407 protein-coding genes, 18 tRNA genes, 4 pseudogenes and 1 riboswitch (1 of these 430 cut by a window edge) are annotated in these 461,373 nt (G+C 48.1%); of the genes and pseudogenes, 256 read left to right on the forward strand and 173 right to left on the reverse strand.

What is annotated here, in order from left to right; translation table 11 throughout:
* Both rplS and ACJJI5_RS08050 read left to right on the forward strand, forming a co-directional pair.
* A protein-coding gene (gene rplS / locus ACJJI5_RS08045; RefSeq protein ID WP_282934563.1) for a 50S ribosomal protein L19 crosses the window boundary here: on the forward strand, positions 1-330 show its 3' portion. 27 nt of this gene lie to the left of the window's left edge; 330 of the gene's 357 nt are visible here — the last part of the coding sequence; its start codon lies off the left edge, out of view; the stop codon is at positions 328-330.
* A gap of 319 nt (positions 331-649) precedes the next feature.
* On the forward strand, positions 650-1,399 hold the full coding sequence (locus tag ACJJI5_RS08050) for a DsbC family protein (RefSeq protein ID WP_282933659.1): 750 nt from the start codon (positions 650-652) through the stop codon (positions 1,397-1,399).
* Positions 1,400-1,451: 52 nt separating this feature from the next.
* On the opposite strand, the gene aspA is transcribed toward ACJJI5_RS08050, so the two are convergent.
* From aspA to ACJJI5_RS08065, 3 genes are all read right to left on the reverse strand, one after another.
* Entirely contained in the window at positions 1,452-2,918 is a 1,467-nt protein-coding gene (aspA, locus tag ACJJI5_RS08055) for an aspartate ammonia-lyase (RefSeq protein ID WP_444933821.1), read from the reverse strand.
* Positions 2,919-3,024: 106 nt separating this feature from the next.
* A complete protein-coding gene (locus ACJJI5_RS08060; protein WP_413662803.1) occupies positions 3,025-3,840 on the reverse strand; it encodes a helix-turn-helix domain-containing protein in 816 nt (271 codons plus the stop codon).
* Between the two features lie 105 nt (positions 3,841-3,945).
* Positions 3,946-4,959 (reverse strand): asparaginase, encoded by a 1,014-nt coding sequence (locus tag ACJJI5_RS08065; protein ID WP_444914359.1) that lies wholly within the window; start codon positions 4,957-4,959, stop codon positions 3,946-3,948.
* A 404-nt stretch (positions 4,960-5,363) separates the two neighbouring features.
* Between ACJJI5_RS08065 and ACJJI5_RS08070 the strand changes: the two genes are divergently transcribed.
* The 18 genes and pseudogenes from ACJJI5_RS08070 (at position 5,364) to ACJJI5_RS08155 (ending at position 23,031) form a co-directional block, all read left to right on the forward strand.
* Positions 5,364-6,686: a homoserine dehydrogenase gene (locus ACJJI5_RS08070; RefSeq protein ID WP_444928233.1), complete on the forward strand. Its 1,323-nt coding sequence runs from the start codon at positions 5,364-5,366 to the stop codon at positions 6,684-6,686.
* A gap of 86 nt (positions 6,687-6,772) precedes the next feature.
* Positions 6,773-8,173 carry a threonine synthase gene (gene thrC, locus ACJJI5_RS08075; RefSeq protein WP_445355968.1) on the forward strand — a complete coding sequence of 467 codons (1,401 nt, stop codon included), beginning with the start codon at positions 6,773-6,775 and terminating at the stop codon, positions 8,171-8,173.
* Positions 8,174-8,233: 60 nt separating this feature from the next.
* Positions 8,234-9,961: a single-stranded-DNA-specific exonuclease RecJ gene (gene recJ / locus ACJJI5_RS08080; RefSeq protein ID WP_445355969.1), complete on the forward strand. Its 1,728-nt coding sequence runs from the start codon at positions 8,234-8,236 to the stop codon at positions 9,959-9,961.
* 78 nt (positions 9,962-10,039) lie between these two features.
* Entirely contained in the window at positions 10,040-10,951 is a 912-nt protein-coding gene (locus ACJJI5_RS08085; RefSeq protein WP_282933653.1) for a DMT family transporter, read from the forward strand.
* An 8-nt stretch (positions 10,952-10,959) separates the two neighbouring features.
* Positions 10,960-11,586 (forward strand): LysE family translocator, encoded by a 627-nt coding sequence (locus tag ACJJI5_RS08090; protein WP_445355970.1) that lies wholly within the window; start codon positions 10,960-10,962, stop codon positions 11,584-11,586.
* 33 nt (positions 11,587-11,619) lie between these two features.
* Positions 11,620-12,078 (forward strand): hypothetical protein, encoded by a 459-nt coding sequence (locus ACJJI5_RS08095; protein ID WP_444917805.1) that lies wholly within the window; start codon positions 11,620-11,622, stop codon positions 12,076-12,078.
* A 24-nt stretch (positions 12,079-12,102) separates the two neighbouring features.
* Positions 12,103-12,495 (forward strand): MerR family transcriptional regulator, encoded by a 393-nt coding sequence (locus tag ACJJI5_RS08100; RefSeq protein ID WP_444917804.1) that lies wholly within the window; start codon positions 12,103-12,105, stop codon positions 12,493-12,495.
* Between the two features lie 103 nt (positions 12,496-12,598).
* A protein-coding gene (gene prfB, locus ACJJI5_RS08105; protein WP_444893198.1) for a peptide chain release factor 2 occupies positions 12,599-13,694 on the forward strand; the annotation gives its coding sequence in 2 pieces (ribosomal slippage) (positions 12,599-12,670 and positions 12,672-13,694; 1,095 coding nt in all).
* Positions 13,695-13,766: 72 nt separating this feature from the next.
* Positions 13,767-15,251, forward strand: coding sequence for a lysine--tRNA ligase (gene lysS, locus ACJJI5_RS08110; protein WP_444886817.1), 1,485 nt, complete (start codon positions 13,767-13,769; stop codon positions 15,249-15,251).
* 151 nt (positions 15,252-15,402) lie between these two features.
* The gene (locus tag ACJJI5_RS08115) at positions 15,403-16,293 is read left to right on the forward strand and encodes a hypothetical protein (protein WP_445355971.1); all 891 of its coding nucleotides are present in this window, start codon (positions 15,403-15,405) and stop codon (positions 16,291-16,293) included.
* A 501-nt stretch (positions 16,294-16,794) separates the two neighbouring features.
* Positions 16,795-17,112 (forward strand): hypothetical protein, encoded by a 318-nt coding sequence (locus ACJJI5_RS08120; protein WP_444896555.1) that lies wholly within the window; start codon positions 16,795-16,797, stop codon positions 17,110-17,112.
* A gap of 84 nt (positions 17,113-17,196) precedes the next feature.
* Complete coding sequence (locus ACJJI5_RS08125; protein WP_444896556.1) at positions 17,197-17,700, forward strand: T6SS immunity protein Tdi1 domain-containing protein; 504 nt, start codon at positions 17,197-17,199, stop codon at positions 17,698-17,700.
* 68 nt (positions 17,701-17,768) lie between these two features.
* On the forward strand, positions 17,769-18,080 hold the full coding sequence (locus tag ACJJI5_RS08130) for a hypothetical protein (RefSeq protein WP_444896557.1): 312 nt from the start codon (positions 17,769-17,771) through the stop codon (positions 18,078-18,080).
* Positions 18,081-18,604: 524 nt separating this feature from the next.
* Positions 18,605-19,195, forward strand: a complete 591-nt coding sequence (locus ACJJI5_RS08135) for a TrmH family RNA methyltransferase (protein WP_444896558.1) — start codon at positions 18,605-18,607, stop codon at positions 19,193-19,195.
* 201 nt (positions 19,196-19,396) lie between these two features.
* Positions 19,397-19,867, forward strand: a complete 471-nt coding sequence (locus ACJJI5_RS08140) for an N-acetyltransferase (protein WP_444896559.1) — start codon at positions 19,397-19,399, stop codon at positions 19,865-19,867.
* A 58-nt stretch (positions 19,868-19,925) separates the two neighbouring features.
* The gene (locus ACJJI5_RS08145; protein WP_444896560.1) at positions 19,926-20,513 is read left to right on the forward strand and encodes a dienelactone hydrolase family protein; all 588 of its coding nucleotides are present in this window, start codon (positions 19,926-19,928) and stop codon (positions 20,511-20,513) included.
* A gap of 483 nt (positions 20,514-20,996) precedes the next feature.
* Positions 20,997-21,827, forward strand: a complete 831-nt coding sequence (locus ACJJI5_RS08150; RefSeq protein WP_444896561.1) for an alpha/beta fold hydrolase — start codon at positions 20,997-20,999, stop codon at positions 21,825-21,827.
* A 169-nt stretch (positions 21,828-21,996) separates the two neighbouring features.
* A pseudogene (locus tag ACJJI5_RS08155) lies at positions 21,997-23,031 on the forward strand (IS481 family transposase).
* Positions 23,032-23,204: 173 nt separating this feature from the next.
* Here the strand turns inward: ACJJI5_RS08155 and ACJJI5_RS08160 are convergent.
* The 9 genes from ACJJI5_RS08160 to ACJJI5_RS08200 all read right to left on the reverse strand — a co-directional run bounded on the left by ACJJI5_RS08160 (position 23,205) and on the right by ACJJI5_RS08200 (position 34,106).
* Positions 23,205-24,635: an amidohydrolase family protein gene (locus ACJJI5_RS08160; RefSeq protein WP_445355972.1), complete on the reverse strand. Its 1,431-nt coding sequence runs from the start codon at positions 24,633-24,635 to the stop codon at positions 23,205-23,207.
* 90 nt (positions 24,636-24,725) lie between these two features.
* A complete protein-coding gene (locus tag ACJJI5_RS08165; protein WP_445355973.1) occupies positions 24,726-25,802 on the reverse strand; it encodes a helix-turn-helix domain-containing protein in 1,077 nt (358 codons plus the stop codon).
* 334 nt (positions 25,803-26,136) lie between these two features.
* Positions 26,137-26,553, reverse strand: coding sequence for a hypothetical protein (locus ACJJI5_RS08170; RefSeq protein WP_445355974.1), 417 nt, complete (start codon positions 26,551-26,553; stop codon positions 26,137-26,139).
* A 259-nt stretch (positions 26,554-26,812) separates the two neighbouring features.
* Positions 26,813-27,975 (reverse strand): IS3 family transposase gene (locus ACJJI5_RS08175; RefSeq protein ID WP_444897071.1). Its coding sequence is split into 2 segments (ribosomal slippage): positions 26,813-27,717 and positions 27,717-27,975, totalling 1,164 coding nucleotides; the frame shifts between segments, so codons are not numbered across the junction.
* A gap of 209 nt (positions 27,976-28,184) precedes the next feature.
* On the reverse strand, positions 28,185-29,210 hold the full coding sequence (tdh, locus tag ACJJI5_RS08180) for an L-threonine 3-dehydrogenase, zinc-binding type (protein ID WP_445355975.1): 1,026 nt from the start codon (positions 29,208-29,210) through the stop codon (positions 28,185-28,187).
* Positions 29,211-29,295: 85 nt separating this feature from the next.
* Complete coding sequence (locus ACJJI5_RS08185; protein ID WP_445355976.1) at positions 29,296-30,495, reverse strand: glycine C-acetyltransferase; 1,200 nt, start codon at positions 30,493-30,495, stop codon at positions 29,296-29,298.
* Between the two features lie 78 nt (positions 30,496-30,573).
* The gene (locus ACJJI5_RS08190; RefSeq protein ID WP_108732493.1) at positions 30,574-30,789 is read right to left on the reverse strand and encodes a hypothetical protein; all 216 of its coding nucleotides are present in this window, start codon (positions 30,787-30,789) and stop codon (positions 30,574-30,576) included.
* A 58-nt stretch (positions 30,790-30,847) separates the two neighbouring features.
* Positions 30,848-30,974, reverse strand: a riboswitch (SAM-I-IV-variant riboswitch).
* 65 nt (positions 30,975-31,039) lie between these two features.
* Complete coding sequence (locus tag ACJJI5_RS08195; protein ID WP_444915999.1) at positions 31,040-32,473, reverse strand: aldehyde dehydrogenase family protein; 1,434 nt, start codon at positions 32,471-32,473, stop codon at positions 31,040-31,042.
* A gap of 28 nt (positions 32,474-32,501) precedes the next feature.
* Positions 32,502-34,106: a 5-guanidino-2-oxopentanoate decarboxylase gene (locus tag ACJJI5_RS08200; RefSeq protein WP_445355977.1), complete on the reverse strand. Its 1,605-nt coding sequence runs from the start codon at positions 34,104-34,106 to the stop codon at positions 32,502-32,504.
* A gap of 267 nt (positions 34,107-34,373) precedes the next feature.
* Between ACJJI5_RS08200 and pdxH the strand changes: the two genes are divergently transcribed.
* The 3 genes from pdxH (at position 34,374) to ACJJI5_RS08215 (ending at position 38,271) form a co-directional block, all read left to right on the forward strand.
* Positions 34,374-35,012 carry a pyridoxamine 5'-phosphate oxidase gene (pdxH, locus tag ACJJI5_RS08205; RefSeq protein WP_445355978.1) on the forward strand — a complete coding sequence of 213 codons (639 nt, stop codon included), beginning with the start codon at positions 34,374-34,376 and terminating at the stop codon, positions 35,010-35,012.
* Between the two features lie 236 nt (positions 35,013-35,248).
* Positions 35,249-36,940 (forward strand): Hsp70 family protein, encoded by a 1,692-nt coding sequence (locus ACJJI5_RS08210; RefSeq protein ID WP_445355979.1) that lies wholly within the window; start codon positions 35,249-35,251, stop codon positions 36,938-36,940.
* Positions 36,940-38,271, forward strand: coding sequence for an RDD family protein (locus ACJJI5_RS08215; protein ID WP_445356307.1), 1,332 nt, complete (start codon positions 36,940-36,942; stop codon positions 38,269-38,271). The genes ACJJI5_RS08210 and ACJJI5_RS08215 overlap by 1 nt, the downstream gene beginning before the upstream one ends.
* 144 nt (positions 38,272-38,415) lie before the next feature.
* Here the strand turns inward: ACJJI5_RS08215 and ACJJI5_RS08220 are convergent, their stop codons facing one another.
* From ACJJI5_RS08220 to ACJJI5_RS08240, 5 genes are all read right to left on the reverse strand, one after another.
* Positions 38,416-39,315 carry an alpha/beta hydrolase gene (locus ACJJI5_RS08220; RefSeq protein ID WP_445355980.1) on the reverse strand — a complete coding sequence of 300 codons (900 nt, stop codon included), beginning with the start codon at positions 39,313-39,315 and terminating at the stop codon, positions 38,416-38,418.
* A gap of 245 nt (positions 39,316-39,560) precedes the next feature.
* Positions 39,561-40,493, reverse strand: a complete 933-nt coding sequence (locus ACJJI5_RS08225; protein ID WP_445355981.1) for an ROK family protein — start codon at positions 40,491-40,493, stop codon at positions 39,561-39,563.
* A 198-nt stretch (positions 40,494-40,691) separates the two neighbouring features.
* Positions 40,692-43,196 (reverse strand): TonB-dependent receptor, encoded by a 2,505-nt coding sequence (locus ACJJI5_RS08230; protein WP_445355982.1) that lies wholly within the window; start codon positions 43,194-43,196, stop codon positions 40,692-40,694.
* 353 nt (positions 43,197-43,549) lie between these two features.
* Positions 43,550-44,536 (reverse strand): glycoside hydrolase family protein, encoded by a 987-nt coding sequence (locus tag ACJJI5_RS08235; protein ID WP_445355983.1) that lies wholly within the window; start codon positions 44,534-44,536, stop codon positions 43,550-43,552.
* A gap of 114 nt (positions 44,537-44,650) precedes the next feature.
* Positions 44,651-45,871: an ROK family transcriptional regulator gene (locus ACJJI5_RS08240; RefSeq protein WP_282933612.1), complete on the reverse strand. Its 1,221-nt coding sequence runs from the start codon at positions 45,869-45,871 to the stop codon at positions 44,651-44,653.
* A gap of 246 nt (positions 45,872-46,117) precedes the next feature.
* Between ACJJI5_RS08240 and ACJJI5_RS08245 the strand changes: the two genes are divergently transcribed.
* Both ACJJI5_RS08245 and ACJJI5_RS08250 read left to right on the forward strand, forming a co-directional pair.
* Positions 46,118-47,719 (forward strand): sodium:solute symporter, encoded by a 1,602-nt coding sequence (locus ACJJI5_RS08245; protein ID WP_445355984.1) that lies wholly within the window; start codon positions 46,118-46,120, stop codon positions 47,717-47,719.
* Between the two features lie 158 nt (positions 47,720-47,877).
* Positions 47,878-49,092, forward strand: coding sequence for a hypothetical protein (locus tag ACJJI5_RS08250; RefSeq protein ID WP_445355985.1), 1,215 nt, complete (start codon positions 47,878-47,880; stop codon positions 49,090-49,092).
* Between the two features lie 64 nt (positions 49,093-49,156).
* Here the strand turns inward: ACJJI5_RS08250 and ACJJI5_RS08255 are convergent, their stop codons facing one another.
* The 5 genes from ACJJI5_RS08255 to ACJJI5_RS08275 all read right to left on the reverse strand — a co-directional run bounded on the left by ACJJI5_RS08255 (position 49,157) and on the right by ACJJI5_RS08275 (position 56,364).
* Complete coding sequence (locus tag ACJJI5_RS08255; RefSeq protein WP_445355986.1) at positions 49,157-49,489, reverse strand: hypothetical protein; 333 nt, start codon at positions 49,487-49,489, stop codon at positions 49,157-49,159.
* Between the two features lie 209 nt (positions 49,490-49,698).
* The gene (locus tag ACJJI5_RS08260; protein ID WP_445355987.1) at positions 49,699-52,800 is read right to left on the reverse strand and encodes an efflux RND transporter permease subunit; all 3,102 of its coding nucleotides are present in this window, start codon (positions 52,798-52,800) and stop codon (positions 49,699-49,701) included.
* Entirely contained in the window at positions 52,797-53,879 is a 1,083-nt protein-coding gene (locus tag ACJJI5_RS08265; RefSeq protein ID WP_445355988.1) for an efflux RND transporter periplasmic adaptor subunit, read from the reverse strand. The genes ACJJI5_RS08260 and ACJJI5_RS08265 overlap by 4 nt, the downstream gene beginning before the upstream one ends.
* 576 nt (positions 53,880-54,455) lie before the next feature.
* Positions 54,456-54,752, reverse strand: coding sequence for a hypothetical protein (locus ACJJI5_RS08270; RefSeq protein WP_444896582.1), 297 nt, complete (start codon positions 54,750-54,752; stop codon positions 54,456-54,458).
* Positions 54,753-54,774: 22 nt separating this feature from the next.
* On the reverse strand, positions 54,775-56,364 hold the full coding sequence (locus ACJJI5_RS08275; RefSeq protein ID WP_445355989.1) for a VCBS domain-containing protein: 1,590 nt from the start codon (positions 56,362-56,364) through the stop codon (positions 54,775-54,777).
* A gap of 380 nt (positions 56,365-56,744) precedes the next feature.
* Here ACJJI5_RS08275 and ACJJI5_RS08280 point away from each other — a divergent pair, with 380 nt between their 5' ends.
* The 10 genes from ACJJI5_RS08280 to ACJJI5_RS08325 all read left to right on the forward strand — a co-directional run bounded on the left by ACJJI5_RS08280 (position 56,745) and on the right by ACJJI5_RS08325 (position 66,038).
* On the forward strand, positions 56,745-57,338 hold the full coding sequence (locus ACJJI5_RS08280; RefSeq protein WP_445355990.1) for a CHAP domain-containing protein: 594 nt from the start codon (positions 56,745-56,747) through the stop codon (positions 57,336-57,338).
* A 183-nt stretch (positions 57,339-57,521) separates the two neighbouring features.
* A complete protein-coding gene (locus tag ACJJI5_RS08285; RefSeq protein ID WP_445355991.1) occupies positions 57,522-58,691 on the forward strand; it encodes a hypothetical protein in 1,170 nt (389 codons plus the stop codon).
* Between the two features lie 207 nt (positions 58,692-58,898).
* A complete protein-coding gene (locus ACJJI5_RS08290; RefSeq protein WP_445355992.1) occupies positions 58,899-59,711 on the forward strand; it encodes a sensor histidine kinase in 813 nt (270 codons plus the stop codon).
* Positions 59,699-60,460, forward strand: a complete 762-nt coding sequence (locus ACJJI5_RS08295) for a LytR/AlgR family response regulator transcription factor (RefSeq protein ID WP_445355993.1) — start codon at positions 59,699-59,701, stop codon at positions 60,458-60,460. Before ACJJI5_RS08290 ends, ACJJI5_RS08295 begins: the two co-directional genes overlap by 13 nt.
* 774 nt (positions 60,461-61,234) lie before the next feature.
* Positions 61,235-61,360 carry a hypothetical protein gene (locus ACJJI5_RS08300; protein WP_445355994.1) on the forward strand — a complete coding sequence of 42 codons (126 nt, stop codon included), beginning with the start codon at positions 61,235-61,237 and terminating at the stop codon, positions 61,358-61,360.
* A 39-nt stretch (positions 61,361-61,399) separates the two neighbouring features.
* A complete protein-coding gene (locus tag ACJJI5_RS08305; protein ID WP_445355995.1) occupies positions 61,400-62,122 on the forward strand; it encodes a hypothetical protein in 723 nt (240 codons plus the stop codon).
* A gap of 614 nt (positions 62,123-62,736) precedes the next feature.
* Positions 62,737-63,351, forward strand: coding sequence for a hypothetical protein (locus ACJJI5_RS08310; protein WP_445355996.1), 615 nt, complete (start codon positions 62,737-62,739; stop codon positions 63,349-63,351).
* 23 nt (positions 63,352-63,374) lie between these two features.
* Positions 63,375-64,058 carry an ABC transporter ATP-binding protein gene (locus ACJJI5_RS08315; RefSeq protein WP_445355997.1) on the forward strand — a complete coding sequence of 228 codons (684 nt, stop codon included), beginning with the start codon at positions 63,375-63,377 and terminating at the stop codon, positions 64,056-64,058.
* Positions 64,046-65,260, forward strand: coding sequence for an ABC transporter permease (locus ACJJI5_RS08320; RefSeq protein ID WP_445355998.1), 1,215 nt, complete (start codon positions 64,046-64,048; stop codon positions 65,258-65,260). Before ACJJI5_RS08315 ends, ACJJI5_RS08320 begins: the two co-directional genes overlap by 13 nt.
* Positions 65,253-66,038, forward strand: coding sequence for an outer membrane lipoprotein-sorting protein (locus tag ACJJI5_RS08325; RefSeq protein WP_445355999.1), 786 nt, complete (start codon positions 65,253-65,255; stop codon positions 66,036-66,038). The genes ACJJI5_RS08320 and ACJJI5_RS08325 overlap by 8 nt, the downstream gene beginning before the upstream one ends.
* A 66-nt stretch (positions 66,039-66,104) precedes the next feature.
* Here ACJJI5_RS08325 and ACJJI5_RS08330 read toward each other — a convergent pair whose 3' ends face one another.
* A complete protein-coding gene (locus tag ACJJI5_RS08330; protein ID WP_445356000.1) occupies positions 66,105-67,109 on the reverse strand; it encodes a tRNA dihydrouridine synthase in 1,005 nt (334 codons plus the stop codon).
* A gap of 565 nt (positions 67,110-67,674) precedes the next feature.
* Between ACJJI5_RS08330 and ACJJI5_RS08335 the strand changes: the two genes are divergently transcribed.
* The 4 genes from ACJJI5_RS08335 to ACJJI5_RS08350 all read left to right on the forward strand — a co-directional run bounded on the left by ACJJI5_RS08335 (position 67,675) and on the right by ACJJI5_RS08350 (position 71,807).
* Positions 67,675-67,911 carry an OadG family protein gene (locus ACJJI5_RS08335; RefSeq protein ID WP_445356001.1) on the forward strand — a complete coding sequence of 79 codons (237 nt, stop codon included), beginning with the start codon at positions 67,675-67,677 and terminating at the stop codon, positions 67,909-67,911.
* 53 nt (positions 67,912-67,964) lie between these two features.
* Positions 67,965-69,755 (forward strand): sodium-extruding oxaloacetate decarboxylase subunit alpha, encoded by a 1,791-nt coding sequence (oadA, locus tag ACJJI5_RS08340; protein ID WP_445356002.1) that lies wholly within the window; start codon positions 67,965-67,967, stop codon positions 69,753-69,755.
* A gap of 19 nt (positions 69,756-69,774) precedes the next feature.
* The gene (locus ACJJI5_RS08345) at positions 69,775-71,091 is read left to right on the forward strand and encodes a sodium ion-translocating decarboxylase subunit beta (RefSeq protein WP_282933579.1); all 1,317 of its coding nucleotides are present in this window, start codon (positions 69,775-69,777) and stop codon (positions 71,089-71,091) included.
* Positions 71,092-71,357: 266 nt separating this feature from the next.
* Positions 71,358-71,807, forward strand: coding sequence for a hypothetical protein (locus ACJJI5_RS08350; RefSeq protein ID WP_444912572.1), 450 nt, complete (start codon positions 71,358-71,360; stop codon positions 71,805-71,807).
* Between the two features lie 133 nt (positions 71,808-71,940).
* On the opposite strand, the gene ACJJI5_RS08355 is transcribed toward ACJJI5_RS08350, so the two are convergent.
* Both ACJJI5_RS08355 and ACJJI5_RS08360 read right to left on the reverse strand, forming a co-directional pair.
* Complete coding sequence (locus tag ACJJI5_RS08355; RefSeq protein ID WP_445356003.1) at positions 71,941-72,588, reverse strand: type 1 glutamine amidotransferase; 648 nt, start codon at positions 72,586-72,588, stop codon at positions 71,941-71,943.
* The gene (locus ACJJI5_RS08360) at positions 72,589-73,137 is read right to left on the reverse strand and encodes a hypothetical protein (RefSeq protein ID WP_445356004.1); all 549 of its coding nucleotides are present in this window, start codon (positions 73,135-73,137) and stop codon (positions 72,589-72,591) included.
* A 193-nt stretch (positions 73,138-73,330) separates the two neighbouring features.
* On the opposite strand from ACJJI5_RS08360, the gene ACJJI5_RS08365 reads away from it, so the two are divergent.
* Positions 73,331-74,212 carry a LysR family transcriptional regulator gene (locus tag ACJJI5_RS08365; protein WP_445356005.1) on the forward strand — a complete coding sequence of 294 codons (882 nt, stop codon included), beginning with the start codon at positions 73,331-73,333 and terminating at the stop codon, positions 74,210-74,212.
* On the opposite strand, the pseudogene ACJJI5_RS08370 reads toward ACJJI5_RS08365, so the two are convergent.
* The 3 genes and pseudogenes from ACJJI5_RS08370 to ACJJI5_RS08380 all read right to left on the reverse strand — a co-directional run.
* A pseudogene (locus ACJJI5_RS08370) lies at positions 74,139-74,390 on the reverse strand (allophanate hydrolase-related protein); the annotation flags it as partial. The gene ACJJI5_RS08365 and the pseudogene ACJJI5_RS08370 sit on opposite strands and share 74 nt — an antisense overlap.
* Before the next feature lie 116 nt (positions 74,391-74,506).
* Positions 74,507-75,925, reverse strand: a complete 1,419-nt coding sequence (gene atzF, locus ACJJI5_RS08375; RefSeq protein ID WP_444942231.1) for an allophanate hydrolase — start codon at positions 75,923-75,925, stop codon at positions 74,507-74,509.
* 402 nt (positions 75,926-76,327) lie between these two features.
* Positions 76,328-76,933, reverse strand: coding sequence for a hypothetical protein (locus ACJJI5_RS08380; protein WP_445356006.1), 606 nt, complete (start codon positions 76,931-76,933; stop codon positions 76,328-76,330).
* 236 nt (positions 76,934-77,169) lie between these two features.
* On the opposite strand from ACJJI5_RS08380, the gene djlA reads away from it, so the two are divergent.
* From djlA to ACJJI5_RS08395, 3 genes are all read left to right on the forward strand, one after another.
* Complete coding sequence (djlA, locus tag ACJJI5_RS08385) at positions 77,170-77,955, forward strand: co-chaperone DjlA (protein ID WP_444916609.1); 786 nt, start codon at positions 77,170-77,172, stop codon at positions 77,953-77,955.
* Positions 77,956-78,001: 46 nt separating this feature from the next.
* Complete coding sequence (locus tag ACJJI5_RS08390) at positions 78,002-78,310, forward strand: BolA family protein (RefSeq protein WP_444905860.1); 309 nt, start codon at positions 78,002-78,004, stop codon at positions 78,308-78,310.
* 428 nt (positions 78,311-78,738) lie between these two features.
* Positions 78,739-79,584: an OmpW/AlkL family protein gene (locus ACJJI5_RS08395; protein ID WP_413665047.1), complete on the forward strand. Its 846-nt coding sequence runs from the start codon at positions 78,739-78,741 to the stop codon at positions 79,582-79,584.
* 113 nt (positions 79,585-79,697) lie between these two features.
* Here ACJJI5_RS08395 and ACJJI5_RS08400 read toward each other — a convergent pair whose 3' ends face one another.
* From ACJJI5_RS08400 to recQ, 3 genes are all read right to left on the reverse strand, one after another.
* Entirely contained in the window at positions 79,698-79,940 is a 243-nt protein-coding gene (locus ACJJI5_RS08400) for a hypothetical protein (RefSeq protein WP_444905858.1), read from the reverse strand.
* 277 nt (positions 79,941-80,217) lie between these two features.
* Positions 80,218-81,729: a CoA-acylating methylmalonate-semialdehyde dehydrogenase gene (locus ACJJI5_RS08405; protein ID WP_445356007.1), complete on the reverse strand. Its 1,512-nt coding sequence runs from the start codon at positions 81,727-81,729 to the stop codon at positions 80,218-80,220.
* 98 nt (positions 81,730-81,827) lie between these two features.
* On the reverse strand, positions 81,828-83,633 hold the full coding sequence (gene recQ / locus ACJJI5_RS08410) for a DNA helicase RecQ (RefSeq protein ID WP_445356008.1): 1,806 nt from the start codon (positions 83,631-83,633) through the stop codon (positions 81,828-81,830).
* 153 nt (positions 83,634-83,786) lie between these two features.
* Here recQ and ACJJI5_RS08415 point away from each other — a divergent pair, with 153 nt between their 5' ends.
* A complete protein-coding gene (locus ACJJI5_RS08415; RefSeq protein ID WP_157953964.1) occupies positions 83,787-84,215 on the forward strand; it encodes a hypothetical protein in 429 nt (142 codons plus the stop codon).
* Here the strand turns inward: ACJJI5_RS08415 and ACJJI5_RS08420 are convergent.
* Positions 84,199-85,011: a glutaminyl-peptide cyclotransferase gene (locus tag ACJJI5_RS08420; RefSeq protein ID WP_445356009.1), complete on the reverse strand. Its 813-nt coding sequence runs from the start codon at positions 85,009-85,011 to the stop codon at positions 84,199-84,201. The two genes, ACJJI5_RS08415 and ACJJI5_RS08420, sit on opposite strands and share 17 nt — an antisense overlap.
* A gap of 9 nt (positions 85,012-85,020) precedes the next feature.
* Here ACJJI5_RS08420 and ACJJI5_RS08425 point away from each other — a divergent pair, with 9 nt between their 5' ends.
* Positions 85,021-85,656: a DUF502 domain-containing protein gene (locus ACJJI5_RS08425; protein ID WP_445356010.1), complete on the forward strand. Its 636-nt coding sequence runs from the start codon at positions 85,021-85,023 to the stop codon at positions 85,654-85,656.
* On the opposite strand, the gene mnmC is transcribed toward ACJJI5_RS08425, so the two are convergent.
* From mnmC to ACJJI5_RS08445, 4 genes are all read right to left on the reverse strand, one after another.
* Positions 85,649-87,637, reverse strand: a complete 1,989-nt coding sequence (mnmC, locus tag ACJJI5_RS08430; protein ID WP_445356011.1) for a bifunctional tRNA (5-methylaminomethyl-2-thiouridine)(34)-methyltransferase MnmC2/FAD-dependent 5-carboxymethylaminomethyl-2-thiouridine(34) oxidoreductase MnmC1 — start codon at positions 87,635-87,637, stop codon at positions 85,649-85,651. The two genes, ACJJI5_RS08425 and mnmC, sit on opposite strands and share 8 nt — an antisense overlap.
* A gap of 13 nt (positions 87,638-87,650) precedes the next feature.
* Complete coding sequence (gene fldB, locus ACJJI5_RS08435; RefSeq protein ID WP_108732552.1) at positions 87,651-88,190, reverse strand: flavodoxin FldB; 540 nt, start codon at positions 88,188-88,190, stop codon at positions 87,651-87,653.
* Between the two features lie 14 nt (positions 88,191-88,204).
* Positions 88,205-88,678 (reverse strand): tRNA (uridine(34)/cytosine(34)/5-carboxymethylaminomethyluridine(34)-2'-O)-methyltransferase TrmL, encoded by a 474-nt coding sequence (gene trmL, locus ACJJI5_RS08440; protein WP_108732553.1) that lies wholly within the window; start codon positions 88,676-88,678, stop codon positions 88,205-88,207.
* 82 nt (positions 88,679-88,760) lie between these two features.
* Entirely contained in the window at positions 88,761-89,291 is a 531-nt protein-coding gene (locus ACJJI5_RS08445) for a glycine cleavage system transcriptional repressor (protein WP_282933559.1), read from the reverse strand.
* A 92-nt stretch (positions 89,292-89,383) separates the two neighbouring features.
* Here ACJJI5_RS08445 and ACJJI5_RS08450 point away from each other — a divergent pair, with 92 nt between their 5' ends.
* The 4 genes from ACJJI5_RS08450 to ACJJI5_RS08465 all read left to right on the forward strand — a co-directional run bounded on the left by ACJJI5_RS08450 (position 89,384) and on the right by ACJJI5_RS08465 (position 91,475).
* Complete coding sequence (locus ACJJI5_RS08450; protein ID WP_444916616.1) at positions 89,384-89,728, forward strand: MTH1187 family thiamine-binding protein; 345 nt, start codon at positions 89,384-89,386, stop codon at positions 89,726-89,728.
* A gap of 16 nt (positions 89,729-89,744) precedes the next feature.
* The gene (locus ACJJI5_RS08455) at positions 89,745-90,557 is read left to right on the forward strand and encodes a class I SAM-dependent methyltransferase (RefSeq protein ID WP_445356012.1); all 813 of its coding nucleotides are present in this window, start codon (positions 89,745-89,747) and stop codon (positions 90,555-90,557) included.
* A gap of 62 nt (positions 90,558-90,619) precedes the next feature.
* Positions 90,620-90,844: a YheU family protein gene (locus tag ACJJI5_RS08460; RefSeq protein ID WP_445356013.1), complete on the forward strand. Its 225-nt coding sequence runs from the start codon at positions 90,620-90,622 to the stop codon at positions 90,842-90,844.
* Positions 90,837-91,475, forward strand: a complete 639-nt coding sequence (locus ACJJI5_RS08465) for an alpha/beta family hydrolase (RefSeq protein ID WP_445356014.1) — start codon at positions 90,837-90,839, stop codon at positions 91,473-91,475. The genes ACJJI5_RS08460 and ACJJI5_RS08465 overlap by 8 nt, the downstream gene beginning before the upstream one ends.
* Here the strand turns inward: ACJJI5_RS08465 and ACJJI5_RS08470 are convergent.
* Positions 91,450-91,737, reverse strand: coding sequence for an antibiotic biosynthesis monooxygenase family protein (locus ACJJI5_RS08470; RefSeq protein ID WP_413665059.1), 288 nt, complete (start codon positions 91,735-91,737; stop codon positions 91,450-91,452). The two genes, ACJJI5_RS08465 and ACJJI5_RS08470, sit on opposite strands and share 26 nt — an antisense overlap.
* Positions 91,738-91,855: 118 nt before the next feature.
* Between ACJJI5_RS08470 and tusA the strand changes: the two genes are divergently transcribed.
* Positions 91,856-92,086: a sulfurtransferase TusA gene (tusA, locus tag ACJJI5_RS08475; RefSeq protein WP_282933554.1), complete on the forward strand. Its 231-nt coding sequence runs from the start codon at positions 91,856-91,858 to the stop codon at positions 92,084-92,086.
* Positions 92,087-92,160: 74 nt separating this feature from the next.
* Here the strand turns inward: tusA and ACJJI5_RS08480 are convergent, their stop codons facing one another.
* The gene (locus ACJJI5_RS08480) at positions 92,161-92,847 is read right to left on the reverse strand and encodes a hypothetical protein (protein ID WP_444905848.1); all 687 of its coding nucleotides are present in this window, start codon (positions 92,845-92,847) and stop codon (positions 92,161-92,163) included.
* A 293-nt stretch (positions 92,848-93,140) separates the two neighbouring features.
* Between ACJJI5_RS08480 and ACJJI5_RS08485 the strand changes: the two genes are divergently transcribed.
* Genes ACJJI5_RS08485 through ACJJI5_RS08505 form a run of 5 tightly spaced genes read left to right on the forward strand, consistent with a single transcriptional unit; the run spans position 93,141 to position 97,820 of the window.
* Positions 93,141-93,725 carry an elongation factor P hydroxylase gene (locus tag ACJJI5_RS08485; protein ID WP_445356015.1) on the forward strand — a complete coding sequence of 195 codons (585 nt, stop codon included), beginning with the start codon at positions 93,141-93,143 and terminating at the stop codon, positions 93,723-93,725.
* Complete coding sequence (locus tag ACJJI5_RS08490; protein WP_444894417.1) at positions 93,722-94,615, forward strand: 5'-3' exonuclease; 894 nt, start codon at positions 93,722-93,724, stop codon at positions 94,613-94,615. Before ACJJI5_RS08485 ends, ACJJI5_RS08490 begins: the two co-directional genes overlap by 4 nt.
* Positions 94,612-95,733 carry a 4-phosphoerythronate dehydrogenase gene (locus ACJJI5_RS08495; RefSeq protein ID WP_444896618.1) on the forward strand — a complete coding sequence of 374 codons (1,122 nt, stop codon included), beginning with the start codon at positions 94,612-94,614 and terminating at the stop codon, positions 95,731-95,733. The genes ACJJI5_RS08490 and ACJJI5_RS08495 overlap by 4 nt, the downstream gene beginning before the upstream one ends.
* On the forward strand, positions 95,724-96,875 hold the full coding sequence (locus ACJJI5_RS08500) for an ATP-NAD kinase family protein (protein WP_444894415.1): 1,152 nt from the start codon (positions 95,724-95,726) through the stop codon (positions 96,873-96,875). Before ACJJI5_RS08495 ends, ACJJI5_RS08500 begins: the two co-directional genes overlap by 10 nt.
* A gap of 3 nt (positions 96,876-96,878) precedes the next feature.
* A complete protein-coding gene (locus ACJJI5_RS08505) occupies positions 96,879-97,820 on the forward strand; it encodes a class I SAM-dependent methyltransferase (RefSeq protein ID WP_445356016.1) in 942 nt (313 codons plus the stop codon).
* Positions 97,821-97,854: 34 nt separating this feature from the next.
* Here the strand turns inward: ACJJI5_RS08505 and ACJJI5_RS08510 are convergent, their stop codons facing one another.
* Together ACJJI5_RS08510 and ACJJI5_RS08515 are read right to left on the reverse strand one after the other, a co-directional pair.
* Entirely contained in the window at positions 97,855-98,256 is a 402-nt protein-coding gene (locus tag ACJJI5_RS08510) for a hypothetical protein (protein ID WP_444896621.1), read from the reverse strand.
* Positions 98,256-99,470: a pyridoxal phosphate-dependent aminotransferase gene (locus tag ACJJI5_RS08515; RefSeq protein ID WP_108732567.1), complete on the reverse strand. Its 1,215-nt coding sequence runs from the start codon at positions 99,468-99,470 to the stop codon at positions 98,256-98,258. The genes ACJJI5_RS08510 and ACJJI5_RS08515 overlap by 1 nt, the downstream gene beginning before the upstream one ends.
* Positions 99,471-99,655: 185 nt before the next feature.
* Here ACJJI5_RS08515 and msrB point away from each other — a divergent pair, with 185 nt between their 5' ends.
* From msrB to cyoD, 19 genes are all read left to right on the forward strand, one after another.
* Positions 99,656-100,072, forward strand: a complete 417-nt coding sequence (msrB, locus tag ACJJI5_RS08520; protein ID WP_413665066.1) for a peptide-methionine (R)-S-oxide reductase MsrB — start codon at positions 99,656-99,658, stop codon at positions 100,070-100,072.
* A complete protein-coding gene (locus tag ACJJI5_RS08525) occupies positions 100,069-100,845 on the forward strand; it encodes a DUF1499 domain-containing protein (RefSeq protein WP_444927315.1) in 777 nt (258 codons plus the stop codon). The genes msrB and ACJJI5_RS08525 overlap by 4 nt, the downstream gene beginning before the upstream one ends.
* 159 nt (positions 100,846-101,004) lie before the next feature.
* Positions 101,005-101,080 (forward strand) — tRNA-Glu (locus tag ACJJI5_RS08530).
* A 1-nt stretch (position 101,081) separates the two neighbouring features.
* Positions 101,082-101,157 (forward strand) — tRNA-Gly (locus ACJJI5_RS08535).
* A 119-nt stretch (positions 101,158-101,276) separates the two neighbouring features.
* Positions 101,277-101,352, forward strand: a tRNA-Glu gene (locus ACJJI5_RS08540).
* Positions 101,353-101,385: 33 nt separating this feature from the next.
* A tRNA-Gly gene (locus tag ACJJI5_RS08545) sits at positions 101,386-101,461 on the forward strand.
* Positions 101,462-101,579: 118 nt separating this feature from the next.
* Positions 101,580-101,655, forward strand: a tRNA-Glu gene (locus ACJJI5_RS08550).
* Between the two features lie 33 nt (positions 101,656-101,688).
* Positions 101,689-101,764 (forward strand) — tRNA-Gly (locus tag ACJJI5_RS08555).
* A gap of 118 nt (positions 101,765-101,882) precedes the next feature.
* Positions 101,883-101,958, forward strand: a tRNA-Glu gene (locus ACJJI5_RS08560).
* A 33-nt stretch (positions 101,959-101,991) separates the two neighbouring features.
* Positions 101,992-102,067 (forward strand) — tRNA-Gly (locus ACJJI5_RS08565).
* 203 nt (positions 102,068-102,270) lie between these two features.
* Positions 102,271-103,206 (forward strand): ABC transporter ATP-binding protein, encoded by a 936-nt coding sequence (locus ACJJI5_RS08570; protein ID WP_413665083.1) that lies wholly within the window; start codon positions 102,271-102,273, stop codon positions 103,204-103,206.
* The gene (locus tag ACJJI5_RS08575) at positions 103,203-103,976 is read left to right on the forward strand and encodes an ABC transporter permease (RefSeq protein WP_444916040.1); all 774 of its coding nucleotides are present in this window, start codon (positions 103,203-103,205) and stop codon (positions 103,974-103,976) included. The genes ACJJI5_RS08570 and ACJJI5_RS08575 overlap by 4 nt, the downstream gene beginning before the upstream one ends.
* Before the next feature lie 7 nt (positions 103,977-103,983).
* Positions 103,984-104,814, forward strand: coding sequence for an NADPH-dependent 7-cyano-7-deazaguanine reductase QueF (queF, locus tag ACJJI5_RS08580; protein ID WP_445356017.1), 831 nt, complete (start codon positions 103,984-103,986; stop codon positions 104,812-104,814).
* A gap of 179 nt (positions 104,815-104,993) precedes the next feature.
* A complete protein-coding gene (locus ACJJI5_RS08585; RefSeq protein WP_445356018.1) occupies positions 104,994-106,526 on the forward strand; it encodes a DcaP family trimeric outer membrane transporter in 1,533 nt (510 codons plus the stop codon).
* Positions 106,527-106,560: 34 nt separating this feature from the next.
* Entirely contained in the window at positions 106,561-107,142 is a 582-nt protein-coding gene (locus tag ACJJI5_RS08590) for a hypothetical protein (RefSeq protein ID WP_445356019.1), read from the forward strand.
* Between the two features lie 255 nt (positions 107,143-107,397).
* Positions 107,398-108,363, forward strand: a complete 966-nt coding sequence (locus ACJJI5_RS08595; RefSeq protein ID WP_445356020.1) for a cytochrome c oxidase subunit II — start codon at positions 107,398-107,400, stop codon at positions 108,361-108,363.
* Complete coding sequence (locus tag ACJJI5_RS08600) at positions 108,360-110,435, forward strand: cbb3-type cytochrome c oxidase subunit I (RefSeq protein ID WP_413665088.1); 2,076 nt, start codon at positions 108,360-108,362, stop codon at positions 110,433-110,435. The genes ACJJI5_RS08595 and ACJJI5_RS08600 overlap by 4 nt, the downstream gene beginning before the upstream one ends.
* Positions 110,436-111,062: a cytochrome c oxidase subunit 3 gene (locus tag ACJJI5_RS08605; RefSeq protein ID WP_444894403.1), complete on the forward strand. Its 627-nt coding sequence runs from the start codon at positions 110,436-110,438 to the stop codon at positions 111,060-111,062.
* Positions 111,055-111,375: a cytochrome o ubiquinol oxidase subunit IV gene (cyoD, locus tag ACJJI5_RS08610; protein ID WP_444912603.1), complete on the forward strand. Its 321-nt coding sequence runs from the start codon at positions 111,055-111,057 to the stop codon at positions 111,373-111,375. Before ACJJI5_RS08605 ends, cyoD begins: the two co-directional genes overlap by 8 nt.
* A gap of 29 nt (positions 111,376-111,404) precedes the next feature.
* Here the strand turns inward: cyoD and ACJJI5_RS08615 are convergent, their stop codons facing one another.
* A complete protein-coding gene (locus ACJJI5_RS08615) occupies positions 111,405-112,802 on the reverse strand; it encodes an adenylate/guanylate cyclase domain-containing protein (protein WP_444957222.1) in 1,398 nt (465 codons plus the stop codon).
* Positions 112,803-113,691: 889 nt separating this feature from the next.
* On the opposite strand from ACJJI5_RS08615, the gene ACJJI5_RS08620 reads away from it, so the two are divergent.
* Both ACJJI5_RS08620 and ACJJI5_RS08625 read left to right on the forward strand, forming a co-directional pair.
* Positions 113,692-113,779: transfer RNA gene (locus tag ACJJI5_RS08620), tRNA-Ser, on the forward strand.
* An 881-nt stretch (positions 113,780-114,660) separates the two neighbouring features.
* Positions 114,661-114,748, forward strand: a tRNA-Ser gene (locus ACJJI5_RS08625).
* 128 nt (positions 114,749-114,876) lie between these two features.
* Here ACJJI5_RS08625 and ACJJI5_RS08630 read toward each other — a convergent pair.
* The 9 genes from ACJJI5_RS08630 to ACJJI5_RS08670 all read right to left on the reverse strand — a co-directional run bounded on the left by ACJJI5_RS08630 (position 114,877) and on the right by ACJJI5_RS08670 (position 122,694).
* Complete coding sequence (locus tag ACJJI5_RS08630) at positions 114,877-115,128, reverse strand: hypothetical protein (protein ID WP_444896630.1); 252 nt, start codon at positions 115,126-115,128, stop codon at positions 114,877-114,879.
* 317 nt (positions 115,129-115,445) lie between these two features.
* Positions 115,446-115,961: a hypothetical protein gene (locus ACJJI5_RS08635; RefSeq protein WP_445356021.1), complete on the reverse strand. Its 516-nt coding sequence runs from the start codon at positions 115,959-115,961 to the stop codon at positions 115,446-115,448.
* 277 nt (positions 115,962-116,238) lie between these two features.
* Positions 116,239-116,868: an HAD-IA family hydrolase gene (locus ACJJI5_RS08640; RefSeq protein ID WP_445356022.1), complete on the reverse strand. Its 630-nt coding sequence runs from the start codon at positions 116,866-116,868 to the stop codon at positions 116,239-116,241.
* A gap of 34 nt (positions 116,869-116,902) precedes the next feature.
* Positions 116,903-117,202 carry a hypothetical protein gene (locus tag ACJJI5_RS08645; protein WP_445356023.1) on the reverse strand — a complete coding sequence of 100 codons (300 nt, stop codon included), beginning with the start codon at positions 117,200-117,202 and terminating at the stop codon, positions 116,903-116,905.
* Between the two features lie 29 nt (positions 117,203-117,231).
* Positions 117,232-119,040, reverse strand: coding sequence for a hypothetical protein (locus tag ACJJI5_RS08650; protein WP_445356024.1), 1,809 nt, complete (start codon positions 119,038-119,040; stop codon positions 117,232-117,234).
* A 121-nt stretch (positions 119,041-119,161) separates the two neighbouring features.
* On the reverse strand, positions 119,162-119,779 hold the full coding sequence (locus tag ACJJI5_RS08655; protein ID WP_445356025.1) for a LysE family translocator: 618 nt from the start codon (positions 119,777-119,779) through the stop codon (positions 119,162-119,164).
* A 73-nt stretch (positions 119,780-119,852) separates the two neighbouring features.
* On the reverse strand, positions 119,853-120,350 hold the full coding sequence (locus tag ACJJI5_RS08660) for a T6SS immunity protein Tdi1 domain-containing protein (RefSeq protein WP_444905829.1): 498 nt from the start codon (positions 120,348-120,350) through the stop codon (positions 119,853-119,855).
* 88 nt (positions 120,351-120,438) lie between these two features.
* Positions 120,439-121,317 carry a CPBP family intramembrane glutamic endopeptidase gene (locus tag ACJJI5_RS08665; protein ID WP_444912607.1) on the reverse strand — a complete coding sequence of 293 codons (879 nt, stop codon included), beginning with the start codon at positions 121,315-121,317 and terminating at the stop codon, positions 120,439-120,441.
* Between the two features lie 678 nt (positions 121,318-121,995).
* Positions 121,996-122,694, reverse strand: a complete 699-nt coding sequence (locus ACJJI5_RS08670) for a hypothetical protein (RefSeq protein WP_445356026.1) — start codon at positions 122,692-122,694, stop codon at positions 121,996-121,998.
* 263 nt (positions 122,695-122,957) lie between these two features.
* Here ACJJI5_RS08670 and ACJJI5_RS08675 point away from each other — a divergent pair, with 263 nt between their 5' ends.
* The 4 genes from ACJJI5_RS08675 (at position 122,958) to hdeA (ending at position 125,285) form a co-directional block, all read left to right on the forward strand.
* Entirely contained in the window at positions 122,958-123,458 is a 501-nt protein-coding gene (locus ACJJI5_RS08675) for a GmrSD restriction endonuclease domain-containing protein (protein ID WP_445356027.1), read from the forward strand.
* A gap of 379 nt (positions 123,459-123,837) precedes the next feature.
* Complete coding sequence (locus tag ACJJI5_RS08680) at positions 123,838-124,518, forward strand: hypothetical protein (protein WP_445356028.1); 681 nt, start codon at positions 123,838-123,840, stop codon at positions 124,516-124,518.
* A gap of 108 nt (positions 124,519-124,626) precedes the next feature.
* Complete coding sequence (locus ACJJI5_RS08685; protein ID WP_445356029.1) at positions 124,627-124,854, forward strand: hypothetical protein; 228 nt, start codon at positions 124,627-124,629, stop codon at positions 124,852-124,854.
* Positions 124,855-124,856: 2 nt separating this feature from the next.
* Positions 124,857-125,285 carry an acid-activated periplasmic chaperone HdeA gene (hdeA, locus tag ACJJI5_RS08690; protein ID WP_282933522.1) on the forward strand — a complete coding sequence of 143 codons (429 nt, stop codon included), beginning with the start codon at positions 124,857-124,859 and terminating at the stop codon, positions 125,283-125,285.
* Between the two features lie 301 nt (positions 125,286-125,586).
* Here hdeA and ACJJI5_RS08695 read toward each other — a convergent pair.
* A tRNA-Arg gene (locus tag ACJJI5_RS08695) sits at positions 125,587-125,662 on the reverse strand.
* Between the two features lie 410 nt (positions 125,663-126,072).
* Here ACJJI5_RS08695 and ACJJI5_RS08700 point away from each other — a divergent pair.
* Positions 126,073-126,252 (forward strand): PA3496 family putative envelope integrity protein, encoded by a 180-nt coding sequence (locus ACJJI5_RS08700; protein ID WP_108735213.1) that lies wholly within the window; start codon positions 126,073-126,075, stop codon positions 126,250-126,252.
* A 338-nt stretch (positions 126,253-126,590) separates the two neighbouring features.
* Here the strand turns inward: ACJJI5_RS08700 and ACJJI5_RS08705 are convergent, their stop codons facing one another.
* Positions 126,591-127,283, reverse strand: a complete 693-nt coding sequence (locus ACJJI5_RS08705; protein ID WP_413665103.1) for a 2OG-Fe(II) oxygenase — start codon at positions 127,281-127,283, stop codon at positions 126,591-126,593.
* Positions 127,284-127,581: 298 nt separating this feature from the next.
* Between ACJJI5_RS08705 and ccmA the strand changes: the two genes are divergently transcribed.
* The 8 genes from ccmA (at position 127,582) to ACJJI5_RS08745 (ending at position 133,645) form a co-directional block, all read left to right on the forward strand.
* Positions 127,582-128,256, forward strand: coding sequence for a cytochrome c biogenesis heme-transporting ATPase CcmA (gene ccmA, locus ACJJI5_RS08710; protein WP_413665104.1), 675 nt, complete (start codon positions 127,582-127,584; stop codon positions 128,254-128,256).
* Complete coding sequence (ccmB, locus tag ACJJI5_RS08715; protein ID WP_282933519.1) at positions 128,243-128,956, forward strand: heme exporter protein CcmB; 714 nt, start codon at positions 128,243-128,245, stop codon at positions 128,954-128,956. The genes ccmA and ccmB overlap by 14 nt, the downstream gene beginning before the upstream one ends.
* A 14-nt stretch (positions 128,957-128,970) precedes the next feature.
* On the forward strand, positions 128,971-129,714 hold the full coding sequence (locus ACJJI5_RS08720; RefSeq protein ID WP_282933518.1) for a heme ABC transporter permease: 744 nt from the start codon (positions 128,971-128,973) through the stop codon (positions 129,712-129,714).
* Between the two features lies 1 nt (position 129,715).
* Positions 129,716-129,958: a heme exporter protein CcmD gene (gene ccmD / locus ACJJI5_RS08725; protein WP_444912610.1), complete on the forward strand. Its 243-nt coding sequence runs from the start codon at positions 129,716-129,718 to the stop codon at positions 129,956-129,958.
* A gap of 87 nt (positions 129,959-130,045) precedes the next feature.
* Positions 130,046-130,495 carry a cytochrome c maturation protein CcmE gene (locus tag ACJJI5_RS08730; RefSeq protein ID WP_413665106.1) on the forward strand — a complete coding sequence of 150 codons (450 nt, stop codon included), beginning with the start codon at positions 130,046-130,048 and terminating at the stop codon, positions 130,493-130,495.
* On the forward strand, positions 130,492-132,483 hold the full coding sequence (locus ACJJI5_RS08735) for a heme lyase CcmF/NrfE family subunit (RefSeq protein WP_445356030.1): 1,992 nt from the start codon (positions 130,492-130,494) through the stop codon (positions 132,481-132,483). Before ACJJI5_RS08730 ends, ACJJI5_RS08735 begins: the two co-directional genes overlap by 4 nt.
* A 15-nt stretch (positions 132,484-132,498) precedes the next feature.
* Positions 132,499-133,083, forward strand: coding sequence for a DsbE family thiol:disulfide interchange protein (locus ACJJI5_RS08740; protein ID WP_444896644.1), 585 nt, complete (start codon positions 132,499-132,501; stop codon positions 133,081-133,083).
* Positions 133,046-133,645: an IMPACT family protein gene (locus tag ACJJI5_RS08745; RefSeq protein ID WP_445356031.1), complete on the forward strand. Its 600-nt coding sequence runs from the start codon at positions 133,046-133,048 to the stop codon at positions 133,643-133,645. The genes ACJJI5_RS08740 and ACJJI5_RS08745 overlap by 38 nt, the downstream gene beginning before the upstream one ends.
* A gap of 5 nt (positions 133,646-133,650) precedes the next feature.
* On the opposite strand, the gene ACJJI5_RS08750 is transcribed toward ACJJI5_RS08745, so the two are convergent.
* Positions 133,651-134,850 carry a CaiB/BaiF CoA transferase family protein gene (locus ACJJI5_RS08750; RefSeq protein WP_445356032.1) on the reverse strand — a complete coding sequence of 400 codons (1,200 nt, stop codon included), beginning with the start codon at positions 134,848-134,850 and terminating at the stop codon, positions 133,651-133,653.
* Between the two features lie 280 nt (positions 134,851-135,130).
* Here ACJJI5_RS08750 and ACJJI5_RS08755 point away from each other — a divergent pair, with 280 nt between their 5' ends.
* From ACJJI5_RS08755 to ACJJI5_RS08780, 6 genes are all read left to right on the forward strand, one after another.
* The gene (locus tag ACJJI5_RS08755) at positions 135,131-135,982 is read left to right on the forward strand and encodes an HpcH/HpaI aldolase/citrate lyase family protein (protein WP_445356033.1); all 852 of its coding nucleotides are present in this window, start codon (positions 135,131-135,133) and stop codon (positions 135,980-135,982) included.
* 56 nt (positions 135,983-136,038) lie between these two features.
* Complete coding sequence (locus ACJJI5_RS08760) at positions 136,039-136,566, forward strand: MaoC family dehydratase (protein ID WP_444942190.1); 528 nt, start codon at positions 136,039-136,041, stop codon at positions 136,564-136,566.
* Positions 136,567-136,596: 30 nt separating this feature from the next.
* Positions 136,597-137,115 (forward strand): MaoC family dehydratase, encoded by a 519-nt coding sequence (locus ACJJI5_RS08765; RefSeq protein WP_445356034.1) that lies wholly within the window; start codon positions 136,597-136,599, stop codon positions 137,113-137,115.
* A gap of 1,114 nt (positions 137,116-138,229) precedes the next feature.
* Entirely contained in the window at positions 138,230-138,841 is a 612-nt protein-coding gene (locus ACJJI5_RS08770; RefSeq protein ID WP_445356035.1) for a DUF998 domain-containing protein, read from the forward strand.
* A gap of 155 nt (positions 138,842-138,996) precedes the next feature.
* Positions 138,997-139,503, forward strand: coding sequence for a GNAT family N-acetyltransferase (locus ACJJI5_RS08775; RefSeq protein WP_445356036.1), 507 nt, complete (start codon positions 138,997-138,999; stop codon positions 139,501-139,503).
* A 242-nt stretch (positions 139,504-139,745) separates the two neighbouring features.
* Positions 139,746-140,234, forward strand: a complete 489-nt coding sequence (locus ACJJI5_RS08780) for a GNAT family N-acetyltransferase (protein WP_445356037.1) — start codon at positions 139,746-139,748, stop codon at positions 140,232-140,234.
* Positions 140,235-140,391: 157 nt separating this feature from the next.
* On the opposite strand, the gene ACJJI5_RS08785 is transcribed toward ACJJI5_RS08780, so the two are convergent.
* The 6 genes from ACJJI5_RS08785 to fes all read right to left on the reverse strand — a co-directional run bounded on the left by ACJJI5_RS08785 (position 140,392) and on the right by fes (position 152,654).
* Positions 140,392-141,495 carry a 3-deoxy-7-phosphoheptulonate synthase gene (locus ACJJI5_RS08785; protein WP_445356038.1) on the reverse strand — a complete coding sequence of 368 codons (1,104 nt, stop codon included), beginning with the start codon at positions 141,493-141,495 and terminating at the stop codon, positions 140,392-140,394.
* A 51-nt stretch (positions 141,496-141,546) separates the two neighbouring features.
* Positions 141,547-142,269, reverse strand: a complete 723-nt coding sequence (locus tag ACJJI5_RS08790) for a 4'-phosphopantetheinyl transferase family protein (protein WP_445356039.1) — start codon at positions 142,267-142,269, stop codon at positions 141,547-141,549.
* Positions 142,266-143,564 (reverse strand): enterobactin transporter EntS, encoded by a 1,299-nt coding sequence (entS, locus tag ACJJI5_RS08795; RefSeq protein ID WP_445356040.1) that lies wholly within the window; start codon positions 143,562-143,564, stop codon positions 142,266-142,268. The genes ACJJI5_RS08790 and entS overlap by 4 nt, the downstream gene beginning before the upstream one ends.
* Positions 143,561-150,811 (reverse strand): non-ribosomal peptide synthetase, encoded by a 7,251-nt coding sequence (locus ACJJI5_RS08800; protein WP_445356041.1) that lies wholly within the window; start codon positions 150,809-150,811, stop codon positions 143,561-143,563. The genes entS and ACJJI5_RS08800 overlap by 4 nt, the downstream gene beginning before the upstream one ends.
* Positions 150,812-151,087: 276 nt before the next feature.
* Positions 151,088-151,282 carry an MbtH family protein gene (locus ACJJI5_RS08805; protein WP_445356042.1) on the reverse strand — a complete coding sequence of 65 codons (195 nt, stop codon included), beginning with the start codon at positions 151,280-151,282 and terminating at the stop codon, positions 151,088-151,090.
* Positions 151,283-151,289: 7 nt separating this feature from the next.
* On the reverse strand, positions 151,290-152,654 hold the full coding sequence (gene fes / locus ACJJI5_RS08810; protein ID WP_445356043.1) for an enterochelin esterase: 1,365 nt from the start codon (positions 152,652-152,654) through the stop codon (positions 151,290-151,292).
* A 457-nt stretch (positions 152,655-153,111) separates the two neighbouring features.
* Here fes and ACJJI5_RS08815 point away from each other — a divergent pair, with 457 nt between their 5' ends.
* The 6 genes from ACJJI5_RS08815 to csrA (ACJJI5_RS08840) all read left to right on the forward strand — a co-directional run bounded on the left by ACJJI5_RS08815 (position 153,112) and on the right by csrA (ACJJI5_RS08840) (position 161,083).
* A complete protein-coding gene (locus ACJJI5_RS08815) occupies positions 153,112-154,305 on the forward strand; it encodes an isochorismate synthase (protein ID WP_445356044.1) in 1,194 nt (397 codons plus the stop codon).
* Positions 154,305-155,927, forward strand: coding sequence for a (2,3-dihydroxybenzoyl)adenylate synthase (locus ACJJI5_RS08820; protein ID WP_445356045.1), 1,623 nt, complete (start codon positions 154,305-154,307; stop codon positions 155,925-155,927). The genes ACJJI5_RS08815 and ACJJI5_RS08820 overlap by 1 nt, the downstream gene beginning before the upstream one ends.
* 13 nt (positions 155,928-155,940) lie before the next feature.
* Positions 155,941-156,828, forward strand: coding sequence for an isochorismatase family protein (locus tag ACJJI5_RS08825; protein WP_445356046.1), 888 nt, complete (start codon positions 155,941-155,943; stop codon positions 156,826-156,828).
* Positions 156,829-156,835: 7 nt separating this feature from the next.
* Positions 156,836-157,582, forward strand: a complete 747-nt coding sequence (gene dhbA, locus ACJJI5_RS08830) for a 2,3-dihydro-2,3-dihydroxybenzoate dehydrogenase (RefSeq protein ID WP_445356047.1) — start codon at positions 156,836-156,838, stop codon at positions 157,580-157,582.
* A 410-nt stretch (positions 157,583-157,992) separates the two neighbouring features.
* A complete protein-coding gene (locus ACJJI5_RS08835; RefSeq protein ID WP_445356048.1) occupies positions 157,993-159,702 on the forward strand; it encodes an FG-GAP repeat protein in 1,710 nt (569 codons plus the stop codon).
* Between the two features lie 1,201 nt (positions 159,703-160,903).
* Positions 160,904-161,083, forward strand: a complete 180-nt coding sequence (gene csrA, locus ACJJI5_RS08840) for a carbon storage regulator CsrA (RefSeq protein ID WP_445356049.1) — start codon at positions 160,904-160,906, stop codon at positions 161,081-161,083.
* Positions 161,084-161,339: 256 nt separating this feature from the next.
* Here the strand turns inward: csrA (ACJJI5_RS08840) and ACJJI5_RS08845 are convergent, their stop codons facing one another.
* Both ACJJI5_RS08845 and ACJJI5_RS08850 read right to left on the reverse strand, forming a co-directional pair.
* Positions 161,340-161,720 (reverse strand): hypothetical protein, encoded by a 381-nt coding sequence (locus tag ACJJI5_RS08845; RefSeq protein ID WP_445356050.1) that lies wholly within the window; start codon positions 161,718-161,720, stop codon positions 161,340-161,342.
* Positions 161,721-161,820: 100 nt separating this feature from the next.
* On the reverse strand, positions 161,821-162,231 hold the full coding sequence (locus ACJJI5_RS08850) for a rhodanese-like domain-containing protein (protein WP_445356051.1): 411 nt from the start codon (positions 162,229-162,231) through the stop codon (positions 161,821-161,823).
* Positions 162,232-162,555: 324 nt separating this feature from the next.
* Here ACJJI5_RS08850 and ACJJI5_RS08855 point away from each other — a divergent pair, with 324 nt between their 5' ends.
* The 6 genes from ACJJI5_RS08855 (at position 162,556) to ACJJI5_RS08880 (ending at position 171,105) form a co-directional block, all read left to right on the forward strand.
* Positions 162,556-163,554: a helix-turn-helix domain-containing protein gene (locus ACJJI5_RS08855; RefSeq protein ID WP_445356052.1), complete on the forward strand. Its 999-nt coding sequence runs from the start codon at positions 162,556-162,558 to the stop codon at positions 163,552-163,554.
* 121 nt (positions 163,555-163,675) lie between these two features.
* Entirely contained in the window at positions 163,676-164,683 is a 1,008-nt protein-coding gene (locus ACJJI5_RS08860) for a tryptophan--tRNA ligase (protein ID WP_444905801.1), read from the forward strand.
* An 80-nt stretch (positions 164,684-164,763) separates the two neighbouring features.
* Positions 164,764-166,332 carry an AbgT family transporter gene (locus tag ACJJI5_RS08865; RefSeq protein ID WP_444935505.1) on the forward strand — a complete coding sequence of 523 codons (1,569 nt, stop codon included), beginning with the start codon at positions 164,764-164,766 and terminating at the stop codon, positions 166,330-166,332.
* A gap of 331 nt (positions 166,333-166,663) precedes the next feature.
* Positions 166,664-168,880, forward strand: coding sequence for a TonB-dependent siderophore receptor (locus ACJJI5_RS08870; RefSeq protein ID WP_444896667.1), 2,217 nt, complete (start codon positions 166,664-166,666; stop codon positions 168,878-168,880).
* A gap of 110 nt (positions 168,881-168,990) precedes the next feature.
* Positions 168,991-169,569, forward strand: coding sequence for a hypothetical protein (locus tag ACJJI5_RS08875; RefSeq protein ID WP_444896668.1), 579 nt, complete (start codon positions 168,991-168,993; stop codon positions 169,567-169,569).
* Between the two features lie 27 nt (positions 169,570-169,596).
* Positions 169,597-171,105: a PepSY-associated TM helix domain-containing protein gene (locus ACJJI5_RS08880; protein WP_445356053.1), complete on the forward strand. Its 1,509-nt coding sequence runs from the start codon at positions 169,597-169,599 to the stop codon at positions 171,103-171,105.
* 71 nt (positions 171,106-171,176) lie between these two features.
* Here the strand turns inward: ACJJI5_RS08880 and ACJJI5_RS08885 are convergent, their stop codons facing one another.
* From ACJJI5_RS08885 to ACJJI5_RS08895, 3 genes are all read right to left on the reverse strand, one after another.
* Positions 171,177-171,635 carry a GNAT family N-acetyltransferase gene (locus ACJJI5_RS08885; RefSeq protein WP_445356054.1) on the reverse strand — a complete coding sequence of 153 codons (459 nt, stop codon included), beginning with the start codon at positions 171,633-171,635 and terminating at the stop codon, positions 171,177-171,179.
* Positions 171,636-171,719: 84 nt separating this feature from the next.
* The gene (locus ACJJI5_RS08890; RefSeq protein ID WP_445356055.1) at positions 171,720-172,436 is read right to left on the reverse strand and encodes an esterase/lipase family protein; all 717 of its coding nucleotides are present in this window, start codon (positions 172,434-172,436) and stop codon (positions 171,720-171,722) included.
* 47 nt (positions 172,437-172,483) lie between these two features.
* Positions 172,484-172,999 (reverse strand): PH domain-containing protein, encoded by a 516-nt coding sequence (locus tag ACJJI5_RS08895; RefSeq protein ID WP_282933480.1) that lies wholly within the window; start codon positions 172,997-172,999, stop codon positions 172,484-172,486.
* Between the two features lie 101 nt (positions 173,000-173,100).
* Here ACJJI5_RS08895 and ACJJI5_RS08900 point away from each other — a divergent pair, with 101 nt between their 5' ends.
* From ACJJI5_RS08900 to ACJJI5_RS08910, 3 genes are all read left to right on the forward strand, one after another.
* Positions 173,101-173,991, forward strand: coding sequence for a patatin-like phospholipase family protein (locus tag ACJJI5_RS08900; RefSeq protein WP_413665134.1), 891 nt, complete (start codon positions 173,101-173,103; stop codon positions 173,989-173,991).
* 63 nt (positions 173,992-174,054) lie between these two features.
* Positions 174,055-174,564, forward strand: coding sequence for a GNAT family N-acetyltransferase (locus ACJJI5_RS08905; RefSeq protein WP_444894356.1), 510 nt, complete (start codon positions 174,055-174,057; stop codon positions 174,562-174,564).
* Between the two features lie 142 nt (positions 174,565-174,706).
* Positions 174,707-175,186 carry a GFA family protein gene (locus ACJJI5_RS08910; RefSeq protein ID WP_445356056.1) on the forward strand — a complete coding sequence of 160 codons (480 nt, stop codon included), beginning with the start codon at positions 174,707-174,709 and terminating at the stop codon, positions 175,184-175,186.
* A gap of 70 nt (positions 175,187-175,256) precedes the next feature.
* On the opposite strand, the gene ACJJI5_RS08915 is transcribed toward ACJJI5_RS08910, so the two are convergent.
* The 6 genes from ACJJI5_RS08915 to ACJJI5_RS08940 all read right to left on the reverse strand — a co-directional run bounded on the left by ACJJI5_RS08915 (position 175,257) and on the right by ACJJI5_RS08940 (position 176,570).
* Positions 175,257-175,333, reverse strand: a tRNA-Asp gene (locus tag ACJJI5_RS08915).
* A 48-nt stretch (positions 175,334-175,381) separates the two neighbouring features.
* Positions 175,382-175,457, reverse strand: a tRNA-Val gene (locus ACJJI5_RS08920).
* 314 nt (positions 175,458-175,771) lie between these two features.
* Positions 175,772-175,848: transfer RNA gene (locus ACJJI5_RS08925), tRNA-Asp, on the reverse strand.
* A 48-nt stretch (positions 175,849-175,896) separates the two neighbouring features.
* Positions 175,897-175,972, reverse strand: a tRNA-Val gene (locus ACJJI5_RS08930).
* Between the two features lie 396 nt (positions 175,973-176,368).
* Positions 176,369-176,445, reverse strand: a tRNA-Asp gene (locus ACJJI5_RS08935).
* Positions 176,446-176,494: 49 nt separating this feature from the next.
* Positions 176,495-176,570: transfer RNA gene (locus tag ACJJI5_RS08940), tRNA-Val, on the reverse strand.
* A 176-nt stretch (positions 176,571-176,746) separates the two neighbouring features.
* Between ACJJI5_RS08940 and ACJJI5_RS08945 the strand changes: the two genes are divergently transcribed.
* The 13 genes from ACJJI5_RS08945 to ACJJI5_RS09005 all read left to right on the forward strand — a co-directional run bounded on the left by ACJJI5_RS08945 (position 176,747) and on the right by ACJJI5_RS09005 (position 194,021).
* Positions 176,747-177,274, forward strand: a complete 528-nt coding sequence (locus ACJJI5_RS08945; protein WP_445356057.1) for a cytochrome c-type biogenesis protein — start codon at positions 176,747-176,749, stop codon at positions 177,272-177,274.
* Positions 177,271-178,500: a c-type cytochrome biogenesis protein CcmI gene (gene ccmI, locus ACJJI5_RS08950; RefSeq protein ID WP_445356058.1), complete on the forward strand. Its 1,230-nt coding sequence runs from the start codon at positions 177,271-177,273 to the stop codon at positions 178,498-178,500. Before ACJJI5_RS08945 ends, ccmI begins: the two co-directional genes overlap by 4 nt.
* Before the next feature lie 304 nt (positions 178,501-178,804).
* Entirely contained in the window at positions 178,805-182,308 is a 3,504-nt protein-coding gene (smc, locus tag ACJJI5_RS08955; protein WP_445356059.1) for a chromosome segregation protein SMC, read from the forward strand.
* A gap of 26 nt (positions 182,309-182,334) precedes the next feature.
* A complete protein-coding gene (zipA, locus tag ACJJI5_RS08960; protein ID WP_444927360.1) occupies positions 182,335-183,351 on the forward strand; it encodes a cell division protein ZipA in 1,017 nt (338 codons plus the stop codon).
* A gap of 151 nt (positions 183,352-183,502) precedes the next feature.
* On the forward strand, positions 183,503-185,554 hold the full coding sequence (gene ligA / locus ACJJI5_RS08965; RefSeq protein ID WP_445356060.1) for an NAD-dependent DNA ligase LigA: 2,052 nt from the start codon (positions 183,503-183,505) through the stop codon (positions 185,552-185,554).
* Between the two features lie 177 nt (positions 185,555-185,731).
* Entirely contained in the window at positions 185,732-186,166 is a 435-nt protein-coding gene (locus ACJJI5_RS08970) for a hypothetical protein (RefSeq protein WP_282933471.1), read from the forward strand.
* Positions 186,167-186,418: 252 nt separating this feature from the next.
* Positions 186,419-186,865 carry a DUF4399 domain-containing protein gene (locus ACJJI5_RS08975; RefSeq protein WP_282933470.1) on the forward strand — a complete coding sequence of 149 codons (447 nt, stop codon included), beginning with the start codon at positions 186,419-186,421 and terminating at the stop codon, positions 186,863-186,865.
* Positions 186,866-186,923: 58 nt separating this feature from the next.
* Positions 186,924-188,309 (forward strand): class II fumarate hydratase, encoded by a 1,386-nt coding sequence (locus ACJJI5_RS08980; protein WP_413665142.1) that lies wholly within the window; start codon positions 186,924-186,926, stop codon positions 188,307-188,309.
* A 261-nt stretch (positions 188,310-188,570) separates the two neighbouring features.
* On the forward strand, positions 188,571-188,771 hold the full coding sequence (locus ACJJI5_RS08985; RefSeq protein WP_282933468.1) for a hypothetical protein: 201 nt from the start codon (positions 188,571-188,573) through the stop codon (positions 188,769-188,771).
* A gap of 3 nt (positions 188,772-188,774) precedes the next feature.
* On the forward strand, positions 188,775-189,845 hold the full coding sequence (locus ACJJI5_RS08990) for an AraC family transcriptional regulator (RefSeq protein WP_282933467.1): 1,071 nt from the start codon (positions 188,775-188,777) through the stop codon (positions 189,843-189,845).
* Positions 189,846-190,023: 178 nt separating this feature from the next.
* Positions 190,024-191,817 carry an acyl-CoA dehydrogenase C-terminal domain-containing protein gene (locus ACJJI5_RS08995; protein WP_413665143.1) on the forward strand — a complete coding sequence of 598 codons (1,794 nt, stop codon included), beginning with the start codon at positions 190,024-190,026 and terminating at the stop codon, positions 191,815-191,817.
* 81 nt (positions 191,818-191,898) lie between these two features.
* Positions 191,899-192,234, forward strand: a complete 336-nt coding sequence (locus tag ACJJI5_RS09000) for an SCP2 sterol-binding domain-containing protein (RefSeq protein WP_282933465.1) — start codon at positions 191,899-191,901, stop codon at positions 192,232-192,234.
* Between the two features lie 149 nt (positions 192,235-192,383).
* A complete protein-coding gene (locus tag ACJJI5_RS09005) occupies positions 192,384-194,021 on the forward strand; it encodes an AMP-binding protein (RefSeq protein WP_413665144.1) in 1,638 nt (545 codons plus the stop codon).
* Positions 194,022-194,204: 183 nt separating this feature from the next.
* On the opposite strand, the gene ACJJI5_RS09010 is transcribed toward ACJJI5_RS09005, so the two are convergent.
* The gene (locus ACJJI5_RS09010) at positions 194,205-195,956 is read right to left on the reverse strand and encodes a M28 family metallopeptidase (protein WP_445356061.1); all 1,752 of its coding nucleotides are present in this window, start codon (positions 195,954-195,956) and stop codon (positions 194,205-194,207) included.
* Positions 195,957-196,200: 244 nt separating this feature from the next.
* Positions 196,201-197,400, reverse strand: coding sequence for a phosphatidylinositol-specific phospholipase C domain-containing protein (locus ACJJI5_RS09015; RefSeq protein ID WP_445356062.1), 1,200 nt, complete (start codon positions 197,398-197,400; stop codon positions 196,201-196,203).
* A 298-nt stretch (positions 197,401-197,698) separates the two neighbouring features.
* Here ACJJI5_RS09015 and ACJJI5_RS09020 point away from each other — a divergent pair, with 298 nt between their 5' ends.
* Together ACJJI5_RS09020 and ACJJI5_RS09025 are read left to right on the forward strand one after the other, a co-directional pair.
* On the forward strand, positions 197,699-199,213 hold the full coding sequence (locus ACJJI5_RS09020; RefSeq protein ID WP_445356063.1) for an MFS transporter: 1,515 nt from the start codon (positions 197,699-197,701) through the stop codon (positions 199,211-199,213).
* 171 nt (positions 199,214-199,384) lie between these two features.
* Positions 199,385-200,263, forward strand: coding sequence for a hypothetical protein (locus tag ACJJI5_RS09025; protein ID WP_445356064.1), 879 nt, complete (start codon positions 199,385-199,387; stop codon positions 200,261-200,263).
* A gap of 53 nt (positions 200,264-200,316) precedes the next feature.
* Here ACJJI5_RS09025 and ACJJI5_RS09030 read toward each other — a convergent pair whose 3' ends face one another.
* A complete protein-coding gene (locus ACJJI5_RS09030) occupies positions 200,317-201,441 on the reverse strand; it encodes a M14 family metallopeptidase (RefSeq protein ID WP_445356065.1) in 1,125 nt (374 codons plus the stop codon).
* Between the two features lie 507 nt (positions 201,442-201,948).
* Here ACJJI5_RS09030 and ACJJI5_RS09035 point away from each other — a divergent pair.
* Positions 201,949-202,428: a hypothetical protein gene (locus ACJJI5_RS09035; RefSeq protein WP_444905786.1), complete on the forward strand. Its 480-nt coding sequence runs from the start codon at positions 201,949-201,951 to the stop codon at positions 202,426-202,428.
* 65 nt (positions 202,429-202,493) lie between these two features.
* On the opposite strand, the gene ACJJI5_RS09040 is transcribed toward ACJJI5_RS09035, so the two are convergent.
* Positions 202,494-203,114, reverse strand: coding sequence for a LysE family translocator (locus tag ACJJI5_RS09040; RefSeq protein WP_444905785.1), 621 nt, complete (start codon positions 203,112-203,114; stop codon positions 202,494-202,496).
* A 61-nt stretch (positions 203,115-203,175) separates the two neighbouring features.
* On the opposite strand from ACJJI5_RS09040, the gene ACJJI5_RS09045 reads away from it, so the two are divergent.
* Both ACJJI5_RS09045 and ACJJI5_RS09050 read left to right on the forward strand, forming a co-directional pair.
* Complete coding sequence (locus tag ACJJI5_RS09045) at positions 203,176-203,964, forward strand: TatD family hydrolase (protein WP_445356066.1); 789 nt, start codon at positions 203,176-203,178, stop codon at positions 203,962-203,964.
* Positions 203,961-205,619 carry an aminotransferase class V-fold PLP-dependent enzyme gene (locus ACJJI5_RS09050; protein WP_445356067.1) on the forward strand — a complete coding sequence of 553 codons (1,659 nt, stop codon included), beginning with the start codon at positions 203,961-203,963 and terminating at the stop codon, positions 205,617-205,619. The genes ACJJI5_RS09045 and ACJJI5_RS09050 overlap by 4 nt, the downstream gene beginning before the upstream one ends.
* 1 nt (position 205,620) lies before the next feature.
* Here the strand turns inward: ACJJI5_RS09050 and ACJJI5_RS09055 are convergent, their stop codons facing one another.
* Positions 205,621-206,817: an acyltransferase family protein gene (locus ACJJI5_RS09055; RefSeq protein ID WP_445356068.1), complete on the reverse strand. Its 1,197-nt coding sequence runs from the start codon at positions 206,815-206,817 to the stop codon at positions 205,621-205,623.
* A 138-nt stretch (positions 206,818-206,955) separates the two neighbouring features.
* On the opposite strand from ACJJI5_RS09055, the gene ACJJI5_RS09060 reads away from it, so the two are divergent.
* Positions 206,956-207,840: a LytTR family DNA-binding domain-containing protein gene (locus ACJJI5_RS09060; protein ID WP_444896691.1), complete on the forward strand. Its 885-nt coding sequence runs from the start codon at positions 206,956-206,958 to the stop codon at positions 207,838-207,840.
* Here the strand turns inward: ACJJI5_RS09060 and tcdA are convergent.
* The 4 genes from tcdA to ACJJI5_RS09080 all read right to left on the reverse strand — a co-directional run bounded on the left by tcdA (position 207,837) and on the right by ACJJI5_RS09080 (position 210,084).
* Complete coding sequence (gene tcdA, locus ACJJI5_RS09065; protein ID WP_444896692.1) at positions 207,837-208,637, reverse strand: tRNA cyclic N6-threonylcarbamoyladenosine(37) synthase TcdA; 801 nt, start codon at positions 208,635-208,637, stop codon at positions 207,837-207,839. The genes ACJJI5_RS09060 and tcdA overlap by 4 nt on opposite strands.
* Positions 208,624-209,073 (reverse strand): thiol-disulfide oxidoreductase DCC family protein, encoded by a 450-nt coding sequence (locus ACJJI5_RS09070; RefSeq protein WP_444896693.1) that lies wholly within the window; start codon positions 209,071-209,073, stop codon positions 208,624-208,626. Before ACJJI5_RS09070 ends, tcdA begins: the two co-directional genes overlap by 14 nt.
* 48 nt (positions 209,074-209,121) lie before the next feature.
* Complete coding sequence (locus ACJJI5_RS09075; RefSeq protein ID WP_413665157.1) at positions 209,122-209,586, reverse strand: FKBP-type peptidyl-prolyl cis-trans isomerase; 465 nt, start codon at positions 209,584-209,586, stop codon at positions 209,122-209,124.
* 138 nt (positions 209,587-209,724) lie between these two features.
* Positions 209,725-210,084 (reverse strand): hypothetical protein, encoded by a 360-nt coding sequence (locus ACJJI5_RS09080; RefSeq protein WP_444896694.1) that lies wholly within the window; start codon positions 210,082-210,084, stop codon positions 209,725-209,727.
* A 336-nt stretch (positions 210,085-210,420) separates the two neighbouring features.
* Between ACJJI5_RS09080 and ACJJI5_RS09085 the strand changes: the two genes are divergently transcribed.
* From ACJJI5_RS09085 to ACJJI5_RS09100, 4 genes are all read left to right on the forward strand, one after another.
* Positions 210,421-210,843, forward strand: a complete 423-nt coding sequence (locus ACJJI5_RS09085) for an HIT family protein (protein WP_444896695.1) — start codon at positions 210,421-210,423, stop codon at positions 210,841-210,843.
* Positions 210,844-210,974: 131 nt separating this feature from the next.
* Positions 210,975-211,784: a GIN domain-containing protein gene (locus ACJJI5_RS09090; protein WP_444896696.1), complete on the forward strand. Its 810-nt coding sequence runs from the start codon at positions 210,975-210,977 to the stop codon at positions 211,782-211,784.
* 138 nt (positions 211,785-211,922) lie between these two features.
* Entirely contained in the window at positions 211,923-213,380 is a 1,458-nt protein-coding gene (locus ACJJI5_RS09095; protein WP_444896697.1) for a YcjX family protein, read from the forward strand.
* Entirely contained in the window at positions 213,377-214,501 is a 1,125-nt protein-coding gene (locus tag ACJJI5_RS09100) for a TIGR01620 family protein (RefSeq protein WP_444896698.1), read from the forward strand. Before ACJJI5_RS09095 ends, ACJJI5_RS09100 begins: the two co-directional genes overlap by 4 nt.
* Before the next feature lie 78 nt (positions 214,502-214,579).
* Here the strand turns inward: ACJJI5_RS09100 and ACJJI5_RS09105 are convergent, their stop codons facing one another.
* Positions 214,580-215,080 (reverse strand): hypothetical protein, encoded by a 501-nt coding sequence (locus tag ACJJI5_RS09105; RefSeq protein ID WP_413665163.1) that lies wholly within the window; start codon positions 215,078-215,080, stop codon positions 214,580-214,582.
* 241 nt (positions 215,081-215,321) lie between these two features.
* Here ACJJI5_RS09105 and gorA point away from each other — a divergent pair, with 241 nt between their 5' ends.
* The gene (gorA, locus tag ACJJI5_RS09110; RefSeq protein ID WP_413665164.1) at positions 215,322-216,680 is read left to right on the forward strand and encodes a glutathione-disulfide reductase; all 1,359 of its coding nucleotides are present in this window, start codon (positions 215,322-215,324) and stop codon (positions 216,678-216,680) included.
* Positions 216,681-216,767: 87 nt separating this feature from the next.
* Here gorA and ACJJI5_RS09115 read toward each other — a convergent pair whose 3' ends face one another.
* Positions 216,768-217,124 carry an HPF/RaiA family ribosome-associated protein gene (locus tag ACJJI5_RS09115; protein WP_444916682.1) on the reverse strand — a complete coding sequence of 119 codons (357 nt, stop codon included), beginning with the start codon at positions 217,122-217,124 and terminating at the stop codon, positions 216,768-216,770.
* Between the two features lie 539 nt (positions 217,125-217,663).
* Between ACJJI5_RS09115 and ACJJI5_RS09120 the strand changes: the two genes are divergently transcribed.
* Positions 217,664-218,593 (forward strand): hypothetical protein, encoded by a 930-nt coding sequence (locus ACJJI5_RS09120; protein WP_445356069.1) that lies wholly within the window; start codon positions 217,664-217,666, stop codon positions 218,591-218,593.
* Between the two features lie 95 nt (positions 218,594-218,688).
* Here the strand turns inward: ACJJI5_RS09120 and thpR are convergent, their stop codons facing one another.
* On the reverse strand, positions 218,689-219,273 hold the full coding sequence (gene thpR / locus ACJJI5_RS09125) for an RNA 2',3'-cyclic phosphodiesterase (RefSeq protein WP_445356070.1): 585 nt from the start codon (positions 219,271-219,273) through the stop codon (positions 218,689-218,691).
* Positions 219,274-219,419: 146 nt separating this feature from the next.
* Here thpR and ACJJI5_RS09130 point away from each other — a divergent pair, with 146 nt between their 5' ends.
* A complete protein-coding gene (locus ACJJI5_RS09130; protein WP_444896702.1) occupies positions 219,420-219,896 on the forward strand; it encodes an Hsp20 family protein in 477 nt (158 codons plus the stop codon).
* Position 219,897: 1 nt separating this feature from the next.
* Positions 219,898-220,551 carry a class I SAM-dependent methyltransferase gene (locus ACJJI5_RS09135; RefSeq protein ID WP_444896703.1) on the forward strand — a complete coding sequence of 218 codons (654 nt, stop codon included), beginning with the start codon at positions 219,898-219,900 and terminating at the stop codon, positions 220,549-220,551.
* Here ACJJI5_RS09135 and ACJJI5_RS09140 read toward each other — a convergent pair.
* A complete protein-coding gene (locus ACJJI5_RS09140; protein ID WP_413665170.1) occupies positions 220,531-221,517 on the reverse strand; it encodes a GlxA family transcriptional regulator in 987 nt (328 codons plus the stop codon). The two genes, ACJJI5_RS09135 and ACJJI5_RS09140, sit on opposite strands and share 21 nt — an antisense overlap.
* A 139-nt stretch (positions 221,518-221,656) precedes the next feature.
* Between ACJJI5_RS09140 and ACJJI5_RS09145 the strand changes: the two genes are divergently transcribed.
* The 11 genes from ACJJI5_RS09145 (at position 221,657) to ACJJI5_RS09195 (ending at position 237,067) form a co-directional block, all read left to right on the forward strand.
* Positions 221,657-223,513 carry a beta-ketoacyl synthase gene (locus ACJJI5_RS09145; RefSeq protein WP_444896704.1) on the forward strand — a complete coding sequence of 619 codons (1,857 nt, stop codon included), beginning with the start codon at positions 221,657-221,659 and terminating at the stop codon, positions 223,511-223,513.
* Between the two features lie 76 nt (positions 223,514-223,589).
* Entirely contained in the window at positions 223,590-224,174 is a 585-nt protein-coding gene (locus ACJJI5_RS09150; RefSeq protein ID WP_444896705.1) for a type II toxin-antitoxin system RelB family anti-toxin, read from the forward strand.
* 299 nt (positions 224,175-224,473) lie between these two features.
* Positions 224,474-226,630, forward strand: a complete 2,157-nt coding sequence (gene fadB, locus ACJJI5_RS09155; protein ID WP_444942155.1) for a fatty acid oxidation complex subunit alpha FadB — start codon at positions 224,474-224,476, stop codon at positions 226,628-226,630.
* A gap of 11 nt (positions 226,631-226,641) precedes the next feature.
* The gene (gene fadA, locus ACJJI5_RS09160; RefSeq protein ID WP_413665174.1) at positions 226,642-227,817 is read left to right on the forward strand and encodes an acetyl-CoA C-acyltransferase FadA; all 1,176 of its coding nucleotides are present in this window, start codon (positions 226,642-226,644) and stop codon (positions 227,815-227,817) included.
* A 182-nt stretch (positions 227,818-227,999) separates the two neighbouring features.
* Positions 228,000-228,084, forward strand: a tRNA-Leu gene (locus ACJJI5_RS09165).
* A gap of 185 nt (positions 228,085-228,269) precedes the next feature.
* Complete coding sequence (gene tig / locus ACJJI5_RS09170) at positions 228,270-229,583, forward strand: trigger factor (RefSeq protein ID WP_444942154.1); 1,314 nt, start codon at positions 228,270-228,272, stop codon at positions 229,581-229,583.
* A 188-nt stretch (positions 229,584-229,771) separates the two neighbouring features.
* Complete coding sequence (clpP, locus tag ACJJI5_RS09175; RefSeq protein ID WP_282933430.1) at positions 229,772-230,413, forward strand: ATP-dependent Clp endopeptidase proteolytic subunit ClpP; 642 nt, start codon at positions 229,772-229,774, stop codon at positions 230,411-230,413.
* Between the two features lie 162 nt (positions 230,414-230,575).
* Complete coding sequence (clpX, locus tag ACJJI5_RS09180) at positions 230,576-231,862, forward strand: ATP-dependent Clp protease ATP-binding subunit ClpX (protein WP_282933429.1); 1,287 nt, start codon at positions 230,576-230,578, stop codon at positions 231,860-231,862.
* Between the two features lie 267 nt (positions 231,863-232,129).
* On the forward strand, positions 232,130-234,535 hold the full coding sequence (gene lon / locus ACJJI5_RS09185) for an endopeptidase La (RefSeq protein ID WP_413665176.1): 2,406 nt from the start codon (positions 232,130-232,132) through the stop codon (positions 234,533-234,535).
* Positions 234,536-234,734: 199 nt separating this feature from the next.
* A complete protein-coding gene (hbs, locus tag ACJJI5_RS09190) occupies positions 234,735-235,064 on the forward strand; it encodes a non-specific DNA-binding protein Hbs (protein WP_255422880.1) in 330 nt (109 codons plus the stop codon).
* Between the two features lie 119 nt (positions 235,065-235,183).
* The gene (locus ACJJI5_RS09195) at positions 235,184-237,067 is read left to right on the forward strand and encodes a SurA N-terminal domain-containing protein (RefSeq protein WP_445356071.1); all 1,884 of its coding nucleotides are present in this window, start codon (positions 235,184-235,186) and stop codon (positions 237,065-237,067) included.
* 79 nt (positions 237,068-237,146) lie between these two features.
* Here ACJJI5_RS09195 and ACJJI5_RS09200 read toward each other — a convergent pair whose 3' ends face one another.
* Both ACJJI5_RS09200 and gloB read right to left on the reverse strand, forming a co-directional pair.
* Positions 237,147-238,709, reverse strand: a complete 1,563-nt coding sequence (locus ACJJI5_RS09200) for a LysM peptidoglycan-binding domain-containing protein (protein WP_444905765.1) — start codon at positions 238,707-238,709, stop codon at positions 237,147-237,149.
* Between the two features lie 196 nt (positions 238,710-238,905).
* Complete coding sequence (gene gloB, locus ACJJI5_RS09205) at positions 238,906-239,685, reverse strand: hydroxyacylglutathione hydrolase (RefSeq protein ID WP_445356072.1); 780 nt, start codon at positions 239,683-239,685, stop codon at positions 238,906-238,908.
* Between the two features lie 156 nt (positions 239,686-239,841).
* Here gloB and ACJJI5_RS09210 point away from each other — a divergent pair, with 156 nt between their 5' ends.
* From ACJJI5_RS09210 to dnaQ, 3 genes are read left to right on the forward strand one after another with little or no spacing between them, the layout of a single operon-like run.
* Positions 239,842-240,630, forward strand: coding sequence for a class I SAM-dependent methyltransferase (locus ACJJI5_RS09210; RefSeq protein WP_445356073.1), 789 nt, complete (start codon positions 239,842-239,844; stop codon positions 240,628-240,630).
* A gap of 42 nt (positions 240,631-240,672) precedes the next feature.
* Entirely contained in the window at positions 240,673-241,110 is a 438-nt protein-coding gene (gene rnhA / locus ACJJI5_RS09215; protein WP_413665181.1) for a ribonuclease HI, read from the forward strand.
* 14 nt (positions 241,111-241,124) lie between these two features.
* A complete protein-coding gene (gene dnaQ / locus ACJJI5_RS09220; protein WP_444894319.1) occupies positions 241,125-241,850 on the forward strand; it encodes a DNA polymerase III subunit epsilon in 726 nt (241 codons plus the stop codon).
* Between the two features lie 116 nt (positions 241,851-241,966).
* Here the strand turns inward: dnaQ and nhaB are convergent, their stop codons facing one another.
* Complete coding sequence (nhaB, locus tag ACJJI5_RS09225; protein ID WP_445356074.1) at positions 241,967-243,502, reverse strand: sodium/proton antiporter NhaB; 1,536 nt, start codon at positions 243,500-243,502, stop codon at positions 241,967-241,969.
* A gap of 381 nt (positions 243,503-243,883) precedes the next feature.
* On the opposite strand from nhaB, the gene ACJJI5_RS09230 reads away from it, so the two are divergent.
* The 7 genes from ACJJI5_RS09230 to ACJJI5_RS09260 all read left to right on the forward strand — a co-directional run bounded on the left by ACJJI5_RS09230 (position 243,884) and on the right by ACJJI5_RS09260 (position 252,340).
* Positions 243,884-245,590 (forward strand): FimL-related protein, encoded by a 1,707-nt coding sequence (locus ACJJI5_RS09230; protein WP_444896713.1) that lies wholly within the window; start codon positions 243,884-243,886, stop codon positions 245,588-245,590.
* 14 nt (positions 245,591-245,604) lie between these two features.
* Entirely contained in the window at positions 245,605-246,420 is an 816-nt protein-coding gene (gene nudC / locus ACJJI5_RS09235; protein ID WP_444896714.1) for an NAD(+) diphosphatase, read from the forward strand.
* Positions 246,421-246,465: 45 nt separating this feature from the next.
* The gene (locus tag ACJJI5_RS09240; protein ID WP_444896715.1) at positions 246,466-247,116 is read left to right on the forward strand and encodes a cation/multidrug efflux pump; all 651 of its coding nucleotides are present in this window, start codon (positions 246,466-246,468) and stop codon (positions 247,114-247,116) included.
* A gap of 48 nt (positions 247,117-247,164) precedes the next feature.
* Positions 247,165-248,310, forward strand: a complete 1,146-nt coding sequence (gene sohB / locus ACJJI5_RS09245; protein WP_445356075.1) for a protease SohB — start codon at positions 247,165-247,167, stop codon at positions 248,308-248,310.
* Between the two features lie 40 nt (positions 248,311-248,350).
* Positions 248,351-249,364: a YhdH/YhfP family quinone oxidoreductase gene (locus ACJJI5_RS09250; protein WP_445356076.1), complete on the forward strand. Its 1,014-nt coding sequence runs from the start codon at positions 248,351-248,353 to the stop codon at positions 249,362-249,364.
* 159 nt (positions 249,365-249,523) lie between these two features.
* Positions 249,524-250,786 carry a patatin-like phospholipase family protein gene (locus ACJJI5_RS09255; RefSeq protein WP_445356077.1) on the forward strand — a complete coding sequence of 421 codons (1,263 nt, stop codon included), beginning with the start codon at positions 249,524-249,526 and terminating at the stop codon, positions 250,784-250,786.
* Positions 250,787-251,032: 246 nt separating this feature from the next.
* A complete protein-coding gene (locus tag ACJJI5_RS09260; protein WP_445356078.1) occupies positions 251,033-252,340 on the forward strand; it encodes a polysaccharide lyase in 1,308 nt (435 codons plus the stop codon).
* Positions 252,341-252,378: 38 nt separating this feature from the next.
* Here ACJJI5_RS09260 and ACJJI5_RS09265 read toward each other — a convergent pair whose 3' ends face one another.
* Complete coding sequence (locus tag ACJJI5_RS09265; RefSeq protein ID WP_444957283.1) at positions 252,379-253,110, reverse strand: pseudouridine synthase; 732 nt, start codon at positions 253,108-253,110, stop codon at positions 252,379-252,381.
* A 429-nt stretch (positions 253,111-253,539) separates the two neighbouring features.
* Between ACJJI5_RS09265 and ACJJI5_RS09270 the strand changes: the two genes are divergently transcribed.
* A complete protein-coding gene (locus ACJJI5_RS09270) occupies positions 253,540-254,748 on the forward strand; it encodes an RtcB family protein (RefSeq protein ID WP_445356079.1) in 1,209 nt (402 codons plus the stop codon).
* A 79-nt stretch (positions 254,749-254,827) separates the two neighbouring features.
* Positions 254,828-255,016: a hypothetical protein gene (locus ACJJI5_RS09275; RefSeq protein WP_445356080.1), complete on the forward strand. Its 189-nt coding sequence runs from the start codon at positions 254,828-254,830 to the stop codon at positions 255,014-255,016.
* Positions 255,017-255,037: 21 nt separating this feature from the next.
* On the opposite strand, the gene ACJJI5_RS09280 is transcribed toward ACJJI5_RS09275, so the two are convergent.
* Positions 255,038-255,427 carry a YchJ family protein gene (locus ACJJI5_RS09280; protein ID WP_445356081.1) on the reverse strand — a complete coding sequence of 130 codons (390 nt, stop codon included), beginning with the start codon at positions 255,425-255,427 and terminating at the stop codon, positions 255,038-255,040.
* A 152-nt stretch (positions 255,428-255,579) separates the two neighbouring features.
* Between ACJJI5_RS09280 and ACJJI5_RS09285 the strand changes: the two genes are divergently transcribed.
* From ACJJI5_RS09285 to ACJJI5_RS09315, 7 genes are all read left to right on the forward strand, one after another.
* Positions 255,580-256,107 carry a TetR/AcrR family transcriptional regulator gene (locus tag ACJJI5_RS09285; RefSeq protein ID WP_282933409.1) on the forward strand — a complete coding sequence of 176 codons (528 nt, stop codon included), beginning with the start codon at positions 255,580-255,582 and terminating at the stop codon, positions 256,105-256,107.
* A gap of 38 nt (positions 256,108-256,145) precedes the next feature.
* A complete protein-coding gene (locus ACJJI5_RS09290; RefSeq protein WP_445356082.1) occupies positions 256,146-257,210 on the forward strand; it encodes an efflux RND transporter periplasmic adaptor subunit in 1,065 nt (354 codons plus the stop codon).
* Between the two features lie 43 nt (positions 257,211-257,253).
* On the forward strand, positions 257,254-260,361 hold the full coding sequence (locus ACJJI5_RS09295) for an efflux RND transporter permease subunit (protein WP_445356083.1): 3,108 nt from the start codon (positions 257,254-257,256) through the stop codon (positions 260,359-260,361).
* Between the two features lie 296 nt (positions 260,362-260,657).
* The gene (locus ACJJI5_RS09300) at positions 260,658-262,859 is read left to right on the forward strand and encodes a hypothetical protein (protein WP_445356084.1); all 2,202 of its coding nucleotides are present in this window, start codon (positions 260,658-260,660) and stop codon (positions 262,857-262,859) included.
* A 239-nt stretch (positions 262,860-263,098) separates the two neighbouring features.
* On the forward strand, positions 263,099-263,650 hold the full coding sequence (locus tag ACJJI5_RS09305) for a GmrSD restriction endonuclease domain-containing protein (protein ID WP_444894306.1): 552 nt from the start codon (positions 263,099-263,101) through the stop codon (positions 263,648-263,650).
* Between the two features lie 77 nt (positions 263,651-263,727).
* Entirely contained in the window at positions 263,728-266,454 is a 2,727-nt protein-coding gene (locus tag ACJJI5_RS09310; RefSeq protein ID WP_445356085.1) for a DEAD/DEAH box helicase, read from the forward strand.
* A gap of 85 nt (positions 266,455-266,539) precedes the next feature.
* Complete coding sequence (locus tag ACJJI5_RS09315; protein WP_282933402.1) at positions 266,540-266,842, forward strand: hypothetical protein; 303 nt, start codon at positions 266,540-266,542, stop codon at positions 266,840-266,842.
* A 123-nt stretch (positions 266,843-266,965) separates the two neighbouring features.
* Here ACJJI5_RS09315 and ACJJI5_RS09320 read toward each other — a convergent pair whose 3' ends face one another.
* Positions 266,966-267,280, reverse strand: a complete 315-nt coding sequence (locus tag ACJJI5_RS09320) for a DUF6471 domain-containing protein (protein ID WP_108732688.1) — start codon at positions 267,278-267,280, stop codon at positions 266,966-266,968.
* 148 nt (positions 267,281-267,428) lie between these two features.
* Between ACJJI5_RS09320 and ACJJI5_RS09325 the strand changes: the two genes are divergently transcribed.
* The 7 genes from ACJJI5_RS09325 to ACJJI5_RS09355 are packed head-to-tail and all read left to right on the forward strand — an operon-like array spanning position 267,429 to position 272,466.
* Positions 267,429-267,833 carry a DUF2170 family protein gene (locus ACJJI5_RS09325; RefSeq protein WP_108732689.1) on the forward strand — a complete coding sequence of 135 codons (405 nt, stop codon included), beginning with the start codon at positions 267,429-267,431 and terminating at the stop codon, positions 267,831-267,833.
* Positions 267,830-268,525, forward strand: a complete 696-nt coding sequence (locus ACJJI5_RS09330; protein WP_282933401.1) for a PspA/IM30 family protein — start codon at positions 267,830-267,832, stop codon at positions 268,523-268,525. The genes ACJJI5_RS09325 and ACJJI5_RS09330 overlap by 4 nt, the downstream gene beginning before the upstream one ends.
* Positions 268,526-268,529: 4 nt before the next feature.
* The gene (locus ACJJI5_RS09335) at positions 268,530-269,600 is read left to right on the forward strand and encodes a potassium channel family protein (protein ID WP_445356086.1); all 1,071 of its coding nucleotides are present in this window, start codon (positions 268,530-268,532) and stop codon (positions 269,598-269,600) included.
* On the forward strand, positions 269,585-270,238 hold the full coding sequence (locus ACJJI5_RS09340) for a YjfK family protein (RefSeq protein ID WP_445356087.1): 654 nt from the start codon (positions 269,585-269,587) through the stop codon (positions 270,236-270,238). Before ACJJI5_RS09335 ends, ACJJI5_RS09340 begins: the two co-directional genes overlap by 16 nt.
* A 14-nt stretch (positions 270,239-270,252) precedes the next feature.
* Positions 270,253-270,669 (forward strand): DUF350 domain-containing protein, encoded by a 417-nt coding sequence (locus ACJJI5_RS09345; protein ID WP_282933398.1) that lies wholly within the window; start codon positions 270,253-270,255, stop codon positions 270,667-270,669.
* Positions 270,670-270,681: 12 nt separating this feature from the next.
* Entirely contained in the window at positions 270,682-271,296 is a 615-nt protein-coding gene (locus ACJJI5_RS09350; protein WP_282933397.1) for a DUF1190 domain-containing protein, read from the forward strand.
* Positions 271,297-271,299: 3 nt separating this feature from the next.
* Complete coding sequence (locus tag ACJJI5_RS09355; protein ID WP_444932771.1) at positions 271,300-272,466, forward strand: glutathionylspermidine synthase family protein; 1,167 nt, start codon at positions 271,300-271,302, stop codon at positions 272,464-272,466.
* A 56-nt stretch (positions 272,467-272,522) separates the two neighbouring features.
* Here ACJJI5_RS09355 and ACJJI5_RS09360 read toward each other — a convergent pair whose 3' ends face one another.
* Complete coding sequence (locus ACJJI5_RS09360; RefSeq protein ID WP_445356088.1) at positions 272,523-273,155, reverse strand: acyloxyacyl hydrolase; 633 nt, start codon at positions 273,153-273,155, stop codon at positions 272,523-272,525.
* Between the two features lie 776 nt (positions 273,156-273,931).
* On the opposite strand from ACJJI5_RS09360, the gene ACJJI5_RS09365 reads away from it, so the two are divergent.
* From ACJJI5_RS09365 to ACJJI5_RS09375, 3 genes are all read left to right on the forward strand, one after another.
* Complete coding sequence (locus ACJJI5_RS09365; protein WP_445356089.1) at positions 273,932-275,407, forward strand: lytic polysaccharide monooxygenase; 1,476 nt, start codon at positions 273,932-273,934, stop codon at positions 275,405-275,407.
* A gap of 1,638 nt (positions 275,408-277,045) precedes the next feature.
* Complete coding sequence (locus tag ACJJI5_RS09370) at positions 277,046-278,668, forward strand: vanadium-dependent haloperoxidase (RefSeq protein ID WP_444927399.1); 1,623 nt, start codon at positions 277,046-277,048, stop codon at positions 278,666-278,668.
* Positions 278,669-278,753: 85 nt separating this feature from the next.
* A complete protein-coding gene (locus ACJJI5_RS09375) occupies positions 278,754-279,332 on the forward strand; it encodes a hypothetical protein (protein WP_444927400.1) in 579 nt (192 codons plus the stop codon).
* A 285-nt stretch (positions 279,333-279,617) separates the two neighbouring features.
* On the opposite strand, the gene ACJJI5_RS09380 is transcribed toward ACJJI5_RS09375, so the two are convergent.
* Complete coding sequence (locus tag ACJJI5_RS09380; RefSeq protein WP_444927401.1) at positions 279,618-281,249, reverse strand: hybrid sensor histidine kinase/response regulator; 1,632 nt, start codon at positions 281,247-281,249, stop codon at positions 279,618-279,620.
* A 312-nt stretch (positions 281,250-281,561) separates the two neighbouring features.
* On the opposite strand from ACJJI5_RS09380, the gene ACJJI5_RS09385 reads away from it, so the two are divergent.
* The 3 genes from ACJJI5_RS09385 (at position 281,562) to ACJJI5_RS09395 (ending at position 284,813) form a co-directional block, all read left to right on the forward strand.
* A complete protein-coding gene (locus tag ACJJI5_RS09385) occupies positions 281,562-282,974 on the forward strand; it encodes an amidohydrolase (protein WP_444905736.1) in 1,413 nt (470 codons plus the stop codon).
* Positions 282,971-284,272 (forward strand): amidohydrolase family protein, encoded by a 1,302-nt coding sequence (locus tag ACJJI5_RS09390; RefSeq protein ID WP_444912667.1) that lies wholly within the window; start codon positions 282,971-282,973, stop codon positions 284,270-284,272. The genes ACJJI5_RS09385 and ACJJI5_RS09390 overlap by 4 nt, the downstream gene beginning before the upstream one ends.
* Before the next feature lie 145 nt (positions 284,273-284,417).
* Complete coding sequence (locus ACJJI5_RS09395) at positions 284,418-284,813, forward strand: MAPEG family protein (RefSeq protein WP_108732703.1); 396 nt, start codon at positions 284,418-284,420, stop codon at positions 284,811-284,813.
* 84 nt (positions 284,814-284,897) lie between these two features.
* On the opposite strand, the gene ACJJI5_RS09400 is transcribed toward ACJJI5_RS09395, so the two are convergent.
* The 3 genes from ACJJI5_RS09400 to ACJJI5_RS09410 form a co-directional block, all read right to left on the reverse strand.
* Positions 284,898-285,197 (reverse strand): YebG family protein, encoded by a 300-nt coding sequence (locus tag ACJJI5_RS09400; protein WP_445356090.1) that lies wholly within the window; start codon positions 285,195-285,197, stop codon positions 284,898-284,900.
* A gap of 301 nt (positions 285,198-285,498) precedes the next feature.
* Positions 285,499-286,116 carry a LysE family translocator gene (locus ACJJI5_RS09405; RefSeq protein WP_445356091.1) on the reverse strand — a complete coding sequence of 206 codons (618 nt, stop codon included), beginning with the start codon at positions 286,114-286,116 and terminating at the stop codon, positions 285,499-285,501.
* A complete protein-coding gene (locus ACJJI5_RS09410) occupies positions 286,116-286,724 on the reverse strand; it encodes a DUF924 family protein (RefSeq protein ID WP_445356092.1) in 609 nt (202 codons plus the stop codon). Before ACJJI5_RS09410 ends, ACJJI5_RS09405 begins: the two co-directional genes overlap by 1 nt.
* 170 nt (positions 286,725-286,894) lie before the next feature.
* On the opposite strand from ACJJI5_RS09410, the gene ACJJI5_RS09415 reads away from it, so the two are divergent.
* The 4 genes from ACJJI5_RS09415 to ACJJI5_RS09430 are packed head-to-tail and all read left to right on the forward strand — an operon-like array spanning position 286,895 to position 288,978.
* Complete coding sequence (locus tag ACJJI5_RS09415; protein WP_413665209.1) at positions 286,895-287,185, forward strand: hypothetical protein; 291 nt, start codon at positions 286,895-286,897, stop codon at positions 287,183-287,185.
* Positions 287,186-287,244: 59 nt separating this feature from the next.
* Complete coding sequence (locus ACJJI5_RS09420) at positions 287,245-288,045, forward strand: DUF6249 domain-containing protein (protein ID WP_445356093.1); 801 nt, start codon at positions 287,245-287,247, stop codon at positions 288,043-288,045.
* Between the two features lie 11 nt (positions 288,046-288,056).
* Positions 288,057-288,611, forward strand: a complete 555-nt coding sequence (locus tag ACJJI5_RS09425; protein ID WP_413665211.1) for an RNA polymerase sigma factor — start codon at positions 288,057-288,059, stop codon at positions 288,609-288,611.
* A complete protein-coding gene (locus ACJJI5_RS09430) occupies positions 288,604-288,978 on the forward strand; it encodes a hypothetical protein (protein WP_282933382.1) in 375 nt (124 codons plus the stop codon). Before ACJJI5_RS09425 ends, ACJJI5_RS09430 begins: the two co-directional genes overlap by 8 nt.
* A gap of 139 nt (positions 288,979-289,117) precedes the next feature.
* Here ACJJI5_RS09430 and ACJJI5_RS09435 read toward each other — a convergent pair whose 3' ends face one another.
* From ACJJI5_RS09435 to ACJJI5_RS09535, 21 genes are all read right to left on the reverse strand, one after another.
* Positions 289,118-290,173 (reverse strand): alpha/beta hydrolase, encoded by a 1,056-nt coding sequence (locus ACJJI5_RS09435; protein ID WP_444896739.1) that lies wholly within the window; start codon positions 290,171-290,173, stop codon positions 289,118-289,120.
* Positions 290,174-290,511: 338 nt separating this feature from the next.
* Positions 290,512-291,396, reverse strand: a complete 885-nt coding sequence (locus tag ACJJI5_RS09440) for an alpha/beta fold hydrolase (RefSeq protein ID WP_445356094.1) — start codon at positions 291,394-291,396, stop codon at positions 290,512-290,514.
* A 205-nt stretch (positions 291,397-291,601) separates the two neighbouring features.
* Positions 291,602-293,029, reverse strand: a complete 1,428-nt coding sequence (locus ACJJI5_RS09445) for an alpha-amylase family protein (RefSeq protein WP_445356095.1) — start codon at positions 293,027-293,029, stop codon at positions 291,602-291,604.
* Positions 293,030-293,209: 180 nt separating this feature from the next.
* Positions 293,210-293,809 (reverse strand): glutathione S-transferase N-terminal domain-containing protein, encoded by a 600-nt coding sequence (locus ACJJI5_RS09450; protein ID WP_445356096.1) that lies wholly within the window; start codon positions 293,807-293,809, stop codon positions 293,210-293,212.
* Between the two features lie 184 nt (positions 293,810-293,993).
* Complete coding sequence (locus ACJJI5_RS09455) at positions 293,994-294,317, reverse strand: hypothetical protein (protein WP_445356097.1); 324 nt, start codon at positions 294,315-294,317, stop codon at positions 293,994-293,996.
* Positions 294,318-294,989: 672 nt separating this feature from the next.
* On the reverse strand, positions 294,990-296,141 hold the full coding sequence (locus ACJJI5_RS09460) for a serine hydrolase domain-containing protein (protein ID WP_445356098.1): 1,152 nt from the start codon (positions 296,139-296,141) through the stop codon (positions 294,990-294,992).
* Between the two features lie 564 nt (positions 296,142-296,705).
* Positions 296,706-297,431, reverse strand: a complete 726-nt coding sequence (locus ACJJI5_RS09465) for a hypothetical protein (RefSeq protein ID WP_445356099.1) — start codon at positions 297,429-297,431, stop codon at positions 296,706-296,708.
* An 815-nt stretch (positions 297,432-298,246) separates the two neighbouring features.
* Positions 298,247-299,320 (reverse strand): hypothetical protein, encoded by a 1,074-nt coding sequence (locus ACJJI5_RS09470; RefSeq protein WP_445356100.1) that lies wholly within the window; start codon positions 299,318-299,320, stop codon positions 298,247-298,249.
* Positions 299,317-300,018 (reverse strand): OmpA/MotB family protein, encoded by a 702-nt coding sequence (locus ACJJI5_RS09475; RefSeq protein ID WP_413665220.1) that lies wholly within the window; start codon positions 300,016-300,018, stop codon positions 299,317-299,319. Before ACJJI5_RS09475 ends, ACJJI5_RS09470 begins: the two co-directional genes overlap by 4 nt.
* A complete protein-coding gene (locus tag ACJJI5_RS09480; protein WP_445356101.1) occupies positions 300,011-301,321 on the reverse strand; it encodes a MotA/TolQ/ExbB proton channel family protein in 1,311 nt (436 codons plus the stop codon). The genes ACJJI5_RS09475 and ACJJI5_RS09480 overlap by 8 nt, the downstream gene beginning before the upstream one ends.
* Entirely contained in the window at positions 301,321-302,553 is a 1,233-nt protein-coding gene (locus ACJJI5_RS09485; protein ID WP_445356102.1) for a class I SAM-dependent methyltransferase, read from the reverse strand. The genes ACJJI5_RS09480 and ACJJI5_RS09485 overlap by 1 nt, the downstream gene beginning before the upstream one ends.
* A gap of 70 nt (positions 302,554-302,623) precedes the next feature.
* Positions 302,624-303,238 carry a bactofilin family protein gene (locus tag ACJJI5_RS09490; RefSeq protein WP_413665223.1) on the reverse strand — a complete coding sequence of 205 codons (615 nt, stop codon included), beginning with the start codon at positions 303,236-303,238 and terminating at the stop codon, positions 302,624-302,626.
* 1,062 nt (positions 303,239-304,300) lie between these two features.
* Positions 304,301-304,600, reverse strand: a complete 300-nt coding sequence (locus tag ACJJI5_RS09495) for a hypothetical protein (RefSeq protein WP_445356103.1) — start codon at positions 304,598-304,600, stop codon at positions 304,301-304,303.
* 302 nt (positions 304,601-304,902) lie between these two features.
* Positions 304,903-305,175 carry a helix-turn-helix transcriptional regulator gene (locus ACJJI5_RS09500; RefSeq protein WP_445356104.1) on the reverse strand — a complete coding sequence of 91 codons (273 nt, stop codon included), beginning with the start codon at positions 305,173-305,175 and terminating at the stop codon, positions 304,903-304,905.
* A 483-nt stretch (positions 305,176-305,658) separates the two neighbouring features.
* Positions 305,659-306,444 carry a PhzF family protein gene (locus ACJJI5_RS09505; protein ID WP_444905716.1) on the reverse strand — a complete coding sequence of 262 codons (786 nt, stop codon included), beginning with the start codon at positions 306,442-306,444 and terminating at the stop codon, positions 305,659-305,661.
* Positions 306,445-306,630: 186 nt separating this feature from the next.
* Entirely contained in the window at positions 306,631-307,248 is a 618-nt protein-coding gene (locus ACJJI5_RS09510) for a hypothetical protein (RefSeq protein WP_445356105.1), read from the reverse strand.
* A 645-nt stretch (positions 307,249-307,893) separates the two neighbouring features.
* Positions 307,894-308,310 carry a YbaN family protein gene (locus ACJJI5_RS09515; protein ID WP_108732723.1) on the reverse strand — a complete coding sequence of 139 codons (417 nt, stop codon included), beginning with the start codon at positions 308,308-308,310 and terminating at the stop codon, positions 307,894-307,896.
* 239 nt (positions 308,311-308,549) lie between these two features.
* Complete coding sequence (locus ACJJI5_RS09520; protein WP_445356106.1) at positions 308,550-309,386, reverse strand: energy transducer TonB; 837 nt, start codon at positions 309,384-309,386, stop codon at positions 308,550-308,552.
* Complete coding sequence (gene exbD / locus ACJJI5_RS09525; protein ID WP_445356107.1) at positions 309,383-309,817, reverse strand: TonB system transport protein ExbD; 435 nt, start codon at positions 309,815-309,817, stop codon at positions 309,383-309,385. The genes ACJJI5_RS09520 and exbD overlap by 4 nt, the downstream gene beginning before the upstream one ends.
* Positions 309,817-310,770, reverse strand: a complete 954-nt coding sequence (gene exbB / locus ACJJI5_RS09530) for a tonB-system energizer ExbB (RefSeq protein ID WP_445356108.1) — start codon at positions 310,768-310,770, stop codon at positions 309,817-309,819. The genes exbD and exbB overlap by 1 nt, the downstream gene beginning before the upstream one ends.
* A 31-nt stretch (positions 310,771-310,801) precedes the next feature.
* Positions 310,802-311,434, reverse strand: coding sequence for a biliverdin-producing heme oxygenase (locus ACJJI5_RS09535; RefSeq protein WP_445356109.1), 633 nt, complete (start codon positions 311,432-311,434; stop codon positions 310,802-310,804).
* Positions 311,435-311,661: 227 nt separating this feature from the next.
* On the opposite strand from ACJJI5_RS09535, the gene ACJJI5_RS09540 reads away from it, so the two are divergent.
* The 4 genes from ACJJI5_RS09540 (at position 311,662) to ACJJI5_RS09555 (ending at position 318,616) form a co-directional block, all read left to right on the forward strand.
* Positions 311,662-312,177 carry a sigma-70 family RNA polymerase sigma factor gene (locus tag ACJJI5_RS09540; protein WP_444896753.1) on the forward strand — a complete coding sequence of 172 codons (516 nt, stop codon included), beginning with the start codon at positions 311,662-311,664 and terminating at the stop codon, positions 312,175-312,177.
* A 29-nt stretch (positions 312,178-312,206) separates the two neighbouring features.
* Positions 312,207-313,193 carry a FecR domain-containing protein gene (locus ACJJI5_RS09545; protein WP_445356110.1) on the forward strand — a complete coding sequence of 329 codons (987 nt, stop codon included), beginning with the start codon at positions 312,207-312,209 and terminating at the stop codon, positions 313,191-313,193.
* A gap of 263 nt (positions 313,194-313,456) precedes the next feature.
* Positions 313,457-316,174: a TonB-dependent receptor gene (locus ACJJI5_RS09550; protein WP_444896755.1), complete on the forward strand. Its 2,718-nt coding sequence runs from the start codon at positions 313,457-313,459 to the stop codon at positions 316,172-316,174.
* An 18-nt stretch (positions 316,175-316,192) separates the two neighbouring features.
* Positions 316,193-318,616 (forward strand): PKD domain-containing protein, encoded by a 2,424-nt coding sequence (locus tag ACJJI5_RS09555; RefSeq protein ID WP_444896756.1) that lies wholly within the window; start codon positions 316,193-316,195, stop codon positions 318,614-318,616.
* A gap of 114 nt (positions 318,617-318,730) precedes the next feature.
* Here ACJJI5_RS09555 and ACJJI5_RS09560 read toward each other — a convergent pair whose 3' ends face one another.
* The 4 genes from ACJJI5_RS09560 to ACJJI5_RS09575 form a co-directional block, all read right to left on the reverse strand.
* Positions 318,731-320,212, reverse strand: a complete 1,482-nt coding sequence (locus tag ACJJI5_RS09560) for a ricin-type beta-trefoil lectin domain protein (RefSeq protein WP_445356111.1) — start codon at positions 320,210-320,212, stop codon at positions 318,731-318,733.
* 301 nt (positions 320,213-320,513) lie between these two features.
* Positions 320,514-320,795 (reverse strand): 2TM domain-containing protein, encoded by a 282-nt coding sequence (locus tag ACJJI5_RS09565; RefSeq protein WP_444896758.1) that lies wholly within the window; start codon positions 320,793-320,795, stop codon positions 320,514-320,516.
* Between the two features lie 165 nt (positions 320,796-320,960).
* A complete protein-coding gene (gene maiA, locus ACJJI5_RS09570; protein ID WP_444896759.1) occupies positions 320,961-321,590 on the reverse strand; it encodes a maleylacetoacetate isomerase in 630 nt (209 codons plus the stop codon).
* Positions 321,591-321,666: 76 nt separating this feature from the next.
* Entirely contained in the window at positions 321,667-322,797 is a 1,131-nt protein-coding gene (locus tag ACJJI5_RS09575) for a homogentisate 1,2-dioxygenase (protein ID WP_445356112.1), read from the reverse strand.
* A gap of 273 nt (positions 322,798-323,070) precedes the next feature.
* Between ACJJI5_RS09575 and ACJJI5_RS09580 the strand changes: the two genes are divergently transcribed.
* The 6 genes from ACJJI5_RS09580 (at position 323,071) to ACJJI5_RS09605 (ending at position 329,478) form a co-directional block, all read left to right on the forward strand.
* Positions 323,071-323,571, forward strand: a complete 501-nt coding sequence (locus tag ACJJI5_RS09580) for a MarR family winged helix-turn-helix transcriptional regulator (RefSeq protein ID WP_282933355.1) — start codon at positions 323,071-323,073, stop codon at positions 323,569-323,571.
* A 26-nt stretch (positions 323,572-323,597) separates the two neighbouring features.
* Complete coding sequence (locus ACJJI5_RS09585) at positions 323,598-324,788, forward strand: amino acid aminotransferase (protein ID WP_413665239.1); 1,191 nt, start codon at positions 323,598-323,600, stop codon at positions 324,786-324,788.
* Positions 324,789-324,857: 69 nt separating this feature from the next.
* Complete coding sequence (locus tag ACJJI5_RS09590; protein WP_445356113.1) at positions 324,858-326,249, forward strand: class II 3-deoxy-7-phosphoheptulonate synthase; 1,392 nt, start codon at positions 324,858-324,860, stop codon at positions 326,247-326,249.
* 481 nt (positions 326,250-326,730) lie between these two features.
* Positions 326,731-327,075, forward strand: a complete 345-nt coding sequence (locus ACJJI5_RS09595; RefSeq protein WP_444896763.1) for a hypothetical protein — start codon at positions 326,731-326,733, stop codon at positions 327,073-327,075.
* Between the two features lie 784 nt (positions 327,076-327,859).
* The gene (locus tag ACJJI5_RS09600) at positions 327,860-328,567 is read left to right on the forward strand and encodes a hypothetical protein (protein WP_445356114.1); all 708 of its coding nucleotides are present in this window, start codon (positions 327,860-327,862) and stop codon (positions 328,565-328,567) included.
* A 95-nt stretch (positions 328,568-328,662) separates the two neighbouring features.
* Positions 328,663-329,478: a DUF817 domain-containing protein gene (locus ACJJI5_RS09605; protein ID WP_445356115.1), complete on the forward strand. Its 816-nt coding sequence runs from the start codon at positions 328,663-328,665 to the stop codon at positions 329,476-329,478.
* A gap of 27 nt (positions 329,479-329,505) precedes the next feature.
* On the opposite strand, the gene ACJJI5_RS09610 is transcribed toward ACJJI5_RS09605, so the two are convergent.
* The gene (locus ACJJI5_RS09610) at positions 329,506-330,576 is read right to left on the reverse strand and encodes an alkene reductase (RefSeq protein WP_445356116.1); all 1,071 of its coding nucleotides are present in this window, start codon (positions 330,574-330,576) and stop codon (positions 329,506-329,508) included.
* A 111-nt stretch (positions 330,577-330,687) separates the two neighbouring features.
* Here ACJJI5_RS09610 and ACJJI5_RS09615 point away from each other — a divergent pair, with 111 nt between their 5' ends.
* From ACJJI5_RS09615 to ACJJI5_RS09625, 3 genes are all read left to right on the forward strand, one after another.
* Entirely contained in the window at positions 330,688-331,644 is a 957-nt protein-coding gene (locus ACJJI5_RS09615; protein WP_445356308.1) for a LysR family transcriptional regulator, read from the forward strand.
* Positions 331,645-331,797: 153 nt separating this feature from the next.
* The gene (locus ACJJI5_RS09620) at positions 331,798-332,178 is read left to right on the forward strand and encodes a VOC family protein (protein WP_445356117.1); all 381 of its coding nucleotides are present in this window, start codon (positions 331,798-331,800) and stop codon (positions 332,176-332,178) included.
* 6 nt (positions 332,179-332,184) lie between these two features.
* Positions 332,185-332,574 (forward strand): RidA family protein, encoded by a 390-nt coding sequence (locus tag ACJJI5_RS09625; RefSeq protein ID WP_445356118.1) that lies wholly within the window; start codon positions 332,185-332,187, stop codon positions 332,572-332,574.
* Positions 332,575-332,704: 130 nt separating this feature from the next.
* Here the strand turns inward: ACJJI5_RS09625 and ACJJI5_RS09630 are convergent, their stop codons facing one another.
* Entirely contained in the window at positions 332,705-333,667 is a 963-nt protein-coding gene (locus ACJJI5_RS09630; RefSeq protein ID WP_445356119.1) for a right-handed parallel beta-helix repeat-containing protein, read from the reverse strand.
* A gap of 1,177 nt (positions 333,668-334,844) precedes the next feature.
* Between ACJJI5_RS09630 and ACJJI5_RS09635 the strand changes: the two genes are divergently transcribed.
* Positions 334,845-337,061, forward strand: a complete 2,217-nt coding sequence (locus tag ACJJI5_RS09635) for a M3 family metallopeptidase (RefSeq protein WP_444896771.1) — start codon at positions 334,845-334,847, stop codon at positions 337,059-337,061.
* 324 nt (positions 337,062-337,385) lie between these two features.
* Here ACJJI5_RS09635 and ACJJI5_RS09640 read toward each other — a convergent pair whose 3' ends face one another.
* From ACJJI5_RS09640 to ACJJI5_RS09655, 4 genes are all read right to left on the reverse strand, one after another.
* A complete protein-coding gene (locus tag ACJJI5_RS09640) occupies positions 337,386-338,018 on the reverse strand; it encodes a GyrI-like domain-containing protein (RefSeq protein WP_445356120.1) in 633 nt (210 codons plus the stop codon).
* Between the two features lie 238 nt (positions 338,019-338,256).
* Positions 338,257-338,718, reverse strand: coding sequence for a GNAT family N-acetyltransferase (locus ACJJI5_RS09645; protein ID WP_445356121.1), 462 nt, complete (start codon positions 338,716-338,718; stop codon positions 338,257-338,259).
* 203 nt (positions 338,719-338,921) lie between these two features.
* Entirely contained in the window at positions 338,922-340,574 is a 1,653-nt protein-coding gene (locus tag ACJJI5_RS09650) for an amidohydrolase (RefSeq protein ID WP_445356122.1), read from the reverse strand.
* Positions 340,575-340,641: 67 nt separating this feature from the next.
* A complete protein-coding gene (locus ACJJI5_RS09655; protein ID WP_445356123.1) occupies positions 340,642-341,808 on the reverse strand; it encodes a PQQ-dependent sugar dehydrogenase in 1,167 nt (388 codons plus the stop codon).
* Positions 341,809-341,930: 122 nt separating this feature from the next.
* Between ACJJI5_RS09655 and ACJJI5_RS09660 the strand changes: the two genes are divergently transcribed.
* Positions 341,931-342,137, forward strand: coding sequence for a DUF2905 domain-containing protein (locus ACJJI5_RS09660; RefSeq protein WP_282933328.1), 207 nt, complete (start codon positions 341,931-341,933; stop codon positions 342,135-342,137).
* 44 nt (positions 342,138-342,181) lie between these two features.
* On the opposite strand, the gene ACJJI5_RS09665 is transcribed toward ACJJI5_RS09660, so the two are convergent.
* On the reverse strand, positions 342,182-343,288 hold the full coding sequence (locus ACJJI5_RS09665) for an L-dopachrome tautomerase-related protein (RefSeq protein WP_445356124.1): 1,107 nt from the start codon (positions 343,286-343,288) through the stop codon (positions 342,182-342,184).
* A 27-nt stretch (positions 343,289-343,315) separates the two neighbouring features.
* Positions 343,316-344,050, reverse strand: a complete 735-nt coding sequence (locus ACJJI5_RS09670; RefSeq protein WP_445356125.1) for a glycine betaine ABC transporter substrate-binding protein — start codon at positions 344,048-344,050, stop codon at positions 343,316-343,318.
* A 123-nt stretch (positions 344,051-344,173) separates the two neighbouring features.
* Between ACJJI5_RS09670 and ACJJI5_RS09675 the strand changes: the two genes are divergently transcribed.
* Both ACJJI5_RS09675 and ACJJI5_RS09680 read left to right on the forward strand, forming a co-directional pair.
* Positions 344,174-345,085: a LysR family transcriptional regulator gene (locus tag ACJJI5_RS09675; RefSeq protein WP_445356126.1), complete on the forward strand. Its 912-nt coding sequence runs from the start codon at positions 344,174-344,176 to the stop codon at positions 345,083-345,085.
* A 151-nt stretch (positions 345,086-345,236) separates the two neighbouring features.
* Positions 345,237-345,824, forward strand: a complete 588-nt coding sequence (locus ACJJI5_RS09680) for an SRPBCC family protein (RefSeq protein WP_444896778.1) — start codon at positions 345,237-345,239, stop codon at positions 345,822-345,824.
* A gap of 97 nt (positions 345,825-345,921) precedes the next feature.
* On the opposite strand, the gene ACJJI5_RS09685 is transcribed toward ACJJI5_RS09680, so the two are convergent.
* Positions 345,922-348,093: a TonB-dependent hemoglobin/transferrin/lactoferrin family receptor gene (locus tag ACJJI5_RS09685; RefSeq protein WP_445356127.1), complete on the reverse strand. Its 2,172-nt coding sequence runs from the start codon at positions 348,091-348,093 to the stop codon at positions 345,922-345,924.
* Positions 348,094-348,322: 229 nt separating this feature from the next.
* On the opposite strand from ACJJI5_RS09685, the gene ACJJI5_RS09690 reads away from it, so the two are divergent.
* The 6 genes from ACJJI5_RS09690 (at position 348,323) to ACJJI5_RS09715 (ending at position 356,676) form a co-directional block, all read left to right on the forward strand.
* Positions 348,323-348,853 (forward strand): MotA/TolQ/ExbB proton channel family protein, encoded by a 531-nt coding sequence (locus tag ACJJI5_RS09690; protein ID WP_108732764.1) that lies wholly within the window; start codon positions 348,323-348,325, stop codon positions 348,851-348,853.
* Entirely contained in the window at positions 348,853-349,206 is a 354-nt protein-coding gene (locus ACJJI5_RS09695) for a DUF2149 domain-containing protein (RefSeq protein ID WP_413665264.1), read from the forward strand. Before ACJJI5_RS09690 ends, ACJJI5_RS09695 begins: the two co-directional genes overlap by 1 nt.
* A gap of 2 nt (positions 349,207-349,208) precedes the next feature.
* Positions 349,209-353,150, forward strand: coding sequence for a cobaltochelatase subunit CobN (gene cobN, locus ACJJI5_RS09700; protein WP_445356128.1), 3,942 nt, complete (start codon positions 349,209-349,211; stop codon positions 353,148-353,150).
* Between the two features lie 284 nt (positions 353,151-353,434).
* Positions 353,435-354,382 (forward strand): hypothetical protein, encoded by a 948-nt coding sequence (locus ACJJI5_RS09705; protein ID WP_444916165.1) that lies wholly within the window; start codon positions 353,435-353,437, stop codon positions 354,380-354,382.
* Positions 354,383-354,995: 613 nt separating this feature from the next.
* The gene (locus tag ACJJI5_RS09710; protein WP_444905682.1) at positions 354,996-355,673 is read left to right on the forward strand and encodes a protease inhibitor BamI-like protein; all 678 of its coding nucleotides are present in this window, start codon (positions 354,996-354,998) and stop codon (positions 355,671-355,673) included.
* A gap of 232 nt (positions 355,674-355,905) precedes the next feature.
* Entirely contained in the window at positions 355,906-356,676 is a 771-nt protein-coding gene (locus ACJJI5_RS09715) for a zinc-dependent metalloprotease family protein (RefSeq protein WP_444905681.1), read from the forward strand.
* A gap of 105 nt (positions 356,677-356,781) precedes the next feature.
* Here the strand turns inward: ACJJI5_RS09715 and ACJJI5_RS09720 are convergent, their stop codons facing one another.
* The 3 genes from ACJJI5_RS09720 to ACJJI5_RS09730 form a co-directional block, all read right to left on the reverse strand.
* Positions 356,782-357,138 (reverse strand): DUF4870 domain-containing protein, encoded by a 357-nt coding sequence (locus ACJJI5_RS09720; RefSeq protein ID WP_444905680.1) that lies wholly within the window; start codon positions 357,136-357,138, stop codon positions 356,782-356,784.
* Between the two features lie 46 nt (positions 357,139-357,184).
* Complete coding sequence (locus ACJJI5_RS09725) at positions 357,185-357,931, reverse strand: metallophosphoesterase family protein (RefSeq protein WP_445356129.1); 747 nt, start codon at positions 357,929-357,931, stop codon at positions 357,185-357,187.
* 87 nt (positions 357,932-358,018) lie between these two features.
* Positions 358,019-358,651, reverse strand: coding sequence for a LysE family translocator (locus tag ACJJI5_RS09730; RefSeq protein WP_444916912.1), 633 nt, complete (start codon positions 358,649-358,651; stop codon positions 358,019-358,021).
* Between the two features lie 126 nt (positions 358,652-358,777).
* On the opposite strand from ACJJI5_RS09730, the gene ACJJI5_RS09735 reads away from it, so the two are divergent.
* Positions 358,778-359,854 carry an FAD-dependent oxidoreductase gene (locus ACJJI5_RS09735; RefSeq protein WP_444905677.1) on the forward strand — a complete coding sequence of 359 codons (1,077 nt, stop codon included), beginning with the start codon at positions 358,778-358,780 and terminating at the stop codon, positions 359,852-359,854.
* Positions 359,855-359,862: 8 nt separating this feature from the next.
* On the opposite strand, the gene ACJJI5_RS09740 is transcribed toward ACJJI5_RS09735, so the two are convergent.
* The 7 genes from ACJJI5_RS09740 to ACJJI5_RS09770 form a co-directional block, all read right to left on the reverse strand.
* Positions 359,863-360,690, reverse strand: a complete 828-nt coding sequence (locus tag ACJJI5_RS09740; RefSeq protein WP_445356130.1) for a phytanoyl-CoA dioxygenase family protein — start codon at positions 360,688-360,690, stop codon at positions 359,863-359,865.
* Positions 360,691-360,740: 50 nt separating this feature from the next.
* Positions 360,741-361,079, reverse strand: coding sequence for a hypothetical protein (locus ACJJI5_RS09745; RefSeq protein ID WP_445356131.1), 339 nt, complete (start codon positions 361,077-361,079; stop codon positions 360,741-360,743).
* 270 nt (positions 361,080-361,349) lie between these two features.
* Entirely contained in the window at positions 361,350-361,610 is a 261-nt protein-coding gene (locus ACJJI5_RS09750) for a hypothetical protein (protein WP_444916915.1), read from the reverse strand.
* Between the two features lie 178 nt (positions 361,611-361,788).
* Positions 361,789-363,222, reverse strand: coding sequence for a hypothetical protein (locus tag ACJJI5_RS09755; protein ID WP_445356132.1), 1,434 nt, complete (start codon positions 363,220-363,222; stop codon positions 361,789-361,791).
* A 286-nt stretch (positions 363,223-363,508) separates the two neighbouring features.
* Positions 363,509-363,853, reverse strand: coding sequence for an ArsR/SmtB family transcription factor (locus ACJJI5_RS09760; protein WP_444905674.1), 345 nt, complete (start codon positions 363,851-363,853; stop codon positions 363,509-363,511).
* A 253-nt stretch (positions 363,854-364,106) separates the two neighbouring features.
* Positions 364,107-364,394 carry a phytanoyl-CoA dioxygenase family protein gene (locus ACJJI5_RS09765; protein ID WP_444916170.1) on the reverse strand — a complete coding sequence of 96 codons (288 nt, stop codon included), beginning with the start codon at positions 364,392-364,394 and terminating at the stop codon, positions 364,107-364,109.
* A gap of 366 nt (positions 364,395-364,760) precedes the next feature.
* Positions 364,761-365,117 carry a hypothetical protein gene (locus tag ACJJI5_RS09770; RefSeq protein ID WP_444913419.1) on the reverse strand — a complete coding sequence of 119 codons (357 nt, stop codon included), beginning with the start codon at positions 365,115-365,117 and terminating at the stop codon, positions 364,761-364,763.
* A gap of 386 nt (positions 365,118-365,503) precedes the next feature.
* On the opposite strand from ACJJI5_RS09770, the gene ACJJI5_RS09775 reads away from it, so the two are divergent.
* From ACJJI5_RS09775 to ACJJI5_RS09790, 4 genes are all read left to right on the forward strand, one after another.
* Complete coding sequence (locus ACJJI5_RS09775; protein WP_445356133.1) at positions 365,504-367,786, forward strand: TonB-dependent receptor; 2,283 nt, start codon at positions 365,504-365,506, stop codon at positions 367,784-367,786.
* Positions 367,787-368,254: 468 nt separating this feature from the next.
* Positions 368,255-368,866 (forward strand): CHAP domain-containing protein, encoded by a 612-nt coding sequence (locus ACJJI5_RS09780; RefSeq protein WP_413665282.1) that lies wholly within the window; start codon positions 368,255-368,257, stop codon positions 368,864-368,866.
* Between the two features lie 506 nt (positions 368,867-369,372).
* On the forward strand, positions 369,373-370,296 hold the full coding sequence (locus ACJJI5_RS09785) for a haloalkane dehalogenase (protein ID WP_444913421.1): 924 nt from the start codon (positions 369,373-369,375) through the stop codon (positions 370,294-370,296).
* A 144-nt stretch (positions 370,297-370,440) separates the two neighbouring features.
* The gene (locus tag ACJJI5_RS09790) at positions 370,441-371,364 is read left to right on the forward strand and encodes a DMT family transporter (protein WP_444913422.1); all 924 of its coding nucleotides are present in this window, start codon (positions 370,441-370,443) and stop codon (positions 371,362-371,364) included.
* Positions 371,365-371,494: 130 nt separating this feature from the next.
* Here ACJJI5_RS09790 and ACJJI5_RS09795 read toward each other — a convergent pair whose 3' ends face one another.
* A complete protein-coding gene (locus tag ACJJI5_RS09795) occupies positions 371,495-372,418 on the reverse strand; it encodes an alpha/beta fold hydrolase (protein WP_444913423.1) in 924 nt (307 codons plus the stop codon).
* Positions 372,419-372,561: 143 nt separating this feature from the next.
* Here ACJJI5_RS09795 and ACJJI5_RS09800 point away from each other — a divergent pair, with 143 nt between their 5' ends.
* The 5 genes from ACJJI5_RS09800 (at position 372,562) to ACJJI5_RS09820 (ending at position 377,152) form a co-directional block, all read left to right on the forward strand.
* Complete coding sequence (locus tag ACJJI5_RS09800; RefSeq protein ID WP_444913424.1) at positions 372,562-372,951, forward strand: winged helix-turn-helix transcriptional regulator; 390 nt, start codon at positions 372,562-372,564, stop codon at positions 372,949-372,951.
* 271 nt (positions 372,952-373,222) lie between these two features.
* The gene (locus ACJJI5_RS09805) at positions 373,223-373,996 is read left to right on the forward strand and encodes a class I SAM-dependent methyltransferase (RefSeq protein ID WP_444913425.1); all 774 of its coding nucleotides are present in this window, start codon (positions 373,223-373,225) and stop codon (positions 373,994-373,996) included.
* 315 nt (positions 373,997-374,311) lie between these two features.
* Entirely contained in the window at positions 374,312-375,118 is an 807-nt protein-coding gene (locus ACJJI5_RS09810; RefSeq protein WP_445356134.1) for a right-handed parallel beta-helix repeat-containing protein, read from the forward strand.
* A 168-nt stretch (positions 375,119-375,286) separates the two neighbouring features.
* Positions 375,287-375,742, forward strand: a complete 456-nt coding sequence (locus ACJJI5_RS09815; protein WP_444905663.1) for a cupin domain-containing protein — start codon at positions 375,287-375,289, stop codon at positions 375,740-375,742.
* A gap of 534 nt (positions 375,743-376,276) precedes the next feature.
* Positions 376,277-377,152 carry a right-handed parallel beta-helix repeat-containing protein gene (locus tag ACJJI5_RS09820; protein WP_445356135.1) on the forward strand — a complete coding sequence of 292 codons (876 nt, stop codon included), beginning with the start codon at positions 376,277-376,279 and terminating at the stop codon, positions 377,150-377,152.
* A 207-nt stretch (positions 377,153-377,359) separates the two neighbouring features.
* Here ACJJI5_RS09820 and pgmB read toward each other — a convergent pair whose 3' ends face one another.
* From pgmB to ACJJI5_RS09835, 3 genes are all read right to left on the reverse strand, one after another.
* Entirely contained in the window at positions 377,360-378,073 is a 714-nt protein-coding gene (gene pgmB, locus ACJJI5_RS09825) for a beta-phosphoglucomutase (protein WP_444913428.1), read from the reverse strand.
* Positions 378,073-380,490: a glycoside hydrolase family 65 protein gene (locus ACJJI5_RS09830; protein ID WP_445356136.1), complete on the reverse strand. Its 2,418-nt coding sequence runs from the start codon at positions 380,488-380,490 to the stop codon at positions 378,073-378,075. The genes pgmB and ACJJI5_RS09830 overlap by 1 nt, the downstream gene beginning before the upstream one ends.
* 108 nt (positions 380,491-380,598) lie before the next feature.
* The gene (locus ACJJI5_RS09835) at positions 380,599-380,751 is read right to left on the reverse strand and encodes a hypothetical protein (protein WP_444913430.1); all 153 of its coding nucleotides are present in this window, start codon (positions 380,749-380,751) and stop codon (positions 380,599-380,601) included.
* A gap of 101 nt (positions 380,752-380,852) precedes the next feature.
* Between ACJJI5_RS09835 and ACJJI5_RS09840 the strand changes: the two genes are divergently transcribed.
* From ACJJI5_RS09840 to ACJJI5_RS09850, 3 genes are all read left to right on the forward strand, one after another.
* On the forward strand, positions 380,853-382,112 hold the full coding sequence (locus ACJJI5_RS09840; protein ID WP_413665293.1) for an MFS transporter: 1,260 nt from the start codon (positions 380,853-380,855) through the stop codon (positions 382,110-382,112).
* Positions 382,113-382,183: 71 nt separating this feature from the next.
* Positions 382,184-383,263 (forward strand): LacI family DNA-binding transcriptional regulator, encoded by a 1,080-nt coding sequence (locus tag ACJJI5_RS09845; protein ID WP_444896809.1) that lies wholly within the window; start codon positions 382,184-382,186, stop codon positions 383,261-383,263.
* Between the two features lie 111 nt (positions 383,264-383,374).
* Entirely contained in the window at positions 383,375-384,772 is a 1,398-nt protein-coding gene (locus ACJJI5_RS09850) for an MFS transporter (protein ID WP_445356137.1), read from the forward strand.
* 1 nt (position 384,773) lies between these two features.
* On the opposite strand, the gene ACJJI5_RS09855 is transcribed toward ACJJI5_RS09850, so the two are convergent.
* From ACJJI5_RS09855 to ACJJI5_RS09885, 7 genes are all read right to left on the reverse strand, one after another.
* Positions 384,774-385,430: a hypothetical protein gene (locus ACJJI5_RS09855; protein WP_445356138.1), complete on the reverse strand. Its 657-nt coding sequence runs from the start codon at positions 385,428-385,430 to the stop codon at positions 384,774-384,776.
* Positions 385,431-385,624: 194 nt separating this feature from the next.
* Positions 385,625-386,386 (reverse strand): amidohydrolase family protein, encoded by a 762-nt coding sequence (locus tag ACJJI5_RS09860; protein ID WP_445356139.1) that lies wholly within the window; start codon positions 386,384-386,386, stop codon positions 385,625-385,627.
* 21 nt (positions 386,387-386,407) lie between these two features.
* Positions 386,408-387,358: an alpha/beta hydrolase gene (locus ACJJI5_RS09865; RefSeq protein WP_444912734.1), complete on the reverse strand. Its 951-nt coding sequence runs from the start codon at positions 387,356-387,358 to the stop codon at positions 386,408-386,410.
* A 95-nt stretch (positions 387,359-387,453) separates the two neighbouring features.
* Complete coding sequence (gene arsH, locus ACJJI5_RS09870) at positions 387,454-388,176, reverse strand: arsenical resistance protein ArsH (protein WP_445356140.1); 723 nt, start codon at positions 388,174-388,176, stop codon at positions 387,454-387,456.
* A 254-nt stretch (positions 388,177-388,430) separates the two neighbouring features.
* The gene (locus tag ACJJI5_RS09875) at positions 388,431-388,931 is read right to left on the reverse strand and encodes a P-loop nucleotide/nucleoside kinase family protein (RefSeq protein WP_444942067.1); all 501 of its coding nucleotides are present in this window, start codon (positions 388,929-388,931) and stop codon (positions 388,431-388,433) included.
* A gap of 273 nt (positions 388,932-389,204) precedes the next feature.
* Positions 389,205-389,765 (reverse strand): hypothetical protein, encoded by a 561-nt coding sequence (locus ACJJI5_RS09880; protein ID WP_444905652.1) that lies wholly within the window; start codon positions 389,763-389,765, stop codon positions 389,205-389,207.
* Between the two features lie 311 nt (positions 389,766-390,076).
* Entirely contained in the window at positions 390,077-390,760 is a 684-nt protein-coding gene (locus tag ACJJI5_RS09885) for a hypothetical protein (protein ID WP_445356141.1), read from the reverse strand.
* A gap of 755 nt (positions 390,761-391,515) precedes the next feature.
* Here ACJJI5_RS09885 and ACJJI5_RS09890 point away from each other — a divergent pair.
* Complete coding sequence (locus ACJJI5_RS09890; protein ID WP_445356142.1) at positions 391,516-393,684, forward strand: jacalin-like lectin; 2,169 nt, start codon at positions 391,516-391,518, stop codon at positions 393,682-393,684.
* 142 nt (positions 393,685-393,826) lie between these two features.
* Entirely contained in the window at positions 393,827-394,276 is a 450-nt protein-coding gene (locus ACJJI5_RS09895; protein WP_413665304.1) for a phosphate-starvation-inducible PsiE family protein, read from the forward strand.
* A 323-nt stretch (positions 394,277-394,599) separates the two neighbouring features.
* Here the strand turns inward: ACJJI5_RS09895 and ACJJI5_RS09900 are convergent, their stop codons facing one another.
* Positions 394,600-395,511: an EamA family transporter gene (locus tag ACJJI5_RS09900; protein WP_445356143.1), complete on the reverse strand. Its 912-nt coding sequence runs from the start codon at positions 395,509-395,511 to the stop codon at positions 394,600-394,602.
* A gap of 119 nt (positions 395,512-395,630) precedes the next feature.
* Here ACJJI5_RS09900 and ACJJI5_RS09905 point away from each other — a divergent pair, with 119 nt between their 5' ends.
* Entirely contained in the window at positions 395,631-397,031 is a 1,401-nt protein-coding gene (locus tag ACJJI5_RS09905; protein ID WP_445356144.1) for an aminotransferase-like domain-containing protein, read from the forward strand.
* Between the two features lie 135 nt (positions 397,032-397,166).
* Complete coding sequence (locus ACJJI5_RS09910; RefSeq protein WP_445356145.1) at positions 397,167-397,937, forward strand: hypothetical protein; 771 nt, start codon at positions 397,167-397,169, stop codon at positions 397,935-397,937.
* 65 nt (positions 397,938-398,002) lie between these two features.
* Here ACJJI5_RS09910 and ACJJI5_RS09915 read toward each other — a convergent pair whose 3' ends face one another.
* On the reverse strand, positions 398,003-398,383 hold the full coding sequence (locus tag ACJJI5_RS09915; RefSeq protein ID WP_413665310.1) for a VOC family protein: 381 nt from the start codon (positions 398,381-398,383) through the stop codon (positions 398,003-398,005).
* 570 nt (positions 398,384-398,953) lie between these two features.
* On the opposite strand from ACJJI5_RS09915, the gene ACJJI5_RS09920 reads away from it, so the two are divergent.
* Positions 398,954-400,822 carry a carotenoid oxygenase family protein gene (locus ACJJI5_RS09920; protein ID WP_445356146.1) on the forward strand — a complete coding sequence of 623 codons (1,869 nt, stop codon included), beginning with the start codon at positions 398,954-398,956 and terminating at the stop codon, positions 400,820-400,822.
* Between the two features lie 118 nt (positions 400,823-400,940).
* Entirely contained in the window at positions 400,941-402,524 is a 1,584-nt protein-coding gene (locus ACJJI5_RS09925; protein ID WP_445356147.1) for a D-arabinono-1,4-lactone oxidase, read from the forward strand.
* A gap of 137 nt (positions 402,525-402,661) precedes the next feature.
* Here the strand turns inward: ACJJI5_RS09925 and ACJJI5_RS09930 are convergent, their stop codons facing one another.
* The gene (locus tag ACJJI5_RS09930; RefSeq protein ID WP_445356148.1) at positions 402,662-403,510 is read right to left on the reverse strand and encodes an alpha/beta fold hydrolase; all 849 of its coding nucleotides are present in this window, start codon (positions 403,508-403,510) and stop codon (positions 402,662-402,664) included.
* 205 nt (positions 403,511-403,715) lie between these two features.
* Here ACJJI5_RS09930 and ACJJI5_RS09935 point away from each other — a divergent pair, with 205 nt between their 5' ends.
* Positions 403,716-404,507: a nucleotidyltransferase domain-containing protein gene (locus ACJJI5_RS09935; RefSeq protein ID WP_445356149.1), complete on the forward strand. Its 792-nt coding sequence runs from the start codon at positions 403,716-403,718 to the stop codon at positions 404,505-404,507.
* Positions 404,508-404,646: 139 nt separating this feature from the next.
* Here the strand turns inward: ACJJI5_RS09935 and ACJJI5_RS09940 are convergent, their stop codons facing one another.
* Positions 404,647-405,135 (reverse strand): Lrp/AsnC family transcriptional regulator, encoded by a 489-nt coding sequence (locus ACJJI5_RS09940; RefSeq protein WP_108732808.1) that lies wholly within the window; start codon positions 405,133-405,135, stop codon positions 404,647-404,649.
* Positions 405,136-405,780: 645 nt separating this feature from the next.
* Here ACJJI5_RS09940 and ACJJI5_RS09945 point away from each other — a divergent pair.
* Positions 405,781-409,293: an indolepyruvate ferredoxin oxidoreductase family protein gene (locus ACJJI5_RS09945; RefSeq protein ID WP_445356150.1), complete on the forward strand. Its 3,513-nt coding sequence runs from the start codon at positions 405,781-405,783 to the stop codon at positions 409,291-409,293.
* A 24-nt stretch (positions 409,294-409,317) separates the two neighbouring features.
* On the opposite strand, the gene ACJJI5_RS09950 is transcribed toward ACJJI5_RS09945, so the two are convergent.
* Positions 409,318-409,989, reverse strand: coding sequence for a ChrR family anti-sigma-E factor (locus tag ACJJI5_RS09950; RefSeq protein WP_445356151.1), 672 nt, complete (start codon positions 409,987-409,989; stop codon positions 409,318-409,320).
* Between the two features lie 7 nt (positions 409,990-409,996).
* Positions 409,997-410,611 carry a sigma-70 family RNA polymerase sigma factor gene (locus tag ACJJI5_RS09955; protein ID WP_445356152.1) on the reverse strand — a complete coding sequence of 205 codons (615 nt, stop codon included), beginning with the start codon at positions 410,609-410,611 and terminating at the stop codon, positions 409,997-409,999.
* Positions 410,612-410,865: 254 nt separating this feature from the next.
* Here ACJJI5_RS09955 and ACJJI5_RS09960 point away from each other — a divergent pair, with 254 nt between their 5' ends.
* From ACJJI5_RS09960 to ahr, 9 genes are all read left to right on the forward strand, one after another.
* Positions 410,866-411,294, forward strand: a complete 429-nt coding sequence (locus ACJJI5_RS09960) for a nuclear transport factor 2 family protein (protein ID WP_445356153.1) — start codon at positions 410,866-410,868, stop codon at positions 411,292-411,294.
* Positions 411,295-412,074 (forward strand): SDR family NAD(P)-dependent oxidoreductase, encoded by a 780-nt coding sequence (locus ACJJI5_RS09965; RefSeq protein ID WP_445356154.1) that lies wholly within the window; start codon positions 411,295-411,297, stop codon positions 412,072-412,074.
* Positions 412,074-413,324: an NAD(P)/FAD-dependent oxidoreductase gene (locus tag ACJJI5_RS09970; RefSeq protein WP_445356155.1), complete on the forward strand. Its 1,251-nt coding sequence runs from the start codon at positions 412,074-412,076 to the stop codon at positions 413,322-413,324. The genes ACJJI5_RS09965 and ACJJI5_RS09970 overlap by 1 nt, the downstream gene beginning before the upstream one ends.
* Before the next feature lie 13 nt (positions 413,325-413,337).
* Positions 413,338-414,129, forward strand: coding sequence for a DUF1365 domain-containing protein (locus tag ACJJI5_RS09975; protein WP_445356156.1), 792 nt, complete (start codon positions 413,338-413,340; stop codon positions 414,127-414,129).
* A gap of 2 nt (positions 414,130-414,131) precedes the next feature.
* A complete protein-coding gene (locus tag ACJJI5_RS09980; RefSeq protein WP_445356157.1) occupies positions 414,132-415,400 on the forward strand; it encodes a class I SAM-dependent methyltransferase in 1,269 nt (422 codons plus the stop codon).
* A gap of 137 nt (positions 415,401-415,537) precedes the next feature.
* Positions 415,538-416,053 (forward strand): DUF2878 domain-containing protein, encoded by a 516-nt coding sequence (locus tag ACJJI5_RS09985; RefSeq protein ID WP_444912753.1) that lies wholly within the window; start codon positions 415,538-415,540, stop codon positions 416,051-416,053.
* A complete protein-coding gene (locus ACJJI5_RS09990) occupies positions 416,046-416,780 on the forward strand; it encodes a hypothetical protein (RefSeq protein WP_445356158.1) in 735 nt (244 codons plus the stop codon). The genes ACJJI5_RS09985 and ACJJI5_RS09990 overlap by 8 nt, the downstream gene beginning before the upstream one ends.
* Positions 416,781-416,956: 176 nt before the next feature.
* Complete coding sequence (locus ACJJI5_RS09995; protein ID WP_413665326.1) at positions 416,957-417,352, forward strand: YMGG-like glycine zipper-containing protein; 396 nt, start codon at positions 416,957-416,959, stop codon at positions 417,350-417,352.
* Positions 417,353-417,905: 553 nt separating this feature from the next.
* The gene (gene ahr / locus ACJJI5_RS10000) at positions 417,906-418,925 is read left to right on the forward strand and encodes an NADPH-dependent aldehyde reductase Ahr (protein ID WP_445356159.1); all 1,020 of its coding nucleotides are present in this window, start codon (positions 417,906-417,908) and stop codon (positions 418,923-418,925) included.
* Positions 418,926-419,045: 120 nt separating this feature from the next.
* Here ahr and ACJJI5_RS10005 read toward each other — a convergent pair whose 3' ends face one another.
* Entirely contained in the window at positions 419,046-419,534 is a 489-nt protein-coding gene (locus ACJJI5_RS10005) for a DUF4334 domain-containing protein (protein ID WP_445356160.1), read from the reverse strand.
* A gap of 537 nt (positions 419,535-420,071) precedes the next feature.
* Positions 420,072-420,302 (reverse strand): hypothetical protein, encoded by a 231-nt coding sequence (locus tag ACJJI5_RS10010; protein ID WP_445356161.1) that lies wholly within the window; start codon positions 420,300-420,302, stop codon positions 420,072-420,074.
* Between the two features lie 219 nt (positions 420,303-420,521).
* On the opposite strand from ACJJI5_RS10010, the gene ACJJI5_RS10015 reads away from it, so the two are divergent.
* From ACJJI5_RS10015 to ACJJI5_RS10025, 3 genes are all read left to right on the forward strand, one after another.
* Positions 420,522-421,547 carry an alpha/beta fold hydrolase gene (locus ACJJI5_RS10015; RefSeq protein ID WP_445356162.1) on the forward strand — a complete coding sequence of 342 codons (1,026 nt, stop codon included), beginning with the start codon at positions 420,522-420,524 and terminating at the stop codon, positions 421,545-421,547.
* 515 nt (positions 421,548-422,062) lie between these two features.
* Complete coding sequence (locus tag ACJJI5_RS10020; protein WP_445356163.1) at positions 422,063-422,635, forward strand: sensor histidine kinase; 573 nt, start codon at positions 422,063-422,065, stop codon at positions 422,633-422,635.
* Positions 422,636-422,648: 13 nt separating this feature from the next.
* Positions 422,649-423,269 (forward strand): response regulator, encoded by a 621-nt coding sequence (locus tag ACJJI5_RS10025; RefSeq protein WP_445356164.1) that lies wholly within the window; start codon positions 422,649-422,651, stop codon positions 423,267-423,269.
* Between the two features lie 201 nt (positions 423,270-423,470).
* Here the strand turns inward: ACJJI5_RS10025 and ACJJI5_RS10030 are convergent, their stop codons facing one another.
* The 8 genes and pseudogenes from ACJJI5_RS10030 to ACJJI5_RS10065 form a co-directional block, all read right to left on the reverse strand.
* Positions 423,471-425,459 (reverse strand): NHL repeat-containing protein, encoded by a 1,989-nt coding sequence (locus ACJJI5_RS10030; RefSeq protein ID WP_445356165.1) that lies wholly within the window; start codon positions 425,457-425,459, stop codon positions 423,471-423,473.
* Positions 425,460-425,900: 441 nt separating this feature from the next.
* Positions 425,901-426,193 (reverse strand): annotated as a pseudogene (locus ACJJI5_RS10035) (DDE-type integrase/transposase/recombinase); the annotation flags it as partial.
* 593 nt (positions 426,194-426,786) lie between these two features.
* Entirely contained in the window at positions 426,787-428,361 is a 1,575-nt protein-coding gene (locus tag ACJJI5_RS10040; RefSeq protein ID WP_445356166.1) for a lytic polysaccharide monooxygenase, read from the reverse strand.
* 943 nt (positions 428,362-429,304) lie between these two features.
* Positions 429,305-429,622: a hypothetical protein gene (locus ACJJI5_RS10045; RefSeq protein WP_444896843.1), complete on the reverse strand. Its 318-nt coding sequence runs from the start codon at positions 429,620-429,622 to the stop codon at positions 429,305-429,307.
* A 292-nt stretch (positions 429,623-429,914) separates the two neighbouring features.
* Positions 429,915-430,565, reverse strand: a complete 651-nt coding sequence (locus tag ACJJI5_RS10050; protein WP_444896844.1) for a porin family protein — start codon at positions 430,563-430,565, stop codon at positions 429,915-429,917.
* Positions 430,566-430,985: 420 nt separating this feature from the next.
* Positions 430,986-431,216, reverse strand: a complete 231-nt coding sequence (locus ACJJI5_RS10055; RefSeq protein ID WP_444896845.1) for a hypothetical protein — start codon at positions 431,214-431,216, stop codon at positions 430,986-430,988.
* Between the two features lie 65 nt (positions 431,217-431,281).
* On the reverse strand, positions 431,282-431,608 hold the full coding sequence (locus ACJJI5_RS10060; protein WP_444896846.1) for a hypothetical protein: 327 nt from the start codon (positions 431,606-431,608) through the stop codon (positions 431,282-431,284).
* Between the two features lie 579 nt (positions 431,609-432,187).
* Entirely contained in the window at positions 432,188-432,739 is a 552-nt protein-coding gene (locus ACJJI5_RS10065) for an IS3 family transposase (RefSeq protein ID WP_444896847.1), read from the reverse strand.
* A 289-nt stretch (positions 432,740-433,028) separates the two neighbouring features.
* On the opposite strand from ACJJI5_RS10065, the gene ACJJI5_RS10070 reads away from it, so the two are divergent.
* From ACJJI5_RS10070 to ACJJI5_RS10085, 4 genes and pseudogenes are all read left to right on the forward strand, one after another.
* Positions 433,029-433,298 (forward strand): hypothetical protein, encoded by a 270-nt coding sequence (locus ACJJI5_RS10070; RefSeq protein ID WP_444896848.1) that lies wholly within the window; start codon positions 433,029-433,031, stop codon positions 433,296-433,298.
* A 739-nt stretch (positions 433,299-434,037) separates the two neighbouring features.
* The gene (locus tag ACJJI5_RS10075) at positions 434,038-434,328 is read left to right on the forward strand and encodes a hypothetical protein (protein ID WP_444896849.1); all 291 of its coding nucleotides are present in this window, start codon (positions 434,038-434,040) and stop codon (positions 434,326-434,328) included.
* A gap of 32 nt (positions 434,329-434,360) precedes the next feature.
* Positions 434,361-435,311, forward strand: a pseudogene (locus ACJJI5_RS10080) (IS5 family transposase).
* A gap of 895 nt (positions 435,312-436,206) precedes the next feature.
* On the forward strand, positions 436,207-436,548 hold the full coding sequence (locus ACJJI5_RS10085) for a hypothetical protein (RefSeq protein ID WP_445356167.1): 342 nt from the start codon (positions 436,207-436,209) through the stop codon (positions 436,546-436,548).
* A gap of 643 nt (positions 436,549-437,191) precedes the next feature.
* On the opposite strand, the gene ACJJI5_RS10090 is transcribed toward ACJJI5_RS10085, so the two are convergent.
* The 5 genes from ACJJI5_RS10090 to ACJJI5_RS10110 form a co-directional block, all read right to left on the reverse strand.
* Positions 437,192-437,698 carry a TlpA family protein disulfide reductase gene (locus tag ACJJI5_RS10090; protein ID WP_445356168.1) on the reverse strand — a complete coding sequence of 169 codons (507 nt, stop codon included), beginning with the start codon at positions 437,696-437,698 and terminating at the stop codon, positions 437,192-437,194.
* On the reverse strand, positions 437,698-439,806 hold the full coding sequence (locus ACJJI5_RS10095) for a TonB-dependent receptor plug domain-containing protein (RefSeq protein ID WP_445356169.1): 2,109 nt from the start codon (positions 439,804-439,806) through the stop codon (positions 437,698-437,700). Before ACJJI5_RS10095 ends, ACJJI5_RS10090 begins: the two co-directional genes overlap by 1 nt.
* Before the next feature lie 264 nt (positions 439,807-440,070).
* Positions 440,071-440,259, reverse strand: coding sequence for a carbon storage regulator CsrA (csrA, locus tag ACJJI5_RS10100; RefSeq protein WP_445356170.1), 189 nt, complete (start codon positions 440,257-440,259; stop codon positions 440,071-440,073).
* Between the two features lie 679 nt (positions 440,260-440,938).
* Positions 440,939-441,535: a DUF4291 domain-containing protein gene (locus ACJJI5_RS10105; protein WP_445356171.1), complete on the reverse strand. Its 597-nt coding sequence runs from the start codon at positions 441,533-441,535 to the stop codon at positions 440,939-440,941.
* A 146-nt stretch (positions 441,536-441,681) separates the two neighbouring features.
* On the reverse strand, positions 441,682-443,913 hold the full coding sequence (locus tag ACJJI5_RS10110) for a pre-peptidase C-terminal domain-containing protein (RefSeq protein ID WP_445356172.1): 2,232 nt from the start codon (positions 443,911-443,913) through the stop codon (positions 441,682-441,684).
* A 548-nt stretch (positions 443,914-444,461) separates the two neighbouring features.
* On the opposite strand from ACJJI5_RS10110, the gene ACJJI5_RS10115 reads away from it, so the two are divergent.
* From ACJJI5_RS10115 to ACJJI5_RS10130, 4 genes are all read left to right on the forward strand, one after another.
* On the forward strand, positions 444,462-445,055 hold the full coding sequence (locus ACJJI5_RS10115) for a TetR/AcrR family transcriptional regulator (RefSeq protein WP_445356173.1): 594 nt from the start codon (positions 444,462-444,464) through the stop codon (positions 445,053-445,055).
* A gap of 74 nt (positions 445,056-445,129) precedes the next feature.
* Positions 445,130-446,260 carry a methyltransferase gene (locus ACJJI5_RS10120; RefSeq protein ID WP_445356174.1) on the forward strand — a complete coding sequence of 377 codons (1,131 nt, stop codon included), beginning with the start codon at positions 445,130-445,132 and terminating at the stop codon, positions 446,258-446,260.
* Between the two features lie 303 nt (positions 446,261-446,563).
* Positions 446,564-447,388 carry a transporter substrate-binding domain-containing protein gene (locus ACJJI5_RS10125; protein ID WP_445356175.1) on the forward strand — a complete coding sequence of 275 codons (825 nt, stop codon included), beginning with the start codon at positions 446,564-446,566 and terminating at the stop codon, positions 447,386-447,388.
* A gap of 146 nt (positions 447,389-447,534) precedes the next feature.
* Complete coding sequence (locus tag ACJJI5_RS10130; RefSeq protein ID WP_445356176.1) at positions 447,535-448,404, forward strand: SMP-30/gluconolactonase/LRE family protein; 870 nt, start codon at positions 447,535-447,537, stop codon at positions 448,402-448,404.
* A 24-nt stretch (positions 448,405-448,428) separates the two neighbouring features.
* Here the strand turns inward: ACJJI5_RS10130 and ACJJI5_RS10135 are convergent, their stop codons facing one another.
* Positions 448,429-449,811, reverse strand: coding sequence for an amidase family protein (locus ACJJI5_RS10135; RefSeq protein ID WP_444913464.1), 1,383 nt, complete (start codon positions 449,809-449,811; stop codon positions 448,429-448,431).
* Positions 449,812-449,991: 180 nt separating this feature from the next.
* Between ACJJI5_RS10135 and ACJJI5_RS10140 the strand changes: the two genes are divergently transcribed.
* Both ACJJI5_RS10140 and ACJJI5_RS10145 read left to right on the forward strand, forming a co-directional pair.
* Positions 449,992-450,573, forward strand: a complete 582-nt coding sequence (locus tag ACJJI5_RS10140; RefSeq protein ID WP_282933239.1) for an HAD family hydrolase — start codon at positions 449,992-449,994, stop codon at positions 450,571-450,573.
* Positions 450,574-451,047: 474 nt separating this feature from the next.
* Positions 451,048-451,437: a hypothetical protein gene (locus ACJJI5_RS10145; protein WP_445356177.1), complete on the forward strand. Its 390-nt coding sequence runs from the start codon at positions 451,048-451,050 to the stop codon at positions 451,435-451,437.
* 28 nt (positions 451,438-451,465) lie between these two features.
* Here ACJJI5_RS10145 and ACJJI5_RS10150 read toward each other — a convergent pair whose 3' ends face one another.
* Positions 451,466-452,407 (reverse strand): IS110 family RNA-guided transposase, encoded by a 942-nt coding sequence (locus ACJJI5_RS10150; RefSeq protein WP_445354646.1) that lies wholly within the window; start codon positions 452,405-452,407, stop codon positions 451,466-451,468.
* Between the two features lie 674 nt (positions 452,408-453,081).
* On the opposite strand from ACJJI5_RS10150, the gene ACJJI5_RS10155 reads away from it, so the two are divergent.
* The 4 genes from ACJJI5_RS10155 (at position 453,082) to ACJJI5_RS22355 (ending at position 455,638) form a co-directional block, all read left to right on the forward strand.
* Positions 453,082-453,450: a hypothetical protein gene (locus ACJJI5_RS10155; protein WP_445356178.1), complete on the forward strand. Its 369-nt coding sequence runs from the start codon at positions 453,082-453,084 to the stop codon at positions 453,448-453,450.
* A gap of 145 nt (positions 453,451-453,595) precedes the next feature.
* Positions 453,596-454,042 (forward strand): hypothetical protein, encoded by a 447-nt coding sequence (locus ACJJI5_RS10160; protein ID WP_445356179.1) that lies wholly within the window; start codon positions 453,596-453,598, stop codon positions 454,040-454,042.
* Between the two features lie 905 nt (positions 454,043-454,947).
* A complete protein-coding gene (locus ACJJI5_RS10165) occupies positions 454,948-455,196 on the forward strand; it encodes a hypothetical protein (protein ID WP_445356180.1) in 249 nt (82 codons plus the stop codon).
* An 88-nt stretch (positions 455,197-455,284) separates the two neighbouring features.
* On the forward strand, positions 455,285-455,638 hold the full coding sequence (locus ACJJI5_RS22355) for a DUF6559 family protein (protein ID WP_507018991.1): 354 nt from the start codon (positions 455,285-455,287) through the stop codon (positions 455,636-455,638).
* A gap of 417 nt (positions 455,639-456,055) precedes the next feature.
* On the opposite strand, the gene ACJJI5_RS10170 is transcribed toward ACJJI5_RS22355, so the two are convergent.
* Positions 456,056-457,194 (reverse strand): IS3 family transposase gene (locus ACJJI5_RS10170; RefSeq protein ID WP_445354143.1). Its coding sequence is split into 2 segments (ribosomal slippage): positions 456,056-456,945 and positions 456,945-457,194, totalling 1,140 coding nucleotides; the frame shifts between segments, so codons are not numbered across the junction.
* A 37-nt stretch (positions 457,195-457,231) separates the two neighbouring features.
* On the opposite strand from ACJJI5_RS10170, the gene ACJJI5_RS10175 reads away from it, so the two are divergent.
* Both ACJJI5_RS10175 and ACJJI5_RS10180 read left to right on the forward strand, forming a co-directional pair.
* On the forward strand, positions 457,232-458,002 hold the full coding sequence (locus tag ACJJI5_RS10175) for an IS3 family transposase (protein ID WP_445356181.1): 771 nt from the start codon (positions 457,232-457,234) through the stop codon (positions 458,000-458,002).
* Between the two features lie 2,317 nt (positions 458,003-460,319).
* Entirely contained in the window at positions 460,320-461,141 is an 822-nt protein-coding gene (locus ACJJI5_RS10180; protein WP_445356182.1) for a trypsin-like serine protease, read from the forward strand.
* Positions 461,142-461,373: the final 232 nt, after the last annotated feature.

A 461,373-nucleotide genomic window follows, 5' to 3' on the forward strand; every position in this document is an offset into this window, starting at 1 on the left:
CAGCTGGAGCAGGAACAGCTGAAGAGCGAAGTACCTCCCTTCGCACCGGGCGACACTGTAATCGTTCAGGTAAAAGTAAAAGAGGGCAACCGTGAGCGCCTGCAGGCGTTCGAAGGCGTGGTTATCGGTAAGCGCAACCGTGGTCTGAACTCCTCCTTCACCGTGCGTAAAATTTCCCACGGTGTTGGCGTTGAGCGTACTTTCCAGACTCACAGCCCGATGGTTGACAGCCTCAAGGTTAAGCGTCGCGGTGACGTGCGTCAGGCCAAGCTGTACTACCTCCGCAGCCTGACTGGTAAAGCTGCACGTATCAAAGAGAAGCTCAACTAAGCTCTCCTTGATCGCAGAAAAAGGCCGAAGCGTACGCTTCGGCCTTTTTTGTATGTGGGTTACGAGCAGCATATTTGGTGCCCCTCATTGGGTCTGCTTGCCTTAACTGACATAAATGGACACGGGCTTCCCCTGGCGCGGGGATACAGTCAATTTCGCTAAAGCGCTCACGTCTTGCGGTGTTTTGCGTAGTCCAAGGTGACTGGATATGTTAAAACGTGCCAATTAGGTTCGCAGCGGCAAAGAGCTGCCATACTGGCTGGAACTGAAGGCCGATGATTAAGTCGAAGCCCAATGAGAATTTAAGGAGCAATTGGTAATGACGCTTATCAAGAAGCCGCTGGCAATCGCTGGCGCGCTACTCAGTCTGGTGGGCTCTGCAGCGTTGGCAGAAGTCGATACCAACGTTGTAAAAACCATCAAGACACGCCTTGAGGCGAGTAATCCCAAAGCAACCTATGGAGAGGTGCGGGAGAGTCCAATTGAGGGGCTTTACGAAGTGGATGTCGATGATGGCAACACGACCCTGTTCGTCTCTGCTGATGGTAATCACTTTGTTTACGGCGATCTCTATCAGGTGAAGGCTGGCGGTGTTGCCAACCTTTCCGAGCAGCGTAGAGCGACGCGCCGCGCTGCGGTTATGGGCGCCCTTGATACAGAAGATATGATTGTCTTCTCCCCAAAAGGTGAAACCAAGGCAAGCGTTTATGTATTTACCGATGTGGACTGCGGTTACTGCCGCAAGCTGCACCAGGATGTGCCCGAGCTGAACAAGCGCGGTATCGAAGTGCGCTACCTGGCATTCCCGCGCGGTGGCCTGAATTCCCTGGGGTATCGCAAGCTGGCAACTGCATGGTGTGCGGAAGACAGCAACAAGACGCTGACTGCACTTAAGAACCGTGAAAATGTGCCTTTGGATGTCTGTAAGACAAACCCGGTGGCAGCTCAATACAAGCTGGGCAACGAGGCTATCGATGTGCGCGGTACGCCGACTATCGTGATGGAAGATGGTCGGGTTGTTCCCGGTTACTTACCACCGGATCGCCTGCTTAAAGAGCTGGGAATTTAAGCCCGGCTGATAGCTAAAAAACCGGCAGCCGAGAGGCCGCCGGTTTTTGTTTTCAAGCAGGGTTTTTAATTTCTACTTTTCTCGGCTGGGTCATATTCTCCGGCGCGAGGATATCGTTCAGTTCCTCCTCACTCAGTAACCCCTCATCAAGGATTAACTGCTTCACACTGGCACCGGTAATTAGTGCCTGCTTGGCGATGCGGGTGGCATTTTCATAGCCAATAAACGGGTTTACCGCAGTAATCAGGCCGATGCTGTTCTCAACCAGTTGCAGGCAGTGCTCTTCGTTGGCAGTGATGCCGCTCACACAACGATCCGCAAGCGTGGTCATGGCTTGGGTCATCAGGCGCATGGACTGTAGCAGGTTAAAGGCGATTACTGGCTCCATTACATTGAGCTGCAACTGGCCGGATTCAGCAGCCAGGGTAATCGTGAGGTCGTTGCCGATCACCTGGTAGGCAACCTGGTTAACCACTTCGGGAATAACCGGGTTGACCTTGCCGGGCATAATGGATGAGCCGGGTTGCATCGGCGGCAGGTTAATTTCATTGAGGCCAGCGCGAGGGCCGCTGGAAATCAGGCGTAAATCGCTGCAAATTTTCGAGATCTTAACGGCGATGCGTTTCATTACGCCGGAGAACATCACGAAGGCGCCCATGTCGGAAGTGGCTTCCACCAGGTTTTCTGCGCAGACAAAGTCGATGGCGGAAATCTCTGACAGCGCGTTAACAACCAGCTGGCGATATTCCGGGTCCGTATTAATGCCGGTGCCGATCGCGGTGCCCCCCATATTGATCTCTTTGAATAGAGCGACCAGCTCTTTAACTCTGTCGACATCTTCGCGCACAGTAGCGGCGAAGGCGGCAAACTCCTGGCCCAGGGTCATAGGTACCGCATCTTGCAGCTGGGTGCGCCCCATTTTAATTACTGAGGCAAACTCTTTGGCCTTCTTGTCGAACTCAACGCACAAGCTCTCCATGGACTGAACCAGGTCGCTGTAGCTGAGCAGAATGGCCAGGTTTATCGAGGTTGGATAAACATCATTGGTAGATTGCGACAGGTTTACATGGTTGTTTGGGTGTACTTTTTTGTACTCGGCTTTGTTGTGACCGAGTAATTCCAGCGCGCGGTTGGCAATCACCTCATTGGCATTCATATTGGTAGAAGTACCGGCGCCGCCCTGAATCATATCTACTAAAAATTGATCGTGCAGTTTGCCATCGATAATCTCGTCACAAGCAGTGGCAATGGCATCTTGCAGTTTGGGCTCCAGGTAGCCGAGCTGTCCATTGGCGCTGGCCGCAGCTTTTTTTACCATCGCCAGTGCTTTTACCAGATTGGGGAAGTGATTCAGGGTAATTCCGGTAATCTGGAAATTTTCCAAAGCGCGTAAAGTTTGAATGCCAAAATAGACATCGGCCGGTACTTCGCGCTCACCCAATAAGTCTTTCTCCAAGCGGGTTTCTGCACCTGCACTAAAAACCGGCATTGGTTTGAGTGTGTGGAAATCGTTGGTCATCAGTTTCTCTTCTCTTCATCGTATGGGCCTGTGTGGGGTGGGGTAATATCTCCACCTCCCGCAAGCCTCGTGTTGGGGTAATTTAGTAATTAATTGGGAAGTATTTTTAGAGTGGTGTCGCAAAGAAGCTCTGCGGCCCCTCTGTAGAGGTTGCGCGAATATTCTCGCGAATATTTTTGTTTATCTCTTCGGACTCAGGACCAAAAACGCCACATAATTTCAGTGCATTTTTTATGCTGATGTTGCGGCCGAGAGATTCGAGAACTACTTTTGTGCAGACGGGCTCACGCCTGTCACTGGCGGATGCTCCCAGCTTTAATCCGGATAGATAGCTGACTCGGCTTTTATAAGTAGGGTATAAAATAGTTTGTGCGATTTCATTGTGAGTCAGTGATTCATAGCCAACCAAAAAAATACGATCGGCAAGAAAGAGCAGCATGCCTTTATAGCGGGATTTATACCACTCATCCCTGTCTGGGTAGCGCATTCGTTCGAAGCGCTGAAAATAATATCCATCACCATCTGACTCAATATGCAGCAGGCTGCGAATAATATGGTCGGAGAAGGTCATGGAGTAGTGGTACTCGAAATAGAAGCCTAAATATTTATCGGCCCGCCCCTGGGACTCCCGCATCAGAATATCAATATCGCGATTGTAGGGCCTGGCGGGGAGGCTGTCGGAGACGGGTGCGCTGCGCACGCGAACAATTTGGCTGAATTGCTCGTGGGGCATCACGATTTCATGGGGCTCTACGCCAAAAAAATGACATATCTTTCCCAGGGTATACTGGGAGGGCTGAGTGTTACCGTTGAGATATTTATTGAACTGGGCACGATTCACCCCAATTCGCCGGCACACCTCGGCTATGGATGGGTAGAAGCTGCACAGAAGGCGGAGGTTTTGCGAAAAATCATTGCTCATCGGTATTTTGCTTCTGGATAGAGGTTATCCCTTCAATCCCTGTTAATCACTCGGCCCCTTTTTAAAGGCGAAGCCATATGGCTTCGCCAATAGTTTCAGTTTTTATCAGTTGGGGTGATTGCACTCACCGCACAACGGGCGCTGTAATAGGGTTTTAATTTCCGTATCGGAATGGCCCATTGCCAACAGGTGGTTGAGCTTTACAAAACAGGCTTCGCTGGTCATATCCAGACCACCTATAACACCGGCATCAAGCAGTGCGGAGCCCGCAGCGTATTTCCCCAGATCCACCTGGTGCTCCAAACACTGGGACACTGCTACACAAATAGTACCGAGCTTTGAGGCCTTCTCAAGCTGCTCGGTAAATGCACTGTCGTCAGTCGGCGCATTGCCGGTGCCGTATGTTTCAATAATCAGGCCCTTGGGGCGGCTCTCTAAAATTTTCTCAATCAGTGAGGGAGATATACCGGGAAATAGTTTCAGTAAAATCACTCCGCCATTGGCATTGGTGGGAATCTGAAACTGCGGTTCACCGGTGGGCACCAGCAGGGCGTTGTGGTCGATATTGACCTGGATACCCACTTCCCCGAGGCAGGGGTAATTGGGGCTGCTAAAAGCATCCAGTGAGCCAGAGCTGACCTTTACTGCACGGTTGCCGCGTAGAAGTTTGCCGTTGAAGTAGAGGCAGACCTCCCTGATATCGTCGGACCCGCTTAATAATAGCGCCGCAATTAAGTTGTTATAGGCGTCGCTACGCATCTCCCGCAAGGGAATTTGGGAACCGGTGACGACCACGGGCTTTTCTATGCCTTGCAGGGCAAAGGACAGTGCTGAGGCGGTGTAGGCCATGGTGTCGGTGCCGTGCAACACCAAAAAGCCTGAGTACTGGCTATAGTTGTCGCGTATCAGGCTGGCAATGTGATACCAGTCCTTTGGTCGCATATTGGCGCTATCCAGCAGTGGGTCGAGTGCCTGGAAATCGTATTGTGGAAGCTGGCCGATAACATCTTGTAAGAGGCGGCCCAGTGCGCCTTCCAGGTCGGCGTCAGGCACATAGCCCGATTCGCTTCGGCGCATTCCCAGGGTTCCGCCTGTATAAAGGATTAGGGTTTTCTTCATTACTCGACCACTATCTGAGTCCGGATTCAGTACGCCCCTATTTTGTGCAAAGGCGCGGTGGATGCAATTTCGCAGGTTGCTGTTACCTGATGCTAGTAGATGCTCATATAGCATCTACTGAGGACGCTGTTGGTTTCAAGAGGTGATTTTGGGTGACAGAAGTTTCGACTCTACTCTAGCCGGAAGCGGTGCCTTTATGGCGCAATTATATTGACTTTTTTACGTTCCGCTCGGTAAGGTTGATGATCTTTTGTCAATTTTATTTGCATTTATTGCGCGGCTTCCTGTGGTGGCACTTTCTATGTAATCGGGGGTAGATCCCGGTCTGGTTCGCTGCCCCTATAGTTGCGCGGAGGAACATTGTGAGCGCAACAGTGGAAGAGACTGCGGAGGCGGAGGCTCAGGTGGTTGTAAAAAAGGCACCCCGTGCCGTGCGGATCGGTATCTGTGGCCTGGGTACTGTCGGCAGTGGAACGGTGAATGTATTGGCGCGCAATGGGCGGGAAATTGCAGCCCGATGCGGTCGCGCCCTGGTCATTGAACAAATAGGTGCGCGCCGCGATAACGCACACTGTGATACCAGCCAGATAAACGTTACCCGGGAAATTTTCGATGTCGCCAATAATCCCAACGTGGATATTTTGGTGGAGCTTATCGGTGGTACTACGGTAGCCAAGGAGCTGGTGCGCACAGCGATTGAAAATGGCAAGCATGTTGTCACCGCTAACAAGGCGTTGATTGCCGAACACGGCAACGAGCTGTTTGAGCTGGCCGCAAAGCACAATGTCACCATTGCCTATGAGGCGGCGGTAGCTGGCGGTATTCCTATTATTAAATCCCTGCGCGAAGGATTGGTGGGCAACCAGGTGCAGTGGCTCGCCGGAATTATTAATGGCACCGGCAATTACATCCTCACTGAGATGCGGGAAAAAGGGCGGAGCTTTGATGAAGCTCTGGCCCAAGCCCAAGCTTTAGGATATGCGGAAGCGGACCCCACTTTTGATGTGGAAGGTATCGATGCTGCTCACAAGCTGGTGATTATGGCTTCTCTGGCATTTGCTATGCCCCTTGCTTTTGACAAGGTGTACACCGAAGGCATCAGCCGGATCTGTAGTGAAGATATTCGCTACGCCGATGAGCTGGGATACCGTATCAAGCACCTGGGGATTGCGCGTCGCACTGACAAGGGCGTGGAGTTGCGGGTGCACCCGACTTTAATCCCCCAGCGCCGCCTGATCGCCAACGTAAACGGCGTTATGAATGCGGTGCTGGTCAGCGGCGATGCTGTGGGACCAACCCTGTATTACGGCGCTGGTGCGGGCGATGAAGCCACGGCATCGGCAGTGATCGCCGATCTTGTTGATGTGGCCCGCACTCTTGAGGCCAAGCCGGAGCACAGAGTGCCGGCAGCGGGTGTCGCCCTTGCGGATCAAGGGGGAACCCAGGTTCTGCCGGAAGAAGATGTTATTACCAGTTATTACCTGCGTATCGCCGCCCACGACAAGCCTGGTGTTATGTCTCAGGTAGCCACCATTTGCAGTGATCAGGGCATCAGCATCGAGGCTCTGATCCAGCACGAACCGGTTGAAGGTGAGGCACTTGTCCCGGTGGTGATTTTGACCAGCCGAGCCGATGAAGCCAGCCTCCGCCAAGCGGTTGCACAAATAGAGGCGTTGGAAACGGTCGAAGGTGAAGTCGTCAGGATTCGCGTAGAGAGCCTCGGATAAACTCCACAGGCGCCGAGTGACATAACCCCGGGCTCGGTGCCCCAATCAATGAACTCCCCAGCCAGCGATAAGAGCCAAGAAATACTGTGAAATTTGTCAGCACACGCGGCAGCGCGCCGTCTCTCTCCTTCGCCGATACCGTACTAACAGGCCTTGCCAGCGATGGAGGCCTCTATGTTCCCGAGACTTTGCCGAAGTTTTCTCGCGAGGAAATTGCCTCTATGGCGGGGCTCGATTACGAGCAGCTGGCCTTTCGCATTATCCAGCCGTTTGTGGGGGGTGATCTCAGTGATGAAGAGCTGAGCGGTATTATCGGGCGTTCCTACAAGCACTTCCGCCACAAGGCTATTGCCCCGCTGGTGCAGACAGACACCAATGAGTGGGTGCTCGAGTTGTTTCATGGGCCCACCCTGGCATTTAAAGATTTTGCCTTGCAGTTCCTCGGTCAACTCTTTGATCACCTGCTGAAAAAGCGCGGTGAAAGAGTGGTGGTTATGGGGGCAACTTCTGGTGATACCGGTTCGGCCGCGATCGAAGGTTGCCGCCATTGCGACAATATCGATATTTTTATTCTGCACCCCCATAACCGTGTATCTGAAGTCCAGCGACGCCAGATGACCACAGTGCAGTCGGACAACGTATTTAATATCGCTCTCGAAGGTAATTTCGACGATTGCCAGAATATGGTGAAAGCGAGTTTTGCCGATCAATCATTCCTGCCCGATGGACGCCGCCTGGTAGCGGTTAATTCCATTAACTGGGCGCGGATTATGGCGCAGATCGTCTACTACTTTTATGCCGCCCTGCGCCTGGGGGCGCCGGATAAAACCGTTAATTTCTCCGTACCCACCGGTAATTTTGGCGATATTTTTGCCGGTTACCTGGCGAGGCAGATGGGATTGCCTATCGACCAATTGGTAATTGCGACCAATGCCAACGATATTCTGCATCGCTGCATCAGCGGCAATGACCACACTCCCAAACCACTGGTGCACAGCTTGTCTCCCAGTATGGATATTATGGTGTCGAGCAACTTTGAGCGATTGCTGTTTGATCTCTACGGTCGCGATGGTGCGACGGTTGCTGAATTGCTCGCGGATCGCAGCCAGCCCATGCATTTGAGTGAATCGGCCCTGGGCAAAGCGAGGGAAGTTTTCTCCTCCAGTCGGGTGGGTGACAAGCGTACGGTTGAAGTGATTGGCGAGACCTTCAGCTCCTGCGAATATCTGCTCGATCCGCATACTGCTATCGGGGTTGAAGCCGCACGACAGGTACGTCACTCTACCGAACAGCCCATGGTTTGCTTATCTACCGCACACCCGGCAAAATTCCCCGATGCCGTGGCCCAGGCCCTGCCAGAAAAAGAGATTCCCCTGCCGAGTCATATGCAGGATCTCTGGCAGCGGGAGGAGCGCTTCAAGGTATTGCCCAATAACTTGTCCCAAGTACACGACTATATGGCGACGATGCTGTCAGAAAGCAGTTAATCGGCACACTGTCGTGCAATAAGCGGCAACCGATTAGCTATTAGTTTGCTGAGAAATACATTGAGTACAAAAATTCAGCGACGGCCAGTGGATTTGTCTACTGGCCGTTTTGCTTCTGAAACACCAAAAATATTGCAGCGTGTCCTGTTGGGGCGGGGGATTGTCAGCGAAGAAGCGCTGGATCACAGCCTCTCTCAATTACAGAGCCCGCAGAGTATGCGAGGGCTGGAGGCTGCCGTTGCCTTGCTGGTGGATGCTATCCACGGGCAAAAGAAAATCCTTATCGTGGGGGATTTCGATGCGGATGGAGCCACCAGTAGCACCTTGGGGGTGTTGGCCCTGGGTGCAATGGGCGCGCCGGGAGTGGAGTACCTGGTGCCGAATCGCTTTGACTTCGGCTACGGGCTGACTCCAGAAATTGTCGAGGTAGCCAAAGATTATCAGCCCGATCTGCTGATCACCGTAGATAACGGTATTAGTAGTATCGAGGGCGTGGCAGCGGCAAAAGCCGCTGGTATGAAAGTGATTGTGACGGATCACCACCTGCCCGGCAGTGAGCTGCCGCAGGCGGATGCCATCGTAAATCCGAACCAGCCGGACTGTGACTTTCCCAGCAAGAACCTCGCTGGGGTGGGGGTGATCTTTTATCTGCTCAGCCGTTTGCGTACGGCCCTACAGCAGAGTGGGTGGTTTGAGCAGAGCGGTATCGCCCCGCCCAATATGGCCGAATACCTGGATTTGGTTGCCTTGGGTACTGTGGCCGACCTGGTCCCACTGGATCACAACAACCGGATTCTGGTTCACCAGGGCATCGCCCGTATCCGCGCCGGTCGCTGCCGGCCCGGAATTGCCGCCCTGATGGAGGTTGCCGGGCGCGACCAGCGCAGGCTCTCCACCACAGATATTGGTTTTATTTTGGGGCCGCGTATTAATGCGGCTGGTCGTCTCGACGATATCGGCACCGGTATCCGCTGCCTGCTCACCCGCGATCCCAGTGAAGCGCGGGAGCTGGCCGGCGAGCTGGACGCCCTGAACCGGGATCGCAAAGCGATCGAGCAGGGGATGCAGCGGGAGGCAATGGCGGCCCTGGATGAGTTGCGCCTGGAGGGCGAAATTCCCTGGAGTTTGTGTCTGTACGATGCCAACTGGCATCAAGGTGTGGTGGGTATTTTGGCCAGCCGTATCAAAGAGAAATTCCACCGCCCGGTGATCGCATTTGCTGAGGGTGACAACGGCCTGGTGAAGGGCTCTGCGCGTTCGATTCCCGGGCTGCATATTCGCGATGCCCTGAGTGACGTAGCCGCCGCTCATCCGGACCTGATCAGCAAGTTCGGTGGCCACGCCATGGCGGCGGGGCTGAGCTTACCCCAGGAAAACCTGGAGGCTTTCCGCAACGCTTTTGAGCAGGTGGTGCGCAACCGCCTGAATGAAAACCAGCTGCACGCGGTTATCGACTCTGACGGTGAGTTGGAATCTGGGGATTACACATTGCACACGGCAGCTATGTTGCGCGCTTGCGCGCCCTGGGGACAGGCGTTTCCAGAGCCGGTATTCGACGGTGAATTCCTGTTGCTGCAACAGCGCATTGTCGGCGAGCGCCATTTAAAAATGGTGGTGGCGCCGCCCCAGGCACCGCAATTAGCGCTGGATGCTATTGCTTTTAATGTGGACACCGAGCAGTGGCCGCAGCCCACGGAAAGAGTGCGCCTGGCTTTTAAGCTCGATGTTAATGAATTTCGCGGGCGGGAATCCCTGCAATTAATGGTGAGCCTGTTAGAAGCGGTATAGGGTTTACTTTATTTCTGGCCGCTGGGAAATCAGGAAGTTTTTCGCAGTGGCTCCCAAGTTGTTTGGAAGTAAAAAGTAGTGAAACGTAAACAAGTTCAGGCCGAAGTCCTACTGTTATTAGCCGCTCTTTTCTGGGGCGTAGCCTTTGTGCCGCAAAAGATTGCCATGGCGGATATTGAGCCACTGGCATTTAACGCATGGCGTTTTATTCTCGGTGGTTTAATCCTGATTCCCATCGTTTACTGGTTGTCCTCCCGTCGCGATGCCCAGCCCGGTGAAGCCGAGGGACAATTGGTGAATCACACCTGGCGCGCCTGCCTGCCCGGTGGCGCACTGTTGGGTTTTTGGCTGTTTCTCGGCGCGGCACTGCAACAGGTGAGCCTGCTTTATACCACTGCCGGCCGCGCCGGATTTATTACCGGTTTTTATTTACTGCTGGTGCCGGTGATCGGTTTGTCCCTGGGGCATAAAACCAACCGCTGGACCTGGATGGGAATTGGTCTCGCTTTGTTTGGCCTCTATTGGCTGGCGGACTTCAGTGAAGAATCCCAGCTGGTGGGCGACTTAATGGTATTTGCCAGTGCCTTTGTTTTTGCCATCCAGGTATTGACGGCGGATCGATTGGTAAAACGCTACGATGCCCTGCGGCTGGCCTGTATCCAGTTCCTGGTGTGTGGCCTTTTGTCCGCCGTAGCTTCGCTATTTACCGAAGAGGCGACACTGCAATCGGCGATCGATGCGGCTTGGCCTATTGCCTATATGATGATTTTCTCCACGGCACTGGCGTTTACTTTCCAGCTCTTGGCCCAACGCTACGCCGCGCCTTCTCACGCTACCGTAATTATGAGCCTGGAGGCAGTTTTCGCCCTGGCGGCGGGCTGGCTATTCCTCAATGAAATGCTCAATACCACGGAGTTAATTGGCTGTGGTTTGATGCTGGCGGGGATGCTGGTCAGTCACTACGGCAACCACAGCGGTACTCACCACTAGGAATATCAATGGAATTATCGACACTGGCACTCTTTGTTCCCGCAAGCTTCTTTGCCTCGGTCACACCGGGGCTCTGCATGATGCTATCGCTCAGTCTGGGAATTACCCTGGGCGTGCGCCAGACTCTGTGGATGATGGTGGGGGAGTTGATCGGTGTTGCGTCGGTGGCGATTACCTCTGCACTCGGTGCTGCGGTATTGATGGTTCAGTATCCGACTTTATTTCAGCTGTTCAAATACTGCGGGGCCGCCTATTTGGCCTGGATAGGCGTGCAGATGTGGCGCTCCCGGGGGCAGCTGGCTCTGATGGATCAGGGTGATACGGTCGACGCTAGCCGACCATCGCGAAGAGCGCTGGCACTACAGGGTTTTGTTACAGCTGTGGCTAACCCCAAGGGCTGGGCGTTTTTTATTGCGTTATTACCGCCATTTATTAACGATACCAAACCTCTGATACCCCAGCTTTCAGTCTTGCTGGCGATATTGCTGCTTTTGGAGGCGTTGTGCCTGCTGATTTATGCCAGTGGCGGCCAGGCCCTGAGTCGATTGTTGGAGCGGTCTGAAAATGTGCGTTTGGTTAATCGGATTTCTGGTACTTTGATGCTATCGGTGGGAGCCTGGTTGGCGTTATCCTGACACGGCTATTTATCGCTTTATGGAGGATGTTCTGTGTTGAAAAAACGGTTGTCATTCTTATGGGTATGGGCCCTGATTATCTCAGTGGCGGCTTGCGGGCAGTCGAGGGAGGAGAAAGCGATGGAGAACGAGGTTGAGAACACACCCGGCGCGGCGGAGCCCGAAGTCGCACCCACGCCTCCTGCAGCGACTATGAGGCCAGGGGAAATGGTGTGGATTTACCGCGGCAGTGGCAGCAAGCAGTGTGAAGGGGGTGGTATGACTCTTCAGCAGAGCCAGGCCAAGTTGAGTGACAATGGGGTGAAGGTGCAGGAGTCCCGCTGTGGAGTCCGCACCGACAGGATGTTCCCCGCCGTATGTGGCGCACCCACAGGAGATATCCTGATGCACTTGGTCGGTATGGATGCCCTGGATGCCTCAATTGAGCTGGGATATAGCCCCGCGGAGAAAGTGCAGTATCAGTTTGCTGCTTGTCGGGACAACAGTGCCTGAGTTGAAACCTTAAGTGGGGTAATCGTGAATATTTCCCAGGCCGCAGACAATTCGGGGCTCAGTGCAAAAGCCCTGCGCCACTACGAAAATATTGGCCTGGTGGTGCCCGGCCGCTCTGCTAATGGCTATCGGGATTACTCCACTGCCGATGTTGAAACCCTCTGCTTCGTGCGCCGCGCGCGGGCCTGTGGCTTTACCACTGAGGAGGTCCGGGCGCTGCTGGGGTTGCGGGATAACCCGGAGCGCCACAGCCGCGAGACCAAAGACCTGGTCAATCACAAGCTCGGGCAGCTCGAAGAGCAGTTGCAGACCCTGCTGGGGATGCGCGCAACCTTGCGGGCCTTTGCCGATAGCTGCGCCGGCAATGAGTCCCCAGACTGCGCAATTCTGGAAAAGCTCTCGGGACAGACCGCCTAGTAGAGGATTTGCCGCCATATCAGCCCCTATCTGACTGGAAGGACCCCCGCGCGCTGCGGTAGAATGCGCGCCGCTTTTTATTTTGTCCGGACACCGAAAGTTCATGGAAATCAATCCCCTCATCAATCAATTAAAAGACCTCGAAGAGCGCACCGACGTTCTTAGGGGGTATCTTTGACTACGCCAGCAAGAAAGAACGCCTTACCGAAGTAGAGCTGGAGCTGGCTGAGCCGAGTGTTTGGGACGACCCCAACCGCGCACAGGAACTGGGGCGCGAGCGCTCTTCCCTGGAAACGGTGGTTAATACCATCGAAAACCTCGACTCCGGCATTGCCGATTGCCGCGAACTGTTGGAAATGGCAGTCGAGGAAAATGATGAGGACTCTGTAGGGGAGGTCTCCACTGAGATCGAAGGCCTCCAGCAGCAGCTGGGGATTCTGGAATTTCGCCGTATGTTCTCTGGCGAGAATGACGAGAACAACGCCTATCTGGATATCCAGGCCGGCTCCGGTGGTACCGAGGCCCAAGACTGGGCGGAAATGATCCTGCGTATGTACCTGCGCTGGGGTGAAGCCCACGGCTTCAAGACCACCCTGGAAGAGGTCTCCGCGGGGGAAGTGGCCGGTATCAAGAGTGCCACCGTGCATTTCGCCGGCGACCACGCGTTCGGCTGGTTGCGCACGGAAACCGGCGTACACCGCCTGGTGCGCAAATCGCCGTTTGATTCTGGCAACCGTCGTCACACTTCTTTCAGCTCGGTATTTGTGTCACCGGAAATCGATGACAATATCGAGATTGAAATCGACAAATCCCAGGTGCGTGAAGACACCTACCGCGCGTCCGGCGCCGGTGGTCAGCACGTGAACAAAACCGATTCTGCGGTGCGTTTGACCCACACAGAATCCGGTATCGTCGTGCAGTGCCAGAGCGAGCGCTCCCAGCACCAGAACCGCGATAAAGCCTGGAAAATGCTGCGCGCAAAAATGTACGAGCAGGAAATGCTCAAGCGCAACGCAGAGAAGCAGGCCATGGAAGACAGCAAGGCCGACATCGGTTGGGGCAGCCAGATCCGCTCCTACGTGTTGGATGACCAGCGTATCAAGGACCTGCGCACCAATGTCCAGACCAGCAACTGCCAGGCAGTACTGGACGGAGACCTGGACCAATTTATCGAGGCCAGCCTAAAAGCCGGCCTCTGATTAAAAGTCTCCACTCTCACCGCGCCCCTCGTCGATGAGGGGCAATATCAATCACAAAACTGATAGATCACCATGACTGATATCCAGCAAGACGAAAACAAACTGATCGCCGAGCGCCGCACCAAGCTTTCCGCTCTGCGCGAGAAGGGCAATGCTTTCCCCAACAGTTTTCGCCGCGAGAACCTCGCTGCCGACCTGCAAGCTGAGTTCGGCGATAAACAGAAAGAGGAGCTGGAAGAACTGGGTAAACGGGCGTGCGTAGCAGGGCGAATCCTGGCTAAACGCGGACCCTTTATGGTGATCCAGGATGTGTCTGACCGCATCCAGCTCTACGCCGATAAAGCGGCACAGAAAGATATTAAAGAACGCTTCGGTGCCTGGGATATCGGCGATATCGTCGGCGTAAAAGGCACTCTGCACAAATCCGGCAAGGGCGACCTCTACGTCAACTGTGAAGAGTACAGCCTGCTAACCAAAGCACTGCGCCCGCTGCCGGAAAAATTCCACGGCATCGCCGATCAGGAAATGCGTTATCGCCAGCGCTACGTGGACCTGATCGCCACGCCGGAAGCCCGTGAAGTGTTCCGCGTGCGCTCCAAAGTGATCGAGTACATCCGCGACTTCCTCAACGGCCAGCAGTTTATGGAAGTGGAAACGCCCATGCTGCAAGTTATTCCCGGCGGTGCCAGCGCGCGTCCGTTCGTTACCCACCACAATGCGCTGGATATCGATATGTACCTGCGTATTGCCCCGGAGCTGTACCTGAAGCGTCTGGTCGTGGGTGGTTTTGAGCGGGTTTACGAGATCAACCGCAACTTCCGCAACGAGGGCCTATCCACGCGCCACAACCCCGAATTCACCATGCTTGAGTTCTACCAGGCGTACGCGGACTACAACGACCTGATGGACCTCACCGAGAAGATGCTGCGCGGTATCTGTGAAGATGTACTGGGCTCCACCACTGTGGAATACCAGGACAGCAGCTACGATTTCTCCAAGCCGTTCGCGCGTTTGTCTGTGTTCGACTCCATCCTGCACTACAACCCGGAACTGACTGCGGCCGATATCGACAATATCGAATCCGCCCGCGCGGTAGCCGAGAAGCTGGAAATCCCGCTGAAAGATAGCTGGGGCCTGGGTAAGGTACAGATCGAGATCTTCGAGAAGACTGTAGAGCACCGTCTCGACCAGCCGACCTTTATCACTGAGTACCCAACCGAAGTATCTCCGTTGGCTCGCCGTAACGATGACAATCCGTTTGTCACCGACCGCTTTGAATTCTTCGTAGGCGGCCGCGAGATAGCCAATGGTTTCTCCGAGTTGAACGACGCGGAAGATCAGGCCGAGCGCTTCAAAGCCCAGGTTGCGGAGAAAGATGCCGGTGACGACGAAGCCATGCATTACGACGCCGACTATATCCGCGCGCTGGAATACGGCCTACCGCCCACCGCTGGTGAGGGCATCGGTATCGACCGTCTGGTAATGTTGTTTACCAACTCTCCGTCGATTCGCGACGTACTGCTGTTCCCGCATATGCGCCCTGAAGCGAACGACTAATCGCTTCTCACTGCCGGGTAGTTTTACCTGCCCGGCAGTATTTCCTCCCCCTATGCCGCAGATTTCCTCACTCTGAAACTTCCCTCAGCTCTATCTATCCTTATTCATTGGTGCTCTATCGGGCCTCGAATGATTTGGAGCGGTTGCTGCTATGAAACAGGAACAGGGGAAAGCGAAAAGCGCAAAGCAATTATTGGCGCTGGCGCTCTGTAGCTTTATTTCCTGTACCGCCGCTGCGCAAAGTTCGGAGCCTGCAACAGCTGCCAGCCTAACTTCCAAAGAGCCCGATGACTGGCGCTTCCTTGCCACTCCTTATCTTTTCCTCCCGCTTCGCACTAAAGGGACTTCTACTGTCGCTGACACCAGTGTCGATATTGATCTGGATTTAAGTAAAACCCTGGAGCTCCTCAACGCTGCATTTTCTGTGCGCCTGGAAGCCTGGAAAGGGCGCTTTGGGGTAGTGGCGGATCTCTACTATGTGCACCTCAGATTGGACAAGGGAGCAACCATAACCCCGCCGCGAAACCCACAGCTGGATATCGATGTAGATATTGATGTTGAGGTGGATGCTCGCCAGGGCTGGATAAATGCCCTAGCCGGTTACCGGATTTTAGAAGGGAATCTGGCTAATAGTGGGCGAAAGTACTTTGTAGATGTGGGAGCGGGTTTGCGCTGGAACCGATTAAAGCAGGAAGTGAAAGCACGAGCGGGAATTAACATAGGCCCCAGGCCCGAATTTAGGAATCGCCTTGGAGGCAAACAGAGTTGGTGGGAACCTACACTATCTGCGCGAGGTGCAATCGGAATTACTGAATGCCTAACCGTTGCTGTACGCACGGAATTGGGAGGCTTTGGCGCTGGGGGTGATGACTTACAGTGGAATCTACTAGCCGGATTCGACTGGCGCGCCTGGAAGACAATCTCACTGCGTTTTGGGTATCAGTATTACAGTATTGATTATTCCGATCGACTCTCTGATGGGCGTTTTGCTTATGATATTACTCAACATGGGCCGTATATAGCGGCGACTTGGCGGTGGTAGTTAAGCGAGTTCAGTTTTTGAAGAAACTAAGATCATTAGAGTCATAAGTTTAAAATCAAAGAGTTAGATATTTAATTGGTGCTTGTGATAGTGGCCATATAGAGCGCATTTTTTTATTTAGCTCTATGGTCCCACTTATGCTTGCCTCACTGGCTTCATAATAAAAAGTAAATGTGAGGAGCGAATTTACATTTTAAACCGTAGTAAAGATAATAGTGGTTTGGGCAGCTATTATATAAATGTTAGATTTGAAGAGCATATATGGAAATTCCACCTGTCCTAGATCTTAAGGATTACTCGGAACTAAATCATTTTGATAAAAAGCAACTCAAAGAGCTAATTGATGAATGTGAATTTATTATTGATGATCAGTATGATTAGCTTTCATCAGAGGACTATTCAAGTGTAGAGGGGCTTCTTGAGTACCTTCAGTATAAAGTCGGTGGAGAGGCTGCATTAAAAGCGATAAAGAAAAAGGCTGTCGAGGATGTTCACCAATGGGTGTATATTCATCCAAAAAATCTAACTCCAGAAGATGATAAAAGAGCTGTCGAAAGTGGGTTAATTGCAATTCGATTGGGGTGTGGATGGGTAGTTGATGCATATGAGGCTACTACAAATATACCAGGTCACGAAATTGAATGGGCAGCAATATCGTCCATGCCAAGCGTGATTTGTGAAGACTCGAAGGCATTTTCTCAGCTTAAATTAAATTTAGGTAGAGAGCTGACAGAGGAGGAGGTTATGAGAGTTGCAAGCCTTTCTGAAAGCTTGGTCAATAGTTATATGGCAAATGATGGAAAAATGAGGGAGTGGTGATCTAACAGAGTAGGCCATGATCCGCTGCTTCGTAGTTTTGATCTCCACTCCGGTTCGCAAGCGCTAACTAGTAAAAATATTCTCATGACATTAAATGATTTAACAGTAAATTTTTCTCATATTAACCAGGGAGACCTTCTATCCGATTGGGAATGGCTTATTGGTAAGGGTAAGTTACCTATAGTTATTACCGCTCTTGGCGATGCGTTTATTCAAAACGTAAAAACCAATGAAGTGGAGTTTTTGAGTACTACACTTTGCCAAGTCGAGTTCATCGCAAAAGATGGAGAAGAGTTTCTCTCAAAATTACAAGACTCTGAATTTGTTAGCGGTTTTATGGGGGCAAAATTTGTACGTAGCTTGATTGAATCAGGTAAGTCACTTTCTAAATATATGATTTACAGCATTAAGATACCTCTATTTCTTGGTGGTGAAATTGACATAGAAAATTTTGAGATAACTGATATCGAAGTCCACTTCTCAATATCAGGACAATTTCATAAAAAAGTTCAGGGTTTGCCAGAGGGCACTCCAATTGAAAGTGTTACCTTGGTCAAGCCAAAAAGGAAGTCTTGGTGGAAGTTTTAGGGCTAACAAGGTAGTACAATCGACTGCAAAGGTATCATCTAATTGAAATGGTATACGTAGATACAACGATGGATATATCTCAGTATTACGATGAAGCTAAGGAAATAGGAAAGCTAGTAGAGCCCCAGGCACCTTATGTTTTGGCTGTATTAGATTATACTCCTGAGGAGGATCATCCATCCTCGTGGGTACCCAAAGTTCAAAACGCTTTACTGAATTTCTATAAGGAATTTCCATCTTCAGATGAAGCAGAAAAAGCGCTTAACTTGTACATTCAGGGCGCCATAATGGAAGATAGAGCAGAGCATAACTTACTGGTTAAAATAGGAGCTTCCTGCTTGGTTTTAGGAGTGGCTATCGGATGGGTTATTTGGAGTTAACTTCCTATAACTGGCGCATGCTGTTTGCTGATGTTGCGGCTAGACAGTGTGCTCTATGCTCAAGTTTAAATGTCTAGGTAGAGAGTGGAAATAATTAAGTATCCTTTGACTAAAACTGTACTATTTACAATTTTATATACGATACTGAACATAGTTTCTATCAATGTTCAGTTTGTTCCTGGAATAATTACATGGGTTTTTTTGGGGAGTTGTTGGCCCATTGATAGCCATAGGGGCTGTATGGTTTTATCACTGCAAATCGATGGGTGGAGAAAAGTATTGGGTACAACTGTCCATCGGCACTACCCTGTATTATTTGGCGCTAGGTATAATATCGTTTAATTATATAGGCGGTTTATGGGCGTCGATGTAGCTTAATAGTTAATTAAGTAATGCAGCCATTAACATAGCATTATACATATTTTGTGAGGTTGCTGCGCTTATTGTTGTTAGTATTTACACAGTCCAGGCTGTGTCTGACTGCGATGTTAGTAGTGAACAAATTATCTAAGGTCTTCGAGAATATGGAAATTGATAAAAATGGTGCCCGAAAAAGAGCTGATGAAATTAAGCCCTATCGCTGTAAAAATCTGATAGCTGTTCTCGAGTGCCCAATGGATATGAAGAACATTGGAACAGTCATAAGAAACGTCAATGCGTTAGGCGTTGAAAAAACGTATATTGTTGATCCACGCAACCTATTGCCCAATGAATGGCAGGAAATGAGAGAAAGAAAGTCACTCTCAAAACCATCTGTCTCTGCGATCAAATGGAGCTTCGTAAAGCGTTTTGATAGTACCGAGGAATGCCTGGATCATTTGGCAAAAAATAGATTTATCTCGATTGTCACCTCTCCCCATGTAAAAGGAAAAGACAACTTTATATTGCATGAGGCTGATTACACTCAGCCAAAACTGGCTGTTTGGTTTGGTAACGAATCTAGAGGTATAAGTGATCTTGCAGTCGAAAATAGCGCTTTCTGCGTATCCATTCCAATGTTTGGAATGATTGAAAGCCTGAACCTCGGAACAACTTCTGGAATTGTATTATATGAAGTTACTAAGCAGCGCCGCGAGTACCAGGAAAAGTACAAGAGAGCAAACCGTAGCGACTAATAGAATGATGGAGTTGATGTCCTATTTTTGTGTTTTTTACACTGTGGCTGCATTCTTTTCCTCAAATGGATTAAGAAACTTTCCTTATTGAATAGGCACCTACCTTTCGGTCGCAATTACTCTTGGGTAACTCATAAAGCAAGCAAAAATTATTTCGTCCTTAAAAGCACCCCAAAACGATAAGGTCAAAGTTACTTTAATATGAGCAGAATAGAGTTTAAGGAACTAACCCAAGCGAATCGAGGTGAGCTGTTAGCTGTACTCAATGAGGATTCACTTAGGGAGCACTTAATTAAACATGAATATTTTGATGACCAAAGCCTTAATGGGTGGATCAAGTTTAAGTTAGAAGTAGACTCCCTGCCTGGGTGCCGTGTTCGACTAATTTACATCGGTGGAGTATTAGCTGGGTGGTGTGGTATTCAACCTGACGATAGCGGCTTTGAGATGGCTGTTGTCATATCTCAACAGTTTTGGGGTTTTGGACTCTCAGTATTCAAAATAATGATCGGTTGGGCTAAGGAGTTGGGGCATAAAGAAATAGTGTGTCATTTGCTTGACAGTAGGCCAGAATACAGAGCTTTGAAAAGAATATCCAAAACAGTACATAAAACCGAGCTGTTGGGTCGATGTTTTACGACATACTGTATCGAACTCGATAAATATGCATAGAATAAACTATAACTGGTCGGTGTATCGTTTCTTTCTTGTTATATGAAAAAAATAAACTATGGCTTGGATTTTGGTTTCAGATATTTTTGGTCGTACAAAAGCGTTAGAGCGATTTGCAGCTGATCTTCCTGGTAGTGTAGAGATAGTTGATCCGTATAATTCAGAATTGATGAATTTCGATTGTGAAGTTGAGGCGTATTCACACTTTACATCAAAGGTTGGACTCGATAAATACGTTGAAAAATTATCAGAGAGAATCAGCGCATCATTTGGTCATGTGAGTTTAGTAGGTTTTAGTATTGGTGCATCGGCCATATGGAGGTTATCTGATCATCAAGCTTTGAGTAATGTTTCAGGGGCAATTTTATTTTATAGTTCACAAATTCGCCATTACGTCAAAATTGATCCTATATTTCCTACGCGCTTGATATTCCCGGTGATGGAGTCTCATTTTTCTGTATTAGAGGTCATACAGACGTTGAAGCAGAAAGAGCAAGTGGAGGTTCATCATTCCACTTACCTTCATGGTTTTATGAATCCCCATTCCAGAAATTACAATGCGGAAGGCTATGTTAAATATAGACAGGTGGTGTGTGGTACAGCACTTAACAATTCTATCTGTACAGATTTCAACTTGATGCATTGATCTGGGTGGTTAGCGTGATAAAAATAATCTAGATTCTAGTAAGAGGTTTTTATCATCTTGTTCGTGCTTGTCAAAAAGAGTATGCTCCTTGTTGTTCATTTCTGAGTCTAGAGTTCGAGCGCATTGAGTTAATCGAGAGGTTTGAGCTAAATCATAAAAGCCTATGATACCCCTGGTTTATTCTCTACGGTCAAAAGGTATTTGCGTGAGATATTTCTTATTGGTTAATTACATTAATTGTTATTTTGGCTGTTGAGGAGGTCGTGTTTAAAGTCTCTGGTGCAGCATCACAATCATTGGAGGGGATGAAAGAATGAATTTTCTAAACTAAACGAAAAAACGCTCTAAATGGTACTGTTTTCTGGCTTTGCCTATAAGCTTAGCAGTTTGGTTTTCTGCTTTTTGGCTAAGTCTTGGTGGCTGTCCAATCTCTCGATTTGTTTGTTTTTTTGATAAATGTAGTGTCAACTCTAAAGGAAAGTTATGAGAGTCTTTATAGTATTTCTTGCTTTGATCTGGTGTTCGAGTGTTTTTGCGAAAGATGAGCACAAATATAGCTTTGTTAATATTAATGGAAATAATATCGCATACCTGTGTAAAGGGTCAGGTGACCAAGTAATCTTGATGGTCTCCGGTATGGGGTTAGATGCTCATAGTACCTACAAGAATACATACCATAATTTTGAGTCAAAGAATTCTATGTTGTGCATGTACGACAGACCCGGGACAGGTAAAAGCAAGCATTCTGAGTTGAAACTGCGAACTATGGATGAGCTATCGGATGAGTTAGGGGAGTTTATAGAGAAGAAGCAGTGGAGTTCTGTAGTAATAGTCGCGCACTCTTTTGGTGGGCAGATAGCAAGAGCCATTGCACATAAAAAACCCGAAGTTGTCTCAGGCCTGTTGTTAGTAGATACATCCCATGAATCCTGGCTAGAAAATTTGAAATCATCTCTCTCCCCTGAAGGGTGGAGTATTATGGAGAGGATTATAGCGTGGGAAAAGCAGCATCACTCCTATGAAGATTTCGAAGAATCAGCACGAAATCATAAAAGATATCAGCTAGTAAATAACATTCCCATTACTGTTATGAGTCGGGGAATGCGGCACAACCAAATTAGGCAAACAGGAATGAGTTATGCTGATGTTGATGCATATAATGACACCTGGAATCAATCACAAGCGGCTTTATTGGAAATAAATGAAGATGTAAAGCATGTGGTTATGGAGTATTCGAGTCATTTATTTGACGAAACAGACCCTTGGATTGTACTTAAAGAGATTGAATTACTGGAGAGCAAGGTCCTGAAATAATTCTCATAAAATAACCATGAGCCTATTTATTAGTGGTCTACGAGATTTCTCTCGAGCTAACCTTGGCTGAATTGGTTCAGGTCACATCTGACACATTCTCTTGAAAAAGAGGGCTTTCCGGTTTTGATGAAGGTGCCTAAACCTAAAAGAAAAACCAAGGTTAAATTCCATGATTCATACTAATGACCGCATCATCAAACATAAGACCGGATTACTAAATTTGGCAGAAGAATTTAGCAATATATCCAAAGCTTGTAAGATGCTGAGTATATCGAGAGACACCTTCTATCGGTACATGGAAGCCGTTTTTGGTGGCAGCGTGGAAGCTCTTTTTGAGAAGAACCGGCGTGTACTCAATCACAAAAATCGTGTTGATATAGTTATTGAATAGGCAGTTTTAACCTATGCCCTCCAGGAGCCTGCCCTTGGGCAGGTTTGAGTTTCCAATGAACTGCGTAAACGCGGTGTGCTTGTGACCCCTAGTGGTGTTCGGGGTATCTGGTTACGGCATGACCTGGCTAACTTCAAATTGCGATTAAAGGCACTTGAGGCCAACGTAGCTGCAGAGGGGCTGATCCTCATATAGTTACAGGTTCAGGCTTTGGAGAGAAAACGGCATGGTGATGAAGTTTGTGGTGAAATTGATACTCAACACCCAGGTTATCTGGGCTCGCAGGATACCTTCTATGTAGGAGCATTTAAGGGCGTTGGACGTGTTTATCAGCAAACCTATGTCGATACATATGCAAAGGTAGCTCATTGCAAGTTGCATACTACCAAAACACCAATCACCGGGGCGGGCCTTCTGAATGATCGTGTGCTGCCGTTTTACGCCATGCATGATCTACCGGTGCTGCGTATCCTAACTGATCGTGGTACTGAATATTGTGGCAAGTTGGAACAGCATGACTACCAGCTATATCTAAGTGTGAACGAAATAGAACACGCCAAGACAAAAGCCAGGCATCCGAAAATCAACGGCATCTGTGAGCGCTTCCATAAAACGATTCTACAAGAGTTTTACCAGCCTTCATTACGCTGCAAGATCTATGGATCAATAGAAGAGTTACAAAGGGATCTGGACGAATGGCTCGTATGTTACAATAGTGAGGGTACCCATCAGGGTAAAAAGTGTTGTGGCCGCACACCGATGGTAACACTTGAGGATAGAAAAAGCGTCTGGAAGGAAAAATTTGTAAACTGAATTTGACCTGACAGAACACCTTCTGAAAAATCGCTAACTGTCAGATCAAGTCTGAATTACTACACATTAATTTTGTGGGATGACTCTACCTATTAGTATGGAATTCCCTTCTAATTCGGCTGGGCTTTATCTTTCGTGGGGTACATTAGTAGCTAATTTAACTGGCATAGTCGCTAATAAATATAATTATCCACAATCCACCAAAAATAGAAATTACTTTTCGATCCTGTGCTTTTGGCTAGCTCTTTCATTTCACTAAGGCTATGTCTATCGAAATAGCTCTGATCCAAAATTACCCCTAGGGGCCTGGTGAGTGTGTTCAAGTTTTCTCGTGGATCATCTTCGAGCAACAATAGTTCAGCATTAAAGCCTGTGGAAACGGAGCCCACCTTATCGCTAATACCCAGTGCTTTTGCTGGGTGATGGGTTGCTGCTCGCAATACATCTTGAACAGGAATCCCCACCTCCACTAATCGTTGCATTTCTTGAATAGTGCCCAAGCCGTTGGGCGTATAGAAGGTTCCTCCGTCTGACGCTATCAGTATCTCAACACCGGCTTGGTTTAGCTGCTTGGTCATATCTCCGAAAATGTTGGATTTACCCTGCCAATCCTGTTGCGCTTTAGCGCTATGTATCCCATTAACCTTCTGCTCACCCATTGCTTTTATCGCGGGGTGATTGAGCTCGAGATTATCAGCTATGCTGTGCCAGTAGTCTGGCCCATGCTGCGCGACCTGTGCTACGTTGTCATATACGATTAATGTAGGGCTAACTGGTACGTTGCTATCTAGTAGTTGCTGCACAATTTCATCGAAGCTCTCCTGCTGATAATCGTAGTTCAAATGTGCCTGAAAGATCATTTCCACATGCTCTAATGACTGCGGTTTAACCGATAAGTATTCATTGAGAGTAATACCAAAAGGCGGGTGGCCAGCTAAAGGCATGCCGAGCTTCTTCGCCTCATCAGCTATAGCGAAGAAAACCTCACGGGATAAACCGTCATAAACTTTAACTTGCTGGTACCCCTGTTGATATTGCTGGCGAACCAGCTGGCGAGCCTCTTCTTTACTACCAATAAACTTGTGGTGTCGGCCACTGGCATAGTGGGAATGTTGATTAACAGGTGCACCGGATAACACCATATGAGGGCCGGCTATATTCCCAGTATCGATCCATTTTTTAAGAATACGCTGAGGGGAATTGCCAGCCATAACTCTTGTGCGAGTGACTCCGTGCGCTAATATAGCTAATAGATCGGACCGCCCCCATACATGGCTGTGCATATCGATTAAGCCTGGCATCACATATTTACCCAGGCCATTAATCCTCAGCTCGCCTTCAACCTCAGGTATTACATCACTAGTTACTTGGGCAATTCTTCCACCTTGAATGACGAGGTTTTGGTTACTTGCGGCTGTATTATGCTGGGTGTCGATGACTGTGATATCGGTAACTACAATACGAGCATTCTGTTCAGCTAACCCGTAGGAAGAGGGAGGGATGTACCATGCACATCCCCAAGATCCGAGCGCAGCAACGCTAATGAACACTAAAATAGCTACCGCTGCTTTCCATGAACGAACAAAATAGGAAGAAAACTTCATAATGACCTCTTGTGAATCAAAGAGGCCAAAATGCCAAAATTTTCAGCTTCTAGCGTCCGAAATCCAGATTTTGCACGTCCAAAGTAACCATTATTGGGGTTTTGCCACTAAATACTGACTAGGAGTCATCCCAAGGTGACGTTTAAATAGGCTGTTGAAGCTGGATTTAGAGTTAAAGCCCGCTTCAAGTGCAATATCGAGGAGACGAACTTTTTTGTTCGAATTACTCTCTTTTACTGAATCAAGTTGCGAAACTACATCGGCCAAACGCTGAGCATTAACATAGTCATTAAAGTTACCGCCATAGCCCTGATTAATGGCCCAGGAAATATCTTTCTCTCCAAGCCCTGTATGTTGTGCCAAGTCCCGGAGGGATAGCCTTGGTAGGCGATAGAGCTGTTGACTATGAACCTGTTTGTTAAGCTCCTTGAAAAGGGCATCCGCCTGAGTCGTTTCGTCAGCTTTGCACTTTCCCTTATCACAACCTTCTATTACGGATAAGCCCAGGGCTTGTTCGCCATCTGTTAAACCCGCAAATAGCTGCGGTTCCCTAACCGCGCGAATTACAAGCAAAGCAATAATCAAAAAATAGCTCAGCTGCATTACAAGGTACCATCTGAGCAAAAGAGGAATGGGTAAGTAAGGTTGCAAGTTATGCCGCACTGCATCCACCAGTGCAACGCCAACCAGAACCCATAGGATACGCTTAACCCAATCAGCTCTCAATTTGTTAGCATCGGAGCGGTTTTGGGGCAAGATATGTTGATATCGAATAAGCGCTTTTATACTTAATGAGAAATAAACAATCTGACTTAAAGTACCGGCCGCTAAAACCCACTGGGGCCAGTGATTAAATAATAAGCTGATTGCTGCTGGTACTAAGTGTACCCAGTGTTTACGCTGTTGTTGATAATTGGTGGATATTAATTGTGCAACCACAGCAAAAAATAATGGGCCCATCAATAATGAGAATGAAGGCGTGATTAAATAGCCAAGATTAACTACTTTCGTTTCTTCTACAAAATTAAATGTCATCAATAATGCAGTGGCGCCTAACAAGTACCGCATTGCTGTAAAACGGTTTTGCGCCCAAAGTAATGCAATACCTAGAATCGATAGGGTGATAAAGGCTATCTGTAAAAAATTAGATGCGGAGTAATTTACCATATTTGCTCAAATAATAAGCTATAAGTCGATAAGTAGAATTTCTTAAGTGGGAACATCGTTCGAAACTTCCTGTATTTGATCATACTGGGTGACTACTCATGGAGCCTCTTAACAAATCTGTAGGCCCTGAAGGGTGGGGGTTGAATGCGACAGCTGCTGCGTTTCAACCAGGTCATTTTCGGTGAACTGTGCCTAACGTATGCAGCCTTCAAGATCCGCAGGGGTATTATGGAGTTATTCAGAGTCTCTCTAAGTGTAACTTCCCAAAGTATGGGGGGTGAAGCTGAGATCGATTACTCGAAGTACGCGAGTATACTTCTGCTTGTTGCGAGTCTTATTCAACACGACAAAAATATTCTCTAAACTCCCATTTTGTTACTGGCAATGAGTAGCAGTTATTTTCGTATTTTAAAATCCGTGTCTCATCAGAAGTGAAGAGTTCGTCGTAATATGTGATACGAATCGTATCGGTACTCAATACTTCAATCGTATGTGGTGAAAATGTCAATACCTCAGGCTTTTCCCCTATGATGTAAGTTGCAAACGAATCTGCTCGAACTACATTCACGAGACGCCCAAAGAAATTGGAGCGGAAGAGCATTTGGGTTTTCTCGGGTATGTCCTCCACGTTGTTCATGCTGGCTAAAGTCTTTTTTTCATTTGATTGCCAAGTTCCCACATAGAAGAGGTTTTCATCTGCTATGACAAATGGTGTAAAAAGAAGTAATGCCAAAGTTAAATAAAGTTTCATGTTCTTACTTTTAACATTTGTGCCGCGGTAAATATGATCTTTATTATCCTGATTGTTATCTTGGAATCAATTGGACTAAAAACCGGAAGACCTACTGCAGCAGTAGAGTGCGGTAGCGATCCGGTCCAATCGTACCAGGTTCAGGCGCTATAAATATAAAGATGTACAGTAAAAAAGGCTTCAGGGATGCTGAATGAATCGTGTGTTAGGTCGGCTGGAACCTAATGATTGATCCTACCCACCAACAACGGACACACCACTAAGCGACTAGTTGTTCCTCAAACGCCTCAGGGCTGAGATAGCCATTGGCGCTGTGTAAGCGATTTCGATTGTAGTCTATTTCTATATACTCAAATACGGTTTCCCGCATGAGGCACCTTGTAGGAAAGCGGTTACCATGGATTACTTCTACCTTAAGTGAGTGGAAGAACGTTTCTGCGCAGGCGTTATCATAGCAGTTACCTTTGGCGCTCATGCTGCACCGCAGATCATAAGCTGTAATTAAAGATTGATAATCTTTAGAGCAATATTGGCTTCCCCTGTCAGTATGCACGATAACATTTGTAGGTTTCTTACGTCGCCATAAAGCCATTTGAAGGGCGTCACAGACCAATGTAGCTGTCATCGTTTCTGACATCGCCCAACCAATAACCAGCCGACTATATAGGTCTATCACTACAGCCAGATATAACCAACCCTCTTCTGTTCGTAGGTAGGTAATATCCCCGACCCATTTCTGATTCGGCGCTTCAGTATTGAAGTTCTGCTCGAGCAGATTTGGGGCCACTGGCAGACCATGTTTTGAGTAGGTTGTGGCTTTATATCTCTTGGCGGCTTTAGCCCGTAGGCCCTGTCGACGCATGCTGGCAGCAACTGTTTTTTGATTATATTTACTCCCCTCACTGGCCAATTCCCTCGTCAGGCGAGGGGCGCCACTACGTTCTTTACTGGCTATAAAGCGCTGCTGTACCAAACCATCAAGCTCCATTTGGTACTGCTGGCGCTTGGATTGATCGGCCGATCTTGACACCCAATCGTAAAACCCACTGCGAGATACGCTCAATACCTTAGCCATCGCTTTGATGCTGAACTTATGCCTGTGCTTTAGCATGAAGGCGTACCTCATTTCAGGCTCTTTGCAAAGTACGCTGCGGCCTTTTTTAAGATCGCCAGCTCCTCTGCCTGCTCAGCCAGCTGCCGCTTAAGGCGAGCATTCTCTGTGGCCAGCTCTCTCTCGGCATCCCCTCGGCTCTGATGTAACTTAGCCTTGCTTCGCCATCCGTAAATCTGGGAAGGATGTAACCCAAGCTGTTTAGCGGCAACGCTTACCCCTACCTTGACCGCCAGTGCTAGGGCATCTTTTCTATATTCCTCTGAGTATTTTTTACGAGTGGTTTTGGTTGATTTACTTGATCGTGTCATAGGGCACCTCTGCTGCGTAGTTTATCGCTTAAGAGAGTGTCCGTCTTTGGTGGGTAGGATCAGATCTATTTCAGTCGCTAACTGTTTAAGCTGTAGCAACTGCAAATGTGTAGAAGCTGGCAGGTAACGCAAAGATATTTTGGGGTAGAGGGGGGGGGTAAATTGAGGGCAGGGAGAATGGCTGCGGGCAATCCCGCAGCCATCGGGACTTATTTCCAGTTCAGGATAACCTTACCGGATTCACCAGACCCCATGGTATCGAAGCCTTGTTGGAAGTCATCGATCGAAAACTGGTGAGTGATAATTGGGGTTAAATCCAGACCGGATTGAATCAGGCTGGCCATTTTGTACCAGGTCTCAAACATCTCGCGACCGTAAATACCTTTGATCATCAGGCCTTTAAAAATAACCTGTCCCCAGTCGATCGCCATTTCACCTGCGGGGATACCGAGCATGGCAATTTTGCCCCCGTGGTTCATCGCGTCGATCATATCGCGGAAGGCGACGGGTACGCCGGACATCTCCAGGCCAACATCAAAGCCTTCGCTCATTCCCAGCTCGCTCATCACATCGCTGAGGTTTTCCTTGGCAACGTTTACGGCACGGGTAGCGCCCATCTTGCGTGCCAGGTCCAGGCGGTATTCATTGATATCGGTGATAACTACATGGCGTGCGCCAACATGTTTGGCGACTGCTGCAGCCATAATACCGATAGGGCCGGCGCCGGTAATCAGTACATCTTCGCCGACCAGGTCGAAAGACAGGGCCGTGTGTACCGCATTACCGAGGGGATCGAAAATAGAGGCGAGATCGTCAGAAATGTTATCCGGGATCTTGAAGGCATTGAGCGCGGGGATTACCAGATACTCGGCAAAAGCTCCGGGGCGGTCTACACCGACACCGTAAGTGTTGCGGCACAAGTGGCGGCGGCCGGCGCGACAGTTGCGGCAGTGGCCGCAGGTAATATGGCCTTCACCGGAAACACGGTCGCCCACCTGGAAACCTGCAACTTCCTGCCCCATACCGACGACTTCACCCACATATTCGTGGCCTACCACCATAGGGACAGGAATAGTTTTTTGCGACCATTCATCCCAGTTGTAGATATGCATGTCGGTACCGCAAATTGCGGTTTTGTGAATCTTGATCAGCAGGTCGTTGTGGCCCGGTGTGGGGATTTCCACATCGGTAAGCCAGATTCCCACTTCAGATTTCAGCTTTGATAGTGCTTTCATTGTTTTTAAAACTACAAATGGCAGGGCGCGGTGCCGCTCCGGTGAATTCCTTGTGAGAATTACCGTATCAGCACCGCTGTTTGGTTTAGATAATATTCAGTTCGCGGCCAACTTCAATGAAGGCATCAATACACTGATCGAGCTGCTCGCGGGTGTGAGCGGCGGACATCTGGGTGCGGATGCGGGCCTGGCCCTTGGGCACTACCGGATAGAAGAAGCCCACTACGTAGATACCGCGCTCCAGCATCTTGTCAGCCATTTTCTGCGCCAGGGCAGCATCGCCAATCATCACCGGGATGATCGGGTGGTCGGCACCGGCCAGGGTAAAGCCGGCTTCGGACATGCGCTTGCGGAAGTATGCGGAGTTGTTGCGCAGCTGTTCACGCAGCTCGCCGCCTTCAGTCAGCATATCCAACACCTTCAGGGAGGCGGTGACGATCGCTGGGGCTACGGAGTTGGAGAACAGATAGGGGCGCGAACGCTGGCGCAGCATATCGATAATTTCCTTGCGACCAGAAGTAAAGCCGCCGGAAGCGCCGCCCAGGGCCTTGCCCAGGGTGCCGGTAATAATATCGACGCGGTCAATCACATCGCAGTATTCATGGGTGCCACGGCCGTGGTCTCCGAGGAAGCCCACTGCGTGGGAGTCGTCCACCATTACCAGGGCATTGTATTGGTCGGCTAAGTCGCACACGGCTTTGAGGTTGGCGATAACTCCGTCCATAGAGAAAACGCCGTCGGTGGCGATCAGTTTGGTCTTGGCGCCAGCGGCGTCTGCGGCCTGTAGCTGCTTCTCCAGTTCCGCCATATCGTTGTTGGCGTAGCGGTAGCGCTTGGCTTTACACAGGCGCACGCCGTCGATGATGGAGGCGTGGTTGAGGGAGTCGGATATGATGGCATCTTCCGGGCCCAGCAGAGTTTCAAACAGGCCGCCATTGGCGTCGAAGCAGGAGGTGTAAAGAATGGTGTCTTCGGTTTGCAGGAACTCAGACAGGCGCGATTCCAGCGCTTTGTGAATGTCCTGGGTGCCGCAGATAAAGCGCACCGATGCCATGCCGAAGCCGTACTGTTCGAGCCCCTCTTTGGCCGCTTCAATCAGGTCCGGGTGGTTGGCCAGGCCCAGGTAGTTGTTCGCACAAAAATTCAGTACCTGGGTGTCGTTGTTCACCTGGATCTCAGCGGCCTGCTGGGAGGTAATAATCCGCTCGCGTTTGTACAGGCCGTCTGCATCGATCTGTTTGAGTTCGCTGCGCAGGTGCTCAAAGAATTGTTCTGGCTTTGACATGGTATTGTTTTTAGCTCCTGTCGGGTGCTCTTGGCACAGGGTAACGGGCGCGAGCTCGCGGCGCCTGTTGGTTCTACTTTATCCCGCCAGTTCGCAGGCCTCATGGGCCGAAATAGGGTGCTCACTGGCGCGGCAACTGGTGGCAAATTTTAATGCCTCTTCGGCAGTGTCGAACAGTAGTTGCCACAACAACTGACGATCACCTCTTCTCACCGCGCGTACTGCCGTGTGGCTTCTTTGGCTGGCGATTTGAATTTCGATAATGTCTTTACTGGAAAACGGTGATTCGGACATGGTCCCTCCAATGGTAAAACTATGGAGGACTGACGTGGAAGCGGCGAAGTGATGTTCGCTAATCCGGTTGGTTTGCTCTGGTAGAGCCCCATCCTCCCCGCAGGCCTTGTGTGCCGCAGAGAGAGAACCACCTTGCCCCGGTCGGCAGGTTGGCGTTGGCGTCAGCCACTCTCGTGATGTGCGAGCAAAGATAACGGGGAGGGGATTAGCAGTCAACAGTACCGCCCCCATTAGAGGGCGGTGCAGAAGTTTATGCGGGAAGCTGCACGGATTTCAGTTCGATAAACTCACCGAGACCGGCCTCACCAAACTCGCGTCCGTTGCCGGACCGCTTGTAACCGCCGAAGGGGGCGTCGTAGTTAAACTCACCGCCGTTAACAAAGCACAGGCCCGCTTCAATGCGGCGAACGATAGGCATGGCGCTTTCGGCGTCTTTAGCCCATACGCCACTGGACAGACCGTATTCGGTGTCATTGGCAATGGCGACGGCTTCATCCATATCCTTGTAGGGGATCAGGCAGGTCACCGGGCCAAAGATTTCTTCCCGGGCAATGGCCATATCGTTGTGAACGTCGGCAAATACCGTGGGTTTCACATAGAAGCCTTTATCCAGCTCGGTGGGTAGATCGAGGCCGCCAGTTACAAGGCGGGCACCTTCCTCGATCCCTTTCTTGATGTAGCCGCGCACGATTTCCAGTTGGCGAGCGGAAGATAGGGGGCCCATAAAGGCATTGGCATCGGTGCCCATGGCCACTTCTTCAGCCACCTGCTTGGCAACTTCCACTGCCTCTTCATAGTGCTCAGCGGGAACCAGCATACGGGTGAGTGCGGTGCAGGTTTGGCCACTGTTAATAAATACATCTTCGCAGCCCCAGCGAACCGCTGCTTTAAGATCCGCATCCGGGGTGATAATCAGAGGCGATTTGCCACCCAGCTCCTGGGTTACCCTTTTAACTGTGGGCGCTGCAGCCTTGGCAACTTCAACGCCTGCACGGGTGGATCCGGTAAAGGACACCATATCGATTCCCGGGTGCGATGACAGCTCTGCGCCGACGACCGAGCCAGCACCGGGGATCAGGTTAAATACGCCCGCAGGAACGCCGGCTGCTTCGATAATTTCCGCCATGACGAAATCCTGCAGCGGAGTGGTTTCCGAAGGCTTGGTAATCATGGTGCAGCCTGCTGCGAGGGCTGGCGCTACTTTGCCGACAAATTGGTGCAGAGGATAATTCCAGGGGGTAATAAAGCCACACACGCCAATCGGCTCCCGGATTAATACCGAGTGGGCCGCCTTTTCGGTCTCTTCCATTATGGAGGTGCGACCGGCGTAGTAACGCATGGCGTAGATAGGGCCATCCACATGCAACCAGCGGGTGATATGGGCGGGGCAACCCAGGGTTTGTGAGATCGCCTGGATCAAGTCTTCCTTGCGCTCTTCCATACCGTCAGCAATGGCATTTAGCAGGGCTGAGCGCTGATCTGCGCTGGTATGGCGCCACTTGCGAAAGGCGCTGCGGGCAGCGGCAACGGCAATATCCACATCCTCAGCAGAGCCTTCCACCACCTGGCAAATCATTTCTTCAGTGGCGGGGTTAATTACAGGATGGGAACTGGTGCCGAGGGGCTCGCGCCACTCACCATTGATAAACAGTTTGTCGGTATGCAGCTTGCTGAAATCTGTCATGTCACGCTTCCGTTTGCTTCGCGCCAGTTCAAGGGGCGGTGATTTCGATAATTGTTGGTGTTTTGCGTTGCAGGGCTTCTGCGACTGCCGTAGCTAATTGCTGTGGTTTGTCGATGCGACAACCTTCAGCGCCAAAAGATTTTGCCAGTGCGACAAAATCCGGAGTGCGAAGATTAACACCTTCTTGAGGTACTTCTGCGGCATCCATAAAGTCGCGAATCTCTCCATAGCCGCTGTTATTCCAAACCAGTATTGGCAGGGGCAGTTGCTGTTCTACTGCAACGGCCAGCTCACCGAGAGTAAACATCAGGCCGCCATCGCCGATCAAGGCAACTACGTCCCGCTCGCTGGATAACTTGGCCCCGATCGAGGCGGGCAGGGCAAAGCCCAGCGTGCCGTAACCGGTGGTGCAGGTAATATGGCTGCGAGGATGGTACAGCGGCAAGGCGTGGTTAGTGTTATAGGCCAGTTGTGTGGAGTCGGTAACCAGAATTCCCTCATCGGGCAGGGCTTCGCGCAGAGCTTCAACCCAAGGGAAGCGCTCCTCAGAACCTTCCCACCACTCTTTGCGGCAGTTACCGATTAATTGTGAAACTTCCTCTTCTACGCGCTGTTTTGAGCTCTCTTCGCACTGAACCAGGGCTTCGCTTAATTGCTGAAGGCTTTCTACTGCATCGGCACAGATGGCCAAGTCCGGCTGGGCATTGCATACCAGCTGAGCCGGATCAATGTCGATGCGGATCAGTTTGCCGGAGAAAGCGTAATCCTCTCTCACCAGGTTGCGATCGGTTTCCGAAAGCTCTGTGCCAACGGCCAAGACCACATCGGCAGTTTCCACTCGCTCACGCACGCAATCAAAACTGAGATTGGCTCCGCCACACAGAGGATGTCTTTCATCGACAGCGCCTTTGGCGGCCAGAGACAGGAAGACTGGAGCTGCAATTTTTTCTGATACCTGTGTTGCCGCCTCTCCAGCAGATTGCGCGCCACCGCCCAGGAGAATCACCGGGCGTTCGGCAGCTTGCAGCCACTGGGTAGCAGTTGCGATAGCTGTCGCGTTGGCTGCCGGTACCATGGCATTGGGTGCCGCGCGGTAATCGTCCAGCTTGCCGGACATAGGCGCGGGGAATAAATCGATAGGGATTTCGATATGGACAGGGCCGGGGCGGCTGGACTGCAATAGCTGGAATGCCCGTGCCATCACTTCCGGTAATTGTTCTGCCTGGGTCAGGGTGTGCTGCCAGATACAGAAGCCTCGACTGGCATCGCTTTGGCGGGGTAGCTCATGCAGGCGCCCACGGCCCATGCCAAGGTCTTCCCGGCGATTGACGGCGGAAATAACCAGCATGGGAATTGAGTCTGAGTAAGCTTGCGCCATCGCAGTGGCTGCGTTGGTCAGCCCCGGCCCAGTGATCAGGAAACAGACACCGGGCTTGCCGCTGGCGCGGGCATAACCGTCTGCCATAAAGGCGGCGCCCTGCTCATGCCTTGGCGTGATATGCATCAAGTTGCTACCGGGCAGGCCGCGATACAGTTCAATGGTATGTACGCCGGGAATCCCGAAAACTTTTTCTACCTGGTATTCGCGCAGCAGGCGCATCAGCACCTGGGCGCATGTGGGCGCAGAGGACATAAGCACCATTTTCCTTATTCGTGTAAAAATGCAGTGAGCCTAGCGGCCCACCAAAAGCCGTGCAAGCACCCGCAGAGTCTGCACCTTCACAGGCAATATCGCAGGAAAATTGAGATTCACCCGGCACTGCGGCAGGAAACTTTGTACGCTTGGGTTACTTTACCTGTCAGTAGATTTTGAGGAATTTGACGAGGTGGCTGCCGCACAATAGCCTTCCGGCACTTCGCTGAATAAACTTTGAGCTAGAACAACCGAGGAAGTATCACCATGGAAATCGATCAATGGCGTCGGGAATACCAAATGGGTGGTTTAAGGCGCTCTGAATTGAAGCCGACCCCCGTGGAGCAGTTTCGCAAGTGGCTTGCAGAAGCTGTTGAAGCAGAATTAGTTGATGCCAGCGCCATGTGTCTTGCCACCACTAACGCGGACGGGCACCCCTCGCAGCGGATTGTTTTGCTGAAAGGCTTCGATGAGAAGGGTTTCGTTTTCTATACCAATTTACAGAGTGACAAGGCCCGAGATATGGCCGTTAACCCTCAGGTGTCGCTGTTGTTTCCCTGGTGCCGTCTCGAGCGGCAGGTGATTGTTTATGGGAAGGTGGAACCTGTTTCCCGCGAGCAGGCAGAGGCCTATTTCCAGTCGCGCCCCCTGGATAGCCAGTTGGCCGCGTGGGCTTCGCACCAGAGCCGGCCGCTTTCGTCCAGGGAGGAACTGGAGCAGCAGTTTGATAAAGAGAAGGCTCGCTTTGCCGGTAAAACAATTCCATTGCCAGAATTTTGGGGCGGTTACTGTGTAGTGCCCAATGCTGTTGAGTTTTGGCAAGGGGGTGAAAATAGATTGCACGATCGTTTTATTTATCGTTGTGAAGAAAACGGAAACTGGAATATAGAACGTCGCGCCCCCTAATTATTATATTTATCTTTTCGTGGCTCAGCCCTTTGGGCCACAACTAACCGCTTAATCACGCTTCACTTTGTGAGTACCTATCCCCTGATATTGTTTTATAGCGGTGTCTTATCTGGCAATTTGTGGTCAAGGCCGCTTAGAATAATGCGCCATAAATATAGCTAAAACTATTGTATTAAAAATTATAAAGATTCGATCGTTTTTGCAATTCGAATCCAAGGGTAGGTAGGGGAAATATGGCCATTATTGGTATCGACTTGGGAACCACTAATAGTGCTTGCGGGGTACTGACCGACGAGGGGGTAAAACTAATCCCCAACCGTTTGGGTGAAATTTTGACCCCGTCAGTTGTGGGGCTTGATGATTCTGGCACTCTGCTAGTCGGCAAAACGGCTAAAGAGCGTCTTATTAACCACAGTAGTACCACTGTGGCTGCGTTTAAGCGCTTGATGGGCACTGACCACAAAGTTTCCCTGGGGAAACAGAAATTTAGTGCAACAGAACTCTCCTCGTTAGTTTTACGTGCGCTCAAAGAAGATGCTGAAACTTTTCTTGGTGAAGAGGTAACCGAAGCGGTAATCAGTGTCCCAGCTTATTTTAATGATAATCAGCGCCATGCCACTAAGTTGGCAGGAGAGCTTGCGGGATTAAAAGTAGAGCGCCTTATTAACGAGCCAACTTCGGCTGCCATTGCTTACGGTTTACATGACAAGCGCGAAGGAAACTTCCTTATTTTAGATCTTGGGGGTGGCACCTTCGATGTTTCCATCCTGGAGTTTTTCGATGGCATTATGGAAGTTCATGCCAGTGCCGGAGACAACTTCCTTGGTGGAGAGGATTTCGTTGAGGCAATGATCGATGATGTCCTGGCTGAGTTTGATATTAAGAAAGAGGCTTTAAGCCCTCGCGATTTGCAAAACTTATATATGCAAATGGAAAGCGCCAAACGTCGAGTCAGCCAGCTGCCTGAGCAAAAACTTGAATTACAACTTGATGGACGCTCCCTGCAATTCCAGGTGACTCCAGAGTGGTTTGAGAAACTCAGCACACCTCTGTTGTTAAGAGCGAAGCGGCCAATTGAGCGGGCAATGCGTGATGCTGATTTGCCCCCACAGAAAATTGATGAAGTGGTATTGGTTGGCGGTTCGACGCGCATGGCCCAGTTTCGTTCAATGGTTGGTCGAATGTTTGGCCGTCTGCCATCTTGTCATTTGGACCCGGACACTGTCGTTGCGATGGGGGCGGCTATTCAGGCTGGCTTAAAAGAAAAGAACTCAGCACTGGATGATATTGTTCTGACTGATGTATGCCCTTACACCTTGGGAACGGGTGTTATCAATGAAGATAATCCGCAGCTCGGTGCCTACTTTATGCCTATTATCGAGCGCAACACGGTTGTACCAGTCAGTGTTGTAAGGCGAGTGTGGACTGCTCGGGATGATCAAACCCAACTTTGTGTAGACGTATACCAAGGAGAGAATCGCCTGGTATCTAAAAATGTGTACCTGGGTGAGATGACGGTTCCTGTGCCGAAAAAGCCTAAAGGGGAAGAAGCGGCAGATATTCGCTATACCTACGATATGAATGGGCTTTTGGAAGTGGATGTGACCGTGGTCTCCACGGGTAAAACCTTCAACAAGTTAATCGAGTTTACGCCGGGAGCTCTCACCGATGTACAAAAGGCTGAAGCCCTGCAAAAACTGGCAAAACTGAAATTTCACCCCCGTGAAGATGAAAAAAACCAGGCAATCATTGCTCGTGGTGAGCGCTTGTATGAATCCAGTCTTGGCGAGCAGCGTGAGTATATTGCCAAATTACTGTCATCCTTTGATAGCGTCCTAGAAAGGCAAAACCCTACAGAAATTATTAAGGCTCGAACTGAGGTTAGTGAAATTCTGGATCGCTTGGATGGTGAGGATTGGATTTGATGAATCCCTGGGCCATTCTTGAAATTAACCCCATCACTGATGCTCGGGCGATTAAGCGCGCTTATGCAAAAAAACTAAAGCAAACCCGCCCAGATGAAAAGCCGGAAGAATTCCAGGCACTTCATACAGCTTATAAGCAAGCATTGAAGCTGGCTGAGCAATTGCAAGAGGAGACTGCCGGGCATGCGGAAGCCTCCTTGGAAACTCCTTCACTTGGGCAGGCGGGAAATACAAGCCATGAGAAGGTTAACAGTGAAAGGATAGCTGTATTAGAAGGGGCGCAGGAAGTAGAAGTGCGGCCTTCCACTGATGAAGTGTCAACTCCGCTTGCAGCTGAAGAACACCCAGCGAAGAAAGAGGGCGTTTCTGACCCCTTGGAACAGAGCGAAGGTGTATCCCCTGATACGCAGACAAGTGAATCTCGGGAAGCGCAAGATCCGGATAGAGATTTGCGTATTGAAGAATTTCGGCGGGTGCTTAAGCAAGTTGATGAGATGCTCAATAATCACTTGGAAATGAGCCTGGAGAGGAGTTGGGACTTTCTCACCAAGAGTCCCTATATGCTGGATGAGGAGTATAATTGGAACTTAGGTCTTTCTGTATTTGAACGCTTTGCTCAATTTAATCAAAATGCTGTAGAGGGGGGGAAATCCGCAAGGTTTCGCCCACAAGTAACGCCGAACATCCTGCAGTACTGTGACCAGCTGTTCGATTGGCGAGGGAATGCGTCTTACCTCTACCAAGCGCTTGACGAGAAGTTGTGCAATAGCATATTTAATAGCTTGGAAGTCCATGAGTCCCGTATTGATCCTTTGCAAGGGCTTCGTGGCGGGGGCAAGGTAGAGGCACAAAGTGAGGCTGAATTTGAAGAGCGCTATGAAAAGTACTTTTTTGGTGATGTTGTACCTAGAGGCGTTGCATTCTTTTTAGACTTGGTTATGACTTATATGGCCGTAGGCTCTCTTGCAACTGCGGCGATGATGAAAATCTTTGGATTGCCGGAAGCTGTAGCAGCCGCAAAAGTCATACCTTTTTGTTTTGGAGCCTACCTGTTATTTGCTTGGTTGTTTGAGTGTTCCAAACTTCAGGCAACACCTGGCAAGTATATAATGGGCTATCGAGTAACCAGTCAAAAATTTGGGCGGATTGGATACTTGCGAGGGCTTTGGAGAACTGTGAGCTTTGCTTTCACTAGTGCATTTGGGCTTTTTGCATGGATTATCAACTTCTTCCTGGTTAACAAATTATTGCATGATCGGTTAAGTCGCACTTATGTTATTAATATGCGTAAGACTCATGAAGAGCATTTACGCCGTTTGAGAAAAGCTTAGCTTTGGAGCGGGGATTGGTTCCCGCTCTTCCCTTATCTATAAGTACTTCTTAATGTAAGTTGACTTGTATGTTTAAGAGGCTGGTGCTTGAATATAGCTAGATTTCTCCGAAAACTCTTAGTTAAATGAATTTGAATTTTTTATTTAAAAGGAGTACTTTCGCGGAATAAGCTTTGCTTTAAAGGCTTTCTCTATCCCTCGATCATAGCCTGGATTAACAACACTACCGTGATTCTCGTTATCAAACACACGTTTTCTTAGGGTAAGGCTATTGTAGTTACGGGACTTCAGTCTTTTTACTAGTTGAGAAAAGTCTTTTACTGCACAAACTGAGTCGATTTCACTGCAAGTCTCCTCACCACCAATAAATAAATACACACTTTTTCCCAAATCGGCATTGCGTTCTGCATAGGCCAATTCACTATCTAAAATTTGCTTATCAGCCCACCAAATACTGGGGCTTCCAATAACATATCGGTCAAAGCTGTTGGTGTGGTTAAAAAGTGCATGGAGAGCCAGAAGCCCACCCAGGGAATGGCCCACTAGGGTTTCGTCTTCTTCGTTACCTTTAAAATTATTATTGATAAAGGGTTTGAGTTCCTCTTCGATAAACTCAAGAAAGTGATCGGCGCCGCCACCTAGTTCAGCACCTTTGATCACACCAGGCACGGGGGTGAAATCCATTACTCGCTGGGCGAAATTCGGGCTGTCAAAAGCGTGGGAGATACCTACCAGAATTACAGGGGGCATTTTGACATTGCCAAACTCATCGGGAACCTGTTCCTGAAGAAGGTTAGGGGCTGTCATAGGGAAATGCAGAAAGCCATCGGTCATATAAATGACTGGATAGCGATCGGTGTTTTCCGGGGTGTACGAGAGAGGCAGCATTATGTCAATAACGTACTCACGCTCTAGTAAATCAGAGTAAAAGTTGTAGGACAGTATCCCCGGGCGGGTGAAAGTTGTGGGTTCGGCACTGCCGGCTGCTGCCAGCTGGCAACAGGCACTAAGAATACCTATCACTAATAATCTAATTATTTTCATTGCTATCCCTGAGGGGCGCTGAAACTTACCTGTTATCGCCCTGCTTACTAGAGGTATCTATATGGAAGCCTAACAGATAGATAAAGGGAATCGCTAGCTGGGGAGGGGGTTACTGCCGCAGGAATCACTCTGCATGGCAAGTTTTTGCCCAAGAAGTGGTCGTGATCACAGAAATAGGGATATTGCGCGTGGGAACCACGTCCACTGAAAAGAGGATGGCAGGAAGGGGATGTCCCCTCCCTGATTCAGGCAATGACGTTTTTGGTGTTGTATAGGTGCTGGGCCATCCGTAGGGAGCCGACTTCACCGGATCTTCCCACTAGTTTTGGTGCAACGATATACCGTTCAATATTACTTTCTGAGACTTGGGGAAAGTAACCACCGGCTAAGGCTAGGAATTTTTGTCTTACACGGTTGAATAGGTGCGCCTGTATCATCACTCCACCCCCCAGTATGATCCGCTGTGGTGAGTAGCAGCTGGTAAGGTTGACACACATAGTGGCCAGATACTCCGCCTCCAGGTCCCAGGCCGGATGATGTTGTTCCAGGTGTTGGCCACGCAGTCCCCAACGCTCCTCTATCGCAGGACCTGAGGCCAGTCCTTCAAGGCAGTTGTTATGAAATGGGCAGTTGCCTTTAAAAGAATCCTTTTGGCTGTCTCTAGGCATCAACATATGCCCAATTTCCGGGTGCATAGATCCATTGATCAGCTGCCCGTCGATCATAATGCCGGCGCCGATACCGGTACCGATGGTTACGTAGACAAAATTCTTTACATCTGTAGCGGCGCCGCAGAGGCGCTCTCCAAGGGCGGCGCCATTAACATCTGTATCGAAAGCAACTGGTACCGACAGGGCTTGGCTGAAGTAGCCAGCCATATTGGTATTGGACCAGCCAGCTTTAGGTGTTTGGGTGATATAGCCATAGTAGGCGGATTCTGGGTCCAGGTTTACCGGACCAAAGCTGGCTATGCCCAGCGCAGAAACAGTGCCGTGGCGCTGACTGCTTTCGTGAAAAAACTGAGCGACCTTGGATAGCGTATGTTCTGGATCGGTGGTTGGGAAGCTGGCTCGCTCACGGATGTCATTAATCCCAGCGGCTACCACACAGTTAAATTTGGTACCACCGGCTTCAATTCCGCCGAGCAAGGTATCTACCGCATTGCCTTGCATTTCCATCCTAATCCGCTCCCCGGGTTACATAAGTTATTCGTATTATCAGTTGATGGTTGCTGAACTTACACCACTGATAGTTTATAGCTGGTTATATTGTTTCTGAAAGAAAAAAACCGAGCGCCGGTGGGGGCCAGACGCTCGGGGTTTGCAAAGCTATGGGCAGAACTGCAAACCACTTACTAGAGTAGGGAAGAACAACGATCAAAAAGCGTAATTGAAACTGACGCTGGTGGAGCGGCCACTGATAGCCCGTCCGCGTACTATGTCTCCAACTTCTGCGTAAGACTCTTCAACTTCGGTAACAACAAATTCATCGGTGAGGTTGTTTACATTAAAGGAAACGGTAAGGTCTTCTGTCAGGTAATAAGAACCAAACAGATTGACCAGGACATAACCTTCCTGTTTCAACTGGTTGGAGTCAGAAACAAAATATTCTGTAGACCCTTGGAGGCTTGCACCAAATGTAAAGTCATCGCCAAAGTTATATTGCGGTGTAATCGTGTAAATGAAATCAGCTTGACGGCGCGGCGTATTACCTACGACAGAACTGTCGTTGGCATCTTTTGAAATTTCGGCGTCGGTCCAGGTGAGGTTTCCATTTACGGAAAAGTCTCCATAACTGTAGGCTGCTTCCAGCTCGATTCCTTGGGCTTCATACTCGCGTACAAACGTTAAGCCGCTAGTGATTTCTGCATTGGTCTCTTCAGTGACCGTATTGAAGTAAGTTGCAAAGAAATCCAGATCGCCGGTTGAGAGTTTGTATCCAATTTCCAGCTGGTCCACAGAGTCGAAGCCATCGGTGGTGTCGGTTAGGCTTCCGTCACTGTTGAGGGCGCCGCTAATTTGTAGAAGCCGATCGGCAATTGCTCGACCACCCTCGCTGTAGCGGGCAAAAATAGCCATGCTGTCGTTGAGAATATAATTTCCACCGAGAGAGAAAGAGGTGTTGTCTGCATCGTAGTCAACGAGCTGGGTGGATCCATTGGCCATTGTGATGACGCCGCCGGTGAATCCAAAGGCATCGGAAGCGCTAGCACTTTCCACGTCGCTGATAATACCATCGCCATTCAGATCGTAGTCTGTATCACCACCGCAGCAGCTGGAAACCAGGGAGCCTTTGGCATTGACCATATCGTGGCGGGCACTGACATCGAAGGTAAAGTTGCCGATGTCGATCGCCACATTCATATAGGGTGCATAAGTTTCATATTCCAGGTCCCAGGCCCAGGAAAGAAAGCTTGCAGACCAGACCCCATCATCTACCAGTACATCTCCGTTGGCATTGGCAGTTATGGTGAGGTTTTCAGAATTGCTGCCGTCAACAGTTTGAATTAGGGCATTCCAACTGTTCCAGCTGGTTTTGATATTTTGGGTGGAGTAATAGAATCCACCGGAAACAACAATATTATCGCCAATTAATTTATCGACTTTAAAGTCGTTAACTATCAGACCCAAATCGTGTATTTCTGTATCAAAGAGCAGGTCGACATAGGCGAGGCCTTCGGCTTCTTCACCATTGGCATAAGTCACCGTTGTGCCGGCGCTACAGTCTATGGCCTCTCCGTTACTGCCTACGGCATTTGCACAAATGGTATCAGCCATATCCTGTGTGGATTGTGGTCCGTAATCGCCGAAAGTATCGATAAAGGGGGAAATAAAGCTGCCGCTAACATCAGAAATTCTGAATTTGTCGGTAACAGTCCAGCCATCATTAAATTCGAATTTGGTTTCAAAGCCATAGGCTTCCACCAGTGATTCGATACCGTCGGATAAGTCGCGGGTTACCGGATTGCCGTAGGCATCAAAAGTGGAAATGTATCGATAATTATCGGAATGCAGGGTTTGGCTGCTGGCATCGAAGTTGGCAACCGTGCCGAATTCACCATCGCCTTTATAGGTTACAGGGCCAGGAAGATAAGTTGTTACCCGGTCATCGAGATGTTTGTAATAGAGGCGGACATAACCGTTATCAAACTCTTTGGTGAGGTTGGCCTTGAGTTGGCCGCCGGAATCCCCATCAAAGCCGGTCTCGCGGATGCCTTCCCCCTCTCTTAAAAATCCGCCGACATAGAATCGCAAAGAATCATTCAAGTGGTGGCCATAGCCAAAGTCCAGGCGGGATTCATCGTAGTCCGCACCAAACGAAAGTCCTACATTACCACCCTCTTCTTCGCCGGTATTGCTGATCATATTGATCACACCGCCAGGGGAATTGCTGGCAAAGGTGGAGGCAGAGCCGCCGCGTACGCTTTCTATACGTGCGAGAGAGGAGTCGGTGCGAACAAAGTTGTCAGTGTTACCGAAATTAATATCGCCGTATTCTAATACAGGCAATCCGTCTTCCTGGATTTGCATATATTTGGAGCCGCCAGTTGCCAGGGGAATACCTCTAACGGTGATATTTGCATTGCCGCCGCCACCGGAGGATTCCGCCCGAATACCGGGTAAGCTGCGGAACAGCTCTGCGGTAGAGCGCGGGGCGTACTTCGCCATTTCCTCAGTGTCCAGTGCGCTAACGGATACGCTTGATTCCATCTTGGTAACCGGTCGGGCGGTTGCGGTAACCATCACCTCTTCAATTTCCGGCATTTCCTCAGCTGTTGCCGGTACCGCAACGCTGGAGGCCATGGCAACTGCCAGGGCTATGGAGTGTGGTTTAAAGTGTTTCTGTGTCTCTGAACCTGCTTGGAAGCCCTCTGCAATCACGGCGCTCTCCTCAATCATCTCTTATGGTTATTAGATTTTTCACGGCCCGTTCTCTGCGGGCTCGAGACTCTCTTCCTGTTACCGCATGGGTGGGACCTCTCCCCGCGAACACATTTATTAAATCACTGTGATTTAATAAAGGCAATACGAAAATTTGCGGAATTTACGCAGTGGAATCAGGAAATAGATAAGTAAACCAAGGGGAAGTAGTAATTTTCGCGGTATCGATCTTTGCTTTTGGTGACAGCGCTGCTTGTCTTTCTAAGTAGCACTGGTTGCGGGAGAAGGGGATACGGGGCAGTAGATGCTTCTGGTGAGCATCTACCTAAGGATTTGGTTGCGATTCCTGCCTGCTAGTCTTTGGCCAATTCCAATTGTCCATCGTCCATAAACTCGATGCGCATGGGGTCGCTGATACCGCCGATAAAGTTGCCCTCGGCATCGTCCCTATTAAAAGCCAGCAGATACCAATGTTGGTCCGGCCCCTGGATAACCCGGCCGGAATAGAGTGATCCCTGCTGGTCTGCGCCGATAAAGCCATCTCCAACCACTTCGTATGGGCCATTCAGATCATCGGCGATAAAATATTTTGTGCCAGTCAGTGGTGTACCCTGCATGGATTGTCGATGGGCAGCGCTGTGGAACTTTGTCGATACTGAGCAGAATAAGTAGTAGCGGCCATGGATGTATTCAATTTGCGGTACTTCCATTTCGCCATACCAGCCGGGAGCCAGTACCGGTTGCCCCACTTTCCAGTGAATTAAGTCCGTTGAACTGGCATAGCCAACTGCGCCACGCCCATCAGGGCTGCCCTGGTTACAGCGCGCAGTGAGATACATATGGTAGAGATTCTGCGTGGGGTCTTTAACGATCCATGGGTCACGCCAGGATGCATCGTGCCAATATTCAAGGTTCAGGCCATCGTAGAAATTGGGATCTAATTCCACCAGGGGGTTGTTGGGGTGTTTTTCCCAGTGTAATAAGTCCTTGGAAGTTGCCAGGCAGACCCGCTGAATCAGGCCTTTCTCCGAATATTTAGTACCGGTATAAAACATATACCAGGTATCGCCTTCTCTGTGTACACAGCCGGTCCAGGTAGTGTAAGAGTCTGCAGCTTCCTCACTGGCGGTTGCAGTTCGAGGTGAGGGTTTTAATGCATCCTGGAGCGTTGTCCAATGAATAAGGTCCGTAGAAACGGCATGACCGACAGATACATTCCAATGGCGCAGCTCAGGATCGCCCAGTGATTTATCGGCTTGAAGGTAAAATACATGGTACTGGTCGCCGTCCTGCGCGAACCAAAAATCCCATACCCATTTATTATCGAGATTAAATGCCATGATATTTACCTCATTAGTGCTGATTGGAAATTTGCCGGTGAGTTATTACTTTGATTATTCTTAAGGAGCCCAGAGTTATTTTTATGCTTTTCTGGGGTTCCAATTAAGGCGCAATCAGGTAGATATTCTTCCTGGTATGCCGCCCTTTAATAGAACTGTTTTATCCGGTGCAAAAATTGAGTAAAAAGGCAGAATCGCACCGCCTGTGGCGATAGCGTCGACTCCAATTTTTCCACTGACAATTTTGGGCGCAAATACACCTGAAGGTGCCACCTGCTTTATCCTGCGAGAGATCATTTCGACCAGTTCGTCTAATAAAAAGCGGGGTAAATGCGCATCGACAATAATAGCCTCCAGGTCCAGTACGCTGATTGCCGATAGAAATGCATAAACCAGCGCATCTGCACAGTCGTCCAGCCACTCCTGGATCTGAGGGCGGGCCTGGTCCATTACCGTTTCAAGTTCGGAAGTGCTGGTAATTTCGATGCCGCACTCTCGTAAATGTCTGCGCAGCCCAAATAGTGAAGCGCGATTGAGGAGTAGCTCAAATGCTCCTTGATTTTCAGGGGTGCTGCTAAGTTTTGAGCGGGGTACTGGCAGGGAAACCAGGTTGCCCGCATTGCCATGGACGCCGGTTTCCAGACTGCCATTTAATACCAGGCCTCCACCGATAAAGGTCCCGATATAAACGTAGAGAAAATTGGATATGTCTTGGCCATTGCCAAACTGCAATTCGGCAACAGCAGCAGCGGAACAGTCGTTCTCGAAGAAGACCGGCAGATGTGTGCGCTGAGCAACTTCTTCAGCAAAATTAATTTCCTGCCACTGGGCGGCAAGTTCTTCACTCATATTGAGCTCTTCGGTCCAGGCGCCGATAAACCAGGGCATAGCGATACCCACGCCCACTAGTTTCCCTCTGTCCTTAGCGGGTAGGGTATCAGTAAGTGCCTGGAGGCCCGATTCAATTTTTGCCAATAAAAATTCGGGCTCCGGGAATTCAAACTCGTGGCAAATTTTCTTTAGTACTGTGCCACCAAAATCCATTAGTAGCAGCTCGATATTGCGCCGTCCCACCTTGATGCCGACAGAGTAAGCACCAGTAGGGTTAATAACGTACATAATCGAGGGTTGGCCTTTGCCGCCCAGTCGGCGTCCCTCTCGCATCACCAGCCCTGCGTTTTCCAAATCATCGACAATCCGGGTAACCGCCTGCGCGGTGAGGTCAGTTTGGCGCGCTAGGTCGGACTTGGAGGCTGCGCCAGTCTTCCGCAAGGTCGTGAGCACCACTCGCTCGTTATAGCGGCGTAAACCACTGGAATTGCTACCTTTACCCATCCGTGCCCCCTGAGATGAAACGTGATCTGATCCGGCCACCGATTGTCCGGTTCTATTGTTAAAAGTGTAACTTTAAAGCCTTTGCTTAGTCTATTGGCTTCGTTGGTACTAAGATCTGAGTTTATATAACTTATTGATTGATATGGCTTTTTTTGTTTATTGAAGCTTGGCTTTACTTAATTAAATCACTGTGATTTAATTTTTGTCCAAGTTCAAGCAAATCATTCTAAAAATACGCTGCTAGCAGTGAACGAGGAAGTTATGCCGGTCGATTTTGGTCTTCACCCAGTCGATGCGACCATTCTGGTCGTCTATTTTGTTTTCACTATCGCCCTTGGGCTCTTCCTAAGTCGCCGCCACGATACTGCAGAGGACTACTTCCTGGCTGGGAGGAAAATGGTATGGCCCTTGATTGGCTTATCCCTGTTCGCTTCCAATATATCGAGTACCACTTTGATCGGCTTAGCCGGAGATGCTTACAGCACTGGCATAGCGGTCTTCAACTATGAGTGGATGGCGGCGGTTATCCTGGTTTTCTTTGCCGTTTTCTATCTGCCCACAATTCTTCGCTCGCGCATTTACACGATGCCGGAAATGCTTGAGCGTCGCTTTAACAGCACCGCGCGCACTTATTTTTCGGGATTGACTATTTTCCTGAATATTGTGGTTGATACTGCAGGTAGCCTCTATGCAGGGGCCCTGGTAATGAAATTGATATTTCCTGAATTACCAATTTGGACCACGATTTCAATTTTGGCGGTGATCGCGGGTATCTACACCATCTGTGGAGGTTTGGCTGCGGTTATTTATACCGACACCATTCAGGCGCTGCTGCTGATATTTGGTTCAATCCTGATCAGTATTTTTGCCCTGGATCGCGCAGGAGGTTGGGAAAATGTTGTATCCCAGGTCTCGGCGGAACAATTGAGTCTGATACGGCCCATCGGTGATTCGAGTGTGCCCTGGTTGGGGCTAATTACGGGAGTCACTTTGCTGGGTTTTTATTTCTGGTGTACTAACCAATTTATGGTGCAAAGGGTACTCAGTGCAAAAGATGTTAATCACGGCCGCTGGGGAGCCTTATTTGCCGGTCTGCTCAAACTTCCCGTGCTGTTTATCATGGTTCTGCCTGGCACTATGGCGATTGTTATTTTCCCCGAGCTAGAGCGCGCAGATATGGTTTATCCCACTCTGCTATTTGAGCTGTTGCCTGTCGGTATCCTGGGGCTAGTGTTGGCCGGTTTTGTTGCTGCACTAATGTCGCAAATTGATTCCACGCTTAATTCAGCTTCCACGCTGGTGACCATGGACTTTGTGCGGAAGTTTTTTCCGGGCCTAAACCAGCACCAGTTAATGCGTGTAGGTCAGCTGGTTACCTTTATCTTTATGATACTTGCCGTACTTTGGGCACCACAGATTGAGAGTTTTGGTTCCTTATTCCAGTATCTGCAGAAGGTGCTTTCCTATGCAGTTCCCCCTGTACTGGCACTTTTCCTGATCGGGTTCTTTTGGCGTGGTGCTAACTCCAAGGGAGCTATAGCTACTTTGCTGTTAGGTACCTTGGGCGGTGTTGGCCTCTTTTTTGTCAATGAAGTCTTCGACTGGACAAACTTACATTTCCTCTATATTGCTCCAATTTTGTTTGTCTTCTGTTCACTGGTATTGGTGATTACCAGCCTGCTTTATCCAACTGAGATTAGCGAAGAAGCCAAGTCTTTCACTTGGTCTAAAAGCGATTTTGACACTGAGACTGTATCCCTAAAAGCACAGCCATTATGGCAGAACTATCGAGTTCTATCCGTGCTACTGCTTGTCGCTACTGCGTTGGTGGTGGGCTCGTTCTGGTAGTGCGAAGTCAGATTACTTCTATTTTTCACCCCACAGGATGGAAAACTTAAACAATAAAGGCAATACAGGAGGGCTGGACACGGACGAAGTTGACAAAAGGTTGTACTCAGATAGTTGTATCCGTTTAAAAGAATAATCTTATAAAGAAGGTGTTGACTATGAAGTATTTCGTCACAGCGATATTAGGTTTATTGGCTTCTGCGCAGATAAGTGCAACAGAAAATATTTTGGATCAGTACTTCAACACATCAGATAATGGTGGGACCCTAAGGTACGATACAATATTTCAGTATGGTAAGAGTGGAAATGGTAGTGATTTCGATATGTGCGATAGCTATGTTACCACCCGAACCCCTGGAGACAAGATCACCGCTATAACCAGTTTTAGCGGTGATGAGAGAATCAAAGGGTTAAAGCTCGAATACTTATATGCAGGAGATGAGGAGGTTGGTAAAACCACTATCTCCGGATATCGAAAGTTGCTTGGTGCTACCGAATATATTCAGGGTTGGCGCTTCTATAAAAAGCGCGATGGCAATATTTCCAGGATTCGAGTCTACTTGAAAGACATGGCTGATAACTCAACCCGTGATATTACCTTTGGAGGTAATAATGGCTGGTATAAGTGGGAGGAATACCATCTAAGTATTGGAACCCGGTCAGTAGTTGGATTTGCTGGTACTGCGAGTGATAGTAAAGTTTGGAGTATTTACCCTTGCGTTGCGGATCGTTTGGAATTGGTGGAATCTGGAGTAGAGATTCATTGGGATCAGATTGTGGAAACCCCCAACAACACCAGGACATTCTTTGGTGAGAGATTGCTTGAGAACTCTGGCAGTATTGCCCAAAACGACAGTACAGAAGTCTGGTATACCGACGGGAAGAGTGAAACAGATACCTGGACTAATACTATGGGGATTGCGGTTACTGCTGGAGTTAGCTTGACCGAGGGTTATAAGGTCGGTGTTCCCGGCACTGTTGAAAATAGTGGCTCCATTACATTCAGTTTTTCTGAGACTTTTAGTGTTTCAACGACCGTTGGGGAAACATCGACCAAAAGCAACCAGGAAACTGTTAAAGATGCCATGCCATCTAATGTACCCGCCTATGGATTGATGATGGCGCGGATGATGGTGGAAAATAGCGAGGTTGAAGTTCCCTATACCACAACGGTCATGAATCCTCATAATGGTGATGAGTTCGAGTTGTCAGGAGTTATCAAAGGTTCCAGCTATTCCAATGCGCGGAAACGCTGGGATGAAGTGGGGCGGGCCTATCCGACTCGTTATGAGATATACCAGAGTTATGCTTGGGTGATCGAGTACTATGGGTTGGAAAATGCAAGTTTGATAGCTGATCCGGATATTTTCTAGATTGATATTGATAAGAATTGACTGGCCCAAATTATAAAGGGTCAGTCAATCATATGAGATTCTGCTATTCATCATGAAAACGGATTGAGCCTAGGCGAATCCTATCATCTTCACATTCGTAATAACTGAACTTTACAGTTTTCTGGGACATATAGGCGGAAAGTAGAAAAGATACCTTGGTATTGTATATGGTAGAGTCGTCATTAATAAGAAAAAAGGTGTTTTTGCTCACGCAGCTCACCTCTGTCTCTGGATTGACAAATCCTCTAAGTCTGACATCTACACCGTTCGAGTGTACTTTTAAGTAGTAAATTTGCGCCCTCTCTGTCCAAGCGGCTTCGCTGATAAGTGGCAGTGTAAATGGAATACTCAAAAGTAAATATTTTAGAGGCTTCATCCTTGATTCCTTGCCAGTCTATAAGAGGTGATTCAACCAATTCTCTCCGTATTGGTTAACTGACCTATAAAACTATAGCAAATTAAATTGTTAGAATAGGTGGTAGACAGCGTCGTAAAGTGCCCTTCGAGGAAAATATTCACGCCCATACCGGTAGTTTGATTCTGTTATCTGTATGGGGTGAATAAATTAAGGCCACCTGTTGGATATTATGCAGTGGTGGCTTCTGGGAGTTTTAAGTCGCGGTTATGAGTGGCGGCGGGTGTGATAGTGCGAAACAAACTCGTTGAAAGTAGGGCGGACATAAAAACTAAGACGAATAAGGCGCTAGAAACCATTCCACCTGTAATGACAGTGGCTAGGCCGCGATAGATCGCTGCGCTACTTCCGGGGTTAAGCACTAAAGGGATATTGCCAAAGATACAGGTAATTGTTGTAAGCATAATGGGGCGGACACGCAAGCTGGCAGCCATATATATCGCCTCTAATTGATTGGCTCCGTTTTGCAATGACTTATGAAATTGGTTGACTAGTAGTATCGCATTATTAACTACCAGCCCCATTAAGATTACAAAGCCGATCATGGTTATTACATCCAGGCTTTGGGGAGTAAACAGATTTAAAACTTGTAAGCTTATCATTCCGCCAGCGAATGATAAGGGTACAGCACAGAGTACTGCTGCTGCTAACTTTGCGGACCTTTGGGCGAAATACATTAATAAGGCCAATACTGCGATAGCTACTGCAAAAATTTTTAGGAACTCACTGAGGAACAGGTTGAGTTCATTGGCGCTACCTCTAAACTGTGTATGAAGATCATTGTAGGAACTTTCTGATAAAAAATCGTTCACAGATTGATCAACATCCTCGACAAATGACTTCATAGCAACCCCTTCGGGAGGAGTTAAGTTTATTGATGCACTCACTTCCTGGCCGACACGAAGTATACTGGCTGGCGCTTGAGTGATTTTGGCGTCGGTCAATTCACGTAGAGGAATAAAGCCGTGACCGTTAATCAGTATCTCTGTATTTAAGAGCGTCTCAAGATTTTGCGGTTCTCTTGCTTTAAAGTAAAAAGGAAGAGTGTTGGTTCCCGTATAGAAGTGCCCAATATATATTCCATCGGTTAAAGCCATCAGATGATGATTTAATTCCGATATCGTAATACCTAAACGAGCTAATTGTACTAGCTTGGGTTGAAATTCAATACGAACCGCTCTATTTTGAAGTGCGCTTCCCTCTTGAATTTGCGCTTCTGGAAACTCTAAGCGTAAATGGCTCATAAGCTCACTCCCTGCCATCTGTAGTCGAGATAGCTCTGCCCCTTTGATATCTAACTGGCTAATACGGTTATTGGGTAGGGCAAACCTTAGTAAACCACCTTGTCTGAAATGTATTCGAGTCCCAATTAGTCCAAAGAGAGCTTTTTCATTTAGCCAGCTCTTTAGCTCTTCAAAATCCCAGTCCCCTTTTGTGTATAGATAGAGATTGCAATTATTTGGGTTGCAAATTACTCCATAGGTTGAAACTTGGTTCTCTATTTCTTCTCTATTGGCTGTGATTCTATTTACGACCCGTTCCCCAATTTCATTTCTTATGGTCTCTGTGGATAAAGGACTTTCAAAGTTGATATAAACAGAGACCATATTTTGTTTAGGGTCTGGGAGGACATCAATGTCAGGGCTAGAAATGAAAGTGGCAATGAGTGCGACGGGTAATCCTAACAAAATTATAGTGGAAGCGAGCTTAGGATTGCTTGCAGAACGGATAGAAAGCTTCACCCACCATTCAAGCACCTTATTGATTTTGATACTACTGGATCCCTCCTCAGAAATTGCTGCTTTTCCAAGTAAGTGTCTGGCCAATGAGGGTAGTATTAGTAGAGCAAACAATAGTGATGCTAATAATGCGCTTGAAATTGTGAATGCCAGGTCTTGAAAAAGCTGCCCTGTTGCTGATTGCATAGCAATAATGGGCAGGAATACGATAACACTGGATATTGTAGATGAAAATAATGAGCCCGAAACTTCTTTGGTTCCCCGCGTGATACTTTCCTGAATATTTATACCCTGCTTGCGCAGTCTTTGAATGTTTTCTACGACAATAATTGCTGCATCGACCATTAACCCGATAGAAAGTGCAATCCCTGCAAGTGAAACAACGTTCATACTTCTATTTCCAAGATACATTCCCAGAACTACCAGAGAGATACAAATGGGAATGCTTAGAAATATTAGGGTTAGAGTTCTGGGGTTACGTAAAAACCAATAAATAACCAGGCAGGCGAGTAGTGAACCCAGCAAGAGGCTTCCGTATACCAGGCTGAGGGAATTCCGAATACCCGTGGAGTCATCCCGGCTTATGGCGAGCTTCATCCCCAATCGATTTAACTCTCCGTCATTTAATTCTTCTATTGTTGATTTGAGCTGGGCGATGGTTTCTAGAACATTGACATTTTCGGTAGGGCGTAGATAGAAGTATAGAGATCTATTGCCTTCAAGGGCAAAGTATAACCAATCTGAAGCTACACGCTCTTTTACCGAAGCAATATCCGAGAGTTGAATGATTTGGCTTTCTCGTGTTGCGATAGGTAACGTTGAGAGTTCCTCTAGTGGAATCTGACCCTTGAAATGAAGGGCATAATCTTTTGACCCAATTTTTAGATTTCCTCCCGAGCGATCCGTTAAGTTGTTTAGATTTTCGGTTATCTCACCAATGGTTAAAGAGTACCGAGTCATCTTTTCCGGGTCGAACTCAATATCGACCCGCTGGGCAGTGGGTGTACCGGCTTCTTCAATGGACTGTACACCAGGAACTTTACTAAAGGCTGGCTTAACATGATTTATAAACGCGTCGATTAATTGAAGTTCGCTAGCCGGTTTCTCAGAATATAGGAAAAAAGATCCAAGCGTAGCCCCTGCGCCATTTGCAAAATTGAATACATCCGGTGTGCGAACTTGTGTTGGCCAATTGGGTACTTGGTTGATTTTGGACAGTACCTCAATATACATTTGCTCCATATTTGCCTCCGAATGGAAGTCAATTATGGTCCAAGCCCAGCTACTATTAACATTGGTTTGCAATTCTTTGAGGTGGCTTAGGCTGGAAAGTTCCTGTTCTAGTGGAGCAATTAGTATTTGTTCTATTTCTTCTGCGGTCTTTCCTGGCCAGGAGGTTGCGAGTGCAATTTGTGGACGATTAATGGATGGGAGTAGGGCGTTTGGTAAATTTATCCCGGCTATAACCCCGGCTATTATTAGGGTAAAGGTACAACAGATGATAATTGAGCTGTATTTCTCCAGGGACTTCATGTGTTTTCCCTCTTTGTTGGAGTAACGGCTTCATTGAGTTGTAACCCTTCGTGACCTAGTACAATCAAAAGATCGCCAGGAGCAATGCTTGAACGTACGACAAAGTAATTATCGAGAGTATCTATTATTTGCACCCTGGTGCTAACTGCTCTTTGGTCGTTGTCTAGAGTCCAAACCTTATATTGTCGCCCATTCTCAAGAATTACGGCGTCACTTGGAATTCTGGTAATATATTCTTGCTCACTATGATCCGCGAAAGGGGTAAACATAGTTATTTCAAATCGCTGCCCAACTAGTAAGGACTTAAATTTTTGTCTGTTGACTTCAAAGTAGAGATTAAAGTTCTGTGTTTCTGGGTTTACTATATGGCTGATATTTCTGAGTTCAATATCTTGCTCCTTAATTTTGAAGGTGCTATTGCTTAGCAGACTTTCTTTATTTATGTGTTCTTCAGGGAGACTACATTCAATTTGGTTTTCAGTTAGTGGGAGTAACTGCATAATTCTTTGTCCTGGGTTGAGGTTTTCTCCAGGATTAGCTTCTATGCTTAAAACTTGACTATCTGTTTTTGCGTAGTGCAGTAGTCGTTTAGAACGATATTCAGCTGTATTTAGTTGTTGTTCTAGTCTTTGCTTGGTTAATTGATAGGTGTCCACATTGAGCTTAAGGTTATTTAAATGAGACTGAGAAACCATGTCGGCGGAGCGAAGTTTCTCCAGTCTACCTAGTTCTTCTTCTGCATAGTTAAGCTGGCTTTGTGTTAATTCAATATCGGTGCGAATGATCTTCATTTGCTGGGAGAGATAAAAGTCATCCTGGGCTGCTACTAGTTCACCAGCTTTGATAATGGAGCCAACAGGCTTTATTTCTATAAGTTCAGCATCTGAATGACTAGATATTTGATGTAGGGCAGGGGATGATACAGAGCAAAATAACTTTGTTCTAATAGCTTGCTCCCAGGGTTGCGCTGCTTCTACTAGTACTGTGCGGCTATCGTTGGCAAGGCTATTGGAGCCAATAATTAACAGAATAGGTGGGATGCTACCCATAAAGAGCTTTTTAATTTTACTGTTTCTCATCCTGAGGCTCTGGTCGGTTTTGTTTCTGAATTAATTGTTTAAGGGCGGTAATTGGTATTAAAAATTAAAGAGACTGTAGTGCCTTTAGTATTATATTTGACTAAAAGGTATTTGGATGAGCTATCTGCTGCAATCTCGGTGCGGTAAGATGAAATCTACAAGGGGTGAGTTGTTCATGTTTAGAATTTTGTAAAATGTTAACTTTTACAATGAATGCTTTTGGCGCCAGAGGCTATTTTCTACTACATATATTGCAGCGCTTATATGCCCAGCTGGAAATGACGGGGGGAGTGGTGTTGTGAATATCAGAGTGGCTTGCCTACTCGGGTTTTCTATCGGCGTAAGTTGAATAGGTCTGTTTGTAACTTACCTAAATGGTAAAGATGTGCCGATATTATAAGACTTAAATAATTAACTTTAATAATGTGGCCAGTAAAATGTATCTAGGTCTGAGGTGGCCAAGTGTTAGGCTAATTGGTGTTGTGTTAATCGGGTGCACTGATAATGTTCTGTACACCCGAATTGATCTATGCGGAATTTGTGTGGTAGGAGTTAAAATTATAGTTAGAAAGGGCGTTACTCCTCTCGTCTTAACTCCAGACGTTGAGATTCACGTATACGAAAACGCCGTTTGTTTTCTCGCTCTCCATGAATACGTACTCGCTCACCAGATTGCATACCTTTCTGCTTTGCCTCTTTGGCGTCGATAAAGTAGTAGTCACCGGTAGTTTCGTCTTTTACGGAGAAGCGATGATCCACTTCTCCTGTTTGAAAGTTCTCGGAGATCTCTTCCTCTAACACGCCAGTTACGGTCTCTTCGGCAATCGCTGAAGAGGAAAGGGCGAGAAGTAGGGCTAAGGGTAGATTTTTCATTGCGGTCTTACTCCCCATTAAATTATTCATCGTAAGTTACAGAAACAGTTGCAGAGTTGGTGCTGTTGTCAGTGGATAGGAATTCAATAGTGATTCCAGCAGATGAGTCAGTAAAGCTGTCCCCGGTAGTTGACAGTGTGGCTACCTGGTTGGCGGTAACATTGTTATTACTGGTGCCGCTAAGATAGTGAACCGTTACCGCATTTTCGTGGTGTGGACGGGGGTTGAGGGTGTCGTGCTCGACATGGTATTCGATGTAATAGTAGTTTTCTCCATTCCTGCTACCAATGCTTTCGGCCTTTAAGAGCTGAGGAAGATCGCTACTAAGCTCACCAGCAGTAAGTTCTATGGCTTGAAACTCAATACTAGTGGTGCTGCCTGCGACCGCCTCAATAGTTTCAGTGTATCCGGGGAATGAGTCATACCAGCCCATATAGTCACGATGACCGCTTCCAAAGAGTCGTGATTGCCATGCATTGCCCATTAGGGAGCCGTCACTACCATATTCACTCTCACCGCTATCGTTGGTATCCCCATCATTATTATCGTCATTGCCGGCGTGGCTCAGGCCAATATTGTGCCCAATTTCATGGCCCATAATCAGTTGATCACTATCTGCAATTATCATGCTCCAGCGGCCTCCGACAGAGGCGACTCCTGTGCCAACCAGCCCAGCACTGGCCGCAGCTTCCGGGAAAATGTAGACCCGATGACGCCAATCGTTGAGTTCTACGGGCTGGTTGTTGGAGTCTAGGTAATTGCTTTCGATCCAACTGGTTGCCCTATCTCTCCATGTATAGCCGCTATCGTTATATTCACTGCCCGAGCGAGATTCCGCATCGTCGATACTCAATACACCACCATTCTGACTGTCGGCAATGTTGTAGGTAAAGCAGTCTATAGAAGTGCTCTCATCATTGTCTTCACCGTAGCAGTATTGATCTAGTGAGGTGTCATTGCTTAGATGGCGGCTGAACTTTAATTGTCCCAGGGAGTTTTCATGGTAGGCATTATCAAGAGAATCTGTGTCATTGAAAGCCATATTTGCAATTTGGGTAACACTGAGATCATCTTCTACAGAGGCATCTGAGAAGTTCATAAAGATAAAGACAATGCTGCTTTCTGTGGCTTCGATGGTTTGAATAGAGAACACTACAGAGAGGGTACTACCATCGGTGAGCTGAAAAGAGATTGTGTCCTCTACGGAATCACCATCATTCAGATTCTGGGAATTGGTGTTTAATTGATATTCCCAGTTTCCACTTTCATAGAGAGTGAAATCTCCATAGCTTCCAGCCACACTACTGGCTTGAAAGGTGGGGCTATTGCTATCGGTATCCTCAAGGGTGAGAGTGCCACTGGCATACTCTTGTGTCCCTACGATAAGTGATGCCAGGGGATTACTGGGGTTAAAAGTGTAGCCCCCCGTTTCTTCATCACTGTCGTCGTCCCCGTTATCGGAATCATCAGAACCACTGTTGTCTCCGCTGTCGGTACTTGTTTCGGTTTCAGTAGTCTCATCGTTGGAATTACTACTGCTGGACCCTCCTCCACAAGCTGTAAGGAGAACCGATAAGCTGAATGCTGTAAGGAATTTTAGGGTATCAGGCATGACAAACTCGACGTATTTCTTAATCTAATTGAGCAAGGCGATTTGTAATTGATGGACAGCTGCTCAGTGGCCCGGTTCCTGCTGATTATTAGTTAAATAACTATATTTGGATTCTGGGTCACCTAAGGCAAAATAGCTATCGCTTTTTTGGCAGGTTGTGACGGTGTTGGATCAATTGCTACTAGCGCCTGTAAGTAGTGTGAACCCCGTTTGAGCAATTGATGACAGGGTTCAAAAAGTTAACTAGGTGTAATGAGTAGGATAAAGGAATGAGACCTATATTTGAACGTAGAGTGCACTTCACCCCATTTGCTTTTTTGCACAGGTGGGAGTCTGAAATTGGGGTGTTTATAGTTGGGGTTGATTAGAGGGAAATATGGATGTTGTCTTTCGTTGAAACAATCAAAGAAGGTGGAAGGAAGGGTAGGTTAATTGTTGTTGTGGCCGGTATAGGACTTTTGATCGCCGTGATATATCAACTGGCTACTCGCCTAAACCTTAATACAGCTTATTCTGTCGGAGAGATTATAGACTCACTTCATGGGGTAGAAGTTTATTACAATGGAGGAGTTAATAATGTTGAAGAGCGCAACACCTCGGAAGACGGTTATAATCTTGGCCTAAGGTACCAGTGTGTTGAGTTTGTTAAGCGCTATTATTACGAGCGATTTGGGCATCGAATGCCGGATACATTTGGACATGCTAGAGATTTTTTTGACCTGACAGTCCAGCACGGGAGTGTGAATACCAAAAGAGGATTACTGCAGTTTCACAACCAAGGTAATACCCCTCCGAATATTGGCGATATCGTTGTTTATAGCCCCTCCCTTTTTAACCCTTATGGCCATGTAGCTATCGTTTCTATGGTAGATATAATGCTACCCTGGAGATTATTCAGCAGAACGCGGGTCCATTTTCTCCCTCCCGAGAGCGTTACCCACTTATTTTCATGCCCCCAGGGCAATGGTATGTAGAGAAAAACCGTATTCTCGGATGGTTGCGCAAAGAGTGATCAACTTTTCAGAGGGTTATTTAATGGATAACCCCCTCCATTAATCTCGGTCAAAAGCCATTTATCTGATTCCAGTACCGTTGGTCTTATCCGATGGTATGGGCCTGGAAGGTTGGTAGTGTGCTTCCCACGAATGGAGGCAACTATGAAACTATATTCTCTTTGGGCGCTACCTCTACTGATTGGTAGTGCTACTAGCCAGGCGGATGCCCTTGAATCACAGTGGGAGCTGGCGATGACAGCCGCTTATGATCGCGCTTCTGATAGCTCACTTTTTGAGGCGCAATCAAGTGTGTCTCGGCAAGCTTTACTACAGGGGGCTCTACAGTATGAAGCTTGGGAAGGGCAGATCTCTGCATTCCATCAGGCAGAGCGCAGTGGCAGTGAAGACTCAGAGTTGGTAGTTGAAGAGCTTTTCTGGCAGGGGAGCTGGCAGGACTGGGATTGGTTGCTGGGCAAGCGCCGCCTGGACTTTGGTGTTGGTTATGGACATCGCCCCCTGGATTGGTTTTTACCCATTGAGCGGAATCCGGTATCACTTCAAGTGAGCGAAGGAGTTGGGGTAGTGTCTGCCAGTCGTTTCACTGAAAATGGAGAGCTAAGTGTAATGCTGGTGGATGCCGGTATCAGCCAGGCCTCTGGGGGTGACCACCCGAAGGGATTTGCCATGCGCTGGTATCAGCTTGGAGCTAGTGCCGAGTGGCAGTTACTGGGTTACATGGATGATCAGCGAGGTATGAACTTAGGGGGAAGCTGGGTTAATACTTATGGAGAGCAATGGGAGATCCATACAGAATGGCGCTACCAGCAAGAATACTGGCGCTGGCGAGCCCCAGCTTTGACGGCTATGCCAAAACAGGAGCAGATGGATGATGGCTGGCAAGCTCTTATAGGAATGACTTGGGCAAACAGCATTGGGTATTCGGTTATTTTAGAGTACTGGTTTGATAGTCGGGCCTGGGGGAAAAGCGAATGGGAGCAGGTGTTTGATAACAGCCTATGGTACCAAAATCAGGGAGTGCAGTGGGATGGCCTTCGCCAATCCTCAGCAATGGCCTTTTTAAGTGATAATACCCTGAGGCATAATTTACTTTTACATTGGACGCTTACCAATAATGAGTACCATCCAAAAGTAGATTTAATATACACGCCTGAAGATGGTGGCCTTATTTTAACTATCGGGGGTGAGAGGGAGATGGCGGACGATTGGGTACTTGGAACATCCGTAAGATATTTTGCTGGTCCTGATGAGTCTGCTTTTGCGCAGCTCCAAAACCAGGCTGTATTTACCTTGAGTACGACTATTGTTTTTTGAGTGGAGTTAAGGGTGAATCTGTTAAGAGAGTGCTTACGTACATTGATAATTTGTGTGGTGGTGGCGGTGATCACTCAGGCTATCTGGGGGGGGAGCTATGCAGTTCACGGCGTAATTTCTCTGGCGTACGGATTTATAGCGACATCCACGAGGCAGGTAGTCGAGTTTTTCAAGCCCACTTGGCCCTCAAAAGTAAAGTATGCGGTAGTGAGTTTAGCGGCAACTGTACTGGGAACTCTACATGCTTGGTGGTGGGTATCGGGTTTTGGGGAATTTCGGGCACTTGATTTTTTAATTATTGCCATTCTTCTTTCCATTTTTCTCTATCAAGTTCATCTTAACCGGGAGCAATCTCACCAGCTTGAGAGGGAACGTCAGGAAGCTGAATTGTTAAAGCTTGAACAACAAAAGACTCTTGCTCAAAGCCAGCTAAAAGTGCTGCAAAGCCAGATAGAGCCTCATTTTCTTTTCAATACTCTGGCCAATCTAAAAATGCTAATTCGTCACGACCCTCAAAAGGCAGAAGACCTACTGGATAACTTTAGTGATCTCTTGCGAATTAGCTTGAAAAAATCCCGTTCCGATCAGGTATCTTTAAAGGTTGAGCTTAGCAGTTTGAAATGCTATTTAGAGATTCAAAAGATACGCCTGGGGGAAAGGTTAGAGTATGAAGTTGATTTATCAGGGGATGTGAGTTTAGAGACATTTGTTCCCCCGTTACTTGTGCAACCCTTAGTGGAAAATGCAATTTTTCATGGCATTGAGCCTGCAGCCAAAGGTGGACTGGTCCGGTTGCGGGTGAAACAGAAGGAAGGCCAATGGGTTATTGAGGTGGAAGATAATGGTGTGGGACTCACTGCTGGAGCTAATAAACTTAGCTCCAGCAAACACAATGGGATTGCGCTAAGCAATATTAGGGAGCGACTTTCTACCCTTTACCAAGAGCGTGGTAAGCTACTGATTCAAAGTAATAATCAGGGCGGAGTAACTGCCCGTTTGGAGTTTCCATGCGTGCCATAATTGCAGATGATGAGCCTTTATTGCGTCACCATCTCGACCAAATGCTTGCCGATATTTTTCCTGAGCTTGAGGTTATTGGTAAAGCCTGTGATGGTAACGAAGCGTTAGCTCTGTGCCAGCGAGAGGAGCCTGATGTGGTTTTTCTCGATATTCGTATGCCTGGAATGGATGGTTTGGCTGTTGCTGAGGCTCTTGGCAAATTACAAACAAATCCTATTATTGTTTTTATCACGGCCTATGATGAGTATGCTGTAAGTGCTTTTGAGCATGAGGCAGCCGACTATCTGCTAAAACCTATTGATGACAAGCGATTGGAAAAAGCTTGTGATCGTATTCGGCAGCGCCTGAGAGACCGGGAAGAGGGTAACCTAAAGTCAGGACCTGATATTGAGGCGTTACTGAGGCAGCTTTCCTTAAGTAGACCTGAGTACCTTCGTTGGATTAAGGCAAGCAAGGGCGAAGATATTCATCTGATTGCCTGCGATGAGGTTTCGGCATTTGTGGCAGAGGACAAATATACGACGGTTTACTCCAGTCAGGGTGAGCATATTATCAGAACCCCACTAAAGGAGTTGTTAGCTCAGTTGGAGCCAGATTTATTTTGGCAAATCCACCGTTCTACAATTGTCTGTGTGAAGCGCATTCAAAAAGTATGCCGTGGAATAACTGGCGGTGTATCTGTGGTGATGGATGACGGGCGTCAATATACGGTGAGTCGCAGGGCTGCTTCGTTGTTTAAAACAATGTAGCAATTAACAATTTATAATTATCTTAACTTAGGGGGGGTAAATTGATCCCTCCAATTAAATTGATATGTATGTCAGAGATTCATATCTGCTACCTAAGGTTTAGTAACTTTACCGCCCTTATTTTTGATGGCGGGACATTCAGATTGGTTTGGTACCGAGAGATCTTTAATCTAAATGCTCCAACTGCCGCTGATTAAAGGGAGGGTGATAAGGTGGGATTGCGATAAGAGACTATAGCGTTAAAGATGATATAGGCTTTATTGAATTACTATTAAAGCCGAGCTTCAAACTTAATCGGATTTCAATTGCTAAGACTTTGGGGTGGTTGCTGTTTGGGTTTGAATTTGGACGCTTGTTTATATGTTTACATGCTATTGCTAAATGAATTGACTAGTAATCTTGTGCGAGCTGAGGGGGTTGCTTTTTGTAATTGTCGGTAATTTACTTTAGGGGTTTGATTGGCATAATTGCCCGCGACTTGAGGGGTGTAGTGTTTTTTTAATTGTAGATTAGCTATTTTGGTGGATTTGCGTTTGTTTATGCCTAGTGCTTGAGATTCTATCTGAAGGTCTATTTTCTGCTCTTTTGGCTTGGTAAATAGGCTAAGATTTTTCTTTATGGTTTTTCTATTTTAGGTCATTTTCTTAAATGGCTGTGAAGGTATATATGCTGCCTTCTTCCAGAAAGTGCGTAATCTATTTTCCTCTTGTAATGGCAGGTATTCTGCTGTGAGTACCTGTGTGTGAATTTTCTCCGATAATTAATGGAATAATTATGTTGGATAGTTTTAAGTTGGACTCTTCTTCCGTAGAAGGAGTTGAGGATCTAATTGAGGTGAAATCTCCCTACTTTGCACTAGAGGCTTTACATTTTGATGCTGACGGCTGGCTTGTTGCTTAAGTGCCTGTGCAATGTCAAAGCACATATGAAAGTAGTTTAATGGATGTCGCGGAGATTGGTCGACACTTGGCAATTTTGGGCTCTTGTTTTGGCGCTTTGGCCAATCCAGTGAGATCCAAGCATTACTACTTGGCGCGCAAAGCTGATTTGAAAACTTATGATAGCTTTGTTTCTGATATGCGCCCTGATCACCTTCTGGCCCGAACCAAAGCCGTATTTACCAATAAGAGAGAGTTGGTTGCTGAGGCTGAATTGTTAGACCCTGCTGGTGAAGTGGCGGCACGACTTAACGTGAAATATCATGTAATGCGGGAGCGATCTTTCCATAAGATATATAGTGATAGTATCCATGCTATTACTCCTGTTGTTAGCGATATTAATCCTTACTCCAAAAGTATTGATATTAATGTACATAATATTGATCTAATGTCCCTGATGGCAAGTATCGGTAGAGTTACTCCAGAAATGTGCATGGGGCATTTTGATAGGGTGAAAGCGTTGCCCGTTGCTATTGCCTCGCAGAGCCTTATTAAGTCGTGTTGTATATTTTTGAGGCGGTTGACAGGTGAAGATAGTGCTCGTTTTATAGTTACCTCTGCGGATTTGTGTGCGGATAATTTAGCGCTGGCAGGACAAGATGTAGATATAAAAGTAGAACTCTTAGATGTTGAAAACGATGTTTTTATTGTTCGTACTATAGCTACAAATAATTTGGGACAGTCTGTCGGTGAAATGATCACCCATATTGCAATGGTGGATTAGTCTTTGTAAATTTTATTAGATATTTTATACAGATCAAGGGAGCTGCTCTTTTGATCTGTATCCACTCTATGTACATCGCACTAATCTTATTAGTATCAATTTAGTTAGCAAGTCTTCAATATTTTGGCGATTCCGCAGTCTTTACTAACTGGTACACTCTCCTAAATTTAGACGCCTTAACGATTGCATCTCTTCGCGTGCAGTAATTTTCCACCTATCCACCCTCTAGGGAGCCTCTGAATAACTCCGTAATGCCTCTGCGGGTCTTGAAGGCTGCAGATGTTAGGCGCAGCTCGCCGTGAATGGCCGTAGCCCTTTGCAAGAGCTGCAACGCAGCAGCTGTGGCCTTCAAGGCCCGCCCTTAGGGGCTTGCATAGCGATTCACACTCCGCGTTGCGACTTCTTGAAAGGTCTAGACATTCCTGCGAAGCCGCGCCTTGATTGTGAACCGCTCTGCATGCCAGAGGTATCACGGAGTTATTCAGAGGCTTCCTACAGCCATTCAGCATAATTTTTTGCCTCTTATCCTCCCCAAAGACAGTTCATCGCACTGTCCTGAATGATACTTGGATGCTAGGTAATCTATCAGAAATTCAGAAGCAAGGAGAAGTGTAATGAAAAGGTTACTTGTAATAATGGCTTTAAATCTTGGGGTGAGCGTTTCATCCCTTGCTGCCCAGGACGCACAAATGGAAGGTTTGTACCAAAAAGCGGCAGCGCAGGGTGGGGCGGCGATAGAGGACTCCTATGAGGCTTTTAAGACATTACAGAAAGATAACCCTTCTGATCCTATTGTACTTTTTTACCTGGGGGCTAGTGAGACTCTAATGGCAAAAGAAAGCTGGTTGCCCTGGAGAAAGGTTAGTTATGCAGAGAATGGAATTGCCCGTATGGATAAGGCGCTCACCATAATTGAAGAAATGGAAAATCCTGGTCGTTCCTCTCAGGGGATGCCTCAAGACTTGCTGCTCAAAGGAATTGCTGCAACAACTTTTACTAAGGTGCCAAAGTTCTTTAATTCTTTTGACCGTGGGTTTGAACTTTATCATGAGTTGATGGGTGATCCACGCATGGGATATATGCCGCCAGACGCTACTCACTGGATTTACTGTGGCGCATTGCAGGCTGCAGAGCTTGAGGGTGACAAGGAGTTAGTGAATTTATGGGGAGCAAAGGCTGAGAGTCATGGCATATCAAATCCATGTGGTGATGTTAAAAACTCTGACTAATAGTACGAACAGGTAGTGAATCTATGTTACAGCTCACTCATATTGAAAAGACTTACACTTCCGGTGAGGTTCAACTTCGGGCGCTAAAAGATGTGAATCTGGATATTCGAGCAGGCACTATGGTAGCTCTGTGCGGACCATCGGGGTCTGGTAAAAGTACCTTGTTAAATATTTGCGGGCTACTGGATCATGATTACAGCGGAGAAGTCTGCTTTGCCGGCGAGGTGCTGAGAAAAAGCCATCGGCAGTCAATGAAGATCCGTCGTACCCAGTTGGGTTTTGTATTCCAAAAGTTTAATTTGGTTCCGGTAATGACAGCCTTTGAGAATGTAGCCTTTCCACTTCTTTTAAATGGAATGAAAGAAGGTGAAGTAAGACGGCGTGTAATGGGCATGTTGGATCATGTCGGGCTGTCCCAGTTTTCTAACTACAGGCCAGATCGACTTTCAGGTGGACAACAGCAGAGAGTAGCAATCGCTCGAGCACTGGTGCACCAGCCCAAACTGGTAATTGCCGATGAACCTACGGCCAGCTTGGATAGTGTTACCGCACAACAAATTATTGAGTTAATGAAAAGTTTAGGAATGGAGCAAAAAACAGCTTTTATTGTTGCCAGTCATGATGATCGAATGACTCGTCATTGCGATAGAGTTGTTGAACTGAAAGATGGTGTAATTCTGCAGGAGAGTGCTTTATGCGTCGCTTAAAAGTCGCGGTTTTAAATTTATTGCGCAATCGCCGCAGAAGCTTTCTTGCCGTTGCAATAATTTCCATTGTGGTGACGGCCTTGATGACCTCCGGAGGTTTTGGCCTATTTACGTATCAATCCCTTAAAGAGAACGCGGCGCGTAGTGAGGGGCATTTGGTGCTAACACAGCCGGGATATTTCTCTTCTGATGAGGACTTTCCTCTTCAGCTGGGTTTAGATAATGCCAATGAATTACGTAGGGACTTGTTGGTTGGGGAAAATGTGAAGGCTGTGCAGCCTAGAGTTTATCTGCAAGGGTTAATTTCCAATGGTGATAAATCTACTATTTTTTTAGGTCAGGGGATATTGCCAAGTGAATTTCGGGTTAAGGGGCCTTTTCTAAATGTCACTGAGGGCAGTATTTTATCAAACCGTGAAGATATCAGTGATCCTGAGATTATGCTGGGTAAGGATCTCGCAAGAAATCTTAATGTAAGCCCTGGGGATTATATTACTTTAATGTCCTCTACCGTTCATGGGGCTCTCAATGCAATGGATTTTAAGGTTAGGGGAGTTTTCGGGACGGGTGTTCCGGATATGGATAAGCGTCAAGTATATATTTCGGTTCAGGCTGCGCAGTTCCTGTTAGATAGTGAGCGGGTCTCAACCATGGCAATCTATGGCTACAACCTTGATAAGACAGCGAGTTTACAAGAAAAACTGCGTGAGTTAGTTCCAGAGCTGGAAATTACCACTTGGGAGGATCGTGCCTTTTTCTATCAGGGAGTAAAGAATCTTTATGACCGAATTTTTGGGTTGATGGGGATCATTATGGCGTTGGTTATCTTTGTCTCGCTTTTCAATACGCTGGCAATGTCGGTAACAGAGAGAACACGGGAAATAGGTACCCTGTCCGCATTGGGTGCATCCAAAGTGGAATTGATAACAGGGTTTATATTGGAGGCTTTAGTACTTGCTGTAGTGGGGTCTTTAGCAGGTGTTATTTTGGCTGGTCTGATAAGCGCTGGGTTGATGATGTTTGATATTACTATGCCACCACCTCCGGGAAAAACAACGGGGTATCCTTTGACTGTTTATTTCTCTATTAACTTGGCTTGGATGATTTCGATTGCAATAGCTGCGATATGTGTTTTTTCATCCTTCCTTGCGGCGCGGAAAGGTGTCAATAAACCGATTACTGAGGCATTGGTCCATGTATAAATTAAGATTAGGCAGAGTTAGCTTGGCGATTGGTTTTTTGCTGATGTTCTCTCCCTTTGTTTTAGCTGGGACTGAGGAGAAGGAAAGTCATTTTTCCGCTGTACAGGTAGAAAGCATGTTGACTAAAGCCGATTCCTATCGTCTTGGAGAGTCATCTTCAAAAGTTGTCACCAACATCCAGGTTTTTAAACAGGGAGAGTTAGAAAGCGAAGATCGCTACCATGTTTATACTCGCCCTGAGAGAAAATCATTGGTGGTATTTAAAGGTGTTGGTGAAGAGGGGCAAAAAATGCTGATGCTGCAGGATAACTACTGGCTATTGATGCCCCGCAGCCGCCGCCCTATCCGCATTACACCGATGCAAAGATTGCTGGGGGAGGCTTCAATTGGTGATATCGCCACTTTGACCTGGAGCCAGGACTATCGTGGGCAGTTCGAGGCAAGTGAAATTCTAAAGGATAAATTGACCCACAAACTTCAGCTGGAGGCAAAAACCAAAGGAGCCAGCTATCAAAAGATAACATTGTGGCTTGATAGTGAGAGTCTCTTCCCAATCCAAGCGGAGCTTTACTTGAAATCTGGAAAGTTGGCTAAGGTTGCGCATTTTGTATCGGGGATAAAGGATGAAGAGCTATTTGTGCAGGAGATGGTTTTGGTTGATAGCATCAAAGCTACCACTGAAACCAGAGTTCACTACGAAAGTAGCACTGCGCATCAGTTAGCGGAAAAATTTTACAATCCGGCTTACTTGAGTCGGCAGTCAAAAATGGATCTGTGAGAGTGGATCTGAGCGGGTAACTGCCTCTGCCAGTATCAATTCCGATACTGGCAGAGGTGCGGAAAATTAGGCTGCCTCAATTGATGCTATTTGAATTTTCCGCTCTTCGGAAAAAGCTCTATCAAGCTCTTCTGCCTCCCTGAGACGTTTTATTTTATCAAAGAACAATTGGGCTTTAGGAAAAGCCAATTTCAAGTAAGCGAGCCATTGTTTAATACGATTGCCCAGATACTTGGAAGGGTAAACTTCTCGGGTGGTTTGATAGTAACCCCAAAGAATTTCAATAATCTCTTGCCAGCCCATTGCTGTATAGCTCTCACCTGAGCAGTAGGCTTTTATCTGCTTGCCCAAATCTGGCCTGGCTAGCAGGCTGCGACCAAACATAAATGCTTCGCATCCGGTTACTTCACGGCAGCGTTGAAATTCCTCAAGTGTCCAGATATCCCCGTTGGCAATGACTTGGATTTCGAGTTTTTGACGAATTTCACCGATGTATTCCCAGTAGGCTGGGGGTTTATAGCCATCGACTTTGGAGCGAGCGTGTACTGCCAGTTCATTTGCGCCGCCAGCTGCTGCGGCCTGGGCGTTATCCATATAGCTAGAGCGATCATTAAAGCCCAGTCGGATTTTTGCGGTGACAGGGATGTTTTCCGGGACAGCGCGGCGAACCGCTCCTACAATAGCTTCCACTCTGTGAGGGCTTTGCAATAGGCAGGCGCCACCGTCGCTGTTATTCACTGATTTTGCAGGGCAGCCGAAATTGAGATCAATTGCTGTAGCACCGAACTCAACTGCTTTTACTGCATTAATTGCCATTGCATTGGGGTTGCCGCCTAACAGCTGTAACCGTACTGGAATCCCGCTTGGGGTCTTTGCACCTTTGTCGACCTCTGGGCACAAGCGGGTGAATACTCTGCGAGGCAAGCGAGTATTAGTGACACGAACAAACTCTGTAACACAGATATCGACCCCTCCAATGGCGGAGAGCAGGGCACGTACGTGATGGTCGATTACCCCTTCCATTGGTGCCTGGTAAATCGTAGGTTCTGGGATAGGTGTCTTGTCGGTCATAAGTCAGTTGAGAGGTAAATCATAAATCTAAAGGCGCATATTCTATCAGCAAGTTATTGTAATGGCGCAAAAACGATCATTCTTCAGTATATAAAAGTAGGAGAAATAAACTCAGCCTATTGATGTTTTGCACCAAAATTGGGCGTGGCAATTTAGACCCCTCCGTTGCCCCTGAAACCAATAAGTGTTTGATTTTAAAAGCAACTTGTATTGATAATAGAAAAATATCAGCATTTTGGAACTAACGAATTTTTTCCTGTGTGCCCGCTCTTTTTGGGGGAGGTCCAGGTGCAGCGGCGGTTGAAATTACCGGTCTAGGGAATAAGATTCCGATGTGCAGAAATTTGGGACGGCTGGGCTAAGTGAGATTTTCCCGGGCAAGTTTATTGGTTGTACGACATAAATTTGTTTAATTGTGAGCGAAGATTTTACATATGCACAAAATATCAATTGGGGTGTTTCAGCTGTCCTGAATAAATAGGTACGTAAATTCATAGTGTTACGGGGACAGATGAAACCGTCCGGAATGGCTGGTTTTATTGCCTGGTGCCAGGGGGAATAAACAGTGCAAGAAACACTTTTGCAACAGGGGCTAGATATCACCCTGTTTGGTATGGGAATTGTTTTTACTTTTCTGCTATTGCTGGTGATCGGTACCGGTATTATGTCGAGAGTCATCTCCCGCTATTTCCCCGAAGCGGAGCCCGTATCCGACGCGCCTTCCCCAACCGCTGGGAATGATAAGGCCCATTTACATGCGGTGATTAAAGCGGCGATCGAACAGCATCGCAAAAGACGCTAACCACCAATCGCTTCCAAACAATTTCCAATAATTTCTGCCGAGAGAGATAACCCATGACTGAGGTTAAAAAGCCATTGGGGATTACCGATGTAGTCCTGCGCGATGCCCACCAGTCACTGTTCGCTACCCGACTGCGACTGGACGATATGCTGCCGATAGCTGAGAAGCTCGATAAAGTTGGCTTCTGGTCTCTGGAGTCCTGGGGGGGTGCTACTTTCGACTCCTGCATTCGCTATCTCGGAGAAGATCCCTGGGAGCGTATTCGCGAACTGAAGAAAGCTATGCCGAACACGCCCCAACAGATGCTGTTCAGGGGACAGAATATTCTCGGCTACCGCCACTATGCGGATGACGTGGTTGAGAAGTTTGTAGAGCGTGCTGCAGTCAATGGGGTAGACGTGTTCCGCGTGTTCGACGCGATGAACGATATGCGCAACCTGAAAACCGCACTGGCTGCGGTGAAGAAACAAGAGAAGCACGCTCAGGGCACCATCTCCTATACCGTGAGCCCAGTACACACCATGGACTTGTGGGTGGACCTGGGGCGCCAGATCGAGGATATGGGAGCGGATTCCATCGCGATCAAGGACATGGCCGGTCTGCTTCGCCCCTATGAGGGCTACGAGCTGGTGAAACGTTTGAAGGCCGCCGTGGACATCCCCATCCATATGCAGTGCCACGCTACTACCGGTTTATCTACTGCTACCGCTCTCAAGTGTATCGAGGCGGGTATCGACAACGTGGACACCGCGATCAGCTCTATGTCCATGACCTATGGTCACAGCCCAACCGAAGCGTTGGTGGCGATTTTGGAAGGCACTGAGCGGGACACCGGGCTGGATATTAATCTGCTGGAAGAAATTGCGGCTTACTTCCGTAACGTTCGCAAGAAATACGCGAAGTTTGAGGGCTCCTTGAAAGGCGTGGACTCCCGCATCCTGGTGGCCCAGGTGCCGGGTGGCATGCTCACCAATATGGAGAGCCAGCTGCGCGAACAGGGCGCCGGGGATCGCTTGGATGATGTGCTAGAGGAAATCCCGCGGGTGCGTGAAGACCTGGGCTTTATCCCGCTGGTTACCCCCACCTCCCAGATTGTGGGTACCCAGGCGGTGCTCAATGTCCTGACTGGAGAGCGTTACAAATCGATCTCTAAAGAGACTGCCGGAGTCTTGAAAGGTGAGTACGGTGCGACGCCTGCTGAAGTTAACCAGGAGCTGCAAGTCCGGGTGCTTGATGGCGCTAATCCGGTTACCTGCCGTCCGGCGGACCTGTTGGCACCGGAGTTGGACAAATTGACTCTGGAGCTTCAAGAGAAAACCGGTGAACAGGGTGTAGCCTTGACCGATGGTGAGGGGGAGATCGACGATGTGCTTACCTATGCACTCTTCCCGCAGATTGGCCTGAAGTTCCTGAAAAACCGTGGTAATCCAGAAGCTTTCGAGCCAGTACCTACCGGTAATGAAGGTGCTGCAGTCAAGAACGACAAAGGTGAAGAAGTTTACACCGTGACTGTAGAGGGACAGAGCTACACCGTCACTGTGGCCGATGGTGGTGACTTAACCAATATTGCCCCTGTGTCCGGTGGTGCTCCAGCATCTGCAGCTAGTGCACCTTCCGTGCCTGCTACAGGAGGTGAGCCGGTTAATGCGCCTCTCGCTGGAAATATCTTCAAAGTAATGGTGAAGCCTGGGGATCAGGTGAGCGAAGGCCAGGCGGTGTTAGTACTGGAAGCGATGAAGATGGAAACTGTGGTGAGTGCCCCTCGTGCCGGTAACGTCGCCAGTGTGGCAGTAAAAGAAGGCGATTCAGTGGCGGTGGGTGATGCCCTGCTGTCCATTGCATAGCCAAAGGTAGGAGTCACACGTGGATAATCTGATTACTCTTTGGCATTCCTCCGGTGTCGCGCAGATGGCATCGGGCCAGTTCATTATGATTTTGGTGGGCCTGGGCCTGCTGTTTTTGGCCATTCGCAAAAACTTTGAGCCCCTGCTTTTGGTACCTATCGGTTTCGGCGGAATCCTGGCCAATATTCCCGGTGCCGATTTGGCACTCTCAGCCGCGGAGACAGCCCTTACCCAGGGAGATGGAGCTGTGTTGGCGCAAATGGCCCAGATTCTGGGCCTTGATAGTACTTCAGCTTTACCCGCGCTAAAGGAAGCTCTGGCCAGTGCGCCGGCAGCCGTGCAGGTACAAGCAGCTGAGTTTGCCCGGGATGCCGGTTTCAATAACGGTATGCTGTATAACTTCTATTCCGTAGCTATTGCTTCCGGCATTGCGCCGTTGGTGATTTTTATGGGCGTAGGGGCTATGACTGACTTTGGTCCACTACTAGCCAATCCGCGCACCTTGTTCCTCGGTGCAGCGGCCCAGTTTGGGATCTTTGCCACGGTGCTCGGTGCTGTGGGTCTCTCGGTAGCGGGAATCATGGACTTCTCAATCGCCGATGCCGCAGCGATCGGTATTATCGGTGGAGCAGATGGTCCCACAGCTATCTATGTTTCCAGCCTATTGGCCCCGGACCTGTTGGGGGCTATTGCTGTAGCAGCTTATTCGTATATGGCGCTAGTGCCTATGATTCAGCCGCCGATTATGCGAGCTCTGACCACTGAGCAGGAACGCAAAATTGAAATGGTGCAATTGCGCCATGTGAGCAAGCGGGAAAAAATTGCCTTCCCGATGTTGCTGCTGATTTTGGTGGCCCTGTTCCTGCCAGCTGCTGCACCGCTGTTGGGTATGTTCTGCTTTGGTAACTTGATGCGTGAGTGCGGAGTCGTTTCCCGATTGTCGGACACCGCTCAGAACGCGCTGATCAATATCACCACTATTTTCCTGGGACTTTCCGTTGGTTCGAAATTGGCGGCAGACAAATTCCTCGATCCTAAAACCCTGGGTATTTTGGCTTTGGGTATTGTGGCGTTTGCGATCGGCACTGCGGCTGGCGTGTTGATGGCTAAGTTGATCAATGTATTCAGCAAGCACAAGATTAACCCATTGATTGGTTCTGCTGGTGTTTCTGCCGTACCTATGGCCGCGCGGGTGTCCAACAAAGTAGGACTCGAATCCAATCCTCACAACTTCCTGTTGATGCACGCAATGGGGCCCAACGTAGCCGGTGTTATCGGTTCTGCGGTGGCTGCGGGTGTGATGATCAGTATGGTGCGGAGCCTTACTGGCGGGTAACCAAAATCCATGGCTTTGGAAGAGAGGGCGAACGGTGTTCGCCCTTTTTTGTTGACCTAAAACAAATGCATTTTGTCCGCTTTTGCTGGTTAAAACAGATCCTTCTGATTTAAATAATGTGAAGAGGCAGTCATAGCTGGAGTAGGTATGTTTATCCGGTCAACAGAGTATCTCCATCGATAGAATTCATTTTGAGTTAAGGTTAGTTGCGCTATATTCCTCCCAAAATGTTTACTGGAATAAAAATTCATTAGGAAGTAACCCCAATGCGTAGTTTGCCATTCTTAATTGCCTTTGCTCTTTTCTCCACTAGTGCATTTGCACATGATAATCATCAAACTGCGGAAGAAGTCCGCCAGTTAAAGAAAGAGGTGGTTAAGCTCCGTAAAGAAGTACACTCTGACCACAAACAGGGTGTTGGAGCTGAAAATGTTCGTGACTTAGAAAAAGAAGTGGTTAAGTTACGAAAAAATGTCCATCGGCTTCAGGGCTTGATTTTGGAGTTGCAGGCGAGTATTGAAGCTCAGTCTGAATTGGCACATCCAGTTCCGGTGGAGGAGCGCCCTAAGTGGGCCTGCTATATGTCAGATGTAAAAGCTGGGGGTATTCACTCTAAGGGTTTTAGTCGTATTGAAGCGAAGGGGAGATTACTTGAAATTTGCTCCCAACGTGGTGGCCTTTGCTTCGAGAGTGGAATTGAATGCTCCGATGAGTAGAAACTAATAGCCAGTTTAATATGGGGCGGCTACTCTTGGATGAGTTTGCGCCCCTGGCTACCCCTTACAAAGTAAGGACGATAACTATTAGGTGAGAGTACAGCTTTGCACCACTTGTTCATACTTAAGCTTCTTATCTAAGGTTGCCTAGTTTATAGAAGTGAGTGTCTAGGATCTTATTTAAAAAGTCACGCCCTTGCTGATGGAGTTTCTCTGAGGAACCGTAGGTCTTAAAGTATTCAGGAAATAGTTGGGCAATATCTTCACTGGACCACTCTAGGTGAAACTGCAAACCCATTATTCTTTCGCTGAATAAAAACGCCTGATGAGGGCACAAATCAGATTCAGCCAAGCAGCTTGCCCCCTCCGGAATTTCAAAAAAATAATTATGTGCCTGGAACACATTCTCTAAATTAAAATTCAGTGCTGTTGTAGACCTTATAGGTAGCCAGCCTATTTCCTCTTGAGGAAGCTGGCGGATCTCTGCTTCCAATGCATGTGCAAGAATCTGTGCCCCAAGGCAGATGCCCAATATTGGGATCGGAAGTTCAATGCAGTTTTTTACCCATGCAATCTCATTGGCAAGCCAGGGGAGCCTTACGCGCTCACAAACGTTCATCATCCCACCAAGGATAATAACTCCGCTAAAGCCGCTTTGAGGAAGTGGTGACTTCTGGGGGTTAATGATAGAAAGCGGTATTCGCTTCTCTGTAGCCCAGTCATAAATATACCCCGGGCCCTCAGTCTCCTCATGTTGGATAATCAGTATTGGTTTGATCATTTACTGGAAATCCTGACTTTCAAAATACAGTTCTTCCTTGTAGTGGATGCCAGCTTTAGTTAGGCTTTTTGGCCAGCTATCTTTCGAAAGTGGTTTTAAACTGCTGCTATAAATGTCGCTGGAAAAATTATGGTTGGTGCTGACCAGTAGTATTTGGTCGAAGCTGGGGGTGGATGCAATTTCATGCACAAGCAAAGTGGAATTTTCAAGAAATATTAATTGGTAGTGCCCATTTTCTGTTTGGGTAAGGGGGCTGTCCATTAGTCGAGAGGTTACCCGGAAAGTAATAGCTTGCAGAGCAAGTTTTCCTCCTCGTTCAAAATGCCCTGTAAACAATTTGGCGTTAAAGGCATTAAGGTTTCCCTCTCGTAGTTCGCGTAAAGAAAACTCCTCTGGAAGCAATGTAACTAACTCGTTTCGCTTGAGGAGGTTTTGCACCTCCTCCTGGTCATCAGTCTCCAATTCCAAAATAACTTGATGACTGTGTTTTCCGCCATGTAGTGGCATGTGTGTGGCAATAATTTGCCCGCCGACGGTAAACAGGGCCATGCCATGAATTCCGACCGAATTGTCACTTTGTGCTAATGAAGATTGTGTGAAGCATACGCTTGAGCTGATTGTCAGCGCCAAAAATAGAAGAATATTTTTCATCGGTTTTGTGTAGCTATGACCTTGGATGCAGGGGATTCTAAGAGTACTCTAGTGAATAATCGATTCAAAAAAAGATACATTTGATTCCACTATGGAAATAGAAGCACTTGAGAAGTTTCTAGTGATTGCTGCGACGGAGAACCTTCAGCGCTCCGCAGACAGGTTGGATACGAGCCCAGGCGGATTGAGTAAAACATTAAAGCGGCTGGAAGGAGAGCTGGGTACTCGCCTGTTTGATCGAGTTGGCAAGCAACTGAAAATCAATGATGCAGGCCGCAGACTGCAGAGTCGGGCGGTTGAGATGGTGGCGATTGCCAGAAGAATTCGCTCTGAAGTTGGTGAGCTAGAGGGAAATCAGGAGTGCCGAATTGCTGCTCCGACTATGCTGCAACTAGCTTGGGGCACATTTATCCACCGCAAAATTATTAGTGAGGAAGCAGGAGGACGGTTGTCATTCACATCGGCCTATGAAGCCTTGGCATTGAAGATGTTATCCAGGGGGGAGGTAGACCTGGCCCTGATAACCGGAGCGGTTTTTGGGCAGTTGTCATCCACAATGGATGTTCGGCCACTTGGCTCAGTATCAATGTGTATTGCTGCGGGGCCTAATCACTCTTTGATAGTGGAGCAGGGGGCTGAGGTGAAGGCTTCACTGTCAGATATCTTGCAATATCCATTTGCCGCACCGAGGATATCACCCTTCTGTGGTGAAGAGCGGGGGATAGGTAGCGATGGCTGGCCGGAAATTAATTATCCTCGCAAGGTGCGGGTCGTTGTAAATGATTATGGGGTTCTTTGCCAGCTAGTAAAAAATAATAGGCTGCTCGCTTTTCTGCCTGAGCCTCTGATAACTGAAATAGGTGGGGTAATCGTTAGGGTGGAGGATGGCGATATAAAATCTAGTGAAGAGCTTTTTGTAGTAGGAAGGAAAACGAATGCCTCCTGGCTAAGTAAATTCGCCGAGTGGGCTTAGTGTTTGGATTGGAGCCAATTAAGCCAGCTTCCATAGAGGGTATTGCAGCAACTAAACGGCCGAAATATTCGCTTGGTAACTGCCATATTTCCACCTGGATGGCTTGCCCATTTCCTGATTCATCGCGAACCAGAGCGGGGCGCACCTCCTCGGGGAGAACATAGAGTCGGTATTGGTGACTGGTTGTTGTTTTCTGATATAACTGTTCTCCCCGCTCAGTGAGTTGCCAGTTGAGAGGTTACTCTTTGAGATGTGCACCACAGACTACAATTTTTACCAGCTTGTCCGGTGTAGCTAATGGCGAGAGCCGCTGTCTTGGTTGGACGTCTCTCCTGGGCGTTCTCCTGTAGCAGCCAATGGGAGATTACAGGCCTGGTGTAAACTATTAGAAAAACTTAGCAGGGACATATCGCAATGTTTCTGGCTAAATAAAGTGACTCCCCAGCTAATTCCGGAGCTAAGAAAGCCAACGGGCACTGCGGTCGCAGAATAGTCTAATAAGTTCATAAAATTTGTGTAGGTTCCGAGAATAGAATTTCTTTGAATGGGTTGCTCGGCTATTTGCTGGCGGGTGTAAGCAGTCGGTATAGTGGGAATAATGATAAAATCGACATTCTCCAGTGTTTTATCACAAATTCTCTTTAGTGCTTGTAAGCGGTATTGTCCCAAGAAAGCATCAGCTGCAGTTTTTGTTTCCGCGGAGTTAATAACCTTCCGGATTACCTCAAGCATGGATTTCGGTTTTACACCTTGAGTTGCAATCCAGCGCTCGGCTACCCAGGGACCTTCGTATAGTAGCTTTGCCGCTTCTATAAAAGGATTAAAGTCTACAGTTACAGCCTGTCCGCCCAGCACTTTTAATTTTTTGATAGATTGATTAAAGAGTGCCTGGGTTTCTTTATTCCCTTGAAAATCAAGTTGCTCAGGTATACCAAAAGAAAAATTGATCTTATTGTTAGGGAAGCTTTCCTGGAAGTACCGCAGCCTATTTGAAGATGGGGTGGTACGGCTATAGATATCGGCTGAATCAAACTTCGTCGTAATATCAAGTAGTTTGGCGGCATCTTGACAATTTAGAGCGAATATTGACACGCAGTCGAGACTTTTACAGGCGGGGACAACCCCTGTAGTGCTCAGCAGTCCCCGAGTGGGTTTGTGGCCTATTAAATTATTGAGTGCCGCAGGTACCCGACCAGAGCCAGCAGTATCTGTTCCCAAAGCAAAACTGACTTGCCCAAGTGCTGTGGCAATAGCTGATCCCGCACTGCTCCCGCCAGAAATATACTCCTGGTTAAAAGAGTTTTTACCTTCTCCGTAAGGGGAGCGAACACCTACTAGGCCGGTGGCGAATTGATCGAGATTGGTTTTGCCGAGCGGCACGGCTCCTGCTTCAATCAATAGCTTCACAACAAATGCGCTTTCGCTAGGGATATAGCTAAAGTCTGGGCAGGCTGCTGTTGTAGGTACTCCAGCAAGATCAATATTATCCTTGATAGCAAAGGGCACTCCGTATAAAGGCAGATCGCTGGGCCTTATTCGGTCCAATGAATCTAGATAGGGCTCTAGCTCTTCTCGCGTTAATAGGGTGATCCAGGCGTTATAATTGGCTTGCTGCTGTGCCTGCTTTAATAGACTGCCAATGAGTTCACGTGGTGTCGTAATACCTTGCGAGTAGGTGTTTCTTAGATGGTCTAGCGTTAAATCGTGGGCCATAAAAGGGTTCCGAGAATAACTTCAACTAGGGAGCCTCTGAATAACTCCGTGATACCTCTGGCATGCAGAGCGGTTCACAGTCAAGGCGCGGCTTCGCAGGAATGTCTAGACCTTTCAAGAAGTCGCAACGCGGAGTGTGAATCGCTCTGCAAGCCCCGAAGGGCGGGCCTTGAAGGCCACAGCTGCTGCGTTGCAGCTCTTGCAAAGGGCTACGGCCATTCGCGGCGAGCTGCGCCTAACATCTGCAGCCTTCAAGACCCGCAGAGGCATTACGGAGTTATTCAGAGGCTCCCTAGATACCGGACTGTTATTTATTTCGGTGCTTGTATTACTAAGATTATATTTTTCAAGAATTTTCATCACACTGTAAACCGCATAATTTTAGATTTAGCAAGTACATAATTAGTTTGATGCCCTCTCCGGTGGACAGGGTGTACCTGCTGCAATCCAACCTTTCATTGCTTCAATGAACTTATCGTGGGGGATACTTACCGGCTGGCGGCTGTCACCGGGGTGCCAGCCCCACAATACCAGTGGGCTGGTACTGACAAACTCCAGTTGACTGGTTGGTGCTCGCCCGCCGTTGTCCTGGGGAGTAGTTAGCAGTTTGCAGATTTGAGCTGAGGATTTTTGTGACCAGTTCAACTCAATGGGTGCCATAACCCACCCTGGAGCTCCAGGCGCACCGGTAACAGGATTGTTTTTATTTGAATGGCAGTTATTGCAACGCATGGTACCTGCCCCCATATTATCTGGACCGCGCTCCACTCTAGGAACATGGGGAGACCCTTCATTTATAAGTGGCATCTCCAACTGGTGGCAATTGAGGCAGCGGGGGTGCAGAAGGACCTCTACGATAGTTTCCCATTCCTGGTGCCCTGGAGTGCTGCTGGCCTCCTCTTGCTGGGATGCACCTCGATGTTGATCGCAACCGGTTAACGTGAGGAGTGCTATGGCACACAAAGCCAATAGGGGGCGAAAGAGAGCTGTGTCTGGCCGCATTTTCATTCGGCTTGCCTTTAAGTTCGATTTTCACTCTCAAACATAATTGGGCCTGAGGACTAGTGATAGTTTCGAGATTGATTGCCGCGTCAAAAGATAGACCTGGCGGGTTCAGTTCTATTGGGTTGTGACCAGAGATTCATATTTGGGGATTAAGGCGCCGTAGTACGTGGTATGATAGGCGCGTTTTACTTGTTTGATTCTTATATAGCGGGCGCGACTTTTAGCGTCTAGGAGAGTGTATGTCCTGGTTAGGGGCGGGGTTAGGTGCAGGCTTTGGTTTTATGTTTGGCGGCCCAATTGGTGCGGCATTGGGAGCCTGGATCGGCAGTTCATTTGGTTCCAGTTTGCAGCAACGCCTCGGGAAGGCTGCTTCGGCCCTGAGCAGGGATGGAGCCCAGACAATCTTCATCGTGACTCTATTTTCGATGCTGGCAAAAATGGCTAAGGCAGATGGCCTGGTTTCCAAAGCTGAAGTGGAGTTTATAGAGGGCTTTATTAGAAATAACCTCCGTCTGGGCACTGAGGAGCGCAAGCATGCAATCCGTATTTTTGAAAATGCCAAGACTGATAAGTACAGCATTTACGATTACGCAAAACAGTATCGCCAGCTGGTTCGCGATCAAGCAATGCGGGAAATGGTGTATCGCCTATTATTTGCTGTTGCTTATGCCGATGGTGAATTACACAGCGCAGAAGAAGAAATTTTAAAACGCATCACTGTTGATCTTGGGTTGCATGAATCTTTATTTGCGGCAATGCAAAATGAGTTTTTGCACGGGGGTAGGAGTACGGCTGCAAATCTGGAGCAGCATTACGCAGTGCTGGGTTGTACCCCGGAGACTAGCGATAAAGAGCTTAAATTAGCTTATCGCCGAAAAGCAGCAGAGTACCATCCCGATAAAATTGCTTCCAAGGGGTTGCCTGAAGAGTTTATGCGTCATGCTGATGATCAGATGAAAAGTATTACTGTTGCCTATGAAGCGATTGTGGAGGCGAGAAAGCAACAGGCTAAGGTTGTCAGCTAGGTTCTGGAAAGTAGCCTTGCTGTATCGCAAATAAAGGAGTTGATAGATGAGTCTTGCTGAGACAATTAAACATAAACTGACTGCGGAATTTTCCCCTCAGCATATTGAAGTGCAATGCGAAAGTCATATGCACAATGTGCCTGTTGGCTCTGAAATGCACTTTCGGGTCGTTTTGGTGAGTGAGGCGTTTAATTCGGCAAGGAAAGTGCAGCGCCATCAAAAAGTCTATGCGGCTTTGTCTGAAGAAATGGCTGGCCCAATACATGCTCTGGCTCTGCACACTTACAGCCCGGAAGAGTGGGAGGGACAGGCCCCCCAGAGTCCTGAATGCCAGGGTGGTGGAAAAAAGTCGTAATTCAGCGCTTTATTTAAAACAACTCAGACAGGTTCCAGTTCTGGGGCCTGTCGCGTTTTTCATGTAAACAGTCATTCAAAAATTTCAGTTTCTTTTTGCGTCACGAAAGCCCTCATAAGTTTTTGCTGGTTGTAAGAATCAGTGGTGAAATGGCGTCTATTTTCTGTTTATTAATTTAGATCTCTTCATATCTCTCTTGCTCTGGTGGTCGCTAGAATTCCAAGAGGCGCCTATCCATTTTAAAAATCATACTTTGTTCGGGAAAATTAAACGCCAAAAAGCGGTTTAAGTGCCAGAAAACAATAAATACTTTTTTACACGCCAACATTTGTTTGTTTTTTCTACACCTGTTACTTCGTGCGACTAGACTGACCATTGATTGGGCTGATTGCTGTTTGATCTGCTGAATATCAATGGAGTTACCACAAATGAAGATGACGCGTATTCTGATCCCCGTTATGACGCCCCTCGCCTTAGCAATCTCTAGTGTCGCTTCGGCAGGACCGGCTGGCTATGCCCCCCCCCCACCAAAGACCCAGGAGTTTAAGGTTCGAATTGGTGGGGCCTATATCTCGCCTAATTCGGACAATGCCACTTTTGCTGACAGATGGCTCGAAGGGCCAGATGACTTTATTGACGATTGGGGTGCATTCCGCTCTAACATTGATCCCAGTGATGAGTGGGGCTGGTTTATCAATGTAGAGTGGCGGGCTACCGACCATATGAGTGTATCCCTGAGTTACACCGAGGGTGACCGCCACACAGGAGGAGATAACAGACCCTGGTTACGTCGTTTTAACCCGGACTTTGATGAGTTCCACCGCCGTCGCGACTTCGCTAGATGGAAGCCTCAAATCACGGCTGCTTATCTGAATTATTATCCTTTAGATCCCAGCTGCATGGTTCAGCCTTATATGGGAGTAGGTATTAACTATACCGACTTTACCGATGAGCGCCTGAGACATTGGGGTTGGTGGGATTTCGATGATGATGTTGAAGTTTTCCGGCCCTGGGATGGTCGTGTAAACCTGGGTGACAACTGGGGATACACTTGGCAGATTGGTGTCGATTTTAATTTCGGTCATGATAGTAGCTGGCTGATTAACCTTGCCGCTATTTACTATGATGTAGATACCGATATTGAGGTGGATGCCTTCTGGTTCGATACCAATGATGACAATGAGTTCTATCGCCACAGATTTGGTGGTGATTACCTCTTTGACCCCTGGTCATTCAATATTGGTGTAGGCTACAAGTTTGATTTCCACTGGTAATCAGATATGCAGCCAAAAAAGGACGCTTCGGCGTCCTTTTTTATTTAACGCTCATCTGATATTCAGGGGAAGGCGCTTAATTTTTCTTGAGTGCTGCAGTTGCCAATTCTTGATTACAAGTGGCGCTTATATTGATCGCAGTTGTATTCTTTAAATTTCTCTCTCAATTTTTTTATCTTGTCCTTCCATTTCTCCATCTGCTCTCCCGATCCGCCATCTTTTCTTTCTTCGCGGAAGTGTTCAATTTTTTGTTGCCACTTTTTACATTTCTTAAATGATGCATCCTGTTGTGCTGCTGCCTGATGGGTAGCAGTCAGTACAGCAATAAGGGCAATAGCGAGACCTTTGGTTTTCATAATGGTTGTTCCAATTATTGCTAAATAAATATCTCACCCTGTCAATCTAAAGTAAATGAGGTGCAATAAAAAATAAGAACCTATTTGTTTTTTGGTGAGCCAATTAGTGAGGTAAATATAAGGTTTTAGTGCTAAGTGTGAAAATCGGGGCAGGGGAGTGTTTCAGGAACGTAAAGGTTGGGGTCCTGAAGGTTCATGCCTGCTAGCAGTTTATATCTGGAGATAGGAAGAAGGCCCGCTTAGTTATGGGCCTTCTTATAATGATTTGTTTCAGTAATTACTGATTTGAGGGAAAACTGAACTGAATACCTTCCCTTACACCACTGGCAGGCCAGCGCTGGGTAATGGTTTTGCGCTTGGTGTAAAAACGCACTGAATCGGGGCCGTAGGCGTGGAGGTCGCCAAACAGTGAACGCTTCCAGCCACCAAAACTGTGGTGTGCTACCGGTACCGGCAGAGGTACGTTGATACCAACCATTCCAACTTTAATATTGTCGCTGAAATAGCGTGCGGCCTCACCGTCGCGAGTAAATAGACAGGTGCCGTTACCGTATTCATGAGCATCGATAATATCCATGGCTTCCTGCATGGTTTCGACACGCATCACACAGAGTACCGGGCCAAATATCTCCCCACTATGAATCGACATTTCCGGAGTGACTCGATCGAACAGACAGGCGCCCAGGTAATTACCATTTTCAAAACCGGAAACGGTTTGGTTGCGCCCATCTACAGCCAACTCGGCACCCTCTTCGATACCAGCGGTAATATAACTCTCCACTTTTTGTAAGTGTTGCCGGGTTACCAGTGGCCCCATATCGCTTTGGCTGTCCATACCATCGCCGATTTTCAGATCAGCAATTTGTACTTTGAGCTTCTCAACAAGGGCATCGGCGGTTTCATTACCTACCGCTACAGCGACAGAGATGGCCATACAGCGTTCACCACAGGAACCATAGGCTGCGCCCATTAGAGCAGCGGCAGCGTTGTCCAGGTCGGCATCGGGCATGATGATCGCATGGTTCTTGGCACCACCAAACGCTTGCACTCTTTTTCCATGGGCGGTGCCTGTGGTGTAGACATATTCTGCGATCGGAGTCGATCCCACAAAGCTCACCGCTTGGATACGTTTATCAGTGAGGAGTGTATCGACAGCCTCTTTACCACCGTTAACCACATTCAGCACCCCTGTAGGGATGCCGGCTTCTATACCCAGCTCCGCGATAAACAGTGCAGAGGAGGGGGTGCGTTCGGAGGGTTTCAGTACAAAAGTATTGCCGCAGGCAATTGCCATGGGCCACATCCACAGAGGAACCATCGCGGGGAAGTTAAAGGGGGTTATGCCGGCGCAAACACCCAGCGGTTGGAATTCGCTCCAAGAGTCTATTGCCGGCCCGACATTTTTACTGTGTTCGCCCTTTAGCATTTCCGGAGTAGAGCAAACGTATTCGATATTCTCTATGCCCCGCTGTAATTCCCCCATCGCATCGTCGAGGACTTTGCCGTGTTCCAGGGTAATCAGCTCACAGACCTTTGCGGCGTTCTCCTGCAGCAGGTCTCGCAGGCGGTACATAATCCGTACTCGCTTGGACGTCGGAAGGTTTCGCCAAGCGGGGAAGGCCGCTTCAGCTGCGCTAATGGCCTCTTCAACCGTCGCTTTAGAGGCTAGCGAAACCTGGGCGATCACTTCGTTGGTGGAGGGGTTGGTGACCTCTTGGAGTTCGGAGTTACCTGCGGCACCGGTGTCATTAACCATGTTGCCATTAATCAGGTGGCCGATTACTTTCATAGTTCTCTCTCAGTCGGGTTTATCAATTATTGTTCTACTGCTTTGCCCCTTTGTAACACAGCTCTGTGTTTTGGGGAAAAGCTCCCGACTGTTCGGAGTCATTCGTGTTTGGGAAAATCCCTGAGAACTGCCAAAAATGCATCGCCGAAGCGTTCGAGCTTACTGTCTCCAACGCCGGAGACCGCTAATAGCTCGCTGCGTGTTTGTGGGTGGGCTTGTACCATACCGCGCAGGGTCGCATCGTGGAAGACGACATAAGGCGGCACGCCGCGCTCTTCTGCCAACTGTTTGCGACAGTTGCGCAGGGCTTCCCAAAGCACTTGGTTTTCTGGGCTGAGATCATCCAGGCTGCGACTGTCACGGCTCTGCGAGCGCGCCGCTTTTGGGGGAAGCTTGCGCAGGTTAAGAGTCTCCTCCCGGCGCAGCAGCGGGCGACAAATTTCAGTGAGCCTCAGCCCCTGGAATTCCCCCTCGACCTCCAGGTAGCCGCGAACAATCAGCTGCCGCACGACTGCCCGCCATTCGGCTGCGCTCAGGTCTTTGCCGATGCCATGAGTGGAGAGCTGGTCATGCTCGAATTTGCGGACTTTCTCGTTCTCGGAGCCGCGCAGCACATCGATCACGTGGCTGGCGCCAAAGCGCTGTCCGGTGCGATAGACACAGGAGAGTAGTTTTACCGCTGCCTCACTGGCATCCCAGGTGGCAGGCGGCTCCAGACAGGTGTCACAGTTGCCGCAGGGTTCGTCCAGGGGTTCCGCAAAATAGTCCAGTAGGGCCTGGCGGCGGCAGCTGGTGATTTCACACAGCCCGAGCATGGCATTCAGGCGGCTGCGTTCCTGGCGCTTGTGCTCTTCGCTGCCCTCTGAGGACTCCACCATCTGGCCGATCTTTACCACATCCTCGAGACCGTAGAGGAGTAAAGCAACTGAGGCCCCACCATCGCGGCCCGCACGGCCCGTTTCCTGATAGTAGGCTTCTATGCTCTTGGGCAGGTCCAGGTGAACAACGAAACGCACATCCGGCTTATCAATCCCCATACCAAATGCAATGGTGGCGACAACAATGACACCCTCTTCACGCAGGAAGCGGCGCTGGTGCTCGGCGCGGGTCTCGGCGGGTAGCCCGGCGTGATAAGGCAGTGCAGTGAAACCCTGCTGGCTCAACCACTCCGCAGTGTTCTCCACCTTGGCTCGGGACAGACAGTAAATAACCCCTGCGTTGCCCTGGTGTCCATTCTGTAAGAATTGCAGCAGTTGGCGGCGCTGGTTGTCCTTGGGCTCAATGCGGTACTGGATATTGGGACGGTCGAAGCTGCTAACAAAGTGGCGGGCCTCTTCCAAGTCCAAGCGGCGAGCAATTTCTGCACGGGTGCGCTTGTCTGCTGTTGCTGTCAGGGCAATACGGGGTACCCGGGGGAATTGTTCGTGCAGGCAGTTGAGTTGCAGATAGTCGGCTCGAAAGTCGTGCCCCCATTGGGAAACACAGTGGGCTTCATCAATGGCAAACAGCGACAGTTCTACCCGTTGCAGTAATGACAGGGTTCGTGGCTGTAGCAACCGCTCCGGAGCTAGATAGAGGAGATCCAGCTCACCGTGTAATAGCTGGCTTTCGATTGCCTGGATTTCGTCATAGGCCACTGATGAATTCAAGTAAGCGGCGCGGATGCCGGCTTCCTGAAGAGCTTCTACCTGGTCCTGCATCAGGGCAATCAGGGGGGAGATAACAACTCCACACCCGGGGCGCGCCAGGGCGGGAATCTGGTAGCACAGGGATTTACCACCGCCGGTGGGCATTAATACCAGGGCATCATTGCCGGCTACCAGTGTGTCGATAACTGCTTTTTGAGGATCGCGGAAATCGGTATAGCCAAAAACGTGTTCGAGAATATGTTGTGGGGAATTCATGGGCGGGGAGTATACCTTGTGGCTCGATCGCGCGTGGTATGTTTATTGATGAGTATGCCGCTGAAATTGAATGAAATTGACGGCTTTACGCCTGTGACATATTTCGCGGGTTATAATCCTACGCCATCACAGCGGCAAGCTAAGGATAGGGCTATGCGCACATTGATTTTGTCAACTGTGTTGTCGTTGACGGTTCCTGCCGGACTTCTGGGGTGCGCCTCCACCTCCCCACATAATCTGGTTCAATCTGTTGTTGCTGACACTCACCTGGGGTGGCAAACAGCACCGGAAAACCAACTGGCATTTTCCCTGGCGACCGCATCGGGTGTTGCCCAGGTCGAGCTACAGCCTTTGCCGGAAGAGTTCACAGTGGTCACTCTTGAGTTACCCGGCATGCAAAAAGTTGAAAATATTCAGTGGGAAAATGAAGAAGGGAAATTCACCACGCTGTATGACGGCGAGGCGAGTTTGGAAGGCGTCAGCCTACAGAGCCGGGGGCACGGCTATCGCTTGCAGTTGCAGTTGTCTGCGATGGACTATCTCCGGGATGGGGGGGTGCTGACCGTTACGGATCAGCGTTAGAAACTCTACTGGTACGCTCAAAGCCCAGTCCAGCAGGGCGAATCAAATAGAGCTGTTTCCAGTACTTTCCAGTTACCCAGAGCCCATTTTTGGCTTTGTCCCAGGCGATCCCATTGGCCACGGTGTCAGGATGATTTCTGCCGGCCGGATTGAGAGCGCTGAGATCGATAATGCCGCGCACCTGGCCACTCTCTGGATCGATGGCAATAATCTGTTTTTCTTGCCATATATTTGCCCAAATCAGGCCCTGGGCAAATTCCAATTCATTGAGTCTGGACCAATTTTTACCTCCGCCTTGAACTTTGAGGTGTCGCACTACCTCAAAAGTATCGGGATCACGGAAAACCAGTTCGCCACTGCCATTACTCATAATCAGCTGCTGGCCATTACTGGTGAGGCCCCAGCCTTCGCCTCGATAGTACATGACCTTCAAATGTTGGAGCTTGTCTGCGTGGTAGACATGGACCTCTCCCGCCTTGTAGGTCAGCAGGTAAAGTTTATCGTTGAGAACTGTGAGCCCTTCGGCGAAAAGATTCCTAGCAAGCCATTTGCGTCTTACTGGATTGGCCCCAGGGTCGGTATACTCGGCGAGCCAGGAGCGGCGGTAGCGACCACTGCTCTCCCACCAGCGTTGACCATCAAAGAAAAGCCCCTGGGTGAAATGGTCCCCTCCACGCTGGCGCTCTTCCAGGATGGAAAAAGGGATTGTTTGGAGTTGTGTCTCTGCAGCTGCACTTTGCGGCCACAGGGCGTAAAGCAATAACAGTATCCAGCTGTTCACGAGAAGTCGGTTCATCAATAGCCTATGACCAGAATTAAAACTTTTATCACTTTGACGCTGCTGGGTGGACTCGCAGTGGTGCTGCCTATAGCTATCTTTGTCCTGCTATTTCAGTGGCTGTTCGGTCAAGTTAGTGATCTTGTAGCTCCCGCTGTGGTGTGGCTTGAGGCGCATACAGAATTTAAGAATACCCTTGCCAGGCTCGTGGTGATAGCCCTGATCCTTGGTGGTTGTTTCGCGATTGGTTTGTTGGTGAAAACCAGTGTTGGCAGCTGGTTGCACCGCCATGTGGATCACTGGTTGGGACGCCTGGCGCCGGGTTACAGCACCATCAAAGATGTGGTGATCCAGTTTATTGGTGGCGGTGGTGAAGGTGTGTTGGCGGGGCCGGTAGCCAAGGTCCGCATTCACGGCATTGATAATCCGCTCACTGTCACCGCAATTGTCACTTCTCAACACCCCAATGGAGATATGACCGTCTATGTGCCCACAGCGCCGGTACCCACCTCCGGGTTTGTGTTTCATGTGCCGGCAGAGTGCGTAGAAATACTGCCCGGCGTGAGTGTTGAGGCGGCGATGAAGACGATCGTCGCCTGTGGTTCCGGCAGTGCCAACTTGCTGTCTTCAGAGAAGAAGGAGACTGGAATCTCCTCTACTTGATATCCCGGTTCCTACCCAGATCGCGAATGGCAAAGCGAGCCGGGTGCAGTGCTTTGGCCAGGGTTGCGCTGACCGGAAGGGGCTCATTGAGCATCCAGGCAGTCAGTACCTCGGCTGTTAGTGGTGCGTAGGTAAAGCCACGGGAACCCAAGCCTCCCATTACATAGAGGCCTTGCTGGTAGTCAGCTCGCTCGGGAACGTACTGCTTGCGATTCTTGCGCAGTGCGATATAGGTATCGCTGATAGAGTCCCAGTTGGGTAAGGGGCCGGCTAAGGGTAGGTAGTCGGGGGTCGCTGCGCGCAAAGCCGCTCGGCCAGTGAGAGACTGTTGTGAGAACTCATCGGCTATTTGCGGCAGTAGCTCCGCCAGGGTTTGTAGATTCTCGCTGTGCTCGCTAACCCGTAAGTCAGTAGCGGTCTCCTTAAGCTTAAAGGTGGCACCAAAGCTCTGACGCCCTTGATAGGCAGGAGTGATATAACCCTCACCGCACAGAGCCATTTGTAACTGCGAAGAATTTTCAGTGGCTGCTGCTCTGGACACCTGCCCGCGAATTGGCTTCAGGGGGAGGGCCGCCGCTGGGGCAAATTGGCGAATATCATTGGCACCGCACAGAACTACCGCATCAAATTGAAAGTCACTGCGGTCTGTTTTTACTGACCAACCGCTCTCTTCTCGCTCTAATTCTTTTACCAAGCTGTTGTTGTGCAGGGTGATGTTTGGATGCTGCAATAAAGTGGCGCAGACTTTGCGGGGTTCAATCCACCCGGCGTGAGGAAAGTGCAGTCCACCCACGGGTAGGTCCACACCTGCCAGGGAGCTGGCCGCTCGAGCATCGACAGGTTCAGCCAATAGCTGCCCATCGCTCTCCGCCAGTGTGGCGGCAACCTGACTCTGTAATTGCTGTTCCCGCTCAGTTTGCGCCAATTGAAGCAGACCGCTGAAGTGGCTCACTTTAGAGCAGCGGCTGCGATAGTAGCGCTGGGCAAACATCAAAGCGTGGAGATTGAAGTCTCCGTTGGGGCCGGGCTTGGGAGATAACTTGGCGTATAGAATTCCCTGGTCATTCCCAGAGCCACCAGAGCCGGGTTCCTCACCCTGCTCAAATATCTGAACATCGATGCCGCGCTCTGCCAGTGCCCGGGCAATAGTGGCACTGGCTATTCCCGCGCCGACAATAGCGACGGTTTTAGGACGCTTGCTTTCCTGGTGAGGCAGGTGCCACGGAGTTTCTCTGGTTTCGCTCACTTGTGGGCTCTCCAGTGTGCCACACAGCATTTCTCTTTTGCGCCCGAAGCCGGGAACCTTGCGCAGGGAAAAACCGGCATCGCGGAGTCCGCGCTTAACCAGCCCGGCGCAGGTAAAGGTGGCGAAAGTGGCGCTGGGACTGCTCAGAGCGGCCATGTTGTTAAACAGCTCTGATGTCCACATATCCGGGTTCTTGGCTGGGGCAAAACCATCCAGGAACCAAGCGTCTACCTGGTGATCGCTGTCCCTTTGCAGGCGCAAGCTGTTCAGGGCCTCACTTGCCTCCCCGATAATTAGGGTCAGGCTGACTGGGCCAAAGTGCAGCCGGTGAATGCCGGCGGCCAGCAGGGGAGGGTAGCTATCAATCAAAGGCTGAGCGAACGGGGCCAGTTGTGGCCAGAGATCCAGTGCCCTGCGCAGGTCGTTGGGACGCAGTGGGAACTTCTCGACCGAAATAAAGTGCAAGCGAGCACTTTCCGGGGCCGTTTTCTGCCAAAGCTCTGCGGCGGCGAGAAAGTTCAGGCCGGTGCCGAAGCCTGTCTCGGCAATGGTAAAGGTGCCGTTCTCTGCGAGCTGTTGCCAGCGTTCAGCCAGGGCATTTTGCTGCAGGAAAACGTAGCGGGTTTCCTCCAGGCCGGAGGCGCTGGAAAAATAGATATCGTCGTAGGCGCGAGACAGCGGTTGGCCGTCTTCACGCCATTCAATTTCTGCGTACTTCTTGTCCGGTTCGCTCACAATAAGACTTCCGTCAGCCCCCATCCTGCAAGCCAAACTCGCGCATTACCTGGTCGCACCAGCGCTGGATACGCTCCTCGCTCAGATCGAATTCGTTCTCCTCATCCAGGGCCAGTCCGACAAACTGGCTGCCATCGGCGGTTAGCCCCTTGGACTCTTCAAACTCGTAACCTTCTGCGGACCAATAGCCCACTGCACGGGCACCGCAGGCGAGGAGCTGTGAATGCAAATAGCCCAAGGCGTCCTGGAACCACTGGGGGTAGCCTTCCTGATCACCCAGACCAAACAGCGCGACCTTTTTCTCGTGCAGGTCCAGCGCGGCCAAGTCGTCCCAGATATTTTCCCAGTCCTCTTGCAGTTCGCCGTAGTCCCAGGTGGGAATGCCGAACAAAAGGAAGTCGTAGTCTTCGGCGAGGCCAATATCCGCCTCTGCGATATTGTGGATATCAATCCATTGAGGACCGATACACTGGCGGATCTTCTCCGCAGCCATTTCGGTATAGCAAGTGCTGGAACCGTAAAAGAGTCCGATTGGGGCTTGGGAACTTTGCATAACAGGTGAACTTCTTACTGCTGGGACACGGCGCCACTAAAATCCAATTGTCGCCAGGCCTCATAGATAACAATGGCGGCGGCATTGGATAGGTTGATACTGCGGCTCTCGGCACGCATGGGGATACGCAATGTGTTTTCGGCCCCTACTGCTTGCAGGAACTCTGCGGGTAGCCCCCGGGTCTCCGGGCCAAATACAATGGCGTCATCCGCCTGGAATTCGATCGCGGTATGGCTTTTGCTCCCCTTGGTGGAGAGCGCCAGTACCCTGGCGGGTTGCTCGCTATCGATAAAGGTCTGCCAGTCCTTGTGGCGCACCACACGACTGTACTCGCTGTAGTCGAGGCCGGCGCGGCGCAGGCGTTTGTCATCCATATCGAAACCTAAGGGCTCGATAAGGTGCAGCTCTGCCCCAGTATTGGCACAAAGTCGAATAATATTGCCGGTATTTGGAGCTATTTCAGGTTGGTATAGAACAATCTTAAACATGAGGTGGCGTTTGCGCTGGAGAGACTTCTAGCTAGACCGGACAGCAGTGCCCGGCCCTGTACGGCTGCGGATTATTCCACAATTAGATGGGGGTGGCGATCTCCTCGCAATCGATCTCGACCCCGAGTTCATTGGCAATCTGGTCCAGATCGTCACGCAGGCCGTCGAGATCTATGTCTTCGGCCACACTGATAGTGCACTCGGCATTAAACAGGGGCTCACCGCTCCAGGGGGTGCTGCCGTAAGTGGTTTCCAGATGCTCCATATTGATATGGTGAGCGGTAAGTGCGCGCGAGATCTCGCGGACTATGCCGGGACGGTCGTTGCCAACCAGTTTCAGCGTCAGCGTTTGCTGGGGTTTGGCGGATACTGCAATGGCATCTTCAATAACCAGGTTGTAGCCTGCGTTTGCCAGGGCTGACAACGCTTCTTTAAGTGTCTCACTTTTATCTGCGGGCACCGCCACCCGCAGGATTCCGGCAAACTTCCCAGCGAAGTGGGCCATATGGCTGTCTTCCCAGTTGCCGCCGTTATCTGCGATAACTGCTGAAAGCTTTTCCACGACACCGGGCTTGTCATCAGAGATCATGGAGATAACGAGATGCTGTTGCATATAGGGTTCCTTTGCTTCACGAGAGACGTTGAGCTGACATTGTAATAGGATCTCGTCGAATAACTCTATCGGCCAATCTCAAAAGCGTTATTTTGAAACCAATATCCAAGTACTTTAACGAGGGACTGTTGATGAACGTGATTGCGGACTTATGTGTGATCCCTATCGGCGTTGGTGTTTCCGTCAGTAAATACGTTGCTGAGTGTGAGCGGGTGCTGGAAGAGGCGGGGCTTTCCTATCGCCTGCACGCATACGGTACCAATATCGAGGGGGACTGGGATAAGGTGATGGCGGCAGTTAAAGAGTGCCACGAGCGGGTACATCAAATGGGCGCCGACCGAATCAGTTCCAGTCTGAAATTGGGAACTCGTATTGACCGCGAGCAATCTATGCAGGATAAGATCGACAGTGTGCAAACGAAGTTGGACCAACGATAACAACACAGGAAAAACTATGACGAGCAATTTTAAGAAATCCCTGGTGGCCCTGGCCGGTGCCTTGGCTTTGGCGGGCACAGCCCAGGCTGCAGATTTCTCTGCTGCCATTAAGGGGGATCATCGCAACAAGGATTATGTCGCCCGCGATCAGTACCGCAACCCAGCGGAGACCTTGGAGTTTATGGGGATCGAGCCGGATATGACGGTAGTGGAAATTACCCCGGGCGGCGGTTGGTATACCGAAATTCTCGGGCCCTACCTGAGCAAGGAAGGGATCCTATACGCGGCGCACTTCCCTGAGAATAGTGAGTCCGACTACTTCAAGCGCTCCCTGAAGAACTTCAAAGCAAAGCTGGCTGCTAACGATAAGGCTTACAAGAAAGTAATTGTGACTGAGTTTGCCCCGCAAACCGGTCGCGAGATTGCTCCGGCAGGCAGTGCCGATGCCGTTGTAACTTTCCGCAACGTGCACAACTGGATGTATCGCAATTATGCCGATGAAGCTTTTGCCAGCTTTTTTGCCGCGCTGAAGCCCGGTGGTGTGCTGGGGATCGTTGAGCACCGTGCCAAGCCAGGTACCAGCCTGGAAGATATGGTGAAAAGTGGTTATGTCACCCAGGAGTATGTTATTGACCTGGCTAAAAAAGCGGGCTTTGAGTTCGAAGAGGCCAGCGAGGTAAATGCGAACCCCAAAGACACTGCTGACCACCCCAAAGGCGTATGGACCTTACCACCGGTAATGCGCTTGGGTGAAGAGGACCGTGAAAAGTATCTCGCGATCGGCGAGAGCGATCGTATGACCCTGCGCTTCCGCAAACCCAAGTCCTGATCGTTTTACAATATTCTGGGGGTGGCTATGGCTGCTCCCAGCCTACCTGAATTAGTCGCTGTATGATTATTCCCTTCGAACAACTAGATGCCGATACCCTGCAAAGTTTGCTGGAAGAGTACGCCACTCGCGAGGGCACCGAATACGGTGAGCGTGAAGTGGAACTGGTGGACAAAGTTGCCAGCCTGCGTCGCCAGCTGCAATCCAGCCAAGTGGTGATCTGGTTTGAGCCCGGTGAAGAAACCGTAAACCTGGTCCTGGCCGAGGACCTGCCCCCCGATGTCTGAGTGGTTGATCGATAGCCCGCGAGAGCCCCTTGCGCGCTTTCTGTTTGCCCATGGCGCCGGGGCGCCGATGGACAGTGAGTTTATGCAGTTCCTGGCGCAGGGGTTGTGTGAGCAGGGTGTGGAAGTAGTCCGTTTTGAGTTTCCCTATATGGCGCAGCGGCGCACAGGGGGAAATAAGCGGCCACCTAATACCATGCCCCAGCTACAAGAGTCTTTCCGCGAGCAAATCGTCCAGTTAGGCCCCGAATTGCCCCTGTTTATCGGTGGTAAGTCCATGGGCGGGCGCGTGGCGAGTCTATTGGCGGATGAATACTGGGGGCAGAAGGCGATTGTCGGTGCCGTATGCCTGGGGTATCCGTTTCACCCCCAGGGAAAGCCGGAAAAGCTTCGTACCGAGCACTTGGTGGATATTCGCTGCCAGACCTTGGTGATACAGGGAGGTCGGGACCCATTAGGCAGTCGGGCTGAGGTAGAAGGTTACGGATTGGCGAATACCATTGAGGTCGAGTGGCTGGAAGATGGCGATCACGACTTTAAACCCCGTCGCGCCAGCGGTTTTAACCAGCTTCAGCATTGGCAATCCGCAGTAGAGTTGGCTGCCCGGTTTATGCTGCGATCTCCAGGACAGTAATGCGCTCTTCCCGCACCATCAGCGGGTTGAGTAGATTCATCTGTGCGCGGCGCTCCTGGCTGGTATACCAGTGTTGCCAATGGAGTTCAGATTGCCATTTGGAGAGTGTAAAGCGCCGCAAGGGATTGCCCTTCTCGATATAGGTCTGCCCCTCGATAAAGCCTACGGTGCGGTAAGCGCAAGTGAGGATTTTGCGGGCGGCCTCTTCATAGCTGCCCTGCATTTCTGCCGCAATTTCCCGTTCTATCAACACGTAGATCATTGTCAGCCCGAATTGCGTAAGTCCTATGAGGATTTTAGTGCGGGCGCAGGGGAATTACCGCGCGGCCCTCATGCCTCTGGAGATGACGACGGCGGTAAAATTGCGCACAATGATACCTATGAAGTCAGATCACACCTTAGATGCCCGTGGCCTCCTGTGCCCGGAACCCGTCATGATGCTGCATTCAGCGGTGCGCAATGTCGCCGATGGTGAAGTGTTGAAAATGGTTGCTACCGACCCCTCTACTCAGCGGGATGTGCCCAAGTTCTGCCAATTTCTTGGATATGAGCTGGTGCAGCACGCAGAGGAAAATGACGAATTTGTCTACTGGATTAAAAAAGCGGAATAGCGGGTCGCGGTTGCTCCAGCCCCATGCCATTGGCGGGGGCTGGCACACTCCTGAATATTAAGACCCAACAGTCCCTAGGGAGCTGTCACCAGGGCTGCGATAGCGGCCAGGGCTTCGGGGTCCTCGGATTTAATTTTGTTAGCGATATGGTGTTGGAAAAAGTACCGGAATCCCTCGCTCTCCTGCGCGGGGTACAGGCAGTGATCCCCCGGTAAAACCGGAGTGGTTTCAACAATATCGTGGTCTATTAGCATGCCGTGAATATCCCCGTCGGCGTGCAACCTCCAGCTGACGACCTCAATCAGTGTCAGGTTCTCGCGCTGTTCATCCATAAACACAGCGTGGGTGCCGATGGTGTCGGGGATCTCCTGGAGTACTTCCTCAGCTTTATTGCTCTCGTATTCAAAGTATTCCGCCGCAGTCTCCAGCTCGACGATCTTGTGAATGGGGGGCTGATGGAAGATTTCCTCGATGCCGGGGTCATAGTAGCCCTCAAAGCGTCCGTCGAGAGGGTCCTTGATGTCGGGACAGGCCACTATGGTGTTTAACCAGGGAACGAGGCCTACGACCTCGCCATTTGCTTTGAGACCCCAGCATAAAACTTTCAGGCTATATAGATCTGTGCCGCTGGAGTTGTTGGAGTAGAGCATTTCCAAGCCGTCTAGCTCCGGCGAAAGGCGAATAAAGCGCCTGTCCGCAGAAGTTTCGATGGGCTCGCCGGTGAAGAGGTCAACCACATTGTTGATGCTGTGGTCTGTCATGGAACACCTCCTTGCAGGGCCGGTTGTATACCGTCTCCACGTCAGATGAAGGTGCGACAGCGAAATGCCCTACCTCTGAAGGAAGACTGGGGCAGGAGGGTGTTTGATTGCTTTAATTCCCTCCTCGGGGAGACGCTAGAAGGACACGCCCTCTGCGGCATCCCTGTTCCTAAAGGTATATGTTGATTTGCCGAAATACAACCAGCGCCTTTTGCGCCCCGCAAGCGCCTGCGCTTTGATCGGGGCGCAGGCGTTGATATAGTCCCCGCCTTTGAGGTATCCCGGAGAACGCCTTGCCTGTTGCAACCGCAGAAATGGCTTCTGTTCCTACGAAACTGCCAATGGCTGATCGTATCGTCAGAGTCTTCGATCACTGTTTTTCAGACCCAAATGGGCTCAATACCCGACTTCGCGGGGGCTTTTGCGAGCCCTATTACCGGCCCAGGGGGGAAGGTCAACCCTACCACCAGGTAGAGTTTACCCTGGACTATGCCGCCAGCGCTTTGCATGAAGTCGCGCACTGGTGTGTCGCCGGAGAGGCCCGGCGGCAGTTGCCGGATTATGGTTACTGGTATGCGCCGGATGGTCGCAGTGCCGACCAGCAGGCTGAGTTTGAGCGGGTAGAGGTCAAGCCACAGGCCCTCGAATGGATCTTTGCACGGGCTTGCGGGCTCAAGTTCCGCGTGAGCGCCGACAACCTGGAGAATGGATTGGGCGCCAGCGACCCGTTTAAAAAGGCCATCTGGCAGCAAGTTCTGGACTATTGTGATACCCGGCCCAACCCTCGGGCCTGTGCATTCGCCGAAGCCCTGATGAAGGAATTCGGTTGCCCCAATCCTTTTGATCGGGGCAGCTACCAATTGGCGGATCTCTCTTGAATAGTTATCTCATAGACGCATCGGTATATATTTTTCGCTACTACTTTGCGCTGCCGCCCAACTGGGAGAGTCGCAGTGGCTACTCCACTGAAGCCGTTTACGGCTTTACTAACTTCCTGTTGGATATGTTGGCGCGACAACCGGGCTATATTGCCTGCGCCTTCGACGAATCATTGGGAAGCTGTTTTCGCAATGAGATTTACCCGGACTATAAGTGCAGTCGTGCATTGCCCGATGAAGCCCTGGCTTTCCAGCTGGCGGCGTGCCGGGAAATGGCTGAGGTACTGGGTATTGCCAGCTTTTCCAGTGAGCGCTTCGAGGCCGATGACATACTGGCCACATTAACCCGGAAGCTGCACCGGCATAACCCAGTGGTCGTGAGCCGGGATAAGGATCTGGGGCAGCTGCTGGCTCGGGGCGCTGTATCCCTGTGGGATTTTGCCAACGACCGGCACCTGGATGGCGAAGGCGTACGGGAAAAGTTCGGTGTGCGCCCGGAGCAGATTCCCGACTATCTGGCCCTGGTGGGAGACACTAGCGATGATATTCCCGGGATACCCGGCGTTGGCCCAAAGACAGCGGCACGCCTGTTAGAGACATTCGACACTATAGAAATGTTGCTGGAGCAGCTCGATACCCTTGCCACAATGCCCATTCGCGGAGCCAAGGGTTTGGTGGCCCGGATAGAGGAATACGAAGAGCAGCTGCACCTCGCCAAGCGCCTGACCAGTCTTGAGGAGCGGGTTCCCCTGGATATAAAGCTGGCAGATTTGCGCCCACAGCCGGTAGATGTCTATCTGGCCCGCGCCCTGGCGGAGGAATTTGGTATCGGCGGCCTCAGCAAGAAGATTGAACGCACCTTAGCGGGTGTTGATGGAGAACTTACATGACGGATAGCGCTGCACAGAGTGCGGGATTAAAAATTGTCGCCGATGAGAATATTCCTGCGTTGGAGGCGTATTTCGGTGATCTGGGAACGCTGGAGCGCTACCACGGCCGCACCTTGAGCCGAGAACAATTAATTGATGCGGATATTTTGTTGGTGCGCTCGGTCACCCAGGTTGATCAAAGCCTGCTGGAGGGGACCCGGGTGCGCTTTGTTGGCAGCTGCACCATAGGCACTGATCACCTGGATACCCAGTGGTTGGAGCGCAATGAGATCTTCTGGAGCGCCGCGCCTGGCTGCAATGCCAACTCCGTGGTGGAGTATGTTTTCTGCACCCTGGCCGCACTGGAAATTGACTGGCATGGGCGCAGCTTCGGCATAGTGGGCTGCGGCAATGTTGGCGGGCTTTTGCAGCAGCGCTTGCATGCTCTCGGGGTTTCCTGCGCAGTTTACGATCCCTGGCTACCGGAAAACCCGGATGCGAGTGAGCTGGAAAAGGTGCTGAGCCAGGATATTGTTTGCCTTCACGCACCGCTGGTTAAGGGCGGCACCTACCCCAGTTTCCATATGATTGGAGCAGAGCAGTTGCGCCAGCTCCGCGATGGCAGCGTATTGATTAGCGCCGGCCGGGGTGGGGTGGTAGACAACCGGGCACTGCTGACGGAAATCCAGCGGGGTAAGCGTTTTACTTCCGTACTGGACGTATGGGAGAACGAACCGGATATCGATACTGAATTATTGCAGCATGTTGACCTGGGGACACCGCATATTGCCGGTTACAGTCTGGATGGGAAGCTGGCCGGCACCCGTATGATTCGCGAGGCCTTGTGCAGGGAATTGGGTATTGCACCTATGTCTGCGGAATGTCAGCCGGCTGTTACCTCTAAAGAGATCAGGGGAGACTCAGCAGAAGAATTACTGTTGCAGATGTACAACCCCCGCACGGACGATCGCCGCCTGCGCGCGGCGGCAGCAGGTGATGTGCCGATGGAGAAGGCTTTTGACTTGCTGCGTAAAGAGTATCCCGAGCGCCTGGAGTTCAGTCACTACAAAACTTCAGCCCAGACTTTGGGTGACGAAGAGAAGCGGCAACTGGAAGTGTTGGGGTTGGCGTGCAGTTAAGTAAACAAGTAAAAAAGCTTGGTTTAATTATTAACCCCTGGGCTGGCATTGGTGGCCCGGCAGGTCTCAAGGGGAGCGATGGTGCCGAAACTGTACAACGCGCGCTGGACGCAGGTATCGAACCCCAGGCAAATCAGCGTGCGGCGCTGGCCCTTGAAGAGTTAAAACCCTATAAGGATGAGCTGGAAATCCTGTGCTTTGCCGGCGATATGGGGGCCAGTACAGCGCGTAAACTCGGTTTTTCTGTCTGTGAAGTGGGCGTGGCCGAGTGCTCGCCATCCTCCCCGGAAGATACAGAGCGTGCAGCTGCCACTATCCGCAACAATGGTGCAGACCTCATTGTTTTTATTGGCGGTGACGGCACTGCGAGAAATATCGTCAATGCCCTGGGGGATAATTTCCCGGTACTCGGTATTCCCGCCGGAGTGAAAATGCACTCCGCCTGTTTTGCGATTTCCCCTAAAGCGGGTGGTGAGGTTTTGCGCCGTCTGATGGCTGGGCAACTGGTGGACCTCGCTGAGCGTGAAGTGCGGGATATTGATGAGCAGTCATTCCGCAGTGGGCGGGTAACCACGCGTTACTACGGCGAATTGCTGGTGCCCCAGGAAGGTCAGTTTTTACAGGCGGTAAAAAATGCCGGCCGCGAAGTGGAAGAGCTGGCAGTTGCGGATATCGCCGCAGAGATTACCGAAGACCTGGACCCGCAAACCCTGTATGTCGTTGGCCCAGGCTCTACTACATTGGCAATCCTCAGCGAGTTGGGCTGTGAGGGGACACTGTTGGGGGTGGATTTATTACTGGATGGCCAGTTGTTGCAGTTGGATGTCAGTGCGCCGCAAATTGAACAGGCCATTGCCGATCACAGCGGGCCGGTAAAAATCATTCTCACCGCCATTGGTGGCCAGGGTCATTTAATTGGCCGGGGTAACCAACAATTATCAGCCAATGTACTGCGGCGCGTTGGGCGCGATAATTTAATCGTGGTTGCGACTAAAACAAAAATTACAGAATTGCATGGGCGCCCGCTATTAATCGATAGCGGTAACCCCAAGCTTGATAAACGGTGGAGTGGTTTTATTCGAGTGGTTACCGGCTACCGGGATGCCATTCTTTATCCACTGAGTAACGGGGATATTCAATAAGCGATGAGTGCAGATTGGCAGTTACTGCTGGAGCAGGTAGAAAATAAATTAGGGCAAAATGTTGGCGACAGCCGCCGTTTTTTTCACGGCCGGGGTCGCAGCTATGAGGGCTTAGAGCAGGTCTGCGTTGACAGCTTTTTCCCCGCTTTGTTGGTGACTTTTTTTGAAGAATATGAAGGTGAAGTAGAGCTGTGTGAAAAGCTCTGGCAAATGGCTGAGGCGCGAGGTTATCAAGGAGTTGCTGCACAGCGACGCTATCTCCCTGGGGCACCTTTACAGTGGCACTTTGGAGAGCCGGTAACAGACCCGGTCGCGCAGCGTGGAGACCTTAAATTCCCCCTCACGTTTGATCGACAAAATGTGGGTTTCTTCCTGGATATTGAGCCGGGCAGGGCCTGGCTTGAAGAGCAGGTACGTGCAAGGGCTGGGCAGGCGTCAGCAAAAATGCTCAATCTTTTCGCTTTCACCTGTGCCTTTTCTGCGGTCGCGCGAGCGGCAGGTGATATCGATATTGTAAATGTGGATGTCAATCGCGGTGTTTTAAATCGCGGACGGGAAAATCACGAAGTTAATGGGCTGTCCCTCAAAGGGGTTCAGTTCCTGCAATTCGATGCACTGCGTCAATTCAAGCGCTTCGACCGTCGCGGCCCCTTTGACCTGGGCATTGTCGATCCGCCGACGCGACAAAAAGGTCGCTTCGATGTCAGCCAGAATTATGAAAAGTTGCTGAGGCAGCTGCCCGCTTGTCTCGCCGCTGAGGCGGATCTGCTGATGGTGATCAACTCGCCCCGGCATAGCGAAGCCCAGTTTAGGGAGTTAATCCTAGGATCTGACAGCGGTTATGAAGTTGTAGCGCGCTTGGAGCAGAACCCGGATTTCCCTGATCGGGACCCGGATGCTGCCTTAAAAATGCTGCACGTTAAATATCGTCGCCAATCCCGGTAATGGCGATTGCCAATGCCGCGCCTTAAGGAGCCTCTTACAGCGCGGCAAACTCTCGCATCAAGCGCTCCATCAGCGCCTGCAACTGGCCTGATGATCCCTCGCGCACAGCGCTGTTGAGCAACTGGGCGTTGCTCTGCCCGGACTCAGCTCCGGCATTAATCATTAGCAGGAAACCCTTGTGGGTTAATACCGCATCCTCCATCGCCTCCTGGCGCACCAGCTGGGAAAAGCTGATATAGCCACTCTGCTTTAGCCAGGTCATGGACCCCAGGCAGGCTAAATGGCGGGGGGAGTGCAGCCCGTACTCATCCGGTGAGTCGGGGCCGGAAATATCTTCCACGTAAACGGTTGCCGGTACCGGGAATTGATTAAACATGGCCAGCAGTACCCTGCCGGCATCCCGGTAAAAATCGTGAATATGTAAATCGTCCAGCATCAGCAGGAATATCGCTCCAAAAAGTCGCCCAGGCGTTCCATCGCATGCGATAAGTCGTCGGCACGGGGCAGGAAGACAATGCGCAAGTGGTCCGGTGCATCCCAATGGAAGGCACTGCCCTGAGCCAGTAGTATTTTTTCCTGGCGCAGGAAATCCAGCACCAGCTGCTCGTCATTTTCGATCTTATGATGATCCAGATGCAGCTTGGGAAACAAGTAGATAGCACCGCTAGGTTTGACACAGCTCACACCGGGAATGTCATTGAGCATGCGGTGGGCCATATCTCGCTGTTGGCGCAGGCGCCCGCCGGGCAGGACCAAATCGTTAATACTCTGGTAGCCACCGAGCGCAGTTTGCACGGCGAACATGGCGGGTACATTGCCGCACAGGCGCATGGAAGCGAGTATTTCCATCCCCTGGATAAAGCCCTTGGCCCGGTGTTTGGTGCCGCTGATAACCATCCAGCCAGAGCGGAAGCCGGCCAGGCGGTAGGACTTGGACAGGCCGTTAAAACTCAGGCAGAGCACGTCCGGGGCCAGTTTGGCCATCGGGGTAAATTCCGCATCGTCGTAGAGAATCTTGCTATAAATCTCATCGGCGAAGATCACCAGGTTGTGACTGCGGGCAACCTCGACAATATCCTCCAGTAGTTCCCGGGGATAAACGGCGCCAGTGGGGTTATTGGGATTGATAACCACTATGCCGCGGGTTTTTGAAGTGATTTTTGCTTTGATATCCTCAATATCAGGCAGCCATCCGGACTCCTCATCGCAGCGATAGAGAACCGGCTTGGCACCGGTGAGGTTGGTGGCGGCCATCCACAGGGGGTAGTTGGGCATTGGCAACAGCATTTCGTCGCCATTGTTGAGAAGGGCCTGGGTGCTCATGGAGATCAGTTCGGAGACGCCGTTACCCAGGTAAATATCGTTAATCTCGACGCCTGGGATACCCAGGGTCTGGCACTCTTGCATAATGGCCTTACGCGCAGCGAAGAGCCCTTTGGACTCGACGTAGCCCTGTGCCTCAGAGAGATTGTGAATGACGTCTTGGATAATCTCGTCGGGGGCGTTAAAACCGAAGGGGGCAGGGTTGCCAATATTCAGCTTGAGGATGCGGTGGCCTTCCTCTTCCATGCGCTGGGCCTGCTCCATCACGGGGCCGCGAATTTCGTAGCAGACGCCGTGCAGTTTTTCTGATTTATTGATGTCCTTCATGGTGACCTGGAAGCTCTATTGCAGAGCAGGAGCGGCCCAGGGCCGCGAGTTCAGTGCGCGAAAACCGGGTAATGTCCACCAGCGGTAGGTACCACTCCTGCGGGAAACCGGGAACCGATACATATAGGCATTGCCACAAAGTGACGCCTGACCGGAAACCCCATTGATTACGGAAACACTAGAGTATGTCAAAACAGATGGATGAGAACTACTGGCGGGATAAGCTTACAGATGAGGAGTTTGAGGTCTGCCGGGAAGGTGGGACAGAGGCGCCGTTTAGCGGCGAATATTGGGATGTTTTTGACGATGGCGTCTATCGTTGTCGTTGCTGTGGCGAGGTTTTATTCGGCTCGCAGTCAAAATTTGAGAGCGGGTGTGGTTGGCCCAGCTTTGATGCAGAGCATTATGAAGGTGCGGTGAAGGAGCTGCCTGACAGCAGCTACGGTATGCAGCGTGTAGAGATTCGCTGCAGTAAGTGCGATGCCCATCTCGGTCATGTGTTCGACGATGGTCCCACCGATACGGGACTTCGCTACTGTGTGAACTCTCTATCGGTGAAGCTGGACCAGGGCAGTGATGAAACGGAGGATGACACTGAGTGACGGAATCACACTGGAGTAATTGGCTATTGCGGGTGCAGTGGATTCTGTTACTGCTGATCGTCCTTGCGGCTGCCGCTTTGCGTTACGGGTTGCTGCACTTCTCTGTGGTTTTCAAAATATTTGTGTTTTCTGGCGGTGCAGCCTTGGCAATTGCGCTACTGAGCCTGTTTGTTTTTGTTTGGGGAGTGAGCAAGAGCAAGCCGTTGGTGCGCAGCAATGCTCTATGGGCGGCGTTGCTCGGACTGCTGCCGGTGGCAATACCTCTGGTAACCGTAGGCAAGGGCAACTTCGATGTGCCAAGAATTCACGACATCAGTACCGATACCCGCAATCCCCCCCAGTATCAAGAGGTATTGAAGTTGCGCCAGAAAGGCGACAACAGTGCCAAATACGGTGGAGAGAAGGTGGCCGAATTGCAGCGGGAGGCGGATATATATGCCGATATAATGCCGTTGCACGTGGACTTCCCGATAGCTCGTACCACTGAGATCGCTGCTGAAGTGGCCGAAGACCTGGGTTGGAAAGTGGTTTCCTATGAGCCTCAGCGGGGCCACCTGGAGGCTGTAGCGAAAACACCGATCCTCGGTTTTACGGACGATATCGTTGTGCGGGTCAGCGCTGACGTGGGTGGTGGCTCTAAAGTCGATGTGCGTTCCAGCTCCCGAGTTGGGGTCAGTGACTTGGGTACCAATGCGAAGCGTATCCGCCAATTTCTGGAAGAGTTGCACCTGCACGCGCTGGTGCTCGAGGGAACTGGCACAGAGCGGTACTAGAATGCACTCCAGAAATGGCTGGGTTTTGTAAGTGTCTGACAACAAAAGAAAAAAAATCAAAAAGAGTGTTGACAGGTTTGGCGGTGATCCATAGAATGCGCCCCACTTCTGACGCAGGGCTACACTCAAAGGTGGAGCGAAACGACAGAAGGTTTCTGGGTCCCCATCGTCTAGAGGCCTAGGACACCGCCCTTTCACGGCGGTAACAGGGGTTCGACTCCCCTTGGGGATGCCACGCGGGAATAGCTCAGTTGGTAGAGCGCAACCTTGCCAAGGTTGAGGTCGCCGGTTCGAACCCGGTTTCCCGCTCCAAATTTCCCGCTTTGCGAGATGATCTCTAGTCAACTCGGAGAGCACGCCACCGAGAAATCAGTGGCATTGCCATGGACAGCATGGCAGCACCGGATCGCAAGGTCGAAGTGCAAGTTTCTGTCCCCATCGTCTAGAGGCCTAGGACACCGCCCTTTCACGGCGGTAACAGGGGTTCGACTCCCCTTGGGGATGCCAATACGACCCGGTAGCAATGCTACCGGGTCAATTGCGGGAATAGCTCAGTTGGTAGAGCGCAACCTTGCCAAGGTTGAGGTCGCCGGTTCGAACCCGGTTTCCCGCTCCAATTTTCTGCTTTGCGAGGTGATCTCTAGTCAACTCGGAGAGCACGCCACCGAGAAATCAGTGGCATTGCCATGGACAGCATGGCAGCACCGGATCGAAAGATCGAAGTGCAAGTTTCTGTCCCCATCGTCTAGAGGCCTAGGACACCGCCCTTTCACGGCGGTAACAGGGGTTCGACTCCCCTTGGGGATGCCAATACGACCCGGTAGCAATGCTACCGGGTCAATTGCGGGAATAGCTCAGTTGGTAGAGCGCAACCTTGCCAAGGTTGAGGTCGCCGGTTCGAACCCGGTTTCCCGCTCCAATTTTCTGCTTTGCGAGATGATCTCTAGTCAACTTGCAGAGCACGCCACCGTGAAATCAGTGGCATTGCCATGGACAGCATGGCAGCACCGGATCGCAAGGTCGAAGTGCAAGTTTCTGTCCCCATCGTCTAGAGGCCTAGGACACCGCCCTTTCACGGCGGTAACAGGGGTTCGACTCCCCTTGGGGATGCCAATACGACCCGATAGCAATGCTACCGGGTCAATTGCGGGAATAGCTCAGTTGGTAGAGCGCAACCTTGCCAAGGTTGAGGTCGCCGGTTCGAACCCGGTTTCCCGCTCCAAAAATAAAAAGCCGCTCAATCGAGCGGCTTTTTGTTTTTCCGATATAGTAATTCTTATCTTCTGCACGGTTACTTTTGCCCAGGACTCCTGCAAGTTCCGGTTCATCCCACCAAGTGACGTGTATGAAAAACCCTAGCTCCCCTCAGGTTGAAATTATTCGGGCAAGCGCGTTGAATAACGCTCCCCACTATAGGAGTGCAAGATGAGCGCTGCGCTATCGATCCATAACTTACAGAAAACCTACGACAATGGTTTCCAGGCCCTGAAAGGCATCAGTTTTGACGTGCAGCCGGGAGACTTCTTTGCGCTGCTGGGCCCCAATGGGGCGGGGAAGTCCACCACCATCGGTATCATCTGTTCCCTTGTGCGCAAAAGCGGTGGTTCAGTGTCGATTTTTGGTGAGGATATCGACGTCGATTTTGCTGCGGCCAAGCGCCTGTTAGGTGTTGTGCCACAAGAATTTAACTTCAGCCAGTTTGAGAAAGTGTTCGACATTGTCGTTACCCAGGGCGGTTTTTACGGTATGCCGCGCAAACTGGCTGAAGAACGCACTGAGAAATACCTGAAGCAGTTGGGGCTGTGGGATAAGCGCGCTACCCAGGCGCGCATGCTCTCCGGTGGTATGAAGCGCAGATTGATGATTGCCCGCGCGCTGATTCACGAACCGAAGTTGCTGATTCTGGATGAACCCACAGCCGGAGTGGATATAGAGCTGCGGCGTTCCATGTGGAGTTTCCTGGAAAAAATAAACCAGCAGGGCACCACAATTATCCTCACCACCCACTACCTGGAGGAAGCCGAGAGCCTCTGTCGCAATATAGCGATAATCGACAAGGGCACTATTGTCGAGAACACTTCGATAAAGTCACTGCTGAAAACCCTGAACCGGGAAACCTTTATCCTGGATTGCGCAGAATTTCTCACTGAGTGCCCGGACTTGTCCGGTTATGAAGGGCGTTTGCGGGACAATCACTCACTGGAAGTCACTATTGAAAAGGGACAATCTCTGACCGAGGTATTTGCGTCATTACAGCGGCAGGGCATCACAGTCACCAGTATGCGCAATCGCGCCAATCGCTTGGAGGAATTGTTCCTGTCCATGTTGTCGGAAGAAAAAATGTCGGGGCTAGAAGAGTGAAGGGCAGATTAATCTGGATATCATTCAGCACTATTTACCGTCGGGAAGTCCGGCGCTTTATGCGTATATGGCCACAGACCCTAGTACCGCCGGTAATCACTATGTCACTGTACTTTGTGATCTTTGGCTCCCTGATTGGTCGGCGAATCGGTGATATGGGGGGCTATCCGTATATCGAGTTTGTTGTGCCGGGTTTGATCATGATGTCGGTGATTACCAACTCCTACGCCAACGTAGTTTCGTCTTTTTACAGCGCTAAATTTCAGCGCAGTGTGGAGGAGCTTTTGGTCTCGCCAACGCCAAATTGGGTGATTATGGCGGGCTATGTTCTCGGTGGCGTGTCACGGGGATTAATGGTGGGGTTGATAGTGACTCTCGTAGCGATGTTTTTTACCTCGCTGACGGTAGAGCACATCTTTGTCACGGTAGCGATTGTATTTTTGACGGCGGTGCTGTTTTCCCTGGCCGGGTTTATCAATGCTATTTTTGCCAATAGTTTTGATGCTATCTCTATTATTCCGACCTTTGTATTAACTCCCCTCACATACCTGGGAGGTGTGTTTTACTCTATCGACCTGCTGTCGCCTTTTTGGCAGGGGTTGTCGAAATTGAACCCCATTCTTTATATGGTGAACTCCTTCCGTTACGGCATTTTGGGTGTTTCCGATATTAATGTTGCCGGGGCATTTTTTGGCGTCCTGGTATTTATTGCGCTTTTGGCATCCTGGGCCATTTATCTGATGAGCCACGGTAAGCGACTGAGACATTGAGAAATTTATGACAAGAGAAGACTGGCAAAACCTCCCCCTGGGGCAGGAGACCACCTACGAATCCACTTACAACCCCGAGTTGCTCCATCCAATTCAGCGCTCAGTATCCCGAGCCCAGTTGGGGCTCTCTGCCGGCGCAATGCCTTTCTTTGGAGAGGACGAATGGTGGGGTTTTGAGCTTTCCTGGTTGAACCCCAGGGGTAAACCACAGGTGGCGGTGGCTCGTTTTAGTTTTCCTGCAGAAAGCCCCTGTATGGTGGAGTCAAAATCCTTCAAGCTGTATTTAAACTCTTTCAACCAGAGCAAGTTTGAATCCTGGAGATTGGTACAGGATGCCCTGGTGCGGGACCTCTCTGCAGCGGCGGGGGCAAATGTCGGCGTTACCCTGATGGATGTGGAAGATGCAGCGCTGGCAGCTGAGAAACCAGAGGGCTATTGTCTGGATCATCTCGATATAGAAGTGAATAATTACGAGCCGGACCCCGCACTTCTCGCCCTCGAAGGCGGTGAGGAAGATGTGAGTGAGGTTCTTTATAGCCACTTGCTGCGCAGTAATTGTCCGGTAACGGGACAACCGGATTGGGCGACAGTAGTTGTGGACTATAAAGGGCCGGCACTGAAGCGAGAGGCACTGTTGGCTTATATTGTTTCCTTCCGCGAACACCAGGATTTTCACGAGCACTGTGTCGAGCGTATCTTTTGCGACTTGCAACAGTTGGCGGAATTTACCGAGTTAACTGTTTGTGCTCGCTATACCCGTCGTGGCGGCTTGGATATTAATCCGCTGAGATCGACTCGCATTGAGAAACGTATGCCTCCGCGTTTTGCCCGTCAATAATTTCCTTTCTTAAGTGCCACCGGAGTCCCCGGTGGTACGGCCCTTCAATATCACTCTTTGCCTAAGGCCGACCTGGGTTGGCGCTGCGGACTCTTAAGCTACGCTTTCCAGATAGGCCGGGGAAACCGACAGTGTAGTTGTGTTGGCCGCCCCACAGGAGGTGGAGTTGAGGCTGACAGATGGAGATTAATACCCAGTCCCCAGTAATTCCTGCCGTAGTAATCGGTTTTGCCCCACTTCTTTTTTCCCAATCCTCCACTGCAGAAGTTTATGTTAAAGCTGATGATCTGATACGGGTGATTGAGGCCCAGCAACAGCAGCTGGAAGAGCAGCAGGCTCAGATTCAGAAACAACAGGCAGACCTCGAAGCCCTGCGTCGGCAAATTGAGCAAATGCAACGGGCACCACCATCCCGACCGTCTCTGGAAGTAACTCCTGTACAGCCTGTCGAAGCACCGGTGAGCAAGGAGGATATGAATGATTTACAGCGACAGATTGAGGAGATACGGCAGGAAGTTCCACCTGGTTCGCTGCCTCCGCCGCGGGCCCAGTCTGATCAGGCGGTACCTGACCCCAGTGACATCGAAGATGTGATTGCCAATGCGACAACGGAGTGGCCTGGCTCCATTCCCTTGTTGGGAAATACGATGAAGGCGAAGATCAGTGGCTTTGCGGACTTGGATGTCAATTATGATACCGACGCGATCATCAGCCCCGCACAATTTGTACCTGCCGATATTGTGACTTTTGACAAAACGGCTGCAGAGGGAGCGGACGGGCAGACAGAATTTACCGTGCAGACCTCCAGGTTGGTATTTGAGACCCTGCAGCACTGGGAGGGACGTGAATTTAAAACCCTCATTTCGATGGACTTCCTGCAGGACTCCAGTGTTACCACTCCCAATCCCCGTATGCGCAAAGCTTATGGAGAAGTGAGCAATGCGCTATGGGGGGGCAGTATTCTTGTGGGGCAGCAGTGGTCAACATTTGCGAACTTGGAAGCGGTCCCCAATACCCTGGATTTCCAGGGGCCTAATTCGGCATTTGGCTTGCGCCATTCAATGGTCCGATGGATTAAGAGGTACGGGCCACAGTATTACTTTAAGGTGGCTATTGAAGCGCCGGATTCACAAATATTCGAGGATGCAACCGAGGTTGCACGCTGGCCCGATGCGGTATTTGCGCTGGAGTCGGACTTGCCTAGGTCCCAGGTACAAGCGGGTTTGGTATTAAGGGATTTGCGTGCGAGTGGCGATCCGGATTCAGCCGTATCGACCACCGGCTGGGGATTAAATTTAAGCGGCACTTTCAATATGCCCGGCGTACTTTCCAAGGATGTTCTTTATTACTCTTTGTCCCTCGGTGCGGGATATAGCGGTCTACTTAATGACGCGCCACCAGATGCAGCTTATGATTTTTTTGATAACTCCGTAGAGGCACTAAACACTACAGCCTGGTATCTGGGGTACCAGCACTGGTGGACTCCTTGCCTGTATACCGTAGCGACCTACGGCAGGGTAAGGCAGGATAATCTGGACTTCCAACCCGGTGAGGCCTACAAAGCAACCCAATACCGCAGTATCAATATTGTCTGGTTACCTTTTCCCCGTTGGTTGACGGGAATCGAGGTGCTCTACGGCGCCCGCAAAGACAAAGATGGCGATAGGGGGTCTTTGGTGCGGACACAATTTACGACCCGAATGACATTTTAAGAAAGTAAAGTGTTTAAACGAGGTGTTCAGGTATATGCGAGTCAAACGAGAGAAGGTATTTCAAGCACGAGTTATTCGGTTGTTATGCAGCCTTTCAGTGATTTCTTTTCTGCTCGGATGGACTTCAGCCAGTACCGTGGTTACGCGGGTATGGCAGTCCCCATATATTGGTATTCAAAGCTTGGGAAAAACTCTGGTACTCGCATATACCCTGGTACCGAGGCCGATAGTCGGTGGGCAGGTAGAAAGGGAGTGGGTCATGCAACTGCAGGATACGGGTATTGATGCGCATTCCTGGAGTGCTCTCGGGGCAATAACTGGTGTTCCCTCAATGGGGGAGATTGCACCCTTACTCCGGGAGAGGGGATTTGACACTTTATTGGTTACCCAATTGTTGGCATTAAAACGGATCAACCCGAATATCCGCAACTCCCAGGTTGCTGTTGTGGAGACACGTTTATATTCGGCGCCTAGTGACGAAGTTTATTGGTCGGTTCAGTCGGATACTTTTTTATACAAGTATTCAGGGGAGGAGCTGCGCCATCCCAATGAGAGAGATTTACGCGAGTTTGTAGAGGTGATGATTCGCACTATGTCTGGCAATGGCGTTTTATAGCCGCTAATTTATCGTGATTTTTATCGAACCTTTCTCCAGACCAATAAAACTGTTGTATTCAGCTATTCTGGTGAGACAAACCGTTGATGGGCCTATCAAAGAGTGCGCGTTCAATGGTTCGAAAGGGAATTCAAAGCGTTAGCAGGAATAGATGCCGGCTAACTACTTTTGGCGGTAGGCTTTACCATGGATTGGAATCTAAAAGCCCCTGTGGTTTTTTGGCGTGCGTGTCTAAGGTACTGGAGATGTGTTGATGTGCACGCTCCACGATTATTATTTATTCTGCCAGTTTTTCTTTCAATTTTATTAATCCCCTATTCAGTCAGTGCTTCTGAAACTTTTCTGATGCCGTTGGGACCAGTGGCAGAGGAGCAGAAAGTACACTTCTTTTGGGCTATGGCACTCACCATGGTCGCTGTTCTCCCGGTATTTATCCTGGTGCCAGTAATCCTCTTTAAATACCGAAGAAAAAAAGGTCACGGATTCTATGCGCCCAAATGGGAAACCTATGGTCCGCTCGAAGTGATTATGTGGGGTGTGCCATTCCTGGTCATAATTGTTTTGTCAGTGATGCTCTGGCGTGCAACGGCACGGCTCGATCCCTACAAGGAAATACAGGGCGTTGTCCCCCCGGTAAAAGTGCAGGTGGTGGGGCTCGACTGGAAGTGGTTATTTATCTATCCGGAGCTGGATATTGCAACAGTCGGTGAATTGGTTGTACCAGTACACACTCCAGTCTCAATGATATTGACCAGCGATACGGTAATGCAGTCGTTCTTTATTTCTGCACTGGCTGGGCAGATTTATGTGATGCCGGGTATGACGACAAAGCTCAATTTTATCGGTACAAAAACCGGCGACACCAGAGGGGAGAATACCCAATATACCGGCAATGGTTTTGTCGACCAGAATTTTGCAGTCAAGGTTGTGACTGATGAGGAATTTGAAGCCTGGGTAAAGCAAGTACGGACGGGTGGGATTGTCCTGAGTCCAGAAAATTATAACCGCCTGGCACAGCGAAATACCAAAAAACAAGCATACAAAGTCTTGGGAAATAGCAAGATGCCAGAAAATACACTGTATTTTAACTTGCCGGGCACAGACCTTTTTCACGAAATAGTAATGCGTTATCACTCCGGTAAACCGCTGAGCATAGAAGAGCAGCCCGGCACCCGAAAATTCGGCCGAGGCGAGGATGATGCCGAGGGAGCGCAGCCATGAACAATTTGGATTACGGTTGGCTGGGTAAGCTCAATTGGGATTCTCTGGTATTTAGCGGGTTTCTTGAGCGGCCCTCAGTCAGTGAGGCCGTTGCCAGTGTGGCGGGCTCGATAGTAATACTGGCAACAGTGGGAATCCTGTTTTTATTGACCTGGTTTAAAGTCTGGGGAACACTCTGGCGGGATTGGTTGACCAGCACTGATCACAAAAGAATCGGCATTATGTATATCGCTTTTGCGATCGTGATGTTGGTTCGAGGGTTGCTGGAGGGGATGGTAATGCGTGCCCAGCAAGCCGCCGCACCGGAAGGCTTCCTCTATGCAGATCACTTTGCCCAGTTGTTCAGTACACACGGCACCATAATGGTGTTTTTTGTGGCAGTTCCGTTTTTGGTGGGCCTTATTAATTTCGCTATGCCGCTGCAAATTGGTGCCCGTGATGTGGCCTTCCCGGTACTTAATCAAATCAGCCTGGCGGTGACAGTTTCCTCCGGTATTTTGTTGATGGTCTCTCTGGTGGTGGGGCAGTTTTCTACTGGGGGTTGGTCGGCTTATCCGCCTTATACGGGGGCGGATTTTAGCCCTGGGGTTGGGCCTGACTACTGGATATGGGCGATCGTATTTTCTGGGGCGGGGACGACATTAACGGGGATTAATTTCACCGTCACCGTGTATAAATGCCGTGGTCCAGGAATGCACCTATTCCGTATGCCACTGTTTTGTTGGACCGTACTCTGTGCCTCCATTCTAATGATTTTCGCAATGCCACCTCTCAGCGTTGCCGCCTTAATGTTGGGCTTGGATCGCTACCTGGATTTCCACTTCTTCACCAATGACCTCGGTGGAAATATGATGAACTATGCCAATTTATTTTGGCTCTTTGGTCACCCTGAGGTCTATCTGTTGGTGCTGCCAGCCTATGGTATTTTTTCCGAGGTCTTTTCCACCTATTCGGCAAAAACCCTGTACGGCTATAAATCCCTGGTGATTGCCACCATGTGTATTGCGATCCTGTCCTTTACTGTGTGGTTACATCACTTTTTTACCATGGGGCAGAGTCCGACGATTAATATTGCCTTTGGTATAGCGACTATGCTGATCGCGGTGCCGACCGGAGTGAAAGTTTACGACTGGATGGCGACCATGTATCGCGGTCGAATACGTTTTACCACTCCAATGGTTTATGCCATCGGATTTTTAATCCTGTTTGTGATTGGTGGCCTCTCCGGCGTTATCCTGGCTAACCCCACTGTCGATTTCCAAGTGCACAATACACTGTTCTTGGTGGCGCATTTCCACAATGTTCTGATACCCGGCGTGTTGTTTGGAATTTTGGCAGGGTACAACTACTGGTTCCCCAAAGCATTTGGTTTCCGCCTTAATGATAAATGGGGTAAACGCTCAGCCTATCTCTGGTTTGCAGGATTTATGGTGACATTCTTCCCGCTCTATGGCGCCGGCTTATTGGGGATGCCAAGACGATCATTCAGCTATGCCGATCTCACATTCAAGCCGTACATGATCGTTGCTTTTATCGGCGCAATGATTGTTCTGGCGGCCTTAATTTCGCTGGTTATTCAATTTATCGTAAGTATCAGGGACCGAAAGAAAACCCAGGTTCCTGTGGGTGATCCTTGGGATGGACGGTCCCTGGAGTGGAACTCTCCCGCTCCAGTACCGGCTTATAACTTTGTTGAAATACCCAAGGTTACTGATCGGGATGCATTTACTGAGGCTAAGGAGCACGGTGAAGCCTATAAGCGGCCTAAAGTCTATCGAGACATAGAGCTCCCTAAAAATAATCCTCTCGGATTTATTTTGTGCGTTGTCAGTGGAATTTTGATGTTTGCCCTGGTTTGGTACATCTGGTGGCTTGCACTGATCTCCGCATTAACCATTTTGGTTGCAGTTATCGCGGCCACCTTCCGCAAAGAAACGGAATATATTATTCCTGCCAGTCAGTTAGAGAAGGATACGGAAGCTTGGTTGGCCTTGGTCGAGAAGAGCGAGGCAGTGAGCCGGGACCTGGAAGATTCCCCGCGAAATGTCGGCCTTGCGAAGCTGGAGATCTAAATGAATCCCGTCTCTTCACCGAAAAGCCCGGGCAGCATCAATCCCCACGAAGCCATCCACAGAGATCCCGATATGGTGATCTTTGGCTTCTGGGTCTTCATGATGAGCGACCTGATTTTCTTTGGGGTGGTATTTGCGATTTATATCACCATGGTGGGCGCTACCGCCGGAGGGCCGGGCCCGAAAGAGCTTTTTGATTTCGGCAGCTTGTTCGCCCAAACGATGCTTCTTCTAACCAGCAGCCTCACTGCGGGTATTGCGACAGTTATTGTTAAGCATGAACGCAGTCGCGCTGCCTTTCTATTTTGGGTGGTGATAACCCTGTTGCTGGGCATGGGTTTCCTGGCGTTGGAACTGTACGACTTTGCCGGGATGGCCGAGAAGGGAGGGGTGCCACAGCGCAGTGGTTACCTGTCAGCCTTTTTTGGCTTAGTGCCCTTGCACGGTCTCCATGTCACTTTCGGCTGTCTGTGGATGATCGTTTTGATCGTTCAGGTTTTCACTATGGGATTGGGGGATGTCGTAAAGCTGCGCTTTCTGCGCCTGGCATTATTCTGGCATTTCCTCGATTTGATTTGGATCGGAATTTTTTCCGTGGTTTATTTCGGTGGCTGGGTCTATGGCTAAAGAACCGACTTTTGCACAACACCTGCGGCTGTATATCACAGGTTATATCCTGTCTATTGTGCTCACTCTGGCGGCTTTTGCCGCAGTGCTGACGATCGGAAGGGAGAATAAAAGTGTTTTGATTCTGGTTGCGTTACTAGGGGTTGCGCAACTGGTGGTGCAATTAAAATATTTCTTGAACGTAACGACCCAGCGGGACCGGAGGGATAACCTGGCGTTAATCCTTTTCTCTAGCTTAATTCTTTTGATTATTGTGTTGGGTACAGTCTGGATTATGGGGAACCTGGCGGTGCGTATGCATACTACTATGTAGTATTTTACGCTTACGCACCTTTTATAAAATTAGATAATGACTTTGCTCTTCAGGTTGGATGCTGCTTTTTGCAGGGACTGTAAGACCTTTTCTTTATCGTAATTTCGGATTTTATCCAGGTCTAAATGCATTGAGAATCCGGGGGCATGCTCCTCCAGGTAACTCTGCTGGCCGCCCAGGTTCTTACGCAGATCAGTAACCTGGTAAACCTTCACCGGGGTACTAATACCTTTTACGGTGATATGCCCTTTGTCCCGGCACATTACCGTGTGTTTGATCATGGCCCAGGTCTCGTGGCTAATCAGGATTTCTCCCGGCTGGGCGGCGCCTTCCAATCGAGAGGCGAGGTTAACGTGGGTACCCATCACCGTGTAAGACTGGTAGTTGGCAGTACCAAAAATGCCGACAGTACAGTAGCCGGTATTAATACCCATACGAACCTGCAGGGGGCGCGAGATACCTTTATTGTACCATTCCTGCTTCATTTCACGTACGCGTTTACGCATCGCCAGGGCCATAGCTACGCAGCGCAGAGCGTCTGACTTTGGTCCTTTACTCTCATCGTCCCCAAAAACAACCATTACCGCATCGCCGATAAACTTATCGATAGTGCCGCCGTATTGCCCAGCGATGCGTGCCATTTCAGAGAGGTAATTATTGAGCAGCTGGGTAAAGGTCTCTGCCTCTAATTCCTCGGTGAGCTGGCTGAAGTCTTTGATGTCAGAAAAGAAAACGGTGAGGAGCTTTCTCTGGGTCACCAGAGCTTCTTCATCCCCTGTAGTGACAGAGCGCCACAGCTTTTGTGGCAGGTACTTGGAAAGCTTGTAGGAGCGAACCTTGCTAACGCGTTGCTCAACCATCAGGGAGTGATTGGCTTCCTTAAGCTGGCCAATCTGGCGGTGGGTAAAGAATGCATAGGCGCATAAATAGGCCAGAATACAGATCAGGCTCACGGTGCTGATAGTGAGGTCAGCGCTCACTAGCAGAGATGGCTCGTGCATCAGGTACCCGATAACGACCCCAACCAGTAAGCCGGTATTGTGCTCAAACCAAGCGCGACCACCGCCGCCCCCAGTGAGGGCATTCAGCTGGGCCATGGTAACCAGCAGCAGCGAGGGCAGCATGCTGAAGTCTGCCAGGGATATGGTGATGCCGATCAGTACTGTATCCAGGAAAGAGAGGCAGCGGCGGGTTTTCAGTGCTTTTTTATCGCCAGTTTTGTAGAGGATAAATTGGGCGAGAGCGGTATAAGCAATGATAAAAAGAGCAGATCCGGTAATAACCAGCTTGTCTGATTGCCATGGCGCATCCCAATTCACCGCGTTTGCCAGGGTACCGGCAGCGGCAAATAAAATCAGGGTGCGAAAATAGGTGGAGTAGCGAGGGTTAACATTCCGCCCCGTGCTCTCCTCAAGCTGGTCCTGCATTTGTGTTGTTCTTTGTCCGTTTGAGCAGAAAGTGAACACCTTGCGCGTTGGCGATAGGGTGGCTCCGATTTCCCCATCCACCGTATAGCCACGCCGTGACTCCAGCAGCGCAGTTTACTCTTCCGAGGAACAGAATGCGAAAAAACTGTGCATGCAAGTGATATTTTTCTCGTTGTTGTTGCCAGTGATATTACCGCACCTCCAGCCTCAGAACCTCCCAATTTTCATGGCAGATTTGCAGTTTAGGCAGGGAGGGTACCTTAGGGCTTTGCGTATCAAGGTTTATATAGATAGCGACCACTGACTCTACAGCAGGCCAAGGATTATGACAGGGTGCTTTTCCGACATTATTAACCTAGATCAATCTGAGCTCAGGAATCCGGGCGACTTGTACCAGGTGAAGGGAAAAGGGGGGTGTCAGCAAAAGGCAAGTTTTCCTATAACTGCTTTAAGGGATTGGGTATCGGCCTCAGATAAAGCCGGGCTTATATTCACCTTTGAGTCAAGGGGTTACATAAGTTGTACAGCCCATATATTGGAGAACTGAAGGGGCAGAGCAGGCCGGAAAACTAATGCTGGTCGGACAAATATAGAGCCTGGATCAATCGACTCACAGAGTCTAGCCACCAAACCTGCGATAGCTGAGGGGCTCATTTGAAGGGGCAAATAGCCGTGGTGACTTGTAGCGGATAGTCTGAGCTCCCTCATGATGCCCCGTTTTAACAGCCAGAGAGACTTTTTTCGCATTAGTGCTTGCACAACAAGGAACATTTGGGTAAAGTGCGCGCTCTCTCGACGACACAGCAGCTATCTTCCTGATTTCCTTGAAGATTTCGCCGAAGAGAGAGACCGCTACAAGGCGGAGAGCCCTCGCGAAGGGTGACAATTTGGTGAGGTGTCCGAGTGGTCGAAGGAGCACGCCTGGAAAGTGTGTATGTCGCAAGGCATCGAGGGTTCGAATCCCTCCCTCACCGCCATCTTCTAAAAGCCCGGCTTATGCCGGGCTTTTTTGTTTCTACCTTTCGATTGGTTTCTCTATGTCTTTTTTGGCGATTCTACTCGTCAGCCCAGAGATTTTTGGGCTTTGCTAAGGGGGGGCTCATCTTAGAAGGGTTTGCCAAATACTACTGCGCTTATAATTGACGGGCTGTTAGATTTAAGGGGGTACACAAAGGCCTCTTTACTCATTCTGCTGTAGTATTTTATATAGATCCTCATTTTTGTTGCTATTATCCCTGCTGTCTAAATTGTGGGCTAAGTTGGTTTTGAGGGAATTTTAACTGCGAGTTAGCTCTTCTCCTTGCTTTTGCCTGCAGCTCCACTGTCTACTTTTTTGGGTTAAAGTCATACATATTTATATTTTGGCTCTTATTGAGGCAAATTATCTAAATAAAATTTGTACCTGCTGAGTAAAAACTTCTTATTCAACAATCTTCTCTACTTCCTATTTTTTCTTTCACTTAGAGCGGCTTGTTGGAAGTTTGTGCCGTCGGTCATATAAGTGAGAGTTACACTGCCGGTATCAATCAGCTATAACGCAATAAACAAACCCTAACAGGGGCGGGCGCAAAGCTTTTTCCAGGCATAGTTGGCCAGTTTGGCGGCGGTGTGGGAGATACTTAGGGTGCCCTCCAATGGTTTATGTAGCCCCCCAGGGAAGCCGCTAGTAGCTGAGCATGAGCACTAAGAAAAAGGTAAGTACACATTCACCTCAGATTCCACTGGAATTTTCTTCGACATTTGGGTAAAGTGCGCACTCTCTCGACGATATAACAGCTATCCTATTGATTTACTTAAGGGTTTTGCTGGAAAGAGAGGCCGCTTTAAAGCGGAATGCCCTCGCAGGGGGTGACAATTTGGTGAGGTGTCCGAGTGGTCGAAGGAGCACGCCTGGAAAGTGTGTATGTCGAAAGGCATCGAGGGTTCGAATCCCTCCCTCACCGCCATCTTCTAAAAGCCCGGCTTATGCCGGGCTTTTTTATTTCTGAAGCTTTTGTTCTTTAGTCTTGAGTATCAAAGACCTTAGCTGTCACTGCTTTCTCCTATAGATGGAGGAGGCTGCTAGGCAGAGACCCTATTTATTACCGCAATACTCATCAAAATTGCTGGGAGTGTTAGCAAAGCCAGCCTTCTCTGCAAGTTCCCATGGTCGTTCGCATTCTTTAGTTTTACTACACCAAAGGTAGCCGGCTGAGTTTATACACCCGTGGGCATCCTTGTCTGAACCGACCGGTGTGGTGGGCTTGGGATCCTCTGGAGTATCTGAGGAGCACCCCATCAGGGACGCGACTAGAATAAAAGCGGCGGCTTCTTTGATTTTGAGCATTACAATCACCAGAAAGTTAAGGTTATTGTTAAGTATACGATTTAGTGCAGCACCCATCACAAGTCGTGCCTGATTGTTACTTCAAGGCCAGTCCAAGTGTGTTTTTTATATTATTATCAAATTTGAAAGGGTATGGGTTTGATAAGCCCTTTCAGTCTAGTAGCTTATCTGCAAATCTGACTATACTTAAAAGCCACCCTCTCGATAACTCTCAAAAGTCCTGGTTACTTTAATATCCTATCTTAGGGCCGTGATATCTCTATCGCAGGAAAAAATAAGTCCGTAAGTAGTAGCGGATTGCCTAAATTTACGGTATTTCATACTGACTTCACCATACTGGCAAGCAGTTTTTCACATGCTCTATAGAGAATAGGTTCTAGCTCTTTTGCTCCAAAAACAGGCCTATATCTGAGCATCCCTCTTAGGCTGAATACACCTGAAAAATATTCTCTCCATGGCATTTTCTCTCGAGCCCTATAAGAGGAGTGTGTTTTTTTGGAGTCGGCGTAATAGAGTCGAGCTGCGACTTCAATCTTTGGCCGCCAGAATACAGGCATTGCACCAAATTCTCCAAAGTATGCGGTGTCAAACTCACCCCCTCTTACTTTTAAGACTACAACCTCTAGTGCTAAATCATTGGATTTAGGTTCTATTCGACTCGATATATGTGGTAAGGAGAAAATTTCTACCAGCCTATGACGAATGCCCGCGTCTAAATCTTCGCCCTTAAAAGCCCCCCAAGCACCAGTCTTGCTAAATTCATTCTGTGAGACGACAATCATTTTATCCAGATAGACTCGTGGTTTACTCTTTTTAAATAACTTTGAGAACATTCTTACTGTAGCCAGATGTAGGTTTTGTGAGGATGGGTATAAGGGTTAGTGCTAGAGGTGTCGTGTGAAACCGACATCCTGTTAGGCATGGAATGATAGGTTTTCTGTCTATATTTTGCACTACTGTTAATGGCTAAATTGTACCTCCCATGGGCAAAGAGCCAAATAGATATTGCTTGTCGGGAACCATCTTTTCTCTGCCGCCCATGATGACCGGTTGTAGCATGAGCTTGAATGAATGATGTTAATAAACTAAAGGTATAGTGTTCTTGGGGGATTAGTTACCTATTAGTTTTGGTAACTCTCTCATCACTTGAAAGGAGACTACGCCAACGGTTTTAGATTCCTCGTTAAGACGATTAAAAAAGTAAGTTTTCATGCCTGCTTCTATACCAGCCTGAACTCCCACTGGCCCATCATCTATAACGGAGCAGTTCTCAGGGTGGTAGCCCATACTTTTTGCGGCATGTAGGTATATGCCTGGATCAGGCTTCCATATGCCTACTTCATATGAACTGAATAAATTATTTCCGAAATACTTAGATAGCCCGCATATATCTAATGAATGCTTGATTTTTTGCAGGGGGCCGCTAGATACTACCGCTTTCTCACCATCAAGTGCCTCAAGAGCGTCTGCTACACCTTCAACAGGTTTTAACTCTCTGGTAAAGATTTTTGTGACTATATCGCGATAAGCTGCAACAAAATTGCTTTTCAGTTTGATATTATTCTCTTCTTCTAATAGGGATAGAATACTTGCCAGTTTCCAGCCCCTAAATCTTATGACCAGTTCATCAGCATCTATTTTTATTCCGTAATTTTCGAACATAATAGCTAAGCCAATGCTGGAGAGGTGTTCGCTATCAACTAAGGTGCCATCGTTATCAAAAAGCAGGCATTTACTCACAGATGAAACTCCTATTGATTTCTTTTATGTTACGCTATTTTTCCCATAGTGAGTTTATATAAATGATATATAGAGCCGCCGCCGCAACAGGCATGAAGTGCCACCAATAAGAGGAGGCGTCCCCTCCGAGGTTGTATTGGTATATAACAATACCGGCGGCAAGTATGCTAATTGAGGGTAGTAAGTATAGGGAAGCCGCAAGTATCACTGATGATAGTTTTGATAAATTTCCTCTATTAGCTACGCCACCTCCAGCGAATGCGGCCATCATAAAAAGGAATCCGCAAAAAGACAATTGAAGAAATGAGCCTACAATAATCCAAGTTAAAGACATGTTGATCCGTCTCCTTTGTATAATTAACTCTAAAATCCTGCCGTGCTAACTGACCCTGGTGAGGGTGTTGCTGCTTTTTCTTTTTTGTGGCTTATTATTCTAATTATATGATTTATTGCGGGGTCTTCTCCTGCGAAATACTCTTCAGATGAGAGTGTTACGGGAACATGTGGTGCAATCCAGATGCGATGATCTTCGGCCTTTGAGGCCTGATGATATTGAGATGAAATAATTCCCCAGACACCGCTGTAAGGAAGTTTAAACCATCCCGCTTCACCTAAATGGTTGGGTCTGCTCCCACTTGGTTCACCGACAATGATGATGTCAGTCAAGCGATCGAGGTCTGCAAGTAACAAATGTGCAGCGGAGAAAGTATTTCGCCCAATAATCACAAATAGATTATTCTCTTCGCTATTTTCTGAAAAATGAATTAACGATCTTGTTAAGGGAGGGATAATAGAACCATTGCCGCCGCTGTTGTGACGCAAATCTAGAACAAGATTTTTGACTTTTCTACCCTTGGTGAATGCTGTGATCTTTTTGCTGAATACGTCCAGTGGGTGTGACTTATCTTGTGCGACCCTATTAAATTGTAAATATAGGAGATCATTGCCAGAATTGTATTCAAGCCAATAGTTTTCTTTCTTGTTCCTTAGGTAAAGTAAGTTGTCCCTATTATTAGGTGCGGGTAAGGTTGGAAAACCTGTAAAGTTGAAAGGTTTTCCTGATAGAACTACTTGCTCTTTGGCTCCTGATTTTTCTTCCAAAGTTAGTGGGATCTTCGATGCACTTTCTACTATGCCTAAACCCTCGAGAACCTCCGGTAAGGCCAGATAGTAAGGCCCCAGCCAGTATTGTTGCATTTCGTTATCGCGGGCATTTACAGTGGCAATCTTTTTCATTACTGCATCTATCGGCTGGTTGGCTACTGAAAGGAGTTTTTTCCCTATAATATGCTTATATTCGGTATCGGCACCTACAATGAATATCCCATCATTAAACCAATAGAGCTGGATTGGTAACTTGCTGAATGAGCCATTCCTAGAGTGGGTTGGGACAATAAAGTTGTGTCCATTCCCTAAGCTGGCAAGTAGCGCCATCATTCTAAATACGATTTGTTGGTCGGTTAAGTGGGGGATTTCTGTTTTAATTTCGTCTATGTGTAATGCTAGATCTTCCTTTGATGAGTGATGGTAGGGGTTAACATGTAGGCGTAATATTTCATCAGCTAGGAAGTTTAAATCTGTCATCCAGCGTTCATCTCTCGATAAATTTTCCAGCTGGCTTTCCCCTGAAAGCTCCTTATACATGTCGTCTTGAGATATGTGTTGAAAATCGCTGCTGCCAATGAGACTCTTCCGGTCATCCCATCTGAAATCGAGTGCTTTTTGAATCCAGCCTAGCGCTTGGTCTTTCTCTTCCATTTTGGAATGGCATTGTGCAATTTTGATCATTATATCGTTAGAGGGGGATGAAGCTGATCTTATCCCTGACATGATTGTCCCTAGCTCTAGCGTTCGTTCAAGCGCAGGAATTGCTTTGTTGCATTGGTTCGTCTTGATGTATCCATGCCCGAGTAAAAACCAAGTGTCTCCATCATCTTTATATTGGGCGGTTAGTTTTTCGAGCAAGGGAATAGCTTTTTCCCAGTCATCGGTTTTTGCGAAACTTACTGCTTGTTCTCGCTCTATCCAATATTCGGAGCCGCTAGAGGGAAAGGACCGGGAGGGCATTTGACCAATAGCGCTGTTGGTCATAAGGTCTGCCTTTGAAGCGGCTACTACAGGTGATTGGGTCAAGAAAAATCCGAGTACCGAAAGGGTCAAAAAAATTTTCATGCTTGTTTGTGCTTATGCTTTTACGATTGAGATTCTTAGAGGGAAGCTTGAATAGGGTATGCCTGAAGTAACATTACACCTAACACTAGTAATCGCTTTACTGTTTTTGCTAGTGAGGGGCTCACTCCCTGCTCGTAAAGGCGAGTTTGAGTCCTAAAGCTGCGAAGCTGCCAGCAAAGACTCGTTGGATAATAACGCTAATTTTTTCTGAGTGAATAACATAATTTCGAATGACTGTTGCTAGTAAGCCATAAATAATGAAAACTAGAAAGGTCATAGCCATGAAGGCAAGTCCAAGAATCAACATACTATCTACGGGGTTCTGTATTTGAGAGGGAATAAATTGGGGTAAGAATGCCAGGAAGAAGATGGTTAGCTTTGGGTTCAAGATATTAATTATAAACCCCTTGAAAGCAATTGAGGTTAAGCTCTGTTTCTTTTGACTTTCCTCCAGAGTCAGGGAGTTGCTAGATTTAAGCATTGACCAAGCTAAGTACAATAAGTACGCGACCCCTGCATATTTTACAAACTGGAATGCTAATGCACTGGTATGAATAATTACGGACAGCCCCATGATGCAAGCAAGGATAGAGGGGATGATGCCTAGCGTACAACCTAACGCTGCAGAAATACTTGCTCTTTTACCCATGAATAGCCCCGCAGCAACTGTATATAGAACTCCCGTTCCCGGTATCAACACAACGATAAAAGAGGTAATCAAAAACTCAATGCTTATCATAAGGACAAGTCCTGACATGAAATTATAGATTTAAATACTGGATTTAGGGATAACCCTTTTGAATGGTGGCCTCTCAATCTTCTTCAATTTTTAAGCTTACACTAGCTATTGGTGTTCCTGGGGGAAGGCCGCTGAGTTGCTCATGTATCTGTCCTAACAGATCTAGATGGACTTCCCAAGATATAGATTGATAATTTTCTGTAATGTACTCCCCGCCCATTATCGGTGGTTGGATTGGTGAATAGCAACAACCTTGAGTTAATGGTTGCTCCACTAACTCAAGTAATAATCTATATTTAAACCAGTGGCCCGGAATATCTTTCATTGCTGCCATCATCTCTCGGAATGCATTCCAGGATTTAGCGGCAAGTTCCATTTCTCCTGTGCCAGTATCTAGGAAATAGACACGTTCCTTGTTCAGTAGGCCTTCCTTCCTTTTGAAGAATAAATCCCCCATGGAGGTCAGAAGACACATGGAGGCCTTTTTGCCAACTAGCCATCTCCAGCATTCAAGGGCATCTCTTTTTCCTAGATCAGTAACTGGAGCAAAAATATCTACTTCATTATCCATAATGTATTTCTATATGCCTGCGGTAAAATTGCCCAAAACTCATGATTGTTCTTAATCCAAGCCTCTGTCACACATCCATGGCACTACGTCAAGATTTTTGTGGAGACAGCAGTTCGCTTGCAGATTGAGCGGAGCCGAACTCTTGTTGGCCCTTTCTCCAGAAATAAATGCTGATACAAAAAATAACTACAGGTAAAACCATACCAAATTCATTGAGATACCAACCTGAATCTGTGCTTTGTAGGGTCAATGGATTGAAGAATTTTTGAATAAATGCATTGTGGCTCATGTGGAAAATAACGGCAGGCCAAACACTGTTAGTCTTTAATCTTACGTAAGTCATGATGACTGACATTGACATTAAGCCTAGCGTAAAGAAAAACAACTGATAGCTGAGAGGGGCTGTTTCATTCCCGTAGACACCTGCTACCATCATGGGCCAATGCCAGGCGGCCCATATAAACCCAGAGGTTAGTGCGATCCCTGAGAAGGACATAAGCTTTGAGAGCTCAGGTACAAGCAATCCACGCCATCCAATCTCCTCTCCTAAAACTCCAGGCAGTATCAATATAAAGCTGATACTCGCAGTAATTAAGAATCTAAAGAGGATTACACTGGTATCACTCCAGCCATCTACTTTATACCCTTCTCTTAGTGCCGTAACGTATTCTGAGTTATACCACTCCCCGAAACCTAAGATCCACATAATGAGGTAGGCAGCTGCTACATAGCCCAAGGGTACCAAATAGCTTAACCACTGATATTTCCAGCTTCCCCAAGACCATCCTAAGGAGCCCAGGCTCTTCTTGAATATCAAGCATGTTGTGACCGTGGCAAGCCCAACAGAAAGCATTAAGGGTACTGCGCTTTCCATGTGAAAAATTAGCCAGTATCCGATAGGGTAGAGGCTCGCTGTGAGAATTAAAAAAACAACGATAATTTTGATCGAACTCAGCGATTCTTTCATCTAGATCGTTAACTCCGTGTTATCTTGAAAATGGCTAATCTGTAGTATGTCTATGTGCGAAATAGGATATTTTTTGTACTGTTAATGAGTGGGGATTACAAGAGGCGTAAGGTTTTGAAGGTTGCCCTGCAGAGTACTGTTATTGAGGTAAGGTAAAATTTACATTTTCTGAATCATATTTTCTAAATGTGGGAGGAATAGCCTATTAACTGTCTCTCGAATTAATGTTCCTTGGATTTTTTACTGAGCTATTCGATTATAGTGAATTCGATCAGTTTTTCCTTACTTTTACCTAAGCGGTTTTGATCTTACCAGACGGGTCATTGTATTTTCTTGTAGATTCGTTCAATGACATTCTGTATGGGATGTTTAGAGTTGTTAAAACAAGTGTATTAGCCTCAGGTAAGTATTTTGTATTTGATAGAAGTTAGGCCATGACTGTAGCCGCTAGGTTAATAACTGCTAACCGAAGTAGTTGAGGTGCTATATGTGGTTGAATGCCTGTACACTTGTACAATGAAGGGGCTACGTCCTCCTTTCTATAGCTTAATGTTGTTAAGTAACCTAGAGGGTAAGACATCGCTCGGAAAGTGACGTATAGGTAGTGTCCGGCGATTTAGTTATTGAGCCGTTTAATGTGAAGCGCTGTGCTGCTCCTGAGTTATAAAAGGGCATTGGTTAATATTGTTTCCACTCTATGGTATCGCCTAAATTTTGTTTTATGTTTTCAAACATTGCGACTCTGCTAGAGTTGGGGAATTTTTGGATAAAGAAGTCGATTTGCTGTTTTGCTTTGGGGATGTCTTGGCGATAGATATGCAAGAATACATAACCAGATTCGACCTCACTGTTAAGATTGGGACTAAAATGTTCTTTTAGTATGGATAAGCTTAGCTCTGCTTTATCTAAGTATGCGGGGTCAATTGACAGGTAGAAATAGGATGCTGAAAAGTTGCACATCACGGACTTTTTAAAAGTGTGAAGACACGCACTTAGGTTATTGAATGCTTTTTCCGCGCTACCCTCTACATCCATGTTGTGGCCCTGTCGGTAAAGTTCTGATAGCAGGTAAAGCGACTCTTCTGAGCCATTATGTACTGTGTAAAAAGCTTCTGCTTCGGAAACTAATATAAGCCATTTTCGATAGATCAACTCTCTTTCTTTATCATTTGTAAAACTGGGTGGGTATCCACCAATAAACTGATTGAGTTTTAATATATTCTGTCTAATCTCCGAAAAGGACATCGTGGGTGAATCTATTACTGGGGGATTTAGTTCAAATATCCGTTCTTGGAGTGTGGTGCCAGGGATGTTGACTTGAGATGAAGCGTTGGCAGAAAGAAGTGTGATGAAAATTAGTGCTAAAGATAACTTCATTATTCTGCCTCTTATATCCTTGCTGTAATGGTTCTCGACCTTTAAGTAGTATAGGGGATAGCTATTGTTACTACATACCGATTTCTTAACCATCTAAATTTTTTCAGTCGTATATTAGCTTAATGATATTCATTCGTTGGAGTGGGTGGATACAGCACACTTGTACCGATTTGTGCTCATGTCAAAGTGGATTGGCTTCTTGACGGAGCTCAAAGCTACAATCAAAATGCTCCCCCAGCAGTAATTAGCCGCAGTTTAGCTTTATGCGACTCAAGTCTTTATTAATAGTGTCCATGCTGACCCTCAGCGGGTGTTATGAAGTAACCCCTCAATCTTATGATCGCAATGAGTGGTTGCCACGGTGGTCTGATGTCGATGGTGATTGCCAGAATACTCGCCAGGAGCTATTGATCCGTCTCTCTTTGGCTCCTGTTGCCTTCAGCAATGAGAAGAGCTGTACAGTGATTACAGGCTTGTGGATGGATCCCTATACGGGACAGTTTTTTGAAAAAGCTTCGGATCTGGATGTGGAGCATATAGTACCGCTATCTTGGGCTCATAAGTACGGTGGTGCTAGCTGGAGCCGGGAGCAGCGCAGAGCTTTTGCAGAAGACCCTGCAAATTTGTGGCTGGTTGATGATGGCCACAATCGCAGTAAGGGAGATAGAGGGCCCGATCAGTGGCTGCCGCCCTATAAGCCAGCCCAAGCCATTTATATTCGTCAGTTTGAGGTTGTGGCCCGTAAGTATCGGCTTGGTGACTGAATACGACACTCTACCGTTAGAGCTGACAGTGAGCTGATTTTTAAGTAAATCGGCTCCTGATGAAAATCACTGATCTCCAGGTTATTTAGATCCTTTACTCCTTGCTCCCCATTCTGTTATCTCCTTCGGGTTAATTGGCAATAGTGATATTTAGCTATCCATTTAACCAACAGGTCCTGGTATGAACCCTAGTCAGAAATGGCATTAATGTACACTTCGGTTAAAGTACTGTGACTTTCTTCTCTTGCTGAATATTCATTTCTGCGATTACTTGCCGCTTAGATAGGGTGGGGTGTTACGAACTTGGCTTCCTTGGGTTACATAATTAAAGTGATATTTACGGGCATTGAATTGAGTTCAAGGATGATAGGGGAGAGCTATGGATAGAGTTGCGGGTATCTCGGCGTTTGGCATGGGGTTAATTTACATTAGTGCGTTTGTATTCTTTGGTGTTTTTTGGTCTTTTCCATCGGATGGGAGCCCCATAGAAAAAATGACGTTCTTGGCAGAAAATCAACTGTTTTTTAATATTGCCTATACCCTAATGTACTTGGTCTTTGCGATATTACTGGGCTGTGTGGTAGTTAGCTTATATGAAAAGCTAAAAAGTAAGAGGAGGGAGATTGCTGCATTGGCATCCTTGTTTGGAGCAGTCTGGGTGGGCCTTGTCATAGCGAGCGGTATGATCGCAAATATAGGGCTCGCCTATGCTTTGGGGCTTATGGAGGTCAGTGTTCAGAAGGCTTCCGATACCTGGGGAATAATATACTTGATGGTTGAGAGTCTTGGTGGTGGCAATGAGTTGGTAGGTGGACTTTGGGTTCTGTTAATTAGCGTTGCTGCATTGCAAGCTGGGCTTTTTTCCCGGCCATTAAATTTTATCGGTGTGATAGTGGGAGTGGCGGGAATTGCGACTATCTATCCGGATGATATCTTTACAGAAATATTCGGAATTTCCCAAATAGTCTGGTTTATTTGGTTAGGTTTCTCTTTGCTAAGGCTGGGTAGGCACAGTCAAAAATGGGAGGCAGCAAACTCTATTCCGAGCGCTAATAGCTAAAGGTGTATATCGGTAAAGCCTGCTTCTTCACATGGAATGCGTCTGGACAATAAAGTTTGTATGCAAGTGGGTAAGAAAGTGTTTTTGATTTTCCCCAAAAAATGAAAAATGCGTCTATCCTTTCAATGGGCCAAGCATTCGTTGATTCAGTGTCTTGGCTTGCGTTTCCGCTGTCGTAAGGCTGGTGATTCCGGGGCTATTCCTTGCCTCGCTGTTTGTCGCAGTCATTTTAGTGACTTGCCGGCCAGTCCTCCCCGGCCCGTGGGTAGCGAGCGGATTGCACATTACCTGCAATTGATTCACGGGGTGATAACCCTGGATATTTTGGAGATCTAATTGTGAAAAGTAAGCAGTTCATTCTTCCTTTGGTAATTGCCAGTCTTGCTGCTTCTGCTGCCTTCGCGGATAACCATCCCAAGAAGCCGGCGAAAGACTGGACCTGTGCGGATTTCCTAGCTATCGACGATGAGTTTAAGCCTAAAGCAGTTTATTGGGCTGCCGCCTACGCCAAGAAAGGCACGGAAGAGGGGGATATGCTGGATATTGAAGGCACAGAAAAAGTGACGCCGATGGTGATTACCGCCTGCACCAAAGCGCCAAAAGAATCTTTCTGGGCTAAGTTCAAAGATGAGTGGCACAAGGTGGGGATGCACCACAAGAAGGACAAAGCTGAAAAGCAGATGATGAAGATGCAGAAAAAAATGCAGGATGGCACTCAGATGAACAATAGTAATGGTGGCAGTGGCACAAACGGGACTAACCAGTAGGCGCTGTTCGTCAATACTTGCATTGCTATTGTTCTGGGCCCGGCTTGTGCCGGGCTTTGTCTATCCTGAGATGGAGATTCACCAGCGAAATGGTTTCGGTTAGTATTTATGGTGAATGGACGAAATGTAGGCAAATGGATTTGTGATATGGGAAAGACTGTAAGAAACGAAGCCAGGCGCGGGAGAACGATTAGCCGTTCTACCAGGCTCTTCTGGGGTGGGGTGCTGTTGGCTGGGTTATTCCTGGCGTTGTTTATGCATTCGGCAAAGGCAGTCGTTTGCTAATTTGCCTTGATATGTATGGCGCCCCCGGGTGGACTCGAACCACCAGTCCGGACTTAGGAGGTCCGTGGTTTATCCTGTTAACCGACGGGGGCGGGTGTCAGCACTGCTGAAGAGCGGCGCTATTCTAGCCTGTGGAAAGCCCTGTGTCATGTCATGCTTTTCACCATTAACTCACCTTCCATCAAATCGTACCAAGTTGCTGTGTCACTGAGGGTAACATTGGCGCCACTCGGTTACTGCTATTCCCGTCGTTCCCTTTTCTTAAAATTTTCGAAAAACCTTCATAAATCTGTCTTTTTTCTTCGCTACTTTGACTTCGAAATGGCGGTTTTTGCGGATAGCTTTGTTCGGGGATCAGTTGGAAAGTTTTGACGTAAAAGCCGTATTTCCACTTGATAAATTATTGCTTGACCACGATTGATTGAGCTGGATAACCTGCAATTGCACCCTTGGTGCGATAAGGATATTTCTGCTTTCTCTAATCAAGATTATGGAGTTTCGTATGAGCGGCCACGTTAACGAAAGACGCCTAGATTTTGATAATGTGGGTATTCCACAAATTGCAACTGAAGTGCTGAAGGAAGCTACCTCTCAGCCACCACGCGACGCACGTCGAATGGTAGAAGACAAATTGGAGGAAAAGCGTTTAAGGCGTGAATTAATGGATTATGATTTCGACTAACGAAATATGCTGAAACTTTAACGGCTACGGCCAGCTATGCAGGGTGCAGATAATAAATTAAAGTAATCTAAAAATAGGGTTGCTTAAACTGTACTCTGCGTAGTTAATAGATTTTATTGAAAATTTGCCTTTCCTGCCCAAGTCACTTCTATTTTCCCCTGGCTCTTCTCTGTGCTTTTAAATCGTTGGGCTTTGTTTCCCCGTATTGTATTTTCACTAATTAAAGTTGTTAGGTTTATTATTTTTGCAATGGGCGCTATGGAGATAGGGAAGAAGGTGTGTAGGTACAGAGCCCGTAAGGGATGCGGGCTCTATCGTAGGTATTGAGTTGGCTGTAGCTACATATTTTGTGTGGCTGCAGAGTTGCCTCCAAACCAACCCAGCAGGCGCTTGAGTTTTGAAGCTAACTTGCCGCGCTTGGCCTTTCTGTTTTTGTCAGCATCGCTGACTAACCAGGCTACCTGGATAACCAATCTTTTACCTTCGAAAGGCAAGTGTCCGTGGAACGAGTTATCGGCTCGCTTAAATGCGGCCAGGGTACCGTACGAAGGTTTTACCTCTGGGGCTGCGGTATCTTCAAAGTTATCGCCGCTTTTTAAGAAGCGCAGGCAGCCTGTGCCGTCCAAGGACCACTCCGGGTTCAGGTAGAGCAGGGCGGTAGCAATTTTTGACTGTCCGTCGGTATGGATGCGGCCGTGGCGTTTCTTGAGTGTACGGCTAATGGAAACATAGGTTGGGTATTGAGAAAGATTCTCAATACCCAGGTTGTTGCCAATAGCATCGGCAAATTCCGGAGCCCTAAACTGTTCAATCAGTTCATTTATTGTGGTGCCACAACTGCTTCTATCGTAGGGAAGGTAGCCGGCCCCTTTAAGCTTTGGGAAGTCTTTGATAAAGGATGCCATCAGGTTCTCGGCCAGCAAGTTCTTGGCAACGAAGAAAGGAAATGGCTGTTGGTGAATCTGGCTTTCTTGGCCAATTAAAGTAGTAGCGTCGAGCCAGGGATCGATATGGGTGGCGAGATTGTTCATAGACACGCATCCTTACGAGCAGAAGAATTGGCCCTTTTGGGGGTCCAGCTTTATGTCGACTTCTGAGATTACCCACTTCCTTGAGGGTACAGCGAGAAACAGGTACTGAATCTCACGACGGTGTGAAAATACCAAAACTATAATTCAGTGCCAATTTAAATAGCGCTTTTCAGTGTGAATCAGTGGGCATTCTTGCGAAAGATCAAGGGTTGCTAAAATGTTGCTCGCTGAGACAATGCAATTAGCGCTGGTGCCGGTATAATGCCGTTCAGATTTGTCAGAGCGGTTTTATCCTGGAATGTCTGTGACCCCTAAGTCCCAAGTTGTGCTGCAAGTGAGAGATCTCGCCTGCGAAAGGGATGGTCGGCGCTTGTTTGAGGGCCTTCAGTTTTCTCTTCAAGCCGGCGCTGCAATTCAAATCAAAGGCAGTAATGGCGCAGGTAAAACGACCTTGCTACGCACTTTGATTGGCAGTAGCAGTGATTTCACTGGAGAGATCCTTTGGTGTGATACCGCCTACCCGCAATCGCTCTCGGCGATGCGTGAGTCCTTACTATATATCGGGCACAGGGGCGGAGTGCGTAGTGGCCTGACTCCGCTGGAAAACCTCACCTGGTATGGTGCTGACCATGAGGACGCGCTTAATGCGCTCGATAAAGTCGACCTGACCGGCTTTGAGGACAGCTTGTGCCACTCCCTTTCCGCCGGCCAGAATCGCCGGGTTGCCCTAGCGCGATTATTTCTACCTGATTCCCCTCGATTGTGGATACTCGATGAGCCACTGACCGCCCTCGACGTTGTGGGTGTTGCTGCATTGGAAGAGCAAATGGCGGTCCATCTTTATAGCGGTGGTTCAATTCTGCTGACCTCACACCAACCTCTGTCATTAGCCGGACTCAGTGAGGTTAATTTGTCTGACTATTCAGTCTCTGAGCCTTTTGAGGATTTTGGGGGAGAGCATGTCGACAGTTGATGTCCAAACGCCGGTGAGCGAAGTGCGCAGTGGCCCTGGTTTTATGGCGCTGTTCCGGATTGAAATGCTCTTGGCGTTGAGAAAACGAGCAGATATTGCCAACCCCTTATTATTTTTTGTGACGGTTTTAGCACTTTTGCCGTTAGGGGTAGGACCTGAGCCGGAACTTCTGGCAAAGATGGCTCCGGGCATGATCTGGGTAATGGCCCTACTGTCCACCATGCTATCCCAGGAAAGCCTTTTTAAAGGTGATTTCGAAGATGGCACCCTGGAGCAGCTCACCCTGTTACCACAACCGCTTTACTTTGCGGTTCTTGCAAAATCCCTGGTGCACTGGATTGCCACAGGCTTGCCGCTGGCATTGCTATCGCCGCTGCTCGCCTTAATGCTGAATCTGCCCGTGGATGGTTATGTTTGTTTGCTGGTTTCCCTATTGCTGGGAACCGCGAGTTTGAGTTTGATCGGGGCCATTGGTGCAGCACTCACTGTTGCCTTGCGCCGCCCCGGTTTGCTCTTGGCACTAATTGTTATGCCGCTGTATGTGCCCGTGCTAATCTTCGGCACCGGCGCAGTTCAGGCGGCAATTGATGGCTATGCCTACAGCGCCCAACTGGCGATATTGGCAGCACTCCTAGCGGCTGCTGCGGCACTGGCGCCACTCGCTGCTGCGGGTGCAATACGTATTAGCCTGGATAATTGATTTGGAGGTCTTTCTTGGCTTGGCAATGGTTTCACCGCCTGGGTTCGCCCCGCTGGTTCTATCAAAAAACTGAAGCCTGGCTGCCATGGCTGGCGCTGGCTAGTGTTGTATTGCTCGCTGTAGGCAGTGTTTGGGGCCTGGGTTTTGCCCCAGAAGATGCCAAGCAGGGCAATAGTTACCGCATTATCTTTATCCATGTACCCGCCGCCTTCCTGGCACTGGCCGGTTACTACATTATGGCGATCAGCGGTGCTATCGGCTTGATCTGGAAGATGAAGCTCTCCTTTGCCGTGATGCGCGCTGCCGCGCCGATCGGTGCGGTATTGACCTTTGTCTCGCTATTTACCGGTGCTGTGTGGGGTAAACCTACATGGGGTGCTTACTGGGTATGGGATGCCCGCATTACTTCAATGCTGATACTCCTGTTTCTCTATGTCGGCGTTATGGCACTTACCCACGCAGTGAACCGGGAGCAGGTCGCCGACAAAGCTTCTGCGCTGCTGGCACTGGTGGGCACCGTGAATATCCCGATTATTTACAAGTCCGTAGACTGGTGGTTTACCTTGCACCAGCCCGCGACCATTCGCCTGACCGAATCCAGCAGTATTGATCCGAGTATGTTCTACCCGCTGCTGACCATGATTATCGGTTTCTACTGTATGTATGCCTGGACCCTGCTGACTCACACCCGCACTCTGCTGCTCAAGCGCGAGATGCGCACCAAGTGGGTACAGGAAGAACTGGCGGGAGGTCGATAAAGTGGAGTTTCAATTTGCCAACCTGGCTGATTTCCTAACGATGGACGGCCACGGTGTATTTGTGTGGGTGTCCTACGCGGTGACTTTCCTGAGTCTCGCGGGGATGGCTCTCTACCCTTACATCGCCCGCCGCGGCCTGAAGGCAGAGTTGGTGCGACAGCAGAAAATTGCCCAGCGCCGCCGCCAGGCAGTGAGTGAGCGCACAGTAACCACAAAGAAAGAAACAGCAGAGGAACCGGCTTAATTTCAATTTGCCGGGTTCCAGCGGATAGGGCGATGGAGAACCTATCAGCGCAACAGAATTAAATAGTTATGGAGTAGGACTTAGACAATGCACCCTGTACGCAAGCAACGCCTGATACTCGTACTTGTCCTGGTGGTATTGTCCAGTGCAGCAGTAGGTTTTGTAGCCTATGCGATGCGTGGCAATATCGATTATTTCTATGCCCCCAAGGCCTTTGCAGCGGGTGAAGTCCCGATGGAAAAGCGGATTCGCGCGGGAGGCTGTGTTGTCCCGGGCAGTGTGCAGCGAGCTACTGATAGCCTGGAAGTCCAGTTTGTGATTACCGATGGCGAGGCTCAACTCTCCGTAGTCTTTGACAAAATCCTGCCGGATCTATTTGCCGAAGGCGAAGCAGCAGTGATTACCGGCCAGTTGATGCCGAGTGGTGTTCTGCGTGCGGACCAGGTTCTGGCCAAGCACGATGAAACTTATACGCCACCTGAAGTAGCCGACACCATGGTTTCCCATGAAGGTTGTTCCGATGGAGCGAAAATATGATCCCTGAGCTGGGCCATTTTGCGTTAATTGTCGGCTTGCTGCTTTCGGTTGCTCTCGCAACAGTGCCGATGGCCGGTAGCTATTCATCGCGCCCAGTGTGGATGGATGCGGGGCGTCCGCTGGCTCTGGGTATTTTTGCGTTCGTTCTGATCGCTTTTGCCTGCCTGACCACTTCTTTTGTGCAGAGTGATTTCACGGTTAATTACGTAGCACAGAACTCCAACAGTATCCTGCCGGTTTATTACAAAGTTACCGCTGTATGGGGTGGGCATGAGGGCTCCATTCTGTTGTGGCTTTTGATTCAGGCTGGTTGGGCTGCGGCAGTAGCGCTGTTTGGTAAGCAGCTGCCCCCAGAGCTTTCCGCGCGGGTTTTATCCGTACTCGGTTTTGTACTGATCGGGTTTTTCCTGTTTATTCTGTTTACCTCCAACCCATTTGATCGCACCCTGCCATTCCCGCCGATGGAAGGTTCTGACCTGAACCCGCTGTTGCAGGACCCGGGTATGATTTTCCATCCGCCCTTGCTTTATATGGGGTATGTGGGTTTCTCGGTAGCCTTTGCTTTTGCCATTGCGGCACTGCTCGGTGGCCAGTTGGACGCGGTGTGGGCCCGTTGGGCAAGACCCTGGACGGCTGTGGCTTGGGGCTTCCTGACTTTGGGTATTGCCCTGGGTAGCTGGTGGGCTTATTACGAGCTGGGCTGGGGTGGCTGGTGGTTCTGGGACCCGGTTGAGAATGCATCCCTGATGCCTTGGTTGGTAGGGACTGCCTTGATGCACTCCTTGGCGGTAACTGAGAAGCGTGGGCTGTTTAAGAGCTGGACTATCCTACTGGCGATTTTCGCTTTCAGTCTCAGCCTGCTCGGCACCTTCCTGGTGCGGTCAGGGGTGATTACCTCGGTGCATGCATTTGCTACTGACCCACTGCGAGGTAGCTTTATTCTGGGCTTCCTGGCTGTAATTGTCGGCACTTCGCTGCTGTTGTTCGCCCTGCGCGCACCAGCAGTCAGCGCCCGCAGTGTTTTCTCTTTCCGCTCTTTGGAAACCTTCCTGCTTGGCAATAACATCCTGTTGATGTTGATTATGGGCATGGTTTTGACCGGTACTCTTTACCCGCTTCTGGCCGACGCCATGAACTGGGGCAAGGTGAGTGTGGGTCCGCCCTTCTTTAATCTTTTCTTCGTGCCACTGATGGTTGTTCTCTGCCTGTTGGTGGGTATGGGCGTGCGCGCCAACTGGAAAGACAGCCGCTGGGACAAACTGCTGAGCGCATGGCGTTTGCCATTTGTCGCTTCGTTGGTAGTTGCGTTGCTGTGGACCCTGGCCCTGGGAGATTTCCACTGGGGAGCGGCGCTCGGAATCTTTATTGGTATCTGGGTCTTTGCTTCCAGCATCGCTGATATCGTGGCTAAAACCCGCAACTCCAGCTCATTCTTTGCCGGCCTTAAGCGTCAGAGAGCCAGTTACTACGGTATGCATATCGCACATATCGGCCTAGCAGTTTCGGTGTTGGGGGTAGTACTGACCACCGTTTACAGCATTGAGGAAGATGTACGTATGGGTGCTGGGGACAGTTTCCAGGTTTCCGGTTACGACTTCAAATTTGACGGTGTTCGTATGGTTCAGGGGCCTAATTACCGAGCCTTTGAAGGTGTACTGCATGTCAGCAAGGACGGGAAGCCGGTTGCAGAGCTGCATCCCCAGAAACGCAATTACCTGTCTGGTGGCAACACCATGACAGAGGCAGCGATCGATACTGGATTCTTCCGCGATATTTATGTGGCCCTCGGTGAGCCGATGGACAGGTCTAACCCAAGCGGTGATTGGGCTGTGCGACTTCAGTACAAAGCCTTTGTGGTTTGGATTTGGCTGGGTTCGCTTTTGATGGCGATTGGTGGAGCTATTGCTGTAGCGGATAAGCGCTATCGTAAAGCGAAGGCCGCTAAACCTGTAGATGTAGAAGTTACAGGCAATGTTGCTACGGCGTAATAGTTGGAAAGGATAATGTCTAGACTCAAACTCTTTTTGCCCCTGGTAATATTTGTCGTGCTGGCCCTGTTATTTTGGCGGGGCCTCTACCTGAATCCGCAGGAAATGCCATCGGCCCTGCTGAATAAACCTGTGCCGGAATTCTCTTTGCAAAAAGTGGCGGATAACAGCCAAATTGTAGAGAAGAAAGATCTTCCCAATGGCCCGCATTTGATGAACGTATGGGCCACTTGGTGTGTAGCTTGCCGGGTAGAGCACCCCTATTTGAATGCTCTGGCTGAGCAGGGTGTGCCGATCGTTGGCGTTAACCTCAAAGATGAGGATGAGGCAGCAATCAAGTGGTTGGAGAAATTCCACAATCCCTATTTGTATAGCCTCGCCGATAGAGATGGCCGTTTGGCTCTGGACCTCGGTGTTTTCGGTGCGCCGGAAACTTTCCTGGTGGATTCCGAGGGAACTATTCGCTGCAAACACGTTGGCGTTGTCGACAATAAAGTCTGGCAGACCAAGCTCCAGCCTTTGTACGAAAAATTAAAAAACCAGCGCTGGGACGATATTGTCGGTGAGTTATCAGATTCCCTCATCTCCCGTTGTCAGTGAGACAGAAGAAAAGAAGAGCCGTTTTATTTGTTGGCTGGGGCCAGTAGAGAATAAAGCGGCTTTTCAGCAACAGCTGGATGCTGTCCGCGCTCAATCCCCCGACGCAAGCCACCACTGTACCGCGCTGGTAATCGGCAACCCTTCCAATCCGGAAGTTATGCAAGCAGATGACGATGGCGAGCCCGGCGGTAGCGCAGGGCGACCAATGCTGGAATTGCTGCTGAAACAGGGTGTCGGTAATGTGGGCGCTATAGTGACCCGCTATTTTGGTGGTACCAAGCTTGGTGTGGGTGGCTTGATGCGTGCCTATCGCGGTGCGGTAGGTGCCGCGCTGCAAGATATTCCATTGCAGCCCTTTGTTCCCCTGATGCATGTTTTGGTTCGCTGTGATTTTGCCCAGGAAGCCCGCCTGCGCTTTTTAGTGGGGCGTCACCAGGGGAGTTGTGGCCAGGCGGAATATGCCAGTGACGTCACCGTGCCAGTTTCAATCCCCCAGGATCAGTGGTCGCAATTGCAGGCGCAACTATTGGCGGAGAGCTTTCAGGTGCTCGATGATCAATAGTTCTTTTAAATGATGCCGTATTTGGCGAGCTTGGCTATCTCAGCCCCGGAATAGCCAAGCTCAGCCAGGATATCCTTGGTGTCTTCTCCCAGGGTAGGTGCCCGCTTGAAATTAACCATCTCTCCATCACAGCGAATTGACGGCGCCAATATTTTAATATCCTTGCCGTGATCACTGGGCATTGTTTGGATGCGGTCAGTATCGGAAACAAAGGGATTTGTCAGCGCCTGCTCAACATCATATACCGGGGCTGCCGGCACCTGACCAGCTAAAATTTTCAGCCACTCTGCAGTATCTTTTTTTGACAGTATCTCATCTAAGATTTCAGTTAATTCCGATTGATTTTTTCTGCGCTCCCTGAAATTTACAAACTTGGGTGCGTCAACTAATTCTGGATGTTCAATACATTGACACAGGGCTTTCCAGAATTTTTCCTTATTGCACATCAGGTAAATCCAGTCGTCTTTTGTTTTATAGAGTTGACAGGGGCTTAGGGAAAAATGTGCAGATCGCGGTACTCGTTTTTGGTTGTGCCCTGCATTTAATTGCCACATGGCCACATAACTTAAATTGTATAAAGCGTTATCAAAAAGGCTGACATCAATATCTCGTCCCTTGCCAGTTTCCCTGGCATTGAGTACTCCGGAAACAACGGCCAGTGCCAGAGCTACCCCAGTGGATAAATCCACCAGGGACAGGCCGCACCGGGCAGGTGGACTGTCAGGTTCACCAGTTAGCTTGAAATAGCCTGCCTCTGCCTGCACGGGGTAATCATATCCCGGCCACTTGGCCCTATCGCCACTGCGGCCGTAGGCAGTCAGGTGGGCGCAAACGATCTTGGGGTTCAGCTTTCCCAGTGTTTTGTAAGTAATACCCAGCTTGCCCGGTACGTCTCCCCGTAGATTGTCGGTCAGTGCATCTGCACTAAGAATTAATTTGTGCAAGATTTCCTGCCCTTGGGGAGAGGACAGGTTGAGGGATAAACTGCGTTTGTTGTGATTGAAAGCCTGGAAAAAAAGGCTGCTATTATCCCCAGGTTCATTTTCCAAGAAGTAAGGGCCTACGGTACGGCCTACATCCCCCCCGTGGGAGATATCTTCGACCTTGATGATTTCCGCTCCAAGATTTGCCAGGTATAAGGTGCCAAAAGGGCCTGCACCATATTGTTCCACCGCCACAATCCGCAATCCTGAGAGAGGTAACATGTCGGAATAATCCACTAAATATAGATACGCCGTATTCCTCAGCATAGAGCAGGAGTTGTAAATTCGATGGGATTGGCTGGTAGATATTGGGAATAGTCGGTCACCCGTATTTTAGTGACCCTCTGACAGGCAGGGCTCACTGAAGGTGAGTGTCGCGATTTAATACAGAGTTGCTAGTCTTTTGGGTGAGCTACTGGATTGGCTTGGAATCCGGTTGTAGAGAAGGGCACCGGGAACGGATATCCGGCTATCTGTCAAATTGTTGAGAGGGTGCCGCCAGATGGGTAGTGCGACTAAGAGAAGCAAGTATTTTCGCAGCGTCCTGTTTGTCCCTGCGACCCGGCCGGATCGCTATGAAAAAGCAATGGCCAGCGGAGCAGATATTGCCTGTGTGGATTTGGAAAATGCCGTTTCCCTGGAAGATAAAGATACTGCAAGAGAGCAGGTGGTCAATTTCTTTACAGGAGAGGATATTATTCCCACTCAGCGCGCGTTGAGAATCAACCAGCTCGATAGCGATTGCGGTATCAAGGATATGTTGATGCTGCTAGATCTGCAGCAACTGCCAGATGTTGTGATCCTTCCCAAGGTTCAATCAGCAGAAGAAGTGATTGGTTTTTGCCAGGTTATGGCCCCCTCCCATAAAGCGATTCGAATAATAGCCCTGATTGAATCCCCAAAAGGTTTGGAGAATGCATTGAGTATTGCCCAGGTAGAGGAGGTGGTTTGTTTGGCCTTTGGTGCGGCTGATTACAGTGCAACAGTGGGGTCGGATATGAGCTGGGATGCTCTTTTATATGGCAGGGGGCGGCTGGTTCAGGCTGCTGCATTTGCCGGCATTGATGCTGTAGATGGCCCCTATTTGGAACTGGATGATGAAAGAAGCCTAATTGAGGAAACACAGAGGGTCTCCGCCCTCGGGTTTTCTGGAAAAATAGCCATCCATCCAAAGCAAATTAAACCGATTCACCAAGGGTTGGCACCATCTAGTGAGGCGCTCTCTCATGCTCAGCGAGTACTGAAAGCTTATAAAGAGAATCATGGTGGAGTTCTTGTAGTTGATGGACAGATGGTGGATATGCCCGTGGTTGAGCGGGCACTGAAAACTGTGGCGGCCTCGAAGGGATTGTGACCGTACTGTAGCAGAGCCAAACTCACCGGAGCCTTTCGGTAAGGCAAGAGGTTTCTATGCCCCGCTATCATTTTCCCGCATATATAAAGGCCGGCAAAAATCGCTACCGAGAGCGTTACGGTCTCGATTTTGAAGACTTTAAGGTAGGGCAGGTTTTTCACCATAGGCCCGGCGTTACCATTAGCCAGCACGATAATAAGGAAGAGTGCGTCAAGACCTTAAATCAAGCCATGCTGCATTTTGATGAGTGTTACACCGCCCAAACTGAATTCGGTAAGCCGTTAATCGATACTACTTTAGCGGTTCAACAGCTAATGGGCTTGATCTGGAAGACCTACAATCGACGAAAAAAAATTGTTGGTTGGAGAAAAATTTCCATGGTGGCACCAGCTTATGGCGGTGATACCTTGTATTCTGAGAGTAAGGTTCTTGAAGTCCAGGCAGGTAGTGAGTATGACGACGCGGGGCTGGTAGAAATTGTTATATATGGAAAGAATCAAGACAAGAAGACTATTTGCGAAATGCAGTGTGATATGTTGATTTTCAAGCGCAATCACCTGCCTTTCTCTGCGAACGGCTACTAAATTTTCAATTTCCATATTTAGGTGACCTCAATGAAAGAGTCATTTAATATTTTGCGGGAAGTAGAAGATAACGTTTATATAGAAACGGTCGGAATAGACTTTGAAGATTTTGAAGTGGGGCAAATATTCGAGCATCGTCCAGGTCGAACCTTCACTGAAGCTAGCTGTATCGACTATGCACTTCGCTCATTCGATCTCAGCCCGTTTATCACTGATAAAGTTTATGCGCGTCGAGTTTATGGTGATAGGCAACGAGTATTGGAGACATTTGTTTTAAGCGCAATGGCGCATACAACTAGGACGTTTGGAAAGGTTGTAGCTAACTTGGAGATGAGTGACTGTGAGTTGCAGCCAGTTTATGTAGGAGATACTTTATACTTCGAATCTGAGATACTTTCCAAAAGGGAGTCAAAATCAAGGCCTGAACAGGGGCTGCTCAGCATATACTCCCGGGCTCAAAATCAACATGGTGAATGGGTTTGTGCCTACAAGCGAACGTTACTTGTTTATCGTAAGAACTTTGGTCCCTATAAGGCTGCTGGATACTGATTTCGTTACCTAGCCAAGCGCTTCTTTTTCCTACTTTGGGTTGTCGAGAATGGTATAGCGCAAATAGTAAAATTCAAGAAGTCCTCCAGTATAGCGATGGAACGAAAAGAGCATTCTAATATCTCCCTACTTTAACTATTTTGAATGTAGCCTGTACCATCTTCGCCTGTTGCGAACACCTCGGGGGGATGGTTACGTCCGTTGTAAAATCTGTGTAAATGGATTGATTTATGCAGATTTACGTATGTCGTCAAAACGAGGAAAATGTTGGTATATTGTGCAGCTGTAAGATGTCTTTAGGGGTACCTTTGTACAAAGTGACAAATAGCTTCTTTGTATACCCTTAAAGATAAATATCTTAATTCAGTAGGTAGTAATAGAACGCTGGTAGAAACAGACATAGGGAATTATGCAGTGACTCAGAGATACTGTGAATGTCAGTTGACACATTTGTCATGACTAGTGATGGGTGCTTGCCGTCTGTAGATAGTGAAAGCAAGAAAGCCACGTGTAAGATTTTCAAATTGATAAAAGAGCACAGGGTAGTTTACCCTGATATTTATTCAAATGAAGATGAATTAGATAAATATGCATATGAAGTACTACAGATCAGAAGTTCCTGTTAAGCAGAATGCATCTGGTAAGTACTAACGCTATTATGCTTTCTTGGGGGCAGCGCTTCGAGCCTCCCCATGAGTGATTGGCATTAAGTGACTATGGTAGATAGATCGACATTATTGAAAGAACTTAGAATTTCCTGTGATCCAGATTTTGGCATGTGTTTAGAGCTTTTCAGTTGGGATCATCTCGATTATATCGAGGATATTTTAGCTGAGTACTTCGATATTGAGTACGAGTTCAAAATACAAGATTCGGAGAATTCTAGGTACGCGCTCTTATTTGGCAATAGTGTTGAAGAGAGTATCCTGGAAAATGCCTTATTGGCTATAAATCGCTACCATGCGTATTCTCGGCAACTTTACGTCACAATGTAGGGTGTTACTTGATAAGCTGATGCCGTGTTTTTCGATCACATGAGCCTGCATTGGGCAGTCAGGTAGCGCTGGCTTGTCTGAGATGTGGATGTTAATTTTTCTACAAGATGGAGTGAGTTTTGGGTAATCGGGATTTGATATTCATTAGGCAGGCAATGCTGATACCTGTGTTTGCACTGTATAATATTTTCTTGGGGTTGTTTTTGCCAGGCTATAGTATTGTGACTCAGCATATTAGTGAGTTAGCATTGGAATCACCTTTCTTTTCATATTCACATAGACTTACAGATATATTGATTGGTCTTTCTATGTGTATATTTTCTCTGCCTTGTTTGTCACTCGCAAAGGCTAAATTTACTTTTTTAACGATGTTTGCATTTGGTGTGACATGGATTTTTGCGGGGCTCTTTATTATGAATAGCCCATTACATGATGTATATGGGCTAACAAGTATCTTAATGGTTGTTCCTGTTATATTTGCTTTAGAGATGCGCAATTATTATATCTCAAAGAAATTCCAGGATTTATGCGTACTTGTAACCTTGATTCACGTTGTTTTCTTTTGGTTCTTTAGTTATGGATATATGCCTGTTGAATACAAAGGAGTGACACAAAGGACTTGGGTGGCAGTTACTTTGATATGGTATGGCCTGGCAGCTTATCAGCTTTCATCGTCGGCCAAAAAGAAGGTGCATGAACAAGTTGCGTCATATTCTATGCCTGTTACGTAATGCGTTAAGGTATCAAATCAGATAAATCAAGAATCGTAGGAATTTACTCAAAAAGTAATCTACTTGTGGGAGACAGAAAGAGTGTCAATTTAAAGAAAAAAATTCAATATAACAAAGCAGGGAAAATAGTTTATAAAATTTAGAGAGAGCAAAATTTGGATATTCAGATACGCAAAGAGAGTAAAAGAGATATTGAGCCAATCCACAGAGTCACTACCTTGGCTTTTCGGGACGCTCCGTATACTGATCACTCTGAGCAGTTTATCGTGAAGGCCCTTCGCCAAGCTGACGCATTATTTATATCAAAGGTGGCTGAAGTGGATGAAGATATTATAGGCCACATTGCCATTTCTCCAGTTGTTATTTCTGATGGCTCAGCCAACTGGTTCGGGCTCGGGCCGATTTCAGTACTACCTGAGTATCAAGGAAGAGGAGTTGGCTCAAAGCTTGTTCGGAGCGTCCTGGTTGACCTCAAAGAACAAGGTGCGGCAGGCTGCGTTGTACTGGGGGAGCCTGCTTATTACAGGCGTTTTGGCTTCAAAGTTATTGAAGGGCTGGTTTTACCTGATGTACCCGTAGAGTACTTCCAGGCACTGTCGTTTGATGACGATTTTCCAAGTGGAGAGGTTGTATATCACAAAGCATTCTCGGCTCAAGCTTAACTGCCAGCTGTACTGCGATGGACCTTTCACCGTTTTACAGATAGAAATGGGCGGACAAGTAAGATTGTATGTTCTATAGGCATGACAATGAATATACGAGCAAATGCGTATCCAGCTTTTGAGAGACGCTAAATTTATTCAGGTGGGGGCGTGGTTGTGGATATGCGTCAGAATAGGAAAGTTATCTCTACCGAAATTAATAAGCTGGTAGAATTTATATTAAGTGATACGAGAGTGGGTCCATGAGTATAGAAATTAGACATAGTAGAAAAGAAGATATTCCTGAAATTAAAGATATATATGCTCAGTCTTCCTGCTATGCGGGAACACTTCAAGTCCCATACCCTTCAATAGATAAATGGGAAAAGTTTCTGGGGAATATCCCCGATAACTTTTATAGCATCGTAGCTGTCCTGGATGGGATGATCGTCGGTCAAATTGGAATGGAGGTATTCTCGAATCCAAGGCGAAAGCATGTCTCAAATATAGGTATGGCAGTAAGTGAAGAGCATCAAAAGAGTGGGGTTGGCTCAAAGCTTTTAGAGGCAATGCTCAACTTATCTATTAACTGGCTTGCCGTTCGCCGTATAGAGTTAGAGGTTTATACTGATAATGAACAGGCTGTAGGTCTATATAAGAAGTATGGATTTGAGGTCGAAGGCACTGCAAAAAATTATGCATTTCGAAATGGTGAGTATGCTGATGTCTATCTTATGGCTAAGGTAGTTTAGTGTAATTGCACCTGAAGAGTAGCAGGCAGGAAGTAGAGAATTCAAATTGTTGCGGCTAATGGTTTATGAATCTAGTGGAGATGTACGCAATCTTCGGTATTTTGGAATGCTGCCATGCCAGTGAAGTAATGGCAGCTTAAATATTCTTGAAATACTATTACATAGCACTTTGATTTAATTCCATTCCCATATTGTGGGAGGTGGTAAATAGATGGCGACGTCTGACAACGGCTTCAGAAAGCATCTCTAACGCCTGATAAGTATCCTTCCAGCCGATACAAGCATCAGTAACCGATTGTCCGTAGGTCATCTTGCCCCAGGGGAGAATTTTTTGGCTTCCTTCTTCGAGGAAGCTCTCAATCATTACAGCTGAAATATTTCTTTGCCCTGTGCTGATTTGATCGCAGAGAGATTCCGCAACAACTATTTGATTACTGTGTATTTTCTGGCTGTTGCCATGACTGCAATCAACCATAATGCCGGCCGGTAGCGATACAGAGTCAAGTTGGGATATCGCTAGTTCGATGTCTTCGGGGTAGTAATTGGGTATTGTTCCTCCGCGAAGAATTAAGTGGCAATTAGAGTTGCCTGTAGACTGAACTGCTTCAAACTTTCCATTGCGAATCGTGGTGCAGAATATCTGTTGTGATTGGGCAGCTTGAATCGCATTCATTGCAACTTTGATATTTCCGTCGGTACTATTTTTAAATCCGATAGGGCAAGGAAGTGCTGAAGCTAATTCCCGGTGTGTTTGTGATTCTGTGGTGCGGGCACCAATGGCTCCCCAGGAAATCAGGTCTGCGATGTATAGTGCGTTCAAAGGACAAAGAAATTCGGTGGCTGCTCCCAAGCCCAGAGCATTGATATTAAGCAATAGTTCCCGAGCCATAGTGAGCCCAGTATGCATATCGGCACTGCCATCTAAATTGGGGTCGTAAATAAAGCCTTTCCAGCCGATGGTGGTACGTGGCTTTTCAAAATAGGTCCGCATTACCAGGCAGAGGTTACTTTCAGACTGGGGCTTAATCTCGGACAGCTTTTGCGCATAATCTAGTGCGGCGATGGGGTCATGAATTGAACACGGGCCTACCACAACCAAAAGTCGATCATCCTCCCCTCGCAATATTCGGGAAATCTCATTACGGGTTCGTTCAATAGTTAAAGCGGAAGTAGATGGGCACGGCATTTTTCGGATTAGCTCATCATTACCCGGAAGTTGCATATGAGTCCGTGCGCTCAAAATAGCAGGAACGTCAGACATAGAATGGTCCTTTTCTTTTAACTGAGATAGCGCTGTTATTGTCGAGATTGACTAATACTCAACGATGCTCAATATGCCGTCTTGATGTGGATGATATGTACCAGTGTAGGTATTTCCACTGGGAACTCTGGATGAGAGATCTCGCAAAATTTTCAGTTCTAATTTTTGCTGCAGGGGCGACAGTGTTGTAATTTCAGCATCCAGAAAGTCAAAGTATTTTCCAACTAGAGGATATAGTGCCTTGAAAAGGCTTTCTTTAATGGAAAAAGCCATAGTCAACCACTGTTCTTGAGGGAAACCGCTCTCTGAAAGTAGGGATTCTTCTGAATCACTGACTATATTGCGTTTGATTTCTTCAGCAGTTTTAGCGGCAATAGTTGTTTCATAATCAATCCCAAGCCCTTGAGAAGTAGTGCTGGCTGCACAGATTGCTCGGTTGCCTGCATGGGTAATAGAGGCTTGTACTCCCTCCGGCCATACTGGACAGCGGTTTATACCTATAGGGATTTCTCTCACTGGCACACCTAGCTCTCTGAGTGCAAGGTGAGCACAGCTTCGTCCAGCAAGAAATTCAGCTCGTCGTGATGGGACGGCTTTTACTAATGAACTTGGAAAAGGAATATTCAAGTGAGAGAAAAACTGATCGTCATACCTTTCTGGGCAAAAAGTAGTCTCTACCATATGGCCCGTAAAGTACTTGGACTTCATCACCTTGTATCCACCTAAAAAGCTGGGTATCGGGTTGTCAATTTTATAAGAGGATTCCCAATTCATAATGCTGTGGCTTCAGTTTCCATTTTTTCTTTTTTCGGGACGGGGCTTTGAGGAGGCGTTTGCGCTTTATTTTTAATAAATACAGCGTCCTTCAAACTTCTGAATCCCAAGGACATAGCAACAGTAATGCCAATTGCTGTAGCAGCAAAGTAGAGAGTACCGGCCATTGGGGCAAACAGCTTGCCTAAGATGCCGAATCCCATTGCGCCAAAAGTATCGCCGGTTACATTTTGGGCTGCCCAGAGACTGTTAACTCTTCCTTGTAATTGGTTAGGAGTATGACTCTGAACCAAAGTAATCTGAATTAGTGAACTAATAGCCCCTAAATAGCCATAAGCGACTAGTGCAACTAAAGCGATATAGAGATGGTTAGCGAGAGTGAGACCGCTCAAGGCAACAAAAGAGAGGGTGCAAGTGAGTAGTAAAACAACACCGGGACGTTTTAATTGGGGCGCCCAGCCACTGGTTAGGGCACCCAACATAGCCCCTAAGGGCACAGCAGAATACATCAGGCCGATTTCGAATGCACTTCCACCAAAAATAACGGTAACCATTGCGGGGAATAGAACGCGGATGCCTTTGCCCAGGGAATCCAATGTCCCTACTGCAATCGCACTGCCAACAATTTTATGACGGAATAAAAATGAAAAACCCTCAGCTAGTGCTTTTAGAGGTTGCTTTTTCGGCTGCTTTCCTGGCGCCATGGAGGGCAATCGGGTCAGCGGGATCAGCGTGGCAAAAGTACCTAAGGAGGCCGCAGTATAGTTCCAGCTGATATCAGTGGCGGCAATAATCAATCCGCCAATTGCCGGCGAGATAACGGTACCGATACGTACGGTGAGCATGCCCAAAGCATTGGCAGAGGCAAGATTCTCTTTGCCTACAATTGAGGGAATTGAGGCCATTAATGCAGTGATACCAATTGCACCAAACAAACCACTCCAAATGGAAAGAGCATACAGGGCTATTAGTGAGGGTGATGTAAAGAAGCAATTTATAGCTAATGCAGCAAAACCCAAGCCGCAACCGGAGCGTCCGATCAAAATCAGTGTGCGGCGGTTATGGCGGTCGGCGAGCACACCTCCCCACAGCAAGCCAATAAACATGGCTATACCTTCCAGAGCCATAATGACTCCTACCTGGATAGTAGAGCCTGTCATTGCATGGACTTGTACCGGCACCGCGACTGTTAACATCCCCAGAGAGATAATCGAAATCATCCTGGCAATAAAGATCATGCGGAAGTTTGCATTGCTCTTGAGCAAGTCAAATCTCATAAATAGTGAACGGTTCATAGGGATGTTACAGCCTCTTGGGGATCTGCTTTTTCTGTCTGTTTAGTTAAAGTTGGAACCTTTGCCAATATACCGTTGAGTAGGGGCCCGAGCACTTCAAGAGATGTCGGCGATAGAATATCGTCATGGGCAAAAGGCAATCGGTGTTGTTGCATGTCATTCAGGAATGGAGACCAGCACTTATCTACGTCCCAACCTTCAGGCAGTGTCTTTTCCGCAACAAATAATTGCACATTACCAGAATAGGGTTGGGTGTCTGCATCCGATAGCAGGCGTACAGTATCATCGTAATTCGCTACGATATCGTTAAACATTTTGGTCTGCTCTGCCAGTGTTGCTTCATCGGCAAATTCGCCTTCAGCTGCGCTGAGGAATTGCCGTTTCTCGCGCTCTACTTCTTCCCTGGCTTCATCTTCTGTGGGTCGTTTCCATTCCTGGCCTTCAGGTGGATAAGTATCGAATAATCCGACAAAAGCTACCTGGTGGCCGAGTGCCGTCAGCTTGGATGCCAGGGCTACGGCAACAGTACCGCCAAACGAGTAACCCATTAAGTGATAGGGGCCTTTGGGCTGTGCACTTAAGAGGGTTTGTAAGTAGCGCTCAACGGCTTCGTCCATCGATTCACTGATAGCTACAGGGCCGTTAGGTCGCGGTGATTGAAGGCCAATAATCGGCCAGTTTCCTTCAAGGTATTTGGGGAATCCGGTGTACTGCCATGAAAAACCTGAACCGGGGTTAATACAGAACAGCGGCGTACCTGTTCCAGCCCTAATCGGAAGAATATTGCCAAAGCCCGCTTTTTCAGGATCTTTGCGCAAATTCTCATCGGTCAATACCGCCGCAAGTCCCTCAACAGTAGGAGATACCATAATTTGTCCTACTGTTACTGGAAGGGACAAGCATTGGCGTAGTTCTGCAGCCAGCCGCATAGCCAGTAGTGAATGACCACCAAGCTCAAAAAAGCTCGCTTCTGCTGTTACGGATTCCAAGTCCAGCATCTTGCAGAAGGCATTGGCAATAATTTGCTCAGCCCCTTCACTGGGTGGACGGCCGGAATCAGTTTTATCGCTTTCTGGGTCTGGCAGTGCTTTTCTTTCGAGCTTGCCATTGGCACTGAGTGGGAACGTTTCCACAGCAACCAATGCTGACGGCACCATATGTGCCGGTAAGGATTGGGCCAGCTGATCCAAAAGTGGGCTAAGAGTCTCCGGGAACTTTTCTGGGTTATCCAGTATTACGTAACCGACCAATTGACGGTTATCACCTGTCGCTTTGCTTTGGCTCAATACGCGGGCGTGAACGGCAGCCTGCCTCACTCCCTCCAAGGAAGATAGCGCTTGTTCAATCTCACCAATCTCAATTCGCAGTCCACGAATTTTAACCTGATCATCACTGCGCCCCAGATATTCAACGTTACCATCAGGCATCCAGCGAACGACATCACCGGTGCGATACATTCTCTCGCCTACTGCATAGGGGTCGGCTACAAACCGCTCGGCAGTCAGGCCGTGCCTGTTGAGATAACCGAGTGCGAGCTGCATACCGCTTAGGTAGAGTTCTCCGGGAACACCGATACCTACCGGGCGTAAAAATTGATCGAGAATCCTCAGTTGGGTATTCCAAACCGGTTTGCCGATAGGTATGCCCGTACCTTCTCCAAGATTTAACCTTAAATCAGCGGGGCAGTATGTAACGTCAACAGCGGCCTCAGTAGGGCCGTATAAATTGTGCAAAGGCGCTTTAAAGTAACTTGCATAGGCAGAGGCAAGTTCTTTCGAAAGTGCTTCGCCACTACAAAATACCCGGCGCAGCGACTTGGTAAGAGGTACTGAAGATGGCTGGCTATCCAGGTGGTCCACCATAGCTGCGAGCATTGAGGGTATAAAGTGCATGGTTGTTACCTGGTATTTGGAGATAATCTGCAGTAGATGCTCCGGATCTCTGTGTGCTTCCGGTGGGGCCATGACCAGCTCTGCCCCCCGGATCAGTGGCCAGAAGAACTCCCATACTGAGACATCAAAGCTTGATGGTGTTTTCTGCAGCACTACATCATTTTCTGTGAGATTGTATTCCGCTTGCATCCAAAGCAGCCGGTTCACTATGGCTTCATGGGAAACCAGAACACCTTTGGGGCGACCTGTCGACCCTGACGTGTAAATCAGGTAAGCGGGATCTTCCGGCCGAATTTCCACAGCAATTAATTCATTGGGTGACGACTGCTGGAGAAGATTTTCAATAGCTAGTACAGGTGCGGTGCAGGGCACCGCAGAATTTTCACCAAATCGGTGAACCTGATTTTCTCCAGCAATTATCAGTTTGGGGTTAGCATCCTCCAACATGAGCGCCAAGCGTTCATCCGGGTAGCTAATGTCCAATGGTAAGTAAGCGGCTCCGGCTTCTATTACAGCTTGTAGGGAGAGGCTGAGCTCAACACTACGCTCAGCAGTCACGGCGACAATATCGCCGCGACCTACGTGGTGAGCGTTGAGTTGTGCAGCAATACTGCGAACACTTTGACGCATACTTTGATAGTCAAAGGAGCTGCTTTCGTCTGTGAGCGCTCTACCATCTGGGCTAACTTGAGCTTGCCTAATTAATAAATCGCGTAAAGTGACAGGATCAAATGTCTGTTTGGTGTCATTGATACTTTCAAGAAGCTTGCGCTCAGTGTCCGTCTGCAGGGACATGGCAGCCAACGGTTGTTCTGGATTTTCGGCAACCTGTGTAAGCAGGTCGATAAATCGATGAACAAGGTTTACAGCATTGACAACCGCATCCCGATATTCAAAAAGTATTCTAGGTTTTTCTCCAGGCAATACTAATAGTGTCAGTGGATAGTGAGTAAACCCGCGATTTTGAACTGCATTTAAATGAATCCCGGCGTGATTCTGCTGTATCAGAGCTTCGTCGGCCGGATAATTTTCCACAACCAGAAGTGTATCGAACAGGGTATCTGTGCCGGCAATACGTTGGATTTCACCCAGGCCAATCCCGTCATGATCAAACAGTGCGATTTGTTGCTCCTGCAATGATTGCAGCTGCTTGATCAGGGGTTGTTGAGGTTGTAACTGGACACGAACGGGTAGGGTGTTACTGAATAAACCAATCACCTCATCAATCCCATCTACCGCACTGGATCGTCCAGAAACTGGGCTGCCGAATACTACGTCATTGCGCCCGGTTATTGATCCCAACATTGCGCCCCAAACACCCTGGATCACTGTATTGAACGTGAGTCCTTCCTGTTGGCAGAGCTTATTGAGCTGTTTGTGTAAGTGCGTACAAAGGGGGACTTCTATTTCATGAACTGTTTCTTTATCGCGACTCTCTGCGAACGCGATAGTGGGGGTGACACCTTTGAGAAGGTCTCCCCAATGCTTAATGGTATTTTGTTTTTCCTTATTAGACAGTTCCATTACAACAGGATTGTAACGGTTAGGTTCTGATGTGACTTTCCCGGTATCCTCCCGATAAGCTTCAAGCAGGTCCTGTAATAGAATTGGAGTCGACCAGCCATCGATAACCAGATGATGTGCAGTGATTAGCAGAGCGTAATTTTCCACTGATGTTTTTACAACATGAGCATGTAGCAGAGGTGTACGGGTTTCGGCATGCATACGAATATCAAAATGCAGCCCGGCCTGCTGCAGCTCCAGATTAAGTAGCATCTCCTGTTGCTGTGGTTCTGGTAGCTGGCTCAAGTCAATTTCTGTCAAAGGCCATTTTCCAGCAGTATCGGCATCGCTACTGATTTGGGGGATAAGCTGCAGAGGGGCATCCCAGGATTCGCAGTCGAATAGGGCTCCTAGTTGAGGGTGCTTCGCTAAAGTGGAGTTTAGGGCTCGGCCCAACCGGGAGATATCCAGTTCGCCTTCGAGAGTTAATTTTGTCGTAAAGCTATAGGAGTTTTCCTCGCTACCCAGTTGGGTCTGGAACAGTAGACCTTCCTGCAGGGGAAGCACAGGGAGTACAGCGGTCAGAGGGCCATATTTAGTCTCTGCTTCAACCAGGGGTAATCCCAATGTCGCCGGTGAAATCTCTTTGGATTGCTTCTCTAAAGGTGTGAGATTGAGGGCAATCTGCTCAGCAGAGCGCAACTTGAAAATTTCTTTTGGGCGCAGATCGTAGCCAGCTTTGCGCATTGCCGTGCATAGGTGCATTGCTGAAATGCTGTCTCCTCCCAATTGGAAGAAATCATCTTCTGCTCCAATATTGTCGATCTCCAAAGTGCTCGCAATAGCGCTACACACAAGTCTCTCAGCGGTTCCTATTGCCGCTCTTGAACTTTTTTGAGGCGTCGCAGAAGGCATTGGCAAGGCTTTTTTATCGAGCTTGCCACTCACAGTTAGAGGAAACTCTTCGAGAATAATTAAGCTAGCAGGCACCATATAATCTGGTAGCTGATCGTTCAGTTGTTGTATAAGTCGGCTCTCAATCTCCTGCTTATTGCCGTTTGACGGTGTCTTCAGCGTACAGTAAGCAAGCAATTGATTTCCTGTAGCAATTGGTTTGGCAATTACAGCCACTTCTTTGGTTTCATCGAGAGATGAAAACGCAGCTTCTACATCGCCGAGCTCAACCCTAAATCCGCGTACTTTTACCTGGTTGTCACAGCGCCCGATAAACTCCAATTCTCCATGGGTGCCCCAGCGAACCAAGTCCCCAGTTAAGTACATAACTTTACCGGGGCGGTAGGGGTTTGCTACAAAGCGGCTGGCAGTGGTTTCTGGGCGGCGCAGATATCCAATGGTTATATTGTCCCCTGCGAGATAGAGCTCGCCGGAGACACCAATGGGAACTGGACGCAGTCGTTTATCCAATACATAAACTTCGGTGTTGGCTAGCGGGCTACCAATAACCGGCTCCGCCAGATCTGTGGATACCTGTGCACTGGTCGCATAGACGGTGAATTCTGTGGGGCCGTAAATATTATACGCTTGCAGTTTGGGGAACTGTTGTAATTGAGACCATAAGGCTGGAGATACGGCCTCCCCGCAAATATCCATCAAGGTCGGGTGATGGTGGCCTTCATCCATCAGTCCGGCTTCCATTAGTTGAGTAGCCAATGATGGAGCGACGGCAAGAGTATCTATTTTTAATGTGCGGATAGAATCGATTAACCCATAAACATCTCGTTTGGCATCGTCACCAAACAAGTGCAGCTCATGGCCGAGCATCATAAGAAGAATTGGGTCCCAGGATGTATCAAATGAAAATGAGCCAGTCAGTGCTACCTTTAGGCGGGTGTTGGCACAGTGTTCAATGGCATTTGCAAAAATTTCCTTTTGTAGGGCCAGCGCCAGGTTAAGGAGCGCCCCGTGAGGCACCATTACACCTTTAGGCTTTCCGGTAGAACCTGAGGTATAAAATATATAGGCCCTCTGCTCCCCAGAATTAATCAATGCCTGGTCGCTATACGTTTTGGGGGTGGCAAGCGCCGCTGTATCCAGGTGCAGTTGGTCAACAAAGGATGGTAGCCTGTGGGCATGATTGGATAATGTAATAACCTGTGCCGGCTGCGCATCGTCACACATAATAGCAATACGCTCATCCGGGTGCGTAAGGTCGAGCGGTAGGTATGTGGCACCAGAGTAGAACACTGCCAGGATGGCGGCAATAGAGTCAACGGTTCTTGGCAGAGCCACGGCAACAATGTTCTGTGGTGTTATTCCCTTGTTCTGTAAGGAAGCACAAATCTTTAGCGCGCGCAGTGAAAGTTCACTGAATGAAATTTCCTGTCCCTCGAAAACCAAGGCAGTTTCATTGCTGCGAGTGTGTACTTGTTGTAAAAAAATATCCAAGACACTGATATGATTTTCAGTGTTGGTGATTTCTATGCCTTTAGCCCAGCTGTCGATAAGACCTTTTTCACCGATAGGTATTAGAGAGAATTCACTGGATAAACAGTGGCTATTATGGTGAGCCTGAACAAAGAGATCGCTGATTCTATGTCTGTGGAGTTCTAGCTCCTTTTCACTGTATCGATGAGCGTTGGCTGCGAGTTCAATAGTTATTGTTTCTTTGCCGAAGTAAATTGAAAACTCTATATCTTCAATGGGGCCTGTTGCTATTTGGTAGGTTTTACCGGGGACCCCATCAAAATTGAGTGTGTAGTCAAAGATTTTGCAATTTATAGTGGGACCATACAGACGCCTGTGTGAGCCGACCAGCCCAAGATCTCTTTGTAGCTGCTCGGATTCGTAGCGTTGATGTTTACGGATTTTGCGTAACTCCCTGGATAGAGATCGGGCAATGTCAAAGATATTTTGCTCGGCACTGATTTCAAGTTGTAATGGCAGTACATTAGCAACGGGGCCTGTAGAGTTAAGCGCGGAGGAGCCCATACGCCGCATAAATGGGTAGCCTACGGTAACTTTATTGCTATCACATATTCGGGATAAATAAATAAAGATCATTGCTGTGGTAAGGTCGACCACCGACAGTTTCTTTGCGTCCGTCAGCTGGGTTAGATTTTCAATTAAACTTCGAGCCATCGAAATACTTTGGCGATGCACAAGGCTGTTGGCGTTGTCGAGCGAGCTGGTAGTCTTATTCGACAATGTCAGTGGTGCTGCCAAGCTCTTGGCGTATTCTGCCCAAAAGGCTCGATCCTGTTTGAATTTTTCCGATTCGGCATACTCTAGGTACTCATCAATGACTGCGGAAAACCCCGTAAATGGAGAGCTGGCTATGGGTGCACCATTAATAAGTGCATTATAAATTTTCTCGATTCTTTTAGTGAGGGCGGTAAAGCTGAAGCCATCCACCATTAAATGGTGATAGCGCTGGTACCAGAGAAAGTGTTTCCCATTTGAACTATCGGGTAACTGAAAAATAATATGATGATAGAGGCAGGCTTCGCTATCTGATCTTAATTCACTTTGAATATCATCGAGCATCAAAGATTTTGCAGCAGCTACCGGATCAAGCGGATCTTCAATTTTTATGAAGTCTACAGCGTTTAAGGATTCAGGTTCTGGCGCTGACTGGAGCTGTTGGATCGGAACGTTATCTTCCTGGTGATATTCTGCATGAATCGTGTCAGCTTCACTTAATCCAATATGAATAGCTTTTGTCAGAAGTTTTACATTAATTGCGCCGTGTATCTCCACATATTGAGCCACGGCGAAGGCATTGCTGCTTTCCGAAAGCTGATCGGCCAGCCAGATCCCCACTTGAGGTCCCACCAAAGGGTAAGTGTTATCGTTAAGTTTACTTGCAGAAATGGTCGCGCTTTCTTCTTGCACAGTAACAATCCTTTTTCAACATATTGAGTTGGCACAATGCCTTGGTGGGAAAAAAAGTGGCCAAATAGTCCTTCCTGATCTATTTGGCCACGGCCCACTGGAATCTGAAAATAGTGTGGCACAGACCTTAGCCATATTTTCAAGTGGGTGTTGCTGGTGCTTTCCAGCTGCAGTTAGTCCCTTAACCGCCTGTAAATAGAGTCTTAGATCTCTCAAGTTTCATTGGTTATATTTACTCTTTACAAGGGGTAGTAAAATCGCAGAAACTGACAACTATCAGTGATTGAGGCTTTTCCAATTCTCTTCTATATATTCAACACATTGTCGACGATCCTGAGGTCCAAAGACTGTCTTCCAGCCCTCGGGAACTCCCGCAAATTCCGGCCATAAACTATGTTGGCCAAGATCATTAGTTAACACAAAAAATTGGTGGCTCTCATCATCAAATGGATTTTGATATTCTGATTGCATAACAACTTTAATCCTGATAACTGAAATTTTGTAATAAATACGAAAGACCAGTGATTAGTCCCTCGCGCCAACACAGAGTGTCGTGCCCACCGACAAATTTTTGGTACTTAACGTCAAAGCTCTTATTGGTAAGGGCTTTATTCAGCTGGTCATTTACCCTGGTTAAAGAATATTCCCGAGTGCCCACCTGCTGAAAAATTTTCAGCCTGCCCGGCTGGTAAGTTTCTGACAAAACCTGATCTGTGAGCCAGCCCTTGTCATCGCTGTTGTTACCTTTCCTCATGAGTTTATTGTTTGGCCACCAGAAGGAGCCTGATTGGCTCAATACGCACCCAAATCTTGCAGGCCACTTTAATCCAGCAAACATCGCAGCTAGACCACCATAGCTTTGCCCAGCAACAATCGTATGAGCAGGATTTTCAGTGTGAGGTAGCTCTTCTTTAATCTGGGGGATAAGTTCTTTCTGAATGGCTAGCCAAAAGTCCTCACTACAAGTCAGATCTTGCTCTCGCTGTTTCCCATTGACTGAATCAACCAATAAATAGAGTGCCGCAGGTAAATGTCCGGATTGTGTCTGTTCTCTCAAAACTGAGAAAACAGGCATTTCTTTTGCCCATCGATCACCATCCAACAGAATTACAAGTGGGCGCTGTTCAGGATCAGACGCTTTGCCGCACGCGTAAGTCCAGACTCTGCGTCTAATCCCCAGAATGGAACTTTGCCAGTACACTTCTCCCACATCAGAAAAGCTTTTGTTTTCCAACTCTGAAAATTCAGGTTTCAGATCGAATTCTTGCCATAGACTTTGTTCCATAAGTCCTGGCAAATGAATTGCAGAAAACTTTTTGCTCCACGAACCGGCACTCGGTGCTTGTCGATTCAGCGGGTCTGGTATAGCGTCTTTAATCAGGTTGCGCCACCAATGTCTTTGCATTTTCCGAGCATCATCGTTGGAGTGAAGTGCTTTTTCCCAGTTGGAACCGATCCATTTTTCTGTAGCTGGAATTAATCGATAGCTACCTCTCCAGGATTTTTCGATCTCTAATTGCCAATACCACACATCTGTTTTTGGCAGCCGTACTAGGGAGGGCGGTGAAAATGTATGGTGGTTCGTTACACAATTTATATCGATATAAACTTGTTTGATCGGTGAGTGAGATTCGCTACCATCTGGGTCTCTCCACAAAAATGTCAGAATTAAATTCTCTTTATTCGAGGGGTTTTTATTAACAAGCGGTAGTCCCTGCTTTTCCATCTCCGACCACCAAAGCGCGCTGCCAATCTCAGAGACACTGGATTGAGTAATACGCAACAAATTTGAGTGCATGACAGCGGTCATGGCATTCCCGTGTTTAATGGTTGGACTTTCCATGAATTTTATAAAGAGCCATGTGCTTAATTCATCTTTTCAAGAAGTAGTAATAACTTGCCAACAGGCTACCGCAAGAGGATGGACGGTGTAAATAGAAATTATTATCATTCGCGCTTGTGTGGGGCAATTCAAAAACTCAGCAAGGAAAATTTTATTTAGTTGCATGGTTTGACGGCAATTAAACGTGACGGCAATTGCAAGTGGTTACTGAAAAACAGAGAAAATCTGCCTGGGAGGTTGCAACTGAAATAAATAAAAATATATTTTTTAGATCGCTCTTGTTGTTTTGTCTTGCACATTTAAACGTTTACCTAGCTTATTAGTTTGTGTGACGCCTCCCTCGCTGCTTTTCGCGCAAATACTTCTCAAATATTGAGTACACCAATTGACAAATGCTTTTGTGTGTGAATTATAATGATAGTCATTCGTATTTGCATATTCAATGGAGTGCCCGTTTATGCTCTTCCCGACTCAGGACATGGAATCTGGACGATTGCCCATTCCCGATTCCGCTGATTTTTTGTTCACTTCCTCTTATAGAAGCTTGCGTGGCAAGGGGGTTTTTACGGAGATCAACCAGCCGGTGATACCGGAGCCCAGTGGAGGCAGTCAGCTGTTCTATGAGTCAGTGCAGGAGGCTTTTGTCAAAGCGAAAGGGGCCGGAATCCGCAACCCTGTTATAGTTGGTGCAGTTCCTTTTGATCTCAGTCAGCAGTCCCGCTTGTTTGTTCCTGCCAAATGCGAATTTTTTGATCGCAGTGAAATGATTACGACCCTTAAAGGAAGGAGCGCATCTGTTCCCCGAGTAGAAAAGGTCCAAAGTATTCCCGGTGAATGGCGCTTTAAGCAGTCGGTAGAGCAGGCGATTGCTAATTTTCAGCATAGTGATTTACGTAAAGCGGTTTTGTCCAGAGTGCTAAACGTAGAGTTATCCGAGAAAATCTCCGTTGACGAAATTCTATCTAGGTTAATTGTACAGAACCCTTCCGGTTATCATTTCCGTATCCCCATTGAGGGAGATCAGGAGTTGATCGGTTCAAGTCCTGAGTTGTTAGTACGAAAAGTAGGAAGCGAACTGATTTCAAACCCCTTGGCCGGTTCAGCTAAGCGACAAAACGATCTGGAGAAAGATAAAGCCGTAAGTGAATCGTTACTTACTTCATCAAAGGACAGCTACGAGCATAAATTGGTCATTGATGAAATTCGTCAAGTGCTCACACCGTTTTGTAGCTCACTGGATATCCCGGCTGCCCCTGCACTTATCAGCACCCCGGCTATGTGGCATTTGTCGACCCTCATCCATGGCCAGCTAAAAAAACCTGAAATTTCTGCTTTGGAGCTTGCTTGTCAGCTGCATCCAACACCTGCCGTATGTGGCTTCCCAACAAAAGATGCCCGTAATTTAATCCGCTTGGTGGAGTCTTTCGAAAGGGGCGTCTTTACTGGAATGGTGGGGTGGTGTGACGCTGAAGGTAATGGTGAGTGGGTAGTTACTATTCGTTGCGGCACGGTTAATGGCAACCATGTTCAATTATTTGCTGGGGCCGGCATTGTGGAGGACTCTTGTCCTGAATCGGAATGGCAGGAAACCAGCGCGAAGTTGGGCACAATGCTCAATGCTCTGGGAATCAAACAGCAGGAAGCGCTTTAATGAGTATTGAATTTACGCCTTGGCCAGAATCGGAGGCTCGCCGTTATCGGGATCTTGGCTATTGGGAGGACAAGCCGCTAACGGATATCTTAAGAGTGTCTTGTGAAAGGGATGCTAAAGCCACAGCAATTATTTGTGGTGGTCGACATTTCTCATATGCCCAATTAGATCAGCTTTCCGATAACCTGGCCCACTCCCTGAAATCAAAGGGGGTTAAACCTTACGATACTGCCTTGGTCCAGCTACCGAATATTGCTGAATTTTATATTGTATTCTTTGGGCTGTTAAAAGCAGGTGTCGTTCCGGTCAATGCGCTGTACAGTCATCAGCGCTTGGAACTGTTGGCTTATGCTGATCAGCTTCACCCTACTCTTATTATCGCCTCGGCTTCTCATGCGTTATTTTCTGATGTTGCTTTTATAGATGAGCTAAAGCAGCAAACTCCCTCCGTAATTCATGTATTGTTGTGGGGAAAGGATAGCTCTGCCGATTCACTTGATGCCAGTATAAATACAACGGAACTTAATGAGGAATTAGAGCCAACTCCTCCTGGAGAAGTTGCTTTTTTTCAGCTTTCGGGCGGCAGTACCGGTACACCGAAGCTTATTCCCCGCACCCATAATGACTATTTATACAGCGTGCGCAGAAGTGCAGAGATATGCGATCTGAGTCCTCAGACCCGGTTTTTATGCGCACTTCCCGCTGGACATAACTTTTCATTAAGCTCACCAGGTGCTCTTGGGGTATTTGATAGCGGCGGTACCGTAATAACAGCTTCTGATCCAGAACCATTAAATTGTTTTGCCCTGATAGCAAAGCATGAAATTAATATGGTGGCGCTGGTACCTCCGGCAGTTTCACTTTGGCTTAAAGCTGCCTCGCAGCACAATGAAAAGTTGACCACGCTTTCTCTAATACAGGTTGGTGGAGCAAATTTTGCTGAAAGTGTCGCTCGCAGAGTGCCGGAAGAGCTAGGATGCCAACTGCAACAAGTATTTGGTATGGCTGAGGGTTTGGTTAACTATACCCGCTTGGATGATGATGCTTTGGCTTTTTGCACCCAGGGATGTCCCATGTGTCCTAATGATGAAGTCCGGGTCATTGACGAGAACGGAGATGCGGTGCCTGCCGGAGAGACCGGTATGCTGGTTACTCGAGGTCCATACACAATACGCGGTTACTACAACAGCCCGGAGCATAACAAAAATACTTTCGATAGTGAGGGTTTTTATCGTACCGGGGATTTGGTGCAGCGCGATGACCGTGGATATTTAAAAGTAGTGGGTCGGCAAAAGGATCAAATCAATCGCGGTGGAGAAAAGATAGCGGCTGAAGAGATAGAAAGTCTTTTGTTACGTCATACATCCATTGCTCAAGCGGCCTTGGTAGCAATGCCGGATGATTTACTGGGTGAGAAAAGTTGTGCTTTTTTAGTGTCAAGTGATGATAGCTTGCGCCCTGTAACTCTGAGAAAGTACTTGCGAGAGCTCGGGGTAGCTCAATTCAAGCTGCCAGATAAATTTAAATTTGTGCAGACTTTGCCGCTTACTCCGGTAGGAAAAATAGACAAGAAAATTTTGCGCAAAGAACTGCTTGAAAGTATAGCCGCTCCAAAGATTTAAGGTCTTAATATTTATGTCAATTCCATCACTGGATAACTATAGTCTACCCACGATTGATTCTCTCCCCCAAAATAAGGTGGGCTGGAAGATTGACCCCTCCAGAAGTGCTTTGCTTATTCATGATATGCAGGAGTATTTCGTCCGCTTTTTTGGTGAAGGAAGCGAGTTGGTCCGCAATATAGAAAACAATATTGTTGCGGTGCGGGCTTGGGCTAAAAAGCATCAGGTACCGATAATTTATACGGCTCAACCCACTGAGCAAAGCGATAAAGATCGCGCATTGCTAAACGATATGTGGGGGCCAGGACTTACCAAAGCTGACCCCAGCTTACAAAAAGTAGTGCCTGCTTTGGCACCAGATGAAGATGATATTGAATTGGTTAAGTGGCGATATAGTGCTTTTTACCGATCTGAGCTTCAGGAAATTCTTGCGGAGAAAGGAAGGGATCAACTCCTGATATGCGGTATATATGCGCATATCGGCTGTTTAACCACAGCATTGGATGCTTTTATGCGAGATGTTCAGCCATTCATGGTGGCTGATGCTGTTGGTGATTTCTCTGAAGAAGAGCATCTTATGGCACTTAAATATGTAGCTAATCGTTGCGGAAGTGTTATTGCAACAGATGATGTCGTATCTCTCGGGGTTTCATCAAAGGATAAGTTAACCTGGTCTTTTCTGAAGGAGCAATTGCTGGAGCTGATTGATGAAGAGCCTGACCAATTTGATGCAGATGAAAATCTCATTGACTATGGGCTGGACTCGGCCCAGCTAATGGGCTTGGTTACTGATTGGCAAAAGCTTGGTGTGCAAATGACCTTCGAAGAGCTGGCTGTTGCTCCCTCACTCAATTCGTGGTGGCAGTTAATTCAGGGTAAATACCCGGAATTAAAAGGGTAGTGGATACATGAATTTTTCAGGGAAGAGGGTTTGGGTTACCGGTGCCGGTAGGGGAATTGGAGCGACCATAGCGGATTTGTTTTGTGAACATGGTGCTGCTGTATTTGGTTTCGATATTAGATTTCCAGAGGCTGAGTATGGATATGAGACTGTCACTTTGGATCTATCAAATTCGGATCAGATTACTCAGGTTTGTAAGGGATTGCTTACTGACAACCTGGGCCCGGAAATTCTAGTTAATGCAGCGGGTATTCTACGGATTGGAGGTATATCCGAACTGACGCTTTCCGATTGGCATGATTGCTTATCAGTAAATGTGACAGGCCCCTTTAGTTTGATAAAAGAGCTGGCGCTCCATTTCAAAAATCAGGGTAAAGGGGCTATTGTAAATGTAGCCTCTAATGCAGCCCATGTTCCAAGGCTGGGGATGACGGCATACTGCGCATCAAAATCCGCCCTGGTTGGACTGAGCCATTGCGTAGCTCTTGAGCTAGCAGAATATGGCGTCCGTTGTAATTTAGTTTCACCAGGATCTACAGATACTGAGATGTTGCGTGAACTGTGGGGAAGTGAAGGCAATGAAGCTGCTATTGTTGCCGGTAATCTAGAAGGGTATAAGCTGGGTATCCCCTTAAAAAAAATCGCGAGCACTTCTGATATAGCAAATACTGTCATGTTTTTGGCCTCGGATATGGCTGCGCATATCACCATGCAAGATATTGTTGTTGATGGTGGGGCAACTTTAGGAGGCTAAATTTGCCTTTTTCTCTCCTGCAAATTTTGATTTGCGTTGACAAGAGGGGCAGTACACAAAAAATCACCCCCTCAATCGCTTTTTGTGTGTGCATTAAAGTATCTATTGTGGGTAGAAAGGTGGGCTTACTTTTAAGTCTCTATTTAATTTTCTTTGGTTGTTTGCTTAACTTTTTGATGTGTCCTTTTTTGCTGCATTTTTGTCTCAATGTTATGATGATGTGGAATTCAGGGGTGTATTTTGCATGAAAAATAGTGCTTTAAAGTTGGTGCAGTATTAATGTCTGCAACCATTGCCTTGTTTTTTTAATCCCCTTCGACCCTCACTTTATCCTGTTTTTGGTTTTTCTTTTCCCTTAAGCTTGGTAGAGTTGCGCGCGATTCAAGTCATACTCTTTGGGGAAGGATGTTGTGAAATTTAAAAGCAGTTCAGTAGTCGTTGCATGTGGTGTGATCTTGAGCGCTTGTGGGGGAGGCTCATCTGGTGGGGGTAGTGATAGTGGCGGAGGTTCCTTGATCTCAGAGGCGGCGACTCCCTACTTATATTTCAATTCATCAAAAGTTTTCACTTTTGAATGGTCGGATGTTGAAGGGGCTACTTATTATCAACTTCTCGAGAACAAAGATGGGCAATCTGGCTATGAAGTGGTTAGTGGTAAAATTTCTTCAGGTTCTGAAGTTGTAGAAATTAAGGTTCCGCTATTTGAACGATTCAACGCTCGCTATATATTACAAAGCTGTGATGATACAACTTGTCTGGATTCAAATGAAATATCGATTGATGAGGAAGTTGTAGAAAGTATTGGTTATTTCAAGGCCGGTAATGCCGAAGCTGGCGACCAGTTTGGTTGGTCCGTTGCGATTAGTGACGACGGCTCTACCATAGCTGTTGGTGCGACTGGGGAAGATAGTAATGAGTTAAATGAATTTAATAACGCAGCTAGTGGGTCAGGTGCTGTATATATTTTTGATTATGATGAAGATGGTTGGGTTTACCGAGCTGTTTTAAAAGCTTTAGAGGTTGAAAGTGGAGCTGCATTTGGATCTGCAGTGAGTCTTAGTGGCGACGGAAATACGTTGGCTGTTGGTGCCTACAAAGAAAATGGTGAGGATGATAACTTTTCGGCTGGCGCAGTTCATATATTCACCCGTGAAGATTTGGAGTGGACTCACAGCGCTAAACTAAGAGCAGATAATCATGGCCACTATGATTTTTTTGGGCGGGCGTTGAGTCTAAGTGGTAATGGAACAACCTTGGCAGTAGCAGCCCCGTCTGAAGATAGTAATGCTACCGGTGTCAATAGTGGCCCAGATAATGACGAAGCTCTGGATTCTGGTGCAGTTTATATCTTCCAGTACTCTGGGGTTGAGTGGGGGCAAGAAGCTTACTTGAAGGCAAGTGATAGTAATTCAAATATGGACTTCGGTTCATCCCTTAGCTTGAGTGATGATGGTTCCATTCTGGCGGTGGGTGCTATTGGTGGACATGGTGGCAGGGGAGCAACTTATATCTTCTTGAATAATGGAGGTTGGGCTCAGCAACAGCTACTTACTGCAGATAGTGCAAGAGTGGGCGATCGTTTTGGTTGGGATGTTAGTTTTAGTGGCGACGGCAGCCTGCTCGCTGTGGGCGCCCCGCTTCAGGCAGGTGCTTCAGAGGATCCTGATGATCGCGGTGGCTTCAATAATGGCGCTGTCTATCTATTTTCATACGAGGAAGATTCTTGGCACCAAAGTACTTATCTCAAGGCAAGTAATACCGATGAAGATGATGCTTTTGGTACGTCTATTAGTCTAAATAATGATGGCTCATTACTTGCGGTAGGTGCTCAGGAGAGTAGTGCTGGTATAGGTTTCTATGCTGATAGCACTGACAACTCGGCATCCAGGGCGGGCGCGGCCTATATGTATTCGGTGGTTGATGGGCAGTGGATTGAGAGTGCTTACCTGAAAGCTAATAATACTGATGAGCGTGACTACTTTGGAACTTCAATCGCTTTAAGTGGCGATGGCGATACCCTGATAGTGGGCGCTCCGGAAGAGCAGGGCTCGGATGGCGGGCTTATGGCTGACCCAGATTTGAATGATGCGGATGCTGCGGGGGCTATTTATGTCTACTAGTTAGACGATCCCTTTCTTGATCTCTAGGAATACTTCTATAGCAGTTGGACCCATGTTCGCGGGTCCAACCATGCTTTACCAACCCCGTCTTCTGTGGGATGAGGCCTCAAATTCTTTCCTTTATTGATCTCTCTGAATTTTACTGTTGGTACGATCGAGAGATTAGGGCTCAATTTTTTTAGCCCTATACTTTGTAGCTTCTATTTACTTTGCATATTTAGCAAGCAATGGTAGGTGATTGGATTTTCTTTTTGCTAGTTAATGGTTAACTTCTTTCTTGGTTGTCAAAGGTTAGGGTTTTTCGTTTTGGTATTGGGTATCTTGATTTCAAGTATTATTAAACTAGGGTAAATTTGAAAAATATTATTTTAGCTATCCCCAATTGATTGCGAGCATATCCAATCATTATTGCTCACACGATCATAAATTAGAGTGTCTACACTATCACTAGCTCAAAACGCACTATGTGCTGTTTGTGAAACTGATTCACTGGAAGCTTTAACCTGATTCAGAAGGCTCTTCCCTGCTACGGTAATGAGAGTTTAATTCTTCAAGCTTTTCGAAAAAAAACACAGGGAGGATTCCAGTCTAAATAGCAGCTGCTGATTGTTATCTGAAATTTTCCAATTTATAAATATATAAAAATATAGGCACAAAAATGATCTTATTGGAATTTATTAAGTTTGTTTTAATGTCAATTCTGCGTAGAATCGGTAAATATTTTTAGTGTTTTGGCCGTAATTGAGAGAGTCGATTTAAAAGGCTTTACAGGCTTGAAGGCTTCGAGAGAGCCGAGAATTTTCTAAAAGACCCATTCCCTTAAAGGAGAACGGTAGCGTGACATAAGAGTAAGTAAAAGGCGCTGACCCAAGGTGCTACCAACACCCGGGGCCAGCTAACCAAATTGATAGGATAAGTATCAAGATGGCTATATGGATAATACGCTAGAAACTCGCTCGTCTTCAATAAAGTGGAGTACATTCAGCAGTTTGGGGCCAATTCCCAAGCTCTGGAAGCCTAGCGCCCGCCTTTTCCTCTTCTCTGCCTAGCGCCCGCCTTTTCCTCTTCTCTGCCTACCGCCCGCCTTTTCCTCTTCTCTGCCTACCGCCCCCGCGCACCGCCCCATATTTTCTTCAAACGTTGAATCACAAGTTCCCCCATCCCGGAAGTGCCCAAACTTTGATTATTAAAGGAAATGAGTATGTTGATTTTAAAGCGACGGACAGGTGAACATCTAAGAATTGGAGCAAATGTCTCAGTCACAGTGCTGGAGGTAAAAGGTAATCAAGTTAAGATAGGCATAAGTGCACCTAAGTCACTGCCTATTCATTGTGAAGAAGTCTATGTGAGGATCAAAAAGAAACAGAAAGTGGAGGCTTGAATATGTCGTAAAGGGGACAATTCTGGGGGGGCAGTCGATTAAGAAGCTAGACTCCAAACATAAAGTTTTAGCCTTTGGCTGGCAGGCGATATACGCACTCTGGTTCGAGTGTCTCTTTGCTGCCAAAAGGCTCTTTTGAATATCAAAGCTAGTTAGGTGGCGGAAGGACTAATTATTTCTGTCAGGTGAGTTTTAGAATTCTCCATCTTTTTTATATTACAAGTTGAACTTGCAACCCTTGCTAAAAAGCCAGTTTTTATTTATGCCCCTTTGAAGATACATTCCACCTTATATCCATGCAGCGATACTTCCGAGCTTCTTTCGCAATTGCACTCAATAGGGCTTGGGTAATCTCTTCTTTTCGGTTTGTATCGCAATCCCCGATATATAGCTCACTGATAATAGCCCAGGCCGCCGAGCTTTCACTTTCTGGAATAATATTAAAGCTGATATACCCCTCAAGATTGTGGTCTTGTTCTACAACCAGCAATTGATACTCTTCCCTCTGAAACAACCTATTTTGCAATTCAATTTGAGTAATATGGAAAGAGTCAGTTGAATTATTATGCCTGGCTAAGCAGCGCATCATATTGTAGAGATAAAAACAGTCGGTGGGATGGGCGTGGCGAACAAACATATCAGTACCGTTTAATCAGTGTTTCTTTGAGTCGGCGTTTAATAGCTTGACACATCCTTATGCCAAGCTATGTCATCCTGTAAGGGGCTAACAATAGGAATTAAATCAATTTTGCTGTTTCTTGGATGAGGGTAAACCCTTCATCTAGCCATCCGGTGATGCCGCCGATCATTTTCTTGACCGGCCTGTTAAGTGTGGCCAGCCTGATAGCTGCTTTTTCTGTCGCATTACAGTGTGGGCCTGCACAATAGACGACAAATAAAGTATCTGAAGGGTATTCGCTAAGCCTGTCTTTATTGATACGGCTGTATGGTAAGGATTCGGCTGTTTGTATATGTCCATTTTTATAGGCCTCTTCACCTCGCACATCTAAAAGCACGAAATCCTTGCGATTTTGGCTGACTGCGTGGTGTACATCCCAGCAGTCTGTTTCAAAAGATAGGAGGTTTTGGAAGTGGTTTAGCGCATCTTGGCTGTTGGCAGCGGGCACTCTACTTACGGCTGAACTCATAAATTACTCCCGGTGATTTCTCGGTGGTTCGTCAGGTTTGCAAGTGGCGATAGTGTCCCTTTTTGGTTGCTCCCGGGCGATCCGCCTCTGAGCCGGATAGCATTAATTTTGCGCCAATTCTGCGTGCAAACCTGTGGGTCGGCTTTGGTTAGTGGGATTCGGCTTTACTTATTTGAGGATGATGGTGATTTACCGATTAAATTATGCTTCAAAGGTTGAGGGTTTTATTCCCAGCATTGCTTTCAATAACTGCTCAACTGGGTATGCTGGGTTGGATTTATTCGTTAACCTAATTTAATTAACTGCTGAGGGTTAGGGGTACCTATGTCGACGTTGGCACAAAAGCCTAATAAGAGCCAGAAAGTGGCTGTTCTCGCCCACCGGCAGGTCTCACTCTTCGAACTCGGTTGCGCTACCGAACTCTTTTGCCTACCCCGCCCTGAACTTAGCGAGCTCTATACGGGTGAAATTGTGACTTTCGCTGAGGAAAGCCCTCTGGCGACCGGCGGTCTGGCTCTGGCTTGTCGGCAGGTAGAGAGTTTGATGGATTATGATCTGCTGGTGATTCCCTGTTGGTCGACTAATGCACAACCACAAGATGCTTATTTGGAGCGGGTACATAGGGCGGTGGCTGAGTTTGCCGCTGCCGGCCGCCAGATTCTTACTTTTTGCTCAGGTGCTTTTCTGCCTGCGGAATTGGGACTGTTTGATGGTCGGCAGGCGACCACCCATTGGCTGTTTGCAGAGCGTTTTCGTGAGCGCTTTCCTGCGGTGGAGTATGTGGGAGATGTTCTCTACGTGTGGGAGGACGCACTGGCTTGTGCTGCGGGTAGTAGTGCCGCCATCGATCTGGGCATTGAGTTTTTACGGCGCAACCATGGTTATGAATTGGCCAATTCGGTGGCTCGTCGGTTGGTGATGGCACCCCATAGGCAGGGTGGCCAGGCCCAGTATGTGGAGATGCCCGTTGCCAAACGGCCAGACCACTTCTCCGTCGCGCTGGATTGGGCGATTGGCAATTTGGATGGCGCAATTAAAATTGATGATTTGGCGCAGCGCGCCCATTTATCCCGCCGCAGCTTTGACCGAAAGTTTCGCCAGTCGATGGGAATTGCTCCCAAGGAGTGGCTGATCCAGCAGCGCTTGCGGGCGGCGCAGAAGGCGCTGGAGTCCGGTAAGGAGTCTGTAGACAGAGCAGCCCAACTGGCTGGCTTTGAGAGTAGCGCGACCTTGCGACACCATTTCCGTCGGGCGTTTGGGATTTCACCCAGTGAATATCAGCGCCAATTCCAGGTTTCCGCCAAAGTGGCGGTTGAGGCTTAACGTTGGCCGCGTGTTGGTACGGCTATGGGGAGTCGGTACCTTTGGTTGATACACCCCTGGGCACTAAAGGGGTATGATTCGGTCTCTATTGCCTGATGACAGTACAGACTACGAAGGAATTATGACGAAACAGCGCGTATTAACCGGTATTACAACAACCGGTACTCCACACCTGGGGAACTATGTGGGTGCAATCCGTCCGGCGATCGCCGCGAGTCAGGATGAAAACAACCAATCATTCTACTTTCTGGCCGATTACCACGCACTGATTAAGTGCCAGGACCCGGCACAGGTCCATCAGTCCACCCTGGAGATCGCTGCAACCTGGCTGGCCTTGGGCCTGAATACCGACAATGTGGTGTTTTACCGTCAGTCCGACGTCCATGAGATTCCTGAATTAACCTGGCTGCTCACCTGCATGACCGGCAAGGGCCTGATGAACCGTGCCCACGCTTATAAAGCAGCGGTAGATGCCAACCGCGCCGATGGCGAAGATTCCGATTTTGGCGTCACCATGGGGCTGTATAGCTACCCAATCCTGATGGCCGCGGACATCCTGATGTTCAACGCCAATAAGGTGCCGGTGGGTAAAGACCAGGTACAGCATATTGAAATGGCGCGGGATATTGCCCAGCGCTTCAACCACCACTACGGTGAGCACTTCGCTTTACCAGAAGCGGTAGTTGATGACCACGTAGCTGTATTGCAGGGCCTAGATGGCCGCAAAATGAGTAAGAGTTACGGCAATACTATTCCGCTGTTCCTTCCTGAGAAGAAGCTGAAAAAGCACATTAATAAGATCAAAACCAACCTGCTGGAGCCGGGTGAGCCAAAAGATCCAGATACTTCCACTGTGTTCCAGGTTTGGCAGGCATTTGCCAGCGAAGAACAGACAGCAGAAATGCGCAAAGCTTTTGAAGAGGGCATCGCCTGGGGTGAGGCCAAGAAGCAGTTGTTTGAGCTTGTGAACGGCCAGATTGGTGAAGCTCGCGAGCGCTACAATGAGCTGCTGGCCAACCCGGAACAAATTGAAACGGAGCTGGAGAAGGGGGCTATTAAGGCTCGCGCATACTCTGCTCCGTTTATCGAGAAGTTGCGTCACGCGGTTGGTATCCGCAAGATAGGTTAGAGCTTTTCCTGAAAAAGCAGGAGGCCATGGAGTATCGGCCTCCTTTTTAATTAAAAATAATAAATGTACAGGGTGCAAACATGGAAAACGTTCAGGCAAATCCTGATGCCGGCAATAGTGCCGATAATAAAAATGGCTGGATTAATCGAGCGCTCAATTTTATTGAGGTTGTCGGTAATAAATTACCCGATCCCGCTGTTCTGTTTTTGATCTTGATGGTGGGAATCTGGGTACTCTCCTGGCTTCTCTCCGGTGTTAACTTCGAAGCCTTACACCCCGCTACCGGTGAGGCGATACAGGTAACCAACCTGCTTTCCAGTAGTGAAATGGCTCGCTTCCTGTCTGGTATGGTAACTACCTTTACCAGTTTTGCGCCCCTGGGGGTAGTGCTGGTAGCCATGCTGGGGGTCGGTGTGGCTGAGCAGAGTGGCTTTATCAATGCGGTATTGAAAAAGCTGCTGGCGGTAACGCCGCAGATGCTGCTGACACCTATGTTGATTTTGGTGGCCATCGTCAGCCATACAGCCGTAGATGCGGGTTATGTATTGGTAATTCCTCTTGGAGGGGTGATCTTCTATGCGGCAGGGCGCCATCCTTTAGCGGGTATCGCTGCGGCATTTGCCGGAGTTTCAGGGGGCTTTTCTGCCAACTTTGTTCCCTCAGCGATTGATCCCTTACTGCAAGGCTTTACCCAGACAGCCGCACAAATCGCCAACCCGGAAATGCAGGTAAACCCTCTTAATAACTGGTTCTTCACTTCGGCTTCCTGCCTGCTGGTGACCCTGTTGGGGTGGTGGTTGACGGATAAGGTCATCGAGCCCCGCCTCAAGAATGTAGAGGTGGATGGCGATGAAGCGGATATGCCAGTAATGCAGGAACTGGGCGCCCGCGAGAAAAAAGCCATGTACCTGGCGGTAACTGTGATGGTGGCGGGTATCGTCGGACTTGTGGCCTGGATGCTGCCAGAGACCTCAGCCTTACGCGATGCAGAAGGGGAATTAGCCTCCTTCACCGCGCCAATTATGAAGTCGATTGTACCGCTGATCTTCCTGCTGTTTGTGATTCCCGGTGTGGTATTTGGCTATGCGGCCGGGACCTTCCGCCAGAGTAAGGATGTTATTGATGCGATGTCCAAAACCATGGGCTCCATGGCTTATTACATCGTGATGGCTTTTTTCTGTGCGTTGTTTATCTCTGAGTTTGCCCGCTCCGGTTTGGGCACGCTGCTTTCGGTAGAGGGAGGGAGCTTGCTCGCAGCGATGGAGCTGCCGGGCCCGATTACCCTGATGGGCATTATTGTACTGGTAGCCTTTATCAACTTATTTGTGGGATCTGCCTCTGCCAAGTGGGCGTTGCTGTCTCCCATATTTGTGCCTATGTTGATGCAGATCGGATTCTCCCCTGATCTCACCCAGGCGGCTTACCGGGTAGGTGATTCCTCCACCAATATCATTACCCCGTTGATGCCTTACTTCCCCTTGGTGGTTGTGTACTGCCAGCGCTATGTGAAGGGAACGGGTATTGGGACACTTGTATCCATCATGTTGCCGTATTCCATTGTGTTCCTGATTTGCTGGTCACTGTTCCTGGTGGCTTACTGGACACTGGGGATGCCTTTGGGAGTACAGGCTAGTTATACCTACCCCTAAGGGTGCAAGGCGCTTTAAGGTCAATTGATCGAATGACACCCTAAATGGATGGGTGGTGGCTTGCGAGCTGCCACCCAACCCCCTCTCTGCCCAAGCCTTTCAGTCCTTCCCGATAGCTTAAATAATTTGGTACGACCGTGCGCTTTTGGCGTGACTAAACCGCCTTTTCCTGCTGTTTTTTTGTCATTAACTGCCGCGAGGACATTTTTAATAAAAAAATGTTCCAATAATGTTGTAGATGATAACGATTCCTATTAGGATTCGCGACCAGTTACTTGTATCACAGTCTAAGTGTGATTCACATAAATTCAGTTGGCATTGAGGGACCTTCATGAGTACCGCTCGAACAAAAAGTATGCAAAAAGCTTCTCCTGTAATTTCTGGAATCAGTCGCTCTGTATTGGCGTTGGCTATTGCTGCGGGCGGTTCTTCTGTGGCGTTTGCTGCAGAAGATAAAAATGAAGGAATTGAAGAGGTTAGTGTTATCGGAGATCTGAACCTGGATCGTCAGACCTCCATTGGTAAACTGGATATTCCGGTCGATGAGACCCCGTATTCGATCACGCTACGGGATAAGGACTTTTTTGATGCGACTGGCTCTAAATCCATACAAGATGTTTTACAGTATTCTGCCGGTGTTAACGGTGGTTTGTTTGGTGTAGACGCTCGCGGGGACTGGTCCACAATTCGCGCTGTTGAACCAGTACTGTTTGTTGATGGTCTCCAGTCTATTTTTGGTAGCTATACGAGTTCCAGAGCAAATCTTTATTCATATGAGCGTGTTGAAATCCTGAAGGGCCCTTCATCTGTACTTTACGGGCAGAGTTCTACAGGCGGTATTGTCAACTTAGTTTCTAAGCGCCCCAAAGAGGAATTTGGGGGTGAGGTAATGGTTCAGGCTGGTGATTACGACCGCATGGTAGTCGCGGGAGATGTTACTGGCTCTATCGACGGGTCTGGAGAGTGGCTCTACCGCGTGGTTGGTTACAATCGAGAGGCTGATGCCCAGGTTGATCACGTTGAAGATAACAGTACTTTACTAATGCCTTCGATTTCCTGGCGTCCGAATGCTGATACTGAAATCACTTTTATGGCGAGCTATCAGGAAGATGAATCAGGTACTACCGCAGCATTTTTACCCTGGGGTGGCACCATTGTTGAGAACGTAAATGGTGAAATCCCTACTGACACTTTCCTGAGTGAGCCGGGTTGGGATAAATATGATACAGAGCAGACTGGTTACAGTTTGTGGTTAGATCACAGATTCAGTGACAATTGGGGAGTTAACGCGGCTCTTCGGTACTCTGAAGGTACAGTGGACTACAACAGTATGTACGCTGACTTCTCAGCTAGGCTTCGCCTACAAAGAGATATACGTGAAGTATCACGTACCGTCTACATGAAGGACGCTAACAGCGATTTCCTTATTTTTGACTTGCGACTTTCCGGGGAAATCTCAACTGGCCCGTTGGAACACCAGATTTCTTTTGGCTTGGACAGCCAGGACGCTCAAATTGATGAGAGTACTCTGAGAGCGAGAAGTTATGGTGGCGTGATCGATATTTTTGATCCTGTTTATGGGTATGTACCTACGGGCCTTGAGGATCTGGCCAGAACGAAAACTGTTACCGATTCTGAGCAGGTTGGATTTTATTTCCAGGATCAGATTTCCTTCGGTAACTTTATTCTGAATACCGGGATTAGGAAGGATAACACCAGTAGTCAAGCAGATAGTAATGACCCTGAAGCGGATCAAAGAACTCACAAGGAGGATGCTGTAACCAAGCGTTTTGGTTTGATGTACGCGTTTGATAATGGCATTTCACCTTACGTTAGCTACTCTGAATCGTTTGAGCCGATCGTATCCGACCCGGATGGTATGGGGCGTGACTTTAAAGCGGTAGAGGGGGATCAGGTTGAGGCTGGTGTTAAGTTTCAGCCTGAGGGAACCGATATCTTGATGACGGCGTCTGTTTATGAGATCAAGCAAAAGAATCGTTTGACTTATGGGGATTACGGGCTTTTCGAGCAAATTGGTGAGGCGAAAGTTGATGGTTTCGAACTTGAGGCCAGCGGTAAGTTAGGCAATCTCACTCTTATCGCTAACTATAGTCAAATAGACACTGAGATCACTGAGAGCAGCAGCTCCTTTGAGCAGGGTTCTGAAATCGAAGGCGTGCCAGAAGAGCAGTTTTCTATTTGGGGAGACTATGATCTGAGCGACTGGGTTCCAGGGCTTACTATTGGCGTTGGGGCGCGTTACGTAGGAGACAGTTACACCGGTATCGATAAAGTACATGCACAATATGTTGTTTTCGATCCAGAAAATGCAGCTTATTACGATTCGGAGTTTGCTCATTTCCCGACAGAGAACCCTTCGTATACTCTGTATGATGCGACTATCGGATACACCCTTGAAAGCTGGAAGTTCCAGCTGAATGCGAAAAACTTGACCGATGAAGAGCATACAACGGTTTGCCTGAGCCGCGGTGACTGCTTCTACGGTGAGCGTCGCTATGTAACTGCGGAAGCACGCTACATTTTCTAAGTTAGTGTAGACTGGGAGCTTGTCCACAGGGGGAGTCTGTGGGCTGGCTCCCTTTTTTACGTTTAAGCAACCAGACGAGAGGCGAGTCTCTCGCTGTTATGGTTATGCCAATGTCTTTTTATATGATTGCAGGAGTTTCCAGCGCCTTTGCTTTGGCCGGGATTCTGCTCCTTTATTCCGCCTGGTCTCGCAGAGGGGCAGAGCCCGTGCGCCGTTGGAGTGGTTGGGGAGCCATGGTGTTGTCGGCTTTTGGGTGGAGCTCAATTGTTGGGGTGGAATATGGAATCAGTATTGCCACTTTAATAGTGATGCTCGGAGCCTTTGCTTTATTGGCTCTTAAGGGTGACTGGCCCAGTGGCCCAAGACCCGTTGAAAAACAGCGCTCGGGAACACCCGAATCTCAAGCCCTGCTTCCATTGTGGTTGCGGGGCTTCTTGCGTTTTATGGCTGCCTTTCTTTTGCCCGCGGCCAGTGGTTTGATTGCCGGTTTGCTTTTCTTTGGTTTTACCGGTTTTTCTGAAACTGCCCGCTTGGTCGGCGGAGCTTTCCTGTCGGTGATAATCTGGACCCTGGCGATGGTTTGGTGCTGTGCCGATAAAAAGCTTCTGCGCCCTTCGGCTGCCATGCTGGCTTTCTCGGTGGTCAGCGGCTTGTTGCTGACCTTTGCGCTTCCCGCTTCGGCAGCATAGATCAACGGACTTGAGTAGGAATTTAACGTGAAATTTTCCTTTAAACCGACCCCTGGCTTTGTCCGTGATATGACCGATGGACACTCAGTTCTCGGCCTGGCGGTATCCACTCTTTTATATATTGTTTGCGTCAGCGGAACACTGGCGGTTTTTTACAATGAGTTCGAACGCTGGGAGCAGGCCTCCGAGTTGGAGAACCTCAATGTTGAAGCCTCTGTGTATCGGACTGCTACAGAAAATGCTATTGCGTTAGCCAAGCAGGAAAAAGAGGATCTCGATTCAATTACCTTCACCATCCCCAATCAGGATAAGCCCAGATTGATGGTTGAAGTTGGCGATATGGAGCGATATGTTGCTGAAGATGGTTCCCTGCTGGGCAAGGTGGAGCATGAGTGGACCCACTTCCTGGCCTACCTACACTACGCGCTCAACCTTCCTGTTGGTTATGGAGTCATCCTGGTTGGTTTGATCGGGATGGTGATGTCCGCTCTGATCGTCTCCGGTTTGCTGGCCCATCCCAAAATTATTAAAGACGCTTTCTCTTTCCGTCTTTCTGGCTCTAAGCGTCTTCAGCAAGTGGATTTGCACAATCGCCTGGGGGTTTGGGCCTCTCCCTTTCATCTTGCCATAGCCATTACCGGGGCTTTTATCGGGTTGTCCCAGGTAGCCGCTTTTGCAATTGCCGGCGTATTCTTTGAGGGTGATACGGAAAAGGTAGAGCACATGCTTTACGCGGATCATCCGGTGATGGAGGAAAACGCCCCTGAAGTTGATTATCCGGATTATGCTGCAATTCTGGCAACAATGGATCGTATCGCACCGGAAGAAGAGCGCACTCGTTTAGAAGTGGCATTCCCTGGACGTGAAGGCCAGGTTGTTGAGGTGTGGACCCGAGTTCCAGAGCGATTGGTCTGGGGTGAGCGTTACCACTTTAATCCCGATGGCAGCCTGATTGAAAAAGAAGGTTGGTCTGAGGGAGACGCGGCTAAACAAGTTTACCTTTCTACGTACCGTTTACACTTTGGCCACTTTTCCGGTTTCCCAGTGAAAGTTGCTTACTTCCTGCTGGGGGTGGGGATGTGCTTGCTGGTGGTATCCGGCATCAATATCTGGTTTGTTCGCAAGCGTCAGCGCGGCAATCCCGCCGTACGTTTGGAGCGAGTCTGGATGGCTCAGGTATGGGGTGTACCATTTGCGATTGCTCTGAGCGCGGTGACTTATCTGGCGTTTAAGCTAAATGCTGCGCAGGTGTTCTGGCTGGTGACCTTGGCGTTAAGCGTTGCGGCTGCCTTCATGGGGACAGTGGCCAAGTGGTCTATGTCTCTGCGTATTGCCACAATTATCGCTTGCGTCGGTGCAGTTGTAGTGCATTTTGCTCAGTTTGGTGAGGATTCCTTTGTGAGAGCATCACTGGTCGTTAATGTTGTGTGGTTGCTAATTGCTGCTGGAATCGCGGCCTCTTGCCTTTATAGCAGGGCGCGTCAGTCGGATAGTGAGCCTGTATCTGCCGGTGCCAATCCACTGGGTAGCAACTAGATTTTTTGGGGTCCCGCAGTGCCTCTGCAGGGCCCCCAAAACTTCCATCGAACTTAAAAGATCCCTTTCAATTAATTGGCAGGGCGTAACATCTCGATATGCGGGATGCCGTCTTCCTGGTACGGCTCAGACACCTGCTCAAAGCCAAACTCCCCGTAAAATCGATCCAAATGTTGTTGAGCTGAAATGCGAATACCAGTGTTGGGGTATTCCTCGCATGTGTGCATTACGGCTCGGCGAATCAGCTCCTTGCCCAGGCCTGTTCCGCGACTGGCTTCTGCGGTTAATACTCTTCCTATCGAAGGTTCCCGGTATTTAAGGCCAGGGAAAACAACTCGCAGGTAAGCCATAACCTGCGGACTGCTTTCGTCTCCCTCCCAGCAGATCAGGTGCCAGGAGTGCTGGTCTTTGCCATCGGCATCCTGATAGGGGCAATCTTGTTCTACCGTAAAAACTTCCTGCCTTACTCGCAAAACTTCGTAAAGTTGACTGAGCGTAAGCTCTTTAAAGCTGCACCATTGCCACTGCATAAAGGTGAATTCCAAATTATTGTTACTAATTTTGTATTGTGATTGGAGTTAAAAGGTATAGATTATTTATAAGATCGATTAATTTTAATTGGATGCCTGATTGCCGGCTCTATGAAAGAATCCATGCTTAAGGTAATGGATAACTTGCGAGATAACTTTTTTATCTTTCATCATAAACACATGGGTCACTGGCATTTGCAGATGATCATTCATGCCATCCAGTTTTGTGCTGGTTACGGAGACTTTACCATCATCGGTTTCTGGGATAAGGCGGGATAGAATCAGGTTGATGCTGCGAGTACCGGCAATAATACCTACATCAAAATCTGCACTACCGAGCTCGTTGGGGACGCTCATCTCGCCGGTACCCAACTGCAGCCCAGCATCGCCAAACATAAATTTGAAGCCGGGGAATGTCCCCAGTTTATCAACTACTTCACTGCCTTTATTAGGTGGGCCCAACATGACAACGCGATTCAAGTTTTTGATTTCAGCTGAATGTAGATATTGCCTTACCAGAATGCCGCCCATGGAGTGAGTGACAAAATTGATTTCTTGCGCGTTACCGCACTCCTCGACAGCAGGCGCTATGGCCATGCTGGCCAAGGTTTCAATGGAGTGCTTGGTCGAAGGGTAATCAATATTGACCGTTTGGAAACCTTCGGCATCTATGGCCTTTGCCAGTTTCTCCATTGAGCTATCTGATTTGGCTAATCCATGCAATAAAATCACACAAGCGGAGTGAGCACTTGCTGATAGCAGCGTAAATGCGGCGGCAATTATAAAAGCGAACTTTTTCATCGGTTTGAACTTCCTGTCGACTTCGTGTGGCGTTGTTGTCGGAGCAATTAATTTGGGTTGGGTTGAAGTTGGCAGTGTTGGCGGAGAATGTCCGCTGCCCGCTCCGGTTTATCGGGGGTGATCACGATAGTTTGTGTAGCCAGGCGCAGTACGACAGATTTTTGCTGATCGGTAGCAAATGCACGATAGCGCCCCAACTTTTGGTTTTGAAACAGGCCTATATAGCCAAATAAGCCGGAATTGCCAAAGATGCGGACTGATCCTTGCATGGCGGTTGAGTCGGGGAATGCTTCAGATAGCCCCTCCAAGGAGATGGTGGTTTTCCAACCCGGGCGCAATATCAAGAGGTTGCCATTTTTGATGGCGTAACCACGGATGGCAAAGAAGGCGCTGAGAGCCAGTATTGCAGGCGGAAGTGCTATGGCAATGCTATAGAGGGTAGATGGAGCAGCTGGTGCTCTCGATGCCAGAAAGAGCGGCAGTCCCAGTAGGAGTAATGTGCATATGGCACTGATAATTTGGAGCTGGCGGCTCCACGGCGCTTTAAACGCGATTGTTGGCATACTTGGTTTAACTCAACGGATTACCTGAATGCCTCAATCATAGTGCTATTGGAATCTGCTTGGCAAAGGTAGAGATGGTTTGGTTTTAACGGTTGCTCGCTATGGAAGACTGTATTTTGATTAACGAGAATTCCCAGTCAGCCCTTGTGGTCGAAGGGGGTGCTATGCGGGGGATTTTCGCTGCAGGCGTATTGGATGCATTTTTGGAGGCGGGCTATCGGCCATTTGATTTTGCGATCGGTGTATCCGCAGGCTCCACCAACTTGATTGGTTATCTGGCGGGAAATCATGGGCGAAGTCGGCAAATACTAATGGACCATGCCCGGCGGGCAGACTTCATCGACTGGCGCCGCTATCTCCGAGGCGGTCATTTTTGTGATATTGGCTGGTTGTGGCATGCGTCATATCAGGATATTCCACTCAGTGTCGATAGTTATGTTGAGAATGGAATACCGCTTTATGCCGTGACTACCAGTATCAACACGGGGGAGGCTAGATACCTGAAAGTAACTCCAGAAAATATGCACGAGGTTTTCCCGGCCTCTTGTGCCATTCCGGTTGCTTACCGGGGGTTTCCTGAAGTGGATGGGGAGCCTATGACCGATGGCGGTCTGGCTGATTCGATACCGATTATTCAGGCCTATCAGCAGGGGGCCAGAAATATAACCGTTATTCTTTCGCGCCCTCTGGGGTATCGGAAAATTAAGGGGCCTGCTCCAAAATTTATCAAACAGTTTTTCCGTGATCATGCCCGGCTATTTGAGGCCGTGCTGGAGAGGGGGGAGAAATATAATCGGGCCCTGGAGTTTATCGAGGTGCCTCCAGAGGGGTGCCAGGTTTCGGTTATTGCGCCTCCAGACAATTTCCCGGTTAAGCGTTTTACCCAGGAAGCAGAGTTGCTCGAGGAGGGTTATGAGAGTGGCAGGACCCGGGGTTGGGAATTTCTTCGTGAGCTTCCCGGTCAGCGGGACTCTTTACCGTCAATTGAATAGTAGTGCCGGTATAAATGGGTTGATTGAGCTTAATCAGAATGTGAATGGTGAGGTAATCGACAGGTGGAAATACGTTTGCTCGGAGTGACAGATGCGCCCGCCATATCTGCTTTTTATTTATCTAATGAAGAGCACCTGAAGCGCTGGGAGCCCATTCGTGAGCCAGGTTTTCACAGTTCCGGGTCCTGGATTCGACGCATAAGCTCTGGAGGAATTTTAAAGTTTGCTGCATTAGAGTCCGGGTGTGATCAGTTACTGGGTGTTTGCTCCTTGACGAATATCATCCGAGGCCCATTTCAGGCCTGTAATATGGGATATGCAGTTGACCAGTCCCACGAGGGGCGGGGCTTAATGGGGAGCTTGTGTCGTCATGTCGTTGATTATGCTTTTGACACCTTAAATTTGAATAGGGTGATGGCTAACTACATGCCTGGCAACGATAGGTCGGCTGCTCTACTGGAGGCACTGGGCTTCGTTGTCGAGGGTAGGGCGGCAAAATACCTGAAGATCAATGGATGCTGGGAGGATCATATCCTCACGGCAAAGCTAAACCCCAGATCCTTGGATATTTAATGATGTTCGTTGAATGAGACGCCAAATGGCATTTACTTCACTGTGTGTCTATAGGAGTCTTGGGTAGGACTGAGATATTGTTGCTAACCTATTGCGATTTCATGGACGACTTCGAATAACAGTTTTGCGGAAGGAGAAAGGGATGAATGGGAAGTGCCTATGCGGTGGGGTTGAGTTCCAGCTGGAAGAGCCAATTCCAAACCTTTACCAATGCCATTGCTCGCTCTGCCGCAAATTGAGTGGTTCCGCCTCGGATACGGCCATGTTTATTAGCCGGGATCAGTTTCGCTGGGTGCGGGGCTTAGACAGAATCTCTTCATTCCGGACTCCTACGGGCTATCGATCTGACTTTTGCAGTGGATGCGGAAGTACAGTTCCTCACTTAATGAGTAATACAACGCACTTCTGGGCGCCTGCTGGATTGTTGGAAGGGGATATCGATGGGAAAGTCGTGGCCCATCTTTGCACAGAATCCAAAGCATCCTGGGATGAAATTTCTGGTGAAGCGGAGTGCTTTAACGAAATGCCGGAGCTGGAGCGATTGATGCATCTATTGCATGGCGGCGAAGAAACGGTGGATGGGGAATGGGAGGAGAGCCAGGCGGCTTCAGCTGAAGTTTAAAAACCCAAACTCTTTTCTAATTAGCACAAACAAAAAAGCCCCGCTCTTGCGAGCAGGGCTTTTTTGTATATGGCGGACCGGACGGGACTCGAACCCGCGACCTCCGGCGTGACAGGCCGGCATTCTAACCAACTGAACTACCGGTCCGCATTCCTGCTTCTCTTGGTTGCTCTTGCCGGGCAAGAGTAAGAGAAGTGGTGGGTGGTACAGGGGTCGAACCTGTGACCTACGGCTTGTAAGGCCGTCGCTCTCCCAACTGAGCTAACCACCCCGTGTCAGGAGCTGCGTATCATAATGATTTTTTTACTTAGGTCAACAACTTAGGGAAGTTTTTCTAAAAAAGTTTGCGCCTGGCTTTAAGTGTGAGAAGCGGGTGTGTATTTGAAGAAATTGCTGCTCGTCTATTGGCAATATTTGGTAATAAAACAGGGTGCTACTTTCATTGCCCCGGTTTTCTATAAATTTTGTTAGTCGGTCTGCACAGTTTGTGGTGGGGAGTGGGGAGGTGGTTGTGTATTGAAAAGTGGTTTTGAATTTTTCATATACAAAAAAGCCCCGCTCTTGCGAGCAGGGCTTTTTTGTATATGGCGGACCGGACGGGACTCGAACCCGCGACCTCCGGCGTGACAGGCCGGCATTCTAACCAACTGAACTACCGGTCCGCATTCCTGCTTCTCTTGGTTGCTCTTGCCGGGCAAGAGTAAGAGAAGTGGTGGGTGGTACAGGGGTCGAACCTGTGACCTACGGCTTGTAAGGCCGTCGCTCTCCCAACTGAGCTAACCACCCCGTGTCAGGAGCTGCGTATCTTAATGATATTTTTTTTGCGGTCAACAATTTTGTTGGAAGATTTTTAAAAATTTTTTTAAGAATAAAAAACACCCAAAAGTTGTTTAAAAATTAATTAATTAGAGGATTTTTTGAGGGCTTTTTAAGTTGTTTTTATCGGTCAAAATCAGCTGCGTAGAAATTCAGAAAATAAAAATTCAGGCTGGAGAAAATTGTTGCAGGAAAATTTTGTCGGCACTGCGCTCGCACTATTTTTTTACGCTGAGATTTGGTTGTTTTTTTGTGGCTCTTTCAAATTTCCAGCGTAAGCAACTGAAAATAAAATGTTAGAAAAATGAAAAGATGTGAGGCACAAACAAAAAAGCCCCGCTCTTGCGAGCAGGGCTTTTTTGTATATGGCGGACCGGACGGGACTCGAACCCGCGACCTCCGGCGTGACAGGCCGGCATTCTAACCAACTGAACTACCGGTCCGCATTCCTGCTTCTCTTTGGTTGCTCTTGCCGGGCAAGAGTAAGAGAAGTGGTGGGTGGTACAGGGGTCGAACCTGTGACCTACGGCTTGTAAGGCCGTCGCTCTCCCAACTGAGCTAACCACCCCGTGTCAGGAGCTGCGTATCTTAATGATATTCTTCGTGGCGTCAACGCCTTTTTTGAATTTTTTTTTGTCTTTCAATGAGTTAACGCGCTTTTGTGTGAATTCGTGGGCGTGTCCGCCGGGGGGTGACACTGTTATAATCGCCCCAATTCCCGTTAGTTAGAGCGTGAGAAAAGCTGTGACACAGAAGACCTGGCTGGCCCAACTTGTACTGGCATTCGGTATGTTTTGCCTGTCCATCGCTGCACATGCGGTAGTGGAGACACAAAAATTGTCCTCTCCCGAGCTGGATGTAAGGTATCGCGTGCTTATTGAAGAGATGCGCTGCCCCAAATGTCAAAACCAGAACCTGGCAGACTCCGATGCGTCTATTTCCTCGGACTTGCGTCGTGAAATCCGCCGTTTGCTGGAGGAAGGATTTACGGACCAGGAAATCGTTGACTACATGGTGGCCCGCTATGGGGATTTTGTGCTCTACCGCCCACCTGTTCAGAAAAATACCTTGATCCTGTGGTTGGCTCCGGGAGTTTTTGCCGTTTTCGGGCTTCTGGCCTTGATTGTGATCGTGATGCGCTCAAAAAGTGGTACCGGGGTTCGCCAAGATGACGGCAGTGGGGAACTCACTGATGATGAGCGGCGTCGATTAAAGCAGTTGTTGGGAGAAGGAGCTGTAGATGAAGGTGATAGCGGGAAGGAAGGTAAATGATTGATATCTGGTTTGGTGTAGCCCTATTGCTACTGTTGGTAGCTTTTGTATTTCTGATTCCTGCTTTGAGAGCTGCAGGCAGACGTCGCAGCGGTAGTAGCAAGCGAGAGGCTATGGCAGCGCTCTACCGGGAGCGCAGTAAAGAACTTCGCGCTGCGGTGCAGAGCGGTGCAATGGATGAAAAGCAGTTTGCCCAGCTGGAGGCAGATCTCGCGCGGGAACTGCTGGCGGCTCAGCAGGAAAGTCAATCTGGTGAAGCCAGGCAGGGTGGCGGCCGATTGCTAATCGGCCTGGCGGTTTTGGTGCCTGCAATTGCAGCAGCTGCCTACGGGTTTTCCGACCGACCGTCCGAAGTAGCTTTGTATCGCGATATGGTGGCGAGCCAAGGTGGGCACACCTCTTCGGAGGAAGAGGCAAAAATCACCCGTCAGTTGCAGGAGCGGGCTAAAACTCATCCAGATGATCTTAGTAGTCGCTATATATTGGCGCAGCGGCTACTGGTGAGTGGCGATTTGGCTGGGGCGGTAGATTCCTATCGCTATGTTGTGGCTCGCGAGCCACAGGCGGCCAACGTTAAGGCTGAGCTGGCACAAGCGCTATTTTTTGCTGGCGGTTCCAAGATTACCGATGAAATCCGCTCCTTGATCAAGCAGGTGTTACAGGTGCAGCCATCCAATGGCACTGTGCTGGGCTTGGCGGGTATTGCCGCTTTTGAAGATGGGGACTACCGCAAGGCTCGCCAGCATTGGCAGCTAGCACTTAGCCAGCTTCCCCCAGGATCTGCAGCAGCAGAGGCGCTTCAGGCTGGCGTTGCCAGGGCCGAAAGCGCTTTGGCAGACAGCGGTGAGGCTGTAGCGGTGCAGGCAAAGGTAGAAACGAAAGAGAAAGGCCCGCAGATTCGAGTTCAGGTCAGTTTGGGGGAGGGAGTTGAAGCTCCAGAATCTACCCCGGTATTTATCTATGCACGCAGTGCTGCGAGCCCGATGCCTCTGGCTATCGTGCGCCTCACAGCTGGACAGTTACCGGCAGAGGTTGTGCTGGATGAGTCCCGAGCAATGATGCCTGGAAGCTCCATCGCCACCGTTGACTCTGTGCAGTTGGTGGCGCGGCTTGCCATTAAGGGAGATGCGCGTCCGGCTCCAGGGGACTGGCAGGGAATGATTGGTGAATTGCCTAAATCACGCTGGAGTGAAACTCAGTCAATAGCCATCGATAGTCAGCTGTAACTGGCTGTGACTGTCGAAAATGAGGTCACAGTGTAAGCTGTGGCCTCATTTTTATTTGCGGCCGGATGGCATTCTTGCGTCTAATTGGCCTCAAGCTCACATTGCCCCGATGTTGATGAGTTCTATTGGGGCAAGTTGGCATTTGGTAGCGATCGTCATGTTTGACTTGACCGCTGCTTGGTCGGATTGATAATCCCGACTGAACATTACTGTGAAGAATAGCGCTGAATGCTCTGGCGACACCAAGTAAAATTGAAGGTTTGGTGTCCCGCCCAGCAGAGAAAAATATCGAGTTTATAAATACATGCGTCTGAAGTGCATCAAGCTAGCGGGCTTCAAGTCTTTTGTTGACCCTACCACTGTCTATTTCCCGACAAACCTCAACTCGGTGGTGGGTCCCAATGGCTGTGGTAAATCCAACACCATCGATGCGGTGCGCTGGGTAATGGGGGAATCCTCCGCAAAGAACCTGCGCGGCGATTCGATGACGGACGTTATCTTCAACGGCTCCAGTGGCCGCAAGCCCGTGGGGCAGGCCTCGATTGAGTTGGTATTTGATAACTCTGAGGGCAAGCTTTCTGGAGCCTATGCCTCTTTCTCGGAGATTTCCGTCAAGCGCAAGGTAACCCGGGAAGCACAGAACACCTATTACCTGAATGGCGAGAAGTGCCGCCGCCGCGATGTAACCGACCTCTTCTTGGGTACCGGCCTGGGCCCGCGCAGTTACGCCATTATTGAGCAGGGCATGATCTCCAAGTTGATCGAAGCCAAGCCCGAAGAGCTGCGCGTCTATATCGAAGAGGCCGCCGGTATCTCCAAATACAAGGAGCGCCGCCGGGACACCGAAAACCGGATGAGACGGACTTCGGAAAACCTTGAGCGCCTCACGGATATCCGCGATGAGCTGGATCGTCAGTTGTCCCGACTGGAGCGACAGTCCGCAGCAGCGGAAAAATACAGCCGATTTAAAGAGGAAGAGCGCAGCCACAAGGCTAACTTACAGGCACTCAAATACCGCGAACTGGATGACCAATCCAAGGCCAAGCAGCAACAAATAGGTGAGCTTGAACTCACCGTTGAAGAGCTGGTTACCCGCCAGGTCACCTGTGACACAGGCATTGAGCAAAAGCGCGTGGGGTACCACGAGCTATCTGACAGCTTTAACGAAGTCCAGGGGCGCTTCTACGCCGTCGGTGGAGATATCGCCCGCTTGGAGCAGAGCATTGCCCACGCCCGTGAGCGCTCTACTCGCCTGCATTCCGATTTGGCGCAAACCGAACAAGAATATCGAGAGGCAGAGACCAACCTCGAAGTGGATCGCGAAAAAGCGGCCCAGTTTGAGGAGGAGCTTGAGATTATTCTGCCGGACCTGGAGATGGTCTTGGCAGCAGAAGAGGAATCTGCTGCTGCGCTGCTCGAATCTGAAGAGCAGATGCGCAATTGGCAGAACGAGTGGGACCAGTTTAACCAGGGTGCCTCTGGCTCCCGTCAGAAAGCTGAGGTGCAGCAATCCCGCATTCAGCACTTGGAAACTTCTGGCCAGCGGCTGCTGGAGCGGGTCAACAAGCTATTGGCGGAGCAGTCCGGCCTCCAGGTCTCTGACGACGATGAAGAGACGCTGCAGTTGAACGAGCAGATGGCCGAGCTGGAAATGCAGGCTGAAGAACGCCGCGAGGAAGCGGCAGAGCGTCGCGAGTCTCTGGACAGTCTCCGTGTGCAGGAGCGGGAGCTGGCTACCGAACTCGATCAGTTACGCTTGCAGCTGCAAACCGGGCGCGGCCGTCAGGCGTCTCTGGAAGCCTTGCAGCAAGCTGCTTTAGGGCAAGGCAAGGCAGTTGAGAATTGGCTGCAGCAGCAAGCCCTGGCTGACAAGCCCCGGCTCGCCGACCAGATTAAAGCCCAACCCGGCTGGGAAACCGCAGTTGAAACTATCCTCGGTCCCCAATTGCAGGCGGTATGTGTTGAGCAGCTCGAGTCCGTGGCTGAAGGATTGGCGGCACTGGAAAGCGGTCAAGCGGTTCTGATCGATAACAGTGCTGTAAATAGCAGTGCGAAGGGAGTACTTCCTTCACTGCAGGATATGGTTCAGGGGCCGGCCTCTCTCTCCGGCATCTTGGCGGGAATTTATACCGCAGAGGATTTGACAGAGGCGCTGTCCAGGCGAGCGAGTTTGCAAGCTCATGAGTCTATTGTGACTCGCGATGGGCTCTGGCTCGGCCCTAACTGGTTGCGAGTGAATCGCGCCAGTGATGCAGAGGCCGGGGTCCTGGCGCGCAAGCAGGATCTTGAAACCCTGGGGCAGGAGTTGGCCCTGTGTGAGGAGCAGATAGAGAGTATTGCCGAGCGACGCGAGTCCCTGCGCACGCAAACGGTCGATCTCGAGCGCTCCATCGAACAAGCTCGCAATGAGTCCGACCAGCTCGGGCGTCGCGAGGCAGAGCTGCGCAGCCAGTTGTCCGCCCGACGGGCGCGTGCGGAGCAGATGAATGAGCGCCGTATCCGAATTGAGCAGGAAATCGGTGAGGTGCGTGAGCAGCAGGAGTTGGAAGGGGAGTCCCTGTCGGAAGCTCGTCTAATGCTGCAGGAAGCTGTCGAGGCGATGAGTGATGATACCGATCGTCGCGAAACGCTAATGGCACGCCGGGAGGAATTGCGCGAAGCTTTGGATGCCGTGCGCCAGCGCGCGCGGGAGGACAAGGATCGCGCCCATGAGCTGGCTATGCGCGAGCAGTCAGTGCGCACCCAGATGGTGTCTCTCGAACGCACTTTGCAGGTGATGAGCGAGCAGCTGGAAAGGTTGCGCAGTCGTCGTCAGCAATTGCAGGAGCAAATGGAGGAGACCCAGGACCCCTCCCAGGATTTTCAGGCTGAGTTGGAAGAAAAACTCGGCGAGCGTATTGAGGTGGAAACGGAACTCGCCGATGCGCGCAAAAAGCTGGAAGAAGTGGAGACCGGCCTGCGTGAGCAGGAACAGGAGCGCCACAAAGTGGAGGCGGCTCTTCAGGGGGTGCGCGCGCAGCTTGAGCAGGAGCGTCTCGCTGCGCAGACATTGGAAGTGCAACGAAACGGATTGGTAGAGCAGCTGCGCGAGAGCGAGCACGATATCGATCAGCTGCTCGAGCAGTTACCTGGCGATCTGACGATTAAACAGGTACAGGAAGATTTGGAATTGGTAGCCGCGCGTATCTCGCGCCTCGGGCCGATTAACCTCGCCGCTATCGATGAATACAAGCAGGAGTCTGAGCGCAAGAACTACCTGGATCGCCAGCATGGGGATCTGATGGAAGCGCTGGAGACCCTGGAAAATGCAATTAAGAAAATCGACAAGGAAACGAGAACCCGCTTCAAGGAAACTTTTGATCAGGTAAATGCGGGCCTGCAGGAACTCTTCCCGAAAGTTTTCGGTGGTGGTAATGCCTATCTGGAACTTACCGGTGAAGATCTGCTCGATACTGGTATCGCGATCATGGCCCGCCCGCCGGGCAAGCGCAACAGCACAATCCATCTGCTCTCGGGTGGAGAAAAAGCGCTGACGGCGATCGCATTGGTATTCTCGATTTTCCGTCTGAATCCAGCACCTTTCTGTATGTTGGATGAGGTGGATGCTCCCCTTGACGATGCTAACGTTGGTCGTTACGCACGAATGGTTAAAGAAATGTCAGAACACGTTCAGTTCATCTATATTACCCACAACAAGATCGCAATGGAGATGGCGGATCAGTTGCTGGGGGTTACCATGCACGAGCCGGGTGTATCCCGACTGGTGTCGGTGAATGTGGAAGAAGCAGCCGAGCTGGCTTCTGCATAAGGGCGTAAAGGGAGAGGCGCTAAAAAATGGATAACTGGCTGGTTACAATCCTGGTTGTCGTTCTGCTGGTCGTTGTGGTCGATGGCATACGCCGGGCGATCTTGCGGCAGCGCGCGGCAGTTAAGGTCTCCCGCAATCTGTCGCGGGCCATGCAATCTGAAGTAAAAAATGAAGCTGACCCGGTCTCAGAAAAGGCTGAAGAAGAGCCCCCGGTCCGCAAACCTCCAGAGACGCGGGAGCCCAAGCCCGCAAACAGCGAATTGCCCGGGCAGGCTCGCGTTGTTCAGCGCCGCCCGCTAGAGGATGCGCTACATGTGAATCGCCAGGTGCAGGAGAGCTTTATTTCCTCGCGCAAACCGCTCGCTGGCAGCAATCCCCAGAGGAGTCCGGAAGAGCAGGGTATCCTCGATTTGGAAGAGCAAGTCCCCACTCTGATGGAGTCGGTCGGTGAAGAGCAACGCTATGAGCCTGCATTAGATGAGGCTGAAAGCCTAAATGCGATGGATAGTGCTCACAGTCCTGAGCATGAAGCGGTGCATGAGGATTCCCAACCCGAGCGATCTTCTCAGTCTCCAAGCTCTGGCAGTGTTGGTGAAGGTGCTCCCACCCGTGAGGTGCTGGTGATTAATGTAATGGCGCCAGAAGGGGATTACTTCGAGGGTAATGACTTACTTCGGGTAATGGTTGCCTGTGGCATGCGCTTTGGTGAAATGAATATTTTTCACTACCATGAGCACGGCGGTGCTGATGGGGCAATTATCTTTAGTCTCGCCAATATTGTTGTGCCCGGCGTTTTCGACCTGGCCCAGATGGAAGAATTTGCCACGCCGGGTGTTAGCTTGTTCCTGACGTTACCAGTGGAAGGCGAGGCGATTAAAGCTTTCGATCAACTGCTTTCCACCTCATACAAAATTGCCGAGCTGCTCGGTGGCGAATTGAAGGATGAGAATCGCAGTGTATTTACCGCGCAAACGGCGGAGCATTATCGTCAGCGGGTTGTGGAGTACCAGCGCCGCAGGACTTTAGCGATGGCGCAAAGCTAACTCGCAATCTCTAAATAATTGTTGCCATTTTTAATGCGGCCCGGGATGCCGGCTGATTTTCATTTTGGAAATTAGCCGTAAGCTCGGGCCGTATTTGCATGTAAAATCGAAATAATTTTCTAACTATTATTTTTATTCACTCGAATTGCTGATGACTCATCAAACTATTTCCCCTCAAGTACGCGAACGTGTTCAGGAATTACATGAAATCCTCCAGCGTGCGAATCACCAATACTATGTGCTTGATGATCCCGAGTTGCCGGATATTGAGTACGACCGGCGCCTGCGCGAGTTGCAGGACTTGGAAAGTGAATTCCCTCAGCTACTGACACCGGATTCTCCCACCCAGCGGGTAGGCGCAGAGCCGCTCTCCTCTTTTCAGGAAGTTCGCCACGAGGTGGCGATGTTGTCTTTGGATAACGCCTTCAATGATGAAGAGTTGCTGGAGTTTGACCGCCGGGTGTGTGAGCGCCTCAACAGTAAAGGACCGGTGGAATACGCCTGTGAACCCAAGTTAGACGGTATCGCTATCAGCCTTTTATATCGCGACGGAGTACTTGAGCGAGCTGCAACGCGCGGCGATGGCACCACCGGTGAAGATATCACCCAGAATGTACGCACCGTGGGATCTGTACCTCTGCGTTTGCGTCAAGCAGATGGTATTGAAAAGTATCCGGGTCTATTGGAGGTGCGCGGCGAAATCTATATGCCGAAAGCGGGCTTTGCCGAATTGAATCGCAAAGCGGCTGAGGCGGGCGAGAAGCTTTTCGTAAATCCTCGAAATGCCGCTGCCGGTAGTTTGCGTCAATTGGACTCCCGCATAACAGCGCAGAGACCGCTGGAATTGTGTGTTTATGGCACTGGCCTTGTAGAGGGCGGCGAGCTGCCGGAAAAGCACGTTGAGACTTTGCAGTTGCTGGGGCATTGGGGCTTCCGTACAAACCGGGAGATGCGCGTCGCTAAGGATATTCAGGGCTGCATCGATTACTACCGGGAAATCGGCGAGAAGCGCGAGGACCTCGCTTATGATATCGACGGTATTGTTTTTAAGGTCAACAGTATTCCCCTGCAGCGCCGTCTCGGCTTTGTTGCCCGCGCACCCCGTTGGGCCATGGCCTATAAGTTTCCTGCTCAGGAGGAAATGACTGAATTATTGGATGTTGAATTCCAGGTAGGGCGCACCGGTGCGGTTACCCCGGTTGCTCGCCTACAACCGGTGTTTGTCGGCGGGGTTACCGTTTCCAATGCAACTCTGCACAATCGAGATGAGATCGAGCGCCTCGGCGTACAGGTGGGTGATACCGTCATTATTCGCCGTGCCGGAGATGTTATCCCGCAGGTGGTTTCTGTAGTGGAGAGCAAGCGCAAGCCGGGTGGCCACGCTATTGAATTCCCTACGCATTGCCCGGTATGCGGCTCGCCGGTGGAATCCACGCCCGGTGAGGCGGTGGTCCGTTGTAGCGGTGGCCTGATTTGTAGTGCCCAGCGCAAGCAGGCCATCAAGCATTTCGCTTCGCGCAAAGCGATGGACATTGATGGGCTGGGAGACAAGCTGGTAGAGCAGCTGGTAGATGAGGACTTGTTACATTCGGTGTCCGGTCTCTACCACCTCACCTTGGAGCAGGTGGCGGGACTTGAGCGAATGGGGCAAAAGTCTGCCCAGAACCTCCTCGATGCACTGGAGCGCAGTAAAGAGACCACGCTGCCTAAATTCCTCTATGCCCTGGGTATCCGAGAAGTGGGTGAGGCCACTGCGCGCAATTTGGCGCGGCACTTTGGCGAATTGAATCCGCTAATGTCGGCAGATGTCGAGGCTTTGCAGGAAGTTGAAGATGTGGGCCCAGTGGTCGCTCATTTTGTTGCTGAGTTTTTTCAACAGCCTCATGCCCAAGAAGAGGTGGAGGCACTGCAGCAGGCGGGTGTGCATTGGCACGCGGAGGAGAGTGACGAGCAGGATCAGCCCCTGGCAGGGGAAACCTGGGTGCTCACCGGCAAACTGGAAACCCTGTCCCGCAGTGAAGCAAAAGACTACTTACAGAGGCTGGGTGCGAAAGTCGCAGGAAGTGTTTCCGCCAAGACCGGCACTCTGGTTGCCGGGCCAGGCGCTGGCTCAAAATTGACCAAAGCGCAGGAACTGGGTATCACAGTTATGGATGAAGAGGCGCTTCTGGATATGCTGCGCGAAAGGGGCTTTGAGATTTAGTCCTGGTATTTTAGGCGGGGCACCATTAGTAACTGAATAGCCGAACTTTTGAGCACTTTGCAGGTTCGTGTTTTGTTTTGTGGCTTTCTGGTCGCTTCGCCGTTAAAGTTGATGCCTTAGATCTGTTTTGCCCTGGGTACCTGATGTCCAGTGGCACTGTGGTAAGGAATGGAATTAATGCTTCAGGGCGATCAGGAATCCATCGTTTACGGATGTATCAAAGACAGCAATAGCCTCGCTGGCGGCAGCGATCGGCGCAGGGTGAACCGCAATGCTGTGCTCGCCCTGCCCAGTGCTGATGAATGGCCATTCCTGTGCCGGGATATGTTTGCTATTCCCACCATTAAAGTGAAGCAATCCCAGTATCAAACCGATGTTATCCACTTTGGCGCTTCCTATCGGGCGGTAGAGTACGAGTGGGATTTGTGGATACAGAAGTTTGAAGAGTTGCTGAAGAGTATGTATTGGGTTTCGGCAACTGTGCATTTGGAAACTGAGCTTTCCGGCGTTCACTCTTTCAGTTGGGAGTCCGCTGGCCTCTATCACGAGCCTGGCAGCGGCGATATGCAGGTTCGCTGCGAATGGACCCAAGAGGGTCGGGTGAGTATCTGATTTTTCTGGCCCGGTTGGCCCGGGCCTTCTCTTGCCTAATTGCCGCAAAGCAGATTTAAATAAGTAGCGCTGTCACAAATCCTATCTCTCTTTTTCTTTCCGCAACTATATTCCCTGATAGTCTCTGGAACTGAAACTTTGGTCTGTTAAAGTGTCTTTGCCGAACGGTACCAAGGTGCCGCGGCCGAGAAGCTGTAAAGCCAGATTATAAGAATTGGCGCGATCTGGGCGCCCTATCAGGAAGGAATACACATGATTAAATCCAGTTCTCTGCTGTTTGCCAGCGCACTGATGTTGTCGCCGCTGTTACATGCGTCTGAGCACGAAAGCAAAATGGATATGAGCAGTAAGGCCCCAGCAGATGCCAAGGTCTATATTATCTCGCCGAAAGATGGAGAGAAGGTGCCCCAGACATTTACGGTGAAGTTTGGTTTGTCTGGTATGGGTGTGGCACCGGCGGGTACCAATCAAGAGAATACCGGCCACCATCATCTGCTGATTGACGTGGATGATATGCCGGATATGAGCAAGCCTTTGCCGGCGAGTAAGAACATCATTCACTTTGGTGGTGGGCAAACCGAGACTCAAGTTACCTTGCCACCCGGCAAGCATACGCTACAACTGGTTCTGGGCAACTATATGCATGTGCCACATAAAGAGCCTGTGATGTCCAAGAAAATTACCGTCGTGGTCGAGTAGGGCTGCAGCGGCTAAATAACCTTCTGTCGATGCATTAAGCGCATCTGGGGAGAGTGAAATGGGTGGCGAATTCCGCACTGAAAAGGACAGCCTGGGCGAAGTTCAGGTGCCGACTGAGGCGATGTATGGCGCGCAAACCCAGCGCGCCGTGGAGAATTTTCCTGTCAGTGGTCACGGCTTGCCGGCAGAGTTTATCCGCGCCATTGTGTTGATAAAGAAATCTGCTGCGGAGGCCAACCGGGACTTGGGGTTGTTGGATAAAGCGCAGGCTGAGGCCATTATCAATGCCTGCGACAGTCTCGGTGATGAGGAGTATGCCACTCATTTTCCCGTCGATATTTACCAGACAGGTTCTGGTACCAGCTCAAATATGAATGTTAATGAGGTGCTCGCCCACCTCGCAGAAAAGCATAGTGATCAAACCATCAGCCCCAATGATCACGTGAATATGAGTCAGAGCAGTAATGACGTGGTTCCCACCGCAATCCATGTGTCTGCCCTGCTTGCAGTGCGCGACACCCTGCTGCCTGCGTTGCGCCATTTGCACACTGGCTTGTGCGACAAGTCCACGGAGCTTGAAAGTATTGTAAAAACCGGTCGCACCCATCTGATGGATGCAGTGCCTATGACAATGGCGCAGGAAGTTGGAGGCTGGGCTGCACAAATAGAGGCGTGCCGGGAGAGAATTCGCGCGGTAATGCCTCGGCTTGCCCAGCTGGCTCAAGGCGGTACGGCGATTGGCACCGGGCTCAATGCTCACCCGGATTTTGCCGAGCTGTTTGCACAAAAAATCAGCGCCCACACATCTCATCAGTTTCGCCCGGCAGAGAACTTTTTTACCGCAATTTCCAGTCAGGATACGTCGGTGGAATTGTCCGGGCAGCTCAAGGTGTTGGCAGTTTCCCTGATGAAAATTGCCAATGATTTGCGTTGGATGAACAGCGGTCCGCTTGCTGGCCTCTCCGAAATCGCCCTGGAGGCCTTGCAGCCAGGGAGCAGCATTATGCCGGGCAAAGTGAACCCGGTTATTGCTGAATCAGTTACTATGGTTTGTGCCCGGGTGATGGGTAATGACACCACAGTGACCGTGGCGGGACAGAGCGGCAATTTTCAATTGAATGTTATGTTGCCTTTAGTAGGCAGTACGCTGCTGGAAAGTATTAACCTGCTCGCGAATGCATCGACCCTATTGGCTGATCGAGCCGTTGCCAGTTTCGCGGTGAATCGGGCGCATATTGAGGGAACCCTGGGCCGCAACCCCATTTTAGTGACCTCCCTTAACCCAGTGATTGGCTACCTGAAAGCGGCGGAGATTGCCAAGGCCGCCTATGCCAGCTGTAGGCCAGTGCTGGATGTTGCTGTTGAAATGACGGACCTGGATAGAGAAACGCTTGAGGAATTGTTAGATCCCGCCCATTTGGCCAAGGGTGGGCTGATTAGCTAGGGGCAAAAAAGGCGATTCCCAACAGTATTAACGATATAATGGCTGTCAGGCACATAAGCCAGTGCAAAAGCCTTAACAGCGTGGCTCGATCCTCTGGTTCCAGCATTCTTCTGCTCATTGGTGCCTCCTGCGGCGTTGACAGGAACCGGCCAATCCCTCACGATTCGACGCCGCGTCGGTACTGGGTGCCGACAATACAATGGTAGCGCCACAAAATGTGGCAGTCTCACCTGTTTTGAAAATCAATGTATCCAGATCGTCATGGCTAAAAGAAGTCGCCGCTCCTTTATTACCAGTGTCCTCGCCTGTGTCGCCTTTGTAGTGGCGGCAGTCTACAGCTGGGACCTGCCCGTTAAGGATGTTGTCACCTATTTCATTCTTCTGTTGGTGATATTGCTTGTCATCATTGCTCTGGCGTTTGGGTGCGGGGCTTTATTGAATTGGTTGCGCAGGCGTAAATAATAGATGGCGTCAACGGAAGAGGATATTCGCATCCCTATCGCCTACCTCGAGCGACTGCTCGAAGAGGCGACCAAACACGGGTGTGATCGCAAGGAGCTTTTGGCTTCTGTCGATATCGATGAGTCTGAATTGCAGGGCGTATCCGCATTTTCAGCAGTGAAGTATGGCCGCTTGTACCAGCGCGTGATGTGGCTGGCGCAAAATGAGTGGTTTGGCATGCTTAGCGGTGGAAGGGTCCGTTCCGGGTCTTTTCGCTTGTTGTGTCTGGCGGTGGTGAATTGTGCAACCCTCCGCCAGGCGATTACGCTCTGTGCCGAATTTATGGAAATCTGCCGAGGTTTTAAGGTGAAGCCGGTACTCGGAGAAGGTGGCCATGGGCGCGAGCGGGTTGAAATTTGCGGGATCAGTTCGCTGGGCAAGGGCGAATTTGAGCAGCTGCTGAATAACACGAGCCCCAGTGTGGTGCGTACAACTCTAGCGGTTTGGCACAGGTTTTATTGCTGGCTGGCAGGGCGGGAGATTCCGCTGGCCAGGTTGCACTTCTCATTTGCTTGCCCGGAAGAGTTTCGCAGTCTCGCGCAAAGCGAGGCCAATGAGTTGTTATTTGAGCAACCGTTTAATGCGCTCGAATACGATACCCGCTACCTGGAATACCCTGTGGTGCAAAGCCCGCAGATGGTTGAGGACTTTATTCGCACCGCTCCTTACCACCTGGTGATCAGCGACGGCAGTGCCAACAGTATCAAAACCAAAGTAAAAACCATTTTGAACCGGGATGTGAGCGAGTCCATGCCTGCCGCTGAGGCGGTGGCGGAGAGGCTCAATATGTCGGTCACCACGTTGCGACGTCGTCTTCAGCAGGAGGGTACCTCCTACCAGAAGCTCAAAGACGAATGTCGGATGGAAGCGGCTTTTCACTACCTCAGCTGCCCGGATCTTTCCAATGGGCAGATCGCAGAGATGCTTGGGTTCGATGAATCCAGTGCTTTCTTCCGCGCCTTTAAAAAATGGACGGGAATTACGCCAGGCGAGTATCGCCGGGGTGGTCGCGCTGCAGCTGGCCTGGATATTTGACTGGGCCAGTCACCTTTTTTCATCCTCTCGCCTCGATTTGTCACCGCTTTGGACGGGTTTGGCCATAGAGGGGGCTGCTCGCTTACTACTATGATGAACCAATCTTAGAAATTAGTCATAAATATGACTGGATGGTTTTGCCTCCGGTCCCAAACATAAGCGAATTGAGGTTATCAGGATGACCGATATCAAAATGCCACTGCGTGATTTGCGTTTCGTAATGCGCGAGATGCTGGACTCAGAAAAGCATTATGAGTCACTTGGATATGAGGAGGCTACTCCTGATGTCGTGGATGCCATCCTGGAAGAGGGTGCAAAGTTTTGTGAAAACGTTATTGCACCGCTGAACCAAATTGGCGACCAGCAAGGTTGCACCTGGAAAGATGGTGAAGTTACTACCCCGGAAGGCTTTAAAGAAGCCTACCAGCAGTTTGTAGAGGGTGGCTGGGCTGCACTGCCTCACGATCCTGAGTACGGTGGCCAGGGCCTGCCGCCCTCGCTCGGCACTATCATGAGCGAGATGGTTGGCACCGCCAACTGGTCCTGGGGCATGTACCCCGGTTTGTCCCACGGTGCCATGAACACCCTGGAAGAGCACGGTACTGAAGAGCAGAAGCAGGTTTACCTGACCAAGCTGGTTGAAGGTAGCTGGACTGGCACTATGTGTCTGACCGAGCCTCACTGTGGTACCGATCTGGGTATTCTGCGCACCAAGGCCGAGCCAAATGACGATGGCTCCTACGCGATTACCGGCACCAAGATCTTTATCTCCGCCGGTGAGCACGACATGACTGACAACATTGTTCATATCGTACTCGCCCGCCTGCCAGACGCACCTGCTGGCACCAAGGGTATCTCCCTGTTTATCGTACCCAAGTTCCTGCCGAACGCTGACGGCTCTGCTGGTGAGCGCAACGGTGTGGTATGTGGTTCCCTCGAGCACAAAATGGGTATTCACGGCAACGCCACTGCAGTGCTGAACTTTGACGGTGCTAAAGGCTTCCTGATCGGCGAACAGAATAAAGGCCTGAGCTATATGTTCACCTTTATGAACACTGCGCGCCTGGGCACTGCTCTGCAAGGCCTGGCTCACTCCGAGATCGGTTTCCAGAAGTCCCTGGCTTATGCAAAAGATCGCCTGCAAATGCGTTCTCTGTCCGGCGTGAAAAACCCGGAAGGCCCGGCTGACCCGATTATTGTTCACCCTGACGTGCGCCGCATGCTGATGACCCAGAAAGCCTTCTCTGAAGGTGGTCGTATGCTGGTTGTTAAGTGCGCACAGCTGGTTGATATCACTCACAAAGGCGATGCTGACGCGAAGAAAGCCGCTGACGATATGCTGGCGTTCCTGACGCCGATTGCAAAAGCATTTTTGACAGAAGCTGGTTTCGAATCTGCCAACCTGGGTATGCAGTGTTTCGGTGGCCACGGTTATATTGCCGAGTGGGGCGTGGAGCAGAACGTACGTGATGCGCGTATCTCCACTATCTATGAAGGCACCACTGGTATTCAGGCTCTGGACCTGTTGGGTCGTAAGGTTCTGATGACCCAGGGTGAATTGCTGCGCGGTTTCACCAAGCAGGTTCACAAATTCTGCCAGGCGGAAATTGATAACGAAGCACTGGCGCCATTCGTTGCTAAGTTGCAAGAGCTGAACAAACAGTGGGGCGACCTGACCTTGCACGTTGGCGGCAAAGCTATGGAAAACCCAGACGAAGTAGGTGCTGCTTCCGTAGATTACCTGATGTTCTCCGGCTACACCGTACTGGCCTTCCTGTGGGCACAGGCGGCTAAAGTTGCCAATGAAAAACTGGCAGCGGGCACTGGAGAAGAAGATTTCTACAAGGCGAAAATTACTACCGCGCGTTTCTTCTTCGAGCGTATCCTTCCTCGCACTTCCAGCCACGCAACGTCCATGTTGAGTGGAGCAGGCAACTTGATGGAATTGGATGCCGAGCATTTTGCATTCTGATCCCGCTCTGAAATTAAAACCGCCGGCAAATGCCGGCGGTTTTTTTGTGAGTAATAAAGCGGCTTAAACGGAGAATTTCCGATGCAATTGCCGGATTCGGTTCAAGAGCGCCTGTGTCACTTAGCTTGTTCGTACCCGCTGGCTCGGGTACAGTTCCGGCTGCCAGATGCCTGTGACTTCTATGTTTATGTCACCGAAGTATCTAAAAATTACAAAGTGATTTCCGAATTTGGTCAGACTGATAATCCAGAACTAACATTGGAAATGGAAAACAGCACTCTCAGTGCTATATTGGACGGTCAATTAAGTGGGCGTCACGCCTTCCTTTTGGGGGATGTTCAATATTCTGGAAATCGCGAGTTGGCCGCAGCATTGGCAGGTTTATTTCCTGCGAATAGTGAAGAGGGAGATCGGTAAAGAGAGGTTTTAAACCTTCTTTTTCACCATCTCAAAGATACTACAAACAATAAATAAATTCTCGCTCGCCCAGAGATATGGCAGCTTTCGCCTATGGAGACGGAAGGTGTGGGCAAGCGACGACAACAATCAGGAATGGGAGAAGAGAGTTGGACATTGATCGCAGCATACTTGATGTCTTTAAAGGCGCTTGCGCCAAATTCGGTGACCGGCCGGCTTTCACATGCCTGGGGCGTACACTTTCAATCAATGATATTGACACGCTAAGTGGAAAATTCGCCTCTTATTTACAAAATCATACCGACTTGAAGCCCGGTGATCGCATCGCTGTCCAGCTGCCCAACGTGCTGCAGTACCCAGTAGTTGTTTTTGGTGCACTGCGCGCAGGTCTGGTTGTAGTAAATACCAATCCGCTGTACACGCAGCGCGAGCTTAAGCATCAGCTGAATGATTCAGGGGCCAAGGCTCTGGTCGTACTGGCGAATATTGCCGATACCGCTGCTGCGGTGGTTGCTGAAACCGATGTAAAACAAGTTATTGTTACTGAGATTGCGGATCTGCACAGTCCGCTGAAGCGTACCTTGATCAACAGTGTGGCAAAGTACGTTAAGAAAATGGTGCCCGAATTTTCGTTTGCCAATGAAGTTAGCTTCCGCGATGCCATGGCAAAAGGCGCTGAGCGTCCTCATAAGGATGTTGAGCGCACCAAAGAAGATATTGCGGTTCTGCAGTATACCGGCGGTACTACCGGGGTTGCCAAAGGGGCAATGCTAACAAATGGCAATCTGGTTGCGAATATGGAGCAGGTTCGTATCGCATTTGCCAGTGGTATGAAAGAAGGTGAGGAGTTCTATATTGCACCTTTGCCTCTTTACCATATCTACGCATTTACCATCCACTGCATGTGCCTATTCTCCACGGGCAACCACTCGTTGTTAGTGCCCAACCCGAGGGATATTCCGGGTTTTGTGAAGATGCTGAAAGGCCTGCGTTTCACCGGATTTGTTGGGCTCAATACCCTGTTCAATGGCCTGATGCGCAACAAGGATTTTGCTGAACTGGACTTCAGCAAATTGCACTCAACAGCTTCTGGTGGCATGGCATTAACTCGCGATACGGCTAAGCGCTGGGAGGAAATGACCGGCTGTATGATCATGGAAGGTTACGGTATGACTGAAACCTCCCCGGTTGTTTCATTTAACCCTACTGATGGTGTTCAGCTGGGCACAGTGGGTGTTCCTGTTCCCGGTACTGAGGTCAAGGTTGTCGATGAGAATGGCAATGACCTGCCAAACAACTCTCCTGGCGAGCTGTGCGTGCGCGGACCTCAGGTGATGAAAGGCTACTGGCAGCGTCCGGAAGCGACAGCGGATACCATCGACAGTGAGGGTTGGTTGAATACCGGCGATATGGCTGTTATTCAGGATGATGGTTACATCAAAATCGTAGATCGCAAGAAGGACATGATTATTGTGTCCGGTTTCAATGTATATCCCAATGAAATTGAAGACGTGATCAGCGCGCATCCGAAGGTCACTGAAGCTGCCGCTATCGGTATCCCGGATGAGAAAAGTGGTGAGCAGGTGAAGCTCTTCCTGGTGAAGGCTGATCCATCTTTGACTGAAGATGAAGTTGTCGCCTACTGCCGTGAGCATATGACGGCTTACAAAGTGCCGAAGCATGTGGAGTTCCGTGAGGACTTACCCAAAACTAATGTGGGTAAAATCTTACGCCGCGAACTTCGCGATGAAGAGTTGAAAAAGCTTGAGGCTACTAGCGCTGCTTAAGTCGCTATTTAGCTAAAGAGCTCATTCGCATAAAAGGCCCTGCTGGAGACAGTGGGGCTTTTTTATTGGTTTTGATTCAGGGAGAGGCACCTGCAGCTAATGCAGGGTTGATGTTTGGGGTGGGAAGTTTGGTGGCACCGAGGAGGTGCCACCAAGGAAAAGCGGGATATTTATCCTGCTTGGTTATTTGCGGCTTTCGGCACTGGCGTCGCGAATAGCGCGGAACTCATTGCCTTCATACCAGTTGGGCCAGTCGCGGCTGTTCGCCAGCTTCAGGCCCAATTGCAGGCCCAGTTGCAGATTCATAGCGGCGCCTTTCAGGTTCCAGTTGGGGTCGTACTCATCTCCCGGCTTGTGGTAGTGCTGGCTGAGATATTTCTTGTCCTTGGATTGTGCCCACTCCCGGCCGTGCTCATGGTTTTCGCTACCGGAATCAAAATACAGCATTGGCACGCCTTCTTTTGCCAGGCTGAAATGATCTGAGCGATAGAAGTAGCCGCGTTCCGGGTGCTCTTCAGCAGCCAGATAGCGGCCCTGCTTTTTGGCGGCTGCTTCTAAGAGATTTTCCAGCTCGCTGCTGCCGAAGCCTACGACGGTGATGTCTTTGGTGGGGCCCAAGACATTCATAGCGTCGAAGTTAAAGCCGGCAACCGTCTTTTCCAGAGGTTCAACTGGGTTGGCGGCATAGTATTTGGAGCCGAGTAAACCGGACTCTTCAGCAGTTACTGCAACGAATACCAGGGAGCGATCAGCTTGATCCTCTTTCACTGCTTGGGCTGCAAGAGCAAGTAGTCCAGCGGTACCGGTGGCATTGTCCACTGCGCCATTGAAGATATGGTCTTCGCCAGAAGCGTTTCTGTTGACCCCTAAGTGGTCCCAGTGGGCAGTGTAAACAATGGTTTCATCTGCGTACTTTTTGCCGGGTAACTTAGCAATAACATTGCGAGAGTTGGACTTCTCAAGGCTGTTGCTGAGTTCGATGCTGGCTTTGAGTTCCAGTGACTTAGGCTTGAATCCCGATGCTTTTGCCGCTGCCATTTCTTCGGCCAAATCGAGACCCGCTGCCTGGAACAGATCCTTCGCTGCCTGGTTAGTGATCCAGGCCTCAATCGCCACGCGATCGATATTCTTGTTTTCTGCTTCAAGGCTTACCTGGGCGCCAGACCAGGAGCCGCTCACTACTTCCCAAGGGTAACCGGCAGCGCCATTCTCATGGACAATAATGGCCCCTGCGGCGCCCTGACGGGCAGCTTCTTCAAACTTGTAGCTCCAGCGACCGTAGTAGGTCATGGCATTGCCATTAAATAGAGCCTCATCTTGGGTGGCATAGCCGGGGTCATTCACCAGAATGACTGCGGTTTTGCCTTCCATATCCAGACCTGCGTAGTCATTCCAGTTGTTTTCTGGAGCTACGATGCCGTAACCGACAAAAACCAATTCGCTTTCATTGAGGCTGGATGCGCTGGTTTGGCGCTGGGTAAACGCGACCATGTCGTCAATAGGTTTTAGAACCTGGCCTACACCCTCGCCCTGAATAGTAAGGGGAGTGGATTGAATATCCATCTCTACAATGGGGACTTCCTGGAACCAGCTGGGGTTACCGTCGGAATCTACGGCACCAGGGGTAAGTCCGAGCGCCTTAAATTGCTCTGCCAGATAGTTTACCGTCAGCTCCTCACCTTTACTGGCGGGAGCGCGGCCTTCGAATTCATCGGAGGCCAATACGGCGACATGCTTGTGCAGGTCGGCAGCGACAGTATCAATTTGAGCCTTCTCAGCGGCTTCTAGATTGAGCTTTTCAGTGCTGTGCTCGATATGTTCTTTATGGGAGTGCGCTTGTGAGCTGACTTCTTCGTTGCCCTTGCTACAACCGCTGATAACACCGCCGATGGCTATAGCCAAGCCAAGGCGGCGCCAGGTGGTAGGAATTCGCATAATTTTGTCCTGACAGTCTTGTTAGGAGGCAGATTATGCCTGATCTTGTCTTAACTAACGACATATCAGCGATCAGTGGAGAGTAGAGTGTGGCTGGGCCCAGAGCTATATTCCCGTTTTGGTAATTTAGTTGAATATGGTGACAGGGTTTGTGTTTGAGAGGTTTCAATAAAACTCGCCTTGGATAGGAGGCTCGGGCTTAGCCTCCTATCCAGCCTAAACCCTCAAGTCGAGATTTTTGAGGTTAATTGTGCTGCCACTGGCCCTCAGTTATCTGGTCCTGATAGTTAATCCACACCTTGTCATAGCCAGTGGTTTCCTTGGCATTTTTAAGGGCTTGGTTGTCCTGGCTATTGGTGGGGGCGGAAAACACATAGTCATTGCCCAGTGCCTGGCACACCCCGGCACCATAAGAGAATGGGCCTGTGGAGGCGCTGACCAGCCAGCTACCGTCAGCCGTGTTCTTACATGCGAAGCTATATTGGTTGCTGCAGTTGGCATCATTCCAGCGCCCGTTGCCCCACTGCATGGCGCAGTCCTCATTGTTCAAGTTATTTGGCTCATTCTGATCCCATGACCAAATAGCTGCAGCGATGCGGCCATCAGTCGTATTCATATTATCGAGGTTGATTATGTTGTGACCTATAGCAAAGCCATTGCGAACATCATCGGCTGTGATTCGTTCAATACCACCGCTAAAAATTTCCCCTATGGTGCCAATAGTGGTGCTGTCTTCCCACACTCGACCGATTTCCCCTAATCCGGTGAAGGCCATGTTCTTCATGTCACCATTTCCAGAGCAGCCGCTATCTTTCCACACGACGACTTGTTTCCCTGCAGCAAGCACATCATTTTTTGTAAGGCTGCTGGGAATGCTCTGGCAGCCGCCACTGTAGAAAATCTTATCCCCGAATCGATCGGTTATTTGGTTGTAGAGATCTTGATGGCGCCCATCAGAATGGTCCTCAATATATAAAATGATGACTTCGTCCTGGTTGGCACTGTCATTTAGCCAGTCCTTTATTTCGTTAAATCCTTCAGTCGCGTACTTGTCATTGATACTGCAGAGCCCATGGCACAGAAGTAATCTTTTGGGATAGGAAAAAAGGCTCTCCATTTTCGTTGTCCAATGGACATCCAGTTCTATAAAGCGAGCTCCCATGCGCAATTGATCTTTTATGGAATGCTCCTGTTGAGGGTCCAGGTAGCGACATCCCACTGAGAAGTTACAGGCGCGATACACTTCTGAGTTGTAAGAATTGTGTGTCCCCAAAATATTGTTTTCACTCATGGGAGTGTGGTTGTCTATTTGACGCTGTAGATCCAAGGCTGTGCCTGTCCAGCTGTTTTGGAAATCAGAAATGCTATCGGCCCAAAGGGGGGGAGAGGCGAAGGAAAGTACAAATAGAATCGATAGGATCATCTGTCTGATAGTGTGTTTCATTATTTTTCTCCGGACTGAGTAGATACGCTACCTTTGCAGTAGACGCTAGTGAATATTTTTTAATTTTTATTGGTGTGTGGTGCCTTAAGGTACCGTTTTTATTATTTTTGCTTTTTACTACGAATTGGACTTTTTTGTCTATGTGAAGAGGGTTGGTTTCTTGTTGTTTTCTGGTGGCATCATAATTCTATTGATAATGGATGGGTTGTGTAGCTCTCTCAGCAATAAATGCCGATAAATTATTCAGGGTCTTTCCTTGCTTTAATTAACAAGCTGCATAAGGGGAATTATGCGACTAATGAATAAGTGGGTTGTTTTGCTTGGCTCCTTTCCAGCCACCTTTATTTTGGGGTTGGACTACACCATTGTCAGTATTGCGCTGCCGACAATCCAGCAGAGTTTAGGTGCATCCTTTATTCAAACCCAGTGGGTTATGAATATATTTATGTTGATGCTATGTATCCTGATGGCCAGTATGGGGAGATTGGGGGATATTGTGGGCTCCCTGAAGATGCTCAATATTGGATGGGTATTACTTGCAGTTAGCTCCCTTTTCGCGGGGTTGGCTGAGGATCCACTTTGGTTAATTGTCTGGCGGGCCTTTCAAGGTGTCTCCATTGCCATAATCGTGCCGAATAATATTGCTTTGCTGTCCCACACTTTTGTAGAAAAAGAAGCCGGATTTGCAATGGGATGGTGGATGTCGGTATTGGCTGTCGGCTTTGCTCTTGGTCCGGTATTGGGTGGGGTCCTATGTGAGTATTTGTCTTGGAGGTCGATCTTTTTTATTAATATCCCCTTTGTGTTGGTTAGTATGGTGCTTGGTCTTTTTGTGATGCGGAGCCCGCAAAATTTAGATAAAGAAAAAAGTTATATTGACTGGCGTGGAATGATACTTCTTGCGCTTAGTGTGGGTTCGCTAGTGGTGTTAGTAGTTGAAGGGGCGCAAGTGGGTTGGTTGAGCTGGCCGATACTGTTGTTATTGGTTATTTCTATATTGAGTTTTATTGCCCTTTTTCGTGTTGAGCGAAAACTGGAGCAACCGTTGATCCATTTTGCCTATTTTAAGAATTCGCTATTCTCTGCTTGTGTTTTAACCAATTTCAGCTTGTTGATATTTCTCATTTCTGCTTTCTTTTTATTGCCATTTTATTTGCATATTGTGCGTCAGGATACAACGGTAATGTCCGGCTTGATTTTGCTCCCTATTACCTTGGTGATGGCTTTGGTATCTCCTGTGGCGGGCAGAATGGCAGCTAATTCCGCACCTGCGGCTCCAATCTTAATTGGTGTCATATGTATTTTGATTGCGGCAATCGTAATGACACAATTCTCAGTGGATACCAATTTTTCGACGCTTTTGCTGGCTTTTATACCTTTCGGTGTGGCTTGGGGGTTTGTATTTAGTGCGACAGCCCCAATCGCTATTGGCGCTTTGCCGCCTAATAGTGCAGGAATAGCAACCGGAATGTTGTGGGGCATACAAAATATAGGCGCAGCACTTGGTTTGGCTGTGGTGGGTACTGTATTCCGGATAATGGAAAAACAGAGTTTGCTAAATCAATTGCAGGAAAGTGGGGTGCAGATTACCAGTGCACTGGAAAAATATATCGATGCATTGCTGATTAATCCTGAAAGGATAGAGCGTGGCGCAATGGGGGTGTCTGCTGCTCTGCACGGTCGCATCGCTAACATGTTTAATGAGGCTTTTGCTCAGGCTTTTCAGTCGGTGATGTGGGGGTTGGTTGTATTTACTTTTCTTCTTTTTTTGGCTGTGCTTGCTTTATTGAAGATGGCAAAAGAAAAAGGGTAAAGGCTTGCGTAAACTTAAACTAGCCGTAGAACGTCAATTCAACTCATAAAATACTGCTTTTATCCCTTCTTTAGATGAGGGGGCTTACTGCTGGGGTATAAATATAACAGCTCTTTAGTGGGTAACATTTAAAGGCGGCAATGGCAAATAAAGTATGCATGGGTGATGGTGATGAAAAGTAAAAGTTGGCTACTTTTGACTTTCTTTTTAGCAAGGGCGATTGAGGTTAATGCTGAACAGATGGCAAGCTGTAACGATCCTATTTTGGAGGTCGACTTTGATGGTGTGGTAGTGGCGGGCTCTAAAAAAGAACTATCCAGAGTTGCCTTAAGTGGAGTGCCAATGCGAGTAGGGTGGGATTTGGATTTTAATGGAGATAAAAAGTCTGATCTTACACATTGGTCTGACGCGCAGTTTACAACTGTTATGTCTGGAGAAGTGGCAACAAAAGTTCAGTCTGTTCATCGGCAGATTCCTAGAGTTAATGATACAAGGATAGAGCTTTCTTCTGAGTTTGGGCGGTGGCACGGTTTACTAGATAGCCGAGGTATTTTACTAGGGCGTTTTGAGCACTCTAATAGGGTAGATAGCGACCGTGTACATTCAGTTTGGTGTTTCACTACTCCCCCAAAACGAAACTGGGAAGTTGCTTTTCAGAAAGACCATAGTGGAAGGGTTGTTGCTGGAGGGATCTCTAATCTATTGGATGCTATACGCAGAAGGTTAGCAGTACGAATTAGTTGGTTAGGTAGTGTTAATACCGAGACCGAAAAGAGAACAGTTATTGAGGCAGAGCAAGCAATACCTGTTGTTGCCCATATATCTAATGGGGGAGAAATTACTGCGCAGTTGCCTCATCATCTCGGATCAGATGAATTTTCAAAATTAGGTATGGTTCCACCTACTTCAAACAGTGTGGTATGGGGAGCGAAGTTAAGTTCTTCAGGGGAGCTGGATGTAATTTGGTTGGATACTGAAAGCGGGGAGATTAGCCGTCAGCAGACTAATTATATCGATATAACTTGGTTTATAGAAAAGCCTGTTTACTAAGTTTTGGTCGGCAAAAGCCCCTTGGCTCTTTAAGCTAGGGGCTTTTGGGCTGATTAAGACATAGTTTTTAGCGTTTCGCGAATTGGGAAAAGAATATCGCGAGCGAGTTGTTGGCTTCGCGCCGGGGACCATCCTTCGATCAAGTCGGGGAGGTCATCATTGTCTTTAAACGGCATCTCCAATGTTAGAGCCAGGGTGCGGAATTGATGTCCAGCCCAGGCGGTACCAATTGTCAAATTTGCTTCGCCGGGTTTATCCAGCTCATATCCATGCTCCGTTTGGAAGTCGGGGCTGACGGCCTCATAAGCTTGCTTAAATGTCTCTTCCAGCTTGGCGTGGCGTTCGTCATAGCCGGGAATACCTTCACAAGCCGCAACAAAGTTATAGGGCAGGGCTTCATCACCATGAATATCCAGGAAGATATCCCCTCCTAGCTCCAACATTTTCTCCCTGACCAAAAAGACTTCCGGGCTTCGCTCCATTGTGGGGTTGAGCCACTCACGGTTCAGGTTGGCGCCCGCAGCGTTAGTGCGCAGATGCCCGCGAACGCTGCCGTCGGGGTTCATATTGGGTACTACATAAAATACGGTATCTGCCAGCAAGCTTTGCGCAGTAGGATTGGCATGGTCGAGCAAAGTTTCCAGGAAGCCCTCGACAAACCATTCCGCCATGGTCTCTCCTGGGTGTTGGCGGGCAATCATCCAAACACGATGTTTCGCGGTGTCGGCGTTGCCAACCGTGAGCATGGTCATATCGCGCTCATCAAGGGTTTTACCCAGAGTTTGCAGTTTGACCAGGTCGTGGCTCTGCGCCCAAGCGAGCAGGTCCAGGTGGCGTTCCCAGGAGTAGGGGGCAAAATAGGCGAGATAGATGCTGGGTTCATCCAGGGTTACAGTGAAGTCCAGGGTATTGCCGTCGTAGTTGGCGCCAATTCTGAACCAATTTTGACGATCGTAAGAGGCACAGATGCGGTAGTTTTCCCAGCCTTCCGGGTAGGCGGATTTGCCGGCATTAACGATGCGCAAGGGATAGCTGGTGCCAATATCGCCTTCCAGACGAAAGTGAAACCATTGGTAGAAGTCAGAATTGTTGTCCTGACGGATTGCTAGCTCAATTGGATTGCTGTCGGTATTGATAACTTCGATATTGCCGCTGTCAAAGGCGCTGCTGATATACATGTAGAGAGCTCCACTCTTGTTCTTGGGCGCAGGATACAGCGGTAGGGGGAATTTTCCAGGAAGAAAGGTAGGGGATCTCGCCAATTTTGGGTGAGATAGGACGAAACCTCCTTTATTTAGTGAATTAGAAAAGCACGGCATCGATAAGGATACCGTGCTTTAGCCAATCCCTGGCGGCACCTGCTACGACTACTGCTCCCTGAAATTTCCGGTGTCGGACCCCAGGCGACTGCTTACTGCCCGGTCAGATCACAAGTGCGTCACTCCACACTGTCAGAAATTAGTAAATCTCCTTAACATCCCGCAGCAAGTGCTGGTTAAAGTTTAGGCAATCGAGCCTGCTTGATGTTGTACGAACGTTTCGATCGGCGTAAATTTGATGATCTTTTTGTCTCAGGGCTATCTGACGTGAATTTGTACAGATAGAGAATAGGTCCCATGGCATTAGTGGGAATAGAAAGAACAAGTAATAGCTCCGCATAGGGGGCTTTCGTGAGAGGTGACACCATGAATAGAGTGATTAAACGAAGTATCGTGGCATCCGCTGCGCTTGTAACAGTGATGAATCTGAGCGCCTGTGGCTATTTCCTGTACCCGGAGCGCAAAGGGCAGGCGGGTGGGCGAGTTGATCCTGCGGTCGTAATCTTGGACGGCGCAGGCCTGCTATTTGGCTTGCTGCCGGGCATAGTGGCTTTCGCTGTCGATATTACCAATGGCACCATTTATTTGCCGCCAGGGCATAGCTCGGTTTTTGATCGCCATTTAAGCAGTACTGACCAGGGGGCACCTGCGGAGGTTACAGACGAAGAGGGGCAGGTCTGGATCCGACTTCCGGTGGAGGGCGTCGATGAGAATACCCGACTAGAAGTACTCAGTGATCAGTTGTCAGGGATAACAGGGCAGCAAGTAGATGCTGAAGATATTGTTTGGTTACAGGACTCAGCCGAGCTTCGTGCAGTAAGCCGTTTTCAGGCTGCGTCTCGCTAGTTTTTCCCAGCTTTGAGCGCCTCGGGAGTTGAAGGCTCCCGAGCTTAAGCTGTAGAAGAGACCTTTCAGGTGGCTGCGCCAAAGGGGGTAAGCCCCTCGAGGGCCAAGGGGATAACGCTTGCAGCAAGCAACAATCCCATAGCAATGTTAAAGCTTCGCAAGTAGCGTGGTTCAGTCAGGAACCGTTTTAGCCCAACGCCAAAGAATAGCCAAATGGCAACGCAAGGCCCGCCAATGGTGATAAATGCCAGTGCAACCTTAACAACTCCCGACCATATTTCTGTGCCGGGACTGGTGAAAGCAGCCAGTGCTCCAGTGGCCATAATCCAGCCTTTAGGATTGATCCACTGAAAAGCCATCGCCTGAGTAAAGCTCAGGGGTTGGCTTGAATTTCCAGAACCCATTTCCCGGGTCGAACCAATTATCCATGCCAGGTAGAGTAAATAGGCAATGCCTGCCCAGCGAATAACTTCATGCAGAAAAGGGAAGTGATTGAAGACGGTTCCCAGTCCCAAGCCAATGGCAACCACCATGGCGGGAAATCCCAGCCAAATTCCCAGTAGGTGAGGTGTTGAACTGTAGATGCCGTGATTGAGTCCTGAGGACATAATCATCAGGTTATTAGGGCCCGGTGTAATACTGGCTGAGAAAGCAAAAAGGGCGATCGGCAAAAGAGATTCAATCACAGGTGTACCAGAGGAAAAGGCGACTTCATGCTAATATGCGCGCGAATAATGGGTATCACAAGTGAAATTTATAGACAGTCATTGCCACTTTGATTTTGAGGTTTTTTCTCTGGACCGGGACCAGGTGTGGCAAAGATGTCTCAATGCCGGAATAGATAGGGTCATTATCCCCGGCGTTTGCGAGGCTCAGTGGCAGTCGTTGGGCGCTCTGGTATCGGAACAGCCCGGTTGGATGATGGCTGCTGGTGTTCACCCTTGGTGGGTGAAGAAAATCCCGCAAGATTCCCGTTGGCGGGAAAACCTGATGGAGTTGGGAGTACGGCTTAGTGAGAGCCTTGAGAAATACTCATGTGTCGCTGTTGGAGAGTGTGGCTTGGATGCCTCTATCGGCACTGACTTGAATAAGCAGGAAGATATTCTCAAGCTTCATTTGGAGATTGCTAGTATCCATGAACTGCCGATTATTCTGCATGTTCACCGGGCCCACAATGAACTCCTGAGGCTGTTAAAGCAATTCAAGCTCCCGCGGGGAGGTGTGATCCACGCTTTCAGTGGAAGTGAGCAAATGGCGCAAGAGTACTGGAAGCGCGGCTTCTATCTGGGTATCGGTGGAACAATTACTTACCCACGGGCAGCGAAAACCCGACGGGCTGTGTCACGTGCGCCGCTGGAGAGTTTACTGCTTGAGTCGGACGCCCCGGATATGCCTCTTTCAGGTCAGCAGGGTATGCGTAATAGCCCTGAAAACCTTTCTAAAATTGCACAAGCACTGGCTGATTTACGGGGAGTTTCCGTGCGGGAAATCGCCAATGCTACCTGTCGAAATACTGAGAAGTTATTTTCCCTATGAGTTTTTCCGCTGAATCATTCAGGCAGTCATTTCCCCTCTTTGCTCAAGAGGAGAATAAGGAGTTGGTATACCTGGATAATGCTGCAACGACGCAGAAACCAGAGAAAGTGATTAATGCTGTACGCGATTACTATGTGCACAGCAATGCCAATACGCACCGCTCTAGTCACCGTCTAGCCCGTAAGGCTACAGAGATGGTGGAGCGAGTGCGTCGCCAAGCGGCACAATTTGTTAATGCTGCCAGCACAAGGGAAATTGTATTTTGTCGCGGTGCTACTGAGGCACTGAATTTGTTGGCGCACAGCCTGTGCAGTGAGTTGCAGGCTGGGGATGAAATTGTCATCTCAACAGCGGAGCACCATGCAAATATTATCCCTTGGCAGATGGCGGCCAAGCGATTCAATTTGAGTTTACGCTATGTACCCCATGTAGCGGGTGTCCCGGAATTTGATCGCCTGGGAGAAGTGCTGAATGAGCGCACAAGAATTGTATCCCTGACCGGCGGTTCCAACGCACTCGGATTGCGTCCGGACCTGGCTGCAGTGAGGCAATTGCTGCACAGAAAGCACTTGATGTGGATTGTTGATGGCGCCCAGTTGGCAGCCCATGAAGTGATTGATGTGCAGAAAATTGGCTGTGATTTTTTTGTTTCCTCCGCACATAAGTTTTACGGCCCGTCAGGAATTGGTTTCTTATACGGTAGGGAAACACTTTTGGAATCTATGCCACCATGGCTGGGTGGTGGAGAAATGATCTCCGACGTTGAACTTGAAACGAGTCATTATGCAGGCTTGCCGCACAAATTTGAGGCAGGCACTTCTCCGCTGGCGGCAATAGCGGGTCTTGGAGCGGCACTGGAATTTCTTGAGCAGCAAGATAGGGTCGCAATAGCGGCGCATGAGCAGAAATTGGTGCGATGGATACATCGCGAACTGATAGCGTCCCCCAATTTTAGGGTTATCAGCCAAGTGCGCCACAATCTGGGTATTGTCTCTTTTGTGCCTATTCATGGTAGCGCTGCCGATTTAATGCACTGGCTGGACGAGCGCGATATTGCAGTGAGAGTAGGCCATCACTGTGCACAATTGTTAGGTAAAGAGAGCGGTGATTTGGTGACGGTCCGAGCATCAGTCGCAGCCTACAATACCGATAGTGATATTCAGGCTTTTTTGCAGGCCCTGAAAGAGTACTGTGAGATCCAGAAGTCAATTGAACAGGGGGATAGTATTCAGAGTGATGAATGGGCCAGGGATGATTTTTCCTCGTTATTGCTAGAGAGTTTGGTTTCCCAGCGCAACTGGCAGGGACGTTATAGAGAATTAATGCTGTGGAGTAAAACTATTGCCCGAAAGCCCGAGATACGTACCGAAGAAAACCTGGTGCGGGGTTGTGAGTCTGCAGCTTGGTTAGCGCACCGGACAGAGGGTGGTAGGCACTATTTTGGATTGGAAAGCGACAGCCGGGTTGTAAAAGGCCTGGGTGCGTTATTACTTTCACAAATTGATGGCCGCACGGCTACTGAGATTCGAGAGAGAGATCTTTCTCTGTTATTTGCTGAGCTGGGACTCGGTAAGCACTTAAGTGAATCGCGCAGCAATGGTTTTTACGCATTGCTGCAACGTGCTTTGAATCTGGTGGAGCAGACCTCCCATTAACTTAACTGGAGCGGGGTATGGGGGCCTCCACCTCAATAGGCCCGATATTGGAAATAGGCTTTAAACCAAACAGCGGCCGCAAAACTGGATTTCTTCGGATGATAAATTCATATGAAGCCCAGCAGCCAAAAATAGTGATTAATAATACTAGTAAGGGCTCCAGGATGGGCCCCAGGGCGAGTTGCCCTAATTGATACACAGCGATTACGGTAATGGTTTGATGGAGGATATACCAGGGATAAACCGCTTCAGTGGCATAGGGTAACCAGCGGAATTGCTTATTGAGAAATTGATAAGCGCAGGCTAAAACAGCCAGGATCCATACCCATCGATTTGTATAGATAACAATAAAAAGCAGTATTTTTTGGGCGGGCATACTGCTATCAGGTAGTACTCGATCAAATAATAGATATAGGGCGAAAGTGAGGGGCGCTGCAATAACCAAGTGACTGCGCAATCTTGCCAGTATTTCCCAGGGGGCGTTACTGCTGACCAGCAAGTAGCCGCAGAAGAAATAAGTAAAAAATCTGGCATGGGTGTACCAGTCGTCGACGACGGCATAGTTTATCCCACCAAAGCGCGGAAATAGGACCAGGCCGTATACCATCATGGGTACAAGCGGCAGAATTAGCAGTTGCCAAGATTTAATATTCTCCATGAATCGGCCTAGCCATCGTTGGTGTTTAAACCACAGGGCTAGAGGAATAAGGGCCAGGGTGTAGCATGCCAGATAGGGTAGATACCACAGATGGTTCCAGGTCAGGCCAAACTCACTCCCAGCAAAGGCATTCTCTGGCCAGGGGCTGAACGAGAAGTACTTCAGCAGGAATGATAAGTATCCAGGCTCAATAATGCCGTTGCTTAGCGCTTCATAGTAGGCCTGGGGTGGAACCACCACCAGCATTCCAAATGCCAGCGGAATCAATAGCTGTTTCATTCTTCTCAGTAAGTAATCCCCAGTGCCCAGCTTGTGGAAGAGAAAATAGCTGGCTGCACCTGAAATCAGGAACAACAACGGCATCCGCCACTGGTTAACCGCTAGCATTACCAGTTGTAGTGGCTCGCTTTGGTAGCTGCTTTTTACATGCCACCCCCATTCCGCGACATAGGCCATTCCCAGGTGGTAGAGAATAAGTAGGCCAAAGGCTAGTACACGAAGGGCGTCAATATCGTGGCGTCTCTGTGTTATTGAATGCATAGGTTTCGTCGTTCAAGGCTGTTTTAGTCGCTTGCTATGCTCCCGTTAGTAATTGCCATTAGCTATCCGAAAGTGCCGGTTTGTGCGGTATTAGGGGCCAGTGGTGGTTTTTGGGGGTGAATTGGGGGTAGACTGCCGATGAATTTTCATACTGGTTCAGGAGCAATGACGGTTCAGCAGTATTTGATGCACCGGCGACAGTTTGAGGTGGGATTCTGGTTGTTGTTTTTTGTCGGCCAGTGGCTTGTTCAGTTCGCTTTGGCATACTTTGATCACCGCCGCTGGGGTTCTATTTTTCAGCCATGGGAATTTCTGGTGTGGGAGGGAACCAGTATCCTAATGATCGCAATCTTATTTCCGCTGATATTACTTCTTGATCATTATTTTCCCCTGCGCAAGGGGAGAGTTCGGCAGAGCTTGGCCATACATTTATTTTTCACTTTGCCTTGGTCCTTGATCCACGTTTCCGGCATGGTGTTTATGAGGACGGTCATTTACCACCTCAATGATGGTTCCTATAACTTTGGTAACTGGGCTGTAGAATTTTTCTATGAATATCTCAAAGATATTCAAACCTATGCCGCTCTTTTAAGCTCTGTTTATTTGTACCGCTTTTTGTTGGTACGTTTACAGGGTGAGGCGCGCTTACTAGAAGAGCCAGATGAGGGAGATGCTGCTGAGCCAGTAGAAAGGCCAGAGCGTCTTCTGGTGAAAAAGCTGGGAAAAGAATTTCTGGTTAATGTGCAGGATATCGAATGGGTAGAAGCTGCTGGCAACTATGTCAATCTGCACTTGGGCGATAGAATTTACCCCCTGCGGGAGACTATGACCAAGTTACTGGAGCGTTTGGATCCAGGATCATTTGCTCGCATCCACCGCTCATATATTGTGCGCTTGGACTCTATTGCGGAGATTGAACCCCTGGAGAGCGGTGATGCGCGTATTCACTTGGTTGGCGGCCGGCTGATCCCGGTGAGCAGGCGTTACCGCGATCAGCTGAGGGCTCAATTAACCCCGGCTTAGTTTTTTGCCTGGAGAAGTCGCTCGATGGCCCGGTTGGCGGCCAAAAACCCAAAGGTGCCGGTAATCATAGTTGCCGCACCAAAGCCGCCACTGCAGTCTAATTTAACACCGTTCTGCATAGCGCTCTTCTGTTGGCATACTTGCCCATCTGGCTGCGGGTATACCATTGCTTCAGTGGAAAAGATCGCATCGATGCCAAACTGGCGCTTGCGACTCTTCTGGAAGTTGTGAAAGCGGTATAGATGTTGGCGGACTTTTGCCAGCATCGGATCATTAATTGTACGGCCGAGATCGGCGCACTCAATGCGATCGGGGGAGCGCTTACCTCCTGCGGAACCAACCGTTATCAAGCGTATTTTTCGGGCTTTACAGTAAGCGATCAGGGCGGCTTTTACCCGGGCGGAATCTATTGCATCAATCACCACATCGATAGAGTGTATATCGGGGTTGATCAGCGCTGAGAAATTGTCATTAGCGATAAAGTCCTCTTCCGTATGAACTGTAATCTCCGGGTTAATCTGCCTGAGGCGCTCTGCCATCACCTCGACCTTGATATGGCCTACAGTATCGGCGAGTGCGTGGCTCTGACGATTGGTATTGGTGATGCAGACGTCATCCAAGTCGATTAGCGTCAACTGACCAATGCCGCTTCGCGCCAGGGCCTCTGCGGTCCAGCTCCCTACACCACCAATACCGATAACCAATATGTGAGCAGAGGATAAAATTTCGAGGGCCTTATCGCCATACAGGCGAGCAATGCCGCCAAATCGCTGTAAATACTGGTCAGACAAGCTCATCTGGGGTCTCTTCAGGTACATCTTCCAAAAACCGCTGTTTGTCAGCGTCACACGGCAATAGGCAACTCTCCCGTTGACCAAACCAGCGATAGCGGTTGTGGGCAACCAAGTCGTAGAGCCAATCCCTTGCCGGGCGGGGAATGTAGCGCAAAATGGCCAATGAACGCCAGGGTTGGGGTAGGCGGCTGGCAATTCTCAGTGCCGCTTCACTTTTGTAAAAGGATTGGTAAGTGCCACCATGTCGTTCCAGTAAAATCATGGTCTGGTAAGTGTCCAGCGGCAGGTTCAGCTGTTTAAGGAAGTGCTGGCCTGCATTGGACTGCACTCGGCACAGGGTAAAGCGCTGCTCTCTGTCGCGCTTGAGAATTAGCAGGCTCCAGCGATTGCATAGGTGGCAGACGCTATCAAACAGGATGATGTTGTTTGGCAATGACATTGAGAAGGGGGGAACGCCGCGCGGCTGGCGGCGTTTCGTATCATGGGATCAGTGCACGTGACCGTGGTCAACTTCTTCGGCAGTCGCTTCGCGTACAGAAACAACTTCAATTTCGAAGTGCAGCTCAACGCCGGCGAGGGGGTGGTTGCCATTGATAGTGACTTCGTCGCCGTCGATATCGATAATTTCCACTTCAATCGGGTGACCTTCGGTACTCTCTGCACGGAATGCCATGCCTACAGATAACTCTTCAACACCTCCAAAGGCACTGCGCGGCATGGTTTGGATCAGCTCCGGGTTTTGCTCGCCGTAACCGTCTTCTGGTGCGATTACTGCGGTAAATTTATCACCAGGTGCCTTTTCCAGCATCTCGCGCTCAAGACCAGGAATGATATTACCAACCCCTTGCAGATATTTGAGCGGCTCTCCATTGGCTGAGGAGTCAATGACTGTTCCGTCAGCATCTTTCAGGGTGTAGTGGATCTCCACAACTGTGTGGTTGGCAATCTTCATGAATAATCTCTGATATAAAAGAGTATGTGAATGAGCGCTTACCGCTGCGCAATAAAACGGGGGGTAAAGGCTGTGAAGCGCAATTGTATTGACAGGGCGGGCGCGCCGCAACTTGTGCGTGCGCGCCGCTGATAAAGATTAGCAAGCGATTGACAGGTCCTGCTCACAACCGCCATAGAGATTGGTTACGATCGCAACCAGTTGTGTGCTGAAGTCAGGGCGATAGCCCAACTCCAATAGGCGACCCTCGAAATACTCCAGCATTGAATCGAATAGCTCTGGGTTTAACCCCCTGGCTAAAAAACGGGCGCGACTACTGCGGTCTGGTTCCGGTGTAGATGACAACGCATGGCTCAAAAACTGAGCTTGACGACTTAATTGTTTGCGGAAATCACAAGTTTCGTAGGCTGAAAGGTGGTGGCTGAGAGCACCGTAAAATTCACTGACTGTACGGTTGACAAATTTAGCACCACCGACCTGATCCAACAGGCTTTCCATATCTCTCCCCCCGGTGAGCAGTTGGCACTGATTTAAAGTTTATCCGCAGAGCCGAAAAAGTATTTTGGTAACGAGAAGCACAATGTGCATTGGCTCAATGGCGGTACAACATTAATTGGTGACGAGCCTAAGACATATTCTTTCGGTATGCCAACTTGGTTTAAGAAAATTGTCATTCTGTTCGACAGGTTGTCACATATTGAGGGTTTATTTCGCCAAAGAAGAAAATCTATGTTTGCGCAAGTATTTTCTAAGCCTTTACACTTTATTTTTTCTTCTTGGTGTTAGACTGCACGCTTGCACCAAATAATAAATTTCAACCTTTTGAGATAATTTATGGCAAGTATTTTTACTCAGATAATTAATGGCGATTTACCTGGCAATTTTATTTGGAGAGATGAAAAGGTCGTAGCTATTTTGACCATTTCACCCATTAAGGCTGGTCATTGTTTGGTCATCCCTGTTGAGGAAATTAATCATTGGGATGATGTTCCGGAGGAGCTGGCGAGTCATCTAATGCTGGTTGCGCAAAAGGTGGCGAAAGGGCTGAAAGCAACTTACTCACCGAAGCGAGTGGGCGTGATGATCGCTGGGATTGAAGTGCCACATACCCATATCCACCTGATACCCGTAGATGAATTGTCAGACTTTGACTTCTCTAAGCAAAAGCCTGCTTCTTCAGAGCAGTTGGCACATGAGGCGGAAAAGATTCGACAATCCTTAAAGGATCTGGGCTTTAGCGAGGCGGAGTGCGGCTAGGTCGTTAAGATTGATTTTTTAGACTGCATGGTCATATGGTGTCCCCAAAATATTTGTGGGACACTGCATCCAAGTCCCCCGCTTACTGAGTCACATAGGTATGAACTGGTAATAACGATGAGATTCCTCTAATGATGATTTTGAAGAAGACACTCTTTGCCCCGCTGGTAGTAGTCCTCGCCACAGTCGCTGCGTTTTGCACTAATGCCCAGGCAGAAGAAATGGAAACTAAGCGTTTCGATATGGAAGGGTTCACTCAGGTGTCTCTCAAGGGAAGTTCTCACTTGAAGTTGATTCAGGGGGACAGTTTTGAAGTTGTCGCTGTCGGCCCTGTCAGCACAATGCCCTACGTCAAAGTTGAGGTGAAAGGGGAAAGGTTGGAGTTATCCGTTGAGGAAAACACCCAGAACCTTTTTGGATTTGTCACCATATCCCGAGGGCAGGGAGATGAAGTTAACTTCACCGTGACGATGCCTAAAATTGAGGCTCTTAAGGTGACTGGCTCTGGTGAGGCTAGATCTTCAAGTGTTGAGAGTGAAGGCCTAACTTTGGGGGTGACGGGCTCAGGAATGATCAATATCGACAAGGTCGCCGCAGAATCCTTGAAAGCGTATGTTACTGGTTCCGGTGATTTGTTCCTCAACAAGGCATTGACTGTCAAAGGGGAAGTAGCGGTGACAGGCTCTGGCGACATGAAGATAAGTACTATTACCGGTGAGAGTTTACTTGCGGAGATACAAGGTTCCGGCGATATGTTGGTTGGCGGGCGAGTCGCCGATGTGAACGTTCGCCTCATGGGTTCAGGAGATTTTATTGGCCGCAGTCTGCGCGCCGATACTGCCAGCGGTTCAATAATGGGATCGGGTGATATTGTCTTGAAACGGCCGGGAACTGACTCCTTCTCAGTGATGGGGTCGGGAGACGTAGCGCTGGTCGACTAAGTGGCGGCTCCTGAGCCCCCTTGCATCTAAGGCGTTCGGCCAGAGGGCTGTGCGCCTATTTCTTTTTGGGGGTATTCTTGAGCCTCCATCATCCTCTCTATCCCCATTTCTGGAAGTCAGCTTTATATGGAGCCCAAAGTGACAGAGTGTGTGTCGCTGGACCGCGAAGATTCTATGTCTCGCGAGAGTCAATCTCGCCCACATTTAAAAGAAAAGCTACGGCGCTGGAGCCGAGAGGCCCAGGATAAATCCCACTGGGCCGCCGAGCGCTTGTTGGACCGACGCATCTGTATCGGTATCACTGGGCTCAGTGGTGCTGGCAAGTCCACGTTTCTCACCAGTCTGATATACCAACTCTGCAATCCGGAGAAGTCTCAATTACCTGGTTTTGCCCCTGCGCTCAATGGCGATCTGTTGGGGGCAGAGTTGAAGCCAGCGCTGGACTCTGGTTTGGCGCCATTTGACTATCAGACCTGCCTGTCGGCACTGATGGCTGAGCCACCTAGTTGGCCACAGAGTACTAGAGATGCTTCGGCTATGGAGTTACACATCCATTTACGCAGCCGGCGCCGTTTTCGGGGTAATGGTAGAAAGACGTTGGTAGTGGAGTTGCGTGACTACCCCGGGGAATGGTTGATGGACTTGCCGCTATTGCGTATGGATTACGCAGAGTGGTGTCGTCATCAAGCACACCTATTTTCTACAGATGCGCGATCAATGCTGGCCCCCCGGTTGATAGCTCAGCTGGCAGCACTGTCCCCCCAGGCGAATGCTAGTGAAGTAAATTTAGACGAATTATGGGGGGAATACCGAGCTTATCTCCTGAGTTGCCGAACCAAGTTGAATCTCAGTTATTTACAGCCTGGTAGAGCGCTGCTAGACGAGGAGGCGTACTGGGTAGTTCCACTCCTGGATTTGCGTGGTTTAGATGCTGGGCAGTTAGCTGCTTTGTCTGAGAGTAGTGTTTTTAAGGTTTTGCAGGCGCGTTACGAACGCTATGTACAGACGAAGGTAAAACCCTTTGTAGACAGCCATTTTCGACATATCGATCGACAACTAGTACTGGTAGATATGATTGGCACTCTATTTGCTGGTGAACAGTCCCTGGAAGATATGCGTCTGGCATTTGCTCATATTGCCGATACATTCCGCTATGGCGAATCGGGGTTTTTAAGCAAGCTATGGCGCCCAAAGGTTAATCGACTCCTTTTTGCTGCGACTAAAGTCGATCAGGTACTTGCTGCCGACCACGATGCTTTGAGGCAGCTTCTAGGCCAGCAGTTACAACAGACTTTCTCCGATGCCCGTCACCGGGGTTTGCCGGTATTTAGTGAGGCGATTGCCGCGGTTCGCTGCTCTAGAGAGGGGCAGAAGAATGGACGGAGAATGCTGATGGGTTATGACCTCGAAGGGCAGTATTTGGGTTTTGAGAATGCGGAAATTTTTGCCCAGGCGCCCTATGAAGAGCAGGGGTGGAGCCACTATGCGGGAGCTGCACCACCACAGCTGCGGCCTCCAGTGGGAATGCAGGAAGGACATATTCCACATATACGGGTGGATGCTCTTTTGAACCTTCTGTTGGGAGATAAGGTTTGATTAACAGTGATAAAAATACTGAGTACCGTCGCGAAACACGTATCGAGTCGCTAGATGAGCCTGGACAGGAGGTCCCGCACAGAGATGCGACGCGAGTGGAACCGCTTGCGGATGAGTCAGTGGAGATTCCTAGGTCAATAACCACTGGAGAGTCTCTTCCTGATCGGATTGCTTTCTCCGAGTTGCGCCTACCCACTTTCCGGTTTAAGTGGCTAAAGCCAGCAGTGCTCTCTGCGCTTGCAGTAGTGGTGGTCGTGGTCGGATGGGAGTTTTATGGACTTTATCAATGGGCGGTCGATAAACACTGGGGATTGGGACTTTTTGTGGCTGTTTTGATGGCGGGCTTCAGTGCAATCATTGGTAGTTCCGTGTGGGAGTTTTTCCGAGCGGGGCGCCCACTGAACAAGCTTGAAAAAACTCAGGCAATGGCTGCCGAGGCCCGAGACTGCCGCAGTCACCAAGAGGCGCAAGTATTCAGGCGCAATTTGCAGGAGCATTTTGCCGGTAAGCCCCAAGGTGTACTGCTCAATCGAGTTCTAGATGAGGCAGCTGACTATTACGATAGCAGTGAGTTGTTAGAGCATTTAGAGGTTACCTTCTTAAATGCCCTTGACCAAGAGGCTCTAAGGAGAGTCGTGCGCCACTCAACGAGCACTGGTGCACTGGTTGGGCTGAGCCCTTTTGCCAGTATCGATATTCTGGTTGCCCTGAGGCAGTCACTGCGAATGATTGATGATGTGGCGCAGATTTATGGTGTGCAGCCGTCTCTTGTGGTGCGATGGCGCTTGTTCAAGAGGGTTTTGTCTTTGGTCGCCTACACTGGCGCGAGTGAGTATGCGATCAGTGAAATGTGGCCGGAACTTGTTGGCGATAGCATGCTGAGTACAGTATCTGTGCGTTTGGGGCAGGGGGTCGGAGCTAGTCTGTTTGTTGCGCGTATCGGTCTGGCGACAATGCAAAGCTGTCGGCCAATCCCTTTTACTGAAAAGCAGCGCCCTCGCCTGAGATCAGTTATGGCCCGTATTGGGGGTGGCCTTAAAGAGAGGATGCCCGAGTTGTTTTCTATGGTTGGGCTTAGCTCGCGAAAGGAAGCAAGGGTTCGGAAGGCGGGTACCGAGTAGCTACTGGGATCGTAAGTAAATCTCTTGGGCTGACTATTTGATGTAAGGGGGCGAAAATCTGCCCCCTTAGTCAGCAACTTATTGAAACTGTTTTTTCATCAACATGCGGGTGTGATGTCGATCAACCAGCTGGGCCAGGGCTTCATAGCGGCGCTGTATGAAGGGGGCGGGGTTGTTATTTCCCGATTCATCCCGATATTCAACTCCAGACCGGACGTGTTGGAGCTCCTTGGCTAACTCTCTGATGGCGGTGAAGATCTTTTGTGTGTCGTCTTTGCTGTGAAATACTGAGCTTTTTGTGGTGTCTGTCAGGTAATCATCGCACTCGCTCAGCCAGTCCAACCTCTGTTCAAGAAACTGTATTGTATTGCGAATTCCCCCGGTGTATTCGGGGTTGAAGTTATGGTTGATATACTTGTCGAGGCTACGCATGCCCGAGCCGACAAATTGTTCAACCACATCGCCACAGTATTTTTCTGACAGATAGGATGGATGAGACTTTGCGCTGCTTAAATTGCTGATGAGCAGTAGAGAGGTAAGCAATAGGGCGCGCTGCATCACTGCATTTGGGTATTTCATATTATTGCCCATAGGTTTTGCTCTTATTAATGACTGTTATTTTATCCGCCTCAGGTTTTTTTGTTGTGCAATTTCCTCTGGCGGGCTGATATCTGTGACAGCAGTCACATGAATATCCAAAGCGAAGTCAAGTGTCAACGGTTATTAAGTAAGAATTGTCAGCTTGAGATGGTTGTTCACAGAAAACTTATTGTTGAGCTGTTTAAAAATTATTCGAAGCATAGCTGAGTGGGAGTTTATTTTGGCTGAGTATGATTTTGATCTGTTTGTTATTGGTGCCGGCTCTGGTGGCGTGCGTGCAAGTAGGATGGCTGCTGCACAAGGAATGAAGGTCGCTGTGGCTGAAGACCGCTATATGGGGGGGACCTGTGTAAATGTAGGTTGCGTTCCCAAAAAATTATTTGTTTATGCGAGTGGTTATTCCGCAGGCTTTTCTGATGCTCGAGCCTATGGCTGGAATAGTGCGGGAGTTGAGTTTGACTGGCCAACACTGCGGGATAACAACGCAAAAGAAGTTGCTCGACTCAATGGGATTTATCGCAATTTGCTGGATAACTCTGGGGTGGAAACCCTAAATGGCAGAGCCAGCATCAAAGGTCCTCACAGTGTTGTTGTTAACGGCAAAGAAATTACTGCAGAGCGTATTTTGGTGGCGACAGGCGGATGGCCATTTATTCCGAATATTCCGGGACGGGAATTTGCGCTGACTTCCAATGAAGTTTTCTCAATGGAAAACTTTCCCAAGCGAGTTTTGGTTGTTGGTGGGGGTTATATTGCCGTTGAATTTGCAGGCATCTTTGCTGGTCTCGGCGCAAACGTGCACCTCTCTTATCGAAGAGATTTATTCTTGCGAGGATTCGATCGGGATATTCGCACTTTTGTTCGCGATGAGATGCAGAAGAAAAATATTGATTTAAAGTTTAACCACAACGTTGTCTCTATTGAGAAGCTTCAAGATGGCAGCTTGCTCGCTCATGCCGATGATGGTTCCAGTATTAATGTGGATATGGTGCTTTACGCTACTGGGCGCGTAGCAAATGTTGAAGGGTTGGGGCTAGAGGAGCAGGGTGTTGTCTTGCACAAGGATGGCACAATCTCTGTGGACGATAATTTTAGAACTAGTGTGCAGTCAATCTATGCACTGGGAGATGTAACGGGTGAGCCTCAGCTTACTCCTGTTGCCTTGGCGGAGGCTATGGCCTTGGTTAAGCATTGGCGCACGGGAGAGACGGCTGAAATTGACTATAACAACATTCCTACAGCGGTTTTCTGTCAACCGAATATCGGAACTGTGGGGTTGTCTGAAGAAGAGGCACGGGACTCTGGACTCGACGTCACTATTTATAAGTCGGAATTCAGACCAATGCGTCACACTGTGAGTGGGAATACAGAGCGGACATTGATGAAGCTGGTTGTAGATGCGTCCAACGACAAGGTGATTGGCGTGCATATGGTTGGCGATGACGCAGGGGAGATTATTCAGGGGATGGCCGTAGCACTTAAGGCAGGAGCTACCAAAAGCACCTTTGATTCAACGATTGGAATTCACCCCACTGCTGCTGAGGAGTTTGTAACCATGAGAACTCCAGTTGCAGGTTAGGTGCTGTTGTTACGCTGTAGATATAAGTTGCAGTTGTGAATAATGAAAAAGGCGGCATTTTGCCGCCTTTTTTGTGACTCCCAGTTTTTAGCTGGGCTCTTCTGCAACCTCTTGTAGGGCTTGGTGCCGCCGTGTTTTCTTGCGTTCACTACGCTCTTTCAGACAGCGCTCGGCGGAGGCGAATGTGTCGTTTACCGCTCGGTGTATGGATTCGTTCTCACTACTAATAGTCACGGGATTGCCACTAATCGCAAGCTCTAGTGATGCCTTGAAGTGTCTGCCTTTAGTTTTGTGTTGATGGGGAGCTTCGAGGACTACGCGACTATGTATGATGTCGCCACAATAACGTTCCAGCTTGTTTAACTTCTTGGATACGGTAGTCGCCAGGGCGGCTGACTTGTCGATGTCGCGGAACACAATGTTATCGTTAGGCGCTGATTTCATGGGCACATACCTCCGGTTAAAAGAAACCATGCAGGCCGCTGTTGCGGTTTGCTGTAAAGAAGGTAGGGCGCCCTAGTGGGAGGGTTCGAGGCTGCAGTTGAAGCGCCGAGCTGCCGGAATCGCAACGATTGTTTGCTGACAAAGCAGCTTAGGGTGTTTTACGTCCGGGTCGGGTTTCCGCTGAGTCCAGCGATCTTCTCCCTGGTATCCATAATGCTTCCGCCAAAAAAAAAATCAAGCGCTATCGCAGAAAAATTTCATATAAATTTTGGAGTGGTGTCACTGTGGTGACTCAATATTGTGGATTTGAAGGTTTATTGATCAGCTGGTTGGCTCAGGTGAACGCAAGGTCATTGCTCATAGCTTGCTCCCTGCGTAAAATTGACCATATTGCGCAGTAGCTTCACTCTGTCGTAGATTCAGAGTCGCTGCGCTTCCAAAACACGAAACACATCAATTCGAGAAATGGGTTCACGACGATGGCGGTAAAGCGGTGTTGCTCGCTCCTTTTGGCGGGCTTAGTAGTTATGGGTGGGGCAGTGGCACAAGCGCAGACGCCCCTCACGGCGGAGAAGAACCGTCTTGCGCGATTGGAACAGTCTCTTGAAAATAGGAGTGTTGGGCTCGAGGATGTCGAAAATGAGCTGCTCTCCTATGAATATAAGCTCGAGCAGGCCCAGAAATCTCTCGATGACCTGCGCTTGGAATACGAAGCGAGTCGCCAGGAGCTCAATCAAGCGACCCGGGCTCATGAGTCAACCCCCAATTCAGATACTGAGCGTCGCCTGAAGAAGGCTAAGCATGCCTTCGCTATGGCGGAGAGAGGTGTCGATAGCCGTTCACGTCGTCTCGAGTTTATTAAAGAAAATCATCAGCAGCTTCAACAAAAACTGGCTGAAGAGAAACAGGCAATTGCTGATGCCAAAGCTAAGATTTCTGCCCAGCAGGATAAAATTAGCAAGATGGTTGAGGATATGCTGGCAAAGGCTGAAGCATCCGAGAGAAGGGCGGCTATGGCGCGAGCTGCTGCTACTAATGAGAAGCCAAAGCCCCCGCAAATTAAAGCTCAGGTCGAGCCGCCAAAGCGCGAGGAGCCCGCAAAAGTAGAAGCTGTTGCTAAACGTGAGATCGATGCCGACTTATTGGATTATGTAAAGCGGGAAACAGCACGCCTGAGTGATCTCCTGGCTGACGAAGAAGGTAACGATAGAAAAACGTTCCGGGATCTTGAGTTGCGGCCAATTGGGGGGGAAAGAGTGCCCTTTGAGTTTTTGGGGGAAAATCAATATCGCTTGGTGACTACCGTTGAGTCAGGTCGCCAAACTTATAAAATTAACACTTGGAAATTCCGCCGTACAATTCCGGCTGAGGATGATGGGGCTCGCTATGTCTTTATTTTTGATGCGCGTCGTCTGTCTCGACCAAGATTGGTTATGTATCCGGAGTATGTGCTGTCAGAGTTGAATTAATTGTTCAGTGAACAAGTAAATAAAAAAGCGAGCCTAAGGCTCGCTTTTTTGCTTTTGGGGTTCCAGAAAATAGATTTTACCAATGGGGGGGAGTTTTACCGCGACTGTAGAATAGTTGTTAGTAGGGGGGTGTAAAGGCTTCCAGCCGGGCTTGGTTGACTTTGGTAGAGAGTAATATTGTTAATTGTTATTGGGTGTTCTAGGTCGACTGGAGAAAATCCGTGAAATTGTTTCCTGTTTCTGCACAGGGTGATATGTGGGCGATAGCACCGGTTTTCTGTCGGTATCGATAGGCTCTCTGCGAGGCGTTTGACGGACATATGCAAGGTCGCCAATTGTTTGGTGGCTGTGATTTCTGCGGCGATTAGATGAGCATCATTGCCTGGGAAGGTATCAAGTTTAAATAGGCGAGTTTTCGTCTCAGTTGTGTTTCGAGCGATTGAGGTCAGGCCGGTTTTTAGCGGCGGTATTGTTTTTATTGGAACCTGGCCTAAAAAACAAAGAGTGATATGACGATTCTTACAGGCTATCCAGCGGGCGCTGGCTAAAGATGGGACGCTTAGTTTGTTCGTGATGAGGCTCGCTAAGTAATTCAAAAATTCTTGTGTTGTTTTATCCAGCTGGATGCCAATAAAGATTCGACAAGTGGGCTCTTTAGGTTTTTTGTAATTTTTTGGCATAAAATTTATCTGTCACCCTTGAATAAGAAACCTCTGCCCATATCTCTGTAGTACAGGTGGTAGCTTCAATGAAAAGTGCCTCTGAATAGAGTCCGGTCATTTGACGGACATGGTTTTAAATATTGCTCTGAATTGAGGATATGATAATGCGTAATTTTGATTTCTCTCCACTTTATCGCTCTGCAATTGGTTTTGACCGTATGGCCAGTCTGCTCGATGCAATGACCACAAGCGAGCAAAAGCAGCCTTCCTACCCCCCTTACGATATAGAGCTGACTGGTGAGGATAGCTACCGAATTTCCATGGCTGTCGCCGGCTTTGAGCAGTCTGAACTCGATATTCAGGTAGAGCAAAATCGTTTAGTGGTTAGCGGTACTAAGCCAGAAAGTAATAGCCAGGGAAATTATTTACACAGGGGTATCGCCGCAAGAAATTTTGAGCGGCGCTTTCAGCTCGCCGATCACGTGAAAGTGACCGATGCAAAACTGGCTAATGGGCTGTTACATATAGAATTGGTACGCGAAATACCTGAAGCGATGAAGCCGCGAAAAATTTCGATTACAGAAGGTAATGTGCTGCAGCACAAAGGGAGTGAGACTAAGCCCACTGCTGCAGTAGCGTAAGTTGTCACTTCATTGCCCGCTGTGCCGCCAAAGTGCGGTACAGCTTTACCATCAGGATAAATTCCGCAGTTATCATCAGTGTGATAACTGCGCGCTCGTTTTTGTGCCGCAGCAGTACCATCTGACACCTGAAAAAGAGAGAGCTTATTACGACCTCCATGAGAATTCGATGGAGGATGACGGTTACCATCAATTTCTTAGTCGTTGCGCGCAGCCGTTACTGAAAGAGTTGAATGGAGTCTGTCATGGCCTGGACTTTGGTTGTGGCCCGGCGCCTTTATTGGCCAGAATTATGGCGGAGAGTGGGCACCGGGTGGACCTGTATGATCACTTTTACATGCCGGCCAGAAAGGCGCTGCATAGGAGCTACGATTTTATTGTCGCTACAGAAGTGATCGAACATCTTGTGAGGCCGGGAGAGGAGCTTGAAAACCTTTGGCAAAGGCTTCGCACGGGGGGGGTTATGGCCCTGATGACGAAACTGGTTATTTCTGCAGAGCGCTTCGCCAATTGGCACTACATCAGAGACCCTACACATATTTGCTTCTTTAGCGTGAAGACATTTGAATGGTTGGCTCGGTCACTCGGTGCCGAGCTCCAGTTTGTTCACAGCGATGTTATTTTTCTAAGAAAATTAAGTATTGACCCTGAATAGCTTGGCTCGCACCGTGGTGCGGTATTCACTTGGAGTTGTTGCCAGGAATTTTTTAAATAGCGCTGTGAAATGTCCCATATCCTGATAACCAACTTTTTCAGCAATTTCATTGACCGATAAATTGCTTGATTGTAAAAGCTCGCGCGCCATGTCAACCCTGACATTTTGCAAATACTGCAATGGTGTCTGTCCTGTAGCAAGTTTGAACCGGCGATTGAACGATCGCACGCTCATATCGAAAAGTTGTGCCACTTCGCTAAGGCGTACCTCGGTATTGCAATGTTCCTTGAGCCAGGCCTGGGCTTGAACGATATCTTCGTCTGGGTGTAAGTGAACAGATCCTTCTGAGTAGGCTATCTCTTCAAATGGGCGGCGAATTTCGTGAGAGAAATTGCGCTCTACATGACTGGCAATGGCCGGTCCATACAGTTGGCGGATCATATGAACCGTTACGTCAGCGAGGGCATTGACGCTGGCCGCGCAGAAAAGTTTGTCTGCCTGGGTAATAAAATACTGACGTTTTAATTTTACCTCTGGATAGTCTGAGCTAAATTGATCAAAATAATGCCAGTGGGTGGTTGCAGGTTTTCCGTTAAGGAGGCCCGCTTCGGCCAAAAAGCAAACTCCGGTACCCACAGCACTAATTGCAGCTCCTTGTTTTTCCTGTTGGCGCAGCCATTCCAATATTTTTCCGCCTCGCTTAAGGGCGGGGCGGGGGTTGCGCCACATGGTCGGGATGTAGATTAGGTCGCTATCTGGTGCGTCGCTAAGAGCGACATCCGGTTGAAGGGTAAACCCGCAGCGGGTATTTACTGGTGCCCCATCCAAGCTGGCGGTCACCAGTTTTAGGCTGCCCTTGATGCCCTCAACCCTGGCGCGACTCTCCGCACCGCGGAGCATCTCAAGTGGGAGAACGGTACCGGTTGCCAGCATCTGGTCGATAAGTAGAAAAGTTACTGTTCGCATTACACATCTATGCGCACTTGCGCTATTGGCCAAAACACTCAATTTTGCTGGCCAGTATGCCCATAACTGGACAGAATCGCCACCCCCTACACTCGCATCTCTTATTTTTATAGTGTTAAGTGCTTGGCTGGAGGTCAGGATGCAGCGCCTTCCCGTAATCACCGCATTCGGTGGATTCAACCCTGCTGGACGTAGTTCTTTCCATAGGGGGTACTCTCGCCTCGTGCTAGATAAACTGGGTAAGGAAGAGAGGGATAGCACTCTTTCCGACCTGGCCGCCCTGATGGGCTTGCGTACCGGAGACAACGCTGAAGGCATTTTGGACCCTGCCCTTGAGCGGCAGGTGTTGGATGGTACTTTGGTGCGCGAACTAGAGAGTCGCTATTACGACTACCGCAAGTGCCATTTCCATCAGTCTGCCCAGCTCGCAAACCCCCAGGGCCTGACATTCGAAATCTCCACCCGGCAGCTTCCGCAGCCTGTGCCAGCTCATTGGTACTTGGAGCATATCCAGGGCGGCAGGGTTCGGGTCACCACAGCTGAGCTGTCAGTTTTGTTGGATAGCCACCGCGAGATAAGTGTGGCTGCTGCCGGCCAGCTCCCAACCGGATTTGAACCGAGCACTAAATATAACTCTCGATTTCACCCGAGGGGACTGCAGTTGGCCCTCTTGGGTGCATCAGATGCTGTGCAGTCTTTGGGGGTTGATTGGGATACCGTTGTATCTGCGGCTGGGCCGGGAAATATTTCACTCTATGCCGCCTCGGCAATGAGTCAGCTGGACCCATTTGGCAACGGTGGTCTATTGCAGTCCCGCCTGCGAGGTGGCCGCGTAAGCTCTAAACAACTGGCGCTTGGTTTAAATAGTATGCCAGCGGATTTTGTTAACGCTTATGTGCTCGGAAATGTCGGCTCTACTGGCGCTGTTGCCGGTGCTTGCGCAACCTTCTTGTACAACCTTCGCGCTGGTGTTGAAGATATTCGTTCGGGTAGAGCGCGGGTCGCTGTAATTGGTGCGGCTGAGGCGCCCCTTGTGCCTGAAGTTGTCGATGGCTATTCAACGATGGGTGCTCTTGCCACTACTGAGAATTTACGCAAGCTTTTCCCTGGTGAGATTGATTATCGACGCACCAGTCGCCCGTTCGGTGAGAACTGTGGTTTTACCTTGGGTGAGGGTACCCAGTGGGTCATCTTAATGGATGATGCTTTGGCGCTTGAGTTGGGTGCTTCCGTATATGGTTCGGTTGCCGGTGTGTTTACCAATGCCGACGGTACAAAAAAATCGATTTCTGCGCCGGGTCCCGGGAATTACCTGACGATGGCCAGGGCAATGGCGGAGGCGCGGGCAATTGTGGGTGAGGATAGTTTGCGGCGTCGCAGCTTTGTGCAGGCCCATGGCTCCAGTACGCCGCAAAATCGGGTTACTGAGTCCGCCATTTTTGATCGTTTGGCCGGCGCATTTGGCATTGCCGAGTGGCCGATTTGTGCGGTCAAGGCCTTTTTGGGGCATACCGTCGCTTCAGCCAGTGGAGATCAGTTAGTTACAGCGTTAGGTGTATTTGATCGCGGCATTCTCCCTGGAGTGACTACCGTTGATCACATCGCCGATGATGTTCATTGTAAGCATTTGGATATTTCCCTTGAGCATACCGATAGGGGCAGGGGTGCGCTTGATTTAGCGTTCTTAAACTCGAAAGGTTTTGGTGGAAATAATGCGACGGCAACAATTTTGTCCCCGCAGATCACAAAATCAATGATGGAAAAGCGTCATGGCAAATCGGCCAGTGTGACGTCTCAAGCGTTGAACGAGAAGGTTGTAGAGCAGAGTGAAAAGTACAACGCCAAGGCTTCTCGTGGTGAGCTTGATGTTATTTATCGATTTGGTGAGGGCATGATCAATGAAAGTGAGATCACTATCTCAGAAGAAGAAATTTGTTTACCCGGAATGCCGCCGGTGAAGTTGCCAAATGGAAATCCCTTTGAAGATATGGTGTGATTGGCTTTTACATAATACCTCAATTTCGGTGATTTTTACCTGAGGGGAGATTGCACAAAAGGAGCTAATGGGGAGCATGGATGATCCTGAAGAGGATGTTGGCGCCCGCTTGAAAATGGTGCGCCACATTTACGGTATCTCACAGAGGGAGTTGGCGAGACGGGCTGGGGTAACCAACGCAACAATTTCTTTTATTGAATTGGGGAAGGTTAGCCCTTCCGTAAGCTCCTTAAAAAAAATATTGGGCGCCATTCCTATGTCGCTAACCGATTTTTTTTCCTTGGAAATATCGGGCGCAAAGCAAATTTTTTTTCGCGGAAATGAAGTGCCTGAGATCGGTCATGGCTCTGTGTCCTGCCGTTTGTTTGGAGGGGCAAAGGTAAACTGCGGCATGTCGCTATTGTGGAAAGTATTTCCGGCTGGGGATGACACCGGCTTTTCTCTCGAGTCTGCTGAGGGGGAGATTGGTGGAGTGGTTGTCAGTGGTGACCTGGAGGTTACGGTTGGCTCCGACTTTGCCCTGCTGAGTGCCGGTGATGGGTATTATTTTGATGCTCAGCGTCCGCACCGCTTTCGAAATACAGGTCGCTGTGACTGTGTAGTTGTCAGCGCAATGATGCCGGCTTATGGGCATCCCGACCTTCAAGAGCCCAATTCCTGAAAGATGGTTTAGAAAAGAGGGAGTTCGTGCCAAGTGGCTGATAAGGCAGCACGATCCGAGATAGACTAGCCCAGCTTTAATTTCTCTCTGTTCGCAAACTGGCGAATTTCTGTACTTTGGCACTCCTGGTGCCACTCCATTTGTAAGAAATAGTATTCAAACAATCGTTTGAATCTGGCTATACTACGGCTGACCAAATTGGGCCTAAGTGTCACCGCGCTGTGCGGGGCGGCCCTTGGTTGCACAAAAATTCCGACCCCGGGCCCAGGATCGCGGCCCAGAATAAAAGAGGTCAATCAATGTTATTTAGTGGCAAAGCGCTCACGGTACAGATGCTGGATAACGGCATCGCCGAGCTCAAATTCGACCTGCAAGGCGAATCCGTCAATAAATTTAACCGTCAGACGGTTTCTGAATTCTCCCAAGCGCTGGATGCTATCGAAGCAGCGGATGGTGTAAAAGGTGTACTGCTGACCAGCGGTAAAGGCGTCTTCATTGTTGGTGCTGATATCACTGAGTTTGGTGGTGCCTTCTCTGCAGGTGCAGAGGGCGTTGCTGATCTGATGAATCAGAACAACGAAAATATCAACCGCCTGGAAGACCTTCCGGTACCGACTGCGGTAGCAATTAATGGCTACGCGCTTGGCGGTGGTTTTGAGGTGTGTCTTGGCTGTGACTTCCGCCTGATGGGCGAAGAGGCCAAAGTTGGCCTTCCGGAAGTTAAGCTGGGTCTGATTCCGGGCTGGGGTGGCACTGTTCGCCTGCCGCGTGTAGTGGGTGTTGATGTTGCTGCTGAGTGGATTGCAGCGGGTAAGGAGCAGAAGCCTGCCGCCGCTCTGGAAGCTCACGCTGTCGATGCGGTGATCCCCACTGCCAAGCTCAAAGATGCAGCGGTCAAGCTGCTTGAGCGCGCTATTAATGGCGAGCTGGACTACAAAGCCATTCGCGAGCTGAAGAAATCTCCAATCCCCTTGAATGATACTGAAGCGCTAATGGCCTTCTTTACCACCAAGGCATTTGTGGGTCAGCAGGCGGGTAAAAACTACCCCTCTCCCGTAGCTGCGGTTGAGTCAATCGAGCAGGGCTACAAGCTGAGCCGTGATGAAGCGCTGAAAATCGAGCAGGAGAAGTTCATTTTCTGCGCGCAGACCGGCACTGCGAAGTCTCTGGTAGGGCTGTTCCTGGCTGACCAGGCAATTGGTAAAGTTGCCAAAGGTTGGGAGAAGAAGGCCGATAAGCCGATTGAGCGTGCGGCAGTATTGGGTGCTGGCATTATGGGTGGCGGTATCGCTTACCAGTCTGCCTACAAAGGCACTCCGATCAAGATGAAGGATATCGACCAGAAGGGTATCGATCTTGGTCTGAATGAGGCGAACAAGCTGCTGTCCAAGTTGGTTGATCGCAAGCGCCTGACCCCCGTTAAAATGGGTGAAGTGCTCAACCGTATCGAGCCTACCTTGAGCTACGACGGCTTCAACGATATCGATGTTGTTGTGGAAGCGGTGGTTGAAAATCCCAAGGTGAAGCATGCAGTATTGAAAGAAGTGGAAACCAAAGTAAGCGAAGACACTGTAATCGCTTCTAACACCTCCACTATTTCTATTAACCAGCTGGCTGAGCCGCTCTCTCGTCCGGAGAACTTCCTCGGTATGCACTTCTTCAACCCAGTGCACAAAATGCCGCTGGTTGAGGTGATTCGCGGAGAGAAAACTTCCGACACAGCTGTAGCTCGCGTTGTTGCCTACGCAAACAAGATGGGCAAGAAGGCTATTGTTGTACGCGACTGCCCTGGATTCCTGGTTAACCGCGTTCTCTTCCCTTACTTTGCCGGTTTCTCCATGCTGGTGCGCGATGGCGCTGACTTCCAGGCCGTTGATAAGGTGATGGAGCGTTGGGGTTGGCCGATGGGCCCCGCTTACCTGATGGACGTTGTCGGTATCGATACCGGTGTTCACGCAGAAAGCGTAATGGCTGAAGGCTTCCCCGATCGCATGGGTAAAACCTTTACCGCTGCTTCCGACGTTATGTATGAAGCGGGTCGTTACGGCCAGAAGAACAACAAAGGCTTCTACAACTACGAGCAGGACAAAAAAGGTCGCCCGAAGAAAGTGGCTACTGAAGAGTCCTACGAGCTGCTTAAGCCGCACGTTGCTGAACGTCGCGAGTTTGAAAAAGACGAAATTATCGAGCGCATGATGGTGCCTATGGCAACCGAACTGGCTCGCTGCCTGGAAGAGGGTATCGTGGATTCCCCAGCTGAAGCTGATATGGCGCTGATCTACGGCATTGGCTTCCCTCCGTTCCGCGGTGGAATCTTCGCGTGGCTGGACAGCATTGGTCTGGATGAATTCGTGAAGATTGCCGATAAGTACGCCGATCTGGGTGAGCTGTACAAGCCGACCGATCGCATGCGTGAAATGGCCGCAAGTGGCAAAACCTACTACGGCGACAAGTAAGGAGAATAGCGATGAGTTTAAATCCTAGAGATGCCGTAATCGTCGACTACGCGCGTACGGCCATGGGTCGCTCGAAGAATGGCGTATATCGCCATGTTCGCGCCGATGATATGTCCGCTGAGCTGCTGAAAAAGTTCATGCAGCGCAATGACAAGCTCGATCCCGCCGAGATCGATGACCTGATCTGGGGCTGTGTTATGCAGCGCGATGAGCAGGGCTTTAACGTAGCTCGCTTTATCCTGCTGCGCGCTGGTCTGCCACATACTATCCCGGCGCAAACCGTCAACCGTCTGTGCGGCTCCTCTATGTCCTCCCTGCATACTGCAGCTGCCAACATTCAGGCTGGTGTTGGCGATGTGTACGTTGTGGGTGGTGTTGAGCACATGGGTCACCTGAACATGATGGAGCATGTTAGCCCCAACCCAATGCTGGGTCGCTATATGGCTAAAGCTGCCGGCTCCATGGGTATGACTGCTGAATACCTGGCGATGATGCACGGTATCCAGCGTCAGCAGATGGATGAGTTCGGTGCACGCTCTCACCACCGCGCCGCTGAAGCTACCAAGGCTGGCAAATTCAATCGCGAAATTATCGCTATTGAAGGTCATGACGATGACGGCGTACCTTTCCTGGTTGAGACGGACCAAACCATACGTCCGGACACCACCGTGGAAGGTCTGGCTCAGCTGAAGCCAGCATTCGATCCGAAGCACGGTCAGGTAACAGCCGGCACCTCCTCTCAGATCACCGACGGTGCCTCTGTGATGCTGGTAATGTCCGCTGAGCGCGCTCAGGCTTTGGGTATGACTCCTATTGCCCGCGTGAAAGAAATGGCGCTGGCTGGTGTTGATCCGTCCATTATGGGTTATGGCCCGGTGCCCTCTACCAAGAAGGCGCTCAAGAGAGCGGGTCTAACTGTTGGTGATATCGACAAGTTTGAGCTGAATGAGGCATTTGCGGCGCAGGCGCTGCCGGTGCTGAAAGACCTGGATCTGCTCGAGCAGATGGATGAGAAGGTCAACCTGTACGGTGGCGCTATTGCCCTGGGTCACCCCTTCGGCTGCTCTGGCGTGCGCATTACTGGCACCCTGCTGAGCGTTATGCAGAATGAGGGCGGCAACCTGGGTGTGTCTACCATGTGTATCGGTCTGGGGCAGGGTATTACCACTGTTGTAGAGCGAGTCTAAGGAAATTAGACCCCGAAAAAAGGCGCCTTTGAGGCGCCTTTTTTTATTTTATGAGAAAAGTGTTCAGTAAAGTGTTGAAGACCCCAAAATGCTGTGGCACAATCTGCACCCCTTGTCGCGATGGGCTCTAAAAAAGTAGCGAAAGCGCTTAAATATCAAAGAGTTAGCGGCAGGTTCGATTTGGGGACGTGGTGAAATTGGTAGACACGCCAGATTTAGGTTCTGGTGCCGAAAGGTGTGGGAGTTCGAGTCTCCCCGTCCCCACCAAATTAAAAGCCTTGAAGTCCGTGTGACTTGCCCTGGAGGGGTAGGTGCGGGCTTCTTGTGTATTTGGCGGCAGCACAAAAGTATTGTTTTGGTGCTGGGCCTACGAGGTTACTGACTAAGTCTCGGTGACCCGGTATTCGTTGGCGCTGCGGCGCGATTACAGAGATAGTCTCACGAGGATAAACATGCAGGTTTCCATCGAAACTACTTCCGGTCTGGAGCGTCGCTTAACGGTCAACTTGCCGGCAGAAATTGTCGACAAAGAAGTGGATAAGCGTCTCCAGCAGGCGGCTAAGACTGTTCGCATCAATGGCTTCCGCAAAGGCAAGGTGCCGATGAAGGTTGTTCGTCAGCGCTTTGGCGCCGGCGTTCGTCAGGAAGTTCTGGGTGAGGTAATGAGCCGTTCTTTCTACGAAGCGGTACAGAAGGAAGAGGTTAAACCTGCCGGCCAGCCTAGCATCGAAGCTAAGCAGACTGCTGCTGGCGAAAACCTGGAGTACGTTGCTACTTTCGAGGTTTACCCTGAAGTTGAACTCGCTGATCTGGCTGAGATCGCTGTAGAGCGTCCTGTTGCAGAAGTTACTGATGCTGACGTGAAGAACATGATCGATGTTCTGCGTAAGCAACAGTCTTCCTGGAAAGATACCAAGCGCAAAGCTCAAAAGGGCGATCGTGTTGTTATCAACTTTGTTGGTCGCAAAGACGGCGAAGAGTTTGAAGGTGGCAAGGCCGAAGGTCACCAGTTGGTACTGGGTTCCGGCCAGATGATCCCTGGCTTCGAAGAAGGCATTCTGGGCATGAAGCCCGGTGAAGAGAAAGACATTGATCTGACCTTCCCGGAAGATTACCAGGCAGAAGAGCTTCGCGGTGCTGCTGTTACCTTTAATATCAAGGTGACTTCTTCCGAGAAGCCTGAACTTCCCGAGCTGAACGAAGAGTTCTTCAAAGCTTACGGTGTTCAGGAAGGTGGCGAAGAGAAGTTCCGTGAGGAAGTTCGCAACAACATGCAGCGTGAGCTGAAAAATGCCGCTCTGAACAAAGTTAAGACCCAGATCATGGATCAGCTGTTCGAAAAGCATCCAGTTGAGCTGCCGTCCGCTCTGGTTGCCAGTGAAGTAACTACCCTGCGTGGTCAAATGGTTCAGCAGTTTGGTGGTCAGATCAAGGCTGAAGATGCCGAGCGTATGTTGCCTGACACTATGTTCGAAGAGCAGGCAAAGCGCCGTGTAGTTCTCGGTCTGGTAGTCGGTGAGATTGTTAAGCAGAATGAACTTTCTGTTGATGCCGATCGCGTAAAGGCGAAAGTTGAAGAGCTGGCTTCTACCTACCAGCAGCCGCAAGAAGTGGTTGACTACTACTACAGCAACCGTGAGCTGCTGTCTGGTGTTGAGTCTGTTGTACTGGAAGACCAGGTTGTTGATCACGTACTGGCTTCAGCTAAAGTATCTGAAGTTGATAGCAGCTACGACGAAGTGATTAAGCCGCAAAAACAAAGCTAATCTCTCACTTCATTCAGGTGTAAGGTGGCGTCCGCTCAAGCGTGACGCCCCTACATCTCCTTCCTTTTTACCGGCTGGCTTTCTCTCGCCTGACCGGTTAAGCTCTGAAAACCAAATTTTTCAGCATGGGCATATGATGCCTATTCGCTGGCCTGCCGAATACGCCACAAAAGGAAGCAATGGTACCTATGGCACGAATTGATTTTCCAAAAGCTTCGATAGAGCCCTCAGCATCAGGTTTAGTTCCCATGGTGGTAGAACAAACCGCCAGAGGGGAGCGCTCATTTGATATTTATTCTCGCCTGTTAAAAGAGCGTGTGATCTTCCTGGTCGGGCCTGTAGAAGACCACATGGCCAACCTAGTTGTTGCGCAGCTGCTTTTCCTCGAGGCAGAAAATCCGGATAAGGATATTCACCTCTACATTAATTCACCGGGCGGCTCGGTAACTGCCGGCATGTCTATCTATGACACCATGCAGTTCATTAAGCCTGATGTCAGCACTATGTGCATTGGGCAGGCCTGTAGTATGGGCGCCTTCTTGTTGACTGCCGGTGCTGAAGGTAAACGCTTCGTAACACCAAACTCCCGTGTGATGATTCACCAGCCCAGCGGTGGGGCCCAAGGGCAGGCGAGCGATATCCACATTCACGCCCAGGAAATTCTCAAGATTCGTCATCGTTTGAATGAGCTCATGGCGCATCACTCTGGACGTCCAGTCAGTGATATTGAGAGGGATACAGAGCGCGACAACTTTATGAGCGCCGATGAAGCCAAGGAATATGGCTTGGTCGATGATGTATTGTCTCGCCGACAGGCATTCGATAAGTAGATTTTTCTACATTAAAAGTTTGCCGGAGGCGGATTTCAGCGAAAGTTAGTTTTTTTGACAGGCTGGCTTTCGTTGGGACTTGAAAATCACGCCAAAAGGCAGCATCTTGCTGGGTAAGCTGAATTTAGGGCCCTGGCCGGCCAGTGACGACGGAGTATTTTGATGACCGACAAAAGCAGCGGAGAAGACAGCGGAAAATTGCTGTACTGCTCTTTCTGTGGCAAGAGCCAACAGGAAGTGCGGAAGTTAATCGCTGGGCCGTCAGTCTTTATCTGCGATGAATGTGTCGAGCTGTGTACCGACATTATTCGTGAAGAAGTACAAGAGACTGCGGAGGGGCCTGAAGGGCGCCTGCCGACACCCCGTGAGATTACTGAAATCCTCGATCAGTATGTGATTGGGCAGGAGAGAGCCAAGCGTGTGCTGGCTGTTGCCGTATACAATCACTACAAGCGTCTGCGCACCAAGTCTGGTGTTAAAAGTAAGGATGAAGTAGAGCTCAGCAAGTCTAATATTTTGCTGGTAGGCCCAACCGGTAGTGGTAAAACCCTTCTTGCCGAGACCCTGGCTCGCCTGCTCAATGTTCCTTTCACTATTGCCGATGCAACCACCCTGACCGAAGCTGGTTATGTGGGTGAGGATGTTGAGAATATCATCCAGAAGCTTTTGCAGAAGTGTGATTACGATGTAGAAAAAGCCCAGCAGGGTATCGTCTATATCGATGAGATCGACAAAATTTCGCGCAAGTCAGACAACCCTTCAATTACCCGTGATGTGTCCGGTGAAGGTGTGCAGCAAGCGCTACTGAAGTTGATTGAAGGCACTGTGGCGTCTGTGCCGCCGCAGGGTGGACGCAAGCATCCGCAGCAGGAATTCTTGCAGGTCGACACCTCCAATATCCTGTTTATTTGTGGCGGCGCTTTTGCAGGGCTGGATAAGGTTATCCGCGATCGCTCGGAGAAGGGTGGAATTGGTTTCAGTGCAGAGGTTAAATCGAAGGATGGCACCAGTAATTTTGGTGAGATCCTGCGCGACCTGGAGCCTGAAGACCTGGTTCGTTACGGGCTGATCCCGGAGTTTGTTGGACGCCTACCGGTGACCGCAACTTTGGAAGAATTGGACCGTGAGGCTCTGGTACAGATTCTCACCGAGCCACGCAATGCCTTGACTAAACAGTACGCAAAACTGTTTGAGATGGAAGATGTAGAACTGGATTTCCGCCCCGATGCGTTGGATGCAGTTGCCACTAAGGCAATGGAGCGGAAAACAGGCGCCCGTGGCTTGCGCTCTATCATGGAGTCCGTATTGTTGGAGACCATGTATGACATCCCATCCACAGATAATGTGGTGAAAGTTGTGATTGACGAGGCGGTCATCAAAGGCGAATCAGCCCCGCTGCTGGTTTATGAGAGTGAGTCCCAGCCGCAGAAGGCGGCGCCGGAAGAGTAGCTCAAATCCCACCTCAAAAAGCCCCAATATTGGGGCTTTTTTTATAGTTTTTTCTGATTACCCGGGTATCTAACTACCTGTCTGGGTATTCCTGGCTCGAATAGCACTCTTAGCTCGGCACAAATTGGTCGCGAGATTAGACTTGTATTTCGGGCCCTTCCCCCCCATTACTAGCATCTGAAGGGCGGTGGCCCAGGTTAAGCTGTCAATTCCAACAGCAGCATGATGCCGCGCCAAATACCCAGTGATAGGGCCGAGAGGAGTTCTATGGATCAGTCATCCGACACCACACTTGAATATCCGTTGTTGCCATTGCGCGATGTTGTTGTTTACCCCCATATGGTGATCCCGCTTTTTGTCGGCAGGGAAAAGTCCATAGAGGCCCTGGAAGAGGCCATGCGCAGGGATAAGCAGGTATTGCTTGTGGCGCAGCGAAAGGCATCTGAGGATGACCCAGGTGCAGACGATATCTATCGCGTGGGCACTATTGCCAGTGTCTTGCAGTTACTCAAACTCCCCGATGGCACTGTGAAGGTGCTAGTAGAAGGGGGGGAGCGCGTAAATATCCACGAAGTGATGGAGAGGGAGAACCATTTCGAGGCGACTGTTTCGCCGATGGAAACGCAGGAGTTACCGGAAGGCGAAGCAGATGCCCTTGTGCGCTCTGTGATGTCTCAGTTTGAACAGTACGTTTCTGTAAGTAAGAAAGTCCCCAATGAGGTTATTACCTCTCTGTCGGGAATTGATGAGCCTGGCCGTTTGGCAGATACCATTTCTGCACATATGTCCCTTGAGCTGGCTCAGAAGCAAGAGCTTCTGGAGACTCTCAGTGTTAAAGAGCGTTTGGAGCATTTGCTGGGCCTTATGGATGCTGAAATCGACCTGATTCAGGTGGAAAAACGCATTCGTGGGCGTGTGAAAAAGCAGATGGAGAAAAGCCAACGCGAGTACTATCTCAATGAGCAGATGAAGGCGATTCAAAAAGAATTGGGCGAGATCACCGAAGAGCCCAATGAAATTGAAGAGCTGGAAAACAAAATTGCCGAATCCGGCATGAGTGCGGAGGCAGAGAAGAAAACCCGCGCTGAGCTGGCTAAATTGAAAATGATGTCGCCTATGTCTGCGGAAGCTTCGGTTTTACGCAGTTATATCGACTGGATGTTGAGCCTGCCCTGGAAAAAAGCCAGCCGGGTGAGACACGACTTGGTTAAAGCCGAGGAAATTCTCGAGAAAGAACACTACGGCTTGGAAGAGGTTAAAGAGCGGATTCTGGAATACCTCGCGGTACAAAAGCGAGTGAAGAAAGTGAAAGGGCCGATCTTATGTTTGGTTGGTCCTCCCGGGGTGGGTAAAACCTCCCTCGGTCAATCTATTGCCCGAGCAACAAATCGTCAGTATGTGCGTATGGCCCTGGGCGGCGTTCGCGATGAAGCCGAGATTCGCGGGCATCGACGCACTTATATTGGCTCACTGCCGGGCAAGCTGATTCAGAAAATTTCGAAAGTTGGAGTGAAGAATCCCCTGTTCCTGCTCGACGAAGTCGACAAAATGGGGATGGATCAGCGGGGCGATCCCGCCTCAGCGCTTCTTGAGGTTTTGGATCCAGAGCAGAATAAAACCTTCAATGATCACTACTTAGAAGTGGATTACGACCTTTCCGATGTGATGTTTGTCTGCACCTCTAACTCAATGAATATTCCAGGCCCGTTGCTGGATCGTATGGAAGTTATTCGAATCCCCGGTTATACCGAGGACGAAAAACTGAATATTGCTCAGCGCTATCTTGTGCCGAAGCAGCGCAAGGCCAACGGCCTTAAAGATGATGAGCTGGATCTCTCCGATGACAGTATCCGCGATATTGTCCGCTACTACACCCGTGAAGCGGGTGTGCGTGGCCTGGACCGGGAGATTGCCAAGATCTGCCGCAAGGTAGTAACGGAGCACGTTCGCAATCCTTCAGAGAAGAAGGCTGTAATACAGCCAGAGCAACTTGAAGAGCTTCTCGGTGTTCGCAAATTTGATTTTGGCCGTGCGGAGGAAGAGGACAAAATCGGAATTGTTACCGGTCTCGCCTGGACCGAGGTGGGTGGTGAGCTTCTTAACATTGAAGCTTCAGCTGTGCCGGGTAAAGGACGCATGATCAAAACCGGCTCCCTTGGCGATGTTATGCAGGAGTCTATTCAGGCGGCCTTGACGGTTGTGCGTTCTCGCTCCCAGGCGCTGGGAATAGGTCCGGACTTCCACGAGACCCGGGATATTCATATCCACGTGCCTGAAGGTGCCACCCCCAAAGATGGCCCTTCGGCGGGTATTGCCATGTGCACCGCTTTGGTGTCTGTGTTAACGGATATTCCCGTTCGCTCAGATGTGGCGATGACTGGAGAAATTACTCTGCGTGGAGAAGTTTTAAGAATTGGTGGTCTTAAAGAAAAGTTATTGGCAGCGCATCGGGGCGGTATAAAAACTGTACTGATTCCTGCTGATAACGAGCGAGATCTGAAGGATATTCCCGATAATATTCTTCAGGACTTGGTAGTTAGGCCCGTTAAGTGGATCGATCAGGTACTGGAGCTGGCGCTCGAACACAAGCCTGAGTCCCTGTCTGATGAAGAGTATTCCGCCTTACAGAAAAAGGCAGAGGAGCGCTCGCAGCGAGGAATCCAAACTCACTGACTTTTGTAATGGGGTGACTTTTGTCGCCCCTTTACAACTTGCAAGGCCAAAACTTCGCCAATCAGGCTATCTACGCTGCTTGAAAAGTGTGCATCTGCCCGGAAACCCGCATGGTTCCTTGACCCGCTTCTGGGCAGTTGGTATAAAACGGGGCTTATTGCCCGGCGCGTAAATTGCCGAAGGCTAAAAAATTTAAAGTATGGGTGTCTTTTGTAGACCACCCGAAGCATATTTAAAAAGAACAGAGGGATTAAGCGTGAATAAGTCCGAACTGATTGAAGCAATTGCCGCATCTGCAGATATTCCAAAAGCAGCAGCTGGCCGTGCTTTGGACGCAATGGTTGATAGCATCACTGATGCCCTGAAAAAAGGTGATCAAGTTGCCCTCGTTGGCTTTGGTACCTTTGCTGTGAAAGAGCGTGCAGCTCGTACTGGTCGCAATCCTCGCACTGGCGATCCCATTGAAATCGCTGCGGCAAAAATTCCTAACTTCAAGGCCGGTAAAGCCCTGAAAGACGCTGTAAACTAAGTTTTCAGCAGGCTTTGAGACTTTGTAAAAGAGTCTGAATGTCAAAGAGGCGTGTCAGTTGGGATGCGCCTTTTTTGTATCTGATAGTAGTTAAAAACAATTAATTTTCGGAGCTGAGCATGCTTCAGTCCATGCGTGACAACCTGAAAGGGACAGCCGCGATTATTGTCGCAGCCTTTTTCGGTTTTATTATGGTCATTGGGGGAATTGATTTCTTCACCGGTGCCAGTGGAGGTGCTGCCGATGCGGTAGCCGAGGTTAATGGCGAAAAAATTACAAACTTGGATTTGCAACGCGCAATTCAAAATCGCCGCAATATGATCATTAGTCAGTACGGCGAAGATGTGCCCGCTGATTTAATCAGCGATGAGCAGTTGCGTGAGCCAGTTTTACGCCAGTTGGTTTCCAGTGCTGTGATGCGCCAAGCTGCTCAGGACAGCGGTATGGTGATGAGCTCTGCGGCGGTCGACAGAGCGATCGTGGGAATTCCGGCTTTTCAGGTGAACGGCAGTTTTGATCCGCAAATGTACCGCGATGCTTTGCGTCGTATGGGGTATAGCCCTGCAGGCTTCCGCCAGATTATGGAAAATGATATGGCGCTGGAGCAGTACGCAAATAGTGTGGTTGAAAGTGCTTTTACTACCCAGGCGGATGCAGAACAGATTGTTGCCGCCTCTATGGAAGAGCGTGATTTTGATTACGTGGTGATGCCAGTTGAAGGCCTGCTAGCAGAGACTCAGGTTTCGAATGCTGAAGTAGAACAGTACTACCAGGAGAATCAAGGGCAATACCAGCGTCCAGAGCAGGTGGCGGTTGAGTATATTGAGCTAACTCCTGAAGTATTTGCCGGTAACATTGATATTTCTGAAAGCGATGTTCGCGCTCAGTACGAGCAAGAGCTGAAAGGTTTCGCATCGGAACTTCGCCGTCGTGCTGCACATATTTTGCTTGAAGAAGCTGACGCAGAAAAAATTGCTGAGATTCAGAGCAAACTGGATGCCGGCGAAGATTTCGCCGAGTTGGCAAAGACTTACTCCCAAGACGTAGGCTCTGCGGAGGAAGGCGGTGAGTTGGGTTACACCACAGGTGATGTATTCCCAGAGGCTTTCGAGCAGGCCTTGGCCGCGCTGGAAGTGGGTCAGGTTTCTGCTCCAGTGACCACCGATAGTGGAACTCACTTTATCAAGTTGTTGGAAGTAGAGCAGAGTGAACCGCCGAGCTTCGAAGAGCAAAAAGTGGCGATCGAAAAGCGACTGCGTGCGTCTGTTGCCGAGCGCGAGTTTGTTGATGCCTTGTCCCGTCTTGCCGATCTGGCATACAACGCGGATAACCTGGCTGAGCCCGCTGAAGAGTTGGGTGTTCCCCTGAAGACTGCCAATCTGTTTTCGCGCGAGAGCGCATCTGGCGTCCTTTCTAACGGGCAGGTTATCGAGGCTGCTTTCTCTGTGGAAGTGAAGGAAGATGGCAATACTTCAGATGTGATCAACCTGAACAATGAGCACTCTGTCGTTTTGCGGGTCACCGACTCTAAGCCCGCGGGTACCTACCCTCTGGAAGAGGTTCGCCAGCAAATTGTTGACCGTTTGAAGCGTGATAAGGCTAGTGAGCAATTGGCTAAGCAAGCGGAAGAGCTTAAAGAGAAGCTCGCTACTGGTACTAGTTTTGCAGAACTGGCAGAAGCGCAAGGTTTAACCCTGGAGACCAGTGATAAAACTCGTCGCGGTGGTTTTGCTCAGCGCGGTGAGATTAATGCCAAGGCATTTGCATTGCCTGCACCATCTGCTGGCAAAGATGAAGTGACCAGCTTCGCTACAAATAATGGTGATCTGGTAGTTCTCGATCTGCGCAGCGTGCGCCCGGGCGAACTGTCCAAGCAGAGTAAAGAGCAGCGTCAGGCACTGATGCAGCAATTGGCCTCTGTAAATGGTGGGGCCGAGTTAGCAGCTATCCAGCGCTACTTGTCCGATCAGGCAAAAATCGATCTGGCCTCATCTGCCGAGTAACGGTTGTTATTGAGCCATAAAAAAACCCGGCAATTGCCGGGTTTTTTTATGGCTAACTCCCTGTAGGGTAGTGTGCGCTTTAAGTGTTGCTGGCACTATCCACAAATAAGGTTAAGCGCTGTCCGGGTTGTAAATACTTGGACTTGTTTATCTTATTCCAGCGGAGAATATCATCGATTTCGATACTGAATTTATTAGCTATCCGATATAGAGAGTCGCCGCTGCGTACCCGGTAAGAAACCTTGCGGGTAGTGCGGTTGTTCTCTGATACTGCGGGGGAGCCGTTGTAAGCCACCAGGGTGCGTCCAGGGCGCAGGGTGTCTCCCGGTGCCATGCTGTTCCAGCTGGCCAGTTGCTTTACGGTCACATCCAGCTTGCGTGAAATCCCCCAAAGGCTGTCGCCAGGGCGTACAGTGTAATTAACTTTCTGGCCCTTGCCGGAAGACTGCTTGCGTTTAACTCGCTGATCGAGTGCGTAGGCATACTGTCCTGCGGGGCCCGATGCGCTGGGGATTAACAGTGTTTTACCGGCGCGAATATTATTACTGCGCAGTTTGTTTGTTTCGCGTATCGCTCCGACGGTGGTCTGGTAGCGGCGAGCGATAGTGGAAAGGGTGTCGCCTCGGGCAATGGTGTAGCGCTGCCAGCTTACCCTCTCTTCCTTGGGAAGTTGTGCCAGGGCGCTCTCAAACTTTTCCTGGGTCTCTATTGGAATCAGTAGTTGGTGGTTTCCGTTGGGGTCGGTTGCCCAGCGGTTATAGCCTGGGTTCAGTAGGTACAGCTCTTCAATCTCAATTTCTGCAAGTTCTGCAGCTTGGGCCAGATCGATCTGACTGCCTACATCGACACGGGCGTAGTAGGGCTCATTGGAGACATCATGCAGTGGGATTTTGTAATGGTCCGGGCGGGATATAACCTCCGCCAGAGCCAGCAACTGGGGTACATAGCGCTTGGTTTCCCGCGGTAGTTTGAGATCCCAATAACTGGTGCCAAGCCCGTTGCGACGATTGCGCTCTACGGCTCTGCGAACCGTTCCCTCACCGGCGTTGTAAGCAGCGAGTGCCAGCTCCCAGTCCCCATCAAAGCGATCGTGTAGGTAGTTGAAGTACTTTGCCGCAGCCTGGGTGGATTCATGGACATCGCGGCGTCCGTCATACCACCAGTTTTGCTCGAGCCCGAAAGAGCGCCCGGTGGCCGGGATAAACTGCCACATACCGGAAGCCCGGGCGTGGGAGTAGGCGAAGGGGTCGTATGCACTCTCGACAATGGGGAGCAGCGCTAATTCAAGTGGGAGATTTGCCTGTTCCAGCTGTTCTGCAACATGGAAAATATAGCGACGAGAGCGCTCGGTTACCCGAGCCATATAGCCCTCGTTGCGGGCGAAGTAAGCAATATATTCCTTAACCTTGGGGTCGCTGGTGTGGTGATCCAGGGCGAATCCCTGACGAAGTCTTGCCCAGATGTCTACGGGGGGAGGGACCGCTTCAGAGGGTTCGTGCTTTTTAACAGCTCGGTCACTCGCGACAGAGGTTTCCTCTGCAGGGATATTTTCAGTTTCGGGCGCAGAGGCCTGTTCCGGTAATTGCGAGCAGGCCCCTACCGTAGCGGCTAGTAATGCTACGGCAAAATTCTTGTGAACCATGTGTGATATCCGCGAGTCTTTCTTGTAATTCATCCTGACGCATTTCAGAACAATTATTGGTAAAGCGCCAGGCATTTGGTCAATTACTTTTGATTCTAATTAGGCAAATTAGTTTCGGTCAATATTGACGGTTAAAAAGTATGCAAATTGCTAGTTTATCACCCAGCCTGAGAGGAGTTTAGGTGAAGTTGGGCGTTTAGAAGTTGTCCTTCCAGCCGCGCAAGCTCGCAAAAATATCTACGTTATCGCTTCCGTCATTTAACTCCGGTCTCGAATTGATAGCTGTCTGCCTAACTTCCGGATACTGACAGCGAAGAAATGGGTTGGTGTCTAGCTCAAGGGCGATAGTTGAAGGCAAAGTTGGCTCGTTTTCTACTCTCAAGGCTTTGCACTGAGCAACCCTTGCCTCAATGGCTTGATTGTTAGGCTCTACCGCTTGGGCAAACTTCAGGTTGGCGAGTGTGTACTCGTGTGCAGGATAGACAAAAGTTGCGGCGGGTAATTTACTGAGCTTTTGCAGAGAATGGTACATCTGCTCTGGAGTGCCTTCGAACAACCTGCCGCAGCCAGCGGAAAAAAGAGTGTCACCACAAAAAAGGTGTAATTGTTCACCGCCTGCTGCTGTGGTTTCATTCAAAACCAAAGCTAAGTGGTCTAGAGTGTGCCCCGGAACAGCGTGTACCTGGAAGGGCATGCCAAGGATCTGTAAGGAATCTCCACCGGCAATGGGGTGAGTGACACCAGGTATGTGCTCGGGGCCATAGACAGGGCACTGGTACTGGCGACAAAGCGTTTCGATGCCGCCGGTATGGTCATAGTGGTGATGAGTAATGAGAATGCCGCTGAGCCTGGTCCCCTGTAGGGCCTTTTCTACTGGCAGCGCATCACCAGGGTCGACTACCCAGTGCTGACCATCTTTTTGCAGGTGCCAGATATAGTTGTCATTAAAGGCGGGGATTGGCGTGATGGATAGCATAATCGGATCGTCTTATCGCTGAATAGCAGAACAATATCATGGAAGGCGTGAGACGGTGTGAATTGTTACCTGAGGACTGGTTTACTTAGATAAGGCCCTGGAAACATCGCCCGAGTGTAGAATTGAATAGCTGTTAGATTGATCAATGGAGATATGATGACCGGAAAGAGCAGGCCTGGTAATGATGAGGAGCAATCCCCTCTTGGCAAGGTCTGCCCAGCGCTATCCCATTGGTTTTCCAGTTCGCTGGGAGAGGAGATTCTCTCGCAACAGCTGGCGTTGGCCCAACCTTTAGTGGAGGGCTTTTTCGGTTATCACTTTCTACAGGCCAGCGTGACCCAATCCGTTGATTTTGGCACTTTCAGTCGTATCAATCATCGTTTTCGATTGGGGGCGACCTCTGAGCAGGGCGGGGCTGCGGTAGTAGAGTTCGAGCAACTGCCCCTCCCCGCCGATTCAATCGATGTAGTACTGCTGCATCACCTTTTGGACTTCTCCAGTCATCCCCACCAAGTATTGAGAGAGGCGGCCAGGGTTTTGATACCCGGTGGTCATATGCTGCTAATCGGGTTTAACCCGTTTTCCTTGCTCGGCTTGTCCCGTCTGCTATTTTCCAGGGGGGCTTACCAGCGCGGAAATCAACTGCGGGCTGCTCGAATTGCCGACTGGATGAATCTGTTGGACTTGCAGGCTGAGAGGGTAGATCGCGGCTTCTTCCGCTTGCCATTACAGCAAAAGGAATTGCTTTCCAAGACGGCTTGGATGGAGCGCCTTGGCTCCCGCTTGCACTTGCCATGGGGGGGCTTTTACATCATAGTCGCCCGCAAAGAAGTGGCACGTGTTCGCACTATTAAAATCAATTGGCGGGCCGAGAGAAAGCCCGCTTTGGTTGCCACCCCGTCGAGCCCTCGCGTTGCAGCACGCGGGAAGCATCAAAAGCGCTGATTTCGCTGAAAATCGGCCCCATATCTAATTTTGGCGTAAGTTTTGAAACAAATTACTATCTATACAGATGGCGCTTGTCGCGGTAATCCTGGCCCCGGCGGTTGGGGTGCCCTGTTGGTGTACGGTGAGCGGGAGAAAGAGTTGTTTGGTGGGGAGGCGCATACCACCAATAATCGTATGGAACTGTTAGCTGCAATCAAAGCTTTGGAGGCTCTTAAACAGCCGTGCAAAGTTGATTTACATACTGACTCACAGTACCTGCGCCAGGGAATTACCGGCTGGATTAACAACTGGAAAAAGAATGGTTGGAAAACGGCGAGTAAGAAGCCTGTCAAAAATGCAGACCTATGGCGGCAGTTGGATGAGAGCGTCTCCCAGCATGATGTAGAGTGGCACTGGGTTAAAGGTCATGCCGGCCACCCGGGCAATGAGCGGGCCGATCAGTTGGCAAATCGTGGCGTCGATGAACTGGAGTCCTGAGGGGAATATTGCATATGCGTCAAGTGGTTCTCGATACAGAGACAACAGGTCTCGATCCCAAAAGCGGCCATCGTATTATTGAAATTGGTTGCGTAGAGCTGGTTAACCGGAAGTTGACTGGCCGTCACTATCACCAGTACATCAATCCTCAGCGACAAGTGGAAGATGGGGCTATTGAGGTCCATGGAATCACTAATGAATTCCTGGCAGACAAACCCGTATTCGCTCAGATCGCCGATGAATTTATGACCTTCTGTGAAGGTGCAGAGCTGGTTATTCACAACGCGCCCTTCGATGTCGGTTTTATTGATGCTGAGCTGAGGCTGCTGGGTAATCCGCGCTGGCGCAATGTTAATGCGCATTGTGGGGTTTTGGATACCCTGACAATGGCCCGGGAAAAGCACCCCGGGCAGAAAAACAATCTGGACGCTCTTTGTAAGCGCTACTTTGTCGATAACTCCCAGCGGGATTTGCACGGCGCATTGCTGGATGCGGAGATTCTTGCCGACGTTTACCTGATGATGACCGGTGGCCAAACCGATTTGGTGTTGGCACAGGGTGATTCCTCGGAAGGGGAGGAAGGTAAGAAGGCGGAAAATGATGCGGCGGGTGAAGCCATTCGTCGCCTATCGGCAGATCGCGCGCCCTTGCTAGTAGCGCGTGCTACGCCACAGGAAGCTGAAGCGCATCAATCGATGCTAGGTTTGCTGGAGAAATCAGCGGGCAAACACTTCTGGTAGCACATCAATGAAGAGGTGTTCTCTTTAACCTTGATGTTTATTGCGCTTTTCTTTTTCTGAGTGGGTGGGAATTATCAATCTCCACCCATCCAGATAGTCTCTTATACAAGCTCTCTTTAGATCGCGTAGACCACGCAAATCAAAGCAACAATACTCAGTACGATGGTGTAGGGCAGAGCCATGATCACCATGCGGCCATAAGATAGGCGTATGAGAGGTGCCAGGGCCGATGTCAGCAGGAACAAAAATGCAGCTTGTCCATTGGGAGTGGCAACGCTGGGTAGGTTGGTTCCGGTATTGATGGCAATGGCCAGCTTGTCAAAATGTTCACGGGTAATGTCACCTGCGGTGAGGGCAGCTTTAACTTCGTTAATGTAAACCGTTGCCACGAAAACATTGTCGCTGATCATCGATAAAATACCGTTTGCCATGAATAGCAATCCTGGCTGCTGTTCGGGCTTTTGTGTGAGAACGAAGTTTGTTACAGGCTCGAATAGGTGCTGCTGGTGAATCACTGCAACAATTGCAAAGAAAACCACGAGCAGTGCAGTAAATGGCAGTGCCTCTTCAAACGCGTGGCCGATTCTAGCTTCTTGAACAACGCCGTTAAACGAGGTCAGAAGTACAATAATCATCAGGCCAATGATACCGACTTCGGCAACATGAAACGCCAGGGCAAAAACCAGAACCACAGCGACAATGCCCTGAATCCACAGCTCGGCAACCTGCGCCGAGGTGCGCTTCTTTTCTTCCTCTTTGGAAAAATTAACCAGTATCTCACGTACTGCGCTAGGGAGCTGGGCTCCATAGCCAAACATTTTAATTTTCTCCAAAAAGAAACAAGTAGCTAGGCCGGCAAAGAATGTTGGAATGGTTACTGGGGCCATCTGCAGGAAAAACTGTACAAATTCCCACCCGGCTTTCTCAGCGATCAGCAGGTTTTGCGGTTCTCCAACCAAGGTGCAAACACCACCGAGAGCAGTGCCTACGGCGCCATGCATGATCAGGCTGCGAAGGTAGGCTCGAAACTGATCCAAGTCTTCGCGGTGATACTCCACGACATGCTCATCGTTGGAGTGGTCGTGGTCGTTGTGGTGGTGTGGCTGCTGGGAGGCGACCCGGTGATAGACTGAGTAAAAGCCTACGGCAACCGCAATCAGAACAGCAGTTACGGTCAAGGCATCTAAGAACGCTGACAGTACTGCAGATACAGCACAGAAAAGTAGTGACAGCAGAGATTTCGAATTCACATTAATCAAAATTTTAGTGAATACAAATAGAAGCAGGCTCTTCATGAAGTAAATGCCGGCCACCATAAACATTAGCAGCAGAATAACTTCGATATTCTCAACTACCTCGTGGTAGACGGCATCGGTGCTTGTCATACCCATCAATACGGCTTCAATTGCGAGCAGTCCGCCGGGTTGAAGTGGGTAACACTTCAGGGCCATCGCCAGGGTAAAAATGAATTCACCAATAAGGACCCAGCCTGTTACAAAAGGCCCCGATACATACAGTATTAATGGGTTGAGAAGCAAAAAGGCGGCTATGGTCAATTTGTACCAATCAGGCGCTTCGCCGAGAAAATTTTCGGCAAAGGCGCGACCAAATCCGCCGCCGGATGCCGCAATGGTGTTGTTGTAAGTGTTCATCATTTACTTCCTTGGTTAACCCATTGTTGTGGGTCAAAATGGAATCTTTGGGAATCGGCGGTGTATGCGAAATAGATACCTGAGCTCAATTATCGCTGCGTGCTTCCCCGGGTTTATTGTGCACAGATTGATTGGTTTTTGTTCTTTAACACAAAAAAACGTACAGCTTTAAACTTGAAAGTAGCAAACGCTACTGGGTTTTCTGGAAAATTCAAGTAATTTAGGGGCTTCAGCCCCGCCGCTAGGTTATTTGTCGATTATTCGGTGGAAATTGTTTGGCGAAAGGTGGACTCTTTTATTTATTGGGGTAAATTGCCCTTAATGAGGCCAGAATCATTCTGATCTGGTTGTTTTTTGTTCGATTATAGGAAGAATGCAGCGGTGCAGCCAAAGACTGAATTGCGCAAGATCAATATCACTTCTGTCAATGTAGTGAAGGATGAGCTGGTAGCTACCATCGATAATGCCGCCTCACACTTGGATAAATTTGCCGCGGATACTTCCCAAAAGCAGGCTCTCGAACAGAGTTTAGCTGCACTCAGGCAGGTTAGTGGAGTATTGCAGATGGTGCAGCTCCAGGCAGCTGAGCTCCTTGCCCAAGAGAAAATCAAAGCGCTTACAGAGGTATTAGAGGAGAGACAGAGCGCCTCAGAAGAACTGATGGAAGCGCTGGGTACAGGTTTTTACGTAATGGGACGCTACTTGGAATTTGTTCAAAGTCGTGCCATTGCCCGTCCAGAATTGCTGATCCCCTATATCAATAATTTGCGCGCGGCCCGGTCCCAGCCCCCTGTGCCGGAAAGTCATTTTTTCCGTTGTAACTTGGAGGGAGCTGTGCCTGGTGCAGGGGCTTCTGCGGTTATGTCGGAAGACTTGAATAGTTTTGTTCGCCGATTCCGTCATATGTACCAGGTTGGTTTGTTGGCTCTGTTGCGAGGTAAACCTCGGGGCCCAGCGTACACGATGATGTCTCGTGCCCTTGAGAGAATCGCAAGCATCACCATGGGGCGCCCAAACGGGCGTTTATGGGTGGTAGCAGGGGCGGCACTTGCGGGCATGGCCTCCCAAGAAATGCGCATCAGTCGATCCCGGGTGATGGTTTTCAGTATGTTTGATCGCTGGCTGCGAGCATTACAAAAAGAGTGCGACACAGCTTTAGATCAGCCTGCGCCACCGATTTTACTGAAAGAGTGCCTCTATTGGCTGACTCTTTCCAAGCCCGAGGGCTTTGGTGGCAAGTTGCTGGAGGCTTTCTCCGCAGAGCCTCTTGATTACAGTGAAGAGGAATTAGAGCGGGAGCGAGCCACCCTTGGAGGCCCCGGCGCCACGGCAATTACCGCAGTTGCTAACGCCTTAGAGGAGGAGTTGTCCGGTGTGCGCCGAATGTTGGATGACGCTGAGTTAATTGGTACTACTTCCTTGGATGCAGAAGATGGCCTCGCTTCTTCTCTACAGAGAGTGGCCGGTACCTTGCAGATGCTCAATTTTAAGCGGGTTGGAGAGAGTCTGCGCAGCGCGGTTGCGGAATACCAGAGTGCCTCCGGCGCGGGCGGTTTCATAGCGGACAGCGCACTGCAGAAACTGACAGGCCAGGTGTTGATGGTTGATAGCACGGTAAGAGCGCTCAAGCAGAGTACTTCTATTGATCTGGATGAATACGGTCATGCGGATATTGCCTTTGAGCACAGCCAGCTGGCGGAAGCGGAAGTGGCTGTACTTAAAGAGGCTGAAGCAGGTTTGGCGTTGATTAAGAGAGCGCTGGCGGCCTATGCAGAGTCCGACTTTGATCATGGCCATATTCGCAATGTTTCCACTACTTTGAACTCAGTGCGCGGAGGCTTGATCGTTCTCAACTTAAGTAGAGCGGCGGCCGTAGTTGAAGGTTTGCTGAACTTTGTTGAAACTGTTATCGACCGTCATGATGCCGGTCCTGAAGTAGAGCAATCTTTACATATTTTTGCCGATGCGATTATCAGCCTTGAGTACTACCTGGGAGAGGTAAAGCTGCATAGGCAAGCAGATATTCAATCCCTCAGTCTCGCTATCGAAAGCTTGACTGCTCTGGGTTATCCCGTTGAGGCCGCATAATTAAGGAGGTCTCCTTGGTAGATAAGTTTGTCCCAGCAGGTAATGTGTGGGCAGTCCCGGAATTTTCCCAGCATATCCTGATTGCTGATGGGCTGATTCTCTGCCGAGGAGATTTTTTCCTCCACGACGCCCAGGTATTGGTAGCAGAGGCTGTTCAATCCAGCCACTATTTGGGAGAGCTAAGTGGGCGGGCGTGTGGTGTCCACGTTTTGTCTCGCCAGGTTGAAATTGCCGGCTATGAATGGCGAAACCTGCGCAGCCTGCTGACTTTGGTTGAGGAGCCGATGTTTGCATTGGCTGGGCGGGCGCTACAGATTTCCCATTGGGATAGCCAACATCGATTTTGCGGTCGTTGTGGCACTCCCACCATCTATCACTCTAATGATCGCGCTCGCACCTGCCCGGCTTGTGATCTTACTGTCTACCCCAGAATCTCCCCCTGTGTAATTATGCTTGTTACACGGGGAGATGAGTGTCTCTTAGCTCGTCATGCCTCGCGTCGAAATGCAACTTATACGGCCCTCGCTGGGTTTATAGAGCCCGGTGAGAGTGCAGAACAAGCGCTGGTGCGTGAAGTCTATGAGGAAGTGGGGCTCAAAGTGGGTGCCCTGGAGTATGTGGGGAGCCAATCCTGGCCTTTTCCCGGGCAGTTGATGATCGGGTATTTGGCGGAGTGGCAAGGTGGGGGATTGTGCTTGGATCCCAATGAGATAGAAGAGGCAAACTGGTTCCACTACAGTTCATTGCCAGCTATACCGCCCATACAAACCCTGTCCGGCCGCTTGATCCACACTTTTGTCGAAAAGGCTGCAGCGAAGAACCGCCTGTAAGGTTGGTTTAAAGATGTTGCGCAGTATCAGGGAGTAGAAATCATAATGTATATAGCAATTACCTTTATTATTGCCATCCTGGCGTTGTTGTTTGTTTTTTGGGGGGCGCGAGTCCTGCTATCGGGAAATTGGTTCCTGGGGTTTATACGTGGATCCGCCGGTCTTTTTCTTTTTGCAACTGCTCTTTGGATTGTCCTGATTGCTGCAGATGTTTACAGCTATAGAAACCTGGCTGAAGAGCACAGTGTTGGCATTGTTTCGTTTCGTAAAATTGCCGAGCAGCAATTTGAGGTCAAGTTTTCTGATGCGGATGGTATAGCGCAAAAGTTTGAATTGCTTGGGGATCAGTGGCAGTTGGATGCCCGAATGCTCAAGTGGCAGGGTCAATTAGCCCGCTGGGGAATTAAGCCCGCTTATCGTCTGGACAGGTTGAGTGGTCGCTATCTCACGCTGCAGGATGAGCGAGCTCGCGAGCGTTCTGTCCATGAAATAGAGGGGGCGAACTATGGCGTGGATGTCTGGCAGTTTGTACGCGGTGTTGATCGCAAGTTGCCCTTTGTTGATGCGGTATATGGCAGTGCCACATTTCTACCTATGGAGGACGGTGCGGTTTACGAGGTGCGTATTAGCCACAGCGGTTTGTTGGCTCGCCCCCTTAATCAGCGAGCAACTTCCGCCTTGGAAGGTTGGCAGTAAAATACTGAAGCTAAATAAAAATTAGTTAAGACGGAAAATGGAGTCTAAGTGGAATTTTTAATTGAATACGGCCTTTTTCTAGCCAAAATTGTTACGGTTGTCGTGGCCTTAATGGTGTTAATAGGTTTTATTTTTGCAAATCGAGAGCAGCTGAAAGAGCGAGTTCAGGGACATATCACAGTTACACATTTGAATGATCGCTATGAGCAGTTTAAAGAAACACTGCTTGAAGCTGTGATGGATAAGCACGAATTTGCCCGTCGTAAAAAGCAAATGGCGAAAGAAAAGAAGACTCAGGAAAAAGCCCTGGCTAAAAAACATAAAGCTGAGAGCAAAAAGCAGCCTGAAAAAAGTGCTGCTACTTCTTCTGACGTTGCTAAAGAGGAAGGAGAGCATGAGTCCAAGGGTATAAAAGGGGAGTTGGTCTCCGAGCGCAAGCGTGTCTTTGTTATGCAATTTAATGGGGATATCAAAGCGAGTGCGCTTTCCCATTTGCGTGAAGAGGTGACGGCCATTCTTCAAGTGGCAGAGTCCGGAGATGAAGTTCTCCTTTGTCTTGAAAGCCCTGGGGGTATGGTGGCGAACTATGGCTTGGCCGCCAGTCAGTTAACCAGGATTCGCAATGCAGGTATCCATTTGACTATTGCTGTCGATAAAGTAGCTGCCAGCGGGGGCTACATGATGGCCTGTGTTGCAGATCGTATCCTGGCAGCACCCTTTGCGATGTTGGGCTCTATTGGTGTTTTAGCTCAGATGCCGAATTTTAACCGCCTGCTGAAGCGCAATGATATCGATTACGAACTGTTTACTGCGGGCCAGTACAAGCGCACTGTAACCATGTTTGGTGAAAATACTGAGGAAGGTAAACAGAAGTTCCAAGAGGATTTAGATGAGATCCATATTCTGTTTCAGCACTTTGTCGGGGAGTACCGTCAAAAACTCGACGTCGACAAAGTTGCCACGGGCGAGGTTTGGTTCGGGCAAAAAGCTCTATCCTTGGGACTGGTCGATGAACTGAAAACATCAGATGAATACTTGACCAGTTGTGCTAAGGACTGCGACTTATATCAGGTGGAATTCAAAGAACGGAAAAATATAGCTAAGAAAATAGGGTTGGCGGCAGAAGCCGGTGTGGAATCGGCGGTCACTCGTCTCTTTTCACGGCTGGCAGCTCTGCGTCATCAGGCTCAATAGTTGTAACGTTACAGGTTGATAGTGTTGCGGGATATACCCCATGGAAATAGATAGGGATGAAAAATTTCGGGCAATTCAGGTTGCCGAAGTAGCTTCGGGAAAGTTTGACCAGTCTGTTGTTGAGCGTCAGCTTTCTGAGCTTCCCGATAACCCCTTGCTGTTGGCCGTAAGTTATTCATCCTTGAATTTCAAAGATTCTTTATCTGCGTTTGGCAATCGTGGGATTACTAATGCCTACCCCCATACCCCGGGTATTGATGCGGTGGGCAAAGTGCTGTTCGATCGGAGCAAGACGTTTCAACCGGGTGCCGAATTATTGGTCAATGGCTACGATTTGGGCATGAATACTTCTGGTGGACTTGCAGAGCGTATTGCCGTTCCTCCGCAATGGGCCTTACCAGTCCCCGAGGGCCTAATAGCTTGGGAGTCTATGGCACTGGGTACGGCGGGTTTTACCGCCGCGCTTTGTGTGGAAAAGCTCCTGGAGTCCGGCGCATCTCCTGAGGATGGAGAGATTCTGGTAACAGGTTCAACCGGGGGCGTCGGCTCTGTTGCCGTCGCCTTGCTGGCGAAGCTAGGCTTTCGTGTCGCAGCAGTGACGGGAAAGTTGGAGTCTGCTGATTATTTGGCGAGATTGGGCGCATGGAAGGTTCTCGACCGGGATACGCTGGCCCCTTTTGCCAATAAAGCGATGGCCAAGCCATTGTGGGCTTGGGCTGTAGATACTGTGGGCGGGGAAACGCTTTTTAATGTCATTAAATCCCTGCGCTACGGCGGCGGAGTGGCTGCTTGTGGTATGGCTTCAGGTGCTCAATTTCACGCCAATGTATTTCCATTTATCTTGCGCGGTATTAGTTTGTTGGGTGTGGATAGCGCTGTTTTGCCAATAGAAAAGAAGGCAGAAGTATGGAAGCGGTTGGCCAGTGAGTGGTATATCGGCGATAAGCTCGACAGTATTGCAGAGAATATTAGCCTTGATCAGGCTCCAGAGTTTCTTGCGCGCTTAAATAGAGGGCATGGAATAGGTCGTTACGTTGTAGATATGGCTCTCTAATAGATCTATCGATTTAGAATAATAAGTACACTTAAAAGATTCTATTTATCTTACCAAATATCCCCGGCAACTCTGAATCTGAGTTGTATATGGGCTTTTTTCTCAATAGCCTTTAAGCGGACTCTGTTGTTTGCGGGCTTGTTGTATTGGAAGAAAACTTTGTCGACAAGTAACAGTGAAAGTAACAAACCTGGCCAGCGTAACGCTCTGGTTCTCTCTGGGGGAGGTGCGCGTGCTGCCTATCAAGCGGGCGTTTTAAGGGCGCTTGCGGAACTGGTTCCAGAAGATAATCCTCGGCCCTTTCAAATAATCTGCGGCACCTCTGCAGGAGCTATGAACGCGATGCTTCTCGCCTCTCATACAGGTACCTTTAAAGAAGCTGTCGACAGAATGTGCTCTGTTTGGTTGCAGCTTAGTGTTGAGCAGGTTTATCGCACCAGTTGGCGTAGTTTACTTGGGAACCTGTTTTCTATCAGTCGTTCGCTCTTGAACCAAGGTGTGGGTAGACAAAAACCTTTGGCACTCCTGGATAACAGTCCGCTGCGCAGCTTGGTTGAGCGCGAGATAAACTTTGACAATATTCAAAAAAATATTTCGGCTGGGCATTTGCATGCCACAAGTGTTAATGCACTTTCTTATAGTGAAGGGCAGTCCGTCAGCTTTTTTCAGGGAGCGGAGAATGTTAAAGGATGGCAGCGGTTTCGTCGCTTTGGAGTACCCACTCAATTAACCTCGGACCATCTATTGGCGTCAGCAGCAATTCCTGCCATTTTCCCGGCGGTCAAATTGGATGGAGTTTATTTTTGCGATGGTGCCATTCGTCTGATGGCCCCGATTAGTCCGGCACTGCATCTCGGTGCCAAGCGTGTATTTGTGGTGGGTGTGTCGGACAACCGTTCTCCAGCCCATTGGGGGAGTCGAAACAGTCCTGCGCAGATGGAGTCCCCTTCGATGGCGCAAATAGCTGCTCAGTTATTCAATGCCGCATTTATCGATAGCTTGGAGGCAGACTTGGAGCATCTGGATCGAGTAAATATGTTACTTGACTATGTGGATCCAACAGATCATTCGGATTTGAAACTGTTGCGTTCGGTAGAGTCGGTTGTTATTGAGCCCTCGCAGAGTTTAGGGCGTCTTAGTGGCAGAAAACTTGGTCACCTTCCCTCGGCGCTACGCTGGTTATTCCGCTCTACGGGTGCGACCAATCCCGGTGGCGGTGTTTCTGCAGCCAGTTATCTATTATTTGAAAGGCCATATATCGAAGAACTTATCGATCTCGGCTATCAGGATGCCATGTGGGAAAAAGATAAATTGCGCAGTTTTTTGCAGCCGGAGCCGGAGGGTATAGCTGAGCGCAAGGGGCTATTTGGGATTCGCAGTAAATCTCAAGAAGAGGCTTCTCACGGTAATTCTGAACACTAACTTTAGTTTCTGCGCCCCTCATTTGCGTGACTAGCGCCTTTCATCTCAGTGAATATTTTTGCATCAAGTTTCTAAAGGGCGTTAAACGCCCTTAAATCCAATATTGTTCCGCCAAGACGGCGGAAGCCTTTAGCATTTATTTTCGCGCTTTCTTATGATTTTCTTGGGCTGTGTGTGCTCTCACTCACCTGAACAAGTAGCTTCTATATTTAATAGTGATGTCAATGCTGTCGGGTATTATCCAAGATGTTTTCTGTGTTTTTACTCGTGACTCTTTTTTCATTTAGTACAGGTAATCAGGATTTCGCCCAGATGATCGGTAGGGTTGATCGGGTTGAATATTTGGGGGGAGGCTTGGTTGTTTCTGGGTGGGCGTGTCAGAAAGGAGTATTCAAGTCAGTTTCTGTTGGTCTTTATCTAGGTGGAGACAGTAGAAGCGGGTTTCCATTAAAAGTTTCCAGAGCTGATCAGAAGTCGTCAAAGGGAATTGCCAATATATGTGATACCCAGGGCGTTCCCCATGGATTCAAGTTTTATTTGAATTATGAGGAAATGAAAAAATTTGTAAGAAAGAAGATCTATGTACATGGGTTCTCATCAAATCAAGGCAGATTCAGAGCAATTTCAAATTCTGGTAGATATCGGGTTGGGATTCCCTATATGAAATATACCGATATTACCTTGTTGCGAAGAACTTTTGATTTACAACCACTGGCTACGTTTGATGATCAGCATTTAAATTTAATTCCAATGCCCGGTGATGGCTATGCTCTGGAAGCTCAGTATATTCCTTATGAAAAGGGTTCGGAGAGAATTAGTACATCAACCCAATTAGCCAAATCTGTTTCATCGGCAACTCTCGCTTACGATGTGAAGTTTCATCGGAACTTCGAATTTGTTAAGGGTGGTAAGCTACACGGCCTTGCTGGTGGGGGACAGGCTTCAGGATGCGTACCTATTGATCCGAAGAGTTGGAGTGTGCGGGTTAAGTTTGGTGCGGAGGGTAGGGTTGGGCTCTATACCTATCATCAGGATAGAGTCGCTCGGTGTGGAGATGGGTATCAAGGGAATGACAGCTTTAGATTTGAGCGGGATACTTGGTATCGGATTGAGTTGTTTGTGCAATTAAATAGCAGTGCAAATAATGCTGACGGATATATCGAGCTATTTATAAATGGCAAAAAAATTATAGAGGAACAAGGGTTACGGCTGACTGGTAGTGATAGGGTAGCTATTGATAAATTTCAGTTCAGTACTTTTCATGGCGGTAGTTCAGCTTTGTGGTCACCCTCCAAAAAAGTCTATGCCTACTTTGACAATATTTCAGTGAAGCAAGGGAGAAAGATATATGGTCTTAAGGGGGCTGTATGCGAAAATGAGAAAGCTGGAATATACAATGGGTCAGGAGCTTGCTGTTCCAGCTCGTGTGGGGCCTGTGGCGGCCCTGGGTGCGGCCAATTAAATGGCGGAAGCTCAGCCTGCTGTACATCGGAAATTATTAATTCAGCGCCATTGTGCTCCTATCCTGGGCAGGTCGCCCCATGCACTATGTAAGGCTTGAGGGTTTCTGAGTAACTTGGAGGCTTTATAAATTAAAGTTTCCATTTAAATCGCTGAATTAATTGCAAGAAACTTCCCTGTATTTCGCATTGTATTTTCAGCTGAGAACCGCTCATCGGATGTTCAAGCTTGAGTTCAGATGCATGCAAAAGCAGTCGAGAGCACTCGAGTCTGTTGGCAAAGAAACGATTATGGGTTGACTTTCCATATTTCGGGCAGCCAATTAGAGGGTGATGGATATGCTTGAAATGCCTTCTTATTTGATGGCGCCGCCCTGTTTTCAATTGGATTTCTATTAGGGAATACCGGCTGGTTGGGTAGCGGTCAACCTCATAAGGTAACTCAATAGTCTCCAAGCGTCGGTGCAGTGTAACAGCCTGCTGACGCGGCAGATCCGTTTTTGGTCGTTTCCTCTGGTGTTTGAAGTCGGCAACGGGGGGGAGGGCATAGTCAATGACACCTTCTTCCGGGCTATACCCTCTACATACAGCAATATATTTTTTTGATGATAAATCACTTTCCAGCTGTTGCTGTACCTGCGCAGCAATCTCGCTGCTTTTCGCAAAAATAATAACACCGGAGGTAGGCTTATCCAGTCGATGTACTGGATAAAGAAAGCTACCACATAGGTCCCTCAAATATTGCAAAAGTACACGCTTTTCATGGCGGTCTATTTCTGATCTGTGAACAAGCCACCCCTCTGGTTTATAAGCGGCAAGTAAGTAGTCGTCTTCAAAGAGAATGGTAGGTTCTTGAGTGGTCATTTTGGGGGTGTGGCGACTGGACTGTAATTTCGGTAACACGATTTTATGGCATAGCGAGCCCTCAAGCTATGTTGAAAAGTAAAAGTTGGTTAGTGAATTCAGGGTAGAATTTTTATCGATAGGCAAAAAACAGGCTTGACATGGTACCAAATGAGAATAAACTGCACCTAAATTCCATTGCTGATCTAGTTTCAAGGTTAGCATTCTAATTGGCAGTATTTTTGAAGTGGATCGCACCACTAAGGAGCCGTGAAATGCGAAATGTAGATATCAAGAGTTTATTTGTTTAATCGCTTTTCACGCGCTTGAGCTTGGAAAGTGATATTGCTTTCCAAGCCAGACCTTCCAAAAGCCCTGGCAAATGCCGGGGCTTTTTTGTTTTAGCTTGGATTGCCGTTTCAGTTAAGTGGATTAATCCAGGGATAAAATATGCCTGTAAAAACAGTGTTAAATCGAAATGCAGCGCCTGGCACGGTACCGGTAAAAATCTATACCGATGATATTGAGCCCCAGGCAATGCAACAGTTAAAGAATATTGCCCAGCTTCCTATTGTGCACTCCCATGTTGCTGCTATGCCGGATGTGCATTTGGGAAAGGGGGCAACGGTAGGATCGGTGATCCCAACGGTAAGTGCGATAATTCCTGCTGCCGTTGGGGTGGATATTGGTTGTGGAATGAATGCGGTGCGAACTTCGCTACAAGCCCATCAGCTGCCAGACAATCTGAAAGCACTGCGGGACGCCATTGAGGTGAAAGTGCCGGTTGGTCAGGGACGACATAAACTGATCAGCGCCAGGGAATCTGCCTGCAAACTTTTAGCTCCCGGTGTGGATAGATTGTTTTCAAAGCATCCAGGGCTACTGAAGAAACTGCATCAGCCACAAAAAACCTGGGTGACCCAAATGGGTACATTAGGGGGTGGCAATCACTTTATCGAAGTTTGTATTGATGAGAGTGGTGCTGTCTGGGTGATGTTGCATTCGGGGAGTCGAGGGATTGGCAATGCTATTGGTCAGCATTTTATCCAGCTGGCCCGTCGGGATATGGCTGGGCATATGCACAATCTTCCTGATAAGGATCTGGCCTATTTCTCAGAAGGCTGCCAGAATTTTGACGATTATATTGAAGCGGTTAATTGGGCGCAGGAATATGCTCGCTGGAACAGGCAGGAAATGATGAAGCTTGTGCTTGGATGCCTGAAGGTCAGCTTACCAAAGTTTACTTTGACCACAGAGGCAATTAACTGTCACCATAATTATGTTGTTCGCGAGCGCCATTTTGATAGAGATGTATTCGTGACTCGCAAAGGGGCTATTAGTGCTCAGAGAGATCAGCTGGGAATTATTCCCGGCTCTATGGGGGCTAAGTCATTTATCGTGCGTGGGCTTGGCAATGAGGAATCTTTTTGTTCCTGCGCCCACGGAGCTGGTCGAAAAATGAGTCGTACAGCGGCTCGCCAGCGTTTTACCAGAAAGGACTTGGAAGATCAGACCCAAGGTGTGCAATGCCGTAAAGATAAGGGCGTTCTGGATGAGATTCCTGCTGCTTATAAGGATATTGATCAGGTGATGGAGAATCAGTCCGATCTTGTGGAAGTGGTGCACACGCTACGCCAGGTAATTTGTATCAAGGGGTAAATAAGGAGGTATCAATACAAGTTTTGAGTGAGAAGATATTTGGAAGAGTGGATCTACTAAAAGTAAAAGGTGAAGTTTTATGAAAAAGAAAGAAAAAATTCGTAGTTACGTTGCGCGTAATCCGCTAATGAGAAAGGGCGGTGCCCACGTAAAGGCAAAATCTTCGGGTCGTTTCGCTAGCAAGCAGAAGCTGCGTAAAGAGGTGCGGGAGTGCGACTCCCGCCCCCAGGCCTTTACTGCTATTTTTTCGTTGATATCGCCTCTTTAGTTAGCCGCGTTCTCTGCTAGCCTATTTCCCATTAGGCCAGTTGGGTAGAGCTTCCAAATATACCCAGCGCTTCTTAAATAACTTAAATAGTGAAATTTCGTGAATTAGGTGTTCTTGGTCATTTTCTGTATACCAAGCCTTAAATTCCACAATCGACTTTTTTAGTCCCGCCTTACTCTTAATAACTTCCAATTGTGTCCACTGGGTTTCAATATCCTCAGCTTGCAGTTCTGGGTAGGTGTCGGGATGCCAGGTTTTTTTCAGGTACCGAAAATTTCCGGTTGCAAAGGCCGTATAGCGACTGCGCATAACCGCTTCTGCATTATTAGGGTAAGCCTTTCCCGACAAATAGAGTCCGCAGCAGGTATCAAGGGGCTTGCCCGATCCACAGGGGCAGTACCGATCCGTCATAAATCATCTCTCCAGCGTGAACTTAACGCTCTCGTAACACTTTTTAACCATGTTTTCTGGTGAGGGAGCGTAGCATAGCTTGACCTTTGAATTGTTGCCGCTAAGATACCGACCAACCGGTTGGTTTTGATTGATGGTGCCCAGGAGGTTATGTGTCGAGAGTCGACAAAGCTGCCATTGTCCGAGCAGCAGAAGAAGTAGTCCGGGATCGCGGGGCGCGCAAGTTGACCCTGGATGCGGTGGCTGCACAGTGCGGGCTCAGCAAGGGCGGTTTGATTCATCATTTTCGAACTAAGCAGTCACTCCTGAAGGCGATGCTGGAGGCGGCAATAGCTCGTGAAGATGACAGTGTTGCCACTTTTGTGTCCTCCGGGGACAGCTTGTTGGTGTCGCGCTTGAAGAGCATTTTTGAATTGATGGAGGACGACAAGGGGCTGCCTCGCTCACTGATCGCCGCCGTGGCCGAAGACCCCATGTTGCTGGGACCGGTAAAAGACAAAGAGGAGCAGCAGCGTCGCGATATCTGCGATGCGTATCGTGACCCGGAAATGGCGGAACTGCTAATCCTGGCGGCCCAGGGCATGTTCCTGGGTCGCGTACTCGGTGTGGTTGAGTCTGAAGACCCGATTATTGAACGTTTACAGGGACGTCTGCTGGCGCTCTCTGCCGACCTGAACTAAAGGTCAGCCCCAGTTAATACAGTTTGTGGATGATGAATATGAATATATCGCCAAGATCGCGTTTCTCATTGGCCGTTTTGATTGCAGCAGTTGCAGTTCTGGCAGGATGCTCCGAATCGAAGACGGAGCAGGCGCAAGCAGAGCACGTCTGGCCCGTGAAAGTAGCTACCGTTGCCAGTAATGACCAGGTCAAAGATCGACAGTTTGCCGGTCGTGTTAAGGCAGTGCAGAGTGTCGACCTATCTTTCCAGGTCGGTGGGAAGCTGGACAAGCTCACAATTCGCGAAGGTGAAATTATTCCTAAGGGAACCCTGATCGCAGAACTTGACCAGCGGGATTACCTGCGCAGGGTAAAAGAAGCCCGATTAAATGTAGAGTTACTGGAAAAAACCCTCAATCGTCAACGCTCTCTGGCAGGGTCAAAAGTTATTTCACAGCAGCAGCTGGATGAAACGAAAAGTAACTTTGACTTGGCTAAAGTTACCCTGGAACGTGCTGAGCAGGACCTGGCATATACCCAGCTAAGGGTTCCATTCGATGCTTTGGCGACTCGTCAGCTGGTAGAGAATTACACCAATGTCCAGGCCGGCCAGGCAATTGTCCGTTTGCAGAATATTTCTGAAGTTCGAATTCAAATCTCCGTGCCTGAAAAGCTGTTGGCCACGGTTAATGAAGAGCAAGTCAACTCCATGACCGCCGAATTTGAATTTTTGCCGGGCAAGGAGTTCCCACTTACTTACCGTGAGCACCAGGCTGAGGCAGACAGCGTTACCCAGACTTACGTTGTCGAGTTTGGAATGCCCCGCCCCGAAAATGTACAGATCCTTCCCGGCATGACCGCTCGCGTTAGTGTGAAGTTGAATAAAGCGAGTGGTGATCTGTGGGTTCCCCTTTCAGCAGTGCAGACTGGCCCGGAAGGTAAGCCCTATGTTTGGCAAATTAATGCAGACCAGTCTGTTTCCAAAGCTTCCGTGATCCTCGGGCGTACTGATGGTGAGTCGGTTCAGATTAAAGATGGCATTAGCCCTTCTATGAAACTGGTTGCTACCGGCGGCCAGCACCTTTATGACGGTGCAAAAGTACGCAATTACGCACAGCACTAATTAGTGTGTTAGCTCTGGCCCTGTTAACAGTAGGGAAAATGTTGTGAAGATTTCTGACATATTTATAGAAAAGCCAGTTTATAGCTGGCTGTTGATGCTGATTTGCTTAATCGGTGGTCTTTGGGGGCTTTCAGATATTGGTCGCCTCGAAGATCCTGCGTTTACGATCAAGGAAGCCCGTGTTTACACCTTCTACCCAGGCGCCAGCGCCCAGCGTGTAGAAGAGGAGGTCACCGAAAAGCTTGAGGTGGCCATCCAACAAATGGGACAGCTGGACAAGGTCTCTTCCACCTCAAGTCCGGGAATGTCTGAAATTCGGGTGGAAATCAAAGATCAGTATGCCTCGCAGGAACTTGCCCAGGTTTGGGATGAATTGCGGCGCAAGGTTAATGATGCTCAAAGTGACCTGCCCAGCGGTGCTTTACCCTCCATTGTGAATGATGACTTTGGTGAGGTTTACGGTATTTATTATGCGATTACCGGAGAAGGGTTTTCGCTGACTGAAATGCGTGAAATTACCAAAGCGATTCGCCGGGAGTTACTGGGAGTTGAGGGGGTTGCCAAGGTTTCCCGCTCAGGCATTATCGACGAAGTGGCTTACCTGGATATTGATGAATCCCGCCTGGCCCAGTTTGGTTTTTCCCTGGATGACTTAGCGCAGGTACTGCAATCTGAAAGTTCGACCCAGAAAGTTGGCGAGATTGGAGGTCAGGATTTACGTACCCGCATACTGGTTGATAATCCTGCGAGTGACCTGGAATCCATTCGTAATATTCTCGTCGGCGTGCCCGGTTCTACCGCGATGCTGGCCGTTCGTGATATCGCCGATATTTCTCTCGGTTACGATGAAAGCCCAAGCTTTATTGCCCGATTTGATGGTAAGCAGGCCATTCTGCTGGGTGTTGCCGGTGCGGAAAATACCAATATCGTGAACGTTGGCAAGGCGGTAGAGGCCAGGCTGGAGCAGATTAAACAGGCATTGCCCCTGGGTGTAGAAATCCATCCTATTTACGAGCAGCACCAGGTAGTAGAGGAGAGTGTTGACGGTTTCCTCTTTAACCTGGTTTCCTCTGTCGTGATCGTTACTCTAGTACTTTGTGTATTTATGGGCTGGCGATCCGGTGTTGTGGTTGGCACTGTCCTCGGTTTGACCGTTTTGGGCACCGTGTTAATCATGAACCTGTTTGGCTTGAATTTGCAGCGGATCTCTCTCGGTGCCCTGATTATCGCCATGGGTATGTTGGTTGATAATGCCATTGTGGTTGCCGAAGGGATGCTGATGGGGGTTCAGAGAAAAGAAGAGCCTAAGAGTGCTGCCAGGCGCGTAGTCCGCCAGACTTTCTGGCCGCTGCTGGGTGCGACCATTATCGGTATTATGGCGTTCTCGGGCATCGGTCTGTCCGATGATGCTACTGGCGAATTCCTTTTCTCCCTGTTTGCGGTAATTGGTATCTCCCTGCTACTCAGCTGGATACTGGCGATTACTATTACCCCTTACCTGGGCTATCACCTGTTTAAGCCGGGTAAGCAAGCCGACTCGGATGATCCGTACGATGGCCGCTTCTACAACATGTATTCCGGTGCTTTATCAGGAGCGTTGAAGCGCAGGGGCCTGACCATTGCAGTACTTATTGTGGTGACCCTGGCCAGCTACTTTGCTTTCGGGTTTGTGAAGCAGGGGTTCTTCCCCAATTCAAATGCTCCTCTTTTTTATGTTAACTACTTCATGCCTCAGGGCAGTGATATTAACCGTACGGACAAGGCGCTTCAGGAAGCGACTGCATTCTTCCAGGAACAGGATGAAGTTGTCTCCGTAACGGCGGTAGCTGGTCGCGGGGCTGATCGCTTTATGCTGACCTATGCTCCCGAGCCACCCAATGCGTCTTATGGCCAGTTGATTGTCCGCACTGAAAACCGGGAGCAAATCCCCCAGTTGATTGAGAGTGCCAAGACGAAGTTGCGTGTAGCGCAGCCGGAAGCATTGATTACTTTCAAACGCCTGGTATTTGGTCCCGGTGGCGGATCGGATGTTGAAGTGCGTATTTCAGGTCCGGATTACCAGGCACTGCGTACCTTGGCGGTCAGTGTAGAACAGCAGTTCCGTGAAAAAGGACTGGAAGATATTCGTCACAACTGGCGCAGCAGAGAGCCTACTCTGCACGCACATCTGGATGATGAGCGGGCGCGAGTTGCCGGGGTTACCAATGCTGATGTCAGCCGTATGATTCAGTTTGCCACTGCGGGTTACACCGTTGGAGACTTTGAAAGCGGTGACCGTATTATCCCTATTGTTGCCCGTATGCCAGAGGGAGATCGCAATCAAGTGGGTTCACTGGAAGACCGCTTGGTGTGGAGCCCCAATGAGCAGGGTTATATTCCGGCAGGACAGTTGATTACTGATTTCGAGTTAACTGCTGATGAAGGATTGATCCAAAGACGCAACAGGGTACCGACTATTACCATCAGTGCGGATGCGCCTGAAGGTGTTACGGCAATGGCAGCCTTTGGCCGTATACGTCCCTGGGTTGAAGAGATGAAGTTGCCGCCAGGCTTCAAGGTTGAATTCGGTGGTGAGTACGAAAGTTCTACCGATGCGCAGAAGTCGTTAGGTAAAGGTTTACCCTTGGGCTTCCTGATTATGATCTTGGTGTCGATACTGCTGTTCGGTACTGTTCGGGAGCCGGTGATTATCTGGCTGGTTGTTCCTATGTGTCTCGTCGGCGTTGTTGTCGGGTTGTTGGCGACGGGATTACCATTTGGATTTATGTCTCTTCTCGGTGTCCTCAGCTTGTCTGGTATGTTGATTAAAAATGCCGTGGTATTGGTGGATGAGATTGAGGTTCAGACCCATGCAGGCCTACCGAGATTGACAGCTATCCAACGGGCCAGCGTTAGCCGCTTGCGTCCGGTATTCCTTGCCGCTGTCACTACTATTTTGGGAATGTCCCCGCTTCTGTTCGACGCTTTCTTTGCGGATATGGCGGTGACAATTATGGGTGGGCTTGGATTTGCTACGGTGTTGACACTGATTGCAATCCCTGTGTTCTATGCGGTATTCCACAAAGTGAGACCCAACGAAGTAATCGGCGGGGAAACTGAAACCAAGGAGCAACGCAAAGAGGCGGCTATTAGCGAACCTGTATCCGTTTAAAACATGTTTGCTCTAATTTGGGGCTGATCTAAGAGTCCCGTACCAAGTTACTATTCGCTTGGTACGGGATTTTTTTTGTCTTCGTTTTTCATCCATTAATTACCAGGTTGTTTTCTGAGAGGGAGATTTTCATTGAAACATATGAAGAGCTTTGTGCAGAAAATTAAATTTATTGAACTAAATTATTCTTCGTCTGTAATCAAACCTTATTAAGTCTGTCATTTAGCACAACTACTCTATGCCGCCTTTATAACTGGAACTGCCTTCGGGTGGGGAATCAACGCATTGGAGTGGCAATGAAAAATCATAAATTTTTCAAAAGAGCAGCGTTAGCTATCGCTATACCGGCAATTTTGGCTGGTTGCAGTGACGATAATGATGATCCGGTAGTGGTAACTCCAGATCCGGAAGTGCCTGAGGAAGTCAGTCTATTTGAATCAGTTGCTGGTTCTGAGGCTGCTGCGTATATTGGTCCTTCAACAATGCAGGTGCCACATGTTGTCGCCACGGCTGAAAACGTCAAGGTAATTAATCTGCTCAGCAATGGTTATCTCCCCACCGATTACTCCAGTGAAAACGTTCCCCAACAGGATATGCTTCCTATATTCGAGGAGCACCCAAGTCTCGATGCTGCGGATACGGATGGCCTTTATGTATTGTCTGGAGAGCCCGATGGTTTGGGGTATCTGGATAATGACGACGGTACATTTACCCTGTTTATGAACCAGGAACACTACAACTTTGTTGGCGGTGATGGGGTGGTGCTGGAGAACTCAAATCGCAGTCTCCGATCGACAGGCACCTTCATTTCAAAGTGGGTAATCAATAAAACCACCGGGGAAATTGAGGGTGGTGAGGACCTGATTAAAGGTGTTTATGCCTGGCGGCGTACCCTGTATGACACGGATGGTGAGGTTGCTGAATCTCCAGGATATACCTACGTAACACAAATGAAACCCTATTTTGATGCGGATGGGGACCTTGTGAATACGGGAGCATTCGAACGCTTCTGCTCCGCAACTCTGCCAGCTGAAACTGCTTTCTATAATGCGGAAAGCGGCAAAGGCACCCAGGTGCGGATGTTCTTGACTGGCGAAGAGAGTGACGGTGGCGAAAGCCTCAAAACTTACTACGATGGTTTGGTTGAGAAGCGTGGTTATGAGGGGTTGCGGTTTGATGCTTTTGGTAGCATCAGTGGTGAGGCGAGAGCCAAGAGTGAGATCGAGTCTGTCTACGAGTACGATAAATCGGAAATTTATATCGGACGCGGTATCGCTGTTTTGACAACCGGAGACAATGCTGGTGATGCTTATGAATTGCCACTACTCGGTAAATCTCGCTTTGAGAATATCGTACCCAACTATAAAGCACAGGATAAAACCATACTGCTGTCTGTCGATGATGAACGGCCTCGGGGTGATGAGGATGATGCTTATCGCAATGGGGGGTTTCTCACAGTTTATGTTGGTGAAAAAACCAATGAAGGCAGTGAAGTTGATAAGGCTGGCTTGACCAATGGTGAGCTGTATGCGGTTCGGGTTCTGGATAGCGATGGCGCGCCGGTGGTTGATTTTAGTGATAGTAACAATCGAGCGTTGTTTGACGATAACGAATTGATGTTTGAGTTGGTACAACTCTCCAGCCAGGATACCGACGGCGATGGGAAGCCAGAAGATATTCGCGATATGAGCCAGCAGGCCTTCCGCATTCATACCACTGGAATGGATGTCTCCCAGTGGCGTTCCCCGGAAGATGGTGATTGGGACCCATTAGATCCCAATAGCTTTTATTTTGGAGCCAAGTACGGTATATACCAGCTTGAGTTTTCGGATATCACCAATCCAATAGATGGTGGAATCATCAAGAGAGTAGTGAGTAGCAAATCTGATGGCGATATAACTGACAACTATGAAAATTTCGACAATATGGCAGCGGTTGCTGGTGTCGATAATAAGACTCGCCTGGTATTGCAATTTGATAAATCTAATTATTACTCACCAATCTACGTTCTCGACCCTGAAACCGGAGAGATGATTCGTGTTGCCGAATTTAACCCGGAAATTATCGGCGATAGTGAAGACGAGCTCGATCTGAAGATCGAGAAACAGCTGGCAAGTGGAGAATTGGAAGCTGAGCCTACTGACGAAGAATACCAAATGCTGTTGGAAGAGCATGTGGAGAGTAAGCCCTACCGTCAATACTACTCACAATCCTCCAAGGTTCGCAGTGGGCTGGATGATACCGGAATAGAGGCTGCGCTCTCTACCGATGCTGAAGCATCCGGGGTTATTTATGTGGGCGATATTCTGGGTGATGGTTGGTTCTTGAGTTCAACCCAGTTTCACTATGATTTTGAAGGTCGAGTGGATAGTTACCTGAATTCCTTTAATGTGCGTGACCAAAAAAATGGTCCCTCTACACAATTGATTCAGGAAATGATGGCCGGAGGACAGTTGCACGCAATCTATATCCCTCAAGCGGTAGGGCTGGACAAGTAGCAAAATCTATCGTTGATAAATTATGCCCTGTCAAGCGTTAATCAGGCAGGGCATTTTTATCAGGTGTAAAAAAACTGATCGAAATATCCTGCTCTTCATTACCCTTGCTATAGCCCTATTTTTTCATTTGGGGTGTTTTGTATAACGTTTGAACCATTTCTTATTGATTTGAACCGCCGCATACAATTGGTACACACTTTCTTGTAACCTAGCGCTCTGGTTTGATTGGTAGTTGATGTATGAGCGTTCGGTCAGTTTCTAAGCTTTTTTCCATTGCTGTAGTTTTCTCCTTCAGTTTTTCCGCTTTTGCAGCGTCCTATGATCGGGCGGAGTGGTTGCCCAAATGGTCTGATTCCGATCGGGATTGTCAGGATACCCGCCATGAGTTGTTAATTCGCTATTCACTATCCCCGGTAACCTATACCCGCTCCAATCACTGTAAAGTAGACACCGGTTTGTGGCTGGACCCATACACGGGTGGCTTCTTTGTAAAAGCCTCAGATCTTGATGTAGAACATATTGTGCCGCTAAAGTGGGCGCACGATCACGGGGGAGCCGATTGGACGCGCAAGCGAAAGCAGCGGTTTGCTGAGGACATCGAGAATTTATGGCTGGTTGATGACGGTCGTAACCAAAGTAAAGGCCACAAAGGGCCGGACAAGTGGATGCCGCCCTATGGACCAGTCAAGCAAGTTTACCTCAAGCGGTTTATGGCAATCGTAGATAAGTATGATCTTCAGCTGAGTGCGGGCGAGCGCCGCAAATATCAATCGCTAATGGCGGATGGCTGAGGACAAGTAATCTCTGGGGGGTATAACAAGATTCCGGCATCCGTTAGAATTTTGTTGTCCCCCAGGAGTTATTTGAAATGCAGCATCCCCCCAAGAAGTTAATCGAATACTTTCGGCGCTGCTATCAAGCTGACAGTTACGACCTCTCCCTCAACAATATTCTAAATCTCAAATCGAATCGTCGTCTGTTCTTGGATGAGCGGGACTACTTGGGGGCTGATGAGTTACCACGTGTACCTGTCTCCGCTACGGCGGGAGCAAAACTGCTGGAACAAGTGGATGCTTACCGAAAGGAGCGGCGGCTGATTTATGGTTGCCTGTTTATTTGTGGTAACTACGCTCTCCAATCTGGACTAAGTGCAAAACGCAAGCTCTGTGCACCACTACTTTATTTTCCCGCCAAGCTACATTTTGATGAGGATTATTTTGTAGAGATCAACCCTGCAAACATTCACGTTAATCTGCCTGTTTTACGTCAACTGCTTAAACCTGATGTTGAGTCCTCAATAACAGATAGTTTCCCAGTGCTTGCTTCGCCACTGTCCTCGACACAGCTGGCTGACGTCGGTCGCTGGCTAACCCATTACACTATTTTGGAAAATGTGGAGGAATTGGGGCGCTGGCCTAACCTGAGTGATAAGGCAGCTGTTGAAAGTGCATCGAAGGGGGCTCAGTTGTCCTTGGTCTCGGCGGGTGCGGTAATTCTTGCGGATAGATCGAGGGGCTCTCGTGGAGTACTGCACGAATTACAACTTTTAGGCAGGGAAAAAAAATTATCTCCTCCGTTACAGGCATTACTGGGAGAGTGCCACTGGGAAACTGCACAGAAAGCGTGTGAGCCGGATATGCTGCCGGGTCTATTGAGTGGGGCTCAGGAGAGGGCACTGGAAAATGCGGCTCGCTTTCCTCTTAGTCTTGTTTCAGGTCCGCCCGGTACGGGAAAGAGTTTTACAATCGCCGCTATGGTTCTCGATCGAGTGCTGCATGGTGAAAGTGTTTTGGTGGTGTCGAAGAACCAGCAAGCATTGGATGTGGTGCGGGATAAGTTGCGAGATGAGTACGGGCTGACTCAGGGGTATGTACATCGAGAGGAGCGGGGTTTTATCCCCAGCTTAAAAGCTCATTTGGATAGGCTGCTGAAAGAGGGGGTGGAACTTCCAGAGAGAAAGCCTGCCCAGGTGAAGAGGGAACTGAAGAGGGCTTATCGAGCCTTGAGGGGCTTGGAGAAGCGCTTCTCCAAAGAGCTGGGATTGGCGCGCGCTGTTAGTGTGGGTCGGTTTGCTCAGTGGGTAGCGCGACATGCCTGGAGCTTCTTTGCAAATCGATTGAGTGTTAAAAATCTGTGGCAATCACAAGGTGCGATTGATGATTGTCGGCGCAACTTTGAAAGCCTGGCAAGTCAGTATTTAAACACTTATCGCCGCGATACATTGCACAGGCTGTTGGAAAAAAATCGGGGTACCCTGAGCCAATTCAATCAAGCCTTGCGATCTCGAACTTCAAAAGTACAGGCGGAGCGCTTTGCCCAAACTGATATGCGGGTGGTAATGCAGGCGTTCCCCATATGGCTGGTGGAGGCAGATGAACTCAATGAAGTGCTGCCATTATCGCCCGCCATGTTCGATTTGGTGGTCTTTGATGAGGCAACCCAGTGTGATATTGCGAGTTCACTGCCGGCTCTGTTTCGAGCTGAGCGGGCAGTGATTGTCGGTGACAGCAAACAACTGCGGCATATTTCATTTCTTTCCCGCAAGCGGCAGCAAAGTATCTGGCAGGGAGTGATAAAAGAGGCCGGGGTGCCGCCAAAACTGAGCTATAGGGATCAATCACTTTTGGATTTGGCTTCAGACGTGATCCCCACTCAACAAGCTGTTGTGATGCTGGATGAGCACTTTCGCAGCCATCCAGAGCTGATCGCATTCAGTAACCATACTTTTTACTCCGGCCGCTTGAAAGTTATGAGGGCCAGGCCCAAACCATTACCGGGCTCGGCGCTAGAATTTTATCAACTGCCAGGGCGCCGGAGGAAAAATGGGAGAAACACGGTAGAGCGCGACTGGGTTATTGCGCAATTGAAAGCGCATTTCGAGCGCTATGCCGATGCTGCAATTCGGCCGTCGGTCGGTGTTTTGTCTCCCTATCGGGATCAGGCCGATTATTTGGAAGGGGAGTTGATTAAGGTCTTCTCCTCTCAGAAGTTACAGAGTTTTTCTGTACGCGTTGCCACGCCCTATGGTTTTCAAGGAGAGGAGCGAGATTTAATGCTTATCTCCATGGCTATTGATAGTCAATCGTTGCGGGCAGCCAGCTACTTAAACCGGGCGGATGTGTTTAATGTCGCAATTACCAGGGCAAAAGAAAAGCAGTTGGTTGCGTTGTCGATTGAGCCCCAAACTCTCCCTTCGGATCATCTCTTGCGTCAATATGTTGAGTTTTCACACTCCGTTGGCAGTCATTTGCAGGGTGATGAAATCGTATGTCGTTTTGCGAGTGAAGTTAGCCATTTATTAACCCAGCACGAAATTCCCCATTGGGTAGGCTTTCCTGTGGCTGGGCAGATTGTAGATGTGGTTTGTGCTGTGAGCGGGCGTTTCATCGGTATTGACCTGATTGGGTATCCCGGCGACTATGAGTCTTACTTTAGTGTAAAGGTCTACAAGGCATTGTATCGGGCGGGCATTCCGGTTTTTCCCCTGCCGTATATTAACTGGCTAAAAGACCGGCAGGGCTGCATCGAGCAGTTATTGACGATTCTTAAGCAGGAAAAAGTGCCTATATCTGAAGCTGCTATTCCTGAAGGTTAGTGCTGCTGCTTAGGGTTCAGAGATGAAAGTTACGCCGCAGCTGCTAGTCTTCAAGGAGGTTTGAGCAAAATTCCAGAGTAGATCTATGAAATCCTGGTTGCTGATTCTCTCCCTCTCTGTGGTTGCAATTGCCGGAGTGCAAGTTTCTTTGGCTGATCCCCAGCAGGTTCAAGGGGTGCGAAGTCCCACTTTAAGTTTCTGCCAGGCGCGGTTCTATGAGGAAGAGGACGGACGCCTCTACTGTAACTGGGCAGTCAATTTCAGGTATGCCTGCTTTGTTTGGTGGCCAACGAATAAGATTATTCCTGCAGGGGCCAAGCTTTCAGAGCCTGAGGTTGTCGGAAAGTGTGGTAATGGTGAGCCAGTCGTCAAATTGCATCACTACTAACTCACCTGTAAAGGAGCTGTGCAGGTGAGTCGTGGATACCCCGGTTCTTCAGCGGGTAAGCTTAATTACTGACGACGGAGTCAAAGTGTGATCGCGTGTACTGGTGTCCAAGGAGGTGGCGTGTTAGCTTTTCTCCTGCTCGGCATAGAGTCCTCGATCTTGCAGCTCACGGGCCTGTTTGAGGATTTCAAGCATGGCGCTGTCCTCCACCGACATGGCATCGATGATGGCTGCCAGCAGATCTGCTGAAAACATGCACTTGCTGACTTTGCTGCGCAGGTTTTCCGGTGTCATTGAAATTCCTCTCTCGGCCAGTGCTTGGGCGAGATCTCCGTAACGCATGCCCTTTAGTGCCATTGATGCGCGCACATAGCGAGCAATTGCCTGCTTGTAAGGGGTCAGTGCTTGCTGGTTGCTCAGGCTTTGCTTGTGGTCCATGGGCTCTACTCCGTCCTATTCACTATCACCAATGTGGTAAATATTATCTTTGTGTGTATTATTTGCAACATTAGTTTGTAATAAGTTATTGACCGCAGATTTTTTGGTGCTATATTTGTGACCAATATTCCACAGCGAGGGAGTTGAGATGACCTGGAACAATGAGAACCTGCGCCAATTGGCGGAAAACCACTCCGGATGGGTGGTCGAATCTGAGGGGGATTGCCTCAGTATTTCCAACGATGAAGGCGTCGATGCGTTTGTCTATGTTGGCGAGAAGCAGATAGTTGTAGAGAGCATTCTGTTTCCCGTGAGCCAGGTAGATGATGTGGCAGCGCTCAATGAAATGGTTCTGCAAACACATCAGCTGGTGCCCCTGACAGCCATTGCGATTAAGAATATTGGTGGTGAGAACTACTACGTCGCTTTCGGTGCTCTGTCGGTGTCCAGCAAGGACGAAGTTGTTATCGAGGAGGTTGAGACCCTGTTTTCCAATGTGGGTGACTTCCTGGATTTATTTGCCGATCATTTTGAAACGGAGGGTGTAGCATGAGCCTTAAGAGAATCTGGACTGCTTTGAAAGGCGCAGTTAACGAAGGAACAGAAGCAGTAGCGGATAGCCAATCGATTCGTATTCTTGACCAAGAATTACGCGAGGCGAAGGAAGAATTGAAAGCTTGCGATGAAAATCTGACCAAAATCATGGCGAAGCGCAAACTTACTGAGAGTAAGGTCCAAGCGCTGCAAGCCGACGTTGAAACCTATAGCACTCACGCAATTAACGCGAGTGAAAAGGGCGATAACGAACTCGCTCTTGAGTGCGCAGAGCGTGTTACCGAGCTGGAAAGCCAGCTGGAAACTGAGCGCAGCATCCTGGATGGATTCCTGAGTTCAGAGAGCACCCTGAAAGGTAATATTACCCAGGCAAAAACCAATGTGCGCCGTATGGAGCAGCAGATTGACCAGATCAAAGCGACTGAGTCTGTTCAAAAAGCACAGGTAGCGGTTTCTTCCCGCCACATGGGTGCGAATAGCAAGATCAAAACAGCGCTGGACAGCCTGGATCGCATCAAAAACAAGCAGGAGCAGCGTGCTGCTGAGCTTGAAGCTGCGGAAGAGCTGGCTTCAGAGGAAACCGGTTCCAGCCTGGATGCCAAGCTGAAAGCGGCGGGCATCAAGCCCGGCGGCCAGAAAAGTGGCAGCGATAAGTTGGCTCAACTGTTAGCGGGCCGCGAAAAGGCTTAACACAGTGCTGCTTTATCGAGTGCGACGCCTTCTGGCGTCGCTTTTCATTCGGGCCAATGTAACCACCATTCTCATAGCTGTAGGCAGCTATGTTTTCATCTCCTATTGGCTGCTCAAAATTGCCGGTGAAGCTGATATTGTCGCGGGCGAGAATTTCTTTTACTGGTTGGTCGTTACCGCATCGACAGTAGGTTACGGCGATTTCTACCCGGTAACCCCTGAGGGTAAAGTCGTAGTTGCCGCTTGGGTGATCCCAGTGGGCCTCAGCCTGTTTGCCATGGTGGTCACAAGAATTGGCTTTGCGGTTTCAGAATTTGTGCATCGCGGCAAGAAGGGCTTGCGTATGACAAACCATATTGATCACACAGTAATTATCGGCTGGAACGGTACCAGAACGCTCCGCTTGATTGAGTTGCTACTCTCCAAAACAAACGGTAGCGCAGCAGAGATTGTCCTCTGTGTTGAAGCCGATATCGAAAATCCGATGCCGGGTAAGATTGATTTTGTCCGGGTGGAATCGTTTTCCCACGGGGAAGGTATGCAGAGGGCAGGGTTGGCCGATGCCGCTCGAATTATTATCGACAACCCTCTGGATGATGTAACCCTTACAACCGCCTTATTCTGCGACAAGCTCAGCCCGAACAGCCATAAAACGGCTTATTTCCAAGATGAAAATGTGGGTGAATTGCTCCGTGCCCACTGTCCCAATATTGAATGTATTCCCTCTGTCGCTGTAGAGATGTTGGCAAAATCCTCGCTTGACCCCGGTTCCGCAAGGTTGCACCGACAGTTGCTCGATAGCACATACGGCATGACCCAATACAGCGTTGAATATCGGGGTGAGAAGCCTCTTCCTGTCGGTGAATTATTTGACCATTTTAAGCGGGATCTCTCCGCGACCCTAATTGCGGTACGTAGAAAGGGCGTGGTTAAAATTGATGTGAACCCGGGGCTTACCGATCAGGTCACCGAGGGCGACATGCTGTATTATATCTCTGCAAAGCGGCTCGATGAAAAAAGCTGTTTCGATATAAAAAGTAATGAAGAAGGTGTTGGTACATGTTTACCAAACTGATAAATAAAATAAAGGGAAAGGACGATCCAAAGGTCAAGACTCCAGAAATTATGGGCTTGCGAATGGGGGCGAGTTTTGAGCTGGACCCTTTGGCTATTCGCCTGATACTCGATGAACTGACCATTGAATCCTGTTCACCGACCCAGATCATTAAAGCGGCTGGTGTTGTCGAACTAGATGGTACCTGGATTTATCGCTTTTACACTGATGATGATGCCTGGCTGCAAGTGATTGCTGAGGGCGGTCAGCGGGATGAGCATGTGGTCGATGTAAAGCTGTTCCATTTTTACGACACTCTGGATGTTGGTTCGGAGCAGGCTTGGAATAAATTGTTAAAGAGTGATATTGGCGCACCCAGTTATCACCTGCAGGATCGCTCTTATAGCCGTGTATGGACCGCAGCAGGGGACTACCACAACCCAGTGCATATGGCCGAGAAGACTTACGATGAAGATGGTGATTATTCAGTAACGGATCAATTCACCATGCTTTTCGAACGCGAATTGTCTGATCAGCAAACCGAATCCCTTTTTCTCTCAGCTGAAGAGAAAGAAGAGGATGCAGGCTACTTAAGCCGCAGCCTGGTGATTAGCACCGGCATTACTCTGACCCCCTCACAAATAACAATACACGGATAATAAGGAGATATTTAATGGACCAGCCTTATGATTTACTGACTGGTATCTTGCATTTTGCGGCCTACTTTGGCCTGTCGCTGGTACTTTTGATCGCATTTAAATTTTTATACGCACTGGTGACCCCTCACGATGAGTGGAAGTTGATCCGCGAAGATAAGAATACGGCTGCCGCTATTGGTTTTGGTGGTGCTGTTTTGGGTTTTGCAATTGCCGTTGGTGGTGCTGCAAGTAACTCTATTTCTATTGTCGATTTCGCCATCTGGGCCCTGGTTGCATTGATCGCCCAGTTAATTGCTTTTGCCATTATCCGCTTTGGGTTTATGCCGCGTATTGTTGAGCGCATCGAAGATGGAGAGGTGAGTGCCGGTGTTATGTTGGCTGCAACTACAATCGCTGTTGGCGTATTGAATGCGGCTTGCATGAGCTACTAATTGGGGGTGGTAATGAAGCGTACCAAGAATATTAACCTGGCAAGGATGCGAAAGGGCGGTGGCTCCAATTTTTTACTGCGCCCACTTGCCTTAGGTGTAGCGGCTGCCCTGGTCGGTTGCTCCTCAGATGAGGAAGTTAAAGTTGTCTCTTCAGTAGATGACTGTGTGGCCAATACCCAGCTGGACGAAGCTCAATGTGAAGCAGCTTATCAGCGCGCGGTTGAGGAAGCGGAGCGCACCGGGCCCAAGTATTCCCGTCTCTCTCAGTGTGAGGCTGAGTTCGGTAGCTGCCAAGAGACCAGTAGCGGCGTCTGGATGCCTCTGATGGCGGGCTTTATGGTTGGCTCCATGCTCAATGACAGGGATCGCCACTACAACTATGGCTACTACAACCCGGTCTACCGCTATTCAGGCTCCCGTTACCGCGACAAGCTGATGACAGCTGACGGCGGCATTATTGGCGACTATGGCCGTTCATCTTATAAGGTGGATAAAAGCGCTACGGCGCCTAAGCCTAAAGTTACCAAAACTGTTTCCCGTGGAGGCTTTGGAGCAGTGGCATCGGCCAAATCCAACTGGGGAGGGGGTCGCTCCAGCAGTGGTGGTTCGCGCGGCTGGGGAGGTTGATTTGTGCTGAGGTTGCCGATTGGTGAGCGCCCGCGTTGGCAAGAGCGAGCGCAGGAGTTTGGATTTCACTTCCATACCATGTATGGCGAACCCTACTGGGATGAAAGTGCCTACTATCAATTCTCTTTGGAGCAGATAGAAAAGCACATTGAAGATCCCACTGAAGAAATTCACCAGATGTGCCTGGATGTCGTTGCCCGTGTGCTTGAGGATGAGGAGTTGCTGAGGCGGTTCTGTATACCCGAGCAGCATTGGGACTTTGTGCGAACATCCTGGCGTAATGGCGACCCCAGTCTCTATTCTCGCCTGGACTTTGCCTATTCCGGACAGGGGCCGGCAAAGCTCTATGAGAACAATGCTGATACTCCCACTTCTCTGTATGAAACCGGCTTCTGGCAGTGGTTGTGGCTGCAGGACAATGTCGATCGCAGGTCTCTGCCGCTGCAGTCTGATCAGTTCAATAGTCTGCAGGAAAAACTGGTTAACCGCTTCCATGATTTACAATTCCTGACCCCGGGGCGGGAGTTGCATTTCGCCTGCTGTAAAGATACGGAAGAGGACCGGGGCACGGTTCAATATTTACAGGATTGTGCCTCCGAAGCGGGGATCAATAATCATTTTGTCTTTATCGAAGATATTGGCCGGGATGAAGCGGGTCAGTTTACCGATTTGAATGATCAGGTAATTACCTGGATGTTTAAGCTGTACCCGTGGGAATTTATGCTCCGAGAGGAGTTCGGGACCCTGTTGGCAGGAAGCAATGTCCGTTGGTTGGAACCGCCCTGGAAGGCGATTATTTCCAATAAGGCGCTTCTGCCAATGTTGTGGAAGCTTTTTCCAGAGCACCCGAATCTGCTTCCCTCTTTTTTTGAGGATGAGCTGGACAAGGCTGCGGATTTCCCGGAATTAGTTAAGAAGCCAATCTTTTCACGAGAAGGGGCGAATATTTCGGTAGTAAAAGGGGCGGATACCACTTTGCTGTCCGATGGCCCCTATGGGCAAGAAGGATTTATCTATCAGGCTCTGCATCCTCTCCCCAAGTTTGGAAAGAACCATACTCTGGTGGGAAGCTGGCTCGTTGATGACCTGGCAGCGGGGATGTCCATCCGGGAAGATTCAAACCTGATTACCCAGGATATGAGCCGTTATCTGCCACATATCATCCTCTAGGGCCCGCAATGACTGCAGGCGCTGACATCAAGCTGGCGCCTGCTCAATCCTCTTGTTTAAAAGTTATAGTGCAGCCGCAGCTCAAAAAAATTCACTCCGGAATTTTCAGAACAGGTTCCTGCATTTGAGTAGTGCAGTGCGTAAGTTGTGACTCCCCAGCGGCGCTCACTCCCAAAGTCAGAGCCCAATCCAATTCGATCCTCAAACTGGAAATGACATCCCAGAGTTGTGTGATTTGTGTTTTTACTCACAATATTGGGCTCAGTAATGTAACTGGCCCCCACGGAAAACTCGAAGTAGGGAAAGATAGGCTTGTCCCACTGGGGCAGGTACTCAAGCCTCCATACAGGGCTCACTGACATACCGTGAACTAAATCCTCTCCCCGTTTGGAGACGTCTGGATCGCCATCGTCCAGGCTGGATCGCCATTCAAAGTAACTGGTCTCCAGTCGCGTTTTGAGCGTCCATTTCTCAGCAAGGGACCACTGCCAGGGCAGGTCCTTGGATATGGCAAAGCGATATTGGGTGAGTTCATTGCGACGATTGGAAAATCCCGGGCCGGCTCCAACAATTGCAGCCCACCGTTTATCCGGGTTTGTTGCCGTTTCAGCCAAAGACCAGGCTGGAAGCAAAAGAGAAGAAAGTAACAGACACAGGCCGAGCCTGCGGATAATCAAGTACAACATCATCCCTGATCCTACCTTTCCTACTACGAATGGTGACTACAAGAAAATGATTGGTTAGGGAAACTCAAAATCATCCGGGTTCTTTTCCAGTGTAGACAGAGGTGAGCGAATATAGGTCTTTTATCCCAGTGGTAATTTACTAATGGGAATAATTTACTGGTCTGCAGTTGTATTTGTTGCCAGGAAAACACTTGCAGTGACAGTTTAAAAAAAGCGGTGACAGTGATAGTTCTCTGATATGTAAAGAGGTTTTTTCTCAGGATGAAATAGGTGTTCGTAGGTTGGGGTAGCTGCCAATTCCCGCCCTACTGGCAGCTGTTGTGGGTAGGCAGTACCGAGAGATTTATGGTTTTAAGGCAGTCAGGCTTATCTATTTTGAATTGTAATAGGGGGTTGTTCGTGAGAGAGGGGTGTCATCTATTGATAATTAACGGGTGTGGGGACTTGTATTAAGTTAAAAATCGTCTGTGAAATTTCTCATCCTGTTAAAGGTTTGCCTGTTCTCTATTTTAGGAATCGCTGTATTTTTTCGTCCTATTTTTTAATTGATTATTTTTTCTTGAAAAAAAATACCCCTTAAAGTTATTTTTAAGGGAAAATAGTGCGCTGGTGATCTTCTGAAGTTTGTAAATTTATATCAATAATTGTCAGGAACCGTGCTGTTAAGTAGCGGTCCATAATTCTGTCGCCAACATTACACATCGAATATGTGTAATCAGGATAAGGACCTGGTTCAGCTGGGGAAGGAGGTTGGACGAAATTGAATAACAGGCATAGATATGATTTTACGAAAAACCAAACTAGCATCTGCAATTAAACTACCCGTATTAAATAGCGCCCTGATGGCAATAGCACTGGCCGGTATGAGTTCAAATGCACTTAGCCACGGCTATGTCGAGGCCGCTGATGGTGGTGTTGCATCCGCTCGTGGAACCTTGTGTAAATATGCTCTCGATACAGGAGAGATGAATGTTGACTGCGGTGCTGTTCAATGGGAACCGCAAAGTATTGAAGGAAATGAAGGTTTTCCTGAAAGTGGTCCTGCTGATGGGCAGATAGCCAGTGCAGGAGATAGCTCCTGGTCAGAATTAAATGAGCAATCCTCAGATCGCTGGGTTAAGAATTATATTAGCTCCGGTTGGCAAACTTTTAAATGGCGCTTTACCGCCAATCATGTAACCCGGGACTGGAAATATTACATTACCAAAGAAGGTTGGAATCCAAATGCGGTTTTGACCCGCGACCAATTTGATCTGGATCCATTCTGTGAGGTTGATGGCAACTATGAGCAGCCTGCGGTAAATACGACACACGAGTGTCAGGTGCCGGAGCGTGAAGGCTACCATGTAATTCTTGCTGTGTGGGATGTAGGTGATACGGTTAATGCCTTCTATAACGTTATCGATGTCGAGTTTGATGGTGATAATGTTGTCAATACTGATTGGAGTGTTGGGGGCACTATTAACCCAACTCAAGACCTGAATGTGGGCGATAAAGTTTACACTCGTGTATTTGATAGCTCCGGTGAGAACTCCTCATACTCTACTGTTCTGGAAATTGCCTCAGATGAACAGGGTATCGCTGAAAACTGGTCTCACGATCTGGCTGAGCTGATTAACCAGGAACAGAGCAGCATCCGCGCCGGTGATTATGATGGTAGCAGCAGCTTTGAGCCTCTATATGGCATCAACAGTATCTACTTGTTAGAAGGTAGCAGTTTAGAAAATGTTGAAATTGGATATGAGCTTATTCAAGATCAGGATGATGACTCTACCGATGACGACAATAATTCCGGTGATGATAATTCGGATAACAGTGGAGACAATGGCGATTCTGGAAATTCCGGCAATTCCAGCTGTGAAGCGTTTGTGCAGCAGTATGGCGGTGATCCAGGTTACTCGATTGGCGACGTAGTTATCTATGACAATGTTGCTTATGAATCTACACATGAGCCAAACTGGTGGTCGCCGAGTGCCGCGCCGCAATTCTGGAATGAAACTACCTGTGATGGCTCCGATAGTGGTTCAGACGATAGCTCTGATAACGGTTCCGATGATAGCTCTGATAGCAATAGTGGAGACGATAGCTCTGCAGTTTCCTGCCCTGAGTTCCAGCAGCCTTACGCGGGTGATAACGGTTACCAGGTTGGAGATAGAGTGACCTTCGGCGGCCAAGTTTATGTCTCAACCTATGGACCAAATTGGTGGTCTCCATCTGCTGCTCCGCAGTTTTGGGAAGAGAGCTCCTGTCAGTAACTAGCAAATTCAATCACCTACCTTTCGGTAGGTGATTGAACTGGGTTAAATCTAAGAGCATGGTTTTCTGAAGTCGGAAAGATTTATTAACCTATCTGGTGTATTACTTCTTGTGATACACCAATCTCGCTCTCTCCTGTTAGATGAACAGGCTTATTTCTCCACTCCTAATCAGCTCTCTGCTCCTGGGTTGAGATAACCAAGCGTTGTTAGTGGATGGCTCCACGAACAATGATCAATCTCTATTTCTGCACTATGTCCGCTTTATTAAAAAAATGGCTCAACAGTTAGCTTGCACGCCTGATATTTTATCCCCATATCGGTATTTGTGATCGAAAAATACCGTCTAACTCTGGAGCTGTAAAGAAGTAATAGCAATTACTTCTTTAGGCTTGGTTATTTAAATGCTGGATTATATCGTCTGTCATTCCAGGTAAGATTTAGTTGAGTAGATAGGGTATTTCAGGGGTAATAGTTGCTGAAACTGGACAATAAACTATTTGCCTAGTCTAAGTTCTGATCTAAAAGTCTAACTGTCTTCATAGAAAATTGTTAATCCCTTAAGCGGTGTTTACATTGGGTCATAGTGAGTGTGCAATGTATTTAATTATTTTACTGCCTCAATAGCGTGAGACTGGAGGGTGCTTCTATGGGTTCTGCATGTGTGTGATCTCAAGAGTATATTTTTCATAGCACTGCCTGCGAATTGTCATCTATTGTTAATTTAATTGTTTTGAATGCTCAGGGCCTTACGTATGACGACTTTGTTTTTGTTGTGCTGACTATGATTTTCGCGTTTAGATGTTAATTGTAGTTACGTATTTATTAATATTTTTTAGTGTTGGGTTTTTGGTTGGGAATTGGTTGTTTAAGTTCTTCTTGTGGTGGGAAATTCCATTGGTTTGAATTTAATGGGTGTGTAAATTTATGAAAATAATTGTCAGGAACCGTGTTGATAAACTGTGGTCTATAGAATTGTAATAATTATTATATTCGAGGTTTGCCTCGCCAGGTAATACTAACCTGTTTCAAATGGGGAAATTAGGCAAGGTTGAATAGCAGGTAAAGAGATGAATTTACAAAAATCCAAAATAGCATCGGTAGTCAATCAATCCGTTTTTATGTGCTTGCTTAAGGCTGGAGTATTGTTCGAGGTTAGATCAAAGACTTTTAGTCGTAGTGATGATGAGGCTGCCGATGGGTAAATTGTCGGTGCGGGAAACAGCGTCTGATCGCTAATTTAAAAATTATATTCGCTCTGGTTGAAAAACCTTTATCTAGCACTTTTATGCAGGGCCATTGTCCGCAATTTGTCTCCCTTAGTAGCAGGAAATGGGAGAGCGAGCCGTTTTCAGCTTGGCTCAGCATCTAAAAAATAACTACCTGATAAGAGAACCATTTTGATGTTTGGCCTTCTCTTCATTATCGGCGCCATGTCTATAGGGATGTATGAAATTAATCGATATGAAGCGGTAGGGATCAACATAGGGGGCAGGTTTGTAGTTTGCAAGCAGAGACTTGCGAGAAATATTACTCGGCATGATTTCTACAGCCTGATGCGATTTACGAAAGCATACTTACGGCCACTGATAGATGTACTGATTCAGCGCGCCCTTTAATATCTAAGGACGTAATACAATGAACCATATCTTTTTAAAAACATCAGCCTGCTTTTTAGCAGCCGGCTTATTACTGGCAACGGATGTTGTACAGGCTCAGAAGACGAAGGGTAAGCAGCCCAAGGGGCAAACCAGTGCTTATCTAGGAGAAACCAGCCGATCAACTCTTTCCAAAGGTGTACTTGATCGGCTTGAGCGGACATCGGGGAAGTCTGGTGAGCTTAATAGACCTAGAGATCGTGTTGTATTTTGGTTTAACACGATGCTCGACTCATCGGCTATCGATCATACTCCCGACCCTGATACCGGTGAAGTGGATTTCTACCAGGGGGGGCCTACCCGGTCCAGTCGCGCATTCGCCATCGTACAAACTGCTGTGTTTGACGCTCTGAATGCCTTTGACGATAAATACCAACCTTATAATGATCTCGGTGTGCTCGACACCAGAGATGCATCCAAAGATGCAGCTATCGCTTACGCCGCTTACGAAACCTTGCGCGCACTCTACCCCGATCAGGCAGAGCGATTGCAGGAATTACTGCAATCCGACCTCGACCAGTCAAGAGATAGTGCCGAAAGAATTGCCAAGGGCCAAGTGATCGGCGAAGCCGCCGCTGCGGCCATGCTCGCGGTGCGAAGCAACGATAAGGCCGACCACTTGGAGCCCGCTTATGGTGAGGGCGGCGCTGTCGCGGATGGGGATGACACCTATCACTCTACATCGGTCAACACGGGTGCTACGGTACCGGGAGAATGGCAGCCTGATCCCGTGGATCCAGTTGGCCACGATTCCGTGGCTCTCGGAGCCTATTGGGGCAGTGTGACACCTTTTTCACTAAGTTCAGGTGATCAATTCCGCAGTCCGATTCCGCCTACAATTACGTCTGAGGAATATGCCGAAGCCTATGAGGAAGTGGCGGCCCTCGGCGGGTCCCCAGCCAATACTATTACCCCATCGACATCCACAGCAGAGACACGATTTATCGGGAATTACTGGGGATATGACGGTGTACCGTTATTGGGCATTCCCCCGAGACTGTATAACCTTATCGCCCTGCAGGCAGCACTGGATAACAAAGTCGAGAATGAGCTGGATCTGGCCCGGTATTTTGCTTTGATCAATGTGGGGCTGGCGGATTCTGGTATCGCTGCGTGGGACAGTAAATACTATTACAATTACTGGAGACCGGTTACCGGTATTCGCATCGATGACGACAACCCATCGACCTTGCAGGATGAGCAATGGTTGCCGGTAGGGGTGTCAGTCATCAATACCACCATTGCGATTAGGCCAACACCGCCGTTCCCCTCCTACCCATCGGGTCATGCTACCTTCGGTGCTTCCACCTTCGAGATTATGCGCAGTATGTTTGGAGACCAACCCTTTACTTTTGTATCGGAAGAATACAATGGGGAAGGCTTCGACCCTTTCACGCCGGATACACCGAGGCCTTTGGTACCTGTCCGTTTTGAATCCTATACCGCCGCTCAACAGGAAAATGGCCTCAGCCGCATTTATAACGGAGTGCACTGGGACTTTGACAATATTGCAGGCCAAGTCATGGGCGAGCAGATCGCGCAGAATTTAATGAACAACGTCGAAGCATTTAGCCTGATTAGTAGATCAAGGGCTCGCAGGTAAACTATTTTTACGCTATGAGCTAAATTCTCGCTCTCCATCAGGTGCCGCTCCGTAAGGGGCGGCCACACCAAAGGTAACTCACCGTATGAATAGCAAACGATATATTGCAGTGGTAGTGTTCGGAATAATCGCTTTTGGGTTTTTAGCTACGCACACACTCATAGAGCCAGTCGAAAACGAGAAGGTCTGGGTAGGTGAACAGGAGTCGGCACCGGATGTTGAAAGCGTTATCCACCCTGCAAAAACACCCGCTTCAGTGGCACTGGCTAGCAACGACATTAAGGCTGCATTCGAGCGGGATACAGTTATCAAGTTGAACAGTATTGTTCGCCGTTCCCTGGCTACTATTCGTAAGTACGATGCTGAGATAAAGGCCGTTCGAGCAGAGAGTCTTGCGGCGACTCAAGACGGGGTGGATGAGCAGCAAGTGGCATCTGCGAGGGCGAGTCTCGCCAAGCTGCAGGAGTGGGATCTGGAAGCATCCATGGCTCTCAAGGATATGAACGCAGCTGTTGAAGAGCTTGAGGCAAGTGGAGAGCACTATAACGCAGCAATTTTAGCGGGCATGGTACGCTTCGTGGAGACTGTGTCCACTGAAATAGGAGACGAGCACACCAAGCTGACAAGATTGGTGGGGAAGGGGACCGTAGCGGCAAAATTGTGACATACCACTAAGAACGCATCGGCTTCAAAACTATCGAGATTGTACCGAGCAGGAAGGTAATGATATATCGATTGACTTTGGTTTGTGGGAGTCTGCAAACACTAAAATAATGGGAAATTCCGCTTGAGCTGCTTTTGTGTAGCCTTATCCTGATTACTTTATCACTTCACTTTTTTACAACCGATTATCATAGGGGTCACTCCATCAGCTAACTAACTGGTATCTGAACTCTGTGACGTAGCTGTCAGCCAGGCTAGTTGCGGCGATTCAGATAGAACTTTTTTGTTACCTGGGGAGAGTTATTTTTCCGCTGGCAATCATCTCTTCAATCTTTTTACTGAGATGCTCGAATGTAAATGGTTTCTGGATGCAATCTAGCACCCCATCAGAAATTACTTCCTGAACTTTACTATCCACACTGTAACCGGTGGAGAGAATAGCCTTCACTTCGGGGTTAATCCGTTTTAGAAAAGCGAACAATTCTTGCCCATCCATGCCGGGCATAATCATGTCCAGCAGGACCAAATCTACTTCATCACTATATTTTCGATAGTAAGTTATTGCTTGCTCTGCTGTCGCAAAGGTAACGACGCTATGGCCGTTCATTTCGAACAGGGCTTTAGAGTAGGTGCGGACAATTGCCTCATCGTCGACAACCATAATGCGCAATTTGCGCTCGCGAGCCAGTTTCTTGGCCTGGTAAGTTCTCTTTTTGATTGGGGGCTTGGAAATTGGCAGGTATAGCTTAAAGCTGCTGCCAATTCCCTCACGGCTCTGACACTGTATAGCGCCCTTATGTAAATGAATGGTGCCGTGCACTGCGGCAAGGCCCAGTCCAGCACCACGTCCACTTTCCTTGGTAGTGAAAAATGGTTCAAAGATACGGCGTCGCACTTCGTCAGACATGCCAGTGCCATTATCGGTAATCGTTATTAAGAGGTACTGGCCTGGCTGGATCTCAAAATCGGCGATAGAAGCCGATTTTTCTATGGTGATATTAGCTGTGACAAAGCTCAGGGAGCCACCAGAGGGCATAGCATCCTTGGCATTGATTCCGATATTTAGCAAAGCGCTCTTGAGTTGAGCAGGGTCACCCACAATATGTGGACGATTTGCATCTAATTGCTGACCAATCTCGATTCTGCGATCAATAGTGCGGGTTAGCATTGCACAAACATCGCGAATGATTTCGTGGGTATTGCAGCTCTTAAGTTGATAATTTCCCTTGCGAGCAAAAGTGAGTAGCTGTTTGGTCAGCTCTGCGGCATGGCGGGCAGTAGTCAGTATATGGTTGGTATACTCGTTGATTCTGGCATCGGTGGAAATTTGTCGAATAACTTCAGCATAGCCATTGATTCCATGAATCATATTGTTGAAGTCGTGGGCAATACCGCCGGCAAGCTCACCGATAGCTTGCATTTTTTGAGCTTGCCGAAGCTCTTCCTCCAGCAACCTCTGCTTAGTAATATCCGAACCAATACTGAGAATTCCCGCAGGATCTCCCTTCTCATCTGAGATAATTTTATTGGTCCAGGCGATCCATACTCGCTTCCCGCACTTTGTAATGTTTTCATTAATATTGTAACGGTGTTCCTCTGGGAACTGGCAAATACGGTCTATCAATTGCCGCAGGTCACGGCCGCTCGTTTCGCTGGCGGGAACAATCGTACCAATTAAGTGCCTGCCAATAATCTCGGCTTCGGTATAGCCAAATAATTGTTGAGCGTACTCGTTAAAGGATGTGATACGGCCGTGTTGATCGCATCGCATTATGATCGAGTTTGCATGCTCCACCAGCTCCCGGTAGCGCTCCTCACTTTTACGTAAGGCCTCATAGACCTGGGTTGAGTCTCTATCCGAGGTGGTAGCTGTAGATGGTGAAAGGGGAAAAATGGGCATATTACTTTCCTTGATCACCTATTTCTCCTCCTGAGTGCGGCTGCCTGTTTTTCCGCCAGAAATTCCACCATGAAGACGTACAAAAGTATATAGCTGGGGCGGTGTATTTTGACCGTGTAGACATTCTTTGCTGACTGGCTGTTATTTTTAGTTCGTATTGTTATCAAGTGTGCTTTGGTGGTACTGGGGGAACTCTCAGGCTCAGTTATGGCCCCTTGGATTGGGAGATGCATATCTCTAAACAGTCGTTTGTGACAATTTGGATAGTGGCGCTGTCAGCACAAACTGGTAGCATTCACCGCCATATTCAAAACGATTGGATGAATGACTATGCAGCTGCAACCCCGATTTCTCGGGCGCAGTATCGCGGCTCTGTTAAGTGCCTCGCTACTGCTGTCCGCATGCGGTGAGAAGCGTGTTGACAGTGAGCCGAGATCTCTCGACTTCGCTCGTGTGGACGCCTTCCCTTCCACTTATTCTGTAACCCAGTCCCGCCCTGTGTTGATTCAGGGAGCTACCCTGCTAACCGGTACAGGGGAGCAGCAAGAAAATGCGGACCTGTTGTTTGAAAATGGCAAGATCAAGGAGATCGGTAAGGGGTTACTGGCCCCTGAAGGTGCCTTGATTGTCGATGGCAAAGGTAAGTGGGTCACTCCTGGCATTATCGATGTGCATTCTCATCTGGGTGATTATCCAGCTCCGGGGATTGAATCTGCCCAGGATGGCAATGAGATGACCTCGCCAAACACTGCCCAGGTTTGGTCGGAGCACTCTGTCTGGACCCAAGACCCCCAGTTTCCCTTAGCTCTTGCCGGAGGTGTAACAACCCTGCAAATCCTGCCGGGTTCGGCCAACTTGTTTGGCGGCCGCAGTGTCACCCTGAAAAATGTACCCGGCCGCAGTGTTCAGGATATGAAATTCCCCGGTGCTCCCTACGGCTTGAAAATGGCCTGTGGTGAAAACCCCAAGCGGGTTTACGGTGGTAAAGGTAGCTCTCCCTCAACTCGAATGGGTAACGTCGCCGGTTATCGCGATGCTTGGATTAAGGCGAGTGCCTACAAGCAGGAGTGGGAGGATTACGTTGAGAACGGAGGGGATGAGCCCAAGCGCGACCTGCAGATGGAAACTCTGGCGGGCGTACTCAATGGAGATATTCTCGTTCATAACCATTGCTACCGCGGCGAGGAAATGGCGGTAATGATGGACGTTGCCAAGGAGTTTGATTTCAAAATTTCCACTTTCCACCACGCAGTGGAAGCTTACAAGGTTGCTGACCTGCTGGCTGAAAACAATGTTTGTGCGGCAATGTGGGCTGATTGGTGGGGCTTTAAGCATGAGGCCTACGATATGACCGAGGCCAATATCGCCATTGTGGATCAAGCCAAAGCCTGCGCAATGATTCACTCGGACTCCGGTGTTGGCGTACAGCATTTGCACGAGGAGACCGCGAAGGCAATGACTGCAGGACAGCGTGCGGGCTTCGATATTCAGCCAAAGGATGCAGTGGTTTGGATGACCTTGAACCCCGCCAAGGCTCTGGGTATTGCCGATCAAACTGGCAGCCTTGAGAGCGGCAAGATGGCGGATATCGTTGTTTGGTCCGGCAGCCCCTTCAGTGTTTACACCCATGTAGATCAAGTTTTCATCGATGGGGAATTGATGTTCGATCGTGCGGACAAGAAACGTCAGCCACGCACCGATTTCGAGTTGGGTATTCTCGATGCAGAGGGAGAGCGACTGTGAGAAAAGTAGCTGTTTATTGTGCGCTGGCCCTGGGGTTGATGTCAGCCGCTGGCCAGGCAGAGACCATCCTGATCAAGGGTGGCAAGGTACACACCTTGGCGGGACAGGGCAGCCTGGAGTCCGCAGATATTCTGGTTGTGGATGGCAAGGTCCAGCAGGTAGCCCCCTCACTGGAGGTGAATGCAGATCAGGTAATTGATGCGCGCAACAAGGTGGTGACGCCCGGTGTGATAGCGCCCATTTCTGAACTGGGGTTGGTCGAGATCAGTGCGGCCAGCGCCACCAATGATCACCAGGTGACCGGTGACAGTATCGGTAGTGCCTTCAATCCGGTACCTGCTTACAACCCTAAGTCCACCCTGATCCCATTCAACCGGGCGGGTGGAGTCACCAGTGCTGTTGTTTCACCGGGAATCAGCACTTGGGACAGCGGTGCTATCGATGCTCAGCGGATATTTGCAGGGCGCAGTTTTGCCATCAAGTTGAATGGTGAATTTGATAGCGTCGAAGCAAAGAATGTTGCGCAAAAAGCTTATCTGGGAGAGTCCGGTGGCGAGCTGGCCGGTGGTAGCCGTGCCAACGCTTATGCCAAGGTGGAGAGTGCTCTGCGTGAAGCTCAGGAGTATCGTGATAATCGTGCAGCGATCCACCGTGGAGAATGGCGAGAGCTGGATTACGATCTGGCAGATCTGCAAGCTCTGCAGCCGGTGATCGATGGTAAGGAGCCTTTGATGGTAACTGCCAACCGGGCCAGTGATATCCTCGCAGTATTAGAACTGGGTGAAACCTTTAAGGTGAAGCTCATTATAATCGGTGCAGCTGAGGGCTGGATGGTTGCCGATAAACTGGCGCAAGCACAAGTGCCTGTTGTGATCGATGCAATCAACAACATTCCAGCATCATTCTCAAGTTTGGGCGCACGCCTGGATAATGCTGCACTTCTGGCCAAGGCTGGGGTGACGGTAGCTATCAGTGGCCCAGATATGGTGGCTAGCCACAACGTTTACCTCTCGCGCCAATCGGCGGGCAACGCTGTAGCCCATGGTATGCCTTATGAGGAAGCGCTAAAGGCAATCAGTAGCAATGTTGCTGAGATTTTTAACCTTGAGGGCGGTACGTTGGAGAAGGGCGCGGTTGCGGATATTGTGATCTGGAGCGGTGATCCCCTGGAAGTTACCAGCTACGCTGAGCAGATCCTGATTGAGGGTGAGAATCAATCCCTGGTGAATCGCTCAACGCGCCTCAGAGATCGACACCTCAAGCCCGCAAAGGGCCATGAATTTGGTTACAAGCACTAGTATGCAAAGAGCGGGCTTCTAGCCCGCTTTTCTTTTTCCGCCTATTGATCTGAAAGGTCCATTGGCTTGTACAGGATTTGTGTGGCGGAATACTTGCTTTCGGGGATATATTCCCTGGCCAGATTGATAAGAACAAGGAAAAAACATGGCGAATATCACAGCACTCTACACCGGCCTCTGTGCGCTTCTGATTATTTACTTGGCATTCAGGGTAGTCGAGTTTCGTCGCACAAAGAAAGTGGGAATTGGAACCGGAGATGATCGTTTCAATGAGATTAGGGTGCGAGTTCACGCTAATGCGATTGAGTACACTCCGATAGCGTTGCTTCTGTTGCTGGCTGCAGAGTTGGGCGGTTTGCCTGCACTGTGGTTACACCTCTTCGGGGCGCTCTTTTTTATCTCACGGGTATTTCATGCCTATGGACTGACCAAGGGCAAAGGCGGGCTGCACTTTGGGCGCTTCTGGGGAACTTTAATCAGCTGGGTCGTTATCGTTGTGTTAGCGGTCATTAACATTGTTAATGCCGTAATTAATCTTTGAAGTTTATTGGTGAGGCTCAGTATGAGCCTCACGCAAAAAAGCCCGGTAGAACCGGGCAGAGTACAGGGATGAATCTATAAGCGTTTACTGATTGGCGGCGAGCGGAGTTATGCGATCATCTTCGCTCTCCTGCACCATGTTTTCGTCTTCTTCGAGTAGTACTTCAGGCTTCCCTTTACAGGCTTTAGCCAGGGCATCGCGGCGTTTGGCCAACAGCAGGCCGATCTCTTCGCCCACTTGCTCATCAATGCTGTCGATGTGGCGCTCAATCAGCGACGTGATATTAGCTGCGAGCTCCAGCATCTTATCGTGTTCTTCAGCGTCTTTTTTGTTGTCGAACATTGCTCCGTCTCTATCGCATTTCCAAACAGCTACTACGGCCATCGTGTGCCTCCCAATCGTCTATTAGACTGTCCACTTAGTTTGTATGCCGCTACCCTAACTGTATAAATATTCAGTGTCAACGATGGGGTGAAGAAAGGGCTCTATGCGGTCAAAAGACCAGCAGGTGCGATGATTGGTCCGCCATTAAGCGTGAACACTGTCATAATGTGCATACAGCCAGACGCATTCCCCCCGGGGCGACTGGCTGTCTTCACATCATTTAACAGGCCCGCTTGCGGGCCTGTTTTTTATTTGGGTGTGGTGAAACTGAGGTAGTGAAGGTTTCTGCAGGCCTGTGGCTTTAGATGCTAAGGATCAGCCGGGCAGCCAGTCCTATCAGTAAGATCCCGAAAACCTGTTGGATGCGATGGCCAATATGCTTGCTGACCAGCTGGCGTTTACGGCTGGCGTGAACCGCCAGGGCAACGATGCAGTACCAAATTGCATCCACTCCTGAAACCAGCGCCGCCATGCCCAGCTTGGTGCTCAGGGCTTGCTGTTCTGACACAAACTGGCTGAATAGGGCGGTGAAAAATACGGCGATCTTGGGGTTGAAGAAGGCAACACCAAAACCTTGAGCGATAGAGCGCTTCAGGCTCTGGTGTGGAGGTTGTACGGTTGCAGTACTGGTACCCGGTGCGGGTGCACTGAGGGCTTTCCAGCCCAGGTAGACCAGCATTGCTGCACCGGCCCACTGCAGAATGTTAAATAGAAGAGGAGAGCTAGTAATCAGCACCGCCAGGCCAAATGCGGTAAGAATTGCGTATATAGCGACCCCGGCTCCGTGAGCAAGAGCACTGGCCAGGCCTTGCTGTAGGCCTGAGGAGGCGCTGCGTAAGACGATAAGAAGACTCGGTCCCGGAGACATAGCGCCGAGGGCACAGATCCCCGCGAGAGATAACCAACTGAGTAAATCCATTATTTAAAGCCGCCCCCTTGAGCCAGCCATTCTTTTTCTGCTTGAGTGGAAGTGCGACCCAAAGCCGCATTGCGGTGAGGGAAGCGCCCAAATCGCTCAATGACCTCTTGATGGGCAAGGGCGTATCGATAATGAGTGTCGAGATAGGGCGAGGCAATTTTGTCTTCTGCGAAGGTTTGCTGCAACTGTCGAAAGTAGTCTACCGAGTGTTGCTGGGTCACGAGGTCTTCGCTGTGCTCTAGCGGCATGCCCAAGAATACCTGCTGGTAGAGCCCAAGATTCGGGGCCTCTCCGCGCTGAATCAATGATATCGCTATTGCCAGTGCCAGGGAGTCTGTAGCGAATGCCTGGCGGGTGCCCCGGTAAATGTTTCTGGATAATTGGTCACAAACCAGTAGCAAGGCGAGTTCGCCTTCCAAAGTTTGCCGCCAACGGTCCAGCTCTCCACGCAGCGCTGACTCGGCAATAGCTCCAAATCTTGCCTTGATGTCGGCGTCCACTTCCGGAGTAGCGGCAAACCATAAACTCTGCTTCTCCGCAGCAATAGAGTTACCACGAATATCAGTGCCGCCAAACCAAAAAACCAGGACATCATCAGGGGTTGTCATATCGAAGTTCTCATTCCGTGTTGTGTTCCGAGTTTATCCGATCGTTCCAGCCCAGTGATGACCATTAGAAGGTGGTTCCAAGTGTTGGCGTAAAAAAAATTATACACCTGCATCCAACTGGGCTCCCTGAATCGTCATAGTGGCGTACAAGGGAAAATCGGGAGATCACAATGTTTACTGCGAGATCAACTAAAAAGGTACAATTTTGCGTCGCGCTATCTCTGGTAGTTGCGGCTCTGCAAGTGGGTCAGGTTAATGCCTCCGAGCTGACGCTTTCCCAGGATGGGATTCACCGAGAGCTCACCCAGAAAATTGATCAGCAAATACTTAAAAAGCTTGGTGAGTGCACTGATAAGAGTGAGGAAGTTAACCGGCTACCTCCAGTGCGTATTGCTGAGGAAAAAGAGCCTCGAGGAGGAATGGCTTACCCCTACTCCAAGGCTCGAATGATGGTGATGTAGGTCACCCCCCCCAACGACGGTTTACACCACTGATAACGAAAATGATTAGAGAGTAAGTAATGAGAGCGAGAAATAAACAATCATTCCAGGCAGTCATCTGCTGTTGGGTGGCCATTGCGGCATCCAGCATAAGCATGGGCAGCTGGGCCCAGGAGGAGGACTCATTTGTCCCAGAGCCCCCGCCGCCGCCAGGTGTGGAAGCCTCCGAATCTGAAACCCGCGTCCGTATATTGCGTGAAGATGGTGTTCTCACGATCAAATCCGAAGGCGAGAATGGTGAGAAAAGTGAAGTTCGGGTTGACTTGGGGCAGGACTTTGGCGGCCCCCTAAGCCAGGAAATTATTGAACGGCTGAAAAGCAAGGGCATTCTGGATGTAGACGGCAAGGTAACTGAAGATACCCTGAATAGCGTACCGGACAATGTCAGAATCAGGTTATCGGAGAATCGTGACTATCGGGGCCGGGACAGGCACTGGGATCACCATGATTCACACCATTCAGGAAGTGACGACTCATCTGTAATCCCAGTTGTAGCGCTGCTCTGTATATTTGGTATGCCGGTATTTATTGTCTGGTTGGTAACGCGCAGCAGCTATCGCAAGAAACAACTGGTTATGAGCAATATCAACCAGATGGTTGCTGATGGTCGGGATGTGCCCCCGGAGCTAATTGATCTTTTAGATGAGAGAGAGCCAAATAGCTCCAATGATCGCGGTATAACTCTGATCGCAATAGGCGCTGCAGTATTTCTTTGTCTGTCAGCTCTCACGAGTGTTGGAGTTGGTAGTCTCGGCTTGATCCCTCTGTTTATCGGTGTGGCTCGCTATGTGAACTGGAAGCTTGATAACAAGCAGGTGTAGGAAAGGCGAGTATGGACCTCAATGACGAGGAATTAATCAGGCGGGCCGTCAAAGACGGGGACCAGCGGGCATATGCCCAGCTGGTTCGTCGCTATCAATCTCAGCTGCGATACTCGCTCCGACAGCTGTGTGATGGTGACCAGGGTCTGGCAGACGATATGGCGCAGGAGGCCTTTATTAAGGCCTATAAGGCGTTGCCGGCGTTCAGGGGGGATGCCCGCTTCAGCACCTGGCTGTACCGTATCGCCTATAATCTCGTCATGAGCCACAAGCGTAAGAATATGCCCGATGTGGATCAAGAGGCAGTGGATAGGGCTCAGGCCGATGAGACTATTGAAGAATCTCGGCAGTTAGGGATGGCTAGGGACCTCACTGCCGCGATGGATACCCTGAGTGGCCCGCAACGGCAAGCAATCCATCTGTGTATGCACAGGGGCTTTTCTCACGAGGAGGCGGCAAGTATTATGAAATTGCCGCTTGGTACGGTAAAATCCCATGTCAACCGTGCTCGGGCCAAGCTGCGTAGCTTGCTACAGCCCTGGCGTGAGGAGGTGGTAAATGGTTAACTTTGAACAGCGCAACACGAAAGGTAACGCCTTGAGTGAAATGGCTTTAGAGGGCAACGACCGGGAGTTTGACGCCTGGCTAAGTGAACAGCTCCAGTTCAATGAGCCCCATTTGGATAACGATGGTTTTTGTGACCGCGTGATGGCCGCGCTCCCTGCGCAGCCTAAACGCTCAAAGCGTCGTTCCAGTTATTCTCAGTACATCGCGGTAGCAGCTGCCTTAGGGATCATTGCCTGGCAGTTCCCTTTCAGTGAGGTAGTTGCCGAGATGGCCAAGCAATCCATTAGCTTGTATAGCTTGGTAGGTGTTGGACTTTTATCTTCTTTAGCGGTAATGACCGGTGGCATTTTCGCCGCACGCCGCTAACGAGAGCCTGCCTTTATGGAAGCCCGCGCCTAAATCATGATAGGGCGGGCAGCTTCCTTTTTTACTTTGCAAGCTTTCCTTAAAGTTTTAGTGGGCTCGCTTCATATTAAGAGTGTGTCTGGCCTTCGAGTAGATTTTGTCAGCCTTTGCAGCGAGCGTGCTCTTCAGCCTGGTTGCACATCTCTTTCAGTATGGTTTTCCCCGCCTCTTCATAGCCATTGTTCAGCAGGTATTCTGCTGTCTCAACTGTGGCAGCGATCCCGCTCGAAACTTCTTTGATGGTATATGCGATATGGAGTTTTAATTCGCTAGCTGCGTTTTCAGAGTCGGAAATGGCATGGTGGGCCATCAAGCGTTGCAGGGTATTGGTGGGAATAACTACTTTGAAGCCAAATTTATCTGATAAATTACGGTAGTGATTTGTCAGTCCATCAAACCCACTTACTTTAAGTTCGTAAGTAGGTTCCCACCCTGTAAAGGTGTGTTGAAGGGCAAATTGCATAGAGTGATGTTTAGTCGTTCTGTGGGATTGCTCTGGGAATTTTTGGAAGGTAAAGGTTGCGCCTGGTACATTTGCGAGAGTTTGGCTCAATTCGTCAAATGGGACTTGCATATGATTCCCCTCGTTAGCGATGGTCACGGTCAGCGGGGAAAGCTCTTTGAGTTGTTTAGGTGCTAAATTGGAAACTCGCCCGGTTATATATTTATCCTCTAATGACGGGCTAAAAGCAAAGTACTGTGAAAATGGTGCTTTGTCGTTTAGCCAGTAGTCCAGTACGAAGCGGCCAGAGTTGGAGTGCCCAGACAAAATACTAAAATCTGCAGTTCGATAGTTTTTATTGACATAGGGCACAACTTCGTTCGCTAGGAACTGAGAAAATACTGTCGATTTACCTTGATCCGGGCGCAACTCCTTACCCATTCCCTCTACACCAATCACGATAAAATTGGGCACTTGGCCTTCAAGTAAATCGATAGTAGACAAAGTAGAAAGCATGTCCCACTGAGCATGTAATACGTAGAGCACAGGATATTCTTTGTCATTATCCTTATATTGTTCGGGAAGTTTCACCAAGATGGTTCGGTTTTCACCAAGGAAATCTGATTTGATTTCCGTCTTTTGTGCGAGAATAAAATCTGAAGCATTTGCTATCAGCGAACAAACACTTATCAAGGCTAAAAATAGAACTCTCATTTTCCACTCTCCTTGTTGGTATTATTTTAGGGTGTAACACTAAAGTTCGGGTTAAATTAACCAGCTAAAACTGGCTGAAGAAAGCTGCTTTTGCCTACTTGTCAGGTATTTTCAGTAGAGGGTACTCGTGTCGACGTGCGCCGATATTTGTGCCGGAAGAAGTTAACAATTTATTGTTATATGACTTAAATCTATTTATTGACCCTTTAGATGTCAAGTGCCTTGACTAGGAGATATGCCTTGTTGAGCGGGGGTAAGTCGATGAAGTAGGGCCTGCAGACTTAAAGCTTAGGGCAGGCTGAAGTCAGTCTGCCCTAAGTTTAACAAAATAGTGAATGCTACTTAGTTTCTATATTCTCCAGAAATTGATCGACCACTGAATTGAATTCATCGGGCCTCTCCCAAAACATCATATGCTTTCCCATATAAGCGGTAGTGGCGGAAGGGGTATTAGCTTTGATCCATTTGTTAGCCACTTCCTTAGCTTCATTTCGTACCACATATAGCATGGGAATCTTCCCTTCAAGGCCGATAAGGTCTTTGCTGTAGTCGAGATAAAAACCAGTAGCGTTGGTAATTGCGGCGACGCTGCTAGAGGTTTGATGGGCGATATTAGATACCCAGGCAATATTTTCTGCAGTGGGATTTTCAAGCATCCATTTGACGAACTCTGCAATCACATTTTCGCGATCCTCAATAATCCCCTCAGTGAATGAGCGCGAGTATCCGTCTGAATCATCATTTAGATACCAGACCCACTCGTCCCGGCTGGCCCCAGAAATATCCGGGCCAGTGTCGATCATAATCATGGCTTTTATCTTGTCAGTGCCGAACTGGTTGAGATAGGCCAGTTGCTCGGTCACTCCATAGGACCAACCCGCGAGAATCACGCTATCAAGCCCCAGCTTGTCAATCAGTGCAGCTAAGTCTCGAGCGTGTTGCTGATAAGTATGGCCCTCAACAGGCTTGGATGACATGCCCTGGCCGCGGGGATCATAAGCTAGTGCGCGATACTGGGTGGAGTCCTTGAAATGGGCAAGTTGATGCTCGAAAACCTTTGTAGACATCATCCAGCCGGGAATAAAGATGATTGTCGTATCGCCATTACCCGCTTGTTCGTAGTGGATAGTGAGAGAGTTGTCGATCTTGATTCTCTCTGCTGCCACATAAGTAGAAAAAATAGACAGGATGCTAAATAAAATTACCAGATGAAGAGTCTTCATGACGTAAATTAACCCAATAAAATTTCTATAACGTTATCAGAGGAAGTTCGTAGGCGAAGGGGCTTCGGCTACCAATATTCGCTTATGCCCACATTGTACCGTGGAATTACTGCTATTAGTTGTTACTGCAATATTGCCGGCCATATAAGTTGCACAAACGTCCGTTTTATAGGGTTGATTGCTTAAAGCCAAAGCAGGTGGGAGCTTACGGTAGTTGGTTATGATTTTTCCCGTTTGGGTTGGTATAAAAATCTATATTGGGTGTGGTTGCTCGGTATTTATCCAGAATTATCATAATGAAGAATAAAGGAATAAGTGACAGTACTGAGAAGTGTAGTGCAATGAATTTGGTCTCCTCTTGTATGGGCGTGGAGGAAAATATAATTACTTCGATAATAAATAAGAAAATAAATAAAAAACATTTATTGAAATCTGAAATTGAGTCAAATATTTTGGGACCCAATATCCAATGCTTCCAGGATTTGTGCGCAATAGCATCTAGTAAGTAATAGAGACCGCAGGTAAAGCTAACCAATGTTGTAAGCAGTAGTTCAAATACCCAGGCGGGAGGCTTGCCTGGAGCGGGAGGCCAAGCATTCGTAACTCCAAATTCTGTAAAAGAGAGGATGGCAAAGAGACCGGTCGCCAGTAGTACAACTGGAAATCGAAATACTAAAATTACCATACAGATTGCAGCAAAGGTCTCGAATAGTCTCTGGGTTGGCATAAAGATCTCGGCGTGATCCGCTACCCAGGCCAAGGCTCCTCGATACCAATACGGTGTATTCCCGTATTCGACATAGGAGTTAATGAGACCTCGGTACCCTTCTACAGTAAACCAATTTAATAGCCTATCCTCAAAAACCTGAAAGACTAACATTACCCCGATGGTGAAGGTAAAAAGATCAATCCAGCGCCCTACTATTGAAGTTGAATCCTGTTTGGGGGGGGTATTTCGATACTTGTCTAAATACTTTGAAGCTATTGATAAAATGGCAATGGTAATGCTGGATAGGGCGCTTACAGTGAATACGTAATCGCCACCATTGCGTGACATAGTAAAGACCCCAAATAAGAGAGCAGATGCTACAACAATCGCACAACCCCAGGTTAATAGGCTTACTCTCGGTGCTATTACCGCGCCTAAAAGCCGAGAACGAAAATTGTATTGAGAGTCTTTATGGAGCTTGTAAATGCTAACTGCCAAGATTAAGGCAAATAACGCAGGTGACAAAAACTCGAAGTACCAGCTGTTTTCTCCCATGTAAGTCAACCCCCACAGCAAGATAAAGCCGAAAAACATGAGTGTCGCGCCCAAAACAATAAAAACACGCAATATCAAGAGGGTCCCAGCAAGCAATAGTGCCAGGTGGAGTGTATAGGTCACAAAAGCTGAGTAGGGGATAAGGTAGCTGACCAGTGATTTGACAAGTGAAGGTGTGCCCTTAGTCTGTACAAGCTGATGTAATAAACTTGCGAAGACATCCGGTGCCATTTGCCCATTAAAAAAGCGCATGATAACTAACTGAATACAGGCTGCGCCTAAGAGGAGGCTGATAATGGCTAGCCAAGTAGTTTGAGATGTGGCGCTTCTTGCTTGCTCAGTACTTAAGTGTAGGCTGGATATAAGCATGTATCTTATCCGAGGCCCTTTAAGATTGATTGCCTTATTAGTGATTATGGCAAATTAGGTAAATAACTTACAAATTTTCGCCGTGTTGACGCTGTTGTAACTACAAGGCTGGCTACAGCCAACCTTGTAATCGATGAGTTGATAAGAAAGTTCCAAAGCGACATTTGGTGACAGCTTTAATTATGAGTTTCTCCACTCAGCAGCCAGGTCAATTGCTTGCTGTAAGATTGGCCACTCCAACAGACTTTGCTGGTATTTGGTAGCTTTCTCGCTTAATGAGATATTATAAACATATAGTCTATAAGCGAGTATTGCGTAAAATGCGTCTACAGCCCCAGCAGAATCGAACATGAAGGGCAGTTTTGCTTTCGAGAAGATATCTTCAATTCTTTTTAACTCAGTCTGAATTCCAGAGTTAATATCCGGAGAGGAGTTGCTTTTATCTAAAGTGAAAGGACAGTTGCTTCTTAAAGCGATGAAGCCGGAGTGAAGCTCAGCACATAGGCTTCTTGATTGTGCTCGCTCAGTATTTGATGAAGGGTACAAGATGCCTTTGGAGAGCTCATTAAAATACTCAGCGATTGCCAGTGAATCATGAATGTAAGTATCTTCAAGCAACAATACAGGTACAAGTCCAGCTTGGGAATATTTAAGTACTTCGCTTTTATAGTTAAGGCTGGAAAGGTCTATGGCTTTGATCTCAAGGTCAAGGCCTGCGATTTGGGCGCATATCCAGACTCTTAAGGACCAGGTGGAATCAGTGCCTGTGATTAATTTCAAAACATGTACTCCTTTTTGGTGTTGCTGGAGAAAGTGGCAGGGTATTCAAGAGTATCCGAGAAGCTATATGTTGCCTCTCTTCCCGATATTTAGAATAGAGATATACAGTATTTAGTGTTTAAGCATTATACTGAGACTTTCATGCTGACTGAAAACTTAAGGGTGAATTTAGAGGTAGCATTAATTAGTCAGGTAGATTTTTCAGTAGTTCAATAATGTTAGATTTTTCATCTGTTTTTCTCATAAAATACCGGGGGTATACCTTGTTTAAGTCTGGACCTCTCAGCAGAAAAATAAATTCTTCGCCTAATGATGACCCTTGGATATTGCCGAGTTGATAGTGCCACATTTCCCAAAGTTCTACGTAAAATTCCGGGGGGACATGATCAAGGTTGCTTTTAATTACACCATTTGGCATCAATTTAACATGGAGCCTAATCTTATTCCCTGATAAAGGGCTGGTTCTCCCATCTGGATTAAAGGTGATTTCTCCACTTGAGGTGATCATATCTACCTTTTGAACCAGAACATGTAGAACGTGATCGGTGCTTTCTAGAAGCTGTTCCAGTGTTGCAGGCTCTATAGCTGTTCCATTTGCACAGCTAGAAAATAGTAAAAAGAAAATCAGCTATTTCATGAGTATTATCTATTTTTGTAGGTTATACCAGGCACAACATTGATTGCCTAGGGTGGAACTTTTTAATAGCTGTTTTCGTCAGTAATGTTAGTATTTCTGTCTGCTTTCGATGGTTTTACTATTCTAGTCAGAATATGGAGAGTCAGTTCACAGACCACTACTTACTTGTGCCTTATTACTCAGCCGTAGTTCAATAATGGCCAATCACACCATTGCTTACAAGGAGGTATCTCTATATTTTGGTGTTAAATACTTTTTGAATCGAATTTCGGTATTTGCTAAATTTTAGCTGGCCCACTAGTTGCTAATAGGGTCTTACTATGTGTCCGTATGGGTTGATAATTATTCTGGCTTATTCTGTTTAAGGGTCTGAGGTGTGGTTTTTTTAAAATTAATTTTCATAAATGTTTATTTTAACATATTTAAAGGTGGGCGACTTCCTTTAATGCGGCTGCTATTTTCCACAAAATGTGGGCGTCTATAGGAGGAGAGAGTGAGAAACTGCTGCGAACCTGAACAATCAAGCCCGCTTGCTCCAGTGAATCACTCAAATGGTTTCAAACGTTTTGTAAGGTGCTTGCGGATATCTTTCATCGACTTTTCCGCAGTCTTGTGCCCCGCATTTATAGCAATTAGAAAGATTATGTCATGCTTGGGCATGATACGCACATCAGTAAACCAATATCCATTACTGCCAGTATGTGCAAGAAGTGATAACTCAGAGTCGTACACTGCGCCCCACCCGAGAGCGTAATTACCTGTCACCGGTGAATGTAACTTGCGATAGGTTTCAGTCTTTAGCAATTTACCGCGACCATGTACGCCATTGAGCTGATCTTCTACAAAAAGAGTCCAATCCTGGAGTGATATATTGATAGTTCCTGCGGGACCCATTACTTGTGGGTTATCACTATTTTTGTCGGCAGGGTCTAGCGGGATGAGCTTCCCCAGCCAGGATTTTTTGTGGCCACGAGGCTGATCTAATGTGGTCGAAGAGCCGGGAGCTGCAAAACCCGCATTCTTGATACCAAGTGGAGCAAAGATCTGCTCCTTGATGAGATCTTCCCAGCTCTTGTCTGTTCGAGCTTCGGCGATAGCCCCAGCAATGATAAAGCCGAGATTGGAATATTCAGCTGAGCCAGCCTTGGAGCTGGGAGGTATAGTGAGGTAATGGCGTGCGACTGCCATGCGTTGCGCTCGAATATTGTGTTCCGGCTCGATTACTTTCATTAATGTAGGAAGCTCATACCAGCTGGATAAAGAGGGTAGGCCGGCAGTGTGACTGAGCAATTGTGTGATCGTAATATTACGGTAAGCGGGGTCTATATCTTTTGCAAAAGAGGGAAATGAGTCAGCTAGTGTATCCTCAAATTGTAATATACCCTGCTCGACTAAGCGCGCTACCATTGTTGCTGTAATCGCTTTGGTGTTAGAACCTATGTGCCAGCGATCATTAATAGTTACTATTTCATTATGGCCCTGTGCGCGAACTCCGTCTACCGCCATGGCAGCGATTTCGCCATCGATTTGAACTAGTACACCGACTGCTGGAAGGTTGTTGCTATCTCGGGCATTAGTAAGTATTTGTTCGAGAAACTCTTGTAACGAATCGTCGGCATGTGCGATAAAGGGTGACGTTAGAAGTGTGACTGCCAGGAGAATCCTTGGTAGAGTTTTATTAAATCCTATATACATTTTAATAAGCCCGAATAAATATTTAAAGCAAGTGCTGGATCTGTGTTTATACAGATATTTTATGTCGATTGGTATACTCTGAGGCTTCGATGTAATGAAGGGTTTTGGTACATTGTTGCCAAGTGATTGTTTTAAATATTGTTCATAATTATTTTCAGGTAAGTGCTAGAGAAGGGTGTTTTGTCAGGTCTTTCTGCTCGAAGAATTATAGATTATAACAGCCACCAGATCATCGTATTGATCTGAACATCCTTTGTTCAATTTCAAGTCAACTTTGATATCCCTTAGTAATGATATTTCCTTTCTTTAGGGCGTTGACTGGAATATATGCTAACGGTATTTTCTCAATAATCTTTCTTTTGGAATTTGATTCTTTAGTATATGCGACCTAGGAAGGCTATATTTATTATCTATTAGAAATGGCGTCATTGTGAGAGAAGCCCGTCAGCAATTTTATGTAGGTGGTGATTGCTGACGGAAAATGAAAATTTGGATTATGGCTGAGTTTATAATCTGGGATCAGATGCATGTTAAACATTACAAAAGCAAGAGCTTTTGGGATTTCTAGATAGCAAGATTTCGAGCTCGAAAAATTCTGTCGCGAGGAACAAACTGAATGTGTAGGTCTCGAGAAACATTCGGTGCACTGATATGGGAATAATCTCCGGTAGCTGTAAATTTATACATTTGTAAGTTCCGTCCGGCAATATACCTTCCCAATCCCCAGTAACCCTGATAGTTAATGGCTTGATCATCGGGGATTTGGTTTGAAAGAGTGCTTATAGTACGAGCAACACGTCGGCCTCCAATCATGTTTCTCCCCATTCTTAACCCTGTGACATGCGCAGAACCTATAGGGATTATTCCTCCTGGGCGTCCGCCTATGTTAAAGTGGTGAATAATTCTTCTTGCTATTCCCTTTTGACGTTTTTCTGAAGATTTCCACTCTCCATTTCCTCTCCATGAATCCACACAGGCTATATCCCAACTTTTCCGAGAAGCTATATTGATTAATAGCGCTGATGTTTCAGTGTCAGTTACGCCACCCGCGAAATAGTCTTTTATCCTATTGGGGTAAGCGGAGAGAGTTCCTGCAGCTTTTATTTCATGCGGTGCTTCGACGAACAATGAGTGAGGCTGATCGCTATTATCAGCTACAGCTTCAGCTGCAAAGGAGAAACCGTGAGGTACATCATTGTGCGGCTCTTGGACAATCACTAGCCCTCCGGCTTGCAATGTGGCGCGAGCACGAGCCTTTGCGTCTTGCAGGGTTATATTGTTTACTGGCATTTTATATCTCCATCTTGCTATAGAACGACTGGTTTAGCGTCGAATGTGCTCGGTGTATTTCTCGTCGAGTAGTACCTTTTTATTTGGCTTGGACACAACTGCAAAAGCAGGAGTTATCATGTTTCGGTTTTCGTAAAGCATGTATTGCTAATCAAGTTACTCTTCATGAAAGTTAGGTTCAAGAAATAAATGCAACACCTTTCCAAATTTTGTCTTAGTTTGTGAGTTATTTCTTTCGGGGGTGTTTATTGCCCTGGGGTTTGTGTCCTTTGTGAGGTAGGTTCCCTTTTAATGTCCTGTAGTGTAGTTTTTATTAATATTGGCAATCTTGGAGATGGTCGTATCGAGTATGATTTCTAGGATAGATTTTTTGGTCTTTTAAGTCGGTTCTTCTGTGATAGATATTTTGGGCTAATTGTGTTTTTTCTGGTTTTCTATTGGTTATTTTCTATAGGGATAGCTTTTGTAAAAAAAAGTAATCTACAGATAGAAAATCTTCTACATGTGCAAAGAATGAAGGGGTAGTGTGATCACATTATCTAATACTGCATCCCCTTACGGCACTCCGAGCTAAAAAGTTTAATTTTTTTTGCGACTTATTTGTAACCACATTTTTGGTCAAAAGTCTTGAGGTTCTTGAAATGGCTTTGTTGGATCTATAAATTGAGGAGGTGCTAATTCTCGGTGGGGTAGAAGAGAATAGATTTTAATCTGGGTTGATCTAGTGATGTAGAGAGCTACAAGATGAAATAGAGTTGCCAGTTTGGCCGATAAGTAACAAAAATAAGCTGCCCGGAGGCAGCACATTAATATATCTAGTTGCTAAGTCCTAATTCCCGCTCAATCTGAGCCTTTCTCCAAACTGAGTAACTGGCTGGTATCTTTGCCTCTTTGGTGCCATCGGCAAGGATGGCGCGGCCGAGGTTTGGCCAGCATAGTACGGCCAATACCCTGGGCGCGATTACTTGGAAGACTTTGGGTGGCCCCATTAGGGATTTGAGTCTCTGTATTAATGGTAGCCAGGATGCTGGGACTACCTGTTCTGCGATCATCCATGAGGCCTGAGGATCACTACCCAGTTGCTTTGCCAGGGATTCGTAGCGCAATGTAGCGGCTCTTAGTGAGGCTTGGGGTGGTGCGAGTATGACGGCACGGGCCCTTCTCTCTGCACAGAGTAGGCAAATCTCTTTGGGGAGACCGCTACTTTCTGCAAGCTCTTGGTTGAGTGCCCATCCACCGGCTTTGATATCGCATTGGCAGATAGAGCAGTTATATTTCGGGTTTTCAGGGGTGAATACAGAACTAACTTTTTGGGGGCGTTCGCCATTTTTCCAGATGAGAGAGTGTCTTTTAAAAAGATTGCTGGCAAAGTATCGGGTATAGGTCAGCCAGTCGATATTGGTCACATTGCCGAAACGGTCTTTGTGTACAACATCGGGAATATTGTGGCTGTAAAGGTGACGTAAGCAGTGAGGGCATGGCTTTAGTTGATCCTGGGGAAATGCCTTTCGCGCTTCGCTATAGTCACTGCTTATCCAAACCGGACCCTTATAGTTATTCACTATTGGGCACTTGGGGTAAATATGAACTTGACCAAAAGAGTCCGGGTTTTGTTCCAGGCCAAATAAAAAAACCGGTATACCCCGGTAGCGCCAAGCCACAGGTACGCTGTCCAGATCACTTGAATCGAGTTGCATTCCAGTACGGATGGCTTTGGCTAAGCTGTTTCGATCAGGCATTTCAGACAAGCGCTGTGCTAACGGACGTTTGCCGGCTGAGAATGAATCACCATCGTTAATGACATAAGGTACTGATAGTGCTTGTGTGGCGCTTGGGAATGCTGTGATAGCCTGACGGTTTTGAATGGGTTGAAATTTTGTGAGGTTCACAGAGCTTCCTCAAGGATTTGCAGGATATGGCTCTCAGAGTCTCTAACTACCCTGAATGCTACCCGGCGAGAACGATCTGGATCTTCTACCCCATTTTTATCCAAGACTGGGCGAGCTGAGGAGTAACCGACAGCTGCTACCTTGGCCCGTACCAGGACGGCTTGCTGCGAAGGCAGTAATGAATGGGCATATTGCATTACGGCTCGGGAGCGCTGTTGGGAAAGTCGTAGGTTGTGGAAATAACCAGCTTCCGGTGCGGATTGATCTCCCCATTCAGAACTTGTGTGCCCTTCGATTTGGATTGCGGCAATGGAATCCATATAGGGCGTGAGCGCTTCGATGTAGCGAGGTACAAAGGAGGACATAATCTCGCGGGCATTGTCGCTCAGGGTAAAATCACCGGTTTTAAATAAGGCATCACTGTTATTAAAGGAGATGGCCAGGGTTTGCTTATCCAGAGACGCTCCCCAACGAGTTAAGTCGTGGGCAAATTCCTGTTGCAGAGTTTGATAGATGGCCAACTGGGTGTCCCGGTAAGACTCTGCGAGTTCGCGGATCTTGGCGCGTTCGTCGATAAGGGAGCGCATTACAAAGACGGCAATACAGAGAAATACCATCATCAGGCCAGCCATCATGTCCGATAGGCTAATCCATTGACTATCGCTGGACTCACTACTGGCTTGCGTGCTTTCAAACATGCGCCTCTCCAGTGACTCTCTGAGCTTGCGCATCGATTCTCTTCATTTGCTGGATGAGCTGACGGAAGTCTCTGGAGAATTCACCGCTTAACGTGCCAAGGGCATCGCCCATCGCTGCCATAACACTCTCTACTTCATCGCGCAGACGTTCATCCAGAAGTTCATATTGACGCTTGATGCTGACATCGGCATTACTAAGATCGCGAGTAATCACTTGTGACAATTCGGTAATCATCTGGTTGTGAGTTTTGGCGATCAGCTGAGCTAGCTCGGCCATGGATTCCCGGTGACTGGTAGCCTGCTCGTGAATTGCTTTAGAGAAGTGGTTGGGGTCCATACTGGTAACCACATCGGCTAGGGCTACGACCCTACTGGTTCTTTGGTCGAATACTTCCGCCTGGGTCCTACTCAGGGAGATCAGGTTGGAAACCTGGGCCCCCAGTTGCTGTTGAGCTTGGTCAATTCCTCGGGTGAGCGCTTCAAACTTGGGCGCAATATCGGGGATCGATTGCTGTAGAACTTCAATAGAAGCTTGTTGCTCATTCAGCATGATTGATATCTGCTCTGCGTGATTGCGCTGCTGCTCTACCAGGGTGGGAATCACGTTGAAAATTTCTGGCAGCTCAGTAATACGCTGGTGTAACAGCAGAAGGTTTTCTTGAGCACCATTAATTTCATTGAGAAGAGTTGCAGTTTGGTCGCGGTAAATAGTTGCGAGTTCTGCGTGCTGCTGATGCTGATCTATTAGGGCCTGCAGGGCAGGGGATACGGCCTCTAATTGCTGGGTAAACTGCTGTAGGTTCTCACCCATCTGGGCATTCAGGCCGCTATTAAACTTTTCTACAACCGCAGTGAGTGACTGTAGGACTTCATCACTAATCTGTCGCTGGAATTTTGCCAGATCTTCGCGCTGACCATTAATAGCCTGCAATATGTCATCTGCTGTCGCTTTAGGGGCTTGTTCTTTAGTGAATATTTGAAAAATAGTTCGCAATATCAGGGACAGGAAGAGTCCCAAGATACTGGTCATAAAGGCGGTTTCCAGACCTTGCATCAGTTCTGAAATTGAGGTGTCAATATCGTTTAGATCAAATCCATAGATACCGATAATGATACCGATAAAAGTACCTAAAATACCGAGGGCAGTCAGTAGTGACGGCGTTTCCTTTACAAAGCGGGGAAACTTGCCTAAAGGGTAGAGGATTATGGCTATAGCACCAATGGCAAGCATGACCATAAGAAAGGTGTCGGTAACCTGTTCCGCAGACAACTTGGTTAACCAGTGATAGAAAAACTGGGTCATTATTTATCCTTTACAACTTTTTGCATTGTTATTTCGTGATAAAAAGGTCCGTTGGGTATTCGCCCGGTTCCCTGGCTGAGTACTTTCATCTCTGGTAGAGATTTCACAACATCGGTGATAGTGCGGAGCTGGGGCTGCTTACTACCCGAAGCGTGAATATAGGTTCCAACCTGGCCCGACTTTTGAATTTCAAATACACCACAGTTGACGGGAAGCTTGTTTTGTTTGAATAGCAAAAAGTGCATCACGCCACCATCACTGAGATATTGATGCAGGGCTTTAGTGATCAATTGTATTTGCTCGGTGGAAAAGAAATTGAGAAGGTCCCAGAGGAGGATGCAATTGAGATCCTTTGGTAGGGTTGCCTGTCGCAACGCGGCCTGAACGGCTTCTTCAAATGGCACTTTTCTGCTGATTTGCCAAGCGAGCGATGAGTAAAAATCAGAAATAAACAGTTCGCCCACCTCCCTTTGGAGGTGTTCCATATTTCTCCCAGCCTTTTGCCCAATATCCAGAACTTTGCTGACCGGTGAGCGCTTGACGTGAGTCAGGGCGGTGTCGAGAGCGGTTAGCGAAATATTAGTAAGGCGGTTTTTTTGGAAAGCGGATACCGCTGCTGATGATCCACTGGCCATCACTGAAGTTGGCGATTTTACATTGCCATACTCAAACATTAATTCGATAAGGTCTTTACGCATCCCCTCTCTTTGTAGCAGGGAAGAGCGCAGGGAGAAGTTGCCCATAGTCTTCATTAAATTCAGGGATGAGTACCTATAGGTGGGCAGTGGTTCTTCCAGGTGGAGCGGTTCTGTATTGAAGGTAAAGCCAGAAAGGCGCTTAAAATCCGCGGGCCCCTTGGGCATAGGGCCGGTGTACAGCATTGTATGGAAAATGGTACGCGGCTTTAAGTGGGGTCGGATTTCCTCAATGAGCTTGGTAATAAGCTCAGGCTCCATAAAGTTGAATAGATCCCAGCAGAGCACCACATCAAGCTTGATTCGTTGGGGCTTTTTGGTGAGATATTCAGAAAGCTTAACGGCCCTGACTTCTTTATCGAGGGCAGAAGTATCCAATAGCAGACTGCGTAAATCTTCGATAAATGTCTGGCAGGAGCGCTCCAATAAAGGCTGTGTGGTGCCAAACGAAAGGCATCCCAAATCTAAAACTTTACTACCTGGTTGAATGACTTCATCCACCAAAGCAGCAATACCAAATGAATGATGCTGCAACATATTTCCCACACCAAAACTAAAGCCCCGGCATTAGCCGGGGCCCATATTGAGGATTAACTAAGAAGGTTTCCTAGCTTTCCTCAGCTTCTTCTTCGGTCTCTTTAGTGCCGAAGAGGTAGTCGCTGGTGTCGGACAGGCGAGAGGAATCGCTCGTGCTTGTGGTGCTGGAGGAGTAGGTAGAGCTGCCGCGAGTACGGGCTGCGGGCTTCTCTTCTGCTGCGGGCAGGTCTGGGTGTACCAGACGATCAGAGAACTCCTTGTGGCGCTCTTTCATTTCGGAATCGGTATCAACCATATCCATGGAGCCACGGAATTTACCGCCGTCGTCCAGCTTGATTCTCGGTGCAATCAGATTGCCATTAACTTGTGCGGTGTTGCGGATTTCGATCAACTCATCGGCAAGGGCATCGCCATCCAAGGTGCCTTCTACAACAATATTTTTTGCGTGGATATTGGCAGTAACTGCACCGCCAGTGCCAACAGAAAGATTGTGACCAACCATGATCACGGTACCATCAACAGTACCTTCCACGTGCAGATCTTCGGTGCCGATCAGCTCGCCACGAAAGTTAATACCTTCACCCAGCACTGACTTGGAGCCTGAGCCCGAAAGAGATGATTGCTGCTCAACAGCGCTCATGCCTGCTAAAAATGGTGTGGAGTCATTGCTTTTGTCAGTGCTCATAGAAATAAGTCTCTCTGTTTAGAAAAGTCAGCTGTTGCGTCGATTGCACCGATAACCGTGGTTACAGGGTTGTCGATACGTTGGGTTTTTGTTAAATCGGAAAATCAAAATTTTCAAAAGTGATAAGGCACTTCTAATGGCGGGTACGGATTATTTTGATACTGAATAAAACCTATCAAAACAAACGGCCCTACATTTATGTCAAATTTTTTTCTTTGCTGTGAGTGTTTTACTAAAAAAGAAAATTAGACTATCAGTGCTTTTGGTCACCTAAAATATCCCTGTCTCTGCCTTTTCCCTATTGTGCACATACCTTAAGAACGACTTCCTTTGTCCTTTTACAGTTTTCGTCTCTCTCGTAGAGTTGCAATGCCCGTTTTCTCGTGCTTGCATCAAGGTGAAGAAGAGGCTCTTCTGACCTTAAGCTACGATCGATTTTTGCGATTGCTGTTGATATCGCTATATTCTCGCTATTTACTTCAGGCTCGGCCTGTAAGTAAATATTTACTTCCTTTTGTGGAGGGCATACTTCTAATTGTCTGCTGATGGGTATCGAGCCTGTTGGCACAAAACAATATATGATTGGAATACTACCTACAGCGAGCTTACCAGCGTTTTCGGTCTGGCAATCAATCAAGCTGACCTCGACTTGAATGCGCTGAATTTAGCACGGATTGCATGCTAAAAGTGTGACTTGTAGCACCTTTTGGTCGTGATGATCGTCGTTTCCTGTTTTTTAATCCGATAATGATTTACGGCTTAAAATATTGTTGCAATATGCGATGTATTCCTATGTAAAGAATTGTTTATGTTGGCATTTGGGTTAATGTCTGAGCCTCGCATTCTTGCGCTTTCAAAATTCTATCCTAAATGTAAGTGTGCATTTATTTGCAATGACTATTGGGTGTCTTCAGGAAGGCTGTTTTCACAGGGTGGAGCTGCAGGCAGTTTTTGCTAGGATTTATATCACTCACCGCATACCTCTCAGTCCCACCCACAAAAAGGTAGGCCCAAGAGATATTTTTGGTGGCGTTGGTAGGGGTGCCAGCCTTGCTGGGCTGGCTAAATTTCAGGGGTAATTTGGATTTTAAACGGAGTTCCGTTTGAAGTTTTAAACTCTACCTCTGCAGCTTGGTTGAACCCTGTCACCAGAATGGGACTTGCTATCTGCTTATAACCACTAGAAGCCCCAAATTCATATATTTTTGTCTGCAATCGAATTTGGTTTTCAGAAACTTGTTCGGCAGACACCTCGAACCTAAGTGTGTTTTCGATTTGGATTTCGCTTTCATCTCCTTCGTTATTGAGGAGGTGGACGGAGGTCAGGTTCTCGTTTCTGGTGCTGGCATCTACCTTAAGCATTATTGGAGAAGCTGACGATAAGGATGTATACAAGAGCAAAGTCGTACCTAGGGAGCCTCTGAATAACTCCATAATGCCTCTGCGGGTCTTGAAGGCTGCAGATGTTAGGCGCAGCTCGCCGCGAATGGCCTAGTCCTTTGCAAGAGCGGCAACGCAGCAGCTGTGGCCTTCAAGGCCCGCCCTTCGGGGCTTGCAGAGCGATTCACACTCCGCGTTGCGGCTTCTTGAAAGGTCTAGACATTCCTGCGAAGCCGCGCCTTGATTGTGAACCGCTCTGCATGCCAGAGGTATCACGGAGTTATTCAGAGGCTCCCTAGGGCCAATATTGCGGTGAAATATTTTCTGCCCTGCTTGGCCATCGATATTTTTGGGTTTTCCTGAAGGATTATATCTATGGGCTTCAGTGAAAATGCTGAAGATATTGCTTTTATTGAATCTTGAGAGGCATTTCCACTTTTTTCTATCCGTTGAATGGTTCTAAGGCTTAATGATGCAACATCGGCTAGTTGTTGTTGACTCCAAGCCCTAGTTGTTCTCAGTTTAATAATTTTCTTTGAGTTAACTTTCACTTCCATACTTCTGTCCTCTGAAAATTGAGCTCCATTTTCAGGGGGGCAGTCCTTATTGGTTACGATATTCTTGCGACACCTGTCTGACAGCTATATGACTTTGTCCAAACAATAGGCTATCTGTGCAAATTGCGGTCAATGGTGGGCGTGTTTGAAGGTTAGGTGATTCACTGATGTACTACAAGGGGCGCACAATCTTTAACTATTGCCCTGAATTCATATTCTGGGTCGGGAAGACATCTATAGGCTCTAAGTTCTCACTTTGAGATAAGTAAAAAGCTAGGGAGTTGAGTCAGGTTGTAACTGGAGGTTCGGATAGTAGCTTTTTGGGGGGGAAGGTTACCACTAAGCAAAGCCAAAGAGCTTTCAATGAGAATATGTAGCAAGATGACTTATGGAGCTTCTGAACAATTCCGTAATATCTCTGTGAGCCAGAAGCATCACGGATTTATTTAGAGGCTCCTTATATAAATTTAACTCTCCAAGCCATTAAATCTTAATACTACCGTGAAGATAATCTATAGCGCCTCCCTTGAGAGAGACTCTGTTACTATGCAGTTCGCAGTGAATTAGTCCAGTCCGCTTGGAGAGTTGCTTAGCTAAAAGTACATCCTTTTTAAATTGTTGGCTCCAATATGGTGCCAGTTGACAGTGCGCTGACCCTGTCACAGGATCTTCGTTTACCCTTAATTTTGGATAGAAGCATCGGCTAACGAAATCAATATCGTTACTTGCCCCAGGAGCGGTAATGACAACTCCTCGTTTATCCAGCTGGGAGAGTTTTATAAAATTTGGATTTACAGATTTTAGATCGGTTTCGCTACCCAACACAGCTATATAATCATATGCACACAGAACTTCTTGCGGAGTGATGCCGAGGCCATCAATAAGAGCACCAGGTGCTTCTGTGGATACCGGAATGCTAGCCGGAAAGTCCATGCTATAGACAACTCCCGATCTCTGGACTAACAGTGGGCCGCTTTTTGTATCAAACTGGATGGTTTGGCCTGAGTATCTTAAATGAGTAAATAGAACGTGGGCAGCTGCGAGTGTGGCGTGGCCACATAAATCTACTTCTGCCTCAGGAGTAAACCATCTCAGAGAAAAGGAATCTTCATTTTTAACAAAGAATGCGGTTTCAGAGAGATTGTTTTCCTCAGCTATCTTTTGCAGCGTATCATCCGCAAGCCAGTTATCAAGAGGGCATACAGCAGCGGGATTACCTTCAAATACCTCGGAGGCAAAGGCATCTACTTGATAAATTGCTAGTTCCATTAGTTTTTTCCTTGAGTAATAGATGCTATTTTGGGGCAGTATAAAATTATTGTGATAGTTGGCTTGTTTGTGCCAGTTTGTTTTTTGGTATACAAACTAACTAACGGCTGAGGGAAGCCAGGATGCTCATACCATCAGTGCTCCATGGGACGGGTCTTCAAAGTCTACAGAAATATAGCGAACTATTTACAGGCTCTCTAGTTGCGCAAAGCGACGTTCGTAATAAATCAAGCCGTTGGATATGCGCATAATCTCAAGAAGGTCTCCAGAAGAAAATCCAACAACAATCTTAATAGGTGCTTCTTCACTGTATTGGAGAAGCTGTTCGTTTTTGCAGAGTTCTCGCGCTAAGAGGGATGTATAGCATAAGCTGAAACCAATGTATCCGTCTCTATTTAGGTGTTTCGGCTTGTTAGCTCCTTTACACAAGGCTGCAATATTTCTCAAATATCTCGAGCCCAAATCAGATTTTGAATATACCCAATCCTCTCTGCTTTTAAATAGTTGAGGAAGTAGAGTTAAGCTGATATCCGGGAATTCCCGGCCGATACTATCTCTGAATTCACGCAGCTCGAAATATAGGACTGAAGGAGGAAGCGAGTCCCCAGCAGCTACCAGTTCTGTATCGAACCATGTTTGGGCTAGGTCAAGTTCATCCGTTCCTAGCATAGTGGGCAGCTTTAGCCATGCCAAATTGGGGGTTCGGCCATCAGCCCAAAAAGAAAGGTTTTCAAGGCCGTCTTGGATGGATTCGTTTTTTTCCAGCGTATCGAAAATCACTTCATAGTATTCAGCTATAGACAAACCCCGAACTCCTGTCATATCTCATTTTTGCTTAGTATATCGATCAAGCAAGCCAGTGGGGACGTTTTTGGCTTTTCCTTCTGATTCAGCAGTATGTGCGCTGGGGCGCAATCTAAAACAACCATCCCGTTCGAAATGAAATTCCAACAAAAGCAAAGAGAACGGACAGTACTGTAACTGGGATAATATGGTATGCCAGTGCAGTGAGATTTTTTTCAGAAAGATTTGGAATGATTCGCAGCCTTGCGTCAATTGCCAGTAAGAAAGTGCATGCCAAAAGAATCAGTTTGAAGGATATCAGGCGAGAAATTGGATTGGAGAAGTTGAACCACTGCGATAAGTCAGGCAGTAGGGTATATGAGAGATATAGCCCGGAGAGTATTTGAATGAGCAGGGCGGGGATGCCAATCTTTTCGTAGCTGCTTTCAAACCGGGAAAGAAAAGCTACATCCTTATCCCGTAAAACTTTGGGTAGTATTGTGCAGGCAAGTATCAGATGCCCACCGGTCCAAATTGTTGCACCTAGAAGGTGAAAAAAAAGTACTACGTTGTACATCCTGTCCCCCAGACAAATCCTTGTTGGGGGACTATAGCGCTAAAATCTACGGGTGTCTGCTGCCAAATAGGGGTAGAAAGTAGCGTTGTCTACTCCCTGGGTTCCGGCCGGGACCAAATCCAGTAGGCGCCGCAGCTGATGCCGCCAATGGTAAAGCAAAGAAGGTAAATATTACTGATATGAAGGATGGCAAAAGCTAGGGATATAGCCATTGTCAGGCTGGCCAGTAACTTGGTTCTGCGGCTTACATAACCACTGCGCCAAGTCCGCAATAGATGCCCAAAGAGATGGTGTTCTTCAATCCATTGGTGCAGGCGCTGGGAGCTGCGTGATGCGGCCCAGGCACCGAGGACAATAAATACAGCCGACGGCAGGCCAGGAAGAATGGCTCCGATAATGCCAAGGGCGATGAAAAAGCAAGCAGCGGCGCCCCACAGCCAGCGCATCCAGCCCTTTGCCAACGGCGGGGTGTAGGACATTACGCTGTCTTCAGTGGATTCTTTCATTCGGTACCTCTACCTTCTAGCTTATTGCAGTAGTTGTGCATCAAAAGTAACAATATTTGTCCGCTTGGTCTGCTTGCTCATAAGCAGTTTGCCCAGCACCTAGTCAATAGAGTCAGCAGGCCGATAGGTCGCTAGTGCAGGGTAACGGATTATGTGGATCATTTCCTCTGTCCAGGGAGGTGACTTTCTTGTTTATGTGAAGTCAGGTCTCCCAGTTCTGAGAAAGCAATTTATTTTGGTTAACGAATAAAAAATTCGACCGGAACGGCCATTGTCAGAGGATCACCGGGTACCTCTTCCGGTGGTCTAGGCAGTGGTTCTGCCCTGCGCACCAAGGCCACGACTTCTCGGTCGAGAGACGATATGCCACTGGCTCGATGCAACTCAACCTTCAGCACTTTGCCTTTTCTGTCCATCGTGAATTGTACCCAGGGAATACCTTGTTGGCGCCGTATTTGGGCGCTACGGGGGTAGCGTTTTCTCCGTTCGAGGTGGGCCTGTAATTGGTTCTGCCAGGTTAATCTGGCTTGTGATTCCCTCTGGTTCAAGGCGCCCACTTCCGGTGCCGCAGCTTGCTCTGCTTCTGCTACATCTGCCGCGAGAGGGGCTGATGTTTCTTCAACAACAGTTTCTCCAGTAGCCTCTCCACTGGAGTCTTGTTGCTGTGCGATTTCCTTCTCTTCCGCTGGCTCAGGGGTCTCTTCCTTTTCCTCCGTGGGGGGCTCCTCTTCGGGCTTCTCAATGGCAATTTCCGAGGGGGCTTCTGGCAAAATAACAGGCTCTGACTGCGCAGAGGTTTTTTGTGGCTCGTTGCTCTGCTGGTTTGCGGGAGAGGATTCCTGTTGTTGAGGACCTACCGGTAGCGACGTGGGTGGCGCCACTGGAGCGGCTACCATACTGACTTCAAATACCTGTGGTGCTGCAGCAGGCGGCAGCGCCAGTTCGGATTTGGGCTGCCATAAAAAATAGACGGCAATAAGTCCGTGAAGGGCTAGGGCGCAGCAAAAGGCGCAGAGCGATAGAAAAAATCGCGGACGCTTCGCAGATTTTACCTTCGGGCCGGCCAAGAGGCTCATTGGTTTACGGTCGCCGGTTTATCCAGACCTACCAGAGCGATTTTCTGGTATCCGGCACTGGCAAGGCGGTTCATCAGGTCCATCAAATCCCCATATTCCACTTTGCTGTCGGCACGCAGCAGGATTTGCTGTTCTGTGCCAATTTCATTTGCCTGGAGTTCAGCAACCAAGTTCTCCCGCACAATAACTTTGTCCTCACCGAGAGTCAGGGTGAGGTCCTTTTGTAGGGTGAGATATTTCGGATCTTCTGCCTGGGGTTGTTGTGGAGCTGTCGCCGAGGGTAGATTGACGGGCACGCTTACAGTGGCCAACGGAGCCGCAACCATAAAAATAATTAGCAATACCAGCATCACATCGATAAAAGGTGTGACATTGATATCGTGCTGTTCTGGCAGTTCTTCGCTATTGCTGCTGTTGAGATTGAATGCCATTAGTTGACGCCCTGAACCTGCGGTACTGCGCGCTTTTTGTTCGCGCTAACCAGTTCGGCGAGCGGGCGCGCATTTGGATGGTGGCGATCCAGGTCCCGACTAATCAGTACCATTAAGGCGGTGACATTATCGGCCAATACCGCGCGATAATTGCCGATAGCCCGGGAAAAGTAGTTGTAGATCACTACCGCCGGAATCGCAGCAACCAGGCCGATCGCAGTTGCCAGCAGGGCTTCCGCAATACCTGGAGCCACTACGGCCAGGTTTGTGGTTTGGGTTTTTGCGATACCGATGAAACTGTTCATGATGCCCCAAACAGTTCCAAATAGACCGACAAAGGGGGCGACGGAACCGATGGTTGCCAGAATTCCGGTGCCACGGTTCATGTCGGTAGCGAGAGAAGCCTGGACTCTTTCCAGGCGAGCCAGAACACGTTCTTTTAAGCCGTCATCTGACACTGGGCCACCTGAAGATAAGTCGAGTTCGTGGCGACTCGCTTCTACCAATAACAGGGCACCGCCGGTTTGGCCTGAAAGCTTTGATTCGGCATTGGCGAACGTCTTGCTTTGGATCAGGGTTGCCAATAATTGTTTGGCCTTGCGACGTGTTATTACCAGCTGCAAGGTTTTAAAAAACCAAATCGCCCAGGTTAAAACAGAGGCCAAGAGTAGGCCGATCATTACGCTTTTAACGACGATATCCGCGGCGTGATACATTCCCATGGGAGATAAATCGTGTGCGCTGAAAGCGGTATCTCCAATGTTGGAGGTTGCAGTCGAGGTAGAGTTGTCTTGATTTTCTTGCAACCCCACGGAGGTTTCCACATCTCCCTCGAGAACTATTTCTGTATTGCTTTGTTCGCTTGAGTTGGAATTATTTTCCTGCGCTAAAGCCGGCAATGGGCCCAATGTGCTGCCTAGCAGGCACAATAAAATTACAGTCCAGATTTTCATTACCGACTCCTGGCTTCAGGTGAAAAATAAATTAGGGTGTAGCGGGCGCTAATAATTGTTCGACATTTTGTCGTGCAAAAGCAAAGGCTTGTTTGGCCCCATTGAGGGCTATTTCTTTTTGCTCTTGGTTGAGTGCAAGAGCATCTAACGCAGTTTTGAATTGGCGCCAGTGTAACCCGCGACCGTCTTCATGTCCTGCCAAGTGGCGTGCGCCGAACTCTTCTGATAAATCCAGATGTTTGCGCGCGTACTTGAGAAGGAATGCCGCTCCTAAGTTGGAGCCTTCAACTACGTAGAGCCAGCCCAGTGCAGAGTGGAAATCAGTAATTGTGACTTCTGCTGCGGCTTGTTGATCAGCTTTTAAATCGCTCTCGGGCATTTCGAAATCAGAACAGTCCTGGAGGACTGCTTCAGAGCGGTCTCTCTCTTTCAGGCCGGGCAAAAAATTATTTAATTCGTCACTTTGAAACCAATCAGACACCGCTTGATGCAGTCGCGACTGCGTGCGAACAAACAGTGCATATCGCTCGCGATTGGAAAATGGTGACAGGGACATAATGCGTTTATCTAGACTCTCGTGGGTCGTATTAGTGCCTTCTTTCAGCCAAGCGGAAAAGGTGGGCTCTGTCGGTTCAACGGATTGGCATTCTGCTGGATTGCTCACGGGATTTTTCCAAAACAAATTAAACAATAACCGCCCGGTTATTCCGGTGGCTTTGTAATGGGTGACGGACCAAATTCAAATTAACCCATCCCGTTGATCAATATTTTTTGAAAAATTCACCGGGTTATTCCAAATTGATATAACATTCTCAGCTCAGCTACTTTAAATGAGAATAGATATCATTTACAGTCCCCGCCCTCAAAAGATTACAGCGCAAGGTCTGAGTTTTGGCCCCGGAAACCCCTTCAGCCCCAGGATTTGATGAGCTTTACCAAGAGCACCACGAGTGGCTTGTCCGTTGGATAGCGCGCCGAACTTCCGGTGTTGATAATGCCCAGGATTTAGCTCAGGACACTTTTATTCGTCTGCTGGATAGGCCGAGCCTGCCTGCGGGAATTCGAAGTCCGAGGGCCTGGTTAACCAAAGTGGCCGGGAACCTGCTGATCGACCAAGCCCGTCGCCAAGTGCTGGAGAAAAATTATTTAGCGCTGCTGGAAAATTTGCCGGAACCGGAATGTCCCTCCCCAGAAGATAAGTGGGAGCTATTGGGGCTTTTGGAGCAAATTGATCAATTGCTCAGTGGTCTGCGCCCGATAGAGAAAACGGTATTTCTAATGGCGAGACTAGACGGCTTAACATACCGCCAGGTGGCTGAGCAGCAGGGGCTGAGCCTTTCCTCAGTAGAGAAATATATCGCAAAAGCCATGCTCAAGTGCTATGCCGCTGCGTACGATAACGAATAATTTTCTATGGACTTGGAACTTGCTTGCCGATGTCAAACGCCCCAGAAAAAAATAGAGAAAAAATTCCTGAAGCAGTACTGTTGCAAGCCGTTAGCTGGCGCGTTCGCCTGGGTTCCGGCGAGGCGCTTGACTCAGAGCGCGATGCTTGCAGTCAATGGCGTTCGGCGGACCCTCTGCATGAACTGGCGTGGCAGCGTTTTGAGCGGATGGAGTCGCCTCTAGATACGGTGGCTCGCCGAGCGCCGCGTTTGGCCCATTCCACCCTAAATCAAACCGATGCAGAAATTCGCCGTTTAAATCGCAGGGCTGCTCTTAAAACCATGGGCGGTGGTGTCCTTGGGGCTTTTGCCGTTGGCCTGGTGGGATATGACACCGGTTTGCTGAAGTATATGTCCGCTGACTATTCCTCTGGTTCTAAGCCGGCCCAATATACTCTGGATGATAAGAGCCAAGTCTGGCTAAACACCGGTAGTGCCATTGAGTGGGAGTCGGGCACAGCAATCCGTTCCCTTGTGCTGACTAAAGGTGAAATGCACTTGACCAGTGCCGCTGACCCGAGGCCAATGCAGGTATCGGTGCCTCAGGGGCAGCTGATTTCCCGTGACTCGCGCTTTTTTGTGCGCAATGGCGATGACCACACGATTTTGCAGGTTGTGGAAGGTGGGGTGCAGGTTCAGCCGAGTGCGGATATAGAGCCCTTTGCAGTTAAAGCGGGTGAGGCTTATCGCCTTACTGGAGCCGGTTCGCTCGCTCTGGACAGCAAGATGTTTGATTACAGCGGATGGATTGACGGGGTGCTTTCAGCTCGGAGTATGCCGTTAGGAGCGCTGCTTGAAGAGTTGTCTCGCTATCGTGTTGGTTTTTTACGCTGTGATCCGGCATTAAGAGATCATCAGGTTTCCGGGGTTTTCCAGCTTCACGATATCGATACCATCCTAAAAATATTGGCGCGTTCGGCAGGAGCTGAACTGAGCTATACCACGCGCTGGTGGGCAACGATTCAGTTGCCGGGCTGATAGTAAGTTGCATCGCTCCCAGCCTTCCCCTGTTCGTCCGGGCCGACGGTTTTTTCGGAACGGGCAACCTTTAATTCCTGCTCTTATTGCCAGATGACCACAAAAAAGTTATCCGAAGGTGCCATTTTTTATTTTTGATGACACTTTTGATTGCTAGTTTTCCCTCCGAAGCAAAAAAAACAAAATAATTCTCATTTAGATTACGGGTTTTTGATTTTCGTTCGGCTTCCTAGTTATACACCTGAGAATAGGAAGCCGCTTAAATGCAGTCCCGCGCCCCAAAACATATTTTGCCCACCTTGTTGGCACTGTTGTTGGCCGTAGTTCCCGTATCGAGTTTTGCGCAAGCCCAGCAGGGCAATACAGCGTTGATCGAATTCAGCTTGCCTGCGGGCAATCTGGGAGATGTGCTTAACCTCTACTCGCGTCAGGCTGGGGTAACGCTCTCTTTCGACGAGAACCTGGTGGAAACTATTTCTGTTCCAGCACTATTTGGAAGCTATCGTGCAGAGGAAGCTCTGTTGAGCTTGTTGCGCGGTACCAACCTGCAAGCGGTTCCCGTTGGTAGTGGTGCCTGGCTGATCCAGTCTGCTGGAGAGCAGGATCTGATGGTGCTGGACAGCATTCAGGTTGAGACTCGTGATGGCGGTGAAAAAGACCAGGCCTTTCGCGAATCCGCCTCTGTAAATATCCTCACCCAGAAAAATATTGAGCGCTTTCGTGGTACCAGTGTTGGCGATATTTTCCAGGGTACCCCCGGCGTACTTATCAGTGAAAACCGCAATTCCGGTGGGCTGGATGTGAATGTTCGCGGTATGCAGGGGCAGGGCAGGGTGCCTGTTTTAATTGATGGTAGCCGTCAGGAAACAACTATTTATCGCGGATATGCTGGGGTTTCCAGTCGCAGCTATATCGACCCAGATTTGATCGGGTCTCTGCGTATTGATAAGGGCCCGGTAATGGGCGCTGAGGGCACCGGCGCTACCGGTGGCGTTGTCAGTGTAAGTACCCTGCGAGCGGAAGATGTCGTAAAACCCGGTGAATTGTCGGGTTTCCGTGTTCGTGTCAGTGGTATCGGAAACAATAGCGAAGCGCCAGAGCCGGGCACTTATGCTGGTTACCATGTGCCGCGCGCTGTTTATCACTCCGATTGCCGTTTTGCTAGTGATTGCACAGCTGACTATACAATGCCGGACAGCTTTGCGCCGGACCATGGGATGGATAGGTCCAGCCTGTTGGATTTTGAGGGTTACGCGGCGAGCTTTGCGGGCGCCCAGCGTTTTGAGTGGGGTGATCTGGTGGTGGCTCACGCCCAGCGTGAACAGGGAAATTACTATGCGGGTACTGATGGCCCCGCGCCGAAAGTTGTTATTGGTGAACCTCAGGAAACGGCATGGTATACCGAGACTAAGGTTGAGTTGGAAAGTGAGCTGGGGGAAAGTATCCCTTACCGAGCCGGGGAGCGAATTCCGAACACGAGTTTTTCTAGCGATTCCTGGTTGCTAAAAAGCAGTCTCTACTTGCCAAAAGACCAAAGTCTTGAGCTGGGCTATATCCGTTATAACAGCATCTTTGGTGAGATGATGCCCTCGCAGATTCTTTCAGATCTTAAGCAGCCACGGCAGTGGTTCGACAGTGAAGTACTTAATCAAACCTACACTGCCCGCTACCGTTGGCAGCCGGTGGAATTTGACTGGGCCGACTTGCGTGTCAATTTTTGGCACACCGATGCAGTCACTGACCTGAACACGCCGGATTTTTTCTCTAATGACCTGGAAGATAATACTGCGCGAAACGACGACTATCAGCGCTTTGGTCTTGATATCACCAATAGTATGCGCTTCTACCCCATGGGTGAATTGCGCTGGGATTATGGTGTTTCTCTACAATGGGAAGACTTGGATAGCGATACCCAGACCGCTGAAGGTATTTATGCCGGTTCCCGCAGTGGTGGGCGTGATGAATACAGCGTGTTTACAGGCATTGAGTGGCAACCGTCGCCAGAGTGGACACTGGAGTCTGGGGTTCGTTATACCCATTTCTCTTCGAAAGACAATAATCCCCTTCCGTTGAGCATCGATTCTGATTCTTGTGTAGATGATGGTGAAGGGGGCTGTGAGGACGTTTACTACAGCAATAGTCACTCTGGTACTGCACCTATCGTGGTTTTGACCTGGGAGCCGATCAAGGGTTTGCAATTCTATGCCCGCCATGCGCAGGCTTTGCGTATGCCGAGCCTGTTTGAAGGTACCACTGGTTTCTCATCGAGCCCCGCACTGGATATTACCCTTAAGCCTGAGCATGCAAAAAATAATGAGGTTGGGATTAATTATCTTAACGGCCAGCTATTTGCGGCTCATCATCAACTTCGAGCGAAACTTTCCTATTTCGAAAACCATGTTGACGATTATTTGACTCGCACCGGGGTCAACGCCTATGAAGACAAGCAAGGTAGCGGTATCTCCGATTTATTCCGTATACGTAATATCGATAGCCTCGACCTTCAAGGTTTTGAGTTGAACCTTGGATACGATGCCCACTGGTGGTTAGTTGAACTGAGTGGTACTAAATACAGCCACATTGAAGTCTGTGATGTTGCCAGCTACGTGCGTACCTACTGCACGGACTGGGGTATAGAAAACAGTTATTTCAACAATATGGTCCCACCTAACTGGCATGCCAGCGCGCATATTGGGTTCCGTTTGTTCCAGGAAAAATTGGAATTCGGGCTGCGCGGTACTTTTATGGGGGAGCGAAACTCTGTCCCTTATTACGGCGATCAAGCAGGGTTTACTGAGCCGGTGCTGTGGCAGAGCTACGAACTGTTAGATGTTTATAGCAGCTTCCAATTTAACGATAGTTTTTCGGTGGATTTCACCGTCGACAACGTAACCGATCAATATTACGTCGATGCCTTGAGCCTCGGTTTGGTGCCTGCACCTGGGCGTACTGCAAGACTCAGTCTCACTTATCAATATTAAACATTTGGAGTCCCACAGATGAAAAGAGCAATGGCCCTGTTGGGCACACTGTGTCTGTCTCTCGTACTCGTTGCCTGTGGTGGTGGCGGTTCAAATAACAAAGTGGAAAAGCCCACTGCCAGTTTCAGCTTGCTGTCTCCTGCTGATACCACTTTCTCGCTGGCAGATGGCGATGTTACGGTTCAATTGAATGGCACTGATAGCAGTAGTCCGCGAGATGCAAGCCTGACTTATCGTTGGGAGCTGATTGAATGGCCTGAGCTTAGCTTGGCAGAGCTGACCAGCACTGAAGATGCCTACACTGAATTTACTGCTGATCTCCCGGGCGACTATGTGGTGAGCCTGATTGTAGATGACGGTACTGAAACCAGTGAAGCAGCTCGTATGACCCTGACTGCAACCAGCCCGAATCCAGTGGCAATCACTGAGCCGGTGCACAGTATTATTCTCGGAACAGATACTCTGGGCCTTGATGGCAGCTTGAGTACTCCGCCAACGGGTGAGACTGGAAATCTAGAATATTTATGGACCCTGGTTGAAAAGCCTCTCGACAGTGCTGCGTACCTGACTAACAGTGACTCTAGTCAAGCTACACTGCACCTGGATATCGAAGGTGACTACAAGCTTGAATTAGTTGTTACTTACAACGGAGTTGACAGTGAGCCTGCGGAAGTGCTGGTAACCGTTTCCGCCGGTGATGCACCTCCTGTTGCAGTAACAGAAGACCAGACTATTACTCTCGGCGAAGAAGTTGTTCTGGACGCAAGCGAAAGTTATGACCCGGAAGGTAACTCTCTGCAATACCGCTGGAAGTGGGCTTATAGTCCAGTGGAAACTGATGGTGTTCCGGTTCCCGATTTGGAAGGCGAGACAACCTCTACCGTTAAATTCACTCCTATTGCAGCAGATACTTACAATTTAATTTTGTTTGTTTTTGATGGCGCCAGAAAGAGTGAAGAGCGCGAAGTAACCATTGTAGTTGAGGCTGACCCTGAAGCTGAGGCGAATGAAGCTCCAATTGGTGAGATCGAGGCTACTGGTTACTACCCGTCCTACAGTATTGGTGAGCAAGAGCTGGGGCTTCGCGCTGAATTTAATTTTGTTGGCTATGACCCCGAGGGTGATGCTCTACAAATTATTGAAGCGGAGCTGATTGAAAAGCCTGAAGGTAGTGTTGCCGAGCTCGTTGATATTGGTTCCTGGAAGCCGCTGGGTAAGAAAATCCAAGAGCTGGATGTGGTTGGTACCTATCGCGTAAGCATGACCGTATCTGATGGAACCAATCAGATAGACCTGGAAGCAACCATGGAAGCCAAGATTGGCAAGGTAAATGGTTATCCTTCTACCCGTAGTGTCGAAGCTCAGTCCAAATCTGTACTCGTTGGTGATGCATTGGTATTTGATGCCTCCAGCAGCGACCCTAATAATGATGAAATGACCTTCCACTGGGAACTGGTTGACAGGCCCGATGGCAGTAATGCCGTAATTGAGGCAATCACCGAACCTGAGAGTGGTGAGCTTCGCCGAGCTCAGGTAATTACTGATGTGCCGGGTTCCTACACTGCACGTTTGATCGTGAGTGATGATCGTGGTCTATATGCCAAGACCTACTCTGAAGATGATGGTCTCGCCAAAGTCTCCAACACTGCACCAGAAATCCGCTCTGTAGTTTGGGCGCGCAACTGGGGTAGATTGTCCACTGATGAAGATTATTTCCAAATCCTGCCCTGTATGTCCCTGTTGCATCGCCCTGTGGTAGTTGATGCAGATGGCGATGAAGTATTCACTTATGAAGAGTTGATCAGCACGCCGGAAGGTGGTGAATTTACCAACTATCCAGATAGTGAAGATTGTGAAAATACCACTGGTACCGTGTTTTCCAAAGCGGGCACCTACGTATTTCGCTACTACGCTACAGATTTGATTGACGATGCTCCGGAATACGATTTTGTTGTAGAAGTTGAGCCCATGAGCGAAGCTAAGGGTGTGCGTCTGCGCAACATCAATTCCTGGGATGAGAGCCTCTGGCTGCCCATGCCGTACGAAAATATTCCAAGCTACGGTACTCCGTCAGATTTACGGTGGGATACATCCCCTACCGAAGATGAATACCTACAATGGTCTCTGACTGCAGTTGATGCCGATTACACCATTGAGAATGTACAGGTGAAGCATATCAATGGCGGTTTGGCTAGCCTTACACCATGGTTCGAGGGTCTTGCAGAGGGACAGGTTATTAGCGAGGGAGAGTCTCTGGACTTCAAGACATGGGTACCCTCTGTTCCCTGTATGCGCACAGATGAAAAAATAGAAGGCTTCCATTTCTCATTTAATATTAAAGAAATCCCGGAGTTGACCTTCACCTACGAAACCTGGGTAGCCATCGATGATGGTATCTTTAGCGAGGGCTGGAGGCAGTGTGAAGCAGGGGAGTTAAATTAATCTTTCAGAGCTTACTTCTGCAGTAACACATATTATTGCTGAGGTTCTATAACATTGTGACCTCTTTGAGAAAGGGCGCCTACTAAGGCGCCCTTTTTTAATCGTAATCAAACCTTAAAAGCTATTCTGCGCCCAATCATTGACTGCTTCTAAAACAAACTGCTGGCTCTTATCATTCTTATCACATTTGTAAATTTGAAGGCGCTCACCCTCTTCGGTTGAACTACCCGGTGCGTCTATACAGTAGGTCCAGTTCTTATCGCGAGTCTGAATGATTCCACTTTCCTGGATTTGCCATTTTTCCGAATTGCCGCCGTCACAATCCCACAGGTGCATTTTATCGCCGTTATCAGCAGAGCCAGTGTTGAAGTCAACACAGTATTTATTATTACCCTTGGGACGGAGTTGGCCTTCAGCAGTATAAACAAACTGTTGTTCATTGCTGGAGCCACAGTTGTTCATATTTAGGTTTGAACCATTGCTATAGCCCTGGGAGACGGTCATGCACAAGTCAGCATTTGAGGCAGAACGGATTCTCAAATAGCCGGGAAGACTTCTCCTTACTCCGACAAAAGGAACTGCCATGCCGGTATAATTGGGGGTGGTTGCGACTGTATCAGGATCTATCCCGATTGCAGTGGCACCATGTGCGATTGCTGCAAATATATAGCCGTAGTCGGTATTGCTAAAATCGCCAGAACTATCCCATAGGTGCATTAGCTGTTTGGTTTCAGCGGCTGCGTTGGCTGTTATCTGGTAATGATCGCCAGCCTGGACATTGCCGCAAAATATTCTTTGCGAACTACTGCTGTCTATTGAATCAATGGAGCCGGTAAATTCTTCTGGATCTGCGGTATCTATATCAGGACATAAAAATGCGCTCATCTCGTAGGAGTCTAATGCGGATTCCATTCGATTATTGACGTTGCCTGATTGTCCTCCGGTAAAAATAACGATTACTTTTTTGCCGTTATTTAATAAGTTGCCAACGCTAGGCCATCCCGTACTTTTAAGCGTGGTACGGTAATTTTCTGAGGAAGAAATTTGTTGTAAATATGTAAGCATATCCTGGTAGCTGTACTGGAGGTCGCCCAGCTCTTGTTGGATATACTGGTCAAGCAAATAAATTTCATCTGCATACCAGGCGTTAAACCAATCTAAATTGGTTTTCATATCGATATACAGCATTATTGGCGCTTCAATAGTGTTAATGGAGAGCCAGGATTTGATATCGTCCAGACAGTGTTCCAGATGATCATCGTCTCCGTTGCTATTGCACATGTGATTACCGATGTCGTTTTGTCCATGGGCAACATAGGGCCCATGGCTGCTACCTTGCCAGGCACCGTGATCTACGACATCGATTTCCAGTGATCGAAAGCCTTTGTCGAGCCAGTCAGTCAGTGTTTCACCGTTTTCTAGCCGCTCATAGCTGTTATGGGGCTGTAAGTAATAAAGCTCATCAATACGATGCTCACTGGTGGCCGCTTCTGCTTGGTAATCGGGCCAGTGAAAAGTCTCAGCTTTACTGATGCTGGGTATAGATATCCAAAGTGATAGACATAGAGCGCCTGTAGAGACTTTGAGGAAGGACATTGGGGTTCCTGTTATCATTTTAATAATATATTTATTATTTGTTATATAAGAAGTGTGTTAATACTTTGTTACCAGAGCTCGATAATTTAAGCCTGTTAATTAACTGTTTTTTTGTCAAACGGCTTGGAGTATATAGATTTTTGTTTAGATTACAGGTAATTGTTCGTGTTCGTAAGTAGGGAAGTGTTTGGAGTTTTTGCGTTGACAGTGAGGGGCTAGGAGAAGAGTACTTTGGGAAAGTACTCTAACATCTAAAGCATATGCTTGTATTTGGCGATGCCCCATCGCACACGATTTATTGCTATTTACGCCCCATTCTCTTATCTATCTGCTTTCTCTCCCAATCTTCACCAAAGAAATTAAATAAATTGAAGGTGCTAATTGCATGGGAGGCGAGCCCTATACCCCAGCCAAATGCCGCCCAGAGTGACCATAAGTATCCGGGGGCGAGTATTAAGTTGGCAATTACTAGTCCCGAGATAACTAATAAATAGGTGATTAGGTGTTGGTAAAAGCTCTTCAGCTTCTTGACATGCTTAATGACTTCTTTTTCTTTGAGGGAGATCTGGTCTTGGGAGTTCATATTGATGACCTCGGCTGATTAGCTACAGCAGTGGGGAATATTATTATTCGAGTTGTTTTCAAGTTTGGATAGAGATATTAACCACAGGCAATGAAATGTGGCAAGTAGTGAAATTTTCGAGTGTATGTAGGATGCCCGATGAGACCAGGCATCCATAAAAGGGTACTACACAATACAGTCTGGTTGTTCTGAAGGGTGGGCTTTAATAAAGGCCGGCAGTTCATTGCAAGCGTCTGTGATTTTCTGGATTTTGGGGTACTGGGTCATATCCAGGCCAAAGCGTTCTGCACTGTATACTTGCGGGAGTAAGCAACACTCGAACAACCCTGGATTGTCTCCAGCGGCGAAAGGCGCGGGTCTTAATTGCTTCTCCATTGCGGAGAAGCCCAGGTGTATCCAGTGCTGAATCCATTGAATTTTTTGCTCATCACTGACTTTGAGTTCAGCCTGGAGGTACTGCAGAACCCTGAGGTTCTGTATAGGTTGAATATCGCTGGCAATACTTTGCGCGAGCGCGCGGATATGTGCGCGGGCTTCAGGAGCTTTTGGAAGTAGCGCTGGTTCTGGATGGGTTTCATCCAGCCATTCCAAAATGGCGAGGGATTGGGTGAGACTGGTTTCGCCATCATTCAGGGTTGGCAGTAGCCCGTGTGGATTCAGCGTGCGGTAGTCGTCTCCGTGCTGATCTCCCTTGAGCAGGTTTACCGGGTGATATTCGTATTCCAGGCCTTTCAAGTTGAGCCCGATACGCACTCGGTAGCTGGCGGATGAGCGAAAGTATCCGTAAAGGTCCATTCTCTTTCCTTTTCTTTGTTTTGGCGTTTGGCTGTTTGAATGTCAGCCTTCTTGGTGTTGTCTGGATGCGCTGTATTCACTTTGGCTTCCAGGAGTTTACATAATCTGTTCGCTCCACGGCATGGGCATCCGGGAGAATATCCCAGGGGGTGCGGCTGTCGATCATTACAGCAACTTCATCGGTTTCCTTGCGCGCATGCCGGGCCCCGGTAGCAAATGCCTTGGGGTGGGGGCCGTGGGTAAATCCCATGGGGTGGAGGGTAAGCATCCCCGGATGAATATTGTCGCGGCTAAAGAAGTCACCACGGTGATAGAAGATGAGTTCATCAAAGTCATCATTGTTGTGAAAGAAGGGGACTTTGAGTGCGCCCGGGTCACTCTCAATCGGGCGAGGTACAAAAGTCGCTACAACAAAACCTTGTGCGACAAAGGTGGTATGAGCCGAAGGGGGTAGGTGGTAGCGGTGGCTCATCAGTGGGCGTATATCGCGCCAGTTGATGCAAACGGCCAGGTTGTCCCCAGTCCAACCACAGGCGTCCAGTGGGTTGAAGGGGTAGGTAATGGTCGACAGCTGTTGCCGGGCCTTAACCACAACCCGCCACTCATCATCGCCCTGTTGATCGAGAAAGGCTTTATCTATACGAGGCACATCCAGCATCGCTTGGTCAAAAATCGCATTGGGGCCAAGGATCCCTTTTTCGGGGAGCTGAAAATGGCTGCCTATCGCCTCCACCATCAATAGTTCCAGTGGCTCATCCTCTGTCGGCGTCAGGCGCCATAAGGTGCCGCGGGGCAGCAGGATATAGTCCCCATCGCGAATAGAGAGATGGCCGAAATCACAGAACAAGTCGCCGCTCCCATTGTGTATAAACAGGAGTTGGTCGCCGTCAGCGTTGCGCACCAGATGATCCATAGGCTCCCGGCAGGTCCAGAGGGCGACCTGGCTATCCTGGTTTCGCAGGATCGGCTTTTGATCCCAGGGGCTTGTTCCATTGTGCTTCATTTGCGTGGCATCAAAAGCGTGGGGACGCAGTGGACCTTCGAACTGGCTCCAGCCGGTGGGGGGATGACGATGGTAGAAGTGGGTGCAGGGCCCAAAAAAACCCTCTTTGCCCATTTCCCTTTCAAAGCTGTTGGGTGGGAAATCTGCATGGGCTTGGCGGCTTGTATTTCCTTCCGTTCGCGGAAAGCTGATCCACTGTTTCATGGCGTGGCCTCGCTTCTGTGCGGATGGTTCGAAGGTGTGGCGAAAAATTGAGCATCTCAGCGCCACTTACACGCAAATTTCTTGCGCCATAGACCCAATTAGTTCGCAAATATGGCGCAAAAAAACCTATACTGTCCGGCCATTTTTTCGTATGGCCCGGTAACTTTTCCAGAAAGTATTTGTGCCGGTAGTGGTTACATTTGAAACCAATGTTAGTTAAATTGAGTATCAGGTACAACCGGGACACCCGAGCAGGCAGGTTTGAGGGCAGCTATGACAATCGAACAAAACACGCGACCCACCGTTGTTGAGAACGACGAGCTGCGCCTCGAAAAGTTCTTACCCTACCGCCTCTCGGTACTTTCCAACCGAGTGAGTAATGCTATTGCGCAAGCTTATGGTGCGCGCTTCCACCTCACCATTCCCGCTTGGCGGGTGATGGCAATTCTGGGTCGTTTTCCCGATTTATCTGCCGCCGAGCTGGTTGAGCAGACGGCGATGGACAAGGTCGCAATCAGTCGAGCCGTCTCTTCCCTGTTAAAGAATGACTACATTACACGCAGTGAAGATCCCGGTGACCGGCGCCGGCAAGTGCTGAACCTGTCGGAGCTGGGGCGTGATATTTATGCTCGCATAGTGCCGCTGGCCCATCAGTACGAGAATGACTTGATGGCATCCCTCTCCACTGAGGAGCGGGAACAACTGGATAGCATTATTGATAAGTTAATGGTGCGCGCGAAGGAATGGTCTGAGCGCGGCCTCGTTGATGAATAAATGAGATAACTAAGAGGAGTTTTCAGATGTTTGAGCATTTAAACAGCCTTCCGCCAGATCCGATTTTGGGCCTTTTGGCCAGCTACCGCGCGGATGAAAACCCCAGCAAAATTGATCTCGGTGTGGGCGTCTACAAAGATGAGGCAGGCCATACTGCTGTCTTGCAAGCCGTCAAGGAAGCCGAAACCCGCTTATTACAGGGTGAGGAAACCAAGGCCTATATCGGCCCGGCCGGAACTCCGGGTTTCAACACCGCCATGCAGGAGCTGGTGCTGGGTGCCGGGCACCCCGCGTTGGTGGGCGGTCGCGTTCGCTCAGCTCAAACTCCCGGTGGGTGTGGTGCTTTAAGAGTTTTGGCGGAATTGATTAATCGCGCCAAAGCTGGGGCAACTGTGTGGGTGAGTGACCCCACTTGGGCTAACCATGTGCCGCTTCTGGGTAATGCGGGTTTGCAAATCAAGAGCTACCCCTACTACGACCGCGCTACCAGCAGTTTGCAGTTCGACAAAATGGTCGAGACTCTGAAGGATGTGGGTGAGGGCGATGTTGTTCTTTTCCATGCCTGCTGTCATAACCCCTGTGGTGCGGATCTGTCCCGTGAGCAGTGGAAAGTGTTGGCGGAAATGGCGCAAAAGCAGGGCTTCACGCCGTTTATCGATATGGCCTATCAGGGCTTTGGCGAGAGCCTGGAAGATGATGCCTACGGCCTGCGCTTAATGGCTGAATCCGTTCCAGAAATGCTGGTTGCGGCTTCCTGCTCGAAAAATTTTGGCCTCTATCGCGAACGTGTCGGTCTGGCTATGGTGATTTATGCGAATGGTGAAGCCGCCGATAAAGGCCATAGCCAGTTGCTGAGCGCTATTCGTGGCAACTATTCCATGCCACCTTCCCACGGTGCTGCCATTGTAGAATCTATTCTTACTGATGCGGGACTGAAAGCGAACTGGGAAGCTGAGCTGACCGAAATGCGCGAGCGTATTAACGGTTTGCGTGCTGGATTGGTAGAAGGGCTCGCCGCAGCGGGTGCTGCCGGTGAGTTTGGCTTTATCCGCCAGCAGAAAGGGATGTTCTCATTCCTGGGTATCAATCCCGAACAGGTACAACAGCTGCAAAAGGACTATTCCATTTATATGGTGGACTCGAGTCGCATCAGTATTGCCGGCCTGAGTTCCAATAATATGGAATACTTCTGTAAGGCTGTTGCCAGCGTGCTGTAAATTCGGCACATTTGGGGGTGAGCAATATGCTCACCCTTAAGATTTATCCTTTAGAAGTAAGAGTGAAAGATGGAAGTTGAGCTAGGAGTCCCAGTGCCCGAATCCCCCACCCAAATTTGGACCCCCCAGAGCTGGCGAAACTTCACCGCACATCAACAGCCCGAATACACCTCTGCAGAAGATGTTACCGAGGTAGCTAAACAGCTCTCTGGTCATCCGCCCCTGGTCTTTGCGGCAGAGGCTCGCGAACTTCGCCGTCAGCTGGCTCAGGTTGCCGAGGGGAAAGCCTTCCTTTTGCAGGGCGGTGATTGTGCTGAATCTTTTGCCGATTTTAATGCAAACCGCATTCGCGATACTTTCAAGGTATTGTTGCAGATGGCTGTCGTGCTCACCTTTGCCGGTAACCTGCCGGTGGTGAAAGTTGCGAGAATGGCCGGCCAATATGCCAAACCCCGTTCAGCGAATACCGAGACAGTGAACGGAGTAGAGCTGCCCAGCTACCGTGGCGATATTATCAACGGTATTGATTTTACCGCTGAAGCGCGCATACCTGATCCACAGCGGATGGTAACTGCTTATAATCAATCGGCTGCCACCCTGAACCTACTGCGAGCTTTCGCCCAGGGGGGATTGGCCGATCTGCATCAGGTGCACAAATGGAATCTCAGCTTCCTGAAGAATAATCCTCAGCGGGAAAAATATGCCCAGCTGGCGGAACGCCTTCAGGAAGCTTTAGAGTTTATGGCGGTATGTGGTGTTACCTCAGAGAACTCTCCCGCAATTCGTGAGACTTCACTCTATACCTCTCATGAGGCGCTATTACTTGAATACGAGCAGGCACTGACACGAACCGATAGTCTTACTGGCAAATGGTATGACTGCTCCGCGCATATGTTGTGGATCGGCGAACGCACTCGGCAACTGGATGGCGCTCATGTGGAGTTTCTCTCCGGTGTTTGCAACCCGATTGGGGTGAAAGTTGGTCCAAAGATGCAACCGGATGAGTTGCTGCGTTTGATTGATAAGCTCAACCCCGAGAACGATGCCGGTCGCCTTACACTGATTACCCGTATGGGCGCTGATACTTTGGGAGAAAAATTGCCTGCATTGGTGCGCGCCATTCAAGCGGAGGGGCGCTCGGTGGTATGGAGCACTGATCCCATGCATGGCAATACCGTTAAAGCGGGTAACGGCTATAAAACTCGCGATTTTGAAAAAATCCTGCGGGAAATTCGCGACTTTTTCTCGGTACACTGGGCCGAGGGAAGCCATCCCGGCGGTATCCATCTGGAAATGACCGGGCAGCATGTCACTGAGTGCACCGGTGGAGCTTGGAAAATTTCTGAGGCAGATTTAGCCAGTTGCTACCGCACTCAATGTGATCCGCGACTGAATGCCGATCAGGTGTTAGAGCTGGCGTTTTGTGTTTCTGAATGGCTACGAGCTGGACGAATTGCTTGATTTGTAGTTCGCTTTAATCAGATAATTCCGTGTATAAAACCTCTTATATTAAGCTTAAGTCTTAGTAAGAGGTTTTTTGTTTTACTTGGGGGATTCTTGATCTCGCTGAATTTATTTTGTTGCCTCCGAATAAGTGTTCCAGTTGTGGATACATAGAAAATACTTATTGCCTTGCAAGTCATTTTTGAGTGTTTATGTTTTGGGGGGGTATTTGAGGGGGCCTAGCATTATTCCAATTCAGAGGGTCGGGGTTTGTGGGGCGGGTTGTTTTAGATTAACCTTTTAAGGGTGGATAGTGTCGCAGGGAGGGTAATTTAAATAGATTAAGTTCTTAGATATTTATACATGGAGTCATGTTGTCCCAGTTGGAGGGGGTGGTGCTTTCTCCTCTGTGTAACAAACTCCCCGTTGACTTATTTAATATTTGGTATTAAGTGAAAATTTAATAATTTTACAATGTTAGTTTTGAAGGGAAATCTTTATGTTAAATAGAATGTTATTTTTGATTGTTACCCTCTTCTCTTTATCTGTTTCGGCAGAGGAATATACCTATATCGGTGGGCTTGATGTGGTTCACGTTAATGCCGGTTATTCAGATAGAGATGCATATTTTACAGTAGGTGAAAGTGTTTCCGAAAACCCGGCGGGATGTAGTAATGGTGTTGGAAATGAGGCTGTATTTGCTGTAGATGCTGACCGAAGTGATGTAAATCAAGTAATTTCTCTTTTGCTATTTGCCTACTCGACAGGAAAGGAAGTAAATATTCAGGTTTGGAATGATAGCTGTTCTAGTGGTTTTCGAGTAATCCGTCGCGTACAAGTTTAAATGCTCGCCCTCCCCTGACTTGAGTGTTGATTCTAGGGTGGGGAGGTTTGTTCGTTTGGCAGAAATCTAGGTGATGGCTGGTATAACAGTGATTCAAGCGGTAGAGATGATTAGTTTGATTGTTTAGGTTGATGAAGGTGTTTTTAAGTCAGTCTGATTGAGTGGCCAACATTGGCCAAATAAAATTCGCGCCCAAAATTTCGATTTTAATACGGCTAGTAATTCCGGATAGAAAAGGGTACTGTTCCGGAGGGGGCGTCTCCTTTTTAAGTTGGGGTTGGGTTATCTTCAATAAAATCTATATTGGATTATTGTTGCCATTTATTTTGGCTCTATTGAGCGTTTTCTTAGTATCATTTCTGGTTGTATAGGGTGTTGTGTTAGCAGCTGCATTACCATATATATGGACTGCCACAGTGCAGAAGGAAGGACTTCTTATCGTTGCGGGCTGTGCTTTATTTTTATTGATGAGGGGTTTTGCTCCCATCGGGCACTTTCTATTAAGTTTCCTAACCTTGCAACTCCCTTCACATGCAACCGGCATGACTAAAATTTGATGTAATTAAGTTGTTCTCATACCCAAAGAGACAGCTATACGAGGTAATTGAATAGTATAGAAGTAGCCCTTGATTTATCATGTTCGTTAAAGCAGAGAAATAAGGTGTAATCGATTTCGGTCTTTAAATCTGTATCATGTACCATTTTGCGCTGACTTGAAGCTTAAGTGACTTGTCAGCAGTGCTAGCTAACTAGCTTGACGCTGGTTGTATAGGGATAAAGCAAAATGACAGATATGGTAGAGGGACATTACTCAATCAGTCGCAGGAAGTTTTTGGCTGCAAAAATATTGGGCGTATTGTCGGCATTAGTAGCAGTGTTATGGGCACTTACCCAGTATCTATTTCCTGAGCCCATGATTTACCTATACGGCATATGGCGCCCTGAGTATTTTGTAGCCTTTATGGCTATTGTGATTGTGTGCACTTCGCTATCTCTATGTATTTGGAGCTACTTAAAAAATCGCTACCTATTTGGTGTAGTTGTGGTTTTGGCTTATTCGATTTCTTGTTTTTCATTTTTTATTCTGGGGAAGGAGTATCACAGTCCGGATTTTGTTGCAGGTCTTCCAAAAACGACTTCTGAAGGTGGTGTTGTTTACCTGCAAGGGGTCGAGATTCATCACAATAATTGTGTAAGACAGGGCGGTACAGTGCAGTGCCGTATGACAGTGACTAATCGGAGAAGTCGGCAGAAAGTAAGGCTTTCCTCCTGGCGCCTGATTATGAAAGATGGCGCTGTCTTCAAGGAGTATGAGGCATTTAGGGGTGGGCAGGAAGTGAGGGGAATGGTAAATCTGGAGCTTCCCCGCGGTTCTGAGGCCGAGCTGGAAATCGTGTTTTTTGAAGTCCCTGAGAACTATACTGAAATCTTGAATCTCGGCTTTAAGGCCGGGAGTAAAGAGTTTGGATTTAAAAATATAAATGTCAGATAGTTTTTTCTAAAGATAGAAAGGCATTGGAATCGGTAGGCTTGAAGCCACAGAAATTTTCCTCTTAGGTGTTGTTTGTAGTGTTATCAAGTGCGGATTTGAAACGATATATTCGTGAGTTCTGGTTGTTTGGCTTGAGGCAGGCTTACGCCTGCATGTTTGGCGGTTTCCTGCTGGGAATTATGATTGTTACCAACTATTGGTATCCACTGGAATCGATTCACCGGTATGACTTTATCTTTCTGGCTGCTATAGCGTTTCAGGTCTTTCTTCTAGCTACAAAACTGGAAACATTCAGGGAGTCAATAGTTATTGTCGTATTTCATGTCGTTGCGACCGTCATGGAGATATTTAAGACATCTGATGCTATTGGCTCATGGAGTTACCCGGAAGAGTACTTCTTTGGGATTGGTAATGTGCCACTGTTTACAGGGTTCATGTATAGCGCAGTGGGCAGTTACATTGCTCGAGTGTGGCGAATTTTTGAATTTGAATATTCTCACTATCCATCGAAATTGCTGACAGTTGTTCTGGTTGTGTTTATCTATGTCAACTTCTTTACACATCACTATATCTGGGATTTCCGCTGGGCATTACTAGCAGGAACAGCGTTAATGTTTTATCGAACCAATATTTACTTTAAGGTCGTTGAAAAGCATCGCTCTATGCCGCTTCTTTTAGGGTGGTTGCTGGTAGCACTGTTTATTTGGTTTGCTGAAAACATTGCTACTTTTGCAAATATATGGATTTACCCTAATCAATCCCACGAATGGCAAATGGTATCTCTGGCGAAGCTCAGCTCGTGGTACTTGTTAATGTTGCTCAGTTTTGTGTTGGTCTCATTGATAAGTAATATAAAGATCCGACCTGTGGCGGTGGCCGATCTGAGTGAGGAGGGTGGGTCGCCCGCTTAAGGCGACCTATCTGCAAATATGAAGAGGTCAGGACATAGTGGGATAATTGGTATAGCCGTTTTCACCGCCTTGGTAGAAAGTGCTCGGGTCTGCTTCATTCAAGCTGGCCCCTGCTTTAAACCGCTCAAGTAGATCCGGGTTGGCCAGGAATGGAACACCAAAGGCCACTGCATCCACCTGTTGCAGACCAATGGCCTCATTGGCCTCATCTCGCCCATAACCCATATTGCCTATTAGGTTGCCCTTGTATTGCTCCCTGGCTGGGGTTAATACATCTCCAAATTGCTCGCCTAGGAAATCCGCTCGCATCAGGTGCCAGTATGCCAGATTAAATTTATTGAGTTTGTTGGCGAGCCAGCGGGTATGTCCCACGGGATCGCTGTCTTTCATGCTATTAAATCCGTTTAGGGGGGATGTTCTTAATCCGACCTTGCCCGAGCCCCAAACCCCGATGACGGCTTCCAGAACTTCGAAGAGTAGGCGTGCACGATTCTCCAATGTCCCACCGTATTCATCTGTTCTTAAGTTTGAGCCATCCCGCAGGAAAGTGTCCAAAAGGTAGCCGTTAGCACCGTGAACTTCTACCCCGTCGAAGCCGGCATCTCTGGCATTGATTGCTCCCTGCTTAAAAGCTGCAACAATACTTGGGATCTCCTCGATTTCAAGAGAACGAGGGGTGGTGTAAGGCTTTTTTCCATCCGGTGTGTGGACGGTATCATCAATGGCGACTGGGCTTGCGGCTACAGGTGTTGCACCATTATTGAGGTCTGGGTGACTGGCTCGTCCACCATGCCAAAGTTGCAGAAATATTTTGCCGCCTCTCTCGTGCACGGCATCAGTGACTCGCCTCCAGCCTTCAATCTGCTCCTGGGAGTAAATGCCTGGTTCAGAGATAAAGGCCGAGGTTCCCTCGGCTACCATGGTTGCCTCGGCAATAATCAGGCCGGCGCCTGCCCTCTGTGCATAGTACTCAGCCATTAAAGGGGTAGGTACATGGTTTTCAGCTCTTGAGCGGGTCAGAGGGGCCATCACGGCACGGTTAGTCAGTTTTACATCACCTAATTGAATACTTGAAAACAAGTCTTGTGTCGCAGTCATCTTGTTCACCTTAAATGTTGTCGCTGAATACAGTTGTCTCTCGATGGCGCACAGACTATTCTCTTGGGTAATTTGAAACAATAAGGCGTTTGGAAATTGATTGTTCGCGATTTGGAAACTATAGACTTCCGAACTTTATCTATCTTTGTAACCACTTGTAGACTGATGAGTCTGACTCACTGCGCCGAAGAGCTGGGATTACCCAAATCTACGGTGAGTAAGGCCATATCGAAGTTGGAAGAGCAGTTACAGGCCAAACTGTTGGAGCGATCTACCAGGAAAATTGAGATTACTGATGCAGGTAAAGTTACTCTGCGTCGCGCTTCTCTATTGGTAGAGGAGTTCAAGTCTTTACGTGAAGATGTACGGGAAATAGAGCAGCAGGTTCAGGGCCTTTTGCGTATTTCAGCACCTCCAGCCATGGGAAGTTATTTGGCCCAGTATATCCTTCCCCCATTTTTGCAGCAGTGGCCTAAAGCCCAGGTATCCCTGGAGCTCTCCAACGCTTTTGATGACCTTTTTATTCAGGGGATAGACCTGGCAATTCGTGTTGGGCAAATTGCAGATGACCGCTTGGTAGCAAAAGAGGTTGGGTATACGACCCAGGTATTGGTTGCAAGCCCACACTATTTAAGGGAGCACGGGATACCTGAATCACCAAAAGACCTTCGTCAGCACAATTGTATTACTGCTGGCGTGGCCCAGGAGTCTGCCATTTGGAGTTTGGTTTCCGAAAGTTCAACAGAATCAGTCGAGGTGCGCAGTAATTTTCATTGCGATAACCCGGAAATGGCTAAAAGAGCTGCCGCAGGAGGAGTGGGTATCGCTCAAATTCCTGTCAATAGCATGATCTGTGAGTTGGAGAGACAGGAGTTGATTCGTATCTTTCCAGACTGGCATGCGATCTACATGCCTATCTACTTGGTCTATCGGACTGGAGTCAACAAGCCAAAGCGAGTCTCGGCTTTATTGGACTATTTATTGAGCATCAAGGAGCGTTTTGAGTTCGGCCCAGACCACCAGTTATGCCAATATGAGGAATGCCCACTTGGAGCTGGGAAAAAATAAGGGTTGAACTGCGCTGCTATAAAAGTTGCATCATCTCCGGTGCAGAAAGTCTTCTAGCTTCCTGGCTTGATTAAATGTAAATACTATTTAGATGTTTGCTTTCGTTTGGTCTTCGAGACAGCGGCTCAGATTTTTACTGAGGAAAAATAAAGCATGATCTCTCACATCACTTTTGGTACTAACGATCTATATCGGGCAAGCCAGTTTTATTCGCAGGTTTTCGAGATTTTATCTGCTGAGGAGGTCTATCGTTCTGACTCAGTAATATTTTGGCAGTTTAAGGGCTCTCTGACAAAGCTGGCAATTACTGTGCCGTACGATAGGCAGGCCACAAGCTTTGGTAATGGCACTATGCTGGCCCTGGATGTTGGAAGTATGAAAAACGTTGATAAAATTTACTCCCTAGCCCTTAAGCTTGGGGGAGTGTCAGAAGGTAATCCGGGTTATAGAAATTCAGGCTCTTTTTACGGTGCATATTTTAGGGATTTGGACGGGAATAAAATTGCCATATTTACACGTAAGGTTTCAGGGTAGATTGAAATGAGAAAGTTGGTGAGTTCTGGCTCATATCTCGAAGAGCCCATTGGTTTTTCCAGGGCCTGCAGAATAGGAAATCAAATTGCCGTTTCTGGCACGGCGCCTATATTGGATGGAAAATCGGCCTATATTGGTGATGTTCGTGGTCAGACAAAGCTTTGTCTGGATATTGCCGTTACTGCGCTGAAGGAGGCAGGTGGAAACCTGTCTGACGTGATAAGAACGCGTATAATGTTGGTTGATATTAGGTGCTGGGAAGAAGCTGCGAGAGCACATGGAGAGTTTTTCTCGGATATTCGGCCTGCCTGCACATTTGTGGAAGTGAAAGGATTTATTGATCCCGACTGGCTGGTGGAGGTCGAGATGGATGCGGTTGTCATTGGTGTTTCTTAATTTGGATGGTCGCACAATTGATTGTGGTGTTGCAGTCTCCCTTTAAAAATTTGTCTCCCAGTTGGGGTTGTTACTCTAAATAACAGGATGGGTAATAGAAATAACAACCCCGAGGTTCATCATTATTTAGTTATTCAAGGCAGCTTGGGTCGGAAGTCGAAAAGGTGTTGCCTGACCACAGATTGCTGTTAACGCTACAGTCACTATCTTCGAATAAGTCGATAAGATCGAATAGCCCATTTCCTGTTGCGGTATTAAAAACTATGCTATTACCGGTGGCGTTCATGCTGGTTACAAAAATACCATAAGCTCCATTGTCATTGCTGTTGTTTTGAGTGATGTTATTGTTGGATGCTGAACTTTGTAATGTGATCCCTGAAGATCCGTTACCGGTTACTGTATTGTTTGATACAGTACATGAGCTTCCTTCAATTTCAATGCCTGTATTGTCATTGCCCAGGATGGTATTGGATATAAAAATAGAAAAGTCTCCGTCTAATTCGACCCCATCACTATCCGAGCCGGTAATAGTATTATCTATTATTGTATTGGCAATACCATCTACTTCCATACCCTCGTCGCCTGAAAGCTCAATGATGTTTTGAGAGATAAAATTGTAACTGCCGTTAATGTCAATGCCATCATCTGAGTCACTTCCATCGCCTAATGTGAAGTTCCCAATAACAGTATTGCCGTTACTGCTTACAACAATGCCATCATCGAGTGGAAGTAATATATTGATGCCGTATACGGTATGAAACCCACTTTCTGATAGCACAACTGCGTCGTTGCAGCCATTAATTGTGCCAGTGGATAGTTCACCGGATGAGCCTGTTAGGACTATACCGTTTGACTGATCCAGTCCGGAACAGGTAAGTGAGAATCCTGCCATATATAGGCTTCCACTAGGTCCCTGAATCGTTAAAGCGGCAGCATTCGGATCGCTGATTGAGCAGGTTAGATCCTCCGTTAGTGTGGTTGGCTCTGTAATAGTGTCGCCGCACTCTACAGCGTTGGCACCTAAGGACAGGAACCCCGCTAGTGATAAGAGAATTACCGGTAGAGTTTTGGGATGATGATTTGAGTACAACATAGCTAACTCCTTTTAATAGCTAGAAAAAGTATAGGTATTTAGTTGTTGGAATATTTGAGAGACGCAATATTTAATGCCGATATCTTTTTATTTTTAGAAAGGTTATTTTTCTTTGTTTCTACCAATAATATTGTAATGAAATAGCTTACGGTATGCGGTTAGCAGGTTTGGTTGATTTTTGAGACCTTCAGATGGGGTTATATAGCCAATAATAACTAGGGGGTGTGTCGGTAATTATTTTGCATTAAGAGTTATTGCTTTCGTATTGAAAGCAATAGTGGAGCAAAAGGTAGGGTGTACACATGCTATGAATATACTGCTACAAGCTCGTAGTCGGTATCCACTCTCCATGCAGGTTTGTGTTTGCTGTTTTCTTTTTTAGATTTTATTTGGTAGCTAGTTTATCTGGAACTAGCGGTTAGCGACATCTGGCTAAGTATGCTCAAGTTTCCCGAGGATAACTGACCAACATTGTAGTAATAACTAGTGATAAGAGTGAGATAACTTAACTTTGGGGAGTATGGATTTGTTATGTGGAAACTTCCCTCTTTTATAAACTGTCAGGTGTTTCTTTAAATCAAATTATAGAATTTTTAGTTGATTCTTTTCATGAAGTTTTATTGGTGCATATAGTGCAGTTAATTCTAAGTGGGAGAGGGTTTTCCTGAGTTATTCAGGCTGACTGCAAGGGGTAAGTGTTCGCGCGTACTCGTTCTTTAGCACCAGCACCAGGCTTTGAACCTGCGAGCCATCATAAACAATTCACACTTATAGATTTTTGCGTTTAGATTCCTTTGGTTCTTGGTGAGAGGATATACGTCTGATATGAGTGGGTATGGATACAGAAATGGATTTGACTTTCATTGAGTCGCTTTTTCTTATATCTAGCGGTAAATAGGCTGTTGGCCTTGTGAGTGGGTAAGGGAGATATGACCTTGCGGTAAAGTCTGGTCACCCCTCTCTCTTGCAGCGTCTCAATTAAATCACTTTGGTCTAATGGATGCGCCACTAGCAAGGTTGGACTGGTTGGTCAGCTAAAAATGAAATCGTCGTGCATTTCTTTCACTCTGTCGCAGCTATGGCTGAGAATGGCGGTAGTATTGGCGGGCATAGGCCAACTGGGGTTAAACTCCCGCTCTTAAAACTATTACAAAGCTCTATCCTAGAGGAGATACCGATGCGTCAAACAATGATCGCACTATCCGTGGCCGCAGCTCTTGCGGTAGTGGGCGGTTGTGGTGAAAAGACACAACAGGCTGAGGTGGTCAAAGATACCGTGAATGCCGAGAAGTCCATGACAGTTAGTCCGGAGCACGCCAGCAACCTGCTATTGGCGGAGTGGACAGGTCCTTTTGGTGGTGTTCCTGCGTTTGACAAGATGAATCTTGAAGATCTCAAGCCCGCAATTGAGAAGGGTATTGAGATGAATCTGGCGGAGCTGGACGCCATCGCCGCCGATCCTGCCAAGCCTACTTTCGCCAATACTTTTGTTCCGATGGAGCGCAGTGGTGCAGAGTTGGGTCGTGCATCTTCTTATTATGGAATCTGGGCCGGCAATATGTCCTCCCCGGAATTCCGTAAGGTCCAGCGTGAACTGGCACCTCTGTGGGCTGACTACGAGTCCAAAATTTACCAGAACAAGGCCCTCTTTAAGCGCATCAAGTCTATCTATGATCAGCGTGAGTCGATGGATCTGGACGCTGAGCAGAAGCGCGTAGTCGAGTTGGTATATACCCAGTTCGCAACCAATGGCGCCACCCTGGAAGGGGAAAAGAAAGAGCGCTATGCAGAAATCAATAAGCGCTTGGCGGAGCTCTATACAAAGTTCTCCAACAATGTACTGGCTGATGAGGAAGGTTACGATATCTTCCTGACAAAAGATCAGTTGGGCGGCCTACCGGATTCCTTTGTCGCCGCAGCGGCAGCAATGGCGGAAGAGAAGGGCGAAAAAGGTAAGTACGCGATTACCAATACCCGTTCCTCCATGGATCCCTTCCTGACTTACTCTGACAATCGCGAGTTGCGTAAGCAGATTTGGACCAATTACTACAGTCGTGGTGATAATGGTGATGAGCGCGATAACAACGCCATTATCGCTGAAATCCTGAAGCTGCGCGATGAGCGTGTCGGCCTACAAGGCTTTGACAACTACGCTCAGTGGCGCTTGCGCGATCGTATGGCCAAATCACCTGAGCGTGCCATGGAGTTGATGGAAGCGGTATGGCCGGCTGCAGTTGGTCGCGTGAAGGAAGAAGTGGCTGATATGCAGGCTGTGGCTGATGCTGAAAAAGCCAATATCACTATTGAGCCCTGGGACTACCGCTACTACGCAGAAAAAGTTCGCAAGGCCAAGTACGACCTGAACTCCGATGAAGTTAAACAGTACTTGCAGCTGGATAACCTGCGTGAAGCCATGTTCTATGTGGCTGGAGAGCTGTTCAATTTTGAGTTCACTCCAGTGAAGGAAGGCTCAGTACCGGTATTCCATGAAGATGTTAAGGTCTGGGAAGTTACCGATAAGACGAGCGGCGACCATATCGGCCTCTGGTACCTGGACCCATTTGCTCGCGCGGGTAAGCGTTCTGGAGCCTGGGCAACCATGTACCGCGACCACTCCACTTTCGATGGTAAGAAGAACGTTCTCTCTTCCAACAACTCCAACTTTATCAAGGGCGCTCCCGGTGAGCCTGTACTGGTAAGCTGGGATGATGCAGAGACTTTCTTCCACGAGTTTGGCCATGCGCTGCACTTCCTTGCGTCCAACGTTACTTATCCGACCTTAAATGGCGGTGTGCGTGACTACACTGAGTTTCAGTCTCAGCTGCTGGAGCGCTGGTTGTCTACCGATGCGGTAATCGATAACTATCTGGTGCACTACAAAACTGGTGAGCCGATCCCTGCGGATCTGGTGAAAAAGATCAAGAAAGCAGCCAAGTTCAACTCAGGCTTTAGCACTACTGAGTACCTGGCATCTGCACTGGTGGATATGAAGTTCCACACTGCTGACCCTGAAGGTATCGATCCAGACAAGTTTGAGCGTGAAACTTTGAAGAAGCTGGGTATGCCGGATGAACTGGTGATGCGTCACCGCTCTCCTCATTTTGGTCATATCTTCTCCGGTGAAGGCTATGCGGCCAGCTACTACGGCTACATGTGGGCCGACGTACTGACCTCCGATGCCTCTGAGGCTTTCGCCGAGTCCAAAGGCGGCTTCTACGATAAGGAAGTAGCTGCGAGACTGGTGAAATACTTGTTCGCTCCTCGCAATGCGTTGGACCCGGCAGACGCTTACCGCTCTTTCCGTGGTCGCGATGCCAATATCGAAGCATTAATGCGTGATCGTGGCTTCCCGATCCCTGAAAAGAAAGCGAGCACGGTAGCTGTTAAGGACTAATTAGCAATAGTCCCCGTGACAAAAAAGCCGCATCCTTCGATGCGGCTTTTTTTATTGGTTTAACTTGGTCTGTGGGTATTTCAGCTGGTTTCTGATCTCACCCTCTGTGAAGTTCTTTTATTTATTTAGCCGCAGGTGCTAATTAACTTAGCTGGAAACATAAACACCTTGAATATATTCCCGGAGCATAACTTAACAAATGGCTTTCAGAATTAGAGGGCTTCTTGATAAGAGTTAGTGAATAGCTGGTACTAAAATAAGGTTTGGGATACTGGCGGAATCTGATGGCAAAAGTTGGCTGTGGAGGCGAAAATAAGCCATTGTTTAGCTAACCCGAAATCTCAATACGGTTTTCAATTTTTCCGGTGCTACTTTTCTTGTGTCTGAAAGATAAATTTCCTTGTGCACCTTGGATAGGCGATTTAAGCCCTGATCTTTAGTAAAGGCTTCCATTTTCTCAAAGCTGATAGGCTCATCCTCATATCTCCCTAAGTGGAGCATTTGTACACACTTCCCCTCTAAAATAGTCTCAAAGTTAACTTGATTCAGTAGTGGATTTGGTTTTTTGTTCTTAACGTAGTTAAGTATTTCCTTGAAAAAGGGTAGCTCGACGAAATCAGGCTGACGTATCATCAGCTTATAGATTAAATCTTCTTTTTTGATCTCCCCAGAGTAACTCTCTTTGGCCTTTTCATTGATGTCCCAAACTCCCTCTAATGGATAGACTGTAAAATCAAAGTATCCCCTCGGCTTCTCATCCGTTTTTTTGGGAAGCATCTTGATAGCATAAGCCAGGGAATATAGAGTGCCGATACAGTTTGTGAATGCCTCCTCGGCAGGGCTGCCCTCTCCATGAATAGTAATGTAATTGAGTTTAGGGATGTCGATTAATTCAGGTAGAGTTTTAGGAAGATAGAGAGTTTTTTCTTTTTTTCGCCATTCATATTTTACTGGCATAGTATTCCCTTGGTGCTCTCTAGGTCGCTTTAAGTTTACTGTTTATAAATACAGTATTCAAGATGGGTGGTTTAATGTTGATGTTTGGCAGGTAAAGTTAGATTAGGTGAAAGGAAATTTTCACTTATAGCTAAATGGCTTTACGACGACTTTGATCCCGGCGCGTTGGGTGATGATTGAGCGATGATTAATAGGTACAAGCCTGCCATTTTGGGTAGGCACTATGCCGCAGACAGTTTTATTGTCGTCTAATTGTAAGATCTAGTGAAAGTCGCAACATATCTTTGTGTTGGACCCCATCTTCAACAATGGGTTGATCATAGTTGTGTAAAAAATAATCTTTAATAACAGAGTCAACCCTGAAACCATGGCGTTGATAAAAGGTTAACTGGTAACCAAATGTGCCAGTGCCCAGCTCTATTCGGTGAATCCCTTTGGTGGTGAGCTCTGAAAGAGAGAACTTTAACAGTTTTGATCCAATCCCTTGCTGCCGCATCTCAGGAGAAACTGAGATATTGAAAATCTCAGCGATTGCGGTATCAATTTCTTTTACTACGCATATACCTTCCACAGCGCCGGCATCAATTGCGGCGAAACACCAGGATTCAGGTAAATAGCTGTCTATTTTCTTCTTAGAGGGATCTGCTTCGAGTAGAAGATACAAAGGTGCATCGCTTACGGGTATTTGGATGTATTTCATAGCGCGGTCTATTTGTTTCTATTTGAGGCGTTAACCTATGTGCGCTTTACCAATAGGGTTTTCTTGTATTCACAAAAAGTAGTATAGCAATACCGCAATACAAGGCTCTTGGTGAATTATGGGGCGGTCGTTGTTTCTGCGAATACCGATTTTCGCCGGTATTCGCGGTTTGAAGTGCGGGAAAAATGAAGGTTAGTGACTGGCTAAAGGGGTTTACGGTAGACCTGTTCTCCTTCAACCCAGGTCTCCAGAACTTGTACCTTCCAGATCTCCTGGGGAGCTATGGTAAAAATATCCTTATCCAGCAAAATAAAATCGGCGAACTTCCCGGCTTCAAGGTTGCCGATGACTTTCTCCTGATGGCTGGCATAGGCTGCATCCAGGGTAAAGGCGCGCAGGGCTTGCTCCAGGGTCATAGCTTCTTCAGTGCGCCAGCCTTTACTGGGATCTCCCTGGCGGTCGCGGCGGGTAACTGCGGCGTGTAGACCGAAAAGCGGGTTTGCAGGTTCTACAGGGAAGTCGGAACCTGCGGCGATGGGAGTGCCTTGCTCCAGCAGTGTCTGCCATGCGTAGGCGCCGATCAGGCGCTCATTCCCCAGGCGGTCGCCGGCCATGTTCTTATCGCTGGTAGCGTGAGTGGGCTGCATAGAGGCAATCAAGTTGAGCCGGGCGAAGCGCGGAATATCTTCCATCTCAATAACCTGGGCGTGCTCCACGCGATGACGATAGCCAGCCTGGCTCTCTGCCTTGTTTAGGGTTTCCAAATGGTTCAATACGATATGGTTAGCCCTGTCGCCGATTGCATGTACGTTAACCTGGAAGTTATTGTCGGTAGCCAGCTTGAGCAAAGCCAACATTTTGTCTTCCGGGTAGAGCAGCAGCCCCTTTTCCTGAGGGCGGTCGTGGTAGGGCTCCAGCAGGGCAGCGCCTCGGCTTCCCAAGGCGCCATCGGCGGAAAGTTTGATACTGCGCATATACAGCCGGTCCGAAGGCTCCCCAATATGCCCCGCCTGAAGTAACTGGGCATAGTTGTGGCTATCTACTGAAAGCATGGGGTAAATATGCAACGGGATGGCTTTCTTATTTGCCAGGTCTCGGTAGGCGTTGAGGGTCTGTTCGCTGATACCAGCATCATGCACACTGGTTAATCCCAGGGAGAGAGCGGTGGTAAATGCATTTTGTAGACTCTTTTTCTCCTGGGCTAAAGTAGGTGCGGGTATCGCCTTGTACATCAGGCTCATGGCGTTATCGATCAGGATGCCTGTCGGGTTGCCGTTTTCATCCCGTAGAATCTCACCGCCATCGGGTGATTGGGTTTCCTTGTCGATCCCCGCTAACTCCAGGGCCCTGGAATTGGCCCAACCTGCGTGGCCATCGACCCTGCGCAACCAAATTGGCTGCTCTATTTCCAATTTATCCAGTTGTTTACGGGTTGGGAAAGCTTTGCTGGGCCAGGTAACCTGGTTCCAGCCACGGCCGGATAGCCATTCGTCAGGCCCCAGGTCCCGGGCGTATTTCTTGATGGCTGAGAGTGCTTGTGCAAGGGAGTGATTGCGTAAGTCCAATTCCCCGGTGAGTTGGCCCAGGCCCAGCATATGGCCGTGGGCATCAATTAGGCCTGGAAGTAGGGTTTTACCCTGCGCATCAATTCTATCGGCTGTAGGAAATTGCTTTTCCAGCTGTTGATAGCTTCCAGTTGCCAGTACCTTGCCTTGATCAAAGGCTAAAGCATCGAACGTGAGTAGTTGATCATCAGTAGTTTGGTAGCCGGAAACATTGTGAATCAGAGTGGTGGACTGAACACACAGTGAGGTGGCCATAAGTAGAGTGGCGGTAAGGGGGCGGAAAAAACGCATAGATAGCTTGCCTTATAGGGCGAACTTTGAACCTCGCCCCAACTAGTCGAATATCTTGAAGTTCGAGTTATTGTTTTGCTGGATCTATGCGCAGTAAACGGCCTTTGGGGCCATCGGTCAATATGTAAAGACTGCCATCCTGGCCAACTTCTGCGTCGCGTACGCGCTCCCCAATAGGTATCCTTAGCTCGCCAATGGCAGCGCCATCTTTTATCTGAATGATCCTTAAATCTTCGCTAACTAACCCGGCGGAAATAAGCCGTCCTTTCCATTCGGGGAAGGCATTGCCGGTGTAGAAGGCCAGTCCTCCAGGGGCATGGGTATCGAGCCAGGCTAGTGCGGGCGAGGTAAATTCTGGATCCTCGATTTTGAAGGCTATATTGGAGCCATCCCGGTAGTCCCGACCAAAAGTGACCCTTGGCCAGCCATAGTTACTGCCAGCTTTGAGGCGGTTCAATTCATCGCCTCCAGCGGGGCCGTGTTCGGAGGACCAGATCTCTCCACTTTGTTGATCGATCACCAATCCTTGGGGGTTGCGGTGGCCAAAGCTCCAGATTTGCGGCAGGGCATCTGCTTGGTTTTTGAAAGGGTTGTCGTCGGGAATTGAACCATCCCCATTAATACGAATAATGGAGCCGAAGTGGGTTTGTAGGTTTTGGGCCTGTTCCCGGGCAAAAATATCGAGGAATTCTTGTGGGGGATTACCGCCATCGCCAATAGTAGCCAACAACGTTTTATCAGGTAGGAAGGCGAGCCGCGAACCGAAGTGTGCGCCGTTATTTTTACCCTGCGCGGACTTGAATATCTCTTCAAAATTTTCCAACTTGCCGTTATTCCACTTAGCCCGACCAATGGCAAGTCGGTTGCTGTCCATATTGCCAATGGCATAACTGAAGTAGAGCATCTGGTCTTGAGGGAAGGTGGGGCTCACAGCGATATCAAGCAAGCCCCCTTGGCCAAGAAACAATATTTCTGCTGGAAACTCGATAGGGTTCGCTAATAATTTTCCATCTTTTACAATTCTGAGTTGTCCGCTGCGCTGGGTGATAAGAAAACTTCCATCAGGCAGGCTGGTTATACCCCAAGGGTATTCAAGTGGGCCGGCGACTGAAGTAAGGGTAACCTCTTCGGCGAGCGGAATAGTGCCTCGGGAAATCAAAGGATTATTCTGGCTATTGGCAGCAGTGCTAAAAAAGATGCAGATTGTGACAACTACACTAAGGAGGTATTTCACCACATGGCCTCTATCGATTTGTCTCGGGATTGAGCATAGATAGAGTAGTCACTGGGGAATGTCCAGGCAGTGCGCCAGGGTAACTGTCAGGGCGTTAAATCACTCTGTAGGGAGGTGAATGGATGTCCCGCTGGTTGATTATCGCAGGAATAATTTTAGTGTTGGTTGGGGTGCTATTGCACTTTTCCCCAGGGTTATTCAGCTGGTTCGGGCGCTTGCCGGGAGATATTCGTGTGGAGTCGGGGCGCACCCGTTTTTACTTTCCAATTGTATCGATGATTATCGTTAGTTTGGTATTGAGTTTACTGGTGAATTTATTTCGACGTTAATAAAAAACCGCCAGGGCAACTATCTCCTGGCGGTGAGAGGGAGTTTATGGAGTGTAGCGGAAGCGCATCAGCTTGTAGGGTGGCTTGGCATTACCAAGGCCAGAACTGAAAGCAGGGTGCTGGTGAAGTTGATCCTGGGTGATATATACCCAGCCATTGCTAATGGCGAGGCTGTCAGGCCAAGAGAGTTGTTTGTCCTGTAATAGGATTTGGTAATTGCCCTGGGTGGTCAGTCCAATGGCGTTATTCTGCAGGTCGGTAACCAGCACGCCACCTCCAGGTGCCATAGCAATGCCATCGCTGGGGTTTTTGGGGCCAAACTCTTCAATTTGTGTGGTTAGTTTGCTCTCGGAAATATCGGCGTCCGCCAACTGCGCCACAGGAAGACGGAAGATTTTATCGCCGCTGAGGCTGCCAAAGTAGAGCCATTCAGACTTGTCGTCCAGGGCAATGGGATTGAGACCAAAGTGCAGGCTTTTATTCGTATCACCCTCAGTTTTAGCCGCTAGCAAAACTCCGCCGATAATGAGATCCTGCTTTTGGGGCATAAATTCATTAGCGCTTTCCAGTACGCGCCGGGAGTGACCGGTTTTCAGGTCGACGACAATAATTGCCGGTTTGGTCGCGCCGTTAAAATTACCGAAAGACATATCGGCGATGTAGATTTTTTGGCGCTTTTCATCCAGGGAAAAATCCTGCGGAAATGAATTTTCCACTAATGCGGACTTGGAGATTTCAATCTGTTGGTGCAGTTTATTATTGACGCTGTCCCAGGCGACAAGTTGGACGGGTGTATTTTCACCGCCCATATCCAAGATCCAGACGATGCCTTTGCTATCAGAGTGAATGCCAATTACTGATCCAAAGCCCACTTCACCCTGTTCAGGCCCATCCGCCCAATCTCGATTGGGAAAGGGTTGCTTGGAGCCGTTGGCCATTACCTCGAGTACTTTTAGTTTTGGCGCATCCAGTGGGTGCATGCTGACCAGTACCCGACCATTGGGGGTGACAGTGACACCGGCAGCGCGGGATTCGCTGAATTCAGTGACTGTTTGCAGGGACTCCGCTTTAGCTGCGTGAGTGACGCTGGTGGCTAAGCTGCCAACACCTGCAAGAGCCAGTGCGGCAAATAGTATTTTCGGGGACTTCATTGCGACTTCCTTAAATTTTACGGTGTTTTAGTTTTTGGCTTGTTTGCGCAGCGCATCTTCCAAGGCGCTGAGCTTTTTGTTGCCGATATAAAGCTGGGACAGCGCAGCCAGGGCGGCGCTGCCAATTTTCTGTTTGGCATCTTTGCGGACGATGAGCGTTGCTTCATCTTGAGTGCCGAGAAGGCCTTTGGGCTCTTTTAGTGCGCGGATGGTGTAGCGGTTGTGAAGAAATTGTGGGTGCCACAAGGGGATCACTACCCAGCGCTCCTGCGCTACGGCGTCTTCAAAACTGTTGAAGCAGTCCGCTTCTATTCCCGGTCGGAATTCGTAACCTGCCTTATCGAGGCCATAGGCCTGGATCATTTCAGCGGAAAAGCGGCTAATACCCGCACCGGGGTTGATTCCCTGGATCAGGCGATCCATACGGGTGAGGGCTGGTTCGCTGAGTAGGTCATCAACGCTGGCAATTGCTTTTTCGGGCACATAATCCGGCACACCCCAGATACAGTGGGGCTCATACAGCACGGTCACTTTTTCGACCTGGTCCAGTATGGGGTTCAGATAGACCTCGTGGCTGGAAGGCAGCCAGGCCGAAGTTAGAAGGTCGATTTCCCCGTTTTTTAGCAACTCGAAGGCCGCTTCATGGGGGGCGGACTTGAAGCTGGTTTGGTGGCCGTGAGCCTCAAGAGCCTTGGCGACTTCCCGGGCGCTGGCCTCGTGGAAAGAGAGCGCAATGTGTCCGATGCGAATACTGTTATCCATACCGAAACTCCCTAGTGTAAGTTTGTGACTGTGCAGTATTTACTGCGATAGGGGTATTGTGGTTGCTTTGATTTACCGGATAAACTGCTATTAATAGAAATCAATATTCGGTATTTCCGATCAATGCTGATAGATAATCTCAAGTTGTTCCTGCAAATTGTTGATAAAGGTAGTCTGGTCGCTGCAGCGCGGGACTCGGGCCTATCTTCCAGCAGGGTTTCCGAGCGTCTTGCGGCATTGGAGTCGCACTTCGGTGTGGTGTTACTGAATCGAACAACCCGGGCAATTAGCCTGACAGAGGAAGGGCGCACCTTGATTGAGGGTGCTAAACAGATTCTGGGTGAAGTGGATGACCTTGAAAGCCGTATTCGATCAGGAGCGCAGACCCTGTCAGGTGGCATTCGCGTAAGTGCCCCCTGCGACTTGGGGCGGGCGATTGTGGCCCCGGAAATTGACCGCTTCTTACTGGATCACCCGGCTATTTCTATTGAATTGCTGTTGTCGGATGGTTATGTGGACATTGTCGGTCAGGGTATTGATATTGCCTTGCGTTTCGGTGCAATCACCGACAGTTCACTTCGGGTCAGGACCCTGAGTCAAAAGCAGCGCATCCTCTGCGCTTCTCCCAGCTATTTACAAGAGCGCGGCACTCCACAAAGGCCCGAGGACCTGAAGGGTCACAACTGTCTGGTAATGCGTTTCGGTGAAAACCTGGATAGCCACTGGCGCTTTCTCGACGGCCGCGATGGATCGGGGAGTGAGCAAACTGTGGTGGTACGCGGCGACCGGGTGACCAATGACGGGGAACTGGCTCGCCAGTGGTGCCTGAAGGGAAGTGGCATTATTTTAAAATCAGAACTGGATGTAGGGCCGGATATCCAGGCGGGCAGGCTGGTTCGCCTGTTAGAAGAGTACACTCCACCGCCGGTACCGCTTCAAATGTTGTTCCCTCCAAGCCGGGCCCAGCCGCGCCGGGTGACGGTATTTGCAGACCGATTGGCCATGAAATTTATATCCACTTCTGCGAGGATTTAATCGCCCCTCTCAAGTTGATTGTTATCTTTATTTATTTTGAATTCAGGCCGTAAAGCTATGGCATTTTTTATTCTTCTATAATTAGGCTTGTAACTTTCTAGTTCATTTATATCAGTGCCGGTATTAAGTTTTTTAGTGGTGGAGGCAGTTGATGATACTAGATATCATATATGCGGTAATTATTCTGTATGTGTTGATTTGCCTGGTGCTGTATTTTAAAGACAAGTCCTACTTCTACAAAAATGCGGCCATTATACAAGCCCCACCCGAAGCCTTGTTTGATTATGTGGTAGACCTACGAAATTGGGAAAGCAAATATCCGAACACTTTATTTGCGGAATACAATCTGGGGGGCGATAAGTCCACTGTAGGTAGCGTAGCGATCGAAAAATATTGGGGGATTACTGGCTACCACGTAATGAAGCATCAATTAATAAATTATGAGCGGCCCAATAAGATTTCCTGGGAGGGGAAGACGATTTACGGTGGTGCGCTGGTTCTATTATTTTTACCAATTACTAAACACATCACCGGCCATTTTAGTTACACCATTACCGAAATGAAGGGTGGGGCAAGTCACTGGGAGAGACAGTGTTATTTCAAAATGCACTCTGCGAACCCAATTTATCAGCTAGTGTACTTGCTTTATATGCCGCTGTTCAGGCTTGAACTGTTAAAGGCATTGCGACTATACCAGGCGGAAGTGAAAGAAATGATGGAGAAGATTTACACGGATTAATTGTATTTTTTTGACGCCGCAAAATAAAAAAAGGCCGCATGGGAGTACGGCCATCAAGGGACTTATTTGCGAGATAGGAGAGTGTAAAACTCGTTAATTAAAAATCGTATCTGATTGACGCAGAGAAAGTACGTCCCGGCGCCGCATTGACAGAAAGATCGCTACCTTCATCCCAGCCTGCGACATTCAGGTAGGGAACGTAGTATTTATCCATCAGGTTGTTAACCGCCAAGTTCACAGACATGGAGTCCATTACCTGATAACCCAGGGTCCAGTCTACAGTGCCATAACCGGCAGTTTCAGTAGCGCCGTCGTTCACTTTTTCCATACGGTCTGCCCAGCGCACCAGTATCTGGCTGGAGAGTTTGGCTCCGCTGTAGCTTGCACCGACAACGCCAGAAAGTGGGCTGATGCTGGTTAGGTATTCACCGGTGGTGTCGTTTTCGCCGCGCTGGTAGCTGGCATTTGCAAACAACTCGATTGTTGGAGACAGGTACCAGCTGGCGCTCGCCTCTATACCTTTGATGGTGACAGATTCGATGTTCTGGTACTGGTACTGTTCAAATACATGGGAGAAACTGCCGTCATCACCATTTACAAACTCTTGGTGAATTAAAGTGGTTTCCAGGAAATCATCGTATTCGGTATAAAACGCTGCAGTACTAAAAGCTACCGGGCCCAGGTGCCCGCGCAGGCCGAGTTCGAAGGTGTCACTGGTTTCTGGTGACAGATCGTCGGCGGGCAGAACCTCGTAGATGTACTCGGAAGTAGGTTGCAGGTAGTGCTCGATATAAGCTAAATCGTAGGCTGGCACTTTAAAGCCCTGTCCATATTGGGCAAAGGCGGACAGTTTCGGATTGATTCGGTACAGCGCGCCCAGGTTGAAGGAAACATTGCTTTCTTCAATGGAGGCAAATGGAGTGTCATCAGACTTCAATGCACCGTTGGGGTCCATCTCGTACCAGTCGTAACGCAGGCCCGGGGTAACGGTCAGCTGGCCATTGGCGAATGACATTTCGTCATTGATAAACAGGCCGGCGCGCGCCACTTCGTTTTCTGGGAATTTCTCGGTGGTGGAGTCCAGGGTGGAGCTACCCGCAACTTCACGGTATTGGTGAACGGTACGCTCGCTCTCGGTTTGCTCCAGGTCCAGGCCGTAACCCAGGGTGTGGGTCTCATTCAGGGTTTTGCTGGCGTTGGACAGCAGGCCGATAGTGTCCTGGCGGTAGAGGCCGGTTTCCCACATATCGCGGATTTCGATCACACCGAACATGGGGGCGTTGATGTCCAGTTGGCCGTACTGCTCGTCTTCCTGTTCAGACTTGTTGTTGTACAAGCTGATATTTACCTGATCGTAAATCGCAGTTGGGGTCTCGCTGTGGTAGCGGAGCTGGTATGCAGTGGTCTCTTTGTCGGAAACAGATTGTTCAGCGACGATGTTGTAGCCGTAGTCGGCCAGTCCGCGGAAGTAATACAGCAGGCCATCGGCACTGTCACCGACAGTTTCCTGGTTCCAGTGGTCGATGCTGAAGCTGATAAAGTCTTCGCCACCCAGGTTGTATTTACCTTTGTACAGGATGCTCTTCGATTCAATCTCGAAGGGGTCCTGGGTTTCGTCGTAGTTCTGCTGTTCTTCACCATCGCGGAAGGTGGTGTGCAGCAGTTGCTCAAAATTGCCGGTGCGCAGGGCAAGGGTAGGGGAAACATTGTGCTGGCTGGTGATGCCGTTGTAGCCGGTCTTGATAGATCCGCCAAACTGCTCGCCATCTTCCAGGTAGTCGGAAGCATCTTTGGTGGTGAATACTACGATACCGGCAAGGGCGTCTGAACCGTACAGGGAGGAGGCTGCGCCTTTGGCAACTTCAACCTGCTTTAGGGTGTCCACTTCAATAAAGCCGCGACCAATAATGTCGTTTTGGCCATTGGCGCCATAACCCTCGTTCACCCGCATACCGTCTTTGATAATCAGTACACGGTCACCGCCCATGCCGCGCACCAGAATATTCTGCGCGCCGCCAGCCTCACCGGTTACTTCAACACCGGGCTCGTATTGGAACAGCTGGTTCATGTCATTGAGCTGAAGCTGCTCAATTTCTTCATTGGTCACCACGGAAACGCTGCCCGCAACGTCTTTCAGGGGTTTTTCTGCGCGCCCGCTGACGACGATCAGCTCAAGTTCATTGCTGGACGGAGAGGTCGGGGTCTCTGCGTACAGGTTTGAGGCGGAGGCTAGGCCCAAAATGGCTGCTGCTAGTGGGCGACGTTTCATGGTGAATTCCTTGATGTCGTTGATTCGGTCTGCTCTTTAAGGGTCTCTGGTTGCCCTTTCGCTTGGTCTTGTCGACCAGTTCGGAGCGAGATTATATGGATACTTATTAAAATGTAAAGCTAAATGCGAATCACTATCAATTAGATTAGATTTGACCTTGTCGGCTTCTTTGGGTAGTTTCCGCCCAAATTTGTGAACAGCATCAATTTCCGGGCTTGGGAGGCTTGCGGTGAATATTCAATCAGTTGAGACCTTAATGGCGGATGTGGCCGACCTGTTTATGGCCCCAGTATTACTGGCGATCCTGGTTCTTTTTATCTATTCGCTTTATGCCGCTGGGCGCTTTATTTCACTGTGGATGCTTCGCCGTAAAAATGCCGGAGCCTATCGGTTGGCATTGAAGCAAGGTCGGGTTGAGCGCCTGCCGGGCTACCAGGTGCACAACTTTTACGTGAATAACCCTTTGGCATGTGACGACGAATTGGAAGTTTTTGCGTTGAGAAAACTGGAACTTCTTCGCATGGCTACCCGGATCGCGCCCATGTTGGGTTTGATTGCCACCATGATTCCCATGGGGCCGGCACTTCGCGCCCTGGCCGATGGCAATATCCAGGGAATTAGTGAAAACCTGATTATTGCTTTCGCCGCTGTGATCTGGGGCTTGGTAATCTCCACGATTACCTTCTGGCCCGCCTCAGTGAAAAAACGCTGGTTTGCCTCTGAGCTGATCAATATCCGCAAGCTGAAGGAGGCCGACTGATGCGCTTCCTCGACGAAGATGAAGAACTGAATCCTATTCTGAGTGCGGTGAACCTGATCGATGTGTTTCTGGTCATTATCGCCGCGTTGCTGATTGCCATTGCGCAAAATCCCTTGAACGTTTTTTCCAATGAAAAGGTCACGGTGATTAAAAATGCCGGTGAACCCAATATGGAAGTGATCGTCAAGGACGGTAAGGAAATCAAACAATACAAATCCACCGGGGAAATTGGCTCAGGGGAGGGCACCCGTGCGGGAGTGGCTTACCAGATGGCCGATGGCAGCCTGGTTTATGTACCGGAAGGGGAAGGTAAAGATGCTCCCGCCGGTGAAAAAGCTTCGGGGGGGAATTAGTGGTGCGTAATAAACTGTGGGCACGTTTTATGTGCCTGTTGATGAGCTTGGCTTTTGCAACCTTTGCCCAGGCCAGCGATAAACCCAAAGTACTCTTGATGATGTCGAGCCACACGGCCAAGGCAAAAGGTACATTGCTGACTGATCTCTCTGCAGACCAACCCTTTGAGCTGGAGATCTTTAACAGCAAAGGTAAGAGCGATGAGGAAATTGACCTGGCCTGGTCTTCCGCTGAACTGATAATGCTGGATGGCATCAACCCGGCGCTTTCTGCTTTTATGTTTGGCAAGTTCCAGCCAATGCTGGCCAAGCATCCGCAAGTTCCGGTGATTTCCCTGGGGGATGCAGATAATAAGTCCATGAACCAGGGGTTGGCAGAGTCCGAGCATCGGGCGATAGCCGCTTATTTTAATAATGCGGGCCGCAAAAACTACCGGCATATGATGCAGTTTTTGTCGGCAGAGGTATTTGACCTTTCCAGTGGCTCAGTACCGGAACCGATAATTGTACCCAAGGTGGGTTTTTATCATCCCCGCCTGGAGCAGCTTGTCACCGATAAAGAGGAGTTTTTCTTTGACTGGTTAAAGCCCGCTGAGCAGCAGCCAGTGATTGCCGTGGCTATCCATCGCTCCGTGGTGGATTACGAGCAGCAGCAGGTTGTCGACACCCTGTTGAATGGTCTTGAGGCTAAAGGTGCCAAGGCTTTCGCCTTCTTCTTTGAAGGCGAAGACTTGCCGCTTTCCTATCCAGAATTATTGCAAACCGAAAGCGGCAATACCCGTGTTGACTTGATGATTAATTACCGCTCCCTGCACTATGTCAGCAAGCGCCGCGCTGAATTTGAGAAGTTGGGAGTGCCGGTTATTCATGCACTCAATTACACCGAGGGCAGCGAAGAAGAATATTTTGCTGATAACAGCGGTGTATCTCCATCCCTGACTCCATTCTTCCTGGTAATGCCTGAAGATACTGGCAGTATCGATCCGGTGATTATCGCTGCTAATAAAGACGGCAATAAAGTAGTGATGGATGTACAGATGCAGGCCTTGATAGAGCGCGCCTGGAATCACGCCTCCCTCGCTTATCAAAGCAACACCAATAAAAAGGTGGCAACGTTTATTTGGAACTACCCGCCCGGGGAAAAAAATATCGGTGCGGCTTTCCTGGATGTACCCAGCTCGATTGAGTCGATTGCCCAGGCAATGCGCGAAAGAGGCTATGAGGTACATATCAGGGATTCAAAAACCCTTATCGATTGGGCCGGGCAGTTGTTGCGCCCCTATTATCGTCGCGAAGACAGCGTAGCCTTGATCGATAAAGGGCTGGCTGATTGGATGCCGCTGTCCACCTATCAAGCCTGGTTTGACCAACTGCCTGCAACTGTGCGGGATCCTATTGTAGAGCGTTGGGGCAAGCCGGAAGACAATGCCATGTTGGCCGAACATAACGGCGAGCCTGCATTTGTTATTCCCCGGATGACCCTCGGCAATTTGATTGTGTTGCCGCAAGGCGTTCGCGCGGACAATGCCAAGGATCACTCTTCCCTCTACCACGATATGAAAACCCCGGTGAACCACGCCTACCTGGCGGTTTACCTCTATGCGCGGGAAACCTTTGGTGCCGATGCCTATATTCACCTGGGAACCCATGGCTCCCAGGAGTGGCTCAGTGGCAAAGAGCGGGGTCTGTCGGTTTACGATGCACCCAGTTTGGCCCTGGGAAATATCCCGGTGTTCTACCCCTACATTATCGATAACGTGGGAGAGGCCATGCAGGCCAAGCGCCGTGGCCGTGCCACCATGATCAGCCACTTGACCCCAGGCTTCGCGAAAGCGGGCTTGTATGCGGAAGTGGCTGAGTTGTCAGAGTTAATTGGCAATTACCTGGTATTGTCTGAGGGGCAGACCCGGGCCAATACACAAGAGCGTATTATCAGTCTGGCCGAAGAGCTCAATATGCTCAAGGATCTGGAAATCAGTGCTGAAGCCTTAAGTGCGGATTTTGATGGCCAACTGAGCCGCTTGCAGGATCACTTGGGTCAATTGGCAGAGATGAGCCAGCCGCTGGGCATCCATCGTTTTGGTCAGCTGCCCAAAACCGAACACCTCACCAGCACCATGCTGCAAATGTTGGGTGAAGGGTTTATCACCGCAGCGGATGAATTTGAGGCGGAGCACGGGTTGCGTTTGCTGGAAGAGCAAACCCGGGACGAACGCAATGTTGTGGCTTTGGAAGCGCAGGCGGGGTTCCAGTTACTGGATACCTTCCTGGAGGGCGGTGAGCTGGAGCAGGTTCCTGAGCCGTTGCAGGCCCAGTTGGATCAGGCTCGGGAATACTCCGATAACTTTGCCAAAATTGCCGAGCTGGAAAACCTGATGTCGGCACTCGATGGTAACTACATTCCTGTAAGCCATGGGGGTGACCCGATTCGCAACCCACAGGCGGTGCCCACCGGCCGTAACCTGATTGGCTTTAACCCGGCTAAGGTGCCGTCGAAGGAAGCCTATGAAGCTGGTGTACAGCTGATGGACCAGACCATTGCTGACTACCATGCAAAGCACGGCCGCTTCCCGGACAAGTTGGCATTCTCCCTGTGGTCCCTTGAAACCATGCGCCACCAGGGTGCCCTGGAAGCCCAGATCCTGCACGCCCTGGGCCTAAAACCAAAGTGGAACCAGCAGGGCAATGTTATCGGTACAGAAGTTATTCCCTATTCGGAATTAAAGCGCCCGCGTATTGATGTCGTAATCTCTGCGACAGGCCTTTATCGGGATGCTTTCCCCAACGTGATGCTGTGGTTGGCAGAAGCCATTGATAAAGTGGCGCAGATGAAAGAAGACAATAACTTTGTCTACCGCCACAGCCAGGCATTGCAACAGCAGCTGCTGGAAGACGGCAACAGTGAAGAGGATGCTCGCTATTTGTCATCGGTGCGTATCTTCTCCAATGAAAGCGGCAACTATGGAACGGGCCTTGCCGCCGCCAGTCTGGCCTCTGACAGTTGGGAGGGGGATGACAAGCTCGCTGACCTCTATATGCGCCGTATGGGCTTTGCCTATGGTAAAGATGAATCCCGCTGGAGCGAGGATCAGCGCAGTGTTGAGCTGTACGGCAAAGTGCTGTCTGGCACTGATGGGGTGATTTTTTCCCGCTCCACCAACCTCTACGCCATGATGACCAATGACGATCCCTTCCAATACTTTGGCGGTATCGGTCTGGCGGTTCGCAATCTGGATGGCGCCACGCCGGAAATGTATGTTTCCAATTTGCGTCGCAAAGATAACGTAAAAGCGCAAACCCTTGCGGAGTTCGTCAACCAGGAAATGCGCAGCCGTTACTTCCACCCCCGCTGGATTGAGGCGATGCAGGATTCCGGCTACGCAGGCGCTACCGCTATCCTGGATCGCGTCAACAATATGTGGGGCTGGGAAGTAATGACCCCGGAAACCATTCGCGACGACCAGTGGCAGGAAATGTTTGAAGTCTACGTGGATGACAAATATGAAATGGACATGCGCGAATTCTTCGAAGAGCACAATGCCGAGGCCCTGGCCCAGATGTTGGAGCGAATGCTGGAAGCGGTGCGCAAGGGATATTGGGATGCGAAGCCTGAAACCCTGGAGAAAATGGTAGAGACCTACACCGAGCTGGCAAATCAGTTTGATGTGGCTACCGACAATGACAAGTTCAAGGAATTCGTCAATCAGCAGGCACTAGGGTTCGGTCTCGCGGCCCTGGCCAATGCCCAGGCATTGGATAACCCTCAAGTTAGCAGCGCCAATGCTGCGCAACAGGTCAGTGGCCAGAAGCTGGAGCAGGTTGCTGAGCCGACTCCCAGTGATAAGCCGGAAAAGCTGATATGGCTACTGTTGATGGCTATTGTGTTGGCTGGCTTTGTCAGCGGTTTCTTTGATCATAAGTGGGTGCGAACCAAGCCCGCTTAATGCCCTTCTTTAACGGCACCCGATCTGCTTAAGGCCGGGTGCCGTTAACCTCGCTCTATTTTACCCCTTTCGTGTAAATAATCTTAAAGCTGCCTCGGCTACAGGGTTAAGAATTGTTGACCCCAGCAACTATTACTCTCTTACTGTGTTAGCTTTCTATATAGAAGGTGAAAAGTGCATTTTGATTACTTTGTAAATCATTAATCTTGCAGCTTGTCAGGTTAATAGGGCTACAGCTTGGTGCACTTCCGACTATAGCTGTTTCTCGAAAGGAGGTTGGAACGATGGGAAAACGATATCAGGCGGCCTTTCTGGGCCTTATATCGATTACGGCAAATGCCTGGTCTCTGGAAAACCCTTACTCGAGCAATGGGGCGGTGGCTGGGGGTTCTGCCAAAGTAGAAACGGAGAACCTGTTTTCCTGTGCTTCCGGTCGCTCTCGATTGTCGCCAATGGGGGTGAAGCAGGTAGAGGGCAAAGCCTTTACCGTTCCGGCTGAAGTGAATTACAGCAAGCGGTACTTTGCTGCGGATCTCTATAACCAGTGCTCTGGGGTCACTCCATCCTCATTGGATGATATTGATCTTACAAAGGTACCGGTGGTCGATATCGACAAAGAAGGTGAGGTGGTTACCGGTTATATCTTTGCCGACAATTATTTTGAGCTATATATCAATGGCAAGTTAGTTGCTGTTGATCCGGTTCCATTTACGCCGTTTAACTCCAGTGTGGTTAAGTTCAGGGTGAAGAGACCCTACGATATCGCTGTAAAAGCGGTTGACTGGGAGGAGAACTTAGGGGAAGGCACAGAGAGTAACAGAGGTGTCCGCACCCATGCCGGTGACGGTGGCTTTATTGCAAGCTTTTCAGATGGTACCAAGACGAATTCAAAGTGGCATGCACAAACTTTTTATACAGCACCTATTTATGATTTGGGGTGCTTGAAAGAGCGGGGAGAAGAGCGAACCTCCTCGGACTGTGCTGAGAGGCCCCCAAAACCAGGTGCACAAGTCTATTCTCTGCACTGGGATATTCCGAAAAATTGGAAAGTCGACGATCGCTATCTTTCTTGGCCTTATGCGACAGAGTACTCGGAGCAGCAGATAGGTGTGGACAATAAAAACGCGTATATGAATTTTCGGGAACAGTTTTATGGCAGTGGAGCTAAATTTATCTGGTCAAAAAACATAGTCCTGGATAATTTGGTGTTGTTGCGCTATCGAGTTGAGTAACAGTGTCGTCATTGGCCAATTAATTGCTGTGCGTTGAAGTCACTGCGCACAGCTTTATCTCTACCCAGCCAAGAATAAATAGATTGTCTGAATTGCCTGCCTAGTTACGATTTTCCAGTTTGTCCTTATATTCACTTTTTCTCACAGAAAATTCCATTCCAAAATGGAATAGAAATTTTGAGCTTCAACTTTTTTCTTCTATTGCCTTTCGTACACTGAAATTATTAATTCTGCTTAAAAATCTACCAAATTTGTTTCTTGTGAAACTTATTTTTTGGTTTTTTGTAGGTGACTCCTGATCGTATTTGGGGGAATCTCGCCACTGGTATTTGGCTTGAACTAATTTGGTGCAAAAAGGGTTTTCGTGAAATATGTCTGCTTTAATTCCGACGTTCCCCACAGTTTTGAAAAATAATTTAGATTCTGTTCAATTTTTATGAAAATTATGTGAAAAATTTCCCAAAAAAAAGCTGCGTGATAATTAGGATCGATCGTCTCAACTAAATATCGAATGTTAAGAATCGTAAAGATGCCAACATGAGGTAGGGCTGGTTAAGCTGTCGATAGGACGTGCTTTGCCGTTGCACGTAGCATTATTTTGAGAGAAAAGCTTGTGAGAAAAATAATTCCTCTCGTCGCCATTGCAGTGGCAGCAGGGTATTTCGTTTGGGCCAAAAGCCAATCTGAAGGTCAAAAACCAGTCGCTGAGCTAGAAAAGCCCAAGCCAGCTATCAGTAAATCTGCTCAAAAAGCAGAGCCGCTTAAACCTGAGGAGGTTCAGGTGGGTGAAGAGGAGCTCCTCGAAAGTGATGAAGAAAAAGCACTTTGGGTTGAGTCAGAGCTGGCCAGGGAAGCTCTTCATGAAAATGGTCGCCTACCCGTAGATCTCAATGGTGAAACCTATCTCGAGCTGGATATTGATATGCTCCGGAATCTCACTGTTGGTGATTACGTCGACATTGACTTGCCAGGTATTGAAGGTGATTACGATGCTCAGGTTGGCAGTATCGAAGAGCATGCCAGCGGCAACAAAAGCCTACAATTAAATTTTCCGGGGATGACTCGCCTGCATGGCGCAACTTTTACGCTCGGAGCAAATTCTGTTTATGCACAACTAAACTTACCTTCCGGATCATATACTATGGAAGCTCAGGGTAGTTATGCGTGGATAGCGCCTAATGGTGCATTAATTAAAAACCACGTAGAGAAACACGATAAGGATATGTCCTCGGAAGCACCTCGTGAAAAGACCTGGTCGGATGACGATGTTCCGCTAAACGACTTCAAATAAGAAGAAATTGATTCAAGGTAATTATGCTTTGAGTTAATAGTCAGGCAAAGGAAGGCCCAAGAAAATCCTGCAGATACCGGGGGCTCGTCTCCTCAGGCGGTTAAAAGGCTAGGGATAGCTTTTTGATCGAGTCAGGGTATTAAAAGCGTATTGTTACTCCTTTGGGCAGCAATTTTATTTAATTGCTGGGGGAGGAGTGTGCACTACTTATTATAATAAAAGGAGTCTTATAATGAACCTGAAGAAAAGCCTGGCTGCTGCTATTGCAGCACTGACCGTTTCTGGCGCTGCGAGTGCCGATACTGTCGATATCGCTATTATGTACACTGCACCAGCTGCGGAGTATACCGGTGATATCTCAGCCAAAATCGATAACTATATCAGCTATGCCAACAATTCCTTTTCAAGGAATGGTGTTGATATCCAGTTGAACCTGGTAGACACCTGGCAAGCTTCCAGTTCAGATTTTCGTGTAAACGAAGAGACCCTGGACCTGATTACCTTCCACAACACTGTGAATAACTGGCGATCCTCTGAAAAGGCGGATATGGTGGTTTTCCTGGGTAAAGCTGAAGAAACCGTAATCGACGGCAATACTTACATTACCTGTGGTATTGCCTGGGTTGGACAGGGTAGCAATGGCACCATGTACTCCAGCGCAAAAGAGCGTGCTTACAGCGTAACTGGCGTTGACTGTGGTTATAACACCTTCGTTCACGAGCTGGGCCACAATATGGGTCTGGTTCACTCAACCAAGCAGGGTGATACCTCTGGTGGCGTTTACTCTTACGGTATGGGTCACGGTGTAGACAACAAGTTCTCTACCATCATGGCTTACCCTTGGAGATACGGCGAAAACGTTACCCAGTACGATTGGTTCTCTGATCCTGACTGGTACGAGTGTGGTGGCTTGGCCTGTGGTGAGCGCTCAAACGGCGTAGACGTTTCAAACGCTTACCGTGCTCTCGGTCCTATCACTGATGATCTCTCTGGTTACTACTAATCGGCACTAATTTGCTGAAAGTAATTGTAGAGATTACTGGCTTATAGCCAAGGGAAATCGGGAGGTGCTCTCCCGATTTTCCATCTGAAAAGAACGGTTAATTAATTAACCAAAAAACCGAATACTGAGTGGGTAGCGCCAGAATAGGCCTTCATTGGCCCGGATTGCACCAATCACAATAAATATAACATTGATTATTGCTAATGCAATCAGCCCCAAAATACCGATAACAAAAAATATCATTATGACGGAAATTATAGAATAGATAAGCAGGCTTAACATCCAGTTAAATATCATCTTGCCGTGTTTATCGATTTCTTGAGAGCGGTCCCTTGTTGTTGCCCACATAATAATGGGTAAAACAAAACCAGCACCAGGAATTACGATCCAAGCCAATTGACTTAGATGAAGCAGCATTATGAAGGTATTTAGTTCCATATCCCAAGGGCGATAATCTTCCATTTAGCGACTTTCCTTTTGATCCAATGTCCTGTGTAAGCTGACTTACCTAGCTGGCTCTTCCGGTTGACAGATAAAAACCCCAGTCATCTCTCCCTTGCGCAATAGCAGCTCGGGCAGCTTTATCTGTGTCATAACTTACCTTAAAAAATTCTGCGCTCCAGGCTCCATTTTTGCTTCTCTCTATCAGGGCGTAACTCGCATGGGGGCTAAAGGTTTCCATAATATGGGGTTGCGGTTCACTGTCAGTATAAGCAGGTAGCCCAGCGCTGCCTGGATTTAAGACCAGCTGGCCACTACTGACAGAGATACAGCGTGGTTGATGTGTATGCCCACATAGAATGACTTTTGAGGGAATCTTTCCAAGGAGGTTGAGGATTTCATGGTTGGAACGTATCTGGGGGCGGCCGCTGCTGGTATCTTCTAGCAGATATATGAGGTCACTACTGGGTGTTCCATGGCAAAGAAAGACTTCATCGGTGATTTGTAAGCTGGGTGGTAACTGCTTCATCCATAATAGTGGTTCAACACCAAGGTCTTTCAGAATAAATTGCAGGGTTGGGTTGCTTTCTATTTCGGTAGGTGTGGCTTCATATATTTGCCGGTCCTGATTACCGCGAATAGTCGTGTAACCTTGCTCCATTAAGCGTTCATAGGTGAGTCGTGGCGCAATAGGGCCATATAAAATATCACCCAGGTTCACCGTTAGATCGGCGCCTCTCTTTTTTAGATCAGCAACAATGGCATCGAGGGCATAAATATTGCTATGGATGTCAGACAGGACCGCTATTCGCATTGAGCTCTCCGCTGGACTGCTGAAAGTACTTTGACTGCCGCTATATTTTCACAGAAAGCTTCCTGTCGTCCATAAAACTATAAAAAATCAGCGGTCAAAAGCCAGGCGAGAGGCCAAGCCGAGGAAAATAACTCCAAGAAAACCATCCAGGTGCCGCTGAATATTGGCCTGTGTAGCAAGAGATTTTCCCAGCTTGCTAAACGATAGAGATACCAGGGTGTTAAAAGCCAGCGCTGTAATGCTTAAGAGTACGCCCAATACAAGGATTTGGGTCGTGATTGCTTGGGATGGCACGGTAAATTGAGGCAGGAAAAGGCTAAAGAAAAGTAGGGCTTTGGGGTTCATTAGGTTGTTGAGTAAGCCCCGGGCGATCAGCTGTGTTGCCGACAGAACCACGGTATCTGGTTGGTTATTTTTTGTCACTTTATTTGAACGCCAATTGCGAAGGAGTGACAATCCAAGCCAAGCTAAATATACGGCGCCTACCAGTTTTACTACCAGTGCTACCAGAGGCATCGTCTGCATAATATGTCCGAGTCCGAGAGCAACTAGCGCCGTTTGCACCATCCCGGCAGTAAAAATGCCCAATGAGATCATTGCTCCTGCAGTAAATCCGCGAGCCGAAGAGTAAGCAGATATTAACAGTAGGTCAGGACCAGGGGAGGCCGCTAGAACAATCGCTGCGATCAAGAAGGCGGGTAAAATACTGAGGTCGATCATATGAGGGGTGCCCTGAAATTGCGATTTTATCACAGCAGGTGAGCTTACTTCTATGATGGCCGTGCCTTGCTTTTTCCCTGGCTTCTACAATAGAAGTGAGTTCTACGACAGGGTGCAATGGTACCAGTGAGCCATATAGACCGGGTGTTAGTGGTTGGTGCGGGTCCAACGGGGTTGGCGGCAGCTTGTGCTTTGTCTTTCTATGGAATCAAATGCCGAATAGTTGAACGCCGTAGCAAGCCCAGTGAACTCTCTCGGGCAGTCGGTATTTTTCCCTGCACCATCAGGCGCCTTCTTAAGGTTGGTGTTTCAGATAATTTGGTCTCTGAGGCGATGCGACTCTGCAAAGTTCAATATCTTCAAGCGGGTAGGCCGCTGTTATTTTTGGACAACCGGGGCGATGCATATAAAGAGTATGTGGGCTTTGGGTTACCGCAAAATCGCACTGAGGAGATCTTGAAGGACGCTCTGCTCACGCAGGGTGTTGTAGTTGAATACGGTATTGCCGCTACTGAGGTGGGCTCTAGTGAGCACAGAGTGGAAGTCACCCTGTCTGACGGCAGTGTCGAATGCTTTGACTGGTTAATTGCTGCTGACGGAGTTCATTCAACAATTCGTGAAAAGCTGGGCATTCCCTTTCCGGGTATAGATTTGCCACAACCCTGGGGGGTTGCTGATGTGGACACAGAGGAGAAGTGTGACCCTGACTTGATTAGTGTAGATATTCAGAAGCCCGGCAATCAATTTACGATTGTTTTGCCCATGGGGAAGCAGCGATTAAGAGTAGTTGCTACCCAGCCAGATGCATTAGCAGCCTTACATCAACCGTTAAACATCAGTAATATCCGCCGCTCCGGTAGTTTTCAAATTTCCATTCGCCAGGCGAAAAGTTATCGCTCCCAGCGCGTACTTTTAGTGGGAGATGCCGCTCACTGCCATTCTCCGGTAGGTGGTAAAGGTATGAACCTGGGTATTGCCGATGCGATAGCTGCGGTTGATGCCATTATAAACGGCACAGTAGATAGTTATTCTGATGAGAGGCATAAAATAGGCGCGGCGACTATCCGGAAGACAGAAATTATTAGACGAATTATTAGTTCAAATGCCTGGGTGAATATAGAGTTGGTTCGTATTCTGGCAAAGCTTATTGTAACTTTCCCTGTAGTGCGACATGCCTATATCCAAAACCTGACAAAGCTCTAAGAGGTTGGTTATTCCTTAAGGATTTTGTTGTAGCCATAGGTATCATTGCCGTAGACCTGGAAAGTGCTGACGTCGGGAATATCATATTCAATTAAACCCTCGTCAGTTGAATACATGTCCTTGCCATAAGGGGCTACTTTTACGTGGTTAGCAGTGCATCTTGCTACAAAGGAAAATCGCCCTTGAGTCTTACTGCTGTTTGGGTATGAGGCATGCATGTTTAATGATGAGAAAATCAAGCACTCTCCAGCCTTCATCTTAATATCCTTTACTTCGAACTGGTCAAAGAAATCTTCTCCAATCAACTTGAGAGCAGTAAATAGGACAAGAGCACTTTTGTTAAACGTCCTTCCATAAAAAGCGACCTTTACTGCGTGGTATAGATAAACTGGCGACAGGGGTAGTAAGGATAAGTAGAATATCTTGTTATTGGGCGTAAAATTATAAAGATAGTCGATCCTGGCGTCGGTAAAGGAGCCTGCCAGTATCCGCAAACATCCATTTTCGGGGGTGGAATCTGTGAGAGCAACCCAAGCATTTAGTTGGATTATTGCTGGAGAAGTTTCTTGAGTAGGTTGTAACTTCGCATATTTCCCGGCCTCTCTAAAAGTTGCATTTTGGTGCCAAGGGGTTTCGTCGGTTCCTGGTAATTTATGAAAGAACTGGCTGCGCCAACACAAAACTTCATGTCCGAGAAGGCTGGCGAGACGTTGGGATATTTGGGGCTTTCGGATCAACTCCCGAAATGGCTTAAGTCGCAGTGCTTGGTACAATCCCGCATAGTCTATTGACCAGCGTCCATGTTTCTTCTCTATTTGGGGGATATGCTGCCCCAAATAACAAGTACCCTGGAAATCACTGTCGTACTCCTCTAGGGCCAGTACCTTCAGTTGTTCGGCCCCCTTTTTGTCAATTGCTTGGAAAGGGGGAGATATCCATTCTGCTCAAAAAACGAGAGGTCTCCATCGCTGAGAAAAAAGTTGTCATCTCCCCCTGCATTTGACCATTTTCTTGGTAGGTTTATCTTTAAGTCTTTTAGCTGATCAAGTGTTTCTAATAGCTTTTGTTTTTTAGTTTTCTGCCAGGGTAGGATGAATACTCGATAAAGTAGTATTGTTGTGACTCCAGCTAATATTTTGAGGTGCTGAATATTTGAGATTGGAAAATTAGCAGTGTCCGCCAGGTTGCTCATTCCTCTGAACATTTTTTTTAGTGTATCGCTCACTGATTTATTCCTGCGGTTAAGAGGTTGTCAGGCAAAATTTGGGGTCAATATTGAATCTGTCATGAACCTGTTTTAGGTGTCATTATTCGTTCATTAATACTAGGCAATTACTGAACCGCCTGTTGGCGCAATAGTTTGGAGTGTATCCTAGGTCGAGGAATACGACATGATCTATGGGAGAAAGGGGGGTATTGTTGGCCCAGGTCTTGGCAATCAATTGCTAGGATTATTGATTGCCAAATTTAGGACCTGTTGGGGCATTCTGTGTTACTAGCAGCAGTTTGATGCTGCTGATTCTTTAGCGCAAACACGGTTTTCATTTTTCTGGCAGATACTGGTGTCATCCCCAAGAAAATTCAACTCCAGCCTGCGAGCAGCTTGATAATTTCCTGCCAGCTCATCTGCAATAGAGCGAACCTGCTCATATCCCGTCAGCATTAGGAAAGTAGGTGCCCGACCATAGGATTTAATACCAGCAATATAAAATCCCTTATCATGATGGGATAGTTCCTCAGCGCCATGTGCTTTCATCGAGCTACATGAGTGGTGGTTTGGTTCTATCATTGGAGCAAGGACCTTAGGCGCCTCTACAATATGATCTATATCATGTAACGAATAGCCATAATAGGTTTTGTTAATGTATTTTCATCCGCTTTGAAGTGTGATTTATGGTGCCAAGAGATCCTTTTACGGAATGCTTGTGATGTTGTCATGCGATATTGAATACCAGTGAATCTAAAACGCCCTTGCCACTATGCACGCCACCCTCCATTTCCTGAGAGGATTTACTTCGAACTAAGTAGCCGGCAAAACCTTGTTCTGAAGTAGCTGGTTGACCATTGAAATGAACCGTAAACATACCTATTTCACTGATTAAATCGCCTACTAAATATAATTCAGAGTCTCTGACTACCAGGGCGGGGTTGCTTCTAGGGGGCGGGCTCAAGCGTGGCATTAGTGCCCAGGCAGGGTATTCGTCTACTGAGAGCTGTTTGAGTTTCAGCTTGATATCCTGGCCAAAGACACAGTGCCCGCCGCCTTCTCCCTGATTTTTGAGCACCCACTTAGAGGCGTTCTGCTGACCGAACCATTCTATCGTTTCTGATGTAATTGGTTGCATGTCGCCAAGTAATGACTTGATTAAAACCGCTTCATCCTGGGATACATTGAATCCGGTTAGCATGTCTACTGACATGGACGAAAGGATCATTTGTACACGCTTGCTGGTAGCCAGCTGTTGGCTTACGGTTGCATTAATTGCGATCCGATGGCTCTCAAGCAAAATTCGCGATTGCATCAGTGTTTCACAGCAGCGCTCGCTATCCAGGTCTTTGGCGACATAATCACAGTAGTTGTAGCCGGCTCGTAAATACACGCAATCTACAGGGCCTATTCCTTGCAGCAAGAGCCTATTGTTGGGGCCAGTTACCAGGCCCGCTTTGAGTTCGCGAAAGGTCTTTCGTACCGTACGAATGCCTTTTTCAGCTAAGGCATATTCAAGAAGGTGTTGGTCGAAGACATTGTCTTCATGCTCCTGTATCACCATTAGAAATGTTGGGCTGCCACCATCTCCAAACTCGCTTTTGATGGCTCTTGTCGCATCGGCAAGGCCTTGGGAGAGTCGCTCAATTGCTGGGTTCTCTATAGGTTGGCCGTTCGAAGTATTGGACCAATCGGAATAGGTTTCAGGACTTTGCGAGCGGATGAATTGGTGCAACTCGTAAATACGCTGCCCGAAGGGCCCCATTCCTGCTGCGATTCCATTGAACTCAATGAGCTTTGGTCCTTGGCTCACATCGTCCATAAAGTCACTTCTCATAATCAGGAGGGGGAGGCGGGGCGCATTTTTTATTTGACCATGCATGGCGAGTAAGGCACCGAAAAACGGGTCTCCATGTGCAACAGGCCTGATAGCTTCGTGAAGAAATTGGTGATCTTCTGAGACTTGATGTATCAGCTTTCCCAATAGGGGTACTGCTTTCTTTAACGTCTCAAACCGTTCCAGGGCGATAGTACTCGGGGTAAGGCTAAAAGGAACATGGCTCGCTGAGCCACGACTAGATTTGAAAGCCAAGCCATGGGCAAGCCCCCACTCTACCGCTTCATTGGCTGCCTGAATGGCGTTTGGATGGCTCTTTTTCATGGTTTCCTCTGGCCTTTGTATGCTGGGGTATACAGCTCAGATGATATGAAATTTCTAGAATAATGGAAATATGAATGTTAAGTAAAGGTGTGTGTTCGAGTTATTTCCGAGGTATCCAAGAAAGGTATCAAGGGAGGGGAGCCAACTAAAGCTGGCTATTTCTGTAAATGGTCATTCTAGCGGTACTTAAAGCAGAATTTAGGGCCTAAATGTATCCATCGGGGTGAAGAGAAGAAAGTTCGGACGCTCCATCGATAGGGGGCGCCCGAAGCAAGAGCGACATTGTTCAGTGCTGATCCGGTACCGCACACTTGATATCAGGACACTTTATCGGTGTATTGAAATCATCGTGGCAGCATTCATCTTGTAAAAACTGAATAACCTCAGTCAAGTGCTGATATTCGGCTACGCAGTAGAGGGTGCGGCTCTCGCGTCGCTGGAAAATTAATCCTGCCGAAATCAGACTGGAAATATGGTGGGAGAGGGTTGATCCGGGGATATCTAATTGCTCCTGGATGTTGCCTACAGGAATACCCGGTAGTCCGGCTTTGACTACTTTTTTGTAGATCAACAAGCGGGTTGGGTGTCCCAGCTCTTTGAGTGATTTGGCTACTTCTTCGATTTCCATCATGATTTGGTCATAAGTTCTATATTCGTCGAAATATATACAGTTTAGTGCTAAAGATAAAGTGTCGTGTGGAGGACTGCTCAAGCTAGTGCTGCCACTAGTTTTTTAGGATATTGAGAGGAAGCTACATTACTTATATTTCTTTAAACTATATTACCAAACTTACCGAAATAATGATTTACTGCTAATTGCCCCATAGCAGAGGGGGAATAGCTATTCTGAAGTAGACTCATCATCTTCATCATCATCCAGGATTTCATTGTAGTCGTAAGAATCTTTGCCAAACACCTGAAAATTGCAATGTGAATTCCAGCAAGTCCTCCATAGTTGAAATGTTGTCTTTGCCATAAGGAGCAACTTTTACGTGATTAGCTGTATACCTCCTGGCAAACGAAAATCGAGATTTATCTTGTGATGTGTTTGCAAAGGATGTGTGCATATTTAGGGGTGAGAAAATAAGGCATTTGCCGGCTTTCACTTCCAGGTCTTTTACCTCCAGATCACCAAAGAGAACTTCCTCAATAATGCCCCTTGTGTTGATCAAAAGGATGGCCGCTTTTTGAAAGAACTCACCAAAAAGGAATTGCTTGGCAACTCCTTCTCGTCTTCAGCACTAGAAAACAGGTTGGCCAATGTACTTTTCTTTCTCTTCGTGGGGCTTTCATTTAGGTTGCCCAGAGATTTTTATTTCAAGAGTTTGTAATGCAAAAGTCTTTAGTGTTAATGAATTGATCTGAGGCTCAACTTCGAAGAAGTTTATTTAATGGCATAGGCATAGATAGCGGCTAAAACGTGATCTGCACATGAAAGGGCGCCGTCAGTAGAAATAAAATCTCAGCTTATGTGATCGGCGCCCAGATAACTTTGGATTGCTATAAAGCTTGGCCTCGCCAAGTTTTGGCTAGCAGGCTTACTGATGTTTAGCTAGCTCGACAGGCCCATGGTCATCACAGTGATCACCATGAACATGGTGAAGTCGCCCGTTAACCAGGTAGTCAACATGATCTCCGTGGGGAACCTGCTCATGGCCACAGTTTTTGCCATGGACATGGGAGCTGTCGTAGCCCCCTTTAACAGGGTGGCAGCCCTCCGGGTTTTGGGTGCTTATTTCCAAGGCGTGTTCGTCGTAGTGGTCTTTGTGGGGATGGTGTAGGTGGCCGTCATGGAGGTAGCAGATATGGTCCCTGTGGCGAATGGCTGTGTGGCCACAGTGGCTATTATGGGTATGTGAGTGATGCTTCGCCTGTTGGCACTTGCCTTTTTCCACGATAACTCTCCCGGCCGCTTGGCACTTATATGGAACCACTCGTCGCCGAATGCTTCTAGAATCAATAATTTGGCGCCACATTTGGACAGCCCTACATACTAAATCTAAGAACATCCGGGTGTAGTTTCCAAATATGAACTTCTATCAATGGCAGAAAATCTGCCCATACCCCTCAAATCTTGATCTGCGATGACCTTACGGATGACTAGTCACTCAAATCTAGCCATTAATTCAATTTGCAATCGATTGCATTTGAGCATTATAGTTAAAGCACGGTGCATCAAGCAGCGTTTAGCAACTCTTTATGCAATCGATTGCATAAAGCTTTATAAAAATAGCACCGAAGTATCAGAACAGATAAGAATGACGACGAGAGGGAAGAGTTGATGAGCAAGAAACCATTGGCGCAGGCCGTATCCATGGCCGCGCTCTCCGTTGGTCTTTGCGGCTATGCCGCAGCCCAAGAAATTAGCCCTGAAAACGATATGGTGATGGAGGAAGTCATCACAACAGGCACCCCTGGCGGTGCAGGCATGCGTAAGCTGGATGCCAGCTTTTCTATCACAACTTTAAGTGATGATGAGATTAGCAAAGCCTCTCCTTCAAGTACTGCAGACCTGTTGAAGTCCGTTCCAGGCCTGTGGGTTGAGAGCTCTGGCGGTGTTTCTGGGGCAAATATCGATGTTCGCGGTTTCCCTGGCGGTAGTGATGCACCCTTTGTCACGGTATCCATGAACGGATTGCCTCTGTATCCAGCGCCAACACTCTCATTTTTAGAAAACTCTTCTCTATTTCGTGTCGATGAAACTATTCAGCGAGTGGAAGCTCTGCGCGGTGGACCCAATCCGGTTTTCTCCAATGGCCAGCCAGGTCTGACTACCAACTTTATCTTAAAAGAAGGTACTGAAGAGACTGAGGGGCGATTTAAGTACACTTTATCTGACTATGATCTGCAGCGGACCGATGCCGTGATGACCGGTAAGGTTTCGGATGATGTGTACTACATGGTTGGAGGCTACGTATCTTCCTCCTCTGGCATTCGTGATGCGGGTTTTGATGCGGAAGAAGGGCATCAATTTACCCTGCACATCACCAAAGAGATGGATAACGGCAAAGCGGGTTTTTACATCCGGGATACAAAAGATACTGGTACCTGGTATTTGCCCAATGCTGCATTTCTGGAAACAGATTACACCCAGGTAGGCCCCAGTAACCGCAAGGTTTCTGTACCTATTACTCAGGCTGACGGTAATGGCGGCTCAGAAACTACCTGGGAAACTTTCGATATGGGCGAAGGGCGCGGCTGGAATGGCAATGTAGCCGGTGCTTATCTGGAGCTAGACCTGGGGGATGGTTGGAGTCTCACCGAACGCTTTGGACTTACAGCAGGTAACGCTGATACTTTGGGTTTTGTTCCTAATGGTGCGCCTGTATCGCTGAATTCTCTTACTGATCAAGCAGTAGTAACCGCCTCTGGAAACGAACTTAGTGGCGATACTGTGGTACAGCAGTTTGGTGCCTGGGTAGTACGCAAAGATATCGAGGCTACGACAAATGACATTAGCCTGGCAAAAGAGTGGGATAACTTTAAAGTAACAGCCGGTTATTACACCTCAAGCTGGGAAGTTGATGAATGGTGGTCCCTGGGTAACCAGAAATACTACGTACTGGGTCAAGATGGGGAGCTGATCACAGGAACTGCTGATGGCTCTGAGCTAACTGGTGATCTCGCTTGTAATACATCCGCAGATATTTCCACTTGTGATTGGAAATATGATGTGGATGCCGTGGGTGATGCCCGTGAAAACGCGCTTTATGTCGCCGGTGAGTTCTACTTAGGGGACTTTACCTTCGATCTGGGCGTGCGTTCCGCAAACCGCAAAACCAATTACTCCGTGGATCATGGTGAGCGAGACGGCAATTTTACCACTTATAAAGCGGACGAAGATGGCACTGCTTATACTGCCGCAGTGGACTGGGCCTTTGCCGAAAATATGGGCACTTTTTTCCGTATAAACTCCGGCTTTAAGTTCGCAGACTTTGACAACTATCGTGAGTTCGGTGATAGCTTCATTGCTGGGTCTGACCTTGTAATCGACATTGACCAATACGAACTGGGTTATAAATTGCAGGAGCAAGATTATTCCCTCTTTGCGACTCTGTTCTACAACGAAACCCAGGGCATGCCTGACTGTATCATTGGCAGCAGTACCTGTACTCGTTTAGAGACTGAGGCGCTTGGTCTCGAATTGGACGGTAAAGTTCACTGGGGAGATTTCATCTTTGGGTTAAATACTACCCTGCAAAAGCCAGAAATCACGAGTGGTGAATATGAAGGCAACCAGGTTATGCGTCAGCCTGAATACCAGGTGCGCCTGAGCCAGAATTATGATTTCACACTGAATGACATTGATATGGCTGTGTATACCGATATCAGTCGGGTAGGTGATCGCTTTAATGGAAGCAACAATGAAGTAACTTTGCCAGCCTATACAAAAGTTGACCTGGGTGCGGTGGCTTATATCAATGATATTACTGTCCAGTTGGCTGTGGACAACTTAACTGATGAAGATGGTATCACCGAAGGTGATCCCCGCGATCCGCTAGCGTCTAATGTCCGCTACATCTTACCGCGCAATATCAAGCTTAGCTTCGCGTACGATTTTTAACCTCATGCCTCTCCCATAGGCTTCCAAGCTTTGCCGCACACTTCTCCAGTGTGCGGCTTTTTTATTGCCTGAAAAATTTAACTACAATCCATTTTCAAATCCATACAAATAATGAAGCTTCGATCTTTGTGGTCTAACCCAAATCCTTCCGGAGGCTCCCCAATAAAGTATGTGGTTAAACTGCTTTCATGAAGCGAAATTAGAGTCGAGGTGGAGAGCCCTAAGGTCATTGCAGGTGTGAAACCTTAACGTTCATATACAAATTTAAATTGGCAGTGGGAGATAGTTCTACTAGGTTGTGAGTAGTTACTCCAATTCCTATTGCTAGCTGTATGTTGACGTTCGGACTAAAAAGTGGCATTAAAGTGGCGTAAGGGTTTGTTAGCTGTACTCTTTTCCCCTACTTTTTATTAGTTTAGTAATGTTTCATAGGTATAGGTGATTTTGGGTTGGTACATTTTTGGTAATATGAAAAAATTTATTGGCTTTCTTGTTATTGTTTTGGCAATACCACTGCTCGTCTATTTTTCTACCTATAAGGGGGAGAGAAGTTTTACCAATCATCATGGCCTTCCAAATGTTAATTTGGTTGTCGATAATGCATATTCTCTTTGGTTTACGCCTTATGATCCACTGATGGGGATGTATAATAATATAGGAGGGAAACTTGGATTTATTGTCTGTAGTGATGTACCTAATATCGCTTACGGAATGGCTGGATATTCATTTCAGGTCTTATTGAGAGATAGTTTTGTAAAAAATCCAAATTTTTATGATGCTCGAAATGGTAATAACCCAGAGAACCCATTTTTCCATCGCCGTGCAAGAAATCTATATTCCTATTTCCAGTCTATTCAATCTTTGAAGCCAGCATCTTATAAGCCGAAGTTGGGGGATCTGGCTTTTTATAGAAAGACTGAAAAAGGATATATTGCCCATGTTGCTTTAGTCACTTATGTTGATGATGGGGGATATAAAATCATGGAGTCAGCACCCAAAACCCTGTTCGCGAGGGAGGTGGAAATGGATTCTCCAGTGAAAAGGGGCTGGATCTTGGCGGGCTTTGGTAAAGTGTATTGAGGTGTTGTCCATGATTCATAGTCATGAAAGATATTGTTCTTCTAGTGATATATGCCTCCCGGTGATTTTTGTAGCCTAATTTTTCCTAGGCTCCAATTCCAGTTCACTGATAATTGAGATGTATTGCTGGTAGACAGCTTACATCCAGATGGGTATCTCAATACATCTAATATGTTTTTAATGGTAAGAAGTTTGATTAATCGGCTTTGACAGGGTCGGTTGTACTTAGCTCAATGGTTTCAGACTTGCCAAATTGGCATTATGAGGTAATTTAAGTGATCTGGCGCCTAATAAGGTTTCTAAATGTAAAAATTAGAGATCATGCCATGTTTTAGGAGCATATTTATCCTTATTATCTAGTAGGATAATAGGTATTTTTCTACAGTTACCTTTTCAGATTTGAAGCACCGATAAAAGCGCCACAATGGATGATCTCTGGATTCCCACTGATCTAGCTTTTCAGAAGCAAGGCGCTAACTTAACTTTCAACTAAAAGAGGGTTGCCGATGTCTATTGAACGATTGAGAACTCCTGAGGAGCGCTTTTCTTTACTACCGGGTTTTCCGTATACTCCCCACTATATTGATAGCCTGGAAGGCTATGATTCTATGCGTATGGCGTATATCGATGAGGGGGAGCAGGATTCGGATACTACCTTTCTTTGTCTCCATGGGGAGCCCAGTTGGGGTTACTTATATAGAAAAATGATCCCAGTTTTTGCTGAGGCAGGACACCGGGTAATTGCTCCAGATTTGTTTGGGTTTGGCCGCTCAGATAAGCCCGTCAATGAAGATGTGTACACTTTTAACTTCCATCGTAACAGCCTGATGCGTTTGATTGAGCATTTGGATCTTAAGAATATTACGCTGGTTTGCCAGGATTGGGGTGGACTTCTGGGATTGACACTCCCAATGGATATGCCGGATAGATTTACCCGATTACTGGTAATGAATACAGCTATCGCAGCAGGGGATGGTGCATCAGAGGGGTTCTACCACTGGCGGAACTTCTCTGTCAATGTACCTGAAATCCCTGTGGGAGGGCTCATTGCCAATGATGCTCAATCTGAGGTCAATTTATTCGATATAGTAGCCTATGATGCGCCTTTTCCAGACAACCGCTATAAGGCTGGCGTTCGTCGATTCCCGTCAATTGTACCGGTTGATCCAGATATGGAGGGAGCAGAGCTAGGGGTAAGGGCTCGAAAATTCTGGTCTAGGAGCTGGGGTGGTGAGAGCTTTATGGCGATTGGAATGAGGGACTTTGTACTTGGTGAGAAAGTGATGGAGTTGCTGAGGGGAACCATCAAAAACTGCCCAGAGCCTCTCAAACTAGCGGAGGCGGGCCACTTTGTGCAGGAATATGGTAAAGAAATTGCTGAAAAGGCGCTCAGTCACTTCAAGCTTTCCTCTACAGTAACTGAAAATTAAGGGCGTACTAGTGCCGGGATAAGTTATATTCCGGCTTCTATTCTCAGGTAGCCCAAGGCATTCAGACTGCTCTTACATTTCATAACTAATTTATAATCGGTGGCTCTGTTTATAGAATCTGTAGTCTTTATTAGAGAGTTTAAAGTGAAGTTTAAAGACAGTCGTGGAATTATTCTGACTATTTTGGCAATGCTCTGTTTGGCTGGTATGGATGCAACAGGTAAGCTACTCGTTCAGAACTATTCTATCGTTCAAATAATGGCGATTCGTTTCGCGATATTTTTCTTCATCGTTATAAGCTTGGCAAGACTCAAAGGGAGCTTGGATATAGTGCGAAGTGAAATATTTGGCACTCAATTAGCTCGCTCTATTGTTCTCGCTCTTGAGGTGTCAGTATTTATTTTTGCTTTTAGTATGATGTCTTTGGCTGATGTGCATGCTATAGCTGCGACCGCTCCATTATTCGCAATATTAATGGCTGGATGGTTTTTAGGGGAGAGGATAGATACAAGGAGCTGGGTAAGTGTTACGGCTGGATTTATAGGTGCCCTTATTATCATTAGGCCTGGAATGGGAATGATGGGTTGGCAAACCTTGATCCCCATCTTGGGAGCTATCCTATGGGCCGCATATCAAGTGCTTTCACGCCGTGTTTCACACTTTGATAGTGCCGATACAACCGTTTTCTATACCGCGACCATGGGTCTTATTATTTTTGGAAGCTTAGCACCATTTTATTGGGTAGAGCCGACAGTATCAGGGTGGCAATTGTTGATTTTAAATGGGCTCTTAGGTGCAATGGGCCACTATTTACTGATTAAGGCACTGGCACTTACTCCAGCTTCTATTTTGCAGCCCTTTAGTTACGCTTTACTATTTTGGGCTATTGTTATTGGCTTTGTAATCTTCGGAGATCTGCCTGATGGAATTACATTATTTGGCGCCTTCGTAATATTGGCTGCGGGATTTTATGCTTCAGACCTAGGCCGCGCATTGATTGGTGATTCACAGATTAAGGCCAAAAAGGGGAAGGATGATGCTGAATCAGAGTCAAAGTTAATGAGTTAAAAAACCAATTTGATAAAGGGCGCTCTAATGATGGTAGTTGAGCCCCATTAATATATCGGTGGCGAAATTGTTTAACGCCACCTTGAATTCAGTTAGTGATTAGGTATCTGTTCTTAGAATATTTAAAAACTCATGCGTCACGATGCTCAAGGAAGCCGCCATCTACCCAATTGATTATCAAGTCAACATACTCTTGTCCAGCATCTTCCGATGAGAAGTGAGATGCGTTATCAAATATAACTAGCTTACTATTGGGGATATGCTTGGATAAGGCAGTCGCATTATCCACTAAAACAAATGGATCTCTCTTGCCCCAAGTGATCAATGTCGGAACATTAATACCATTTAGTTTTCTCTCAATCCATGGAAGCTCTTTCGAATAGCTTCCAAAGAAACTGATGGCGCACTTGTGACTATCACTATTAAAGGCTATGTCATAGTACTCTTGGATAGCTCGTTTGCTGGGTTTGTAGTTGTGATAGCCGTCTTTGACGGCAGTCAGGAAGTTGGTTTTCATTACTGACTTCTTGTTTAAGCCTTTTGCTATCCAGCGAACCATTCGAGATCTGACAACGGCCATAAGAATAGGAGAGAGTTTTGGAGGGAAGGTGCCTGGGCCGTCAAAGATATTGAGACTCAAGAATCGTTGAGGGTGGTTAATAACGGCCGCTAAAGCAATAGGCACACCCACATCCGGCCCTACCAGGTGGGCCTGCTTGATGCCAAAATGGTTCATTATTTGAACAAGGGCTTCGCTCAGGCTGCTTGGAGACATATCTCCTTCCTCTGCTTTTGATAAGCCAAATCCTGGGATATCAAAGGCTAGCACATCAAACTTTTCACTAAATGCTTCAATGGATGACTCCCACATGCGAATACTTTGGGGTAGACCATTCAGCAGTAGTAGGCTGGGAGCCTGAGGTTTTTCCTTGCGAAGAAAGCGAATGTTAAATTTCCCTACAGAGACAAACTGCGGTGTAAATATATCGTCAGCGGTTGAGGGTCTATTGGAGGCGTATTGGGTGAGGGCCTTGTTTAAGAGAGCTTGGGTCATAACAGGGTATATATCTATATGGGTCTATAGGTGATTTCGGGTTAAGTTACTTATTTATACTAGGTTACTCACTTGAGAGTTGGTTGCCAATAAGGCACTATTAAGTGGTTAAGTTACTTTTTGATAACCTATGGAGTGGAAGGGTGGGGAAGCAGAATAAAAATAGTGAGAGACGCGTGTTTGTGAATGATGATGAATGTCCCGTTCGCAATGTGGTAGCTCAAATTGGTGACAAGTGGTCCATCCTGATATTGTTTGCCCTTGTTGATGGTCCAGATCGATTCAACTCCCTGAAGTCGCGCATTGAAGGGATTTCACAGCGAATGTTGACGCAAACCCTGCGCGACTTAGAGCGCGATGGTTTTGTACTCCGTACTGTCTTTGCGCAGGTTCCAGTTAAAGTGGAGTATGAATTAACTGACCTGGGAAGGGGGTTATCTGCAGCTGTGTGGAAGTTAGTCTCTTGGGCAGATGAACATCATCCCGAGATTCGTAAAGCGCGCCTAAGATATGATGAGGATAATCAATCGTAGATTAAGGATTCTATCTTCTATTGTCCCCATTTAGAGCTTTTCTCAAAGATTCTTAGCCTGCTTTATAGTAAATCATGATTTGTACTTGCAATTTAGTTCAATAGAGCCTTTTGTAGCTGAAGCATTACTGTAAATATATAGTTAGAATGATTGGCAATCTTAGTTTTCTTGAACTTGAGGCATAACGGAATAGGACTTACAAGTAAATTTAAATTTCTTACCCTTGATAATTAAATAGAATCGATAAATATAAGTAATTAGAAGGTGAGTCATGGATTTTTTTGAAATTAACCGACACTCCTGGGATAGCCGCACCCGTATTCATGTGAAGTCTGAATTTTATAATATTGATGGGTTTCTAAGCGGAAAATCTACTTTAAATGAAGTCGAGCTTTCAGATATAGGTAGTGTGTCTGGAAAAAGTTTACTCCACTTACAGTGCCATTTTGGATTGGATACCTTATCTTGGGCTCGATTGGGGGCGAAGGTGACGGGAGTTGATATTTCTTCTGTAGCCATTACTGAAGCACAGGCTCTTTCTGACCGTTCAGGTTTACATGGAGAGTTTATCTGCAATGATATCTACAGTTTTGGAGAGTCAAATAATAAAGAATTTGATATCGTCTTTACTTCCTACGGTGCACTCTGTTGGTTGCCGGATATCGAGCGGTGGGCATCAGTTGTTGCTCAATGCTTAAAGCCGGGGGGGACTTTCTACATCGCAGAATTTCATCCATTTTATGATATTTTCTCTGGTTATACATATTTTCATCGAGCCGATCCAGATATTGAAGAGCAGGGTACCTATACAGAGAATGATCGGGGTGACAAGTCTACCCTAGCCACCTGGTCGCATCCGATTAGCGATGTTGTGAGTGCATTATTAAAATATGGTATTCAAATCACTCAACTAAAAGAATACCCGTATAGTCCTTACAACTGTTTTGATGGCATGGTGGAACGTGAGAAGGGGAAATACTACCTGTCTTTTAAAGGGCATGAGATTCCGCTGATTTATACTATTAAAGGTGTCAAAGCTGCTTGAGATAAAGTGCAATAATAGTAATGAGGCTGGCGGTAGATTTGTGCAGAGTCCTTTATGGGGAAGGATAAAGGCGGATAATTCGTGCCAATCCCTTAATTGCGCCATGTATAGGTTCGCTGGCTCCATATCTAACACTGCTTTCTAGCATTTTAGGTAAGTGGCACAGATAGCCACTATTTCTCATTAATAGATATGTATACGCCACACTTAGTGGCCATTTCTTTAAGAGAAATTTCTTATAGCCCTTTTAGCAAGCTGGATCACACTCTGTTCAGGAGAAGGTCATTATTAACTGATTTTATAGAGGGTAGTAAGATGGCTATATGGCAATTACAAGGTATGAAGTGTGCTTTATCTATATTTGCAGGTGCTTTTTGCTTGCTAATATCCGGGCTTGCATCGGCGGTTGATTGTGGTGATACCATTAACACCCGAGAAGTTTTGGATGATGATTTGGTATGTACAGATAATATCGCGATAACCATTGTTGGCCCAACTGGTGGCCTGGATATGAATGGTCATACCATTACTTGTGACAATAATTCTGCAATAGGCATAGATGTTGTCGGTCTTGTGGGGTATTTGGAGGGCGCAGGTACTATATCATTCTGCCAGACGGGCGTTAGATTGGCTGGTGATGGATTTCATAATGTCACAAATATTTTTGCTAACAATAATGACTTTGTAGGGTTGGCGGTATCGAGCGACTTCAATCTAATTACTAATTCAAGTGCTAATGGTAATGGTAATACTGGCATATTAGTTACGGGGCTAAGAAATACCTTGATCTCAAATATTATCGAAAGTAACTTACTAGATGGGATTCAGTTGGATGGTGATGCTCCAAGTTTAGCCCAAAATTATATATATGATAATAATCGATATGGGATCTATATTGCTGATTCCAACTTTGGGAATTATAGCCAGAACACCTCTGAGATGAATGGTTCAGTGGGTATCTATATGGAAGCAGCTAATCAGTTTTTTAACTTTATTCTCAACAACACATCCAAGGGAAATACTGATTTTGACTTGGAGGATCTAAATGCAAATGCATGTAGTAATATTAATGTCTGGCGTGGAAACACTTTTACTACTGCTAATCCCAGTTGTTTAAATTAAGGCTTTTTGCAAGGCTCACCTTAAAGTAAACTGGGTGAGCCTGTGTTCAATTCGTATCCGCTCAACTATTTGCTTGTTGTCTATAAGGATTAAATTTCACTGATACATTATGTGGTAATGTAGTATCAGACATGTTTCTAATTCTGATTACAAGGTGCTGATTAATCCATGAAGCCTGATAACTTAATTGATCATCCTGAAGGCGGGAAATTTCTTCAGGTGTTTAAGTCGAGCTCAATAGTAACAAGGGAGGATGGGCAGAAGCGAAGCGCATTGACGCATATTTACTTTTCCTTACAGAAAGATGAAGTATCTAGGTTTCACCGGGTCGAATCTGATGAGGTTTGGAATTTATATAGGGGGGAAGGCTTATATCTCTATATTTGGACTGAGGGGGATAGCTGTTTGCAAAGGACTGAGATTTCCGCAAAGAATAATATATTTTGTCATGTTGTTCCTGCTGGTGCCTGGCAGGCTGCTGAGCCAATTGGGAGTTCTGTTTTGGTCGGATGTTCGGTAGGCCCGGGGTTTGAATTTTCGGATTTCAATTTAATCAAGGTTGATGATCCTGTAGCAAAACAACTGTGTGAGATAGATAGTTGTTTGAGTCGCTTCATTCGTTAAGCCTAAAGTTTAAGCTGTAGTTACGCTTTACTATTGATGGATATTTTGGCGTAAATTTTATGGAGTCTATTTTAAGCTTTTCACTTCACGTCTATGCACGAGTTTTGATTATTTTACTTGCCCAAGATTCTCTATGCCATTACCTTTTACTTGCCAGAGCTATTGAGAATATTTTCCTATGGATATTTCACTCTTTGGGCTCAAAATGTATCCCAATATTCTTTTTTCTTTTTTCTTTTTTCTTTTTTCTGATTTCAAGGATTTTTATTGCCTGGGCATAATGGTTATGACTAAAAATTGTTATTGGGTCTACTTCAGCTCTTTCGGATAATGTAAATGCCGATGATGTGTACGCTGATACCATTGCGAGTACAGAAGTAATAAGTAAGGATCTCAATTGTAATTTGATTGGGTTAACAGTTGCTGGGCTGACCGGTAGCTCGGGTTTAAGTGGCAATTAGCTGTGGTGGTGAGTAGTAATCAATAGCTAAACAGTTTTATTAGGGGGGTACAATATTATTTTAGGACTTCATTATGAATATTTGGCAGGAAGGAACGCAGTCTAAACTATATTCTTATCTATTTTTCGGTAGTGCGTTAGTAATCTCTGGAAGTGTAAATGCAGACATAGTGTGTGGCGGTACTATTACAACTCCAGAGGTGTTAACTGGGAACTTTTCTTGTGATGCCGGTGTAGAAATAACTGGCCCTACAGGAAGCCTGAATTTGAATGGATTTACGTTTGATTGTGTGGGGGGAACAGGTGTCATTCTTGAAGGTACAGGAGCTGTATTATCTGGCGGCGCCTCTGGAGGTACATTGGATGAATGTAGTACAGGAGTCATTGCAACAGGTTCCGGTGGCCACACAATTACGGGTATAACGTTAAGTGATGTTACAGGAGATGGGGTTTTCTTCGATTCGGACAACAATACGTTGTCTGGTTCGTTAATTAATGTACCATTTGGTGGTATTGGTGTGTTTATTAGAGGCAGTAACTCAACGGTGATAGATAACGAGATTGTTAGTTCAGATGGATTTGCGGATACTGGTATCTTTCTTGATCTTGGGGCAGATAATTCAACCATGATATCTAATAGGATAGCTGGATTTAATAGCTATGGTATGGAAATTTGTAGCGATGGTAATTTCATTGCTCAAAATACGGTTGAACTCACTGGTTTTATAAACCCTATTCCCGGCACTTCGGTAGGTATATCGTTGGCTAAGTACGCCATTCCCATCTGCTTTTTTTTTGATACGGATAGCCAATTCGGAAATGTAATTGTTGGCAATATGGCAACTGATAACAATTCTACCGATCTTGAGGATACTAATCCCTTACCTTGCCTTAATACCTGGTTTGGCAATACGGCTGATAATATAGAAGGCGCCTGTATTGATCAATGAGCCGTAAAATTATTCCCTAGAAGGCTAGCGAAATCTTATTCTTTTGACTGATGTTTGGTGAAAGGGTGCGCGGATATTAATATAAGCCTTGGCCGATTACTAAAATATCACACCGGGATTATCCGGTGTGATATAGACGTGATTAGCTCATTTAGAGGTTCGTTATATATTGGAGTCTTGCTGCTTGCATGGTAGAGCCATAGGGTTCTAATCTATTTTTTCGTTGGGTCGTTTATAGATATTCATATTTTGACGAATGCCGGACTCTGCTAGTACAGATAAGAAAAAGTCATTTGGTGTAAATTCCAATAGGGTTGCCAGGGTGTAGTCAGCATCTTTAAGGACATCTGGGCTGCCTATGCCTACAGCCGTCATACCATCAGCGGACTTAATTGCACTGACTCCTGCGGGCGCATCCTCAAAAGCAATGCAAAACTCTGGATCAACTCCGAGGCCTTTGGCGGCGGCTAGGAATATATCTGGTGCAGGTTTAGGTGCAGATTTTTCTGGGTCTGCAATAACAGAAAAGCAACGGGATATTCCGAGGGCTTCCAGTACCGCCGGCGCGTTTTTACTCGCTGAGGCGAGGCCAACCGGAATATGCTGAGAATTTAACCATGCGAGCAGTTCACCGGCGCCCGGTAACAAGTCTGCGGGAGAGAGGCTGCGAATTAATTCCTGGTAGCGGCTGTTTTTCCTTGCAGCCAGTGCAATTTTTGCTTCTTCAGTGTAATTGCTGCTTTTTTCCCCGAGAATCACCTCAAGGGAAGCCATTCTTTCCAGGCCCTTTAAGCGCTCTTCAGTATCCGCTGTCCAGGGAAGGTTGAGCCCTTCAGCCAGCTGTTGCCATGCGATCAGGTGGAGACGTGCGGTGTCTGCAATAACGCCGTCGAGATCAAAGATTGCTGCACGATAGATCATCAGGATACCTCCTCCATCGGTGCTATTTGAATGGTTTCTGTTTGCCCTGGTGTCTCCAGGAATAGAATTTTCTTGCCGTGATGAAGGCTGAGCGCTTCACCTTTCACCAAGGTGTACCTGGCGCTGTAAGAATCGACATCGACTGCGATCGTGCGGCCACGGAATTGCAACCGGAAACGATAGCCGTCCATTCCATTGGGCAGGTATGGATTGAAGTTGAGTTCATTGCCGTGCAGGCGCATTCCTGCAAATCCCTGGACCATACACATCCAGGTACCCCCCATGCAGGCAGTGTGTATGCCGTGCTGGGTATTGTTGTGGTGGTTATCCAGATCCATTCGCGCAACTTGCTGGAAGTAGTTCAGCGCTTTATCCGGATACCCAACTTCACTGGCAATAATGCTGTGAATACAAGCGGACAAAGTGGAGTCGTGTGTGGTGAGCGGTTCGTAGAAGTCGAAATCCCGACGCTTCTGCTCAATTGAAAACTCTGAACTCTCCAGTAACAGGCCAAGAACGACATCCGCCTGCTTACAAACTTGGTGTCGATAGATCACCAGGGGGTGATAGTGAAGTAACAGCGGGAATTGATCGGCAGGCGTTTCGGCAATATTCCAGCGGGGTTTGTTTAGAAAACTATCGTCTTGAGAATGTATACCCTGCTTTTCATCGTAGGGCAGATACATGCTTTCTGCGGCCTTGGCCCAGTTATCAATTTCCTGTTTGTCGAGTTGAATACGCTGGGTTAACTCATCGCATGCTGCAGGATCGAATGATTTTAACCACTGTAATACTTCAACAGCATATTCAAGATGGGCCTTGGCCATCAGGTTTGTGTAGAAATTATTGTCAACCAGGGCAGTGTACTCGTCTGGTCCGGTAACCTCATTAATGTAGAACTGGTTGTCGCGAAGTGCGTTGAAGTGGCCAATCTCCAACCACATACGCGCGCCCTCTATCACGACTTCTGCGCCCTTGTTGCGCAGAAAATCGACATCACCGGTAACCCGGCAGTAATGTCGCACGGCGTAGGCAATATCCGCATTGATATGGTATTGCGCAGTGCCTGCCGGGTAATAGGCTGAGCACTCCTCACCGCCGATGGTGCGCCAGGGAAACAGTGCTCCCTTTTGAATCGACATCTCCCTCGCTCTTTTTCGTGCGGCATCGAGGATTGAGTAGCGGTATTCCAGTAGGCCGCGCGCTAATTCGGGTTGGGTGTAGAGGAAAAACGGTAGTACATAGATTTCTGTATCCCAGAAATAGTGGCCGTCATAGCCGTCACCGGAAAGTCCTTTGGCTGCAATATTGGTATTGCCATCCCGACCTAGGGATTGGAACAAGTGGTACTGGTTGAAACGTATTCCCTGTTGCAGGGCATCATTTCCACTGACCTGAATATCGGACTCAAGCCAGAAATTGTCCATTTGTATACGCTGGGTTTCGACATGGTCCGCAAAACTTTTAGCCGCACAGCGCTCCAGGTAATGATGCAATTCGTCTGCTGATATCGGCTCAGCATTTTGCTGTGCAAAGTAAGCGACGTACTTGGTTAGGCGAATAGGGGTGTTGCGGCGGGCAGCAAAGCGATAGTCAACCGAGACGCAGTCTTCACTGCGGAGGTTATTGGACGTGTAATCGCTGTCACTCTCACAAAGGTGCAGGGCTGCGCATCGTATAGAGAAGCCACTGCTCTTAACGGATAGAGGCAGGGCCAAATAACCATCTTCAGCTGTATTTTCCAGCCATTCGATATCTCCCCGATCAATAGGGGAGGCTAGGCGTGGGTCCTCACTGCGTTCTGCTTGGGCAAGGTCACCATCAAGGCAGGATTGCAGGTGTACCTCTCCGTCAAAATCGATGGGAGTGAGTTCCAGTTGCAGAGCTAATAGGTTTTTCTCACTGAGGGAAACCAGGCGCTGCACTTTGAGTTCAATGGTTTTTCCTTTTGGGGAGCGCCAAGTGAGTTTTCTCTCGCTGATCCCTGCGGCCATGTCCAGGCGACGCTCGTAGTTGAGCAGCTCGCCTTGGGCGAGATTAAAGCGTTCTCCATCCAAGCTGATATAAATGGTCTTACCGTCGGGAACCGTCAACATCCTCTGGTTGTTGCGCGCGTAGCCATAAGCAGACTCACCATAGGTGATAGGTTCGCTGGCGTAGACTCCATTCAGGTAACAACCATCTGTAAAGGGTTCTGGATCGAAACCCTCCTCAAAGGTACCGCGCAAGCCGATATAGCCATTACCGAGGGAGAATAGGGTGGCGTTGAGGCTGTAATCTTCAGGCTGGAAGGTGTCCTCCACCAAGTCCCAGGGGTGGATCTTGTGTTTGATTTGTTGTTTTTGCTTCATACCACTTTCACTGGATTGGAGATTGGGTTCTAGGGCCGGGTCGGCTGGGCCTCCGACTACTGGCATCCAGTCTATCCGTAGTTGATGTCTTTTTGCAATCGATTGCAAAATTGAGATTAAGCCTGGCTGTTACTAGAAGATAGACCTGATTTTCATCTCCGAAAAGTCTGTAACCTATTGAAAAATATATGTTATTTTCTTTTCCTGGGTCAATTGCCAGTTGTTTTGTGACTGATCGGCATAAGGCATTCCCAAATTTTCATTGGTTTTTATGCAAACGATTGCAAATTTTTGTCTGACTGATACATACTGGGTTCCTTCAGGCATTGGGGCGAAGTCGCCTTTCTCCACAAAGTCTGGGTAAAAAATGTACAATAACAGGTTGGTACGGCTGACTGCCTAAACCACAGAGCCAGATAGAATCCACTATGAAGAATCAGCGCATACTCTTATCTCTATTCGCTATCTACTTTGTCTTTGCCATTTTGTTGAACAGCGTAGGCACGGTGATCCTGCAGGTAATCAATACCTATGGGGTAAGTAAATCTGCTGCGAGTGTGCTGGAGGGGTTCAAGGATATCCCCATCGGTATAGTGTCTTTCCTGATTGCTTCCCAGCTTCCCCGACTGGGGTTTAAGCGGGCGATGCTGACGGGATTGGCAATCGTCACCCTGGCTTGTACAGCTATGCCCCTGTTACCCGGGTTTTGGACGGCGAAGTTACTGTTCTTGTCCGTGGGTGTTGCGTTCGCATTGGTAAAGGTTGCCGCATACTCCACCGTGGGATTGTTAGCGCAGGGCCGCAGCGCACATGCGAGCCTTCTAAACACCCTGGAGGGGGTGTTTATGGTGGGAGTTCTCAGTGGCTATTGGCTGTTTAGCGCTTTTATTGATTCATCGAACCAAGGGTCTACTGCCTGGCTCAATGTGTATTGGGTGCTGGCGGTGGTCTGTGTGATTGCATTTGTATTGCTCTGGTGCACAGAGCTGGATGAATCCGGGGCGCGAATCGAAGAGGCTAGCCCGAAACAGGACTTTATCGCGATGATAAAGTTGATGGCCAAACCCCTGGTGTACATCTACGTGATCTCCGTATTTTTCTATGTATTGATTGAGCAGGGGATAGGAAGTTGGTTGCCGACCTTTAATAATGAAATTCTTAAGCTGCCCGCTGCGATGAGTGTTCAGGCTGCAAGTATCTTTGCCGCAGGGCTGGCGTTGGGGCGACTTGGTGCCGGTGTGATGATGCGCAAAGTACACTGGTACCCGATGCTTAATGTGTGCTTAGTTGCGATGGGATTACTGGTGGTCGTTAGCCTGCCCCTGGCGAGTAATATTGTGGCGAATCCCGATGTAAACTGGCTTAGTGCCCCAGTGGCAGCTTTTGTTTTACCGCTGATTGGCTTGTTTATGGCACCTGTGTATCCAGCTATCAATTCTGTGATGCTCAGTTCATTACCCACCCACCAGCACTCTGCAATGACAGGTTTACTGGTGATTTTTTCTGCGCTGGGCGGTACAACTGGCTCACTGATTACCGGGTCGGTTTTCGAGGCCTTTGATGGCCAGGTGGCTTTCTATTTATCCTTGGTACCCATCACAGTGATTCTGATTACCCTGTTCTTTTTCCGTCGCGCTGTAGAGCGGGGGGATGAGACGCTTGAGGCCTCAGCCCCCCTGGCTGGGTAGCAGGGTGGTTTTACAAACTTGGGCGACGGGCCTAAGATGGCATTTTTCCCGCGAACAAGGTGAAGTACGCCATGCCCAAGGGGTCCTCCTCTCCCGTTTCCATGTCCGATATTGCTCGGTTGGCGGGAGTTTCTGAATCTACTGTCTCGCGAGCGCTGAACGATAATCCATTGATTAACGAAAAGACTCGCGAACGTATTCAAAAAATCGCGAGCTCCATGAATTACAAAATCAATGAGAGCGCGCGAAACTTACGCCTGCAACGCAGCCATACAATTTCGGTTGTGATTAATACGGGGCGCAGTGGTGGCCAGACATTTTCTGATCCATTTATGATCGATATGATTGGTTCAATTGCCGATCGCCTCGCAGTGCATAAATACGATTTACTGTTTTCCAGCAGTATTGCCAGCCGCTCGGATTGGCATTCTTATCTGATGAGTTCCAGGCGGGCTGATGGCGTTATTGTGATTGGCCAGGGGGTGGACGATACCCCACTTCGTGATCTGCAGCAGCAGGGGGACCCTCTTGTTGTCTGGGGAGGGACCTCAAGGCAGGGGGCCGAATATTGCATCGTCAGTAGTGACAATCAAATGGGCGGGCGTCAGGCCACCGAGCACTTAATGAGCTTGGGGCGGCGGCGAATTCTCTTTCTCGGCGACACAGCTCACCCGGAGGTCAATGGGCGCTTTGAAGGTTACTGTGCCGCGCTCAATGAAGCTGATCTGTCTGGCACGACCAGGCAGTTGACCGCCGGCTTCTCCAGTGAAAGTGGTTATCAATCCATTATCGACCTGGTTGCGCAGGAAGGGCTTAGTTTTGATGGCATTTTCGCCGCCAGTGACAGTATCGCTATGGGGGCGATAAAAGCGCTACAGGCCCGTGGCTATAAGGTGCCGGAAGATGTCGGCATAGTGGGTTTTGACGATATCCCAATCGCGCCGTTTTTTACCCCTCCTCTGACAACCGTTCGCCAGAACATCCACCGAGGTGGTGAATTGATGGTGGAGAAAATGATGGAACTTCTCTCTGGAAAATCGGCGATGCCAGATGTACTACCTACCGAGCTGGTAGTGCGGGGTTCTTGTGGTGCCAATCCGGATTACCAGCCTGTAGAGGAGTTCTTTCAAGACACTTCAGGTGAGCGTTAGTCGCAGGCCCTCACCATTTTGTTTGCCAGCAGGGGCCATAGTTAGTGTCCCTGCCGTTTCCCGAGTTTGAGCCACACTTGTAAAACCGAACTCTGTGGCTGGACTCGAAACATGGCAGATGAGAAAACTAAACTGACCAGAATTCAGGTACTGGGACTGTTTGCCCTAAGCTTGGCAATTTTTCTGATCGGAAATGACCTCACTGCGTTTTCCGTAGCAATTCCAGCCATCGAAAAAGACTTCAACTCCAATATCACCACCACCCAATGGATTATCAACGGCTATACACTGGCTTTTGGGGTGCTGCTGATCTCGGGCGGGCGTTTGGCGGATATGTTTGGCCGGCGCAATATCTTTTTCCTCGGCATGGCCGCCTTTGCATTTTTCTCCCTCCTCGGCGGCATAGCTACCAATATTCCAATGCTGTTGGCGGCGCGGGGATTGATGGGGATCGGTAGTGCCCTTATGTGGCCGGCAATCCTGGGGCTGATCTACGGGATGTTACCGGAGGATCGCTCGGGCTTTGCTGGGGGCTTGGTGATGGGCATGTGTGCCGCTGCGAATGCAATTGGTCCGGTATTGGGGGGCATTCTTACAGACTTATTGAGCTGGCGCTGGATTTTCTTTATCAACTTGCCGGTGGCTGCATTGGCATTTTGGGTCTGCTGGAAGGTTATCCCGGATGACACACCGGAAAATGTCACTGAGCGTATTGATTACGGTGGTGTAATCACCCTGACCACATCGCTATTTTGCCTTCTGCTGGCGCTGGATTTAGTCGTGGATATCGGCTTTAAGAGCCCGGTGATTATTGTCTTGGCACTAGCCACCTTACTGTTTATGGGGGCGTTTATCCTGGTTGAGCGCCATGTGGGCAGAGATGCGTTAATTCCCGTAGATGTAGCAACGAATCACGGTTTCTTTGCCGCAGGTATAGCTACCTTGTTGCTGTCTGTGGTGTTCTTTGCCGCCCTTGTATACGTTCCCCAATACTTGAGTAAGGTCCATAATCACTCGGCGATGTATTCGGGAATGGGGCTACTTCCTATGATGGTCTCATTTGGTTTGGTGTCTTTTATTGCCGGTGGGCTCTACGAAACGCTCGGTGCAAAAACGATTGTCTCAGCGGGCACCATTGCCATGTGTATTGGTATGTTTATGCTTTCTCATTTGCATAAAGAAACAACTTTTTTGCAAATGGTACCGGGACTGGTGGTTCTCGGGGCGGGTATTGGCCTGTTTTACTCTGCTATTACTACTGCCGCAATTACGGTTGTAGCGCCGGAGCGAGCGAGCTTGGCGGGAGCAATTCTCTATATGTTCCAGATTGGTGGGGGAGCAATAGGCTTGGGTATGAATACCACAATTGTGGCAATGGCTCCCGATATCTCTACGGGGATTGATCGCGCTTTTACGGTTAATGCCTATCTGGCGATGGTGGGGCTGGTAGTGTGCCTTTTGTTTGTTTCAGGGAAGCCAGTAGATAAGGCTCCCCTGTCTGAGAAATGATTTATTGCTCGCTTAAATTTCTATTGCCTAATTCTGCAAAATTTACGTTCGTGATGATGCCATCAGAATTGTAACTGAGAATCAATACTTTTTGATAAGAGGCCGGTTGGAAAATAGCCTTATTGGTTTGGCTATACATATATACTTTGGCTTTCTCGGATTTATTGCTAATCAGTGGGTACTGATATTCGCCGGAGGGTTTGCCCAATAAATCCAGAGCTTCGAGAATACTGGTTTGGCCTTCGCTGATAAGTGGTACTTTTGACTCATCAAAATCGGTGGAATCTTCAGCGAGAGAGCTGACAAAATCCTGCCCAACCAATTTATCGTTATAAAAGTAGAAACCCTGGTTACGGGTACCGCTAATATTATCGCTAACCGCCTTTTTGCCAGTAGTGGGGTAAGCATAAGCGAGTGTTAAAATTTGTTGGTTGTTTTTTACAAACATGCCTTTTTCATAAGGCTTACCGAGCTTCTCTTTAATGGATTGCTCAGTATCTACGCCTAACGCTATCTCTTTTTCTCCCAGGGGTTTTGTGCCAATGCCGGTACATCCGGATAGCACAAATAGGGAAAAAATAACCGTTACCAGTCCTTTCACTACAACCTCCTGCACTGTATCTTCCAGGTTCCCTGTGGCCTGAAATATTCGGCGCATCCTACAATTCGCATGTTTTAATTGCCAGTGATTTATAAAGATGATCGATGACCCGAGATTACACTGCTGTAGCATGAATTGAGTGGGTATAGAGAAGTGCACGAATTTAGGCATATCGTGCGCTTTTAGAAAATACAGCGTAGTGAATGACAGCAGAAGAAGAACTCAGTTCCTGATACTGCCCCATCATTCCATTATTTTTTTAAATAAAATTGATAGGCATTTTTTACCAGGACATTTTCTGCTTGTGCTTCATCGAGGGTGTCGCGAATTAACAAAATATCTTCAGGTTTGAAGGGGCGCGGTGCCCTGGTAGAGGGAAGATCGGAGCCAAACATTAGGCAATTAGGGTTGGCCTGGTAGAGGTCGACAATTGCCGCTGCGGGGTCGAAATCCAGGCGGCCAAAGCCGCTCGCTTTTACCTTTACCCCTTTTTCTGCCAGTTTGAGCAAGATGGGAAAACCCTGCTTGGTGATTCCCATGTGATCAATGGAGGCGGCTGGTAACGCGATCAATTTATTATAGAGAGGGGTCAATGCAGAGGCTTCAACGTATAGTTCGACATGCCAGCCTGCCAAGTCAAAAACTCGCTGGGCAAGGGTATCGATAAAACCGATTTGTTCCGAGCCACCCCGTACCAAATTAAAGCGTAGGGCCCTGACTCCATGTTTGTGGAGTGACAAAATGGTGGTGTCGGGAGTGTCGGCGGATAGCTGTGTGACCCCAACATAGCTTTTGCCCAGCTTTTCCAGGGCATCCATAAGGTAGGTTTGATCCAGCTTCTGGAATGAGCCGGAAACTACAGCGCCCCCCACTAGCTGGTAGTTTTGTAACTTGAGTTGATAGTCGTCCACGGTAAATGTTGGCGGCAAGTAGCCGTGATTTGGGAATAGGGGGAACTTGGGATTTATGATGTGGAAGTGACTATCAAATAGTCTCTGTTTTTGCTGTTCCATAGACAGGTGCACCGTGCTCGCTTAGATTTCCTGGATGACTCTCACTCGATCTGCAAGAGCGCGCTGTGAGACGGGAATGTCCGGGGCGAATAGCTCCCAAGAGTGAATCACGCCAGGTCGAACGTGGAGCTCCGTGCTAACACCGGCATCGGTGAGTAATTGGGCGTATTGCATATCCTCATCGCGAAAAATATCTAGTTCGCCAACATCGATAAATGCTGGCGGTAGACCCTTGGCATCTTGCAGGCGGGCAGGGGCCGCATGAGGACTGACCGCAGGGCTGCCCACTTGATTACCCAGGTAAGCGGTCCAGCCGGTGAGATTATCTTCATAGGTCCAGATAATAAATGGCAATAACTCGGGATCGGGAGTAACCGTCCTGTCGTCCAGCATTGGGTATAACAATATCTGCCGTGCCAGGGACGGGCCTTTTTTGTCGCGAGCGACAATTGTCAGGGCTGCAGCCAGACCCCCTCCGGCACTATCTCCCATGATGCCAATTCGCGTGGGGTCAATGGAGAGTTCCTGTGAGTGCTGTACCAGCCAAATGAATGCCCGATAGCAATCATCAATCGGTATAGGGTAGGGGAACTCCGGAGCCTTTCGGTAATTTACTGATAAAAATGGCACGCCGCTGGCAGCTACATATTTGGCGATGACCAAGTCGTACCGTGAGATATCGTGGCAGATGAGCCCACCGCCATGAATGTAGAGAATGGCGGAGCCTGGCTTGCTATTCTCCTTTTGGTACCAGCGTAACTGGATCTCCTCTTGGTCTGAACTCTTTAGGGTAAAGTCCCGAAAGGAAACATCTGATGGAAAACTGCGACCCTGAAATAGTGCTTGGGTGACCACGGCTCCATTCTTACGGCGAGTATTCACGTCCCCAATAGGCGCTTCTGCCAAGGTATCCAGCAAGTCGCCAAACTTGCCAAGGGCGCTTGAAAAGTCCGGGTCCAGGGAAAAGCTCATTGACGAGATCCTTATCGGAGTTCCTATCATCTAGTGGTCCATTGCTAGTGGACCTTTGCTAAATGTGGACCTTCGGCAGCGAAATGCCAGTACTTTTAGCTGGGTTCTGCGACACCGCTTTCAGCCAGCAAGGCCTGAATAGATGTTGTCGAAGCTAACTGCAACTCTGACTTATTCTCGCTGTACCGCTCGGTCAGATAGTTACCCTGGCCACGCAACAAAATGGTGGTTTTTACCAGCTCTTCCAGAACGTCAATCACCCGGTCCCGGAATGGGGAATCCTTGAGGTGCCCTTGTTCATCGAATTCCTGCCAGGCCTTGGCAATAGAGGATTGGTTGGGAATCGTAAACATGCGCATCCAGCGTCCAAGAACCCTCAAATTGTTGACAGTATTGAATGACTGCGAGCCACCGGAAATCTGCATGACCGCCAGGGTCTTTCCCTGGGTTGCCCGGCTTGCAGATTGGTCCAGTGGTAGCCAGTCGATCTGATTCTTGAAAACGGCCGAGACATTTCCATGTATTTCCGGGCTAATCCACACTTGACCCTGGCTCCAGGCAGACCACTCGCGCAATTGCTGCACCTTGGGGTGATCCTGGCTGGTGCCGTCGTAAAGAGGGAGGTCGACAGGGTCAAACAAGCGAACCTCGGCACCAAAATGCTGCAATATTTCAACAACCTGGTTGGCCAATAGACGCGAAAAGGAGTTGGGTCTCAGGGATCCGTACAACACCAGAATCCTGGTAGGGTCACCATTGGGAGGGGAGTCCACCAGGCGATTAAGAATATTGATGGGGGTGTGGTTCGGTAGCATCATGAGTTACCTCCAAATTTCTATATTTCTATAATAATCGAAATATAAGGCGAAGCAAAGGTACATCAGTCTCAGTCGGGCCTTTCTGAATCCGCTTGGAACCGGCTAGTCGAATAACGGGTTCACAGGGAGTCAAAATACTGAGCCAGCATCGAGACTTAGGCTTCCTTTAGTTTCTCCAACACTGGAGGAGATAGCGCAAACGGAAAGAGAGTCCAGCAGAGGTTGCTCCCAATTATTAGAGGGAGTGGGTACGTTTAAATGCCTCCCTGATGGACTACTTCAATATTGAATCCCTCTGATTGGCAAGGTTCTTCAAAGTACTTATTAACTTGTTTGAAGGTCTCAGGGGTATCAAAGGCGGCTCGTTCTGGATGTGATTTTTGCCTTTGGGCAATTTGCTGTAAACATAATTTATCATCGGCTTTAAGATAGATTAATTGATGGGGAAAGAGGTTATCCAGAAATATCTCTTTGAACCAAGATCTTTGTTTTCTTGTATTGCCAGGAAAATCCAGTACTACCGAGATGCCACTCCTTAAGATATCCTGAGTATGTGACTTGATCATTGGTTTTAATCTTGCAGAATACTCTATGTAAGTGGAGAGTGAGCAGATCTCATGGGGATATAAATTAGACAGCCACTCATCTTCGGAAATAAGAATAGCTCCTGTAGTTTGTGCTATCTCCGCAGCTTTTGTACTTTTTCCTGCGCCCATCTTTCCACAAAATAAAAAGAGCATTCCGTTTTCTTTCACAGTTCTTCCCATTAATCTGATTAGAGAAAGTTTTGACTGTGGGAAAATAATGCCTGAAACTTTATGCTTGGTAAATAGTGGCAAAGGGAGCTCATGAAGTGGCGATTTAGTTAAGCATCAGGGAAATACCAGACTTGCGGTGGCCGAATATGCTTGAGGCCATCTAGATGGCTAGTATTTAAGTCATGGGAATCTTTACTGCCTTAGATACTTATATTCAGCCCAAAGGTGAGCCTGATATAGGTATTTCGTCTCTATGCAACAAGATACCGATTAACTGCGGCATTTGACAAACACCATTGAGTTTAACCAGCTTTGATCCGCATCAAAATCTTTTATCAGGGGGGCTTCAGTAACGCCTGTAAACTTTCTTAACCCATGGGAAATCATATAACTTGGTATATAGGATGGCGGCTTTGCGGCTGTCAAATAGTTACAAACTTCCAGCTTCCTTGCGCCGCCCTGATCAAGAGAGTTAATGCTGGCGAATAGTTTTTTTCGATCTCCCTCTGGCATCGAATTAAATTTTTTATTGAAAATCACTCTTAATACATTGTGCCCGGTTTTGTCGCTAACCCTCTGTGTGTCGAAATAAGCAAAGGCACTGGCAACCATTAACAGCTCAGCTGCCTCATCAAATTTGGATTGTTCGGTACATGTTTTGGCGGCAGCAGTAATATCTGTCGGTGTATGGGTAGATAGTACTGATGTGGCACTGATACATCCGAGAGGCGAAGTGGCTTGACTGTCCTTACTGACATAGTTGTTGGCCTGCGCGCCTAAAACAAATGCGGCGAGCAGAAGAGCAAGAATTGGAGGCAGGATTTTGCTCATGATTCGAATTTCCTTTCCTTAGTGCCTCCTTAATCATAGACGCCGAAGTGCCAGTATTATCTCAACCACCTGAGAAATTTATTCGCCAGTTGGAGTGGGTTTTAGTGAGATTTGTTTAAAAATCTGAATTGGAGATGTCTAGGGCTAATCTCCTGCCAATGGGGGAAGAAGTGTGCTTTCATGCCGTTGAAGTACAGGAGACTTCAGTTAAAGCGTGCCGCTTGCAATTCTCTGGTGCTAAGCGGCACCTAGTAGCCATCAGCTCTTACAGAGTCGGATTTGTCGCAATTGCTATTAAGTTAGTTGAGAAATTACTCTGTGTTAGGTTGTGATTCTTGAGAAGCTTGGAATAGTGATTTTATCAGATTCTTGGTGATTTCTTTTTGGTGTTCAGCTCTCAGGTTCTTCATGTACGCAGACTCGTCGGGAACAACTATTTCAGGCAGTATTTCTTTCACTGCTGAGTCGCCATTCCATTCTACGGTCGCTCTGCTGTCGAAGCTGGTTCTGAACTTTATATATTTATCCTTATCGACAAATACATAGCTATTTGAGAAGTATTCAGCATCGTTTCTGTTGGTAAGTGTGAAAGATGACTTTTTTCCAGAATATAGCTTTTCACCGATTTTAAAACTGAAGTTTTCAATAGTCTCTGGTGATCTTGACTTGTAATGCCCTTGCTCTATAGCAAAGTCAACTTCATCTATAATATCGCCCATTTCAGAGGAGATGATTTCATCTGTATTTTCCCATGTGATGCTATCGATAGGGTATACATAGACATTGATAATATCGGTAGGATACTGCTTATTATCGTACTTTAGGGCAATTCCCAGCATGGGTTCATCGAAGGTGCTGCTTTCGGTGAGTACAAAGTTATCTGTTTCTTCTGGAGTGATCAGGTCTTGCTGATAATTGCTTGCATTTTGCGGTCGCATAGAGCCACATGAGGCGATAAGAATACTACTCAGTATGATAAGTGCCTTGCTTTTCATTCTCTCTCCTTGATAAGGCTGCTTTCCTGGGGCGGAAATTATAAGTTTCTATTTGTTCTATGAATGTAATATTTCAATAAGCCTACCACTCCTTGGGTGCTCAATTCATTGTTTGGTAAGTATAAATATCTAATTTGTACTCTTCTTATATCCTGAATCCGGCTTAGCTTTAAATCAACTCTACGCCTTAAGGAGAAGATTTCTTGTCATCTATTTTTTTATCGATGTTAGCTGAAGAGTGTGATGCCGACTCTTTTAAGGTTTGTCCCAATTATATTTTGAAACTATCAATAATCTGAAAAGATGAATTAGATGCCCAAACTCTGCTCCTAAACCAGAAGATTTAACGTGCGTGATATTACTTCCAAGGTTGTGATTGAACCCTAAATACTGGAGGGACATTTGGTCTGTCATTTATGTTGGCCCTGTTACAAATGGGCAGATGTTTACATAACTACCTTAAGCTCGTAACTGATTGGTCATGCTCTGTAGCTACTATTTTGCGCCCCCGCTAGCGGATAGTTTTATGAATGTTTAATTCGGAGATGGATGTTTGTCAGTACTGAAAAGTGCGCAAATTATGAAAATGTAAAGTAGGGTAAATGACTAAAGTTGACCAGTCAGTACTGTTGTAATTTAGCGGTTCACGACAGGTGTGTACGCTTGTTCCAATTGGTCAATTCAACTGAGGGGAAATACTTACTGGGATTTTTATTTTAGCGGTAACTATCAAGATACTTATCAGGAAAAGAATAATGCATAAAACAATTGGTTTGGTATCAAGTTTGCTCTTGAGTTTTTCGATGTCTGTTGTCGGCGAAATTGATGCTAGCGATGATAAAGTGAAGCGCCTGGATTTACAGGGGCAGATTGATACAAAGGCTCCCTTATCAAAGACCTTGTGGGCGGGAGCGCATAATGCCTATGCATCCTATCAGTGGGATCAGGGTGTATATACCGATGTAAACCAGTGGTACGCGCCGGAGAAATTATTCAGTCGGGGAATACGTCTGGTCGAATATGATACTTACCCTGCTTCCAATTTCAGCTCAACACCGCACCTGTGTCATATGGGCCTGGAAGAGGCCACTATGTGTATTTATATGTTTGGCACAGCTGCAACGCTGGGGGATGGGCTGGATGAGATTAAGGATTTTCTTGAAGATAATAACGATGAAGTCATATTCCTAAAGTTTGAGGCTTACGATTCTGATTACCACCAGAACTTCCGCAATAAGATTGGTGAGAAAATTGAAAGCAGGTTGGGGGATCTGGTATTTAAGCCTACCGACTGGGGCTATACAGAAGATGATTGCGCCTCCCTGCCGGCGCAAACACTGACTAAACAGGATGTGTTGGATGCGGGACGCAACGTTATCCTATTTATTCAAGTGCCCAGAGAGTATCCGCACACTGGTGATAACAATCTGTGTGATTACCATGACGAGTCAAACACATCGAAATTCAGACGCAATGTCTGGATCGGTGTGGATGAGATGGATGCATCTGGAAACCTCACTTCCAATGAGCCACTTGCACAAAATTCCAGCCAGCTAACAGCAGATATCGACGGTAATGCCAGCGCAATCAGCCACTACAACAATGGGAATTTAAGTGTCGCCTTGGATGCAACAACCGAATATAGCAAGGATGACATCAAGTATTCCGGCAGTGAGATCCTGGAGAAAGCAGTATCTGGGTATAACATGCTTGAGTTGGCGCTGGTGGAGGCCAATGCGACCACTATAGGTGCTTCTAAAGCACCCCAGATTGAAGATTTTACGTGGTCTTGGCGGAATGACTCTCCCAGTGGTAACAATAGTTGCGCCTGGTTAAGTAATGACGGTGAAATTCGTGACTATAGCTGTAGCACGGAGCTAGTGTTTGCCTGTGTGGACGATGAGCGAAACTGGCACATCAGCAGTGCATCGGGAACCTGGAGTGAAGGTTACTCCGCCTGTGAAGCTGATGGCTACCGCTATGGAATGCCTTATAACGCTTTGGAAAATGCCGCGCTCTATGCCAAGAGGAATTCAGAAGGTGTAACTACCTCGGTTTGGGTGAATTACTACGAACCATTTGATGGGTTCTGGATCGCCAACCAAGATAGTTACTCGGATTTTGGCTACATCAAAAAAGATGCCGTGGGGGGTACCGGAGGTGATGCGTTTGATTCAATCGACCTGGTAAAACGCAAACTGCTCGGCAGCGGCACTATGAATCTGAAATCTGTCCAGATTCGTTCCGGTGGCCGAATTGATGGTTTTAAAGCTTGCTATGAATTTAAGCAATCCCTAAGCCATGCCACAGCCAGTGATCATGAATACTGTATTGAATACGGTGATGGAGACGGTGGCTCGATGGGGAGTGTACTGAGTTTCAACTCCGCCAGCAGCGAGTATTTGGATGATGTTAAAATTTGTGTCGACGATGAAAAGCATGAAACGGGTAGTGTTTACTACCTTAAATTGACGTCGAGCAATGGCTCATCTATTTCCGGAGGCACTCAGCAGGGGACTTGTACAACTTATTCTTCCACTTCATCCCAGCAAATTTTTGCTTTCCACGGGCGCCACGGTGATGAAATCGATGCTTTGGGCGTGCACAAGTTGTCCAACAGCTTGGTAAATCCAGGGTACTACGCAACCGAGTGGCTGGACCTGGATGATCCCTCCTCAGGTGGCATTGATTATGAGAGCTTTAACGAACACAAGTCAGCGGGAAATATCAGCAATAGCTGTGCTGTCAGTGATGTTGCTGGTATTGAGGCAAGGGTTGTTGATACGAAGTTGGATTATTCCTTAACCGGCGAAAGCATGCATATAGGCGATATCGGCACTAATTACCGCTTCTTCTGTGCAACAGAGGATTGTAGTGACTACGAAGTAAAGTATTTCTTCACTAACGCAACCTGCCTACCTTAACGACTCACAATATCCCGGCGGTGAATATGCTGCCGGGATTCCTCTTACTACTCACTAAAGGAAGCTCTCTCGGCTGAATACGGGGATTTCGCCTATAGTCGAACTCAAGCAATGTGCGGTATCAATCGGCAGAGCGAAGCCCATGAAATATGACGAGATACATGAGGATCATGCTGATCCCCTGATCAACCAATTACATCGAGCAATAAAATATGCCGTTAAATTTCTCGCCATTCTTATGGTGTTGGTCATATTCTGGACCATTGCGGATGTCGTCTATGTACTTTATGAAAGGCTTATGGAGACGCCATTCCTATTGCTGGATATGGAAGATATCCTCGAGACTTTTGGGGCCTTTCTCGCCGTTCTTATTGCCATTGAAATTTTCACCAATATCAGACTCTACCTGGGAACAAATGTGATACCGGTGCAATTGGTATTGGCTACAGCCTTAATGGCTGTAGCTCGGAAGGTTATTGTGCTCGACTTAAAATTTGTTAACGCGGAGCAAATAGTCGGTATTGCCCTGGTGACTATCGCCCTGGGAGTTTCCTACTGGCTGGTGAGGGAAAAAAGTAATAAACCTGGTTAGTATTTTTGACCTTTGCCCTTGATAACATTCAGCTTAAGACTTTATTTTATTATTTATACGGCTGGCTAAAATAGAATGATATCGATACCTGTATAAATAGCTACTTATAGAATTAGCCCAAACTAGGAGAGCCGGGCATTTGGTTGAGTGCCAAATCCACGATAAATCTTATTAATGAATAGAATTTTCTGCTTCAACCGAACGAGGTGGTTGCAGGTTGTTACTGCGAAAGGTAACTGCACTAATCCTTGCTTCTGGCCAATGGGGACTAGCGCCATTAGTACATTGTCTGGAAATTAGCAAATCTCAACCTGGATACTTGTTCATCGCGATATGTTTAACATGCCAAAAATCCGTGAGTTTCGTAGCATCTTAAAGCTCTGGCGAAAATGAACAATACCAAGTGCCAGACCAGAGGAAATCATAACAGCGGCCATTAACTTTTCGGGACCAATCGACTCGCCAGTTAACAACCAACTAAAAAAGAGTCCAAAAACGGGACAGAGTAAACCTAAAGGTGCAACAGTAGACAGTGGGTACTTAACGATTAACCGGTTCCAGAACCAGTATCCAAGCAGAGTGGTTGGGTAGGCCTGAAACAATATGGAGAAAATTAACCTTCCACTAAGGTTGTTTTGTATTTCATAAAATACAGTCGCACCATTTTGAATATAGGTAGCAGCAAACAGTGGTAGCGGTGCAAAAAATAGTCCCCAGACAATAAAGCTAAATACATGCTGTGTGCCACTGGCTTTTACAATGAGCCCACTGATGCTCCAGCTGGTAGCCGCTATTAAGATAAGTGCAATACTGATAAGGGGCACAGTGCCATCTTCAACCATCAAACTTAGCATCAGCCCTCCCAAGGCAAGTAGAGCCCCAAGAGCTTTCTGCGGGATAATTTTTTCTTTCAGGAATACCCAGCCAAATAGTAAGCTAATCGCAACATTTACTTGCAAAAGAAGTGAGGCCATACCCGCAGAGAGTCCGCTAGAAATTGCCCAGGTGGCCATCCCCCAAACCCCACAGCCAAAAGTCAGGCTGTAGGCCAGAACGTACTTCCAGCTGGCTGTCGGTCTGGAAACAAAAAGCACTGCCGGAAAGGCTGCCAAAGAAAAGCGTAAAGCCACCAGAAGGAGTGGGTCCAGATCTTCCGTTCCCATCTGAATAACAATGAAGTTGAAGCCCCACATTGCCATTAGTAGCACACCAAGTAATAAATCCGAGTACCGCATCAGCCCCTCCAATTTGTCTCGGGGCTAACTATCCAAGAAATAAAAAAAGGTATACAGATGCAATTTTTGTATAAAATAGGTATACAGTTTGGGCGGAGACGGAATCGGAGAGGGGATAGGTGCGGTATAAAGAGCTTGCCGAACGCTGTATAGAGGATATTCAGTCAGGGAGAATACCAAGCGGTCATAAACTACCGTCCCTTAGGCGGTTCGCTGCACAAAACGAAGTGAGCCTGACAACAGCCCAAAGTACGTACTACTTGCTGGAGGAACTCGGCTGGGCGAAGGTTCGACCGCAATCTGGATTCTTTGCCTCAGTTCCTCCCAGCAGTAACCCGCCTCCCTTAATGCCCGCATTCACCTGCCGAACAACAGATCCAGAAAGTCACGATTACTATTGCCGGGGGTTGGGAACAGGGCCATTGGGTGTTGCGTCTTTATCCCCAGAGCTATTGCCGTTAGATGCCCTGGAGCGCAGTATGCGGCGGGCAACCCGAGAGGCTGGCGCCAGTATGCATGGCTATCCGGTTTCCTCAGGGGAGCCGCTTTTGCGCTGTGCGCTTAGCGCACACTTTGCCAGTTATGATTTGCATTTCTCCGCCAATGAATTAGTAGTGACGAATGGTTGTATGGATGCCGCCCGCACGGCGATTGCCATTACGACTAGGCCCGGTGATGCGGTTGCGATCAGTTCTCCTTGTTACAACGGTCTTCTTAATCTGTTGGCGTTGATGGGACGAAAAGTCGTTGAGATACCGACTGTTGAAAACGGCTTAGACCTCGCACAGCTAGAGCGCTATATGCAACAGGGATTGGTCCAGGCGGGTCTTTTTAGTAGCAGTCATATGAATCCTACGGGCGTGTCCCTGAGCTCGGAGCAGAAAGAGAACCTGGCCGCATTGGCTGGTAAATATCGGGTTCCAATTGTCGAGGATGATGTGTATTTGGAACTCGGATTTCAAAGAAGTCTGCCCATGCCGGTGCGCTACTGGGACCGGAGCGGGTATGTGCTTTGGTGTGGCTCTATCTCCAAGACGTTGAGCGCAGGCTATCGCCTGGGGTGGTGCTTACCAGGAAGGTATCGAAAACAATATGAACACTATCGATCTATCGAAAGTTTTGGTGTGAACTTTCCCGTCCAATTAGCGGTAGCCGATTTCATCGGTACCAACCAATACTCCCGTCATGTGCAGGGACTCAGGCAAAAGCTTGCCTTGCAGGTCGCATCCTATCGCAACTACTTAAGTTCATCCTTGCCCGATGAATCGCGTATCAGTGACCCCCATGGAGGAATGGTGATTTGGTTGCAGATCCCAGGGTTGGACAGCCGGAGTCTTTGCCGTATGGCTTCCGAAGAAAATATAGCCTTGTTGGGCGGTGCAGATTTCAGCACGCTTGATCTCTACGGTGATTGTGTGCGGGTGAATTGTGGTTGGCCGCTTGAAAGTAAAGATGGAGGGAAGACTGAGGCCGGATTTCAGTTGGAACGTTTTATCGAGTTAACTCACTCATGCCGATAATTAATATTATTCAGATATTCACAACCTTGGAAGAAGGTACCTGAACTTTCATATCGTTACACTGCTTTTGATAGTTATTTTTCCTCTGCTAGAATCCGCGTCCCTTTTAGGATGATTGTTCACGGAGGACATCTAATGAAAACTCTTGCCACTTTTACAGCAGCGATTGCTATTGCCGGTGCGGTTCCCGCTCAAGCAGAACAGACTTTTGAACTGCCTAAGTTTAGTCAGTGTTCTGTAGCAGCTTCTGCAAGTAATACTAATGATCGCGAGGTTTATCGCATCTTTTCAGACTTCTATTATGAAATAGAAGACTCTCGAGAGTATGCAGTTAAGGCTGTGCAATACTGGGCTGAAAGCTTTGCAAAAGACTGTGCCGGGGAGACAACTCAAGTCAGCCTGGATATGGTTCAGTGTGATAATTTTATTGGCGGCGCACCGGTTTGCAGAATAGAAAGTGATGAAGGTGATTACGTCATTGTGAAAGACTATGTTGATTCAACCAACGTAGTACTCTCTCAACATGACCAACAGAATTGGCCAGGAATACACTCTTCGAATGATCAGGAAACTCTGTGGATGGCCAGACCTGAACTCTGCTATAGCGAGCTTCTGGAAGGGGGTATTGATTCCCAGGCATATTACCTGGATGCCTATAACTATCGCTACTTTGGTGATTACCGCTATGTATTGGCAAGGAGCAGTCGCGATTTAGTGCAAACTCTTGACAGCCAATACAGTCAGTGTGAATACGATACTGCGGGAATTGAAGCCTACAAAATGCAGTGTTCTGAGACCTCCCAGGGGACGAAGGTGTGCGCAACTGCACATACTGGCGCCGGCTATTTCGTATTCGTGAGTGACGATCATCACGGCATGCACGTTATTTTCAACCGCTGGGACTGATTACTCTATTAGTCCACTTATAAAGCGCCTCCCTGTAAGGGGAGGCACCTGATTGCGAATCTTAATTAGCTTGCTCTATACAGTGCGCAGAGCTTATTGCCAGCAGGGTCTCGTAAGTAGGCGAGGTAGATTGGGCCTACGGCGCTATCCCGTACGCCTGGGGGCTCTTCGCAGCTGGTACCACCGTTGGCAATACCTGCAGCATGCCAGGCATCAACCTCTTCAGAACTGTTTACTGTAAAGCCAATAGTGCTGCCGTTGCCATGGCTTGCGGGCTCCCCATTGATGGGTTTGGTGATGGCAAAAATACCGTTGTCATTAAAATAGAAGCAGCGGCCACGATCATCAATAGTGCCGGGTTTGTAACCCAATATTCCAAAAGTGGAATCGTAAAATACCTTTGATTCCTCGATATCGTTGGCCCCGACCATAATATGACTAAACATTGATGTCACCTTAAATTAATTTTAGGGTAGTTGTGCGTGAAAGATTGTATACCAATACTATTAAACATCAATGAATAATCATTCACTCATTGCCTAATAGAATTGTTCGTTTATCCGTTACCTCCAGGCTGTACCTCTCAGGGTGTGTGGACTGGTGCAGCTTTCTATCTATTGCGGTTTATATATGAGATGCCTCACAGATATATTAAATATTGTGCGATTCTATGATCATTAATATTTATTTTAAATTCTGTTGTTGATAATAATGCGGTGGCTAATTCGGGTGATATCGAATTTCTTATCGATATTTTTTTGCTTGACTGGCTGGTATTTGTTTTTTGTTCTGTTTGATAGGTTTTATTTTCTGGTTTGGTTTATTTTTATTGTGGTATATAGGTTGATAGTGTGAATTTTAAGGGGTTAAAATTCTGGAGGTTTGATTTGATAAAAAATAATAAATGGTTTTCGCTTAAAGGTTTACTTTGGGTGTAAATTGCGCCAATTATTTCATTAAAAAATTTAATTTTATGGTCAGGTTAAGCTGTCGGCCGTATTTTTTAGGGATAAAAAATGAAGCGTCGAGATCTATTGAAGACTGCAGGTGTAATGTCTGCATCACCGCTTATGGGAGTGGCATCAGCTAAGGCTGGAACAAGTAATGCTTTGGATGGCTCTAGTTTCCCAGAGTCAATAATGGTTGGTGATCTATCAGATTCCTCCGGAGTGCTCAGTGTAATACAGGGACTCTTACCTGATGATGTTATTGGCCATCTTCTTATGGCTGAGGGTATTCCACTGGCGTCCAACCATCTTACACCTAATGGAAAGGGAGCTTTGACCCGGCTCGACTTTACTGGGCGGAGCAATAACAGTGAAGTTCCCTATACCCGAAAAATGATACGTACCGCGTCTGCGATAATGCAGGAGCAGGATTTAACAGGTTTTGATAAATTCAATTTATTAGGTGGGACAATATACTCAAGCCCGAATCTGGGATTTATGAACTACTGCAATACGGCCCCCAACTATATGGGAGATAACCGTTTTGCAATGAGTTATGAAGGGGGTATGCCCTATGAGTTTGATGCTACAACTCTAGAGATGGTAACCCCTATTGGAGAAGTGGATGAATGGAAATCGAGCTTACCTCCGCTGCTTGAAAATCTAACCCCAGAAAAGTGGCTATTTCCCCAGGTTCGGACTACCGGTCACCCTTTCTTTGATCTGGAAACAGGTAACTGTATCACCATCAACTATGGTGGAAATATTGGTGATTCTGGTAGCTCAGGATTTATTCGATTAATTCGCTGGGATCGAGAGGGTGCATTTGAAAGTTGGAACATTCGGGATCGTCAGGGTAACAACGCCTATATTGCTGCAAGCTCACACTCTCTTGGCGTAACGCGAAATCATATCATTGTCTTTGAAACTGCAGCGAGAGTTGAATCTACCCGAATTATTGGAACAAGAATAGTTCTGCCTCAAGAACACCGGACCCGGTGTTGGGTTATTCGGAAGGCCGATATGGTGCCGGGTGCTGATACTATTATCGCAGATTACCTGGAGCTCGGCTTTGATACGTCGGACATTGTCTGCAACTACGATGACAATGCGGGTGAGATTACCCTGTATGGCCAATATATGGGGGCAATGGATAAATCTGAGCAGTTATTCCGCTTTGAAATCCTGCAGAAGGGAGGTTTGGTACCCAAGTGGTTGTCCGGATACCCTGCAGCACCGCTGGATGTTGGAGGTTTGGTACGTGCCCGGATTCGAGTTAACTCAAATTCAGCTATTGAGATAAAAGAAGATTACCGGGTTATTCGGGATGATACGCTTTCCTGGGATATGAATGATCCGGCTTACCGTGGGCACTTCCAGTTCCCTGAAACCTTTGAGCACCTTTATTGGGCTGCTGTGGGTTACAGGCCTGACCATATATCTATGCGGGTTTCCTGGGCATATCGCGATTATCCTGAGCGCCACTACGGCTATTGGGATATGCCTGAAGAAAGTCGTCCCTCTGCCTTGATTCATATGGACTGCGTCAATATGAAAATTGCGGATGCCTTTCAGTTCCCAGAAGATTGCGTAATGCGTACGCCGCAATTTATGGCCCGCCCGGGCTCCACGGCCCAGAACGACGGTTATGTGATTGCAGCAGTTGCACGCAAATATCCAACGACATCCGATTCCAATGGTAAAGAGTTTTGGGTTTTTGATGCGGCACGTCTCAGTGGTGGGCCAATTTGTATCCTAGCTAACCGATCACTGGAATTTGCAACCACGAATCATGCATTGTGGGTGCCATCCATTGGTCGTCGCCCTTTATCGGCCTACCGGTCAAATTACGCTGATTTTCTTCGCAGTAAGGCGCCTGATCACAGCAGTAATGTTCGGGACATCATCGATGGGGAGCTACTTCCCCGTTTTGGTTGATTTATCCAGTCTACGTTAATGCAATAAAGGGAATTTAGGTATGTGTGCAGAAATAATAACCAAATCCAAATATTTATTGAGGTGGTGTAAAAAAGCTCTTTGTGTAGCAGGCGTTTTCATGGCTGCTACAAGTGTTGCAGAGCAGCTACCGCCACCCATTGAGGTGCCTGAGGTGTTAAAAAACTACCAGGATACTCAGGATTGTTTCCCTGGTGTTATCTATGATCCGGCCAGTATCGATGAGGTTCAGCAGATAGTACGTGATGCAGCGGATCAAGGTCGTAAAGTGATGACTGGGAGTCGAAAATTCAACAGTCAGATTGATGCGGCCTGTGCAGGTAATGGAGAGGTACAAATCACTCTGGAAAATATGGATCAGGTCGTTAGCCTGGACAAAGATAATCTGTTGGTTACTGTCCAGGCCGGTATGAGATTCCGGGATTTGACCGCTTATCTTCGAGAGCATGAACTAAGCGTGCCGATGGTGACAGAGCTGGCCATATTCACGATAGGCGGTATGCTGGGAAGCGGTACTCACGGTTCAACGTTTACACAAAAAAGCAGCATGATCTCTGATTATGTCACCGAATTGAAGCTGGTTGATGGCAATGGGGACTTACGAGTAATCAGAGGTGAGATGCTCAATGCCGCCAGGGTAAACCTAGGTGTTTTGGGCGTAGTTGTTGAAGCGACCATAGAAGTTGAGCCTGGCTATAAGGTGCAAGCGAAAGTAAAGGGGTATCACAGCGATGATGAGCTGGAGGATGTTGTTCTTGATTTGGCTCGCGATAATCATTCGGCTAATGTTGCCTGGTTCCCGGGATTAGGGCGCTATACCGTAACAACTTACAACAAGGTACCTTTGTCGACTAAGGGCAATGCCTACAATGCCCAGGCTGATGTATCGGACTTTTCCGAATATTTATTCGGACTGATATTTGACAGCCTTCATGAAGCCGACAGTGCCGCATTGCAGTGTTTTGCAGCTTCTCTTCGTCATACTGCTCGCTCCAGTTCCTATTTCAGGGATGTTGATTCAGGGTTGAAGAAGTTGATTAAACCCACTGGACATGCGGATTTGATGCAACATTTTGTATGTAAAGAGCCAGACAAATGTGTCTGGGATAACCTTCCAATTGCACTTCAGGAAGTCGCGATTCCATTTGAAGAGTTGCCAAACTGGATTGCGGATGTCCGTCAGATTATTGCAAATAGTGAAAAAACCTGTTTTCCGCTGAATGGTATTTATTTCCGTTTTGGCAAGGCCTCCGATAGCTATTTAGGGATGACAGCAGGCCGTGACACAGCGTTTGTAGGGATTGAATATACCCTTCGTCAACGAGGTGAAGCTGTGCCAAAGAACTACTTTGTCAATTTGGAAATTGAGCAGATGTCTCTCCGGAAGTATGGAGCCAGGCCTCATTGGGGTAAGAATTCAGTCGCTATTTTTGAGGACATGGCTGAGCGATTCCCCAAGTGGTCCCAGTTTATGGATGTTAAAGAAGAGTTGGACCCAAACAATATATTTTCCAACCCCTTTTGGAATCGGGTAAGTGGGGCTGATCCTTTGGAAAACTATTTAACTCCTGGCTGCAATCCCGATGGTCAGTGCTATTGTCAAACAGATGAACACTGTGAAGAGGGTTCCAGCTGCCAAGCGGGAGTTTGGTATTCAGACGCAAGGATTTGTAAAGCGGATTAGAGCGCTTTAGGGGGGGTAATTCCACCCCCTGTATTTAATCAATAGTGAGTAATAATAAGAGTCTTTTAACTGCTGAGCGGGAAAGAATACTCGAGAGACTAAGCCTACAATCGGTATTCTTTCCCTGCTCTTTAATATTAAGTTACAGGTTGCTGGTCACAGCAATTGGTAATACGCTCTCTCACAAGTTGGCAGAAGCGTGCAGGATTTTCCAGAGGTAGCATATGATTTTCTGAGCTTACCTCTTTTGGGAGGGTGTCTGGAATTAATGTTCCCGCCACAAGCGATACAGTTTTAAATAGCTGGCGAGTATTACTGCCATAGGCCACGGAAACTGGAATAGATATGCCTGATAGGCTACTAGGGTTCAGTGCGGGTTGTTCAGTTTGATTAAGCTGTAGAGGCAGGGTGTAGGCATTATCCAGCTGCTGCACACGATATTTTAGGGGCTGCTGAGAGAAGTAGCCAGTTTGATTCCCAGAGCCGTCGATTAGTAGCTTAACGGCAGTATCTAGCTCACCTTTAGCTGTTGTTTTGAAAATTTCTGCAAACATAGCTTCAGCATCTTGGCGATACTCTTCCATGTTATTGTTTTCAATGTATCCCGGATATCCAGGCTCATAAAGGTACAGACTTTTGATTAATTGAGGAGCCTTTATGGCAGCATTTAAGCTCACATCGGCACCATAGGACCATCCTACTAGGTGGACAGGGCCTATATCCAGGGCCTCAATCAGTCCGATTAGGTCTTCTGCATGGGTATCAATTCCAAAGGGGCCTTCCGAAGGACTCCCCGGATTACCGAAATGCCTTTGGGTGAATGAAATCGCTCTAAATTCATTTGATAGAATTTTGCAGTGTTCTTGCCACATGCGAGCATCGGCCAGTGCGCCATGTAGAAAAACAATGGGTTCTCCCTGTCCCTCCTGGAAATAAGAAATAGAGTGGTTGTTTACAGTGATGGAGTCTTTTGGATTTCCGTCCATGGGGCTAGCTTCCTGGGAGCCACTTTTTAGCGCTTATCATAGTCTATAGGAGCTTTATGCTTAACATTTTCTAGTCCAGTTGTTAGGAGAGAGAGACAGCTGCCCTAATGGCTCTCTTATGAGATTAAACCGATAGGTCTCCTAAGGGTAATCAACGAGTTTTTCGGGTATAGTTGATTTGTTTTGACGTAGCAGGTAGATGTATATGGAATCGCTGATAAAGGACCGCTTGAAATCACTGGAAGTAGAGCGGGATATTGAAATTATCTATGCCTGTGAGTCAGGAAGCCGCGCATGGGGATTTGAATCCCCTGATAGTGACTGGGATGTAAGGTTTATCTATAAGCGTAATATTCAGCAATATCTCACTATAGGTACTCCCAGAGATGTCGTTGAGGTTCCTTTTGATAAGAAGCTTGGTGATGAGCTGGACTTGGTTGGCTGGGATATTAAGAAGACTTTAACTTTGATGAGGGCAAGTAACCCCACTTTAATCGAGTGGCTATTTTCGCCAAAGGTCTATTTCAGAAATGAAGATAGTTTGGGGGCACTGCAGGGTTTGGCTCTAAAATGCTGGCAGCCGCGAGCATTAGCTCATCACTATGTCAGTATGGGATTTAATAATTACTCCAGGTTTATTCGAGAGGATGATCGAGGCTTTAAAGAGATTAAGGTCAAGAAGTTACTTTATGTGCTGCGTTCACTGCTTAATGCGCTGTATATAAAAGAGTTTAATAAAATTCCTCCTGTGGACTTTAGTCATATGTACAACGAGTTGTTGCCTTCATCAGGAAATGAGTGGCTTCTGGATATTCTTTCCAGCTTGATTTTGAAAAAGAAGGAGCTTGAAGAGGGCGAATTGATAGTCGTTGATGGCAAACTGGATAGCTGGATACAGGCAAATCTGGATAGATCTGGTGCCAACTCTATAGAGGAAAGGCCAAAGTTGGATCTTCCAGAATTTGATAGGCTTTTTCGTACAGTGCTGGGTGTATAGTCTTTTGTATCGGACGGATTGGGCGTAACTTAATATGCGAGTAGGCAGCCCAAAAAGTGCTGAGTAACTTGTAAAAGTTTCCAGTGAATAAACTCAAAGTTGAATAGACGCCCGCAAGAGTGCAGGCGTCAAAAGAGACTCAGCCTTGGCTTTCCAACAACTGATCCAGTGGCAACTCAGTGCGGTAACGCACCTGCTTCAAAGAGAAGCTGCTTTTAATATGATCGATGCCTGGGAGTTCAGTGAGTTTTTTATCCAGGAATTCCTGATAAGCCTGCAAATTGGGAACAACAACGCGCAGCAGGTAGTCGAAATCACCGGTCATCAGGTAGCACTCCATCACTTCCGGCCATTGGCCGATAACCGATTCGAAGTCCTGCAACTCTTTTTTCACTTGGTGGTTAAGAGTAACCTGGATAAATACACTTACCGGCAGCCCAACCTTTTCCGGTTCAAGCAGGGTAACTGCGCGTTTTATAAACCCTTGCTCGTTTAGATTTTTAACCCGCCGTGAACAGGGGGAGGGTGAGAGGCAGACTTTTTCTGCAAGCTCAATATTTGGAATGGTGGCATCCTGTTGAAGGATTTCCAGAATTTTTTTGTCGATGGCATCCAGTAAATAGGCCATGGTTATATTCCGTATCTCATCTCTCTGAACGTACGCCGGTATCGCCGGCTGCTAATCATCAACCTGCCAGTGAATCTTTGCTTCCCAGCGTTCTCCGGTAAATTGTGTGCATTGCGTACATGGTTTTTTTTGGTTTGTTATGGCAGTAGCTTCCTATACTGCGCATCTTTTGTGAGACCTTCTCATTTTTTATTAATTTCCCGCTAATGGGTACGTTGCCCAACCGGTTGATACTGGTTAGCTGTAAACGGGCGGAAACTGATATCCCCTGATCAGTTCCAGGCTATGCCTCTCAAAAAGCTGAACCTTTGGCGCTTATTTAGTCACACAGAGTGTGAAGGCCAGAGGCGAGCACCATAAGAGGGCATGTCCTTTCCGTTGTATCCCCCAAAATACTTCATTTTGAGTGATTTGTTGCCAGTAGCTGGTCATCTTTAGCGAGTTATGGCGGCATTATGCCTGAGTTGGGCCAATTTTGGTATGACCTGCTCTGCCGGGCAGTGTTAATTTTAGCGCTATTAAACAGCCCTGGTCTGTTCTGCTGTAACTCGGGAGATGCCGCGAATACTTTCGCGACATGTTACTGGCGGTAAGAACCGGAGCGATGAAAGCAATAAAGCAATAAAGATAAAATAGGTGGTACCCATGGCAATGGTCGAAGGCGATCAGGAATTGGGCTTTGATAGCGAGTATTCGCTGAAAGCGGCTTTTACCCGTGAATCCGGCCGCGTATTCCTGACCGGAATTGACGCCCTGGTTCGTTTGCCCTTAATGCAAAAGCGCATGGATGAGCTGGCGGGCCTCAATACAGCTGGCTTTGTTTCCGGTTATCGCGGTTCCCCATTGGGCGGTTACGACCAGGCCCTGTGGCGGCACAAGAAGCTATTGGCCGAGCGGGAAATCCATTTTGAGCCGGGCATTAATGAAGACCTGGGAGCGACCAATATTTGGGGCACCCAGTTGCTGGATCACTATCGCCAGCAGGCAACGAAAGATGGCGTCTTTTCTATTTGGTATGGCAAGGGTCACGGTGTAGATCGCACCGCAGATGTTTTCCGCCAAGCCAATATTCAGGGCACCTCAAAATTGGGTGGTGTTTTGGCGCTGTGTGGGGATGACCACACTGCAGAATCCTCCATGTTTTCCCACAATACCGACCAGATTTTTGAGTCGGTAATGATGCCGCTGATATTTCCGTCCTCCATTGATGAGTACCTGACCCTGGGCCTCGCGGGCATTGCCTTATCCCGTTTTTCGGGCTTGTGGGTGGGCTTTAAGGCAATTACTGAAACTGTAGAGGCCGGTGCTTCCTTGATTGTGCCGGAGTTGCCCCAGTTTACAATTCCAGCTGACTTCCCAATCCCGCCACACGGCCTGAACTACGATCCCCACCTAAATTGGCCTGCCGAGCGCCTCGAATATGAGCGCCGTATGCTGGAGGAGCGTTTGCCTGCAGCCAAGGCATTCGCCTATGCCAACCGCTTGGATAAAACCACCCACAGTGCGGAGCGAAAACGCTTCGGCATTGTAACGGTGGGTAAGGCCCACGGTGATTTGCTTGAGGCTTTGAAACTGCTCAACTTATCAGAGGCAGATCTGAACTCAGCAGGCATCTCCATCTATAAAGTGGCGATGTCCTGGCCGCTGGAGCCTAGGGGCATCAGTGAGTTCGCCAAGGGCATGGAGCGCTTGCTGGTAGTCGAGGAGAAGCGTCCCCTGGTGGAGGATCAGCTGAAAAACCTGCTCTACGGTTGGGAAGATAGTTATCGTCCGAAGGTAGTCGGTAAGAAAGACCTGGATGGCAAGGATCTGTTGCCGGCAGTGTGGGGCTTTGGCCCGGATCAGGTGGCCAAGGCCATTGCCCGCTGGCTGGTGGATACTGAACTGGCGGCACAGCTGATTCCCCTGGCAGAAAAACTGGGGGGCAATGTCGCTGCAAAGGCTCAGGGCTTGTTGGCTCGTGAACCCATTTTCTGTGCGGGTTGTCCTCATAACACTTCCACCAAATTGCCAGAAGGCAGTTTGGGGAGTGCCGGTATTGGCTGTCATATTATGGCTTTGGGTAAAGGCCTGCGCACTGATACCTATTCCCATATGGGAGGCGAGGGCGCCCAATGGGTAGGACTGCACCGTTTCTCCAGCGCCGAGCATATTTTCCAGAATATGGGCGATGGAACCTACAACCACTCCGGGCTATTGGCCATTCGCCAGGCCGTGGCGAGCCAGGTGAATATCACCTACAAAATTCTTCTGAACGATGCGGTGGCCATGACCGGTGGCCAACCCGCCGATGGCGAAGTTAATGCTCCCTCCCTGGCTGCACAGTTGCTGGCCGAGGGAGTTGGCACAGTCGTTCTTTTGGCCGAGAACCCCGACCACTGGCGTGAACACCGCAGCCAACTGCCCACTGCCGTAGAAGTTCTTCCCCGCTCTGAGCTGGACGCCGTGCAGCGTCGCCTGCGGGAAACTGCCGGTGTGACGGCGATTATTTATGAGCAGGTCTGTGCGGCCGAGAAACGCCGCCGCCGCAAGAAAAAACAGATGGTTGATCCATCCCAGCGATTGCTGATTAACCACCGGGTCTGCGAAGGCTGTGGCGATTGCAGTGTGCAGTCCAGCTGTATTGCGGTGGAGCCGCTGGAAACCCCGTTGGGGCGCAAGCGTCAGATCAATCAGTCCAGCTGCAACAAGGATATGCGCTGTGCCGATGGTTTCTGCCCGAGCTTTGTCACTGTGGAAGGGGGAGAACTGAAAAAGCCCCCGGTGCAATCCCTGGCGGATGCCCTGGACGTGGCTATTGCCGGATTACCTTCTGCGCCGGTCGCGCCTCTGGCCCAGCCCCTCAGTATTTTGGTGGCCGGCATTGGTGGCAGTGGTGTGCTTACCGTGGCGGCACTGCTGGGCATGGCGGCACACCTGGAAGAGAAGGGCAGTACAACTTTGTACTTTACCGGTCTCTCACAAAAAAATGGTGCTGTGGTGGCTCATGTAAAAGTGGGAGAAAACCCCGAGGCGATTACCACCGCTCGTATTCGCGATGGTGCGGCGCAGTTGTTACTGGGCTGCGATATGGTCACCGCCGCTGGCCAGCGAACCAAATTTGCCACCGGCGAAATGCGTGCCCTGGTAAATACTGCTGAAGTACCGGTAGCGGCCTTTGTTCGCGACAACGAGCTGGCATTCCCTGCCGATGCGACCCAACAGAGTATTGAGTCTCTGTGTGCGGAATATTTTGCCTTTGATGCGAATAAATATGCCCAGGCACTGTTTGGCGATACCGTAGCCAGTAACTTGATGATTATGGGTTTTGCCTGCCAGAAAGGACTGCTGCCAATCGGTGAAGCGGCCTTGGAACGGGCCATTGAGCTAAATGGTGTGGCAGTAGAGAACAACCTGCGCGCTTTCCGTGCGGGCCGTTTGCTGGCGGAAAACCCTAAAGCGATCGAGCAATTGGCAGTGCCGGCCAAGCCGGTGAAATTGGTGGAGCCTGAGGAGTCGGTGGAGCAGTTGCTGGAGCGATTGGCAGCAGAGCTTCGCGATTATCAAAGCCCGGCCTATGCGGCAGAGTTCCTTCGCCATATAGAGGCGCTACGCAAAGCAGAATCCTCACTGCCAGCTGCTCGGGGCGATCTTACCCGTATGGGTGCGCGCAGCCTTTATAAAGCGATGGCTTATAAAGATGAGTACGAAGTAGCGCGCCTCTACACCGGTGAAGATTTCAAGCGACAGCTACGTGAGACATTCAGCGGAGACTACACCCTGAAATTCCATATGGCGCCGCCGCTTCTTGCGCGCCCCGATAGCAGTGGTCGCGTAAGCAAAATGCAGTTTGGCCCCTGGATGGGCAAGCTGATGCCGCTGTTGGCTAAGGGTAAAGTTCTTCGCGGTACTGCACTGGATGTCTTCGGTTACACCCAGGAGCGCCGTGCTGAACGGCGCTGGGCCCAACAGGTGGCCAAAGCAGTTGATAGCGTGGCCGCGCATCTGTCCGGCGAAAACCTGTCAGAGGCACAAGAGCTGCTCGAAATCCCCCTTCAAGTGCGAGGCTATGGCCATGTGCGCGAGGAAAAATTCGCGGCGGTCAGCGATCGTTGGGATGAGCTTTCTGCAGTATTTGTGGACGGGGAGCAAGAGCCGACTTCTCTGGCGGCGTCCTAGACGCCGCAGCTCTTTTAATCGGTGTCAGCCCGGACGAAACGGGATAAGGCGGTTTAGCAACCAGCCGCTGACACCGGTAATCGCCACCGGTGCCTGTACCGCAGAGAAGCACAGGCACTCTTGATCTTCTGTGACCGTCGGGCGGTGCACGTCGCCGGGTTCCCGCAACAAAAAGTCCCCTGGACTATAAACACCATCGCTATCAGAGAAGCTGCCGTACAGAACCAGGGTGAGTTCGTAGCCCCGGTGATCGTGCTCTGCAACTTTGCCGCCACAACTCAGGCGATGAAAGCTCACTTCATATTGATCCTGCCCGGTTTTTAGTCGACACATTTTTAAGGCGGGCGCGATAGTTTTCCATTTGATCGGGGGATTTTTTTCCAGCAGCTTGTGCACGACTGGCGGCGCATCCGCCAGCATGGGCTCTGTGGATTTGGATCTCTCGGGAGCCACTTGTTGCGCCGGTCTAGCTGCCTGATCAATACGTCCCATCAGGCGTTGGAAAGCCTCATCGTTTACGGCCTGTGGTGCACAGGACTCCAGAATGGAGCCACCCAGGGTGTTCATGGTTCGATATTGAGCGCGACACTCGGCACACATTTGTATATGGGCGGAAACGACCAGGCTGGCGCCTTTGGGCAGGCTGCCGGAAGCGTATTCAAGGAGTAAATTTTTATCGGGGTGGTGGCGAATCATACTAAACCTACTTGGCCAACCTCGCTTGTAACTTCTTTAGGGCCAGTCGCACGCGGGACTTTACCGTGCCCAGTGGTAATTCCAGCTCCTTGGATATCTCACTGTGGGATTTTCCCTCCATATACGCCTTTTCCAGGACGTGGCTCTGTTCTGCCGGCAGGCTGTGCAGGCCTTCTGCAACTTCCTTTTCGTTGCGTCTTCTCTGCAGAAATATCAACGGTTGGTGTTCGGGAGTTTCATCCCAAACATCCATGGCCTCAATAATCTCGGTGTTTTGATGACGCCCGTTGCGGCGCAACATGTCGATACGGGTGTTGCGCATAATGGTGAATATCCAGGTGCTGGCAGAAGCCTTGCTGGCATCGAAGCTGGGGGCCTTGCGCCAGACTTTAAACAGGGTTTCCTGAACTAGCTCATCGGCGGCTTCAGCACTAATTGCCTGGGTAGTGCGGCTGTGATGGAAACCCTTAATTAGTGGGGCAAAGTGGTGAAAGAGCTGCTCAAAGGACTGGCGATCACGCTCCGCACCAACTCGCGTCAGCAGGGCACTCCAGTCCTGGTCCTCTCTTTGTGGCAGTTTCACCGGGCGTATTTCGCTTTTTGCTTGGGGGCTATGCGCCATGTTAACGGTCTTTCTGTCGTTGTCGATACTCACGCAATCAAGCATGTCTGGAAATTAGAGTTGGGAGCTGTTGTGGTACATCCGTGTACCACATTCTGCAACAGACTCTCAGGGGGAGACTTCCAAGTTGTCTGATAACTACTTACGCAGACAGGGCATAACTGGATCTCTCTGGCCTACCTTTTATTGAGCGGTGATCCACCCGATGGGGTGTGGCGTATTTATCTGCAGCTAGAACAGTAAGGAATCCGATGATGAGCGCGTTGATTGAGGAGCTAGAGGAGTACTACAAAGACTTCCTGATGCAGGAAACGGGCAGCCTTGGATCACTATATAGCGACGATGTCATTTTTTGTGACCCGTTGCATCGGATAGAAGGATTGCCTGCTTTAAAGAGTTACTTTGCGGGAATGAGCAGGGGGCTTACCCAGTGCCGCTTCCAATTTGATGATCTGCCGGTGGTGGGCGAGGGCAGCGCCTGCCTTTCGTGGACCATGCACTACCGACACCAATCACTCAAAGGTGGACGCCCTTTACAACTTCGTGGCTGTAGCCTGTTGCGCTACACCGATAAGATTCACTACCACGAGGACTTTTACGATATGGGTGCCATGGTTTACGAGCAGGTGCCGGTATTGGGTTCGTGTATTGGTTTTATCAAGTCGCGATTGGAGCGCAATTAAGTGTCCCAGGGGATTCGCGATAAAACCATCTGGATCACAGGTGCTAGCTCGGGTATCGGACGCGCGCTTACATTGCGCCTGGTGGAACAGAATAATTTTGTGATTGCCAGCAGTCGCAGGCTCGATGCGCTGACGGAGTTACAGAACATAGCCCCCAGTCGCCTCAGGGTATTGGACTGTGATCTTAGTGATGATGCGGTAATGCCGGGAGTTGCTCGGCGATTAGCGGACTTCACAGATCACCTGGATATGGTGATTGCTTGCGCTGGTACCTGTGAATATGACGACGACCTTCAATTGGATATCACCATGTACCGGCGGGTTTTTGATGGCAACTTCTTTGCCTTGGTGAATACCTTGAAATGCGCGCAGCCACTCTTAGCCGCAAGCCGGACTCCGGTTTTTGCCGCGCTCGGTAGTCTCTCGTCAGTGGTGCCTTTTCCCCGCGCCGAAGCGTATGGCAGCTCCAAAGCGGCGGTGGCCTATTTTTTAGAGTCGGTGCGCGCCGATACCAGCCTAACTCCACTTCGAGTAGTTCATATTCGCCCGGGGTTTGTCGACACCCGCCTTACCCAGCGCAATGACTTTGACATGCCTTTTTTAATGACTCCAGAGCAGGCCGCCGAGCGCATTGAACAGGGGCTCTGTGGTGTTGGGTATACAGTCGATTTTCCCAAACGGCTCAGCTGGCCTCTGCGGTTTCTGGGTTTTTTCAGCTCAATCTGGTTCCGTTTTTGCGTACCTAAAATGACAAGAATCCGCACACTAAGGAAGAATTGATGCGAATCGCTATTGTTGGCAGCGGCATTGCCGGTCTTACTGCCGCTTATCTGTTGAACCGAAAGTACGATGTCACCCTGTTTGAAGCACAGGCGCGCCTGGGAGGGCATACCGCTACGGTTGATATTGACGAGGGGGGACGCCGGTTAGCCGTGGATACCGGCTTTATTGTTTACAACGACTGGACCTATCCGAATTTTATTCGCTTGCTTAAAGAGCTGGGAGTTCAATCCCAACCCACCTCCATGGGCTTTAGTGTGCGCTGTGATCAGGAGGGGTTTGAATATGCGGGTAACAATCTCAACAGCCTGTTTGCACAGCGCTCGAACATCGTAAGCGCTGGGCACTGGCGTATGCTCTGGGACATTGTGCGCTTTAACCGCAATGCCCTCCGCGACTGGCAGGAGGGGAGGCTGAGCGAGACATTGACCCTGGGTGAGTATCTACCTGCGAATGGTTACTCTGCGGAATTCGCCAATCGCTATTTGGTACCTATGGGCTCTGCGATCTGGTCTGCCAGTGTGGCGCAAATGCTGGAGTTTTCTGTTAGTTTCTTTGTCCGCTTCTTTGTCAATCACGGCCTGCTCAACCTGGTGCGCCGCCCACAGTGGCGAGTGATTAAGGGCGGGTCGCGTGAATATATTGATCCGTTAATACAATCTTTCACAGATAAAATTCGCTTATCTACGCCCATTGAGGCGGTGCAGCGCTGTCGGGAAGGTGTGAATGTTCGCACTGCTGCAGGGGAAAATTTAGAGTTTGATGCCGTTGTTTTCGCTTGCCACTCCGATCAGGCCCTTCAATGTTTGACAGACCCTAGCGGCAGCGAACAAAAAATCCTGGGGGCTATACCCTATGCAAAAAATGCCGTGGTCCTGCATACAGACAGCACCTTGCTACCCCGTCACCGTCGTAGTTGGTCGAGTTGGAATTACCAATTGCGCAGTGAACAGGATGCACTGCCTGTTTTGACATACAACATGAATATACTTCAGGGCTTGAATACAGAGAAAACGTATTGTGTCACTCTGAATGCCGAAGAGCGTATCGATCCCAAGTCTGTGCTCGGTCGTTTTGAATACTCCCATCCCCAGTTCTCTGTGGCTGGAACACGAGCGCAACAGCAGTGGGATAGTATTAATGGCGTTAACCGCACCTGGTTCTGCGGTGCTTATTGGGCAAATGGATTTCATGAAGACGGCGTAACGAGTGCGCTGCGAGTGGCTCGGGGGTTGGGTGTTGACTGGTAAGGAGGCCGGTATCATGGAAAGTGCGATTTATACCGGGTGGTTGGAGCACCGGCGCTTTGCGCCCAGAGCTCATCAGTTTCGCTACCAGGTTTTTATGATGTATGTCGATTTGGCAGAGGTGGAAGCCATTTGTCAGCTCTCACCTCTTTGGTCCTCCCAGCGGCGAGCACCTGCGAGATTTTGTCGCAGTGATTTTTTTGGCGATGAATCCCTCAGTCTTGATGAGGCAGTTCGACAGCGGGTGGAGGAGGAAGTGGGAGAGCAGCCTTCCGGACCTATTCGCTTGCTGGCCAATTGGCGCTACTTTGGCTACAACATGAATCCGCTCAGTGTTTACTATTGTTTCGATGCTGAGGGACAGAATGTGGATTGGCTGCTCCTGGATGTGCACAACACTCCCTGGAAAGAGCGTCACAGCTATGTTTTGGATTGCCGTAATAATACCAAGTTGCAAAAAGCGACCTTCGCAAAAACATTTCATGTCTCGCCTTTTATGCCCATGGCCCAAGGGTATCGATGGAGGGGGACAAAACCTGGGGAAAAGCTGACAGCTTACCTGCAAAATTTTGATGCGAGTGCCGAGGATACAGAAGATGGCACTCGCCCAATGTTTGATGCAACCCTGAGTTTACAGCGTTGCGAAATTAGCGGCCGATCGCTTAATTCAATATTGATCCAGTACCCCTTGATGACCGTAAAAGTTATAGCCGCCATTTATTGGCAGGCACTGAAATTATGGGTCAAGCGTATCCCGGTATTTTCGCACCCTCGCGACGACGCCGAGGTTCAGGCAGGAGATAAATAACTATGAGAGCAGTTCAGGAAGTTGATCAGGCTTCGTCGTCAAAATCAGAAGTATCGGCACAGTCCTGGCTCGTTCGCCTGGCGCGCAAGCTGGTGTTGGAAAAACTCAAGGGTATTGATCGTGGCCACTTGCTAATCGAAGAGGGGGAGCAATGTTACCACTTTGGCCAGAGGCCAGAAGAAGCAGAGATCTCGGCACATATTTGCGTACACGATCCATCCAGCTATATACAGGTGCTTTTAAACGGAACCATTGGTTCTGGAGAAGCCTTTATGCAGGGCGCCTGGACCTCAACCAATACCGTGGACCTGATTCGCCTGATGGTGGACAACATGGAATTGGTGGAAGGTATCGATAGTCGTTGGAGCTATTTACCCCGGTTAGGCCTGCGCTGGTTACATCAGTTGAATGCGAATAACCGCAATGGCTCACGCAAGAATATTTCTGCACACTATGACCTGGGCAATGAATTTTTCCGGTTATTTTTAGACAGGACCATGCTGTATTCATCTGCGGTCTACCCGTCTGAAAACGCAACCCTGTTTGAAGCCTCAAATCATAAATTAGAACTGATCTGCCGAAAGCTAAAGTTAAAATCATCTGACCACCTCCTTGAGATTGGTACCGGGTGGGGTGGTATGGCCATTCATGCTGCCAAGTACTATGGCTGTAAAGTAACAACCACTACTATTTCCCAAGAGCAATATGACTACGCCCGTCAATGGGTGAAGCACGAAGGGTTAGAGGAGCAGGTAACCCTACTATTACAAGACTACCGGGACCTGAAAGGTAAGTACGATAAAATTGTATCGATTGAAATGGTGGAGGCAGTAGGGCACGAATTTCACAAGGCCTTCTTCGCCGGTTGTAGCGAATTACTCAAAGAAGATGGCCTGATGGTGATGCAGGCAATCACCATTCGCGACCAGCGCTACCACGAATATCGTAAAGAGGTCGATTTTATTCAGCGATATATCTTCCCCGGTGGTTGCCTGCCATCTAATCAGGTTATCGCGGACCATATTGCCAATTCAACAGATATGCAGATTGTTGGGCTCGAAGACATCACCGCCCATTACGCCCGCACATTAAGTGACTGGCGCAAAGTATTCCTTGAGCGAATTTCCAAAGTGCGCGAGTTAGGTTTTGATGAGCGATTTATTCGTATGTGGGAATTCTATTTATGCTATTGCGAAGGGGGATTTTTGCAGCGAGTGATTGGTACCGCCCAATTTGTGTTCGCCAAACCTCGGTTTCTGGGTAATTTCTAAAGTCTCTCCGGTTACTGTTGTGATGTGTTTGGCTTTCAGAATGGCTCAGGATCAATACGTGATTTCAGGGAGTTGTTTAAACCTTTTAAGGCTTTGCAATCCAAGGATATTACGGAATCAACCAGAGGCTCTCCTGCATGTGGCGTTTTGTCGCTAATGCCTTACTTTTCGATATCGCCTGGCCACTGTGCGTCATAGTGGCCAAGGTGTGGTTGGTGGTTCCCTTTACTCTGTTGAACCTTTTTGTACATCTGCGCTATATCGCCAATTTGCCCAGGGAACCGCTTTGGTTAGCGGGGGTGTTTATCTTTGGTGTGTCTATAGACTCTATCTTGTTTCATTTGGGGGTGATGCGAAATGACAGTGGCTCCTCCTGGCCTCCCTTATGGCTGATCTGCCTGTGGTTGAACTTTGCCATGACCTTACGATACAGTTTGGTTTTCTTACAGAAAAATCTATGGTTGGCGGTAATCCTGGGTGGTTTTTTCGGACCATTTAGTTACTTTACCGGTGCATTCCTAAATGGCACTGTGGAATTGCACAGGCCCCTGTGGCAATCCCTGGGAACATTAAGTGTAATTTGGGCCTGCATCCTGCCGTTGTTTGCCTATTTGGCAAGAAAGATTTGTCAAAAAGAGGTGAGCAATGCTTGAATTTATTGCGATGTCGGCTATTGCCGGAACTAACTGTCACTATGAAGGGCCTTTCCTGGTCAAAGGTCTGGCCTATGATCCGGATAATCAACAGTTGCAGTACTGCGAATATTATACTTCGCAAGATAATGGCGAAATAACTGTTTTCTACTATGCACCCCAGGGTGATTTGATAGCAGAGAAAACTCTTCGAGAGCGAAATGGTCCCGCAGCTGGTCGCAGTGCCTTACCTAGCGTCACTCAAATAGATCGGAGGCACGGCGAAGTCCGTGAAGTCCTTTGGGATGACGGCCAGTGGATGATGCGCTACAGAGCCAACGAGGGCGAAGCCTGGAAAGTAAGTTTGCGAGAGGCACGAAGTGTTGATGTAGTTGATGCAGGCTTTGATACTTATGTGCGTGACCACTGGGACTTATTGTCTTCAGGAAAAACTCTTAAATTCAATTTTGCTTCGCCACTGCATGGTCGATCGATAAAGCTGCGCGCTAAGGCAGTATCCTGTAATCAAGCGGCAGGTGAAAATACCTGTATACGAGTAGATGTTGCCCAGCCTCTTATCCGCCTTTTCGTAGAGGACTTAAATCTCACTTATGATACAGGGAGCCGGCGATTAAAGAGTTTTAAGGGCATAGTAAATATCCTAGATCCACAAGCGAAATCTCAAGAATTAGAAGTGTTTTACCAATATTCAATTCTGCCTACAGGAACCCAACCTGCAGATCCATAGATAAAAGGCGCCCCCACTAATAGCTACAACACTATTTACGCCTGTTGGATTTGTTGCCCAGCGGGTCATTCATTTTTAGGCGCCGGACTGGCGTCAAGTTCTACCAGCAGCTAAACCTAAAGAAGAAAAGCGTGACAAGCTCACTATCCTGTGGCGAAAGCGATATGGGGTGTTTGATGAAGACTGCTATTTCTGTAACTGCTGGAATTATGATGTCGCTGCTTTACGGTTGTGCGAATCAGCCAGAGCAGGTTCCCGGTGCCGGTGGAATCGTTATCGATACCTGGGGCGTTAATATGAATCAGTATCAAGCGGACCTTGCAGAGTGCAAGGGAATCGCTTACTCCACGTACAGTGACCAGGGGCGCAGAACTGCTGCTGGTGCTGCGGGTGGAGCTGTAGTAGGTGGTGCGCTCGGTGCAATAGTCGGTGACAGCGGGCGTGCTGCGGTAGCCGGAGCCGGTGCCGGCGCGCTTGTTGGGGGCTTGTCAGGGGCGGGTAGTGCGAGCTCTGAGGCAACCTACATCATCAAGAATTGCCTGGTTGGTCGCGGATATCGAGTGTTGAATTGATCTTCTGCGTAAAACTGCGGTCTAATTGTTCATCAGTCCTCTGCTATTCAGCAACCTCACAGGACTTGGCACTGGCCGGGGGAAGTACCCCCGGCCTTTTTTCTGTTTTACAGCTTTAATTTCAATCTTTTACTTTCTCCCGGTTAACACTTTTAATTTCTGTGCTAGGGAGCCTCTGAATAATTCCGTAATGCCTCTGCGGGTCTTGAAGGCTGCAGATGTTAGGCGCAGCTCGCCGCGAATGGCCGTAGCCCTTTGCAAGAGCTGCAACGCAACAGCTGCGGCCTTCAAGGCCCGCCCTTCGGGGCATGCAGAGCGATTCACACTCCGCGTTGCAACTTCTTGAAAGGTCTAGACATTCCTGCGAAGTCGCGCCTTGATTGTGAACCGCTCTGCATGCCAGAGGCATCACGGAATTATTCAGAGGCTCCCTGGATAGTAGGGCCACTAGTTTCTAGAAAATAAAATTGTAAGGGTGTAATAAAGTCTACAGCTGAATGGCGTCTAAACTTTTAAGGTCATTTGTGATTTCCTTTTCTTCAAGGAGCCCGCCATGCCTACTGCATCAACTATTAATGCCTATGCAGTCCTAGAGGCCGGCGGTCCATTTAAGACTTACCAAATTGCAGCAGGAGAGCTGGGTGCAACAGAGGTTGAACTGGAAATCATGTACTGTGGTATCTGCCATAGTGACTTGAGCATGATTGAAAATGAATGGGGTATTGGACAGTATCCCATGGTTGCCGGCCACGAAGTCATCGGCCGTGTCACCGCGATGGGGGAGCAAGTAGCTCATCTTAAAAAGGGCACGGTGGTTGGGTTGGGGTGGAATTCAGGCTACTGTGAAACATGCCATACTTGCCGAATTGGTGACCTCAACTTATGTAGAGAGGCAAAGTTCACCATACTCACCAATGGAGGCTTTGCCGATAAAGCCAGGGCAGATATGAGTAGCCTGGTTGTTATTCCTGATGGTGTGGATTACGCCTCGGCCGGCCCCCTTTTATGTGCGGGTATTACCGTATTCAATCCATTGGTCCAGTTTGATATCAAACCCACTGACAAAGTGGCTGTGATTGGTATTGGTGGCTTGGGCCATCTTGCCTTAAAGTTTCTCCATGCCTGGGGATGTGAAGTTACCGCGTTTACTTCCAGCGAGGAAAAACGTAAAGAAGCCTTAGTTCTCGGGGCTCATAAAACACTGAACTCCCGTGATCCCGCAGAGATTCAAGCGGCGGCAATGAGCTTTGATTTTATTCTGTCGACTGTGAATGTCAGTCTTGATTGGGATCTATATATCCAAGCTCTGAAACCAAAAGGGCGTTTACACTTTGTTGGAGCTGTAACTAACCCAATACAATTTACTCTATTTCCCTTGTTATTTGGTCAACGCTCAATTTCAGCATCTCCAGTCGGCAGCCCTGGTACCATCGAAACCATGCTTGATTTTGTGGCGCATCATAAGATCAAACCTGAGATAGAGATTTTCCCAATGAGCCAGATAGAAGCGGCATTTGAGCATTTGAAATCTGGTAAGGCTAAGTATCGAATTGTTTTGTCGCAGGAAGGGTAGGGATATTTAACTGGATCAGCTTCTGGGTGAGGAGAGCGCAAAGTCACACTACAAAGGAGCTTAAGTTAAAAGTATGGGGTTGGGATTTAGGCAGAAGCAATTCAATAGAAATCGATAAAGTCAGTTAGTTTTTTTCATAGTGAAGAACATACGGCCATCCATTCCTTTTCTCTCCATAAGTCCTAGAATATGATCCTCATCGACTTTTCGCATCATATCATGCATAGGTATCGTGTCATAAATCATAGTGGCACTTGATTTCCCTCTGTGTTCCAAGATGCGCAGGCGGGCTTGGGCTTTTGTGGTTATATGTAGTTGTTGGGTACGGAAGAACAAAGGAGCATCGTAAGCGTTGATAGATTTGAAGTCTGAATCCCAGCATAGTAAAGGATAGACCGTTTCAGAATCAATAAACTCTTTGCCGTACCAGCGTTTTCCTGCATCCATTTCATGCTGTAAAGGATGTTGTGTGTTAAATCCTTGCGCTTCCCATCGGCCGATAAGAAAGTTTATTGATATAGGTGAGAGATTATCGTAAAACTCAAGCAGTTCTTGTGGATCTACCTGATCCAGTTTTTTAAGTTTTTCTAATGTGGTTAAGAAGTGCATGGGCTTGATTTAGTAGGGTATGTTTCTGGAGCTTGTAATTGGGAAATAGCTTTCCAACATAACTAATACTGAGTATAGAAGTAGGAATATTTATAATCAATTATTCTTGCTGTGCTTGGCCGCTGATTTCAATGATGGTTACCCCCTCCGGCAGAGAGCCTAGAAACACTGGTCTTCGGTACAATATTCTTTGAGGAATTGGGTAAAACTAATACCTTCCTGGAACTGCACCTAATTACGAGCCATGATCTTTACCACTGTGAATCAAGTAAATGGCCGTGTCTATGTAGAGTTCATTGTGACCTTGCAGGGTGATAATTAGGGGGCTCATGTATATTTCAGAAGCCAAGAATAGAAAATATCAAAGAACTATTCAGGTGCTAGGGAAGTCAAATTCTTATACCCTTTCAGGAAGCAGTGAGGGTAACTGGTCTTATAGCTTGTCTGGGAGGGGTGGATCAGGTGCCCAATACTGATGAATGTAATACAAGTTGACCATTTGTATTTTTGTACTGATCAACTGGAATCAGCCGGTGCTCATGAAATTTCTGCTAGAGACTCTGATATCTTCCAAATTTTTACAGAGGTTGGGCATTTTTTATCTTGAGCGGGTGGGAGAAATTTTCTTGCACCAATAGTATCCACCTGGGCATTATACAGAACTATAGGAGCACCAGGCTCATAAAGCAGCTGAGTCCATTGTTGGTTTCTATACCTTATATTTTCTGTTGCATGATCATTGAAGCTATGAGCTGCAGGCAGGTCCATACATAGGGTTGCACCCTTAGTCCCCCTTGCGGAGGATTAATTTCCATGTGTACATTTATCATCCAGTCGTTGTAGCTGGGCAGTTTAATCATCAACAAAAGATGACAAGTGTCATATAAATTTGATGACAGAAATGACTTACCCGATTTCTGCTATTGCCTGATATTACATATAAATATTATTTCTGCACCGGTGTTACGGTGTTTATGGAGGCTTACATTGATCAAGAAAGTTTCTTTACTCGTTGGCGCGATAGTATTCCTTCTGGTGGTAGTCTGTACTATTTGGGTCCTTACAACGCCCCCGCTACCCAAGGATATCCAGAAACAGCTAAATCTGAGTCTTGAGAAACCACTACCTGAACTGATCTCAGGTCAGAGCGGATATGTTCGCTCAGGGAGCCTTAAAATTTGGTATCAGCTTAAAAGCCCAGAGGAGATACCTATTCGTGGCACTGTGTTACTGATAAACGGTATGGGCTCTTCTTCTCTGTATTGGCCATCTGAAGTCTATGAGCCACTCTTAGCTGCTGGCTATCAAGTACTACTCACCGATCATCGTGGCTGCGGTGCCTCGAGTTGGGTTACCAACTGGACTAAGGAGACTGCTTACGACCTTTCCGACATGATGCGCGATAACCTTGCGGTTATGGACTCCCTGGGGATTAAGCAAGTCCATGTTATGGGTGCCTCAATGGGAGGGATGATTGCGCAAGAAATGGCCCTGCAATACCCCAATCGCTTGAAAAGCCTTACTTCAATCATGTCCTCAGGTTTTCTCGAAGACCCCGAGTTACCCCAGGGAAAAACCTTCAGATACAATATGCTTCGGCTATTTCTTCGCTATGGACTCAGTGGCTCCGATGAGGGTATGGCTAAGTTGATGGTAAGTACTTATCACAGTCTTCAGGGGCAGGGAGGCTTTGATGTTGAGCATATTGCACACACTACTCTCTACGAACAACGTCATAGGCAAGGATTTGATCATAATTTGCCAGTTCAGCAATTTACAGCAATCTCTCTTTCTGGCTCGCGATTAGAGCGATTGGAGGACTTAAAGGTCCCCACTATGGTTATCCACGGTGATAGAGATCCCCTGTTAAGTATTGCTCAAGCCAAAAAGTATGCAGCTCGCATTCCTGGTGCTAAAACATTGTGGGTAGAAGGTATGGGCCATGCCATGGCACCTGTATATGTGAAAGAATGGATGGAGCATGAAGTACAATTTTTGGAAGCTAATAACTAATGTCGGCATATCATTATTTACAAAGGTTCTATAGTTTCCCTGAGAATCTGAGAGGTGCTCTGAACTTAGTACCTTATTTTCAGGTTCTTATATATTTGCCCTTTATTTTCCATACTTTTAGTGAGGTTGCTTTTGGGGTGGTAGTGATTTGCCACTTGCTTCTCTTTCCCTTGTTCTTCCTCGTATTTTGGTGTAAAGGAACCAAAGTTACTGGTATTGTCCTGGTGTTAAACCTCTTCGGTGTTATCACTTCTTTCTATTCACTTGCCGGTATCGGTTTCTTTGCCTTTGCAGCTGCAGCTTGCTCAGCGTACAGGAAACTCTACGCATCCCTTGTTTTGCTGTGTGTTGTTACTTTTTCTTATTTGAGTACTGCCTACTTAACTGGACAATCACTATATGCTGTTTTGACGGGACTATTTTTTACAGCTATCAACGGCCTGAACTTTCTATTTCAACTGAGAAAGTACTTATCTAACCTGGTTATTAAACAAAGCCAAAAGGAAATTTCCTCTATGGCAAAGACTTCTGAGCGTAAGCGTATTGCGCAAGATTTGCACGATTCCCTCGGTCAGAGTCTCACGAGTATCACTTTAAAGGCGGAGCTTGCCGAAAGGCTTCTCGAAGTTGATCCAGCAACGGCACTGCAGCATATTCTTGATATTAAAAAAATCTCCAGAACAGCGATTACCGAGGTTCGAGAGACTGTATCGAATTATAAAATCAGTACACTGGCCAATGAGCTGGCGAGTTCAAAGTTTGCGCTGGAATCAGTGAATATTACCTGTATACATCATATCGAGGCCACAGAAATACCCCCTCAGGTTGACAATACATTGGCAATGACTATTCGCGAAGCCACCACGAATATTCTACGACACAGCCAAGCGAGCATGTGTGAAGTTTCGCTGTGGCTTGATAAGCAGCTTCTTTCTCTACATGTTTGTGATAATGGAAAGGCTGTGGGAAAGGTATCTATGGGGCATGGCCTCAGTGGTATGAGCGATCGCTGGAACCAGCTTGGAGGCAGTTTGAAAATACAATTCCAAGGTGGTTGTCATATTTACGCCACAATTCCCCTTAAATAAGTAGTTGTATTAAATGATGATTAAAGTGCTTTTAGTTGAAGATCAAGCGATGGTGCGCGGTGCATTGAGAGCACTACTTGACTTGGAGAAAGATATTCGGGTCGTCGCAACTGCGAGTAATGGGCGAGAGGCCCTTGAGATTTTCGATAATTGCAGCCCGGATTTGGTAGTTAGTGATATAGAAATGCCTGGGATGACAGGTCTTGAACTCGCAGAGCAATTACAGCGCCTTATAAATCCTCCCAAGGTTGTGATGCTGACAACTTTCTCAAGGAGTGGCTATATTCGTCGCGCACTCAATGCAGGGGTTAACGGCTACCTTCTTAAAGATGCTCCGCCGAGCCAGCTCGCAAGCTGTATCCGTCAAGTTTCAGCAGGTAAAACCGTGGTAGCTCCTGAATTAGTGCAGCAAGCACTCAAATGTGGGGACAATCCGCTCTCCACTAAAGAGCAGAAGATTCTCCAGCTCGCATATACTGGGAAAACTACTGAGGAAATTGCACGAGAAATTTCACTCTCCGCGGGTACTATTCGAAATTATATCCATAGCAGCTGTCAAAAATTGAATGTCAGCAATAGAGTTGAAGCGGCACGCTTGGCCCAAAATTATGGTTGGATAGGGCCTACTGAATAACTTAAAATCGATTGTTCCAATAGTATAAAATGGTGGGACTGGTAAGCGCTTGAGTTGGTTTTTTTGTATTTCTTTGTGTTTTTTCTAGATCGTATATTTGTTTAAGATATTCATATGAGCGGAGTTAGCTATTAAGGTATACATTGAAAATGGCTGTATATATCCCTTACGGATTATACAGCCATTTGTTAAGCGATGTTTTTATCTAGATTTAAAGATCAGAATTCGATGATTTCCAGAGTCAGTAACAAATAAGTTGTCTTTATATCCAAAAATTCCTGTTGGTTCCTTTAAAGTCGAAGCAGTAGGTGATTCAGGTTCATCAGGATAGCGAATACCGTTTTGGTTGGCATCATTTGGCTTGAAGCTTACAAAGTCAGCTTGTCCAAGCACTGTGTCTGCTGGGGCGAAATTGCTGGTTGGCCAATTATTCCAGACTAAAACTCTATTGTTCTTCGCGTCGGCAACAAAGAGTTGAATGCCATTTGACCAGATGCCAGTTTCTGGACGATTTAGGGTCTTACTATTTACTGGCCATTCAGTACCGTCCACATCGGGTAGTTCAATATTCCTTTCGCTGAATGAGGGTTGTCCGAGAACAATATCAGCAGGCGCAAAACTGCTGGTAGGAAAATTATTCCAAAGAAGAATTCGGTTATTTCCATTGTCAATAATGGCCAGTTTTTCTCCGTCACTCCAAACATCTGTTGGATCGTATAGGGTGCTTGCTGATAGTTGATATGATATACCACTTTGGTCTACATCGTTTGGATCACAGTTTTCTAACCCTGACTGACCAACAAGGAGATCCGGGGAGGTATAACTACTTTCAGGAATTTGGCTCCATATTAACACCCTGGAATTAGCTGCATCAGTAACCAATATTTTGCCATCAGTAACGGTGGCTCCCCAGTTAATCCAAAGTCCCAGGCTTCTACAGGGGGAGATGTCATAATCTCCAATATTTAAAGTCAGTGTAGGCGCTGCCCCTGCTCCGGATACCACACTATCGTAAATAGAAATATGCCTTTCCCGGTATTGAGAAATTAGCAGGTGCTCTCCATCAAAACTAATGTCTGAGGGACCGAATAATTCCTGTTCCGGGTTTGATAAGGCCAGAGTGTCCAGTCCGTCCTTGCCTATTACTGCATTTGCAGGTGAGCCATTTGTAATAGGAATTGAATTGAAAACTAAGACGCGATTGGACGAAGTATCTGATATAAATAGTTTCCCCTCATCATCGATACTGACATCACCGGATGGCTGAAAGGCAAAATTTTTAGCATTTATTCCCAAATCTGTGCTGGAGAAGCTATCTTGCCCTATAACGACCTGTGCGGGATCAAAATTCTCAAAGTAAAAGGGAACAGTAAAGCTATTCTCATAAGTGATCATTGGAATCCCTACAAGATCGTCTATATCAATCTGAATGCTACGATCTTGAGCTGATTTCCAGCCATCTACAGAACTAATCGTTAAGGTATCATTGGGTATATTTGTTTTTGACCAGTTGATTGTATAGTCATCTTCTACGAGAGTACCAGATAGGGCAAGACTCTCGATATCCATGGTCTCAGAGAAGAGGACATTGATCGTGTCATCTTTTTCCAGGCGAGTGATATCTGGCTCGAAGCTAGTAATGGAAGGGGAGAGCGTATCAATATAGTAGGTGGCAGTTAGCGCTTCGATATCATAGCCGGAATCATCTGTGGCGTTAACTGTTAGGGAGTAGTTCGAAGAGTTGGTCCAGTCTCCTCTGGGATGTAATATAAGCGTATCTTCATCGAGTTGAGAAAGTTCACCAGCCTCTCCCATGCTTCCAGATATGACAATGTTGTCGATCAGAATAGATTCGCTAAAATCTAAATAGATTTCCTTATCTTTACCAATAGTACTGCCGCTTAAAGGTGTAAAGCTAACTGTGAAGCGCGAGCTGCCAGCATCGGGGTCGTCCGTTGGAGGTGTAGTGGTAATTCCATCTCCATCTCCATCTCCATCTCCATCTCCATCTCCAGATCCACTCCCGGAACCATTCCCTGTCCCATTTCCAGAGCCACTCCCACCTCCACTAACTGGTTCGCTTTCAGAATTACTGTTCGCTGACTTGTCACTTCCAGAACTACCTCCGCATCCAGAGAGCAGAGCAGTAACTGCAAGGCATATAATTAATTTTTGAGAATTCACTTTCATACATACTTCCCCATTAACAACAAAGGTTAACCTTCTAGCATTTAAATTAATGTTTTCGCTAGAAAAGTAATTCTAAATTATCTATGTGAATATTGCCTGAATAAGAGGGTTAAGATTTTTCTAAAAAATACACAGAGATACTTGAAATATTCTACCGAGAGTTCTGATTTGTATGTAAGAAATAATAGGAATGGGTAGTCATTACCATTTTCCATCTTACCTAGAAATAAGTAGAATAGTGATTTGGCAGAAAGTAAGGTTTATTTGGCTCTAACAGAGGTTGCTGTAAAATATACATGCAACTTTGTCTTCGGTGAGAAGTGTTTTCGATCTTTATTGAGTTGAGCTGTAGAGGGTTTGATAGGCAGCTAGAAGTGCAAGAGATAGCAGGTATTACTATTTGAAAGTGGCAATTTTTGATCCTAGCCATCAACAGTGGATACCATGGATTAGCTCTGCATTAAGTGAGTGGAAAAAGGTACCTGCAAAGGCGTTATTGTAGTAATTACCCTTGGCGCTCATACTGTACCGCAGATCATACGCTGTAATTAAAGGTTGATAATTCCTAGAGCAATACTGACTTCTCCTGTCAGTATGCAGGAGAACATTCGTAGGCTTCTTACATCTCCATATAGTCATTTGAAAAGCGTCATAAGTTAGCCACCCGTTTTCGACGTTACCCAACCAATAACTAGCCAACTATATAGGTCGATCACTACCGCTAGATATAACCAATCCTTTCCTGATTCGGTGCATCAGAAAACCAGCATGCCAACAGATTGAAGAGTGGTGCTAGAGGCGCTGGCGGTGAAGCAGATGCTCTCCCAGTCTGTTAGTTTTCTAAGGTGTAATGAAAGTATCAAGAATTCAGATTTGGATTAAAAATTGTGGTTTTAGGTGAAAGCTGGAAGTAATGATGGTGGTGACGGAGTGGAGTTAGCAGGGCGCTGGAGAAAGGTTGTGCCGACAGTCCTTATGCTGTGTACCCAGCGCTTATCGCGCTCGCTGCAAGCATGTCGCACAGCCTCTTCAACGCTTACGTTATCTTTATAGTGGCTTTCAAAATTTCGATTGAGATTGATCAGTATTTTGATGGAATTTCCAGCTGCTGGAGAATAGGGGAGTATTCTCAGTAAAGGCGCCGCGCTTTCTGGGATCTAAATGTCGACTACTCCAGTCCACAATCTCCAAATGTTGATCCAGTTGAAAGGTAACTCTTTTGGGGTGAGCTTTTATAATGAAAGGTCTCAGGATTATTGAGGCCTTTCAGATAAGCGCTAGCAGATAATTTTCTACTAGCTACTTGTTTTGGTTGGTGACCTTTAACTTAACGCCAAACACCCCATTGGCCGGTTGTACCCGGCTCCTCGCCCCTTGTCCACCATCCGGCAGTCCATGTTTCACCATTGTGGCTAACGATATCACCTGCGGTGTAGATTTCGTTGCTATCCCAAGCTTGAATACTGGGATCTGTGGGATCTGTGGGATCTGTGGGATCTGTGGGATCTGTGGGATCTGTGGGATCTGTGGGATCTGTGGGATCTGTGGGATCTGTGGGATCTGTGGGATCTGTGGGATCTGTGGTAGTTGATGGTTCAACAGTAAATGAGTAGATCTCGTCATCAACAGTAGAGTCACCGCTTACGGTTAACTTGAAACTTAATTCATGCTGTTCATTTGTTAAGCTTGACGTGTCGATAACCAGTGCACCACTGGGCCCGGTTGCGGTTTCAGCAGGGCTCCCACTTACCTGTGACCATTCCGTATTATTGATATTTCCGACACTTTCTCCCGATGAAAGTACCACTAAATCCCCATGCTCTACTCTAGCTATATCAAGCGGTTTTAAAACCTTAGGTGTGATAGTGGCGATTAATTCACTTCCGTTGCTTGTAATAGTGAATTGACCGGAGGCACGTGAGTCTTTGGAGTTGAAGTAGTTACCATGTAAATCACCCTGGAAGTACATGTAATGATTCATTTCTTCATGCCAGCGACCAATAAAAACATTTCCATTGTGGTTTGATTGGTACCAGCCGGTGACTTGAGAAGCTAAAAGCCTGTCCCAGTCATTCTTATTATCCTCGGTAATTGCCAGCGAAAATGATGAGTGTTCCTCACCATTTTTATTGAATACCGTATAATTGACGGTGTCCCCCACATTAACCGAATCTATACTATTGTCTTCTGGAATAAAGGTGTTGCCTTGAATCAGGTGCGGCTGTGTGGTGCCGGGATCAGGTTCGCTAGGCGGTTCAACATCAGTATTTACAATAGTGATATCACTACAGTTGTAGAAGCCTTCACCAACTGGGTCTACTCGCTGCCAACGTACAAATAAAATTGCATTACCTACCCTGTCTTCTGGAATGGTGACATTCATGCGATATTGACCATTGACGACAGGTACGTCCCCTTCCTCCTGGATAAGCTCAAGGTCATCCCATGCCAGTGGTTGTGACAGGTCTGCTTCCGCCTTCGTAAGGTAAAACTCCCAAAAAGATGGGTTGTGTGGCGCTGTTGCCTGGAATACGTATTCGAATGTTCCCGCATTGACTTCTACACGGGTCCAGGCATCAGTTGCTGCTCCCATTCCTTTTTTCTGCGAGTCATTTGCATAGCAAAGAGTTCCATCAGGAATGGCACTTTTTACAGCGGCAGAATTATTGTAGTCAGGGATGTTAATGGAGAATTCGTTGTGTTGTTGGAAAGGATAAGATCCAGAAATGGATTTTGCCAGGGCACAGCCTGGATTGGATGGTGTTCCAGACCAGATATTGCCTTGATCATAGCAAATTTTTTGCCTGGCTTTTGGAAATTCAGACCAGCCGTGAGCGTGTACTTGTAAGCTGAAAGGTATCAGCAACATTGTCGCAAGCGCGCTTTTTTTTCTTAAAAGCATAAGGTTACTCCTGGTTTACATTATTCTCGTCGATTTATTTAGAACGACTGGAATATTAAGTTCAATTTCCTGGTGAATACTGTGAAATAAGTTGGTGTTTGAGGATGTCGGCCATTCTTTCCTTGTCACCAGGATCAAAAAATTCAGTTAGTAAATAAATAATTGCCCGTTAAAAATTGCTAATAAGACAGACCTTTCACGTGGACATGGGTTCCATGCCATACATGAATTAACATGTTTTAATAAAATTTACGTTTCCATTAATCAATAGTTGCTTGAGTAGTGGGTCAAAAAATGAAGTCATTTTTGGTGTTTTGTGACAATGTGATGGCTGTCAAAGAAAATAAAGCATGAAGGGCGGTATAAAAGCTTGAAGTTTATGTGCTAAATACAGAGGGCTCCACGGATTAATGAAAACGAAAAATACACACTAGCCTCATTAGCTTGCCTAAATTGTATTGGAGCAGGAAGGTTTTCTGGGGGGCTGAAAAACCGCATTGTTTGAGGAGGTTTGTCTCATAGCAGCATAGACTATTGCAAAGTAAATTTATTGCACTTTCGATGGTCTAGTCTCTATCTATTCTTTAAGTGAATGTTAATTTATTTGGGTTGAGCTGATAGGGGTTAGGCGAGAATAGGGGGAGTGACAATGACAAACCAATAATTGAGAAGCTTCGGCCTTCAAATATGTAGCGGGCAAAAATTGAACTGTAATTATTTTTTCAATCTATTTGCTTGTTGTATCAGATAAATCGGTCAATAAGTTAATGCTGTAGGCATCAATAGATTCAGGTGCTAGAACTGGTTTGCACATGTCTTTGTGCTTATTTTGTAGACATTGAGTCTCAGGTGGAGCTTATCAGCTGTAGTAGTTCAGACTTGACCTGACAGAGTACCTCCTGAAAGACCAGTAACTGTCAGATCAAGTCTGAACTACTACACATTATAGGTTCCAGTCGAAGCCCTGGTGATAATCACGCCCTCGTAGCGGGCCGTAGATAAAGGCTGCGTCATAGGCACCACTGGCATTCCAGAATAAAGGGCTCTCACCTTCCTCAACCTGGGTGTAATCTGTCAGGTTGTTTCCGCCCAGATACAGGCTCAGGTTTTCAGTGACGTCAAAGGTTAATTTAAGATCTATTGTCCAATAGGCGTCTGCGCTTGTGCTTTTTAAAGTGGAGTCGCCCAACTGATTGAAACCTTCGGAAGCAAATTCATCCAAGTCCCGGGAGCCAACCCAGGTAGCACTGGCGTATAGCATCCAGTAATCGGCTTTGTAATCCAGATTGAATAGTGCACGCTGCTCTACTGAAGCAATGCCAACACTCTATTTGGTGGGTGTCCGGAACTGTTGCTATTGGGATAATCTTCGCCAAGGCGTCACTATAATAGGAACTGGCGCTATACGCCTGGAATTTCCACAGAGCTATGCTGGAATGGGCCGCAGATGCGAGCGCATTGTAATGGTGACTCTAATGTAGGGAAGGGGCCCCACAAAGGTGCGAGTACTTGTTTGGTGACTGCTTGTTTAGAAGCCCCTTTTGTTCAGCAACTTAGAAGCGGGTCTCTAGTGACAGGTGCAACCCACTTATTTCGAGGGTGCCGTTATCAATGTTCTTCCACTGTAGTTTGCCTGCGAAGCGATCGGTAAAATCATATTTCACGCCGAGGCCGTAGGCCAGGTCATAGTCTTTGTCGCTGGATCGGGTGACTATTTCGGGATATATAGAAACAGTTCCCGGTGGGAATCTGAGCTCGCTATCAATACTGGTATAGGCAAGTCCGAGGTAGGCGCTCATGGTAGCTCTGTCGAGTATAGGGTAATGAAATACGGCATTAAGTTGTGCGCTATCTACTTGTATTTCTTCGTAGTTGTTGCTTAATGGGTTTTCATCGAGGCTATCGATAGATTTGTCATTTATTGACGCGAGGTTATAGGTGTAAGTATCGGCTGCCTTGTCATAGTGACTATATCCAGCTTCGACAGAAAAATACGGGTTTATCTGATAGCCAGCATAGATATCAATTGAATTGGATTGATCTTTAAATCGTTCCCCATCAATAAAATCTACAGATAGGTTACTTTTTCCCTCGAAATCTTGCTGGCCGTAACCAACCCCAAAATAGAAGGGGTTCTCCTCAGCAGTTGATAGAGCGGAAATTGCCAGAGCGGGAAGTAGTAAACATAACTTTGAAATTTTCATGTTGATTTGGCTCTATAGTGTAAAAAATTTTGTTTTTTCTTAAATGTCAAAATAGACAGGACCTATACTGGTTTTGAATGAGGGAGAGAGTCAAGGAGTTTTTTTATGGACTTAGCTTTTGTTGTTTTGAAAACAAGATAAAGAAAAATAGGTTTTATTTGATAGGTTTATGTCTTTTTTGTATCTTCTAGAAGATTGGCTTGTCCCTTAATTTATGCTAACCGCTAAATTTTTTATTGGTACGTTCGTGGGGTAGGTAGCTAGGCTCACATACAAAGATCTCTTTACTGTGAGCTGGTAAAGATATGGGGGGCGTGGATGCCTAACTTTACTTGCTTTCCCTTCACTCCTAATACTGTAATCAAGTCATTCGTATCAGTTCTTGGGTTTTCGCCAGTTTGTCGCTTTATGGTCAACCTGCTAGCTTCCTGCTGATTCTTGGGCGTGAGTGGGGAACAGCCGTTGAGGAAAAACCAGTTGCTCATTGGTGTGTCCGTTGTTGAAGGGAGGGATCAATCGACCGCTATCCGAGCGGAAAGTGTTGTGCGGTTGGGCCCGGCTCAGGACGTCACCACTGTGAGGGCCACAAGCGCGATCGTTGCCAGTGTCGCGACGATGGCTATAACGGTCTGAAGCCAGTCGCTCTGGCACGTCTTGTCGATCCAGCCGGAGAACAGCATGAACGGAAGCACTAGCGCGAGTGCGCTGACATTAAGTTAAGAGGCGACCACCGTGTTCGCCGGCGATGGCGTGTTGCCGAGATACGTACTCCATGGCGTTAGATATTGGCCGGCGCCGGTCAGTATCGTCAGGGAGACACCTGCAAAGTTGCAATAGAAGCAGGCTATCGTTACTCCGCAAAAAAACCAGGCGTTGTACGAGTTGAACCGGAGAGACGGCCGGAGCATGACGAAAGCGAGCATGAACACGGTTTCGAGTAGACCGAGCGTGTGTGCCATGCCGATGATCGACGCACCCGGAGCGCTGACAGGAATACCGATTAAGAGTCCGCCGAGAAAAAGAAGGCAGGCGCCCGCCATCATTACGGTGGTCGGCGGAGCGAAACAATGTCGACATGGTCATGGCGGGCTGGACTTTCTAGCTGACATGGCAGGATCATAGTTGAGTGCTGAGGTCGACACCAGCCGGGAGAACAGCTTTGGCATGTAGTGTCGCGCTCCAGTAAGCATCGTTGCCGGTTGTTATTACGTTGCGGACGACTATGAATGGCTGCAGCTTAGGGGGCGTTGAGCTAAGACCCACGGTATGGATGTCTTTGCAGAAATGACTTGGTATTGCTGCCCCCCCTGTATCCGAATACCCACCACCGGGACAAATATGTCGGTATTGTTGGGAAATGCTCTGCTCAATGTCTGTTGGCCACCCTATGTTAAAGGGCGCCGGAGTACATGTAGATTATGTAGTGAGAGACCTTAAGAGTTGTCCATACGTCGGTGTTGTGGTCAAGTCCAACCGAACACCTCTTTAAGCACATTTCTCAAATTCGATAGGGGCCCAGAGTTGTATGTATTCTGCGTGAGTTGTAATAAGTAATATAGGCTCTCATATCGATTATGGCATACTCCCTTGCTGCATGGGATTTCCCGTTAACCACTCCCATTTCAGGCCACTAAAAAACGTTCAGCTGGCGCGTTGTCCCAACAATTTCCATTGCGGCTCATTGAGTATGCCATCCCATGCTGCTTGAACAGTGCTTGGTAAGTATAACTGGCATACTGACTACCTTGATCAGAGTGATGTAAAAAGCCTTTTGGCGGTGTACGCAAATTGGTAGCCATCAGCAACGCATGGCTTACCAAGGCAGTCTCCATCTGGCGACCTAGATGCCAACCAACAATCCGACGCGAATAAAGATCAATCACTACCGCCAAGTACAACCGGCCCTGCACAATCCAGATATACGTAAAATCAGTCGTCCAAAATTGATTTTTAACACTTGATGAGAATTCCCTATTCAGAAGATTATCTGCAATCGGAAGCTGGTGTTTGTTCTCTGTCGTCAACATAAATCGCTTCTTGCGTTTTACTGCCAAACCTAGCTTGTTAATGAGCCTACGCACTCGGTAACACCCAATTTCAAGGCCTTCTTTAGGGTTTCTTTCTCCATCCGCAATTGCTTGATTTCGTGTCGCAACCGACCCAATTCCGCTCACTCGCGGGCATCCCGCGTCGCCGGTTGTTGGGAGTGGTTCCTACAGTCTCTACGGACTTAGAAATCGAGTACCCTTGCTCAGAGACTAGGGCTACGGCGTCTTTCTTTAATTCCGGCTTGAACTGCCGATGTGCACCTTCTTTTGTCATATTTCACCCCGCTTGGTAGTTTTACTATCTTAGCGAAGTGTCTGGAAGTATTAGACCACTACAGGTTCAACCTGGTATAAAGCCACGTCAGGTGTTGCCCAGATTTTTGATGGCTTTGAATTAGGACTTGGAAAGGAAGCAATGGAGGTAAGTGAGCTGTGCAAGTCGCGAGCAAGAGAAGAGTTAGCCAATAAACTTGTAGGTGCTTTTGATTCTGCTGTAAAAATCTATAAAAGAGCTGATTCGAATGTTGTAGCTTTTGCTACTGTAGAGGCTGCTTCGAATCTTTCTTTTGCAGGTGCAAAAGCATTGTTTGGGATTCTAGCGGCCGCTATAGCCAATACAATGTTAGCAAGTATTCCAAGCTTAAATAAACAATATTATAGTGGGTCAACTATGCCCTTGAAGTAATTGTTAAAGAAAAGTGTGGTCAAAAAATAGGTTTCATATGAATTTTTTGAAAGATATTTTTTCTCGTGGGCCAAACTTCCGTAGTGCGAGAAGGATAGAGAAAACACTATCCGGCTCTAAACTTTCTTTCATGCCCCCCCTCCAGCGGATCCATTTCCCTCTGCTCAAAAATGGGAGGCAGAGACTGGGGAATTTGATATTTATAAGGCTAATATTTTTTGCCCAATTTCATACCGTTCGAGTGATAACTTGGACGATAAAGTCAAATTTCCAGATGTTACGTATCTAAGAGTTGGGGGTTTAAGGGGCTGCCCATTATAGGGGGGGATGGCGGTAAAGTTGGCCTAGTAGTTGCTGTTACTTCAATAGAGGATCTTCCAGTTAATGAAAGTTTATTTGATGCGAGAGTACTGACAAAAGAAGCATATCGCCGATATGAATTGAGAGACCTTCATAACTTTGATCCAGGTTTAAAAAGCGACCCATTTGATTTGACTCAATATCGATGGCCCAACTATTTGGGGCCTGTTAATTGCCAATAGATAAAGCAGGCTAATAAGAGTTGGTTGTACTCTGAAAGTCAGCCTTTGCGAAATAAGCTTGATAAAGTTAGCTGGCATACTGCACTTACAGATAAGCACTTTTTAAGTTTTAGTTTTAATATTGCTCGCTATGCATCGAATGACGGTCATGCATTTCGAGTATGTGAGCGTGTTTCGGGGGAAATTACATTGGGTTTGTGCAGCGTATTATAGATTCTTTAGATTTGAGTCTCACTTATGATTTATCTGAACGCCTTGTTCAAGTTCAGAGGCAGCCAGGAGCTAAAGATAAGCAGATATTATCCTTTACCCCCAAGCAAGTTAAAGATGCAAAGTATGTGATGAGAATGTGGAGTGATTCGGAATACACAGCTCCAGGTAAAAGGGATGATGAGGATCATAGAGCTTCTACTGATGAGGTTTCTAGAATCGTTGATTTGGGTATTAAACCTAGGGAACCTCTGAATAATTCCGAGCCAATTTGGTAGTATTCAGTTATCCGTCAAGGCTACGATAGATTATGCACCAAGTCACCTTTGCTGAAGCAGAATACAATCTAAAGCGCCGTATAACTCGTCGGGAAAAATTTCTTTCTCAAATGGAAGCCCTCATCCCGTGGCAGTGACTAGAAACTCAGATCACTCCTTGTAATCCCCGAGACAAACGTGGCCGACAACTATATTCATTGAGTATCATACTCCGTATTCATTGCATGCAGTTGTTTTACAATTTAAGTGACCCTTCCATGGAAGATGTGTTATATGAGATTGAATCTATGCGTAATTTTTCTGGATTGACTTTGAGCGGCCCAATTCCCGACGAAATAATGATTCTTAACTTTCGCCACTTACTGGAGCTGAATCAGCTAGGTACAGCCCTATTTGATGAAATCAATAAACATCTTGCTGAAAATGGCGTGGGACTGCGTGAAGGCACCATTGTAGATGCCGCTACTATCTCTACGCTAACTTCAACTATGAATAAAAAGAAAGAGCGTGATTCAGAAATGCATCAAACAAAGAAAGGCAATCAGCGGCACTTTGGAATGAAGATGTATATCGGGGTTGAAGACGTGCTCGGAGTAATACATCGCGTAGAAACAACAGCAGCGAGCTCACATGATGTCACAGCCGCAGAGCGAGTCCCCCACGGGGAAGAAGGAAGAGTCTGGGGTGATTCTGGGCACATTGGTGCGGAGAAGCGTGAAGAGTTGAAGGTGCGGGAGATGGATTGGCACATAGCAATGAAGCCGAGCAAGCTAAAAACTCTTCCAGGGCGTGATGTGCTCCGTAAGGTAGAAAAGATCAAGGCACAGATAAGAGCGAAGGTAGAGCACCCCTTTCGCTATACTAAACGGGTATTTGGTTATGACAAGGTCCGCTATCGGGGACTGTTAAAAAATACTGAGCGGCTGTGCTTGCTAGCAGGTTTTACCAACTTACTAATAGGGAGAGAATACTTGGCCGCTTAGGGGGTGTGTCTGAAATTCGCCTACCGGGGTTTTCAGGTAAAAAATTAGGGAGCTATTGCGCGGAAATTAAGCGTATTTGCATAGAAAAGTGAGTTTTTTAAAACAATTCAGCTTAATTCTAGAAAAATGCTCCATTGATAAGAGGTTCCTTAGATGAAATATACAAAAGGTGTTTAATTTAATGGTTTGTTTATGCAAATCATGTAAGTCGATTAGTATTTCATATAGGATAATATACGCTATTCTATTTGGGTGGCGATTAAATTTTAAACGGTTGCCACCTAGACAAGAATTACTACTTGGTGTATGAGAGAAATGACGTTGTTAGCGTTTAAAACTTGTGCTTTCTGGTATTTGAAAGGGTGGACGTAGCATATCTCTATAGCTTCCTTGAAGTTTTATGAATTACTCTCTTTCATCAAATGATGGGAGCCGAAGGGAGTGGGCAATAACACACGGTACTTAGGGAGGATTCAGGAGAGTGATACCGGTATAGAAATGACATTTAGGGAAGTGTTGTGGCTTATGATTAAGTACGAGCGTGCTGTTTTTCGTCGTGATTGATTTAATAAAAAAGTAGGTAATTTAAACATGAAACTACCCTCTCCATGTTGCAAATAAAATTATATGACTAAAAAGGGATTTAGTAGCGGTCTTAACTGTATAGATAGTAAAAGTTGGGCTAGAGGCTGATGTTAGCTTTATTTGTCCTCTTTTAATTGTTCAGTTTAAGTAGTAAATAAGCCCCAATTCCCCTGTTGTAGTTGTGTACTTTTTAAAGAATATTTGTAAAAATCGATAGTGCTTAATAAGTTGATGGCTGGCGGCCATCTTACAATGGTTGCTATTCAACACGATGTCCGTGTATAACAAATTGCTAAATTTTGGTACAGATATGTTTAAGAAGGATTTTTTCATTGGTTTCTTAGTCTCTATCCTTGGAGTGGGCTATTCAGCTTCAACTCTCGCTGATATGTCAGGTGAAAAAGAGATTATAAGGATGGGCTGCCACCTTAATGATTCAACTTGTTATGTAACAATTGATGAGGTGGTAGGGCCGGAAGAATGTTCAAAGAATTCTGTTCGTTGGAGTAGTGATGCAGTAAATGGGCAAGAGACTTTAGCTCAGTTGATGGCTGCTTTTCATGCAAAAAAGAAGGTTAATTTTTACTTGGCTGATACGTGCCACTCAGGAGGGTACCCAACATTTGGTTACTTTTATGTTTCCAGCAATTAATCCCATTTGACACTTCACCCCCTGGATATTTTCACTTGACCCTTTCAGGGGGCTGATCAATTCACCCTGTCAGTGTAAATAGCTAATTCAGGTAATGCGGGTTGAGGTAATCACTAGTCTGTACAGGCAGATTCAATAGTAACCTGTTTCTAACATTGTGAGCCTTTCTAGAGTATGCTGTTTTTTGTGTCGGCATAAAGAGCCATTTTATTCATTTCATATCTTTTTTCCATTTGTCTTAACATCTTACTCGACGGTTTCTTTGGCTTTGGGTGTTTGCTCCGTCTTCGTGCTGACGCTGGACTTGACTACTAAAGTAACCATCAAAAACTGCTACTTGATCTGGTATTGGTTTTCTTAAGTAGGAAAAATTATGCGTGATTGTATAGGCTTCGTAGAAGGATCTGTTGGGAAGGCTTATTAGTGGGGGCTCGTGTTTTGATGTAGAAGAGGTGCTCCTCTTGCTTTCAGTTAATAAGCATGATCGTACTAATATTTAGTTGTGGTTTCTTTGGGGGGAAGTTCGGAGGTGATAAGTACTAGTTTTTGATGTCAATGATTAGGGGGCGATAGATGTGTCTATCAAGCTTGGCTGGTCGCTCTAATCACGGGGTTTTTCAAGTCTATAATTCATCTTTCTTGCTTAACCAGGTTGAAACGTAAAGCTACTTTCACATTTAAAACCAAAGCTCCTCTCCAAAATCGGTTGTAGTTTCTTATCCGGAATATACCCCCTTAGCCAGCTGAGAGGCTCTCCGCTGGAGGCTATAAGGAAACTAAATGGAGTTCCGGGAGTTTCGCCCAGTACTTTTTGAAGCTGTGTGCTCGCTTGAAGCATGGGGAATTCCGGGCGTAGCTTTCGATATTCGGCCAGTAGGGCTTTTCGGGAGCCATTGATACCTAGAGCGATGGGTTGAAACTGTTGGGAGCACTTGCTAGTAAGCCGGTTGATTGTTCGAACCTGGCGAAAGCACCAGGGGCAGTCAGGTTCAACCAGTAATATCAGGCTGGGTTTCCCTTTGAATTGCTGCAGGTTGATACGCTCGGGGCCGGCGAGGCTGCGCAGTTCAAAATCGTAAAGGGAAATGGCAGCTTCTGTTGCGCCAGCAGGCGCGAACAGAAGTGTGATTAGTGCGAGCCAGGTTCGCATTACAGGTTCCAGTCGAAACCCAGGTAATATTCACGCCCTCGGAGCGGGCCGTAGATATAGGCTACGTCGTAGGCACCACTGGCATCCCAGAATAGAGGGCTCTCACCTTCCTCAACCTGGGTGTAATCTGTCAGGTTGTTTCCGCCCAGATAAAGGCTCAGGTTTTCAGTGACGTCAAAGGTTAATTTAAGATCTACTGTCCAATAGGCGTCTGCGCTCGTGCTTTTTAAACTGGAGTCGCCCAACTGGTTGAAACCTTCGTAGCCAAATTCATCCAAGTCCCGGGAGCCCACCCAGGTAGCGCTGGCGTATAGCATCCAGTAGTCGGCTTTGTAATCCAGATTAAATAGTGCACGCTGCTCTACTGGAGTAATGGCAAAAGATTCCCGGAAAACATCGTCGTAATCATAGGTCTCCAGTGTGCCACCGATAGTCAAATTTTCGGTCAGCGCGTAGCCGAGAGTGATATCGGCAGCACCTACGGAGGCGCTTTCCTGCATCTGGGTAAGCAGTGGTACTCCATCTTCGGTTTCGCTCAGTGCTGCGAGGTTATCGACTTCGGTAAATGCCAGTGACAGGGTGCTGTTGAGGCGTTCTCCCTCGAAGCTCAATGCATAAGTTGCGGATATAGATTTTTCAAGGTTTTCGATCTCGATGGCAAAGCCATCACCGGCATCAAGAATGCCGTGATCTGTTTCGAAAAAAGATAGGGGGGCTCGGTAACCTCGTCCCAGCGCTACCCGGGAGGTCCACTGGTCGTCGTGCAGATAGCGGAGGTCTATACGCGGGGCCACCACCGTTTCATCGATCTCTGTGCCGGGCTTTTGCTCGGCGACAAAGTCGGCTTTGGTGTTATCTACGCGTATGGCCAGTGCCACTTCAAGATCCGGTGAAACGGTCCAGGTGTCCTGTATGTAGAGGCCGGTAGTCTGGTAGTCGAAACTGTCTTCGATGTAATTATAACTTTCCTCCCCTGCGACAGAGTCGGAACGCATGGATTCATCGCGAAGATCGACACCAAAGGTGAGCATGTGCTGATCGTTAAGGATCAAATTGTTGCGCAGGTCGAAGTAGTTGAGTGTGTCTGTAGCGGTGTAATCGAACCCTTCGTAGAAGGAGTCCTGCTTGTGCTCAGACCAGGCGACAGTAAACAGCGTGTTATAGGATTCGTTGAATTCGTGGAGCCAACTTGAGGAAATTTCACTGCGAGTGGTGGAGATCCATTCGGTGGTTTCCCAGGGTTTGCCAATGTATTGCTGTCGCACATCGTCGTTGACAAACAAGTGGTCAGATTCCACACCATCGTAGCCTTGTAGGACGGAACCAATGCTGTATCCCTGGGGGCCGCCAAAAATACTGGAGTCGGTATAGGCTGTGCGCAGTACCACGTTGTCCCGCTCACCCAGGTCATGGGAGAGGCGAACTACGTAACTGGTGTTCTCTTGCAGCGGTGCTTCGCTAACACCGTTGTCATCATTGTCCATCTGGTGGTGCTTATCATCCTGAATGACCAGCGATGTACGGGTGCGTTCATCATCGCTTACATAGCCGCCCATCATGCCTAGAAAATAGCTGTCGTTGTCCTCCATAGAGGCATTGATGTTGAGGCCGGTTTCCTCGACTTCCTTGGAGATGACATTGATGGTTCCGCCGATTGCTTCGGGTGCGAGCAGTGATGCTCCCGCACCTCGGGCCACTTCGATACGAGAGACACCTGTTGTGGCCAGTGCATCCACTGCGTAATAGCCAGCCATCATGGTGTGAAGAGGAACGCCGTCGGTGAGGATGGTAGAGTGCTCACCGCGCATACCGTTCAGCATTATTCGTTTGACCCCGCACATGGAGCACTCATTGGAAACTCGAACACCGGGGGACTTTTCAATGGCGTCAGTGAGGTTAACCGCCTGCAGGGATTTGATCAGACTTTCATCAACAACCTCAGTTTTCTGGATTGCATCCAGCAAGGCTCCGCGCTCATAGAGGCGCTGGCGCACACCGATTACTACGGTTTCCTCCATTACCGTGGGCTGATCTGAAGGCGTTTCATTGGCGAGGGAGGCGGGTACTGCGGCTGCGAGTGCGGTAGCTAGCAGGGTTTTGCGAAACATGAGAGGACTTCCAGCAAGTAAACTGCCAAACATGATAATGATTCGCATTTGCGTGGCAAGTGAGCAAAGGTGGTAGTTTTAGTGGCTTTGGATTTAGCGGGCCAGGAGGTATGGGCTCTAACTTAGCGGGGGACACTCAAGGAGACTATGGATTTCTTTTGGGTTGGCTTAGTGAGTTGCTCTTTGTGAAAGAGTTGGAAAACCTTGGCCGATAGATTGAGGTTGAGGCCCATTGTGGGCCCTCATTTAAAGGGAAGTTGATTCTCAGCGTTTTCTGTTACTGAGTTTCTGCTCCCTTTGAATACGTCTATAAATTTCTTCGCGGTGAACTGCTAGGGATTTGGGGGCATGGATCCCGATCTTTACCTGGTTGCCCTTAACCTCTAGTACTTTGAGTGAGATATCTGTTCCAACTCTTAGGTTTTCACCAGTCCGACGCTTCAAGATCAACATATTTTTTCCTACTGAATTTCAAGCTATTTTTTTGGGCTCCGAAACCGGAAGGCTTAGAAAGTCGTGATTGCAGGAAAGGCATGGGGGAGCGCGAGAACGGTAAGCATAAAAGAAGAAAAGGCGGGCACTACGCTCCCAGGGCTTGGGCAATCGCTTCAAGCTACTGGATCTTCTCGACTTTATTGAAGACGAGCGGGTTTCTAGCGTACTATGCATACAGCCATCTTGATAGGTGATTTATCAATTTGGTTAGCTGGCCCCTGGTGTTGGCGCACCTTGGGTCAGCGCCTTTTACTTACTTTTACGTCACGCTACTGTTCTCCTTTGAGAAATGAGTCTTGGATTTGTTTGAATCAACGACCCTTAAAAAACTGCTGGGTAAGACTCTAATTCCGATAAATATTCATCAATTTTACGCAGCTTTGACACTAAAACAAACTTAATAAAATCCAATAAGATCATTTTAGTGCCTATATTTCTTGTGTTTGTTTGAAAAGTCTACAGCGGCTTGTTGTATTTCTGGGGGGAAGGATAACGCTGCTTGTCATTCTCTATATTGGTTTTTTAAAAGTAATAGCATCAGTTCAATTGAGCCCCATTGGCTGACCAAAATTTTCATCGCACTTTTCGATTTTTGGATGTGTCACAGGGGCTTAACGTTGGTATTGGCCGTGCAGATTTACATTTCCAATCTTTCTTTTAATGAAATACTTAAGGGGTACTCAACCTCTGAGGGAAGAAGATTCTCCGCTTGCTCAAATTCTCCCGCTTTGACTAGTTGGTGAATTCTGTGGGCGCTTTCAGTTACATCAGTAATTTTCTGAATCCATTCGTTAACGTAAAGCATTACAGCTTTATTCGACAGCCCAATCTGAATAGCTCTGTGAGGAAGGGGTTCCAGATCTAAATTCCGTTCAGGGTCCCATTGAATACGGACAGGTGTAGTTCTCTTAGCCTCCAACCATGCTTCTTTCGTTGGGTATTGATCGGTTTGGTGGCTAAGTAGGCTATTCTGTAAGGCCCATTCAAATCCTTCTCTAGTGATATCTATCGCCAGAATGCGGTTTTGTCCGCTGTCTTTTTCTCCCCAACCCGAACGGTACATCATCCATAGGAAAGAGGGTTTAATCCAGGTCATACGTTCCATTTTGAATGGTGGGGATACAAAGGTTCCGTTTTGTAGGGCGGAATTTGCAATGGCTGTGTTGTATGCTTGGTAGACGCGAATGGTGTGATTATTAAAGCTAGCGCGGATCTGGCGCGTTGGGATAGTCATTTCTTAACCTCTAAATACATACTGTAATGTTACAAGTGGTTAAGTTATTAGTAAAATTCTATGCAAATTTACTCCTCAAGAGGAGTAGTAGAGTCCGTTGATTTAACGAAGCTCTACTACCAAATTATTAGTTAATTATTCATGCTTCAATAATCAGCACTAATCCAAACATTTTCAAAGTCGGTATAACCATAGACGGTAATATACCAAGTGCCTGATTGAGGAGCGTTCAAATCTATGGATTCATAGTTGCCCCAGTTTTTAGAAGCGTAGTCGGCATTTGATTCAGTGGCGGGTTCACCGTGCTTGATGTAGAGATCTGCATCACCAACGGAGTTGAATAGAGCTGCCCCCGTAGCTACAGAAAGCTGGGTAGCTCCTTCAGGAACTTCAATCTTAAACTCTAATTGATCTCCAGCATGGCCATTCAGGTCAGAGATAACCTCGCCGGGGATTAAAAATTCATCAGTAGATGATTCAGTAAAAGAGCCGGTCAGGGATACTTGATCGAAGTCTGTATAGCCGTGGAGCATGACATGCCAGATCCCGGGAGTTGGGTTTGCTATAGCAACGGACTCCTCATTGCCGCCTAAATAGGGGCGATAATCATAGACTGATTCAGTAGGTCTGCTAGCAAAACGAATATAGAGATCCGCATCGCCACTACCACCGGTTATCTCAAATGAAAGGTCGCTGGTATTTTCCGGCACCGTGATGGTGTAGAACAACGACTCTCCTGCACTGGCATTAAGACCGCTGACAGGTTTCTGATTAACCAGAATATTGTCGGACTGATCAGCCAGAGTTACCGTTGCCGTTAAATTTACACCCTCGAAGGAGCGTTCGATAGGAGACAGTAATATGTACCAGCGGCCGGTTTCTGGCGAAGTGACCTCAATACTTTCAATATTACCGCCATTTTCAGAACGGAAGTCAAAATCGGTTGTGGTCGGTTGGCGATTATAGGCCACGTACATATTCATTTCACCGCCCAGTTCATCGCCTGAATTGTCAGTAATAACTGTCAGGGTTTGAGCATTTTCGGGCACGTCGATATGGAATACTTTTTCGCCTTTGCTACTTAATTTCTCTCGCGTTTTTGATGGAATAAGAGTTAGCTCTGCCTCCTCATCACAAACTAATGAATTACCGCCTTTAGCGGGGCTGAAGCTAATGCTCCCTTCATTAAGATAAGAATCAATTAACTCAAGTGCCTCGCAGGAGTAGACATCGAGGAGGTTGTCCGTAACATCAATAGCGGTTAAGAAATGTCGGTCCATTACCCATTCGAATTGCGCAGTATCCAAGTAGTTGCCGGCAATATTTAACGTTTCTAGACGTTTAGGTAATTCGGGTAACTCTGTGAGGTTTTCATTAACAGCGGTTAAGTGCTTTAAGTATCGGAATACGTGAATACCTTGCAGTGACTGGATTTCCCCGTTGCCTGGAGTGCGAATTTCTTCAATGTTTGCCGCTTCCAGGCTGTCAATCTCACCATCGTTGTTTGTGTCGAAATAGGACGTCAAATATGACTTGAATGCAGGGTCAGGAATATTAATATTGACCGCGCCATAGTGGGATGCTGCAGCAACCTGGTCACCGCCGCCCAAGTCGATACGCTGGGCCATTATACGGCTGAAGTGCTCATAACCCGATTTAGGGATAATAGTCTCTTGCCCATTAACCGAAAATGCACGTGATGGATAGTGCATTACAGACAGGAAGTCATAGTTACTGTAGTTGTGGGTTTGCCGTATATCAAAATTGTGGACATACTCGGGTTTAATATTATCCTCAATGATTTCGACATATTTATCACGATCAGATCGCTGATGTTCATGCCTCATACCAATAACATGGCCCAATTCATGGACAATAATGTACTTGGTATCCCAGTTGTTCATGCTGAAGAATTGCCCGCCGCCAGTTTTTCCAACCATGGAGCGGTTTTCAGTTCCGTTTCTTACGTGAACGTAGTCTGATTGATCGGTGCGCCTTAAAAATTGTAAGTCTGCAATTTCTTCCCAGACTTTGGTGGCGTCGATAAAACGCTGTTGATTTTCTTCAGTGACACTATCGTAAAATTCGTAATATATGATTCCATCAGGCCACTTATTCGCTGATATTTCAACAGCGGACATAATGCTAACTTGACCGGAATCCTCTTGAACTGGCTCCAGCATATCTCCGGTCAGCTGGTATATTTTGCCATCAATAATGACTTGGCTCGATTTGGGTTGCTCTTCCAATTGAGCAAACTCATTGCCGGTGTAACTTGGTATCGTTATATCTACAGCCTGGCTGTATGCCATTGCAGACTGAAAAGTTAAAGTTAGGGTTGCTGAAATTCCCAGTGCGGTACTGGTAAATAGTTTCATTTTCATGTTCCTGCTTTGAAAATGTTTTTAAAGTTTTGCCAAACTTTTATCCATAAATAGTCGAGTAGGAGGCATGTCTGATTAACTCTGGCAACAAGTTAAATCAGGATGAATATGCCGCCGCGCGGGAGAATACCGATGTTTGGATTTGAGGTCGATAGGTGGTTTTAAGTTGATTCAGGTTGCGAGATTTGATTCGTGGCATTTCTCGAAGGGCGAACTCAAGAACTAGATAAAATGTAGAGGATGACTATCAATTTTCGAGTGTATATCTTGGTGTTATTAGCAATACTTGTGTTCTGAATATTAGAGATCACCCAGGTGCTTTGTTAGCTGGGTAAATAGTGCCAGATCCAAATCCACTTGCTCTAAACTACGAATATCTTCGAGGCAATTTCATATGAATGAGTGGGGTCGTATCCAGTTTGGGGATATACGGCCATCTCAACCAGTCGTACAAACCCCTAAAATTGAACAACAAATAGCCTGGAAGGCAGTAGGTTACCCTGTTAGCCTCTCTTGCAAGCTAGATAGGAAGGAGCGGGCCTATGCAGGAGTCGGATGTTGCCAATCGGCTAATTGATGCGGCGCGAGAGTGCTTTTTAAACGATGAGTACCACCGGGTCACAACTCGCCAGATCGCTGCTAAGGCTGGAGTGGCGGTATCGATGATTCGATATTACTTCGGTAGCAAGGATGGCCTCTATGAAGATATGATCCGCCAAACCCTTCTGCCATTGATCGAGGCCGTAGAGCAACTCAGCCTTGATGGTGATTGGGATTTTGGAGATTTCTTTGCCCTTTACTACTCCACTATGGAAGAGAATCCCAAATTTCCGGCTCTGATCCTGAAAGTCATGGCCCTTAATCAAGGGCCGGGGAAAAATGTGATCCGTCAGCTCCTGGAGCGGGGGCGTCAAAGGGGTTCTCGCCGGTTAGCAGAAATTAAAGGTGAAGAAACCGAATCTGAAGACCCCAAGTATGATTTGCTCAGGATTTCATTTGTCAGTTTGGCTATGTTGCCGATGTTGGCCAAACCTGTCTTGGAAGAGCAAATGGGGCACGTTATGGACCCCGATTTCTTAAAACAGCTTGCAGAGTTTAATGGCCGACTTCTGAAGTCAGGTTTGCAAAGCTTATAGCGATAAGGCCTCAGCAATTTGAGGCCGGTCTCTTATATCTATTTTTAATCAGATGTTATTTCTGAGGAGTTCTTATGCCCCAGTCAATGCAAAGAAATAGGGCCGTAAATTGGGTCTTTAAACGCGCTTCTAATATGATTAATAGTATTTGTAATATTCCTAATGCTCTGATGCCGCCGCCATTTCGAGTAATGCAAATTGGATCGCTATTTTGGCAGTCTAGATGTCTGTATACGGCTGTCCGATTAAATATAGCTGATCATATTAACGGTGAAGTTGTTCCAGTAGAAAAACTAGCAAATGATTGTAATGCAGATAAAGAGCATCTATATCGATTGATGAGAATGTTGTGTGCAATGGGGATTTTTAAGGAGGTAAAAGCAAGGCACTTTTCGCACAATCGAAACTCTGAAGTGTTGCGCAGTGATGCCAGTAACAGCGTAAGAAGCATGGTGCTTATGCATAACTCCCCAGAATTCAGCAAGCCATGGTTTAATGGGTTTGAAGATCATATTAAAGATGGGAGTGTGCCTTTTGAAGGTGTTTATGATCAGGAAATGTTTGATTATATGAATGATCATCAATCTGTTAGCACGCTGTTTTCGGACGCTATGGATACCGTTGATAATCTTACCGGGCTACAGTATTTACAAGATTTTGATTGGAGCAGGTTTGATAGGATTATTGACTTGGGTGGGGCAAAAGGCAGCAAAAGTGCGAGTGTCCTCTCTTCATATAAACACATGACGGCGATGGTGGTCGACAGGAATAATGTCGAGGGGACGGCAAGAGAGTACTGGAAAAACTCATTGAGTGATTCAGTTGAAGAGCGATTGGACTTCTTCCCAGCAGATATTATTAACGATAGGCTGCCGGTAGCTAACAGTGATAAGGATATCTACTTGTGTACGGCCGTTTTTCACTTGCTGAATGACAGTAAGGCAAAGCGACTCCTCAATAATATTTACTCTGCCATGCAAGGGCAAAATGCTACGCTCGCCATTGTTGACGCAGTATTACCTGAGAAGGGCGCAGACCTTAACTTGGCTGCCATGGACATGCAGATGTTGATGGGAACTCGTGGGCGGGAGCGAACTTTGAGCGAATGGAACCAACTGTTTGGTGATAGTCCTTTCTACTTGGTGGAGACAGTCTCCGTACGTACCTTTGCAAAACTGATGGTGTTGAAAAAGAGAAAGGGTTAGGTGCTAAGCAGTAAATGGGTGTCAACAAGTGCAATGTTATCAATTGTGAAAATGAAGAAACATTGCGCTTATTGTATTGGTGGCACGAATAGTCCGCTTATCAATTATAGATACGCCAGCAAACCAATATCCGTAGTAGCTTAAAGTGCAGTATCACCTGTATTGGTTTTATATACGCCTATATTTACCTATAGCCTCTTTCTACTAGTCGACTAAGGTTTCGGCCTTTGGTGTCTCAGTGGATATTACAGAATTACTTAGGGGGCTCTGAGCCAATATATTTGAAATTACTGGATCTTAGCTATGTATCTAGTGTCCCGTCTAATAGGCAGCTTGCTAGTTTTATCGGTTATTTATGTGGGGTATGTTTGGGCTGATCTTGAGGATCGAGAGCTAGTTGCTGGGGTTACTTATGATATTCCAGGGTTGGCGTATAGAGAACCCTCTTCTGGCGCTATAGAAGGCTTTGAGCCTGACCTGGTCAGGGCAATTGGGGAGAAGTTATTTGGCGGCCCGGGCTATATAAGGCTAACCCGTGTGCTGGATGTGGATCGTATAAAGGCACTTGAAGACGGAAGAGTGGATATGGTGGTATCCCAGTTTACCATCACTCCAGAGCGCGAAGAAAAAGTGGACTTTTCGATTCCTTATTACGTCACTGGGGAGGGTTTACTGGTCCATAAAGATAGCGATATTGAGAGCTTTATCGATCTGGAAGGTAAGATAATTGCTGTCACTAAAGGCTCACTTTCCCTGAAAAGAATGCGTGCTGTCCTGCCGTCATTGGAGGGGGCCAGATTGGTTGTAGCGCCCACAAGCTCAGCAACTTTAGAGGCTGTTCAAAGCGGAAATGCTGATGCTGCCTCCAATGACATTATTAACCTGGTACTTTTGCGTAAGGCATCAGCCTATCCGACTTTATATCGTCTGGTGAATATTAGTGGAGACTTCCCGCCGAAACCCTTTGGTATCGGTGTTAAGAAAGGGAATAAGGAACTGCTCGAGCGACTAAATGCTGCTCTAGAAAGCCTAAAGGAGAGTGGGGAGATCAATAGAATGCTGGATAAGGCCGTTTCCAGTGTGGGGTCAGAGAATGATCCTGATGATACCTTCAGCGGTTCACAGTAGAGTAGTCGCCGAAGTATCCGTACAGATAAAGTCTAATTAGGGGCGATATGGCTACTAAATCCCCCAGAGTCTTCTTTTCTTTGCTTTTCAGCTCAGTCCTTTTCTTGGCTATTACGTACAGCAATTATCTACTGGGGAATTCCCCGATGCAGGCTACCCATTCGATCTTGGTGAAAACGGATGCACATGAGGGGCTGGTTTATGTACCCTCCCAGAAACGTCTCTACTTCACCAGTGTTCCAGATTTAGAGATTGAGAATCCACAAATATCGATCCGTTACTACGACTTTATTACTGGCGAAGTTGTAACCTGGAAGCACCGAAGCAATATGGCAAACAGCATGTGGCTTAGCAATGACGGTGAACATTTATTGGTTGCAGAGCAGGGGAAAGGAGCAACCCCGGGCGCTATCAGCCGCATAAGCCTTTCAGACGGTCAACGAGAAGTGCTTGTAGATGCCTATAAAGGCAAGCCATTTAATTCACCCAATAAAGTTGTACAGTCACCCTCTGGCTGGATCTACTTCACCGATCCAGATTATGGCTACAACCAAGGCTTTAAGCCTGAGCCAATGTTAACGCCAGCTGTCTACGCTTTTGATCCTTCAACAAATAAGTTAATTCGCTTGTCAGCGGAGTACATGATGCCTCATGGGTTGGCAATCTCCCCAATAGGCAACCAAATCTATATTGGTGATACTGCAGCTATCGATGGAAAGAATCCTTACAACCCCAAAAAAACAAAAGACATTTATGTAAGCGCTTTGCCATCCCCGGAAAAATTGGAGGAGAAGCAGTGGGTGTTGTCGGTACCAGTAGGGATTCCTGATGGTTTTATTGTTACTGGCCCCAAAAATAATCTGTGGGTGGCGGCAGGTGACGGACTGCGACACTATCGAGAGAACGGCTCTCTGGTTAATCTTTACCCTGTTCCCGGCGGCGTGTATAGCGTAGCAACTGACGGTAAAGCAATTTACTCATCAAGTAATACCGCTATATGGAAGACAATGCCCTGAGGGGAAGAGGGGGGATAGTTCCTCTTACTTTTGGAGTGTTATTGCCTGTTCGATCTGTCTAGCTACGGCAAGTAGTGCCAAATCCGCTCCGGGTAACCCATCTATCTCCAGGCCCACCGGTAATCCATTGGTACTTGGCCCGATGGGGATGCTGATGCTCGGGGCACCGGTAACTGGTGCGGAGACATTGTTGTATATCAGTGTGTCCAGGGTGGGGAGTGTCTGTCCATTTAGCTCCAGTTGATATGAGGATGTTTCCAGGGGTTGCGCTTCGATAGGAGCAGTTGGAAATACGATCGCGTCCAGTTGATGCTGCTGGATGATCTTCGAATAGCTCTCGTGCACAGCAGGCAATTTCTTTAAGGCCGCTTGATAAGCTGAGTCTGGCGGCGCCTTAGGGCCGAGCACTGATTCCTGATAGACCTCTTTCACATCCTCACTTTTGATCATTGCTACCAAACCCTCTAGTTGAGTTTGTGGTTGATAATTCGCCAGAAAATGCCCCATGGCAGTCCGCATCTGATGAAACCCGACGGGAAATCCGATTTCGAGAGCGGCGCTGACTATTGGTGAAAGGTCTACTTCTACCAGGTCTACTCCGGCATCAATAAGGGTACTGATTAGAGCCCTGAAAGACTGGCTTACTCCAGGTGAGAGGTTGTCAAATAGAGGATGGGCAAGCCCCAAGCGCAACTGATTGATTGGCTTGCATTGGGGTACGGAGACTCCTGTCATCACTTCAAACAGATAGATGGTATCTTCGACACTAACAGCCATAGGGCCGATCGTGTCAAATGCTGGCACAGAGGGTACGACTCCTTGGCAGCTAAGGCTGCCAGTTGAAGGGCGAAAGCCAACAATACCAGTTAACGCCGCCGGTAATCTGACGGAGCCGGCGGTATCGGTGCCGAGGCCAGCGGGCACAATCCCCGCGGCTACAGCAACAGCGGTGCCCCCCGATGAACCGCCGGGGAAGCAAGCGATGTCCCACGGATTCCTTACGGCACCAAATGCAGCGTTATTGGAGGTTACGCCAAAGGCGAGCTCATGTAGATTGGTCTTCCCAACCACTATGGCCCCACATCCCTCTAGCCGCTCAACCACTGGGGCAGAGGACTTCGGCAGAAAGTTCATGCCAAGGGTCCCAGCAGTGGTATGCATACCCTTTACATTGATATTGTCTTTAACAGCGATGGGGATACCGGCAAGGGGCCTACGGTGGCTACCGGAGGCCAATTCCCTGTCAATGCATTTGGCTTTTTGAAGGGCGCCATGCCGATCGAGGCAGATAAAAGCATTGAGTTCGGAATGAGCAACTGCATTGTCACAAGCTTCTTCAATCAGTGATACTGCGCTAATCTTTCTTGCGAGCACCATCTCCACAAGCTCATGAAGGGAAGTCGTCATAGTTTGCTTACTAGCTTCTGATTGTACTTGGGATCTTAGATCATAGTGAGAAAGAAAGTAGGACGATAAGAATGATATTGGCTAATTTGATAGCACTAGCCTTGATCTCTCCGAGGCGTATCTGATGGTGAAGAGTGAGCAGCGCGTTTCTGGCCATTGAAAATATGAGGGTTATGGGTTTTGAAAATTGATGTATTACTGTTTGATCTCGGCGGCGTACTAATAGAGCTAAAAGGCCGTCCATTACCAACCGGTAAAGCGCCTGTGACTGATGTCATTATCTCCGGTCCGGTAAGGCAGTTTGAGAGAGGAGAAATCACCACGGAAGAATTTGCAAACGCTTTAAAATCTCAATTGGAAATAGAGGAATCGATAGAGACTATTATCGATCATTTCACAAACTGGCCTGCTGGATTCTATCCAGGAGCAATTGAATTACTCAGTTCTCTAGAGAAAAACTACAAAGTGGCCGCATTGACAAATACCAATGAACTTCACTGGCCACGCATCACTCATGAATTTAATGCACATAACTATTTGGGCAGAATATTCGCTTCCCACCTTATAGGTATGGCAAAGCCCGATGAAGCATTTTTCAAGCATGCGCTTGAGCAGCTGGAAGTCGAAGCCAGTAGTGTTGTGTATATGGATGATATCTCTAGAAACGTAGAGGTGGCGAATAAGGTGGGTATGACTGCGTTTCATACCAAGGGTTTTGATTCGGTGTTGGAAGTGATAGAACGTTTAAATATTCAAAAATAGATTTTTGGCAGTAAGAAAGGTTAGAGGTATAACAGATTATTGTGTATAGGTAGTTTCTTGGCCTTTAAAATCTACTTAAGCCATCCAGACATGCCTGCCCTCAACTTGCTCCCTCTTTCTGAATATTAATTTTCAGGAGCTTGCTCACGGTTAAGCTCATTTGAATGTTGGTCAGATTATAATTTACGCCAGTTGGTAAGTGCCAGCTTGGAGAAATATGATCATGATGAGTGTTATTTCTGGGTTCGGCTGAAAGTTTGTGGAAAACACTTAAAAATTATGGGGTTACGTGAGTAGGGTGAAATTGAGATAGTAGTCATGGTGATCGTTTTTGTAGTTTGTTTAATCGTGCCATTTTAGTGTAACTAGCTGATTTCTAATGAGAAACTGTAGTGGCGGCGGTAGATTGATTATGAGATAGTAGTCAATACAATAGTGGTCAGAGTGATTACTATATAAATGTTATATTTCTCTATGAATATCAAAGCAAGAATAGAAAAAATCGAAAACACGGAGTATGAAAGCTTTGTGATCCTTGATGAGTCTAATATCCCAAGCATTTCATCTATAAGTCTATTCAATCCAGAGCAAAAAAGAATCTCTATAGGCGAGCACATAGATTGCCCTGTACGAATCTGCTTCGTTCGTGATGTTCTATCTAAAGAGTTATCTTCACCTCAATACCTAAGGCAGGTAAAAAATACTACTGAAGCCTGCGGTATCGTACAGTCAGTAGATTCCGATGGCGATTTCATATGCGATATAAAAGGTGTTGGTAGTATCCCCGTAGAACTGGAGGAGAATATCGAGCTTTCTGTCGGTTCAGCAGTATCATTTAAGGGCGAGCTACGTGCCGAAATATAACAAGTGACTATGGTTACTCGTCAAGTTTTTAAGCCATACTTTCATCCCAGTAGGTGTTGTTTTTCACCATTGTATTCAGGATCGTAATCTGCTTTCTCATGCAGGCAACCAGAGCAACCTTTTTAGGTTTGCCAGCGTCGACTAATCGCTTATACATGGGCTTTAGTTTGGGATGATGTTGTATGGCCGACATGATGGAAACAAAAAGAACCGTGCGTACGCGATGCCTTCCACCTCGAATATATCGTTTGCCCTGGAAGTTGCCGCTATCACGGTTCATCGGGGCGATACCGACAAGTGCAGCGATTTCTTTACGGTTCAATTGTCCTAGCTCAGGAAGTTCACTCATTAACGTATAGGCCAATACATTTCCGACCCCTTTGGCACTCAACAATAGGTCACGCCTTTGCCGCCACTCGGACACACTGTTAACCAGTTTATCCAGTTGCTTGTCGATACCTTGTAGCTCTTTCTTGATGGTGTTTAGAATGGTCTGTATAGGTTTGTGTACTGATTTCGGCATTCTCTGAAGCCGATTCTTTTGCATTGTACTCATCTCTAAACACTGACTTCTTACCGCCAGTAAGTCACTGATCTCCCTAAGTTTTTCTGGTTTTGGCACCGACAGCCCTGGCTTCATGGCCTCACCAAAATGTGCAATATCCATTGCATCTAGCTTGTCAGTTTTGGCGAGGCGCCCTGCGGATTTAGCGAAGCTCCTTATCTGCGACGGATTGCAAACAACAATAGGTAATCCGGCTTTGTCGGCGGCGCAAACAAACTCTAACTCGAGCCTTCCCGTAGACTCTATTAATACTCTTTGAGGTTTAAGAGGTTGTAGTTGTTTAATGGCATCTTTAATGCCATTTTTATCATTGGCAACACTAAAGAACTGGCCAGTAGGTCTCACATAAATATCGAGTTGTTTACTGCTGGTATCGATACCGACATTGATCTCTTGAGGTTCCATAAGATAAGCTATCTCCGCCTTGCTATTCGGGCTCGAGGCCCACATGACTATCCGAGTTATGCCTAGTGAGTGCTTATCACGTTCATACTTGTTATCGGTCTTTTACGAACCAGCCAAGCAGCGAACTGTGATAAACAAGGCCTTCGGTGGCCGCCGAAGGTGGGTCTCAATTTACCCGTTAACGAAAAGGATTTTCAACATCAGAATCGGGCAAGAACAACCATACAAGTCAATCAACTACGCGCCTGCGGCGCCGGACGCAGCAAAGCTGCGCCGGTTATTGAGGCGTTATTGTGGCGGTCATTTTTTAGGTAGTTTGAAGTTGCTGCAAGCACCAATCTTTTCCTGAGCACATTTCTCCAGAGAGTTTTCCTGCAAGTTGGCACCGCAGTTCCGTTCAAGTGCCTTCGTTTAAAGCCAACAAGTTCTGCAAGCTAGCTGCAGCATTGTGGAGTGCCAGTCAGTTAGTTAACCGGTGGGGAAAGTATGGTATTTTTCCCAGTAAATTTATCGGGCAGTGGCCAGCCAAAGGTGGCAGGCAGAGAGCAAGTAGGTCGTTCAGAGCGCGCCAGCTATAACCAGGCCAGGCAAGCTCGCCCAGCTGGAGGCTGGGCTGGACAGCCTACGCTTTGCTTCGGCTGCCCTTGCTGGCAACGTTAGGCCTAAGGGATAGTATGTTTCAGATAGCAACTGTAATTCTTATTTTGGTAATTGGCTTTTTCCTGTTTAAAGGAAACTCCCTAGATAGTGAAATAAGTGAAACCGATACTGAGCTCTGGGTAATGATTGAAACAAATGACTACTTTCTTTCTCAATCAGAATTGCAAATAGAAAATGATGTGATTGAACTAATCGAAGGAAAGGGACTTGGAGAATCTGATGGCCATAGTAGTGGAGCTCATCAATTCGATTTCAATTTCTATAATGTTCAAAATTTTAGCCAAGCGAAGAAAGATATTACTGATTTACTTAACTCAAAGTATCCAAATCTCAATTATGTGATATCTGATACTTATGAGACAACTTTTGACATAATCAATTAGGTATTTGGTCATGTTCAAAATTCAAACAAGGCCTAACAAGCGGCTGCAATCTGACCTCCGGCCACTGTCACCTTTTGTGCAAAAAACCGCACAAAAGGCGCCAGCAGCCTCTGGCAGTTGAGCCGGGCGTTATGAGCTTTAAACTATGAAGCACACTCTTATAATACTAGCTTTAATGTCATCCTTGGCTGCTGCAAGTGGAGGGCCTAAAGAGGTTTCTCTGACACCAGAGCTAGCCGCGAAACTAGGTTTTCATATAAGCGTGAAGCCAGAAGGCCCAGCAATAATGTTTGAGCTTAAAGGCCCAAAAGAAAGCCCTTCTGGTTGTCCGGCATCTAGAAGTGGCACCTTTCTACTTGGTAAAAATAGTGAGGAGTTGCTGGTTCATATAACAGAGCTACCTGCATCAAAATCAGGGCCAGAAGCAATTGGTTACTTTACAGGTAACAAGCATACAATGGGTGTTTTTATCGATTATCTCTGTAAAGGCGAAAAGGTTTTAAAGAGTGTGCGTTACACCGTGCAATCAACCAGCGACTGGCTCATAACAAGTAAAGGCACTGGACGCAGCAAAGTTGCGCCCGTGCTTTAGGCGTTAAAACACCCAATGATCGAATTCATACAATCCATCACTGAGAGTGAACTTAGGTTTATAGCGAAAAGTGACTACGGCACAGATACTGACGATTACTATAAAAGCCTTAAAAGCATAATCTTCGGTCAGGGCTGCATCATGACAACTAGCCAAAGTTATGTTCCCGGAGAAGTGATATCTTTATGCTCAAACTATCCTACCGAAAGGCATGAGCGTGAGTTCACAATATGTAACTTGTTAGTGATCATTAATCGGGGTGTATTTCACCTTAAAGACTCTGACTTAGAGTCAAAGCTCGAGGCCAATAGAGGCCTCTATAGAAGTCTTGGTGCTAAGTACTCAGACCTCATACTTGGCGCGTACAGGTGGTCTGGGTTTTAACAAAGCCGGGCAATTTGCTCCGGGCCTACGGCCCTCCGCGGGACAGCGTACCTTGTGCACCTTTTGCGCAGGTCGCTGTGCTCCCAGTTTCACGCAAAATGCGCACAAGGTAAGCTGCCCATGCCGGCGGCGTTATTGTGGCGGTCGGTTTTATTGAGTTTTCGTGGTAACTGAAGGTTTAGTGCCATTAAATAGCATACGGTGTTGAGCAATTTTACTGATCGCTATTTAAGCAGTTTCGCTCCTAGAGCGTTTGCTCGGGTGTTGTAAAAAAAGGCAGTCCGGTGCAATTTCGTGGAGTGTCGGTAAGATAGGAATGAGTTGGGGAAAGTGCGGTAATCTCTCCTCGTAAATATTGAGCAGCGGCCAGCCAAACTGCTAGTAGCCAGTCCTGAGCGCGCCAGCTATAACCAGGCTAGTCAAGCTCGCCAACCCCTTCGGGGCTGGGCTGGACAGCCTACGCTCTGCTTCGGCTGCCCTTGCTGGCGGCGTTATGCGTAACATATAGTGAAGAGAAAGACGTGAGAGATCCTAAGAGAATACAAGGAATTCAAGAGCTCATAGAAAAGCTCTGGGAAAAAGATCCTGATCTTAGGTTCATGCAGCTTATATATAATATTCAAAGCAGTATTTCTTACAGCAATGATGATTTAGGTAAAGTTGTTAGTGAAGAGCAAGATGGTTTTGAGCGTACAGGCTATGACCTGTTCAACCTAGAAGATGACATACTTATTCAGCATCTAAAAAATATGGTAGAAAATAATGGCTAGTATAAGTTCGCATAACCAGCTAAGGCATCGGATACTCAAAGCCTACGGCTTTTCGGTCCGCTGCTTAGGGCGTTAAAGGTACTCAATAGTGTGGCCCTTGAAATTTACAAGTAAGCGCAAGGCCATACAGATCTTCAAAAGGGATTTGAGGCGTAAATTGTCAGATGATTGGGGTAACAAGAGGAAATATTTGGCCTCTGAGGTAACTAATAGTGTTCAAAGCCACTACCCCAAATTATCTAAGTATGAAATGTACGCAATATACATGTGGTCAGAAAAAAAGCAGTTTGATAAATATTGTACAGAATCTAACATAAACCTTGCCTCAATCGAGGCTAAGAAAGAGATTGGATCTGTTGTCATCTCCATGAGTAATAGCGATTCTACCGGATTAGAATTAGATTCTAGCAACGATTTTTCGGGCTCAGGAGGTTTGGATTGAACCCATCTTTAACAAGGCTAGCCAGTATCGCCCACTACGTAGGCTGGACCTCCGTTTCGGCGCTTCGCGCCTACACTACGGTCGCTGCTAGCGGGGTTAAGCCCATATAGTGCTAATGCATACACCTCACTACATGGATTCACACTGCTATATGGCTCACACACCGTATATGTCTCTCTCAAGATTGAGAGGTGGTGAGTCGTTTCTCTCGTTTGAACTATCGGAAATTACACCCTATGAAAAATTTATTGAGTATTTCCCAGGTATTAAATGCGAGCCATTAGAGTTTTTATATCAAACCCATAAAACAATATGCGCAATGGATAAGTATCTTTATGAGGATCTGGTTCGCCATTGCTGGAGGTCGATAAGCTGGGCAGCATGGATTGTTGTGGTCAACTCCAACCGGACACTTCTTCAAGCACATTTCTCAAATTCGATAGGGGCTAGGTCTCCCAGTGTTGTGTGTATTCTGCGTGAGTTGTAATAAGCAATATAGGCTCTTACATCCGCTACCGCATCCTCCCTTGTCGGATAAAGGTTTCCTGTTACCCACTCCCGCTTCAGGCTGCTGAAGAAACGTTCAGTCGGTGCGTTGTCCCAACAATTTCCCTTACGGCTCATTGAACACACCATCCCATGCTGACTCAATAACGTTTGGTAGGTATGGCTGGCATACTGACTGCCACGATCAGAGTGATGCAGGAGACCTTTTGGGGGCGAACGCAAATTGACAGCCATCATCAACGCACGAGTTACCAGGGCCGTTTCCATCTTCCGATCTAGATGCCAACCAATAATCCGGCGCGAATAGAGATCAATCACTACCGCCAAGTACAACCAGCCCTGCGAAGTCCAAATATATGTAATATCAGTCGTCCAAACTTGATTTTTAGCACTCGGTGAGAACTCCCTATTCAGAAGGTTCTCTGCGACCGGTAGGTGATGTTTACTGTCTGTCGTTATTGTAAATCGCTTCTTACGCTTTACTGCCAAGCCTAGCTTTTTCATGAGCTTGCGGACTCGATAGCGCCCGACTTCAAAACCTTCTTTACGTAACAGCTTCATTAACCGACGACTTCCGAGGCTCTGTCTAGATTCTGCAAATAGGGCCTTCAAACGATGGCATAGTTGCCATGTTTGAGCATCTATTGAGCTATTACCACGGCAACACCAATCGTAATAGCCAGTCTTACTTACCTGCATTACCCGGCAGAGCACCCTAACAGGAAAGCTGCCTTGCTGTTTTTCAATAAAGCTGTACTTTATTTCATTTCTTTCGCAAAGAAGGCGCTGGCCTTTTTTAGGATTTCTTTCTCCATCCGCAACTGCTTATTTTCACGTCGTAATCGCTCTAATTCTGCGCGCTCACCTACATCCAACCTTACACCGTCTTCTTCCTGCTTCAGTTCCTTTATCCAGCGTCGCAGGTTATTGGCTGTTGTTCCTACAGCCTCTGCTGCTTTAGAAATTGAATACCCTTGCTCAGAGACTAGCGCTACGGCGTCTTTCTTAAATTCCGGCTTGAAATACCGGCGTGTACCTTTTGTTGTCATACTTCACCTCGCTTGGTAGTTTTACCATCTTAGCGAAGTGTCCGGAAGGATTAGACCACTACAATTGATACAAGAGCATGTAGGGTCATTCCCGGTTAGCTTGATGTGTCGGAGTTTAGAAGTCTCAAGATCGGGATATTATCGATGGCGGGTGAGGTTGCCAGCTCCACGCACGATTAGAAAGATACGAACAATCGAGAAAATCCGAGAGACGTTTACTGCGTTTAAAGGTTGTTATGGCGCGCCTAGAATCGCTTGCGAGCTTCAAGAGTTAGGTGAGCCATGCTCACGGAACTACGTCGCTAAGCTTATGCAACAGGAGCATATTAAAGCGAGAAACGTCAAAGGCTTTCGATATAGTCAGCCCGTAGAGGGGAGCATTAACGTCTCCGCCAACTTGCTTAAGCGTTGCTTTGATGTGGATCGACCAAATTGTCGCTGGACCAGTGACATTACGTATATCTGGGTTCTGGAGCGGTGCTTGTACCTCGCGGTAGCTATGGATCTGTACTCTCGACGTATTGTAGGTTGGGCATTTGACTCGCAGATGACCGATGAATTGACATGTCGAGCATTGAAAATGGCCCTAGAGCGAAGACCAATAAAGCCTGGACTGCTAGTTCACTCTGACAGGGATGTGCAATATCGATCGCAGAAATACCAGGATCTTTTGTCCGAAAGCAAGTGCAAGCCGAGTATGAGTCGTCAGGCTACCTGTTGGGATAATACGGCAATGGAATCATTCTTTAGCAGGCTAAAATTCGAGCTGGTCTATGCCAGAATATTCGAAGGCGAAGAGCAAGTATAATCTAAGGTGTTTGAATACATTGAGATTTTGTACAATAAGGTTGATGTGTATTCTGCATTGGGCTATGTAAGTCCGGCAGAGTATGAGCGTAAATATACATAGTTAGAGTGTCTACTTTTTGTAGGTAAGACCAACGTCGGTAATCATTTGAGGTTTAGCATGAAATCAGAACTAATAATAATTCACGCATATTTTTGGCCTAAACTGTGTGGATATTTATATTTAGCTTATTTTCACATTAGAAATATAGAGCATCGAACATGGTTTGATAGTTTAGAGTTTTTTGCGATGATTCCTCTTTATATTCTCTGTGCGCTTTTCATATTTGGGTTTAGCATTAAGCGTACTTTAATTCCCAAAATTTGGCTTATCTTAGTGGCCGCGAATGCTGCATTTCACCAGTTTCTATACTATGAAGACTTATATGATTTGCTAAGAAATTTGGCGTTATTCTGGCCTATTTATGTAATCACATTTGTATATTTGTTCATAAATAAAGGAAAGGGAGCAAACGTATAAAGAACCTTGAAGGTGGACAGTCACAAGCTGTACTCAAAAGCATATCATAGCTTGCGACTGCCGCCTAACGGGGCGTTAATTTTATTATGAATGTTGATAGCTTTGCCGAATTCGGAATAAGAACACAGAACAACAGAATGGGTTTTTGTTCCTCGAAATAAAAAAGTGAGCGGACGAATTTATAAATGATGAAACTATGTACCCATGGTATAGCTTACTGTTGTCCCAAAAGGGGATGTTCGCGAGTGAGTGAATTCGATTGAATTATTCCGATATCTTTGAGCAGTATGGAACGCAATGGAAGGGCACGTGGTTAACAAGGAAAGAAGAGTTTTATGAATTTGATGTAATAACAGGTCGAGCCAATAAAGGTCATTGAAAATTGATGGTTGGTCTAGGTTTTACCCTGAAGTGTCAGGGGTATTGGGAAAACGCCTACTTTTATAGCTCTGTAGCTGCTATCGGAATATGGTCAAAGATAACAAGTAACTATGGTCGCTCGTCAATTTTTTAAGTCATACTATTCACCCCAATAGGTGTTATTTTTCACCATCGTATTTAGGATCATAATCTGCTTTCTCATGCAGTCAATCAGAGCGACCTTTTTAGGTTTACCAGCGTCGGCTAATTGCTTACACATCGACTTTAGTTTGGGATGATGCTGCATGGCTGGCATGGCTGGCATGGCTGGCATGGCTGGCATGGCTGCATGCTTGGCAACAAGCAGAACCGTGCGTACACGATGTCTTCGGCTCCGAATATATCTCTTTCACTGGAGGCTATTTCTTTGATGATTAAACTTTCCTGATTCAGGAGGTTTACACATCAGCGTATAAGCCAATACATTTCCGACGCCTTTGGTACTTAAGAATAGGTCGCATCTTTACCGCCATTCAGGCCCACCGTTAACTAGTTTATAAGGTTGTTTGCCTATACCTTGTAGCTCTCTCTTGATTGTGTTTAGAATGGTCTGGGTAGGTTTTACACTGATTTTGGCATCCTCTGAAGCCGATTATTTTGCATTTATTCATTTCTAAACACTGGCTTCATACGGCCAGCAAGCTACTGGTCTTCCTAATTTTTTCTGGCTTTATCACAGGTAGTCTAGGTTTCAAAGTTTCACCAAAACGTGCAATGTCAATAGCGCCTAGTTTGTCAGTCTCGACGAGTCGTCCGAGGGACTATGTAAAGTTTCATATCTACGAAGGGTTGCAGGCAGCAATAAGCAACTCCGCTCTGTCTGTGGCACAAATGAGCTCTATGTTAAGTCTCCCGGTAGACTCTGTTAATGCTCTTCGAGGCTTAATAGGTTGTAATTGCTTAATGGTATTTTTATCATTGTCAACACTAAAGTGTTGGCCAGTAGGTCTCACGTAAATATTGAGTTCTCTACTGCTGGTATTGATGCCGACATTGATCTCTTGAGGTCCCATAAGATAAGCTATCTCCGACTTGCTATTCGGGCTCGAGGCCCACATGGCTTTTCGAGTTATGCCTAGTGGTTGCTTATCATATTCATACATGTTGTCGATCTTTTATGAGTAGGTTAGACAGCGAACTGTGATAAACAAGGCTTTCGGTGGCCGCTGAAGGTGGGACTCAATTTATCCGTCACTGAAAAGGACTTTCAACATCAGAATTGGGGAAGAGCAACCATACAAGATAAATCTCATAAGGAAGTATAGACCTATCACTTTGCTTGCAAAAATACTCGAGTAAACTGCTAGCTTTACACTACTCGTATTTAGGACGTTAGCCTATCGACAGTTGTTTCGGAGTAAATGTTGGAATGAAGGATATGAAAAATATAAAACCATACTTTTTCTCGCTCATACTTACAGTATCTTTTGCGGCCAATGCCATAGTCATTCGTCATGATATTGAAGATAATAAATATCAAATTCCCGTATCTACCTTCCCAGCGCTTGTTGACTTTCCAGGTGAAGGGCACGGTGTATTAATTTACCCTCAATGGGTTGTTACAGCTGCACATGTAGCTTGTATGCAGCATTGTATTGAGGAGATAATGATTAGCGGCCTATCGCGTAAGGTAGAGACAGTAATTGTACATCCAGGATACAAGGAACCACCTTCAACTCTTGTTGAAAATGCATTAGCCTCGGGTGATGGATCAAATTTGAGAGAGTTTTTGGCATTGTCCGATGATATTGCGCTTATTAAGCTTAAAGAACCAATTGCCGATGTTGAACCGGTCTCTCTTTTTCTTGGTAGTGATGAGAAAGGCAAGACTGTCCAAATAATCGGCAAGGGGGCGACGGGCAATGGCTATGATGGAGTGGAGCCTCAAAGTCCCCATCGAACCACTTTACGCCGAGCTTATAATGTCATTTCTAATGTAGATGTACGTTGGATTTCCTACAAATTCGATTCGCCAAAATCTGCTATTCCACTCGAGGGTGTGTCGGGTAGTGGCGATAGTGGAAGCCCCGTCCTCATTAAGGAAAATGAGAAATGGTATCTTGCTGGTCTTGCTTCGTGGGCCTCTAGTGAAAAAGATCTTCGTACATATCGTGGCCCACTTTACGGTGATCTCGGAAATAGCGTTCGTATTTCTCATTATATAGTATGGATCGAAAGCACCATATCTGCCGAGGAATAAAAATAGTGATCCACGCTGACGGGAAGCTAGCGAAGTGTTGATCGGCATGAGAAATAAGACTTACCTACGTTTAGTAGGCGCTCTGTATGGTTAAGATTAGGCCTAACAAGGGGCGTATCATGGGTAAGAAAGAACTCAGGCGTATACGAACAGGGTTTGCAGAGAGGCAGTTTAGAGGGCGGCCAAGTCAGGGGTAATTATTGACCTGTAGCACGAAAGCCCGGCGTCAGTT

The sequence above is a fragment of the Microbulbifer maximicatervae (SeqCode) genome (assembly GCF_052467955.1).

Coding starts and splice junctions, on each gene's coding strand:
- ACJJI5_RS09090 (WP_444896696.1), top strand. CDS start 210,975: ATGATGATTTTGAAGAAGACACTCTTTGCCCCGCTGGTAGTAGTCCTC.
- ACJJI5_RS08050 (WP_282933659.1), top strand. CDS start 650: ATGACGCTTATCAAGAAGCCGCTGGCAATCGCTGGCGCGCTACTCAGT.
- ACJJI5_RS09370 (WP_444927399.1), top strand. CDS start 277,046: ATGAACCATATCTTTTTAAAAACATCAGCCTGCTTTTTAGCAGCCGGC.
- ACJJI5_RS09720 (WP_444905680.1), bottom strand. CDS start 357,138: ATGGAAGATTATCGCCCTTGGGATATGGAACTAAATACCTTCATAATG.
- ACJJI5_RS09250 (WP_445356076.1), top strand. CDS start 248,351: ATGGAAATAGATAGGGATGAAAAATTTCGGGCAATTCAGGTTGCCGAA.
- ACJJI5_RS08785 (WP_445356038.1), bottom strand. CDS start 141,495: ATGTCTGACGTTCCTGCTATTTTGAGCGCACGGACTCATATGCAACTT.
- ACJJI5_RS09565 (WP_444896758.1), bottom strand. CDS start 320,795: ATGAACTCCCAAGACCAGATCTCCCTCAAAGAAAAAGAAGTCATTAAG.
- ACJJI5_RS09365 (WP_445356089.1), top strand. CDS start 273,932: ATGATTTTACGAAAAACCAAACTAGCATCTGCAATTAAACTACCCGTA.
- hbs (WP_255422880.1), top strand. CDS start 234,735: ATGGGTGTCTTTTGTAGACCACCCGAAGCATATTTAAAAAGAACAGAG.
- fadB (WP_444942155.1), top strand. CDS start 224,474: ATGTTATTTAGTGGCAAAGCGCTCACGGTACAGATGCTGGATAACGGC.
- ACJJI5_RS10025 (WP_445356164.1), top strand. CDS start 422,649: ATGATGATTAAAGTGCTTTTAGTTGAAGATCAAGCGATGGTGCGCGGT.
- fldB (WP_108732552.1), bottom strand. CDS start 88,190: ATGCAAAGTTCCCAAGCCCCAATCGGACTCTTTTACGGTTCCAGCACT.
- ACJJI5_RS09015 (WP_445356062.1), bottom strand. CDS start 197,400: ATGAAACACACTATCAGACAGATGATCCTATCGATTCTATTTGTACTT.
- ACJJI5_RS08355 (WP_445356003.1), bottom strand. CDS start 72,588: ATGATCAAACCAATACTGATTATCCAACATGAGGAGACTGAGGGCCCG.
- ACJJI5_RS08780 (WP_445356037.1), top strand. CDS start 139,746: ATGAGTATAGAAATTAGACATAGTAGAAAAGAAGATATTCCTGAAATT.
- maiA (WP_444896759.1), bottom strand. CDS start 321,590: ATGGACCTTTACGGATACTTTCGCTCATCCGCCAGCTACCGAGTGCGT.
- ACJJI5_RS08510 (WP_444896621.1), bottom strand. CDS start 98,256: ATGCTGGACGATTTACATATTCACGATTTTTACCGGGATGCCGGCAGG.
- ACJJI5_RS09490 (WP_413665223.1), bottom strand. CDS start 303,238: ATGAGCACTGACAAAAGCAATGACTCCACACCATTTTTAGCAGGCATG.
- ACJJI5_RS09670 (WP_445356125.1), bottom strand. CDS start 344,050: ATGGATAACAGTATTCGCATCGGACACATTGCGCTCTCTTTCCACGAG.
- ACJJI5_RS08995 (WP_413665143.1), top strand. CDS start 190,024: ATGACCGATATCAAAATGCCACTGCGTGATTTGCGTTTCGTAATGCGC.
- ACJJI5_RS08460 (WP_445356013.1), top strand. CDS start 90,620: ATGATTATTCCCTTCGAACAACTAGATGCCGATACCCTGCAAAGTTTG.
- ACJJI5_RS09485 (WP_445356102.1), bottom strand. CDS start 302,553: ATGTTGCAGCATCATTCATTTGGTATTGCTGCTTTGGTGGATGAAGTC.
- ACJJI5_RS09980 (WP_445356157.1), top strand. CDS start 414,132: ATGAGAGCAGTTCAGGAAGTTGATCAGGCTTCGTCGTCAAAATCAGAA.
- ACJJI5_RS09940 (WP_108732808.1), bottom strand. CDS start 405,135: ATGGCCTATTTACTGGATGCCATCGACAAAAAAATTCTGGAAATCCTT.
- ACJJI5_RS08825 (WP_445356046.1), top strand. CDS start 155,941: ATGTCAATTCCATCACTGGATAACTATAGTCTACCCACGATTGATTCT.
- ACJJI5_RS10040 (WP_445356166.1), bottom strand. CDS start 428,361: ATGCTTTTAAGAAAAAAAAGCGCGCTTGCGACAATGTTGCTGATACCT.
- ACJJI5_RS09580 (WP_282933355.1), top strand. CDS start 323,071: ATGACAATCGAACAAAACACGCGACCCACCGTTGTTGAGAACGACGAG.
- ACJJI5_RS09010 (WP_445356061.1), bottom strand. CDS start 195,956: ATGCGAATTCCTACCACCTGGCGCCGCCTTGGCTTGGCTATAGCCATC.
- ACJJI5_RS09445 (WP_445356095.1), bottom strand. CDS start 293,029: ATGCTTATATCCAGCCTACACTTAAGTACTGAGCAAGCAAGAAGCGCC.
- ACJJI5_RS09415 (WP_413665209.1), top strand. CDS start 286,895: ATGTTTACTGCGAGATCAACTAAAAAGGTACAATTTTGCGTCGCGCTA.
- ACJJI5_RS10130 (WP_445356176.1), top strand. CDS start 447,535: ATGCAGGCTACCCATTCGATCTTGGTGAAAACGGATGCACATGAGGGG.
- ACJJI5_RS10095 (WP_445356169.1), bottom strand. CDS start 439,806: ATGTTTCGCAAAACCCTGCTAGCTACCGCACTCGCAGCCGCAGTACCC.
- ACJJI5_RS08445 (WP_282933559.1), bottom strand. CDS start 89,291: ATGCAACAGCATCTCGTTATCTCCATGATCTCTGATGACAAGCCCGGT.
- ACJJI5_RS08860 (WP_444905801.1), top strand. CDS start 163,676: ATGACGAAACAGCGCGTATTAACCGGTATTACAACAACCGGTACTCCA.
- ACJJI5_RS09815 (WP_444905663.1), top strand. CDS start 375,287: ATGAAGCCTGATAACTTAATTGATCATCCTGAAGGCGGGAAATTTCTT.
- ACJJI5_RS09755 (WP_445356132.1), bottom strand. CDS start 363,222: ATGAAAAAGAGCCATCCAAACGCCATTCAGGCAGCCAATGAAGCGGTA.
- ACJJI5_RS08630 (WP_444896630.1), bottom strand. CDS start 115,128: ATGCTCAAAATCAAAGAAGCCGCCGCTTTTATTCTAGTCGCGTCCCTG.
- ligA (WP_445356060.1), top strand. CDS start 183,503: ATGACTCATCAAACTATTTCCCCTCAAGTACGCGAACGTGTTCAGGAA.
- ACJJI5_RS08225 (WP_445355981.1), bottom strand. CDS start 40,493: ATGGAAATGCAAGGCAATGCGGTAGATACCTTGCTCGGCGGAATTGAA.
- ACJJI5_RS08705 (WP_413665103.1), bottom strand. CDS start 127,283: ATGAACAATCTCGCCACCCATATCGATCCCTGGCTCGACGCTACTACT.
- aspA (WP_444933821.1), bottom strand. CDS start 2,918: ATGACCAACGATTTCCACACACTCAAACCAATGCCGGTTTTTAGTGCA.
- ACJJI5_RS08740 (WP_444896644.1), top strand. CDS start 132,499: ATGTCTAGACTCAAACTCTTTTTGCCCCTGGTAATATTTGTCGTGCTG.
- queF (WP_445356017.1), top strand. CDS start 103,984: ATGACAAGAGAAGACTGGCAAAACCTCCCCCTGGGGCAGGAGACCACC.
- ACJJI5_RS08675 (WP_445356027.1), top strand. CDS start 122,958: ATGCGACTCAAGTCTTTATTAATAGTGTCCATGCTGACCCTCAGCGGG.
- ACJJI5_RS08760 (WP_444942190.1), top strand. CDS start 136,039: ATGCCCCGCTATCATTTTCCCGCATATATAAAGGCCGGCAAAAATCGC.
- ACJJI5_RS09625 (WP_445356118.1), top strand. CDS start 332,185: ATGAGAAAGTTGGTGAGTTCTGGCTCATATCTCGAAGAGCCCATTGGT.
- ACJJI5_RS08875 (WP_444896668.1), top strand. CDS start 168,991: ATGTCTTTTTATATGATTGCAGGAGTTTCCAGCGCCTTTGCTTTGGCC.
- ACJJI5_RS08220 (WP_445355980.1), bottom strand. CDS start 39,315: ATGAAAATAATTAGATTATTAGTGATAGGTATTCTTAGTGCCTGTTGC.
- ACJJI5_RS08330 (WP_445356000.1), bottom strand. CDS start 67,109: ATGACCGACAAGACACCTATCCCAGAACCTACGATTTACCAGGCACCA.
- ACJJI5_RS08235 (WP_445355983.1), bottom strand. CDS start 44,536: ATGGCATTTAATCTCGATAATAAATGGGTATGGGATTTTTGGTTCGCG.
- ACJJI5_RS09990 (WP_445356158.1), top strand. CDS start 416,046: ATGCTTGAATTTATTGCGATGTCGGCTATTGCCGGAACTAACTGTCAC.
- ACJJI5_RS08815 (WP_445356044.1), top strand. CDS start 153,112: ATGCTCTTCCCGACTCAGGACATGGAATCTGGACGATTGCCCATTCCC.
- ACJJI5_RS08980 (WP_413665142.1), top strand. CDS start 186,924: ATGGGTGGCGAATTCCGCACTGAAAAGGACAGCCTGGGCGAAGTTCAG.
- ACJJI5_RS09480 (WP_445356101.1), bottom strand. CDS start 301,321: ATGACCCAGTTTTTCTATCACTGGTTAACCAAGTTGTCTGCGGAACAG.
- ACJJI5_RS08210 (WP_445355979.1), top strand. CDS start 35,249: ATGGCCATTATTGGTATCGACTTGGGAACCACTAATAGTGCTTGCGGG.
- ACJJI5_RS08160 (WP_445355972.1), bottom strand. CDS start 24,635: ATGAAGTTTTCTTCCTATTTTGTTCGTTCATGGAAAGCAGCGGTAGCT.
- dnaQ (WP_444894319.1), top strand. CDS start 241,125: ATGCGTCAAGTGGTTCTCGATACAGAGACAACAGGTCTCGATCCCAAA.
- ACJJI5_RS09130 (WP_444896702.1), top strand. CDS start 219,420: ATGCGTAATTTTGATTTCTCTCCACTTTATCGCTCTGCAATTGGTTTT.
- tcdA (WP_444896692.1), bottom strand. CDS start 208,637: ATGAGCTTGTCTGACCAGTATTTACAGCGATTTGGCGGCATTGCTCGC.
- ACJJI5_RS10070 (WP_444896848.1), top strand. CDS start 433,029: ATGGAGGTAAGTGAGCTGTGCAAGTCGCGAGCAAGAGAAGAGTTAGCC.
- ACJJI5_RS09855 (WP_445356138.1), bottom strand. CDS start 385,430: ATGCGCCGAATATTTCAGGCCACAGGGAACCTGGAAGATACAGTGCAG.
- ACJJI5_RS09900 (WP_445356143.1), bottom strand. CDS start 395,511: ATGCGGTACTCGGATTTATTACTTGGTGTGCTACTAATGGCAATGTGG.
- ACJJI5_RS09635 (WP_444896771.1), top strand. CDS start 334,845: ATGCGTCAAACAATGATCGCACTATCCGTGGCCGCAGCTCTTGCGGTA.
- ACJJI5_RS10090 (WP_445356168.1), bottom strand. CDS start 437,698: ATGCGAACCTGGCTCGCACTAATCACACTTCTGTTCGCGCCTGCTGGC.
- ACJJI5_RS09830 (WP_445356136.1), bottom strand. CDS start 380,490: ATGCCAGTAGTCGGAGGCCCAGCCGACCCGGCCCTAGAACCCAATCTC.
- ACJJI5_RS08750 (WP_445356032.1), bottom strand. CDS start 134,850: ATGTTACCTCTCTCAGGATTGCGGATTGTGGCGGTGGAACAATATGGT.
- ACJJI5_RS09350 (WP_282933397.1), top strand. CDS start 270,682: ATGAAGCGTACCAAGAATATTAACCTGGCAAGGATGCGAAAGGGCGGT.
- ACJJI5_RS09630 (WP_445356119.1), bottom strand. CDS start 333,667: ATGTTGTACTCAAATCATCATCCCAAAACTCTACCGGTAATTCTCTTA.
- ACJJI5_RS09785 (WP_444913421.1), top strand. CDS start 369,373: ATGTCTATTGAACGATTGAGAACTCCTGAGGAGCGCTTTTCTTTACTA.
- ACJJI5_RS10010 (WP_445356161.1), bottom strand. CDS start 420,302: ATGGACCTGCCTGCAGCTCATAGCTTCAATGATCATGCAACAGAAAAT.
- ACJJI5_RS10115 (WP_445356173.1), top strand. CDS start 444,462: ATGCAGGAGTCGGATGTTGCCAATCGGCTAATTGATGCGGCGCGAGAG.
- ACJJI5_RS08870 (WP_444896667.1), top strand. CDS start 166,664: ATGAGTACCGCTCGAACAAAAAGTATGCAAAAAGCTTCTCCTGTAATT.
- ACJJI5_RS08170 (WP_445355974.1), bottom strand. CDS start 26,553: ATGAAACTTTATTTAACTTTGGCATTACTTCTTTTTACACCATTTGTC.
- ACJJI5_RS10050 (WP_444896844.1), bottom strand. CDS start 430,565: ATGAAAATTTCAAAGTTATGTTTACTACTTCCCGCTCTGGCAATTTCC.
- exbB (WP_445356108.1), bottom strand. CDS start 310,770: ATGAAAATCTGGACTGTAATTTTATTGTGCCTGCTAGGCAGCACATTG.
- ACJJI5_RS09210 (WP_445356073.1), top strand. CDS start 239,842: ATGACCGGAAAGAGCAGGCCTGGTAATGATGAGGAGCAATCCCCTCTT.
- ACJJI5_RS08470 (WP_413665059.1), bottom strand. CDS start 91,737: ATGATCTACGTGTTGATAGAACGGGAAATTGCGGCAGAAATGCAGGGC.
- ACJJI5_RS09070 (WP_444896693.1), bottom strand. CDS start 209,073: ATGTCATTGCCAAACAACATCATCCTGTTTGATAGCGTCTGCCACCTA.
- ACJJI5_RS08680 (WP_445356028.1), top strand. CDS start 123,838: ATGGATAGAGTTGCGGGTATCTCGGCGTTTGGCATGGGGTTAATTTAC.
- ACJJI5_RS09590 (WP_445356113.1), top strand. CDS start 324,858: ATGGAAGTTGAGCTAGGAGTCCCAGTGCCCGAATCCCCCACCCAAATT.
- ACJJI5_RS08985 (WP_282933468.1), top strand. CDS start 188,571: ATGGCTAAAAGAAGTCGCCGCTCCTTTATTACCAGTGTCCTCGCCTGT.
- ACJJI5_RS10145 (WP_445356177.1), top strand. CDS start 451,048: ATGAATATCAAAGCAAGAATAGAAAAAATCGAAAACACGGAGTATGAA.
- ACJJI5_RS08900 (WP_413665134.1), top strand. CDS start 173,101: ATGGAAGACTGTATTTTGATTAACGAGAATTCCCAGTCAGCCCTTGTG.
- exbD (WP_445356107.1), bottom strand. CDS start 309,817: ATGGCATTCAATCTCAACAGCAGCAATAGCGAAGAACTGCCAGAACAG.
- ACJJI5_RS09085 (WP_444896695.1), top strand. CDS start 210,421: ATGGCAAGTATTTTTACTCAGATAATTAATGGCGATTTACCTGGCAAT.
- ACJJI5_RS09805 (WP_444913425.1), top strand. CDS start 373,223: ATGGATTTTTTTGAAATTAACCGACACTCCTGGGATAGCCGCACCCGT.
- ACJJI5_RS08455 (WP_445356012.1), top strand. CDS start 89,745: ATGACGAGCAATTTTAAGAAATCCCTGGTGGCCCTGGCCGGTGCCTTG.
- ACJJI5_RS09910 (WP_445356145.1), top strand. CDS start 397,167: ATGAAAACTCTTGCCACTTTTACAGCAGCGATTGCTATTGCCGGTGCG.
- ACJJI5_RS09865 (WP_444912734.1), bottom strand. CDS start 387,358: ATGAGCTTTTCCCTGGACCCGGACTTTTCAAGCGCCCTTGGCAAGTTT.
- ACJJI5_RS08165 (WP_445355973.1), bottom strand. CDS start 25,802: ATGGTAAATTACTCCGCATCTAATTTTTTACAGATAGCCTTTATCACC.
- ACJJI5_RS09575 (WP_445356112.1), bottom strand. CDS start 322,797: ATGAAACAGTGGATCAGCTTTCCGCGAACGGAAGGAAATACAAGCCGC.
- ACJJI5_RS09275 (WP_445356080.1), top strand. CDS start 254,828: ATGAAAAAGAAAGAAAAAATTCGTAGTTACGTTGCGCGTAATCCGCTA.
- ACJJI5_RS08970 (WP_282933471.1), top strand. CDS start 185,732: ATGCTTCAGGGCGATCAGGAATCCATCGTTTACGGATGTATCAAAGAC.
- ACJJI5_RS08975 (WP_282933470.1), top strand. CDS start 186,419: ATGATTAAATCCAGTTCTCTGCTGTTTGCCAGCGCACTGATGTTGTCG.
- ACJJI5_RS09695 (WP_413665264.1), top strand. CDS start 348,853: ATGCGCTTCCTCGACGAAGATGAAGAACTGAATCCTATTCTGAGTGCG.
- ACJJI5_RS08310 (WP_445355996.1), top strand. CDS start 62,737: ATGAAAAGGTTACTTGTAATAATGGCTTTAAATCTTGGGGTGAGCGTT.
- ACJJI5_RS08415 (WP_157953964.1), top strand. CDS start 83,787: ATGCGCACATTGATTTTGTCAACTGTGTTGTCGTTGACGGTTCCTGCC.
- zipA (WP_444927360.1), top strand. CDS start 182,335: ATGGATAACTGGCTGGTTACAATCCTGGTTGTCGTTCTGCTGGTCGTT.
- gloB (WP_445356072.1), bottom strand. CDS start 239,685: ATGCTATCCATCACGCCAATCCCCGCCTTTAATGACAACTATATCTGG.
- ACJJI5_RS08365 (WP_445356005.1), top strand. CDS start 73,331: ATGGAAATAGAAGCACTTGAGAAGTTTCTAGTGATTGCTGCGACGGAG.
- ACJJI5_RS09660 (WP_282933328.1), top strand. CDS start 341,931: ATGTCCCGCTGGTTGATTATCGCAGGAATAATTTTAGTGTTGGTTGGG.
- ACJJI5_RS09430 (WP_282933382.1), top strand. CDS start 288,604: ATGGTTAACTTTGAACAGCGCAACACGAAAGGTAACGCCTTGAGTGAA.
- ACJJI5_RS08125 (WP_444896556.1), top strand. CDS start 17,197: ATGACATTAAATGATTTAACAGTAAATTTTTCTCATATTAACCAGGGA.
- ACJJI5_RS08670 (WP_445356026.1), bottom strand. CDS start 122,694: ATGAAGTTATCTTTAGCACTAATTTTCATCACACTTCTTTCTGCCAAC.
- ACJJI5_RS09675 (WP_445356126.1), top strand. CDS start 344,174: ATGCTGATAGATAATCTCAAGTTGTTCCTGCAAATTGTTGATAAAGGT.
- ACJJI5_RS08805 (WP_445356042.1), bottom strand. CDS start 151,282: ATGCAATCAGAATATCAAAATCCATTTGATGATGAGAGCCACCAATTT.
- ACJJI5_RS08865 (WP_444935505.1), top strand. CDS start 164,764: ATGGAAAACGTTCAGGCAAATCCTGATGCCGGCAATAGTGCCGATAAT.
- ACJJI5_RS09620 (WP_445356117.1), top strand. CDS start 331,798: ATGATCTCTCACATCACTTTTGGTACTAACGATCTATATCGGGCAAGC.
- ACJJI5_RS09320 (WP_108732688.1), bottom strand. CDS start 267,280: ATGGACCACAAGCAAAGCCTGAGCAACCAGCAAGCACTGACCCCTTAC.
- ACJJI5_RS08855 (WP_445356052.1), top strand. CDS start 162,556: ATGTCGACGTTGGCACAAAAGCCTAATAAGAGCCAGAAAGTGGCTGTT.
- ACJJI5_RS08845 (WP_445356050.1), bottom strand. CDS start 161,720: ATGTTTGTTCGCCACGCCCATCCCACCGACTGTTTTTATCTCTACAAT.
- ACJJI5_RS08850 (WP_445356051.1), bottom strand. CDS start 162,231: ATGAGTTCAGCCGTAAGTAGAGTGCCCGCTGCCAACAGCCAAGATGCG.
- ACJJI5_RS09195 (WP_445356071.1), top strand. CDS start 235,184: ATGCTTCAGTCCATGCGTGACAACCTGAAAGGGACAGCCGCGATTATT.
- ACJJI5_RS09840 (WP_413665293.1), top strand. CDS start 380,853: ATGAAGAATCAGCGCATACTCTTATCTCTATTCGCTATCTACTTTGTC.
- ACJJI5_RS10125 (WP_445356175.1), top strand. CDS start 446,564: ATGTATCTAGTGTCCCGTCTAATAGGCAGCTTGCTAGTTTTATCGGTT.
- ACJJI5_RS08190 (WP_108732493.1), bottom strand. CDS start 30,789: ATGTCCGAATCACCGTTTTCCAGTAAAGACATTATCGAAATTCAAATC.
- ACJJI5_RS09260 (WP_445356078.1), top strand. CDS start 251,033: ATGTTTTCTGTGTTTTTACTCGTGACTCTTTTTTCATTTAGTACAGGT.
- ACJJI5_RS08295 (WP_445355993.1), top strand. CDS start 59,699: ATGCGTGCCATAATTGCAGATGATGAGCCTTTATTGCGTCACCATCTC.
- ACJJI5_RS09080 (WP_444896694.1), bottom strand. CDS start 210,084: ATGGAAAGCCTGTTGGATCAGGTCGGTGGTGCTAAATTTGTCAACCGT.
- ACJJI5_RS09705 (WP_444916165.1), top strand. CDS start 353,435: ATGGGAAAACGATATCAGGCGGCCTTTCTGGGCCTTATATCGATTACG.
- ACJJI5_RS09725 (WP_445356129.1), bottom strand. CDS start 357,931: ATGCGAATAGCGGTCCTGTCTGACATCCATAGCAATATTTATGCCCTC.
- ACJJI5_RS10110 (WP_445356172.1), bottom strand. CDS start 443,913: ATGAAACTATTTACCAGTACCGCACTGGGAATTTCAGCAACCCTAACT.
- msrB (WP_413665066.1), top strand. CDS start 99,656: ATGTCAAAACAGATGGATGAGAACTACTGGCGGGATAAGCTTACAGAT.
- clpX (WP_282933429.1), top strand. CDS start 230,576: ATGACCGACAAAAGCAGCGGAGAAGACAGCGGAAAATTGCTGTACTGC.
- tusA (WP_282933554.1), top strand. CDS start 91,856: ATGAAGTCAGATCACACCTTAGATGCCCGTGGCCTCCTGTGCCCGGAA.
- ACJJI5_RS08320 (WP_445355998.1), top strand. CDS start 64,046: ATGCGTCGCTTAAAAGTCGCGGTTTTAAATTTATTGCGCAATCGCCGC.
- cyoD (WP_444912603.1), top strand. CDS start 111,055: ATGGCTAAAGAACCGACTTTTGCACAACACCTGCGGCTGTATATCACA.
- ACJJI5_RS08350 (WP_444912572.1), top strand. CDS start 71,358: ATGCGTAGTTTGCCATTCTTAATTGCCTTTGCTCTTTTCTCCACTAGT.
- ACJJI5_RS09925 (WP_445356147.1), top strand. CDS start 400,941: ATGGCTGCTACAAGTGTTGCAGAGCAGCTACCGCCACCCATTGAGGTG.
- ACJJI5_RS09500 (WP_445356104.1), bottom strand. CDS start 305,175: ATGGAAGTGAAAGTTAACTCAAAGAAAATTATTAAACTGAGAACAACT.
- ACJJI5_RS09020 (WP_445356063.1), top strand. CDS start 197,699: ATGAATAAGTGGGTTGTTTTGCTTGGCTCCTTTCCAGCCACCTTTATT.
- ACJJI5_RS09545 (WP_445356110.1), top strand. CDS start 312,207: ATGTCAAACGCCCCAGAAAAAAATAGAGAAAAAATTCCTGAAGCAGTA.
- ACJJI5_RS08700 (WP_108735213.1), top strand. CDS start 126,073: ATGAGCGGCCACGTTAACGAAAGACGCCTAGATTTTGATAATGTGGGT.
- ccmA (WP_413665104.1), top strand. CDS start 127,582: ATGTCTGTGACCCCTAAGTCCCAAGTTGTGCTGCAAGTGAGAGATCTC.
- ACJJI5_RS09845 (WP_444896809.1), top strand. CDS start 382,184: ATGCCCAAGGGGTCCTCCTCTCCCGTTTCCATGTCCGATATTGCTCGG.
- ACJJI5_RS09665 (WP_445356124.1), bottom strand. CDS start 343,288: ATGAAGTCCCCGAAAATACTATTTGCCGCACTGGCTCTTGCAGGTGTT.
- ACJJI5_RS09780 (WP_413665282.1), top strand. CDS start 368,255: ATGAAAAAATTTATTGGCTTTCTTGTTATTGTTTTGGCAATACCACTG.
- ACJJI5_RS09330 (WP_282933401.1), top strand. CDS start 267,830: ATGAGCCTTAAGAGAATCTGGACTGCTTTGAAAGGCGCAGTTAACGAA.
- ACJJI5_RS08585 (WP_445356018.1), top strand. CDS start 104,994: ATGGAGATTAATACCCAGTCCCCAGTAATTCCTGCCGTAGTAATCGGT.
- ACJJI5_RS10120 (WP_445356174.1), top strand. CDS start 445,130: ATGCCCCAGTCAATGCAAAGAAATAGGGCCGTAAATTGGGTCTTTAAA.
- ACJJI5_RS09140 (WP_413665170.1), bottom strand. CDS start 221,517: ATGCGAACAGTAACTTTTCTACTTATCGACCAGATGCTGGCAACCGGT.
- ACJJI5_RS09290 (WP_445356082.1), top strand. CDS start 256,146: ATGAATATATCGCCAAGATCGCGTTTCTCATTGGCCGTTTTGATTGCA.
- ACJJI5_RS10045 (WP_444896843.1), bottom strand. CDS start 429,622: ATGCTATACGCCAGTGCTACCTGGGTTGGCTCCCGGGACTTGGATGAA.
- ACJJI5_RS08400 (WP_444905858.1), bottom strand. CDS start 79,940: ATGAAAACCAAAGGTCTCGCTATTGCCCTTATTGCTGTACTGACTGCT.
- ACJJI5_RS10105 (WP_445356171.1), bottom strand. CDS start 441,535: ATGACTATCCCAACGCGCCAGATCCGCGCTAGCTTTAATAATCACACC.
- ACJJI5_RS09680 (WP_444896778.1), top strand. CDS start 345,237: ATGATACTAGATATCATATATGCGGTAATTATTCTGTATGTGTTGATT.
- ACJJI5_RS10180 (WP_445356182.1), top strand. CDS start 460,320: ATGAAAAATATAAAACCATACTTTTTCTCGCTCATACTTACAGTATCT.
- ACJJI5_RS09270 (WP_445356079.1), top strand. CDS start 253,540: ATGCCTGTAAAAACAGTGTTAAATCGAAATGCAGCGCCTGGCACGGTA.
- recQ (WP_445356008.1), bottom strand. CDS start 83,633: ATGAATTCCCCACAACATATTCTCGAACACGTTTTTGGCTATACCGAT.
- ACJJI5_RS08590 (WP_445356019.1), top strand. CDS start 106,561: ATGCGAGTCAAACGAGAGAAGGTATTTCAAGCACGAGTTATTCGGTTG.
- pgmB (WP_444913428.1), bottom strand. CDS start 378,073: ATGATCTATCGTGCAGCAATCTTTGATCTCGACGGCGTTATTGCAGAC.
- ACJJI5_RS09440 (WP_445356094.1), bottom strand. CDS start 291,396: ATGAAGACTCTTCATCTGGTAATTTTATTTAGCATCCTGTCTATTTTT.
- ACJJI5_RS09595 (WP_444896763.1), top strand. CDS start 326,731: ATGTTAAATAGAATGTTATTTTTGATTGTTACCCTCTTCTCTTTATCT.
- ACJJI5_RS09465 (WP_445356099.1), bottom strand. CDS start 297,431: ATGCCAGTAAACAATATAACCCTGCAAGACGCAAAGGCTCGTGCTCGC.
- ACJJI5_RS08515 (WP_108732567.1), bottom strand. CDS start 99,470: ATGAAGGACATCAATAAATCAGAAAAACTGCACGGCGTCTGCTACGAA.
- oadA (WP_445356002.1), top strand. CDS start 67,965: ATGACTGAGGTTAAAAAGCCATTGGGGATTACCGATGTAGTCCTGCGC.
- ACJJI5_RS08090 (WP_445355970.1), top strand. CDS start 10,960: ATGGAATTATCGACACTGGCACTCTTTGTTCCCGCAAGCTTCTTTGCC.
- ACJJI5_RS08145 (WP_444896560.1), top strand. CDS start 19,926: ATGGCTTGGATTTTGGTTTCAGATATTTTTGGTCGTACAAAAGCGTTA.
- lysS (WP_444886817.1), top strand. CDS start 13,767: ATGACTGATATCCAGCAAGACGAAAACAAACTGATCGCCGAGCGCCGC.
- ACJJI5_RS08615 (WP_444957222.1), bottom strand. CDS start 112,802: ATGCAGGACCAGCTTGAGGAGAGCACGGGGCGGAATGTTAACCCTCGC.
- ACJJI5_RS09915 (WP_413665310.1), bottom strand. CDS start 398,383: ATGTTTAGTCATATTATGGTCGGGGCCAACGATATCGAGGAATCAAAG.
- ACJJI5_RS08730 (WP_413665106.1), top strand. CDS start 130,046: ATGCACCCTGTACGCAAGCAACGCCTGATACTCGTACTTGTCCTGGTG.
- ACJJI5_RS10135 (WP_444913464.1), bottom strand. CDS start 449,811: ATGACGACTTCCCTTCATGAGCTTGTGGAGATGGTGCTCGCAAGAAAG.
- ACJJI5_RS08200 (WP_445355977.1), bottom strand. CDS start 34,106: ATGTCCTCTGCGCCCACATGCGCCCAGGTGCTGATGCGCCTGCTGCGC.
- ACJJI5_RS08635 (WP_445356021.1), bottom strand. CDS start 115,961: ATGTTCTCAAAGTTATTTAAAAAGAGTAAACCACGAGTCTATCTGGAT.
- ACJJI5_RS09810 (WP_445356134.1), top strand. CDS start 374,312: ATGGCTATATGGCAATTACAAGGTATGAAGTGTGCTTTATCTATATTT.
- ACJJI5_RS09835 (WP_444913430.1), bottom strand. CDS start 380,751: ATGCCTGAAGGAACCCAGTATGTATCAGTCAGACAAAAATTTGCAATC.
- ACJJI5_RS09495 (WP_445356103.1), bottom strand. CDS start 304,600: ATGCTTAAGGTAGATGCCAGCACCAGAAACGAGAACCTGACCTCCGTC.
- arsH (WP_445356140.1), bottom strand. CDS start 388,176: ATGATGCTACCGAACCACACCCCCATCAATATTCTTAATCGCCTGGTG.
- ACJJI5_RS09730 (WP_444916912.1), bottom strand. CDS start 358,651: ATGATCGACCTCAGTATTTTACCCGCCTTCTTGATCGCAGCGATTGTT.
- ACJJI5_RS09960 (WP_445356153.1), top strand. CDS start 410,866: ATGAGCGCGTTGATTGAGGAGCTAGAGGAGTACTACAAAGACTTCCTG.
- ACJJI5_RS08885 (WP_445356054.1), bottom strand. CDS start 171,635: ATGCAGTGGCAATGGTGCAGCTTTAAAGAGCTTACGCTCAGTCAACTT.
- ACJJI5_RS09000 (WP_282933465.1), top strand. CDS start 191,899: ATGCAATTGCCGGATTCGGTTCAAGAGCGCCTGTGTCACTTAGCTTGT.
- ACJJI5_RS08115 (WP_445355971.1), top strand. CDS start 15,403: ATGAAACAGGAACAGGGGAAAGCGAAAAGCGCAAAGCAATTATTGGCG.
- ACJJI5_RS09395 (WP_108732703.1), top strand. CDS start 284,418: ATGGCGAATATCACAGCACTCTACACCGGCCTCTGTGCGCTTCTGATT.
- ACJJI5_RS09970 (WP_445356155.1), top strand. CDS start 412,074: ATGCGAATCGCTATTGTTGGCAGCGGCATTGCCGGTCTTACTGCCGCT.
- ACJJI5_RS09050 (WP_445356067.1), top strand. CDS start 203,961: ATGAGTTTTTCCGCTGAATCATTCAGGCAGTCATTTCCCCTCTTTGCT.
- ACJJI5_RS08605 (WP_444894403.1), top strand. CDS start 110,436: ATGAATCCCGTCTCTTCACCGAAAAGCCCGGGCAGCATCAATCCCCAC.
- ACJJI5_RS08250 (WP_445355985.1), top strand. CDS start 47,878: ATGAAGTATTTCGTCACAGCGATATTAGGTTTATTGGCTTCTGCGCAG.
- ACJJI5_RS10150 (WP_445354646.1), bottom strand. CDS start 452,407: ATGGAACCTCAAGAGATCAATGTCGGTATCGATACCAGCAGTAAACAA.
- ACJJI5_RS09265 (WP_444957283.1), bottom strand. CDS start 253,110: ATGACCACTCAAGAACCTACCATTCTCTTTGAAGACGACTACTTACTT.
- ACJJI5_RS08285 (WP_445355991.1), top strand. CDS start 57,522: ATGAAACTATATTCTCTTTGGGCGCTACCTCTACTGATTGGTAGTGCT.
- ACJJI5_RS08275 (WP_445355989.1), bottom strand. CDS start 56,364: ATGCCTGATACCCTAAAATTCCTTACAGCATTCAGCTTATCGGTTCTC.
- ACJJI5_RS09515 (WP_108732723.1), bottom strand. CDS start 308,310: ATGAAAGAATCCACTGAAGACAGCGTAATGTCCTACACCCCGCCGTTG.
- ACJJI5_RS09145 (WP_444896704.1), top strand. CDS start 221,657: ATGCAGCGCCTTCCCGTAATCACCGCATTCGGTGGATTCAACCCTGCT.
- ACJJI5_RS09895 (WP_413665304.1), top strand. CDS start 393,827: ATGAAATATGACGAGATACATGAGGATCATGCTGATCCCCTGATCAAC.
- csrA (WP_445356049.1), top strand. CDS start 160,904: ATGTTGATTTTAAAGCGACGGACAGGTGAACATCTAAGAATTGGAGCA.
- ACJJI5_RS08790 (WP_445356039.1), bottom strand. CDS start 142,269: ATGAATTGGGAATCCTCTTATAAAATTGACAACCCGATACCCAGCTTT.
- ACJJI5_RS08420 (WP_445356009.1), bottom strand. CDS start 85,011: ATGAACCGACTTCTCGTGAACAGCTGGATACTGTTATTGCTTTACGCC.
- ccmB (WP_282933519.1), top strand. CDS start 128,243: ATGTCGACAGTTGATGTCCAAACGCCGGTGAGCGAAGTGCGCAGTGGC.
- ACJJI5_RS08465 (WP_445356014.1), top strand. CDS start 90,837: ATGTCTGAGTGGTTGATCGATAGCCCGCGAGAGCCCCTTGCGCGCTTT.
- ACJJI5_RS09850 (WP_445356137.1), top strand. CDS start 383,375: ATGGCAGATGAGAAAACTAAACTGACCAGAATTCAGGTACTGGGACTG.
- ACJJI5_RS09410 (WP_445356092.1), bottom strand. CDS start 286,724: ATGACAACCCCTGATGATGTCCTGGTTTTTTGGTTTGGCGGCACTGAT.
- csrA (WP_445356170.1), bottom strand. CDS start 440,259: ATGTTGATCTTGAAGCGTCGGACTGGTGAAAACCTAAGAGTTGGAACA.
- ACJJI5_RS09025 (WP_445356064.1), top strand. CDS start 199,385: ATGAAAAGTAAAAGTTGGCTACTTTTGACTTTCTTTTTAGCAAGGGCG.
- ACJJI5_RS08380 (WP_445356006.1), bottom strand. CDS start 76,933: ATGAAAATGCGGCCAGACACAGCTCTCTTTCGCCCCCTATTGGCTTTG.
- ACJJI5_RS08895 (WP_282933480.1), bottom strand. CDS start 172,999: ATGCCAACAATCGCGTTTAAAGCGCCGTGGAGCCGCCAGCTCCAAATT.
- ACJJI5_RS09400 (WP_445356090.1), bottom strand. CDS start 285,197: ATGGCCGTAGTAGCTGTTTGGAAATGCGATAGAGACGGAGCAATGTTC.
- ACJJI5_RS09650 (WP_445356122.1), bottom strand. CDS start 340,574: ATGCGTTTTTTCCGCCCCCTTACCGCCACTCTACTTATGGCCACCTCA.
- ACJJI5_RS09435 (WP_444896739.1), bottom strand. CDS start 290,173: ATGAGAGTTCTATTTTTAGCCTTGATAAGTGTTTGTTCGCTGATAGCA.
- dhbA (WP_445356047.1), top strand. CDS start 156,836: ATGAATTTTTCAGGGAAGAGGGTTTGGGTTACCGGTGCCGGTAGGGGA.
- ACJJI5_RS08280 (WP_445355990.1), top strand. CDS start 56,745: ATGTTGTCTTTCGTTGAAACAATCAAAGAAGGTGGAAGGAAGGGTAGG.
- ACJJI5_RS08140 (WP_444896559.1), top strand. CDS start 19,397: ATGAGCAGAATAGAGTTTAAGGAACTAACCCAAGCGAATCGAGGTGAG.
- ACJJI5_RS08495 (WP_444896618.1), top strand. CDS start 94,612: ATGACGGATAGCGCTGCACAGAGTGCGGGATTAAAAATTGTCGCCGAT.
- ACJJI5_RS08360 (WP_445356004.1), bottom strand. CDS start 73,137: ATGGCCCTGTTTACCGTCGGCGGGCAAATTATTGCCACACACATGCCA.
- ACJJI5_RS08315 (WP_445355997.1), top strand. CDS start 63,375: ATGTTACAGCTCACTCATATTGAAAAGACTTACACTTCCGGTGAGGTT.
- entS (WP_445356040.1), bottom strand. CDS start 143,564: ATGAACCGTTCACTATTTATGAGATTTGACTTGCTCAAGAGCAATGCA.
- ACJJI5_RS09420 (WP_445356093.1), top strand. CDS start 287,245: ATGAGAGCGAGAAATAAACAATCATTCCAGGCAGTCATCTGCTGTTGG.
- ACJJI5_RS09360 (WP_445356088.1), bottom strand. CDS start 273,155: ATGATGTTGTACTTGATTATCCGCAGGCTCGGCCTGTGTCTGTTACTT.
- ACJJI5_RS09315 (WP_282933402.1), top strand. CDS start 266,540: ATGAAATCCTGGTTGCTGATTCTCTCCCTCTCTGTGGTTGCAATTGCC.
- ACJJI5_RS09300 (WP_445356084.1), top strand. CDS start 260,658: ATGAAAAATCATAAATTTTTCAAAAGAGCAGCGTTAGCTATCGCTATA.
- ACJJI5_RS08390 (WP_444905860.1), top strand. CDS start 78,002: ATGAGTCTTGCTGAGACAATTAAACATAAACTGACTGCGGAATTTTCC.
- ACJJI5_RS09585 (WP_413665239.1), top strand. CDS start 323,598: ATGTTTGAGCATTTAAACAGCCTTCCGCCAGATCCGATTTTGGGCCTT.
- ACJJI5_RS09200 (WP_444905765.1), bottom strand. CDS start 238,709: ATGGTTCACAAGAATTTTGCCGTAGCATTACTAGCCGCTACGGTAGGG.
- ACJJI5_RS10060 (WP_444896846.1), bottom strand. CDS start 431,608: ATGATGGCGGGCGCCTGCCTTCTTTTTCTCGGCGGACTCTTAATCGGT.
- ACJJI5_RS08130 (WP_444896557.1), top strand. CDS start 17,769: ATGGATATATCTCAGTATTACGATGAAGCTAAGGAAATAGGAAAGCTA.
- ACJJI5_RS08195 (WP_444915999.1), bottom strand. CDS start 32,473: ATGACAGATTTCAGCAAGCTGCATACCGACAAACTGTTTATCAATGGT.
- ACJJI5_RS08735 (WP_445356030.1), top strand. CDS start 130,492: ATGATCCCTGAGCTGGGCCATTTTGCGTTAATTGTCGGCTTGCTGCTT.
- ACJJI5_RS09930 (WP_445356148.1), bottom strand. CDS start 403,510: ATGGACGGAAATCCAAAAGACTCCATCACTGTAAACAACCACTCTATT.
- fadA (WP_413665174.1), top strand. CDS start 226,642: ATGAGTTTAAATCCTAGAGATGCCGTAATCGTCGACTACGCGCGTACG.
- ACJJI5_RS09975 (WP_445356156.1), top strand. CDS start 413,338: ATGGAAAGTGCGATTTATACCGGGTGGTTGGAGCACCGGCGCTTTGCG.
- ACJJI5_RS08480 (WP_444905848.1), bottom strand. CDS start 92,847: ATGACAGACCACAGCATCAACAATGTGGTTGACCTCTTCACCGGCGAG.
- ACJJI5_RS09060 (WP_444896691.1), top strand. CDS start 206,956: ATGAATTTTCATACTGGTTCAGGAGCAATGACGGTTCAGCAGTATTTG.
- atzF (WP_444942231.1), bottom strand. CDS start 75,925: ATGGCCCACGATTTAACGCTAGACCATCTAAGAAACACCTACTCGCAA.
- ACJJI5_RS08660 (WP_444905829.1), bottom strand. CDS start 120,350: ATGGATAATGAAGTAGATATTTTTGCTCCAGTTACTGATCTAGGAAAA.
- ACJJI5_RS09115 (WP_444916682.1), bottom strand. CDS start 217,124: ATGAAATCAGCGCCTAACGATAACATTGTGTTCCGCGACATCGACAAG.
- ACJJI5_RS09240 (WP_444896715.1), top strand. CDS start 246,466: ATGTATATAGCAATTACCTTTATTATTGCCATCCTGGCGTTGTTGTTT.
- ACJJI5_RS09340 (WP_445356087.1), top strand. CDS start 269,585: ATGTTTACCAAACTGATAAATAAAATAAAGGGAAAGGACGATCCAAAG.
- ACJJI5_RS08645 (WP_445356023.1), bottom strand. CDS start 117,202: ATGTCTTTAACTTGGATTATTGTAGGCTCATTTCTTCAATTGTCTTTT.
- ACJJI5_RS08215 (WP_445356307.1), top strand. CDS start 36,940: ATGAATCCCTGGGCCATTCTTGAAATTAACCCCATCACTGATGCTCGG.
- smc (WP_445356059.1), top strand. CDS start 178,805: ATGCGTCTGAAGTGCATCAAGCTAGCGGGCTTCAAGTCTTTTGTTGAC.
- ACJJI5_RS09475 (WP_413665220.1), bottom strand. CDS start 300,018: ATGTTTGAAAGCACGCAAGCCAGTAGTGAGTCCAGCGATAGTCAATGG.
- ACJJI5_RS09455 (WP_445356097.1), bottom strand. CDS start 294,317: ATGATCACCTCAAGTGGAGAAATCACCTTTAATCCAGATGGGAGAACC.
- ACJJI5_RS09305 (WP_444894306.1), top strand. CDS start 263,099: ATGAGCGTTCGGTCAGTTTCTAAGCTTTTTTCCATTGCTGTAGTTTTC.
- ACJJI5_RS09645 (WP_445356121.1), bottom strand. CDS start 338,718: ATGAAATACATCCAAATACCCGTAAGCGATGCACCTTTGTATCTTCTA.
- ACJJI5_RS08755 (WP_445356033.1), top strand. CDS start 135,131: ATGGGTAGTGCGACTAAGAGAAGCAAGTATTTTCGCAGCGTCCTGTTT.
- ACJJI5_RS09035 (WP_444905786.1), top strand. CDS start 201,949: ATGAATAGAGTGATTAAACGAAGTATCGTGGCATCCGCTGCGCTTGTA.
- ACJJI5_RS08260 (WP_445355987.1), bottom strand. CDS start 52,800: ATGAAGTCCCTGGAGAAATACAGCTCAATTATCATCTGTTGTACCTTT.
- ACJJI5_RS10030 (WP_445356165.1), bottom strand. CDS start 425,459: ATGAAAGTGAATTCTCAAAAATTAATTATATGCCTTGCAGTTACTGCT.
- ACJJI5_RS09375 (WP_444927400.1), top strand. CDS start 278,754: ATGAATAGCAAACGATATATTGCAGTGGTAGTGTTCGGAATAATCGCT.
- ACJJI5_RS09055 (WP_445356068.1), bottom strand. CDS start 206,817: ATGCATTCAATAACACAGAGACGCCACGATATTGACGCCCTTCGTGTA.
- ACJJI5_RS08060 (WP_413662803.1), bottom strand. CDS start 3,840: ATGAGCAATGATTTTTCGCAAAACCTCCGCCTTCTGTGCAGCTTCTAC.
- ACJJI5_RS09920 (WP_445356146.1), top strand. CDS start 398,954: ATGAAGCGTCGAGATCTATTGAAGACTGCAGGTGTAATGTCTGCATCA.
- ACJJI5_RS09985 (WP_444912753.1), top strand. CDS start 415,538: ATGTGGCGTTTTGTCGCTAATGCCTTACTTTTCGATATCGCCTGGCCA.
- thpR (WP_445356070.1), bottom strand. CDS start 219,273: ATGCCAAAAAATTACAAAAAACCTAAAGAGCCCACTTGTCGAATCTTT.
- ACJJI5_RS10020 (WP_445356163.1), top strand. CDS start 422,063: ATGGCAAAGACTTCTGAGCGTAAGCGTATTGCGCAAGATTTGCACGAT.
- ACJJI5_RS09860 (WP_445356139.1), bottom strand. CDS start 386,386: ATGGAACAGCAAAAACAGAGACTATTTGATAGTCACTTCCACATCATA.
- pdxH (WP_445355978.1), top strand. CDS start 34,374: ATGGAAATCGATCAATGGCGTCGGGAATACCAAATGGGTGGTTTAAGG.
- ACJJI5_RS08505 (WP_445356016.1), top strand. CDS start 96,879: ATGAGTGCAGATTGGCAGTTACTGCTGGAGCAGGTAGAAAATAAATTA.
- ACJJI5_RS08325 (WP_445355999.1), top strand. CDS start 65,253: ATGTATAAATTAAGATTAGGCAGAGTTAGCTTGGCGATTGGTTTTTTG.
- ACJJI5_RS09640 (WP_445356120.1), bottom strand. CDS start 338,018: ATGCCAGTAAAATATGAATGGCGAAAAAAAGAAAAAACTCTCTATCTT.
- trmL (WP_108732553.1), bottom strand. CDS start 88,678: ATGTTTAAGATTGTTCTATACCAACCTGAAATAGCTCCAAATACCGGC.
- ACJJI5_RS08910 (WP_445356056.1), top strand. CDS start 174,707: ATGAATGGGAAGTGCCTATGCGGTGGGGTTGAGTTCCAGCTGGAAGAG.
- ACJJI5_RS08685 (WP_445356029.1), top strand. CDS start 124,627: ATGCGTCTATCCTTTCAATGGGCCAAGCATTCGTTGATTCAGTGTCTT.
- ACJJI5_RS08150 (WP_444896561.1), top strand. CDS start 20,997: ATGAGAGTCTTTATAGTATTTCTTGCTTTGATCTGGTGTTCGAGTGTT.
- ACJJI5_RS08655 (WP_445356025.1), bottom strand. CDS start 119,779: ATGATAAGCATTGAGTTTTTGATTACCTCTTTTATCGTTGTGTTGATA.
- ACJJI5_RS09600 (WP_445356114.1), top strand. CDS start 327,860: ATGACAGATATGGTAGAGGGACATTACTCAATCAGTCGCAGGAAGTTT.
- tig (WP_444942154.1), top strand. CDS start 228,270: ATGCAGGTTTCCATCGAAACTACTTCCGGTCTGGAGCGTCGCTTAACG.
- ACJJI5_RS08305 (WP_445355995.1), top strand. CDS start 61,400: ATGGATGTCGCGGAGATTGGTCGACACTTGGCAATTTTGGGCTCTTGT.
- ACJJI5_RS09030 (WP_445356065.1), bottom strand. CDS start 201,441: ATGTATATCAGCAGCGCCTTTGACAGCGGCAATATCGAAGTTATCAAT.
- nhaB (WP_445356074.1), bottom strand. CDS start 243,502: ATGAACACTTACAACAACACCATTGCGGCATCCGGCGGCGGATTTGGT.
- ACJJI5_RS09105 (WP_413665163.1), bottom strand. CDS start 215,080: ATGAAATACCCAAATGCAGTGATGCAGCGCGCCCTATTGCTTACCTCT.
- ACJJI5_RS10155 (WP_445356178.1), top strand. CDS start 453,082: ATGTTTCAGATAGCAACTGTAATTCTTATTTTGGTAATTGGCTTTTTC.
- ACJJI5_RS10005 (WP_445356160.1), bottom strand. CDS start 419,534: ATGCACTTCTTAACCACATTAGAAAAACTTAAAAAACTGGATCAGGTA.
- ACJJI5_RS09505 (WP_444905716.1), bottom strand. CDS start 306,444: ATGGAACTAGCAATTTATCAAGTAGATGCCTTTGCCTCCGAGGTATTT.
- ACJJI5_RS09820 (WP_445356135.1), top strand. CDS start 376,277: ATGAATATTTGGCAGGAAGGAACGCAGTCTAAACTATATTCTTATCTA.
- ACJJI5_RS09520 (WP_445356106.1), bottom strand. CDS start 309,386: ATGAGCCTCTTGGCCGGCCCGAAGGTAAAATCTGCGAAGCGTCCGCGA.
- ACJJI5_RS09760 (WP_444905674.1), bottom strand. CDS start 363,853: ATGATGGAAATCGAAGAAGTAGCCAAATCACTCAAAGAGCTGGGACAC.
- ACJJI5_RS09345 (WP_282933398.1), top strand. CDS start 270,253: ATGGACCAGCCTTATGATTTACTGACTGGTATCTTGCATTTTGCGGCC.
- ACJJI5_RS08650 (WP_445356024.1), bottom strand. CDS start 119,040: ATGAAAATTTTTTTGACCCTTTCGGTACTCGGATTTTTCTTGACCCAA.
- ACJJI5_RS09950 (WP_445356151.1), bottom strand. CDS start 409,989: ATGATTCGCCACCACCCCGATAAAAATTTACTCCTTGAATACGCTTCC.
- ACJJI5_RS08185 (WP_445355976.1), bottom strand. CDS start 30,495: ATGTCAAAGCCAGAACAATTCTTTGAGCACCTGCGCAGCGAACTCAAA.
- ACJJI5_RS09945 (WP_445356150.1), top strand. CDS start 405,781: ATGGCAATGGTCGAAGGCGATCAGGAATTGGGCTTTGATAGCGAGTAT.
- ACJJI5_RS08425 (WP_445356010.1), top strand. CDS start 85,021: ATGACCAGAATTAAAACTTTTATCACTTTGACGCTGCTGGGTGGACTC.
- ahr (WP_445356159.1), top strand. CDS start 417,906: ATGCCTACTGCATCAACTATTAATGCCTATGCAGTCCTAGAGGCCGGC.
- djlA (WP_444916609.1), top strand. CDS start 77,170: ATGTCCTGGTTAGGGGCGGGGTTAGGTGCAGGCTTTGGTTTTATGTTT.
- ACJJI5_RS09280 (WP_445356081.1), bottom strand. CDS start 255,427: ATGACGGATCGGTACTGCCCCTGTGGATCGGGCAAGCCCCTTGATACC.
- ACJJI5_RS09610 (WP_445356116.1), bottom strand. CDS start 330,576: ATGACTGCGACACAAGACTTGTTTTCAAGTATTCAATTAGGTGATGTA.
- ACJJI5_RS09150 (WP_444896705.1), top strand. CDS start 223,590: ATGGATGATCCTGAAGAGGATGTTGGCGCCCGCTTGAAAATGGTGCGC.
- ACJJI5_RS09385 (WP_444905736.1), top strand. CDS start 281,562: ATGCAGCTGCAACCCCGATTTCTCGGGCGCAGTATCGCGGCTCTGTTA.
- ACJJI5_RS10160 (WP_445356179.1), top strand. CDS start 453,596: ATGAAGCACACTCTTATAATACTAGCTTTAATGTCATCCTTGGCTGCT.
- ACJJI5_RS09995 (WP_413665326.1), top strand. CDS start 416,957: ATGAAGACTGCTATTTCTGTAACTGCTGGAATTATGATGTCGCTGCTT.
- ACJJI5_RS08395 (WP_413665047.1), top strand. CDS start 78,739: ATGAAGATGACGCGTATTCTGATCCCCGTTATGACGCCCCTCGCCTTA.
- ACJJI5_RS09750 (WP_444916915.1), bottom strand. CDS start 361,610: ATGAAAGCACATGGCGCTGAGGAACTATCCCATCATGATAAGGGATTT.
- ACJJI5_RS08820 (WP_445356045.1), top strand. CDS start 154,305: ATGAGTATTGAATTTACGCCTTGGCCAGAATCGGAGGCTCGCCGTTAT.
- ACJJI5_RS09685 (WP_445356127.1), bottom strand. CDS start 348,093: ATGAAACGTCGCCCACTAGCAGCAGCCATTTTGGGCCTAGCCTCCGCC.
- fes (WP_445356043.1), bottom strand. CDS start 152,654: ATGGAAAGTCCAACCATTAAACACGGGAATGCCATGACCGCTGTCATG.
- ACJJI5_RS08570 (WP_413665083.1), top strand. CDS start 102,271: ATGAGCGCTGCGCTATCGATCCATAACTTACAGAAAACCTACGACAAT.
- ACJJI5_RS08990 (WP_282933467.1), top strand. CDS start 188,775: ATGGCGTCAACGGAAGAGGATATTCGCATCCCTATCGCCTACCTCGAG.
- ACJJI5_RS09955 (WP_445356152.1), bottom strand. CDS start 410,611: ATGGCGCATAGCCCCCAAGCAAAAAGCGAAATACGCCCGGTGAAACTG.
- ACJJI5_RS09325 (WP_108732689.1), top strand. CDS start 267,429: ATGACCTGGAACAATGAGAACCTGCGCCAATTGGCGGAAAACCACTCC.
- ACJJI5_RS09550 (WP_444896755.1), top strand. CDS start 313,457: ATGCAGTCCCGCGCCCCAAAACATATTTTGCCCACCTTGTTGGCACTG.
- clpP (WP_282933430.1), top strand. CDS start 229,772: ATGGCACGAATTGATTTTCCAAAAGCTTCGATAGAGCCCTCAGCATCA.
- ACJJI5_RS08890 (WP_445356055.1), bottom strand. CDS start 172,436: ATGAAAAAGTTCGCTTTTATAATTGCCGCCGCATTTACGCTGCTATCA.
- ACJJI5_RS09935 (WP_445356149.1), top strand. CDS start 403,716: ATGGAATCGCTGATAAAGGACCGCTTGAAATCACTGGAAGTAGAGCGG.
- ACJJI5_RS08600 (WP_413665088.1), top strand. CDS start 108,360: ATGAACAATTTGGATTACGGTTGGCTGGGTAAGCTCAATTGGGATTCT.
- ACJJI5_RS09775 (WP_445356133.1), top strand. CDS start 365,504: ATGAGCAAGAAACCATTGGCGCAGGCCGTATCCATGGCCGCGCTCTCC.
- ACJJI5_RS09715 (WP_444905681.1), top strand. CDS start 355,906: ATGAACCTGAAGAAAAGCCTGGCTGCTGCTATTGCAGCACTGACCGTT.
- ACJJI5_RS09890 (WP_445356142.1), top strand. CDS start 391,516: ATGCATAAAACAATTGGTTTGGTATCAAGTTTGCTCTTGAGTTTTTCG.
- ACJJI5_RS08265 (WP_445355988.1), bottom strand. CDS start 53,879: ATGAGAAACAGTAAAATTAAAAAGCTCTTTATGGGTAGCATCCCACCT.
- ACJJI5_RS09075 (WP_413665157.1), bottom strand. CDS start 209,586: ATGAAGATTGCCAACCACACAGTTGTGGAGATCCACTACACCCTGAAA.
- ACJJI5_RS08665 (WP_444912607.1), bottom strand. CDS start 121,317: ATGAAAGAATCGCTGAGTTCGATCAAAATTATCGTTGTTTTTTTAATT.
- ACJJI5_RS08270 (WP_444896582.1), bottom strand. CDS start 54,752: ATGAAAAATCTACCCTTAGCCCTACTTCTCGCCCTTTCCTCTTCAGCG.
- ACJJI5_RS08765 (WP_445356034.1), top strand. CDS start 136,597: ATGAAAGAGTCATTTAATATTTTGCGGGAAGTAGAAGATAACGTTTAT.
- ACJJI5_RS08255 (WP_445355986.1), bottom strand. CDS start 49,489: ATGAAGCCTCTAAAATATTTACTTTTGAGTATTCCATTTACACTGCCA.
- ACJJI5_RS08300 (WP_445355994.1), top strand. CDS start 61,235: ATGTTGGATAGTTTTAAGTTGGACTCTTCTTCCGTAGAAGGAGTTGAG.
- ACJJI5_RS08405 (WP_445356007.1), bottom strand. CDS start 81,729: ATGAAAGTAATCGGCCACCTGATTAATGGCAACATGGTTAATGACACC.
- ACJJI5_RS09310 (WP_445356085.1), top strand. CDS start 263,728: ATGCAGCATCCCCCCAAGAAGTTAATCGAATACTTTCGGCGCTGCTAT.
- ACJJI5_RS09405 (WP_445356091.1), bottom strand. CDS start 286,116: ATGGATTTACTCAGTTGGTTATCTCTCGCGGGGATCTGTGCCCTCGGC.
- lon (WP_413665176.1), top strand. CDS start 232,130: ATGGATCAGTCATCCGACACCACACTTGAATATCCGTTGTTGCCATTG.
- ccmI (WP_445356058.1), top strand. CDS start 177,271: ATGATTGATATCTGGTTTGGTGTAGCCCTATTGCTACTGTTGGTAGCT.
- ACJJI5_RS09555 (WP_444896756.1), top strand. CDS start 316,193: ATGAAAAGAGCAATGGCCCTGTTGGGCACACTGTGTCTGTCTCTCGTA.
- ACJJI5_RS09560 (WP_445356111.1), bottom strand. CDS start 320,212: ATGTCCTTCCTCAAAGTCTCTACAGGCGCTCTATGTCTATCACTTTGG.
- ACJJI5_RS08065 (WP_444914359.1), bottom strand. CDS start 4,959: ATGAAGAAAACCCTAATCCTTTATACAGGCGGAACCCTGGGAATGCGC.
- ACJJI5_RS09885 (WP_445356141.1), bottom strand. CDS start 390,760: ATGAAAAGCAAGGCACTTATCATACTGAGTAGTATTCTTATCGCCTCA.
- ACJJI5_RS09880 (WP_444905652.1), bottom strand. CDS start 389,765: ATGAGCAAAATCCTGCCTCCAATTCTTGCTCTTCTGCTCGCCGCATTT.
- ACJJI5_RS08240 (WP_282933612.1), bottom strand. CDS start 45,871: ATGGGTAAAGGTAGCAATTCCAGTGGTTTACGCCGCTATAACGAGCGA.
- tdh (WP_445355975.1), bottom strand. CDS start 29,210: ATGAAAGCACTATCAAAGCTGAAATCTGAAGTGGGAATCTGGCTTACC.
- ACJJI5_RS08135 (WP_444896558.1), top strand. CDS start 18,605: ATGGAAATTGATAAAAATGGTGCCCGAAAAAGAGCTGATGAAATTAAG.
- ACJJI5_RS10085 (WP_445356167.1), top strand. CDS start 436,207: ATGTTTAAGAAGGATTTTTTCATTGGTTTCTTAGTCTCTATCCTTGGA.
- ACJJI5_RS09460 (WP_445356098.1), bottom strand. CDS start 296,141: ATGTATATAGGATTTAATAAAACTCTACCAAGGATTCTCCTGGCAGTC.
- ACJJI5_RS09795 (WP_444913423.1), bottom strand. CDS start 372,418: ATGACCCAAGCTCTCTTAAACAAGGCCCTCACCCAATACGCCTCCAAT.
- ACJJI5_RS09425 (WP_413665211.1), top strand. CDS start 288,057: ATGGACCTCAATGACGAGGAATTAATCAGGCGGGCCGTCAAAGACGGG.